The following is a 427,240-nucleotide window of genomic DNA, read 5'->3' as shown; positions in this document are numbered from 1 at the left end:
AACGAGAAGAAGAACCCGTTGTGGGTGCCTTCCGTGTTCGAGCAGACCTGCCGGTCGGCCTCGGCCTGGGCGGGGCTGGCCGAGATCGCGACGGTGCCAGTGGTGACCAACACTGCGGCGAAGGCGGCGGCAGCCAGCATCCTGACGCGGCCGCGTCGGCGACTCTTGGGGTGAGTGGGGACTTCGTTCATGGTGGTGTGCTTCTCCCTGCGAGAGGCGGCGTGACGTGATCGGCGGGGTGCGGGTGGTTGAGGGACGGTCACCAAGCGTCGATGCCACGCCATGGTTGTACGAATTGCCGGACTGTCGGTTGTGTAGATGCTCCACTGCTGCTGTGCGTCGCCACTGACCCCCAGACTGAAGACGTTAGCGAGCATCTATATTTCCGATATCGTTATCCAACGATCGACGTCAGTCAAGAAATGTCGTCCGACCGGCTCCACCGACTGACCAGGCGGCTGCCACCACCTGGTACGTGCGGGCGGCGTGGGGCAGGAGCACACCGGTCAGCCGGCCGAGCGCTCCCAGTCGATGGTGGGCAGGCCGGCGTCGGCGAGCGCCTTGTTGGCGGCACTGAACGGGCGGCTGCCGAGGAAACCGCGCGGGTTCATCGGGCTGGGGTGACCGGCCTCCAGGACCACGTGCTGCGGGTTGCCGACAAGCGCCGCCTTCTTCCGGGCGTACCCGCCCCAGAGCAGGAACACCACCCGCGACTCCAGCGCGTCGAGTGCCCGGATGGTCGCGTCGGTGAACTCCTCCCAGCCCCGGTTCGCGTGTGAGCCGGGAGTGCCCTGGCGAACGGTCAACACCGAGTTGAGCAACAGCACGCCCTGCGCAGCCCAGCCGTCGAGGTTGCCGCTGCGCGGCTTCGGCACGCCCAGATCCTCGCCCAACTCCTTGAAGACGTTGCGCAACGACGGAGGCACGGACACACCCTCACGCACGCTGAAGCTCAACCCGTGCGCCTGGCCGGCCCGGTGGTAGGGATCCTGGCCGAGAATCAGCACCCGGCAGGCCGACGGTGCGCAGAGCCGATAGGCCGAGAACAGATCCTCGACCGGCGGGAAGACCGGGCCGGCAGCGTACTCCCGGGCGACGAACTCGGCCAACGCGGACACCCGGGCCGGGTCGAGATGGGGGGTCAGCACCGCCCGCCACTCGTCGGGGAGCAGCGCCAGCAGGTCGAGAGCAGGGGTGTCGTCGGGCATCGGCAACCTCTCACCGGTCGGAACGTCTGCGGGCACTGTAGGTATCGGGTACGACAGCGCTCAGCCCAGGGCGGCGAGGCGCTCCGCCCAGTCGCCACCGACCGGCTCCAACTCCGCCGTACGGGTGTCGTCGTCGTGCCGGTGCAGGCGGATCCGCAGGTGAGCGTCGGCCAGTTGCTCGACCATTCCTTCGCCCCACTCGACCACGGTCACCGAGTCGTCGACCGAAGCGTCCAGGTCGAGGTCGTCGATCTCGGCCCGCGGGTCGACCGCGTCACCCAACCGGTACGCGTCGGCGTGCACCAGCGCCACCTCTCGCCCGCCGGCCGGGTCCGGGCGGTGCACCCGGGCGATCACGAACGTCGGCGAGGTGATGTCGCCGAGCACCCCCAGGCCGGCGCCGATCCCCCGGGTCAGCGCGGTCTTGCCGGCACCCAGCGGGCCGGTGAGCAGTACCAGATCACCGGCGCGCAGCAGCCCGGCCAGCCGGCACCCGAAGGCGTACGTGTCCGCGACCGTCGGCAGCACGACCTCGGTCACGAGTCGCCCCGCCCGCAGGTGCCGAGAAAGCCGAGCAACGCGGCGTTGACCTCGTCGGCGTGCTCCAGCATCACCACGTGACCGCTGTCGGGGATCCGGACGAACTCGGCGTGCGGCAGCCGCCGGACGATCTCCTCCGAGTGGGTCAACGGTGTGATCATGTCCTTGTCTCCCACGATCACCAGCACCGGCGTGCCCTCCAACGCGGCCAGTGCCGGGAACCGCGAGTGGGTCGCCAGGGTACGCAGGTAGCGGGTCACCGTGTCGGCGGAGGTACGGGAGTTCATCTCCTCCACGTACGACACCAGGGCGGGGCTCGGCTGCCGGGTGCCGAAGCCGTACCTGCGGGTCAGCAACCAGGCCACGTTGGTCGTCGAGCGGCGGGCCCGGTCGATGACCGCGCCGCCGTACCGGGTGACGTTGCCCGCCATGTAGAGCACCGGCGCACCCACCCGGCCCAGCAGGGCGGGCGCGACCAGCTTCGTCTCCGCCAGCAGCCCGCCCGACGTGGCCATCAGCACGGTCCCCACCACCCGGTCGCCGAACATCTCCGGATACAGCTCGGCCAGGGCCATGATGGTCATGCCGCCCATCGAGTGGCCGACGAGCACAAGTGGCCCGTCGGGGGCCGCCTCGTCGATCACCCGGCGCAGCGTACGGCCGAGCGCGGTCAGGTCGTACTCGCCGGTCTCCAGCCGCCCCGACTGGCCATGCCCTGGCTGGTCGTACGCGACGATCCGGTGCTCACCCCGCTCGGCGAGCAGTTTGCGCTGGAAGTGGAAGGTGCCCATGTCCAGGCAGAAGCCGTGCACCAGCAGCACCGTCGGGTTGCCGTCGACCGGCCTTGTCGGCTCGACCACCTCGACGTGGATGTCGGTGCCGTCGGGCATCTCCAGCCGGTACGCCTCGTCGTACCGCTGGTCGCCGAAGACCTCGCCGGCGTACGGGTCGGTGGGGTCCGCCTTCAGCCGGCGGACCAGGGCGCGTTCCGTGGCGACGCCGGCGGCCAGCCCGGCGGCGGCCACCCCCAGCGCAGCACCGACCAGGCCGGCGGCCTTTCCGGCGGTGGTCCGGGGCCGCGGGATGTGCCAACCGGTCATGCCCGATCGCCGTCGTAGACGCGCGGGACCCGGGTGCTGCCGAACCGGGTCACGATTTCGTAGTTGATGGTGCCGACGGCCTCGGCCCAGTCGTCGGCCGTGGGCTCGCCCTCAAACCCGCTGCCGAACAGGGTCGCCACGTCGCCGGCAGCCACCGGGTCGTCGCCGCAGTCGAGCACGAACTGGTCCATGCAGACCCGACCGGAGATGGTCCGGCGGACCCCGCCGAGCTGCACCGGGCCGCAGTTCGAGGCGTGCCGGGGCACCCCGTCGGCGTAGCCGAGCGGCACCACGGCGAGGTTCGCCTCGCGTTCGGTCGTGTAGGTGTGGCCGTAGGAGACGCCGGCACCGGCCGGCACCCGCTTGGTCAGCATCACCCGGGCGCGGGCGGTCATCGCCGGACGCAGCCCGTACGTCTCGCCCGCCACCGGGGAGAGGCCGTAGACGGCCAGCCCCGGACGGACCAGGTCGAAGTGGGTGTCCGGCCGGGTCAGCGTGGCCGCCGAGTTGGCCAGGTGCCGGTATCGCGGGCGCAGTCCGGCCCGCTCGACCATGGCCAGCCCCTCGTGGAAGACCGCCACCTGCCGATCCGTGGTCGGGTGACCGGGCAGGTCGGCGTAGACGAAGTGGCTCCACACCCCGACCACCTCGACCAGTCCGTCGGCCTGTGCCTTGGCGGCGGCGTCGAGCAGAGCCGGCCAGTCGGCGACCGTCGCGCCACCCCGGGCCAGCCCGGTGTCGATCTTCAAGTGCAGTCGGGCGGGCTGCCCAGCCGTCCGGCTCGCCTCCAGCATCTCGTCGAGCTGCGGCAGGCTGGCCACGCCCAGGTCGACGCCGGCGGTCACCCCGGTGTGCAGCGGTAGCCCCGGGGCGAGCAGCCAGGCAAGCACCGGGGCGTCGATGCCGGCCGCGCGCAGCGCCAGCGCCTCGTCCAGGGTGCAGACGCCGAGCCAGTCCGCCCCCGCGTCGAGCGCCGCCCGGGCGGCCGGGACCATGCCGTGGCCGTAGCCGTCGCCCTTCACCACCGCCATCAGTTCCGCGCTGGTGCCGGCGCGCAGCCGGTCCACGTTCTCCCGGATCGCGTCTAGGTCGACACGTACCTCGGCCTGCCACATGCCCCCACCCTACTTTCCGCGCTGATCACCACGGCGGGTACTCAGGGCAGACGGGCCAGCACGGGACGCAGCGCGACGGCGACGTCCGGCGCGGTCACCGGGCCGCCGCGGGCCGCTTCCCGGCCGGCCAGCCCGTGCAGGTACGCCGCCGCGGCGGCGGCCCGCTCGGCCGGCAACCCGGCCGCGAGCAACGAACCGAGAAGTCCGGCCAGCACGTCGCCGGTGCCACCGGTGGCCAGCGCGGGGGTGCCGGTCGGATTGACGTACGCCCGCCCGTCCGGCGTGCCGACCACCGTGCGATCCCCCTTGAGCAGCACCACCGCGTTCATCCAGGCGGCCAGTCGAAGCGTGGCGGCGACCCGGTCGGCGCCCGGCTCCTCCCCGCAGAGCCGGGTGAACTCCCGATCGTGCGGGGTGACCACGATCGGCGCGTCCCGCTGGCGCAGCTGGTCGGCGAGGGAGCCGTCGACCAGCAGGGTCAGCGCGTCGGCGTCCAGCACCACCGGCACCGGGGTGGCGAGCACGGTCCGCAGCTCGGTGGCCGCCTGCTCGTCGGTGCCCAGCCCCGAACCACACACCCAGGCCTGCACCCGGCCGGCGTCGGACACCCGGCCCGTGGCGATCACCGAGGGGTGCTCGCGGACCACCTCGTCCCGGGCACCGCCGGCGTAACGGACCAGGCCGGTCGGACCGGCGAGCGCACCGCCGACGGAGAGCACCGCCGCACCCGGGTACGTCGCGGAGCCGGTGGCCACCCCGACCACCCCACGGGAGTACTTCTCCGAGGTGGGGCCGAGCCCCGGGTACCAGTCGGCCACGTCCGACCACTCCACGACGTGCAGCGCGGGGCTGCCCCGCAGCCACGGCGCCAGCCCGATGTCGACCAGTTCCACCTCGCCGGCCAACGCGGCGGCCGGGCCGACCGCCAGGGCCGGCTTCAACGCGCCGAAGGCCACCGTCACGTCGGCGCGCACCGCGTTCGGACGGCCGGACGGCGTCAACGGCACCGCCCCGGTGTCCACCGCGACACCGCTGGGCACGTCCACCGCCACGACCGTCGCCCGCTCACCGTCACGTCCCCGGTGCCGCAGCAGACTCGCCGCCAACTGCTCCGCGGTCTCCCGCAGGCCACCACGACCGCCGATGCCGACGATCCCGTCGAGCACCACGTCGACCACGGCCGGCGGTCGCGCCACCACCCGTCCCCCGGCGGCACGCAGCGCGGCCAGCCCTTCGGCGTGCACCCGATCCGGGGTGAGCAGCAATGCCGACACGGCGGCACCGCGCCGGGCGAGCCGAGCGCCGGCGTACAGGGCGTCGCCGCCGTTGTCGCCCGAGCCGACGAGCAGCAACACCGGTGCGGCGTACACCCCGCCCCGCTCGGTGAGCAGCAGCGCGCAGCGGCGGGCCAGCCCGGCGGCGGCCCGTTGCATCAGGGTGCCGGGCGGCACCGTGGCCATCAGGGCGGCCTCCGCCGCGCGTACGTCCGCGACCCGCCAGACCGGTCTCATGCCACACCCCGTCTCCCGATCACCCGGCCAACCCTACCGGCGTGGGGGCCGCAAGATAGCCGTCGGCCGTGCGCCCGGCAACGCCTGTGGACGAACCGGGGGTACGCCCACCGCCGGCTGTCCACAGGGCACGGCCGCCGGCGCCACCACCGCCTAGCGTCTGCGTCGTACTGGCGCCAGGCGGGAGGAACGATGGCCGAGGGGAAGCTGGCCGTACGGCCGGAACTGCTGCACCGGGTCGGGCGGTCGCTTGGTGACACCGGCTACCGGCTGGCGCACGGGGTGGCCGGCGGCCCCGGGCTGGCCGCACCGGCCCGGGAGTGGTCGACGGCGCTGGCGCTCGCCGGCCTGGAGGCGGCCGTGCACGCCTGGTCCGGTCGGCTCGGTGCCCGGGTCGCGGAGACCGGCGACGGGGTACGCGCCGCCGCCGGGACGTACGAGTCGGTGGACGCCAGGGCCGCCGCCCGGCTCTCCGCCCTGCCCCGATGAGCGCGCCGGGGCCTGTCGGTTACGCCCAGCTCTCCATGGTCGACCCGGCGGCGTGGCGGGCCACCGGATCGGCCTGGGCGAGCCTGGCGGGGGTGGCCGAGCGGCGGGCCGGTGAGCTCGCCGACGGCAGCACCGCCCTGCGCACCGGTTGGTCCGGCAGTGCCGCCGAGTCGGCCGGTGCCCGGCTGACCGGGCTGCGCGACGAGTTGGTCGCGCTGGTTCCGGCCGTGATCGAGACCGATCAGGTGCTCGCCGAGTTCGCCACGCGGTTGGTGGCCGCCCGGGCTCGGCTGACGGCGGCCGTGGCGTTGGCCGCCGCCACCGGCGTGCTGATCGACCGTCGGGGTGGCGTACGCGCCGATCCCGCCCGGGTCCCGTCCGACCGCACCGGCGCGACGGTGGCCCAGGTGGCCACGGCCCTGCGGGAGGCCCTCGACCTGGCCACCACGGCCGACGTGGAGGCCACGACACGCCTCGCGCGGCTGACCGAGGCCGCCGGTAGCGGCTGGACGGCCCGGCCCCCGTCGTACCGGCCACCGCCGAACGCCGAGCCGGGTCTGGTACGGCGCTGGTGGGCCGGGCTGACCCCGGCCGAGCGCCGCTGGTTGGTGGTGCACGAGCCGGAGCTGACCGGTCGACTCGACGGGGTGCCGGCCGATACCCGTGACCAGGCCAACCGGTTGCTACTCGCGGCCCGGCGAGCGGCACTTGTCGCCCGGTGGGAGCAGTTGCTGGCCCGGGTGCCCCGAGGTCCGCTGGAAGTGGCCGGGCTGCGCAGCGTCGAGGCCGCGCTGTCCGGGCTGGACGCGCTCGTCGCCCGGCTGGAGTCGGCCCAGCAGCCACGGGCGTACCTGCTGGGCCTGGACGTCGGCGGCGAGGGGCGGGCGGTGGTGGCACTGGGCAACCCGGACCGGGCCACGGATGTGCTCACCTATGTGCCCGGGATGACCGCCGGGCTCGACGACGCCACCGGCGAGTTGGGTCGGGCGGCACGGGTGCTGGCCCGCGGGGCCGAGTTGGCCCCGGGTACGCAGACCTCGGCGGTGCTCTGGCTGGACTACGACGCCCCGGACTTCCTGCACGAGGCGGCCTGGGACGGGCAGGCCCGCGCGGCCGGTGAGGCGCTGCACCGGTTCCAGGAGGGTCTCCGGGCCACCCACGACGGCCCGCCGGCCCGGCAGACCGTGCTCGGGCACAGCTACGGTTCGCTGGTGGTGGGCACCGCCGCTCGCGACCACGGCCTCGCCGCCGACGCGCTGGTCTTCGTCGGCTCACCCGGCGTCGGCGTGACGCAGGCGGCCGACCTGGGGTTGCCACCCGGGCAGGTGTGGGCCAGCACCGCACCGGACGACGTGATCCGGCTGACCCGCCCGCCGGACGAGCTGGCCCGGCGGGCGGTGCTCGGTGCCTCGCCGGTCGGCACCATCGCCGGCTGGCTGGCCGGGCCGAGCGACGAACTGTGGTTCGGGCGCGACCCGGCCGAGCCGGGCTTCGGGGGCCGGACGTTTCCCAGCGGCCGGTACGGCCACACCGGCTACTGGCATCCGGACAATCCGGCGTTGGACGGCATGGCGCGGGTGATGCTGGGGCGCTGAGGTCGGTACCGGCGGCCGGGTCGGTCGACCGCCGGTTGCCGCCCGGCGGCTACTCGACGGTGACGGACTTGGCGAGGTTGCGTGGCTGGTCGACGTCGTGTCCCCGGGCGGCGGCGATCTCGGCCGCGAACACCTGCAACGGCACGGTGGTCACCAGCGGCGCGAGCAGCGTCGGCGTACGCGGCACGTGGATCAGGTGGTCGGCGTAGCGGACCACTGATTCGTCGCCCTCCTCGGCGATGACGATGGTGCGGGCACCCCGCGCGCGTACCTCCTGGATGTTGGAGACGACCTTGTCGTGCAGCATGCCCCGGCCCACCGGAGAGGGGACGATGCAGATCACCGGGGTGCCCTCGTCGATGAGCGAGATCGGGCCGTGCTTCAGCTCGCCCGCGGCGAAGCCCTCGGCGTGCATGTACGCCAGCTCCTTGAGCTTCAGCGCGCCCTCCAGCGCCACCGGGTAGCCGACGTGCCGGCCGATGAACAGCACCGTCGACTCGGCACGCAGCTCGCGGGCCAGCTCGCGGACCGGCTCGATCCGCCCGAGCAGCTCGCGCAGCTTGTCCGGCACCCGGTGGAGCTGCTCGACCACGGCCGCCACCTCGTCGGCGTACTTGACGCCGCGCACCTGCGCCAGGTGCAGCCCGATCAGGTAGCAGGCGATCACCTGGGTGAGGAACGCCTTGGTGGAGGCGACGGCGATCTCCGGGCCGCCGTGGGTGTAGAGCACCGCGTCGGACTCCCGGGGGATGGTGGAGCCGTTGGTGTTGCAGATGGCCAGCACCCGGGCCTTCTGCTCCTTGGCGTGCCGCAGCGCCATCAGGGTGTCCATGGTCTCGCCGGACTGTGAGATCACCACGATCAGGGTGGACCGGTCCAGCACCGGGTCGCGATAGCGGAACTCGCTGGCCAGCTCCACCTCGCAGGGGATCCGGGTCCAGTGCTCGATGGCGTACTTGGCCACCATTCCGGCGTGGTACGAGGTGCCGCAGGCGACGATGAAGATCTTGTCGACGTCACGCAGATCCTGGTCGCTGAGGCGGACCTCGTCGAGCATGATCTCGCCGGTCTCGGTCAACCGTCCGAGCAGCGTGTCGGCGACGGCCTGCGGCTGCTCCTCGATCTCCTTGAGCATGAACCAGTCGTAGCCGCCCTTCTCGGCGGCCGAGGAGTCCCAGTCGATGTGGAAGTCCTTGCCGCTGGCCGGCTGCCCGTCGAAGTCGGTGATCTCGATGCTCTCGGCGGTGATCAGCACGATCTGGTCCTGGCCGAGCTCGACCGCGTCCCGGGTGTGCTCGATGAACGCGGCGACGTCACTGGCGAGGTAGTTCTCCCCGTCGCCGCGGCCGACGACCAGGGGTGAGTTGCGGCGTGCGCCGACCACCGCGCCGGAGATCGCCGAGTCGACGGCGAGCAGCGTGAAGGCGCCCTCCAACCGCTGGCAGACCACGCGCATGGCCGCGGTCAGCAGTTGCGGCCCGTCCGGCTGGCCCGCCGCACGCAGGTCGGTCAGGGCAGCGGAGAGCAGGTGGGCGGCGCACTCGGTGTCGGTGTCGCTGGTGAAGGTGACGCCCTCGTCCTCCAGCTCGGCACGGAGCTTGGCGAAGTTCTCGATGATGCCGTTGTGGATCACCGCGACCCGCCCGTCGGGTGACAGGTGCGGGTGGGCGTTGCGGTCGGTGGGGCCGCCGTGGGTGGCCCATCGGGTGTGTCCGATGCCGGTGGTGCCGTCGCCGATGCCGATCGGGCTGGCGCCGCAGCCGGCCGGGTCCTCGGCCGCCCGCTCGGAGAGCACCTTCTCCAGGTTGGCCAGCTTGCCGGCCTTCTTCTCGGTCAACAGCGTCCCGTCGCAGACGACGGCGACGCCGGCCGAGTCGTAGCCGCGGTACTCCAGCCGCCGCAAGCCGTCGAGCACGATGCCGAGCGCCGGTCGGGCACCGGCGTAACCCACGATTCCACACATGGGTGGCAGCCTAACCAGTTTCGCTCACGATGTCTGCTCGAAAGCGGGGTAAACAAGCACTGAATTTGAGCGATCTGGCGATGACGGTGAAGGTTGCCACAAAGCACGCATCCGGTGGCGGGCCGGCCGGCAGATCGCACCCGTACCCTGACGGGCGTGATGAGCAGCGATGTCGATCCGCTGGTGGCCCGGATGCGCCCGTTCGGGACGACGATCTTCGCCGAGATGTCCGCCCTCGCGGTGCGTACCGGCGCAGTGAACCTCGGGCAGGGCTTCCCGGACACCGACGGCCCGCCCGAGATGCTCACCGCCGCGGCGGAGGCCCTGGCCGCCGGTCGCAACCAGTACCCACCCGGCCCCGGCGTCCCCGAACTACGGGCGGCCGTGGCGGCACACCAGCGCCGCTTCTGGGGGCTGGAGTACGACCCGGACGGCGAGGTGGTGGTCACCGCCGGAGCCACCGAGGCCATCGCCGCAGCCATCCTCGCCCTCTGCGAACCCGGCGACGAGGTGGTCTGCTTCGAGCCCTACTACGACTCGTACGCCGCCTCGATCGCCCTGGCCGGCGCGATCCGGCGACCGGTGACGCTCCGCCCCGACGCCGACGGGCGGTACGTCTTCGACCCGGCGGAGCTGCGGGCCGCGTTCGGTGCGCGTACCCGGCTGGTGCTGCTGAACTCGCCGCACAACCCGACCGGCAAGGTGTTCACCCCGGACGAGCTGGCCCTGGTCGCGCAGCTGTGCCAGGAGCACGACACGTACGCGGTCACCGACGAGGTGTACGAGCACCTGGCCTTCACCGACGCCGTCAGCGGGCACGTGCCGCTGGCCACGCTGCCCGGGATGCGCGAGCGCACCCTGCGGATCTCCTCGGCCGGCAAGACCTTCTCCTGCACCGGCTGGAAGGTGGGCTGGGCCAGCGGGCCGGCAGCGCTGGTGTCCGCGGTGCTGCGGGTCAAACAGTTCCTCACCTACGTCAACGCCGGGCCCCTGCAACCGGCGGTGGCGGTGGCACTCGCGCTGCCCGACGACTACTTCACCACCTTCCGGGCCGAGCTGCAGGTCCGCCGTGACCAACTGGTCCGCGGGCTGACCGCCGCCGGGTTCGAGGTGCTCAACCCGGAGGGCACCTACTTCGTCACCGCCGACGTCACCGCCCTCGGCGGCACCGATGGGGTCGACTTCTGCCGCACACTGCCCGAGCGGTCCGGCGTGGTGGCGGTACCCACCCAGGTCTTCTACGACGACCCCGGGGCCGGTCGGCGGTTGATCCGGTTCGCCTTCTGCAAACGCCAGGAGGTGCTGGCCGAGGCGGTGACCCGGCTGCGCCGGCTGCCCGGGCTCCGGTGACCGACCCGGCGTCAGCTCGGGGTGTGGGCAGTCCCGGTGTCGGCCGGCGTCACGTCGACCGGTGACCGCGCGGCCCGGGCCCGTCGCCGCGCCGCCGACCAGGCCAGCACCATCGCCGCGAGGAAGAGCGCGGGTGCGAGCTGAGCGAACTCGGCTGCCGGACGGATGTCGTCGGTGACCGCGAGGAAGCGGGCACGCTCGGCCGCGTCCTGCCATTCCTCAGGGTTCAGACCGAGGTAATCGTGCGCGAGGACGAGCGCGAAGGCCGCCGGCACCGTCACCAGTAGCAGCGGCAACCGGCCCCGGGTCGACCGGCGCAGCGCGGCCCACCAGGTCAGGGCGGCGAGCGCCAGCGTGCCGACCATGGTGAGCACCGATGCGGTACCGAAGGTGGGCCACCAGACGTTGCGCCGGTCCAGTTCGTTCGCGGTCGCGCCGTACACGGTCAACCAGGGCAGAGCCAGGCCGGCGAGCAGCGCCAAGGTGCCGGCCGCAGCCACGACGATCCGGCCGGAACCCGGCCACCAACTGGTAAGCACCACAGCGGCGAGAGCTGCCACGACGAGCACCGCGAACGTCAGACCAGGGCTTTCGTAGCCGAACCAGATGGACCCGTAGTCCCGATCCAGGACGGGCGCCACCTGGCGCACGACCTCAGCCCAGCGGGCGGCGCCCTCGTCCGGCGCCGACGAGAGGTGATAAGCGGCACCGGCCAGGATCGTCGACGTGGCCAGCAGGGCGGCACCCGCCGCGACGGCGGCGGCTCGTCCCGCGTACCCGGGCAGCACCACCGAGGCCAACGTCAGCAGCACCAGCGGCACCACCAGGAGCAGATAGGCCCATCCCCACCCGTCGATCTCCGTCACGCTGAGCCCGACTTTCGAATCCTGGTAGAGGAGCGAGCCGGCTCTGCTGCCCAGCACCTCGATGGTCACCTCGGACCACGGTGTCGCAATGGAGCCGACGACCAGCCCCACGACGACCACGATCATGAGCAGGCGACCCCAGCGGGCCCCGATCCAGCTCTGCGGTGCGCTGGGCGGAGCCTCGGCCAGCGGATGGCCGAGGGAACCAGGAGAACCTGGGTGGGACACAGTCACCCCCGTGAGATGTGGCGTCCGCCCGTGCGGCGGCCGGCGGTCATCGTCCCACGGCACGCTACACAGTAGGGGGAGGCCCGTCCGGCCACGGTGGAGCCGATCACCACCTGCGGTCCGGGTCAGGCCGGGCTGGCGGTGCGGACGTGGGCGGCGATGCGCTCGGCGATGTCGCGGGCCGTCGGCTCGGTGGCGGCCTCGACCATCACCCGGACCAGCGGCTCGGTGCCCGACGGGCGCAGCAGCACCCGGCCGGTCTCGCCCAGCTCGGCCTCGGCCCGCTCGACCTCGGCGCGTACCGCCGGTGCGGCGGCACCGACGGTGCGGTCACCGACCGGCACGTTGATCAGCACCTGGGGAAGCTTGGTGACCACGCTGGCGAGGTCCGCCAGGGAGCGACCGGTGGCCGCCATCCGGGCCATCAGGTGCAACCCGGTGAGGACGCCGTCACCAGTGGTCGCGTACGCCGGCATCACGATGTGCCCGCTCTGTTCGCCGCCGAGGGCGAGCCCGGAGGCGCGCAGTTCCTCAAGCACGTACCGGTCGCCGACCTTGGTCTCGACCAGCCGGATGCCCGCCGCGGACATGGCCAGGCGCAGACCGAGGTTGCTCATCACGGTGGCGACCAGGGTGTCCCCGGTCAGCGTGCCGGCATCCCGCATGGCCAGCGCCAGGATCGCCATCACCTGGTCGCCGTCCACCTCGTCGCCGTCGGCGGTCACGGCCACGCACCGGTCGGCGTCACCGTCGTGCGCGATGCCGAGCTGTGCCCCGTGCTGCACCACCGCCTGGCGCAGCGCCTCGATGTGGTTGGAGCCGCACTCGTCGTTGATGTTGAGCCCGTCCGGCTCGGCGTTGATCGCGATGACCTCGGCACCGGCCTCCCGGTAGACGGCCGGGGCCACCTCGGCGGCGGCGCCGTTGGCGCAGTCGACCACGACCTTGATCCCGTCGAGGCGGTGCGCCGCCGTTCCGGCGACGTGCTGCACGTAGTGGTTCGCGCCGTCGAGCAGGTCGTGCACCCGGCCCACTCCCGCGCCGACCGGGCGCTTCCAGGCGGTGGTGGCGTTGGCCTCGATCGCCGCCTCGATCCGCATCTCGATCTCGTCGGGCAGCTTGTGCCCACCGGCCGCGAACAGCTTGATGCCGTTGTCCGGCATCGGGTTGTGCGAGGCCGACAGCATCACTCCGAGATCCGCCTTGGCCTCCGCGGTGAGGAACGCCACCGCCGGAGTGGGCAGCACACCCACCCGGATCACCGTCGCGCCCGCGCTGGTCAGCCCGGCCACCACGGCAGCCTCAAGCATCTCGCCGCTGGCCCGGGTGTCCCGACCAACCACGGCCAGTGGGGCGCGGCCACGGTCCGACTCGGCGAGGGTGTGGGCGGCCGCGACGGCCACCGAGAGCGCCAACTCCGGGGTGAGATCGGCGTTCGCCCGCCCGCGTACGCCGTCCGTGCCGAACAACCGGCCCATACCCACCAACCTCCGATGAACTGCCGATACAGGAAAAAGCCTTGTCGTGAGGCGACGAAACGGCCGGCCCACCTCCCTGCCGAGGGGAGGCGGACCGGCCGTCCGTCAGAAGTACAAGGTGCGGCTGGAGGTCAGCGCTTCGAGTACTGGGGAGCCTTACGGGCCTTCTTGAGGCCGTACTTCTTGCTCTCCTTGACCCGGGCGTCCCGGGTCAGGAAGCCGGCCTTCTTCAGGGCCGGACGGTCGTCGGGCTCGCTGACGATCAGCGCCCGGGCGATGGCCAGCCGCAGCGCACCGGCCTGGCCGGTGGTGCCGCCGCCGCGCAGGTTGGCGATGACGTCGAACGCCTCGGGCTTCTCGGCGGTCACCAGCGGATCCTTGATCAGCTGCTGGTGCACCTTGCTCGGGAAGTACGCCTCCAGGTCACGCCCGTTGCAGGTGATCTTGCCGGTGCCCGGCACGATGCGCACCCGGACGATGGCCTCCTTGCGCCGACCCACGGTCTGGATCGGGCGGTCACCACGAGGCGCGCGCGCGACGGGCGCCGGCGCCTCGGTGGCCTCAGGGGCGACCTCGGTGGCGGTGATGTCGGTCATGCTGCTTCCTTCGCCCGCGCTCACTGCGCGATCTGCTTGATCTCGAACGGCACCGGCTGCTGCGCGCCGTGCGGGTGCTCGGCACCGGCGTAGACCTTCAGCTTCTTGATGAGCTGACGGCCGAGCTTGTTGTGCGGGAGCATCCCCTTCACCGCCAGCTCGATGGCCCGCTCGGGACGCTTGGCCAGCAACTCCTCGTAGCCGACCTGCTTCAGGCCACCCGGGTAACCGGAGTGCCGGTAAGCGATCTTCTGCTGGCGCTTGTTGCCGGTCAGCGCTACCTTGCCCGCGTTCACGACGACGACGAAGTCGCCCGTGTCGACGTGCGGCGCGAAAGTCGGCTTGTGCTTGCCCCGCAGCAGCGTGGCGGCGTGGGTGGCCAGGCGGCCCAGCACGACATCAGAGGCGTCGATGACGTGCCACTGACGCTCGATCTCACCCGGCTTCGGGCTGTACGTACGCACAGGTCTACCTTGTCTCGTCGTCGGTCTGGGGTAGCGCGCCGAGGTGACCAGGACATCCCAGCCGGACCAGCGCGCACGAACGACCAAGCGTACCTCAAGCGGCACGCCCACAGATGTCGTACAACAGCAGGCAACGATACCCGCAGCCCCGCCGGCCGGTCAAAACGGGGTCCGGCCGGCGGGGGCGGACGGGGGCCGACATGACGGTTGTCACACCCCGGCGCGGGCCATCCGACTGCCGGGACGCAGGTACGCCGCCCAGGTGACCACCAGCAGCACCAGGAAGAACCCCACGTAGAAGCGCAACGCCGGCTGGATGCCCCCGTAGGTCGACCGGGCCCAGGCGTAACAGATCGGCACCAGGAAACCACCGAAGGCACCGACCGCAGAGATGATGCCCAGCGCGCCCGCGGCCTGTCGGCGCATCGCCAGCATCACCTCCGGGGCACCGCCCTGCTCCTCACCCTTGATCTGGAAGATTCTGCTGATCATCCGGTAGGTCGAACCGTTGCCGACGCCGGTGGCCACGAAGAGCAGCAGGAAGGCCACGAAGAACAGGCCCAGGCTGCGTTGCTCGACCGACCAGAGCGCGCCCAGGGCACCGACCGCCATCAGCACGAAGCTGGCCACCGTGACCCGGGCCCCACCGACGAGGTCGGACAGGCGGCCACCGAACGGCCGGCAGAGCGAGCCCACTCCCGCGCCGAGGAACGCCCAGGCCAGCGCGACGTCCGGCCGGCCGAACACCGAGTTGAGCAGGGTGGGAAAGGCCGCCGAGTAGCCGATGAACGAGCCGAAGGTGCCGATGTACAGCAGCGACATGATCCAGGTGTCGCGGTGCCGCAGCGACGACCAGACCGGCCGCACGTCGGCCTTCGCCTCGACCAGGTTGTCCATGAACAGGTACGCGCAGACGGCGGCGATCACCGCCAGCGGGATGTACATCAGACCGGCCCGGGCCAACGCGAGCCCGCCGCCCAGCACGATCACCTGGGGCACCACGAACTGCACGACGGCCACCCCGATGTTGCCGCCGGCCGCATTGAGCCCCAACGCCCATCCCTTCTCCCGCTCCGGATAGAAGAAGGAGATGTTGGCCATGCTGGAGGCGAAGTTGCCGCCGCCGAATCCTGCCGTTGCGGCGATCAGCAGCAACGACACGAAGCCGATCTCCGGGTGCTCGACCGCCCAGGCCAGTCCGGCGCAGGGCACGATCAGCAGCAGCGCGGAGATGACGGTCCAGTTGCGGCCACCGAAGACCGGCACGGCGAAGGTGTACGGCAGTCGCAGCAGGGCGCCGACTCCGCTGGGCACGGCGGTCAACCAGAGCGCCTGGCTGGTGGTGAGCTGCCAACCGGAGTCGCCGAGCCGGACGACGACGATGCTCCAGAGCAGCCACACCGAGAAGCCGATGTGCTCGGCGAAGATCGACCAGATGAGGTTGCGCCGGGCGACGCCGCGGCCGGTCCGCTGCCAGAAGGCCGGATCCTCCGGTGCCCAGTGCCCGATCCACCGACCTGGTCGGCGATCCAGGCTTTCCTCTTCGATTACCGTCGGCTGTTCGCTCGTGGTGGTCATGCCCGCAGAAGCTAGGCAGCCGCCGTTACCGCGGCGTTCGCCGTTCGGGTCGGCCGGGCAACGGGGATCGCACCACTGGTCGACGACGGCGGTGAGGAGCGCGTCGGCTCAGAGTTGCTGAAGGATGCGCAACGCCCGGTCCACCCGCCGCATCGTCTCCGCGTCGGCGACGTCCACGCACTCGGTGAACCACTTCTTCATCGGCGAGGAGATCCGGTCGGGCATCACCACCCGGTCTCCCATCGAAACCGCAAGTGGCGAGTCGCGCAGCAGCGCCGCCTCCACCACCTCGGCCACGATCACGATGGGCACCGCCGTGGAGTTGTAGACATCTGAACTGATCACCAGGCCGAGGCGTTCCCGGGCTCCTTCGATCCGCCAGACCTCGCCCCTACGCAGCACGCGGCGGACCACCGAAGAGCAGATCGTCGACCATGCCGACCTCCTGGGCGTCGGCAAGCGAGGCGGACTCCAGATCCAGCCCGGCCCGCCCGACCGCGGCGGCGTGCGCGGCGAAGACCTCGCGCAGCGCCTTCTCCCGGGCCGCCTGGTCCATCCAGGCGGAGAGCGAGAGCCCCTCCCGCTTGGCGAACCGCCGGGCATCCGCGATCGTCTCGTCGGCGAACGACAGAGTCACCTTGGCTGTCATACCGGCAGACTACCCGCGAGTATGACTCCCAGTCATCCCCGAAGTACCCCTCGCCCGCCGGGTCACCGCAGCCGACAGCCCGAACTCTCCCCTGTCTGCGCTGTCGAGCTGATGGCGCGGACGAACCGTCGACGGTTCAGCCCGGCGCGTGGCCGCCGATAACGGCGAAGCGCCATGCCTTGAAGAAGCAGTCCACGTCATCCAGGCCCGCCTCGGTCAGCCAACGGCACTGCTCCGAGACCGACGCGGGGCGGTCGTAGGTCATCCGTTGCTCGGCGGCGGCGATCTCGGCGGCGTCGGAGCCGAGCGCCGCGACCTGGGCCAGCCAGACGTCGTGGTAACGCCGGTCCAGCTCCGGGGTCGGGCCGGCCACCTGTTCGGCATTGACGAGGACTCCACCGGGCACCAGCGACCCGGCCGCCCGCCGGTAGAGGTCACGCTTGGCGGAGTCGTCCAGGTGGTGAATGGCCAGCGCGCTGACCACGGCGTCGTACCGCCCGACGGGCAGCGGGTCAGCCAGGTCGGCCACCACCACCCGGTGCGCGACGTCTCGACCGGCCAACTGCTCGGCGGCGACGGCAAGCATCTGCGGCGCGGCGTCCACAAGGGTCAGCCGCACGCCGGGCACGGCGGCGGAGAGCAGCGCCGACAGCAGACCGGTCCCGGCGCCGAGATCGAGCACCTCGGGCGTACGCCCGGCCGCCAGGGCGGCTCGCAACGGTGGCGCCGCCACCTCGACGGCTGTGGTGTAGAACGCGTCGAAGCAGGGCACAAGCCTGCGCCGGGCGGCGTCGTAGCTACCCGCCACCGCGTCGAACGCCCCGGCCACGCTCATGACAGCCTCCCAGATAACAGGATTCTCGTTCCACATCGTAGACCTCGCGAGCCCGCTCCCAGCCGCAGTGCGGTGTGAGGGGCTCTTGACAGGACCGAAACAAACGGGACGCGGCCCGGAAACTGCCCAACGGCACGCTTTGCCGACATGACAGACGGTGCACGGCCGGCGACGCGCCCGGGGCAGGAGCCCCGGGAGGTGGCGACCCACTGCCCGTACTGCGCCCTCCAGTGCGGGATGGTCCTGCGCGAGGAGGAGGACGCGGTGAGCGTGCTGCCTCGTCAGTTTCCCACCAACCGGGGCGGCCTCTGCCAGAAGGGCTGGACCTCGACGGAACTGCTCAGCCACCCGGAACGGTTGACCAGTCCCCTGCTGCGTGACCCGACCACCGGGGAGCTGCGCCCGGCCAGTTGGGACGCCGCGCTGGATCGGATCACCGCCGGCCTTCGCGACGTGCAGGAGCAGCACGGCCGCGACGCGGTCGCGGTCTTCGGCGGGGGCGGGCTCACAAACGAGAAGGCGTACGCGCTGGGCCGGTTCGCCCGGGTGGCACTGGGCACCCGACACATCGACTACAACGGACGGTTCTGCATGTCCTCGGCCGCGGCCGCCGGCATGCGCGCCTTCGGCGTGGACCGGGGTCTGCCGTTCCCGCTGTCCGACCTGGGTCGGGCGGACACCCTGCTGCTGGTCGGCGCGAACCCGGCGGAGACCATGCCGCCACTGGTGCGCTGGCTGACCGAGCAACGGGAGCGGGGCGGCAAGCTGATCGTGGTCGACCCACGGGTGACCGCCACCACCCGGCAGGCCGATCTGCACCTGCAACCGCTGCCCGGCACCGACCTGGCGGTGGCCAGCGCACTGCTGCACATCGCCCTGACCGAGGGGTACGTCGACGGTGACTACGTCGCCACCCGTACCACCGGATTCACCGGCGTGCGACGCACCGTGGCCGGCTGGTGGCCCGCGCGCGCCGAGGCGCTCTCCGGCGTGCCCGTGGCCGATCTGGAGGAGACCGCGCGAGCCCTCGGCACCGCCGAACGGGCGATCATCCTCACCGCACGCGGCGCGGAACAGCACGCCAAGGGCGTCGACACCGTCACCGGCTTCGTCAACCTCGCCCTCGCGCTCGGTCTGCCCGGTCGCCCCGGCTCCGGATACGGCTGCCTGACCGGGCAGGGCAACGGGCAGGGTGGCCGGGAGCACGGGCAGAAGGCCGACCAACTCCCCGGGTACCGCAAGATCGACGATCTGGAGGCCCGGGCCCACGTCGCGCGGGTCTGGGGGGTGCCGGCCGACGAGTTGCCCGGTCCGGGCGTGCCGGCGTACCAACTGCTCGACTCGCTCGGCACCGACCAGGGGCCACGGGCGCTGCTGGTGTTCGGCTCGAACCCGGTGGTCTCCGCACCCCGCGCCGCCCGGGTCGAGGGCCGCCTGCGCGACCTGGACCTGCTGGTCGTCGCCGACTTCCTGCTCTCCGAAACGGCGGCGCTGGCCGATGTGGTATTGCCCACCGCCCAATGGGCCGAGGAGGACGGCACGATGACCAACCTGGAAGGGCGGGTGCTGCGCCGCCGGGCGCTACGTCCGCCCCCGGCGGGCGTCCGCACCGACCTGGAGATCCTGGCCGCCCTCTCCGCCCGGATGCGGGGCGCACCTCCGCTCCGCCCGGTGCCGGAAAACGGCACCGACCCGACAGCGGGCGCACGGCCGAGTGAGGCGGAGGCGGCAGACCCGCGCCTGGTCTTCGCCGAGTTGCGCCGGGCCTCGGCCGGCGGCATCGCCGACTACGCCGGGATCAGCTGGGACCGGATCGACGCCGCGGACGGCGTCTTCTGGCCGTGTCCCGACGACGAAGGGCCCGACTCCCCCCGACTCTTCACCGAGCGCTTCGCCACACCCGACGGGCTGGCCCGGTTCCATCCGGTGGAGCATCGACCGGCAGCCGAGGAGGTCTGCGCCGACTACCCGCTGCACTTCACCACCGGCCGGGTACTCGCCCAGTACCAGTCCGGCACCCAGACGCGCCGGGTGGCCGCGCTGCGTCGGGCCGCCCCCGAGGCGTTCGTGGAGCTGCATCCGGACCTCGCCGAGCGGCTGGGCGTCGCCGACGGCGAGCCGGTACGGGTGCTCTCGCGGCGCGGCGAGTTTCAGGCACCGGCCCGGCTGAGCCCGGGCATCCGGCCGGACACCGTCTTCGCGCCGTTCCACTGGGGTGGGCCGGCACGAGCGAACTCCGTCACCAACGACGCCGTCGACCCGGTCTCCGGGATGCCGGAGTTCAAGATCTGCGCGGTACGGGTGGAGAAGGCATGACCGGGCGCAGCGAGCGGGTCGTGGTGGTCGGCAACGGGATGGCCGGTGCCCGGGTGGCGGCGGAACTGCACGCCCGTGGCGAGGACCTTAAGGTCACCGTGCTCGGCGCGGAACCGCATCCCGCGTACAACCGGATCATGTTGTCCACCCTGCTCACCGGCAAGATCGGCGAGTCGGACGTGGAGCTGGCGGAGGTCGCCGGGCGCGGCGTCGACCTGCGTACCGGGGTGACGGTGAGCGCGATCGACCGCGCCGCCGGGCTGGTACGCACCGACGACGGCGACCGGATCCGCTACGACCACCTGGTCCTCGCCACCGGCAGCCGGGCGGTGGTGCCCGCCCTGCCCGGGCTCGACCCGGAGCACCTCCCGGAGCGGGTGATCCCGTTCCGCACGCTTGACGACTGCCGGCGCATCCTCGCCCTCGCGGGTACCGCCCGGCGCGCCCTGGTGCTCGGCGGCGGGCTGCTCGGCCTGGAGGCGGCCCGGGGGCTGGCTCTGCGCGGGCTCGACGTGGGCGTGGTGCACCGGGTGCCGTACCTCATGGACCGTCAGCTCGACCCGGCTGCCGGTGCCATGCTCGCCGGTACGCTCGCCGATCTCGGCGTGACCACCCACCTGGCGGTGGAGCCGACCGCGGTACACGCCGACGCCGCGGGGGTGCGGCTGGAGCTGTCCGACGGTCGGTCGCTCGACGCCGACCTGCTGGTGCTCGCCTGCGGCGTACGCCCCGACACCGCCCTCGCCGCGGCCGCCGGCCTGACCGTGGAGCGGGGCGTGCTGGTCGACGACCGGCTGCGCACCAGCGACCAGCGGATCTCCGCGATCGGCGACTGCGCCCAGCACGACGGCACGCTCACCGGGCTGGTGGCACCGGCCTGGGCACAGGCGCGGGTGGTGGCCCAGGTGGTGACCGGGCAGGACCCGCAGGCCCGGTACCGGCCGCGACCGATGGTCACCCGGCTCAAGGCGGCCGGCATCGATCTCGCCGCGATGGGTGACCCGACGGCCGGCCCCGGGGAGGAGTTGACCTTCGCCGACCCGACCCGGGGCACCTATGCCTGGCTGCGCATCCACGACGAACGGTTGGCCGCCGCGATCCTGCTCGGCGACAACCCCTCGGTCGGCACGGTGATCCAGCTTTTCGACCGCGGCCACCCGGTGCCCACCGACCGGCGGGCGCTGCTGCTCGGCCGGGCGGTCGGCGGGGCGGTCGCGGCACCGGCCGCGTCACCGGCGCTGATGCCGGACGCGGCCACGGTCTGCCAGTGCAACACGGTGAGCAAGGGCGCCCTCGTGCACTGCTGGCGGGACGGAGCCCGCACGGTCGACGCCGTGGTCGCGGGGACCCGGGCCGGCACCGGCTGCGGCAGCTGCCGCGACGCGGTCGCCGGCATCGTCGACTGGTTGTCCAGAACTGATCCCGTGGAGGTGGGGCGATGACCGGCGGCAACGTGGTCGTCATCGGCAACGGCATGGTAGGCCAGCGGTTCGTGGACGCGCTGCGGGCCCGCGACCCACAGGGGCGGTGGCGGGTCACGGTGCTCGCCGAGGAGAGCCGGCCGGCGTACGACCGGGTGCGGCTCTCGGCGTACTTCGACGGTGCCGACGAGGAGGACCTGAACCTGCACACCCCGCACGACGGGGTGCAGTTGCGCCTCGGCGAGTCGGCCACCGGCGTGGACCGGAGCCGCCGGGTGGTGACCACGACGTCCGGCGAGCACCCGTACGACGTCCTGGTGTTCGCGACCGGGTCGTACCCGTTCGTGCCACCGGTGCCGGGAGCGGACCTGACCGGCGTCTTCGTCTATCGGACCCTGGACGATCTCGCCGCCATCCGCCGGTACGCGAAGGACCGCCGCACCGGTGCGGTGATCGGGGGCGGGCTGCTCGGCCTGGAGGCGGCGAACGCGCTGCGCCTGCTCGGGCTGACCACAAGCGTGGTGGAGTTCGCCCCGCGACTGATGCCGGTGCAGGTGGACACCGCCGGTGGCGCGATGCTCCGGCGCTACGTCGAGGACCTGGACGTGTCCTGCCACCTGGGCGTGGCGACGACCGCGCTGCGGCCCGGCGCGGACGGGGCGGTGGCCGCGCTGGAACTCGCCGACGGCGCGGTGCTCGACGCCGACCTGGTGGTGGTGGCCGCCGGCATCCGACCCCGCGACGAACTGGCCCGGACGGCCGGACTCGACATCGGTCCACGTGGCGGCGTCCTTGTCGACGCCGCCTGCCGGACCACCGACGAGCGGATCTACGCGGTCGGCGAGTGCGCGGCGGTCGACGGCACCTGCTACGGCCTGGTCGCCCCCGGCTACGCGATGGCCGAGGTGGTGGCCGACCGACTGGTCGGCGGCGCGGCCACCTTCCCCGGTGCGGACACCGCCACCAAGCTCAAGCTGCTCGGTGTCGACGTCGCCTCGTTCGGCGACGCGCACGGTGCGACACCGGGCTGCCTGGACGTCACCTGGACCGACCCGGCCGCCCGGGTGTACGCCAAACTGGTCCTCTCCGACGACGCTTCCACGCTGCTCGGCGGGGTACTGGTCGGCGACGCCAGCGCGTACCCGACGCTGCGCGCCAGCGTCGGCGGGCCGCTGCCGGCCGCACCGCTGGCCCTGCTGGCCGGCGACGACGCGGTGGGAGCCACGGCCGGCGCCCTGCCGGCGACCGCCCAGGTCTGCTCCTGCAACGCGGTGACCCGGGCGCACATCGACACGGCGATCACGGACGGCTGCGGCGACGTGGCCTCCCTGAAGGCGTGCACCCGGGCCGGGACGAGCTGCGGCTCCTGTGTACCGATGCTGAAGCAACTGCTCGACGCGGCCGGCGTCGTCCAGTCGAAGGCGCTGTGCGAGCACTTCGACGTCAGCCGGCAGGAGCTGTTCGACATCGTCCGGGTACGCGGCATCAGGACGTTCTCCCGGCTGATCGCCGAGCACGGTCGGGGGCAGGGCTGCGACATCTGCAAACCGGTCGTCGCCTCGATCCTCGCCTCGCTCGGCAACGGTCACATCCTCGACGGCGAACAGGCTTCGTTGCAGGACACCAACGACCACTTCCTGGCCAACCTGCAACGTGACGGCAGCTACTCGGTGGTGCCCCGGATCCCGGGCGGCGAGATCACCCCGGAGAAGCTGATCGTCATCGGCGAGGTGGCCCGCGACTTCAACCTCTACACCAAGATCACCGGCGGGCAGCGGATCGACCTGTTCGGCGCCCGGGTCGACCAGCTACCGCAGATCTGGCGCCGGCTGGTGGACGCCGGGTTCGAGTCCGGGCACGCGTACGGCAAGGCGCTGCGCACGGTGAAGTCCTGTGTCGGCTCCACCTGGTGCCGCTACGGAGTGCAGGACTCAGTCGGCCTGGCCGTCGCGCTGGAGCTGCGTTACCGGGGACTCCGCGCCCCACACAAGATCAAATCCGCGGTCTCCGGCTGCGCCCGGGAATGCGCCGAGGCCCGCAGCAAGGATTTCGGTGTGATCGCCACGGAAACCGGATGGAACCTCTACGTCGGCGGCAACGGCGGCTTCCGGCCACGGCACGCCGATCTGTTCGCCACCGACCTGTCCACCGAAGCGCTGGTCACGCTTATCGACAGGTTCCTGATGTACTACATCCGTACCGCCGACCGGCTGCAACGCACCGCCGCCTGGATCGAGGCGATGGACGGGGGCCTGGACCACCTCCGGGCGGTGATCGTGGACGATTCGCTCGGCCTCTGCGAAGAACTGGACGCCGCGATGGCCCGGCACGTCATGTCGTACTCGGACGAGTGGCGCGACGTCCTGGCCGACGCGGACCGACTGCGCCGGTTCACCTCGTTCGTCAACGCGCCGGAGGTTCCCGACCCGTCGATCACCTTCGTCACCGAACGCGGACAGCCGGTGCCCGTCGGTGGGCATCCGTCCGGCCCACAGGGCCGTCAACCGGTCGCGCTCGGCCTGCCGGAGGTGCGTCGATGACCGCCGCGACGGTACTGAGCTGGGTCACCGTCTGCCCGCTGGAGCACCTGGACCGGGACCGGGGCGTCGCCGCCCTCGTCGCCGGGGTGCAGGTGGCGATCTTCCGGACCACGGACGGGCTGTACGCGATCGACAACCTCGACCCGGTCTCCGGGGCGTACGTGCTCTCCCGCGGCATCGTGGGCAGCCGAGGTGAGGTGCCGACGGTCGCGTCGCCGCTGCACAAGCAGGTGTACGACCTGCGCACGGGGGACTGTCTCGACCTGCCGGGCGTTTCGGTCGCTCGGCACCAGATCCGTTGCCACAACGGCATGGTCGAGGTGCGGCTGCGACAGGAGGGCTGATGCGCGAGGAACTGGCCGGCTTCACCATCGGGGTGACCGCCGACCGGCGGCGGGACGAACTCGCCGCGCTGCTCCAACGGCGGGGCGCCCGGGTGGTGCTCGCTCCCGCCCTGCGGATCGTGCCGCTCGCGGACGACACCGAGCTACGCGAGGCCACTCGAGCCTGCCTGGAACGGCCGCCCGACATCCTGATGGCCAACACCGGCATCGGGATGCGCGGTTGGCTGGAGGCGGCCGAGGGTTGGGGGCTCGCCGAGCCGCTGCGCGGGGTCCTCGGTGACGCGTACGTGGTGGCCCGGGGCCCCAAGGCCCGTGGGGCGATCCGCGCGGCCGGACTGTTCGACCAGTGGTCGCCCGCCTCGGAGAGCTGCGACGAGGTGGTCGATCACCTGCGTCAGCGGGGCGTGTCCGGTCAGGTGATCGCCATGCAGCTGCACGGCGAACGGCAGCCGGAGTGCACCCGTGCGCTGGAGGAGGCCGGTGCCACGGTCATCGAGATCCCGGTCTACCGCTGGGCCCCGCCGACCGACCCCGCGCCGCTGCACCGCCTGGTCGACCTGGTGGCGGGGCGGCTGGTCGACGCGGTCACCTTCACCTCGGCACCGGCGGTGGAGGCGCTACTGCGGGCCTCCGGCGACCGCACGGACGCGGTGCTGGACGCGCTGCGCAGTGACGTGCTGGCCAGTTGCGTCGGGCAGGTCACCGCCGAGCCGCTGATCCGACGCGGGGTGCCGGTCAGCGCGCCGAGCCGGGCCCGCCTCGGCGCGCTGGTTCGCACCATCGTCGACGAACTGCCCCGCCGTACGGTGACCATCAAGGTCGCCGGGCACCTGCTCACCCTGCGCGGCCACGCCGCGGTGGTCGACGGCGAGCTGCGTCCGCTGGCCCCGGCGCCGATGGCGGTGCTGCGGGCGCTGGCGCAGACGCCGGGCCGGGTGCTGTCGCGTACCGCCCTGTTGCGGACGTTGCCGCGCGGCGCCGACGAGCACGCGGTGGAGATGGCGGTGGCCCGGCTGCGGGCCGGCCTGAAGGCTCCACGCGTCGTGCAGACGGTGGTCAAACGCGGCTACCGCCTCCGCGTCGACTGAGCGGCACGCCACCCGCTCGCGTCGACTGAGCGGCACGCCACCCGCTCGCGTCGATTGAGCGGCACGCCACCCGCTCGCGTCGATTGAGCGGCACGCCACCCGCTCGCGTCGATTGAGCGGCACGCCATCCGCCGGCCCGGTTGCGGCCGGGCCGGCGGATGGCGCCGAAGACTCAGCGGGCCTATCCGACCGGAGTAGGGAAACCCCGGTCGTGCTCGGCCTGGAGTCGCGCCATGGCGTGCTCGACGACGGTCACCAGGACCCGTTTGACCGACTCGCGCTCCCGAGCGTCGGTCATCACCAACGGCACGTCCGGCGAGATGGCCAGGGCCTCGCGGACCTCGTCCAGTTCGTACTGCGGCGCACCGTCGAACCGGTTGAGCGCGACCACGTACGGCAGGTTGCGGTTCTCGAAGTAGTCAAGCGGGGCGAACGCGTCGGTGATCCGGCGGGTGTCCACCAGCACCGCGGCGCCCACCGCGCCTCGGATGATCTCGTCCCACATGAACCAGAACCGGGTCTGCCCAGGCGTACCGAAGAGGTACAGGATCAGATCCTGTGCCATGGTGATCCGGCCGAAGTCCATGGCGACCGTGGTGGTCTCCTTGCCCGGCACCTTGGACGGGTCGTCGATGCCGACTCCGGCCGAGGTCATCACCGCCTCGGTGGTCAGCGGTGTGATCTCGGAGATCGCACCGACAAGCGTGGTCTTGCCGACACCGAAGCCACCCGCGACGACGATCTTCGCGGAGATGATTCCCCGGCTCTGGCGGGCCCCGGCGGGGTCATAGCTCGCGAAGTCCACTCAGCACCCTTCCCAGCATTTCCATCCGCTCCTCGTAACCTGTGGCGGGAGCGGCCGTCTGTAGCGTCAACAGGCCCTCGGCCACCATGTCGGCGACCAGCACCCGGGCGACACCCAGCGGTAACCGGGTGTACGCGGCGATTTCCGCCAGCGACTCGGGCCGGCCCTCGCAGACCATGGCGATGCGATGCTTGTCGTGCCCGGCGAAACGTGATTCGGCGATCTGGGTGGGACTGGCCACCAGCACCGCCTCCAGGGCGATGTCCTGCAACGGCTCGGTCCGGCCCCGGGTGACCGCGTACGGCCGAACCAGCGCACCCCGTGGGTCACGCTGCCGATCCATCCGCGATCACCTCCTCTGCCCTCCGCCGGTCCGGTGCACCCGTTACGACCGCACCGCGTCCCGGGGCAGCGGTACCAGCGCCGCACCGACCCGTTCCACAAGCAGCGCCATTTCGTAGCCCACCTGACCGACGTCGCAGCTACGCGCCGCGAGCACCGCCATCGACGATCCGTCGCTGATGGACATCAGGAACAGGTAGCCACTGTCCATTTCGATCACTGTCTGCAACACCCCGCCGGCACTGAACATCCGGGCGGCGCCCTCGGTCAGGCTCACCACGCCGGAGGTGATCGCGGCGAGCTGGTCCGCCCGGTCCGTCGGCAGGTCCCGGGAGGAGGCGAGCAGCAGCCCGTCCGCGGACACCGCCACCACGTGGGCGATACCTGCCACGCTGTCGGCGAAGTTGCTGAGCAGCCAACCCATGTCCTGTATGGCCGCTGGCCTGTTCATCGGCTCGTCTCCTTGGTCGAGGTGCTGTTCTGACTGGCTCCGGCCGTCCGACCACGTTGGACGCCTCGGTGATACGCCGACAGCAGACCGCGTACTTCGTCTGGGGTCCGGCGGCCGTGCTCACGCCCGCCGCGAGGCTCGATGCCACCCGGCACGAGTTGCGCCTGGGGCACCCGCTTGGGCAGCCCCGACCGGGTCGTACCGGCGGGGGTGGGCTCGGCCGCCCGGCTGGCCCGTGACCAGCCCTCGTCGGCCGCTGTCCGCCAGGCGTCGTCCTCCGGGTGGCCGGTTTCGGGCCGGGCGGACGGCGGTGGCGCGGACGGCGGTGGCGGCGCGGGCTGGGTCGGCGGCGCGCTCGGCGCCGGACCGGCCGTGCTGACGGACGAGGAAGTGTACGACGGTGGCGGCGCGGGTGTCGCGGCGGCGGCCGCACCCGGCGTGCGGGTTGGCAACGGACTCCGTCCCCTGGTCGGCTCGACAGGAGGCGCCGGTGGGCTGGCGGCCGCCTGCGGGGGCGGCTCGTCGAACTGTGGCCGGCTGAAGATCGTGGTGACGTCGTTGCCGTGCGACCGGAACCAGACCGCCTCCATCTCCCGGAAGATCGGCGCCTCGGAGGACTGCTCGGGTGGCACGGTGATCGGACGCGTCGGGGGTGGTGCGGTGGCGGCCAGACTGGCGCCCAGACCACGGAACCCGGAGCCGTCGAAATCTCCGCCACCGGGCTGCTGGCCAGCGGCCGGGGCGAAATTGGTCGGCGCGGCGACCCCCGCACCCGCGACCGGCCCCACCGGCAGGCCGGACGCTGCGGACTGACTGTGGTCGCCGAGACCCCGGTTCGGCAGCGGATCGAGGGTGGGTTGCGCGACCGTCGGCGTGCCCGCGTTGAATCCGTTGAAGGCCGGCGGCGGCGTACGGGCCGGTGGCGGGTCGGCGGGGGCCGCCTCCGTCGCCGGCCAGGGCGGGGCGGAGGAAGTGCCGTTGTGCCACCGGTCGACCAGGGTCGCGGTGTTGCCGCGACCCGTGCCGCCGGCCGAATCACCGAGACCGACCGACGCCAGCGGGGTCTGCTCGACCGCGAGCGGCTGCCGGGGTCGGGTGATCGCCTGGTCGCGACCGCGCAGGCTGGGCAGCACCACGGTGGCGGCGGGCAGGGTGACCTGCGCGACGGTGCCGCCCTCGACGTTGCGGCGCAACTCGACCCGGATGCCGTAGCGGGCTGCCAGTCGGCTGACCACCGCCAGGCCCATCAGGCGGAACGCCGCGACGTCGACGGCGGATGGTGCGGCGAGCCGCCGGTTGAGTGCGTCCAACTGCTCGTCGGAGAGGCCGAGACCGCGGTCCTCGATCTGAATGAGCACGTAGTCCCGGATGCGTCGCCCGTCGGCCACCACCGTGGTGTTGGGCGGCGAGAAGCGGGTGGCGTTGTCGAGCAGCTCGGCCACCAGCCGCACCACGTCGTTGACCGCGTGGGCCGCCACGGACACGTCGGTGTCGACCGTGCCGAACTCGATCCGGTTGTAGAGCTCCACCTCGGACTGCGCGGCCCGCAGCACGTCCACCAGCAGGGCGTCGTCGCGACGCGGCACGGCCGAGTCCGCGCCGGCCAGCACGAGCAGGTTCTCGTCGTTGCGGCGCATTCGGGTCGCGAGGTGGTCGAGCTCGAAGAGCTGTGCGAGCCGCTTCGGATCCTCCTCGCCGCGCTCGATCGCGTCCAGTTCGCCGATCATGCGGTCGACCAGGGTCTGACTGCGTCGGGCCAGGTTCAGGAACATCGCCGAGACGCTGGTCCGCAGGGCCGCCTGTTCGGCCGCGACCCGGACCGCCTCCCGGTGTACGACGTTGAAGGCCGAGGCGACCTGCCCCACCTCGTCGCGGTTGCTGAGCTGGATCGGGTCGCGTACCTCGCGGACGATCTCGTCGACGCTGCCGTCGCTGACGTTGCCCATCCCCTGTAGCCGACGCACCGCCTCCGGCAGGTCGTGGTTCGCCACGGAGAGCGCGCCCTCCCGCAGCCGGCGCAGGGAGTGGTTCAGCGAGCGGGCCAGCACCACGGCCAGGGTCACCGCGATGATCAGGGTGAGCAGCACCAGCGTGGTCTCGACGACGGCCTGCCGGAGGACGTCGGAGCGGGCCTGTTCGGCCTGGGCGAGCAGGCGGCTCTGCAGCTCGATCTCGGCCCACCGCATCAGCTCGTTGACCGCGCCGATCGCTGCCGTGGCTTCCTGTGCGGTGAACGGCGCACGCTGGTTGACCGACCGGCTGATGTCGGTGGCGATCCGGTCGGCCAGCACCACCGCGTCACCGGAAACGGTGCTCTCGACCAAGGCACGCTGCACCGGGTCGGCGGCGAGCGAGAAGGCGACCAGCGCCTCCTGCTGTCCGGTGAGGGTGGCCACGAAGGCGGAGAACTGCTCGTTGTCCAGCCGGCCGCCACTGAGTGCCGTGAAGGTGACCGCTTCCTCCTCGGCGACGGCTGCCTTCGCCCGGGCGAAGGCAGCGACCGCCCGGCGACTGTCACCGAGTTCCTCGTCGCCGGGCAACTGGGCCAGCCCGTCGCCGTAGGCGACCAGGTCGTTGAGGACCACCCCGTAGCGCAGCGCCGCCTCGGCGACCTCCATCTGCTCCCGGGCGAGCACCTCCTGCCGGGTGCCGTCGAGGGTGTCCAGGTGCGCGTCGATGGCTGCGAGCCGGTCGCGGACCGCCGCCGGTGCGTCGCCGACCCGGTCCCGCTCCGCGCGGTACTCGTCGATCCGCTGCTGGGTCTCGCGGACCCGCAGGTTGTACGCGTCGGCCCGCTGTTGCGGTGCGGCGAGGTAGGCCGCCGCCGCCATCCGTTCGGCGTGCAGGTCGTTCGTCAGCGCGGAGACATCGATGGACAGCGCCGTGAGTGCGCGGGACTGACTCGCGTCGTAGGCACCCTCACCGACGGAGACCAGGCGGACCGTGGCAAGCGCGATGACCGCCGCCACGGGAACGACCAGAATCAGCGCCAGCTTGGACCGGATCCGCGCGTCGCGCAGCCGGGGCAGCCAACCGCTGTTTTTCTGCGCGGCGTCACCACGGGCGGGCAGGGTCGTCGGTCCGGTGCTCACGACATCGCCTCCGTCGATTTCTTCCCGCCAGGACCGCCGACCCGTACGCGGAGCGACGGCCGGCGCCACGCGCGGCACGGCCGCGATTTCATCAGACGAGATCGTGTTTGGGAAGCCGCAGGAGGGCAGGAAACGGTCGGACGGCACGCAACCCGTGATGCGGTCAACTAATACCTACATTTCCACAGCGCCCCTGAACAGGGCATGTAACTCCAGAGTGGCCATACGACTCGCCACAGTGAGCATTTGAAAACATTTGGTTACGCCAGCATGTGGGATCGGCGTCCCGAAACGTCTTCACTGACCCGCTTGACCACAGCGCCCGGCATTGGCAAGGTTTTGCAGGCTTCGCGCACACGGTACGGCAGAGCCGTCTCATTATCCACAGAGGACGGATGAGCCGCCGGTGACCGGGCCCCGCCCGTGCCGCATCAGGAGGACCGAGTTGACCCCCTTCCGCTCCGCGACCGCCACGGCGCTCGTGTCGACCCTGCTCGCCACCACCCTCGCCGGCTGTCAGTTCGGCGGGGAGGAGCGGGACACGAGCCCGATTGTGATCGCCGCCGACCTGGAACTCTCCGGCGCTGCGGCCGGAGTCGGCGAGGCGTACCGGCAGGCCCTGGAACTGAAGCGCGATCAGTTGAACGCCTCGGGCGCACTCAACGGCCGTACGGTCGAACTATTGTTGAAGGACAACCGTTCCGACGCCAGTGAGTCACTGCGGAACATCGTCGACTTCAGCAACGACAAGCGGGTCACCGCCATCGTCATGGGTGGCTGCAACGAATGCGCAGTCGGTGCGGTGCGCACGGTCAATGAGAACCGGATCCCGACCATCGCGCTCGCGGCGGCCGGCGCCGTGGTGAACCCGGTCGCGGAACGCCGCTACATGTTCAAACTGGCTCCCAACGCCGCCGACAACGCCGCGGCGCTCACCGTCGAACTGCGCCGCCGCAACATCGACACGGTCGGCCTCCTGCGCAGCGACGACGCCTACGGCCAGGAGGGCGCAACGGCCCTGCGCCGCGAGTTCGGCAAGGTCGGCATCCAGGTGCTGGCCGAGGCGTCCGCCCGCGGCACCGACACGGAGTTGGACGGGCAGGCCGGCCGACTGGCCTCGGCCGACCCCGACGCTCTGGTCATCTGGACGCCGCCGGAGCAGGCGATGCTCGCCTCCAGCGCGGTCAAGCGGGCCAACTACACAGGTGCCCTGTTCCTGGACGCCTCGGCCGCGGGCGACCTCTTCCTCGGCTCGGCCGCCAGGTCGGCGGAACGGGCCACCCTGGTCTTCACCCAGACGATGGTGATCGACGACGTCATCGCGACCACCCCCGCGAAGGCCGCGCGCCGCCAGTGGTTCCAGGACTACACCGCCCGGTACGGCGGCTACCACGGCTCCGCCTCGTTCGCCGCGGACGCGATCCAGCTGATCGCCGACGCGGAGCTGCGAGCCGGCGGACCCATCGGCGAGGTCGACCGGGACCGCCTCCGCGACGTGCTGGAGACGTCCCAGATGGACGGCCTGTCCGGTCCGATCCGGATGACGCCGGACAACCACTCCGGGCTGATGCCGCAGGCGCTGACGACCCTGATCGCCCGGAACGGCCGGTGGAGGCTGGCGAGCTGATCGGTCCGTCACCGGTTGCGGTGGGTGTGGTCAGCGGGTGGAGGTGGTTTCCCGAAGCCAGGGCAGGCTGCGCCGCTCGACGAGGACCAGCGCGGCGTAGAGCAGGATGCTGACCAGGGCGACGAGGATGATCGCGGCCCACGCGGTGGCGGTGTCGCCGATGCCGGCGTACTGCTGGATCACGTAGCCGAGACCACCCTCACCGGCCTGGAACTCACCGATCACGGCACCGATCGCGGCCAGCGGCATGGCGACCTTCAGGCCCACGAAGATCTGCGGTAGCGCGGCCGGGAAGCGGACCTTGCGGAACGCCTGCCAACGGGAGGCGTTCCAGGACCGCACCAGTTCGGCCAGTTCGGCCGGAGTGGTGGTCAGGCCGGTGGCGGTGGACAGCACGATCGGGAAGAAGCAGAGCAGGAAGACCATTGTGAGGATCGGCTTCTGACCCCAACCGAGCGCCACCACCAGCAGTGGGCCCAGGGTGATCTTCGGAACGGCGTTGACCGCCACCAGCAGCGGGGTGAACATCCGCTCGACGGTCCGGGAGGCCGCCAGCGCCAGGCCGATCAGCACCCCGGCCACCGCGGAGAGCGCGAAGCCGATCAGGATCTCGCCGGTGGTGGCGACGGTGTGCTCCAGCAGCCGGGCCGGCCGGTCGGAGAATGCCGCGAGCACGTCACCGGGCGGCGGCAGGGCGGCCGGATGGATCAGTTCCAGCCGGGCCACCAGCCACCAGAGACCGAGCGCGACCAGCAGCCCGGCCACCGGAAGCAACGCGGCCGTCGCACCCGAGCGCAGGTCACCCACTCGCCACCGTCGGCCACGCGGTGCGGCCGGGGACTGCTCGGGGGTGAGCGTCGCCTCCGGCTGCCGTGGACGGACGTCGGTCATCGGATCCTCCTGCGGTTCGGCGCATTTTCGTGAGCGGGGAGCAGAGCACGCCGCACCGGCGATGCGGTGCGGCGCACTCCGCGCGGTGCCGAGCGGCTCAGGCCTTCGGCGCCAGGTTGAAGTCGATGATCTGGTCGGGGGTGAGATCCGACTTCAGAGCGCCGGCACCACGCAGGATCGCGATGCTCTTGGCGACCCGGCCGCTGTCCAGCGTGCCCAGTGCGGTGCCGGAGTTGCTGGAGCGGACGTAGCCGGCCATCAGCTGCAACTCGGCAGCGGCAGCAGCGGGAACGACCGCCTCGGCGTTCTTGGCCAGGATCTCAGCCGCCTCCTGCGGGTTCGCCAGGGCGTACTCCAGGCCCTTGAGCAGCGCCTCGGTGAACCGCTTGACCTGCTCCGGCTTCTCACTGGCGTACTGCTTGGAGGTGATCAGCACGTTGCCGTAAAGGTCCTGCATGACGTTGCTGTACGGCAGCAGAACGGCCTTCTTCTTGGTCACCGCCTCGATGGTCGGCTGGCCGACCACGAACTGGCCGATTCCGTCGACGGAACCGGAGGCCAGCGTGCCCATCAGGGTCTGCGCCTCACCGTTGACCCACTTCACCTTGGTGTAGTCGATGCCGGCCATGCGCGCGTACGTCGGGAAGAGGTTGCGGACCACCGAGCCAGGGGTGTCGGCGAGAGTCTTGCCCTCCAGGTCCTTCGGGGTGGTGATGCCCGTGCCGTCGACAGTGGCGATGGCCGCCATGGTGCGCTGCTGGATGGCGGCCACCGCGACGAAGTCCTTCGCGTCACCGTTGCCGAGCTGGAGCAGCCCACCGGTCAGGTCGATCGGGCCGAAGTGCGCCTGACCGCCGACGACCGTCTGGATCACGGCGCCGGTGCCCTGCCCCGGCTTGATCTCGACGTCGAAGCCGGCGTCCTTGAAGTAGCCCTTCTCCTTGGCCACCCAGGCGTAGGAGTCACGCCCGAAGTTGCCGAACGAGGTGAGGTACGTCACCTGCTCCAGGGACGAGCCGACGTCGTTGCCGTCACTGTCGTCCGAGCCGCTGCTGCACGCGGAGACCAGGGCGAGCGCGGTGGCCATCGTGGCCGCGGCGACCGTACGGGTCAGCCTTCTCATCAGTGCACCTTGTCCTTTCCAACCGGGGCGTCGGGCCGCCGGAAGGGAGTTGTCGGGGCGGCACCGGCAGCCGGATGGAAGCCGACACCGCGTATCGAGGGGGACTCTCGCGGGCACAGCGTACGAGAACCCCACCTTTGCGACGCCAGGCGTACCGGGTTGCGGAACGGATACAAAGTGATGTCCACCCCGGACGGTGCGATACAGGACCGAGGCCGATAGCCTTTGCCAGTTCCTGACTTTCCACTCAGGGGAGGCCCGTCGGCGATGATCCGACTCTCCGAGGTGTCGCGCACCTTCGACGGCCGCGCTGGTCGGGTCGAGGCGTTGCGGGGCATCGACCTCGACGTCGCCGACGGTGAGTTCGTCGCGGTACTCGGCCGCTCCGGGTGTGGCAAGTCCACCCTGCTGCGGCTGATCTCCGGTCTGATCCCGGTCACCTCCGGCGAGGTCACCGTCGCCGGCAAGCCGGTCACCGGACCGCGCCGGGACATCGCCATGCTGTTCCAGCGGCCGGCCCTGCTCCCCTGGCGCACCGTGCTGGACAACGTCCTGCTGCCGGTGGAGGTCTTCGGCTGGAAGCGGGCCGCGCACCGGGACCGGGCCCGGGACCTGCTCGACGTGGCCGGGCTGTCCGGCTTCGAGAAGCGGCTGCCGCACGAGCTGTCCGGTGGCATGCAGCAGCGGGTCTCGCTGTGCCGATCGCTGATCGGCGACCCCCGGGTCATGCTGATGGACGAACCCTTCTCCGCGCTCGACGCGCTCACCCGCGAGGAACTCGCCGGCGAACTCCAGCGGGTGCACATGCGCAACGGCGCGACGGTCGTCTTCGTCACCCACTCCATCGACGAGGCGGTGCTGCTCGCCGACCGGGTGGTGGTGCTCAGCCCGCGCCCCGGCCGCGTCCGCAAGGTCGTCGAGGTGGCCATTCCCCGCCCGCGCACCCTGGGTCGCAACGCGCATCTGGCCGAGGTCGCCCAGGTCAGTGCCGACCTGCACGAACTGCTGATGGAACGCGACCAGCCGGCGGGAGCCGGTACGGAGGGACGATGAGCGAGCGCAGCGAGGTGACGCGATGAGCATGCGGGTGGCCGTTTTCACGGAGCCGCACCGGGGCGCCACCTATGACGACCAGCTCCGCTTCGCCCGGCTCGCCGAGCAGGGCGGCTTCGACGCCTTCCTCCGAGCCGATCACTACCAGTCCATGGGTGACGAACCAGCCCTACCCGGCCCGACCGACGCCTGGCTGACCCTGGCGGCGCTCGCCCGGGAAACCAGCCGGATCCGGCTGGGCACCCTGGTCACCTCGGCGACGTTCCGGCTACCCGGCCCGCTGGCGGTGATGGTGGCCCAGGTCGACCAGATGAGTGGCGGGCGGGTCGAGCTGGGCATCGGTGCCGGCTGGTACGCCCGGGAGCATGTCTCTTACGGCATTCCGTTCCCGAGCACCAGCGAGCGCTTCGACCGCCTCGCCGAACAGCTCGAAGTGATCACCGGCCTGTGGGGCACCCCGTCCGGCGGGACCTTCAGCTACGTCGGTGACCACTATCGGCTCACCGATTGTCCGGCGCTGCCCAAACCGGTGCAGACCCCCGGCCCTCCGGTGATCGTGGGAGGGCGGGGCCCCAAGCGCACCCCGGAGCTTGCCGCCCGGTACGCCGACGAGTTCAACGTCCCCTTCACCAGCGTCGAACAGGCCCGCGAGGCGTACGAGCGGGTCCAGGAGGCGGGTCAGCGGGTCGACCGCGCCGGCACCGGGCGTCGGCCGTTGACGCTCTCCGCCGGCATCGTGGTGGCGATCGGGCGTACCGACGGCGAGGCCCGACGGCGAGCGGCGCCGCTGCACGTCAAGAGCGCCCTGCCGCCGGAGGACCCGGTGGTCGGCTCACCGCAGCAACTGGTCGACCGGATCGGCGAGTTCGCGGCGATCGGCGCCACGCGGGTGCATCTACGCCTGATCGACCTCACCGACCTGGACCACCTGGAACTGATCGCCGCCGAGGTGCTCCCCCGACTGGACGGAATCCGATGACCGAGACGCCACCCGACGTTGCCACGCCCGGCTCCGAGCCCGTGCTCGGCCCGGTGGGGCAGGAGATCGTCTTCGAGAACGACCGGGTTCGGGTGTGGCACATCCGGCTGGAGCCCGGTGAAGGTCAGCCGCTGCACCGGCACGACCACCCCTATCTCGTGGTGGCCGTCCAAGGCGCGAAGAACCTCATTCAGACTGTCGACGGTGTGCGGATCGACGCCGACGAGCCGACCGGCGGAGTGGTCTACCGCGATCCGGGGGCGGTGCACATGCTCACGAACGTCGGCGACACGACATACCTGGCCCGGCTGGTCGAGCTCAAGTAGACCCGCCGCGAGCAGGTCGTACGTCCGTCCACGGCGTGCCGGTGGCGATCGGTGGCGACGGACCGTAACGTGCCGGTCATGGCCCATCGGACATCGAGCCGACTACTGCTCACCGCGTTCGGCGTCAGCCTGTTGGCCGGCGCCGGTCAGCTCGGCCTCGCCTTCGGCTTCGGCATCGTCCGGCTCACCGGAAGCTTCACCGGCGCGAGCATCAACCAGTGGCCGGCCCAGCTCGTCTGGGCCGGCTGGTTCGCCACGAACGCCGCCGTGATCGGTGCCGTGCTCACCGAGCGGCTGGCCCGTCACGGCGGGCAGCTCACCGGCACCCCGCGGCAACTGGCCGTCGCGGGCAGCGCCGCGCTGGGCGCCACGGTCGTGGCACCACTGTGCATGCAGCCAGCCCGCAACGCCGAGCTCATCTCGGTCGATCCGGTCTGGGCCGTGGCCATCTGTGCCGGTCTCGGCGCGGTGGTCGGTGCCGGTGCCGCGCTGGCCGTGCTGGTCCGGCCGCCGTTCGCCTGGAACATGGCAGCGGCGGCCGCAGCCGTCTGGCTACTCGCGTTACTGTCCGTGCTGCCGTCGCTGGGGGCGAGCGGACCACTGACCCCGGTGCGCCTCGGCGTCCTGGAGCCGGCCTGGCTCACCGCCGGCACCGCGCAGCAACTGGCGCTGCTGATCCTGCCGACGGCGACCCTGCTGGCCGGCGCGGCGACCGCGGCGGCGGCCCGGTGGCGCGGGCATCCGCCACTTGTCAGCGGGCCCAGCGGGGTCGCCGGACCGGTGCTGGTGGCGTTCGCCTACCTGGCCGCCGGCCCGGGTGACACGGGCGATCGGTACCAGTTGACCCCCTACTACGCGGCGCTGCTCGCGGTGGTGGTCGGCGCGCTCGGTTCGGCCGCGGCAGCCCTGGTGCCCTGGACTGTCACCGGCCGGCCCGCCCACCGGGCACCCACCAGCGGGACCGCACCCACCAGCGGGACGGCCATCGAGCCGACCGCTATCCTCCAACCATTGCCGGCGGCACCCGCGCTGCCCGCGGCGGCCCGGGACTCGGCCGACGCGGCGGCCACCCCGGCACACCCGGTCGTCGTTGTCGACGGCGGCACCGCGACCGACCGGTCGACCGGCGGTATCCGCTCCGACGACGGTCCCCGCGCCGCCGCCTTCGACGGCTCACCGCCACACTGGCACTGGCCCATCGCGCACACCGACCCGTCGGCCACCGCGACCACGCCGACCGCCGACGATGCGGACACCCGCGGCCAGGCCACCGCCGCACCCCCAGCCGCCACACCCCCCACCGCCACACCGCCGGCCGCCGCACCGCGAGCCGCCACACCTCCCATCGCCGCACCACCGGCCGCCACACCGCCGGCCGCCGCACCACCGGCCGCCGCACCACCGGCCGCCACACCCCCCACCGCCACACCGCCGGCCGCCGCACCGCCGGCCGCCGCACCGCTGGACGCTGCACGGGCCACTGGCACCGGCAACAGAGAGCAGCCCTGGGGCGGTGTGCGCTCCGACGACAGCGGAGGCATCGGCGACGGCGAACGGGCCGACGGTACCGGCCCTGCGGACGACGGTGCCGGGCGTGCCGACGAAGCCGGAAGCCGAACCCACGCCGTCGATCGCACCCGCAGCGGCGAACGGTCCCATGGTGGCGAACGGAGCGGTCGGCAGGCAGAGCCGGATCGCGAAGCGGGGACGCGTGAGACGGCCGGGCATTCCGAGGCTGCGACCGATCCGGCGCCGGTGGGCGACGGCAGCGACCTGCCCCGGACGGCACCGACCACGACGGAGGCCGCGGCGCCGGTTGCCCCCACCGGCAAGACTCCGACGCCCCGCCGCGCCCGCACACCCCGGACACCGACCCCGTCGGCGGACCAGTCGCCCACGACAGCGACGGCGCCGACCGCGCCGACCGCGCCGACCGCCGAGCCAGCCCCAGCCCCAGCCCCAGCCCCAGCCCCAGCCCCAGCCCCAGCCCCAGCCCCAGCCCCAGCCCCAGCCCCAGCCCCAGCCCCAGCCCCAGCGGATGATGCCAAAGGCCGATCGGCGGTGGAGGTGTCGCCCGAGGCGTCACCTCGGCCTCGGCAGCGGCTCGCGCTGCCCGACCTCGGTCGCGCACCGGCCGGGCCCGCCACCCCCGAATCGCCCGGCATCACGGCGGCTCTCCCCGAGACCCCGGACGTCTCCATCGAGACGGCCGCCACCGCCCGTGACCTCACGGCCGCCTTCACGAAGCCGCCCGCCGTCCGGGCCGAGGACGTCCAGCCGGACGGCGAAGCGGAGAAGAGCCGACGCGGGCTGTTCCGACGCGGCAGGCCCCGGTCCGCAGAGAGCGCCGCGACCGGGCAGGACGAACCGCTGCCGGCTCAGGACGAGGAGTACGTCGACTGGGTTGCCGGGCTCAGCCGGCCGCTGGACGACGACGAGCCCACGCCGCCGAAGGGACCGCGCCGCTCCCTGCGGTCGACCGGGCGGCACCACCGACGTTGAGACTCCGCCCGCCGACCAGCAGCCGTCGACCCCACCGCCCACCGCCCACCACGCCTTCACCGTGGGTAACTGTCAGGGAGCGATAAGGGTTCAGCGCCTCATGTCTGAGAGACATGATTACGTCACACAGACATGAGGCGCTGAAGGCATACTCGTCCTCCGCCCCGACCGGCCAGGCCAGGCCAGGCCAGCGGCAGGCCAGGCCAGCGGCAGGCCAGGTCAGGCCAGCGGCAGGTAGACCCGTCCGCCGGAGGCGACGAACTCGTCGGACTTGTCCTGCATGCCGCGGGCGGCGTACTCCTTCAGGTCCTGCGTGATCTTCATGGAGCAGAACTTCGGCCCGCACATCGAGCAGAAGTGTGCGGTCTTCGCCGGCTCGGCGGGCAGCGTCGCGTCGTGGTACGAGCGCGCGGTCTCCGGGTCCAGCGAGAGGTTGAACTGGTCCTCCCAGCGGAACTCGAACCGCGCCTTCGACAACGCGTCGTCCCAGGCCTGCGCCCCCGGATGTCCCTTCGCCAGGTCGGCCGCGTGCGCCGCGATCTTGTACGCGATCACACCGGCCTTCACGTCGTCCCGGTCCGGCAGCCCGAGGTGCTCCTTCGGCGTGACGTAACAGAGCATCGCGGTGCCGAACATGCCGATCATCGCCGCCCCGATGGCCGAGGTGATGTGGTCGTACGCGGGCGCGATGTCGGTGGTCAGCGGACCGAGCGTGTAGAAGGGTGCTTCGTGGCACCACTCCTGCTGAAGGTCGACATTCTCCTTGATCTTGTGCATCGGCACGTGCCCGGGACCCTCGATCATCACCTGCACGTCGTACTCCCAGGCGACCTTCGTCAGCTCGCCGAGGGTACGCAGCTCAGCGAACTGTGCCTCGTCGTTGGCGTCCGCGATAGAGCCGGGCCGCAGACCGTCACCGAGGGAGAACGTCACGTCGTACCGGGCCAGGATCTCGCACAGCTCCCGGAAGTTGGTGTAGAGGAAGTTCTCCTCATGGTGCGCCAGGCACCAGGCCGCCATGATCGAGCCACCCCGCGACACGATGCCGGTCACCCGGTCCACCGCCAGCGGGACGTACGGCAGCAGCACCCCGGCGTGCACCGTCATGTAGTCCACGCCCTGCTCAGCCTGCTCGATCACGGTGTCCCGGAACACCTCCCAGCTCAGCTTCACCGGATCACCGCCGACCTTCTCCAGCGCCTGGTAGATCGGCACCGTGCCGATCGGCACCGGGGAATTGCGCACGATCGCCTCGCGCGTCTCGTGGATCCGCTTGCCGGTGGACAGGTCCATCACCGTGTCCGCACCCCACCGGGTGGCCCAGGTCAGCTTCTCCACCTCCTCGGCCACCGAGGAGGTCACCGCCGAGGTACCGATGTTCGCGTTGACCTTGACCAGGAACGCCTTGCCGATGATCGCCGGCTCACACTCCGGGTGGTTGACGTTGAGCGGCAGCACGGCCCGCCCCGTCGCGATCTCGTCCCGGACGAACTCCGGTGCCAGCCCCTCCCGGATCGCCACGAACTCCATCTCCGGCGTGACGACACCGGCACGCGCGTACGCGAGCTGCGTCGGCCGCTTGCCGTCCGAACCGGCCAGTGGGGTTCCGGCACCGCGTACCGGTGCCACGTCAGCCCGCTCGGCGATCCACGGTCCCCGCAACGGTGCCAGCCCGACCTCCGGATCAGAGCCCGGGCCTGAGGTGTCGTAGAGCCGTACCGGTGGGTTGTCTCCGGTCAGTTCCACCTCCGCGAACGGCACCCGGATGTCCGGCCGTGATCCCTCGACGTACACCTTGCGACGTGCCTGCATGACAGCCTCCCTGATCAGGCGGACCAGCCGAAGTGGTCCATCGGTCCACGGCCCGCGCCCAGCTCCCAGTCCCGCGCGCCGGTCAGCGCGCGGGTCACGTACTCCTTGGCCGCCCTGACCGCCGCCGGCACCGGATCGCCCAGCGCCAGCCGCACCGTCACGGCCGCCGAGAACGAACAACCGGTGCCGTGGGTGTGCCGGGTCGGCACCCGCGGGGCGCGCAGCACGGTCGTCCCATCCGGGCCGTGCAGCACGTCCACCGCCTCCGCACCGCCGTCCACGTCGCCGCCGGTGACGATCACCCACTCCGGTCCGCCGGCCGCCAGGGCCCGCGCCGCCGTGGTCATCTCCGCCACGTCGGTCACGGCCGCCCCGGTGAGGGCGGCGGCCTCCGCGCTGTTCGGTGTGGCCACCCGGGCGTACGGCAGCAACCGCTCCACCGCCTCCACCACGCCGAGCTGGTGCCCGCTGGTGGCCACCAGCACCGGATCCACGACCAGTTGCGGTAGCCGGTCGGCCGCCGCCGCGTCGGCGATCGCGGCCGCCACGGCCGGAGTGCCAAGCATCCCGGTCTTGACCGCCCGCACCGCGAAGTCCGACAGCACACTGTCGAGCTGATCGGTGACCAGTTGCGGGGGCAGCGGCAGCACCGCGTCCACGCCCCGGGTGTTCTGCGCGGTGACCGCCGTCAGCACGCTCGTGCCGTACGCGCCGAGCGCGGCGAAGACCTTCAGGTCGGCCTGGATGCCGGCACCACCACCGGAATCGGAACCGGCGACGGTCAGCACGGTGGTGGGGGTCACGGCACTTCCTCTTGGTCTGGGGTTCTGCTTCGGGTGGTTGCGGTTGGGGGCTGCGGCCGACCGTGCCCACTCCGGGCGGTCAGGCTTGATCCCTGCGTGGGCACGGTCGGCCGCAGCCCCGTCGTGGTCGGCGCCGCCGGGACGTGCCGGCTTGCGGGCTTCGGGGCGGCCGGCTCGGGTTGGTTGGCCTGTTCGAAGGCTTGGGTAAGCGTGCTGGCTGCGGCGGTCGGGTCGTTGGCGCGCATGATGGTGCCGAGGACGGCCACTCCGCAGGCTCCGGCCTGGACGCAGGCGCGCACCTGTGCGGGGCTCTCGATGCCGCCGAGGGCCAGGGCCGGCACCGGGCTCTGTCGGATCAGCCCGGCCAGCCCTACGGGGAGCAGGGGTGGGCCGTAGCCCGGCTTGGTCCGGGTGGGGAAGACCGGCGAGAGGGTGACGTAGTCCTCGGTGGTGAGGCGCCGTAGTTCCGCCGCGTCATGGCAGGAGCGGCCGACCAGGTCGGCCGGGGGCGGTGGGTACGGGCCAGCCGCCGGCAGATGCAGTGCGATCGGAGGATGGCCCGTTCCGGTGGCACCGGCCGAAGTGCGGAAGCCGGACTCGTCGGCGGTGACCGAGCGGCCGGGATCGCTGGCCAGCAGCGGGTCGGGGCCGGCGACGATCAGGGTTCCGCCGGCCTCGGTCAGGATCGACCGCAGTTCGGCGGCGAGGGCGAGGCGCTCGACGCGCGGCAGATCCTTCTCCCGCAACACCACCCAGCGCACTCCCCCGGCCACGGCCGCCGCCACCACCCGAACGAGCCCACCCCGCGCCTCCCGCCGATCGGTCAACACGACGACACCGGAGATCGGCGGAATCTTGGTCGGAAATCGCCCTTGGCGGGGCAGCCTCGCACCAAGTTCCACGGAATCAGCCCGCGCGGTCACAGGTGGGGGCGGCCTTCGTCTGGGGTGGAGGCGAGGGCGTGGAAGCGGCGGGGTATGCGGCCCGCGCCGTGGGCGAGGCGGCCGGCGGCGATCGCGTACCGCATCGCGGTGGCCATCGCCACCGGGTCCGCGGCCCGGGTCACCGCACTGGCCAGCAGCACCGCGTCGCAGCCCAGCTCCATGGCCAGCGCCGCGTCGGAGGCGGTGCCGATCCCCGCGTCCAGGATCACCGGCACGCCGACGTCCTGCCGGATGAGTCGAATGTGGTGCGGATTGTTGATCCCCAGGCCGGAGCCGATCGGCGCGCCGGCCGGCATCACCGCCGCGCAACCGACGTCGGCCAGCCGCCGCGCCAGCACCGGGTCGTCGGAGGTGTACGGCAGCACGGTGAACCCGTCGTCGACCAGTTCCTCGGCGGCGCGCAGCAGTTCCACCCCGTCGGGCAGCAGCGTCCGCTCGTCGCCGATCACCTCCAGCTTGACCCAGTCGGTCTCGAACGCGTCCCGGGCCAGCCGGGCCACCTTGACCGCCTCGCCCGCCGTGTAGCAGCCGGCGGTGTTGGGCAGCAGCCGCACGCCACATCGGTCGAGCAGGTCCAGCAGCCCGCCCGAGCCGCCCGGCACCGTCTCCACCCGACGCAGCGCCAGGGTGACCAGCTCGGTGCCGGACGCTCGGATCGCCTGCTCCAGCACGTGCAGGTTGGCCGCCCCGCCGGTACCGAGGATCAGCCGGGAGTTGAACCGCACACCGCCCAGCTCGAAGCCGGTCGACTCGTTGTCCATCCGGCTCACCCGCCCTGGGCGGCGCTGAGCACCTCGACCCGGTCGCCGCCCCGCAGCACCGTCGCCGGCCAGCCGGTACGCGGCACCACCTCACCGTTGACCGCCACCGCGACACCGCGCTGCTGGCCGGTGATGTCGCGGACCAGGTCGGCCACCGTCAGCCCGTCCGGCAGGCTGCGCCCGGCACCGTTCACCGTCAGTTCCACGAGTCAACCTCCGTCGATTGCTGAAAAGTGCTGACGGCCGCTGCGCCCACGACGTCGGGCAGGTCGGCGAACCGGTCCGGCCGGAACGGCACCAGCAGTGCGTCGGAGCTGCCGTCTCCGGTGACAAGATCGGTGATCAGGTCTGCGGTGACCGGGGTCAGCACGATCCCGTGCCGGTGGTGACCGGTGGCGACCAGGACGTCCGGGTGCCCCGGCAACGGGCCCAGGATCGGGGCGTTGTCCGGCGTACCCGGACGCAGCCCCGCCAGCGTCTCCACCAGGTCGTACTCGGCGATCTCGGGCAACAGGTCGACGGCGGCCCGCAGCAGCCGCAGCACCGCTCCGGCGGAAACACCCAGGTCGGAGCGCTCCTCGACGGTCGCGCCGACGACCACCTCGCCACTGTCGCGCGGCACCAGGTAGACGTGCTCGCCGTCGGCGTACCCCCGGATCACGTGCCGGAAGCCTGGCGGCCCGCCATCGGGCGCACGCAGCCGCAGCACCTGTCCCTTCACCGGACGGACCGGCAGGCCGGTAAGCGCCGCGCTGCCGCAGCCGGCGGCGACCACCGTCGCGCCGGCCTTGACGTCGGACAGCCGGCGCACCGGCTCAGCGACAAGCACCGCTCCCGCCCGCTCCGCCGCCAGCCGCAGCGCCGGCACCAGCCGGCGCGGGTCGACCTGATGGTCGGTGGCGGCGAGCGCGCCGCCGCGCACCCGGGGCGCCAGCGCCGGCTCGCGCTCGCGCAGCTGCGACGGGCGCAGCGGCGCCACCGGCAACCCCAACCCCTGCTGGTACGCCCAGAGCCGACGCGCCTCGGCGAGGTCGTCGGCGGTCAGCCCGACCATCAGGGTGCCCTCGGTCCGGTAGCCGATGTCCGTGCCGGTCGCCTCGGTCAGTTCGGCGGCGAACCCGGGCCAGCGGCCGGCCGACTCGGTCAGCAGGGCGGTCAGCTCCCGCTCGCCGAAGTACGCCTCGGCGACCGGCGCCAGCATCCCGGCGGCCACGTGCGAGGCACCCGACCCGGGCGCCGGATCGTGTACGACCACCCGCAACCCGCGCGTCGCGCACCGCCAGGCGATCGCCCACCCGATGGGTCCGCCCCCCACGACGGCCACATCGGGCCGGCGCTGCTGCACCACACCGGTGGTGGCGGGGCGCCCGGTCAACACGTCAGCGCCCGAACCAGCTCGGCGGCGGCGCGGGCGGGATCGGTGGCACCGGAGAGCGCACCGACCACCGCCACCCCGTACGCGCCGACGGCCCGCAACTCGGGCACGTCCGCCGCCGTCACCCCACCGATGGCGATCACCGGCACCTCGACCGCCTCGACCACCGCCCGGACACCGGCCGCACCGACCGGCGGGGGCAGCCCGTCCTTGGTGGCGGTGGCGCGGCACGGCCCCACGCCCAGGTAGCTCGCCCCAGCGGTGACCGCCGAGAGCGCAGTCGCCGGTTCCCGCGCGGTGGCACCCAGCACGGCCGCCGGGCCGAGCACCTCCCGGGCCGCTGCCACCGGTAGGTCGTCGGCGCCGACGTGACCGCCGGCGGCACCGGTGGCCAGTGCCACGTGCAGCCGGTCGTTGACCAGGCAGGGCACCCCGTACGGCGTGCACAGGGCGAGCACCCGGCGGGTCAGTTCGTACGTCTGCCGGTCGGTCGCGGTGTCCTCGACCCGAACCTGCACCACCAGTTCGGTACGGGCCACCGGCAGCACGGCAGCAAGCACGGCGAGCGGATCCCGCCCGGGTCGGGTGTCGGTGATCAGATGCAGTCGTCCCAGGGACGGCACGGCAACTCTCCTCCCTGCGCCGGCATTACCCGGATCAGGTTCGACGGTCGGGGGCTCACAGCCCCCCTCTCAGCCCGGTACACCGGGCTCCCGTGGGTTCGTTGGGTGTCACCGTACGTCGTTTCGCCGGCTCCGCCAAGCCCGTCCTGCGCGGCCGGTTGGGGTGAGGGCTGCCCTGTCACGCCGACTCGCCGCAGCCTGCTGAACCGACTCGCAACAGCATGGCGGCCAGAAAAAGACACCGATATGCAGCGACTCACACCAATAGAAAATGACCCCGTTACCAAAACGTTACAAGGGTCCACCTTGCTCGAAACTAGATTCACTAACGCAAATTGAGTGATCGGATCGGCTAGTCGGCACCCAGACCTCGCTCGTCAGGTATGGGCGGTCGGACCGACGGGAGTGACCACCGCCGTCCACTCCGAACCGTCCCACGGACAGAGGAGATCTTCGTGCCCCGACCCAGTCGGCGGCGAGCCCCGCTCGCCGCAGTCACCATGGCGCTACTCGCCGTTGTACTCGTCCTGGCCGCCGCACCGGCCCCGATCACCGGCCCTGCCGCCGCCCGGGCCGCCAGCCCAGTCGCCGCGGCGGAGCCGTACTCCGTCCTGATCTTCTCCAAGACCGCCGGATTCCGGCACGACTCGATCCCGGCCGGCATCAGTGCGATCCAGCAACTCGGCACGGCGAACGGGTTCACCGTCACCACCACCGAGGACAGCGCCGCCTTCACCGACACCAACCTCGCCAGGTTCAAGGCGGTCGTCTGGTTGTCGACCACCGGTGACGTGCTCAACGCCAGCCAGCAGGCGGCCTTCGAGCGCTACATCCGGGCTGGCGGTGGATACGTCGGCGTGCACGCCGCGTCCGACACCGAGTACGACTGGGCCTGGTACGGCCAACTGGTCGGTGCCTACTTCAACAGCCACCCGGCCAACCAGACGGCTACGGTGAAGGTCGAGGACACCACCCACGAGTCGACCCGGCACCTGCCGGACCGGTGGTCCCGTTACGACGAGTGGTACAACTTCCGCACCAACCCCCGCGCCCGTCAGGTGCAGGTGCTGGCCTCGCTCGACGAGCGCAGCTACAGCCCGGGCAGCGGGGCGATGGGGCATGACCACCCGATCGCCTGGTGCCAGAACTTCGACGGTGGCCGATCCTGGTACACCGGCGGTGGGCACACCCAGGAGTCATTCTCCAACACCGAATTCCGGCAGCACCTGCTCGGTGGTATCCAGACCGCGGCCGGGGTGGTGCACGCCGATTGTGGTGCCGGGCGAGCCGCCAGCTTCGAGAAGGTGACGCTGGACAGCAACACCAGCAACCCGATGGAACTGGACATCGCGCCGGACGGCCGGGTCTTCTACATCGAACGCGACGGCCGGGTGCAGATCATCAAGCCGGACACCGGCCAGACGGTCACCGCACTGCGGCTGAGCGTCTTCGCAGGTAACGAGGACGGCCTCCTGGGCATCCGACTCGACCCCAACTTCGCCAGCAACGGGTGGGTCTGGCTCTACTACGCCCCGAGCGCGGGCGGCTCCCGCAACCACCTGTCCCGGTTCACCGTCACCGGGGACACGATCAACCCGTCGAGCGAGCGGGTCGTCCTGGAGGTGCCCACGCAGCGCAACACCTGCTGCCACATGGGCGGGACGATGGTCTTCGACTCGGCCGGCAACCTGTACCTGGCCACCGGGGACAACACGAACCCCTTCGAGTCCAGCGGCTACAGCCCGTTGGACGAGCGCTCCGGCCGATCGGACTACGACTCGCAGCGTACCGCCGGGAACACCAACGACCTGCGTGGAAAGGTGCTTCGGATCCGGCCGCAGGCCGACGGCACGTACACCATCCCGGCCGGAAACCTCTTCGCCCCGGGCACCGCGCGAACCCGGCCGGAGATCTACGCGATGGGCCTGCGCAACCCGTTCCGGGTGGGCATCGACCCGGTCACCGACGTGCTCTACGTCGCCGACTACGGCCCGGACGCCACCACAGCGAACTCGAACCGGGGCCCGGCGGGCCTGGTGGAGTGGAACATCGTCGACCGGCCCGGCAACTTCGGCTGGCCCTACTGCCACGGATCGAATCAGGCGTACAACGACTACCAGTTCCCCTCCGGCCCGAGCGGATCGAAGTTCAACTGCGCCGCGCCGGTGAACAACTCCCCCAACAACACCGGCCTGACCAACCTGCCTGCGGCCATCCCGGCCACCGTCGACTACGGCTACAACGGTGACGCCCGGTACCCGGAGATCGGCGGCGGTGGAGCACCCATGGCCGGCCCGGTCTACCGGTTCGACCCGACCATCTCGTCGCGCCGCCAGTGGCCGGCGTACTTCGACGGCAAGGCCATGTTCGGCGAGTGGAACCAGTCGCGGATGTACACCATGCAGGTCAGCCGGGACGGCAAGTCCCTTGTCGACATCAACCGCATCCTCGACCAGATGACCTTCGTCCGGCCGATGGACTTCGAGTTCGGCCCCGACGGCGCGCTGTACCTGATCGAGTGGGGCAGCGGCTTCGGCGGCAACAACGACAACTCCGGCGTCTACCGGATCGACTACACCGCCGGCGCCCGCGCCCCGATCGCGGTCGCCTCGGCGAACCCCACCTCCGGAGCGCCACCGCTCGCCGTCACCTTCTCCAGTGCCGGCTCGCGCGACCCCGACGGCGGAGCGCTCACCTACGCCTGGACGTTCGGCGACGGCGGCACCTCCACCCAGGCCAACCCGACTCACACGTACACCCAGTCCGGCAGCTACACGGCGCAACTCCGGGTGACCAACCCGGCGGGACGGAGCGCGGTGGCGAATGTGCCGGTCACCGTCGGCAACACGGCACCGAGCGTGACCATCGAGTTCCCACCGGATGGTGGCTTCTTCGCCTGGGGCGACCAGGTCGCCTACACCGTCAAGGTCACCGACCCGGAGGACGGGACGATCGACTGCGACGACGTCGAACTCCAGGTCCTCCTCGGCCACGACGAGCACGCCCACCCGCTGGAACGGCACACCGGCTGCACCGGCACGGTGCAGACCCAGCTCGCCGACGGCCACGGGGCGGAGGCGAACGTCTTCACGGTGCTGGAGGCGACCTACACCGACCAGGGCGGGTCCGACGGGGCCGAGCCGCAAACCGGTCGGGCGCTTGTGGTCCTGCAGCCGAAACGCAAGGAGGCCGAGTACTACTCGGCCACCGGGCGGGTGGCGGGCGCCACCGGGGGCGGCACCGCCGGGGTGGAGCGGGAGACCACCGGTGACACCGCCGGCGGCGGGCAGAACATCGGATTCATCGAGGACGGCGACTGGTGGTCGGTGAGTCCGGCCAGTCTGACCGGCGTCACCTCGATCCAGTTCCGGGTCGCCTCGGCCACCTCCGGCGGCCGGATCGAGGTACGCGCCGGAGCCGCGGACGGGCCACTGATCACCAACGCCACCGTGACCGGTACCGGAGGGTGGCAGACGTACACCGACATCACCGCGCAGATACCCAACGGCGCCGCCGCGGAGGGCGCGTTGTACTTCGTCGCCCGGGACCCGAACGGCGGCTCCGGCACCCTGTTCAACGTCAACTGGATGGACTTCGTCGGCCCCGGGGTGAGCGGCAACGCCCCACCGACGGTCACCGCCACGGCCACCCCGACCAGCGGGACCGGGCCACTGGCCGTGACCTTCACCGGTACGGCGTCCGACCCGGACGGGGACACCCCCCTGACGTACGCATGGGACTTCGGCGACGGTGAGAGCGCGGACACGCTCAGCGCCACCCACACGTACACCGCGCCGGGCAGCTACACCGCCACCCTGACGGTCACCGACAGCCGGGGCGCGCGGGGGCAGGCAAGCGTGCCGATCCGGGTCGACGGGGCGGGCGACCCCTGCCAGGCAGAGCCGGGGCAACAGCGGTCCGATGAGTTCACCGGCACCTCGCTTGATCGTCAGCGGTGGACCGGCGTGGTGCGCGGGACCGAGTCGTACTCCCTCGCCGACGGTTCGCTGCGGCTGCCCACCGCGGCGGGTGACCTGTACGGCACCCGCAACGACGCCACAAACCTGGTGCTCCAGCCCGCGCCCAGCGGGGCCTGGCAGGCGACCACCCGGGTCACCCTGGCGGCCCGGGCCGACTATCAGCAGGCCGGTCTGCTGATCTACGGCGACGACGACAACTACGCCAAGCTGGACCTGCTCTACGGGGGCAGCCGCCGGGTGGAGTTCATCAGGGAGAGCGCCGGGACGCCGCGCAACGAGAGCACGGACTCCACCGCGGCTCCCACCGGTGACACCATCCATCTGCGACTGACAAGCGACGGGACGAACCTGACCGCCGCCTACTCGACCGACGGGCAGAGCTTCACCGCGGTCGGCCGGTCCGCCGCGCTGGCCGGGATCAGCAACCCCCGGATCGGTCTCTTCGCCCTCAACGGCGGCACCACCGCGCCGGTGGTGAACGCTCAGTTCGACTGGTTCCGGATCACCCCGGACGCCACCACGGGCGTCGTCACGCCGTCCGACGAGTTCACCGGCACCAGCCTGGAGAAGTGCCGGTGGAACGCCGTCGTGCGGGAGGATCCGACCCGGTACCGGGTGACCGACGGCGCGCTGCGCGTCGACGTGCCGAACGGTGACATCTACGGCACCGGCAACACCGGGCCGACGAACTTCATCCTCCAGAACAGCCCGGCCGGGAACTGGACGATGCAGACCCGGGTCGACGGCAGTCTGTTCAATGAGCAGTACCAGCAGGCGGGTCTGCTGGTGTACGCCGACGACGACAACTACCTCAAGTTCGACTACGTGACGGACAACGCGGCCGGTCAGGCGGTCTCGCGGCGGATCGAGTTCCGCAGCGAGGTCGGCGGGGCGGTGCAGAGTACGCAGCCGCAGGCGACCGGCCTGACCCAGGGAATCTGGCACCTGCGGCTGTCGCGCAGCGGAAGCACCTTCACCGCCGCGTACTCGGCCGACGGCACGAGTTGGACGACCCTGGGGACGTTGACGAGTACCGCGGTCGGCACCAACCCGAGGGTGGGTCTGTTCACTCTGGGTGCCAACCAGACCGCGTCGAAAACGGCCGCGTTCGACTACTTCCGGCTCACGCCTGGGTAGTTGGCCGAGCTAGCCGATCCATCGATGCCGGCCCGTACCTCGCCCGAGGTGCGGGCCGGCGCTCGTGGTGGTTTGGGCGGGCTGTGCGGGAATGTCACCCCCATTTACCGAAACGTTATCTATCGAAGTCTTGCCATTAATCGTTTCAACGGAACTAATTTGTTCAACGACTCGACATAAATGCTGGAACGGCGCCATCGGCAAGGTGTCCGAACTGGCTCCATTTGGGACGGTCTTCGGCGAGCCGTCCCCCGCAACCCACGTCGAGTAACGACAGAGGAGACCGGAGTGCCCCGACCACCCCGTGCCCGCGTACCCATCACCGCCACACTTCTCACGCTCGGCCTCGCCGCGACCGGCCTCGTCGGCGCCCCTGCCGCACAGGCCGCGCCGAGCACCAAGACTGTCGCGCAGAGCACCTCCGTCCAGCAGGCCAAGCCCTTAGCGGCTCCGGAGGCCGCAGCCGACGACTTCTCGGTGCTGGTCTTCTCCAAGACCGCCGGCTTCCGCCACGCCTCCATTCCCACCGGCATCGCCGCCATCCAGGAACTCGGCGCGGAGCACGGTTTCACCGTCGACACCACCGAGGACGGCGCCGCCTTCACCGACGCGAACCTGGCACAGTACCGGGCCGTCATCTGGCTCTCCACCACGGGAGACGTGCTGACGGCCGACCAGCAGGCGGCGTTCGAGCGCTACATCCAGGCCGGTGGCGGCTACGCCGGCATCCACGCCGCGTCCGACACCGAGTACAGCTGGTCCTGGTACGGCGAACTGGTGGGGGCGTACTTCAACAGCCACCCGGCCAACCAGACGGCCACCGTCAAGGTCGAGGATCCGGCTCACCCCTCCACCGCCCACCTGCCGGAACGCTGGTCCCGGTTCGACGAGTGGTACAACTACCGCACCAACCCGCGGGGCGCGGTGCACGTGCTGGCCACCCTCGACGAGACCAGCTACTCCGCCGGGTCCGGGGCCATGGGACACGACCACCCGATCGCCTGGTGTCAGGACTACGACGGCGGCCGAGCCTGGTACACCGGCGGTGGCCACACCGACGAGTCGTACGCCGAACCGGAGTTCCGCACCCACCTGCTCGGCGGTATCCGTACCGCGGCCGGGATCGAGGGTGCCGACTGCGGTGCGTCGCTGACCGCCAGCTTCGAGAAGGTGACGCTGGACAGCAACACCAGCAATCCGATGGAGCTGGACATCGCGCCCGACGGCCGGGTCTTCTACATCGAACGCGACGGCCGGGTGCAGATCGTCAAGCCGGACACCGGCAACACGGTCACCGCCATCGACCTCGACGTCTTCACCGGCAACGAGGACGGCCTGATCGGCATCCGCCTCGACCCGGATTTCGCCACCAACAACTGGGTCTACCTCTACTACGCCCCGAACGACGGGGTGGCGCGCAACGTGCTCTCCCGGTTCACGGTAAGCGGTGACTCGATCGACGCGGCCACCGAGCAGGTCGTGCTCCAGGTCGACACCCAACGCAACACCTGCTGCCACGCCGGCGGCACCATGACGTTCGACTCCGCCGGCAACCTCTACCTGGCCACCGGGGACAACACCAACCCGTTCTCGTCGGACGCGTACACGCCGATCGACGAGCGGCCCGGGCGTGCCGACTACGACGCGCAGCGCACCTCCGGCAACACCAACGACCTGCGCGGCAAGGTGATCCGGATCCACCCGGAGGACGACGGGACGTACACCATCCCGGAGGGCAACCTCTTCCCGCCGGGCACGGAGCAGACCCGCCCCGAGATCTACGCGATGGGCTTCCGCAACCCGTTCCGGATCGGCATCGACCCGGCCACCGACACCCTCTACGTCGCCGACTACGGCCCGGACGCCGCGTCGGACAACCCGGACCGTGGCCCGGAGGGCCTGGTGGAGTGGAACATCGTCGCCGAACCGGGCAACTACGGCTGGCCGTACTGCACGGGGACCAACGAGGCGTACAACGACTACCAGTTCCCCTCCGGCCCGAGTGGACCGAAGTTCGACTGCGCCGCCGTGGTGAACGACTCGCCGAACAACACCGGCCTGACCAACCTCCCGCCGGCCATCCCGGCCACCGTCGACTACGGCTACGGCGGTGACCCGCGCTACCCGGAGATCGGTGGTGGCGGCGCGCCGATGGGCGGCCCGGTCTACCGGTACGACGCCGAACTCGACTCGAACCGCAAGTGGCCGGCGTACTACGACGGCAAGGCGCTGCTCGGCGAGTGGAACCAGTCGAAGATGTACACGATGCAGGTCACCGAGGACGGCAAGGATCTGGTCGACATCAACCAGTTGCTCACCGGGATGTCCTTCATCCGCCCGATGGACTTCGAGTTCGGTCCGGACGGTGCGATGTACCTGATCGAGTGGGGCAGCGGCTTCGGCGGCAACAACGACAACTCCGGCGTCTACCGGATCGATTACATCGCCGGTGACCGGGCGCCGATCGCGGTGGCCAGTGCCGAGCCCACCTCGGGACAGGCCCCACTGACCGTGGCCTTCTCCAGCGCCGGCTCGCGCGACCCCGACGGGGGCACGCTCGGCTACGCCTGGACGTTCGGCGACGGTGGCACCTCCACCGAGGCCAACCCCACCCACACGTACGCCGAGGCGGGCAACTACACCGCCCAACTGACCGTCACCAACCCCAAGGGTCGTACGGCGGTGGCTAACGTGCCGATCACGGTGGGCAACACCGCGCCGACCGTGACCATCGAGTTCCCGCCGGACGGTGGCTTCTTCGACTGGGGCGACCAGGTCAAGTACACGATCAAGGTGACCGATCCGGAGGACGAGGAGATCGACTGCGCCGACGTCCAGCTCCAGGTGCTGCTCGGTCACGACGAGCACGCCCACCCGCTGGAGCAGCACACCGGCTGCACCGGCACGGTGCAGACCCAGCTCGCCGCCGGCCACGGCGCCGAGGCGGACGTCTTCACCGTGTTCGAGGCGACCTACACCGACCAGGGCGGGACCGGTGGGGCCAACCCGCTGACCGGCCGGGCGATCGAGATTCTCCAGCCCAAGCGCAAGCAGGCCGAGTACTTCACCGCGACCGGCCGGGCCGAGGACGGCACCGGCGGCGGTGACCCCGGGGTGATGCGCGAGACCACCGGCGACACCGCCGGCGGCGGTCAGAACATCGGCGCCATCGAGGACGGCGACTGGTGGTCGGTCGTACCGGCCGACCTGACCGAGATCGACGAGATCCGGTTCCGGGTCGCCTCGGCGACCAGCGGCGGCGTGATCGAGGTCCGCGCCGGCGCGGTCGACGGGCCCGTGGTCGCCTCGGCGACCGTGCCGGGTACCGGCGACTGGCAGACCTACACCGACGTCACCGCACCGGTGACCGGTGCGGCGAGCGGTTCGCTGTACTTCGTGGCCCAGGACCCGGCGGGCGGCGCGGGGTCGCTGTTCAACGTCAACTGGGCGGACTTCGTCGGTAAGGGCGTCACCGACAACGCGCCGCCGGCGGTCACCGCGACCGCCACGCCGGCCACCGGCACCGCACCGGTCACCATCGCGTTCGGCGGCACCGCCACCGACCCCGAGGGCGACACCCCGCTGACGTACGAGTGGGAATTCGGTGACGGCGGCACGGCGGACACGCTCCAGGCCGAGCACACGTACACCGCACCCGGCAACTTCACCGCCACCCTGACGGTGACCGACAGCCGGGGCGCCAGGTCGTACGCGACCGTGCCGGTCCGGATCGACTCGCCGAACACGTCCTGCCTCGGGGCACGTTCGGACAACTTCGACGGCGACACGCTCAACCGCGACCGGTGGACCAGCGTGGTGCGGGAGAACCAGCTCCTGTCCGTCTCCGACGGCGCACTGCGACTTCCCACCGGGGTCGGTGACCTCTACGGCAGCCGCAACGACGCCACCAACCTGGTGCTCCAGCCCGCCCCGACGGGTGCCTGGCAGGCGACCACCAAGGTGACTCTCCCGGTCACGGCCAACTACCAGCAGGCCGGCCTGCTGATCTACGGCGACGACGACAACTACGCCAAGCTGGATCTTCTCTACAACGGCAGCCGGCGGGTGGAGTTCATCCGGGAGGATGCCGGCACGCCGCGCAACGAGGGTGCCGACAGCGCTGACGCACCGGCGGGTGACACCGTCTACCTGCGGGTGAGCAGTGACGGCACCAGCCTGACCGCCGCACTCTCGGCCGACGGTCAGACGTTCACCCCGGTCGGTCGCTCCGCCGCACTGGCGGGCATCGAGAACCCGCGGATCGGCCTGTTCGCCCTCAACGGCGGCACCGACGCGCCCGTGGTGGAGGCCGCGTTCGACTGGTTCCAGGTGATACCGGACGAGCCGGCCGGCCCGGTCGACCCGTCCGACGAGTTCACCGGCATCTCGCTGGACAAGTGCCGGTGGAACGCGATCCTCCGGGAGGACCTGAGCGCCTACCGGGTCAGCGGTGGCTCGTTGCACATCGACGTGCCCAACGGTGACATCTACGGCACCAACAACACCGGGCCGACGAACTTCATCCTCCAGAACACGCCGAGCGGCGACTGGACGATGGAGACCAAAATCGACGGCAGTCTGCTGGACGAGCAGTACCAGCAGGCCGGTCTGATCGTGTACGGCGACGACGACAACTACCTGAAGTTCGACTTCGTGGTGGACAACCAGGCCGGCCAGCCGGTGTCCCGGCGGATCGAGCTGCGCAGCGAGATCGACGGGACGATCCAGGATCCACAGCCGGGTGCGGAGAACCTGACCTCGGCCGAGTGGTATCTGCGGCTGGTCCGCACCGGTGACACCTTCACCGGGTCGTACTCGGCCGACGGCACCACCTGGACGGCCCTGACCGAGCTGACCAACGCGGCCGTGGGGGCGACCCCGAAGGTGGGCGTGTTCACCCTCGGTGGCAACCAGACCGCCTCGAAGTCGGCGTCGTTCGACTACTTCCGGTTCTCCACCGAGGCCGGACCGGACGACGACACCGCACCGGTCACCACGGCCGAGGTGTCCGGCACCCCGGTCGCGGGTTGGCTCACCGGCCCGGCGACGGTCACCCTGTCCGCCGCCGACAACGACGGCGGCAGCGGGGTGGCTCGCACCGAGTACCAACTCGATGACGCCACCACCTGGACCACCTACACCGAACCGGTGCCGGTGACCGGGGACGGCGAGCACGAGCTGCGGTTCCGCTCCGTCGACGAGGCCGGCAACGTGGAGGAGACGAAGGCGGTCACCGTCCGCATCGACGCCACCGCGCCGGTCAGCACCGCGACGTTCGCCCCGGCGAACGACGAGGGTTGGCACGACGGCACCATTCCGGTGGTGCTCACCTCGACCGACGCCGGTTCCGGGGTGGCGCTGCTGGAGTGGTCACTGGACGGCGGCGACTGGACGCCGTACACCGAGCCGATCGAGATCAGTGGCGACGGGGACCACGAGCTGCTCTACCGGGCCACCGACACCGCCGGCAACGCCGAGACGTTGAAGGCGGCGGTGGTACGCATCGACGGCACGAAGCCGACCCTGTTGGTCTCCGGCATCGCCGACGGCCAGCTCTACGGCGACAGCCAGGATGTCCGGGTGTCGTGGCAGGCGGTCGACCCGACCTCGGGTATCGCGACCGTGGTCGGCCAGCTCAACGACCGGCCCTACGTCAGCGGCACGCTCCAGGCGATGTACGAGCTGCCGCTGGGCCTGCACGAGCTGACCGTCACGGCGACCGACAAGGCGGGCAACGCCACCAGCACGACGGTCCGCTTCTTCGTCACCACCTCGTTCCGGGACATGCAGAACCTGCTGGACCGGTTCAAGGCGACGGGGCGGCTCACCAACAAGGCGTACAACCAGTTGTCGAAGCGGCTCTCCAACGCCCGTACGGCGGAGGCGGCGGGCAACGACAAGCGGGCGATCAACCAGCTCACCGCGTTCCGGACGCTGGCCGGTGACGCCGAGTTGGTCGGCGAGGCGGAGATCCGGGACGTGCTGATCCGGGACGCCGATGCCATGATCGTCCGGCTCGGTGGCTCGGCCAGCAAGGCTGGCGTACGAGCCAACGACGGCGAGTCCGTCAAGGGCACCGGCCGCCTAGGCGGCGACCCCACCCGCCTACCCCCCAACCGCAAGCTGTAAGCCCAAGGCCCCGCCCGGCACCGCGCCGGGCGGGGCCCCTTCCCCAACCCTGTTGATCATGAGGTTGGCGGCAGTTCCGGAGATCAAGAACGCCGCCAACCTCATGATCAACGCAAGGGGTGGGTGGGTGGGTCAGCGGTCGAGGACTGCTCGGAGGGCTTTGAGGTCGGGCTCGGTGGGGTGCCAGGTGCCGGCTTCGGCGTTGGCGCGTACCTGCTCCGGTGTGGTGGCTCCGGCGATGACCGAGGTGACGGTCGGCTGGGCGGCCAGGCCGCCGATCGCCACGTGCAGCATCGGCACACCCCGTTCCGCGGCGTACGCCTCGATTCCCTCAATGGTGTCCCAGTCGGCGGCGGCGAGGCGCTGGGCGTACCGGCCGCCGCCCGCCAGCCGGCTGCCGGCGGGCGGTGCCTCACCCCGCTTGTACTTGCCGGTGAGCAGCCCGTTGGCCAACGGGAAGAACGGCAGCATGCCCAACCCGAACCGGTCGCAGGCCGGCAGCACCTCGATCTCGGCGTCCCGGTTGAGCAGGCTGTAGTGGTTCTGCGCACTGACGAACCGGTTAAATCCCCGCGTCTTCGCCGCCCAGTCGGCGTCGGCGATCTGCCAGCCGGCGAAGTTGGAGTTGCCGAGGTACCGCACCTTGCCGGCGCGGACCAGATCGTCCAGGGCGGACAACGTCTCGTCGATCGGGGTACCCGGGTCCGGCTCGTGGAACTGATACAGATCGATATAGTCGGTGTCCAGCCGACGCAACGACGCCTCGACCGCCCGGATCACGTACCGCCGCGAGCCGCGTACCCCGAAGTCCCGTCCGTTGCTACCGGCCATCGACATGCCGAACTTGGTCGCCAGCACCACGTCGTCCCGGCGCCCCTTGAGGGCCGCGCCGAGTTGCGCCTCCGAGGCACCGTGCGGCTCGCCGTAGATGTCGGCGGTGTCGAAGAAGTTGATCCCGGCGTCGAGGGCCGCGTCGACCACCGCGCGGGTGCCGTCGAGATCGAGTTTGCGGCCGAAGTTGTTGCAGCCGATTCCCACGACGGACACCACGAGCCCGGAGTCGCCCAGCCGGCGATAGGTCATCTCACTCACGAGATCACCATATGTCGCCCCGTCGGGTGGTCGCAGGGCCGGCCGCGGGAGCAGACCGCTCAGGCCACGTCCCAGACCGGCTCGTCGGTCTCGACCACCTCGCCGTCACCACGGAACAGCAGGAACCGGTCGAAGGTGCGGGTGAACCAGCGGTCGTGGGTGACCGCCACCACCGTGCCGGAGAACGCGGTGAGCCCGACCTCCAACGCCTCGGCCGAGGCCAGGTCGAGGTTGTCGGTGGGTTCGTCGAGCAGCAGCATCGTCGCGCCGGACAGCTCCAGCAGCAGCACCAGGAAACGGGCCTGTTGCCCGCCGGAGAGGGTGCCGAAGCGCTGGTCACCCTGCCCCGCCAGTTCGTACCGGGACAACGCCGCCATGGCCGCGTGCCGGTCCATGCCGGCCCGGTGCTCGTCGCCCCGCCAGAGGATCTCCACGAGCGTCCGCGCCATCAACTCGGGTCGGTCGTGGGTCTGGGAGAAGTGACCGGGACGCACCCGGGCGCCGAGTCGGGCCATCCCGTCGTGCGCCACCGGCGCGAGCGCCGCCGCACCGTCGACCGGGCCGTTCGCCGGGTCCGGGTCCGTCCCGCCCCGGGCCAGCAGGCGCAGGAAATGCGACTTGCCGGTGCCGTTGGCACCGAGCACCGCGAGGCGGTCGCCGTACCACAGCTCCAGGTCGAAGGGGTAGGTCAGGCCGTCCAGCTCCAGCTGCTCGCAGACCAGCGCACGCTTGCCGGTCCGCCCGCCGGCCAGCCGCATCCGGATGTCCTGCTCCTTCGGTGGTACGGGCGGCGGCCCGGCCTCCTCGAACTTGCGCAACCGGGTCTGCGCCGCCTGGTAACGCGAGGCCATCCCATCGTTGTACGCGGCCTTCTGCTTGTACATCAGCATCAGCTCGCGCAGCTTCTGATGCTCCTCGTCCCACCGCTTACGCTGCTCGTCGAGTCGAGCGTGGCGGGCCACCCGCGCCTCGTGCCAGCTGGCGAAGCCGCCCGGGTGCACCCAGGCGCTGCCGCCCTCCACCGCGACCACCCGGTCGGCGGTGTGCGCCAGCAGTTCCCGGTCGTGCGAGACGTAGAGCACCGACTTGGCCGACTCCCGCAGCCGCGCCTCCAGCCAGCGCTTGCCGGGCACGTCGAGAAAGTTGTCCGGCTCGTCGAGCAGCAGCACCTCGTCGGGGCCGCGCAGCAGCAGTTCCAGGGCGAAACGCTTCTGCTGCCCACCGGAGAGGGTGCGGACCGGGCGGTGCCAGGCGGTCTCCCAGGGCAGGTCGAGCACGATGGTGGCGACGGTGTCGAAGAGCACCTCGGCGTCGTACCCGCCGGTCTCGCCCCAGGCAGCCAACGCGTCGGCGTACGCCAGCTGAGCCTTGCCTGCGGCGGTGCTGTACTTGCCGCGCAGCTCGGCGTCGCGCATGGCCGCCTCGGTCTCGGCCAGCCGGTGCCCGGCGTCGCGCAGCGGCGGCGGCGCGAGCGACAGGGCCAGGTCGGCGAGGGTCGACTCGTCACCGATCATGCCGATGAACTGGCGCATGACACCGAGCCCACCGGTACGCGCGATCGCGCCGGTACGCACCGGCAGGTCACCGGCGACCATCCGCAGCAACGTCGTCTTGCCCGCACCGTTCGGCCCGACCAGCGCCACCTTGGCACCCTCACCGACCCGGAACGACACGTCGGCGAAGAGTTGCCGCCCGTCCGGCAGGACATGCCCGACCGCCGCCACGTCCACGTATCCCACGCGGGCATCCTGCCCGAGCCGGGCCGGCGGGCCAACCGATTACCCGGTCAGTGGGTGACGCGCAACACCCGGAACCCCTTCTGGCTGGCGTGTCGGGTCACCCGCCAACCCTGCTCGGTAAGCCAATCCTGCAACGAGTCACCGCCGAGGTGGCGGGCCACCACGAGCCAGGCGACGCCGTCCGGAGCGAGCCGGGGCAGCCACCGCAGCAGCAGCTGGTGCAGTTCGTCCTTGCCGACCCGGATCGGCGGGTTGGACCAGATCTGCGCGAAGCGCAGGTCGGCGGGTACCTCCTCGGGGGCCGTCACCCGCAGCCGGCCGGACAGCCCGAGCCGGGCGGCGTTCTCGGCAGTCAAATCACGGGCCCGCTCGTTCACGTCCACCGCCCAGGTGGTGGCCATGGGGGCGACGGTGGCGAGCACGCAGGCGATCGGGCCGAACCCGCAGCCGAGGTCGAGCAGGGCCCCGGTGGTCGTGGCGTCCGGCGGCTCCGCCTTACGCAGCAACACGGCGGTGCCGGGGTCCAGGCGGCTGGCTGAGAAGACCCCGGACGCCGAGACCAGGGTGTAGTCGCGCCCGGCGACGGTGAACTGCACCTCGCGCGCCCGGGCGGGCGCGTCCGGTTCGGCGGTGAAGTAGTGGTCCCCGGTCACGCGGGCCATTCTCGCACCGAGCCGGATCGGGCCGACCGTGCGGCTGCGGCAGGGGATCCGACACGTCGATCCGCCGCATTTCCGCGAAATACCTACTAAAGGGATAAACATCCCTACTCTGGACGACATGGTGTATCGGTACGACTCCGATGAGGACGCATACGTCCCGTTCCGGGACGACGAGCCCGAGGGCAGTTCGCCCCGCCCCGGCCCGCCGCCCCCGGCCGGGCCGTCCCCGTCGCGCTTCCCCACCCCGTCGCTGGCCCGTCCGAACCAGATCATGCTGCCGTCGTCGGCGCCGCCGCGCGGGGCGTTCCCCGCCACCCAGCAGGAGCCAGCACCACGGTACGGCCCGGCACCGGCCCCGCCCGACGAACCGGCACCGGTCGGCGTGGCGGCGGCACCGCCGGAGCCGGGTACGACGACCGTCGCGCCGCCGCCCCGCCGAGGTGGCGGTCGCACCTGGCAGGTGCTGGTCGGCGGTGCCGCGGCGCTGGTACTGCTCGCCCTCTGCGGTCTCACCGCCGCCACCCTGTTGGACGGTCGGACCCTGATCGGTCAGCAGGCCGGGCCCAGCGCCGCACCGGACACCACCCGCGACACGGTGCCCGCTGAGGCCAGCGACCTCGACTCCCGGGACACCGACCAGGCACCGCTCACCGCCCGCGAGGTCTTCCCCGCCAGTACCCTCGCCGTTGGCGACGGCGAGACCGGCTACGAGGTGCTACGCACCCAGTCCAGCGCCAGTTGCGCGGTAGCCGCCACCGGGGAGGTCTCAGAACTACTGGTACGGCTCGGCTGCAACCAGGTCGTCCGGGCCACCCTGCGCGCACCGGACGGCGACCACCTGGTCACCACGGGACTGTTCAACCTCACCGACCGGTCCAGCGCCGAGCGGGCCCGGGACCGGATCCGCCAACTGCTCGACGAGCGGCAGGGTCGCTTCCGCGGCATGTCGGCGGGAGACGGCACGGAGGTCATCGCCACCGCACCGGCGCGGGTCGGCTGGCAGGTACGCGGCCACTACATCGCCTACGCAGTGGTCGCCCGCACCGACGGCGCCACCATCCGCGCCGGTGACACCACAGTCCGCGAGATCCTCTTCGACATGCTCGAACAGCATCTCAACCAGGGCGTGCTGGAGCGGCGTGCCGAAGGCGGAACGGCCAGCCAGCCGACCGAGGGCCCCACCGACGACACCGGCAACCAGGACGAGTCCACCGAGGACTGACCAACCGGCATCGGCGGAAGGGCCCGCCGTTCAACTGTCGGCGGAAACCCGTAGCCGGCGGGTCGCCTCGGCCCGGCGCGCGTACTCGGCGGGATCGTCCGGGTAGCCGACCGCCACCAGGGTCAGCCCGTGCGCCGGCGCCACGGTCACCTCGCTGGCCCGCTCCCGACGGGCCAGCAGGTCGGCTGGCCACCGCACCGGTCGGCGACCGTCCCCGGCGACCAGCATGGCGCCGACCAGGCTACGGACCATCGCCTGACAGAACGCGTCGGCCTGCACGGTGGCGACCAGGATCCCGTCGGCGTCCCGCCGCCAGTCCAGCCTGGTCACCTCCCGCAGCGTGGTGGCGTTCTCCTTGCGCCGGCAGTACGCGGCGAAGTCGTGCTCCCCCACCAGTCCGGCCGCCGCGGCGGTGAGCCGGTCGAGGTCGAGTACCCGCGGCCAGGCCAGGATCTCGTGCCGGCGCAGCGGGTCGCACCCCCACGGCGCGTCGGTCACCCGATACTCGTAGCGGCGGAAGGTCGCCGAGAAGCGGGCATCGAAGGTGGCCGACACCTCACGCATCGCCCGCACCCGCAGATCGGTCGGGAGCAGCCGGGCCAGCCGGCGCAGCAGCCGACCCTCGTGCGCCCGCCAGACGTCGACGGGCAGATCCAGGTGGCAGACCTGCCCGCTGGCATGCACCCCCGCGTCGGTGCGGCCGGCGACGGTCAGTCCGGTCGCGACGCCGGTGCCGAGCACCAGGTCCAGCGTCTCGACCAGCACGCCCGCGACCGTGCGCCGCTGCGGCTGGGCGGCCCAGCCGGAGAAGGCCGTGCCGTCGTACGCGACATCCAGCCGCAGCCGGGTGCGCTCCTCCACGTCGTACCTCCCAAGGCCCTGTGGCGAAGTCCCGGGCCGGCCTGCGGCGGGCCCAGCAGCGGCTGAGGACTTCGCGAGACCCTCAACGGGTCGGGCCCGGCACCCCGTGGGGTGCCGGGCCCGACGACGGCCTGGATCAGGCCTTGCCTTCCTCGGTGGCCAGGTCGCTGTCCTCGCGGGCAGCGGCGGTGTCACCGGAAGCCGACTGCGGCGGCTCGGCGTCCTGGTCGGTCGGCTGCGACGCGGGGGCCTCCTCGGCCGGCGCCAGCGCCTCGACCTTGTCCTGCTGGGCGGCCTTGCGGCCGGCGGTCTTCTTGTTCGCCTTCGGCTCGGCGACCTGAAGCTCCTCGACCAGTTCGATGATCGCCATCGGCGCGGCGTCACCCTTGCGCGGACCGGTCTTCACGATCCGGGTGTAGCCGCCGCTGCGGTTGGCGTACCGCGGCGCGATCTGGTCGAACAGGGCGTAGACCACGTCCTTGTCCTTGACCACGGTCAGCACCCGCCGACGCGACGCGAGGTCGCCCCGCTTGGCCTTGGTGATCAACTGCTCGGCGAGCGGACGCAGCCGCCGAGCCTTGGTCTCGGTGGTCTGGATCTTGCCGTGCTGGAACAGCGCGGTGGCCAGGTTGGCCAGCATCAGCCGCTCGTGCGCGGGGCTGCCGCCGAGGCGGGGGCCCTTGGTGGGCGTGGGCATGCTTGGTGCTCCTCAGGTGTGGCGGCAGCGCGGACTAGAGCTGCTCGGTCTCGCGGTAGTCGTCGGTGTCGTAGTCGGCCTCGCCGAAGGCGTCCACGACGTGCGCCGGGTCGAAGTTCGGAGCCGAGTCCTTCAGCCCGAGACCCATCCCGGCGAGCTTCATCTTGACCTCGTCGATCGACTTCTGACCGAAGTTGCGGATGTCGAGGAGGTCGGCCTCGGTACGCCCGATGAGCTCACCAACGGAGTTGATGCCCTCGCGCTTGAGGCAGTTGTAGGAGCGGACGGTCAGGTCCAGCTCCTCGATCGGCAGGGCCAGGTCCGCCGCCAGCTGCGCGTCCTGCGGGGACGGGCCGATGTCGATGCCCTCGGCGGTCTCGTCCAGCTCACGGGCCAGCCCGAACAGCTCCACAAGCGTCGAACCGGCCGAGGCCAGTGCGGTGCGGGGCCCCATGGACGGCTTGGTCTCGACGTCGATGATCAGCCGGTCGAAGTCCGTCCGCTGCTCGACCCGGGTCGCCTCGACGCGGTAGGTCACCTTGAGCACCGGGGAGTAGATCGAGTCGACCGGGATCCGGCCGATCTCCGCACCCGCCTGCTTGTTCTGCGCCGCCGTGACGTAACCACGACCCCGCTCGACGGTCAGCTCCATGTCGAGCCGGCCCTTACCGTTGAGGGTGGCCAGCTTCAGGTCCGGGTTGTGCACCGAGACACCGGCCGGAGGCTGGATGTCGCCGGCGGTCACGTCGCCCGGGCCCTGCTTACGCAGGTACATGCTGACCGGCTCGTCGTGCTCGGAGCTGACGCAGAGCTCCTTGATGTTCATGACGAGCTCGACCACGTCCTCCTTGACCCCGGGGATCGTGGTGAACTCGTGCAGCACACCGTCGATCTTGATCGAGGTGACGGCCGCACCCGGGATGGACGACAGCAGCGTACGCCGCAGCGAGTTGCCCAGGGTGTAGCCGAAGCCCGGCTCCAGCGGCTCGATGGTGAACCGGGACCGGGTCTCGTTGATCGACTCCTCGGAGAGGGTCGGTCGCTGGCTGATGAGCATGTTTTCTCTTCTCTTCCGGGGCGCCCGCCATATGACGCCCACGACACAAACTGTTCCGGTGGCCCGCCCTGCCGGGCGGGCCACCGCAACGAGCCCTACTTGGAGTAGAGCTCGACGATTAGCTGCTCCTGGACCTGGGTGTCGATCACCTGTCGGGCCGGGAGCGAGTGCACCAGGATCTTCATCTGGCTGGGGATCGCCTCCAGCCACGCCGGAACGGTCTTGGAGCCGGCCTCGGCCTGGGCCACGATGAACGGGGTGAGCTCCTTGCTCTTGACCCGAACCTCGATGATGTCGTGCTCCTTGACGCGGTACGACGGGATGTCGACCTTCTTGCCGTTCACCGTGAAGTGACCGTGCTTGACCAGCTGACGAGCCATGTCCCGGGACTTGGCGTAGCCGGACCGGTAGACCACGTTGTCCAGCCGCGACTCGAGGATCTGCAGCAGCACCTCGCCCGTCTTGGCCTTCTTGCTCACGGCTTCCTCGTAGTAGCCGCGGAACTGCTTCTCCAGCACGCCGTAGACGCGGCGGGCCTTCTGCTTCTCACGGAGCTGGAGCAGGTACTCCGTCTCCTTCGTGCGGCCGCGGCCGTGCTGCCCGGGCGGGAACGGCCGGGACTCGAACGGGCACTTCGGACCATCGCACTTGCTGCCCTTGAGGAACAGCTTCATCTTCTCCCGCCGGCAACGGCGGCAGTCGGCACCGGTGTAACGAGCCATCTCTCTCTACCTCTCAGACCCGACGACGCTTCGGCGGACGGCACCCGTTGTGCGGCTGCGGGGTGACGTCGGAAATCTGCCCGACCTCAAGGCCCACGGCCTGCAGCGAACGGATGGCGGTCTCCCGGCCGGAGCCGGGGCCCTTGACGAACACGTCGACCTTGCGCATGCCGTGCTCCATCGCCCGGCGCGCGGCGGCCTCGGCGGCCAGCTGCGCGGCGAACGGAGTCGACTTGCGGGAGCCCTTGAAGCCCACCTGGCCGGACGAGGCCCAGGAGATGACGGCACCAGTCGGATCGGTGATCGAGACGATGGTGTTGTTGAAGGTGCTCTTGATGTGCGCCTGCCCGTGGGCGACGTTCTTACGTTCCTTGCGCCGGACCTTTTTGACAGCGGCTCCGGCACGAGCCTTCGGTGGCATAAGTCTGTGCGCTCCTGATTAGGTTCTCGATCGGTGCTGGCTATTCGCCCCGTCGATGAGGTAGACACCGGTTCCAGTTGGAGCCCGCCCTACCTCGACGGAAAACGACCAGCATTCCGGTTTAAGAACTATTACTTCTTGCCCGGCTTCTTCTTGCCGGCGACGGTCCGCTTCGGGCCCTTGCGGGTCCGCGCGTTGGTCTTGGTCCGCTGGCCACGCACGGGCAGGCCCCGGCGGTGCCGGATGCCGGCGTAGCAGCCGATCTCGACCTTGCGGCGGATGTCAGCGGCGACCTCGCGGCGCAGGTCGCCTTCAACCTTGTAGTTGGCCTCGATGTGGTTGCGGAGCTGGACCAGCTCCTCGTCCGTGAGGTCCCGGACGCGCTTGTCCGGCGAGATGCCGGTGGCGCTGAGCGTCTCCAGGGCGCGGGTGCGGCCCACGCCGAAGATGTAGGTGAGCGCGATCTCCATCCGCTTCTCGCGGGGAAGGTCGACGCCGACTAGACGTGCCATGTGCGGGCGTACTCCTCGTGGTGTGCTGGCGAAGGTGTGGACCCGTCCCACCCCGCTACCGGCCGTCCCTGTCCTTCCGACGCCGATGGCGCCGGCGACCGGGATCGGTCGCTGCCCGAGCGGGCCCCGGCCTTCGACCGGGGGTCAACCACGATTGAGTACGCGCTGCGCACCGCTCGCGGCTGGGACGAGCATGTGTGATGTGTGGGCTGTTCAGCCCTGGCGCTGCTTGTGGCGCGGGTCGGTGCAGATGACCATGACCCGGCCGTGCCGGCGGATCACCCGGCACTTGTTGCAGATCCTCTTGACGCTCGGCTTGACCTTCACGGTTGCCTTACTTCCCATCTGGCCCGGCGTCGCGAGGCGCGACACCGGACGTCGAAGACGGACACGGGACGTTTCCCGGCCGCCGTCAGGCTTACTTGTAGCGGTAGACGATGCGCCCGCGGGTCAGGTCGTACGGCGATAGCTCGACGACGACCCGATCCTCCGGCAGGATGCGGATGTAGTGCTGCCGCATCTTGCCGCTGATGTGAGCCAGCACCTTGTGGCCGTTGGCGAGCTCCACCCGGAACATAGCGTTCGGCAGGGGCTCGATGACCCGACCTTCGATCTCGATGGCTCCGTCTTTTTTCGGCATGTCCTCCGCTGTCCTGACGTCGGTTGCTCCGGACGGCCCACAACGTCTTACACGGGTGCTTGACCAAGATCAGGCTTCCCGCGCCAGCCGCGGCTCCGCGTCCCACCGAAGCGCTGGCGGGCATGGCGGAGTGGACGCTGTGCGCCGATCAGAAAGTGTACGCCCGCCTGCACGTCGTCGCCAAACCGACCGGCCACCTGGGCTCGACCAGGTCCAGGAAACGGGACATTCAGCCCATATCGCCCCGGTCGGGCCGCCGCGTCGGCTCGCCCACCGGAGCCTCGGTAGCTTCGCCGGGCCCGGTGCCCGTCACGCTACCGGGAGCCGCTTCGATCCCGTCGTCGGCCGCCACCGGTCGGGCCTCGGTGCCTCCGTCAGCCGCCGCTCCGCCGGAGCCGGCGGGCCCGATGGCGGCCGGCTGCTCCTGACTGAGGGCCTTACGCTCGCGCTTGAGCGCCCGCTTCTCGGCGCGCCGCTGCCGGCGGCGCTCCCGCTCGGCCGCCCACCGCGCAGGCTCACCGCTGGCCAGCCCGGTGACGGTACGCACCAGCACCACCGCTCCCCACGGCCCCGCAACCCAGCCTGGCCAGAAGTAGAGCGGTTCACCGGCCGCCAGCGAAGTGACGGCCCAGATCGCCACCACGATCCCGACCACCTTCAGCCAGGGTTCCCAGACCTCGGCCAGCCAGCGCGCGGTGAGTCCGCGTCCGGCCTCGGCCGGCACCGGGACGCCCGGCTGCCGAGACGTCGGCAGCACCGCACCGCCGGACGCCGGCAGGTCACCGACGAGAGCATCGAGCTCGGCGTACGTGCGGGCGGCATAGGCCCGCTGCAACCGGTCGTCGTACTCGTGCAGGTCGAGTCGGCCCTCGTCGAGAGCGACCCGGAGGCGGTCGGCGATGGCCTGCCGGTCGGCGTCCGCTGCCCGCATGGCGTCCCGCTCGTCCATGCCGGCAAGCATGCCACCAGACTGCCAGTACCGCCGTGTCGGCCGTCCCGGTGACGCAGGCGTCGGCAGTCGCCGCCGATGCCCGCGTTACGCGGTCCGCGTGACGCTCGGCTGGCGAGCGGTGACCAGGTCGCCCAGGCGGGCCCGGCCACCGTCGTACGCGGTCAGCACCCACACACCGTCGGGCAGCAGCGCCATGCTGTGCTCGACGTGCGCGGCACGCGAGCCGTCGCGGGTGACGACGGTCCATCCGTCGGCGAGTTCCGCCGTACGCGGCGAACCCATGGTGATCATCGGCTCGATGGCAAGCGCCAGCCCCGGCACCAACCGTGGCCCCTTGCCCGGCCGCCCGTGGTTGAGCACGTGCGGGTCCTGGTGCATCTCGGTGCCGATGCCGTGGCCGCCGTAGCCGTCGACGATGCCGTAACGCCCCGCCTTGCGGATCGCGCGTTCCACCGCGTGCGAGATGTCGGTCAGTCGGCCCTTGCCGCTGGCGGCGCCGCGAGCGGCCGCAGCGATCCCGGCCCACATCGCGTCCTCGGCGACCTCGGCCATCCGCAGCAGCGCCGGATCGACCTCGCCCACACCGACCGTGATCGCCGCGTCGCCGTGCCACCCGTCGAGCACCGCACCGCAGTCGATCGAGATCAGGTCGCCGTCCGCGAGTACCTGCTTCGGCGACGGGATGGCGTGCACGATCTGCTCGTTGACCGAGGAACAGATCGACGCCGGAAACCCGTGGTAGCCCTTGAACGACGGGACGGCTCCCGCAGCGCGGATCGTCGTCTCGGCGATCTCGTCCAGATCGGCGGTGCTCACCCCGGGGGCCACCGCCTCCCGCATCCGGCGAAGCGCCTCCGCGACCACGAGGCCGGCAGCCCGCATCTTCTCGATCTGCTCAGGAGTCTTCAGCTGGATGTCCAGCTGGGGACGACGCATGGAGGTGCTACCTTTCGTTGCCCAAACAGCGGGGTACGACCCGCGTACCCCGCTGTTCGCACTCTATCCGGCCGACCGCCGGGCGACCTCAGCCCCCGTACGAGCGAAGGGCGTCGATGGCGCGGACCGTGACGTCCTCCACCGGGCCGGTGGCGTCGATGCCGACCAGCTTGCTCTGTGCGCCGTAGTAGTCCACCAACGGCGAGGTCTTCTCGGCGTACTCCCGCAGCCGGGCGGCGATGGTTTCCGGCTTGTCGTCGTCCCGCTGGAACAGCTCCGCGCCACACCGGTCGCAGATGCCCTCCCGGCTGGTCGGGTCGAACTCGACATGCCAGATCTTGCCGCAGCCCCGGCAGGTACGCCGGCCGGAGAGCCGGCGGATCACCTCGTCGTCGTCAACGACCAGTTCGAGCACGATGTCCAGCGCGGTTCCGAGATCCGCGAGGAGCTTGTCCAGTGCGGCGGCCTGCGGGGTGGTGCGCGGGAAACCGTCGAGCAGGAAACCCTCGGCCGCGTCCGGCTCAGCGAGCCGGTCCCGCACCATGTTGATGGTGACCTCGTCCGGAACGAGCTTGCCGGCGTCCATGTATCGCTTGGCCTCGACGCCGAGCGGGGTGCCCTGGGACACGTTGGCCCGGAAGATGTCGCCGGTCGAGATCTTCGGCACGGACAGATGCGCGGCGATGAACTCCGCCTGTGTGCCCTTGCCCGCACCCGGCGGGCCAACCAGAACCAGTCTCATCTACCGCAGGAACCCTTCGTAGTTCCGCTGCATCAGTTGGCTCTCGATCTGCTTGCTCGTCTCCAGAGCCACGCCGACCATGATCAGCACTGCGGTACCGCCGAACGGGAAGTTGAGGTACTGCTGCCGGTCCAGCCAGATGAAGAAGAAGTTCGGCAGGATCGAGATGATCGCGAGGTACAGCGCACCCGGCAGGGTGATGCGACTGAGGATGAAGTCCAGGTAGTCGGCGGTCGGCTTGCCGGGGCGGATGCCCGGCACGAAGCCGCCGTACTTCTTCATGTTGTCTGCGACCTCGGTCGGGTTGAACGTGATCGAGACGTAGAAGTACGTGAAGAAGATGATCAGCAGGAAGTAGACCACGATGTAGATCGGGCTGGTCGGGTCGACCAGGTTGTTCTGGATCCACGCCTGGGTCTTGCCCGGGTCATTCTGGTCGAAGAACTGCAACGCCAGCTGCGGCAGATAGAGCAGCGACGAACCGAAGATGACCGGGATCACACCCGCCTGGTTGACCTTGAGCGGGATGTAGGTCGAGGTACCGCCGTACATCCGCCGGCCGATCATGCGCTTGGCGTACTGCACCGGGATGCGGCGCTGCGCCTGCTCGATGAAGGTCACCGCGGTGATGACCACCAGCACCAGCGCGATGACGAGCATGAACTTCCACCAGCCCTGGCTCTCCTTGATCCGCCAGCCCTCGCTGGGCAGGCGGGCCGCGATGGAGGTGAAGATCAGCACCGACATGCCGTTTCCGACACCCCGGTCGGTGATCAGCTCGCCGAGCCACATGACCATGCCGGTGCCGGCGGTCATCGTCATCACCAGGATGGACAGGGTCAGCCAGTCCGGGACGCCGGTGCCGGTCGGGATGATCTCCTCGTTGCACTGGTTGTTGAACAGCTGCCCGGAGCGGGCCAGCGCCACGAACGCCGAGGCCTGCAGGACACCCAGCCCCAGCGTCAGGTAGCGGGTGTACTGGGTGATCTTCGCCTGGCCGGCCTGGCCCTCCTTACGGAGCTGCTCGAGCCGGGGGATGACCACCGTCAGCAGCTGCAGGATGATCGACGCGGTGATGTAGGGCATGATGCCCAGCGCGAAGATCGACAGCTGCAGCAGCGCGCCGCCGGAGAAGAGGTCGAGCAGGTTCAGTACGCCGGTGGACCCTTCGAGGGTCTCCAGGCACTTCTGCACGTTGCCGTACGAGACGCCCGGGCTGGGCACCGTGGCGCCGAGCCGATAGATCGCGATGATGCCGACTGTGAACAGCAGCTTCTTGCGCAGGTCAGGCGTACGGAACGCACTGAGAAAGGCGGACAGCAACTTCTTCCTCCTGCGCGAGGCGGGCCGCCGGTCGTCCCTGGCGGGTCGGGGTGGGTTCCGGGCAAGTGCCCGATATCCATGGCTGGGAAGGGACTCTAACAGCCCGATCCCGGTCCGGGCAGATGTGCCCGGCCACATAAACCGAATCCGATGTTACCGGGCGCACAAGCCCGTTGTAGACCATGGCGCCCGCCAGCTGGGATCAACTGGCGGGCGCCATGGGTAAAACTGCTCTACAGCTCGGTGACCGAGCCGCCGGCGGCCGTGATCTTCTCCTTGGCCGACGCGCTGAACGCGTGCGCCGACACCTGAAGCGTCACCCCACCAAGATCCCCGGTGCCGAGGACCTTCACCGGCTGCCCCTTGCGGACCGCGCCGGCCTCGACCAGTTCGGTCGGGCCGATCTGGCCACCGTTGGGGAACAGCTCGGCCAGGCGGTCCAGGTTGACGACCTGGAAGACCACCTTGAACTTGTTCTTGAAGCCCTTCAGCTTCGGCAGGCGCATGTGGATGGGCATCTGCCCACCCTCGAACGCCGCCGAGATGTTCTTCCGGGCCTTCGAACCCTTGGTACCGCGACCGGCGGTCTTGCCCTTGGAGCCCTCACCGCGACCCACACGGGTCTTCGCGGTCTTGGCACCAGGCGCTGGACGCAGGTGATGGACCTTGATCGTCATTACTCGACCTCCTCGACCTTCACGAGGTGGTTGACCGTGAAGATCATGCCGCGAATCTCGGGCCGGTCCTCCTTGACCACCACGTCATTGATCCGCTTGAGACCGAGCGAACGCAGCGACTCCCGCTGGTTGCGCTTGGTCCCGATCTCGGAACGGACCTGGGTGACCTTGAGCCGTGCCATCAGGAAGCCACCTCCGCCCGCGAGGCGAGCATGGCCGCCGGCGCGACGTCCTCCACCGGCAGGCCCCGCCGCGCGGCAACGGCCTCCGGGGACTCCAGCCCCTTCAGCGCGGCCACGGTGGCGTGCACGATGTTGATCGGGTTCGACGAGCCGAGGCTCTTCGAGAGCACGTCGTGGATGCCCGCGCACTCCAGCACGGCACGGACCGGACCACCGGCGATGACGCCCGTACCGGCGGAGGCCGGCTTGAGCAGCACCACCCCGGCGGCGTCCTCGCCCGTGACCGGGTGCGGGATCGAGGACCCGATCCGCGGCACCTTGAAGAAGTGCTTCTTGGCCTCCTCGACGCCCTTGGCGATCGCCGCAGGCACCTCCTTGGCCTTTCCGTAGCCCACGCCGACGGAGCCGTCGCCGTCGCCCACGATCACCAGGGCGGTGAAGCTGAAGCGACGACCACCCTTCACGACCTTGGCGACGCGGTTGATCGCGACGACCCGCTCGAGGTGCGGGGTCTTCTCGGCGGGCGCGTTTCCACGGCCGCCCTCACGGCGGTTGTCGCGGCGACCACCCTCGTTGCCACCGGACCCGCCGCCACGGCGCTGTTGACCTGGCATCAGCAGCCTTCCTTCTCTCTCGTGACGGGGATTGTCAGAACTCGAGCCCGGCTTCGCGGGCGGCGTCGGCGAGCGCGGCGACCCGCCCCGCGTACCGGTTGCCGCCGCGGTCGAAGACGACCTTGGAGATGCCAGCGGCCTTGGCCCGCTCGGCCAGCAGGGTGCCGACCTTGCCAGCCAGGGCGCTCTTGTCGCCCTCCGTACCGCGCACCGAGGCGTCCAGGGTCGAGGCCGACGCCAAGGTGTGACCCTTGGTGTCGTCCACGATCTGGGCGACGATGTGCCGCAGCGAACGGGTGACCACCAGGCGGGGACGCGCGGCGGTGCCGCTGACGTTCTTGCGCACTCGGAAGTGCCGCCGCGCCCGCCCGACGGCACGCTTGGCGGCGACGCCGCGGCGGCGCTTGAGCAGCGTGGCGCTCACTTCTTACCTGCCTTTCCGGCCTTGCGTCGGATGATTTCGCCCTGGTACTTCACGCCCTTGCCCTTGTAGGGCTCCGGCGGGCGGATCTTCCGGATGTTGGCGGCGACCTCACCGACGAGCTGCTTGTCGATGCCGGCCACGTGGAACAGCGTCGGCCGCTCCACCGTGAAGGTGATGCCCTCGGGCGCCGGCACGTGCACCGGGTGCGAGAACCCGAGCGCGAACTCCAGGTCCTTGCCCTTGGCGGTGACCCGGTAACCGGTGCCGGCGATCTCCAGGCTCTTACGGTAGCCCTCGGTGACCCCGACGATCATGTTGGCGACCAGGGTACGGCTCAGGCCGTGCAGCTCCTTGGCCTTGCGCTCGTCGTTCGGGCGGTTGACGCTCAGCTGCCCGTCCTCGGCCCGCTCGATGGTGATCGGCTCGGCCAGGGTGTGCGACAGCTCGCCCTTGGGGCCCTTGACCTTTACGGTCCGGCCGTCGATCGTCACGTCGACTCCGGATGGCACCGGGATCGACTTACGTCCAATACGCGACATTTCTACCTGTCTCCCGTTACCAGACGAAGGCGAGGACTTCCCCGCCAACGCTCCGCTTGCGGGCCTGCCGGTCGGTGAGCAGTCCCTGGGACGTCGAAATGATCGCCACGCCCAGCCCACCGAGCACCCGGGGGAGCCCGTCCGACTTGGCGTACACCCGCAGACCGGGCTTGGAGACGCGCTTGATACCGGCCAGGCTCCGCTCCCGGTTCTGGCCGTACTTCAGCTCGACGACCAGTCGCTTGCCGACGGCACCCTCTTCGGGCTCCTCGACTGCCCAGGTGGCGATGTAACCCTCGGACTTGAGGACCTCGGCGATGTTCGCCTTGATCTTCGAGTACGGCATCGTCACCCGGTCGTGGTACGCCTGGTTGGCGTTACGCAGACGCGTGAGCATGTCTGCGATCGGGTCGGTCATCGTCATGAAAACTCGTCAACCTTTCTCGCCGGGGTTCCCGCGACACGTCGCAGGCCTACGGCGAAGAGACAGTCCAGCTGACGCGCCGCAGCGCGCCGGGCTATTACCAGGAAGCCTTGGACACGCCGGGCAGTTCACCGCGGTGGGCCATCTCCCGGATGCACACCCGGCAGAGCCCGAACTTGCGGTAGACCGCCTTGGGACGCCCGCACCGCTGGCAGCGGGTGTACGCGCGAACCGAGAACTTCGGCTTCGCGGCCGCCTTGAGGATCAGCGCCTTCTTGGCCATCTCAGTTCTCCTTGAACGGGAAGCCCAGGAGCTTCAACAGCGCCCGGCCCTCGTCGTCGGTCGTGGCGGTCGTGACCACCGTGATGTCCATGCCCCGCTGGCGATCGATCTTGTCCTGGTCGATCTCGTGGAACACCGACTGCTCGGTCAGACCGAACGTGTAGTTGCCGTGCCCGTCGAGCTTGCGCCCGTCCAGGCCGCGGAAGTCACGGATACGCGGCAGCGCGATGGACAGCAGCCGGTCCAGGAACTCCCACATCCGGTCGCCGCGCAGGGTCACCTTCGCGCCGATCGGCATGCCTTCCCGCAGCTTGAACTGCGCGATGGACTTCGTCGCCCGCCGGACCTGCGGCTTCTGGCCGGTGATGGTGGCCAGGTCGCGGACCGCACCGTCGATGAGCTTGGCGTCCCGGGCGGCCTCGCCCACACCCATGTTCACGACGATCTTGACCAGCCGCGGCACCTGCATCGGGTTGCCGTACTCGTACTGCTCGCGCAGCTGGGCGATGATCTCGTTGCGGTACCGCTCCTTGAGGCGCGGCATCGTCTTGGTTTCGGTAGCCGTGGTCATCACAGGTCCTTACCGGTGCTACGCGCGATGCGAACCTTCTGGCCGTTTTCGTCGATCCGGTAACCGACGCGGGTCGGCTTGCCGTCGGAGTCCACGACCATCACGTTCGAGACGTGGATCGGGGCCTCCTGGGTGACGATGCCACCGGTCTTGGCGCCACGCTGGGTGGTGCTGATGCGAGTGTGCTTCTTGATCCGGTTCACGCCCTCGACCAGGACCTTGTCCTGCCGCGGGTAGGCCGCGATGACCTTACCCTTGGCACCCTTGTCCTTGCCGGCGATGACGACGACCGTGTCGCCCTTCTTGACCTTCACGGTCACAACACCTCCGGCGCGAGAGAGATGATCTTCATGAACCGCTTGTCCCGCAACTCACGGCCGACCGGGCCGAAGATACGGGTACCGCGCGGGTCCCCGCCGTCCTTGATGATGACGGCGGCGTTCTCGTCGAAGCGGATGTACGAACCGTCCGGCCGCCGCTTCTCCTTGGCGGTGCGGACGATGACAGCCCTGACCACGTCGCCCTTCTTCACACCGGCACCCGGGATCGCGTCCTTGACGGTGGCCACGATGACGTCGCCGATGCTCGCGTAGCGCCGACCGGAGCCACCGAGAACCCGGATGCACAGGATCTCCCGGGCACCCGTGTTGTCAGCGACGCGCAGTCGCGACTCCTGCTGAATCACGTCTATCTCCTATGTCTGCCGGTTCTCCGGCCGCCGGGGCGGCCGGAGCCTGGCGGAACCTGCGCCCGACCGTCTGGGCCGAGCTCGAGCCTTCGCTACTTGGCCTTCTCGAGGATCTCCACGAGCCGCCACCGCTTGGTGGCGGAGAGCGGCCGGGTCTCCATGATCAGGACGCGGTCGCCGATGCCGGCGGAGTTCTGCTCGTCGTGGACCTTGAGCTTGCTGGTCCGGCGCATGATCTTGCCGTACAGCGCGTGCTTGACCCGGTCCTCGACCTCGACCACGACGGTCTTTTCCATCTTGTCGCTGACCACGAGGCCCTCACGGACCTTGCGCCGGCCCCGCGTGGCGGTGGTGGTGTTCTCGCTCATCCTGCAGTCACCTCAGTCGGCGCGGCCGAGAGCCCCAGCTCACGCTCACGCATGATCGTGTAGATCCGGGCAATTTCCCGACGGATGACCTGCAGCCGCCGGTTGTTGTCCAGCTGCCCGGTTGCGGCCTGCACGCGGAGGTTGAACAGCTCCGCCTTGGCCTCGCGCAGCTTCGTGACCAGCTCCTCCTCGGAGAGCTCACGCAGCTCGGAGGCCTTAACGCCCGCTGCCATCAGGATTCACCCACTTCGCGCGTAACAATGCGGCACTTCATCGGGAGCTTGTGGATCGCGCGACGCATCGCCTCTCGCGCGATCTGCTCGTTCGGGAAGGACATCTCGAAGAGAACCCGCCCGGGCTTGACGTTCGCGACCCACCACTCGGGCGAGCCCTTACCGGAACCCATCCGGGTTTCCGCCGGCTTCTTGGTGAGGGCCTGGTCCGGGAAGATGGTGATCCAGACCTTGCCGCCACGCTTGATGTGGCGGGTCATCGCGATACGCGCCGACTCGATCTGCCGGTTGGTCACGTACGCCGGTTCCAGAGCCTGGATCCCGAACTCGCCGAACACCACCCGGTTGCCGCCCTTGGACGCGCCGCTGCGGTCCGGGTGGTGCGGCTTGCGGAAGCCCTTCGGGGGCTTGCGCGGCATCAGCATCTGTCAGCCCTCCTGCTGCGTTTCTGCCGGAGCCGAAGCGGCAGCCGCGACAGCAGCGCTGTCCACCGGCTCGCCACTCGGCGTCTCGGCCTGCTGCGCGACGGTCGTCGCGGCAGCCCGGCCGGCCTCGGTGCCACCGGAGGTCGTGCCGGACGAACCCGACCGACCGCGGCGCGGCCGCTCGGGCCGGTCACCGCGCTCCCGGCGCGGGCGCGACGGCGCCTCGGTCGGAGTCTCCCGACCCGGCACCGCGTCACCCTTGTAGATCCAGACCTTCACGCCGATGCGGCCGAAGGTGGTACGGGCCTCGAAGAAGCCGTACTCGATGTTGGCCCGCAGCGTGTGCAGCGGAACCCGACCCTCGCGGTAGAACTCCGTGCGGCTCATCTCGGCGCCGCCGAGGCGACCCGAGACCTGCACCCGGATGCCCTTGCACATCGGGTTCTTCATCGCCGACTGCATCGCCTTACGCATCGCGCGGCGGAAGCTGACCCGGCTGGAGAGCTGCTCGGCAACGCCCTGGGCGACCAGCTGCGCGTCCGACTCGGGGTTCTTCACCTCGATGATGTTCAGCTGCACCTGCTTGCCGGTGAGCTTCTCCAGCTCGCCGCGGATCCGGTCGGCCTCCGCGCCCTTACGGCCGATGACGATGCCCGGCCGTGCGGTGTGGATGTCGACGCGGACCCGGTCGCGGGTGCGCTCGATGTCGACCTTGGAGATGCCGGCGCGCTCCAGCCCCTTGGACATCATCCGGCGGATCTTGACATCCTCGCCGATGTAGTCCTTGTAGAGCTTGTCCGCGAACCAGCGGGACTTCCAGTCGGTCGAGATGCCGAGCCGGAACCCGTGCGGGTGAACCTTCTGACCCATTACTCGGCGCCCTCCGTGTTGCTCTGCGTCTCGGCCGGCGCGGTCTGCTTCGCCGGAGCCGCCTTGTTCGCCGACTTCCTCGGCGCGGCCGGCGCGACCGCCTCGACCGCCACGGTGATGTGGCAGGTGCGCTTACGGATCCGGTACGCCCGGCCCTGCGCCCGTGGCTGGAACCGCTTCATCGTCGGGCCCTCGTCCACGAACGCCTCGCTGACGAGCAGCGCGTCGGGGTCCAGCCGCTCGTTGTTCTCCGCGTTGGCGATCGCGCTCGCGAGCACCTTGTACACCTGCTCGCTCGCAGCCTGCGGCGCGAACTGCAGCACCGTGAGCGCCTCCTTCGCGGGCAGGCCGCGGACGAGGTTGACCACCCGGCGCGCCTTCATCGGCGAGATGCGCACGTACCGCGCAACCGCCCGCGCGCCCGGAAGCACCGGAGCGTCGCCCTTTCCTGGCATCGCTGTAACCCCTTGATCCTCTATCCGTATGCCCGCGGCGTCAGCGCCGGCGGCTCTTCCGGTCGTCCTTTTCGTGACCCTTGAACGTGCGGGTCAGCGCGAACTCGCCGAGCTTGTGCCCGACCATCGCCTCGGTCACGAACACCGGGACGTGCTTACGTCCGTCGTGCACGGCGATCGTGTGCCCCAGCATCTCCGGGATGATCGTCGAGCGCCGCGACCAGGTCTTGATGACGTTCTTCGAGCCCTTCTCGTTCTGCGTCTCCACCTTCTTGAGCAGGTGGTCGTCGATGAACGGGCCCTTCTTCAGGCTGCGAGGCATGTCTTATCTCCCTCAGCCGCGCTTACGCGTGGCGTAGCGGCGGCGGACGATCAGCCGGTCACTCGGCTGGCCCTTACGACGGGTGCGGCCCTCGGGCTTACCCTGCGGGTTGACCGGGTGGCGACCACCGGAGGTCTTGCCCTCACCACCACCGTGCGGGTGGTCGACCGGGTTCATGGCGACACCACGGACGGTCGGGCGCTTGCCCTTCCAACGCATCCGGCCGGCCTTACCCCAGTTGATGTTCGACTGGTCGGCGTTGCCGATCTCACCGACGCTGGCGCGGCAGCGCACGTCCACCCGCCGGATCTCACCGGACGGCATCCGCAGGGTCGCGTACGCGCCCTCGCGGCCGAGCAGCTGGATGCCGACGCCGGCCGAGCGGGCCAGCTTGGCACCGCCACCCGGACGCAGCTCCACGTTGTGGATCGTGGTACCGACCGGGATGTTGCGCAACGGCAGGTTGTTGCCCGGCTTGATGTCGGCACTCGGGCCCGACTCGACCGCGTCGCCCTGCTTCAGGTCCTTCGGCGCGATGATGTAACGCTTCTCGCCGTCGGCGTAGTGCAGCAGCGCGATCCGCGCGGTGCGGTTCGGGTCGTACTCGATGTGCGCGACCTTGGCCGGCACGCCGTCCTTGTCGACCCGCTTGAAGTCGATGATCCGGTACTGGCGCTTGTGGCCACCGCCCTGGTGCCGGGCGGTGATCCGGCCGTGCACGTTCCGGCCGCCCTTCTTGGGCAGCGGCGCCAGCAGCGACTTCTCGGGCGTCGACCGGGTGATCTCGGCGAAGTCGGCGACGCTCGAGCCACGCCGGCCCGGCGTCGTCGGCTTGTACTTACGAATAGCCATTGTCTACACCCCTCAGCTGACCGGGCCGCCGAAGGCCTCGATGCGGTCGCCCTCAGCCAGCTTCACCATCGCCCGCTTGGTGTCCTTGCGCTTGCCGAACCCGGTACGGGTCCGCTTGCGCTTGCCCTCGCGGTTGAGCGTGTTGACCGTCAGGACACGGACGTTGAAGATCTGCTCGATAGCGATCTTGATCGCCGTCTTGTTCGCGTCCGGGTGCACCAGGAAGGTGTACCAGTTGCGGTTCAGCTCGCTGTAGCTCTTCTCCGAGACGACCGGCGCGACGATGATGTCGCGCGGATCGGCGATCGTGCTCACTTGCCACCCTCCTCGGTGGTCTCGGCCGGTACGCCCAGGAACTCGTCCAGGGCCTCCTTGGTGAAGACCACATCGTCGGCCACCAGCACGTCGTAAGTGTTGAGCTGGCCGGCCTCGATCAGGTGCACCCGCTGCTCGTTGCGCAGCGACACCCAGTTCAGCTCGTCGGTGCTGCTCAGCACGACCAGCACCCGCCGGGCGGTGGTCAGCTTGGCGAGCGCGGCCAGGGCGGCCTTGGTCGACGGCTTCTCGCCCGAGACGAACGCCTCGACGACGTGCACCTGCCCGGCGCGCGCCCGGTCCGACAGGGCGCCACGCAGCGCGGCGGCCTTCATCTTCTTCGGGGTGCGCTGGCTGTAGTCACGCGGCACCGGACCGTGGACCACGCCACCGCCGGCGAACTGCGGCGCGCGGATCGAGCCCTGCCGGGCACGACCGGTGCCCTTCTGCTTGTACGGCTTCTTGCCGCCGCCAGCAACCTCGCCCCGGGTCTTGGTCTTGTGGGTGCCCTGCCGGGCGGCAGCGAGCTGCGCCACGACGACCTGGTGCATCAGCGCGATGTTGGCCTGCGCGTCGAAGATGTCGGCGGGCAGCTCGACCGAGCCGGTCTTGGTGCCCTCAGAGTTGAGGACGTCAACGGTGGTCACTTGCCCACACCGCCCTTCTTCGCCTTGGCCTTGGCCGCGGTACGGACCAGGACCAGCGCGCCCTTGGGGCCGGGAATGGCGCCACGGACGAGCAGGAGATTGTTCTCGGTGTCGACCGCCTGGACGGTCAGGTTCTGCACGGTGTAGCGCACGCCACCCATGCGGCCGGCCATCCGGGTGCCCTTGAAGACGCGACCCGGGGTGGCGCAGGCGCCGATCGAGCCCGGCGAGCGGTGCTTGCGCTCGACACCGTGGCTGGCGCGCAGACCGTGGAAGCCGTGCCGCTTCATCGGGCCGGCGTAGCCCTTGCCCTTGGTCTTGCCGGTCACGTCGATCGAGACACCGGCCGGGAACTCCTCGACCGTGACCTCCTGGCCGAGCGAGTAGTCCGCAGCGTCGCTGGTGCGCAGCTCGACGATGTGCCGGCGCGGCGCCACGTCGGCCTTGGCGTAATGCCCACGCAGCGGCTTCTTGGCCTTGCGCGGGTCGATCGTCCCGTACGCCAGCTGGACCGCGGAGTAACCGTCCTTGTCGGCGTCACGAACCTGGGTGATGACGCAGGGGCCGGCCTGAACCACGGTCACCGGGACAACGCGGTTGTTGTCCCAGACCTGGGTCATGCCGAGCTTCGCGCCCAGGATCCCCTTAACTTGCCTGTCCATGTGTCCGGTCCCTACAGCTTGATCTCGATGTCGACGCCAGCCGGCAGGTCGAGGCGCATGAGCGAGTCGACCGTCTTCGGGGTCGGGTCGATGATGTCGATCAGTCGCTTGTGCGTACGCATCTCGAAGTGCTCGCGCGAGTCCTTGTACTTGTGCGGCGAGCGGATGACGCAGAAACGGTTGATCTCCGTGGGCAGCGGCACCGGGCCCGCGACCTGCGCCCCGGTACGCGTCACCGTCTCGACGATCTTCCGAGCCGAGGAGTCGACGACCTCGTGGTCATAGGCCTTGAGCCGGATGCGGATCTTCTGTCCCGCCATGGTGGCTTCTGTTCCTTCTCTCGATGCCGCTGTGTTGCGGGTGTCTGTACCGGCTGGCACAGGCCCTCTTCGCCCACCCCCGCGGTCGGGCGTGTCGCGCCCTGGGGCCAGGCTCCGCCCCGGGCTACCGGAGCGATCCTGACCGCGGTGGGTCCAGGCGCCGATCGCACTGAGGCGACCTGAACGCCGCGCGAGGGTGGTTGACGGACGGGCCGCCAACCACCCCACGCCCGACTGCTCTGCCTACCCGGAGGTTCAGCGAAAGCCGAACACGGGCGGCGAACTGTCGTTACGCAACCTGACTAGTATGCCGCACGACCGGCGGCGGGTCTAATCGGGGTTACCCAGCTCACTTGATGATCTTGGTGACGCGACCAGCGCCAACCGTACGGCCACCCTCCCGGATCGCGAACTTGAGGTTGTCCTCCATCGCGATGGGCTGGATCAGCTTCACGGTCATCGTGGTGTTGTCGCCCGGCATGACCATCTCGGTGCCCTCGGGGAGGGTGACGACACCGGTGACGTCCGTGGTCCGGAAGTAGAACTGCGGACGGTAGTTCTGGAAGAACGGGGTGTGCCGGCCGCCCTCCTCCTTGGAGAGGATGTAGACCGTCGCCTCGAACTCGGTGTGCGGGGTGCTGGTGCCCGGCTTGACGACCACCATGCCGCGCTCGACGTCCTCGCGCTTGATGCCGCGCAGCAGCAGACCGACGTTCTCACCCGCACGGGCCTCGTCGAGCAGCTTGCGGAACATCTCGATGCCGGTGCAGACCGTCTTCTGCGACTTCTCGCGGATACCGACGATCTCCACCTCCTCGTTCGGCTTGAGCACGCCGCGCTCGGCGCGACCGGTGACGACGGTGCCACGACCGGTGATCGTGAACACGTCCTCGATCGGCATCAGGAACGGCTTCTCGGTCTCGCGCTCCGGCTGCGGAATCGCGGTGTCGACCGCGTTCATCAGCTCCATGAGTCGGCCGGTCCACTCCGGGTCGCCCTCGAGGGCCTTGAGCGCCGAGACGCGAACGACCGGCAGGTCGTCGCCCGGGTACTCCTGGGCCGAGAGCAGCTCACGGACCTCGAGCTCGACGAGCTCCAGCAGCTCCTCGTCGTCGACCATGTCGCTCTTGTTCAGCGCCACGACGATGTACGGCACGCCGACCTGGCGGGCCAGCAGCACGTGCTCGCGGGTCTGCGGCATCGGGCCGTCGGTCGCCGCGACCACCAGGATCGCGCCGTCCATCTGGGCGGCACCGGTGATCATGTTCTTGATGTAGTCGGCGTGACCGGGGCAGTCGACGTGCGCGTAGTGCCGCGCCTCGGTCTGGTACTCGACGTGCGCGATCGAGATCGTGATGCCCCGGGCCTTCTCCTCGGGCGCCTTGTCGATCTCGTCGAACGGCGTGTACGGGTTCAGGTCCGGGTACTGGTCGTGCAGGACCTTGGTGATGGCCGCCGTCAGCGTCGTCTTACCGTGGTCGATGTGACCAATGGTGCCGATGTTGACGTGCGGCTTAGTCCGCTCGAACTTCGCCTTCGCCACTGGTGTCCTCCTGTGGACTTCTTGGTTCGTTCGCCCCGGCGCGCCAGGTCGGCGCTTAGGACTCTGTCGACAGCCTTTCCGGCCTGACGGCCGGAGAGCTTTTGTGGGTTCTGCGGCGATGAAGCCTACAGGCCCGGAATTCACACAATCCGACCGAGGTGGTCGCGGTCGGGGAATGCTCCCGCGACCACCGTCGGATCATCCGATCACGTCAGGTGAGCGTCACTCACCCGTCGCCTTGGCGATGATCTCCTTAGCCACGGAGGACGGAACCTCCGCGTAGGAGTCGAACTGCATGCTGTAGCTAGCCCGGCCCTGGGTCTTCGACCGCAGGTCGCCGACGTAGCCGAACATCTCCGACAACGGCACCAGGGCGCGGACGACACGGGCGCCGCTGCGCTCCTCCATCGCCTGGATGATGCCGCGTCGGGAGTTGAGGTCGCCGATGACGTCACCCATGTTCTCCTCGGGAGTGGTGACCTCAACAGCCATCATCGGCTCGAGCAACGCCGGGTCGGCCTTGCGGGCCGCCTCCTTCATCACCATCGAGCCAGCGATCTTGAATGCCATCTCGGACGAGTCGACCTCGTGGTACTGGCCGTCCAGCAGCGTCAGCTTGACGCCCACCAGGGGGAAGCCGGCGAGGATGCCGTACTGCATGGCGTCCTGCGCACCCGCGTCCACCGACGGGATGAACTCCCGGGGGATGCGACCACCGGTGACGGCGTTGGCGAACTCGTAGGTCGGCGCGTCGTTCCCGAGCGGCAACGGCTCCAGGCTGATGATCACCCGGGCGTACTGGCCGGAACCACCGGTCTGCTTCTTGTGGGTGTACTCGACCTTCTCCACCGTGCGGCGGATGGTCTCGCGGTACGCCACCTGCGGCTTACCGATGTTCGCCTCGACGTTGAACTCGCGGCGCATCCGGTCCACCAGGATGTCCAGGTGCAGCTCGCCCATGCCGGAGATGACCGTCTGGCCGGTCTGGTCGTCCAGCTTGACGCGGAAGGTCGGGTCCTCCTCGGCCAGCCGCTGGATGGCGGTGCTGAGCTTCTCCTGGTCAGCCTTCGTCTTCGGCTCGATGGCCACCTCGATGACCGGCTCCGGGAAGGTCATCGACTCCAGGATGACCGGGTTCGCCGGGTCGCACAGGGTGTCACCGGTGGTGGTCTGCTTCAGACCCTGCACCGCGATGATGTCGCCAGCCTTGGCGGAGCTGCGCTCCTCCCGCTTGTTGGCGTGCATCTGGTAGATCTTGCCGACCCGCTCCTTGCGGTCCTTGGTGGAGTTGACCACCTGGGACCCGGACTCGACCACGCCGGAGTAGACCCGGACGTAGGTCAGCTTGCCGAGGTGCTTGTCGGTCTGGATCTTGAATGCCAGACCCGAGAAGGGCTCCGAAGTGGAGGGCTTACGCTGCATCGGCGTCTCGCCGTCGGTCGCCGTGCCCTCGATCGCCGGGATGTCCAGCGGCGACGGCAGGTAGTCGATGACGGCGTCGAGCATGGGCTGCACGCCCTTGTTCTTGAACGCCGAGCCGCAGAGCACCGGGTTGGCCTTGCTGGCGATGGTGGCCCGACGGATGGCGGCCTTGACCTCCTCGACGGAGATCTCCTCGCCCTCCAGGTACTTCTCCATCACCGAGTCGTCGACGTCGGCCAGGGTCTCCATCAGCTTCTCGCGCCACTCGGCGGCGGAGGCGGCCAGATCGGCCGGGATCTCCTCGATCGCGTAGTCCTCACCCTTCTGGGTCTCCCCGCGCCAGGTGAGGGCGCGCATCTCGACCAGGTCGACGACGCCGATGTGGTCGCCCTCGAGCCCGATCGGGATCTGGAGCACCAGCGGAGTGGCGTTCAGCCGGTCGATCATCATCTGCACGCAGCGGAAGAAGTCGGCACCGGTCCGGTCGAGCTTGTTGACGAAGCACATCCGCGGGACGTTGTACTTGTCCGCCTGGCGCCAGACGTTCTCCGTCTGCGGCTCCACGCCGGCCACACCGTCGTAGACCGCAACGGCACCGTCCAGGACCCGCAGCGACCGCTCCACCTCGACCGTGAAGTCGACGTGGCCGGGCGTGTCGATGATCTGGATCGTGTGGCCCTTCCACTCGCACTTCGTGGCGGCGGAAGTGATGGTGATACCGCGCTCCTGCTCCTGCTCCATCCAGTCCATGACGGCAGCGCCCTCGTGGACCTCACCGATCTTGTACGTGATACCGGTGTAGAACAGGATTCGCTCGGTGGTGGTGGTCTTACCGGCATCGATGTGGGCCATGATGCCGATGTTGCGTACGTTGGCGAGCGCGTCTGCGGCGGCCACTTCAATCCCTACTTATCGTCGTCTCGACACAACTGGTGGCGGTCCCGGCACCGGATGGCGCCGGGACCAGGGTGTTACCAGCGGTAGTGCGCGAAGGCCTTGTTGGACTCGGCCATCTTGTGCGTGTCCTCGCGCCGCTTGACGGCGGCACCGAGGCCGTTGCTCGCGTCCAGCAGCTCGTTCATCAGCCGCTCGATCATCGTCTTCTCACGCCGAGCGCGGGCGTAGGTCACCAGCCAACGCAGGCCCAGCGTGGTGGCCCGGGCCGGCCGGACCTCGACCGGAACCTGGTAGGTCGCGCCACCGACACGGCGGCTGCGCACCTCAAGGGTCGGCTTGACGTTGTCCATGGCGCGCTTGAGGGTGACGACCGGATCGGTACCGGACTTCTCCCGGCAGCCCTCCAGGGCGGCGTACACGACGCGCTCGGCGAGCTGACGCTTGCCGCGCAGCAGGATCTTGTTCACCAGCTGCGTGACCAGCGGCGAGTTGTACACCGGGTCAGCGACCAGCGGTCGCCGCGGAGCAGGTCCCTTACGCGGCATGTCAGCTCTTCTCCTTCTTCGCGCCGTAACGGCTGCGCGCCTGCTTGCGGTTACGGACACCCTGGGTGTCCAGCGAACCGCGAACGATCTTGTAACGCACACCGGGGAGGTCCTTCACCCGGCCACCACGCACGAGCACGATCGAGTGCTCCTGCAGGTTGTGCCCGACACCCGGGATGTAGGCGGTCACCTCGACCTGGCTGCTGAGCTTGACACGAGCGACCTTGCGCAGCGCCGAGTTCGGCTTCTTCGGGGTGGTGGTGTACACCCGGGTGCACACCCCCCGCCGCTGCGGGGATCCCTTGAGCGCCGGGGTCTTGGTCTTGGTCGTCTTCGCCTGACGGCCCTTTCGGACCAACTGCTGAATGGTGGGCACCGGGTTTCTCCGCTCCCTTCGGCCGCTTCTCGCGACCGCGCCGTCTGCCGTAGCCGATCTCGTGATCGGCTCTCCTACATTCCGGCCAGGGCCACCTCGCGGAGGTCCCGGCACCCGCGGTCGGGCGTGTCGCCAAACTCACGGTTCCCGTCCGGCGCTTGCGCGCAGACCCGGGGTTTGTCACCGGCACACGGATGGCCGCAGGCCGGATCTTCTGACTCAGACGTGGTGCCGTCCGGATATCGGAAAACCGACTCCAACGCACGCACGAGTTGCCCGGGCGGGCCCGGGCACAAGGGGAAAGAGTACCTACCACAGCCGCGCAGGTCAAAACGGAAGACCTGCCGGACGTCGCATCGCTTGCCGGCTGGTCTCTGTCGCACCGCCCGCCCGTGATGGGCACCTACGGACACGAGTGTACCGGCTCTGCCGGAAACCGGCCCGCGAGCCCCCAGGCTGGCCCCGAACCGATCAAGATCGACTAGGCCCAGTGGCACAGGCCTCAGGAGGCGCAGGCCAGCCGGTGGCCGGCAAGGTCCTAGGCCAGGGCCAGCAGCACCGCCAGCCCCACGCCCACCAGGCAGAGCAGCAGGCCGGTCCCGCCGCAGCTGATTCCCGCGATGGCCAGGCCCCGCCCGGTGAAGCGGACCGCGGGCGGCGGCGCCGGACGGCGGATCTGCCGCAGGCCGAGCAGGCCGGTGACCACGGCGCCCACCCCGGTGAGGCCACCCAGCGCGGCGAAGGCGCCCGCCGCCCAGGCTCCGTTCGCCCCTCCCCCGATGGCGCCGACGCAGATGACCAGGATCGAGACCAGGATCGAGGTGATACCGGCCACCAGCGAGCCGACCGCCAGGCCCGAGGCGACCGGGGGCACGTCGAGGTGCACCACCGCGAACGGCGTACCGGGCACCGGCTCGACCCGCTTCGGCGGTCGGGGAGGATCCTGCGGCGGTGGTGGCGGGGGCTGCCCCCAGCCTGAGCCGCCGCCGGTCCAACCCGGCGCAGCCGGCGCCCCCGGCACCGTCCCGTAGGCAGGCGGACCGGCGGCCGGTGATCCGAGAGTCGCAGGAGCGGGCGGTGCCGAGCCAGGCGGCGGACCGTAAGCCGGCGAGCCAGGCGGCGACCCGTAAGCGGGCGAGCCGGGCGGCGAGCCGTAAGCGGGCGAGCCGGGCGGCGAGCCAGGCGGACCGTAACCCGGCGAACCAGGCGGCGGACCGGCGGGCAGCGGCCCGAGAGCTGGCGGTCCGGACGGCGGGTGGACGGGCGTCGCGCCGGTTGCCGGCGGGGAGGTCGGCGGGACGGTCTGCTCCGGTTCGGGCTGTTCGGGCCCGGGCCGGGCCCATCCCGTCTGATCGGCATCGGGGCGCCCGACGGTGGGCTGAGCGGCTTCGCCGCCCTCGGGGCGCACCGGTTCCGTCACGGGATCCTCCTTGTCGGGCAGCGTCCACGCACCGCGCGACGGACACCGGTCAGGCTACCGTCGGCAGTCAGCCCCTCGATGCCGGGCGCGAGGACGTACCGGTCGCGCCGGTCAGTCGACCTCGGGCGCGAAGTCCTGCCCGTAGGGCGACTCGGCGAGCCGGATCACCCCGATCACCAGCGCCACCACCAGGCTGACCGCGACCAGCACCAGGCCCGTCCAGGCCAGCCGCTCGCCACGACGCAGCCAGGCCGCACCGGTCAGGAAACCCGCCGAGGCGTACGCCTCCCGACGCGCCTGCCGGGCCAGGTACAGGGCCACCGTGGCCGGTACCACGCCCCCGATCAGCAGTCCGGTCAGTGCGGCCATCAGGCCGAGGGCGAAGACCGCCCGGGCCTTGGTCGCCCGGACCGGATCCGGGTCGAGCGGGTGACGCGGTGCCGATGCGGCGGACACCGGTCCGGGTGCGATCGTCATGACCACATGATGCCCCCGTCGACGAATGTTCGCGCCGCACCCGCAAGCACGGCGCAGACCCGCGGCACGGAAATGTGTTCCCCGCCGCGCTTGCGGACGACCCTCGACACGAAGAGGCCCCGGCGTATGCACGCCGGGGCCTCTCACGTCACCGCACGGTCTAGCGGTACGACCCGAAGTCGAAGTCGTCCAGCGGGACCGCCTGACCACTGGCCGGCCCGAAGCCGTAGTCGGTCTCCGGGTAGCCGGTCATCGAGTAGACCTTGGCCTTCGCCTCCTCGGTCGGCTCGACCCGGACGTTGCGGTACTTGCTGATGCCGGTACCGGCCGGGATGAGCTTACCGATGATCACGTTCTCCTTGAGACCGATCAGCGAGTCGCTGCGGGCGTGGATCGCCGCGTCGGTCAGCACCCGGGTGGTCTCCTGGAAGGAGGCCGCCGAGAGCCAGGAGTCGGTGGCCAGCGAGGCCTTGGTGATACCCATCAGCACCGGGCGACCGGCGGCGGGCTCGCCACCCTCGCCGACGAGCCGGCGGTTCTCCGACTCGAACAGCGCCCGGTCGACAAGCACGCCCGGCAGGAACTCGGTCGAGCCGGAGTCGATGACCGTCACCCGCTTGAGCATCTGACGGATGATGATCTCGATGTGCTTGTCGTGGATGAGCACACCCTGCGAGCGGTAGACCTCCTGGACCTCCTGGGTCAGGTGGACCTGGACCGCCCGCGGGCCGAGGATGCGCAGCAGCTCGTGCGGGTCGATGGTGCCCTCGGTGAGCTTCTCGCCGACCTCGACGTGGTCGCCGTCGTGCGCCCGCAGCCGGACCCGCTTCGAGATCTTGTCGTAGACGATCTCGTCGCTGCCGTCGTCCGGGATCACCACGATCTTGCGCGACCGCTCGCCGTCCTCGATCCGGATCCGGCCGGGGGTGTCGGCGATGGGCGCCTTGCCCTTCGGGATCCGGGCCTCGAAGATTTCCTGGACACGCGGCAGACCCTGGGTGATGTCCTCACCCGCGACACCACCGGTGTGGAAGGTACGCATCGTCAGCTGCGTACCCGGCTCACCGATGGACTGGGCGGCGATGATGCCGACCGCCTCACCGACGTCGACGATCTTGCCGGTCGGCAGCGAGCGGCCGTAGCAGGCGCCGCAGACGCCCAGCTTCGACTCGCAGGTGAGCACGCTGCGTACCCGGATCGTCTCGACCCCTGCGGCGACGATCTTGTCGACCAGGATCGAGTTGATGTCCGCGCCCCGCTCGGCGACCACGGTGCCGTCCGGGCCCTTGATGTCGTCGGCCAGGGTACGGGCGTGCACGCTGGTCTCCGCGTGCTCGTGCACCACTAGCCGGCCGTCGAGCTGCTGACCGACCTGCATCGGGATGGCCCGGTCGGTGCCGCAGTCCTCCTCGCGGATGATGACGTCCTGCGAGACGTCCACCAGACGCCGGGTCAGGTAACCCGAGTCGGCGGTACGCAGAGCGGTGTCCGCGAGACCCTTACGGGCACCGTGCGTGGAGATGAAGTACTCCAGCACGGACAGACCCTCCCGGTAGCTGGCCTTGATCGGCCGCGGGATGATCTCGCCCTTCGGGTTGGCCACCAGACCACGGATCGCCGCGATCTGCCGGAGCTGGAGCAGGTTACCGCGAGCACCCGAGTTGATCATCTTCCACAGCGGGTTCTCCTGCGGCAGCGCGGTGTCCATCTCCTTGGCGACCTCGTTTGTCGCCTTGGTCCAGATCTCGATGAGCTCGCCGCGACGCTCCTCGGCGGTCATCAGACCACGCTGGTACTGCTTGTCGATCCGGTCGGCTTCCTTCTCGTACCGCTCCAGGATCTCCCGCTTGCGCGGCGGAGCGATGACGTCCTCCATGCCGATGGTCACACCGGACCAGGTGGCCCAGTGGAAACCGGCCTCCTTGAGCCCGTCGAGGGTGGCCGCCAGGGCAACCTTCGGGAACCGCTCGGCGAGGTCGTTGACGATCGCGGAGAGCTGGCCCTTGCGGATCTCGTAGTTCACGAACCGGTAGCCCTGCGGCAGGGTCTCGTTGAACAGCACCCGACCGAGGGTGGTCTCCACCGTCAGCGGCTCGCCCGGAACCCAGCCCTCAGGCGCGGTCCACGGCTGCCCACCGGCACCGTTGTCCACCTCGACCACGTCCCGCAGCCGGATCTTCACCGGCGCCTGCAGGTGCAGCTCGCCGTTGTCGTACGCCATCCGCGCCTCGGCGTCCGAGCTGAACGCCCGACCCTCCCCGCGCTCACCGGCGGTGAGGTGGGTCAGGTGGTAGAGCCCGATGACCATGTCCTGGGTGGGCATGGTGACCGGCTTGCCGTCGGCCGGCTTGAGGATGTTGTTCGACGACAGCATCAGGATCCGCGCCTCGGCCTGGGCCTCGGCGGACAGCGGCACGTGCACCGCCATCTGGTCACCGTCGAAGTCGGCGTTGAACGCGGTGCAGACCAGCGGGTGGATCTGGATGGCCTTGCCCTCGACCAGCTGCGGCTCGAAGGCCTGGATGCCGAGTCGGTGCAGGGTCGGTGCCCGGTTGAGCAGCACCGGGTGCTCGCCGATGACCTCTTCCAGCACGTCCCACACGACCGGCCGCTGCCGCTCGACCATCCGCTTGGCGGACTTGATGTTCTGCGCGTGGTTGAGGTCGACCAGCCGCTTCATCACGAACGGCTTGAACAGCTCCAGCGCCATCTGCTTGGGCAGGCCGCACTGGTGCAGCTTGAGCTTCGGGCCGACCACGATGACCGAACGGCCGGAGTAGTCGACGCGCTTGCCCAGCAGGTTCTGGCGGAACCGGCCCTGCTTGCCCTTGAGCATGTCGGACAGCGACTTGAGCGGACGGTTACCCGGGCCGGTGACCGGCCGGCCGCGGCGGCCGTTGTCGAACAGCGCGTCGACGGCCTCCTGCAGCATCCGCTTCTCGTTGTTGACGATGATCTCGGGTGCGCCGAGGTCGATCAGCCGCTTGAGCCGGTTGTTCCGGTTGATGACCCGCCGGTAGAGGTCGTTCAGGTCGCTGGTGGCGAAACGGCCACCGTCGAGCTGCACCATCGGGCGCAGGTCCGGCGGGATGACCGGTACGCAGTCCAGCACCATGCCGAGCGGCGAGTTGCGGGTGTTCTGGAACGCCGCCACGACCTTCAGTCGCTTGAGCGCCCGGATCTTCCGCTGTCCCTTACCCGTACGGATGGTCTCCCGCAGGTTCTCGGCCTCGGCCTCAAGGTCCATGTTCTGGACCAGGGCCTTGATCGCCTCGGCACCCATGCCACCGGTGAAGTACTCACCGAACCGGTCGCGCAGCTCACGGTAGAGCAGCTCGTCGGTGACCAGCTGCTTCGAGTCGAGCTTGCGGAAGGTGTCCAGCACCTCGTCCAGGCGGTCGATCTCGCGCTGGGCCCGGTCGCGGATCTGGCGCATCTCGCGCTCTCCGCCCTCCTTGACCTTGCGCCGGACGTCCGCCTTCGCGCCCTCGGCCTCCAGCTCGGCCAGGTCGGCCTCGAGCTTGGCCGCCCGCTTCTCGATCTCCGAGTCGCGGCTGTTCTCCGACTGCCGCTTCTCGGCCAGGATCTCGTTCTCGATGGTCGAGAGGTCACGGTGACGCGCTTCGGCGTCAACGCTCGTCACGACGTACGAGGCGAAGTAAATGATCTTCTCGAGGTCCTTCGGGGCGAGGTCCAGCAGGTAGCCCAGCCGGCTCGGCACGCCCTTGAAGTACCAGATGTGGGTCACCGGGGCAGCCAGCTCGATGTGGCCCATCCGCTCACGGCGGACCTTCGAACGGGTCACCTCGACGCCGCAGCGCTCACAGATGATGCCCTTGAACCGGACCCGCTTGTACTTACCGCAGTAGCACTCCCAGTCCCGCTGCGGACCGAAGATCTTCTCGCAGAAGAGCCCGTCCTTCTCCGGCTTGAGGGTGCGGTAGTTGATCGTCTCGGGCTTCTTGACCTCGCCGTGCGACCACTGACGAATGTCGTCCGCAGTCGCGAGGCCAATGCGCAGCTCGTCGAAGAAGTTGACGTCGAGCACGTTATATCCCTCGTGTCGTGTCTTGGTTCTAGCTAGCTCTCCCGGCAGGGGTCTGGGGCGGCGTGACCCGCGAAGGGATCAAGCCTGACCGCCCGGAGCGGGTTGCGCCGCCCCAGACCCACCACCTACCTCACACTTCCTCGACCGAGCTCGGCTCGCGCCGGGACAGGTCGATACCCAGTTCCTCCGCAGCCCGGAACACCTCGTCGTCGGTCTCGCGCATCTCCAGGGCCACGCCGTCGCTGGAGAGCACCTCAACGTTGAGGCACAGCGACTGCAGCTCCTTGAGCAGCACCTTGAACGACTCCGGGATGCCCGGCTCCGGGATGTTCTCGCCCTTGACGATGGCCTCGTAGACCTTCACCCGGCCGAGAACATCGTCGGACTTGATCGTCAGCAGCTCCTGCAGGGCGTACGCGGCACCGTAGGCCTGCATCGCCCAGCACTCCATCTCACCGAAACGCTGACCACCGAACTGCGCCTTACCACCCAGCGGCTGCTGCGTGATCATCGAGTACGGGCCGGTCGAACGAGCGTGGATCTTGTCGTCGACCAAGTGGTTGAGCTTCAGGATGTAGATGTAGCCGACCGCGATCGGGTCTGGCAGCGGCTCACCGGAACGGCCGTCGAACAGCTGTGCCTTGCCGGAGGAGCCGATCAGCTGCCGACCGTCCCGGTTGGGCAGGGTCGAGGCGAGCAGACCGGAGATCTCTTCCTCGCGGGCACCGTCGAAGACCGGGGTGGCCACGTTGGTGTCCGGTTCGGAGGAGTCGGCGCCGATGCCCTGGAGCTGTCGCTTCCACTCGGCGTCGTCGCCCTCGACCTGCCAGCCCGTCTTGGCCACCCAGCCCAGGTGAGTCTCCAGCACCTGGCCGATGTTCATCCGGCTCGGCACACCCAGCGGGTTGAGCACGATGTCGACCGGGGTGCCGTCCTCCAGGAACGGCATGTCCTCGACCGGCAGGATCTTGGAAATGACGCCCTTGTTGCCGTGGCGGCCGGCGAGCTTGTCACCGTCCTGGATCTTCCGCTTCTGAGCGACGTAGACCCGGACCAGCTCGTTGACGCCCGGCGGCAACTCGTCGCCGTCCTCCCGGGAGAAGGTACGCACGCCGATGACCGTGCCGGTCTCGCCGTGCGGCACCTTCAGGGAGGTGTCCCGAACCTCGCGCGCCTTCTCACCGAAGATCGCGCGAAGCAGCCGCTCCTCCGGGGTCAGCTCGGTCTCGCCCTTGGGCGTGACCTTGCCGACCAGGATGTCGCCAGGGACGACCTCGGCGCCGATCCGGATGATCCCGCGCTCGTCCAGGTCGGCGAGCATCTCCTCGCTGACGTTCGGGATGTCGCGGGTGATCTCCTCCGGGCCGAGCTTGGTGTCCCGGGCGTCGACCTCGTGCTCCTCGATGTGGATCGAGGTGAGCACGTCCTGCTGCACGAGGCGCTGCGACAGGATGATCGCGTCCTCGTAGTTGTGCCCCTCCCAGGTCATGAACGCCACGAGCAGGTTTCGCCCGAGCGCCATCTCACCCTCGTCGGTGCACGGACCGTCGGCGATGACCTGGCCGGCCTCGACCCGGTCCCCCTCGAAGACGACCGGCTTCTGGTTGACGCAGGAGCCGGCGTTGGAGCGGCGGAACTTGTGCAGCAGGTACGTCCGGCGGTGGCCGTCGTCCTGGTGGACGGTGATGTAGTCGGCGCAGAGGTCCTCGACCACGCCACCGACCTCGGCCACGACCACGTCACCGGCGTCGACGGCGGCACGGTACTCCATGCCGGTGCCGACCAGCGGGGACTCGGCCTTGACCAGCGGCACCGCCTGGCGCTGCATGTTCGCGCCCATCAGGGCCCGGTTCGCGTCGTCGTGCTCGAGGAACGGAATCATCGCGGTCGCGACCGAGGTCATCTGCCGCGGCGACACGTCCATGTAGTCCACGGCGGCCGGCGTGACGTCCTCGGTCTCGCCACCCTTACGGCGGACCAGGACGCGGTCTTCGGCGAACGTGCCGTCGGCCCGCAGCGGGGCGTTGGCCTGCGCCTTGACGAACCGGTCCTCCTCGTCCGCGGTCAGGTAGTCGATCTGGTCGGTGACCCGACCGTCGATGACCTTCCGGTACGGCGTCTCGATGAAGCCGAACGGGTTGACCCGGGCGAAGGTGGACAGCGCGCCGATCAGACCGATGTTCGGGCCTTCCGGCGTCTCGATCGGGCACATCCGTCCGTAGTGGGACGGGTGCACGTCGCGGACCTCGAAGCCGGCCCGTTCCCGGGACAGACCACCGGGGCCGAGCGCGCTCAGCCGTCGCCGGTGGGTCAGGCCCGCCAGCGGGTTGGTCTGGTCCATGAACTGGGACAGCTGCGAGGTGCCGAAGAACTCCCGGATCGCGGCGACGACCGGACGGATGTTGATCAGGGTCTGCGGCGTGATCGCCTCGACGTCCTGGGTGGTCATCCGCTCGCGGACGACCCGCTCCATCCGGGACAGGCCGACCCGAACCTGGTTCTGGATCAGCTCGCCCACGGTACGCAGCCGCCGGTTGCCGAAGTGGTCGATGTCGTCGGCCTCGTAGCCCTCCTCACCGGCGTGCAGCCGGCAGAGGTACTCCACGGTGGCGACGATGTCGTCCTCGGTCAGCGTGCCGGTGGTGATCGGCACGTCCAGCTCGAGCTTCTTGTTGAACTTGTACCGACCGACCTTGGCTACGTCGTACCGCTTCGGGTTGAAGAAGAGGTTGTCGAGCAGGGTCTGGGCGTTCTCGCGGGTCGGCGGCTCGCCAGGGCGCAGCTTGCGGTAGATGTCGAGTAGCGCCTCGTCCTGGCCGGCGATGTGGTCCTTCTCGAGCGTGGTCATCATCAGCTCGGACCAGCCGAACTTCTCACGGATCTGCTCGGCCGACCATCCGATGGCCTTGAGCAGCACCGTGACGGCCTGCCGACGCTTACGGTCGATGCGAACGCCGACCGTGTCGCGCTTGTCGATGTCGAACTCCAGCCAGGCACCCCGACTCGGGATGACCTTGACGCTGGAGAGGTCGCGGTCGGAGGTCTTGTCCGGCTGCTTGTCGAAGTAGACGCCCGGCGAGCGGACGAGCTGGCTGACCACCACACGCTCGGTGCCGTTGATGATGAAGGTGCCCTTGGGCGTCATCATCGGGAAGTCACCCATGAACACCGTCTGGCTCTTGATCTCGCCGGTGGTGTTGTTGGTGAACTCCGCGGTCACGAACAGTGGCGCGCAGTAGGTGAGGTCCTTCTCCTTGCACTCCTCGATCGAGGCCTTGACCTCGTCGAAGCGCGGCGCCGAGAAGGAAAGCGACATAGTGCCGGAAAAGTCCTCAATGGGACTGATCTCGTCGAGAATTTCCGCGAGACCCGAGCGTGCGTGCGGGTCGTCCGCCGACCGGCCCTGCCAAGCCTCGTTGCCGACGAGCCAGTCGAAGGACTCGTTCTGAATGGCGAGGAGGTTGGGGACCTCGAGGTGTTCGGTGATCCGACCGAAGGAAACTCGGCGGGGAGCGAATGCGCTCGACGTACGACTGGTCTTCGCAGGGCGGGAAGCTGCCAAGATGCGTCCTTCCGAGGACCGGTGCTGCAGAACGGCTGGTACGCGTGCACTCCAATGACCCCACCAGAAAATATCCACAAACGGACATTTCCGAGCAGGGGTCAAGTCGGAAGGCAGCGCAAACTAGCAGTGTAGCCGAGAGGCTAACCGCTGTCCAGCCCACCCCGCAGGTTGTTGCGGAACGTGCCTCGGGACCCCACGAACGGGTCGCACCGGGCCGCTCGGAACGCAACGTCCCTGCCGGGCCGCCCGGGTCTGCATGGCGAGTGGTGCTGCCGTCGCATTACCCGCGCGGTGGCCGTCGCAAGCGCGGAAGGTCTTGCTGATGTCAGCGTGCCTGGCAGTCCAGTGCCGCGTCAAGAGCCCTTGTCGGCATCGGGCGCTCTTTCCCACGCACGAGCGAGTCCGCCGGCCCGGGTCGGCGCGCCGTGGACCGGGTTCGACGCCCTGCTCACGCCGGTTGCGGGCTGGTCCACGAACACGGCGGGCGGCGATCCACTGTCGGATCGCCGCCCGCCGCGACGTGGCGTGCCCGGTTCGTGCGAGCCGGGACGGCCAGGTGGGGCTCAGGTCACTTGAGGGTGACCTTGGCGCCCTCGCCCTCGAGCTTGGTCTTGGCCTTGTCCGCGGTCTCCTTGTTGACCTTCTCCAGGACCGGCTTCGGGGCGGCCTCGACCAGGTCCTTGGCCTCCTTGAGGCCCAGGCCGGTCAGCTCACGCACGACCTTGATGACCTGGATCTTCTTGCCACCGTCGGCGTCGAGGATGACGTCGAACTCGTCCTTCTCCGGCTCGGCCTCGGCGGCAGCGCCACCGGCGGCCGGACCCGCCATCATCATCGCGGCCGGGGCGGCGGCGGTGACCTCGAAGGTCTCCTCGAACTGCTTCACGAACTCGGAGAGCTCGATCAGCGTCATCTCCTTGAACGCGTCGAGCAGCTCGTCGGTGCTGAGCTTCGCCATGTCTGGCGTCCTTTCCTAATGGTTCAAACTAAAGAACGTGGTGCGTCGACACGGCCTCAGGCCGCCTCGGCGCCTTCCTTCTCGCGCTTGTCCTGCAGGGCGGCCGCCAGGCGGGCGGTCTTCGACAGCGGGGCCTGGAACAGGGCCGCGGCCTTGCTCAGGTTGCCCTTCATCGCGCCGGCCAGCTTGGCCAGCAGTACCTCGCGGGACTCCAGGTCGGCGAGCTTCGTGACCTCGGCCGCGGAAATGGCCTTGCCCTCGAAGACGCCGCCCTTGATGACGAGCTTCGGGTTGGCCTTCGCGAAGTCGCGAAGGCCCTTCGCCGCCTCGACGACGTCGCCCGAAACGAAAGTCAGCGCGGTAGGACCGGTGAACAGCTCGTCGAGGCCGGAGATGCCCGCGTCCGCCGCGGCACGCTTGGCCAGCGTGTTCTTGGCAACCGTGTAGCTGGTCTCCTTGCCGAGCGAGCGCCGCAGCTGGGTGAGCTGGGAGACCGTCAGACCGCGGTACTCGGTCAGCACGGTGGCACCCGCGCTCCGGAAGCTCTCGGTCAGCTCTGCGACGGCCGTGGCCTTGTCGGCCCGGATCGGCTTGTCCGCCATGTCCCTCCTCTCTCGTTGCTCGAGGCTGGTCACCGTCGCAGGCGAACGCCTGTGACGGTGCGGAGGTGTCGCGGCAACAGAAAAGCCCCGGCGCAGGGCGCACGGGGCGAGGACGGCGGAAATCAGATGGTCGGCGGACCACACGATGCTGCCGATGTCGCTTGCCGCCCTACGCGGGTCGCCCGTCTTCGCGGGACCTTCGACCGTGCCGGGGCACGGTGACCAGCGGTCTCTGGGTGGAACTTCGCCCATCAGGCTACGCGACACCTGCGGCGACCGCCAAATCGCCCCCGGACCGCCCGGGCGGCGGCCACGGTCGGCCCGGGCCGATGGCTCGCACCAGCACATACGTCGACGTCTCCGGCCGGCCGCGGCGGTCCCCGCCCCCGCCTCGGCTCGACCGAGGACTCGACCACCCCGCTAGGCGCGCCGAGTGCGGGCGCGGGCGTAGCCGGTCAGCACCACCGCCGCCCAGACCAGCGCCCACGCCGTCAGCAGCAGCGCGGTCGACCCGGACAGCGGGCCGACCAGTGCCCTGGCGGTGGGTAGCAGCGGCGGTGCCAGCCACGGCGCGACCGACCCCGAGAAACCGAGCACCAGCGCGCCGACCGCACCGAGGGTGAGCACCGCCACACCGTAGCCGGCACTGCGGGTGATCGCCCGGCTGGCCAGCGCGCCCAGCACCACGGCCGCCGGCAGAGCGAGCAGGTGCGCCCAGAGACCGAGCGCCACACCTGCGGGAATCGACCGGTCACCGGGCAGGCTCGGACCAGTCACCCCGCCGACCAGCCACGGAAAGACCAGGGCGATCATCACCAGACCGAGACCAGCCACCACCGCGGCGACCAGGCCGGCCGCCTGCTCGCGCGCCGCACCGACCGCGACCAGGGTCAGCCGGCGCTGCACATCCGGTTCCACGTCCAGCAGGATCTTGGTCTGCCAGGCCAGCACGGGGAAGAGCACCACGGCCGATACGCCGTAGGCCTCCGCGGGCTGGGCCCGGCCACCGCCGTACAGGATGCCGAGGGCGAGCAGGCCGGCCAGGAACGGTGCCAGCGCCCGTCCGGTACGCAGGAAGCCGGCGAGCCGGAACCGCACCAGATCGGTCACCGGGCCACCTCGGACGACGGTCCCACCCCCGGCCGCGTGGCCTCGGGTGATGCGCTCTGGCCGCGTACCCGCAGGACGTGATGGCCCTCGGCGCGTAAGCGGGCGACGGTGGCCGGCAACTGCCCGACCGGAACCTCCAGCTCGACCACCGCGACCGCCGCATCGCCCGACGGGGCCCGCTCGACCACCGCCCCGTCGGCCACCAACCACTCCCGCGCGCCGGGCAGCCGGACCGTCTCCCCGCGATGGTCGCTGACCAGCACCGACCCGCCGTCGGTCAACACCTCGTCGACCACCTGCGGGACCAATTCACGCGCCGCGGCGTCCAGGCCCTCCCAGGGCTCGTCGAGGACGAGCAGACCGGGCGGACGCAGCAGGGCCTGGGCCAGGCCGACCTTCTGCGCGGTGCCCTTCGACAACTGGGACAGCCGGGCGGTGCGGAACGGGCCGAGGCCCAGCCGGTCGACCCAGCGTCGCACCGTACGGTCCGCCGCGGACGGGGACAGGCCGGTGATCCGGGCCATCGCCGCGAGGTAACCGTCGACGGTGAACGGCTGGTCGGCCGGGAAGCGCTCCGGCACCCAGCCCACGACCGACGGCCGGTCGAGCACCCGCCCCCGGGACGGTCGCAGGACCCCGGCGGCGAGCTGGAGCAGTGTCGACTTGCCGGCACCGTTGCGGCCCAGCACCACCACCGCCTCGCCCGCCGCCACGCGTACCGTCACCTGCCGCAGCACCCACGGACCGCGCCGGTGATACCGCAGCCCGATGTCCTCCAGCCACATGCCGCGAGCCTGCCACAGCCGACAGACGAACGCGGCCCCGCCACGAGTGGCGGGGCCGCGTCGGTGCGTCGTGCTCAGCTGTCGGCCGAGCCCTCCTGCAGGTTCTTCACCACGTTCGGGTCGACCGGTACGCCCGGTCCCATCGTGGTGGTGAGGGTGACCTTCTTGAGGTACTTGCCCTTCGCGGCCGACGGCTTGGCCCGCAGCACCTCGTCGAGGACGGCCGCGTAGTTGTCGACCAGCTGGGCCTCGGAGAACGAGGCCTTACCGATGATCAGGTGCAGGTTCGAGTGCTTGTCCACCCGGAAGGTGATCTTCCCGCCCTTGATGTCCGACACGGCCTTGGTGACGTCCATCGTCACCGTGCCGGTCTTCGGGTTCGGCATCAGACCGCGCGGGCCCAGGATCCGCGCGATCCGGCCGATCTTGGCCATCTGGTCGGGCGTGGCGATCGCGGCGTCGAAGTCCAGCCAACCGCCCTGGATCCGGGCGACCAGCTCGTCGGTGCCCACCTCGTCGGCACCGGCGGCGACGGCCTCCTCGGCCTTCGCGCCGGCGGCGAAGACGATCACGCGGGCGGTCTTACCGGTGCCGTGCGGCAGGTTGACCGTGCCGCGGACCATCTGGTCCGCCTTGCGGGGGTCGACGCCGAGGCGCATCGCGACCTCGACCGTGGCGTCGAACTTGGTGGCGGTGCTCTCCTTGGCCAGCTTGACGGCCTCGACGGGGGTGTAGAGCTTCGACTTGTCGATGGCCTCGGCGGCCTTGCGGTAGCTCTTGCTGCGCTGCATGTTCTGTCTACTCCTGTGGTCTCTGGCGGGCCGCGATGCTCGCGCGCCCTCCCACGATCCGTACGGGTCGGCGGTGTGGCCGACGTCAGTCGGTGACGTTCAGGCCCATCGACCGGGCGGTGCCGGCGATGATCTTCTCAGCCTGGTCGATGTCGTTGGCGTTGAGGTCGGCCATCTTCTTCTCGGCGATCTCCCGCAGCTGGGCGCGGGTCACCGAGCCGACCTTCTGCGTGTGCGGAACGCCCGAGCCCTTCTGCACACCGGCAGCCTTGATCAGCAGCCGGGCGGCGGGCGGGGTCTTCAGCACGAAGGTGAAGGACCGGTCCTCGTACACGCTGATCTCGGCGGGCACGATGTCGCCCCGCTGCGACTCGGTCTGCGCGTTGTACGACTTGCAGAACTCCATGATGTTCACGCCGTGCTGACCGAGCGCGGGACCGACCGGCGGCGCCGGAGTGGCCTGGCCCGCCGGCAGCTGAAGCGTGAACGTCTTGACGAGCTTCTTCTTCGGAGGCATGTCTCTTCCTGGGGCTTGGAACTGGGAAAGGTTCACACGACACCGCCGTCGAGGCGCGCACGGTCAGCGCGCATGCGACGGCGGCGACGTTCTAGGGTAGCGCAGACCTGGATCCCGGCAGCCACGGAGGTTGACCTCGGCGGGTGAACCGGACGAACGACGACGACCGGCGGCGGTTGCCCGCCGCCAGCGCCGACGGCTCAGATCTTGGCAACCTGGTTGAAGTTCAGCTCCACCGGCGTCTCCCGGCCGAAGATCGACACCAGCACCTTGAGCTTCTGCTGGTCGGCGTTGATCTCGCTGATCGTCGCCGGCAAGGAGGCGAAGGCGCCGTCGGTGACCGTCACCGAGTCGCCGACCTCGAAGTCGAGGACCTTGACCTCCGGCTTGGCCTTCTTCTGCTCGGTCTCGACGGCGGGTGCCAGCCACTTGAGCACCTCGTCGAGGCTCAGCGGCGCCGGACGATCGGCCCGGTCGGTTGCGCCGACGAAGCCGGTGACCCCGGGAGTGTTCCGTACGCAGGAGTAGGACTCCGCGGTCAGCTCCATCCGGACGAGGATGTAGCCGGGGAAGACCTTGGCCTGCACCTGGGAACGCTTGCCGTTCTTGACCTCGACCTCTTCCCGGGTCGGCACCTCGACCTGGTAGATGTAGTCCTCCATGTCGAGGGACGTGATCCGGGTCTCGAGGTTGGTCTTGACCTTGTTCTCGTAGCCGGCGTACGAGTGCACCACGTACCAGTCGCCCGGCGCGTAGCGCAGCTTCTGCCGCAGCTCCGCGACCGGGTCGAAGTCCTCCTCGGGAGCGGGCTCGGTCATGGCGAACTCCGGCTCGCTGGCGGCCTCGACCGACTCGTCACCAGCCGCCGTCGCCACCGTGGACTGCTCGTCCGGGGTCTCGGCGGTCTCGTCGTACTCAGGCACGCTTGCTCACTTCCGTCACTATCGCACGTGTCAGCCGGTCAGCTGGGGTTGCCGAAGACCCACAACACGCCCTTGGCGAAGCCGTAGTCCAGGACGGCCACGATCGTCAGCATCACCGTGACGAACGCGATCACCACCGCCGTGTAGGTCAGCAGCTCCTTGCGGGTCGGCCAGATGACCTTACGCAGTTCGGCCACGACCTCGCGGATGAAACGCGCGATGCGACCGAACAGGCCCACCTTGCTGGAAGCGGAATCCGCCTTGGCCCGCTCACGGGTAGCGGTGCCGCCTCGGGAAACCGGCTCGTTCGCGTCGGTGGCGTCGTCGTCGGCGCTGTCGTTGACGACCTCGTCATTCAGGCGCTCGTCGTCGGCGTCCTCGCCGCGCCGCTTGTTGTCGGCCACTTCGCCCTCCGTCGCGGGATGTCGGTGTCGCACGCGGTGCGCGTGCGCGGCGCTTGGTCACGCCAGCCGGACCAACCGTCCCGGGACGGGCCGCGGCCGGCGGATCAACCGGAAGGGCCCGATGCCTCGGAACCTCCCCGCCGATGCCACCACCACGGGCCGGACGCCACCAGAAGGCGGCGCGACCCACGGAACGGTCAGGCCTGAGGCGCAGGGGTGACAGGACTTGAACCTGCAGCCTGCGGTTTTGGAGACCGCTGCTCTGCCAATTGAGCTACACCCCTGTGCGGCAACGCTCGCCCCACCCGGTCACACTTTCACACGACCAGGCAGGGGTCACTTGCCCCACGGCGGACCAGTGTACGGGTAGCGACCCGACTTTCCCAACCGGTCTACCCGACGCGCCGTACGGTGCTGGTCAGCCGGCCGTGCGCACGGTGGCCCGCGCCTGCGAGAGCACCTTCTCACCGAGGCAGGTGGCGGTCACGTCCAGCCTGGTCAGACCTGCGTCGGTCACCTCACGGACCACCGCGGTCACCACGATCTCGGTGCCGGTGTCGTCGTCAGGGACCGCCACCGGGCGGGTGAACCGCACACCGAAGTCGACCACCGCGTCGGGCGAGCCGGCCCAGGTGGTGACCGCCCGACCGACGAGCGCCATGGTGAACATGCCGTGGGCGATCACACCGGGCAGACCCACCTTGGTGGCGAACCGGTCGCTCCAGTGGATCGGGTTGAAGTCGCCCGAGGCACCGGCGTAACGGACCAGGTCCGCCCGGGTCACCCGGAACGTCTGGGTGGGTAGTTCCACGTCACGCCTCCCCGCGTACGACGAGCTTGGACCAGACCGCGACCACCGACTCGCCGGCGGTCGTGCTGACGTCGGTCCGGGTGGTCAGGAACTCGTGACCGCCACGGCTGGTGATCTCCTCGACGGAGTTGACACAGACCAGTTCGTCGCCGGCCACCACCGGCCGGGTGTACGCGAACCGCTGGTCGCCGTGGACCACCCGGCTGTAGTCGATGCCGAGCGCCGGGTCCTCGATCAGCTGGCGGCTGGCGGCCATGGTGATCACCACCGGGAACGTCGGCGGCGCGACCACGTCCGGGTGTCCCAGCGCGCGGGCGGCCTCCGGATCGTGGTGGGCGGGATCGGTGGCACCGATCGCGGTCGCGAACTCGCGGATCTTCTCGCGGCCCACCTGATAGGGGGCGGTCGGCGGATAGGTCCGGCCGACGAAAGACTGGTCCAGGGGCATGCCGCGAACCTACACGCAAAGCACGATCGCCGATCCCAGCAGTCGGCGTCGGCTCAGCCGCGCCGTCCGCTGCGGACCGGCGATCATGACACGTGCGGAGCCGGGCCGATCGGCCCGGACAGGTTCAGCGCGTCTCGCGGTGCAGGGTGTGCCGCCCGTCCCGGGGGCAGAACTTCTTCAGCTCGATGCGGTCCGGGTCGTTACGGCGGTTCTTGCGCGTGATGTAGTTGCGCTCCTTGCACTCCACACACGCCAAAGTGATCTTCGGCCGGACATCGGTCGCCTTCGCCACGGCGGAGTGCCTTCCTCGCTAACGGATACAACTACGGCGGTGAAGCCTACGCGCCACCTGGTCGGACACGCAAAGCGGGCGCCTGTGGCGCCCGTCCCACCGACCACCGGAGATACTCCGGGGCGGACGAGAGTAGCGGTGGCCGGACTTGAACCGGCGACACAGCGATTATGAGCCGCTTGCTCTGCCATCTGAGCTACACCGCCGCGGTGGGCCCAGCCGGACCCTCTGAGCCCCCTTACGGAATCGAACCGTAGACCTTCTCCTTACCATGGAGACGCTCTGCCGACTGAGCTAAGGGGGCCTGCGCGATCACTCTGTGCCCGCGCAGAGGTAAGAGTACACGGCCCGATCGTGCTGGTGAAATCGGATCCCCAGGGACGCCGTACGCCCAGCTCAAGGCACCACGCGCAGTCTCGGAAGCTCGCTGCTGGAGATCGACTCCGGGTCGATCTGGGCACCGAACCACGCCTCCAGGCGCTCGAACGGCAACGGACGGCTGAACAGGAACCCCTGGCCGACCTCGCACCCGATGTCCTGGAGCAGCTCCAGAGTCAGTTCGCTCTCCACGCCCTCGGCCACCACGGTGAGACCGAACTGCTGGGACAGGGTGACCACGGCGTTGACGATCGCCAGGTCTCCGGGATCGGTGGCCATGCCCTGCACGAAGGAGTGGTCGACCTTCACCTCGTGCACCGGCAGGCGGCGCAGGTGGGCCAGCGAGGAACTGCCGGTGCCGAAGTCGTCCACAGAGAGCCGTACGCCCAGATCCCGCAGACGGCGCAGGGTCGGGATCGGGCGCTCGGTGCCGTCCAGCACGCCGGCTTCCGGAATCTCCAGGGTCAGCAGCTGCGCCGGAACGCCGTACTCCTCGAGCAGCTCCCGGACCTGCTCCGGGAAGCGCTGGTCGGTGAGCGTACGCGCGGAGACGTTGACCGCGACGGCGAGCGACTGGCCGCCGTGCGCCCAGTCCCGGCTGTGCCGCAACCCCTCCCGGAGCACGAACTCGGTGAGCCGGCCGAGCTGGCCGGTGTGCTCGGCCACCGCGACGAAATCCCTCGGCGCCACTGTGCCGTGGGTCGGATGCTCCCAGCGCGCCAGGCATTCCACCCCGACCAGCCGGCGGTGCCGCAAGGTCACCTTGGGTTGGTAATAGATCTCCAACTCGTCGTTGTCGAGGGCGCTGCGGAGGTCGCCAGCGAGCCCGAGCCGATGCAGCGAACGGGATTCCAGCGCGGGGTTGTACAGCTGCACACTCCCCGGGGCCGATTTCGCCACGGTCGCCGCCACGTCCACCCGTTGCAGCAGGGTGGCCGCGTCGCTGCCGTGGTCCGGGTGCACCACCACGCCGACTGCGGTGTCCACGTCCAAGGTCAGGGCGTCGAAGACCATCTCGTCGCGGATCTGCTCCCGCAACTGGCCCCCGAACTCCAGCGCCGCCTCAACGCTCTCCAGCCGCAGGGTCACCAGAAACTCGTCGCCACCGACTCGACCGACCAATGCGGCCGACGGTGCGCAGCCACGCAGCCGATCGGCCACCTCGACCAGCACTCTGTCACCAGCCGCGTGACCGAGCGCCTCGTTGACCTGCCGCAGCCGGTCGACGTCGAACAACAGCAGCGCAACCACCTCGCCGGGAGCTCGGATCCGCACCGCCTCCGCCAGCGCGCCGAGGATCCGGCGGCGGTTGGGCAGCTTGGTGAGCCCATCGTGGTACGCGTCATGCCGCAGCCGGTCCACCAGGCGGGAGTTCTCCAGCGCCACCGCGGCGTGCGCCGCCACCGTCTCGAAGACTGTGACATCGGCGGTGCGGAAGAAGTTGGTGTCGCCGAGCCGGTTGGCAACCTCCAGCGTGCCGATGACCGCCTTGCCCGACCGCAACGGCACGGCGATCACTTCCTTGACGGACGTCGGTTCCAGCGCCTCCCGCAGCTCCGGATCGCCGGCCAGACGGTTGCTCACCGCCACCGTCTCCTGACGAGCCAGGGCGGCAGCGCGCAGCGCCGCTGGGCCGGGCGTGGAGTCCAAAAGCCCCGGCTTGCCCTCCTGAGCGGTCAGCAGCACCTCCGGGTGGCGACCCTGAGCCGGCAGCCAGAGGGTGGCGGATTCCGCCTGCATGAGGCTTCGGATGCGGACCAGCAGTACGTCGATGAGGTTGCCTTCAGGCCCGCTCTCGGTGATCGCCTTGGTCAGCTCGTACATCTCCGACAGGGTGCGGTGCTGCCGGAGGAACTGCGCGTAGGAGCGGTACACCAACGCGAACGCCACGGCCAGGCCGGCAAAGATCAAGAGAGACCACGGATTGCTCCGCCAGGCAATGATGATCAACAGTCCGATGGAGAGGTTGATCGTGACCCCGAGCAACATCGGCAGGCTGGCGGCCCGAATCAGCTCACGGCTCGCCTGCCAGCTTTGCACCACGGTGAAGACCCCAGCCAGGGCTGCAAGCTGAACCATGGTGTGGGTGCCGACGGCGGCGAGCAGTGCGGCCCAGGTGGCCGGTTCGGCGGCCGCAGACGTCGGCAGCACCGTGTAGACGACTGCGGCCAGAGAGGTTGCCGCCGCAGCGCCGGCCACATTGAACCAGAGCTTCACCGGCAGCAGCCTGCGACGCACCTGAATCGCGAGCGAGGCCACCGTGTAAGCCAGGACCACCGACAACGGCGGAAGCACGAACAGCGCGACGACAAGCGGAATCTCAGTGGGGAAGACATCGAACGCCTGTCGCCGGATCACGACGCTAATGGTCGGGATGGCGGCAAGTGCCATCGCCACACTTAGTAGCACGGTGGCCGGAAGCTCCCCCAGCGCCGTGTCAACTGTCAACCCGAGCAACAGGCAGACCACCACGGCACAGAGCGCCAACGGTCCGGTGATGAGCCAGGCGTGCTCCGTCTGTCGAGGAGCGGAACGCGGACGAGACGTCATAGCTCCCCTCGTCGGTTGGGAGTAGCCGAGCGAAGGAGCTATCGCCCGTCAGGGCAGCAGCGAGCCCAGCGCCGGCATGGTCCAGTCGATGCCGGACGTCACGAACTGAGCGTCGGCGGCGGCAACCGCCGCAACGACGAGACCGGCAACCAAGGTGATGGAGCCGAACAGCCGGCCCAAGCGTCGAGCAGACATCTGTGCTCCTAGTGGGGGTCGCAACCGTGATGGAGGCCCCCCGATGGTGCCACAGGCGCTTGGTCGGTGAAAAGCTCAGGCATCCGATGTTGGCGCGGAAGATCGCGCCTGGTGGCAGATTGGCAGCCCACAGGCGGACATTCGAGCAGGTCAGGGTGGTTGAGTCGGCCGCCCGGCTCGAAGAAGACGCCAAGCGCCCATTATTCCCTTACCTGAAGTAGCGGATCTAGCGGACAACGGCCGATGCAACTGTCAACTTGGCGGCCGACAACGCGCTTCGCTGCCGCCCTTCCGACGCGCCCCGCCGTACCGTGCGTCGATGCGGCGGCGTAGGCCGCTCGCAGCCCGTCGGGCCACCCCGCCAATGCAAACACGTTAGGTGGCCCACCGGCAACAGGCCGAGTCCGGGTCGGCACGACCCGCGACGCGTCCACGGGTCGGTCGGCCACCCTGGATCTTGGCCATCGGCAGCGACCAGGGACGCCGAGCGCAGATCACGCAGCCCGATCCAGCGCAGTCGGCAGCATCCGACGAGACGCAGAACAGGACCAATCAGAAACGGCCCCCGATCAGCATCTCTGCTGGTCAGGGGCCGTTGTCACACCTGGTGGCGGGTAGAGGATTCGAACCTCTGTAGCTTTCGCGACGGATTTACAGTCCGCTCCCATTGGCCGCTCGGGCAACCCGCCAGGGCGTACCACCGCGCCGTGGCGCGGCAGCGGAAGCAAGGATAGCGGCTCCACCCGTTGCCGCCGCAACCGGGTACCGTCAGGGTTCGTACCCCTGGGCAACCAGGGCTAAAGGATCACAAACCAGCCGGACAGCAGGAGCATGAGTATGGCAGCGAACCCGTCGTTCGACATCGTGAGCAAGGTCGACCGTCAGGAGGTCGACAACGCCCTCCGGCAGACGGAGAAGGAGCTCGGGACGCGGTTCGACTTTCGGGGAACGGGCGCCGGAATCTCCTGGTCGGGCGAGGAGGCGATCAGCCTCCAGGCGGAGACCGAGGAGCGGGTCCAGGCCGCGTTGGACGTGTTCAAGGAGAAGTTGGTCAAGCGGAACATCTCGCTGAAGTCGCTGGACGCGGGCGACCCGCGCCCGTCGGGCAAGGTTTTCAAGCTCGACGCCAAGGTGATCCAGGGCATCGATCAGGACAAGGCGAAGGCGATCAGCAAGAAGATCCGCGATGAGGGCCCCAAGGGCGTCCAGGCTCAGATCCAGGGCGACCAGCTGCGGGTCACCGGCAAGAAGAGGGACGACCTTCAGGCGGTCATCGCGCTGCTCAAGGCCGAGGACTTCGGCGTGGCCCTCCAGTTCACCAACTACCGCTGAGTCGTCTCGACCGGCCGCGCCGTCAGTCGTTACCAGCGGCTGTTGCGCTCCGCGGCTTGAGGCGCGGAGGAAACCGCCAGCCGTGACCGCCGAGGTCGCGTTGCCGCGGATCTGGTGTGATCTCCAGAGCGTCCGGGGGTTCAGTCGTCGCGCCGGTGCCGCAGCCAGAGGTACGGGACGGGTTGGCCCTCGTTCCACTCGTCCGCTTGGTCCGGCGGCACCAGTTCGAAGCCGGCGGCGGTGTAGCACCGCAGCGCCGGAGTGTTGTCGGGGTGCGATCGCATCAGCACCGCCGGGTGGTGGTCCCGGGCCAGGTTGGTGAGCAGAGCGACCATCCGGCGGCCCAGGCCCCGACCGCGCAGCGCCGGGGCCACGATGAGGCGGGCCAACTCCACCTCGGCCTCGGCGTCGTCGAGCCACAGCTCGCCGTAGCCGGCCGGCTCTCCGTCGACGAGCGCGAGGTACGCGAGCACGTCGGGCTCGTCGCCCCAGCGCCTGACGTCCTCCGATGTCACCCGGTCGCGTGAGCACCAGCGACGGCTCTCCTCCGGTGAGGTCGACCAGCTCGCCACGACGGCCGGGTGGGTCGGGCCCAGCGCGGTCAGCTCCATGACTCGCCTCCTCGGCGCGGGAGGCTACCGCCCAGCGTGCGGCCGGGGAAACCCGGTTTCGTCGGCGGCCGGCCCTGGCCGGAAGCCCGGGCCACCCGCAAGCCCTCCCCTCGCACGCAGGCGGCCTACCGGCCGGCGCGGTTCAGCACTAGCGCACGACGACGAGGAACCGCGCCGGCACCGAGGCGGTCCCGGCGGAGCTGCGCCACGTCCGCCATGATCGTCAACGTCGCCTCGTGCGGATCTACGGGAGCACCGATACGCGGAGCACGCGTCGGGTCCGGATCAACGGGTGAAGATCAGCAGCAGGACGACCGTCAGGATCGCGCTGACCAGGATCGAGCCAAGACAGCCGATCCGGTTGGAGAAGAAGAGGAACATCCGGTCGTCGTACCCATGATGGCGCGGGTCAGGCCGCGGCGGGCTGCTCGGCCCGGACGGCGGTGGCCTCCGCGCGGGCGATGGGGCCGGCCGGCAACGCGGCGACCGCCGCCCCGACGGCGACTGCGGCCCCGGCGAACAGGAAGGCCCACGGCACCCCGCCGGCATGGTCGACGATCAGGCCGGAAACGGCGCCGCCGACCGCGCTCGCACCGACCGACATGGTCACCACCCAGGTGTACGCCTCGTTCAGCATGCTGCTCGGCGAGATCCGCCCGACCAGGGTGTTCTCCAGGGTCAGCGCGGGAGCGATGGCGGCCCCGCCGAACAGCAGGGCGGTGCCCAGCGCGCCCGGCGTGGGCATCACGGCGAAGACGGCGAAGCTGCCGGCGAGCACGGCGAGCAGCCAGGCGAACAGGCGGGTCATGTTGCGGGCCGGCCGGCGGACGCCGAACCAGAAGCCGCCTATCGCGCTGCCGACGCCCCAGACAGCCAGCAGCACGCCGGCGAGGCCGTTCGGGTCGTCGGGGTTGTAGCGGGTGGCGAATGCCGGGACGGTCACGCCGGCCGCCCCGAAGGCGATGCCGATGCTGGCCACGCAGAGCAGCAGCGCCGGAAAGCCGGCGACCCGAAGCGGACCGAGGCCACGGGCATGATGTTCCCGGGAGTGCGGACGCCAGCCGCGCATGGCCTGGCCGAGTGCGACCGACAGGGTGCCGACCAGGGTCACCACCGCGGCGCCGACCAGCGCCGCCCCGGCGTCGGCGACCAGTACGAACCCGGCCACCAGCAGTGGACCGAGCACGAAAACGATCTCGAAGAGGGTGGTTTCGGCGGCGAGGGCGGTATTGCGCAGGTGGTACCGACCGGAGTCGACGTTTGTCAGCCCGTTCCAGGCGCCACGGATCGCGGCGGTCATCGGCGGGTACGTCCCACCGGCCGCCGCCGAAGCGAGCAGGACCAGCGCAAAGGGTGCGGCATCGGCGCGGGCCGCCCAGAGCAGCCCCATCAGGGCCAGCGGATGGGCGATCGCGGTGCCGAGGAGCACCGGGGTGGGACCGATCCGGTCGGCGATCCGGCCGGCCACCGGGCTCAGCGCGGCACCGGAGAGGGCGTAACAGCCGCCGGCCACGGCCGCCAACGAGTAGCGTCCGGTCACCCCTTCGACGACGAGCAGCAGCGCGAGCGGCGTCATGCCGATCCCGAGTCGTCCGATGATGCCGGTGATCAGCAGGGTCGGTGCGCCCGGAATCTGCCAGACAGCCAGATACCGGCGCAGCCCAGCCACAGCGGACCTCCACGAAATGTAATGAGCGAGACTCGGTTAGACCCTAACGCCCCACGCTCGACCGACCACCCGGTCCAGGTCTGTGGTGGCGCTCACCCACCCCCGGTGGCGGATGTGCCGAGGTTGCCGACGGTCTTCCTGGCGTCGTCGCCCGGCACAGCACGCCGCAAGCCCGTCTGCGAGCAGGACGTCGAGGTCGGGTGGCATGTCCGCACGGCTGCTCCCGGTTCCCGGGATGCCGCAATCTGCTCTCTCGAACCGCGTCCGAGCGGCCGACATACCGCAACTCGCGCCGCCCTTCCACCCCCGACGAGACGGTGCCGCCCGCGCCGGGCGGACCGGGCGCGGGCGGCGACGGTGATGATCGGGCAGCGGCGGAGGCGCGCCGGCCCCGGCTGGCCGGGGCAGGTCAGCGCTGGTAGCGCACCGGGCCCAGCTGACTCGCCAACTGCTCCAGCCGGGCGACCCGCTGCTCCATCGGCGGGTGGGTGGCGAAGAGCGCAGCCACCCCGCCGCCCCGGAACGGGTTGGCGATCATGAGGTGCGCGGTGCTGGTGAGCTGCCCCTCGGCCGGCAACGGCCGACGCTGGGCACCCATGTGGATCTTGCGGAGAGCGCTGGCCAGGGCCAGCGGATCCCCGGTCAGTTCGGCACCCGAGGCGTCCGCCTGGAACTCGCGACTACGACTGATCGCCAGTTGGATGACGGTGGCCGCGATCGGCCCCAGAATGATTGTGAGCAGCAGGACCAGCGGGTTCGGGCCGTCCTCGTCGCTGTTGCCGCCCAGCGGAATGAACAGGGCGAGGTTCGCCAGCATGGTGATGATGCCGGCCAGGCCGGCGGCCACGCTGGAGATCAGGATGTCCCGGTTGTAGACGTGCGACAGCTCGTGACCGATGACGCCCCGCAGCTCGCGGTAGTCGAGCAGCTCGACGATCCCCTGGGTGACGCAGACGGCCGCGTTCTGCGGGTTGCGCCCGGTGGCGAACGCGTTGGGCTGGGCGGTCGGGCTCACGTAGAGCCGGGGCATGGGCTGCCGGGCCTCGGCGGCCAACTCCCGAACCATGTGGTACAGCTCGGGGAACTGTGCCTCGCTGACCGGTTGCGCCCGCATCGAGCGAAGTGCCAGCTTGTCGGAGTAGAAGTACGTGACGCCGTTCATCACCAGCGACACGAGAACGGCGATGACCAGTCCGCCACTGCCGCCGAACCAGTAGCCCACCGCCAGGATCAGCGAGGTGAGCAGGCCGAGCAGCGCGGCGGTCTTCAGACGGTTGTGGTGCACGATCACTCCTTCGGTGCACGGATGCCGGGATCCGCTGACCGGTACAACACACCGGTACCCGTCAACCATCCGTCTCATGACTGAGAGTTACCTGAGGGGCGGATGGCGCGCTGGCCGGCCCGGGTTCAGCTCCCGGCGAGATCGAGCACGACCTGCGGTGCGAAGCCGACGACCAGGGCCACCACGGTCGCCACCGCCAGCGCCGCGGCCACCGCGCGGGCGGGTCGGGCGACAGGGGCCGTGAGGTCCCCGGCCGGGGCGTAGAGCAACGCGGCGGCCCGCAGGTAGTACGCCAGGCCGATGACCGCGTTGACCGCCACCACCAGGGCCAGCCAGCCGGCACCGCCGCCGAGCAGCGACCGGACCACCGTCACCTTGGCGAACAGTCCGGCCAGGCCGGGTGGCAGGCCGGCGAGGCCGATCAGCGCGAACGCCAGCCCGGCACCGACCCACGGGTGCCGCCGTGCCGCACCGCGCAGGTCTTCCAGGCTGCCGCCGTCCGCGCCGGCCGGGCGCAGGGCCACCACGCCGGCGAAGGCGGCCAGTTCCAGCAGCACGAAGAAAACGGCGTACGCCAGGGCGGCGGCGTACACGGCGGTGCGGGCGTCCGCGTCGGTGGTCAGGGCCAGCGCGCCGAGCGGGGCGAGAATGTAGCCGGCCTGGGCCACCGAGGACCAGGCGAGCAGCCGGACGGTACGCCGCTGGCGCAGTGCCACCAGGTTGCCGACGGTCATGGTCAGCGCGGCGACCAGGGCCAGCACCGGCCCGGTCACCTCCGGCGGCAGCGCGTACCGCACCACCGCCAGCAGGGCGATCACCCCGCCGAGCTTCGACGCGGTCGACAGGTACGCGGCCACCGGCAGTGGTGCCCCGTCGTAGGTGGCCGGCGCCCAGGCGTGGAACGGCACCGCCGCCACCTTGAACGCCAGTCCCGCCACCACAAGCGTCACCGCGACCGTGGTCAACGGCAGGTCGAGCAAGGCCTCGTCGGCGAGGAGGGTGCCCAGCCGTTCCAGGTGCAGCCCGCCGGTCACCGCGTAGAGCAGCGCGGCGCCGAGCAGGGTCAGTGTGGTGGCGACCACGCTGACCACGAAGAAGGTCACCGCCGCCTCGGCGCTGGCCAGGCTGCCCCGGCGCAGCCCGACCAGGACGTACAGCGGCAGGGTGAGCACCTCCACCGCCACGATCAGGGTGATCAGGTCGCCGGCCGCGCCGAGCACCACGCCGCCGGTCATCGAGCAGGCGAGCAGGAAGCAGTACTCCCCCACCGGGGTGTTCCCGGCCCGCAGCAGCGGCCCGGACAACGCCAGCACGCCGAGCACGAGCAGCGCCACAAGGGCGGCGACCAGGGCGGCCCGGCCGCCGAAGACGTACGAACAGTCGGTGCCGACGCAGAACGTGCGTCGTTCGGCTCCCGAACCGACCACCCCTGCGCCGACCGCGGTGGCGACCGCCCCGGTGACCGCCGTGCCGACGGTGGCCGGCGGCCGGGCCGCCAGCAGGTCCACCAGCAGCACCAGCACCGCCGTCCCGGCGGCCAGGTACGCCGGCAGCAGCGCCACGTGGTCGACGGCCTGCACCAGACTCGACTCGCTCATCGCGCCACCTCGCTCCGCTCGGCGTCACGACGAGCCACCACCGCACTGAGCCGAATAACTCGCTCGCTACGCTCGCTCATCGCGCCACCTCGCTCCGCTCGGCGTCACGACGAGCCACCACCGCACCGAGCCGAATAACTCGCTCGCTACGCTCGCTCATCGCAGCACTCCCACCAGGGCCTCGACCGGGGCTTCGGCGACGCCCAGCACCAACGTCGGAGCCAGCCCGACGGCCAGCGCGAGCAGCACCAATGGTGCCCAGGCAGCCAGTTCGACCCCGGCCAGCCCGGGCCCGAGCGCGGCGACCGCCGGGGTGGGCTCGCCATGGGTCACCCGCCGCAACAGTCGCAGCAGGTACGCCGCCGTCAGTGCCCCGCCGATCGCGGCCAGCACCGCCAGCGTGGTCCACAGCGCCCCACCCGACTCGACGGCGGCGACCACGGCGAACGCCTCACCCCAGAAGCCGGCCAGCCCGGGCAGCCCCAGCGAGGCGACCGCCGCGAACGCGAGCAGCCCGGACAGCCGCGGGGCGGTCTCCCGCAGCCCGGACAACTCGCTCAGCTCGCCGGTGTGGGCTCGATCCTTGATCGCCCCGGCCAGGAAGAACAGCAGACCCGTGATGATGCCGTGGGCGACGTTGCCGATCAGCGCCGCCTGGATGCCGGTGGCGGTCAGCGTGGCGACTCCCAGCAGGACGAAGCCCATGTGCCCGACGCTGGAGTACGCGATCAGCCGCTTCAGCTCCGTCTGGGCCAGGCAGACCAGCGAGCCGACCAGGATGGCGGCGACGGCGAGCACACCGAGCACGGGTGCCGCCCACCGGGCACCCTCGGGGGCCACCCCGACGGCGACCCGGATCAGACCGTACGTGCCCATCTTGAGCAGCACCCCGGCGAGCAGCACGCTGCCGACCGTCGGTGCCTGGGTGTGCGCGTCGGGCAGCCACGAGTGCAGCGGCCACAGCGGACTCTTCACCGCGAAGGCCAGCGCGAGCAGGGTGAAGGCGGCGAGTTGGGTGGTACGGGACAGCTCCGTGCCGCCGGTCAGCGCCACGACGTCGGCGGTGCCGGCGGCGGCCACCACGACGTACACGCCGACCAGCAGCAGCACCGAACCGAACAGGGCGTAGAGGGCGAACTTCCGCCCCGCCCGCCGCCGCGCGTCCAGCGCCGCCGGGTCGGTGCCGTCGCCTCCCCAGCCGACGATGATCGCGTACATCGGCAGCAGGACGACCTCGAAGAAGAGGAAGAACAGCACCAGATCGAGGGCGAGGAAGGTGCCGAGGATGCCGACCTCGACGACCAGCAGCAACGCCACCAGGGCCCGGCCGTCGCCGCCGCCCGGCACCCGCCAGAGGCTGTAGCCGCAGCACAGCAGGGTGAGCAGAGCGGTGAGCACCACCAGCGGCCAGGAGATGCCGTCCACGCCCAGGTGAAAGCGTAGGTCCAGCCCGGGCACCCAGGGCAGGTCGATCGAATGCCAGGGACGCACCGCTCCGGCGGTGCCCTGCGGCGCGTACGTCGACCAGGCGGTGTCCCGGCCAGCGAGCAGCCACACCGTCGCGACGAGGGTCAGCGCGGCGGCCACGGTGCCCACGATCCGGGCCGCCCGGTCGCGGGGCGTGGCCGCCACCGCCAGCGCGCCGAGCGCCGGCACCGCGAGCACCGAGACCAGCAGGAATTCCCCGGTGTTCATGCCCGCCCTCCGCTGACCTGCGGGCCGACGCGCGGCACCGAGACGCCGAGTTGATGGTTCGCTCGCTGGCGCTCGCTGAGTTGATGATCCGCTCGCTGGCGCTCGCTCATGCCGTCGCTCCGATCAGGGCCGCGGCCAGGCCGATCAGCAGCGCGCCGGCCAGCACCGCGGCCGCGGCCCGGGGCAACGCCGCCCGGTGCAGGACGCCCAACCCGCCGCCGAGGGCACGGGCGGCGCGTCCGGTGCCGGTGACCGCACCGTCCACCACCCGCTCGTCGGCGATACGCGCTGTTCGCGCCATCGCGGTGGTGGGCCGTACGACCAGGGTGTGCTGGACGTCGTCGAGCCGGAACGCGCGGGCGAAGACCGGCCGCAGCGGACCGAGCGTCGCCACCGGGTCGGCACCGCCGCCCCGCCGCCAACCGACCCACGCCAGTCCGGCGCCGATCACGAGCAACGCCAGCGGCAGCAGCACGGTCGGGGTGAGATGGATCAGCCCGTCCGACGGCATCAGGTCCGACATGGCGTCGGAATTAGCCGGCGGGGTGGGTTGCAGTTGGCGGGAGAACCAGCCCGGAAAGCCGGCCAGGCCGAGCAGCGCCGCCGGCACGGCCAACGCCAGCACCGGCCAGCGCAGCACGGCCGGCGGGTCGTGCGGCGCGCCGGCCGCCCGGTGCCCGGGATCGGCCAGCGGGGCGCGGGGCGTACCGAGGAAGGTGCCCAGCAGCAGCCGGGTGGCGTACCAGGCGGTGACGGCGACACCGACCAGCCCGGCGAGCCACACCAGCCAGCCCACCCAGGCCGGTGCCGGGCCGTCGCCGTGCAGGGCGGCCTGCTCGGCGGCGGCGAGCACCCCTTCCTTGCTCCAGAAACCGGAGAGTGGCGGTACGCCGGCCAGCGCACCGAGCCCGATCAGGGTGCACCAGAAGGTCACCGGCATGCCGCGCCGCAGCCCGCCCATCCGGGACATCAGCGTGGTGCCGACGGCGTGGATCACCGCACCGGCGGCGAGGAACAGCAGCGCCTTGAACGCCGCGTGGGTGAGCAGATGGAACAGCGCGGCCGGCGGGGATCCGACGGCGAGTGCCCCGGTCATGTAGCCGATCTGCGAGACCGTCGACCAGGCGAGTACCCGCTTGATGTCATCCTGCGCGGTGGCGGCCAGCGCGCCGAGCAGCAGGGTCACCGAGGCCATCACGCCGAGTACGACCAGCGCGGTCGGGGTGGCCTCGAAAAGCGGCCACAGCCGGGTGACCGCGTACACGCCAGCGGCCACCATCGTGGCGGCGTGGATCAGGGCGGAGATCGGGGTCGGTCCGGCCATCGCATCGGGCAGCCAGGTGTGCAGCGGGAACTGGGCGCTCTTGCCGGCCACCCCGGCGAGCAGCAGCAGGCAGGCCGCGGTGAGCGTGGCGTTGCCGTGGTCGTGGGCGAGCACGTCGGCGATCCGGAAACTGCCCGCCGAGACGCCGAGCAACGCGATGCCGAGCAGGAAGCCGACGTCGCCGACCCGGGTGACCAGGAACGCCTTCATCGCGGCTGCCGGTGCCTCCGGCAGCCGCCGGTCGTGGGCGATGAGCAGGTACGAGCAGAGCCCCATCACCTCCCAGCCGACCAGCAGCAGGATCAGGTCCCCGGAGACCACCACCAGCAGCATCGCGGCGGTGAAGAGGCTGACCTGCGCCGCGTACGGCGGGTAGCGATGGTCGGGCTCGTCGGGCGGCCCCTGCCGGAGATAGCCCGTCGAGTAGATCTGCACCGCCAGGGCGACCGCGGTTACCGCGACGGCGACCAGGGCTGCCGCACCGTCGAGACGTACCCCGAGGGTGACGGTGAGCCCGCCCAGCTCGATCCAGGTGGTCGAGGACTCGGCCGGGCCGTCCAGGGCGACCAGCAGGGCCACCGCCAGGGCGAGGGCACCGGTCGCGGCGGCCACACCGACGGTGGCGGCCACCCGGCGGGCGGTCGCCGCACCGATGGCCGCGCCCCGCGGCGACGGAGGCAGCAGCAGGCCGGTCAGGCCGGCGAGCAGCGGTACGGCCGGCAGCAACGCACCAAACGTCGTGGCGCTCACCGCGGTCCCTCCGGTTCGCTTCCGGCGGCCGGTGACGCCCGTCCGCTCGTCGTGGCGGAGACCGGTTCTGCGGTGTGTGGTTCGGTCAGGGGAATCTCGTCGACGGCGACGCTGGCCCGCATCCGGTAGAGCTGGAGCACGATCGCCAGGCCCACCCCGATCTCGGCGGCGGCCAGCACGATCACGAAGAGCGCGAAGACCTGCCCGCCGTGCGGCAGCACCGCCTTCGCCGTGGTGTCGGCGGTGACCAGGATCAGGTTCACCGCATTGAGCATCAGCTCGACGGCCATCAGCACCAGCACCGCGTTGCGCCGCCGCAGTACGCCGTAGATGCCGAGGCCGAACAGGAGCGCGGCGGTGACGTAGGGGATGACCGGTCTCACCGCGACCGCCCCCGATCGCCCGCCGCGTCGTCCCCGGCGGGCCCGTCGGCGGCCTCCGGGCGGGCGGCGCCGGTGGTCTCCGGGCGGGCGGCGCCGGTGGTCTCCGGGCGGGGAGCGCCGATGTCGGGGCGGGACAACACGATGGCACCCACAAGCGCCGAGAGAAGCAGCACCGACAGCACCTCGAAGGGCAGCACCCAGCTGCTGAAGACCTGCTCACCGAGGCGCTCGGCGGTGCCCGCCTCGGGCAGCTCCACCGTCGTCCAGCGGTACGCGTCGACAAGCAACGCCGCCAGCCCGAGCCCGGCACCACCACCGATGAGCGCGGCCGGCCAGCCGGGGCGGTCCAGGTCGTCGGAGGCGCCGATCGGCGCGCGGGTCAGCATCACGGCGAACAGCAGCAGCACCACCACCGCGCCGACGTAGATCAGCACCTGCACCCAGGCGACCAGTTCGGCGGCGAGTACCAGGTACATGCCGGCCACCGCGCCGAGGCAGACCACCAGGTAGAGGCCCGCACGGACCAGGTGCCGGGTGGCCACCACAAGCACCCCCGAGCCGACCGCCACCGCGCCGAGGGCGAGCAGCAGCGCGTCCACCCCGGTCACGCGGACGTACCTTCGTCGTCGGCGGCGCGGGGTGGCGCGGGCCGGCGCTCAGGGCGTACCGCCGGGGTGGTCGGACGGGCGGCGGGCGCGCTCGGTACGGCGGCCTTGCGCGCGGCGGCGGTCTCCTCCTTGGCCGGCTCGCCGTTGGGGTCGTGGGCCGGGGGCGGCGGCACCGTGGCCATCCACTCGCCCAGGTGATCCTTGTCGTGCAGCAGATCCTTGATGTCGTACTCGGCGTACTCGAACTCGGGCGACCAGTAGAGCGCGTCGAAGGGACAGACCTCGATGCAGATGCCGCAGTACATGCAGAGCGAGAAGTCGATGTCGAACCGGTCGAGCACGTTGCGCTGCCGGGCCCGGGCGGCCCCCGGCACCGCCACCTCCTCCTTGTGCGAGTCGATGTAGATGCACCAGTCCGGACACTCGCGGGCGCAGAGCATGCAGACCGTGCAGTTCTCCTCCAACAGCGCGATCACCCCCCGCGAGCGGGGCGGCAGCTCAGGGGCGACGTCCGGGTACTGCGCCGTGGTGGAGCGTTTCGTCATCGTCTTCAACGTGACGGCGAGCCCCTTGACCAGGCCGCTGCCGGGCAGACCGGTCGCCTCGCTTCGCTCGCGCTCGCTCATGCCGAACATCCTGCCCTGTGGGCACGGCGCGCGCGACCACCCCCCGGAGGTAGCCGGTAGTACGGTCGCCACGGGGAGAACGACGCACCGGAAAGGACCCGTCAATGACCGCCGCGCTGCACGACGACTACCTGGCGCCGGGCGAGTGGACGACGGACGCCCTCGACCGCCTGCCTGACGACGGCCGCCGCCGTGAACTCCTGGACGGACAACTGATCGTGTCGCCCTCCCTCACGCGACTGCACCAATCCATCGCAATGCTGCTCGGCGCCGCCTTGCAGGAGACCTGCCCCGCCGAGTTCGACGTCACCCAGGGGGTGTCGGTGCGGATGTCCCGCAGCCGATCCCTCATTCCCGACCTGCTGGTCACCGAACTGGACGCGGCTGCCCGCAACCCCTCCTCCTACCTGCCGAACGAGGTTCTGCTGGTGGTGGAGATCGTCTCGGAGCGGACCCGCAGCATCGATCGGGTGCTCAAGCCGGCGCTCTACGCCGAGGCGGACATTCCCTTCTTCTGGCGGATCGAGACCGAGGCGGGGATCGTGGTGCACGCCCACCGGCTCGACCCGGTGAAGCGCGTCTACGTCGAACACGCCCGGATGAGCGACGGCATCCTGCTAGCCGATCCGTGGGAGATGGACATCCCGCTCGACCGGATCACCCCTAGGTCCCGCTGACCCGTCACGACGATCTCGGCCGGCTCTCCAGCCCGGCCGGCTCCCGATGCGCCGCCGGAACGCCGCACGCGCTCGCCCAGCCGGCGGACGGGGCATCGGCCATGATGGGACCGGACGGGAGCTGGCACGGCAGAGAGCGGGACGATGACGGAGAACAACGGCGCAGACCGGACGCAGACCGCCGGGAAGTACGTCGAGCCGGGTGAGTTCAAGCGGGACCAGAACTACATCACCACCCGGATCACCGCCGACGCACAGGACGGCTATCCGGTCGAGCCGGGTCGCTACCGCCTGGTGGTCAGCCGCGCCTGCCCGTGGGCGAACCGTCTGATCATCGTGCGGCGCCTGCTCGGCCTGGAGGACGCCATCTCGATGGGCGTCGCCGGTCCGACGCACGACGCACGGAGCTGGACGTTCGATCTCGACCCGGACGGACGGGACCCGGTGCTCGGCATCGAACGCATCCAGGAGGCCTACTTCGCGCGCTACCCGGACTATCCCCGGGGCATCACCGTGCCGGCCATCGTGGACGTGCCCACCGGGCAGGTGGTGACAAACGACTACGCCCGGATGAGCCTGGATCTGTCCACCGAGTGGACCGCGTACCACCGACCCGGTGCCCCGCAGTTGTACCCGGAACACCTGCGCGCCGAGATCGACGAGGTCAACGCCCTGGTCTTCGCCGACGTCAACAACGGCGTCTACCGGTGTGGCTTCGCCGGCAACCAGAAGGCGTACGAGCAGGCGTACCGGCGGCTGTTCGACCGGCTCGACTGGCTCAGTGAGCGACTGGCCGGGCAGCGCTACCTGGTCGGTGACACGATCACCGAGGCCGACGTACGGCTGTTCACCACGCTGGTCCGCTTCGACCCGGTTTACCACGGCCATTTCAAGTGCAACCGGCAGAAGCTGAGCGAGATGCCGGTGCTGTGGGCGTACGCCCGGGATCTGTTCACCACACCCGGCTTCGGTGACACGATCGACTTCGACCACATCAAGCGGCACTACTACGAGGTGCACCGGGACATCAACCCGACCGGCGTGGTGCCGCTCGGCCCCGACCTGTCGAACTGGCTCACCCCGCACGACCGCGAGTCCCTCGGTGGCCGCCCCTTCGGCACCGGCACCCCACCCGCACCCCCCACCCCCACCGAACGCGTAAACCCCACCCACACCCCCCTCCCCACCCCCTAGCCCCCGCCCATGCCCCCGTTGATCATGAAGTTGTTGTCACGACACGCCGAACAGGGCGGCAACAACTTCATGATCAACGCGGAGACGGGGGTGGGGGTGGGGGTGGGGGTGGGGGTGGGGGTGGGGGTGGGGAGAGGGGAGAGGGGGTGGGGTTAGAGGGTTAGGCGGATGGCGGCGGTGAGGACTAGTTGGGCGAGGGCGGCGGGGACCAGGACGAGCCAGCAGAGGCGTTGGAGTTGGTCCTCGCGGAGGCGGGGGTAGGAGACCCGGAGCCAGATGATCACGAAGCTGACCGCGGCGACCTTCAGCAGGGTCCAGAGCCAACCGAGCTGCGCGTCGGCGAACGGGCCCTGCCAGCCGCCGAGGAACAGCACGGTGGTGAGCGCGGCGATCACCACGATGCCGACGTACTCGGCCAGCAGCAGGAACGCGAAGCGCAGGCCGGTGTACTCGGTCAGATAGCCGAAGACCAGCTCCGAGTCGGCAACCGGCATGTCGAAGGGCGGCCGGCGGATCTCGGCCAGGCCGGCCACGAAGAAGATGACCATCGCCGGTGCCTGCCAGAGCAGCCACCAGGGCTGCCACGCCTCGACGATGCCGGAGAGGCTGAGCGTCCCCGCGGCCATCGCCACCGACGCGGCGGCCAGCACCAGCGGCAGCTCGTAGCCGAGTAGCTGCGCCGCACCGCGCAGCCCGCCGAGCAGGCTGTACTTGTTGGCCGATGCCCAGGCCGACATGAGCACGGCCAGCACGCCCACGCCGACCACCGCCAGTACGAAGAACAACCCGACATCGAGCGGCTGCCCGACCAGGTCGTTCGGGCCGAGCGGGATAACCAGCAGGGCCAACAGGTACGGCATCAGCGCCACCGCCGGAGCCAACCGGAACACCGGCCGGTCGGCGGCACGCGGAGTGACGTCCTCCTTCTGGACGAACTTCACCCCGTCGGCGATCAACTGCGCCCAGCCGTGGAACCCGCCCGCGTACATCGGGCCGAGCCGGCCCTGCATGTGCGCCATCACCTTGTGTTCCGCCTGCCCCACCAGCAGCGGCAGAACGAGGAAGGCGGCCAGCACGCCACCGATCCGGACAACCAGTTCCAGCCAGAGCGGCATCAGGCCCCACCTCCGTCATCCGGCGCCGGACCGTCCGTGGCCGCCGGGCCGCCGTGGGCTTCGGGCAGCGGACCGTCCTGGCCGGGCCGGGGCCCCGCCGGGTCACCGGGAGTGCCGGCAGCCCCGGGAGTACGCGGGCCACGGGTGCCCGGTGCCGGACGGGCCGGGCGCTCCCGGGCGGGGCGGGCCGGGGTGCCGCCGCGCGGGCCCTCCCCCACGCCACCGGCACCGGCGGGGGTCGGCACGACTCCCCACTCGCCGGGCGCAGGCACACCCGGCGGCCGGATCGGGCGGCGTCCGCCGCCGGCCTCCGACTCACCCGGCTCCTTCGCACCCGGCCAGGGCTTCGCCACCCGCGAGGCGAGTACGAACTCCTTGCGCAGCGGATGCCCCTCGAACTCCGGGGGCAGCAGCAGCGGACGCAGATCGGCGTGCCCGGCGAAATCGATGCCGAACATCTCGTGGGTTTCGCGCTCGTGCCAGGCGGCCCCCGGGTAGACCGCCACCACGGAGTCGACCGTCGGTGTCTGGCGGGACACCCGGGCGCGCAGCAGCACCCCGTGCCGGTGCGAGGTGGACCAGAGGTGGGCCACCACGTCGAAACCGTCGGCCAACTCGTCGACAGCCGACAGCCAGTCGAAGTAGTCGAAGTCCAGCTCGGTGTCGTCGCGGGCGGCCAGCAGCACGGCCCGCCAGGCATGCGGGGGTACGTCGACGGTGGCCCGGGAATGGACCTCACCGCCGGAGACCGTCGCGGTGGCCTCGACGGGCGCAAGCAGCGCGACGAGCCGCTGGCCGACCTCTTCCGGTGTCATGCCGCTGATCCTAGGCCCTGTGACCGGAGTCCTCGGCCGAGCCGATGCGGAGCCAGGCGGCGGCCGGCAGGGGTGGGAACTGGTCCGGCCGGCGAGGTTCTGCCCGGAGCGGCACCCAACACCGCCGGGCATGTGCCAGGCCCGCAGCGGCGGCCAGGGGGTTCGACACCGGCCATTGCCGACCAACCGGTTCGGTGCACGCGGGCGGGTGACTCTCGCGCGCTTCGCCGGTGCCGATCGTCGGTGGCCACCAGGATGGACCCGTGCGCGCTGTGACCGTCATCCCCGGAGTACCCGGCTCGCTGCGGCTACTCGACGACTACCCGGAACCGGCCCCCGAGGAGGGGCCGATCCTGGTGGAGGCCCTCTCGGTGGGCGTCTGCGGGACGGACATCGAAATCATCGAGGGGCAGTACGGCGAGGCACCACCCGACACCGACCAGTTGGTGCTCGGTCACGAGTCGCTGGGCCGGGTGCTGGAGGATCCGACCGGTACCCGGCAACCCGGCGACCTGGTGGCCGGAATCGTCCGGCACCCCGATCCGATGCCCTGCCCGAACTGCGCAGTGGGCGAGTGGGACATGTGCCGCAACGGCCTGTTCACCGAGCACGGCATCAAGGCGCTGCCGGGCTTCGCCCGCGAGCGGTGGCGGTTGCAGCCCCGCTTCGCCGTGGGACTCGACCCCTCGCTGATCGAGGTGGGCATGCTGCTCGAACCCGCGAGCGTGATGGTCAAGGCGTGGGACCACGTCGACCGGATCGGCCAGCGGGCGGAGTGGCAGCCTCGCACGGCACTGATCACCGGTGCCGGGCCGATCGGTCTGCTCGCCGCGCTGCTGGCCAGCCAGCGGGGTCTCGCCGTGCACGTGCTCGACCTGGCCACCGAGGGTCCCAAGCCGGCGCTCGCCGCCGCGCTCGGTGCGACGTACCACTCCGGGCCACTCGATCGTCTCGATCTCGAACCCGACGTCATCATCGAGTGCACCGGCGCGCCCGTGGTCGTCCTGGAGGCGATGTGCCGGGTCGGTCCCAACGGGATCGTCTGTCTGGCCGGGGTGTCCAGCGGCGGCCGGACGATCGACTTCGACGCGGGTGCGCTGAACCGGACCCTCGTCCTGGAGAACAACGTCGTCTTCGGCTCGGTGAACGCCAACCGACGCCACTGGGAGGGCGCTGCCGAGGCACTGTCCAAGGCCGACCCGGCCTGGCTCGCTTCGCTGATCACCCGTCGGGTACCGCTGGCTGAGTACGCCACCGCCTACTCGCCCGGACCGCAGGACATCAAGGTGGTCCTCGACTTCGCCGCCTGAACGGCCCGGGCGGGTCGGTCAGATGCCGGGAAGCCGGCCGTTGCGGAACAGGTCGACGAAGAGCTGGTGATCGTGGCGGGCACGTACCCCGTACGTGTGGGCGAAGTCGACCAGGTGCCCGACGAAGCCGGCGGTGTCCGCGTCGACGGCGGCGACGATGGCCTCCTCGGTCGAGTAGTCGACCAGGTCGTGGCTGGACTCGTCGTCGGCCACCGAGTGCATCCGGGCGACCGCCCGCCCGAGGTCGGCCAGCACCCCGGCCAGTTCCTCCGGTTCGTTGACGTCCGCCCAGTCGAGGTCGGCCGCGTACGGGGACACCTCGGCGACGAGTTGACCGACGCCGTCGAGTTCGGTGAAGCCCACCCACGGGTCGGCGTGTGCCTGGAGGGCCCGCTGCGACTCGGCGGTGCGGTGTCCCTGGTGCCGGAAGTAGCCGCGGACCCGCTCGTCGTCGATGTACCGCGCCACCGCCGGCACCTGGGCCTGCTTCATGTAGATGACGACGTCGTTCTCCAGCGCCTGAGTATGCCCCTCGAGCAGGAGGTTGTACGACGGCAGTCCGGCCGAGCCGATGCCCACCCCCTTGCGCAGCACCACGTCCTTGATCTGTGCGGCGAGCGGCCGGGCCTGGGCAGTGGTGGGCGGCAGCGTCTCCAGGTACGCCTCGAACGCCGCGCACACCCGCGCTCGCACGGCACCGTCGATCTCGTACACCCCGTCGCCGACGGAGAACCGCCGCTCGTAGTTGTCGATGGTGGTCTGTCCCCGCAGCAGGTCGACCCGGGTGTTCAGCCGCGCCTGCTGGAGCACCCGGCGCAGCACACCGTCGGCGTTGTCCAGGGTGATCGACCCGATGGCGTCGTCCCCGCCGGCGGCGATGGCCCGCAGTTCGACCAGGTACGCGTTCGCGAAGCAGGTCACCAGCTCGCTGATGACCCGGTCGGAGAGCGCCTTGGTGTAGCCGATCAGCGCCACGCTGGCGACGAACCGCCGCAGGTCCCAGGTGAACGGACCGACGTACGCCTCGTCGAAGTCGTTGACGTTGAAGACGAGCTGGCCGGAGCCGTTCATGTAGGTGCCGAAGTTCTCCGCGTGCAGGTCGCCGTGGATCCACACCCGGCTGGTCTGCGCGTCCAGGAAACGGTCGTCGGCGAAGTCGCCACGCTGGTCGGCGTAGAACAGGCTGGCACTGCCCCGGTAGAAGGCGAACGGCGAGGCGGCCATCTTTCGGAACTTGCGCCGGAAGGCGGCCGGGTCGAGCGCCATCAGGGTGCCGAACTCCTCGGTCAGCACCTCGATGATGAAGGCGGAACGCTGCTCCGCGACGTCGGTCATGATCCGTACGCTAGCGAAGCCGCACCACCCGGACGGCCAGCCGAGCGACCGGTCTCGCCGGACCGACCGGACCACCGCCCGCACCCGGCCGGACGGCCTCGTCAGGGATTCGGCGGGCGCACCGGTGGTGCGGTCAGGGAGGCGACGGAGCGGGCCGGCCCGCCGTCGCTGGGCGGCGCGTCGACCGGCGCGGCGAGCGGGTCGGTGCGGGGCACCCCACCGATGCCGGACTGCTCGGCGGCGATCTTCTCCTGAAGGCGGAGGATGCCGTGCAGCAGCGCCTCCGGTCGGGGCGGGCAGCCGGGCACGTAGACGTCGACCGGGATGAGCTGGTCGACGCCCTTGGTCACCGAGTACGAGTCCCAGTAGGGGCCACCGCAGTTGGAGCAGGCACCGAACGAGATCACGTACTTCGGCTCGGGCATCTGGTCGTAGAGCCGCTTGATCGCCGGGGCCATCTTGTCGGTGACGGTGCCGGAGACCACCATCAGGTCGGCCTGCCGGGGGCCGTGCGCGAAGGGGATCACGCCGAGTCGCATGAAGTCGTGGCGGGACATGCTGGTCGCGATGAACTCGATGGCGCAGCAGGCCAGGCCGAAGTTGAACACCCAGAGCGAGTAGCGGCGGCCCCAGTTCAGCACGAACCGGATCGGCTCACCGAGCACCGCAGGCAGCTGCACGACCGCTCCCCCTCCTGTCTCCGACAGTCAACCACAGCGTCCGAGGCCGGAAACCCGGGCCGGCGGGGGGATCGCGCGCTCTGCACCTCGGGGCGATACCCGGCTGGCCCGCCTGTCTCCGACCGGACAGTGGATGCCAGCCATGGCGCGACAACCCGCGCAACCCGAGCTGACAGTTGGGCGTGTGATCGATGTGACCGCGCCGGCGGCATGCTCACGGGGAGGACCAGATGACGGTGACCAGGGAGCCGCGGCTCGACGATCCGCCGCCCGAGGGGACAGCGAGGCACCCGGACGGACCGACGACGGTCGACTTCGATGGTCTGTACCACGCACATTTCCGATCGCTGACCATCCAGCTCACTGCCTACTGCGGTGATCTGGCCCAAGCACAGGACATGGTGCAGGAGGCGTTCTGCCGGGCGTTCGCGCGCTGGTCCCGGGTGTCCCGGTACGAGGACCCGGTGGCGTGGGTCCGCCGGGTGGCGTGGAACCTGACCACCAGCCGCTGGCGGCGGGCGCGGACGGCTCAGGCATGGCTGCACCGGCAGCGTGAGGAGTACGTGCCGGGGCCGGGACCGGACCGCGTCGCATTGACCGCGGCGCTGGCCGGCCTACCCGCCAACCAGCGCCGCGCGGTGGTGCTGCACTACCTGGCCGATCTCAGCGTCGCGCAGATCGCGGCCCATGAGGAAGTGCCGGAGGGCACCGTCAAGTCCTGGCTCCACCGAGGGCGGGCCGCGTTGGCGGCGCAACTCACCACCACGAATGAGGTGAACCACCATGACTGAGCCCGACGACATCCTGGTCGGCGGCGAGTTCGCCAAGTTCCGCGCGGCGTACGCCCCGGTGGTAAATCCGGCCGGGACGGGCGCGGTCCGGCGGACCGTCCGCCGACGCCGCCAGCGGACAGTGGTGGTCACTGCGGCGGCCGTGATACTTGCCGTGGCGATTCCGGTGGGCGCGAACGCCGCCCTGGACTGGCGGCCCGACCCGTCTCCGGCTCCCGCTCAGACCATCGCCCCGAGCCCGTCCGAGAGCACGCCGCCGTCAAAGACGCCGACACCGACTGCGTCAGCGTCGCCGAGCACGGTCAGCCCGACCCGGGCCGCGCCGGACGGGCGGATCAGCCGGTCCGAACTCCTGGCCGCTCAGGTCGACCTACCGGCGTGGGTGCCTGGCTCGACCTGCACGACGGGGCCGACCCGGATCGTCGCCGACTACCTGGACGAGGACGACGTGCTGCTGGACGGCCTTGTCCACGGCGACGTGGACGGCGACGGCGCGGTCGAGACGGTCGCCCTGCTCCGCTGCCAACTCTTCGAGCAGGGCCCGTCCCAAGTGGTGGCGCTCGACCGGGATGCCCACGGCCGGATCGTCGTCCTCGGCCAGGTAGCCCGATCTGCCAAGACGGTCCCCGGGTGGTTGCTGGACATGCAGGTCACCGACCGGGGCACGGTCCGGGTGGAGATGGCCGACCGCGCGCCCGCTACTGACTGGTCGCTGGACTGGTCGCAGCGTCAGTGGCGCGACTACCGGTGGTCCGGAACGCACTTCACCCAGGTGGACGGGCCGACCTCGTTCGGCCCGAACCCGCACCGGGCCGATCTGACGGTCTCCGCCGGCAACGTGACGTGGAGCGCGCCGGACGCGGACGGTGCGCGTACCGGGACGATCGCCGTAACGGTGCGGAACCTCAGCGCGGTCCCGGCCGGCCTGGTCAAACTGCACCTGCGGATGGAGGTGGGCACGGTCGCGGACGGTGGCGACTGGTCGGCCTGCCGGGACGGGGCACCGCCGAAGGGACCGATCGTCTGCCGGTTCGGCCCGCTGGGCCCCGGTGCGGAACGGACCTTCCGGTTCGGACTCCGCAACACGAACAACGGCAGCGGCACCGGTATCGCCGAGGTGACGCCGATCGGCAGCGACGCCGACCCGCTCATGGACCCGAACCACGACAACGACGAGGATCGCTACACGTACGGCTGCACCGCTGTCGGGCTTGACCCAGAAGAGACCGCAACCGGATCGACGACCATCGCGTGCAACAGGTGACACCGCGCGGACGAGCCGCCCGGTGACGGGGACCACGGGAGGACCTTTCAGATGAGAACTCGTACCGGACGTCGGCTGGCCGGCATCCTGCTCGGCACCGGCGCGGTGTTGCTGCCGCTCGCCGCACCGGCCGCCGCCGCGCCCACCACCGGGAGCCCCACCGCCGACATCTCGGTTGGCCGGCTGGTGCTCGAACCAAGCGCCCGCGGCTACCACGGCAGCCTTCCGGTCACGGTGACCAACAACGGCCCGGACGCCACCTACTTCAGCGTCTACGTCGTCGAGCCCGTCGCCGGTTCGCTGGGCAGGCTCGACCCGGCGGAGGCGTGTGGCTTCGGCGCGCCGAAGGACAACCGGCGGACGGCCACCTGCTCGGTGCCGGGCGGGGACATCGAGCCGGGTGAGAGCCGGTCGTTCTCGATCGCCTTCGACGTCCTCACCCCGACCCGGGACGTCGCGATGATCGCGAAGGGCGGGCGCATCTCGGTCAACGTCGGCGACGGCCGGGACGAGGTCGCCGACCGGGCCAGCTTCGCCGCCCGCTTCCGCTCCACCTCGGGCTCGCTGCGCCACCCGGTGCCCTACGTCCAGGACACCCAGGCCCGCGCCGCCATCACCACGGCCGGGTCGGTGACGCTGGCCCGTCAGGCGGACGGCAGCTACCAGGGCCGGCTACCGGTGACCGTGGGGTGGGCCGGTGACACCGCGCACGAGTACCTGCTCGCCGAGGCGACCGGCCTGCCGGCGGGCGTGGTGATCTGGGGCACCGACCCGCAGGACGCGCCGAGCTTCTTCACCAACTTCGTCGTGCCCGGCGACCGCTTCATGACCGGCGAACAGCGGAGCTTCGACGTGCTGCTGCGCGCCGAGCCGGAGACCGTCCCGGGCGACCTCGGAACCGTCTCGTTGCAGCTCAGCACCCAGTGGTACGGCAACTCCGTGGCCGACGCCGACCCAACCGACAACACCGCCTCGTTCACCGTCCGGGTGACCGACGCGGCCTGACCGCTCCCTCGTCCGGCCGGTGCCCACGGGCGCCGGCCGGACGTCGTCGGTCACCAGAACGGGCCCTGACGTCGTCGGATCACCAGGCCAGGCCGTGACGTCGTCGGGTCACCAGGCCGGGCGTTGAAGCAGCCCGACGAACTCCACCAGCAGCCGCTCCCGCACCGCCGCCGGGGCGGCGTCGAGCAGCGTGTTGACCGCCGCCATCCGGTCCGGAGCGCCAGCGCCGTCGCCCAGGCCGAGCCCCTCGGCCAGCCCCGCCACCAGCTCGGGTGTGAGCGCCTCCGGGGTGAGGCTGCCGGCGAGCGCCAGCAGGTCGGGCGGCAGCGCGACCGGCCCGGCGGCGCGGGCCGCGGCGACGGCGTCGACAAGCGCCGGGCCGAACTCGGCCACCCGCGGCGCCACCGCTGCAGTCACCGTGAGATGCACGCTGGCCGGCAGGTCGGCGTACCGGAGCTGGGGCTGGGTGTGCCAACCCCGCGCGGTCAGCTCGTCCACCAGCAGGAACAGGTCGAGCGTGGGGTCCTCGACGGTGAAACAGACCACTGTCGACTCCGGCTCGGCGACCAGCCGCAGCCCGTCGGTGGCCCGTACCGCGTCGGCCAACGTGCGCACCGCGGCCCAGGTGCGCCGGGTCAGCTCCAGGTAGCCGTCGTCGCCCAGGTGCCGCAGGGTGGCGTACGCGGCGGCGATCGGCCCGCCGGAGCGGGTCGAGGAGATCACCGGGTTGATCATGGTGTACCCGGGCCAGTCGGCGTACGCGAAGTACTGCGGGGCGCGCAGTTGCGGATCGCGGTGCAGCAGCACCGAGACGCCCTTCGGCGCGTACGCGTACTTGTGCAGGTCCACCGAGATCGAGGTGACCCCGGGCACGGCGAGGTCGAACGGGGGCACCGGCAGGCCGAGACGACGCAGGTACGGCAGGGTCCAGCCGCCGAAGCAGGCATCCACATGGCAGCGGACCCCGGCGGCGGCGGCCACCTCGGCGATCTGTTCGACCGGGTCCACGACACCGTGCGCGTACGAGGGGGCGGAACAGGCCACCAGCACCGTCTCCGGTCGAACGGCGGCGGCCACGTCGGCGACCGCCGGACGCAGCGTGGTCGGGTCGACCGGCACCGTGTCGAGTGCCACCCGCAGGTAGTGGGCCGCCTTGGCGAACGCGGCATGGGCGCTGGCCGGTACCACGATCCGGGGTGCCGCGATGTCCGGCCGGGCGTCCCGGGCGGTCTTCACGGCCAGGATGAGCGATTCGGTGCCGCCGCTGGTGACGCTGCCGACGACCTCGGGAGCGCTCGTGCCCGGCCCGCCGCCGAGCAGTCGCGCCGCCGCAGCGACAAGCGCGTTCTCCATGGCCAGCAGGGACGGGAAGGCCGTCGGGTCGAGTCCGTTGACGTGGGCGCTCTCGGCGTACGCGGTAGCGGCGAGCGCGTCCAGCCCGGGCACCGCCGGGTCGTAGACGTACGCGAACAGCCGCCCCCCGTGCGTCGGCCGATCCATCGCCCGCAGCTGCCGGATCTCCGCCAGCACCTGCTCCGCCGGCATCCCGTCCGGTCGATTCTCGTCGATCATGGAGTTGTGGCGCCCTTTCCGTGGGTTTCAGCGGCTTCTGTTCCTGCCACGACTGCATGATCGGCGGTGGCTGGGGGCGGGGTGGGGGCGGACAGGCGGTCGGGGGTGAGGTCGTAGGGGCGCAGCAGGAAAGTGGCCAGGCCGATGAGGAGAGCGGGGAGGATGGTGAAGCCGAGCAGGACGCCGAGGCGGGCGGTGTCGGACTGGGTGGCGGCGGTACCGGTGGTGGACGAGACGTAGCCGGTGAGGGCGAGCACCAGTCCGTAGATGCCGGGGCCCAGGGCCAGTCCGAAGGTCTCCCCGGCCGTCCACACCCCGGTGAAGACGCCGGCCTGCCGACGCCCGGTGCGCACGGTGTCGTACGCGATGCAGTCCGGGAGCATGGCCAACGCGAACACCTGCTGTCCGGCGTACCCTACGCCGAGCAACGCGACCAGCAGGTAGACCACGGCGGTGGGCAGCACCGGCGCGGCGACCAACGCCAGTCCACCGGCCGAGAGGATCAGCGACGCCGCCACCAGGGCGGCGAGCTTGCCCACCCGGGCGCCCACCCGGGACCAGAGCGGCATCACCACCAGCGCCGGGCCGACGAAACAGACGAAGAGCACGGTCGGGCCGGTCGTCGAGTCCCGGAGTACGTGGTCGGCGAAGTACTGGACCCCGGCGAGGATCGTGGCCACCCCGGCGGACTGCACCACGAAGCAGAGCAGCAGCGCCCGGAAGGGCCGGCTGCGGGCTGCGACGGTCAGTTGGGCGCGCAGGCTCGGCTCGCTCTCACCGACCGCGCCCTGCGGGGCGGACCGGGTGCCGAGGAAGGCACCGACGGCGCCGAGCGCGATCAGGGCGGCCACGAAGACACCCATCCAACGGTGCCCGGGAACACCTCCGCCGGCCGCGTCGCGCACAAGCGGCGCCACCGCACCGGCGACCAGGATGGCCAGCGCCAGCACCGCGATCCGCCAGGTCATCATCCGGGTACGTTCGGCGTAGTCGCTGGTCAGCTCGGCCGGCATCGCCACGTACGGCACCTGGAAGAAGGCGAACGCGGTCGCGGTGGCCAGGAAGGCGACGGCGACGTACGCCCCGGCGGCGGGACCGGCACCGAACGGCGCGGCGAAGATGGCCCCGAAGAGCACGGCCAGTGCCAACCCACCGAAGAGCAGGTACGGACGACGGGCACCCCACCGCGACCTGGTGCGGTCGGAGATCCGCCCGGCGACCGGGTTGACCAGCACGTCCCATGCCTTCGGCAGCAGCACCAGCAGGGCCGCCACGCCGGCGGCCACCCCGAGGGTGTCGGTGAGGTAGGGCAGCAGCAGCAGACCCGGCACGGTGCCGAAGGCCCCGGTCGCCAGCGAGCCGAGCGCGTAGCCGGCGTGCACCCCCCGGGGCAGCGCGCCCGGTGGGGCTGGGCTCTGGGCGGGCTGTCCGGGGGTGGGCGGTGGGCCGGAGCCACCCGGCGGCGGGGTCATGGGTCCGAATGTTACTCACGTTATGGCGGGGGTCACATCCCCTGCCCGGGCCACCACGCGGCTGTCCGCATGTCCACCCCGGTACCGCGCAGCGGCGTCCCCTCGGCGAGCCAACGCGCCCGCGCCTCGCGGGCCAGCCGGGGCGGCAGCCCGCCGGACGCGTTCACCACCCGGTGCCACGGAGCCCCACCACCGTGGCGTGCCATGATCGCCCCGACCAGCCGCGCCGATGCCCGCCCGGAGCGCTCGGCCAACGCGTCGGCCACCGCCCCGTACGACATCACCCGGCCAGGTGGGATCCGGTCGACCAGTTCCAGCACCGCCTCGACGTACTCGTCAGGTGTCACAAGCGGCCAGACTATGGGAACGGCGCCGGGCCGTGCCGCGACGACAGCGCAGAATGGGCGGGTGCGCGACGCAGTCACGGCGGCCCGGCGGGTCGTTGTCAAGATCGGGTCCTCCTCGTTGACCACCGCCAGTGGCGGTCTGGACGACGGGCGGGTCGACGCGTTGGTCGACGCCCTCGGCCTACGGGCCGCCGACGGCCGCGAGGTGGTGCTGGTCTCCTCCGGCGCGATCGCCGCCGGCCTCGCCCCCCTCGGTCTGCCCCGGCGACCGCGCGACCTGGCCACCCAGCAGGCCGCCGCCAGCGTCGGCCAGGGCCTGCTGATCGGGCGGTACGCGGCCGCCTTCGCCCGGCACGGCCGCACCGTGGGCCAGGTGCTGCTCACCGTCGACGACGTGACCCGGCGGGCCCACTACCGCAACGCGTACCGCACCCTGCGCAAGCTGCTCGACCTGCGGGCGGTGCCGATCGTCAACGAGAACGACACGGTCGCCACCGAGGAGATCCGGTTCGGCGACAACGACCGGCTGGCCGCGCTGGTGGCCGCGCTCGTCGACGCCGACCTGCTGGTGCTCCTCTCCGACGTCGACGCGCTCTGGACCGGCGACCCGACCCGACCCGGCTCCCGCCGCATCCCCGAGGTACGCGACGAGGCGGACCTGGTCGGTGTCGCGATCGGCGGCAGCGGCCGCGCGGGGGTCGGCACCGGTGGCATGGTGACCAAGGTCGAAGCGGCCCGGATCGCCACCGGCTTCGGCATCCCGGTGGTGCTCACCTCCGCCACCAGGGCGGTCGCCGCGCTGGCCGGTGAGCCGGTCGGCACCTTCTTCCACCCCAGCCCCCGACGACCCGCCGCCCGGCTGTTCTGGCTCGCCCACGCCACCGCGCCCCGGGGCCGGCTGCACCTCGACCCGGGCGCGGTGGCCGCGGTGGTGGGGCGGCGCAAGTCGCTGCTGCCGGCGGGGATCACCGCCGTGGACGGCGCCTTCACCGCGGGCGACCCGGTCGACCTCGTCGACACCTCCGGCGCACCGGTGGCCCGAGGGCTGGTCAATTACGACGCGATCGAGCTGCCCGGCCTGCTCGGGCGGTCGACCGCCGACCTCGCCGCGGCGCTCGGCCCGGCGTACGAACGGGAGGTCGTCCACCGCGACGACCTGGTGCTGCTGTAACAGACCGTCCAATCTGAGGAGTTGTGCAATGAGCGTGAGCGAGCAGGGCCGCCGGGCGCGAACGGCGGCGGAGACGCTGGCCGTGGCGACGCGTACCGCCAAGGACGCCGCGCTGCACGCGATGGCCGACGCGCTGGTGGCGCGTACGCCGGAGATCCTGGCGGCGAACGTCGCGGACCTGGCGGCCGGGCGCGACGCCGGGCTGAGCGCGGCCGTGCTGGACCGGCTCGCCCTCGACGAGGGGCGGGTGGCCGGCATCGCCGACGCGCTGCGCCAGATGGCCGCGCTGCCCGACCCGGTGGGCGAGGTGGTCCGGGGCTCGACCCTGCCCAACGGCCTGGAGCTGCGGCAGATCCGGGTGCCGTTCGGGGTGGTCGGCGTCATCTACGAGGGGCGGCCCAACGTGACCGTGGACGCCGCCGGGATCTGCCTGAAGGCCGGCAACGCGGCGCTGCTGCGCGGCTCCTCCTCCGCCGCGCACTCCAACGCGGCCCTGGTGACGGTGTTGCGGGACGCGATCGACGGTGCCGGTCTGCCCGCCGACGCGGTGCAGCTGGTAGACGCCAGCTCCCGCGACTCGGTCAAGGAGCTGATGCGGGCCCGGGGCCTGGTCGACGTGCTGATCCCGCGCGGCGGGGCGTCGCTGATCCGCACCGTGGTCGAGGAGTCGACCGTGCCGGTGATCGAGACCGGGGTGGGCAACTGTCACGTCTACGTGGACGCCGCCGCCGACGTGTCGATGGCGGTCGCGATCACCCTGAACGCGAAGACGCAGCGCCTGTCCACCTGCAACACGGCCGAGTCGCTGCTGGTGCACGCCGACGTCGCCGACGCCTTCCTGCCGGCGATGCTGGCCGCCTTCGCCGAGGCCGGGGTGACCGTGCACGGCGACGCGCGGGTCGCAGCCCACTCCGACGCCGTGGTTCCGGCCACCGACGAGGACTTCGGCACCGAATATCTCGCCGCGGACATCTCCGCCGCCGTCGTGGATTCGCTGGACGCGGCGGTCGCCCACATCCGGCGGTACGGCAGCGGCCACACCGAGGCGATCGTCACCGACTCTCAGTCGGCCGCCCGGGAGTTCGTGGCCCGGGTCGACTCGGCGGCCGTGATGGTCAACGCCTCGACCCGGTTCACCGACGGCGGCGAGTTCGGCTTCGGCGCCGAGATCGGCATCTCCACCCAGAAGCTGCACGCCCGCGGCCCCATGGGCCTCCCCGAGCTGACCAGCACCAAGTACGTCGTAACCGGCACCGGCCACCTCCGCCCCTGACCCACCCCACCGCCACCCACCGCCACCCACCACCGCCCTCCGCGATCTTGCACTTTCGGTCGCCGATACGAACCGATTGCCCCACTTTGAAGAGGCAAGAACTGCAAGATCGCGGGAACGCGGGGTGGGTGGGGGGTGGGGGGTGGGGATGGGGTTAGCGGAAGGCGCGGATGACGGCGAGGGTGGCGTGTACGTCGAACTGGTGGCCGTCGTCGCTGCTCCAGCCGCCGTCACTGCGCTGTGTCTCGGTGAGCCGGCGTCGGGCGGCCACCAGTGTCCACTCCTGATGGTCGACGCCCACCCGGCGCAGCGTCACCGCTAGCCAGGCGGCATCGGTCGCCGACGCCTGCGGCAGCCGCTCCGCCAGCACCGCCTTGATCTGCGCCGACTCGTAGAACATCTGCTGCCGGTGCAGGACGGCCGCGCTGAGCCAACCGGCAGCCAGGAAGGACGGCCAACTACCGTCGGGGCGCAGTTGGGTGGCGAGCGCCTGGCTGGCGGCCTGCACCACCCCGGCGTACGCCCCGCCGACCCGGTGGTCCAGCGGCCCGGCGGCCCGCGCGTCCAGGCCTGCCACGGTGAGCCAGAAGGCGGCGTTGGCGGTCAGGTACAGCCGCGCCTCCGGGTCACCCGGACGGGCCCACTCGGGCGCGGAGTCCGCGAGGGCCGGGTCCTCCTCCCAGCAGCCGTCGGGCTGCTGGCCGGCGGCGAGCCAGTCCAGCGCCCGACGGGCGCTCGGGCGGCCCAGCGCACCGAGGTCGTCCAGTTCGGCGAGGCGGAAGCAGGTGGCGTCGACCGAGGCGACCTCGTCGCCCCAGGATGCCGGCCAGCCGCCGCCGGGTGTCTGCCCGACCTCGGCGCTGTCGAGCACCTCCGGCGGTGGCTGCGTGCCGGTACGCAGCCAGGACAGGCGGGCACGCTCCACCGCATCTCCGTGAGCCACCACGAACCCGATCGCGGCGTCGATGTCGACCACGGCGGCCACGCTACCGGCGCAAACGTGATCTCGCCTCAGGAGGACGGGTAGGTGAGATCCGACCGACGGCAGGGTGGCGGCGAGGGGCCCCTCCCCCATGGACGTGGTGGAGGGGCCCCTCGGCTGTGGATCAGTACGCGGGCAGCGAGGGATCGATCTGCTTGATCCAGGAGAGCACCCCGCCCTGCACGTGCACCGCATCGCGGAAACCGGCCGCCTTCAACGCGGCCAACGCCTCGGCGGAGCGGACGCCGGACTTGCAGTGCAGCACAATCTGCCGGTCCTGCGGAAGCTTGGACAGCGCCTCACCGGAGAGGATCTCGCCCTTGGGGATCAGGGTGGCCCCGGGGATACGGACGATCTCGTACTCGGCCGGCTCCCGGACGTCGACGAGGAAGATGTCCTTGCCGGCGTCCTGCCACTCCTTCAGCTCGGAGGCGGTGATGGTCGCGTCGACCACCGCCTCCTGGGCCTCCACCGACACCGCGCCGCAGAAGTCCTCGTAGTCCTCCATGAGATCGGTGAGTGTCGGGTTCTCACCGCAGAGCACGCAGTTCGGATCCTTCCGGACCTTGATCTTGCGGTAGCTCATCTCCAGGGCGTCGTAGACCATCAACCGGCCGACAAGCGGCTCGCCGATGCCGGCGAGCAGCTTGATCGCCTCGTTGACCTGGATCGAGCCGATCGAGGCGCAGAGCACGCCCAGCACGCCACCCTCGGCGCAGGAGGGCACCATGCCCGGCGGCGGGGGCTCCGGGTAGAGGCAGCGGTAGCAGGGGCCGTGCTCGGCCCAGAACACCGACGCCTGGCCGTCGAAGCGGTAGATCGACCCCCAGACGTACGGCTTGCCGAGCAGCACCGCCGCGTCGTTGACCATGTAGCGGGTGGCGAAGTTGTCGGTGCCGTCGACGATCAGGTCGTACTGGGCGAAGATGTCGCGGACGTTGTCCCGGTCCAGCGCGGTGTTGTGGATCTCGACGTTCACCAGCGGGTTGATCTCGCGGATGCTCGCCGCGGCCGACTCGGCCTTGGACCGGCCGATGTCGGAGACGCCGTGGATGATCTGGCGCTGGAGGTTGGACTCGTCGACGGTGTCGAAGTCGATGATCCCCAGGGTGCCGACCCCCGCCGCGGCCAGGTACATCAGGGCGGGAGAACCGAGACCACCGGCACCGACACAGAGCACCCGGGCGTTCTTCAGCCGCTTCTGCCCGGTGACCCCGACGTCGGGGATGATCAGGTGGCGCGAGTAGCGGCGGATCTCGTCAACGGTCAGCTCGGCGGCGGGTTCGACGAGCGGGGGCAACGACACGGTGGACTCCCCGGGATCGATGGTGGGCAACCGGGCCATTGTCGCTCGCCGACGCGCCCATCGACCATGAGCAGGGACACGTCGCCCGCTATGCGGGAGCGGGAATACCCACCGGGCCGGTAGCGCTCGCCGCCGTGGTCAGCCGATCAGCTCGCCGGCGTACCGGTGCCCGTCGAGGAGCGGCCAGGCGTTCGGCAGGCAGCCGTCCAGGCCGTACGTCTGCTGCTGCATGACCGGCGCCGGGTCCCCCGGTGCCGGACACGCCTCGTGCCCCTCCCCGAATTCGTGCCCGACCTCATGGTTGATCACGTATGCCCGGTAGACCTCCAGCGGTGCGCCGTAATCCGGTACCGCCTCCAGCCAGCGGGCCAGATTGATGATGACCTGCCCGGGCAGCCGGCACGAGGTGTAGCCCTCGGTACTCAGTCCCCCCTCGGCGCACATCGCCTCCGAGGTGCGCGGGGTGGCGAGATAGATGGTGAAGTCGGCCGATTCCGCCTCGGCGATCCGCTGCACGCGCAGCTCCCGGGTGCCGATCCAGCTACGCGGGTCGGCCAGCACCCCGTCGACCGCGGCGGCGAAGGCGGCCGGGTCCTGGCCGGTGCCGCGTTCGACGGCCACCCGGTAGCGGACCACCGGGCCATCCTCGCCATACACCGGCGAGTGGTCACCGGCCAGCGTGAAGCTGCCGGCACCCGCCCACGGATACCTGCTCGGCCCGGACCGCTCCTCGCCTCCCGATCCGGATGCGATCCGGTTGCCGAAGCCCTGGTCCGGGGCGGCCACCCGCTGACCGGTCCGGGCCAGCAGGACCGCCGCGGTGGCGGCCAGCACCAGCACCATGCCCAGCGTCACGACCCTCCGGTACGGAACCACCGGCCTGCGGTGCCGATCCTCGGGCTCCGGCGGGTGGTCCGCGCGGCGATATTCCCGCCAAAGGGGCGAAGAGGGCATGTCATCATCGTCGCACCCTATTCCGGCACATCGCCGCATTTTGATCGACTTGCTGCCGTTCGGACGCGATACCCGCTCAGCGCGGATGGGCTCAGAGCGGGGGACCCGCGTACCGCCGGCCGTCCAGGTACGGCCACGGGTTCGCGACGCAGCCCTTGAGGAAGAGCGTCTGCTGCATCATCACCGGAGCCGGGTCGCCACGGCCCGGGCAGCGCTCGTGCCGGTTACCCAACTCGTGCCCGACCTCGTGATTGACCACGTACGTCCGGTAGAGCGACAGTGGCACGTCGGCCTCGACGAAGTGCGGTACCGACAGCCGCCAGCGGTCCAGGTTAATGATCACCTTTCCCGGTGCGCGGCAGGAGGTGTACGGCCGACCACCGACCCGGATGTCGACACCCCCGGCGGCACACATCCGGCCCGCCGTCCCGGCCGTGGCCAGGTAGACGGTGAAGTCGTGACGAGCCGTGCGCTCGACCTGCCGCAGCCGCAGCCGACCGCTGTCCACCCAACTGCCGGGGCCGGCCAGCGCCGTCCGCACCGCCAGGGCGAACTCGCCCGCGTCCACGCCGGAGCCGGACTCCACGGCCACCCGGTAGCGCCGCAGGCCACCGGCCGTACCCAGCACCGGGCCGGTCCGGTCGTCGTACCCGAAGCGACCCGGGCCGGTCGACGGGATCGAACCGGGCTCCTGCAGGACGGGTGGCGCGGGCGACGGGGACCTCTCCGCAGGCGACGGGGACACCGGCGACGGCGTCGCCACCGGCGCCAGGGCCACGGCCGGCCCGGAGACCACCGGGTCGATCTCGTCGGCCGCCCCTGAGCCCACACCGGTGCCGCCGGCCACCATCGCCACCGCGGCACCGACGGCGGTCACCAGCGCCGCCACCCGGATCAGGGCACCGGTCCCGGGCCGCCTACGACGCCCCCCGCCCGCGGCGGACCCGGTCTGGTCCGCCGCCCGATACTGGTGGCCCCGCCGGACGGCATGACGGCCAGCGGAGTGAGCCGATCGACGACGGCTACCAGGGCTGCGCATCCCGGTCATCCTGCCAGGTCGGCCCGGCGGGCGGGTTCCCTCGTCTCGGCGAGCAGCCCCAGCACGGCCCGGGCCACCAGGCGCGGCACCTCAAGTTGGGCCACGTGACCGACACCATTGATCATCAGGAGTCGGCTGTCCGGGATCACCCGGGCGGCCTGCGGCGCGACCCGCACGTCGACCAACCGGTCCTGCCGTCCCCCGATGACCAGCGAGGGCGCACGCACCGTGCCGGCCATCCGCCACAGCGAGCCCGACCCGGGCAGGTACGACCGCACGAAGCTGGACACCAGGCCACGGAAGGTCCGCACGTACGCCGCCGCGTAGTGCTCCGCCTCGTAGCGGACCCGGATCTCCTCCAGCGCCTCGCTCCGACGCTGGTCGCTGATCCGGGTGAGATCGGCCACGCACGCCTCCATCACCTGCTGGGCCATCACCTCCGGCGCGAGTTGGGCCAGCCGCCAGGCGGCCACCCGTTCGCCTCGGGGGATCGCCAGCAGCGGCAGCATCCGTCCCTGCAACGACCGGCGGAAGTCGAGGAACGGCAGGGCCGGCGACACCAGGGTCAGTGTCCGGACCAGATCCGGCCGGAGGGCGGCCACCCGCACCGAGATCGCCCCACCCAGCGAGTTGCCGAACAGGTGCACCGGCCCGCGGTCGGAGTACTCGATCCAGCGGATCACCCGGTCCGCGAAGACCGGCACGGTGTAGCGGCGGCCCGGCTCGCTGCGACCGAAGCCGGGCAGGTCGATCGCCTGACCGTCCAGCCGCTCGGCGAGCAGGCCCGCCAGGTCGGTCCAGTTCTGCGACGAGCCGCCCAGGCCGTGCACGTACAACGCCGGTTCGGCGTCCGGGCCGGTGGCCGGCGTCTCCCGGACGTAGGTGACAGCTCCGTCGAGTCGTACCTCGCGCCCCGGCCAGGGCGGCGGAACCGAGTGAGCGGGCAACAGCCGTTCGGGCCAGAGGGTGGCAGGCTTCACCGTTCCAGTCTGCCTGGAACGGCTCACGCCAGCAGCGCCTCCAGTCGACGATTGACCGCGGCCAGGGTCGCCCGCACCACCGCCTGCCGGGGATCGCCGGCCACCAGGGCGGACCCGGCCAACTGCTCGACCCACCCGTCGCAGACCAGCAGCACCACCACGGTGGCCACCTCGCAGTTGCCGAACGGCACCACCGCGGCGTGCTCCACGAAGCACCGTCCACGTTCCGCCGTGGGACCGGCGGCGTAGAGCAGCTCGTCGACCGCCGCCGCCGCCGCGACGCCGCACAACCGCAGCACGAAGCCGTCGACGGCAGGCCCGGTGGCGTACCCCGAGGCGTTCTGGTCGCCCGCGACCAGTCGGACCTCGACGTTGGCATCAAGCCCGAACGTGCTCACCTGGACGTGGTCGAGTATCACCCGGGGGCCCGGCGCCCCGCCGGTGTCCAGCGGTCGCGACGGCGCGGACTCGGTCGTGGTGAGTTGCCCGCCGGAGTAGGAGGCACCGAGGGTCACCGGACTGCCCGGCGCACCCGGCTCGTCCACGACCGCGCGGCCCCGGTTCGGCGCCGGTGACTGCCGGCGCCGACGGGTGGTCTCCGGCACGGTCTCCGGCCGGCTCGGCGGAGTCTCCGTCCGGGTGCCGCCGGGTCGGGCCGACGGACGCCGTGGCTCGACGGCCGGGCGCGTCTCACCCGCCTCGCTCCGGCTCTCCGCAGAGCGCCGACGCATCGGCACGGCAGGAACTCCGGGCAGGCCGCGCGGTGCCGCAGCCAGCCCCATCCGCTCCTGCAACAGCCGGGCGACCTGTCGACTCACCTCGGCCGGGTCGGCCCCGTCGGCGAGATCGAGACGCAGGCTGTGCGCACCCGCGGGGGTACGCCGCAGGGCGGCGTCGCGTACGCCCTCGACTCCTCGGACGGCAGCGAGGATCGCGTTGACGTCGAAGCCCTCCGGCCGGTCCCGCAGCGTGGCCGGCTCGTCGTCACGGCGGAGATGAGTGGCGATCCGGGCGAGTTCCGGGGTTTCGGCGGGTGGCTCCACAGCTGGCGGCTCCGGCACGACGGGCACGTCCGGTTCGGCAGGGACGCGCTGCGGCAACACCGCCGTGGTGCTGTCCCTCGAACGGTCGCCGGCCGGCTCAGTCGGCGGGACCGGATCGGGCGCGGACCGGCGTGCCGCATAGGGGGCTGCACTCGTCGGGACGGGCACAGAGGGGGTGCGCTCGCGGCGGCCGGGCTCACCTGGAACCTGGTCGGTCGCAGCCGCCCCGGCGGTCGGGTCCGGCGGGGCGGGAGCCGCGGCGGGCGCGGGTGTCGGCTCGTCCGGAACCGGCCGCAGCCGGAACGGTCGATACCCCGGAGGATCGGCGGCCGACCGGGCCTCGGTGACCGATGGCGTCGAGCCGGGCTCGGATGTCTCACGCCGGCTCGGCGGGCCAGGCTGCGGTGCGCTGCCGGTGGGGGCGGTCGATCGGGGTCCGGCCGGTGGGGCGCTGGTCGGATCGACGGCACCGGACGGCGTCCCGGCGGGCGGGGAACTGGCCGGATGCAGCGCCCACGGCAGGCGCTCGTCGGTCGACTGGCCGCCGGACCGGTTGCCCCAGGGCGGAGCCTCCTCGTGCCGCGTACCCCAGGGCGGGCCCTCGTTCGCCGGTGCACCGCTGACCGGCGGCAGCGCCCACGACGGACGCTCCTCCGCCGGCGGCACCTCGGACGCACGCGCCCACGACGGACGCTGGGGGGCCGGCGGTGCGCTTGTCGGGTCGCCGGCGGCCGGGGGCAGCGCCCAGGACGGACGCTCGTGGGCCGGCGGCACCTCGGACGCACGCGCCCACGAGGGAGGTTGCGGGGTCGGGGGTGCGCTGCTCGGATCGGCGGCCGGCTTGTCCACCGGATCGGGCGCGGTGGATGACTGGCCTTCGGGGACGGGCTCGGCATCCCTGCGGGGTTCGTACGTTCGGGGCCGGTCCGCGCGGACCGGCTCGTACGGACGCGTCGGCTCGGCGCGGACCGGCTCGTACGGGCGGTTGGGCTCACTGGCCCAGTTCCGGGCCGGCACCTCACGGGACCGGCGGTCGGCGGGCTCACCATCGTCGCGCGCCCACGGCGGCGCCCAGTCGCGGGCCGGGCCGGGCTGGGCCCAGCTGGGTCGGTCCGAATCGTCGGCGGGTTGTTCGACAGGCGACCAGCCGGCCGGCTGGTCAACGCCGCCCGACGCGTCCGACCAGCGGGCGGGCTGGTCGGTGCCGGCCGCCGAAGGGCGGTCAGCCGGCCCGGCGGCCTGCTCGGTGACCGGCACGGTCGGCCAGGGCTCGCCGACCGGCTCCGGCGGGAAACCGTCGTCCCAGCCCTGCTGCCGGCCGCCCGTCGGGCCCTCCCCGGACCGTTCGGCGGTGGGCGCGTGCAGGCCGGGCGGCATCTCGAAGCCGGAGGGGGCCGTGCCGACCGGCGGCACCTGCACGGCCGGGGGTGACGAGGTCGGCAGAACGGTACCGGTGGTGACCGGTTGCTCGCCGGACGGAGCCGGGCGGGGCGCCGGTACGACGAGCCGGTCCTGCCCGGGGTCCTGACCCGGCCCAAGCAGGCCGGGCGGTGCGCTGACCGGGGCATGCCGGTTGGCCGGCGTCTGGTCGGCGACGGGCGCGCCGTTCGTCCGGTGGCCGTTGACGTGGTTGCCGTTCACCCGCACGGGCCGCTCCGGCTCCGCCTGCTCACCGACGGGAGCGGGCAGGTCGGCGTGGCGTGACGAGGCGGTGGCCCAGCCGGACGGGGCCTCCGGCCGCGGCCTGGTCGTGTCGGAACCCGGCACGACCTCGGGGCCCCACGACCAGTCGACCGGCGGCGGCGCCCACCCGTTGCCGGAACGGGCCAGGTCATCGCGCTGACCCGTCCCGTCGCCGTGCTCTCCCGGGGTGGCGGCACCGGGTTGCCCTGTTTCACTCACCGCGCGCTCCTTGGTCGCCCCCGCTGAGGCTACCGTGTGGCGACAGTGGCGATAAGTTACAGCGGCGGGCCAATTCCGCGAGGGGCCGAGGGGCCCCGACCGGTTCGGGTGATATGCCGGCCCGTACGACAACCTCGGAGGTTCCCATGACCGCTGTGGGGAACGGCGCCCAGACCGCCGGACGACCCACGCGCCTGCCCCGTTCGGCGCGCCGCAAGCAGCTACTCGCCGCTGCTCAGGAGGTGTTCGTCGCGCACGGTTACCACGCTGCGGCCATGGACGACATCGCCGAGCGGGCCGGGGTCTCCAAGCCGGTGCTGTACCAACACTTCCCCGGCAAGATGGAGCTCTATCTCGCGCTGCTCGACACGCACTGTGACGCAATCGTCGCCAAGGTGCACGACGCCATGGCAAGCACCACCGACAACAAGGAGCGGGTCAGCGCGTCGGTGCGGGCGTACTTCGACTTCGTCGATCACGAGAGCGAGGCCTTCCGCCTGGTCTTCGAGTCGGACCTGCGCAACGAGCCGGCAGTGCGGCAGCGCGTGGAGCGGGTCGAGCAGGGCTGCATCGCGGCGATCACCGACACGATCATCTCCGACACCGGGGTCAGCCGGGCGCACGCCGAGTTGCTCGCCTCGGGCCTGGTCGGCGCGGCCGAGACCGCCGCGCAGTTCTGGTTGGCCGGCGGCCGTCAGGTGCCCAAGGCGGAGGCCGAGGCGTTGGTCGCGGCGCTGTCCTGGCGGGGCATCGCCAGCTTCCCGCTGCAAGGTGAGTCAGCCTGACCTTCGACCTTGTGATCGGATAGCCTTCGCAGGGCGGCCATTTCGCCCGATGGAGGAGGCACAGTGGAGGTCAAGATCGGCGTGCAGTACGCGCCGCGCGAGCTGGTCCTGGAGAGCGCACAGTCGCCGGCCGAGATCGAGCAGATCGTGACCGACGCCGTCGCCAGGGGCGAGGGCACTCTCTCCCTGACCGACGAGAAGGGGCGGCGGGTGATCGTACCGGTCGGCAAGGTCGCCTATGTCGAGATCGCCGAGGCGTCCCCTCGGGCGGTCGGTTTCACCGTCCGCTGACGTTCTGACAGACCGGCGACAGGACCGGCGGGGCGGGGATGTCTCGCCACACCGCCCTGTTGCCGGTCTCTGCTCGGCTGCCGCGCTCGACTCGGTTGTCTCGACTCGGTTGTCGAGCCCGACTCAGTTGTTGAGCCCGACGGCGGCCATCCGCGCGGTGTGCGCGGCGGTCAGCCGCCGGAACAATTCCGCCACGTCGACGTCACCACCTGCGGCGATCAGCCTGGTGAGGGCCCCCTGGTCGGCGGAGGCGACCCGCCCCGCCTGGGACAGCGCCTCGCCGACCAGACGTCGAGCCCACATCGACAGTCGGCCCGCCACGGTCGGATCGGCCCCGATGGCGAGCCGGATCTCGGCGGCGGCGAACTCCGCGTACCGCGACTCGTGCAGCACGTCGAGGACCAGTTGGCGGTCGGGCTCCCCCAGCGCGACGGCGATCTCCCGGAGGAAGTCGTCGGTGATCGCATCACCGACGTACGCCTTGGTGACCGCCTCCGCCCAGTCGCGGGGCTCGGTCGAGTCGTGGTATGCCTGCAACGGCGTGACGTACGCCGCCATCGCGTCGTCCGGCGGCACACCAAGCGCGGTGAGCCGGTCGGCCACCCGCCGGTAATTGGCGATCTCGGCAGCGGCCATCTCACTCAAGGCGGCCCGGCGGCGCAGGTCGGGCGCGAGCCGGGCGTCGGCCGCCATCCGGTCGAAGGCGAGCAGTTCGCCGAGGGCCACCAGGCCGAGCAGGTCGGCGACGGTCTGGCCGGGCGCGTTGGGGGCGGCGTGGCCGGGCGGGGTGGGGGCGGACACGTGCGCAGGCTACCGTCCGGCCGGAGCACCGGCAGGCCCGCACGAACCGCCCTCCACCCGGCTAGATGTGATACAGGTCACTTACAAACCTTTGCGCCGTCGCTCGTCGCCGCGGAATCGGGACTCTGTTTGGCCCGTTCAGGTAGCATGGAGGAGTTGCCGTAGGCGCCGATCCGGCCGGAGTCAACTCCGATCCGGTCGAAGTCCGACCCACGGCGCGCGTGCGGCCCGGTCGCGCCCGGCTCTCTGCCGCCGACCGTGTGGCCCGCGCCATACCGAACGCGCCCTGAGGACATGACGGGGCGCACCCACGAGAGGGCACCCCCAAATCCACATGAGTGAGCCGATTCAAGAAATCACCGACGGCCAGGAACTGGCCCCGACCGCCCCGGTCCGACCGGAGGCACCGACCTTTGCCGAGCTCGGCGCGCGTGCCGAGACCGTCGACGCGCTGGCCGCGGCCGGCATCACCCGCGCCTTCGCCATCCAGGAGTACGCACTGCCGATCGCGCTGCGCGGAGCCGACCTGATCGGGCAGGCACCGACCGGCACCGGCAAGACGCTGGGCTTCGGCGTCCCGCTGCTGGAGCGGGTCTTCGCACCCGACGAGGGCGGCGACGGACTGCCGCAGGCCCTGGTCGTCGTACCGACCCGCGAGCTGGGCATCCAGGTGGCCAAGGACATCGCCGCCGCCAGCCGCACCCGGGGCGTACGCGTGCTGCCGATCTACGGCGGCGTCGCGTACGAGCCGCAGATCGACGCGCTGCGCAAGGGCGTGGAGATCCTCGTCGGCACGCCGGGTCGCCTGCTGGACCTCGCCAAGCAGAAGCACCTGCGCCTGCACGGGGTACGCGCGCTGGTCCTGGACGAGGCCGACCGGATGCTCGACCTCGGATTCCTCGACGACGTCGAGCGGATCCTGGCGATGCTGCCGGAGGATCGGCAGACCATGCTCTTCTCCGCGACCATGCCGGACCCGATCGTGACGCTGTCCCGGCGCTTCCTGCGCCACCCGATCACGATCCACGCCGGGCACAGCGCCGAGACCGGCCCCTCGCCGCAGACGGAGCAGCTCGTCTACCGCACCCACTCGATGAACAAGATCGAGATCGTGGCCCGGATCCTTCAGGCCGAGAGCCGTGGCCTGACCATCATCTTCACCCGGACCAAGCGGGCCGCCGACCGGGTCGCCGAGGACCTGGACTTCCGGGGCTTCGCGGTCGCGGCGGTGCACGGCGACCTCGGTCAGGGTGCCCGCGAGCGGGCCCTGCGGGCCTTCCGGGCCGGAAAGATCGACACCCTGGTCGCCACCGACGTGGCGGCCCGGGGCATCGACGTCAGCGGCGTCACGCACGTGATCAACTACGACTGCCCGGAAGACCAGGACACTTACACCCACCGGATCGGCCGGACCGGTCGGGCCGGCGCGAGCGGCGTCGCGGTGACCTTCGTCGACTGGGACGACATGCCCCGCTGGCGGATCATCGACAAGACGCTCGGACTGGACATGCCCGAGCCGCCGGAGACGTATCACACCTCGCCGCACCTCTACACCGACCTGCACATCTCCACCGAGATCACCGGCACCCTGCCGACCGCCGAGCGCACCCGCGCCGGGTTGGCCGCCGAGGTCGAGGAGGATCTGGGCGGTGGCCGTCCCCGGCGGGGTGAGCCGCGCGGCACCCGCCGCCGCGGTCAAGGCGAGGGCGGCCGTGGTGAGGGTGGTCGGAGTGAGGGCGGCCGTGGCGACGGTGGCCGTGGACGCGGCGGCAGCGGTCGCCGGCAGGACGGTGCCGACACCACGCCAACCGACGCCACCGGGAGTGACGCCGAGGAAGGCACCCGTACCCCCCGACGTCGCCGGCGTCGCCGGGCCGGCGAGGCGGTGGCGGGCGCCGAGACGGCCTCGACGGCCGTCGACAGCACCCCCGCCGAGGCGACCACCGGCCGCGGCGAGGACGTCGCCGGTGAGGCCGCTCCGCGCCCGCGCCGCCGCCGACGCCGCCGTGGTACCGCTGCCGACAGCGGTACGCCGGCCGAGGCAACCACCGACTGACGACGTACCGCCCGAAGCAGCGGCGAGCGGCCAGTGCCACTGGACCGACCCGTCGCCGCCCGGGCGGTACTTCCTTGTCCGGCCCCTTTGCTCTGCTTCACTCCACGCACCGGCTTCGAGTCGAACCGGTGCGTCGGTTGACGCAGTGCTGAGGGATGGCAGCGCGGGCGGCGAGCGGTTAGCGCCTGCCGGCCGACGATGCCGCCCAGTCGTCCCCGGAAAGATGGAGCGATGCCCGAACCACTGGACTCCGCCCTGGCCGAGGTCCGCTCGATGCTGCTCGGACCGGCCCTCACCCGGGCCGTGGCGGCCGGACGGCGGCGCGGCCAGCGTCCCTCGATGATCCGGGCCGAGTTGCGGCCGGTCGCTCTCAAGGCCGGTCAGCGGCTACAGATTTCCACCTCCGACGGGGCCCGGCCACACACCCGGAATCTGAGCCCCGGGCCGGAGGCGAACGCCGCGGTGGAGGCGCTGCTGGCCGAGCCGTTCGGCAACTGGCATGTGGAGACCGCCGACGCCACCCTGCAACTGCGGGTCACCAAATCCGGTGAGGCCCAGGTGCACCGCAGCGCGGCGAGCCAGCCGGCCGCTCCAGCGGCAGCCTCCGGGCACGACCGGGCCAAGGAGTACCTGCTCGATCCGGGCGATCCGCTCTTCGCCGCGATCGGCGGCTCGGCGGCCAAGCGACGACAGGTGGACGCGTTCCTACGGGCGCTGACCGCCACCCTCCCCGACGGGCTGGCCGGGCAGTTGGACCGACCGCTACGAGTGGTCGACCTGGGCTGCGGCAACGCCTACCTGACCTTCGCCGCGTACCGCTATCTGTCCACGTCGGGCGTCGACGTCGAGCTGGTGGGTGTGGACGTGCGCGACGACCAGCGCCGCCGCAACACCGAGCTGGCCGAGCGGCTGGGCTGGGCCGGGCGGGTGCGATTCGTCGCCGGCACGATCGCCGACGCGGCCGTCGAACCGCCACCCGATCTGGTGCTCGCGCTGCACGCCTGCGACACCGCCACCGACGAGGCGCTGGCCCGGGCGGTGGGCTGGCACGCCCGTTGGGTGCTCGCCGCGCCGTGCTGCCACCACGACGTCGCGGCGCAGCTGCGTAACCGGCCGGCTCCGGGGCCGTACGACCTGCTCACCCGGCAGGGCATCCTGCGGGAGCGCTTCGCGGACGTCCTCACCGACGCGCTGCGCGCCGGGCTGCTGCGGCTGCACGGCTACCGGGCCGAGGTGGTCGAGTTCGTCGACTCCGCGCACACTCCACGGAACCTGCTCATCCGGGCCCGACGAACCGGCGCCGACCCGACCGCCGCCCAGCGTGCGGAGTACCGGGAACTGGTCGCCCAGTGGCAGCTCACCCCCCGGCTGGAGACGCTGCTCGCGCAGGTGTCGTCGGCGGTGTGACGGATTCGCGTCTCGCCACCGCAATCGTCTGGTCGATCAGTCAGTTGTCCGGCGTCGTTCCCGTACTACTCTCGAAGAGCGCACCGTCGGGTGCCGGTCGGGAGGGAAGACCCACCGGATGGGTTCGGCAGAGGTTTCGCCGCAGATGGCCTTCGCGCGTTTCGTGCGCCGTGCCATCGACGACGCCCGTGAGGAGCGCGGCTGGACCGTCACCGACCTGGCCGCCCACACCGGCGTCGGTCGCTCGACCGTCTTCCGCTGGCTCGCCGGTGACTGGCAGGACTATCCCGAACTGGCCAAGGTCCGCGGCTTCTGCGCCGCGCTCGACCTGCCGGTGGCGGCTGCCTTCCGCGCTCTCGGTCTGCCCGACGCCGGCCCCGGGTCGTGGCGACGCGGTGACGACGGCCCGGTGGAGGCCGATGTGCGGGTCATCCTGCAACGGCTGGCGGATCCAGCGGTGCCGGCGGAGGAGAAGCACCACATCCGCGACCTGCTGCGCTACCTCGCCCGGCGGCCGATCCGCCGGTCGGTTGACCCCACCGCCGCACCGATCCGCCGGACGGCGGGCTAAGACACCGACACCGTGAACTCTGCCGTGCGTACCTCTCCCCCGGTCGCGAAGTCCAGGTAGAGGCGGTACCGTCCGGGCCCCGGCGTGGTGAGCCAGAACCGGATCGCCCCGTCGACCAGCTCCGCCTCCGGGTGCACGTGCAGGTAGCCGAGGTCACCCTCGCGCAACGCGACGAGGTGACCGTACGCGCCGAGGTAGTGCTCCAGCGCCGGGCTCGCGCCGTCCGCCCCGGTGATCCGGAAGTCGACCGGCACGGTGAGCCCAGGCTGGGGAGCCCCCTGGTACTCGACGGTGAACTCGTCGGCCCTGGTCGTGATCTCCGGACCGGGCAGGTCGCGGGGCGTGTAGCCACCGGGCGCGGCCAGATCCACCCCGAGCGTCGTCGCCGTCTGCCGGCCGTCGTCGGCGAGGGCGGTGAAGTCGGCGTACGCGCGCCAGACGCCGGGCGACGGCAGCGTCAGCGGCACCGACCAGGTGCCGTCCACCGCCATGGTCGGGTGCAGGTGCTGGTAGCCGGACAGGTCCCGACGTACCACGATCACGTGCATCGGCTTGTCGTGCACCACCGCGAACCGGGTGACCGTCCGACGCTGCCCGTCCCGGATCTGGAACCGCAGCTCACCTGCCTGCCCGGCGGTGAACTCGGCGGTCAGCGGGGTGAGGGTGTAACCGTCGCGGCTGACCGCCAGACCGCCGGCCTCGGCCGCCGCGCCCTGGTCGACACCGTGTGAATGTGCGCCGGCACCCGGGGCGTGGGGGTGATCGGCCAGCGCACTGTCGGTGCCGCCGGCCGCCGTGGAACCGCCGCCTCCGTTGATCCGCCCGAGCCCGAACCCGAGCAGCACCGCCAGCACGAGCCCGCCGACCACCAGCGCCAACCGCAGTGTGGCCCGGTCCGGCACGGCCGAGGCCGCGCCAGGGTCCTGGCCAGCCGGAGTCGCGCCGGTGTCCTGGCCGGCGACTGGTCGCTCGGCGGTGCGTACCGACCCGAACGCGGGCGCGTCGGGTGCCTGGTCAGCCATGCGCCCACCGTACCGCCGGCTCGATCGGGCACCCGGCGGGCCGATCGGATCGTGGTTCCGGTCGCATCCTCAGGCGGCCACGGCGAGAGCGAGCGGCAGCACGCCGGAGGCACCGGCGCGGCGGAGTTCCCGGGCCGCCATCGTCATGGTCCAGCCGGAGTCGACCAGGTCGTCCACCAGCAGCACCGGGCCGTCCAGGTCGGCGACGGCCTCGGCGAGGTCGCCGGGCACGGTGAGGGTGCCGTGCAGGGCGCGTACCCGCTGCGCGCTGTTGCCACGCGGACCGTCGGCGGCCACCGGCCCGGCGGGGATCACCTGGCCCAGCAGCGGCAGCCGGCCGACGGCGGCGATCCGCTCGGCCAGCGAACCGACAAGCGTCGGGCGGGTCCGCGAGCCTACCGAGACCAACCCGGTCGGGCGGTTCGGCCAGGGGTCGTCACCGTGCGCCCACGCCTTGAGCACCTCGACCACGGCGGCGGCCACGTCCTCGGGCACCGGGCCGTCCGGCGCACCCGGGCCGACCAGCCCGCGCAGCCGACCACCCCAGCCGAGATCCGACAGCCGGCCGACGGCGCGGCCCGGCAGTGCCTGTTCCGTCGGGGCGATGCGTCCCTTCAGCGGTACGCCGACCGGCTCCAGCCCGGTCGGCCAGAGCTTCTTCGGCGCGATCTGCACCCCGGGGCGGCCGAGGAAGGTCTGCGCAGCGCTAAGCGCTGCCGCCGACACCTCGGGCGGAAACAGCGCCTCGGCGCAACGGTCGCACCGGCCGCAGTCGACCGCTTCCGCATCGTCCAGACATTCCCGCAGGTAGCGCATCCGGCAGCCGGTGGTCGCCGCGTACTCGACCATGGCTTGTTGTTCGGCGCTGCGGGCGGCGGCGACCCGGCCCAGCCGGGCCTCGTCGTAGGTCCAGGGCTCGCCGGTGGCGAGCCAGCCGCCTCGTACCCGGCGGACCGCGCCGTCCACGTCGAGCACCTTGAGCATCAGTTCCAACCGGGCCCGTCGCAGGTCCACCAGGGGCTCCAGGGCCTGCGTGGACAGCGGCCGGTCGGTGTGCAGCGCGGCCAGCACCGCACGGACCTGCTCCTCGGGCGGGAAGGCCAGTGAGGCGAAGTACCGCCAGATGGCCGCATCCTCCACGCCGGGCAGCAACAGCACCTCGGCGTGTTCGACGGCCCGCCCGGCCCGGCCGACCTGCTGGTAGTAGGCGATCGGCGACGGCGGTGCGCCGAGGTGCACGACGAAGCCGAGATCCGGCTTGTCGAAGCCCATGCCGAGCGCGCTGGTGGCCACCAGGGCCTTGATCTTGTTGTCCAGCAGGTCCTGCTCGGCGGCGCGGCGGTCGGCGTCCTCGGCCTGCCCGGTGTACGCGGCCACCGCCCAGCCGCGCGAGCGGAGGAACTCGGCGGTCTCGGTCGCCGAGGCCACCGTCAACGTGTAGACGATGCCGGAACCGGGGAGCTGATCCAGGTGGTCGGCGAGCCAACCGAGCCGGTGCGCCGGGCTCGGCAGGTCGAGCACGCCCAACCGCAGCGACTCCCGGTCCAGGCTGCCACGCAGCACCAGGACGTCCGGTCGCGGCCCGGTCGCCACGGTCGGTTCGGTGCCCAGTTGCTCGGCCACGTCCCGGGTCACCCGGGCGTTGGCGGTGGCGGTCGTCGCGAGCACCGGGGTGCGGTCGGGCAGGTTACCGAGGAAGGTACGCAGCCGGCGGTAGTCCGGCCGGAAGTCGTGCCCCCAGTCCGACACGCAGTGCGCCTCGTCGACCACCAGCAGACCGGTGGTGGCGGCCAGCTGCGGTAGTACGGCGTCCCGGAAGTCCGGGTTGTTGAGCCGTTCCGGGCTGATCAGCAGCACGTCCACCGTGCCGGCGTGGATCTCGGCGGTGATCGCGTCCCACTCGTCCAGGTTCGCCGAGTTGATCGTGCGGGCCCGGATACCGGCCCGGGCCGCGGCGTCGACCTGGTTACGCATCAGGGCCAGCAACGGCGACACGATGACCGTGGGCCCGGCGGGAGCGGCCCGGCCGTGCGTCTCGTCGCCGTCGCGCTCGCGCAACAGCGCGGTCGCCACGAAGTACACGGCCGACTTGCCCCACCCGGTGCGCTGCACACACAGCACCCGCCGGCGGTCCACCACCAGCGCCTCGATCGCCCGCCACTGGTCCTCGCGAAGCCGGGCCTGCGCGCCGGCCAGCCGCCGCAGCACCGCCTCGGCCCGCTCCCGTACCGCCGTCCGTTCCTGGCCCATCCGACGTTTCTACCAGCGCCGCGACAGCAGAGTCGGGCCGCGGCCGGGAGTGTGTTCTACCATTCCCGTTCGATCCCGGAGAGAGAGACGAGATGACTCAGCGAACCGGTACCACCGCCACGACCCGCCGTCTCGCGGCCGTGGCCGCCGCCCTACTGGCCGCGACCATGGTGGCCGGCTGCGACGACGAGACCACCCCCGCGGCGGCTCCACCGCCGCCGGACCCGAAGCAGGAGTTGCTGGCGGCCGTGCCGGGTGAACAGGACCCGGCCTTCCGCTTCACCACAAGCGACTCCTCGGGTGACGTCTCCGGCGTGGTCGACCCGGCGAACCGAGGCATGGACATCGACACCGTCACCAAGGACAAGGACTTCACGCTTGAGATGTCCTTCCGGATGGTCGAGTCACGCACCTGGATGAAGGTGAACTTCAAGGGCGCCAAGGACATCCAGAAGTTGATGAAGCTGCCCACCAAGTGGATGGAGCTGGACCCGGCGAAGATCGAGGGACCGGACTCGCTGCCCACCTACGAGGGCACCGACCCGGGCAACGCCGACGCGATCATCCGCGCCGCCACCGACGTGCAGGCCGGTGAGCCTGGCACGTACACCGGTGTGGTGGACCTGTCCGCCGCGCCGGACCTGGCGGACGCGCTGGAGGGTGTGGCCGCGCTCGACGACGCCGACGGGCAGCTCCCGCTCAGCGCGGTGGTCGGCGCGGACGGCAACCTGTCCTCGCTGACGCTGGAGATCCCGGCCGCCGGCAAGAAGAAGGCGTCCGAGTACGTGGTCGAGTACTTCGACTTCGGCGCCGCCCCGGCGGTGGTCGCGTTCACCGAAAAGCAGGCCCAGCAGGCCCCGACCGCTGCCTACGACATGCTCAACGGCTGATCGGTCAGCGGCCGAGCACCGACCCCCCGTTGACCCCGAGCACCTGGCCGGTGACGTAGCCGGCGGCGGGGCTGGCCAGGTAGCGCACCGACTCGGCGACGTCGTCCGGCACCCCGGCCCGTCCGACCAGGGTCGCGGCCACCCGCTGCGCATGGCCCTCCGGGGTCATCCGGCCGGCGAAGAACTCGGTCTCCGCCACGTAGCCCGGGCTGACCACGTTTACCGTGATCTGGTCCGGCCCGAGCTGGGCCGCGAGGCTGTACGCCCAGCCGTGCAGCGCCGCCTTCGCCGCCGAGTACGCGTCGCCGCCACCGCGCTGCGCGGCGATGGAGCTGACCAGGATCACCCGCCCGCCGGGCCGGCGCAGTGCCGGTCGCAACGCCTCGGTGAGCAGCACCGCGGTGAGCACGTTGGTGTCCAGGGTCGCCCGCCAGTTCGCGGCGATCCCGGCAAGCGTGCCGCTGTCCCCGCTGTGGTAGCCGCCAGCGTTGTTGACCACCACGTCGACCGGCCGTTCACCGACCGCCTCGACCACCTTCAGCACCTCGTCGGGGTCGGTGAGGTCCGTCGTCACGGCACGGATCGCCTCGGGACGGCCACATTCGGCTCCGATCCGCTCGGCCGTGGCCGTGAGCTTCTCCGCGCGCCGGCCCACGACCAGCACCGAGCACCCGTCCACGACGAGCGCCCGCGCCACGGCCGCCCCGATTCCCGTACCGCCGCCGCTGACCACGGCCAACCGCTCGCTCATGCTGTCCTTTCCCGCACCACTCGTCCCGTACCGGTCCGTCCGGATCCGCCACCGTTGTTCCGTAGCGCGAGGGTGGCCGCACCGGACACCGGGCCGGCCCGGACCACAGCGCCGGTCCGGGCCACCGATCATGAGGCTAGCGCGGCGGGACGACACGCCGTTGTGCCGTCCCGCCGACCTCGTGATCAGCCCTGGCGCCGGGTGCCGGGACGCAGGGAGTCACGGAGCAGGGACAGCCGAGGAGCGAGGCTGGCCAGGCCGCCGGGGAAGAAGTAGACGGCCAGGATGAAGACCGTGCCGAGCACGAACAGCGGCTGGGACAGCGGCCGGCTGAGGAACGCCGGCAACGCGTTCACCGCGTCGGAGGTGCCGAACGACACCAGTCGGTGATCGAGGTACATGTAGAGGATGCCGCCCAGCACCGGACCCCAGCGCGTACCGGGACCGCCGAGGACCACCATCACCAGCAGCGACAGGGTCAGTTCGCTGCTGGTGATGTGCGGCGAGGCACCACCGACGATCAGGCAGTAGACCACCCCGCCCGCCGCCGCGAGACCACCGGCCAGGGTGAAGGCGACCAGCTTGAACCGGTACGGATCCAACCCGAGCACGCCGATGCGGCGCTCGTCGTCACGCAGCCCGGCCAGCACCCGCCCGGTCGGCGAGCCACTGACCCGGTGCACCACGAACACCACCACCACGAGATACGCCAGCGCCAACCAGTACAGGTTGACCGTGTTGGCGACCCCTACCAGCCCGTCCGGCAGCCCGGCGACGTCCAGCGGCAACCCCTCCTCACCACCGGTGAGCCCACCGAAGTCCCGGGCCACCAGGATCGCCCCGACCTGCGCGAAGGCCAGCGTCACCATGGCGAAGGCGATGCCGACCGTACGCAGCGCCACCGCGCCGAGCAGCCCGGCGAGGATGGTTCCGCCGACGATGGCCAGCGGCGCGGCCTGCCACAGCGGCAGCCCGACCCGGGTGATCAGGATGTCGGTGCCGTAGACGCCGGCGGCGAAGTAGAGGGCGTGGCCGAAGGAGAGCATCCCGGTACGCCCGAACAGCAGGTCGTAACCGGCCGCCAGACCACCGAAGATCAGACACACGGCGAGCAGTTGCAGGGTGCCCGGCGAGTTCAGCGCGCCCTCGAAGATGCCCGGCAGGTGCAGCGTCGAGTACGGCAGGATCAGCGCCACCGCCAGCGCGACCAGCGGCAGAAACGGGCGGAGTCGGCCCCAACGGCCCGGTTGCTCGGTCAGCTCGTCGGGCACCGCCGCCGGCGGTGCCGGAACCTCGGGACTCTTGACCTCGGTCATGCCGTAACCGCCTTTCCGGCGATGCCCTGCGGGCGCAGCAGCAGCACCACGGCCAGCAACGCCACCACGCAGATGTCGCCCAACCCGGAGGTGCCGTAGTAGTTGACGAACTGTTGCAGCAGCCCGACCGCGACCGCCGCGTACGCGGAGCCGACCACCGAGCCCATGCCGCCGATGACCACCACGATGAATGCGAAGATCAGCAGTGAGCCGCCCTGCTGCGGCGAGACGGTGCCGAAGTAGACGCTGCCCAGCGCCCCGGCCAACGCCGCCGCCGCTCCGCCGATGGCGAAGACCAGGGTGAACGCCTTGCGGACGTCGATACCCAGCGCGGTCACCATCTCCCGGTTCTCCACCCCGGCCCGGATGATCAGGCCGTAGCGGGTCCAGCGGAGAAAGGCGAGGATAGCGCCGAGCACCAGCGCCGCGGCGACGATCAGCAGCAGCCCCCCGTTGGGCACCTGCGCGCCGAATATCGAAGTCACCTCGCGGGTCCATGCCGGGCGCGGGAACGGTCGCGCGTCCGCACCCCAGGTGGCCTGCAACAACGCCACGCCGGCAAGCGAGAGGCCGACGGTGACCAGCACCTGCTCGATGGTGCGTGAGTAGAGCGGCCGGATCAGGACCAACTCGACAAGCACCGCCATCAACGTGCCGGCGGCTACCCCGAAGGCGACCGCGACCACGAAGCCGAGGCCGTCGGGGCCGGCGCCGGGCAGGTTCCCCGCCGCCCACCAGGTGGCGTACGCGCCGACGCCGAGGAAGAGCCCGTGGGCGAAGTTGAGCACGTCGGCCAGGCCGAAGACCAGCGACAGCCCGGAGGCGACCAGGAAGTAGAGGGCTGCCAGGCCGAGGCCGGTCAGCGTCAACAGAATGATCGCGTCCATCAGCTACCGTCCTCCGGGGCCGACGCGGCGCCGGCCGGTCGGTCGGCGCTCCGATCGACGGCGGCCACCCCGGCGGGCTGATGGTCGACCGCCGGCCCGGTCGGGTGATGGTCGACCGCCGGCCCGGTGGACTGGTGGCTCTCCGCCGAGCCGACGCCGAGCAGGGACCGGGTCAGCGCGGTCTCCAACAGCAACTCCTGGGCGTCACCGGCCCAGGCGACCCGCCCGGCGGCGAGCACCACCGCGTCGCGGGCCAGCCGCCGGACCACCGCCAGGTTCTGCTCGACCAGCAGCACCGGCACGGACTCCGCGACCCGTTCCAGCACCTCGGCCACCTCGGTCACCACCTTCGGCGCCAACCCCTTGGTCGGCTCGTCGACCAGCAGCAGCCGGTTGTCGTTGAGCAGCACCCGGCCGATGGCGAGCATCTGCTGCTGCCCGCCGGAGAGCGATCCGGCCCGCTGCCGGGAACGCCGATCCAGCTCGGGGAAGAGTGCGAACACCCGGTCGTACGCCGGGGTGGTGCCGCGCCGCTCGGCGAGCCGCAGGTTCTCCGCGACGGTGAGTCCGGCGAAGACACAGCGGTCCTCCGGCACGTAGCCGAGCCCGCCGCGAACCAGGCGGTGGGTCCGCTGGGACAGCAGGCTCTGGGCGCCCATCCGGACCGTGCCGCGCACCTCGCCGTTACGCGGAGTCAGCCCCACGACGGCGCGCAGCGTGGTGGTCTTGCCCACCCCGTTACGGCCGAGCAGCACAGTGACCCCGGTCGGAGCGACCGTGAACGACACTCCCTGGAGGATGTGCAGCCCGGCGATCCGGACCGACAGGTCCTCGACGGTCAAGACCGGTTCGCTCATGCCGGCACTCCGCTTCGCTGCGCGCCGCCGCCGATCCTGGTGGTTCGCTGGCTGTACCCGCTCATAGCGACTCCCCGAGATAGGCCTCTTGTACGGTCGGGTTGGCCATCACCGTCTCCGGCGTGTCGCACGCCAGCAGCGCGCCGTGGTGCATCACGGCGATCCGGTCGGCCAGTTCGAGGATCACGTCCATGTGGTGCTCCACCATCAGCACCGCCCGACCGCTGTCTCCGGTCAACGAACGGATCACCTGGACCAGTTCCGGCACGTCCTCGGCGCTGACCCCGGCCATCGGCTCGTCGAGCAGCATCACCCGTGGCTCGCCGGCCAGCAGCAGGGCGATCTCCAGCTTCCGCTTCTCGCCGTGGGCGAGGGTGCCGGCCAGCGCCGTACCCCGGTGGGCCAGGCCGACCCGGTCGAGCGCCGCGTCGGCGGCGGCGGCGACCTCCCGGTCGGCCGCCGCCCGCCGCCACAGTTTCAGCGAGCCCCCGCGGTGTGCCTGCACGGCGAGCCGGACGTTCTCCCGCACGCTCAGCGAGCCGAAGACCGAGGACGCCTGGAAGGTACGGCCCAGGCCCAGCCGGGCCCGCCGGTACGGCGGCAGGTCGGAGATGTCCTGCCCGTCCAGGGTGACCCGACCTTCGGTGGCCCGGCGCAGGCCGGTGATCAGGTTGAACAGTGAGGTCTTGCCGGCACCGTTGGGGCCGATCACGCCGAGGAACTCCCCGGGCGCCAGGTCCAGGTAGACGGAGTCGACGATGGAGACCTCACCGATCCGCCAGGTCAGACCGCGGGTGGCGAGCATTTCCGGTCAGCCCTTCATCGCCTGGACCGGCGGTGCGGTCTCGTCACCGGTGAGCGCCTTCTGTGCGGTCGCGCTGAAGGCGTCGCCGCTTCCGGTCAGGCTCGCCTGGTACATCGGCTGGAGCAGCGCGTGGTCCTCCGCGCGGATGGTCATGCTGCCCTTGACGCTCTCGAAGCTCCAGCCCTCAAGTGCGGTGACCATCTTCTCGACGTCGTCGCCACCCTCGGCCACGGCGCGGACCACCATCTGTGCGGCGGCGAAGCCGTCCGGGTGGAACAGGTCGAGCGTGCCGCCGGGAACCTTCGCCTTGGCGGCCTTGGCCGCCTCGGTGTCGCTGGCGCCATCGAAGTAGTGCGACAGGAAGGAGATCTTGCTGCCGGCAGCGCCGAAGGTGGGCCAGGAGGCGCGGATGTCCAGGCCGGTGACGACCGTGGTGGAGGTGAGCACGCCCTGCTGGTCCAGGGTCTGCCACATGGCCGGGGCGGTGGTGCCGGCCCAGGCCACGAAGAGCAGGTCCGGCTTGGCGGACTTGATCTGGCTGGCGAACGGGGTGAACTCGGTGGCGCTGGCCGGTGCCCGGACGGCGCTGACGCTCGCGCCGGCTCCGCCGATGACGGCCTTGACCGCGGCCTCGTTGGCGTCGCCGAACGCACCGTCCTGGGCGAAGACCACGACCTTCTTGCCGGCCGGATCGCCGATGAACGACTTCGCGGTCACCACGTCCTGGTACGACTGCCGGCCGGAGCGGAACGTGTACTTGTTCGCGCCGGTCACCGCGTCGGTGGCGGCCGGGCCGGAGATGAAAAGCACCTTGTTCTGCGCGGCGATCGGGGCTACCTGGAGCGCCACGCCCGACGCCGTCGAACCAGCGATGATCTTGTTGCCCTTGCCGATCAGATCCTTGGCCGCCGAGACCGCCTTCGCCGGATCACCGGCGTCGTCGACCTCGGTGATCTCGATCGCCCGGTCGCCCACCTTGTTGGTGCCGTCGGTGGCGAAGTCCAGGCCGGCCCTGAACCCTTCGATATACTGCTTTCCGTAACTGGCCAGCGCTCCCGACTGGGAGTAGACCAGACCAACCTTCACCGGGGCGGCGCTGTCGCCGCCGCCGTTGGCGGTGTCCTGAGGGCTGCCACAGGCCGTGGCGGCGATCGCCGCGGCCATCATCGTGGCGGCGGAGAGGAACACCCGCCGTGTCGTCCGGACCGTCATTGCGACTCCACGTGAGGACTCGGAGGGAGGAACCTTATGTGTCGGCTCACGCTAGAAGTGACGTCACCCACGGGCCATGTGGTCGAAACACACAAGTAACAGGGGTGGGGTGGGCTCGGGTTACAGCATCGACGACCACGTGGTGACGGCCGGCCGAGGCGACGGGCGTCCCGCCCAGGAGGCCGAGACACGATGTGTCGCCCACCCCCACGCTCGGGTCGGCCAGGCGGGATCGATTGCTGAGGCTGGCGTCCCCGGTCGACGTCACCGAGTCGTCGGCCGCACAACGCCCGGCCCGGACCCGTCGTACACCGGTTGCGGCTATGTCGGGGTATCCCGCCCGCTTGACGGCACGAGTTGCGGCATCCTGCGCACGACGGACCCCGGTGGGTAGGTCTGCGGGGGTGCCCGCCGGCCGGGGGGACGGCGGGCCGATCGGTGCGGGTGGGGTGACGGTCGGGGTCAGTGGCGGGGTAGGGCGGCGCGGGCCGCGACTGCGGTGTCGGGGTGGTCGGTGAAGACGCCGTCCAGGCCGAGGCGGTAGAACAGCTCGTACTCGGACTGGATGTCGCCGCGGGCGTTCGGATCGGTGCCGATCCGGAAGTCGGTCGGGAGGAACTGGTTCTCCGCCCGGAAGGTCCAGGCGTGCACGATCAGCTTCTCCCGGTGCGCATCCCGGATCAGAGTGGTCGGTGCGAGCAGGCCACCGGCGGCGTTCCGCGGCACGATCAGGTCCTTGTGCACCCCGATGCCGTCGGCGTATCGGGAGATCCATCGCAGGCCGGCGGGGGTCGCCAGGTCACGGTACGTGCGGGTGTCCCCGGCCACGGTGAAGTCGTAGGGCTGGCCGGCGGCGTTGAGCAGTTGCGCCAGGCGTACGTCGATCATCCGGTCGAGCCGCCGCAGGTTGGCCGTCTCGAAGGACTGGATGATCACCGGTGAGTTCCGCTTCGACCACCCCACCCGCCGCAGCGCCTCGACCAGCGGCTCCTCCAGCGGCAGGCCGATCGAGGCGAAGTACGTCGGGTGCTTGGTCTCCGGGTAGACACCGATCACCCGGCCACGCGCCCTGCCCTCGACCCGGGCCAGGTCGATCACCTCCTGGAAGGTGGGCACCTGGAACTGGCCGTCGAACGCGGTGTTGGTCACCCGTACCTGGGGCAGCCGCTCCTTGGCTCGCAGCGTCCGCAGTTCGGCGAGCGTGAAGTCCTCGGTGAACCAGCCGGTCACCGACACCCCGTCGATGGTCTTCGTGGCCCGGCGGTCGGCGAACTCCGACCTGGCCGCCACGTCGGTCGTACCGCTGATCTCGTTCTCGTGCCGGGCGACCAGCACACCGTCGGCGGTCGCGACCAGATCCGGTTCGATGTAGTCGGCACCCATCCGGATCGCCAGCCGGTACGCCTCCAGCGTGTGCTCCGGCCGGTAGCCGCTGGCACCCCGGTGGCCGATGACGATGGGCTGGTCACCGACGCGGGCCGGGTCCGTGCCGGCTGTCGGCTTCGCCGTGGCGACCATGGGCGTGGCCACGGCGGCGGCGAGCAGGGTCACCGACACACCGAGGGCGGAAAGGGTACGTCGCAACGCGGTCTCCTGACTCGTCGGGGGGGGGACCGCCTCAGCAGACCCGCCCGGGCTGACCGGCAGTTTGTCCGAACCTGACCATCCGGTGAATCCTCCGTCGCTGCGTCCGGTGAAGCAGAGCAAGGGAGGGTCGACGAGACGGGGCGTCGGGATGCCGGTTCGGGCCCGGAACAGCGGGCAGAATCGGAAGATTGTCTGGTGCGTCGGTTTCTTCGTCACCCGGTGCGGCTCGTGCCGCTGGTTTTCCTGGTGGCGATCCTGATCGGCACCGGCCTGTTGATGCTGCGACCGATGACCATCGAATACCAGCACACCCCGTTCATGACCGCGCTGTTCACCGCCACGTCGGCCATCTCGGTCACCGGCCTGACCGTCACCGACACCCCGAACTACTGGTCCGGATCCGGACTGGTGCTCATCACCGTGCTCACCCAACTGGGCGGGCTCGGCATCCTGACCGGTGCCGCGCTGGTGATCCTCACCGTGTCCCGGCGGCTCGGCCTGCACAACCGGTTGCTGGTGCAGGCCGAGACCGCGGAGTACGGGCTCGGCGACGTACGCCGGCTGCTGCTGCACATCGCCACCACGGTCTTCGCCTGCGAACTGGTGATGGCGCTCCTCGTCACGGCACGTCTCTGGCTGAGTTACGACTACCCGTTCTGGCGGGCCCTCTGGACGGGTTCGTTCCACGCCGTCCAGGCGTTCAACAACTCCGGCTTCTCGCTCTACAGCGACGGTCTGCTGGCCTTCTCCCGTGACCCGTGGGTCAGCCTGCCGTTGGCCCTCGGCGCGATCGTCGGCGGTCTCGGCTTCCCGGCCCTGTTCGAAGCGGTCCGCGAATGGCGGCAGCCGGCCCGTTGGGCGGTCGCCACCAAGTTGACCATCTGGGGCAGCGCGGCGCTTGTCGCGTTCGGTGCGGTCGCTTTCCTGGCCGCCGAGTGGGCCAACCCCTGGACGGTCGGCCAGTACGACGTACCCGGCAAGGTGGTCGCCGCGTTCACGCAGATCGCGCTGGCCCGCACCGGCGGCTTCGAGGTGGTGCCGACCGAACTGCTTCGGGAGGAGAGCTACACCCTGCTGATCGGGTTGATGTTCATCGGTGGCGGCAGCGCCAGCACCGCCGGTGGGATCAAGGTCTCCACCTTCTTCCTGCTCGCCTTCGTCATCTGGGCGGAGGTCCGCGGCGAGCCGGATGTCACGGTCGGGCACCGCCGGATCGCCACCGCCAGCCAGCGGCAGGCCCTCACCGTGGCGCTGCTCAGCGTCGCGATCGTGGCCGCCGGAACCGCCGCGCTGATCGCGATGACCGACAAGCTTCCGTTCTACGGCGCGCTGTTCGAGGTCACGTCAGCGTTCAGCACCACCGGGCTCTCGGTGGGCGTCCTGTCGTCCCTGTCGGACGGTGGCCAGTTACTGCTGATCGTGCTCATGTACGTCGGCCGGGTCGGGCCGCTCACCTTCGGCTCGGCGATCGCCCTGAACACCCGACGCCGGCTGTACCGCTACCCAGAGGAGCAACCCATTGTCGGATAGGAAGTCGGACGCGGGTGGCATCGCCGTGATCGGCCTCGGCCGGTTCGGCAGCCACCTGGCCGAATCGCTCTCCGCCCTCGGCCGCGAGGTGCTGGCCATCGACCGGAACGCCCAGCAGGTGCAGAAATGGTCGCCGATGCTCGATCAGGTGGTGCAGGCCGACGCCACCGACGAGGAGGCCCTGCGCCAGCTCGGCCTGACCGACCTACGCCGGGTGGTGGTGGCCATCGGCGCCTCCGTCGAGGCCAGCGTGCTCACCGTGCTCGCGCTTGTGGAGTTGGGCATTCCGCAGATCTGGGCCCGGGCGACGTCGGGGCAGCACGCGAAGATCCTCTCCTCGGTCGGCGCACACCGCGTGATCTTTCCCGAGGCGGAGACCGGCGAGCGGCTCGCCCACCTGATCATCAGTCGGATGCTCGACTTCGTGGAGTTCGGTGAGGCCTTCGCGGTGGCGCGGATCCGCGTACCGCGGTCACTCGCCGGTCACCCCACCAGCGAGGTCCAGTTGCTGGACCGCTACGGGGTACGGGTGATCGGGCTCAAACGGCCGGGCGAGGATCGGTACCGGTACGCCTCGGACGAGCTGGAACTCGCCGATGACACCATTCTCATCGTGGAGGGGACCATCGAGCAGATCCAGCGTTTCGCCACGCTGTCCTGACCGGTCAGCTCACCGACCCGGGCCCTTGCCGGGCTTGTCGGGCTGCGGCTTCCCCCCACCCTTGCCCTTCCCGTCCTCCGGCTTGGCCTTCTCGGGTTTGGGCTTCTTCTCCTTGGGCTTGCTGTCGCCGGAACCGGCCTTGCCGGCCGTTGCCTTCACCGTCTTCGCAGCCGAGTTGGTGGGTGCCGGCTTGGTGGTGGGCGCGGTGCCGGCCACCCCGGAGACCTGGACCCCGCACACCGCCGTGCCGACCCGGAACTCCACCGGCAGCGGATTCGTCCCGGTGTACCGACCGGTCAGGTTCACCTTCTCGGTGGCACCCGGTGCCAGGGCAGGCCGCTGCGGAGCCGGTTGCACCGCCACCGCCCGGCCCTGCTGCCGCACCGGTGCCGGGGTTGCTGCGGTCACCTTCTGCTCGCCAGGAAACGCGAAGCTCATGGTCCAGTCGCGCAGTTCGCGATCCCCGGTGTTGGTCAGGCTCAACTCCGCGGTGAAATCCTTGCCGGAATCCTTGCGCAGCGCGTACGTCACCTGGCAGGGAATCCCCTGTTCGCCGCCGATGCGCGCCTGGGTGGGCTGGTCGATTCCGCCGCTGGCGGGGCTGTGCGACGTGACACCCCAGACCGCCGCCGTGACGGCCATCAGCCCGGCGGCGGCCGTCACCGCCTCGATCCGACGCCGGCGGCTCAGCCGGCGACGGGTGCGCAGGCCGGCCAGGGGCAGCGCGTCGGTCGCCGCAGACCAGGGCAGGATCGTGGTGCCGGCGTCGGCCAGCGACGACGGGCCGATGTCACCGACGCCGGCGCCCACCGGCACCGTCGGCACCTTGCCGGCCGCCTCACCGAGGACCCGGGCCAGTTCGGCGGTGGCCGGACGGTCCGCCGGTCGCTTCGCCAGGCAGCGCTGGACGAGGTCGGCGACGCCGCCGGGCAGGCCCGGCACGTCGGGCATCGGCTCCGGCTCGCGGTACATGTGCGCGCGCAGCATCTGCGTGGTGGTGTCGGCCTGCCAGGGCAGCCGGCCGGTGAGCATCCGGTACAGCAGCAGCCCGACCGCGTACACGTCGGTCGCCGGGCTGACCTGACCGTTGTCGAGCCGTTCCGGAGCGAGGTACGCCGGGGTGCCGAGCAGGGTGCCGTCGGGCCCCTTCTCACTCTCACCGACCAGCGCGGAGATACCGAAGTCCACCACCTTCACGCCGGTCGCGGTGAGCATCACGTTGCCGGGGGTGACGTCGCGGTGCACCACACCCCGGGCGTGCGCGGTGGCCAGCGCGGAGGCGACCTCGGCCGCCACCGTCACCGCCTCCCGCCAGGGCAGGCGCCCGTCACGGGCCAACCGCGCGGTCAGCGGGCCGCCGTCGATCAGCTCCATCACCACGTACGGCACCGTCAACCCGACCTGTACGGACTCACCGTAGTCGTACACGTTGGTGATGTTGGGGTGGCAGAGCCGGGCGGCGGCCTGGGCCTCGATCCGGATCCGGTGCCGGAACGCCCGGTCGCTGGCCAGCCGGGAGGCGAGCACCTTGACCGCCACCTGCCGGCCGAGCACCTCGTCGTAGCCGCGCCAGACCACCGACATGCCGCCCGCTCCGAGCTGTTCGATGAGCCGGTACCGCTCACCGAGCAGTTGCGCTCCTCTGCTCACCGCACCACCCATGGTCGGCGTTGTTGCCCGACGTGAGGCCGCCTACACCTCTCTGGTCTGATTCGGTCACGGATGTCACCCGATCAGGCGGTGGCGAGCAGTTGGTCCACCGGGGCGTAGTCGTCGGTGAGCACCAGCGCATCGCCGACGAAGTCCGTCAGGTCACCGCCGCTGAGCAGGCTGGCCGGCTCGTTGGCGACGTCGAGGCGGGCCCGTACCGCGGCCAGCGGCAGCGGCGTGTCGGAGGCGACGATCAGGAAGTTGGCGCCCTGCTCGCCGGCCAGCGCCTCCGGCGGTGCGATCAGGGCGACGTGCGTGAACTCGGCGGCGACGGTGGCCACCTCGCTGCGGATGAACCGCAGCGGCGGGTAGTCGATGACGTTCTGCACGTACACCCCACCCGGGCGGGTCACCCGGCGGATCTCGGCGGCCATCTCCCGGGTGGCCAGGTGCCAGGGCACCACCAGGTGTCCGAAGGCGTCGCCCACCACGAAGTCGCGGCTGTCGGTGGCCTCGGCGGCCACCAGCAGCCGGGCGTCGCCCACCAACGCCCGCAGGTCCGGCCCCTGGCGTACGCCGAGCCGCCGCTCCCCCAGCTCGACGAGCCCGCCGTCGATCTCGAACACCAGGTTGTCGGTGCCGGGCCGGGTGGCGGTCAGGTAACGCGGCACGGTGAACCCGCCCCCGCCGAGGTGCAGCGCGTCGAGCCGCTGCCCCTCCGGTGTGATCACATCGGCCACCGCCCCGATCCACCGGGTGTACGCGTACTCCAGGTGGGTCGGGTCGGCCAGGTCCACGTACGAGTGCTGGGCCGAGTTGAGCAGCAGCGTCCGTCCGCTGGCCCGACCCGGATCCGCCTGGACGCGGGCGCAGTGGTACGCCGTTTCGACGTCGCAGGGATTCGGGGCGACCATGGTCAGCCCCGCCCCGGCCAGGCCGAGCACCGCCAGGGCGGCCTTGACCCGGGCCGGTCCGGGCAGGGCGGCCCGGTCCTGCCGGTGCAGGTACACCCCGAGCGCGATGCCGACGACGCCGAGCGAGGCGGCCAACCCGAACAGGATCACGGTGCTGGGCAGGGCGGCCACCAGCACGAAGCCGGTGACCAGGGTGGCCGTGACGGCGCCGAGCGTGCCGATGCCGGAGAGCCGGCCGACCACCTGACCGGTGCGGCGCAGGTCGGCGAGCTGGAGCTTGATCACCAGTGGGCTGACCGAGGAGAGCAGCATCGCGGGCGCGAACACGGCGACCGCGACCAGCAGCAGTACGGCGCTGGCCGCACCGCCACGCAGCACCTCACCGGCGTACCGCACCGCCGGCAGGGTGATCGCGGTGGCGATGCCGGAGAGCACCAGCGCCGGGGCCAGGAGCGTACGCGGGTTACGCCGGTCGGCCAGCCAGCCGCCCGCCCAGGCCCCGTACGCGATCGCCGCCAGGGCGATGCCGATGACCGAGCTGGTCACCTGGAGGGTGACCCCGACGTACGGCCCGACCAGGCGCAACGCGGCGGTCTCCAGCACCAGGACGGCACCGCTGGAGTAGAAGACCAGGAACGCGGCGAGCCCGTTCGGCAGGGCCCGGGGCACCTCCGGCAAGGACGGCGCGGACGGGGCCGCCACGTCAGGCGATGGAGAGTTCATCGTGGCGATGGTACGCAGCGACCCCGGGCCGGCGGGTCAGTACATCGAGAGATGAACGTGGTTCGTGTGGTCGGCGGCCGGGCTGCCACTACCGCTGTACGCCCGCCAGCCGGTGCCCGGGTGCCAGATCTGGCGGTACCAGATCACGTAGAGCACGCCGAGCCGGTCGGCGTTGCGGACGTGCCAGGCGGCCAGGCTGTCACCGTACGACTTGTCGCCACCGGTGGCGGTACGGTCCTCGAATCCGTTCGTCGCGGCGGAGAAGTCACAGGCCCGCCCCTTCGGGTGCTCGCCCGAGCCGCCGCTGCGGTAGCAGGAGACGTGCCGCTTGTATCCGGCGGCCTGGGTCTGCTTCAGCGCGTGCAGGGTGCGTGGCGTGATGCAGCCCGAGGTGGTCGGATCGTCCACCGAGCACGACTCGCCGGGCCAGGAGCCGTCGGAGTTGCGGGGCGCCGGCTTCGCCGAGGTGGAACTGCCGCCGCTGAACCCGCCACCGCTACCCGAGCTGACCGCAGCCAGGGCCGCCTCGGCCTCCTTCTTCTTCTTCGCCATCACGGCCAACTGCTTGGTCTGCTCGCGCACCTCGGCGTTGATCGCGAGCTTCGCCTGCCGAGCCTGCTCACGCGCCTCGGTCAGCTCCCGGATCCGGCGGCCGTCCCGCTGGGCCATCATGTCGAGGTTGGCGGCCCGCTGCACGAACGCCTCCGGAGTCGCGCTGTCCAGCAGTACGGCAGCCGGACTGAGCCGGCCGACCCGGTAGGACTGCGCGGCCACCTCACCGACCATGGCGGTCAGCTCGTCCAGCCGGCCCTCCATCGCGGACAACTCCTTGGCCATCTGCTTCTGCCGCTTCTTGGAGCCGTCCAGCTTGCGCTTGGCGTCGATGTGCGCCTTGGCGGTGGCCTCCAGGGCGTCCCGCAGCTTCTTGCTGCCACCCTCGTTAGGCTCGGCGTACGCCGGCACGGCACCCACGCCGAGCAGCAACGCCACGGCGGCGAGCAGGGCGATCAGCGGCCGGTGGGCGTACCGCCGGACGGGCATGGAGCTGCGCACGAAAGCATCCTTTCGTCGGCCGCCGGCCCCCGATTGATACCTCTGCGCGGCGGCGGCCCCCGCCGGCGCCGGTCGGCGGCCTGCTGGCGGAAGGCCGCCGGTCAGGATACCGGAACCAGCCCTCCCGACCACTCCCCCAACCCGCAACCCCCCACAACCCTCGACCCCCCGCAACCACCCCCTCACCCTCCGCCCACCCCACCCAACCTCCACGGTCCCCCCGCAGCCCCCCGCAGCCCGCGTTGATCATGAGGTTGGCGGCAATCTTGATCTCTCAAGCTGCCGCCAACCTCATGATCAACGCGAGGAAGGGATGAGGGAGGGATGAGGGAGGGATCAGGTGGGGAGGAGGGCGGTGTGGACCTCGGTCCAGACCTCTTCGTTGACGGCTACCAGCAGGCCGTGTTCCGTGTCGGCGGGGTGGTAGTCCGTGCCGTCGAGTCGGCGGGCGACGCCGCCTGCGGCCCGCACCAGCAAGGTGCCTGGGCCGTGGTCCCAGGGCAGGGTCCGCCAGAAGAGCACGAACTGCTGCTCGCCGGTGAGCACGTCGAGATACTCGCGACCGGCGCAGTGCTGCCCCGGTAACAGCTCGCCGAGCCGCGCACCGCCCGCCTCCACCGTGCGTCGTGAGGGCCCCGGCAGGAACTTCGTCATCGCGGCGCCCCGCAACTCACCCATCGGCGGTGCCCCGTCGGGCAGTTGCAACGGTGCACCGTCCAGGTACGTGCCCTCGCCGGTACGGGCGGTCGCCAGCGCGTCGGCAAGTGGGTCGAACACCCACGCGGCCATCGGCTCACCCTCGGTGAGCAGGGAGACCATCAACGCGAACGGGCGGCGGCCCGCCGCGAAGTTCGCGGTGCCGTCGACCGGGTCGACCAGCCACACGTCGCCCGAGGCACGCAGGTGACGCAGCAGGTCGGGATCGTCGGCCACCGCCTCCTCGCCGACCACCACCGAACCGGGGCGCAGCCGGAGCAACCCGGCGCTGATCATCTCCTCGGCCCGCCGGTCGGCGACCGTGACCAGCTCACCGGGGGCCTTCTCGCTCACGTCGGCGGCGTCGAGATGGCGGAACAAGGGCAGCACGACGCGGTCGGCGGTCTCCCGCAGCAGCCCGGCGACGTCGTCGAGCAGGGTGTCAACCACGCGGCGGCAGCTTCACCACGCTGACGAAGAACTCGTCGATCTGCCGGACCACCGAGATGAACTGCTCGAAGTCGACCGGCTTGGTCACGTACGCGTTCGCGTGCAGCTGGTAGCTGCGCAGGATGTCCTCGTCGGCCTGGGAGGTGGTCAGCACCACCACCGGGATCCGGCAGAGCTGCTCATCCTTCTTGATCTCCTCCAGCACCTCCCGGCCGTCGCGCCGGGGCAGGTTCAGGTCGAGCAGGATCAGGTCCGGCGGCTCCGCGTCCGCGTACTGGCCCTCGCGACGCAGGTAGGCCAGCGCCTCGGCACCGTCGGAGACGACGTTGAGCCGGTTGCGCAGCTTGTGCTCCTCGAACGCCTCCTGGGTCATCAACACGTCACCCGGGTCGTCCTCGACCAGGAGCACCTCGATCGGGCTGTTGCCGTCCGCCGGCGCGGTCATCCCACCGCCTCCTTCATGCCACCTGTCCCACCGCCGGTCTGTGACAGGCCAGCGACGGCCGAGGGGCGCTCCGATTCGCCGCCGGCCTCGGCGCCGACGGTACCGCCACCCGCCGGAGCCTCGTCAGCGGCCCGGCCCGGCGCCGCGTCCGTGTCGACCTCCGCCGGATCAGGCCCGTCCGCTGCGTCCCCGTCCGCACCGGTGGCGCTCGTCGCGGCCTCGACGTCGGCGGGCAGCGCGGGCAGGGTGAAACGAATCGCCGTCCCCTCGGGCACGTCGGTGTCCACCCAGACCCGACCACCGTGGTATTCCACGATCTTCTTGACGATCGCCAGCCCGATCCCGGTACCCGGGTACGCGTCCTTGGCGTGCAGCCGCTGGAAGATGACGAAGATCTTGTCGGCGAACTCCGGCTCGATCCCGATGCCGTTGTCCTGGCAGGTGATCTCCCAATCCTCGCCGATCAGCCGGGCCGAGACGTGCACCTTCGGCGGAACATCCGCCCGACGGAACTTCACCGAGTTGCTGACCAGGTTGACCAGCAGGTTGGTCAGCAGGGGCTCCTCGCCGCGGATCACCGGCAGCTCGCCCCAGGTCAGCTCGGCGTCGGCGTACTGCCGGGCCGGCTCGGTCTGTGCCGCCACCTCCGCCATCAGGCGGTTCAGGTCGACATCGGTGAAGCCCGTGGTGAGCCGGCCGATCCGGGAGAAGGCCAGCAGGTCGTTGATCAGCCGCTGCATCCGCTGCGCACCGTCCACCGCGAAGGCGATGTACTGGTCGGCCCGCTCGTCGAGCCGCCCGGCGTAGCGCCGCTGGAGCAGCTGGCAGAAACTCGCCACCTTGCGTAGCGGTTCCTGCAGGTCGTGCGAGGCGACGTAGGCGAACTGCTCCAGGTCACGGTTGGACCGGGTCAGCTCCTCGGCCTGCTTCTGCAACTGGGCGTTGACCCACTCGATCCGCTCCCGTGCCTCACGCACCTCGGCCAGGTCCGCGGCGATCTTCTGCCGCATGGCGTCCACGTCCTCGCCGAGACGCTGGAACTCCGGTGGACCGGCGCCGGTGATGCGGTGGCCGTAGTCGCCGACGGCGACCTCCCGGACCTGCCCGGCCAGGCTGGTCAGCGGACGGATCACCATCCGTTCCAGCGAGGTGAGCAGCACGATCCCGGCGACCAGCACCACGAGCGCCGCGATGACCAGCAGCAGCACCAGCAGGTTGCTGGTGCTGCGTACGTCCGCGGCGGCCTCGTCGCGAACTTCGAGGATGCCGTTCTGAAGCACGTCGACGGCGACCCGGATCTGGTCGAACTGCTGCCGCGACTGGTCGGTGAGCAGTTGCTGACCGGCCGCGGCGCCACCGGTCTCGATGGCTGCGATGACCGGCAGGGCGACCGTCTGCCGCCACTGTTCCGCCCGCTGCTGCACCGTGCCGAACTCGTCGCGCAGCTCCGGGTAGCTGATCAACAGCCGGTCCATCGAGCCGGCCAGTTCCTGCTCGCGCTGCCTTCCGGTGTCGAACGGGGCGAGATCCTCCCGCTCGCCGGTCAGCGCGTACCCCCGGAGCGCGGTTTCCTGGTCGACCAGGACCGCGAGCAGTTCCTGGGACTGGGCCCGCAGCGGACCGGTCTGGTTGAGCACCGCGTCGATGTGCGCCCGGTTGCGGGTGGCGACCACCGCCTCCGCGACGGCCACCCCGATCAACAGCAGCCCGACGACCGCGACGAGCACGGCCAACCGACCGCGCAGGCTCCAGCCGGCACCCGTGGTCGTCACCGGCCACCACCCCGCGTGACCAGCAGCATCGCCACGTCGTCGGCGAACGGCCCGTCGTTGAGCTGCTCGGCCCGACCGACCAGCCAGGCCGGCAGGTCGGGCAGCGGAACCGCCCGACTGGCCGGCTCGGTCAGCAGGCGGGTCAGGCCGGGCACGTCGAGACGTTCGTCGCCCGCGCCCACCCGGCCCTCGATCAGGCCATCGGTGTACATCAGCAGAGACCAGTCCTCGGTGTCGAACTTCAGGTCGAAGGCGACGGGCCGGCGCGGCCGTACGCCGAGCAGCAGACCGCCCGGCGCTGGTACCGGAGTCACCCGCCCGCCGGCGAGCAGCACCGGTGGCGGATGGCCGGCCAGCCGCACCGTCGCCTGACCGGCGTTCAGGTCCAGCCGAGCCGTCGCCACGGTCGCGAAGATCTCCTGAAGCCGGCGCTCGCTCATCAGCACCTGTTCCAGCGCGGGAAGCACCTCGTCGTCCGGCACCCCGGCGAGGATCAGCGCCCGCCAGGCCACCCGCAGCTCGACGCCGAGAGCCGCCTCGTCCACGCCGTGTCCGCAGACGTCACCAATGATCAGATCCACCCGGTCCGGACGGGTCTGCACCACGTCGTAGAAGTCCCCGCCGATCAGGGCGGCATGCCGGCCGGGCCGGTAGAAGGTGTGCACGGCGATCTGGTCGGTCGACATCAGCGGCTGGGGCAGCAGGCCGCGTTCCAACCGGGCCGACTCGGCCTGGCGCAACTCCACCTCACGCAGCCGGCGGGCGTTCTCGTCGGCCCGTTTGCGCTCCACCGCGTAGCGCAGCGCCCGGGTCAGCAGCACCCCGTCGACCTGACCCTTGACCAGGTAGTCCTGTGCTCCTTCGGCAACCGCCACGATGCCCAGGTGCTCGTCGGTGCGACCGGTGAGCACACAGACGGCCGCGCTGCGTGACATCTCCAGCACCTGCCGCAGCCCGTCCAGCCCCTGCGCGTCGGGCAGCCCCAGGTCGAGCAGGACGCAGTCGACCCCGGCGATCCGCCGACGGGCCTCGCTCAGGCTGGTCGCCACCAACAGGTCGATCCCGGAGTTCGTCTCGGCCAGCAGCTCGCCGACCAGGAAGGCGTCACCCTCGTCGTCCTCCACCAGCAGCACACGCAGCCGCTCCCCGGGGGGCAGGTTCGGGTTGCCGCCCAGCCCTCCCTGCGGGTATGGCCACGACACGACGGAGGGACCGGTCATCCCGGTCCCCCGGGCCGGCCGGGTCACCGCCGCGACTGGCGGAAGATCGCTGGTGATGTCGGGCTCCTTCCGAGTGCCCTGCTGATCCTGTATTAGACAACGTTCGCACACAACACGACGGGGCACCCTCAGGTGGCATGGAGGATGATGTCCACCCCAGGACCCCCCTCGCAAGGAGCCACCCGTGGGCGCAACCCCCAGCCCCGCCGCCGACCGCGCCCTCTCCCGGCCGCGTCGACGTCCCCTCGCCGCGCTGGCGGCGCTCGTCGCGCTCGTCGCCGTCGGCGCGGGCGCCCTGCTCGACCTGCGCCCCCCGACGTCCCGGCCGGCCGACACGCCGACCGGCGAGTTCAGCGCGGGGCGCGCGTACCCGCACGTGACGCAGGTCGCCGGCCGGCCGCACGTCGCGGGCAGCCCGGCCAACGAGGAGGTCCGAGGCTACCTGGAAGGCGTGCTGCGTGACCTCGGGTTGGAGACGCAGGTGCAGGACACCGTCGCCGAGGAGGCCGGACAGCTCAGCGGCGCGGCGGGCGGCGCCACCCTGGCCCGGGTTCGCAACGTGGTGGCGCGACTGCCCGGCACCGACCCCACCGGGACGGTGTTCCTGGTCGCGCACTACGACGCGGTGCAGACCGGGCCGGGTGGCAACGACGACGCCGCGGGGGTCGCGACCATCCTGGAAGTGGCCCGTGCGCTGACCGACAGCTCGGCGCCCCGCAACGACGTCGTCTTCGTCCTCACCGACGCCGAGGAGGCATGCCTCTGCGGCGCCTCGGCGTTCGCCGCCGAGCATCCGCTCGCCGCCGGCAAGGGTGTGGTGCTCAACCTGGAGGCACGGGGCCGCACCGGGCCGGTCATCATGTTCGAGACCTCACCGGAGAACGCGCGCCTGGTCGAGGTCTTCGGTCGGGCCGCGCCGCACCCGGTGGGCACCTCGTTCGCGGTGGAGGTGTACCGCGCGCTGCCCAACGACACCGACTTCACCGCCTTCCTCGACGAGGGGTTCCTCGGGCTCAACTCGGCCTACCTGGACGGCGGTGCGACCTACCACACACCATTGGACACCCCGGCCTCGATGGACCGGGCCAGCCTCCAGCACCACGGTGACAACGCCCTGGGTCTCGTCCGGGAGTTCGGCCGGATCGACCTCGGTGACCTGCGGGCCGGTCACGACGCCACCTACTTCCCCGCGCCCGGCGGCCTCGCCCGCTACCCCGGCTGGCTGGTGCTGCCGCTGGCGCTGCTGGCACTGACTGGCGTGGTCGTGCTCGGCTGGCTGGCCCGACGCCGGAATCGGGTCACGGCCGGTCGGCTGGCCGCCGGCTTCGGCCTGGCCCTGGTGCCGATCGTGGTGGCGCCGGTGGGTGCCCAACTCCTCTGGGCGGCGATCGCCGCTCTCCGGCCGGGCAACGCCGAACTGCTCGACCCGTACCGGCCGACCTGGTACCGGCTGGCCGTACTGTCGCTCGCCGCCGCCGTCGTGTTCGCCTGGTACGCGCTGAGCCGACGCCGGGTCGGGCCAGCCGCGCTGGCCATCGGTGGGCTCGGCTGGCTGGCGCTGCTCGGTGTGCTGCTCGCGTTCCTGGCACCCGGCGGGGCCTACCTGGCGACCCTGCCCGCCCTGGCCGGGGCGCTCGGTGGACTGGTGGCGCTGGCCACCCGCCTCGACGGCCCGGTACCGGTGATCGCGGTGACCGTCGCGGCCGCGGTCGCGGTGATCCTGCTGCTCCCCACCGTGGTGCTGCTCTTCCCGGCGCTGGGCATGGCGATGGGCGGCGTCGCGGCGCTCTTCGCGGTGCTGCTCGGTCTCGCCGCGCTGCCCGTGATCGACCTGCTGCACCCGCAGGCCGGCGGTCAGCGGGGCCTGCTGGCGCTGCGGGCCCGCCGACTCGGTGCCCTGCCGGCCGGGGCCGCCGCGCTGGCCGTGGTGGTCCTCGCCGGGACCGGCATCGCCGTCGACCGGTTCGACGCCGCGCACCCCGCGCCCACCCACCTCATGTACGCGCTGGACGCCGGCACCGGCCAGGCCCGCTGGCTGAGTCACGAGACCGAGCCGCAGCCCTGGACCGACGAGTACGTGGACGGCCCGGTCCAGGTCGCCGACGAGTTCCCCGGGATCGGCGGCGACGAGTTGCTCGGCGGCCCGGCACAGCCCGCCGACCTACCCGCGCCCCGGCTGGACGTGCTGACGGACACCACCACCGCCGGTGAGCGTACGGTGACCCTACGACTCACCCCGCAACGTCAGGTGCGCCTGACCACCCTGCACGTCGACACGTCCACCGCGGAGGTGCGGCGGGCCGAAGTCGCCGGCCGCTCGGTCCCGGTCGAGGTCCGCGACGGCCGCTGGGGCTTCGGGGTGGTCTTCCACGCCCCACCGCCCGAGGGCATCGAGGTCACGCTCACCGTCGCACCGAAGGCGGACCGCATCGCGTTGCGCGCGATGGACGCCAGCGACGGCCTGGACGCCCTCCCCGGCTTCCGCCCCCGCCCCCCAAACGTCGGCGTCGCCGGCTCCCACACCTCCGAAATGCTCGCCGTAGCCCGCACCTACCCGCTCTGAGACGCCTACTTCCAGCGGAAGTGGACGAAGAGGCGGCCGAAGTTTTTGGAGTCCTTCTCGACCCGGTGGTAGAGCTGCTTGACGTCCTTCTGGTCGAGGAAGCGCAGCACGCGCTTCTTGAGCTGGCCGGAGCCCTTGCCCGGGATGATCTCGACGAGGGTGGCCTTTTTGGCCACCGCCTCGTCCATGATCCCGCGCAGTGCACGGTCGATGTCGTGGCCCTTGTTGAAGATGTCGTGCAGGTCCAGCTTCAGCTTCATGCCACGTCCACCGCCCGGTCGGCTCTCATGCGGCCATCGTAGGCACGCCGGGCGCCGGCCTGGCCATCGTGGGCACGCCGGCTGCCGGGTCCCCGCAGACGTCGAGAGGGCAGCCCGGTCGGGCTGCCCTCTCGACGCGTGGGTCCGGGATCAGCGGCCGCCGACCCGGGTCTCGACCCGGCGCAGGGCCGCGGTGTAGTCGTCGTTGGACGAGTGCATGGCCGCCGCGATGCGCAGGTGACGCAGCGCGTCGGTGTACCGGTTGAGCCGTTCCAGCGTCCGGCCCAGCACGTGGTGGGCGTAGTGGTCGCTGGGGTTGCGGTCGACCAGTTCCCGCAGCTGCTCCTCGGCCCGGCTGAGCTGTGCCGACTGGAAGTAGGCCCGGGCCAGCAACTGTCGTACGGCGGCGTTGTCCGGCTCCGCCGCGATGATCGGTTCGAGCAGCCGGGCCGCGCCGCTGGGGTCGCCCGCCTCGAAGAACAGGGTCGCCCGCCGGTACTCGGCCAGAAGATCCATGCCGCCACCCCCTCCGTGTCGCACCACTGCTCCGACGCTGGCACAACACCGGCGGTACCGCGACTGTTCCCGGTCGCTTTCCCTACCTGAGAGACGGTCTTCAGACGGTGGCGAGGTCCCAGGCGCGGACGCCACCGACAATGCCGGCGCTGTTGGGGACCACCACGACGTCGTCACCCATCCGGGTGAGCTGCTCGGGCCGGATCCGCCGCGAGTTCCCTCCGCCCAGGTACAGCCGGTCCCAGCGGAACACCGGGCGCAGCCCCTCCACCACCTGCCGGATCCGCCGGGACCAGAACGCGTCGCCTAGCCGGCGACGCTCGGGCTCACCGACGTACGTGTCGTAGGTGGTGCCCCAGCGCACCGGGGCGTGTGACAGTTCGAGGTGCGGGGCGAGCACCCCACCGTCGAAGAGGGCGCTGCCCAGCCCGGTGCCTAGGGTCAGCACCAGTTCGCAGCCGGTGCCGGCGACCACCCCGGCACCGTGCACCTCGGCGTCGTTGAGCACCAGCGCCGGCAGGCCGAACGCGGCCGAGAGCGCGCTGCGGGCGTCGAACCCGGACCACTCGGCGAGCAGCGCCGGGTCGACCCGGCTGCGTGGGCCCGAACGGGTCACGTAGTGCGGGGTGGCCACCACCACGCCGTGTCGGATCATGCCGGGCATCCCCACCGTCACCCGACCGGCCGCCGGCAACCGATCGCCGAGTTCCACGAGCGTCCGGACGAACAGCTCCGGCGGCAGGGGGTACGGCGTCGGCACCCGCATCGGCTGCGCCCGCATGGTGCCCGCGCCGTCGAGGACGGACGCCTTGATCCCGCCGCCCCCGCAGTCGATCGCCAGAGTGGTCAACACGCACGTGAGTCTGCCTCGTCCCGGGGGTTCACCGCGCGGCGACGGGTAGGCTCGGCTCCTTGTGAGCGCCACGCTGATCGCCAGGGACCTCGCCGCCGGGCACGGGGAACGAACCCTTTTCACCGGACTGGACCTCGTGGTCGCGCCGGGCGACGTGGTCGGCCTGGTCGGTGCGAACGGTGCCGGCAAGTCGACGCTGCTGCGTACGCTCGCCGGTCTGTTGCCGGTCGACGCCGGCAGCGTCTCGGTGAGCCCGCCCGGCGCGAGCGTCGGGCACCTGCCGCAGGAGCCGGAGCGCCGCCCCGGGGAGACGGTTCGGGCGTTCCTGGCCCGCCGCACCGGTGTCACCGGGGCGCAGTCCGCCCTCGACGCGGCGACCGCCGCGCTCACCGCCGGCGCGCCGGGCGCGGACGACGCGTACGCCGCCGCACTGGAGAGCTGGCTCGGGCTCGGCGGTGCCGACCTGGACGAGCGGGCCGAGGAGGTCGCCGCCGAACTCGGCCTCGCCGTCGACCTCGACCAGGAGATGACAAGCCTCTCCGGCGGCCAGGCGGCCCGCGCCGGTCTGGCGTCGCTGCTGCTCAGCCGGTACGACATCTTCCTGCTCGACGAGCCGACGAACGATCTGGACCTGGCCGGGCTGGACCGGCTGGAGAACTTCGTCACCGGGCTGCGCGCCGGCACGGTGCTGGTCAGCCACGACCGCGAGTTCCTGGCCCGCACGGTGACCTCGGTGCTTGAGCTGGACCTGCACCAGCAGCAGGTGAACCACTTCGGCGGTGGCTACGCGGCGTACCTGGAGGAGCGGGAGGTGGCCCGCCGCCAGGCGCGCGCCGACTTCGAGGAGTACGCCGACACGCGGGCTGGGCTTCAGGCACGGGCGCGTACCCAGCGGGCCTGGATGGAGAAGGGGGTCCGCAACGCCCGGCGCAAGGCCACCGACAACGACAAGATCGGCCGCAAGTTCCGGTCCGAGGCGTCCGAGAAGCAGGCGGCGAAGGCCCGGCAGACCGAGCGTCTGATCGAACGCCTGGAGGTGGTGGAGGAGCCACGCAAGGAGTGGGAGCTGCGGATGGAGATCGCCGCCGCGCCCCGCGCCGGCGCCGTCGTGGCCACGCTCCGCGATGCCGTGGTACGCCGGGGCGACTTCACCCTCGGCCCGGTGAACCTTCAGATCGACTGGGCGGACCGGGTGGCGGTGACCGGGGCGAACGGTTCCGGCAAGTCGACCCTGCTGGCCGCCCTGCTCGGCCGCTTGCCGCTGGACGCCGGCCAGGCGGCGCTCGGGCCGGGCGTGGTGGTCGGCGAGGTGGACCAGGCCCGTGGACTGTTCCTCGGTGACGCGCCGTTGCTGGACGCGTTCCGGGCGGCGGTGCCGGACATGTCCCCGGCGGACGCGCGTACGCTGCTGGCCAAGTTCGGCCTGCGCGCGCAGCACGTGCTGCGACCGGCCGCGACGCTCTCCCCGGGCGAACGGACCCGGGCCGCGTTGGCCCTGTTGCAGGGGCGCGGCGTCAACCTGCTGGTGCTGGACGAGCCGACGAACCACCTCGATCTGCCGGCCATCGAGCAACTGGAGTCCGCACTGGCCAGTTTCCCGGGCACGCTGCTGCTGGTGACCCATGACCGACGGATGCTGGAGGCGGTACGTCTCGACCGGCGGTTGCGGGTGGACGCCGGGCGGATCACCGAGTTTTGATCCGGCGGAATCCGGACGACGGGGCGACAATGACCCCATGCTCAGGTGGGAGTACGCCCTGTTGGTGCGCCGCCGCCAGGCCGCCACCAACGACCTCGGCTTCGAGGTCATCTTCTCCTGGTACGGCCCCGACGGATCCATGATCGACGTCACGCCGTACGGCGACACCGCGCTGGCCCATCTCAACCGGGCCGGCGACCAGGGCTGGGAGCTGGTCGCGATGAGCGAGGACCCGTCCCTGCCGGGTAACAACGAGTTGCACCGCTATCACCTGAAGCGGCCCCGGACGGCGGCCGCACCGCGGCAGCGGATGCGTACGGGACGCCCCCGACGGCCCATCGCGCGTTGACCCGGCACGAATTTCAGGGACAACCAGCGCATACCGGGCAGCTATCCGGGTAACGGGCCGGCCGGAGGTGGCCGGTATGGTCGCGTTGGCACACACTCCGTCCTCCGCCGAGCGACTGCGGGCGGTGGACGGGTTCCTCACCGAGGCGTGGCTGGACCAGGTCCGCCACGACGAGCGACTGCGCCCACTCGGTGTCGAGGTCCGCTTCGACCGGGGCGTCGCCCACCTGACCGGCGAGGTCGACGAGCCGGCGCAGCTGCGACTGGTACGCGAGCAGGTCGGCCGGTTGGCCGGCGTCTTCGGTGTCTGGTGCCGGGTGCGGGTCGGCGGACGCCACCCGGTGGTGGTCGACCTGGGTTGCGGCGCCACCAAGCAGTGGCCGGGCAATCTCGGGCTCGACATCTTCCCCGCCCCGGGGGTGGACGCGGTCGCCGACCTGTCCGGCTCCCTGCCGCTGGCCGACGACTCGGTCGACGTGCTGTTCGCGGTGCACATCCTGGAGCACCTGATCGACTTCCTGCCCCTGCTGGACGAGTGTCACCGGGTGCTCCGCCCCGGGGGCGTGCTGCACGTGATGAGCCCCTGGTGGGGGCATGTGAACGCGGTGGCCGACCCGACCCACGTGCGGCTGCTGGACGTGCAGACCATCAAGGGCATCTGCGTGATGCGACCCCCGGGGACCCCGCGCTGGCACCCCCTGCACGCCGGCAGCGACGGTGCGTCCATTTTCGCCGACCTCACTCCGCTGGGACCGGACGACGACGGCCCCTCCGCCACCCACCTGGCCCGCTTCTTCGACTAGGCGTCCCTGACCAGTGCCCTGACACCGCTGGTGTCCAGGGCATTCGTCTGTTTCGGCACAGGTCACCAATATTTCTCGCGGGTAACACCGGCAGGCCGCGCCATTGATCGAAACTGATCTAACCCCGGGTAACTCGCCGGTAACAGCTAGCTCCACCAGCCACCCCCGCGGAGGTATGACCGTGCCCAGACGTCTCGCCACCATCCTCGCCTCTGGCGTACTCGCGCTGCTCACCGCCCTCGCCGTGGCCTCCCCCGCCGCGGCGGCCGTCACTCCACAGCAGAAGCTGTCCGTCCTGTCCAGTTGGACCCAGACCAGCGCCAGCAGCTACAACGCCTGGTACTCCGCCCGCCAGAACCGCGCACCCTGGGCCGAGTACAACTTCGACTGGTCAACCGACTACTGCTCGTCGAGCCCGGACAATCCGCTCGGTTTCAAGTTCGACCTCTCCTGTGCCCGGCACGACTTCGGCTACCGCAACTACAAGGCGGTCGGCCAGTTCAGTGCCAACAAGCCGCGCCTCGACAGCGCCTTCTACGAGGATCTGAAGCGGTCCTGCGCCACCTACAACTCCGTCGTCCGGCCAGCCTGCCTGAGCTTGGCGTGGACCTACTACCAGGCGGTCGCCATCTTCGGGTCGGTAGCCGCCGTCCAGCAGTCCGACATCGACCGGGCCGCCCGGATGAAGGCCGACGCCGAGCGCCGCGCTCGCGCCTGAACCATCGGTGACGGACGCCCGGCAGCAACCGCGGCCGGGCGTCCCGCCGATCAGAGACCGACGGTCGCTCAGGCGTGCTCGGTGTGCCGGTCGACGGTGCTGGGTTGAGGCGGAGCGGAGCGACCCGCCCCCGAGGCGAACCGCCCCGAATCGGCCGCCAGGTCGGGATGCTCGACGCCGAGCGCCAACGCGACCGCCTCGTCCAGCCCCAGTTCGGCACCCTCGCCGTACGCCTCGTCGAAGGGGGCGTCGCCCAGCACCCGCCGCAGCGCCGCCTGCCGCTCCGTCCAGTACGTCTCGAAGATGCCCGGTGTCGAGCGCAGGCCCGCCCGGGTCGCCTGGGCGGCACCGAAAAGCCGGGCCGCGGTCAGCGGCTGGTCGCCGACCGCGCAGCGCACCGCGACCGCGTTCAACGTGTCGCAGGCCCGTCCGTGGAAGCCGTGATTCATCCGCGACCGGAGTGCCGCCAGCAGATGCTCATGCGCGGCCACCAGGTCTCCCCGAGCCAGCGCGACCATGCCGAGCAGCATGTCCACCGAGCGGCGCCCCCGATCGACCGGCCGGGACGCCTCCACCGGTCGGGCCGCGCCGAGCAGTTCCGCCGCCTCGTCCAGCGCGCCCCGCCGCCACAGCAACTCGGCCAGGCGGAACACGGCGAACAACGCCTCCGACTCGACCCCCTGATCCTGCGCCCAGTCGATGACCTCCCGGCAGACCCGCTCCGCCTCGGCGAACTGTCCCATGTCGACAAGTGGGGCGGCCCGACCGGCGAGCACCCGGGCCAGCAGACCGGCGTCCGCGGCCTGACGGGCCGCCGCCTCCGCCCGCTGCGAGAAACGCAGCTCCTCGCCGAACTCGCCGTCGCCGCCGGCGTGCAGCGAATGCATGTGGTACGCCGCCGCCAGTTCGTCCTCCGGGATCACCTCGCCGGTCTCGGCCAGCCGGCCGTACAACCGGAACAGCCAGAGCCGCCCTTCCCGGGCCAGTCCGCGCTCGCGCCACCACTGGTCCAGCCCGCCGGCCAGCCGCAGGCCGACCCGGGCGCTGCCACCCGTGGCACACCATCGCAGTGCGGCACGCAGCTCACCGGCGAGTGGATCCAGCGCGTACAGCGACAGCGTCACCGGCTGCGCGTCCGGGCCGAGGTGTGCCCGCTCCAGGGCGTGCGCCGACCAGGCCACATGTCGGTCTCGGGCCGCCTGCTCCTCGCCGGCCTCGGCGAGCCGGCGCGCCGCGTACGCCCGGATCGGGTCGAGCATCCGGTACGTGCAGCCGGCCGCGTGCGGCTCCGCCAGCACCATGGACTTGTCGACCAGCACCGACAGCGGGTCGAGCGGATCGTCGTCGAGCAGCCACTCCACCGTGGGCAGGTCGACCGGGCCGGCGAAGACCGCCAACCAGCGCAGCAGTCGCGCGGCCCGCGGCCCGAGCGTCCGGTAGGACCAGGTCACCGTCGCCTGCATGGTCAGGTGCCGTTCGACCGCTGAGCGGGCCGCCGCCCGGGTCACCGGGGCCGAAGGGTCGACACCGGTGGCCGCCGCGGCCAGGTCGACCGTGTCCCGCTGGTTGCCGGTGTTACCCCGATCGGCTGGTGGCGGCAGCGGATCCTCGCGGCCGGCGTCAAGCGTGCCGAGCACGTCGTCGAGACGCTCGGCGAGCTGACCGACCGAGAGCACCCGCAGCCGGGCCGCAGCCAGCTCGATGGCGAGCGGCAACCCGTCCAGTCGCCGCACCACCCGCCGTACGTCGGCCGACTCGGACGGGTCGGGCTGCCGCCCGCCGCGGGCCGCCGCCGTACGGTCCAACAGCAGCGCCACCGCGTCGCTCTCGGTGCCGTCCGGCGCCGGATCGACGGACAGCGGCGGAATCCGCCACACCACCTCGCCGGGCAACCCCAGCGGTTCCCGGGTCGTCGCCAGCACCCGCACCCCACCGCCGCCCGACAGCAGCCGGGACACCGCCTCGGCGCAGGACGCCGGCTGGGCGTCGCAGGTGTCGAGCACGATCAGCATCCGGCGGGGAGCCGCGTACTCCACAAGCGTGTCGACCATCGGGCGGCCCGGCTCCGGACGCAGCCCGAGTACGGCGGCGACCGCGAAGGCGACCAGCCCGGGGTCGGTGACCGCGGCGATGTCGACGAACCAGACCCCGTCCGGGTACTCGTCCACCAGGTCGGTGGCGAACTCCACGGCCAGCCGCGTCTTGCCGCTGCCGCCCGCGCCCAGCACGGTGACCAGCCGGTGCCGGGCGACGAGTCGCCTCAGCTCGGCGCGTTCGGTCTGCCGACCGACGAACGTGGTGACCTGGATCGGCAGGTTGTGCGCCACCGCGTCGGCGGTACGCGGTCGTGGAAACTGCCGCTCCAGGCCGGGTGCGACGAGCTGGAAGAGCCGTTCCCGGTCGTCGAAGCCACGCAGCCGGTGCAGCCCGAGGTCGAGCAGGGAGGCGCCGGCCGGCAGTGGACGGGCCCGCCGCGCCGTGGCACCGGAGCAGAGGATCTGCCCGCCGTGCGCGGCGGCGGCGACGCGGGCCGCCCGGTGCACCTCGGGACTGGCGTACTCGCCGTCGCGTGGCTCCGCCCAACCGGTGTGCAGTCCCATCCGGACCCGGGGAGCCGCCTCGGGCGTCGGCCAGTCGTGCTCACCGAGCGCCCGCTGCGCGGTCAGACAGGCGGTCAACGCCGCTCCGGCGTCGTCGAAGGCCAGAAAGAACGAGTCGCCCTCGGTCAGCAGCTCCGCGCCCTCGGTCGCCGCGATCGTCCGCCGCAGCAGCCGTCGATGCTCGGCCAGCACCGGCCGGTAGCCCGACCCGAGCAGTTGCGCCAACCGGGTGGAGCCCTCGATGTCGGTGAAAACGAAGGTCACCCAGCCGGTCGGGAGGTGGATCCGTGGCGGCATGCGTGGAACCTCCCCCCTGGTCTCGGCACCATACTTCCCGAGACCAGATCATCACGCATCGTGAGAACGGCCGGCCGAGACTCCGACCCAAGGTGCCATCGGACCCGGCGTCCGGGCAAGGGCGGCATCACCCGTACCACCCATTCACGAACGTTGCCGGCGCGGTCAGCAGCCGCAGCCGCCACCACAGCAACCGCCACCGGCCGGGGCGGACGAGGCACCGGACCCGCCACCACCGCGACCGGTGACCGCGACCGTGGAAAGCAGTTTCACCGTGTCGGCGTGCCCCTGCGGGCAGGGCGCCGGCTCACCGGCCCGCGCCATCGGACGGTTGACCTCGAAGGTGGCGCCGCAGGCGCGGCAACGGAACTCGTACCGGGGCATGACATCAGCCTACGACCGGACCTGACGTCGGCGGGGACATGGGTGATACTCAACGGGTGGCAGACGGCGAAGAGCGCACCACCCTTCGGCCCCTCCGACCGGCCACGCCGCGCGCCGACTCCGGCGCCGGCCCGGACGGGCCGGCGACCAGGCTGCCCCGACCCCGCCGGCCCTGGCTGAGTTCCGGCAAGCCGGCCGACGACGCGGCGGCCGGCACCGCGCCCGCCGGCACCGCGCCCGCCGGCACCCCAGCCGCCGGCACCCCAGCCGCCGGCACCGCGCCCGACACCACTGCGGCGGACGGCCCGAAGAGCGGCGCCACGACCGGGCCGGATGAGGTCTCCGACGCCGGATCGAAGCCGAGGACCACTGTCGAGGGGTCCACTCCGGAGTCCGGTGCACCGGTAGCCCGGCGTCGCCGGGTGCGCTTCGGGCACGCCGTACGCCTGCCGGGGCCTCGCGCCGCGGCCCGAGCGACCCGCGACTGGTCGCGCCGACCCAGTGGTCGGCTGACCCTGCCCGGCGTGTTTCTGCTCGCTCTGGTCGCCGCGACCGCCACGGCCGGCGCGCTGCTGGTGCCCGCCACCCTCGGTGCCCCGCGCCCGGTGGCGGCCGACGCCACCGCCGACGTGCCCGACGCGCTGCCCAGCGACCTGCCGCCGTCCGGTGCGGTACCGCCACCGGGGCAGTTCCCGCCTCCCACCGCGACCCTTCCGCCGGGCGTGGCCCCGCCGGGCACCGCCGGGCCGGCCGGTGGACGCCCGTCCGACGCCCTGGCCGGCTGGGCCCGCGACACGGGTGCCAAGGTCGGCATCGACCCGATCGCCATGCAGGCGTACGGCTACGCCGAGCTGGTGCTTGCCGAAACCGATCGCGCCTGCGGTCTGAGTTGGACCACGTTGGCCGCGATCGGTCTGGTCGAGTCCCGGCACGGCCAGGCCAACAACGCCCAGCTCGGCGCGGACGGCCGGGCGGTCCCGGAAATCATCGGTCTGCCGCTGGACGGTCAGGGCAACCGGATGCGGATCGCCGACACCGACCGGGGCGAGTTGGACCGCGACACCACCTACGACCGGGCGATCGGGCCGATGCAGTTCATTCCGACCACCTGGGGGGAGATCGGCGCGGACGCGGACAACGACGGTCGCAAGGACCCGCACAACATCCACGACGCCGCGCTCGCCGCCGGCATGTACCTGTGCAAGGGCGGCCGCAACCTCACCATTCCGGGTGACTGGTGGAACGCGATCCTGTCGTACAACGATGTCCGAAGGTACGCCCAGGACGTCTTCGACGCCGCCAACCGGTACGGACAGGCCAGTCGCACGTGAAGTGATCGTCCGCATACATTGGAGAACTGGACACTTCCCCCCGGCTGCGGTTAACGGCAAGCTAGACGGGTGATGGTGCGCGAGTGGGACCCCAGGACCGCGTCGTCCGCCGAGATCGCGTCGCTGCTGGACACGCTGAACGCGGTTCTGGCGGCCGATCTCCCGCAGGATCCGCCGTGGCGGGAGAGTTCCCTGCGGGAGTACCTCGCCGAGGTGATGCCGGGCGAACGGCGGATCTCCTGGATCGCCCAGGAGGATCCGGATGCCGACGGCACCCCGGGGGCGATCCTCGGTCAGGTGCATGTGCTGCTGCTCGGCAACATCGGCGTGCTTGAGGTCCTGGTTCACCCGACCGTACGGCGCAGTGGCCTGGGCCGTGATCTCGTCCTGCGCGCGGCCCGCCGCGTCTACCAGGAGGGCTTCGAGTCGATCGGGGTGGAGGTGGTCGGCGACACTCCTGCCGTCGCCTTCTACGAATCGCTCGGCTTCGGCCGGGAGTACGTCGAGACCCGCAGCGTCCTAGACCTCTCCGGCGTCGACTGGGCCGAGTTGGCGGAGATGTCCATCGGGCTCGGTGCGGGCTACCGCGTCGAATTCCACCCCGGCGGCCCGCCGGACGAGCTGATCGAGGCGTACGCGCGGGCCAAGGCCGAGATCCGGGACATCGAGGACGGCGAGCTACGACCCAGTTCGTATGATCCGCAGCGGCTCCGGGACAGCCTCGACTGCCTGCACCGAAGGGGCATGAAGCCGTACATCGTGCTCGCTCTGCACGAGCAGACCGGCGAGGTGGCCGGTCTGACCGAGGTGGTCGTGCCGGCTCAGCACCCGACCCGCGCCGACCAGTACGACACGATCGTGGTGCAGGATCACCGGGGCTACGGCATCGACCGGGCGATCAAGGCCCGGATGCTGTTGGAGCTGCGCTCGGCCGAGCCGCAGCTGACCGAGGTGCAAACCTGGAACGCGCAGGCAAACGAGGCCATGCTCAAGGTCAACGCCGAGTTGGGCTACCGCACCGACCGGGACTGGTGCGAATACAGCATCGACGTCGCCGAGCTGGTCCACCGCCTCGACGCGACCCGCTGACCGGTCGGCTCCTCGGCCGTCAGTTCTGGTACCAGGTACGCGGGTCAGGCGGCGGCGGCACGTTTCGGTACCTGGCCACCCGCACCTCCCACTGACTGCGACGCCGCCGCGCCTCCCGGTCGGCCCGGGAACGATGGTAGGTCTCCGGCGGTCGAGCCAGCCCATAGATGTCCGCCCACCATTCGCCCGGTTCGGGGTCGAGAATGGTGTTCAGGTGCGCCGGGTAGCGACGCTCCGCGCCGTCCCGGGTGTCGTCCCAGACCTCCATCGGCAGCACGACCCGCCCCTCCTGGTCGACGACCACGAGGTAGAGCCCGGCCGCACCCAGCAGCCGCTCCAGCACGGCCAGGCTCGGGGTCAGGCTGCCGGCCTCGACGCGCGCGACGGTCGACGGAGCGACCTTGGCGAAGCGGGCCATCCGCAGCTGACTGAGCCCGACGATCCGTCGGGCGCGTCGCACCAGACCGGCGATTGGAAACGGCCCCACCGTGGGACCAAGGTCCGGCGGCTCGAAGATGCTGGACATGCACCAGACCTTGCCGCTGCCGAGACCAGCGCGGCAACCCCTGTGGAAAAGCCTGTGGATAACCCGCCCTCGCCGCACAGCCCGCGCCACCCCCGCAGCCGTCGGCTCGGCCGGGAGCGGCTCTCCCGGCGACCCCGGGGCACGGAGGCGACGATCGGCCCGCTACCGTCAGCAACGATCACTTGGAGTGACGGCGGCGGCGTTCCCTCGACCCCAACCAATAACACCTACGCGCCCTTTGCTCTGCTTCAATCCACGCAAAGGGCTGTGACCAGCGATGACTCAGGGCGCGGCGACGCCGCCATCGCACTCTACAACTACTCTCCGCGAGCTGTGCGTGGGTTGAAGCAGAGCAAAGGATGTGCGGGGTAGGTCGGCGGAAGGAACAGAAGGTACTCAGGGTGACGGCTAGTCGGGCGCACTCCGACCGGCTGTCGCCGGGCGCGCTCGGACGAAGCCGGGCGTGCGGTGCGGGCGGCCGGTCAGTAGCGCTGGCGGAGCAGTTGGGCAGCCTCGACGGCCCAGTAGGTGAGGATGATCTGGGCACCGGCGCGGCGGATCGAGGTGAGGGTTTCCAGCATCACCCGCTCCCGGTCGATCCAGCCGTTCGCGGCAGCCGCCTCGACCATCGCGTACTCGCCGGAGACCTGGTAGGCCGCCACGGGGACGTCAACGGCGGCGCGGACCGCCGCCACCACGTCGAGGTACGGCAGCGCCGGCTTGACCATCACCAGGTCGGCACCCTCGGCGACGTCCAGCGCGACCTCGCGCAGCGACTCGCGCAGGTTCGCCGGATCCTGCTGGTAGGTCCGCCGGTCCCCCTCCAGCGCCGATTCCACCGCGTCGCGGAAGGGGCCGTAGAAGGCCGAGGCGTACTTCACGGCGTACGCGAGCACGGCCACATCGGTGTGACCGGCCGCGTCGAGCGCCCGGCGTACCACCCCGACCTGGCCGTCCATCATCCCGGACGGCCCGACCACCCCGACCCCGGCGGCGGCCTGGGCCACCGCCATCTCGGCGTAGGCGGCGAGGGTGGCGTCGTTGTCGACCTCACCGGACGGGGTGAGCAGCCCGCAGTGCCCGTGCGAGGTGAACTCGTCCAGGCAGAGATCGCTCATCACCACCGTGGCGTCGCCCACCTCGGCCACCACGTCACGGATCGCGACGTTGAGGATGCCGTCCGGGTCGATGCCGCCGGAGCCGCGTTCGTCGCGCGACGCCGGCACTCCGAACAGCATGATCCCGCCGACGCCGGCCTGCACCGCCTCCACCGCCGCCTTGCGCAGCGAGTCGCGCGAGTGCTGGAGCACACCCGGCAGCGAAGCGATGGCGCGCGGCTCGGTCAGCCCCTCCTTGACGAACATCGGCACGACCAGCTCGGCCGGGTCGACGCGGGTTTCGGAGACCAGCCGACGCATCGCCGCGGTGCGGCGCAGTCGGCGGGGCCGAATCTCTGGGTACGGCACGAACCCTCCCTGACGACCAGCCGGTGCCGAGACGGCTACCGGAACCTCAGCGCGGTCGGCCCCTGCACCTTCGAACCGCGACGCTGCTTCGCCGGCATCGCGGCGAGCTTCTCCCGCAGCTCGACGGCGTAGCCGGCGAGCGCCTCCACCAGATCGGGCACCGACGCGTGCGGAGGCTGGACGTCGACCCGCAGGCCGAACTCCGTCGCGGTCTCCGCCGTCTTGGGCCCGATGACAGCGACAACGGTACGCGTGTGCGGCTTGCCGGCGATGCCGACCAGGTTCCGGACCGTGGAGGACGAGGTGAACAGCACCGCGTCGAACCCACCCGACTTGATCGCGTCCCGGATCTCGGCGGGCGGCGGAGCGGCCCGGACCGTCCGGTAAGCGGTCACGTCGTCGACCTCCCAGCCGCGCTCGGTGAGCCCGGCGGCGAGCGTCTCGGTGGCGATGTCGGCACGCGGCAGCAGCACCCGGCCGACCGGATCGAGCACCTCGTCGTGCGGCGAGAACTCGGCCAGCAGCCCCTCGGAGGACTGCTCACCGGAGGGGATCAGCTCCGGCTGGATGCCGAAGGCACGGACGGCGTCGGCGGTGGCGTCGCCGATACAGGCGATCTTGACGCCGCCGAAGTGCCGGGCGTCCAGGCCGTGCTCGGCGAACTTCTCCCAGACCGCCCGCACCGCGTTGACCGACGTGAAGATCACCCAGGCGTACCTGCCGTCGACCAGGCCCTTGACCGCCCGCTCCATCTGCGCGGGGGTACGCGGCGGCTCGACCGCGATGGTCGGCACCTCGCAGGGAATCGCCCCGTACGCACGCAGCCGGGCGCTCATCGCGCCGGCCTGCTCCTTGGTGCGAGGCACCAGCACCTTCCAGCCGTACAGCGGGCGGTTCTCCCACCAGCTGAGCTTGTCCCGCTGGCCCACACCGTCGCCGACGGTCAGCACGACCCGACCGGTGAAGCCGAGTGCCGCCGCGACGAAGGAGTCCACGGTCGACGTGGTGGTGTACTGCGTCTCCCCGGTGCCGTCCCCGGTCACCCCGACGTCGGTGCCGCCGTCCACCCCGGCGGCGAGCAGCCCGTCACGGATCGCGGCCAGATCGCCGGCGTCGACCGCCAACGCCAGCGAGCCGCGCTGCACGGCCGCGGCCAGCGCGTCGAAGTCCAGGGCACTGACGTCCTCGACGTCGGCGGCGGTGCGTACGCCCGGCAGCGGCACACCCGCATAGGTGGCCACCCCCTCGGCCTGACCGACTCCGGGAACCACCTCGAAGTGCGCGGCGGTACGCGCCACCGCCTGCACCTCCTTGACCACCGAGTCGTGGCCGAACGGGTCGCCGGCCACCAGGTGCACCGCGTTCTGCCCGGAGCGGGCCGCCGAGATCAGGATCTTGGCCACGTCGCCCGGCGCGCCCTCGGCCGGGGTGAACTGGGCGTCGGAGCTGGCCTCGGCCCGGACGACGTCGAGCAGCGACTCGGGGACTCCCCGGTCGTACACCACCTGGTCGGCGTCGACCAGGGCGTCGTGCGCCCGGCGGGTCAGCAGGCCCGGGTCGCCGGGTCCTGCCCCGACGAACGCGATACGGCCTACGGGCTTACGGGTGCGGGTCATTCTGTGCTCCCAAATTGCTGGGTCCCCGGGCCGTCGTGTCCTTGCGGGCCGAGGATCGAGTCGGCGCCGAGGTCGAGGAGTTCGGCGGCGAGTGCCTTACCGATCTCCGCCGCATCGGCGGGCGTACCGGTGCGGGACAGCCGGACCTCATGGGTGCCGTCCGGGCTGATCACCGCCCCGCGCAGGTAGATCTCATCGCCGTTCTCGCCTTCCGCGAGTTCGGCGTGGGCGGCGACCGGAGCGGAGCATCCGGCCTCCAGGGTGGCCAGCATCGCCCGTTCCGCGGTGACCGCGGCGCGGGACGGCGCATGGTCGAGCAGGGCGAGCAGTTCGACCAGATCCGGGTCGTCGACCCGGCACTCGACCGCCAGGGCACCCTGGGCGGGTGCCGGCAGCATCAGCATCGGGTCGAGCGTCTCGGTGATGACGTCGCTCCGGTCGATGCGGGCCAGGCCCGCTCGGGCCAGGACGACGGCGTCCAGGTCGGCCTCCGGGCCCAGCACCCGGGCCAGCCGGGTGTCGATGTTGCCCCGGATCGGGGTGACCGACAGTGGCATGCCCAGCGCGTGCAGCTGGGCGATCCGGCGCAGCGCGCCGGTGCCGACGACCGCGCCGGGACGGAGTTCGGCGAGAGTCCTGCCGTCGCGGGCGATCAGCGCGTCGCGCGGATCCTGGCGTGCCGGCACCGCGGCGATGTGCAGCCCCGCCGCGGTCGCGGTGGGCAGGTCCTTGTACGAGTGGACCGCGAAGTCGATCGTCCCGGCGACCAGTGCGTCACGCAGCGCGGAGACGAACACGCCGACCCCGAGCCGGTGCACCGGCGCGCTGGACCGGTCACCGGCGGTCACCACCTCGATCAGTTCGACGGGGCGTCCGGTACGGGCCGTCAGCGCCTTGGCGACGTGCCCCGACTGGGCCATCGCCAGCTTGCTGCCCCGGGTACCGAGGCGCAGCGGGGCCTCGTTCATCGCTCGCCTCCGGTGGGTGGGGTGATGTCTGGCACGGTGTCCACCGGCGAGGTCTGCGGGACCTGGAGATCGAACAGTTCCCGCAGCAGGGCCGTGTACTGGTCACCGCCGGGTTCGGCGGCGAGCTGACGGACCCGGACGGTCGGCTGGTGCAGTAGCCGTTGGACCACTCGGTGCACGGTACGGGCCACCTCGGCGCGCTGGTCGTCGCTGAGGTCGGGACGGCGTTGCGCGAGCCGGCGCAGCTCGGCGGTGACCACGTCGTCGGCCCGGCCGCGCAGCGCGGCGACGGTCGGTGCCACGTCGGCACCACGCAGCCAGCTGAGGAAGGACTCGACCTCGCCGGCCACGATCCGCTCGACGGCGGCGGCGTCCGCGGCGACCGGACCGTCGGCGAGCAGCGCGGCCATCCGATCGATGTCGATCACCTCGACGCCGGGCAGCTCGGCGACGCCGGGGCCGACGTCTCGCGGTACCGCGAGGTCGAGCAGGACCAGCGGGCCACGTCCGGCGGCGCGGTCGGCAGCCGCAGCGGCGACCACCTCGCGGGTGAGGACCGGCTCGGGGGAGGCGGTGGCGGCCACCACGATGTCCACCGTGCCGAGCGTGTCGGCCAGCTCGGCCATCGGTCGCGCACCGGCACCGTACGACTCGGCCAACCGGACGGCGCGGTCGGTGCTCCGGTTCGTCACGGTCAGCGGGCCGGCGCCGAGCCGGGACAGCGTCGCCACGCCCAGCGAGCCCATCGCCCCGGCACCGACGATCAGCGCGGGACGGCCGGTGAGGTCGTCGTCGAGGTGACCGGCGGCGAGCCCAAGTGCGGCGGTGACCACGCTCTGGCCGGCGCGGTCGATGCCGGTCTCCGAGTGGGCCCGCTTGCCGACCCGCAGCGCCTGCTGCATCAGCTCGTGCAGCAGCCGCCCGGCGGTGTCGGCCGCACTGGCCCAGTGGTAGGCGTCACGGAGCTGCCCGAGGATCTGCGCCTCGCCGATCACCATCGAGTCCAGGCCGGCGGCGACCCGGAAGACGTGATCCACCGCGGCCGCGTCGTAGTGCACGTAGAGATGGTTCGCCAGCGCGGCCGGCTGACAGCCCGCCTGCTCGGCGAGGACGGCGCAGATGTCGCCGAGGCCGCCGTGGAAGCCGGACACCGCCGCGTAGACCTCCACCCGGTTGCAGGTGGAGACGAGGACGGCCTCACTCACGTACGGCTGCGCGACCAGGCGCCCCAGGGTGCGGTCGAGCCCGCTGGGTGACACCGCGAGTCGTTCCAGGGTGGCGACCGGTGCGGTGCGGTAGGACGCGCCCACGACGAGGAGTTTCACGTGCCGATCGCCTCCTGGCTCTCGGTGACCGCGAGACCACCGGGCAGGGCGGTGAGGGCGGACCCACCGGCGGCGGGAAGCGCGGTCAGGGATGCCTTGCGGTGCTCGTGGAACGACAGGATCTGCAACTCGATGGCCAGGTCGACCTTTCGCACGTCGACCCCTTCGGGGACCGAGAGTACGCACGGTGCGAAGTTCAGGATGCTCGTCACACCGACCGCGACCAACTGATCCGCCACCCGTTGTGCGGCGGTGGCCGGGGTGGCGATGACACCGATCGCGATGGATTCCTCGGCGGCCACCCGGGGCAGTTCGTCGATGTGCTGTACGACCAGGCCGTTGATCTCCTCGCCGACCCGCTCCTGGTCGGCGTCGAAGAGGGCGGCGATCCGGAACCCGCGGCTGGCGAAGCCGTCGTAGCCGGCCAAGGCGTGACCGAGGTTACCCACCCCGACCAGGGCGACGGCCCGGCGCTGGGTGAGCCCGAGCACGTACTCGATCTGGTCGATCAGCAGCCCGACGTCGTAGCCGACGCCCCGGGTGCCGTACGAGCCGAGCTGGGAAAGGTCCTTGCGGAGCTTGGCCGAGTTCACCCCGGCGGCGTTTGCCAATCCCTCACTGGAAACCGTCTCGTGACCGGTTTCGGCGAGGTTGTGCAGGGCACGGAGATATTCGGGGAGCCGGGCCACCGTCGCCTCCGGCAGATCCGGGAGCGCCGGTACGGCACCTGCGCGACCGGGCGCGCCAGGGTGACGGTGCTGACTCATGAGACTCCGTGCGGTGCGATCCTCGACCAGCTCCACCGGCCGGCCGTTTCGGGACTCCCGCTGGCGACCGATGTTGCCGGCTGTGCTAGCAGGGCGCGTCGGAACTACAGAGTAGGCGCTTGTGAAGACGTGCACAAATCGCGATCTTGCTGGCACGGCCCGCGCCCCCACCGGCCCCTCCATCCCACAAGATCGATCACCACCTCGCCATGAGCACCCGCACGATTATCGCTCAATCCCGACTTCCCTGACCAATCACACGCAGCCCTCGGCTCCCATTCCAATTGGCCGATCATGAAGTTATCGCCCCGACACGCCGATTTTGCGCGCAACAACTTCATGATCAGCGCGGTGGGACGGGGGGATTGGTGGCGAGGGTCACGGCCTCGGTGAGGGTGTCGGCGACGGGGTGGCCGGCGGCGAGCAGTCGGGAGCGGTCGGTGAAACCGCCGGTGTAGAGGACGGCGCGGGCACCTACGGAAAGCGCCGCGTCGGCGTCGTCAAGCGAGTCGCCGATCAGCACCACCGACCGGCCATCGACACCCAGGGCGTCGAGATGCCGCGCCAGTGACTCTGCCTTGCGGTCGCCGCCCACCTGCGCCCGCAGCCCGTCGACCCGGGCGAACCGGCCGGTCAGACCGTACGTCTCGACGGTGGGTACCAACTCGTCGTGAAACCACATCGACAACAGGGACTGGCTGCCCGGCCAGGCCGCCATCGCGTCCACGGCGTCGTGCGCCAGCTCACAGGTGGTCAGACCCACCCGGTACGCGTCGTGGAAGATCTTGTCCAGCCGACCGAAGGCGTCGTCGTCCACCGCTCGGCCGAGGACCTCCGCGTAGTAGTCGGCGATCGGCCGGCGGAACCGGACCCGGTGCTCGTCCGGGCTGACGCTCGGCCCGCCCTCGCTGGCGAACACCGCGTTGGTGCAGGCCACCACGAGGCTGAGGTCGTTGAGCAGGGTGCCGTTCCAGTCCCACACCAGATGAGGGCTCGCAGGGGTCATCGCCGCACCCTATCCGGCACCGCGATGGTGCGAGGGTCTCAGAGCTGCGGGGTGGTCAGGTCCCGCAGCAGCCGTTCCTCCTCGACTCGCCAGTAGCCGTGCTCCCGGCCGTCGAGCAGCACCACCGGCAGCCGGTCGCCGTACTCACGTTCCAGCTCCACGTCACCGCTGACGTCCCGTTCGGTCCACCGGTCGCCGGTGACCGCGACCACCCGGTCGAGCGCCGCCTTGGCGTCCTCGCAGAGGTGACAGCCGGGGCGGGTGATCAGCGTCAGGCGGGGTTCACGCATCGGTCTCCTCCGTCGTACCGAGCAGGGTCTTGCGTACCTTCCCGATCACCGAGCGCGGTAGCACGTCGACGAACTCGACCTCGGTCGGGCACTTGAATCTGGCCAGATTACGCGTGCAGTGGGCGATCAGCTCGGTACCGGCCACCGCGGCCTGCGGTACCGGCACCACGTACGCCCGGACAGTCTCCCCGGTCCTCGGGTGCGGCACGCCCACTACGGCGGACTCCGCCACCGCCGGATGCGCCGACAACACCAGCTCCACCTCGTGGGGGTACACGTTGAAACCGTTGACCAGGATCAGCTCACCGACCCGGTCGACCAGGAAGAGGTCGCCATCGGCATCGGCGTACGCGATGTCGCCGGTCGCCCACCAGCCGTCGGCGTCCGGTCCGCCCGCGCCGTCCGGCCAGTACCCGGAGAACAGATTGGCGCCGCGGACCACGAGTTGACCCGGATCGGTGCCCGCGGCCGGGTCGGTGAGGTCCATCTCGTCCGGGTCGTCGTCGGGCGCGGCGACCCCGTCGCGCCACAGCTCCGTGCCGTCCGCCCCGATCAGCCGCACCTGCACGCCGGGCAATGGGCGGCCGATCGATCCGGGCCTGGGTTCGCCGCCTACCAGGGTCGAGGTGAGCACCGGCGCGGTCTCGGTCAGGCCGTACCCAACGTGCACCGGGCGACCGGCGGCCTCGGTGAAGCGCGCCGCGTCGGCCGGCTCCAGCGGCGCCGCGCCGCTGACCACGATCCGCACCGCGGCCATCGCCGCGGCGAGGCTGTCGGCGTCCGCCCGGGACCAGGTCTGCACCATCGACGGTACGCCCACCAGCACGCTCACCCGGTGCCGGGCGATCTCGGCGAGCGCCGCCTCGGAGCCCGGATCGTCGACGAGCACTCCGGTCGCACCGTGGTGGATCACCGCGCCCAGCCCGGCGTTCAGCCCGTAGGCGTGGAACAGCGGCAGGGCCAGCAGCACCGTGTCGTCCGGCCCGACCACCGGTGGCTCGATCCGGCCGACCTGTTCGTGGTTGGCCGCCAACGCCCCGTGCGAGAGCATGGCGCCCTTCGGCCAGCCCGAGGTGCCCGAGGTGTAGAGCAGCACCGCCAGGTCGTCGGCACTCCGGACCGGGAACCTCTGGTCGCCACCGGCCGTCGGCGCGCTGGTGTGCACCGCCACCAGCGCGGGCAGGTTCAGCTCCCCGACCAGAGCCCGGATCCGCTCGGTAGCGATCAGCACCGAAGCTCCCGAGTCCGCCAGGACGTGCTGTAGCTCGCGCGCGGTCAGGCCGGGATTCACCGGTACCGCCGTCATGCCAGCCCGCAGCGCACCGAGCAGGCTGATCACGAAATCCGGCACGTTGGGCAGCGCCACGGCGACCCGCGCGCCCGGCCGGGTCGCGTCGACCCCCGGCAGCGCGTCGGCCAGTGCCCGGGCCGCACCGCTCACCGCCTCGTCCAGTTCGGACCAGGTGATCGTCCGATCCTGCCAGTGCAGTGCGGGCTTGCCGGCCTGCAACTCCGCCGCCCGGCGGAGACGGTCGGCGAGGTTGGGACCGGAAACTGAGTCAGGATCCTGCACGGTGGCTGAGTCTGGCACAGCCCGATCCGCACGGCCACGCCCGCGAGACACCGGCCGCCGCCACTCGCCGCACCGGGATGAACGCGCCAACCGTCCACCAGGGCACGTCGAGTCCCGTACACGGAACCCGACCACGTCACCGACGGTGCGGTACAGCCGGGACGGCAACGCACCTCAGGTGTCCCGGTCCGGTTCCGGCACTGCCCTGCACCGGTCCGGGGCGCCCACCATCGATTCGGCCCCCTCACCAGGACGAACATGGACTCCACTGGGGATCAGCCGGACCGCCAGTTGTCAACCACACCCGACGGACAACCGGTCCGCCAGGTCGGCGACACGTCGGGAAATACTTCGGCCCTGTGTAACGGACTTGCCACGCGCGGGTGACGTTGGCCCTATCATCACTCGGGTCGGCTCACCCCATTTGCCGTGAGTCGACACCCCTCAGCCCGAGGAGGCCCCCGTGCCGTTGAGCGCATTGGACCAGCACCTCAAGGGGATCTGCCGCCCGCCGGCACACCCCGGAGCCACCCTGCCCGACGGGGCAACGACCGGTCGGCCGGTCGTCGCCAGCCCGGCGGCCACCGGCGGAACGGAGGCGGCGCGATGACGACCTTCGGTTTCGCCGAGCGTCCGGTCGGCCTGACCAATCCGGCCGCCCGCACTCCGATGAACGAACGCGGCGGCGCGCACGGCGCACCCGACGCGTCGGCCAACCTCACCGTCCGGGGCGACGGCACCGTGCGTCGGGTGGGCAGCCGGCCCCATCAGAACGAACCGCCACATCGACCACCCGTACCCGGGGGGAACGCCAAAGCCGCCGGCGGGCGGGTCGTCTCCCCGAACCGCCCGACGATGCCGGCCCAGGCTCGGCGCAGTGGGGACGCACCGGTCACCGAGGTGTCCACCACCGAGACGGCGGTCCTGCCGGCGGTGCCGGAGACGACCGGCACCTCGACCGGATTCCCGAGCCGCCCGGATCCGTCCGACCCGGCGACCGAGGTCTGGGCCCTCGTCGAACGTGCCCAGGCGGGTGAATCCGAGGCGTTCGGGCTGATCTACGACCGTTACGTGGACACCGTGTTCCGCTTCGTCTACTTCCGGGTCGGCAATCGACAACTCGCCGAGGACCTCACCTCGGACACCTTCCTGCGCGCCCTCAAGCGGATCGGTAGCTTCACCTGGCAGGGCCGCGACCTCGGGGCCTGGCTGGTCACCATCGCGCGCAACCTGGTCGCCGACCACTTCAAGTCCGGCCGGTACCGGCTGGAGGTGACCACCGGCGATGTCCTCGACGCCGATCGGGAGGATCGAGGACCGGAGGGCAGCCCGGAGGCGGCGGTGGTGGAGCACATCACAAACGTCGCCCTGCTCAGCGCGGTGAAACGCCTCAACCCCGAGCAGCAGGAGTGCATCGTGCTCCGCTTTCTCCAGGGCTTCTCGGTGGCCGAGACCGCACGGGCGATGGGCAAGAACGAGGGCGCGATCAAGGCATTGCAGTACCGAGCGGTCCGGGCCCTGGCCCGGCTGCTCCCGGACGGCTTCCAGCCGTGATCTCCCCGTACCGCGACGATGGCCGCCCAGCCCCGCCCGCTCCGGGCTCCCATGACCTGACAGCGATCACTTTGCGTAATTTCGGCGCCGGCCGGGCCGTAACCCGCCCCCGGCACGGCGCGTTTCTCCGGGTGCGACCGGTGACAGGTCGGGAACCCACGGGGTCCTCCGGATGATCTGCGACGGAGCCGACGACGGCCCTTCGCCGTGATGTCACGAGGTCATCGGTCGCTGGCGGTGAACGCGGCCGACCGGCCGTGACCAGCGAGAGGAGGTGCCACGGTGGACAACGCCCTCTTCTCCCGTCGGCGCGCCGAGCGCTTCGCGCAGCTTCTCGACGAAGCCAACGGCGGCCGACGTCATCACGTGCGATCCAGGGACGACGACCGGCTCGCGCCGCTCGTGACGCTCGGCCGGCACCTCGGCGCCAACCCGCCGGCCGCCGAGGTCGACCCGGAATTCCGCACCGGCCTGCGGGCGATGTTGCTGGCCACCGCCACTCGCGAGGGTGTCGGGACGCCTGCCGCGGCCCGGCCGGCCGAGAAGGCGGCTTCCAGCCGTGGGTCGCTACTACCCGCGGTGACCGCCCGCCGGGCCCGCGCCCGCGGTGCGATTCTGATCGGCATCGCCGCCGGTGCGGTGGCCGTTTCCGGCATCTCGGCGGCCAGTGAGAACGCGGTGCCCGGTGACGCGCTGTACGGGATGAAGCGGGGCACCGAACGGGCGCAACTCGCACTCACCAGCTCCGACATCAGCCGGGGTCAGCTCTTCCTCGACTTCGCCCGCACCCGACTGGCCGAGGCGGCCACGTTGCGGGGCAACCCGAGCGGGTACAGCGCCGTGTTGGACGACATGGACGCGGACACCCGACAGGGCGTACGCGTGCTCACCGGGGCGGCCGCCCAACGCTCGGATCCCGCGGCGCTGGCCGCGGTCGACGCATTCCTCACCGACCAGCGGCGTTCGCTGAGCGCGCTGGAGGGTCGGGGCTCCCGGATCGACCGGGTACGCACCAGCGAATCACTGGCTCTGCTGGAGTCTGTCGCCGAGCGGGCCGACGCCATGCGCGCCGCCATCGCCTGTGGCGGGGCGCTCACCGTCACCAGCGACACCCTGGGCCCGATCCCCGCCGTCTGCTCCTGACCGCCGGGCACTGCGAGCCTGCCGGGAATCGGTCCGTCTCGTCAGGCGCGCCCGGCAGCCGGTCACCCGTGCGACCGGTCAGGGACCGAACGGGTCGGGCCGGCGCTCCAGCAACTGGTGCAGGGTCTGCTGAATGGTCTCCCGTACCTGGTCGGCGAGGTTGAACACGACCAGCGGATCGTCTGCGGAATCCATCAGGTGGGCGGTCGGGATCGGCGGGCAGAACTCGATCAGCCACTTGCTCGGCAACGGCACCATGCCCAGCGGCCCGAGCCAGGGGAAGGTCGGTGTCACGGGAAAATAGGGAAGCTTGAGCAGCCGGGCCAGTGGCTTGATGTCGGCGAGCATCGGGTAGATCTCCTCGCCGCCGACGATCGCCACCGGGATGATCGCGGTGCCGGTGCGCAGCGCCGCCGAGACGAAGCCGCCCCGCCCGAAGCGTTGCAGCTTGTAGCGTTCCGCGTACAGCTTGCCGACGCCCTTGAAGCCCTCCGGGAAGACACCCACCAGTTCGCCGTTGCGCATGAGCCGCTCGGCGTCCGGGTTGCAGGCCATCGTGCCGCCGGTCTTGCGGGCGATCTCGGAGACCACCGGCATCCGGAAGACCAGGTCCGCACCGAGCAGCCGCAGGTAGCGGTGGTCGGGATGCTCGTGGTGCAGCGCGGTGGAGAGGATCAACGCGTCCAGGGCCACGGTGCCGGAGTGGTTGCCGACGATCAGCCCCGCCCCATCCGTGGGTACGTTCTCCAGGCCGGTGACGTCGGTGCGGAACCAGTCGCGGTAGAGCCGGCGCAGCAGCGGATGGAAGACCGCCGCGGTCAGGTCCCGGTCGAAACCGAACTCGTCCACCTCGTAGTCGCCGGCCAGCCGTCGCCGTAGGAAGGCCAGGCCGGTGGCGACCCGGCGGTCCCAGACGTCACCCGCGCCCGCCTGGTCCGGTACGGCCGGGCGGTGCCCGTTCCGCCGCGCCGGGTCCGCGTCGGGGCGCACCGGCGCCGGCACCGCGTACCGGTCGTCGAGGCGCCCCTCGTCATGCCGTTTCTCGGGCTCGGTCACGACCGCTCCCGGACGGCGGCGCGAACCTGCCGGATGTGGTCCAGCACCAACTGCTCGGCGGCGGCCAACTGGGCCCGGGTCACCACGGCACGCCCGTGGTGCGCCCGGATGAAGTCATCGAAGGCGGCAGCGGTCGACCGGGGTGTGAAGGCGAACTCCCGTTCCAGCCGGGAGATGTCCACCACCCGGCCGTGCACGAAGAGGTCGACCTGGTCGAGGCCGTAGCGGCCGAAACCCATCACCCGGGCGAGCGCGACGGCACCGGACAGGCCCGGCTCCAGCACCGGCACGGCGACCCGCCCGGCTCGGCGGATCGCCTGGGACAGCGCCAGCACCCCCGGTCCTGCGACATTGAAGGTGCCGGGATGGTCTTCGACCACCGACCGGCGCAACACCTCCAGCGCGTCCTCGAAATGCAGGAACTGCAACCGGGCGTCCCGACCGAAGATGGTCGGCACCACCGGTTGCGCGAAGTAGCGGGTGAGCGTGGTGTCCGCCGTCGAGCCGATGAACGGTGCGAAGCGCAGCACGGTGGCGGTGACGTCACCGCGTCGGCGGCGGAAGCCTCGGACGTACCCCTCGATGTCGAGGATGTCGCGACCGAAGCCGCCCCGCGGTACCTCGCGCGGCTCGGTCTCTTCGGTGAAGACGGCAGGATCACGGAACGAGGCACCGTACGCCGCGGTGGAGGAGCGAATCACGATCTTGCGCAGCCGTGGTGCTCGCTGGCACGCGGCGAGCAGCTGCATGGTGCCGATGACGTTCTGCTCCTTCATCGCCATCCGGCCGCCGTGCTGCGGATCCGGAGAGCTGACCAGGGCCAGATGCACCACGGTGTCCACGTCGAGGTCGGCGAGGAGGCTACCCACCGAGCCGACGTCGACCCGGATCCGCTCCACCCGGTCGAGCAGTGCGTCGATCTCGGCCCCCGGCTCCGGTAGGTCGATGCCGATGACCCGGTCGATCCCCGGGTCGGCGGCGAGCCGGGCCGCGACGTGCGCGCCGAGATAGCGACTGACCCCGGTCACGACGACGACCCCCGGAGGGCTCTGGGAGCCACCGGGGGTCATGTCTCGCACCTACCCCGGCAGGTGGGACCGAGCCGGGGCAGCCACGGCCTGATCACCTGAGCCTCCGAGGGTCGACAGTTGGCGAGGGACGGACGCCGGGACCAGGCCCGGCGTCGGTCACTTGCCGAGACGGCGACGCTGGACGCGGGTCTTACGCAGCAGCTTGCGGTGCTTCTTCTTAGCCATGCGCTTGCGGCGCTTCTTGACCACCGAGCCCATACGACAGCCTTTCGATGCAACGTGCGGCGCGACCGGGAGGACACCACGAACCCGTGGCGTCAGCGACCGCTTGCGGACAGGGATCGGACCGGCGGGGTGGGCGGCGGGGCGCACCAGCGGTCACGATCGGAGTCCAGCGTAGCGGGACTGCGTCAGCAGGACCAACGCGCCCCCGCTCGATGCCCGTTCGACCGGGTCCGCGCGACCCGGCCGCGCCAGGGTCAGGCGGTCTCCTGGAAGGCGCCGCGCAGGTACTCGTGCACCGCGTGCTCCGGCACCCGGAATGACCTGCCCACCCGCACGGCGGTCAGCTCACCGCTGTGCACCAGGCGGTAAACCGTCATCTTCGACACCCGCATGACCGTCGCCACCTCGGCGACGGTCAGGAACTTGACCTCCGACAGCCGACCGTCGGACTGCGACCCGGCCATGGCTCACCCGACCCATCCCATGCCCGGCGCGTGCCGCCACACGGGTCCTCCCGCGCGGCCGGCGACGCGCGTGTTACCAGTACGGTAGCGGGACGGCTGTGACCGGCGCGATCCCTTCCTGCAACTGATCATGGATCGGTTCCGGCCTGGCGGCGAAAAACCCCTGGTCGGGTGCCGTACCCGGGATTTCGGCAACGATCAACCTCGGCCGCGGGTATCGGAGATGTCACTCGGTGCGCAGGGCCACCACCGGGTCGAGTCGACCGGCCCGCTGCGCGGGTACCACCCCGAAAACGATGCCGACCGCCGCCGAGACGCCGAACGCCAGTGCCAGCGACCACCAGGTCACCGCCGCCGGGATGGGTGAGAGGGCGGCCACCAGCAGCGCGCCGCCCACCCCGAGGGCCATCCCGGTGAGTCCACCGACGGAGGTCAGCAGCACCGCCTCCAGCAGGAACTGCACGCCGATGTCCCGGGGACGGGCGCCGACCGCCTTGCGCAGCCCGATCTCCCGGGTCCGCTCCCGGACCGAGACGAGCATGATGTTGGAGACGCCAACCCCACCGACCAGCAGCGAGATGCCCGCGATGGCGGCCAGTACGCCGGTCAGGATGCCGAGGATGTCGCCCAGCACACCGAGGATCTGCTCCTGCGTGACGGCACTGAACTCGGTACCCGGGTGTCGACCGTTCAGCTCGGCCACGATCCGCTCGCCCAGTTCGTCGATCCGTTCCCGGTCCGGAGCCTTCACCGCGATGGCGTCGACCCGCTGGGTGCCGTAGAGCCGTTGCGCCGCCGTCACCGGTACGTGCACCTCGTCGTCCCGGTCGACGCCGAGGCTCTGCCCGAGCGGGACGAAGACGCCGATCACCCGGAAGCGGACGCCGGCCACGTTGATCTGCTGGCCGACCGCCTCCCGGTCCGGGAAGAGGGACCGGGCCACCGAGTCGCCGAGCACCGCTACCCGCCGGCCGGTGTCCACGTCGGAACGGGTCAGGTAACGCCCCCGGGCCAGTTCCCGGGCGAAGACCGTGGGGGTCGTCTCCAACACCCCCTGGACGGTGGTGAAGTCCTCCCGGTTACCGGCCCGCACGGTCGCACCGGAGGCGACCGTCACGGCCACCCGGCTCGGATCACCGACCACCCGGCCGACGGCGTCCACGTCCTGGAGGGTGAGCGGGGAGAGCGCCGGTGCGCTGCCCACGTCCAGTCGCCCCGGCACGACCAGCAGCAGGTTGGAGCCGAGCCCTTCCACCTGCTGTTCCACCCGCTGCTTGGTGCCGGTGCCGATGGCCACCAGCAACACCACGGAGGCCACCCCGATGACCACCCCGAGCATGGTCAGGGCGCTGCGCATCCGGTTCGCCCGCAGCGCGTCCCACGCCACCCGCCACGCCTCGGCCAACCTCACGCGCCGGCCCCGCCGTCCGCCGCGCTGTCGGCGACGACCACGCCGTCCCGCATCGCGACCCGTCGCCGGGCCCGGGCCGCCACCTCCGCGTCGTGGGTGACCATCACCAGCGCCACCCCGGACTCGACGTTGAGCCGTTCCAGCAGTTCCACCACGGCGGCGCCGGTGGTGCTGTCCAGGTTGCCGGTCGGCTCGTCGGCCAGCAGCACCGTCGGGTTCGTGACCAGCGCCCGGGCGATCGCGACCCGCTGCTGCTCACCGCCGGAAAGCTGGTTGGGCCGGTGGTGCAGCCGGTGCCCCAGGCCGACCCGCCCGAGCATCGCGGCGGCGCGCTCACGCCGCTGGCGCGCGCCCACGCCCCGGTACACCAGCGGCAGTGCCACGTTGTCCACCGCGGAGGTACGCGGCAGCAGGTGGAACGCCTGGAACACGAAACCGATGGTCTCGTTGCGCAGCCGGGCCAGTTCCGGCGCGGAGAGGCTGCCCACCTCCCGACCACCGATCACCAGCCGGCCGCCGCTGGGCTGGTCCAAGCCGCCGAGCAGGTGCATGAGCGTGGACTTGCCGGACCCGGAGGGCCCGGTCAGCGCCACGTAGTCGCCGGCTGCGACGGTCAACGACACACCCCGCAGGGCGGGCACGGAGACCCCGTCCAACTCGTACGTCCGGGACACGTCGAACGCCTCGATCGCCGGCTCCCGGCTCACCCGATCTCCTGGCCCTCGCGGACCTGGTCGGTGCCCCGGATCACGATCCGGTCGCCGGCCTGCACCCCGTCGACGATCTGCACCAGGTCCTGACCCTGTACGCCGACGGTGACCACCGCCCGGTCGGCGCGGCCGTCGCGGACCAGCCAGACGGTGTCCCGACCGTCGACCGAGAAGACCGCCGACGCGGGCACGGTCACCGCGTCCGCCTCCTCCCGGACCCGCAGCCGCAGCACCGCGTTCATCCCGGGACGCGGGGTGGGTGCCGGCTCGGCCTCACCGAAGCTGCCGGGGCCGAGGGAGAGTCGTACCCGGTAGCTCACCCCACCCCGGGCCGACGTGGTGGGCAGTACGTCGATCGAGCGGACCGTGGCCGCGTAGCTGGCACCGGTGACGGCGTCCAGCTCGACGGTCCCGGTGAGCCCGGGCCGGACCAGCAGCACGTCCGTCTCGTCGACCTCGGCGAGCAGACCCAGCTCGCGGGTGTCCACCACGGTAAGCACCGGGGTACCGGCGGTGACCCGACCACCCACCGGTACCGCGGTGTCCACGCCCGGCGGCGGGCCGGCCGGCGCGCCGAGTGCCTCCGCGCCGGTCCCCGTCGGCATTCCGCCCGACTCCAGCAGGCCGGCGAGCGCCCCCGCCGAGCCACCGCCGGTGTTGACGCCGCCCGGTTGCACCACCCCGGCGATCGGCGCGCGCAGGGTCAACGCGTCGACGGTCGCCTTGGCCAGGTCGTACGCCTGCTGGGCCTGAAGTCGCTGGGCGGTGGCGAGCGCGCTGACGGCGGAGTTCAGGTTGCGGACACCGCGTTGCACCTCCCGTACCGCGCGGTCGGCGGCCCGGGCCGCCGAGTCGTACCGGCGCTGTGCCGCCTCGACCTGGGTGAGCAGCGCCTTCCGCAGCTCCGGATCGCTGATCTTCGCCGCCGCGGCACGGGCGGCGGCGTGCGTCTCGTCGGCGGCGCGGTCGGTACCGCGCAGGGAACCGGCGAGGTTGCCGCCGCCCCCGCCGCCGGCGCGCTTCGCGGCGGCCAGCGCGGTGCGCGCCTGACGGAGCCGTTCCCGGGCCGACGGTGAGCTGATCACGGCGAGCACCTGGCCCCGCTTGACCCGCTGCCCCGGCTTCACCCGGAGCCGGGACAGCGTGCCGTCGGCCGGAGCGGTCAGGGTGGCCGCCGCCCGGGCGACGACCGTCGCCGGGGCGTCGATCTCCTCAGCCACGGCGGCCCGGGCCGCAGCGGCGAGCGTGATCGACGGCTCGTCGCCACCACAGGAGGCGGCGGTGGTGAGGGTCAGTACGGTAACGGCGAGCAGGACGGTGAGCAGGCGAAGCCGCGTGGCTGGCAGCCGCGGCGAGTCGGAGCGGCGCACGCGACACATGCTACGAGCCCCTGTCGATGTCGCCCCGGTCAGGGCACCAGGTCAGCGCACGGCCGCGCGGATGTACGCGACACACTCCTTGTGCAGGTCGGACCAGGGCTCGTCGAAGATCTCCTCGGCGGTCTGCCGCGGAATCCGGCGGTCGTGCAGTACGACCTTGGCGAAGGCCAGCAGGCGTTCCTCACCGAAGCGCTCAAGGAAGTAGCGGGCGGCGAGGTACGCGATCCCGTAGCTGCCGGTCACCGCCTTGTCCGTGGTGTCCTCGTCCGGGGCGATCGTGTCGAGCTTGCCGTCCCAGTCCCCCTTGACCAGCCGCCGGGTGTCGCTCAGTCCGGCGTACCGGGCGATGGGCTGGCCGTCGACCGCCGCGAGTTCCGCCAGACCCTCGACCAGCCACCAGCTGGACTCGTCCGAGTAGTCCCGTTTCTCGGGCAACGTGGCGGCGTGGGCCAACTCGTGCCGGAGCACCTCGTCGAGGCCGGGGCCGTAGTCGAAACTGTCGGGCGCGAGCACCAGCTCGTAGTGCCCCCCACCGACATTCACCGCGTACCCGGCGCTCCACTCCGGATGGTCTCCGCCGTACCAGCGCTTCCACTCCTTCGTTCCGGCGTAGAAGATCCGGTATCGGTCCGGTTTCGTGCCGCCCACCACGTACTCGTCGGCCACCTTCGCCGCGGCTTCGGCCCGCTTCAGCAGGCCCGGCAGGCGGTTCCGGTGCGCCGGAGGAACGGCGACGATCGTGCGCTTACCCGTCTTGGTGGCCAGCGCGCTGACCTCCCAGGGCAGGCTGCCCGGCTGCCCGTTGGCCCGGTCACCGACGGTCGGTGCGGGCTTCGACCTACCGATGGCGAGCATCCGGGGCTCGGCCCCGTCGCGCCACCGGGTCTCGACGATCAGTGGGCTGGGCCGGCAGTCCGGCGTCACGAAGCAGTACTGGAACTCGACTGCCAGCCGCCACTCGCCGGCCTTGCCGGCCGTCATGGGCAGGCTGCTCGGCCGGGCCTCCCAGCGGGTCACCCGCAGCGCCCGCAGCGCGGCGAACCGTTGGCGCAGGTCGCCCCGGGCGGCGGGGGCCGCGATCCCCAGGAACCCGGACCGGTCGCCACTGAGCAGTGCGGCGGACTGCTTGTCGAGCTGCGCGGTGATCCGTTCGGCGACCTGCCGGGCGGCGACTGTGGTCGGGTTCTCCGTCGGGGAGGCGGCCGTGGCCGGCTCACCGACCTCCACGTGGGACAGCGCGCCGGTCAGCAGCACCACCGGTATGCCGCCGCTCAGCGTCAGCAGCACGGCACCTAGTGCCGCCCACAGTGGCCACCGCCGCCGAGGTCGGCTCGCGGGTGCCGGAACGTCGACGGGTGCCGGAACGTCGACGGGTGCCGGAACGTCGACGGGTGCCGGAACGTCAGCGGGTGCCGCCGCCATCGGTGGATGCGTCGTCTCGGACGCCGGCATCGAGTGGTCGTCGCCCGCAGGGCCCCCGTAATTCACCGGCGAAGGGTACGGCTTCCGGCGTCGGCAGCGAAAGGGCGATCGACCGGATGTCGCTGCCGTCCGCCAGGTCAGCCCGAGCCGGGCTCCCCCGAGGCGGGCCAGGACGAGAACGCGACGCCCAGCGCGGCGATCATCTGGTCGAAGGAACGGTCGAGTTCACGGGGCAGCCCGAAGTCGCCGGCCGCCTCCAGTGCGACGAAACCGTGCACGGCCGCGCGGAACATCCGGACCCCGTCCACCGCGGCGGCGCCGTCGATGCCGTACCCCCGCAGGATGGCGTAGACGACGCCGACCGCCCGCTCCCCGGCGGCCAGGTGTGCCGGGTCGGCCGGATCCGGTACCCGCTGGGTGGCCGGATAGCGGCCGGGGTGCCGCCGGGCGTACGAGCGGTAGGCGGCGGCGACGGCCCGCAGAGCGTCCTCGCCGCTGCGGCCGGCGGCGGCGGTGGTCATCTCGTCGGCGATCTCGGCGGTGGCCAGCGCGGACAGTTGCTGCGCGAGCGCCTCGGCGCCCTTGACGTGCTTGTAGAGGCTGGGCAGTGCCACGCCGAGCCGGTTCGCCAGCGCGGCCAGGGTGAGCCGGTGATATCCGACCTCGTCGACGAGCCGGGCCGCCTCGCGCACCACGACCTGCGCGTTGAGCCCCGCCCTAGGCACGGTTGGCCGCCGCGAGGAAGCCGATCAACTCGTTCGCCATCGCCTCCGGACGGTCGGCGTGCGGGTAGTGCCCGGCGTCGGTGAGCATCCGCGCCTCGGCGACCGGAAAGAGCCGGCGGGCGGCGCGCGCCTCGGCACCCGGGTCGGGGAAGTCGGGGTCCTTCGTGCCCATCAGTACCAGCACCGGCTGGCGCACCTGCGGGGCGCGGGCGGTCCAGTGCGGCGGCACCGGGTGGATCACGCCCCGCACGGGCACCATCCGGCCGGGGCGACGCAGCGCCGTCACCAGCTGCCTGCGGTACTCCGCGTCATCGGCCGGACGGTGCACGGGAAAGAGCGTGCGGTGGAACAGGCCGAACAGCCGTGGACTGCGCAGCACCACGGGCTGCGCCAGCCGCAGGAAGGGGTTGAGCTTCGGCTGGTTGACGAACGCGCCGACCAGCACGATGCCGTTGACCAGGGCCGGCGCGTCGGCGGCGGCGAAGACCACCGCCGCGCCGCTGGACGAGTTGCCCACCAGGACGGCCGGACCGCCACCGAGGTCGCGAACCACCGCGAGCAGGTCGCCACCCACCTCCACCGGGGCGTACGACGGCCAGTCGGCGCTGGAATCGCCGTGCCCGCGTACGTCGACCGAGGCAACCCGGTAGCCCGCCGCCACCAGCAACGGGATCAGATGCCGGTAGGAGTGGCGGTTCTCCCCCATGCCGTGCGAGAGCACCACCAGCGGCCCCTGCCCGTGCACCTCGTACGCGATCCGACCGCCGGCACGCTCGACCAAGCTAGTTGTCATAGCCATCAGGCTAATGGCATTAGCCTGTGCGGTCAAGGGCGTGCCGCGTACCGCCGACCGGCTCGATCGGCGGTACGGGTGCGGACGGGGTTACTTCTTCGAGGCGAGCGCGCGGGCGAAGAAGGCCAGGTTGGCGGGGCGCTCGGCGAGACGGCGCATCAGATAGCCGTACCAGTCGTCGCCGTACGGCACATAGGTACGCACCGTGAAGCCCTCGCCGACCAGGCGGGCCTGCTCCTCCGGCCGGATGCCGTAGAGCATCTGGAACTCGAAGCGGTCGGGGTCACGGTCGAACCAGCGTGCCCGGTCCTCACCGATGGCGATCAGGCGCGGATCGTGGGTGGCCAGCATCGGATAGCCGTCGCCGGACATCAGGATGTTGAGGCACCGGACGTACGACTTGTCGACCTCGCGGGCCGACTGGTAGGCCACCGACTCCGGCTCCCGGTACGCGCCCTTGCACAGCCGCACCCGCGATCCGGCCGACGCCAACTCGCGGCAGTCGGACTCGGTCCGCCGCAGGTAAGCCTGCAGCACCGCGCCGGTGGACGGGTGGTCCTTACGGAGCTTGGTCAGGATGTCCAGGGTCGAGTCGGTGGTGGTGTGGTCCTCCATGTCGAGGGTGACCGTGGTGCCCGCCGCCTCGGCGGCGGCGCAGATCGCCCGGGCGTTGTCATAGGCGAGTTGCTCGTCGAACGCCTGGCCGAGCGCGGAGAGCTTCACACTCACCTCGGCGGCGGGCGTCAACTTCGCCTCGGCGAGCATCCGCAGCAGCGTGAGGTACTCGTCCCGGGTGGCGCTGGCCTGTTCACCGGTGACGGTGTCCTCGCCGAGATTGTCGAGGGTGACCGCGAGACCGTCGTCGACGAGTTCGCGGGTCGCGCGCAACGCGTCGTCGGTCTTGGCGCCGGCGACGAACCGGCCAACGAGGTCCCGGGAGAACGGGGCCGTCGCGACGAGCCGCTCGACCCGGGATGACCGGGAGGCAGCGAGGATGACGGAACGGAGCATGAGCCGAGCGTAACGCCCACCCGACCGCCAGGTACGTTCCCCGTCACCCCGGGCCCGGGGCGGACGGGATGGCGTTCATCGGTTACAACCATGTCGTGGAACAACGCCCCCGCCGCCGACTTCGATCGGCCTCCGTGCAGCTCGGCGCGCTCACCGCCCTGGCGCTCGCCCTCTCCGGCTGCAACATGACCTCCGACGACGACGATGACGACTGCGCCCTCGGCCCGACCGGTGGCGGCGAAACCGTGGCCCTGGCGCTGCGGGTGCCCGCGCCCGCTGCCGAGACCGGCGTCGGCCGTGCCGCGCCCGAGCCGGTCGGCTCGGCCGTGCCCGAACGCGGCGGCTTCGGCACCCACCTCGCCTCCTGCGGCGGCTGAGCGTGCGTCGCGAGCCGACCACACCGCGCGCCGACTGGAACACCACCATCCGCGAGCAGGGTCTGGTCTACGTCGACACGGAACTGCCCGACGGTGGGGTGATGTCGTACTGGGACGAGACCGCCGCGTACGCCTTCGAGCTGGACGAGGTGCTGCGGCTGGAGGAGGCCACCGAGGAACTGCACCGGATGTCGGTGGCCGCCGCCGAACACGTGGTGGCGCGCAACCGGTACGCCGAGTTCGGCATCCCGGAGTGGGCCGCCGAGGCGGTGGCCCGCTCGCTGCGGGAGACGCCGCCGACCCTCTACGGCCGCTTCGACCTCTGGTACGACGGCAGCTGGCCGCCGAAGCTGCTGGAGTACAACGCCGACACCCCGACCGCGCTTGTCGAGGCGAGCATCATCCAGTGGTACTGGCTGGAGCACACCCGACCGGAACTGGACCAGTGGAACAGCCTGCACGAACGGCTCGTCGCCAGCTGGGCGAAGATCGGCGCCGGGCTGCACGACCGACGGGTGCACGTGGTCTGGTCGAACGAGGAGGAGACCGGAGAGGACCACATGACCGCCGGCTACCTGGCCGAGACCGCCCGCCAGGCGGGGCTGGACGTCGAGCTGCTGCCGATCCAGGATCTCGGTTGGAACGGCCGACGCTTCGTCGACACCGCCGACCGCCCGGTCACCACCTGCTTCAAGCTCTACCCGTGGGAGTGGATGCTCGCCGAGCCGTACGGCCCGCTGGCGCTGGAGCCGGGCACCCCGACCACCTGGATCGAGCCGGCGTGGAAGCTGTTGTTGTCAAACAAGGCGCTGCTGGCCGTGCTGTGGGAGTTGTACCCGGGGCACGAGCTGCTGCTGCCCGCGTACCTGGACTCGCCGCGCGGGATGCCCGAGTACGTCGCCAAGCCGCTGCTCGGTCGGGAGGGCGCCGCGGTGCGGATCGTCACCCCCACCGAGGAGATCAGCAATCCGGGTGACTACGGCGACGAGGGCTTCTGCTACCAGGAGTTCCGGGCGCTGCCCGAGTTCGCCGGGAGCCGCATGGTGCTGGGCAGTTGGATCGTCGACGGAGAGTCGGCGGGTGCCGGGCTGCGGGAGAGCGCGAGCCTGATCACCGACGGCTACGCGCGGTTCCTGCCGCACTACATCGACGCGCCACGCCCGGGATGAGTCGTCTACGGTTGGGGCGTGAACTTCGACGCGTACGCCCGGACCGGGGTTGACCTCGTCAACGCGCGCCTGGACGACCTCGACGATCTGCGCGCCATCTTCTGCGACGACCAGGAGTGGATGCGCGACGAGGTCGCGGAACGGGACCTGCCGACCTTCCGGCGCGCGCAGAAGCGACTGCGTGACGTCTTCGAGTACGGCACCTCGGGGCGGGACGCCGAGGCGGTGAGCGAACTGAACTCCCTGCTGGAGACGTTCCCGGTGCAGCCGCGCATCTCGGGGCACGACTCCAGCGACTGGCACATGCACGTGACCAGCCGGGGTGCCTCGGTCAGCTCGGAGTATCTGGCCGGCGCGGTGTGGGGCCTGTCGGTGTGGCTGTGCGAGTACGGCAGCGCCCGATTCGGCGTCTGCGCCGACGACCGCTGCGGCAACGTCTACCTGGACACCTCGTCGAACTGCTGCCGGCGGTTCTGCTCGGAGCGCTGCGCCACCCGTTCACACGTGGCCGCTCATCGGGCCCGCAAGCGTGCCGCCGTGCCCAGCCAGCCGGACCCGCTGGCACCGGTTTCCTGAACCCCGTCGGCGGGGCTGGCGACGGTCAGGCGTCGACCGGGGACGGCGTGCTGAGGTGCTGACGGGCGAACGCCAGCGCCTCGCGCAGATCCGCCTCGCGGACCTGTCGACTCTTCGCCCCCCGGGTGGTCACCTCCACCGCCACCGAACCGGTGAAGCCCCGCCCGGCCAGCGAACGCAGCAGCTCGGCGCAGGGCTGGTTGCCGCGTCCCGGCACCAGGTGCTCGTCGCGGCCCTCGCCGGTGCCGTCGCCGAGGTGCACGTGCGCCAGACCGTCACCCATCCGGTCGGCCATCGCCAACGCGTCGGTGTGCGAGGCCGCACAGTGCGACAGGTCGAGCGTGTACGAGGCGTAACCGGCCTCGGTGGGGTCCCAACCGGGCATGTACGGGACGAACTGGCGGCCGGCCATCCGCACCGGGTACATGTTCTCCACCGCGAACCGCAGGCCACCGAACTCGCCGGCCACCCGGTCGAGCCCCTCGGCGAAGCCTCGCGCGTACTCCCGCTGCCAGGTGAACGGCGGGTGCACCACGACGGTCGGCGCCTCAAGCGTCTCGGCCAGCACCGCCGCCCGGCGGAGCCGCTCCCACGGATCAGGGCTCCACACCCGCTGCGTGACCAGTAGACACGGAGCGTGTACGGAGAGCACCGGCACCCCGTAGTGATCGGAGAGTCCCCGCAGCGCGCCCGCGTCCTGGCTGACCGCGTCGGTCCACACCATCACCTCAAGGCCGTCGTAGCCGTGCGTAGCGGCCAGCTGAAACGCCGCCGCGGTCCGCTCAGGGAAGACCGAGGAACTGGACAGGAGCACCGGGACGCGGGAAGTCACACCACCGAGGGTAGCCGGGATGCGTTCGGGCATCATGACGAGAACCGGCAAAGCGGACAGCCGGGACGATCAGGATCACACCGGAGCCAGTCGATCCATCCGGCTGAGGATCACACCCTCCCGCAGTGCCCACGGACAGACGTCCAGGGAGTCCACGCCGAGTCGACGCATCACCGACTCGGCGACCACGGCTCCGGCCAGCAGTTGGTGGGCGCGCCCCGCGCTGACCCCCTCCAACTCGACCAGCTGCACGGGCGGGATGTGCCGGATGAAGCCCAGCACCTGTCGCAGCCCGGACCGGGTGAGCCGGCGCCGGGCCCAGAGCCCGGCGCCGCTGGGTGCCGCACCGGCGAGCCGGGCCAGCGTACGGAACGTCTTGGAGGTGGCCACCGGCCGTTCCCAACCCACCTCGGTCATCCGCTCGACCACCGGATCGAGGTGAGCGTCGACGTACTGCCGCAACTCCTCCACCGTCTCCGGTGCGGGCGGGACGGTGCTCTCCGGATCCACCCCGAGCCGGTCGCGGGTCAGCCGACCGGCGCCCAGGGGCAGCGACACCGCGACGTCCGGGTCCTCGTCGATACCGGCCGCGATCTCCAGCGAGCCGCCACCGATGTCCAGCACCAGCAGCCGCCCGGCGGACCAACCGAACCACCGCCGGACCGCGAGGAAGGTCATCCGCGCCTCGTCGGCGCCGGAGAGCACCTCGAGCCGTACGCCGGTGGAATCCCGCACCCGGGTCAGCACATCGGCCGCGTTGGTGGCGTCCCGCACCGCGGAGGTGGCGAAGGCGATCAGATCGTCGACCTTCAGTCCGGCGGCCGACGTACGCGCCGCCTCCACCGCCGTGACCAGGGCGTCCGCGCCGGCCTCGCGAAGCGCGCCGTCCGGGCCGATCTGCTCGGCGAGCCGCAGCACGGCCTTCTCCGAATGCGCCGGCCACGGGTGTGCGCCGCGGTGGGCGTCGACCACCAGCAGGTGCACCGTGTTGGAACCGACGTCGAGGACACCCAGTCGCATGGGAGAACCCTAGGCCCACCCGGCTCGCGCCATTCGGCGACCTGCCCGCCACACCACGCGTACGCTGGCCGGGTGACAGGGCAGATCGAACTCCGCGTGCTGGTGGACGACCCGGCCGACCCGCGCAGCCGGGAGGTGCCGCTGGACTTCCCCCGAGAGTGGATCGAGTTCGTCGACCCGGCGGACGAGCGGCATCTGATCCGGGCCGACCTGACCTGGTTGCTGTCCCGGTGGACGTGCATCTTCGGCCAGGGCTGCCACGGCATCATCGCCGGCCGGTCGGCCGACGGCTGCTGCTCCCACGGTGCGTTCTTCACCGACTCCGACGACGAGTCGCGGGTACGCGCCGCGGTGAAGCGGCTGACCCCGCAGACCTGGCAGCACTATCGGCGGGGGTTCAAGAACTGGACCGAGAACGACACCGTCGACGGCAAGACCCCGGCACGGCGGACCGCCACCCAGGAAGCGGACGGGCCCTGCGTCTTCCTCAACGACGCGGACTTCCCGGGCGGGGGCGGCTGCGCGCTGCACGCCCAGGCGCTGCGCGACGGGGCGCATCCGCTGGAGTACAAGCCGGACGTGTGCTGGCAACTGCCGATCCGCCGTGATCAGGAATGGGTTAAGCGGCCGGACAACACGAAGGTGCTGGTGTCCACGCTGGCCGAGTTCGACCGGCGCGGCTGGGGGGCCGGCGGGCACGACCTCGACTGGTGGTGCACCTCCTCCACCGACGCGCACGTCGGGGCGGACCCGATGTACCTGTCGTACGCCCCGGAGCTGACCGCGCTCATCGGCGAGTCCGCGTACGCCAGGCTGGCCGAGCTGTGCGCGGCGCGGACCCGGCTGGGCCTCGTCGCCCGGCACCCGGCGGACGGCATCTGACGCGGTCGTCGCGCGGCACGGGGTGGGTGGCTGCGGCGTCACGCATCGCCACCGCGCCGAGCCAGTGACAGATCGTCACAACGATGGCAGTCAGGAGCGGGTGCGGATCGGGTCGGCTCAGGGCTCGAACTTGTAGCCGAGGCCGCGCACCGTGACGATGTGGCGCGGGGTGGAGGGCTCCGGCTCGATCTTGGAGCGCAGCCGCTTCACGTGCACGTCAAGCGTCTTCGTGTCGCCGACGTAGTCGGCACCCCAGACGCGGTCGATCAACTGCCCCCGAGTGAGCACCCGACCCGCGTTGCGTAGCAGCAGCTCAAGCAGCTCGAACTCCTTGAGCGGCAACTGCACCGCGCCGCCGTCCACGGTCACCACGTGCCGCTCGATGTCCATCCGGACCGGCCCGGCGGCGAGGGTCGGCGCGCCCGACTCGGGCGCCTCCGGGGTCTGCCGGCGCAACACCGCGCGGATCCGGGCGACCAGTTCCCGGGGGGAGTACGGCTTGGTCACGTAGTCGTCGGCACCGATCTCCAGGCCGACCACCTTGTCGATCTCGCTGTCCCGAGCGGTGACCATGATGATCGGCACGGGCGAGCGCTGGCGCAGCTGCCGGCAGACCTCGGTACCGGACATCTCCGGCAGCATCAGGTCGAGCAGGACGATGTCGGCACCGGTCCGGTCGAACTCGGTGAGAGCCGACGTCCCCGTGGCTGCCACGGAGACCTCGAACCCCTCCTTGCGGAGCATGTACGACAGTGCGTCCGAGAACGACTCCTCGTCCTCGACCACCAGAACGCGGCTCAACGGCGTTTCCTTTCATCGGTCGGACCGGGCGGCGCCCGGTCTGATCCAGGTGCGGTTCAGACCTGCCGGAGCTCGGCCGGACCGGCCTCGATCCCAGCAGGCGGCAGTGTCGCCAGCAGGTCGTCCGGCGGGCGGGCGGGCAGCCGGAGGGTGAACGTCGACCCACCACCAAGAGTGCTCGCCACCTCCACCCGACCGCCATGGTTGCTCGCGATGTGCTTGACGATCGCCAGTCCGAGGCCGGTGCCGCCGGTTGCCCGCGAGCGCGCCTGATCGGCCCGGTAGAACCGCTCGAAGATGCGGTCGACGTCGGTGGGGGCGATGCCGATGCCCTGGTCGGTGACCGCGATCTCCACCTGCTCCCCGGCGGCCCGGGCGGCGATACGTACCGTCGTGTCCTCGCCGGAGTAGTTGAGGGCGTTCTCCACCAGATTCGCCACCGCGGTGGCGAGTTGGTTGTCGCTGCCGTACACGGTCAGGCCCCGCTCCGCTTCGACGGTCACCTCGATCCGGCGGGCGGCGGCGGCGGTCCGGGTGCGATCGATCACCTCGGAGATCACCCAGTCCACCGCGACCGGCTCGGGGGCCGGCTGCGGTTCGGCGCCCTGAAGTCGGGTCAGCTCCAGCAATTCCTGCACCAGCCGCCCCAACCGGGTCGACTCGTGCTGGATGCGCTCGGCGAACCGCCGGGCGGCGACCAGATCCTCGGAGAGATCCGGGCGTCCCTCGTCGGCCGGCTCGGTGGCGTCCAGCAGTGCCTCGGCGAGCAGTTGCAACGCACCGATCGGGGTCTTCAGTTCGTGGCTGACGTTGGCCACGAAGTCTCGGCGCACCCGGGCCAACCGGTGCGACTCGGTCACGTCAGCCGCTTCCACCGCGATGTAGCCGTTGCCCAGCCCCATCGCCCTCAGGTGCACGCCGAGCGGGTTCTCCCCGGCGTTGTCGCGACCTCGGGGCAGGTCGAGCTCGATCTCGCGCCGCACGCCGGTGCGCCGCACCTGCCCCGCCAGGGTACGGATCAGCGGGTGCGCCATGATCGAACCCGGTCGCCCACCGGTCCGCAGCAGCCCCATCGCCCGGGCCGCCGGATTGACCAGTACGGGCACATCGTCCGCGTCGAGCACCACGACCCCCGCACGCAGCGAATCGATCGCGCGGCGGCCCAGCCCGACCTGCACTTCGTCGACGATCGCGAGCCTCCCCTTACCGAACCGGAAACCGGCCCACCTGCTCCCCGTGGACCCGGTCGACCGGCGCGTCGTCGAGATCATGCGGGACAACCACAGGCCAGCGACCACCCCGACCACCAGGGCCGAAGCCATACTCACCGTCACCGCCCACGTCACTCGGCGATCGTAGGGTCATTGTTAACCCGGCTATCGCCCAGAACAGGACGAAGCACTCTCACTTCCGGGAAAGTTCACCCGCGCGTCCGGCGTAGTTCATCAGCGTTCACCTCCGGTCCGCCCGGGAGTCATAGCTTGGGCGGCGTACCTGCGCGAACCCCCGCCGGCGTGATCGCCGGCCCCGACGAACAGGACGTGAGAATGCGCGACGAGTTCCGGGCCGAACTTCAGGCCGTCAGCCAACTGCTGGTCGAGATGGCCGAGGGAGTTCGGGCGGCGCTACGGCAGGCGACCCGGGCCCTGCTCACCGCCGATCGCCGGGCGGCCGAGTCCGTGATCGAGCGGGACGCGGAGATCGACGGGCTGTACCGGCAGGTGGAGGAGCGCGTCTGCGACCTGCTGGCCCGCCAGGCACCGGTCGCCTCCGACCTACGCGCCATGATCACTGCGCTGCACGTCGCCGCCGATCTGGAGCGGATGGGCGACCTGGCCGACCACGTTGCCAAGACCGCGCTGCGCCGGCACCCGTCGCCGGCCGTACCGGCGGAGCTGCGCCCGGTCTTCACGGACATGGCGGGCATCGCCGACCGGATGGCCGAGAAGATCGCCTCGGTGCTGGCCCACCCCGACGCCGACCTCGCCGCCGAACTGGACAGCGACGACGACGCCATGGACGAGCTGCACAAGGGGTTGTTCGGGGTGCTGCTCGGTGCGGACTGGCCGTACGGGGTGGAGACCGCGATCGACGCCACCCTGCTCGGCCGCTTCTACGAGCGCTTCGCCGACCACGCGGTCAACAGCGCCGAGCACGTGGTCTACCTGATCACCGGCGAACCCGTCACCTCCCCCTGAGCACGACGAGGGGCCCCAGCCAGCGCCGGGGCCCCTTCGGTCCGCCACGAAGTCCTCGGCCGACTCAGCGCCCCTGGTTGGCTACGGCGGCGGCGGCCTCCTTGGCGGCCTCCGGGTCGAGGTAGGTGCCGCCCAGCGTGTGGGGACGCAGCAGCGGGTCCAGGTCGTAGCGCAGCGGGATTCCGGTGGGGATGTTGAGCTTCGCGATCGCCTCGTCACTGATCTGGTCCAGGTGCTTGACCAGCGCCCGCAACGAGTTGCCGTGCGCGGCCACCAGCACCGTACGGCCGGCCAGGATGTCCGGCACGATCGAGTCGTACCAGTACGGCAGCATCCGCTCGACGACGTCCTTGAGGCACTCGGTACGCGGCATCAGCTCGGTCGGCAGCAGCGCGTACCGCGGGTCGCCGACCTGCGACCACTCGTCGTCGTCCGCGATCGGCGGTGGCGGGGTGTCGTACGACCGGCGCCAGAGCATGAACTGCTCCTCGCCGTACTCCTCCAGGGTCTGCTTCTTGTTCTTGCCCTGCAACGCCCCGTAGTGGCGTTCGTTGAGCCGCCACGACCGGCGCACGGCGATCCAGTGCCGGTCGGCGGCGTTGAGCGCCAACTCGGCGGTCCGGATGGCGCGGCGCATCACGCTGGTGTGCACCACGTCCGGCAGCAGGCCGTGCTCGCGCAGCAGTTCGCCGCCGCGGCGCGCCTCGTCCTCCCCCTTCGCGGTCAGGTCGACGTCGACCCAGCCGGTGAAGAGGTTCTTGGCGTTCCAGTCGCTCTCGCCGTGCCGAAGCAGGACCAGCGTCCCGACGGTGGGCCCCTCGCTAGCTGTCATGCCGATCATCCTGCCGCAACCCGCAATGGCACGCGCGGGAAGGGTGGTGACGACCACCACGTGGAAATACAGGTGACCTTGATTCCGGCGCGCCACTAGGTTGGTAAGGATCCAACAGATCACCAGGCATTACGGAAACGGGGGCGCCGGCGTGCGCGCGATGCGGGGTTGGTTCCGGGACACCACAGGTGGGCTACCGAGGACCTTCTGGTACCTCTGGACGGGCTCCCTGATCAATCGACTCGGCTCGTTCGTCCTGGTCTTCCTCGCCATCTACCTGACCCAGGAACGAGGCTTCTCCGCCTCGCAGGCCGGTCTGGTGCTCGGCGCGTGGGGCGTCGGCGGTGCGGTCGGCACCACCGCCGGCGGCACCCTGACCGACCGGTGGGGTCGCCGGCCGACCCTGCTCACCGCCCATCTCGGCGCCGCGACCATGATGCTCGCCCTGGGCTTCGCCCGTGACCTGTGGACGGTCGCGGCGGGCGCGTTGCTGCTCGGCCTCTTCGCCGAGGCGGCCCGCCCCGCGTTCGGCGCCATGATGATCGACGTGGTGCCGGAGCGGGACCGGCTGCGCGCCTTCTCGCTCAACTACTGGGCGATCAACCTCGGCTTCGCCTGCGCCGCCGTGCTCGCCGGGTTCGCCGCGCAGGCCGGCTACCTGCTGCTCTTCGTGGTCAACGCGGCCACCACAGTGGTCACCGCACTGATCATCTTCGTGAAGGTCAAGGAGACCCGGACGGTCACCGTCGGCATGCCGCGCGGCGGCGCACCGGCCGGAGCTCTGCGGACCATCCTGAGTGACCGGGTGTACCTCGGCTTCGTCGCCCTGAACCTCCTCGGGGCGCTGGTCTTCCTCCAGCACATCTCGATGCTGCCGATCGCGATGGCCGACTCCGGCCTGAGCCCCGCCACGTACGGATCGGTGATCGCACTGAATGGCGTGCTGATCGTGGCCGGCCAACTCTTCGTGCCCCGGCTGATCAAGGGGCGCAGCCGGTCACACGTGCTCGCCCTGGCCGCGGTGGTGATGGGCGCGGGCTTCGGGCTGACCGCGTTCGCCGAGGTCGCCTGGTTCTACGGACTGACGGTGCTGATCTGGACCCTCGGCGAGATGCTCAACTCGCCGTCCAACGCCACCCTCATCGCCGAGCTCTCCCCCGCCGAGCTGCGCGGTCGCTACCAGGGCGTCTTCTCGCTCTCCTGGCAACTGGCCGGGGCAGCCGCGCCGATCCTCGGCGGACTGGTCCGGGAACAGGCCGGCAACGCGACTCTCTGGGCCGGCTGCGCCGCGATCGGTCTGGTGATGGCGGTGGGCCACCTGCTCTCCGGGCCGGCACGGGAGCGGCGTGCCGTCGCCCTGCGTACCGCCGGTGCTGCCCCGGTGGTGACGGTGCAGTCGACCGCGCCGCAGCCCGCCGCCCCGCAGGCGGCCGAGCCGGTGGCCACCTCCCGGGGGTGACCCCCACCACCCGACGTCGCTCCCGTCGGCCGACCCCGGCAAGATCTGTTAGGTGTCCGAACAGATAGGCGGGGTCGGGACGCCGACCGAACAGCAGCACGAACGGCCGCCGGTGGGGGCGCTTCGTCGCTGGCTGACCGACACCGCGGGTGGGCTACCTGCGACCTTCTGGTATCTCTGGGCCGGCCTGCTGATCAACCGGGCCGGCGCGTTCGCGATGCTCTTCCTGTCGCTCTACCTGACCGCGGCCCGGGGGGCCAGCGAGTCGCTGGCCGGCGTGGTGGTCGGCGCGTACGGCGCGGGTGGTGCGGCCGGAGTGCTGCTCGGTGGGGTACTGGCCGACCGTTGGGGTCGACGCTCGACCCTGGTGGCAGCTCACCTGGTCACCGCCGCCCTGATGGTGGCGCTGGCCCTCAGCCAGCACCTGGGCGTGATCGCGGCACTCGCCCTACTGGTCGGGGTGACGCACTCCATGCCGAGCCCGGCCTTCGTCGCGGCGATCGTCGACGTGGTGCCGGAGCATCGTCGGTCCCGCGCCTTCAACCTGCAGTTCTGGGCGTTCAATCTCGGCATGGCCGTCGCGTCGCTGCTGGCCGGCCTGCTGGCCGAGGCGAGCTACGTGGCCCTCTTCCTGGTCGACGCGGTCGCCACGTTGGCCACCGCCGCGCTCATCGCCTGGAAGGTCCCGGAGACGCTAACCCGCCGACAGTCGCGGCCGAGTCCGGCCGCCGGCACCCGCCGCCCGCGTCGCCCCGGTCTGCACACCGCCTTGACCGATCGGCACTTCCTGGTCTTCGTCGGGCTGACCTTCGTCCTGGCCGTACTGACCATGCAGGCGTCGACGATCATGCCGCTGGCCATGCGTGCCGACGGGCTGGGGCCGTCGTCGTACGGCGCGGTGGTGGCCCTCGGCGGCGTCCTGATCGTGCTCGGGCAGTTATTCGTACCCCGACTCATCGACCGCCACCGGAAAGCCCACGTGCTGGCCCTGTCGACGGCGCTGCTCGCCGTCGGCTTCGGTGCCCTCGCGGTCGCCGACGACCTCGTGTTCTACCTGGGCGCCTGCCTGGTCTGGACGGTCGGCTCGATGCTGGCCGCGCCACCCAACGCGCAGATCAACGCGGACCTGGCGCCACCGGCGCTGCGGGCCCGCTACCAGTCGGTGTTCTACCTGGCCTTCCCTGCGGCGTCATTCATCGCGCCGACGCTCGGCGGCTTCAGCCTGCAACGGTGGGGCGACGGGCACTGGCTGCTGATCGGCGCGCTGGGTCTGCTGGCTGCCGGCGCGCACCTGCTCGCCGGGCCGACGCGGGAACGACGCGTGACCAGCCTGCGTCACCAGGGGGAACAGGCCGAGCCGTCGCTGGCCGGGCAGTCCTGCGCGCACGCGTAATGCCCGGCACGAAGTCGCACCGGGCATTTCACGTCGTACGACCGGCGGCGGCGGGCGACACTCACCCCCGTAAGCGACGCCCGCTCGCGCCGCCGGTCCAAACAGGTGGGCCACCGTCCCCCAACGGTGTCGGTCCACCCGTCCCCCGCGCCTCGCCCGGCTGCACAGATCTGATCGATCCGCCGCTCCCCCGAACGGTTCCGAGCGTGGCGCGGTGCAATAAAGTTAGTGCGGCCCGACCTCGCGATTCAACCTGAGCGACTGTCTCGCCCGTCACAGCGCAGTCCCCTTCGAGACGGCGCTTAGGCCCTCGGTCAAGGCCAACAGCGGGTACCCGGGTGCTATTCCCGCAAACCTCTCACCCGTCCTCCCGATCGGGTGATTCGGTCCGGAAGAAGTTGCTCTGCCGGCCGTCCCGCATCTGCTCCTGGTAGATCAGGTTCAGCCGTCGCAGGTCGAAGGTGTGAAACCACTCGTCCCAGGTGATCTCGCGGATCCGGCTGCTTTCCCGGTAGCCCGGAATGTTGAACGTCAGCACCCCGGCCCGGCCCGCACGCTCGGTACCGCTGATCGTCGCCGGCTTGGCCCCCCGCTCCCGGGCCCACCGTCGAATCACGTCATGGTTGGTGGTGACCAGGCTGCGGCCGGGGCGCTCCGGCCGGTCCTGGAGCGAGGTGATCAGCTGCGACGACCGGACCGACCGCGAAGTCGACCGTCCGGTCCGCGCCGCGCCACCGCGGGCCGGGCGGGCCTCGGCCGGCCGGCGGGTGGGTGCCGCCTTTCGGGCGCGGGTGGCCGCCGTACCGGTCCCACCGGCCGTCGTGCCGCTCGCCGCCGACTTGCGCGGGGCCGATCTCCTCGCCCCCGCCGTGCTCTTCCGCGCCGTACCCGTCGTGGACCGGCGCGCCGCACTTGTCGCCTTGCGGGCGGTGCCGGCGGTCGACCTAGCCGCCGCGCCGGTCGCCTTGCGCGCCGGAGCGGCCCGTTTCGCCGGCGCCGTCTTGGCTCGCCCCGGTGCCGCCTTGGTCCGCCCTGGTGCTGCCTTGGCTCGCCCCGGCGCGGTCCGGCCGGACGCCGGCTGTCTCGTGCCGGATGCCTTCGTGGCGCCGGCCCGACCGGCCGGACCGCTGCTGCGGCGCCCGGCGCCGCTTGATCGCAGCGTCTTCGCCAGGGTCTTCACCAGTTCCGGCTTACGCAGGGCCGAGATGCCGGAGACCCCGTGTCGCCGCAGTTGTCCCCGGATGTCGTCCACCCGCATGCGGGAGATCTCCGCCTCGGAGATCCGTGGCGTGTTCGGGGTCTGGTTGCCCCCCTGCCGTTTGGTCCTGGTCGCGGTCCCGCCGCGACCCGAGCTGCTTCGCTGAGCCATGGACGCTCACGCTCCTCGCCACTCGCCGTCTCGGCGCGGCGGGTCCCAACGCCGCACCGCGCGCAGCGGCTTACCCGTCAGGAGCGGTCCGAACCTCCGCGTCCGTCAAGAGGCGTCCGAACCTCCGGCGGCCGGCGGAGCCGACCGGGCGGCCTCCGAGGGCTCGAACAGGTGCGCGAAGGCGGCCAGATTGGCGGTCGACTCCCCCCGCTTCACCCGCCACTCCCACTCCCGGCGGATCGAGCTGCCGAACCCGATCTCCAGCATCGTGTCGAAGGACTCGTCGGCGTAGGTCAGCACCGCGCCGAGCAGCCGATCCAACTCGTCGGCGTCGACACCGTCGGGGTTGATCCGACCGGTGAGATAGACGTCGCCGACCGCGTCGATGGAGAACGACACGGCGTACATCTTGGCGTTGCGCTGCAACAACCAGGCCCACAGTTCCTCGCGCCGCTCGTCCGGCTGGCGCATCACGAACGCCTCGATCCGCAGCGCGTGCTCGCCGACGATCAGGTTGCAGATCGTCTTGAGCTTGTGCGTACCGGGCAGGGTCACCGCGTACGACCCCGGGCCGGTGGACTCGCAGGCGAGTTCCCGCTCCGCGCAGACGGACTCGATCAGTGCACCGAGGTCGCTCATCCGGCCAACTCTACGGCGATCACCACCACACCGCCCGGCTGCCGGGCCTGCGGTCAGCAGCGGGAGGCGGTGAGTTCGGCGGCGAGGCCGGCCCGGTGGTCGGCGATCGCCTCACCGTAGACGCTTAGCAGTCCGGCTGCGGTGCGATACCAGGAGAAGGCCCGGGCGTGCCGGGCGGCACCGACGGACAACTCGGCCCGCCGGGCCCGGTCGGGCAGCAGGCGGGCCAGCGTACCCGCCCAGTCCGCCGGGTCGTGTCCGCGCACCAGCACCCCGCTGACCTGGTCACGCACCGCGGTCACCAGTCCGCCGACGGCAGCGGCCACCACGGGCGTACCGCAGGCCTGGGCCTCCAGCGCGACCAGGCCGAAGGATTCGTTGTACGACGGCACCGCGACCAGGTCGGCCGCCTGGTAGAGCAGGGGCAGTTCCGCTCCGGTGCGCGGTGGCAGGAAGTGCACCCGGTCGGTGACGCCGAGCGAGGCGGCCAGTTCGATAAGCGCGGTGGGCCGGTCCAGCCCGGTGCCACTGGGGCCGCCGCAGATCACCACCGCGACCTCACGGGCCAGTTCGGGATCCCGCGCACGCAGGGCGGCGATCGCTCGGATGAGTACGTCGGGTGCCTTCAGCGGTTGGATCCGCCCGACGAAGGCGACCAGATGACCACGGGTCGGCAGGCCCAGCCGAGCCCGGGCGGCCGTGGTCGCCGCGTCCCGGTCGCCGGCGGCGGGACGGAACCGCTCCAGGTCCACGCCGGGCTCGACCACCGTGACCCGGGTGGGGTCCGCGTCGTACCGGCCGATCAGGTCCCGCGCCTCGACCCGGGTGTTCGCCACCAGCCGGTCCGCCTCCGCGACCACCTGTTCCTCACCGATCACCCGCGCCTTCGGCTCCGGCCGGTCACCGGCGGCGAGCTGCGCATTCTTCACCTTGGCCAGGGTGTGCGCAGTGTGCACCAGCGGCACCCCCCAGCGATCCTTGGCCAGCCAGCCGACCTGCCCGGAGAGCCAGTAGTGGGAGTGGATGAGGTCGTAGTGGCCCGGCGGGCGGGCCGCTTCGGCCCGCAGCACGCCCGCGGTGAAGGCGCAGAGCTGACCGGGCAGTTCCTCCTTGGTCAGGCCCTCCAGCGGGCCGGCCATCACGTGCCGGACGTGCACCCCGGGCGCCACCTCCACCACCGGCGGCAGGTCGCCCGAGGTGGCCCGGGTGAAGATCTCGACCTCGACGTTCGCCTCGGCCAACCGCCGGGAGACCTCCAGGATGTAGACGTTCATGCCGCCCGCGTCCCCGGTGCCCGGCTGGTGCAGCGGCGAGGTGTGTACCGACAGGGTCGCGATCCGCCGGGGTCGCGGCCACGGCAGGGAACCGCGCTGACGACCGACACCGGTGTGCTCTTCCGCCACGTCCGCTCCCTTTGCCACGGTTGATGCCGTCCCCGCACGACCGGCGCTCCTGCGTCAACACTCCACGCCGGATGTCATCTTCCCGATCGGCGGCGGGAAATACGTCGGGCAGCCCCTCGGGCGTGACCGACCTCATGGCGACCGTGCCGCCCGCCGTCCGACGGCGGGGAGCGAGAATGGCCGGATGAGTCGTGTCGCGATCGTCACCGGAGCGTCCAGCGGGATCGGCGCCGCCACCGCCCGGCGGCTCGCCGGTGAGGGTTTCCACGTGCTCGCCGCGGCACGGCGTACCGACCGGCTGGCCGAACTGGTCGCGGAGATCACCGCCACCGGCGGGTCCGCCACCGCAGTGGCCTGTGACGTCACCTCCGACGATTCGGTGGCCGACCTCGCCCGGGCCGCGCAGCAGGCCGGTGGGCCGGTGACCCTCCTGGTGAACAATGCGGGCGGAGCACGTGGGCTGGATCCGGTGGAGTCCGGCGCGATCGGTGACTGGCAGTGGATGTACGACGTCAACGTGCTCGGCACGCTGCGGGTCACCCAGGCGCTGTTACCGGCGTTGGAGAGTTCCGGGTCCGGCACCATCGTCGTCGTCTCGTCGACCGCCGGCTTCACCGTGTACGAGGGTGGGGGCGGCTACACGGCGGCGAAGCACGCGCAGACCGCGATCGCCGGCACGTTACGGCTGGAGTTGTGTGGGCGTCCGGTGCGGGTGATCGAAATCGACCCGGGCATGGTGAAGACCGACGAGTTCTCGTTGACCCGCTTCGGCGGGGACGGCGAGCGGGCGGAGGCGGTCTACGCCGGTGTCGCCGAGCCACTGCTCGCCGAGGACGTCGCCGACTGCATCGCCTGGTGCGCCACCCGACCGCAGCACGTCAACGTGGACCGTCTCGTGGTCCGGCCGCTGGCTCAGGCCGCCCAGCACAAGGTGCACCGGACGGGCTGATGGTGGCGCCGGCGCCCCGGCCGCTCGGTGCGGTGACCCGGGGGACCACGCATCCCAACCGGCTCCGCCGGGTCGACAACTGGATCGTGGAGTCCTGCGCCGAGTCGCTGCGCGCCGCACCGGACCCGCTGGTGGTGGACCTCGGTTACGGTGCGGCCCCGGTGACCGCAGTGGAGTTGCGGGCCCGGCTCGCCGCCCGCGTCCGCGCCGACGTGCGGGTGGTCGGGCTGGAGATCGATCCGGTACGCGTCGCCGACGCGCAGCCCGCCGCCGATCCACCCGGGCTCACCTTCGCCCGTGGCGGCTTCGAGCTGGCCGGTCTGCGTCCCGCCCTGGTCCGCGCGTTCAACGTGCTGCGTCAGTACGACGAGAGCCAGGTGACCGGCGCGTGGGCCACGATGTGCGCCGGACTGGCACCGGGCGGGCTGCTGGTGGAGGGGACCTGTGACGAGTTGGGACGCCTCGGCGGGTGGGTGCTGCTCGATGCCGACGGGCCGCGCTCGCTGACCCTGGCCGCCCGGCTGGCCACGCTGGAAACTCCGGCCGAGCTGGCCGAGCGGCTGCCAAAGGCGCTGATCCACCGCAACGTACCGGGTGAGCGGATCCACGACCTGATCCGGGCCTTGGACGACGCCTGGCACGCCGCCGTCGGCTACACCCCCTTCGGCCCCCGCCAGCGCTGGCTGCACACCGTGTCTGCCGTGCGCGCCCGGGGCTGGCCCATCCTGGACCGCCCCCGCCACTGGCGCCACGGCCGCCTCACCGTCCCCTGGCCCACAATCTCCCCCACCTAACCCCCACCCCCACCCCCACCCCCACCCCCTGCCTGCCCACCCGGCCTGCCGCGTCGATCATGAAGTTATTGCACGGGAAAGGGCTTGCCGGATACAACAACCTCATGATCGACGAGGTGCTAAGGGTGGGACGGACGGACCCGGGTGGGGGTGTTAGAGGGTGCAGTTGATGAGGACGGGTTCGGGGTGGAGGGTTACGCCGAAGCGGGTCTGGACGCCGTCGCGGATCTCGCGGGCCAGGGTGAGCAGGGCCTGGGTGCTGGCGGTGCCGGTGGGGTTGGTCAGGGCGAGGGTGTGCTTGCTGGAGATGGCCGTGCCCTCGGGGCCGGGATACCCCTTGCCGAAACCGGCCTTGTCGATCAGCCATGCCGCGCTGACCTTGACCAGGTCACCGGCACCGGGCCACGCTGGCGGCTCACCCAGCCCGGCGGCCCGCTGCCGCAACTGTTCGTACGCCCCGGCGTCGAGGACCGGGTTGGTGAAGAACGAGCCGACGGAGCGGGTGTCGGGGTCGTCCGCGTCGAGCACCATGCCCTTGCCCGCGCGTAGTCCCAGCACCGTGGCCCGGGCCTGGGCCAGCGGCACCCGGTCACCGACCTCGACGCCGAGCGCCCGGGCAAGCTCCGCGTAGCGCACCGCGCCGGACAGCGGCGAGCGGGCCAGCCGGAAGTCCACCGAGAGCACCACCCAGCGCTCGTTGTACTTGAAGATGCTGGACCGGTAGGCGAAGCCGCAGTCGGCGGCATCGACCTGCCCGACGGTCCCGGCCGTCCGGTCGTAGACCTGCACGGCGGTGATGGTCTCGGCGACCTCCTGCCCGTACGCCCCGACGTTCTGGATCGGGGTGGCACCGGTCGAGCCGGGGATGCCGGACAGGCACTCCAGCCCCGACCAGCCGTTGCGCACCGTCGCGGCGACCAGGTCGTCCCAGGGCTCGCCAGCCTCGACCCGTACCGTCACGGTCTGCTCGTCCTCGGTGAGTACCCGCAGCCCCCGGGAGCGGACGAGGACCACCGTGCCGGGGAAGCCACCGTCACCGATCACCACGTTGCTACCGCCGGCGACCAGGAGGATCTCGGAGCCCGCCTCGCGTACCCGGCTGACGATCTCGTCGGCGTTGATGGCGGTGACGACCCGGCCGGCGGGTCCCCCCAGGCACAATGTCGTGTATTGCGCCAGATCGTCCGTGCTGGCTGGTTGCGCGGCGGCTGTCGGCTGGGCGTAGACGTCAGACACGCCTCTCACCCTAGGCTGAGGGGTAGCCGTGGCACCCACTGGTGGCCCGGTCACCCCCGGGAGGATGGCGATGAGCAGAATGCACGGCACCAAGGATTTCTGGATCGGCGCGCTCCGGGCGGAGGGCCCGGCGTTCGCCGCCGCGGTGGCCGAGGCGCCACCCGAGACACCTGTGCTGTCCTGCCCCGGTTGGACCGTGACTGATCTGACCCGCCATCTCGCCGGGATCTACCGGTGGGTGCACGACGTGGCCGGCTCGGGCGATCCGTCGGCACCGCAGCAGAGCCGATCACAGCCGGTCGAGGCGGCGGCGGGCGTCACCGCCGTCCAGCAGTGGCAGCAGGCGTACGACGAACTGATGGCGCTCTTCGACTCCCTCGACCCGGAGGCTCCGGCCTGGAACTGGGCTCCGCAGCCGAAGAAGGCGGCCTTCTGGCCGCGCCGGATGGCCCATGAGACGGCGGTGCACCGCTGGGACGCCCAACTCGCCATCGCCGCGGGTGAGCCGGTCGAGGCCAAGCTCGCGGCCGACGGGGTGAGCGAGGTGCTGGACACCTGGCTGCCGGCGGGCCGGCGCAGGTCGGGCGGCCCGTGGGCGGGTGTGGTCCGGTTGACCGCCACCGACGCCGACCAGGAGTGGTATCTGCGGCTGCGCGGCGAGGGGGTCGCCCTGCTCGACACCGGCACCATCCTCGACCACGACGACCACCACGCCCGGGTGCAGGTCACCGGCACCGCCAGCGACCTGCTGCTGGCGCTCTGGGGCCGGGTCAGCTTCGACACCCTGACCGTCACCGGCGACCGAACCCTGCTCGACGGGGTCCGCACCGGCTGACCCCCTCCCAGCCTCGTCGATCATGAGGTTGGCGGCGAAGTCGATCTACCCGGCTGCCGCCAACCTCATGATCAACCGGGGCGGAGGTGCGGGGGTGAGTGCGGGGGGTTGTGGCCATTCTGTGATGGGTGGCGAGAGAGCGCTCTCTTGACAGCGGTCCGGGGCGGACCGCAGGCTACGAGAGAGCGCTCTCAGAAACTTTCGACCACCACCCCGACCTGAGAGGGGTCATCAGACAATGGGCACATTCCCGCGTCACCGCCTCGCGGCGGTCGCTCTGGCCGCCACCGGCGTCCTGCTCGTCACCAGCGGCTGCGGCGGCGGCGACGAGGCCGCCGGGGACGGCAAGATAACGCTCACCGTCGACGTCTTCGGGCAGTTCGGCTACGAGCAGCTCTACCAGCAGTACATGGACGCCAACCCGAACATCAAGATCGTCGAGCGGGGCACCGGCGGCAACCTCGACGAATACTCGCCGAAGCTGACCCAGTGGCTCGCCGCGGGCAAGGGCGCCGGTGACGTGGTGGCCATCGAAGAGGGCCTGATGGTCGAGTACAAGGCAAACCCGGACAACTTCGTGAACCTGCTCGACCACGGTGCCGCCGACCTCAAGGGCAACTTCCTGGAGTGGAAGTGGAACCAGGGGCTCACCGCCGACGGGCAGAAGCTGATCGGGCTCGGCACCGATGTGGGCGGCATGGCCATGTGCTACCGCACCGACCTGTTCGAGAAGGCGGGCCTGCCGACCGACCGTGAGCAGGTCTCCGCACTCTGGCCGACCTGGGAGGACTACATCGCCACCGGCGAGAAGTTCAAGGCCGCCGACACCGGCGCGTCGTTCCTGGACGCGGCTACCAACACCTTCAACACCATCGTGCTCCAGACGGCCGGCAACGCGCAGGGCTACCACTACTACGACACCAGCGACAACCTGGTCGTGGACACCAACCCGGCGGTCAAGCAGGCCTGGGACATCACCATGAACATCGTCAACGCCGGCCTGTCCGGCAAGTACGGTTCCTGGTCGGAGGAGTGGGTCTCCGCCTTCAAGCAGGCCAAGTTCGCCACCATCGCCTGCCCCGCCTGGATGACCGGCGTGATCGAGGGCAACGCCGGGCCGGAGGCCAAGGGCAAGTGGGACATCGCCCGGGTGCCGGGCAACGGTGGCAACTGGGGCGGCTCGCACTTGGCCGTACCGCAGCAGAGCAAGCACCAGGACGAGGCGGTAAAGCTGGTCAAGTTCCTGACCAGCGCCGAGGGGCACATCGGCGCCTTCAAGGCCAAGGGCCCGCTGCCGTCCTCGCCGCAGGCGCTGGACGACCCCGCCATCGCCGAGGCCACAAACGCGTACTTCTCGGACGCACCGGTCGGCAAGATCTTCGGTGAGGGCGCGAAGACGCTGAAGCCGGTCTACATGGGCCCGAAGAACCAGGCCGTCCGCACCGAGGTGGAGAACGCGGTACGCACCGTCGAACTGGGCCAGCGCAACCCCGAGCAGGGCTGGCAGGACGCGATCAACAACGCCAAGAAGGCCGCCGCCAAGTAACCGGCCCGACGGCCCCATCCCCGCCGCCGGTCCAGGGTCCGCCGCGTCTCGACGCGTACGGCGACTCACCCTGGACCGGCGCGGGGCGGAGGCTTGGAAAGGAGTCAACGGGTCATGGCGTTGCAGCTCGACGCGCGACCGCCGGCCAGACCGGCATCGCGTGACACCCGCCCGTCCCGGGCCGGCCGGCTGAGCCGGATCGACGCGAAGTACTCGCCCTACCTCTACATCGCCCCGTTCTTCGTGATCTTCGCGATCTTCGGGGCCTGGCCGCTGGCGTACACCTTCTGGGTTTCCCTGCACGACTGGGACCTGTTGGGCAGCAATCCCACCTTCGTCGGCGCGGAGAACTACACCCGGCTGCTGGCGGACAGCGACTTCTGGCACTCGGTGGTCAACACCCTTGGCATCTTCGTCATCAGCACGGTCCCGCAGCTGCTCGCCGCGCTCTGGCTGGCGAACCTGCTCAACCGGCAGCTTCGGATGCGTACCGGGTGGCGGATGGCGGTGCTGGTGCCCAACGTCACCTCCACGGCTGCCGTGGCGATCGTGTTCGGGGTGCTGTTCGGCCGCGAGTTCGGCATGGTCAACTGGCTGCTCGACCTGATCGGCGTCGACGGCATCGGGTGGAAGTCCAACCGGTTCGCCTCCTGGGTCGCCATCTCGACCATGGTCGACTGGCGCTGGACCGGCTACAACGCGCTGATCTTCCTGGCCGCCATGCAGGCCATTCCCCGCGACCTCTACGAGGCGGCGGCGATCGACGGCGCGAACCGGGCCCGGCAGTTCTGGACCATCACCGTGCCACTGCTCAAGCCGACGATCATCTTCTGCGTCATCATCTCCACCATCGGCGGGCTGCAACTGTTCACCGAGCCCCGGCTGTTCCACTCCGGCACCAACGCGATCCGCGGCGGTCCGATGCGCGAGTCGCAGACGATGACCATGTACATGTTCGAGAACGCCTTCGCGCCCTACTACAACTTCGGCTACGGGTCGGCGGTCGCCTGGCTGCTCTTCGCCCTGATCGCCATCGTCGCGGCGATAAACGTGCTGATCATCCGCCGGCTCGGCGCCGGCGCCCGGCCGGACACCGTCAAGCGGAAGGGAGGCTCTCGATGAGCGAGCGAATCATGCGGCTCAGTGCGGTGGTGGCTCATCGTGACGCCGAGCGCAGCGAGGTGGCGCGATGAGCGAGCGCAGCGAGCGAATCAGCCGGCTCAGTGCGGTGGTGGCTCATCGTGACGCCGAGCGCAGCGAGGTGGCGCGATGAGCCGGCTGTGGCGGGCGAGCCCGCTGACGTACTTCGCACTTGTCGCCGCCGCTGGCATGTCGGTCTTCCCGATCTACTGGATGTTCGTGGTGGCCAGCCGGTCCAGCGACGCGATGGGGCAGCTACCACCGCCGGTGACTCCCGGCGGCAATCTGGGCGCCAACATCTCCCGGCTCTTCGGCAACACCGACGCCTACTTCCTGACCGGTCTGATCAACTCGGCGATCGTGGCCACGGTGGTCACCGCCTCGGTGGTGCTCTTCTCCACCCTGGCCGGGTTCGCCTTCGCCAAGCTGCGGTTCCGAGGCAGCAACGCGCTGCTGATGATCATCATTGCCACCATGATGGTGCCCACCCAGCTCGGCATCATCCCGCTGTACATGCTGATGACGAAGCTGAACCTGAACGACCGGCTGCCGGCCGTGATCATGCCCGCGCTGGTGACCGGGTTCGGGGTGTTCATGATGCGGCAGTACGCCGGGCAGGCGGTCAGCAGCGAGCTGATCGAGGCAGCGCGGGTGGACGGTTGCGGTACCGCCCGCATCTACTGGAACGTGGTGGTGCCGGCACTGCGGCCGGCCGCCGCCGTACTGGGCCTGCTCACCTTCATGACCACCTGGAACGACTTCCTCTGGCCGTACGCGGTGCTCAACGACCCGGAGAATCCCACCGTGCAGCTATCGTTGCGGGCCCTGTCTGACGGCTACTACCAGGACATGTCCCAGGTCTTCACCGGCACGGCCATCGCCACGCTGCCTCTGCTGCTGGTATTCGTCCTGTTCGGCCGCCAGATCATCGGCGGGATCATGGAAGGTGCGGTCAAGGCGTGACTGAGCTGAGATTTCCGGACAATTTTCTCTGGGGTGCGGCCACTGCGGCGTACCAGATCGAGGGGGCGGCCCGCGACGACGGGCGCGGCGAGTCGATCTGGGACACCTTCAGCCGTACGCCGGGCAAGGTGCACGCCGGCCACACCGGTGACGTGGCCTGCGACCACTACCACCGGTACGCCGACGACGTCGCGATGATGGCGGAGCTGGGGTTGCAGGCGTACCGCTTCTCGGTGTCCTGGCCGCGCATCCAGCCCGACGGCAGTGGCCCGGTCAACCCGCGTGGCCTGGACTTCTACGACCGGCTGACGGACGCGCTGCTGGGCCGGGGCATCGACCCGATCATCACGCTCTACCACTGGGACCTGCCGCAGACCCTTCAGGATCGGGGCGGGTGGACCAGCCGGGACACCGCGGAGCACTTCGCCACCTACGCCTCCGCGTTGTACGCCCGCCTGGGCGACCGGATCGGCACCTGGACCACGCTCAACGAGCCGTGGTGCTCGGCGTACCTCGGCTACGGCAACGGTGTGCACGCCCCCGGGGTGCAGGATCCGGGTGCCGCCTTCAGCGCTGTACACCACCTGCTGCTGGCGCACGGCCTGGCGACCCAGGCGTTGCGCGCGGGCGGTGCCGGTCGGGTCGGCGTCACGCTCAATCCCGCCGATGTGCGCCCCGCCGATCCCAACAGCGCCGCCGACGCCGCCGCCGCACGCCTGGTCGACGGTCTGCACAACCGGATCTTCCTCGATCCGCTGCTGGTCGGCGGGTACCCGGACGACGTCCGGGAACATGTCGCGCGGTTCGTCGAACCCACCTTCGTCCAGGACGACGACGAGAAGATCATCGCGGCGCCGATCGACCTGCTCGGGATCAACTACTACGCGCCGACCTACGTCGCCGGCCGGACGGACGGTGCCGGTGGCGGCGGGGCGTACCCCGGCACCGAGGGACAGGTGCAGTTCCTGGCACCGGTCGGGCCGTTGACCGACATGGGCTGGATGATCGAGCCGGCCGGACTGACCCGGCTGCTGGAACGCATCGCCACCGACTACCCGGCGGTGCCGCTGCTGATCACCGAGAACGGTGCGGCCTTCCCGGACAAGGCCACCTCGGACGTGACCAGCCCGATGCAGGACACCGACCGAATCGCCTACCTCGACGGCCACCTGCGCGCCGCGCACGAGGCCATCGCCCGGGGCGTCGACCTGCGCGGCTATCTCGTATGGTCATTGCTTGACAACTTCGAGTGGGCCGAGGGGTACCGTAAGCGATTCGGCATCGTGCACGTCGACTACCTCACTCAGCGGCGTACACCGAAGTCCAGCGCCCGGTGGTACCAGGAGGTGATCTCCCGGAACGGGCTGTGACGAGGTGGTGGTTTCTCCGATGACGGGGGCGCAGCGGCCCACTCTGGAAGCGGTGGCACGACGGGCCGGGGTGTCCCGGGCCACCGTTTCCCGGGTGGTAAACGGTTCGACCACGGTCGCCGAGCCGATCCAGGAGGCGGTCCGCCAGGCGGTCGCCGAGCTGGGGTACGTGCCGAACCTGGCCGCACGTACCCTCGTCACCCAGCGGACCGACTCGATCGCCCTGGTGATGCCGGAGGAGGCCACCCGGGTCTTCTCCGACGACCAGGTCTTCCCGGGAATCATCCGCGGCGCCGCGCAGGAGTTGGAGGCCGCCGACAAACAGCTGGTGCTGATGCTGGCCGGGTCGCCGGCCGGGCACGAACGGGTCGCCCGGTACACCACCGGTCGGCACGTCGACGGGGTGCTGTTCGCCTCGCTGCACGGGGCTGATCCGCTGCCCGGCCGGCTGGCCGCGCTGGGCATCCCGGTGGTGTGCAGCGGCCGACCGCTCGACGGGGCGGACGTGCCGTACATCGACGTCGACCAGGTCGGCGGGGTCACCCGCGCGGTGCGGCACCTGATCGACAGCGGTCGACGCCGGATCGCCACCATCGCCGGGCCGCAGGACATGGTCGCCGGCATCGAACGGCTGGCCGGCTACCGGGACACCGTCGCCGCCGCCGGGCTGCCCGAGATGGTGGCGGTGGGCGACTTCACCCGCGAGTCCGGGGCGGCGGCGATGCGCGAGTTGCTCGCCGCCCACCCCGACCTGGACGCCGTCTTCGCCGCGTCGGACCTGATGGCCCACGCCGCCCTGCGTACGCTGCGGGAGGCGGGGCGGCGGGTGCCCGAGGACGTGGCGGTGATCGGCTTCGACGACATCGAGACCGCCGCGTACACCGATCCACCGTTGACGACCGTCCGGCAACCGATAGTGGAGCTGGGCCGGCAGGGCACCCGGCTGCTGCTCCGCCTCGCCGCCGGAGAACAGGTCGAGCCGGCGCTCATCCTGCCCACCGAGCTGATCGTCCGCGAGTCCGCCTGAATCCGCACGACGGCGGTGTGCAGGGCGTACGTGGGTACGTTTCTTGTCGCTCGGGCGACAAGAAACGTACCCAGCTTCAGGTTCAATCGATAGATGCGGATACCTGGGGACGACGCCGACGCGTTGCAGTGGTTGCTGTTCGAGCAGTCGGGGATCGTCAGCTGGGCGCAGGCAACCGCCGAACTGCCCCCGGCGAAGGTCCGGCACCTGCTGGCGACAGGGCGGTGGGGCAGGGTGTGTCGGGGAATCCTGCGGGCCGCCTCGACCGATGAGCCTTACCGTCGAGAGCAGCACTGGTGGGTGGCGGTGCTGGCGGCTGGTCCGGGTGCGGTGCTCGCCGGGCTGGCGGCGGCGACAGCGGGCGGGCTACGTGGCAACTGGCGCTACGAGACCGTCGACGTGCTGGTCCCGCATCACCGACGTCGGGCAGACCTGCTGCGTCGGCTGCCGCTCGGCCTTCCTTCGGCCCGGGTACGCCGGTCCCGGCAACTGCCGGCCGAGGACCGACAGCGTGGGCGGCCCGACCGCACGTCTATGGCACGGTCCCTTGTGGATGCGGCGCAGTGGGCGCGTACTGACGAGGATGCGCAACAGATTCTCGCGGCCGGCTGCCAGCAGCGGCGGGCGACCCCGGCGGAGGTCGGCGCGGTCCTCGCCCGACTTCCCCAGGCCCGGCGGCGCGTCCTGATCCGACAGACGCAGCACGACATCGCCGGTGGCGCCGAGGCGCTCTCCGAGATCGACCTGATCCGACTCTGCCGGCGCCACCACCTCCCGGTGCCGACCGCTCAGCAGCGTCGTCGGGACGCCGATGGACGGATCCGCTATCTGGACGCCTACTGGCCGCAGTGGCGACTGCACGTGGAGATCGACGGTACGCACCACATGGACACCCGACACTGGGCGGCAGACCTGCGCCGGCAGAACCGAGTTTGGATTGAGGGCGACCGCATCCTCCGGTTCACCGCCTTCGACGTCCGGCACCGCCCCGACGACGTCGCCGCCCAACTCCGTGCCGCCCTGACAGCCGCCGGCTGGCCGGGCTGAGGGTGGGTACGTTTGTTGCTGCCTCAGCGACAAGAAACGTACCCACGGCCCTCGATGAATCGGCGAGCAGCGCGAGTCGTAGCGGCGCTGCGGCGGAAAGGGGGCGCGGCGGCCGGTCGGTTTGGCTAGCCTGCCGCGCATGCCTGAACCGTCCGCCCTGATCCGTCCGGCCCACCCCGACGACGCCCCGGCCGTGGTGGCGCTGCGTACCCTCGTGTTTCCCTTTCTGGTGCGTGGGGCTGCGTCCACCCGCCAGCTGATCTCGACGCCACCGGCGGAGCAGCACTGGGGCGGTTTCGTCGCCGAGGTCGCCGGGCAGGTCGTCGGCTGGGTGTCGGCGTCCCGCAACACCAACACCAGCGCGGCCGTCGGCGAGGTGTCCCTGTTGCACGTGCACCCCGACCAGCGGCGACGCGGGATCGGCGGGGCACTGCTGGGCCGGGCGCTGGAGCACCTCGCGCCGCTCGACCTGGCCCGGCTACGTGGGCGTGCGCTGCCGGAGGCGCTGCCGTTCGTCCGCCGGCACGGCTTCACCCCGAGTCGCCAGGAGCGCTTCTCGGCCCTGGAACTGCACGCGCTGCCGCCGCTGCCGGCAGCCCCCGACGACGTCCGGCTGGTCCCGCTGGCCGAGGTCGACCCTCATCAGGTCCACCGGGTTGACGTGCTGGCCAGCGCCGACGAACCCGGCGACGTGGCCTCCGACGCCATCGAATACGCCACCTGGTGCGCCGACACCTGGGACAACGTCGGGCTGGACCGGCAGGCCAGCATGGGCGCCGAGGTCGCCGGCGAGTTGGTGGCGATCAGCCTGGTGAAGCGCGACGGCGCGCGGATGTGGTCGGACTACACCGGTACCGTGCCGGGCTTCCGGGGCCGGGGGCTGGCCAGGTTGGTGAAGCTGGCCGCGCTGCACCGGGCGGCGGCGCGCGGCGTCACCGTCGCCTACACCGGCAACGACGCGGCGAACGCGGCGATGCTGGCGGTCAACGACCGGCTCGGCTACCGGCGGGTGGCCAGCCAGTGGTCCTGCGTACGCGAGCTGCGCCCCGCCGGGTCAGCCCTCCGTGATGGGTTGGCCGAGTGAGCGGCGGGCCAGCAGGGTGGCGCCGGCCACCGCGGCCGGCATCAGCAGTACCGCGCCGAGTGGAATCAGGAAGCAGACGAAGACCGCGACTCCGAAGCCGAGTGCGGTGGGGCGGTCGGCCTTCAGGGCCGCGCGCCGGTGCGGCAGTCGCTTGCCGCGCCGGGAGAAGGGCGCGCCGGTCAGCTCCACGGCGAGCAGCCAGCCGCCCACCAACGCGCCGATGACCGGCACCACGGTCTGGCCGACAAGCGGAATGAAACCGGCGGCGAACAACGGCAGACCGAACAACGCCGCCAGCGCGACCAGGCGGAGCGAGTCGGCGGCGCTGCGTCGCAGCGACGGCCAGAACGGGACCTCGACCGCGTCCGGCGTACCGCCGTAGCGCCGCTCCACCCGCTCGGAGATCTTCTCGTAGAAGGGATCGCCGATGACCAGGGTGACCGCCGTGAAGGTGAGGACGGTGAGCAGGCCGCCGAGGCCGAGAAAGGCCAGCGCCGCGATCACCCGGACCACGCTGCGCGGCGTCGCCGCCCAGTCGTCGGCGAACGGGGTGGCCGCGGCAGCCAGGTCGCCGACGAAGAAGATCAGGAGAGCGTACGCGGCCACGAAGATCGCCCCGGAGATCAGCGCCGGGACGACGCCGAGCAGCATCAGACCTGGGTTGCGTACGTACAGACCGACGCCCCGCAGCAGCAGCGTGGCCCCGCCGACGAAGCGGCGGCCCGCGCCCACGGCGGTGGAGGGAAGCTCGGATGCGTGCACGCCCAGGAGCGTAGTCACTCGCCGGCACATCCACCGGTTGACGGATCACCGGAATCAACCGGAGCGAGCCAAGATCACCTACAGCTGGTCGATTCGTCGCCGGCCGCCTCTGGCGACCCTTGAGCGGTACCCGGAACCGACGGCGAGAGGCGGCTGCCATGCCGGTGATCGAGGTGACCAGCCTGCACAAGCGGTACGGCGAGACGGTGGCGGTGCACGACGTGTCGTTCCACGTCGAGGCCGGCGAGATCTTCGGCGTACTCGGCCCGAACGGCGCCGGCAAGACCACCACGGTGGAGTGCGTCGCCGGGCTGCGCGTCCCAGACGGGGGCGAGGTGTCGGTCCTCGGACTCGACCCTCGCCGGGACGCCACCCGGTTGCGCCAGCAGGTCGGCGTGCAACTTCAGGAGAGCCAGCTACCTGACCGGCTCCGGGTCGCCGAGGCACTGGAGCTGTACGCGTCGTTCTACCGCGAGCCGGCCGACCCGGCGCAGCTCATCGACGAGTTGGGGCTCGACGGGAAGCGGAACACCCCGTACGAGAAGCTCTCCGGTGGTCAGAAGCAGCGGCTCTCCATCGCGTTGGCACTTGTCGGCAACCCGCGGATCGCCATCCTGGACGAGCTGACCACCGGGTTGGATCCGCAGGCACGCCGGGACACCTGGGGTCTGATCGAGAGAGTTCGGGACCGCGGGGTGACCATCCTGCTGGTCACCCACTTCATGGAGGAAGCCGAGCGGCTCTGCGACCGCCTCGCAGTGATCGACAAGGGGCGGGTGGTGGCCCTCGACACCCCGGCCGGGCTGGTTTCGGCCGTGGCGCCCGAGCAGCGCATCCGGTTCCGCCCGTCCGCACCACTGGACGACCGGCTGCTGACCGATCTGCCGCAGGTCACGGCCGTTACGCGCAGCGGCAGCCAGATCGTGGTGACCGGCACCGGTGACGTGCTGCACGCGGTCACCTCGGTGCTCGCCCGCCACCAGATCACCGCCGCCGACCTACGGCTGGAGCAGGCCACGCTTGACGACGCGTTCGTCGAGCTGACCGGGCGCCGGTTCGTCGACTGAAGGGGACACGATGCACGCCTTCGGCCAGATCCTCAAGACTGAGGCAAAGCTGCACCTACGGGACATCCCGACGTTGGTGCTCACCGTCGCTCTGCCCACCCTGATCCTGGTGGTGCTCGGGCTGATCCCCTCACTCCGCGAACCCAGTCCGGATTTCGGCAACCAGTCGTTCGTCACGTACTTCACCCCGTCACTGCTGGTGATCACGCTGGCCATGGTCGGCATCAACGCCCTGCCCACCGTGCTGGCCACCTACCGGGAGCGCGGCATCCTGCGCCGGCTGGCCACCACCCCGGCAAGTCCGCTGGCGCTGCTGACCGCTCAACTCGTACTGGCCCTGGTGGGCATCCTGGCCAGCGCGGTGCTCCTCGCGGTGATCGCCCGGCTGGCGTTCGGCACCCCGTTGCCACAGCACCCGCTCGGGTTCGCGGTGGCGCTCATTCTGGGTACGGCCGCACTGCTCGCGGTGGGGCTGCTGGTGGCGGCGGTCGCGCCCACCGCCAAGGCGGCCCAGGCGCTGGCCGTACCGCTGTTCATGGTGATCATGTTCTTCGGTGGGGTGTACCTGCCCCGGTTCCTGCTGCCCGATTTCCTCGCCGACCTCGGCGCCTACACGCCGCCCGGGATCCAGGCGCTGCTCGACGCCTGGACCGGCACCGCACCGCACCCGCTGCACCTGGGGATAATGGCGCTGATCGCCGTGGCGGCCGGCGCCGCAGCGGCGAAGCTGTTCCGCTGGGAGTGAGCGCATGGTGAGCGGGGACGGGACGACCTACGGCGGCGGCGGATCGACGGCCAGCCGCGACGAGAAGATGCCCACCGACGACGACCGGCTGGCCAACTGGCGGGCCCGGGAGGCGCGGCTACAACGGGTGCTGCCCTTCGGCGGCCTGCTCGTGGGGTCGTTGCTGGCCGCCTTCGCACCGGCACCGCGCGGGCTGCCGATGCCGCTCACCCTGGTCATCGCTGGGTTGACCGCCTGCTGGATCACCTGGTTCGTCATCCTGCATCCGCGGTGGCAGGGGCGGCAGGGGCCAAGGACGGTCTACTACGTCGGGCTGCTCGCCTTCGCCGCCGTCCTGGTGGCCGCAAGCCCCTGGTACGGCTTCTTCGCCTGGGTCGGCTTCCTGCACGCCTTCCTCGTGCTAAACGGGCGGTGGCGGTTCGTGGGTATGGCCGCGACATCGGTGCTGGTCGCCACCGCGCAGGGCGGCGGACTGCCGTCCTCCTGGTCGAACTGGCCGCTGTGGCTGGTGTTGGTGCTGGTCAACGTGGTCCTGGCCGGTGCGGTGAGCTGGTTCAACCTCGTCGGTGAACGAGAGGACGCCAGGCGCAAGCGGTTGGTGGCGGAACTCGCCACCACCAACCGCCAGCTCGCCGAGACGATCCGGGAGAACGAAGGGCTGCACGCCCAGCTCATCACCCAGGCCCGCGAGGCCGGCGTACTGGACGAGCGGCAGCGGATGGCCCAGGAGATCCACGACACCCTGGCACAGGGTCTGACCGGCATCATCACCCAACTGGAGGCGGCCGAGCAGACCCGCGACCGCTCCGCCGACTGGCGCCGGCACGTGGACAACGCCCTGGCGCTGGCCCGGGAGAGCCTCACCGAAGCCCGCCGGTCGGTCCGGGCGCTGCGCCCCGAGCCACTGGAGACGGCCCGGCTACCCGACGCGCTCTCCGAGCTGGGCGAGCGCTGGTCGGCCCGGCACGGGGTGGCGGCCAGCGTCAGCACCACCGGGACACCCCGGCCGCTGCATCCGGAGATCGAGGTGACGCTGCTGCGCGCCGCGCAGGAGGCGTTGAGCAACGTGGCCCGGCACGCCGCCGCGTCCCGGGTCGGGCTCACCCTGTCGTACATGTCGGACGTGGTCACCTTGGACGTCCGCGACGACGGATCCGGATTCGATGTGACAAACCGGTCGACCCCGGATCAGAACGGAAGCTACGGCCTGACCGCGATGCGGCAGCGGGTCAACCGGGTCGGTGGCCAGCTGGCCGTCGAGTCCGAACCGGGCGGCGGGACCGCCGTCTCGGCCTCCGTACCGGCCCTGCCCGGAGCCGCGGCATGACTGATCCGGTACGCCTGCTCATCGTCGACGATCATCCGGTGGTGCGGGACGGGCTGCGCGGCATGTTCGCCGGCGACCCCGGGTTCGAGGTGGTCGGCGAGGCGGCGGACGGTGCCGAGGCCCTGACGATGGCCGCCCGCCACCGCCCCGACGTGGTGCTGATGGACCTGCGGATGCCGGGGATGGACGGGGTGACCGCGATCGGTCGCCTCGTCGACGCGGACAACCCGGCGAAGGTGCTCGTACTGACCACGTACGACACGGACGCGGACGTGCTCCCGGCGATCGAGGCCGGCGCCACCGGCTACCTGCTCAAGGACGCACCTCGCGACGAACTGGTCCGGGCGGTACGGGCCGCCGCCCGAGGCGAGTCGGTGCTCTCGCCCAGCGTGGCCGGCCGACTGATGGGTCGCCTGCGGACACCGCGCCAGTCGACCGAGGAACCGCTCAGCCAGCGCGAGTTGGAGGTGCTCACCCTGGTGGCCCGCGGCTCGTCCAACCGCGAGGCCGCCGCGCGCCTGTTCATCAGCGAGGCCACGGTGAAGACCCACCTGCTGCACGTCTACGCCAAGCTCGGGGTCAACGACCGGGCCGCCGCGGTGGCCGCCGCGTACGACCGGGGGTTGTTGACCCCGGGCGGACGGTGAGCGTCGGTGCGGGCGTCGCGGTTGCTCTCCCTGCTGCTGCTGTTGCAGGCGCGTGAGGCGCTGACGGCGGCGGAACTGGCCCGCGAGCTGGAGGTCTCCGAGCGGACGGTCTACCGGGACGTGCTGGAGCTCTCCGCCGCCGGGGTGCCGATCTACGCGGACCGGGGACGAGCCGGCGGCTACCGGCTGCTCGGCGGCTACCGGACCCGGCTGACCGGGATGACCCGGGACGAGGCGGAGGCGCTCTTCCTGGCCGGGCTGCCCGGCCCGGCCGGTGACATGGGGTTGGCCGACGCGGTAGCGGCGGCGGAGCTGAAGCTCCTCGCGGCGCTACCGCCGAGCCTGCGCGACGCCCCCGCGCGCACCGGCCAGCGGTTCCACCTGGACGTGCCAGGCTGGTTCCGGGAAACCGGGCCGCCGCCGTGGCTGAGCGACCTGGCCGGCGCGGTCTGGCGGGACCGGGTGGTACGGCTGCGCTACCGCCGCGGCGACCGCGAGGTCGAGCGGGAGCCGCACCCGTACGGGCTGGTCCTGAAGAGCGGCGTCTGGTATCTCGTGGCCCGGGTCGACGACGCGTACCGCACGTACCGGGTGGACCGGGTCACCCACGTCGAGGTGGGGACGGAGACCTTCGACCGGGACGCCGGCTTCGACCTGGCGGGGTACTGGCGGGAGCAGGCCGAGGCGTTCCTGCGAAGCATGCTCCGGGTCGAGGTGACGATCCGGTTGAGCCCTGCTGGCCTGCGCCGGCTCCGCTTCCTCGCCGACGCCCCCTTCGTGTACGACGAGGCGTTCGCCGCCGCAGGCGAACCCGACGGGCAGGGTTGGGTGGTGACCCGCCTGCCCGTCGAGTCCGTCGAGGTCGCGTACTCGCAACTGCTGTCGCTGGGTCCTGAGGTGGAAGTGCTCGACCCGCCCGAGCTGCGCGCACGCCTGGCCGACGCCGCCCGGCGGGCCACCGCGATCTACGGTGGCCCGCCGGCTCAGCGGTAGCCGGTCACGTCCGCCGGCTTGTCCGCCTCGACGACCTCGGTGAGGTACCGGAACGCGTCCGGCCGGCTCCCGTCGACGTCGGTGAACCCGTACACCTGGGACAGCTCGCCGGCCGAGACGGAGGACTGGTTCCAGCGGGCCCGGTCCTCGTCGGCGGCCAGCGCGGCGACCGCACGCCCGACGAAGGCCGGGGTTTCCGAGATCAGGAAGTGTGGATCCTTGGCGGCACCGTCGCGCCAGTTCTCCTCGGTGACGCCGAAGTGCTCCAGCATCGCCTCGGACCGGATCCAGCCCGGCGTCAGCGCGACGGCGGTGCCGCCGTGCGGCTTCAGCTCGTGCCCCCAGCAGTACGCGAGCCGGTTGACCGACGCCTTTGCGAGGTCGTAGAAGACCGACAGCCGGTAGTGGGTGTCGTTGTATGCCTTCGTGCCGTCGCCGATCTCTACGACCAGTCCGCCGGGGCGACGAATCAACAGCGGGAGCGCGAAGTGGCTGGTGATGACGTGGGTGTCCACCGCCAGCCGCAGGGTGCGGAAGCCACCGTCGAGCGGCTGCTCCCAGACCGGCTTCTCCCAGTTGATCAGCGGGTCGGCGCCCCAGACGTCGTTGACCAGCACGTCGAGCCGGCCCTGCTCAGCGTCGATCCGGTCGACCAGCGCGCGAACCTCGTCGGCGACCAGGTGGTCGACCCGGACGCCGATGCCCGTGCCGCCGACGGCCGTCACCAGTTCGGCGGTCTCCTCGATGGTCTCCGGCCGGTCCAGCTCCGAGCGGCCGGCGGTCCGGCTGCTGCGACCGGTCGCGTAGACCGTCGCGCCCGCCGCGCCGAGCTGCACCGCGATCTGCCGGCCAGCGCCCCGGGTGGCGCCCGCGACCAAAGCGACCTTTCCTGTCAGCGGTTTCGTTGTCATGCGTCCGACCCTGACAGCTAAACCTGACACCCGATGTCCGGTTTCCTGATCCGGTGTCATGAGAACGGACGGACCGGCCGGGCAGATCGCCCGGCCGGTCCGCCGCATCACCGCGTCGTCACTCCGTGACGGTCGCCTCCAGGTGGTACGGGTTCGCCAGCAGAGGGCTGGTGCGGCGTGCCTCGACGACGAACTCCCACACGCCCGGCTTCGGCGTGGCGTAGGTGCGGCTGAACGGGTCGCAGCCGCTGCCGTCCATAAAGTTGGTGTAGCAGTAGACGGTGCCAGCGCTGGACTTCTCCGCCTGGAGACCATCCGGCCCGTACGCCCACCAACGGGTCTGGCTGCCGTCGGCGATGCCGGAAAGGTTCACGGTCATGCTGGTGGCGTCGGCCGGAACCGCGACGCTGTAGATGACCGTGTCGTTGCGGTCGACGCTGCCGTCCACGGCCCAGGTAGTGCCCGCGGCCAGCGGGGCAGCGGCCTGGACGGCCAGCATGGCGAACTGCTCGACGGCCCGCGTCGTGGCGTTGTCGATGGTCAGCACGGCGCTGTGAATGCCCTGGGTGGTCGGGGCGGCGGTCACCTTGACGACCGTCGGCACGTCCTTCACGAGGGTGACCTTGCTGGACACGGAGAAGGTGTCGCCGTCGCCCTGGATCCCGAGAACGTAGTCCGCTGCCCCATCCTTGCCACTGGTCCGGGTGAGGGTGATGTCGTAGGTGCGGGACTCACCCACACTCTGGCCGCCGCTGCCGGGTGCGCAGCTGTTGTACAGGCCGCTGCCGGTGTGCGGCGTGACCAGCTTGTCGGAGAGGACGGTGCAGACCGGCGCGGAGACGGTGACGTCGTCGATGTCGGCCACGCCCTTGGACAGGTACTTCCAGGCGTGCACCACATCGAACTGGCCACGGCCCTGGGCGATGGCCGGCTCGTCCTTGTTGAAGTCGGCCGTCGAGAAGATGGCCTGACGCAGCTCCGGCGGGGTGACGTCGATGCCGTTCTGCTTGGCAGCGGAGAGCAGCAGCGCGGCCGCACCGGCGGCCTGCGGGGAAGCCATCGAGGTGCCCTGCAGCATGGCGTAGCCGACCGGCAGGGTGTAGCCGGTGTCGGCCACCGCACCGCCGACGAGCCAGTTCGGGTAGGGGGCAATGGCCGCGCCGGGAGCGGTGATCTCCGGCTTGAAGCCGCCGTCCTCACGCGGGCCGCGGGAGGAGAACGGGAAGACGGACCGGGCCTGGGTCACGAACGAGCCGTAGTTGGCCCACCACGTGTGCTTGGAAACCGAGGCACCCACGCTTACCACGTTGCCGGCGGCGGACGGATCGCCGTGGCTGTTGGTGCCGGCGCCGGAGTTGCCGGCGGAGATGAACATCTGGACGCCGGTGGTTTCGATCAGGCGGTCGTAGAGCAACGCCATCGCGCTCTGCCCGTCGTTCAGCGCGGGCGCCGAGCCGATGGACATGTTGATGACGTCGACGCCGTAGTCGGTCGCCAGGGCCACCATGCCGTCGGTGAGGGCCGCCGAGGAGCAGCCGCTGTTGGAGCAGGCCCGCATGGAGACCAGCTTGGCACCGGGCGCCTGGCCATCCATCTGCCCGCCGAGGATCCCGTTCGCGGCGGTGATGCCGGCCACGTGGGTGCCGTGGCCATTGTCGAGGGTGTTGATATTGACACCGATGATCGACGAGCTGAGCCGCCGGGCCTCGACGGTGAAGGGCTGGCGCTCGTTGAGCTCGGTCGCCGGATCGTCGGTACCGATGTAGCCGATCTGCTGGTTCTCCCGGTACGGCCGGTACCGCTCGTCGTCGGTGAACACGTAGTCCTGGTTGAGGTCGATCCAGACCGCGTTGTCGGACTCCCGGTACGCGACACCCAGGGTTCCGGTGAGGGTGGGGTCGACGTAGCCGGCGATGGCGAGGTTCTTGCGGTTCAGGTACATGTCGTCGCTGCCGCCGTCGGGCAGCGTCCAGGTGACGTCGTACTTGTCGACCACCGGCCCGGTGACCTTGTTGCTGTTGGTGTACAGCAACCAGGTGCGGTCGAACAGCAGGTCGATGAAGTTCAGCGGATTGGTGCCGGTGACCGTGTCCACCAGCTTGCGCTCGCCGGTCGTGGTGGTGGCCAGCGCCGGGTGGGTCGGGTCGATGCCGGTGTCCATGACGCCGATGGTCACGCCGCGGCCGTCGTAGGTGGGGTGCTCCGTCTTGAACGCCACCGAGCCGGTCTCCCGGGTCGGCATGTACGGGTTGTTGTCCGGAGTCGCCGCGGACGGCGCGGATGGCCGGCTCCCTCCGTCGCCGCCAGCGCTGGCGGAGTCGACAGTCGTCTCCTCCAGCTTGAGCAGCTCGTCGGCGTCCACCCGGAGTACGGTGTCGAGGGCCACGACCTGGTCAACGAGGGCGAACGGCACGTTCGCCTTGACGTAGCCGATCTCCGGTTCGACCCCGGTGATCTCGGCCCCGAGCTCGGTGAGCTGGCGAGCGGCCTCGTCGGTGCTGCCCGACTTCACGGCGACCATCAGGGTGACGAAGTCGGGGACCGGCTGGTCGGCCTGGGCCGGCATGCTGCGGGTCCGGAACTGGGCGGCGTACTTGGCGATCAGGGCCCGGTCGTGGCTGCCCAGCTTGTCGGCCACGCCTCCCGGCGCGGTTGAGGGTTCAGCGTGGGCCGGGCCGGAGGACAGGGACAGGCCGCTCACGGCGAGCGTGGCGGCGAGTGCTGCGGCGATGTGACGCGCGCGGCCCGATAGGCGTCTGGCAGGAGAGGTCACTCGGCATCCTTAGCGGCAGGGATGAGCTGACGCGCACACATTGCCATCGCCGACGGCGGATCCCGAGCCCCTGACCTGGCAGTTCATTGCCATGGCATAAATCTGCCAACGGCGGGAGCGCGCTGAGCGAAGGTGACGTCGGCAGCTCCGCTCGCGGTCTCGGGCCAGCTCTCAGATCCAGTTGCGTCGGGCGGCCTGCCAGCCCAACTGGATCCTGCTCTCCACCCCGGCAAGGCTCAGGAGCCGCTGCACCCGGCGCTGGACCGTCCGCATGCTCACTCCCAGTTGCGACGCCATCGCCTGGTCCGTGCAGCCGGCCAGGAGCAGGGCCAGCATCTGGCGGTCCTCCGCCTGCAGCGGGCTGTCGGGGAGGGCGGACAACGCGGCCGGCATCGGCAACGCCGACTCCCAGATCCGGTCGACGATCCAGGCGAGGCAGTTCACCACCGGGCGGGATCGGATCACGAGGAGCACGGGTTCCTCGGACGCCACATCGGGCGGCACGAGCGCCGCCTGCCGCCGGTCGAAGACCATCAACTTGAACGGGACGGGTGCCACCCGCATCTCCTCGCCGAGCGCGGCCCACTCCTCCAGCAGCAGCGGGATCTGCGGACTTCCCGGGTCCAACAGGTCGCGGTCGTACACCACGCGGTAGCGCACCCCGGCACGCAGCGCCTCCCGCTGGGCGACGTTGTCGGTGGCCGGTACCGCGACTGCAGGGCGCCTGGTGAGCGCACGGATGTCCTGGGTAGTTTCGCGCTGCAACATGGCATAGCGATTTGCGATGGCCCGGGCACCCTGGATCACTTCGACGGAGTCGGCGCCGCGCCAGGCCGGGCCATAGGCTTCGAAGCGCTCGGCAAGCAGCGAGATAACGCTCTGCGCCCGGCGCAGTTCGTCCATCCGTTGCAGAGCCAGGAGTTTGAGGGCGGGGTCCGGAGGCGCTGCGCGAATCAGAACCGCCGGGTCAGCCTGCACGTCCACGAGCCCTTTGCCCTGCAGGCCCGCCAGCGCGCGGTGGACCTCGGGACAGGGCAACCCCGTCCGCTCGGCGAGTTCGTCCGCGTTGGTCGCCGGCGCCGTGGCCAGCGCCAGATAGATCTGCTCCTCACACGGTTCGACGCCAACAGCCTCCAGCATTCTGGCCCCTCCACCCGGCAGTCCTGATCACGGGCGGCCCGCCGTGCAGCAGTGTAGCCAGCGGTCGGCGCAGGTCAAGGCCATGTCCGAGGACGGGTGGACCCGGGCCTCTGGGCCGACGTGCAGGTCGATCTGGAGCCGACCGGACAGCGAACTGGTCGGCATGCTGGCGTGACGGCCCATCGCAGGCGAGGCTACCCGTTGAGGAAGTCGGAGATTCGCCCGCGCAGGTCCGCGCGTTCCGTCCAGAGCACACCGGGGCGGTCGTACCGGTGCAGGGTGGCCCGGGGCAGCGCGGCGGCGAGCTGTTCGGCCACCTCCACCGGATGCAGGTCGTCGCCCTCGGCGGCGATGACCAGTGCCGGCGCGGTCACTCGGGCGAGCACCCCGACGTCGGGCAACGGCGCCTGCTCCGGCAGGTCGACCAGCCCGGCGGCGAGGCCGTCGCGCAGCAGATGGTCCAGCCGTTGCCGCAGGTAGGCCCAGCCAGCCGGCGTGTTGCGTACGGCCGGCGGCAGCTCGGTGGAGACGGCTTCCGCCACCGCCGAGGCGTCCCCGCTCTCCACGGCCGACAGCAGCTCGGTCAGCCGCGCCCGGGCGACCGGTCCGCGCGGCCGGTCGAGCGCTGCGGGCAGGAAGAAGACGAGCCGCTCGAACCGCTGCGGGCTCTCGGCGAGCAGGCGGCACAGCGCACCGGCGCCCAGGCTGGCCCCGAAGGCGCGCGTCGCGCCGCCGAGGTCGGCGATCGCCCGCAGGTCGCGGGCCAGGTCCAGGTAGCTCCACGGCCCGTCGGGCGCGTCGGAGCGCCCGTGGCCACGAAACTGGAAGAAGATTCGACGACCGGTGACACCGCTGCCGAAGGGTCGGGTGGTGGCGATGCCGTTGGCCAGCCCGTGCGCGAAGACGGTGACCGGGTCACCGACGCCGGTGACCAGCCGCTCCAGTCGTACGCCGTGCGGGGTGGCGATCAGTTCGGTTTCCGGATCGGGCAACGGCGGCCGGCCGGTACGCGGGGCACCCGGGCCGGGACCCCAGGTGCGTGGTCCGCCGTCCGGCGGTGGTGGCCAGCGGAAGGCTCTCACCAGGACCCTCTGTTGTCGCCCAGGTCGCGTAGCCCGACCCGGACGTCGAGCAGGTAGATCAGACCTGCCGCCACACCGATCAGCCCGAAGATGCTGAGGGTGGAGCGGGTGAGCAGGGTGAGCAGGAGAGTGACCGCCAGGATCGCGATCCAGCCGCCCTTCGGCAGGGTGCCGATGGCCGGGAAGGCATCGGAGCGCTGCGTCACGGCGTGCACGAGAGCCACCCCCTGCACGATCAGTGCGAAGACGAACAGGATCAGCTCGATCACGTAGCGGACGTCGAAGACGAAGATCGGCGCGGCGTTGGCCATGACGGCAAGCTTATGCCGGCGACCCCGGATCCGTGGCGGCAGGACGGTCCTGGGGTCGCCGGCTGCTGACTCACTGGCTCCGCTTGGTGCCCCGGGGAAGCTTCGCCGACGGGCTGTCGGTCCGCTTGGCGCCGGTCTGCCGGGTGGTCGACTTCGCCCGGGTGGTCTTCTTCGCGGCGGCCGGCTTGGCCTCCACGATCTCGGCCACCTCGGCCGGGCTCGGTACCTCGGCCGGTGCGGACTTCCCGACGGTCGCGGTCGTCTCGACGGTCGCCGTCGGCGTGGTCGTCTCGGTCGCCTCGATGTCGGAGTTCACCGTGTCGGCGGCCTCCAGCACACCGGCGCCCACGACCCGCTCACCCCGCGCCACCAGCGCGCCGTACGCGGCCAGCGCCCGCTCCTGAGCGGCCTGGGCACCGGCAACGACGACCGCCGCGTTGCGGCTGGCCAGCTCGCGCAGTCGGTCCAGGTCGGCCGCTTCCCGCAGCTTGTGCAGGTCGGCCGTCTCGCGAAGCTTGTTGAGATCCGCAGCCTCGCGGAGCTTGGCCAGGTCGGCGTGCTCACGGAGCCGGTTCAGATCGGCCGTCGGGGCGGCCTTCTGCCGCAGCGACTCGGCCGTCCGGTTGGCGTTGCGCAGCGTGTCGTTGGCCTTCTGGCGCAGCTCGAAGCCGGTGACGACGGCCTTGCCGCCGAGCTCGTTGACGACCCGACCACCGTCGGCGACGACGCGGTCACGCAGCTCACCGACCACGGTGGGCAGTTTGCGCAGCTGCTGTAGGGCCAGTTCACCTGCGCCGGCCGCAGCGTAGATCGGGGCAGGGATGCGATTGGTCTTCGGCTGGGTCATGACTACTTCTCCTCCTGGACCGCGGTCGCGGTCTTGCGGACCACCTTGCGGGCGGCCTTCCTGGCTGGGGTGCTGTTCGGGGCGGGAGCGGAACCTGCTTCGGTCACGGCGACCGACTCGAGGACCGCCTCGGTCGGGGTGCCCGCCGCAGTGGTGGGTCCGGTGGCGGCCAGATTGGCCACGTCGGGGGCGGTGACGTCATCCGCGTCGGAGGTGCCGGCCTCGCCAGTCGCGCCGAATCTGCCGGTTTGGTCGCCCGCGGCCGGGCTGGCGGTCGCACCGCTCGCGCCGGGCATCGTCGCGGTCGCTTCGGCCAGTCGCGCGTTCTCTCGGCGAAATGTCTCGTAGATCTGGGTAAGGGACTGTTTCTGAGCCATCGTCAGGTCTGGATCGACGGCGATGGCGGCAAGCACACCCTGGCCCTCCTTGTCGTCGAGCAGACCGGCCCGCAGGTACATCGCCGGAGTGGAGACCCGCAGCGCGCTGGCGAGTTGCTGAAGCACCTCGGCGCTCGGCCGGCGCAGGCCGCGCTCGATCTGACTGAGGTAGGGGTTGCTGACCCCCGCCTGCTCGGCCAGTTGCCGGAGCGAAATCTTCGCGTTGCGTCGCAGGTCACGAATGAACCCGCCGACGTCGGGAAGGTCCTTGGGAGTGGCCATGACTCAACGCTAACCCGCGCCGCTAGCAGCTGCAAGCAAAGTGCTAGCCGGAGTTAGCGATGTCTCATCGCCGGCTTGCGGACCCCTCACGCCCGCTCGTACCGTCCTGCGGTGACCAAGATCCAGGTAAATGGAGCCCTACTGGCGTACGACGAGGCCGGCAGCGGATCTCCGGTCGTCCTGCTGCACGCCGGGATCGCAGACCGCCGGATGTGGCGGGACCAGATCGCCCCGCTCGCGACCCGACACCGGGTGATCACCCTCGACCTGCGCGGCTACGGGGAGTCCGAACTGCCGCCGAGCGCGTTCGCCCACCACGACGACGTGGTCGGCCTGCTCGACGCCCTCGGACTGGCCGACGCGGCGCTGGTCGGCTGCTCCTTCGGCGGGGCGGTGGCGATCGACACCGCGCTCGCCCACCCGCACCGGGTGACCGCCCTCGCCCTGCTCGGTACCGCGGTGTCCGGCCACGAATGGTCGGAGCAGACGAACGATCTGTGGGAGGCCCTGGTCGGCGATGTCGACCCGGAGGATTTCGCCGCGACGGCCGCGGGTGAGGTGCGGTTCTGGGTGGTCGGCCCGGAACGCGAGCCCACCGACGTCGACCCTGAGCTGGTCGCCTTCGCCACCGCGATGGACGAACGCGCACTCGCCGCCGAGTTGGCGCTCAGCGCGGTGGACGTGGCCGAACTCGACCCGCCGGCCATCGGGCGGCTTTCCGAACTGACCATGCCCGTCCTGGTCGCGGCCGGCGCGCTGGACCTGCCCGACATCCGCCACCTGGCCGATCGCATCGCCGCCGAGGCACCACACGCAGTACGCCTACCCGACGTACCAAACGCCGCCCACCTACTCCCCCTGGAACACCCCACCCAGATCAACCCCGCCCTCCTCACCTTCCTCCCCTAACTCCCCACCCCCACCCGCCCCCGCACCACCCACCACCCACCCCACCCCAGCCCCGCGCGATCTTGCACTTTCGGTCGCCGATACGCCCCTTTCGGTGCGCTTTGCGGGGACGAAAAGTGCAAGATCGACCGGGCGGTGGGGGTGGGTGGGGTGGGTGGGGTGGGTGGAGCAGGGGTGGGGTGGGGTGGGGTTACCAGAGGGGGCGGGTGGCGCCTACGGGGAGGCCGCCGCCGAAGATCGGCACCTCGGCGAACTCCGCCAGCACCGGCGCGTCGACACCGAGCCGGCGCAGGGCCGAGACCAGGACCGGCATCCGGGCACGGCCGGCGCCGTCGTCGATCTTCAGCGCCACGGCGCCGACCCCGGGCAAGGCCACGGCGATGACACCCTCCGCGCCGATCTTCGCCAGCAGCCCGGGTACGCCACGCATCAGCCGGGTGTCGTCCGCCTGCGTACCGCCGACCACCTCCGGGTGGGCCCGCATCGCGTCGGCCACCAGACCCGCCCCGGTGTCACCTTCGGCCGCGACCAACCGCAGGTATGCCGTGGCCAGTCCGGTCAACGACGCGGACAGCACCGGAGCGCCGCAGCCGTCGACGCCGACGGCCACCGCCTCCTCGCCGGTGAACTCCGCCACCGTGTCGCGCAGCCGCAGTTGAAGGGGATGGTCGGTCCGCCAGTAGCCTTCCATCGGCCAGCCGGCGACACGGCAGGTCAACAGCATTCCGGCGTGCTTGCCGGAGCAGTTCATCTGGATCCGGGTCGGGCCGCCGCCGGCCCGCAGTACCGCCATCCGGGCGAGCTCGCCGGCCGGCAGGTCCGGCGGGCAGTGCAGGGCGTCCTCGCCGAGCCCGGCACCCGCGAGCAGCCCGGCGACCCTGGCCAGGTGGAACTCCTCCCCCGCGTGGCTGGCCGAGACGATGGCCAGGTCGGCGGGCTCGCTCAGGGACAGCCCGGTGCGCAGCATCCCGACCGTCTGCATCGGCTTGTTCGACGAGCGCGGGAAGATCGGCGAGGTGACGTCGCCCGCGACGGCCAGCGGCGCGCCGGCGCTGTCGAGCACCACCACCGAGCCGCGGTGTACGCCCTCCACGAAGCCGGACCGGACCACCTCGGCGAGCGGTACGCCGCCCTCGTACGTCTTTCCCACAACGTGGACGGTACCCAGGTGTCCGGCCGCTCTCACGCCGGGGTGAGCAGGGACTCCACCTCCGGGCGTAAAGAATGCCGGGCGACTCGCGCCTTACAGGCCGAGCAGCTCACGGGCCTCGACGGTGTTCAACGGTGGACGCTGCGCGAGTTGGGCGAAGCCGACCGCACGCGCGACCAGCTGCATGTTCGACTCCACCGGGCGGCCCTTCGCGTACGTGACCGTGTCCTCCATACCGACCCGCAGGTGACCGCCGGCGGAGAGCGCGGCCAGCAGCACCGGAAGGCTGGTACGGCCGATGCCGGTCGCCGAGAACGTGGTGCCCTCCGGCAGATCCCGGAGCATCTGCTGGGCCGCGACGAGCGTCGCTGTGGTTCCCGGCATGCCTCCCGGCACACCCATCACGAAGTCGACGTGGACGTGGCCGCCGTGCGGCAGGCCATACTTCCCCAACAGGCGTTGGAGGGCGCTGAGGTGGCCGAGATCGAAGATCTCGTACTCCGGCACGATGCCTCGCTCCTGCATCCGGGTGTGCAGGTCGACGACGAACTCCCAGCGGTTGAGGAAGACCTCGTCACCGAAGTTAACCGTACCCATGGTGCAGGAGGCCATGTCCGGCGCCGCGTCCAGCACGGCGAGCCGGTCGGCCTCCGGGTCGGTGACCGCGCCGCCGGTGGACAGCTGCACGATCAGATCGGTGCTCTCCCGCAGCGACGCCACGGTCGCCCGGAGCCGGCCCTTGTCCAGGGTCGGCCGCGCCTCGCCGTCGCGGATGTGCACGTGGATCACGGAGGCACCCAGCGCCTCGCACTCCTTCGCCGTGAGCAGCAGCTCGTCGAGGGTCACCGGCAGCGCCGGCACCTCGGCCTTCGCCGACTCCGCGCCGGTGGGGGCAACCGTGATCAACGTCCCTGTCGTCATGCCGGCGATCCTAGAGCGCCCGCTGCCACCAGCGGTGTCGGTGGGCAGCCGCACCAGGCGACCGCCGGCTCCGGGACACCGGCGCGGGTCGTGCCGTCGGGCGGCCGGGCCGGAAGATGGTGCCCGTCCGGCCAGCGGCTGCCCGATCCGGGAACACGCTCTACGCGGGGTCGATGGCGGCGGCGCTGTCGCCGACGCGGAGCGCGGCATCGTCGGGCACCGAGCGCTTGACCACCGCGAGCGCGACCTGGCCCAACTCGTGGTGCAGCACCGCCGTGCCGACGAAGCCGACCGTGCGGCCCTCCAGGGTCACCGGGGTACCGGCGACCGGCAGCTGGTCGGTGGACACCCCGTCGAGGTGCAGCAGGACCAGTCGGCGCGGCGGACGGCCCATGTTGTGCACCCGGGCGACCGTCTCCTGCCCCCGGTAGCAGCCCTTGTCCAGGTGCACGGCCGGGGCGATCAGGTTCACCTCGGCGGGGATCGTCCGGTGGTCGGTGTCGACGCCGACCCGGGCCCGCCGGGCGGCCACCCGCACCGCCTCGTACGCCCACAGCCCGACCGGGGGCACCCCGTTGTCGCGCAGCCGCGTGACAACCTGATCCATCGCGGGCCGGGGCACCAGCAGGTCCACCCCGAGCGGGCCGCGCCGGGCCCACCCGCCCTGCGGCAGCGGCTGCACGTCGTAACGGGCGGTCGGGCGGGGCGGCAGCTCACCGGACCGGAACTTCGGGCCGGGCAGCCCCACCACGTCCGGCTCGGCGAGCGGCGGCACGTCGAGCAGGGCCACCACCTCGGCGGCCTTCGGCCCGACCAGCGACAGCAGCGCGTGCTCGGCGGTGGCGTCGCGCGGGTCGACCTGGCTGAAGAACCGCATCTTCTCCAGGTACGTCAGCAGCCCCGCGGTCGCCCCCGGCTCGGTGTCGAGCCAGATGGTGTCACCGTCCTCAGCCACCATGGCGTGCTGTTCGACGTGGCCGTGCGGCGAGAGCACGAGGAGTTCGGTGCCCTGCCCGGGGCCCAACTCGGCCAGGTGCTGGGTGGTGAGGGTGTGCAGCCAGGAGATGCGCTCCGCACCCGGCACCGCGACGACGCCCCGGTGGGACCGGTCCACCAGGCCGACCTCGGTGTCCAACTGGCGCTGCTCGCGCATCGGGTCGCCGTAGTGCGCGGCCACGCCCCGCACCCCGGCTACGGCGTGCGCCGGCTCCGGCTGGTCCCGGCTGGCCTCGTCGATGCTCTCCACGGCCACCGCGCCCGCGATGTCGATCATGCCTGCTCCCCGTCTCCGCACCGCGCGCACAAGCCGAAGAAGGAGACGTGCCCGATGTCCACCCGGAAGCCCCGTTCCCCGGCCAGTTGGTCGGAGAGCGGACGCATCAGTTCCGGATCCATCTCGTCGATCGCGCCGCACTCGCGGCAGACCAGGTGCACGTGTTGGTCCTCACCGGCGGCGTGGTAGGTCGGCGACCCGTGCGAGAGGTGGGTGTGGGTGACCAGGCCGAGCCGCTCCAGCAGCTCCAGCGTGCGGTAGATGGTGGTGATGTTGACCCCGGCGGCGACCTCGCGTACGGCGGTGTGCACCTGCTCAGGGGTGGCGTGCCCCAGGTCCAGCACCGCCTGGAGGATCAGCTGTCGTTGCGCCGTCAGCCGCAGCCCACGGGCGCGGAGCAGTTCCGCGAGGGAGGATTCGGACACCCCCCGATCATAGTTCGGCCGGGCGCGTACCTCCCGGCACGACCGGCACCACACTATGCTCGGCCCCCGTGGTGACCTCGCGGATCGGCGTGCTGGGTCGCGGGCGGCTGCCGGCCGACGAGCCGGTGCTGCGCGCCGACGATCTCGGCGTACTGCGAGGTGACGGACTCTTCGAGACCATGCACCTACGCGACGGGCGAGCCTGGCTGCGCCAGGAGCACCTGGCCCGGCTGCGGATCGGCGCGGCCGCCGTGGAACTGACCCTGCCGGCGGACGCCGCCCTGGTCGAGCTGCTTGACCAGGTCGCCGCCGATTGGCCGGCCGAGGTGGAGGGCGCCCTGCGGCTGATCTGCACCCGGGGGCCGGAGAGCGGCGGCCCGCCCACCGTGTACGCCACCCTGTCGGAGGTCGCCCCCGCGGCCCGGCGGGCCCGGCACGACGGGGTACACGTGGCCACCCTCTCCCTGGGGGTGCCCGCCGAGGCCCGTCCGGAACTGGACTGGCTGCCGGTGGGCATCAAGTCCACGTCGTACGGGGCGAGCAGCGCCGCCCGGCGCTGGGCCGCCCGGGCCGGCGTGGACGACGTGCTGTGGATCTCCTCCGACGGGTACGCCCTGGAGGGACCGACCGCCAACCTCGTCTGGCTGGCCGGGGAGACGCTGTGCACGGTGCCCGCCGGACGCACCGGAATCCTGCCCGGCACCACCGTCGCCTGGCTGCTCGCCCACGCCGCCGACATCGGCTGCGGGGCCGCCGAACGCATGGTCACCCCGGCGGCTCTGCGCGAGGCCGACGGGGTGTGGCTCACCTCGTCGGTACGCGGCCTGGTCGCAGTGCGCACCCTCGACGGTGAGCCGCTGTCTCCCAGCCCGCTTACCCGGGCGTTGCAGGAGTTGCTCGGCTTTCCGCTGCCGTAGGCCGCGTTTCCTGAGGCCCGCCGGAGCTGGTGCGGGGTCCAGCACGTCCACCGGGCCCGGCCGAGGCCCCGGCGGGGCACACGAACGGGCCCGGTTCGAGGCGGATCAGCCGGCGACCCGGGTGAGGCGGGCGGACAGGTGCGGGGACAACGGCTGGCCGACGGCGGCCATGTCCTGCGCGTAGAGGAGGGCACCCTCGACGATGCCGAAGAGGCGGTGACCGGCGGTGACCTCCTTGGCGGTGGAGGTGCGCACGACCGCGTCGGTGACGAACTCCACCTGGGTGCCCTTGCGCCGGCCGATGTGCAGCTCCATCACCCCGGTGGGAGTGGTCAGCAGGGCCTCCAGCTCGTCGGTGGCCCGGTCACCGTCAAGCACCGGGCGCCACCAGCCGACCTCCCGGCCGGCCGGCCGCACCGGACGGCTCTGCGCGTCGAGGATCCACGCCCGCGACTCGTAGTGCAGGAACGGCCGCCCGTCGTGGCTGATCCGGATCTCCTGGGCGAAGTCGAAGTCCTCGATGGTGGGGTAGCCACCCCGCCCCCGACCTCGCCACACACCGATGTACGGCAGCAGGCCGTCGAGCGTGGGGTGCAGCTTCGGACCGACCCGCAGGTCGTGGCTCTCCTCGAAGGGGTACGCCTCCACCGGCGGCGCGTTCAGCCAGGGCGGCGGCGCCAACGGATTGTCGTCACTCCTCGCACTCACCGGACCACCTTCGTTCGCGACTGCGGGGCTCGCAAAACCGGCTCACTCCTCGCACTCACCGGACCACCTTCGTTCGCGACTGCGGGGCTCGCAAAACCGGCTCACTCCTCGCACTCACCGGATCACCACTTGCCTCTCGATATGCGTACCGCCAGGTAGACCAGGCCACCGGCGAGCGCGCCCAGGCCGGCGACCAGCAGGCTGACGAACCCGATCTCGGTGACCATCCGGGCCATCCTATGCTGGCAGGCATGGCCCGCACTCTCGTCGTCAAGGCCACCGCCGGCGCCGACGCACCGGAACGGTGCGCCCAGGCGTTCACCGTGGCGGCCACCGCAGCCGCCGCCGGGGTGCCCGTCTCACTCTGGCTGACCGGGGAGTCGACCTGGTTCGCGTTGCCCGGCCGGGCGCAGAACTTCGAACTGCCGCACTCGGCCCCGCTGGCCGAGTTGCTGCACGTGATCCTCGCCACCGGCACGGTGACGGCCTGTACCCAGTGCGCCGCTCGCCGGGACATCGACTCCGGTGACGTGATCCCCGGGGTACGGATCGCCGGGGCGGCCGTCTTCGTCGAGGAGACGATGGCCGAGGGCGCGCAGGCGCTCGTCTACTGACTCGCCGGACAGTGCCCGGGCAGGCTCGCCGGGTCCTGTCCGGGAAGGCGACGGAACCCGCCCGACAAGGCGGGCGAATGCCTACGATTCGGTTGTGACCGAGGCCACCCAGCAGTTCTTCGCGACCCTGCCGGCCCGCGCCCCGGAGGTGCTGCGTTCCCCGGTCGCGGGAACGCTGCGCATCGACCTGTCCGACGGGCACCGCACCGAGCACTGGCTGGTCCGGATGCGGCCGGGAGCCGCCGAGGTCAGCCAGGGCGCGGATCCGGGTGACGCCACCTGGTACTGCGGCGTGAATCTCTTCGACCGGCTGGTCACCGGACGCGCGCAGGCGATCTCCGCGGTGTTCCGCAACGAGAGCACCTTCCGCGGAGACCCGGTGCTCTTTCTCGCCTTCCGCCGATTCTTTCCGTCCGCACCCGGCACCCGCGACCCGCGCGAGGTCGCCCGCGAGCACGCCAGGTGGACCCGGTGAAGGAACTGGTCAGCATCCTTGACGGCAACACCTTCCTGGTCAGCGACCGCCGTGGGGACGTCGAGCCGTCGCTGGACTTCCCCACCGGGTTGTTCGCCTTCGACACCCGTTTCCTGTCCACCTGGCTACTGCTGATCGACGGTGAACGGCTGCACGCCCTCTCCATCGACGACACCGAGTCCCACCGGACCCGCTACTTCCTGGTGCCGGGCGAGCCGACCCACTTCCTGGACGCGAAGGTCTCGATAATCAGGAGTCGAGCGATCAGCGGCGACCTGTCCGAGGAACTGACCGTGCTCAACCACTCCGGGCAGGAGATGAGCTTCACCGTCCGGCTGGAGATTGCCGCCGACTTCGCGGACATCTTCGAGATCAAGGACACCCAGAGTAAAAAGGGGCACAACACCGCCGCGCCCGGCGAGAACTCGCTGCGGCTGACCTACCGGCGGGACGCGTTCCACCGCGAGACGACGATCGAGAGCAGCGCCGCCGCCCAGGTCGACCGCCGGGGCATGACCTTTCCGATCCGGATCGCGCCGCACGGCGAGTGGACCACCCGATTGACGGTCACCGTCACCATCTACGGTGCCCGCGGTCAGGACGTCCGCTCCCTGCTGCCCTTCGCGGGCAACCGGACGACCGCGGCGATCGAGGCGGAACACGCCGAGTTCGTCGCCCGGGCGCCCAAGCTGGGCTGCGACTGCGAACCGATGGCCGGGGCGTACCGCCGCAGCCTGAACGACCTGGCCGCACTGCGGTACGAGTCGATCGCGCTCGGCGTTCGCCTGATGGCCGCCGGCCTGCCGTGGTTCATGACGCTGTTCGGCCGGGACAGCATCTTCACCTCACTTCAGGTGCTGCCGTTCGTGCCGGAACTGATCCCACCGACGTTGACCATGCTGGCCGGGCTCCAGGGCCACCGGGTGGACGACTTCCGCGACGAGGAGCCGGGAAAGATCCTGCACGAGTTGCGCTACGGGGAGACGGCCGGCTTCGAGGAGCAGCCCCACTCGCCCTACTACGGCGCGGCCGACTCGAGCGCCCTGTTCGTGATCCTGCTCGACGAGTACGAGCGGTGGACCGGCGACGTCGAGTTGGTCAAACGCTTGGAGGCCTCGGTACGGGGCGCGCTGACCTGGATCGACACGTACGGGGACCTGCTCGGCACCGGGTACGTCTGGTACCAGACCCGCAACCCCAAGGCCGGCCTGGAGAACCAGTGCTGGAAGGACTCCTGGGACGCGATCTGCTACTCCGACGGCCGGCTGCCGAGCTTCCCCCGGGCGACCTGCGAGTTGCAGGGCTACGCCTACGACGCCAAGCTGCGCGGCGCCCGGCTGGCCCGCCTGTGCTGGAACGACCCGGTCTACGCCGACCGGCTGGAACGCGAGGCCGCCGAGTTGAAGGAACGCTTCAACCGGGACTTCTGGCTGCCGGACAAGGAGTACTACGCGCTCGCCCTGGACTCCGACGGCAGCCCGGTCGACGCGCTCAGTTCCAACATCGGACACCTGCTCTGGAGCGGCATCGTCGACGATTCCCGGGCCCAGCGGGTCGCCGAACATCTGCTCGGTCCCCGGCTCTTCTCCGGCTGGGGCGTCCGTACCCTCGCCGACGACCAGGGTCGCTACAACCCGATCGGCTACCACGTCGGCACCGTCTGGCCGTTCGACAATTCGATCATCGCGTGGGGTCTGTGGAAGTACGGTCTGCGGGAGGAGGCGGGTCGGATCTGCGAGTCGATGTTCGCGGCGTCCCGCTACTTCTTCGGCCGGCTCCCGGAGGCCTTCGCCGGCTACGAACGTGACCTGACCGACTACCCGGTGGAGTATCCGACCGCATGCAGCCCGCAGGCCTGGTCGGCGGGCACCCCGCTGCTGCTGCTGCGGGTGATGCTCGGGCTCGAACCGCAGGGCGAGCACCTGATCATCGACCCGTACGTGCCGGCCGGGATGGGCCGGGTGGAACTGTTGGACATCCCCGGTCGGTGGGGCCGGGTGGACGCGCTGGGCCGCAGCCGCGACGAGGGGCCGAGCCGACCGTCATGAGCGACAGCCTGCTTCGGCGGCGAGGTGGCGGGGCTCAGCCGGCGCAACCCGTCGTCGCGGAGACCACCACCTGTTCCGGCTGGAAGTCGGCCAGCACCGCGACGCCGTCGCGCCGGTAGGCGTACACCTGCGGGGTTTCCACCACCGGTGTGCCGCCGGCCAGCGGCGCGAGCGCGGCCTGCGGCGCCGTGGCCAGCTGATCGACGACGGAGCGGATCGTACGGGTCACGCCGCCGTCGGGGCAGGGGGCGCTCACCACCCACTCCGGGTCGCCGGCGCTGCCGTTCAGCGCGCGCACCGCCTCGGTCAGCGCGCCGAGCTCGGGGCCGCCCTGGGCGGACCCGGCGCTGTCGTAGTCGTCGCCCACCGGACGGCACCCGGTGTCGACGATGAACCGGATCCGGCCGTCGGTCGCCGGCCGCCCGGTCACGGTGACGAACTCGCCCGCGTCGCCGCGCAGGCGGGGACCGTCGGGGGTGAGCCGGACACCGGCCCGCCACCGCGCGGGCAGCCGGTCGGCGACCTGCTGCAGCAGAGCCTGCTCCTCGCCGGCCGGCGCGGCCAGATCGACCGCGCGGGTCAGCGTCGCGCCGTCGGCGAACGGGCTGATCCGGCAGCCCCGGTCGACCTCCGGTGGGACCAGCGCCGGCACACCGCCGCCAGCCGCCGCCACGATTTCACCGATCGCGCCATCGACCACCGGCCCGGCCTGCGTGAGGGTGCGTTGTTCCCGGACGGTCGGCGGATCTCCGTCCGACGAAATCCAGGTGAGGCCGGCCAGCAGCAGCGCCCAGACCGCCGTCACCGCGATCAGCCAGCGCGGCCACCGGGGGCCGGCGGCCGGTGGTCGGGGACCGGTCGGTGGGGGATACCCGGTGTGGACGGCGTTGCTCACCCGGCCATCGTGTCACGCCTGGTGCGACCGCCCGTCGGGACGCCCGTCGCCGGCCTCCGGCGGCACGCTCAGCCGGTAACCGACACCGCGTACGGTCTGCACCTGCGGCCCGTCGGGCAACGTCCGCAGCTTGCGACGCAGCCGCTTCACCGCTGAGTGCAGGATCGCGGTGTCGCCGAGGTAGGCGCCGCCCCAGACGGAGGCGAACAGCCGCTCGTAGCTCCACACCGTGACGGGTGGACTGACCAGGCGAGCCAACAGTTCCCGCTCGGTACGGGTCAGCCCCAGCGGCGCACCGCGCCAGGTGACCAGGTGACCTGCCCGGTCGACCATCAGGTCCCCCCAGGTCGCCGGACGGTCCGCGGGACGTTCGGCGGGCTCGTCGCCGGGCTCGCCCGGCTCCGCCGACGGGGCGGGGAACACCGCCCGCAGTTGGGCGAGGTCTGCGCAGATCACCACCGGCCCGACACCCTCCAGTCGCTGCACCACGCGCTGCCGGACGGTGGCGTCGGAGCTGACGCAGACCAGGATCGGAAACTCTGAACTGGACACGATGCCTCCCCCAAGGGCACCCCTGACCTGAGACTCCCACCGATCGCCAGTGACGGTCACCGATGGCGCCCAGTTTCAGCCTAACGGTCAGGATCGCGCCTCGTCACTGACCGAGTACTGACCGACGCCGTCCATTGATCACCGACGGTCGGGGCAAGAGCATGACTTTCAGCGGGCGGAGGCACCACCACCGGCCACCCACATCGCCCCGGCCGCTGCGCGCAGCCGCGTCGCGGCGCGCGGGTGTGCGGGCCCGAACGGATCGGGACCGACGACGTGGGGAGGAACCTTGTTCACACGACCATCCACCCGGTCGCCACGATGGCGGGCGGTGGCGGTGCTGACCGCTGCCGTGCTGGGCGTCACCGGCCAGCCCGCGCTCGCCGCGCCGGCCCAACCGCCGGTGGCGCACCGGGCCGCCGTCGACCCGGCGCTGCTCGACCAGCTCGGCACCACGTCGACCGCACCGTTCCTGGTCTATCTGGCCGACACCGCGCCGTTGGCGCAGGCCAGCCGGATGCGTGACCCCGACGCCCGGGCCGGTGAGGTGCACCGCCTGCTCACCACCACGGCCACCCGCACCCAACGCGACCTGCGTACGCTGCTCGACGAGCGCAAGGTGCCGCACACCGCGTACTGGATCGCCAACGCGGTGCGGGTCGAGGGCGACAAGGCACTGCTCGACGAGATCGCCCGCCGGCCCGAGGTGGCCCGGATCGAGCCGAGCCGCAGCTACCCGCTGGTCCGGCCCACCGCGACCGAGACCGCTCGGGCGCGTACCGCCGCCGTCGAATGGGGACTGACCAACATCGGCGCACCACGGGTGTGGGACGAGTTCGGTGCCCGCGGCGAAGGCGTCGTGGTGGCCAACATTGACAGTGGCGTGCGCTACGACCACGCCGCCCTCGTCGGCTCCTACCGGGGCAACCTCGGCGGTGGCAGCTTCGACCACGCGTACAACTGGTTCGACCCGGCCGGCGTGTGCGCCGGCACCGCGCCCTGCGACAACAACGACCACGGCACCCACACCATGGGCACCATGGTCGGTGACGACGGTGCGGGCAACCAGATCGGCGTCGCCCCCGGCGCGAAGTGGATCGCCGCCAAGGGCTGCGAGTCGGACGACTGCTCCGACGCCTCGCTGCTCGCCGCCGGTCAGTGGGTGCTCGCCCCCACCGACGCCAACGGCCAGAACCCCCGGCCGGACCTGCGGCCCGACATCGTGAACAACTCCTGGGGCGGTGACGGTGGTGACCCCTGGTACCAGCAGACCGTGACCGCCTGGCGGGCCGCCGGCATCTTCCCCGTCTTCTCCTCCGGTAACGACGGTCCGGCCTGTGGCAGCGCCGGCTCACCGGGTGACTACACCGACGCGTACGCCGTCGGCGCGTACGACGTGAACAACGTGATCGCCGGTTTCTCCGGGCGCGGCTCCGGAACCGACCCGCTGAAGCCGAACATCGCCGCCCCCGGCAGCAGCGTCCGGTCCAGCGTCCCCAGCGGCGGATACGCCTCGTTCAGCGGCACTTCGATGGCCGCGCCGCACGTGGCCGGCACGGTGGCACTGCTCTGGGCGGCCGCACCCGGACTGCGCGGGGACCTGGCCGCGACCGAGGAGTTGCTGGACCGGACGGCCCGCGATGTCGACGCCACCACCTGCGGCGGCACGCCGGCCGACAACAACGTCTTCGGGGAGGGACGGCTCGACGCGTACGCGGCGGTGCGGGACGCACCCCGTGGACCGGTCGGCCGGGTCACCGGGGTGGTCACCGACTCCGGTGACGACGACCCGCTGTCCGGCGCGACGGTGACCGACGGCACCCGCAGCACCACCACCGACACCGACGGCCGGTACGCGCTCACCCTGCCGGCCGGCGAGATCACGCTCTCGGTCAGCGCCTTCGGCTACGCCGACGAGTCGGCGACCGTCACGGTGCCCGACGGTGGCACCGTCACCCGGGACTTCGCCCTGCTGGCCACCCCGGCGGTCACGGTGAGTGGAAAGGTCACCGACGGTTCCGGCCACGGCTGGCCGCTGTACGCCAAGATCGAGGTGGCGGGTCGGCCCGGCGATCCCGTCTTCACCGACCCGGTGACCGGCCGCTATTCCGTCACCCTGCCCGGCAACACCTCGTACCGGATGACCGTGACCGCCCGGTACCCGGGCTACCGCACCATCATCCGTGAGGTGGCGGTGGGCGGCGACGCCACCAAGGTCAATGTGGCGGTACCCGTCGACGCCGCCTGCACCGCCGCCGGCTACACGGCACAGTTCGGCACGCCGCTGCTCACCGAGAGCTTCGACGGCACGAGCGCGCCGCCCGGCTGGCGGGTGGAGAACCGCACGGACTCCGGCGGCTGGGTCTTTGACGATCCCCGCTCCCGGGGCAACCTCACCGGCGGCACCGGCGGCTTCGCCATCATCGACAGCGACGCCCTCGGCTCCGGCAACACGCAGGACACCGACCTGATCGCCCCACCGGTCGACCTGTCCGCGACGGCCGCACCGGTGCTGCGGTTCCGCAGCGACTGGCGGGCCGTCGGCATCAGCGACACCGCCGACATCGACGTTTCCACCGACGGCGGGGCCAACTGGACCAACGTCTGGCACCAGACCGCCAGCCGGCGTGGCCCTCGGGTCGAGGAGGTACCGCTCGACCCGGCCGCGAACGCCGCGTCCGCGTTGGTCCGCTTCCGGTTCAAGGGCACCTTCGCCTGGTGGTGGCAGGTGGACGACGTGGAGGTGGTAAACCGCGAGTGCTCGCCCGTGCCCGGCGGGCTGGTGGTCGGCACCACCACCGACCGCAACACCGGTGACCCGCTCAACGGCGTGACGGTGGCCAGCGACCATCGCCCCGAGGACCGGGCGGTCTCGGCGGCCACGCCCGAGGACCCGGCCGAGCCGGACGGCTTCTACTGGCTCTTCTCCGGGCTCACCGGCACCCACCCGTTCACCGCCGACCGCACCCCGTACACGCCGGTCACCAAGGAGGTGGCGGTCACCGCCGACCGGGTCAAGCGGGCGAACTTCGCCCTCGCGGCCGGCCGACTGACGGTCAGTCCGACGTCGATCGAGTCGCATCAGCCGTACGGCAGCAACCGCACCACCCGGGTGACGGTTCGCAACACCGGTACCGCGCCGGCCAGCATCGACCTGCTGGAACGCGCCGGCCAGTTCGAACTGCTCAGGCGTGACGGCGCGCCGCTGCGGCAGCAGAAGATGAAGGGGATCAGCAAGGCCCGCACCGGCACCGCGTACGGCGGAGCGACACCGCAGGCCGCCACCGCCGAGGACGAGGCGTGGAGCGAGATCGCCAAACTGCCGGCGTCGATCTACGACAACGCCGCCGCCTGGCTGGACGGGAAGATCTATTCGGTCGGTGGTGGCGGTGGCACCGGCACCGAGCGCAAGGCATGGGTGTACGACCCCGCGCCGGGCGCCTGGACCGCCCTGCCCGACCTGCCGACGGTGCGCTCCAAGCCCGCTGCGGCGGCGGTCGACGGCAAGCTCTACGTGATCGGCGGCTGGGGCGCTGACGACGCCACCGTCGCCACGGTCGACGTGTTCGACCCGGCCAGCGGCACGTGGAGCACCCTGCCGGGGGCGACCAACCCGGACCCGGTCGCGGCGGCCGGCTCGGCAGTGGTCGGCGGGAAGGTGTACCTGGTGGGCGGCTGCGCCGACGCCACCTGCACCGACAGCGACGGACTGGTGGTGTTCGACCCGGCGACCGGCTCGTTCAGCACCGGTGCCGCCTATCCACACCCGGTGTCGTGGTTGGCCTGCGGCGGGATCGGCGCCTCGGTCTACTGTGCCGGCGGCACGGGCAGCACCGAGTACACCGACGCCTACCGGTACGACCCCGCTGCCGACAGCTGGAGTCCGCTGCCGGAGCTGCCGCTGGAGCTGTGGGGCTCGCAGTACGCGGCAGCCGGCGGGCTGCTGGTGCTGGCCGGCGGGGTGACCGACGGATCGACGGCGGTCACCAACCGTACGGTCGGCTTCGACCCGGTCACCGGGGCCTGGCGTGACCTGCCCAACGCCCAGTTCAGCCGGTACCGGGGGGCCGCCACCTGCGGCGCGTACAAGATCGGCGGGTCGCCCAGCTCCTTCGTGGGCAGCGCGGACAGCGAGCGGCTCGGTGGCCTGGAACTTTGCGCAGCCGAGGCCGATCTGCCCTGGCTGGACAGTTCCCCGGCCAGCTTCACCCTCGCACCGGGCGAGTCGAGGACGGTGACCGTCACCCTGACGGCCACCGAGGCGGCGGGCGTCGCCCAACCCGGTCGGTACGCGGGCGAACTCGCCATCGCCTCCGACAGCCCCTACCCGGTCACGCCGGTCTCGGTGGAGATGAACGTGTCGCCGCCGGCCAGCTGGGGCAAGATCCGGGGCACCGTCACCGGCACCACCTGCGGTGGCGTCACGGTCGGTATCCCGGCGACGGTACGGGTGAACCTGATCTCGGCCGGCACCGGAACCACCCTGACGGCCGACGGCAACGGCCGTTACGCCTGGTGGCTGCCGAAGGGCCGCTACGAGGTGATCGTGGCCAAGGACGGCTGGGTGCCGCAGGTGCAGCGCCACCGCATCGAGGCGGGCATCGTCGGCACGCTCGACTTCGCCCTGGAGCCCGCCTCCACCTGCACCAGAGCCACCGGAATCTGACCCCACCCGCACAGCGGGGCGCCGACCCTCACGGGCCGGCGCCCCGCCCGGGGCTCCCCCGCCGGGGCGCCCCGCGAAGGACGCCCCGCGAAGGGACGCCCCGCAGTTTCGGGGATGTTGCTGCATCCGCCTGTGGACCTGTGGTCGAGGCAGCAACATCAGCGAAGTTGCACGGCGCGGTGGTCGGTGCACGGCGCGTGGCCCGCATTCCTCCTCGGGAGGAGTGCGGGCCACGGGACCGATCAGAGCGTGTCAGTCGGTGACGGTGACGGCCACCTCGTTGATGCCGCGACCGGCGGTCACGGTGGTGTCTCCGTTGCCCTGGCGGGAGAGCGCCCGCAACGTCCAGGCACCCGGCGCGGCGAAGAAGCGGAACTGACCGGCCGGCGAGGTCACCACCTCGGCGGTGAACTCACCGGTCGAGTCGAGCAGGCGGACGTACGCGCCCGGCACCGCCTCGCCCTCCGCGGAGCGGACCACACCGGTGATGACGGTCTCCCGCTCCAGGTCGAGGCCGGCAGGCAGCGGGGCGGCCTGATCGGGGGCCGCGCAGCCGGCGGCGGTGCTCGCTGCGGTCGGTGCGGTCATCTCAGGCCTCCCCCGGCTCGTCGCCGAGCGCCACCGGCACACCGACCAGCGAGCCGTACTCGGTCCACGATCCGTCGTAGTTCTTCACGTTGCGGTGGCCGAGCAGTTCCTGGAGCACGAACCAGGTGTGCGAGGAGCGCTCGCCGATGCGGCAGTAGGCGATGGTCTCCTTGCTGTCGTCCAGCCCGGCCTCGCCGTAGATCTTGCGCAGCGCGTCGTCGGACTTGAAGGTGCCGTCCTCGTTGGCCGCCTTCGACCACGGCACGCTGATCGCGGTCGGGATGTGGCCGCCGCGCTGCGCCTGCTCCTGCGGCAGGTGGGCGGGGGCGAGCAGGCGGCCGGCGTACTCGTCGGGGCTCCGCACGTCGACCAGGTTCTTGGTGCCGATCGCGTCGACCACCTCGTCGCGGAAGGCCCGGATGCTGGTGTCCGGCTCGCTGGCGACGTACTGCGTGGCCGGGCGGGTCACCGTGTCGTTGACCAGCGGACGGGCGTCCAGCTCCCACTTCTTGCGACCACCGTCGAGCAGCTTGACGGCGCGGTGGCCGTAGAGCTTGAAGTACCAGTACGCGTACGCGGCGAACCAGTTGTTGTTGCCGCCGTAGAGGATGACGGTGTCGTCGTTGCTGATGCCCCGCTCGGACAGCAGCGCCTCGAACTGGGTCTTGTTGACGAAGTCCCGGCGGACCGGGTCCTGGAGGTCGTTCTTCCAGTCCAACTTGATGGCACCGGCGATGTGGCCGGAGTCGTAGGCCGAGGTGTCCTCGTCGACTTCGACGAAGACGACGCCCGGGGCGTCGAGGTTCTTCTCGGCCCACTCGGCCGAGACGAGTGCGGTGTCGCGACTCATCAGATCACTCCCTGGTGAGGATGGATGGTGAGCCAGCGCGCGGAGATCGTGGAATGTGAAGGTGTCGCACCACGCGCGGGACCCATAGCTCGGAACGGATCACGGGTTCGTGCGACGGCGCCGCTGCCGGGCGTCCGGTGGGGTGCACCGGGAACGAGGTACGCGTGCCCTGAGTGCCTTGGCCGCTAGGCGGCCCGAGACAGCCCCGCCGTCAGATGACGGGGCGACACAGGCAGGTGGCCACGCGGCACAGGTCGACCGCGCGCCGTTTGGTGAGGAGCGTCCCCATGAGCAGGGAGCCTACCAGCGATCCCAGATATCTCTACCGGGCCGACCAGCATCCGGGACGCCGAGCCGGTGGTCAGCCGACCGAGTTGATCGGCACGTCCCGTGCGTCCGCGGTCACCGTCAGCCCCTGCGGCTGCGGCCGGACCTCGCGAACGGTGAGCTGGAACGGCAACTCCGGCAGCGGCACGTCGACCGAGATGCTGCGCGCGAAGTTGTTCACCAGGATGCGGGCCAACGGCACGTTCGGCAGCCCTTCGGCGTCCAGGTCGTCGAACTTCAGCGACACCTGTCCCTGCTCACCGACGACGATGTCGGCGGTGCCGGTGACGGTCAGCCGCTGGCCGAGGATGTCCACCGGCGCGGTGACGGCGAGTTGCCCGTCCCGCTCGCCGAGGGTCAGCCCCTCCCGGTCCAGCAGGGCCGACAGGCTCTGGTAGCTGATGGTGCCGGTGCCGTTTACCGTCTCGGCCACGACCTCACCCTGACCGGTGCGCAGGGTGTCCAGCGAGGCCCGCACGTTCCGGGCGTCGACGTCCAGACTGGGCAGCGCGACCGCGTCGCCCTGCACCGAGGCCTGCACGTCCCGCAAGATGATCGAGATGCGCTCGTACCGGCCGTCGAGCACCTGGGTGAGGAACGGGAAACCGCCCACCTCGACCTCGGGTGGCGCGGATTGCGCCCCCTGCTCGGCGACCTGCTGGCGCACCTCGTCGGCGATGGTGCGCTCGGCCACGCTCGCCGCCACCCGGTCGGCGATGGCGATCAGTCCGGCGAGCACGAGCAGCAGGACGACGAACCCGATCAGTACCTTGCGTCCACGTCGCCGCGGCCGCCGTTCGTACGTCTGCTCCTGCTCCACGCCGCCTCCTGTCTCGTCGTGCCTCGATGCCGCAAGCGGTGGACCGGTGGTACCCGTGGTCCGGACTTCTCAATCGCGCGGCCGGACGGCCGCGACGTTGCCGGTGGTCAGAGCACCAGCCGGCACATCAGGTACGCGGCTGGCGCCGCCATCGCGAAACCACCGAGTGGCCCCTGGACGTGCCGTACGGCCCAGACCGACGGCATTTCCCCGGCCATCAGCCGGCCCGCCTCCGCGTAGCTGACGGCGAGGTCGGCCAGCACGGCGACGACGGCCGCCACCAGGCCGATGATCGCGGCCCGGGTAGGGGTGAACGGAGTGACCAGGTAACCACCGAGAAGCGCGCTGATCAGCGTGCCGACCATGGCGCCGCCGACCACCCCCGCCGCTCCCCTGGGCACCTGGGGCGCCAGCCGCGGCCAGGCCGCGACGGCGTCGGTCACCCGGGCGACGGTGAGCGCCACGCCGGCCGCGGTCAGGCAGACGGCGATCGCCTGGGTGCCGGCCGGAATCCGGCTGAGCACGATGAGCGTGGCGAACGCGACCACTCCGAACACGGTGGTGGCGGTGGTCCGCAGCGAGTCGGTCACCCGGACCCGGTCCACCCGTCGGACCAGTTGACCGAGCACCGCGGCGAGCACCCCGCCGACCGCGATGTAGAGCAGCGGGGCCAACCGGGCCTCGGCCGACCGTACGGCCACCACGTCGGCCGCCACCGCGGTCACCGCGCCGACCCCGAGGACGACCGCCAGTGCCGGTGGCCGGGTGACCATGGTCCAGACGAGCACGAACAGCACCTGCCCGGCGAGCACCACGAGGGTGAAGGGCAGCCGGTGCCCGGGGCTGGACGTCTGCGCGGCAACGACCAGGCCGAGACCGAGCAGCGCGGCGAAGCCGCCGATGGCGAGGGAGAGCTGCCGGCGTACCTCGACCGGTGGTTCCGCCTCCTCCTCGTCGTCGGCGTCCGCCTCGTCGTCGACCCGGCGAGCCGAACCGCCGCGGCGCAGGCGGCGCGGGCCACGCGAGGGCCGCTCGTCGGTCTCCACGGCCGGACCGGTGCGCGGCGCCGAGCCTCCCGGGGCGGACGGATCCTCGGCCCACGGGTCACGGCCGGTCTCGGGCGAGTTGGAGGGAAACACCCACCGATCGTGCCAGACCAACCTCACATCGCGGATGCCAGCGTTTCCGCGACGTTAAAACCTGGGCCGCGATCAGGGGCAGATGGGGCAAAGAGGAAACCGCGCCAGGGTCGTACGCGAGCAATCGGTTACGCTCAACGGCGAAACCCGCCCGTCAGCGACGCCGGGACCCACGGAAGTTCCCAGCGCCACACCCCGCAGGAGTGCCGCTGGTCGCGCGCGGCCTGTCTTGGGCCGCCGGGACGGAGGTGATCGTGGAGATCCTGCTGTTGGTGACCGCACGGGCAGGCGAACCATCCGCAGTGCTACCGGCACTGGACCTGCTGCCGCACTCGGTCCGCACCGCACCCCGCGATGTCCGCACCCTGGTCGCCGGCCCGAGCCCGGACGCCGTGCTGGTCGACGCCCGCTCCGAGTTGAGCGAGGCCCGGGCCACCTGCCGGATGCTGCACGCCACCGGGCTCGGCGTACCGCTGGTCGCGGTGGTCACCGAGGCCGGCTTGATCGCACTGAACGCCGACTGGGGCGTCGACGACGTCATCCTCGCCTCCGCCGGCCCGGCCGAGGTGGAGGCCCGGCTGCGGCTCGCGGTCGGCAGGCTGAGCAACGCGACCGCCGGTGCCGGTGGTTCCATCCGGGCCGGCGAGCTGATGATCGATCCGGACACTTACGCGGCGAAGCTCAAGGGCCGCCCGCTCGACCTCACCTACAAGGAGTTCGAGCTGCTGAAGTTCCTCGCCCAGCACCCGGGGCGGGTGTTCACCCGCGACCAACTGCTGCGCGAGGTGTGGGGTTACGACTACTTCGGCGGCACCCGGACGGTCGACGTGCACGTGCGTCGCCTGCGAGCCAAGCTCGGCTCCGAGTACGAGTCGATGATCGGCACCGTCCGGCAGGTGGGTTACAAGTTCGTGGTGCCGTCGTCGCGGAACCTGCCGGAGGCCGCCGAGCACGCGCCGCTGCCGATGCGAGCACTCACCGTCGAAGGCTAAATTTCCTATATGCCCTTTTTGGTCGACTGGTGCGTCTTATGGTGACTGCCAGTTGACCAGCGGGGGGCATTGGTGGGCGGTTACCAGATGGGGGCGGCGCGGGCCGTCGGGATCATCACGCTCGTGGTGACGGCGGTCCTCGGATCGGCGTACCTGCTCGGACGAAGCCTGGTACCGGACGCGTCGCGGAACGACACCGCCGTCACCGCGACCGGTGCCGACCACCCCGAGTACGCGGACCAGTCGGCTGCCATCGACGCCGAGCCCGACACCACCCGTACGCCCGCTGCCGGGCCGAGCGGGTCGCAGCGCACCGACGAGCAGGAGCAGGACCCGACCGTCGGCCCGATGGGTACCCGGGTGAGCACCGGCACCGCCGCTGTCGCGCTCACCTTCGACGACGGACCGCACCCCGACTACACCCCTCAGGTCCTCGCGATCCTGCGGGAATACCACGTCACGGCCACCTTCTGCGTGGTCGGCAAGAACGCCCAGGCGTACCCCTGGCTCGTCGAGCAGATCGTCGCCGAGGGACACACCCTCTGCAACCACAGCTGGGACCATGACGTCGCCCTGGGCGCCCGGTCGTCCGAGTGGATCCGCGCCGACCTGATGCGGACCAGCGAGGCGATCCGCGCCGCCGTTCCCGACGCGCCGATCGCCTGGTACCGGCAGCCCGGCGGTGCCTGGACCTACTCGGTCATCTCCGTCTCCCGCGACCTCGGCATGGCACCGCTGCACTGGAACCTGGACCCCTCCGACTGGCGGGCGCCGGGCGCGACCCGGATCGCCGCCTCCGTGGTCAACGGGGTGCGGCCCGGCTCGATCGTCCTGCTGCACGATGCGGGCGGCGACCGCCAGGGCACCGTCGACTCGTTGTACCGGATCCTGCCCGAACTGGCCGGCCGGTTCGAAGTTCAGGCGTTGCCACCGCGCGGTCTGTGACGGGGGTACCAACCGTCCCTCCGGGCGGCGTACCCGGGGTGCGGTTACGGTGATGCGATGAGCAGCACCCAGTCGGGCATCGACCAGGTCAGCCGCGTCGACCGGCTCGACCCGGCGGAGATCACCGAAGTGCTGGCGCTCGCCCGCACGGCCGGTGACGCCGACGGGGCGGACCCGATGGACGAGCACGTGCTGCTCCGCCTGCGCGACGAGCACGCTGCGGCGAGCCACCTGGTGGCCCGCTCCGCCGACGGCACGCTCACCGGGTACGCGCACCTCGACACGACCGACCCGGACCGCGGCGTCGGCGTGGAGCTGACGGTGCACCCGGCGTACCGGCGGCGGGGCACCGGACGGGCGCTGGTCCGGGGGGTGCTGGCCAACGCCGCCGGGCCACTGCGGGCGTGGGCGCACGGCGACCACCCCTCGGCCGCTGCCCTCGCGGTCGACCTCGGATTCCACCGCGCCCGGGTGCTCTGGCAGCTGCGTCGACCGCTCGTCGCCCCGCTTACCGAACCGCGCCTGCCCGACGGGGTCACGCTGCGCGCATTCCGCCCCGGCAGCGACGACGAAGCCTGGTTGACGCTCAACGCGCGAGCCTTCGCCGACCATCCGGAGCAGGGCCGGTGGACCGCCGAGGACCTGCGGGTACGCCTGGCCGAACCGTGGTTCGACCCGGCCGGTTTCCTGCTCGCCGTCGAGTCGGCGACCGGCCGGCTGCTCGGCTTCCACTGGACCAAGGTGCACGAGCGACCCGGCTCCGCCCGCATCGGTGAGGTGTACGTGCTCGGGGTGGAGCCCGCCGCGCACGGCGGCGGGCTGGGCCGGGCCCTGACCACGGCCGGGCTGGCGTACCTGCGCGACCGACGCGGGCTGGACCGGGTGATGCTCTACGTCGACGAGTCGAACACCGGCGCGGTGGCGCTCTACGAGCGGCTCGGCTTCGCCCGCTGGTCCGCCCACGTCAACTACCAGCTCGGCTGATCCGTCGGGGTCAGGGCAGGTAGAACCGGGGCCGGTCGGGGTCGGACAGATCGAGCCGGGGCGTGATCGGGGTGACCGCGTCGCGGTCCGCCGCCGCCGCTGCCACCGCGGCGAGATCGGGGCAGGCGGCCAGCTCGCCGAGGGTGACCAGGGTTGGCGGGAGCATGGTCAGCGCACCGGCCGCGGCCCGCCTGCCCGCCTCGACGGGCCGGATCCACAGCGTGTGGTCGGCCTCACCGGAGACGTCGCGGGTCCGCTGTCCCTCGGGCAACAGCGCCACGAAGAAGTACGTGTCGAACCGCCGCGGCTCGAATTCCGGGGTCACCCAGCGGCTCCACGGCAGCAGCAGGTCCGACCGGAGGGTGAGCCCGCGCCCGGCGAGCAGGTCGGCGAACCCGGTTCGCCGCTGTTCCAGGTCGGCCCGGGCGGCCTCCCAGGCGTCGTCGCTGACGTCGCCGACGACCCGCGTCGCGTCCGGCCCGGCGAGCAGCACCCCCGCCTCCTCGAAGACCTCGCGGGCCGCCGCGCAGACCACCGCCTGCGCCGCGGCCGGGGCCAGCCCGAGGCGTACCCCCCAGTCCGTCGGTGTCGGGCCGGCCCAGTCCAGGTGCGTCGTGGAGTCCGAGGGATCCACGCCACCACCCGGAAAGGCGTACATGCCACCGAACGTCATCGCCGCGACCCGGCGGATCAGGTAGACCTCGAAGCCGTCGTCGGCCGGGCGGAGCAACAGCACGGTGGCGGCCACCCTGGGCACCGCCGGTACCGCACCGGAGGCCCGGAACCGGCGGGCGTGCTCCACCAGCGCGGGCGGCGCCGGGAAGCCACGGTCGATCGTCATGCGCCGAGACTAGTCCCGACCCGTGGATGCCCAGTACAGCCCTCTGCTGATCTTCGGTAGCGTCGCGCCATGACTCGTTGGGGCATCCTGGCCACCGGCCACATCGCCGCCCGCTTCGCCGAGGATCTCCGGCTGGTGCCGGGGGCCGAGCTTGTCGCGGTCGGTTCCCGCACCGCCGAGACCGCGGAACGCTTCGCGGAACGGCACGGCGCACCACGGGCGTACGGCTCCTGGGCGGAACTGGCCGCAGACGCCGACGTCGACGTGATCTACGTCGCCACGCCGCACGCCGCCCACCACGAGGCGGCCCTGACCTGCCTCACCGCCGGCCGGCCGGTGCTGGTGGAGAAGCCGTTCACCCTCGACCTGGCCACCAGCACCGAACTCATCGACACCGCCCGCGCCGCCGGGGTCTTCCTCATGGAGGCGATGTGGATGCGGTGCAACCCGCTCATCCAGCGGGTCTGCCAGCTGATCGCCGACGGCGCGATCGGCACGTTGACCGGGGTCCGGGCCGACTTCGGCGTCGCCGGCCCCTTCCCGCCCGAACACCGGATGCGCGCCCGGGCGCTGGGCGGCGGCGCCCTGCTGGATCTCGGTGTCTACCCGATCAGCCTGGCCCACCTGCTGCTCGGCACGCCGCAGCACGTACGGTCCTGGGCGAAGCTGGGTCCGGAGGGCACGGACGAGAACACCGGCCTGGTCTTCGGCTACGACTCCGGTGCCGTGGCCACGTTGAGCTGCGGCATGGTGGGAGCCACCGGGCTCACCGCCTCGATCACCGGCAGCACCGGGCGGATCGATCTGCCCGAGCCGTTCTTCCGGCCCGACGGGTTCACCCTGTACCGGGCCGACACGGAGCCGGAGACGATCACCGAGGAGCTGGTCGGCTCGGGCTACCAGCACGAGGCCATCGAGGTGCAGCGGTGCCTGGCCGAGGGGCTGACCGAGAGCCCGTTGGTACCGCACTCGGCCACCCTGGAGATCATGGGCCTGCTGGACGACATCCGCGCCCAGATCGGCGTCTCCTACATCTGAACGGCCGGTCGACGGGCCCCTGGGACGTCCCAGGGGCCCGTCGACACAGCTCAGCTGAAGACCGGACGGACCAGGAAGTACATCAGCGCACCGATCGAGCCGGCGGCCGGGAAGGTCAGGATCCAGGCTCCGATGATGTTGCCGGCCACGCCCCACCGCACGGCGGAGAGCCGCTTGGTGGCACCGACGCCCATGATCGCCGAGGTGATCGTGTGCGTGGTCGAGATCGGGGCACCGAGCACCAGGGCGTTGAAGTAGAGCACACCACTGGCCACGGTCTCGGCCGCGAAACCCTCCGGCGGGCGCAGGTCGATGATCTTCCGGCCCAGGGTCCGGATGATCCGCCAGCCACCGGCGTAGGTGCCGGCCGCCAGCACCGCCGCCGAGGTCCAGAACGCCCACTCCGGGATGTAGGTGGCGTCGTCCTGGAAGCCACCGACGAAGAGGGCGAGCACCACGATGCCGATGGTCTTGGCGGCGTCCTGCATGCCGTGGCCGACCGACATGGCCGCCGCCGAGACGGTCTGGGCCCAGCGGAAACCGCGGTTGAGCTTGCCCGGATGCCCGTTCCGGAAGACCCACTGCACCGCGATCATCACGATGTAGCCGAGGATGAAGCCGACCATCGGCGACAGGATCATCGGGATGATCACGCTCTCGCCGATGCCGGTCCAGAGCACGGTGCCGGAGGCGGCGACGGTCGAGCCGACCAGGCCACCGATCAGGGCGTGCGAGGACGACGAGGGCAGACCGAAGTACCAGGTGATGATGTTCCAGGTGATCGCGCCGATCACCCCGGCGAAGACGATGCCGAGGCTGGAGACGCCGGTGGGCAGCTCGACCAGGCCGCTGCCGACGGTCTTGGCGACCTCGGCGCCGAAATGGGCGCCGATGAAGTTGCCGACCGCAGCCATGGCCAGGGCGACCCGGGGTGTCAGCGCCCGGGTGGAGATGCTTGTCGCGATCGCGTTGGCGGCGTCGTGGAAGCCGTTGGTGTAGTCGAACACCAGGGCCACCCCGATCACCGCCAGTACGGCGATGAGCTCGGGACTCACAGGATCAGGACTCCTTGACCGCGATGGTCTCGACCGTGTTGGCGACGTGCTCGAAGGCGTCGCAGGCGGCCTCCAGCTCGTCGGCGACCTCCTTCATCTTCAGCACGGTCAACGCGTCGTACTCCCCGGAGAAGAGGCGCACCAGCAGCATCCGGTAGGCCTGGTCGCCGTCGTTCTCCAGCCGGTTGATCTCGATCCAGTAGTCCTCAAGATCCTTCATCGACTTCAGTCGGGGCATCGCGTCGGCGGTCAGCTTCGCCTGCTGGTCGAGCACGTGCACCAGCTCGTGCATCTCCCGTGGCAACGACGGCAGCTTGGTCAGCCCGTAGAGGTAGAGCAGGTTGCCCACCGCCTCCAGGTGGTCCATCACGTCGTCGAGCAGAGAGCCGAGCCGGTAGATGTCCTCCCGGTCGAAGGGGGTGACGAAGGTGGAGTTGATCTTCTTGTACAGATCATGGGTGATCTGGTCGCTGTCGTGCTCCACCTCGGTGAGCCGCTCGCTCACCGACTGCACCTCGACATCGGGCAGGGCCAGCTCGTTGAGCAGCTCGGTACCCCGGACCAGATTCTGCGCGGCCCTGGTGAAGAGCTCGTAGAAAGCGCCCTCGTTGGGGCGGAAGGAAAACCTCACAGCACGGACCTCGTCGTGTCGGGTGGAAGGGGTGGCGGCCGCCGCTCCGGCGCCCTGCTGAGGGGAATGCTAGGGAACCGTCAGATCGGCGATTTTTCGGCCCACCCTTGGCCAGATTGCATTCACCGCTCGTTCAACTTCCGTTCACCTTCACCGGCCCCGTGGTTCCCAGCAGCCGCTCCCGTTCCCGCTCGATGTCGAAGTCGGCTGACGGATACCCCAGATCAAGAGTGTCGAACGTCTCACGCAGCAGGTGCGCCACCGCCCAGTCCCGGTACCACTTGCGATCCGCCGGCACCACGTACCACGGCACCCGGTCCGTACCGCACCTGGCGAGCACCTCGGCGTACGCGGCCTGGTAGTCGTCCCACCGGGCCCGGGCGTCGACGTCGGACGGGTGGTACTTCCAGTGCTTGGTCGGATCGTCCAGGCGGGCCAGCAGCCGGCTCGCCTGTTCGGCGTTGGAGATGTGCAGGAAGACCTTCACCACGATCACCCCGCCGTCGGTCAACTCCCGCTCGAACTCGTCGATCTCCGCGTACCGGGGCCGCCAGACGTCCTCCGGAGCCCGTTCCTGAACCCGGGGCACCAGCACGTCCTCGTAGTGCGAGCGGTTGAAAACCCCCAGGTTGCCGGGGGGCGGCAGGGCCCGGCGGATCCGCCACAGGAAGTGGTGCCGCAGCTCCTCGGCGGTCGGCGGGCCGAACGCCCGGATGTGCACGCCGAGCGGATTCATCGCCCCGACCACCCGTTTGATCGTGCCGTCCTTGCCACCGCAGTCCATCGCCTGGAGCACCAGCAGCACCCGCCGGCCGACGCCCGGGTCGGCCTTCGCGTCGGCGAACAGCATCTCCTGTTGCCCGGCCAGCCCCGCACCCAGCCGGGCGAGCTGCCGGCGGGCCCACGCCTTGCGGTCCGGCCCGGTCACCTCGGGGCCGGGCAACCCCGGAGTCGAGCGGGGATCTATCCCCGCGAGGTCCACCGGTCCACCGGGCCGCGCCCGGAGCAGGTCGCGTACCGCGCCACCGTTCGGCGCCACCACCTCGAAAACACCGTCGTCCACCATCGGAGCATCATCACCCGCCCGCCGCCGGTCCGCGCGACGGAGTCGGGTCGTGCCCTGGGCTGGGAGCCGATGCGGGCGACGGTCCGCCCGCCGGAGCAGGCAGCGGTCAGACCACCAGGGCCAGCCACTTGCGGTACGAGGTGGCGAACGGCTCGGTGCCGTCGCCGAGCGCGCCGAACAGCCAGCGCGCCGCCGCCTCGGCCTCCACCACCAGGTCGTCGGGATACCCGTAGCGGGCCCGGTGCTCGGCGAACTCGTCCTCGTCGCGCAGCTCGACCAGGCCGGTCTCGCGACGCCGGACCACGTCCAGGTCGAGGTCGACCAGATGCACGGTGTCCTCGCCCTCCCAGCGGGCCGGGCTGGCGATGTCGCAGTAGACCTCGCTGGTGCGCGGCGGTGGGTTGAACATGCCCGTCCACCAGGCGTGGTGGGGCACCAGCAGCACGAACGGAATCTGCTCGACGGACGGCCGGCCGTGGTAGACCGAGCTGGTGCCGGCCGACACGCCGAGCCAGACGCCGAGGTCGTCCTCGGCCAACCGACGGGCCGGGTAGTCGCGGTGGGCGCTGCCGTCGAACTTGCGGTAGATCACACGGATCACGTCGCTCGGCATGAGTCGCACCCTAGCCGATTCCGCCCACGCCTCGCCGTCGGGAAGTTACCGGACGACAAGGCGATATTCGCGCTGCGCGCGAGCGCGACACGGCCTGCTCGGTACCGACCGCGTCCGCCCCGGCGGGTACCGTGCCACGGTGACTCCGCCCCGCACCGCCACCGGCACCGGCACCGCCCGCGACAAGGCACGTCGGCGGGGCGACCGGCCGGGCGGAGCCGAGCTGTTGTCCGCCGCGGTCGGGGCCGTGCCCGGCGGTACGGCCCGTCCGGGCCAGCAGCGGATGACCGCGGCGATCGAGGAATGCGTCAGCACCGGTGACCACCTGCTGGTGCAGGCCGGCACCGGCACCGGCAAGTCCCTGGCGTACCTCGCTCCGGCGTTGACGGTGGACGGACCCGTGGTGGTCTCCACCGCCACCCTGGCGTTGCAGTCCCAGCTGGTGGAGCACGATCTGCCTCGGTTGGCCGACGCCGTCGAGCCGTTGCTCCGGCGCCGCCCCACGTTCGCCGTGCTGAAGGGCCGCCACCACTACCTCTGTCTGGCCCGGCTGGAGAACTCCACGGCGGACGAACCGGAGGACACCCTCTTCGACGCCCCGGCCGAGCGCCCCGGCGGCACGCGCTGGCTCGGTGAGGCCGGCCGGCTGGGCAAGCAGATCCAGCGGCTGCGGGACTGGGCCCTGGAGACCGACACCGGTGACCGCGACGAGTTGGACCCGGGCGTCGACGACCAGACCTGGCGGTTGGTCTCCATGCCCGCCCGCGAGTGCGTCGGTGCCTCCCGCTGCCCGTACGGAGCGGAGTGCTTCGCCGAGGCGTCCCGGGCGCGGGCCCGGGAGGCGGACATCGTGGTGACCAATCACAGCCTGCTCGCGGTCGACATGCTCGCCGGCCGGCACATCGTTCCGCCCCACCGGCTGCTGGTCGTCGATGAGGCCCACGAGCTGGCGGACCGGGTCTCCTCGGCGGCCCAGGCGGAGCTGACCCCTGAGCTGATCGACCGGTCCGCTCGACGGGCCCGCCCGCTGCTGCGCCCGGAGACGGCCGAGGCGTTGACCGCATCGGGTGACGCCCTCGCGGTCGGGTTGGCCGAGGCGCCGGTCGGGCGGATCACCAGCGGGCTGCCCGGCCCGCTGCGGGAGGCCTGCACGCTGTTGGACGCCGCCACCCGTACCGCCCTGGACAGCATCGGCGACGTCAAGGCCGACGACCCCGACCCGGTGCGCAAGCAGCAGGCCAAGGCCGTCCTGGACGAGTTGTCCACCACGGCCCAGCGGCTACTGGACGAGGCCGAGCACGACGTGGCCTGGGTGGAGCGCAACGACGTGACCGGACGGCGGGCACTTGTCGTGGCGCCGCTCTCGGTCGCCGGCACCCTGGCCACCCACCTCTACGACGAGCGGACCGTGGTGGCCACCTCGGCCACGCTCGCGCTCGGAGGGCGGTTCGACACGGTCGCCCGGGCCCTGGGCCTCGACTCGCCCCCACCCGGCCCACCGTCGCCGGCCGCCGCCGCCCTCGCCGAGGCCACCCGGCGGCCGACCGGCCCCGACGAGGCGGCCGCTGGCACCGCACCGGGCCGGCCGGAGGGCGCGGACGGGTTGACGGACTCCGGGCTCGGGTGGCGTTCGCTGGACGTTGGCTCGCCGTTCGACTATCCCCGGCAGGGCATCCTCTACGTGGCCGCCCACCTGCCCCGCCCGGGGGCTTCCGGGCTGCCCGAGGCCGCCGGGGAGGAACTGCTCACGCTGGTCACCGCGCTCGGTGGGCGTACGCTCGGGCTCTTCTCCTCGCGGCGGGCCGCGCAGCAGGCGGCGGAGCTGTTGCGCGCCCGGACCGACCTGCCGGTGCTGCTTCAGGGTGAGGAGGCGCTGCCGCTGCTGGTCCGACGTTTCCGCGAGGAACGGTCGAGCTGCCTGTTCGGGGTGATGTCGTTGTGGCAGGGCGTCGACGTTCCAGGCGATTCGTGCCAACTGGTGGTGATCGACCGGCTTCCGTTCCCTCGCCCCGACGAACCGCTCGCCGCAGCCCGCGCGGCGGCGGTCGACGCGCAGGGCGGCTCCGGATTCGCCGCGGTGAGCGTCCCGATCGCGGCGGTTCGGCTCGCACAGGGCGTGGGCCGGCTGATCCGGGCCAACGGCGACCGGGGCGTGGTGGCGGTGCTCGACTCCCGGCTGGAGACGGCCCGCAGCTACGGCTCGTTCCTCCGTCGCTCACTGCCCCCGTTCTGGTACACGACCCGCCCGGAGGTGGTCCGGGGCGCGCTGACCCGCCTCGCCGAGAGCTGAGCCGGCTGGCGGTGTACGCCGGCGATCGGGGGCCGCACCCGGCGCGCGACCGGGATCAGGGCGCCCGGGAGGCGACGACGACGGCGTCGGGCGGGGTGTCGGGGACGCGCCGGGCGGCGAGGCGGCGTACCGCCGTGTTGAGCACCGCGATGATGGGCACCGCGACCAGCGCGCCGGTGATCCCGGCGAGGACCACGCCGGCCGCCAGACCGATGATCACTGCGAGCGGGTGGATGGCGACCGCCCTGCCCATGATCAACGGCTGGAGGATGTGCCCCTCCACCTGCTGTACGCCGATCACCACGCCCAGGATGATCAACGCGGTCACCGGGCCGCTGTCGACCAACGCCACAAGCACCGCCACGCCCCCGGAGAGGGTCGCACCGACGATCGGGATGAACGCGCCGAGGAAGACCAGGGCGGCCAACGGGAAGGCGAACGGGATGTCGAAGATGACCAGGAAGATGCCGATACCGACGGCGTCGATGAAGGCGACCAGCACCGTCGCCCGGACGTAGGCGACCAACGTCGCCCAGGCGGCCCGACCGGCGTCGTCCACCTTCCAGCGCGCGGCGACGGGCAGCAGCCGGACCAGAAACCGCCAGATGATGTTGCCGTCGCGCAGGAAGAAGAAGGTGGCGAAGAGGACCAGCACCGTGCCGGTCAGCACCTCGGCCAGCGTGGCAGCGGTGGAGAGCGCGCCACTGGTGAACCGCTCGGTGTTGTTGTCGACCCACCGCTGGGTCTCCTCGATGTACCGGTCGAGGTCGTTGTCCGACAGGTGCAGCGGCCCGGTCTTGAGCCAGTCCTGGATCTGCTGCAGGCCCTGGGTCGACTTAGCGGTCAGTTCCGGAACGCCCTTGATGAACTCGTTGACCACCAGGGTGAGCGTGCCGATCACCGCGGCCAGCCCGGCGACCAGCACCACCGCGGTCGCCAGGGACCGCGGCAGGCGGGCGCGTAGCAGCCAGCCGACCGCGGGTGCCAGCAGCGCCGACAGCAGCAGCGCCACCGCCAACGGGATGATCACGATGCTGATCGTGCCGACGAGCTTCAGCAGCGCCCAGAAGACGATGCCGATGACGATCAGCCGCCAGCACCACGCGGCGGCGATCCGCAGCGCGTGCGGCACGTCGGCGTCGTCGCGACTGGAGGTGGAGTTGTGCAGCGGGGTGGGCGGCTCGGCACCGACCACGGTCGCCGCCGCCGGTGCCACCGGCCCGGGGCTCGACGGCGAGGCCGGGCCGGCCGGCTCCGGCACGTCGGGCGGCGTCTGACGACCCGCTCTAACCGACTCCCGGCCCGACTCGTACGCGCGACGCAGCCGTCCGCGTATCCGCTCGAAGCGGCTCAAGCGCACCTCCCGGCAGATCGGCCTGCGCACTGCGTCAGGTCGGACAGGATACGCCCGACCACGCAACGGTAGGACGAATTCGCCACCCACAGTGCCCCGCCCGACCGGTCCGCTAACCCGGTGACCACCGACGGCCGACGGGGGACGACACGGTAGCGTCTGCGGCGTGACCGCCGATCCGAACCTCGACTCCGGCCTGCCCATCCGGCTGCTGCACGACCGCGTGCTGGTGCGGATGGAGGGCAGCGAAGGCGAGCGGCGTTCCAGCGCCGGCATCGTGATTCCCGCCACCGCTGCGGTGGGCAAACGCCTGGCGTGGGCCACCGCCGTCGGGGTCGGCCCCAACGTGCGCTCCATCGTCTCCGGCGACCGGGTGCTCTTCGACCCCGATGACCGATCCGAGGTCGAGTTGCACGGCCGTGGCTATGTGCTGCTGCGCGAACGCGACGTGCACGCGGTGGCCGCCGAACGGATCGAGGAGAACGCAACCGGTCTCTATCTCTGACCGGGCTTCAGGACCCGCTCCCGGCCCACGCGTCGTTTGCCGCGCTCCCCGACGGGAAGCCAGCCGCACCACCGGCCTGGGGAGGGACGATGCCGGTATTCGTGAAGAAGGTGCTGGCCTGGGGAAGCCTCGCGTTTCTGATCTACTTCATGGCGTTCCGGCCGGAGGGCGCCGCACAGATGTTCAAGGCCATCGGTGCGGCCCTGATGATGATGGCCCAGGGACTCGGAGACTTCCTCACCAGCCTGATGACCTGAGCACCACAGCCTGATGATCGGAGCACCACCGGCCGCCGACCCGGTCACCGGCCGGCCCGGGATCAGCGGTGACCGGGTGGGCGGGCGGTCAGCGGTGACCGGGTGGCCAGGGAGCGGCGGGACGTGGGCCGTACCAGCCGGGTTGGCCGTATCCGGCGGGGAACGCGGGCGGCGGAGGTGGCGGGGTGAGCACCACCGGGATCGGGACCACCGGCTCCTCGGGTGCCTCCACCGCCCGCTGCGAACCGTCCGGAAACCGCAGGTGGTAGCGGTGCCCGTCCCAGACGCCGACCGGCGACTGCGGGTCCCGGCCGACGAAGTACGACCGGTACGCGGCGATGGAGTTGAGCAGCTCCTGTTCCTCCCGGGCCGTCCGGTCCCGGTCGACGGGGCGGCGGTCCAGACCTCGGGTGGCGCCGTCCCGAAGCAGCGCCAACCGGGTCGCCGCGAACTGATAGCCGCGCATCGCCCGTAGACCGGCGTCACCAGCCACCCGCCGGGCCCACACCCGCGCCGCGTGTCGTCGGCCGAGGCTGCTCAACGCGGCCACCTCCGGTGGCGTGAGCCAACCGGCCCGGACGTAGTCCGGCAGCACCCGCTCGGTGAGCCGCCCCTCCCAGGCCCGCAGCCACACCGCCAGGCCGACCATGCCGAAGAAGATCGGGACCATCACGCCGACGAAACCGAAGAGCGAGATCAGCACCTGACCGGTGGCCTGGGTCAGCGTCGGCAGCAGGTTCCACGTCCCGTGCAGCATCATCGCCAGCAGCAGCCCGGCGACCGGGGCGAAGAACCGCACCCGACGGTCCGCCGACCGCGCGGCGATACCGAGCCCGATACCGGCCATCGAGGTGAACAACGGATGGGCGAACCCGAAGAGCAGGATCCGGACGATGAAGATGGCGATGACCTGTTGCGCCCCGGTCGCCGGCCCGTACTGCTCAACCCCCGAGGCGTATCCGTACCCACCCAGGTAGAGAATGTTCTCCACCATCGCGAAGCCGATCGCGGACAGCCCGCAGTAGACCAGGCCGTCGGTGATGCCAGACCATTCCCGCCGCCGAAAGATCAACAGCAGGATCGGGCCGAGAGTCTTGGTCAGTTCCTCGATGAAGGGCGCGACCAGGACGGCGGTGAGAGCGACGGGCAGGCCCTGGTCCTCGAACCAGCCGGCCGCCGTCTCGTTCACCGTCAGGGACGCCGCAGTGGAGACGAAGGCACCCCAGGCGAAGCAGAAGACCAGGTACTTCAACGGCTCTGGCTCGTAGCGGTCGAGCCAGAGGAAGCAGGCCACAAGCACCGGGACCGGCAGTACCGCCGCAGCGGTACCGACCAGCAGCGCCTCCGGGCCGAGGCTGGTGCCGAGCGTGAAGAGCATGAAGATCGCGCAGGCCGCGATCAGGATGATCACCCCGATCAGCACCAGCGCCCGGCGCCAGCTCAGGCGGCGTCGCGGCATTCCGGGTCCGCCATCACCCACGCCTGGGGCGGCGGGCACGGACGGCGACGGCGGCAGTGATCCGCCGGACGGGGTGACGGCCATGCGGTCAGCGTAGTCATGCCCGGCCCGCCGGGCCGGGCGCATGGCCGCCCCCGGTGACTCAGCCGACCGGGGGCGCGGTGGGCCGCTGCACGGCCGGTTCCGGCCCGGCCGGTGCCCCCGGTCGCTCCAGTTCACCGAAGGAGCGCCGCACCAGCCGGTTCGCCTCCTCCTGGCTGATACCGGAGGCCACCAACAGGTCACTGGCGGTAGTACGCACCTGCGCCACCACCACGCTGCCGGAGAACCCGACCCCTTCGCCGTACGCCCGACCGGCCTCACTGACGGCGCGCAGCGACCGCTCCCGGGCCTGTTCGGGCTCCTCGCCCTGGGCGAACTCCTGCTGGAGCAGGCGTACCGCCTCGGCGAGGTGACCGACCGCGTCCGGCATCGGCTCCGGGAGTGGCTCGTCGTCCTCCACCAGGGTCACCGCGCGACGGATCAGCGTGCCGCTGTTACGCATCGCCCGTTCGATCGGGTCGGCCGCCTCCGCGTAGTGGGTGAGTTCGCTGCGTCGGTGCCAGCGGGCCGGGGAGAGCATTGCGGTTTCCTTCGCACCCTCGATCGCCTCCGAAAAGGTGGCCAACTCCTCCTTGTTGTCACGCAGCCGCTCCAGCGCACTCTGGATCTTGTCGCGATCCTGTTCCCGCAGCCCCTCGGCGGCGAGGTCGAGCTGGTCGGCGAGCAGGCTGAGCGCCGGCCTGGCGGCTCGGTTGAGCACCCGTAGTGGGTTGAGCGGCAGCAGTATCGCGGTGACCAGCAGGGCGATGCTGCCGCCGACGATCGCGTCGATGAACCGGGGTATCTCCAGGTCCTCGACCGACGGGCTGAGCGTCACGATCAGCACCGCGGTCGCCGCGGCCTGGATGACGATGGCGACGCTGCCCCCGGCGAAGACGGTCAGCACGATGGCGGAGGTGACCACCAGGCCGAGTTGCCACGGCCCGGTGCCGAGGAAGTAGATCAGCAGGTCGCCGACGAACACCCCGACGCCGACCCCAAGGATCAGCTCGATGGTCCGGCGGAACCGCTGGCCCACCGAGACGGCCAGGGTGCCGACGGCGGAGATCGGGGCGAAGACCGGTTGCGGGTTGCCCAGCAGCTCGTGCGCGGCCACCCAGGACAACCCGGCCGCCAGGCCCGCCTGCGCGGCCAAGCCGAGTGACAGGCGCACCCGGTGCAGGCGGTCGCGCAGGGTCGCCTTGCCCCGGTCATGCAGCTGCGCCACGGTTCCGGCGATCCGGGCCGTGTCCACGTCGGACCGGCCGTCGCGCGCGCCGTCTCGGCGCAGCAGCCGAGAAAGTCCGCGCCGGGCCACCGTCATGGCCGGGACTACCCGCCTGAGGCCCGGACATTCCCGCCGAACCGGCACATCCCGCCGGACGGGCGGCAGCACCTCACCGCACCCCTCGCCGGATCGGGCAGACTCGGGCTGGTGACGGGGTTGATCGCACGATGGCGTACCGCCGCCCGGGCGGCCGGAGCGGGTGACCCGGCGTCGGTCGAGGCCGCCGGGGCGGAGTTGCTCGAACGGTGGCGGGAGCCGCACCGGCACTACCACACGGTCGCGCACCTGGTCGCCGTGCTCGACGTGATCGACCAGCACGCCTCGACCGCGCCTCGACCCGATCTGGTGCGACTCGCCGCATGGTGCCACGACGCGGTGTACGACCCCCGCGCGTCGGGCGACCGGAACGAGCGCGACAGCGCGGCGCTCGCCGACGCCCTGCTCACCCGGTTGGGGCTGCCCGCCGCCGCGGTGGCCGAGGTGAATCGGCTGGTCCTGCTCACCGCCGGTCATGTGGTGGAGCCGGCGGACGCCGACGGCGTGCTGCTCTGCGACGCCGACCTGGCCGTGCTCGCCGCCCCTGCACCGGAGTACGACCGCTACGCCACCGCGATCCGCCGGGAGTACGCCCACGTCCCCGAGCCGCACTACCGGGCCGGCCGCGCCCGGGTGCTTTCCGACCTGCTAGCCCTGCCCGCCCTGTACCGCATCCCCGCGCTGGCCGCCCACTGGACCCGCCCCGCCCACACCAACCTCACCCGCGAACTGACCCGACTATTCCCATAACTCCACGTCGATCTTGCACTTTCCGTCGGGGCATAACGGTGTCAAAGCCGCAAATGGGGGACCGAAAGTGCAAGATCGCGGGAGTCTGGGTGGGGGCGGGAGAGGTGTTTGGGGCGGCGGAGGTTGGCGGCGTGCAGGAGGCGGACGATGTCGCGGCTGGGCACGATCCGGGCGCCGAGCCAGACGGCCATCGGAAAGCGCTCGGCGGGAATGTCGTAGTGGTCCCGGTCGAAACCCCGCCCGGGGGCACCGAGCATCTCCGCGAAGGCGTGCAGTTCGGCGAGGGAGACGTCGCTGATCAGGTGCGACCAGAGGCGGCCGCGCCCCGGCCAGGTCGGCCGGTCCACGTAGATCACGCAGCCACCGTACCGGGCGCCGGCCCAGGTTGATGATCACCAGTGGCCGGTCGTAGCCTCGGCCGCATGGCCACCTCCCCGCTCCTCGACGACCTGCGCGCCGCCCTCGGGCCGGACGCGGTGCTCACCGATCCTGACCTGCTGCGTGGGCACGAGCGGGACGAGGCCGACCTGTGTGCGTCGGCGACACCGCTTGTGGTTACCCGCCCGCGCAGCACCGAGGAGGTCGTCGCGGTGGTCCGGACGGCCGGGCGGCACGGCGTACCGGTGGTGCCGCAGGGTGCCCGTACCGGGCTGGCGGGCGCGGCGAACTCCGTCGACGGCGCGGTGGTGATCAGCACCACCGCGATGAACGGGATCCTGGAGATCGACCCGGTGAGCCGGATCGCGGTCGTCCAGCCGGGAGTGGTAAACGCCGCGCTCACCGCCGCGGTGGGCGAGCACGGTCTGTGGTACCCGCCCGACCCGGGTTCCTGGGAGTCGTCCACCATCGGCGGCAACGTGGCCACCAACGCGGGCGGGATGTGCTGCGTCAAGTACGGCGTGACCACCGAGTACGTGCTCGGCCTGGAGGTGGTGCTCGCCTCCGGCGAGGTGCTGCGTACCGGGCGGCGTACCGCCAAGGGCGTGGCCGGCTACGACCTGACCCGGCTCTTCGTCGGCTCGGAGGGCACCCTCGGAGTGATCACCGAGGTGACCGTGGCGCTGCGGCCCGCGCCGGCGGAGTCGCTGACCCTGGTGGCCGTGTTCGGCTCGACCGCGGACGCGGGCGACGCGGTGGCCCGGATCGCCGCCCAGGGCCTCTCCCCCAGCCTGCTGGAACTGCTCGACCGCACCCACCTGGCGGCGATCGAGGCGTACCGGCCGATGGGGTTGCGCACCGACGCCGAGGCGCTGCTGCTGGCCGCCGCCGACACCGGCCCCAGGGCGGCGGCGGACCTGGCCGAGTTGGCTGCGGTCTGCGAGGCGGCCGGTGCCGAGGAGGTGTACGCGGCCAGCGACGCCGTGGAGGCCGCCGCGCTGTTGCAGGCCCGCCGGTCGGCTCACCCGGCCATGGAAAAGTACGCAGCGGAGGCGTACCCGGGCGGCAGCGGTGGCCTGATCATCGACGACCTGGCGGTGCCCCGGGGAGCGCTCGCCGCACTGCTCGACGGGGTGGCCCGGATCGCGGCCGAGTGCCAGGTGCCGATCGGGGTCGTCGGCCATGCCGGAGACGGAAACATGCACCCAAACATCGTGGTCGACCGAGCCGATCCGGCGAGCCTGGAGCGTGGCCGGCGGGCCTTCGACGAGATCATGCGGTTGGGGTTGGACCTGGGTGGCACGTGCACCGGTGAGCACGGCGTCGGCCTGCTGAAGCGGGACTGGCTGGCCCGCGAGATCGGTCCGGTGGGCGTACGGGTGCACCAGGCGATCAAGGCGGCGCTCGACCCGACCGGCCTGCTCAACCCCGGAAAGGTGCTCTGACCTCGCCCGGCGGCTCGGCCGTCAGCCGACCATCTCGGCGGGCGTGTTCTGGGTGAGCAGCAGCAGGATCTCCTCGGCCACCGGCGGTCGCTCCTCCCCCGGGCAGTCCTGCGAGGTGATCAGGCCGGCCGCGGTCAGCAGGCTGGAGGTGAGCGCGCCGACGCAGCTGACCCGGTAGCCGCGCGCCTCGTCGGTCTCCCGGGCCAGGTCCGGTTCGGCCAGGAGCTGCTGAAGCCGCTCCCGCTGCTCCTCGCTCAAAGCGCCGGTCGAGGTGACTCCGTCGCCGGCACAGTCGATGCACTCCCAACGCCCGTCCGGCTCCACGTTCAGCGTGCGCAGCGGACCGTCGGGCCCGTCGTTCTGGAGCAGGCTGACCCGGCCCTTTCCGGTGGTGGTGGCCCCAGCGCCGCCGGGTTGCCCGGCAGCCGGCGCGCTCGCCTCGACGGGCGGTTCGGAACGATCACCGAAGGGCGCACAGCCGCTGAGAACGATCGCCAGCAGGACGATGCCGGGCAGGAAGGCCAGTCGTGATCGGGAAAGCGCCATCACTCGCGGAACTTACCCCACCGTAGGTAGGGAGCGTAACCCGTCGGAAGGATATCCATGCCCGGCGATCTCCAGAGTGGATCCCTCAGCGGGCCAGGCCCGCCGCGCCGTCGTCGGCGCCCCGATCCGCAGCGTAGCCGCGCACATCCGGCGCACCGAGGCGCGCGGCGTCGGCGGTCGCGTCGTCCGGCATGAGCTGGGACTGTCGCTCGGCCTCCACCCGCGCCCGGTAGTGGGTCACCTCCCGCGCCTGCCGAGCCGCGTCCCAGCCCAGCACCGCACCCATCAGCTCGGCCGCGTGCTCGGCCGACTCCAGGCCCCGGTGGGTGGTCTCGATCGAGATCCGGGTACGCCGGGTCAGCACGTCCTCCAGGTGCAACGCCCCTTCGGCGCGGGCCGCGTACGTCACCTCGGCGGCGAGGTACTCCGGCGCACCCGCAAGCGGGGAGGCCAGCAGCGGGTCGGCGTCGATCAGGGCGAGCAGGTCGAGGGTCAGGCTGCCGTAGCGCTCCAGCAGGTGCTCCACCACGCCCACCGGCAACCCGTGGCGGCGGGCCAGGTCCGCCCGGTCCCGCCACATGGCCGCGTACCCGTCCGCGCCGAGCAGCGGCAGATCGGCGGTACGCGACACACGTTGGCCGCCGAGCCGGCGCACCGCCCGGTCGACCACGTCGGCGGCCATCACCCGGTAGGTCGTGTACTTGCCGCCGGCCACCAGCAGCAGCCCGAGCATCGGCTCGATGACGGCGTGCTCCCGGGAGAGCTTCGAGGTGCTGTCAGCCTCGCCGGCCAGCAGCGGACGCAGCCCGGCGTAGACACCTTCGATGTCGGCGGTGGTCAGCGGGCGGTCCAGCACCGTATTGACCTGCCGGAGCAGGTAGTCGATGTCACTGGCGGAGGCCGCCGGGTGGGAACGGTCCAGCCGCCAGTCGGTGTCCGTGGTGCCGATGATCCAGTGCCCGCCCCACGGGATGACGAACAGGACACTTGTGGCCGTACGCAGGATGAGTCCGGTCTCGCCGGTGATCGCCGAGCGGGGCACCACCAGGTGCACGCCCTTGGACGCCCGGACCCGGACACCGGGCCGCAGTCCGACGTCGTTGAGCATCCGGGACATGTCGTCGGTCCAGACACCGGTGGCGGCGATGACCGTGCGGGCGCGTACCTCGAACTCGGCCTCTGGTGAACCGGCGGGTGCCTCCAGGTCGCGGACCCGGACCCCGGTGACCTCCCGGGCCTGGCGGATCAGCCCGACCGCCCGGGCACTGCTCACCACGGTCACGCCCAGGCTGGCGGCGGTGCGGGCCAGGGTGACCACCAGGCGGGCGTCGTCGACCTGCCCGTCGTGGTAGCGGATCGCGCCGGCCAGGCCGTCGGAGCGCAGGCTCGGGAAGACGCGGCGGGCACCCTCCCGGCTCAGGTGGCGATGCAACGGCATACCCCGGCCGCCGCCGAAGAGGCCGGCGAAGGCGTCGTACGCGGCCACCCCGGCGCCGTAGTAGACCCGCCGCAGCAGTCGGGCGGGCAGGTCGCGGACGCCCTGGCCGGCGGGGAGCGGCACCAGGAACGGCACCGGCCGCACCAGGTGCGGCGCCAGCCGGGTGGCCAGCAGCCCGCGCTCGGTCAGCGCCTCGTGCACCAGGCCCAGCTCCAACTGCTCCAGGTAGCGCAGGCCACCGTGGATCAGTTTGCTGGACCGGCTGGAGGTGCCGGCGGCGAAGTCGCGGGCCTCGACCAGGGCCACCTTGAGGCCCCGGGACGCGGCGTCGACGGCCGCCCCGGCGCCGGTCACCCCGCCCCCGATCACCAGCACGTCGAACCGCTCGGCGCGCAACCGACGCAGGTCGGCGGCGCGGCGGGCGGGCGAGAGCTGCCCGGCAACGGACCGCAGAACGTTCGGATCACGCACCCGTCCACGTTAACCGGCCCGGCCCTCCGCCGACATGCGCCAGCCCGGGCACCTCGATCACATGTGCCGGCCCGGGCACCTCGATCAGTCGCCCGGCGGATCCGTACCGGCGGTGCGGCGGCTGCGCCGTACTGTGTGCGGATGCGGGCGGAACCCACCACACCCGGCTCGACCGGTAACCCCTGGGCGATCGTCGCGGCGGTTCTCGCCGGCTGTTGGACGGTCGCGGTCACGGTCCTGGCGCAGACCGGCGGCTGGGCCGTGGACCAGGTGGTGCTGATCGGCGGCCTGGACCGGCTGGTGCCGCTCTGGCCGGTGGTCTGCCTGCTCAGCGTGCTGCTGATCGCCGCTGCGGCGCTGCCGTTGGCCCTCGTTCCCCGCTCGGCGGCGGTCCGCGTCACCGGCCGGGTCTGGTTCGCCGGCGCGCTCGTGCTCGGCCTGCTCGGGCTACTGCGGACGATCCCCCCGGTGCACCATGAGGCGTATCTCGGCGCGCTGGCCATCGTGGCCGCGCTGCTGACGGTGGTGACGAGCCGGCTGCCGTCCCACGTTCTCGGCCCCGGCCGGCTCGCCGAGACCTGGCGGCCCGCGCACCCATCTGGCGACCCGGGTGCGGAGACCACCACGGCCGGGGACGGCTATGTCGCCGACCTCCGTACCGAGGTCGGCGGTGCGGAGACCACCACGCCCGGGGACGACCCGGGAGCAGGGACCACCGAGCGCGGGGACGACCCGGGTGTCAGTGCGGGTGACCCGGCCGGGCGTCAGGCGCGACTGGGCGCGCAGCCGTCGGTGGCGGCTCTGCTCGCGGTGGCCGCCGGGCTCGCCCTGCTGCTGCCCTGGGTCTGGTGGGGCGCGCTCGGCGGGCTGTTGGAGACCATCCTCGCCGGGTTGGCTGCGGCGGCCGTCGGCGCGCTGGCCGCGACGCTGCTCGACGCTCGGTTCTGGGGCCGCTTCGAGTCCGACGAACCGCCTCGACCAGCCCGCCTGGTACTCGTGGGCGGGCTCGTCGCCGGGGTGGTGCTGCTGCTGGTGGGCGCCGGCACCGGCCACTCCGGCGCACAGCTGCCGCTACTTGTGACGCTGCCGCCGGCCGGTTGCGCATTGGCCGCGCTGCGGGCCGTGCACCGCCGGCCGGCCGACGGGCGCGGCGTCGCCCACCCGGGCACGGGGCACGGCCTGCCGGCTCACCCGGTCGCCGGTGGCGTCGTGGCCCGCTATCCGGCCGGGGCGGGCGGGCGGGCACCGACCGCCTGGCTGGTCGGGCTCGGCGTGTTCGGCCCGCTTGCCTACACCGATCCGGAGGAGGTCAGCCTGCTGCTGGTCGGCACCCGCGACGTGCCGTTCTGGGTGGCGGCCGCGACCGGTGCCGGGCTCGCCGTCGGACTGGTGCTGGCGGTCGGGTACGGCCTGCTGCTGGCGCGACGCTCGGCCCGCACGCCAAGTCGGGTGCTGGCCGCGGCGAGCGCCCTGACGCTGCTGGTCACGGTCGGTCTGGTCGGCGCGACCGCCGGACAGCCGGGGCTGCACGGGGAGCGACTCTTCGTACTGCTTCGGGAACAGGCGGACCTCAGCGGGGTGAGTGGCGGGCCAGGTCGGGCGGGCCGGGACGCCCGCGCCGGGGAGGTCTACCGGCGGCTGGTCGACACCGCCGACCGGACCCAGGCCGACCTGCGGCGGGACCTGCGGCGCGCCCGACTGCCACACACCCCCTACTACCTGGTCAACGCGATCGAGGTGGCTGGTGGGCCGGCGGTACGGGCCTGGCTGTCCAGCCGGCCCGAGGTGGCCCGGGTACTTGTCAGCCAGCGGCTGCGTCCGTTGCCGGCGCCCGCCGACAGCGCCACCGGTAGCGCCACGCCCCCGTCCGGCCCGCCGTGGAACATCACCATGATCGGCGCGGATCGGGTCTGGTCCGAACTCGGCGTCACCGGCGCCGGGGTAACCGTGGGCAGTTCCGACTCGGGAGTGGACGGGCGGCATCCGACCCTGGCCCAGGGTTTCCGGGGCGGCGACGACTCGTGGTTCGACCCGTGGAACGGCACCGAAGCGCCGACCGACCGCAGCGGACACGGCACCCACACCGTGGGCAGCGCCGTCGGGCGGGACGGCATCGGTGTGGCCCCCGGCGCACAGTGGGTCGGCTGCGTCAACCTCGACCGCAATCTGGGGAACCCGGCCGCCTACCTCGACTGCCTCCAGTTCATGCTGGCGCCCTTCCCGCCCGACGGCGATCCGTTCCGACAGGGGCGGCCCGCCCGGGCGCCCGAGATCCTGACCAACTCGTGGGGCTGTCCGCCGATCGAAGGCTGCGACCCCTCGGCGCTGCTACCGGCCACGACGGCGTTGGAGGCCGCCGGGATTCTCGTCGTCGCGGCGGCCGGCAACACGGGCCCGTTCTGCGGCTCCGTGCAGGACCCGCCCGCACCGTACGCGGACGTGCTGACCGTCGGTGCGGTGGACGACCGGGGGCGGGTCACCGCCTTCTCCTCCCGTGGCCCGACGGCCACCGGGGCGACGAAACCGGATCTGATGGCGCCGGGGGCGGAGGTCCTCTCCGCGATGCCCGGCGGCGGGTACGCGGTGCTCGACGGCACCTCGATGGCCACACCGCAGGTGGCGGGCGTGGCCGCGCTGATGTGGTCGGCCAACCCGGAACTCGTCGGCGACCTCGACCGGACGCGGCGGATCCTGCGCGAGACGGCCGCCCCGATCGAGACCAGCGACCCGGCCCAGGGTCAGCCCGACGAATGCGGCGGGCCGGCGAACCTCGTCGGCGCCGGCCTGGTCGACGCGTACGCGGCCGTCTCGGCGGCCCGTGGGTGATCGTCACCGGACTTCGATGATGCCGCCGACACAGCGGAAGGGGCGGACCGCTGACGCGGCCCGCCCCTTCCGGCGTTGGGAGCTGGACTCAGAAGTCCATGTCCCCGCCGCCCGGGCCAGCCGGTGCGGCCGCGGTCTTCTCCGGCTTGTCCGCCACGACGGCCTCGGTGGTGAGGAACAGCGCGGCGATCGACGAGGCGTTCTGCAGCGCGGAACGGGTCACCTTGGCCGGGTCGATGATGCCCGCGGCCAGCAGGTCGACGTACTCGCCGGTCGCGGCGTTGAGGCCGTGACCCGGGTCGAGGTTGCGGACCCGCTCCACCACGACGCCGCCCTCAAGGCCGGCGTTCACGGCGATCTGCCGCAGCGGGGCGTCCAGCGCGATCTTCACGATCTGCGCGCCGGTCGCCTCGTCGCCGGCCAGGTCGAGCTTGTCGAAGGCGGTCTTGCCGGCCTGAACCAGCGCGACACCACCACCCGGGACGATGCCCTCCTCGACGGCGGCCTTGGCGTTGCGGACCGCGTCCTCGATACGGTGCTTGCGCTCCTTGAGCTCGACCTCGGTGGCCGCGCCGACCTTGATCACCGCAACGCCGCCGGCCAGCTTGGCCAGCCGCTCCTGCAGCTTCTCCCGGTCGTAGTCGGAGTCGCTCTTGTCGATCTCGGCCCGGATCTGGTTGACCCGGCCCTGGATCTGCTCGGCGTCGCCGGCACCGTCGACGATGGTGGTCTCGTCCTTGGTCACCACGACCTTGCGGGCACGGCCCAGCATGTCGAGGCTGACGGCGTCCAGCTTGAGGCCGACCTCCTCGCTGATGACCTGGCCACCGGTGAGGATGGCAATGTCGGTCAGCATGGCCTTACGGCGGTCACCGAAGCCCGGCGCCTTGACGGCGACCGACTTGAAGGTGCCACGGACCTTGTTGACCACCAGCGTGGCCAGGGCCTCGCCCTCCAGGTCCTCGGCGATGATCAGCAGCGGCTTGCCGCCCTGCATGACCTTCTCCAGGATCGGGAGCAGGTCCTTGACCGACGAGATCTTGCTGTTCGCGATCAGGATGTACGGGTCGTCGAAGACGGCCTCCATACGCTCCGGGTCGGTCATGAAGTAGGCCGAGATGTAGCCCTTGTCGAAGCGCATACCCTCGGTGAGCTCCAGCTCCAGCCCGAAGGTGTTGCTCTCCTCGACGGTGATGACGCCTTCCTTGCCGACCTTGTCCATCGCCTCGGCGATGATCTCGCCGACGCTGGTGTCACCGGCGGAGATGGAGGCGGTGGAGGCGATCTGCTCCTTGGTCTCGACGTCCTTGGCGAGCTTCAGCAGCTCCTCCGAGACGTTGGCGACCGCAGCCTCGATGCCCCGCTTCAGGGCCATCGGGTTGGCACCGGCGGCCACGTTGCGCAGGCCCTCGCGAACGAGTGCCTGGGCCAGGACGGTCGCCGTCGTCGTGCCGTCACCGGCGACGTCGTCGGTCTTCTTGGCGACCTCCTTGACCAGCTCGGCGCCGATCTTCTCGTAGGGGTCCTCGAGCTCGATCTCCTTGGCGATGCTCACACCATCGTTGGTGATGGTGGGGGCACCCCACTTCTTCTCGAGCACGACGTTGCGGCCCTTGGGGCCGAGGGTCACCTTCACGGCGTCGGCGAGCTGGTTCATGCCCCGCTCGAGGCCGCGGCGCGCCTCTTCGTCGAACGCGATCATCTTGGCCATACGGCGTTGTCCTCCTGGACACTCACGGGCCACCCGAGTGTGTGCCCCGGATGGGCCGTCTGGTGTACGCACCTTGGGACGTCGCCACCTGGCGACGGCGACGTCTCCTCGGCCGGGCCGGATAGCCCGCGACGACCGGCCACGTGCCCCACCCGTGGTTATGTCACGAGCGCGACCGCGGCCCCACCGTCCCGACCAGCTGGCACTCACGCCATGCGAGTGCCAATGACTTGTTTAGCACTCTGCCCTGCCGAGTGCAAGCACGATGGCCCGGGTCAGCCGAGTTCGGCCGCCAGTTGGGCGGCGTTCACCGGACCCTCGTGTGCCCGCTGCTCGGCGTAGGTGACAACGAGCCCGACCAGCTGCGCGAGGTACGCCGGCAGGGTCAGTACCGCGACCACCGTGACCGTCAGCACCGCACCCACCGCCGTACCCGGCGAGTCCAGCGGAGTGGCGCCGAACGGCAGGATCGCCAGCGACTCGACCACGCTCGCGGCCAGCGAGAAGCCGATCACGGCGGCGCCCACAAGTGCCACCCGACCGAGCAGCAGCCCCAGCCGGTCCCGCAGCATGCGATGCGACCTGCTGAGCGGGTCGTGCCGCTCGAAGAGGTAGACCGGGCCGGCCATGGCCAGCGCGAACGCCGCGTACACGCCGGGCAGGAAACACAGGCAGAAGCCGAAGGTGACGATCAGGGTGATGAGCAGTGTCCAGCCCCACAGACCGAACGCCCGACGCAGTCCGTAACGCAGCGCGGCACCGGTGCCGACCGACTCGCCGATCGCCTGCCGGCTGATCACCCAGGTGCCGGCGGCCCAGCCGACCGCCTGCACCACACCGAGCAGCAGGCTGCCGCCGACCAGCACGAGCAGGAGCGTCGCGAGGTCGGACCAGAAGTTCGCCGGCAGCGCGGCGGAGTCGCTGGCGAGTTGGGCGTCCCAGCGGGCCGAGGGGTCCACGGCCAGCACGAGCACCGACAGCACCGCGGCCGGCAGCGCCTGGGTGAGTACGAGGATCGGCAACAGTGGTCGCCAACCGCGACGGGCGGCGCCCACGCAGCGCGCGAACCAGCCGCCCAGACCGGCCCCGGGCGGGGTGACCAGGGTGTCGGAGGGGTCGAGGCCGTAGCCGCCCGGGGGGTACCAGCCGTAGACCGGCTGGCCGGGATACGGCGTCATGCCGACGTGGGGCGGCTGCGCGGGATGAGCCGGCGGCACACCGTACGGAGGCTGGCCGGGGAGGGGCGGCTGGCCGACCCATCCGGCGGGCGGCTGCGGCTCACCCGAAGGCGAGGAGGACGGACCTGTCGGGGGCGGCTGGTCGGACATGGGATCTCCTCAGCGACGGCTGGATCGGCCCATGATCTTCCCTTGTGGGGCACCGGCACCGCAGCCCCCTCCGGCGATGGTCACGCCACCCCGACGACGATCGGTCGGTGGGGGTGGGCGGTCGGCGCTCAGGCGATGACGCGCACCTGCTCGGCCTGTGGGCCCTTCTGGCCCTGGGCGATCTCGAACTCCACCCGCTGACCGTCGTCCAGCGCCTTGTAGCCGTCCATCTCGATCGCGGAGAAGTGAACGAAGACGTCCTGCCCGCCGTCGACGGCGATGAAGCCGTAGCCCTTCTCGGCGTTGAACCACTTCACGGTGCCTTGTGCCACGGTGTTTTCCTCACTCTGCACGGCGTTCCACTACCTCGGGTCGCCGGCGCACCGGGGACCCGGAAACCACCGGTTTCGGCAGTCGTCGACGACCGCTGAAACGGGTGACCGAAATCGCACGCTACACGAGGAGTGACGACGGCGCACGACCACAAATCGGGCGTATTACAGTCGACCGTATCGTCGTACGTCATTGTGATAAGCATGCGGGCATGACGATCGTCACCGACGGAACGGGCGTGCGCCGGGCCGTCATCCGCCGAGTCGAGCCGGCCGACGCAGCTCGGATGCGCGCGCTACGCCTGGAGATGCTGGCGGACGCGCCGCTGGCCTTCCTGGAGACGATCGCCGAGGCCGCGGCCCGGCCCCACGCCGAGTACGCCGCCCGGGTCGCCCGGGTCTCCGCCGGCCCGGACACGGCGCAGTTCGTGGCCGATCCGGGCGGCCGGCTCGTCGGGCACGTCGGTGGGATGGCGCACCCGGCCGAGCCGGGGGTGACCGTGCTGTACGCCGTCTACATCACTCCAAGCTGGCGGGGCACCGGCCTGCTCGCGGATCTGGTCGGTGGGGTGGCGGGCTGGTCCCGGGCCTGCGGACGGAAGGAGCTGATGCTCGAGGTGGTGGTCGGCAACGACCGGGCCTACCGGGCCTACCGGCGGCTGGGATTCGTCGACACCGGCGTCCGCGTCCCGCACCCCAACATCCCGACCCTGCGCGAACTCCAGATGCGCAGGGCCGCGTAGACCCCACGGACGATCACCGGACCGGGCGGCTCCGGGGCGGCCCCGGAGCCCCCAGCGCAACCCCTCAGACGTGCCGGCGGCTCTGCACGATCCGGAACCGGTTCGCCACGTACGCCCCGTCGGTCAACGCCGAGTTGGCCGCCGCGTTCGCTCCGCTGCCGTGGAAGTCGGAGAAGGCCGCCGACTGGTTCACGAAGACGCCGCCGGTGAGGTTGGCCGACAGGTGCACCCCGACCTCGATCGCCGCCGCCTCGGTGGCGTCCAGCACCGCGTCGTCGGTGGAGTAGACCGCTGCGGTGAGCGCGCCCTTCTCGCCCACGGTCGAGCGCAGGATCTCCAGGCTGTGCGCGGTGGAGTCGGTGGCGATGGCGAAGGAGATCGGCCCGAACCACTCCCGCGAGTAGGTCTCGGTGTCGCCGGCGTCCAGCTTGACGATCGTCGGCGTACGCACCACGGCCTCGGGGTACGACGGGTGCTCGACGGTACGCGACTCCAGCACCGGCGAACCGACCTTGGCGACCTCGTCCAGCCGCTCCAGCACCCCGTCGTTGACGATGGCGCCGGTCAGCTCCACTCCCCGGGCCGGGTCACCGGTGAGCTTGCCGACCGCCGTGGCGATGCCGCCGGCCACCTCGTCGAAGCTCTTGTGCCCCTGGTCGGTGTCGATGCCCTCCCGGGGGATGAGGATGTTCTGCGAGGTGGTGCACATCTGCCCGCTGTAAAGGGTCAGCGTGAAGCCCAGGTTGCGGCACATCCCGGCGAAGTCGTCGGTGGAGTCGATCACCACCGTGTTGAGGCCCGCCTTCTCGGTGTACACCGCCGCTTGGCGGGCGTTGGCCTCCAGCCAGTCGCCGTACTCGGTGGAGCCGGTGAAGTCGACGATCTTCACCGCCGGATGCAGGGCCAGCGTCGAGGCGAGCTTCTCGCCCGGTGCCTCGGGGGCCAGCAGCACCAGGTTCGGGTCGAAGCCGGCCTCGGCAAGCACCTCCCGGGCGTACCGCACGGTGATGGCCAGCGGCAGCACGGCGCCCGGGTGCGGCTTGACCACGACGGGGTTGCCGGTGACCAGCGAGGCGAACAGACCCGGGTACGAGTTCCAGGTCGGGAAGGTGTTGCAGCCGATGACCAGGGCCACTCCCCGGGGGACCACGTGGAAGGTCTTGGACATCCGCAGCGGGTCGCCCTTGCCGGCGGCCTTCTCCCAGCCGGCGGTGCCCGGGTGCCGGGTCATCTCCGCGTACGCGTAGGCCAGCGCCTCCAGCGCGCGGTCCAGGGCGTGCGCACCACCGGCCTGGAACGCCATCACGAACGCCTGACCACTTGTGAACTGCACCGCGTTGGCCAGCTCGAAGACGTTCCGGTGCAGCCGGTCGAGGATCTCCAGACAGACACCGACCCGGGTCCGCGGGCCGGCGTCCCGCCAGGCGGGCAGCGCCGCCGACGCGGCGGCGACCAGTTTGTCGGCGTCGGCGTGCGGGTAGCGCACGTTCAGCGCGACGCCGAACGGGCTGTGCTCGGTGGCGACCCGGTCGCCGCCACCATGCGGCTGGTCGAGCGGGAAGTCCCTGCCGAGGTACGCCTCGAAGGCGGCCTTGCCGTCAGCGGCGGCGGTCTCGCCGTACACCCGTGGGCTTGGTGATTCCGGGTAGGCGGACCAGTACCCCCGCTCCGTGATCGCGGTCAGCGCACGGTTGAGGGTCTCGGCGTGCCTGTCGTAGAGGGGGTGCGGGGTCTCCGTCATGCCCGCCATCATGCAACACGAAGCCCTCAGATCAGTAGGGGCCTGTCACAACTTCAGATGGTCAGCTGCCAATCGGTCCAGGCGTCGACCGGGCGGAACCCGAGCTGCTCGTTGATGCTGATCATGTGATCGTTGGCCGCCGCGTTCCAGGTGTCGATCGCGGCCAGGGCCGGCTCGTGGGCAAGTGCGTGCCGAAGGTTCTCGACCTTGACGAGCAGGCCGAGGCGGTGCCCCCGGTGTGCGGGGTCGACGATGGTGATCTCCTGCCAGGCGTGCCACGGCGTGGACGGCCCTCTGTCGATCATCGTCCAGGCCACCATCCGGCCGGTCGCCTCGTGCACCGCGCCGACGTGGTAGCGCCGTCGGCCGCGCAGCCGCTGGATCCGCTCGATCTCCCGGAGCCGCGCGGCATCAACCTGCTCCGCCTCGATCGCGAGATCGCCCATCGGCGCGTCGGTGAGCAGCCGGCTCTCAAGCCGGGCGATGTCGACCACGTACTCCTCGGCCACCGGCCCCCGCCAGGCCACCGTCCGGTAGCCGGCGGCCCGGGCGCGGGCGGCGTCGTGCAGCGCGGTCAGGGCCGCCTGATCGAGCCGCGTGGTGTCCAGGCGGCGTCGCACCTCGGCCAGCGCGGCCTGCGCTCCGGCCGCCGCCGCAAAGGCCGCCCCGGGCGCTTCCCGCCCCGGTCCGTCGGGCAGCGGCCCGGGAGTCTCACCGATCAACCGCTCCCGGCCGTGCTCGGCGGCCACCTTCCGGGCGTACGCCAGCAGGGTTCGGCCCACTCCCCGCCGCCGTTGCGCCGGATCGACGGTCAGCTCGACGGTGGCGATGCCGGTGTTCTCCAGTTGCGGCAGCCGCATCCGCAGGTGGCCGGCCACCTCGCCGTCCCGCCGGGCCAGCGCCTGGTGAATCACGTTGCCGTGCGGCGGATGGACGACCAGGAGCCCGAACTCGGCCCGGTCCCCCACCGGCAGGTCGGGCAGGTCGACCGCCTGCGCCGCCGCGACGACGCGGTACGCCTCGTCGAGCGCTGCCTCGTCGGTGGACTCGTACGGCGTGACGGCGATGTCCATGGCGGTGAGCCTGCCGGCACCGCCCGGCCACCGCCACCGGTTTTCGCCGGTCACACGTCTAGCTGCCAGTTGCTCCAGCGGTCCCGCACCCGGAAACCGAGCTGCTCGTTGATGGCGATCATGTGGTCGTTGCTGGCCGCGTTGAAGGTGTCGATCACCCGCACGCCCGGCTCGTGGGCGAGCAGGTGCCGCAGATTTTCGATCTTGGAAAGCAGGCCCAGCCGATGACCCCGGTGCTCCGGGTCGACGATGGTGATCTGCTGGAACGAGTGCCAGTCCGCGGACGCCCCGACGTCCAGCAGCGTCCACGCGACCAGCCGACCGGACGCCTCGTGGCGGACACCGACGTGGTAACGCCGCCGGCCCCGCGCCTCCAGCGCCAGCTCGGTGCCGCGTAGGCGTTCGGCGTCGACCTGCTCCGGCTCCCACGCCAGGTCGCCCATCGGCGCGTCGGCCAGCAGCCGTCCGTCGAGGTACGCCACGTCGGCGGCCAGGTCGTCGGGAGTGCCCCCGCGCCAGTGCAGCACCTCGTAGCCGACCGCCCGGCCCCGGGCGTCGGCCAGCAGCGCGTCCAGTGCCGCCTGATCGAGGTCAGCGGTGTCGAGGCGCCGCCGCACGTCGGTCAGGGCATCGACCGCGCCCATGGCCACGGCGAACGCGTTACCCGGCGACCGACGACCGGGCTCGCCGGCAAGCTCCGCCCGGCTCATCGCACTCACCCGTTTACGCCCGCGCCCGCGCAGCAGGCCGAGCCCGTGTTCGGCCAACGCGCGGCCCACGCCTCGGCGGCGTTGCGCCGGATGCACGATCAGCTCAGCGGAGGCGTTCTCTGTGTTGTCCAGCTGCGGCAGGTCCAGCCGGAGAAAACCGGCCGGCTCACCGTCGATCCGCGCCAGCAGCATGGTGGTTTCGTAGCCCGGCATCGGATGGCGGAGCAGGGCGGTGAATCGTCGCCGGCATAGGGGCGGGAAGTCCGGCTCATCGGCGGCCACCTGTGCGGCACCGATCTGATACGCCTGCTCGACGGCCACCTCGTCGGTGGCCTCGACAGGGGCGATGGTGATGGTCATGCCGGCAGCCTGCGCCAGCGACAGACGAGCGGGCCAGCGAATTTTCGCTGGCCCGCTCGGACGTTGGTCGGGAGGGACGATCGCACAACGCCTCCGGCGCTGGGTCGTAAAGACTGAAAGTCTACGGCGAAGCGCCCTCCCGCACGGAGCATCTTGCGCCGTCGGTTTGCGGTCGTCAAGTCCCTGGCGGCGTGTTTCGCTCACTCCCTGCGAAATACCGCTTACTCATCCGTTGGTCGTCGTCAGCTCAGCAGGCCCGCGTCGCGGGCGGCCCGCAACGAAGGCTTGATCCGGTGGGTGGGGCCGACCTCACCGGCGACCGCGTCGAGTGTCTTCAGCCCTTCGCCGGTGTTGAACACCACCGTCTCGGCGGACGGGTCCAGTCGGCCCGACTCGACCAGCTTGCGCAGCACCGCCACGGTGACCCCACCGGCCGTCTCCGCGAAGACCCCGGTGGTACGCGCCAGCAGGCGTACCCCCGCCCGGATCTCGTCGTCGTCGGCGTAGTCCATCCAGCCACCGGTGCGGCGCACCGCCTCCAGTGCGTACAGCCCGGCCGCCGGGTCGCCGATGTTCAGCGACTTGGCGATCCCGGTCGGCTTGACCGGGGTGATGGCGTCGGTTTCCGCGTGCAGTGCGGTGGCGATCGGGTTGCAGCCTGCCGACTGCGCCCCGAAGACCTTCCAGCCACCGGCCGGGGCCTCGACCAGGCCGATCTCGACCAGCTCGCTGAACGCCTTGTCAATCTTGGTGAGCAGCTCGCCCGAGGCCATCGGGATGACCACCTGGGCGGGGATCCGCCAACCGAGTTGCTCGGCCACCTCGTACCCGAGCGTCTTGGACCCCTCCGCGTAGTACGGCCGCACGTTGACGTTGACGAAGGCGGTGTCCTCGAACTCGTCGGTCTCGACCAGTTCGCCGCAGAGCCGGTTCACGTCGTCGTACGACCCGTCGATGGCGACCAGGTCGCCGCCGTAGACGGCGGTCGTGACGACCTTGCCCTGCTCCAGGTCGCTGGGGATGAAGACCACGGACGGCGTGCCCACCCGGGCGGCGTGGGCCGCCACCGAGTTGGCCAGGTTGCCGGTGGAGGCGCAGGCGAACCGGGAGAAGCCCAGCGCGCGGGCGGCGGTCAGCGCCACCGACACCACCCGGTCCTTGAAGGAGTGGGTGGGATTGGCGCTGTCGTCCTTGACCCAGAGCGGAGCGGTGATGCCCAACTCGGCGGCGAGCTGGTCGGCGGCCACCAGCGGGGTGAACCCCGGATCCAAGGTGACCCGGGTGGCCGGGTCCTGGCCGGCGGGCAGCAGGGCGGCGTACCGCCAGAGATTGCGCGGACCGGCCTCGATCTGCTCGCGGGTGACAGTGGCGAGCGCGGCCGGATCGTAGTCGACCTCCAGCGGGCCGAAACACTCGAAACAGGCGTGCTGGGCGGCGAGCGGGTAGCGGGCCGAGCAGGCACGGCAGACCAGGGCACGGGCGGGGCTGGCGGCGGTGTCGATGCCGGACGGGGCGAGCGTCGACGTCATGTCGAAGTCCTCTCATCTTTCCCCGCATCGCACCCTGCGGCGGGGACGGAATTGGCACCTGCCCCGCCGGACGCTCAACGGTGAGCGCGCGAGGTGGTTGCCGGGGCGTCGTCGGGCCGTATCCCTCAGCCCCTCTGGATGAGGTATGCAGTTGTATCGCCGAGTCTAGGCAATCCGGCCGCGGCCGTCGCCGGTCAATCCCAGCCTGTGAGCGAATCCTCAGCGGCGCCGTCGCGTGCCCCGGCACCGCTGAGGACCGCCGTCAGGCCGGGACGGATCGCGGTTCAGCCTGATCCAGGGCGACCGTCGCCGCCCCGCGCCGCCACAGGTTGTCAACTGCCCAGGTGCCCGGGCCGAGGACCGCGACCAGGAAGAACGACCAGCAGAAGAGCACCGACAACTCGCCGTTGTTGCGCAGCGGCAGCAACGCGTCGGGCTGGTGGACCACGAAGTACGCGTAGGCCATGGAACCCGACGCCAGCAGGGCCGCGGGCCGGGTGAACAGCCCCAGGAGCACGAGGGCGCCGCAGACCAACTGGATCATCGCGGCGTACCAGCCGGGCCACTGGCCGAGCGGCACCGCCTCGCCGGCGCCACGGTTGCCGCCGAAGACGCCGAAGACGGACGACATGCCGTGAATGAGGAACAACAACCCGATGACAATGCGGAACAGGGACAGAGCCGGCCCGCCGAACCGGTCAGTGCGCATTGGTACCTCCTACGAGTGGGGTGGTGGTACCAGAATGCGGACCTTATAGATAGTTGTCGATGCAATCTCTCTTGGTGGGAACGCTCCCAGTCATCCTAGCGGCCGAAACTTCCGGGGGCAGCACCATGACGGAAACCTTATCGGCTGCTGACGCGGGTGGCCGGGGGCATCGGCCGCCGCGGCCGGGTGCGACGATGCACCGATGCCACGCACAACGGTCCGCAGCTCGACCGCCGGCGGCCGTCGGCTCGTCGCCGTGCCGGTCTCGATCGCCGCAGCGTTCGGTCTGCTCGCCGGTTGCGCCCCGGTCGGCGACGTCGCAAGTGCGCCGCCCGGCCCGGTCCCGGCTTCCAGCGGGCCCGGCGGTACGCCGCCCGGTGACGCCGATCTCGGCGGTACGCCCTCCCGGGACGGCGAGCTCGGCGGGGCCAACGGCCCGACGTCCGGCTGCCCCGACTCCGGCGTCCGGATCAGCGCCGGCGACGTCAACGCCGCCATGGGGCTGCGGGCGATGGGCCTGGAACTGGTCAACTGCGGCGACCGCCCCTACCGGCTGCACGGGTATCCGGAGCCGCAACTGCGGGACGCGGACGGCGAGGTCATCCCGGTCCGGGTGATCCGGGGTGCCGAAGGAATCACGTCCGGCTTCGACGATCCACCCCGGCCGCTGGTGCTGGCCCCCGGTGAGGCCGCCGGCACCGCCCTGCTCTGGCGCAACCTGGTCGACAACCCGACCGTGGTGGCGACCAACGCCGAGCACCTCGACGTCGCCCCGCTGCGCGGCCGGCCTGCGCAACGGGTCGTCATAGCGGGGCGGATCGACCTGGGCAACACCGACCGGCTCGGGGTCAGCGCCTGGCAGAAGCGGGAGCCGAGCACGCCGGAGCCGACGCCCTCGACGCCGAACCCGCCGCCCACCACACCGGTGCCGCTGCTCTGAGCTGTCCCGGCACGGCAAGATCCCGTGCCGGGACAGCCCACCGCGGACGGCGCGAAACGCGCTCGTGACCTGCGCTCAGCTGGTGATGTCCTTGCGGGTGAAGCGCCAGAAGGCCAGGCCCCAGAACACGGTCGCGTAGCAGATCGCCGAGACCGTGCCCCGGACGATGTCGTCGGTCTGCACGGGCGTGGAGAGCAGTCCCAGCCACGCGGTGCTGTAGTGGGTCGGCAGGAACGACCGGATCGCGCCGAGCGCGGTGATCTGATCCAGGATGCTGGAGAGAATCCACAGCAGCACCGCACCACCTACCGCGCCCAGCGCCGCGTCGGTGGTCACCGAGAGCAGAAACGCCAGGCCCGCGACCACCAGCAGGACGATCGCCAGGTAACCGAGCACCGCGAGCAGCCGCAGCAGCCCCTCACCCGGCTCCAACTGGGCGGCGACCGTGCTGCGCAGCGGCGACCAGCCGTAGCGCAGGGTGCCGATGGCCAGCGCGGTGCCGGCGAGCAGGATCAGCGCCAGCGCCGAGTACGCGAGCGCGACAAGCAACTTCACCGTGAGCAGTCGGGCCCGGGGCACCGGGATCGCCAGCAGGTAGCGCAGACTTCCCCAACTCGCCTCGCTCGCCACCGTGTCACCACAGAACAGCGCGACCACGACGACCAACAGGAACGAGGCCGACACGAAGATGGTGAAGAGGGTGAAGTTCAGCCCACCGGAGGTGGCGAGATCGATCAGGCTGCCGAACTCGCCCCCGCCGTTGTCGTCGTCGTTGGTGTCGAACTGGAACGCGATCAGGATGATCAGCGGCAGCAGCACCATGAAGCCGAGTGCCAACTGGGTACGCCGGCGCGACGCCTGCCGGCGGAACTCCGCCCCGAACGGCAGCGTCCGGGCGGGCCGGTAGCCGGCCGCCGCACCCGAGGCGGCAAGCGTCGTCGTGTCCCGCGTCGGCTCGACAGTCGATCCCGCCATCACCGGTCCCCGCTTCCCCGAGAGTTCTCGCCCACCAGGGCGAGGAAGGCGTCCTCCAGGCGGCGCCGGGGCACCACCCGGTCCACTGCGATCCCGGCCCGGACCAGCTCGGCGACCACCTCGCTGCGGGCGGTGCCGTTCGTGTCGACCACCAACTGCCCATCGGCGTCGTCCAGGACCCGTACGCCACCGAGGCCGTCGAGCACGGTGCGGGCCGCGGTCGGGTCACCCACCTCGAACAGCACGCTCGGCGAGTCGCCGACGATCTCCTCGACCGGTCCGGAGGCCACGATCCGGCCCTTGTTCACCACCACGGCGTGGGTACAGGTCTGCTCCACCTCGGCGAGCAGGTGGCTCGAGACCAGCACCGCCCGACCGTCGGTGGCGTACCGCTGGAGCACCCGGCGCATCTCGGCGATCTGCGGTGGGTCCAGCCCGTCGGTCGGTTCGTCGAGCACAAGCAGTTCCGGTAGGCCGAGCATGGCCTGGGCGATGGCGAGGCGCTGCTTCATGCCGTGGCTGTACTTACGCACCCGCCGGTGCACCGAGGAACCCAGCCCGGCGATCTCCAGTGCCTGCTCGAAGTGGGCGTCGGCCGCCGGCCGGCCGGTCGCCCGCCAGTACGCCTTCAGATTCTCCAGACCGGACAGATGCGGCAGGAACCCCGGCCCCTCCACCAGCGCGCCGATCCGCGAGAGTACGGGTGAGCCGGGCACCAGCCGGTGCCCGAAGACGTAGATCTCCCCCGCGGTCGGCTGGGTGAGCCCCATCAGCACCCGCAACGTGGTGGTCTTGCCGGCGCCGTTGGGCCCGAGCAGGCCGACCACCTGACCGGGGTGCACCTCGAAGTCCACCTCGGAGACCGCGACGAAGCCGTCGGCGTACTCCTTGCGCAGCCGGCGTACGGCCAGCGGGGTGTCCGCGTACTGCGGATGCACGGAGCTGTCCTGACGACGGTGCCGCAGGCGCAGCACGGCCACGAGCACGACGAGGCCGACCACGATCGCGGCGAGCAGCCCGACCAGGATCCAGCGCCAGAGCGCCGCCTCGGTGGGGATCGGGTCGCTGTCGACCGTCGGCAGGCTGACCGGCGTGTCGCCGACCGCCACCGTGTAAACGGCCGGCTCGATCGGCGTCGTGTACGCCTGGTCCGAGGTGGCCACCACCAGCCGGAGCCGATGCCCGGCCTCCACCCGGTGCACGATCGCCGGCAGGGTCACGGTGACCGGTGCGGCGGCGTCGACGCTCGCCGGCAGGCCGCTGAGCCGGATCGGCGCGATCAGCCCGCTGGGCAGGGTGGCCGCCCCTTCCGGGTCGACCACGTAGAGCTTGGCGAAGAGGACGGCCTCGCCACTGCTCGACGCGGCGCGCAGCGACACGGTCGGCGCACCGACGATGTCGACCGCCTCGGTCAGCGGCTCGGACTCGAACCGGGCGTGCTGTCCGGGTATGTCGCCGGCCACCCCGCTGAGCAGCGAGCTCAGCGAGCCGGCGAACGGTACCGAGGAGATCGCGGCGGGATTTCCGCCGGGCGGGTTGGCCACCGGCTGGGCCGGGCCGGCCACAGCCAACTCGACGCGGGAGTCGCCGCCGAGACCGGGGTAGTCGTCGGTGCGGTACCCGGTGGCGACCAGGCCCCGGTCCATCGCGTCGAAGCCGGCGATCCGGGAGAAGGTGAAGGTGTCGCCCGGCGCGTCACCGTCGCCGGCCACGTAGTGGTCGAGCCACTGCGCGGTGAGGAACTTCACCCGATCGGAGTCGGTCTGCGGTCCCGCACCGCCGTCGTGGCCGCCGGTGAACCAGGCGACCCGGACCGGGGTGCCGTTCGCGGCGATGCCCCGGGCGTTGGCGTCGGCCTCGGCGAGCGGGAAGAGAGTGTCCGCCGCGCCCTGCACCAGCAGGGTGGGCGCGGTGATCCGGTTCAGCACCCCGGCCGGGCTGGACCGCCGCAGCAGGTCGACGGCGGCCTGGTCGCCCCGCCCGGTGGCGGCGATGCGCAGGTACGCGGCGCAGACATCGGCGGCGAACCGTCCGCAGGAGGGATCAGGCAGACCGCCGACGGTCGGTGCACCGGGTGCGGTGCCGGGCCCCTGTCCCGGGGCGGGGCTGGGTGGCCCGGCGCCCGGCGCGCCCTCCGGCGTCTCGGCGCCGGTGCCGGAGATCCCGGCCGGACCGGAGCCGACGTTTCCGCCGCCGCCGAAGAAGATGCCGGCCCAGCCGGACTTGAACACACCCTCGGCCGGCTCGCCGCCGGTGCTCTCCGGCAGGAAGGCGCGGGACAGATCGTTCCAGGTGATCATGGGAACGATCGCGTCGACCCGCTGGTCCTGGGCGGCGAGCAGCAGTGACAGGGCACCACCGTAGGAGCCGCCGACCACACCCACCCGGGGGTCACCGGTGGCGTCAGTGCGGACTTCCGGACGCGCGGCGAGCCAGTCCAGCAGCCGCTGCGCGTCGCGTACCTCATGGTCCGGACTGTCCAGGTGGATCTGGCCACCGCTGCGACCGAAGCCGCGCGCGGTCCAGGTCAGTACGGCGTACCCCCGGTCGGCCAGGTCCTCGGCGTCGGTGCGGACCGACTCCTTGGTGCCGCCGAAGCCGTGGGCGAGCAGGACCGCCGGCACCTCGCGGCCGGCGGCGGCGTCACGCGGGAGGTACAACGTGGTGTCCAGGTCGACCGGCTCGTCACCGTCCGGTCCGGACCGGACGGTGAGCATCGCGGACTCGGTACGGAAGCCCGGCCGGTCCGGCCAGACCGCCCACACCACGGCCGCCGCCAGCAGGACGACGGCCGCCGTGGCGGCGACGGCCCGGCGACCGGTGGGCAGGGCACGTCGGATCCGCGCGGCCGAGAACGGCGATCTCATTGGGCACACGGTACGGCCCGAAACCTGAGTATTAGCTGAGATCCGCCGTACGTCCGTTCTGGTAGCCCGATCGTCATCCGGCGAAGGTCATCCGCACAGCGTCCAGTCGGCGAACCTTTGGGATGACTTCGCATCGCGGAAATTCCTGCCTTTCATTCGAATCTATACTCAAGTGCGCCTATCTCCTACATCAGCGGCACCCACCGTGAGCGAATTGATCGCCGTGAGTCACATCGCTCGAAGTGACGCAAAGCCGACGGTTGCCGACCGACCGATAGCACCAGGCTTCGATTAGTTTTCCGGTCCGGCGCACGGGACCGGCTCGTCGACGCCGTCGGACAACCTGCGCCATGCCGGAGGAGACAACCATGACCGTTCCCGCTCCGCGGGTCCGTCGCCGGCCCCGGACACCGGGCCGGCTGTTGCCGCTGCTACTCGCCACCGCGCTGCTGCTGCCGGTGGCGTTCCTCGTCGTACAGGCACACCAGTTCGTCGACACCGACCGCGACGTCGTCGGGCGGGAACGACTCGGCGTCGAGTATCTCCGCGCCCTCGGTCCGGTGACCGACGCGCTCGTCGACGCGCAGAGCGCCGCCGTCACTGGTCGGTCACTGCGCCGGGACACCCTCGACCAGGCGGTCGAGCGGGCCGCCACGGTCGACGCGCGCATCGGTGGCGAGTTGAGCACCAGCGAGCGGTGGGCCGGGCTCCGCGCGAAGTTGGAGGCGCTGCCCGAACGCCCACTTACCGACCCGGAGGCTGCCTTCACCGTGTACGGCGAGGTCACCGACCTGCTGCTGGCCCTGCACGGCAAGGTCCGGGAGACCTCCGGCCTGATCCGGGACCCCGGTGTCGACGCGTACTTCCTCCAGGACGGCGTCGCGGAGGAGATGCCGGAGGCGATGGTGGCCGCCGGCCGCCTCACCGACCTGGCCGTACTGATGAACCGCCGGCCCGCGGCCGAACGGATCCAGTCGCTCAGCCAGCTGGCCACCCTCCGGGGCGCCGCCCTGCAACCCGCCAACGACCTGGCCAACAACCTGCGGGCGGTGGTGGAGAACACGGAGAGCGCCGACCTGGGCACAAACGTGCTCACCCCCTTCGACGCCTACCAGCGGGCCGTCGAGACGATGGCCCTGCACTCCCAGCCGGTCGACCGGGCGGGCACGGTCGACACGACCCGGCTCCTCGCCGCCCGCAACGACGCACAACAGGCCGCGAAGCAGCTCCACCCGGTCCTCCTCGACGAGATCGACCGGCTGCTGGTGGAGCGGCTCGACGGGTTGGACCGGGATCGCCTGCTGATCCTCGGCGCGGGTGGCCTCGCCGCACTGCTGCTGCTCGGGCTCGCGGTGGGCAGCTGGATGTCCCGCCCGAGTGACACCTCCGCCGCGCCGGCGGGCGGCGGCGTGCCGCCTCCGCCGCCCGGTGTCCGATGGGACGCCGTCGGGTCACGCCCCGCCGGACCGCCACCGGCGCTCCAGCCCGTCGGACAGGTCCACGAGCCGGATCGGTGGAGGCCCTTCGATGCTGCTCGGTAGGCTCCGCATCCGGGGCAAACTCACCCTGCTGGTGACCATTCCCCTGCTCTGCATGCTGGGGCTGACCCTGCCGGTGGTCTGGGAACGAGCCGGTGTGGCCCAGCGGGCCGGCGACATCGACCAGACCGTCCAACTCGCCAGCCGGGTCGGCACCCTACTCCAGCACCTGCAGCGGGAACGCATGCTCGCCGTCGGCCTCCTGCTCGGGCAGGTCGAGCGCAGCGCGCTGGTGCAGGAGATCGCGGAGGTGGACGACCGGATCGTCGATCTGCGGGTCGACTTCGACGACGACCTTCCGACCGAGGTGGGCAGGGCACTCGACGGCGTAGCGCAACTCGCCGAGGTACGCACGGCCGTACTGGCCGGACAGGCGGCGCCGCCACAGGTCATCGGCGCGTACGGGCCGGTCCACCTCGCCCTGATCGACTCGTTGCGGCTGCCGCACGACGTGGACACCCGGACCCCCGCCGGACGACAGACGCTGGCCCTGGACAGCATCCTGCGCAAGAGCGAGGGACTCAGCAGCGGCGGTGCCCTGATCGTGCTGGTCGCCGCCTCGCCCGACCCACAGTTCGCCACCGCCTTCGTGGCCAACATGGCCACCCTCCAGTCGGAGAGCAACAAGATGCTCGGCCTGCTCACCCCGGAGCAGCAGGCGCTGGTGAACATCGAGCAGACCGCCGTGGACGCCCGGACCAGCCCGGAGTTCCTCCAACAGAGCGCCCTGGACCCGGTGGCCGCGGTGGGGGACATCCCCATCCAGGCCCTCTTCCCCACCGTCTCCTCACTGATCACGCTGGGTCAGTTCGTCGAGAAGAAACTGGTCGCCGACGTGACCGCCGAGGTACGCGAACAACGGCAGACGGCGCTGGCCGGGGCGTACTGGGTGACCGGGCTGGTCGTGGTGATCCTGGTCGGCGTGGTGCTGCTCGCCCTGGCCATCGGCCGCACGGTGACCGGGCCGCTGACCCGGCTCACCCGCTCCGCGGACCGGGTCGCCCGGGTCGCCGAGTCCGAGCTGGTCCGGGTGGCCGACGACGAGGCCGACAACGCTCAACCCGTCCGCCTCGATCCCGTCGATGTCCGCGCCCGGGACGAGGTCGGCGACCTGGCCCGTGCCTTCGAACGGGTGCAGAACACGGCCGCGCGGCTGGTGGAACGGCAGGCGGCGAGCCGCCGCAACGTCGCCCAGATGTTCGGTCACGTCGGCCGGCGTACCCAGAACCTGGTCGGTCGGCAGATCGCCCTGATCGACCGGTTGGAGCAGCAGGAGACCGATCCCGGGCGGCTGGAGAACCTGTACCGGCTCGACCACATCTCCAGCCGGCTGCGGCGCAACGCGGGCAACCTCGTGGTGCTCTCCGGCGCGGTGGGCGACGTCGCGCACGTCGCGCCGGTTCCGCTGGCCAATGTGGTCCGGCTCGCCCTCGGCGAGATCGAGGACTACACCCGGGTGGACGTGCAGGTGCCGACCGAGGCCGCAGCGGCACCGGCGATCGTCGGCGACCTGGTGCTGGCGCTCGCCGAACTGATGGAGAACGCCACCGTCTTCTCACCGCCGCACGCCCGGGTACTGGTCAGCGGTGAACTCACCGAGAACGGCGTACAGCTCACCGTGGTGGACCACGGCATCGGCATGACCGAGGCGCGACTGACCGACGAGAACGCCCGCCTCACCCGGCGGGAGCGGCTGGACCTCGCCCCGACCGAGGTGCTGGGGCTGTTCGTGGTGGGTCGGTTGGCCCGCCGGCACCGCTGGGCGGTCGGTCTCTCCGCCACCCCGGGCGGCGGCGTCACCGCCACTCTCCGGATTCCCCGTACGTCGCTTGTCGTCGGGACGCCCGAGCCGGCCGGCCCTCCGGTCACGCCGGTCGGCCGGGCCGCACCGGTGGCCGCCCTCCCGGCCCGGCACCAACTCGAACCGGTGCCACCGAACCGGGACAGCCCGGCAGCGGTAGACCTGGCCGCCCCCGCGACGGAACCGGCGACGGCACCGGCCGGGTTCAACCCCACGCTGCTGACGCGAGCCACCGAGAGCATGGAGCTGTCCGAGTCCTGGGACGCGTTCGCCACCGGCCCGGAGCCCGCCGGGGGAGCCGGCGCGGAACCGGCCGGGATCGACGCGGCGACCGTGACGGTGCCGCAGGTCGCACCGGCGTCGGCGGCCCCGCCGGCCCCGATGCCCGGCATCCGGCAGCGGGTGCCGGGTGCCAGCCTGCCGAGGACGGCACCGAAGGTGGGCCCGGTCGACACCACCGGCGTGGACCCGAATGCCGCTCGCGCCGCTGTCGAGGCGTTCGAGTCGGGGGTACGCCGGGCCGAGCTGAGCCAGGCCGACGCCCTGCCACAGCCGGTCGAGCCGCCCGCTCCCCCGGGTCTGGCCCAGTTGTCCCGCCGGGTGCCCGGCGCCAACCTGATCGAGCAACTGCCGCAGCAACCGCTCACCCAGGACCCGGGCGATCCGGCCGAGGTCCGCGATCGCATCAACGCGTTCGAGACGGGCGTCGCCCGGGCTCTGCGCGATGTCCGTAACGACCGCAGCGACGACGAAGGAACGCCACGTTGACCAGCCCGCACGTGCACGACAACCTCGACCACCAGAGCCATCCGGCCGGCGACCTCAGCCCCGAGGCCCGCACCTTCAACTGGCTGCTGGATTCCTTCACCTCCGGGACCGCGGGGGTGCTGGAGGCGATCGCCGTGTCGTCGGACGGCCTGCTGATGGCCATGTCCGCGATCAAGGACAGGTCCAACGCGGAGCGTCTCGCCGCGGTCGTCTCCGGTATGACCAGCCTGGCCGGCGGGGCCGCCAGTTGGTACGCGTTGGGCGGCCTCAACCGGGTCGTCGTGGACATGGCCGAGGGGTATCTCCTGATCAGCGCGATCAGCAGCGGGTCGGTGCTCGGCGTGGTCGCCGACCGGTCGGCGAACCTGGGCACCGTCGCCTACGAGATGACCCTCTTCGCCGGCCGGGCAGGTGGTGCGCTCACCCCGCGCCTGATCGCCGAACTCAAGAACTCCGTACAGCAATGACTCCCGACGCCGCCGGTGCGGAACAGGAGCCGGTTATCCGCATCCGGCCCTACCTGCGCGAGTCCTCCCCAGCCGGCTCCGCCGGCCCGGCGGGCGCACCGGCGGCGATCGGACCGGAGCCCGAGGAGGCCGGGCCGACCGGACCTCGCCCCTTCGTGCTGACCGCCGGCCGGGTGGCCGGCGCCGACCCCACGATCGGCCTGGAGACCCAGGTGACCGCCCGACCGACCACCGAATCGTGGAAGGTCACGGCCGCCCGGTTGAGCCCGGAACTCCAGGCGATCGTGGCGCTCTGCGGTGAGCCGATCTCGGTCGCCGAGATCTCCGCCAAGACCCGGTTGCACTTCGGCGTGACCCGGGTGCTGGTGGGCGATCTGCGCGCCGCCGGCCACCTGGACGTACACGTGACCGACGCCGACGACGCCCTCGACCCCGACGTCATCCTGCGAGTGATTGATGGACTCCGTGCAATCTCCTGACTGGCCCGCCGCGCCGCCGGGCGCGCTCGCCGCCAACAGCGCCGCGGCCCGCTACGGCGGTCCGGCACCGACCCCACCGTCCATCGGGCGGGCCGCCGCGCCAGCGCCACCACCACCGGCCCACGCCGCCCCGGCACCGCCGCCGTACCGGCCGCCGGCCGCGACGCCCGCCGCCGCGGGTACCCCGAGGGCGACGCCGCCGATCCCGGTGAAGATCCTGGTGGCCGGCGGCTTCGGAGTCGGCAAGACCACCACCGTGGGCTCGATCTCGGAGATCGCCCCGCTGACCACCGAGGCGGAGATGACCACCGCCGGGATCGGGGTCGACGACCCTGGTCAGCGCTCCGGAAAGACCACCACCACGGTTGCGATGGACTTCGGTTGTGTCACCATCGACCGAAGCCTGAAGCTCTACCTGTTCGGCACACCGGGCCAGACCCGTTTCGGCTTCATGTGGGACGACCTGGCCCGGGGTGCGCTCGGCGCGCTGGTGGTGGTCGACAGCGCCCGGCTCGACGACTGCTACCCGGCGATCGACTTCTTCGAGCGGGCGGGACTGCCGTTCGTGGTCGGGGTCAACGCCTTCGACGGGCGCTTGGCGCACGACCTGGGTGCGATCCGGTGGGCTCTGGCGATCGGCGAACATGTACCCCTGGTGCAGTTCGACGCGCGGGACCGGCTTTCGGTCCGGGACGCCCTGCTGGTCGTCCTGGACCGCGCGCTGGATCGGGCCACCCGGGAGAAACGGGCCTGAGCCGACCGGCTCGCAGGCCCCTCGTGGGAAGGGGTGAGGCGATGAGAGGCGGACTGGACGAGACTCTGGCCCGGATGCGTCGGCGCGAGGAGGCGCTGCGTCGACGGGCCGCGGACCCGACCATGCCGGCCGACGACCAGCCCGGTGCGGAGCCGGGCCCGAGCCACGGGTCCGACTCCGGTTGGCGGCCCGACAGCCGCAACGCGGGACCCGGCTGGTCCAACGTTCACGAACCGGTCCACGAGGCACCGCCACGGCACCCGGTGGAGGACGTGGCCGAGGCGCTGCGCGCGGCCGTCGCGGCGCACCCGGGGGCGTCCGTCGCCGCGCGGGTCGAGCACGACGGGCAGGCGTACGACCTGCGGGTGGCCTGGGTCGACCAGCAGGTCACGGTCAGCGGACAGCCCGCCGCGCCCCCACCGTCCTGGCCGCTGTCGGTCAAGACGGTGCCCGGCTGGCCCTCCGCCCAGGACGGGCTGAGCGACGACCCGGCGGCCCGATTGGCCGAGCTGATCCGCCGGGATCCGTCGCTGCTCACCGGGGAGGAGCCGGCCGGCTGACCGGACGAGGTGTGACCAGGCGCTAGGGTCGGGCGGTGGGCGAACCCGAGCTGACCCTGATCGCGAGCCTGCGGCCGGCCGCACTGGACGCCCGGCGGGGCATCGTCCGGCTGCACCCGGAGGCGCTCACCGCCCTCGCGCTGCGCCCGGGTGACCCGGTCCGGCTCGCGGGACGGCGGGTGACCGCCGGTCTCGTCGCGGCGGCCGAGGGCACCGCCAGCGCGGCCTTGCTGCACGCCGACGACCTGATGCTGGGCAACCTCGGCGTACGTGACGGCGGACAGGTGCGACTGAGCCCGGCCCCGGTCACCCCGGCCCGCCGGGTGCTGCTCGCCGGGCCGGCCGAGATCGTCGCGGTGGTCTCGCCGGAGATGCTGCGGCTGGCCCTGCTCGGCAAGGTGGTCACCGCCGGGGACGATGTCTCCCTGCTGCCCCAGGACGTGCTGCCGGACGCGTCGACCCGCACCCTGGTCGAGGCCGCCCGGCGCAGCCTCTCCACCCGGGTCGGCTACGCCTGGACCAGCACCCTGCTGCGGGTGCTGGCTGCCGAACCGGACCCGGGCGCCCTTGTCACCATGGACACCCTGGTGGCCTGGGAGCATGGCCCAGCCACCCATGGCGGCACCGGCGCGGGTGGCTCCCGGGTGGCGGACGGCCGGCTCGCAGGCGGTGGTATCCACGACTCGCCGGCCAGCGGCCGGACTATTGGCTGGCCGGCGGGCGCCGGCACTTCCGGTAACTGGCCGAGCGCGGAGACCGCCGGCGGCGGGCGGGCGTCGGACGCCGCCGGTGGTGGCGGCAGTCGTACCCGGGCGGTGGGGCGGAGCGGGGACGCCCTGGGGGCCGGTGTGTGGCCGGACGCCGACGCGGCCCGGGCCGACGAGGCGGGCGGGCAGGACGTGCCGTCGGTGGACGAGCTGCCTGGCCTGCGCGCCCAGGCGGAGGAGCTGACCGAGCTGCTCGACCTCGGCTTTCACCACCGAGAGGTGCTCAGCCGGCTGGGCACCACCGTGGCGCTGGGGGTGCTGGTGAGCGGGCCGGCCGGCTCGGGCAAGGCGGCGCTGGTCCGGGCGGTGGCCGCCCAGGTCGGCGCCCGGGTGCATCCGCTCTGGGCGCCGGAGATCGCGGCGTTGACAAACGACTCGGCCGCGGCCCGGCTCCGGGCGGTGACTGCCGAGGCGCTGGCCGCCGGGCCGGCCGTGCTGCTGGTCACCGACGTGGAGGCGCTGGCCCCGGCGGAGGCTCCCGGACCGGTGGCGACCGTGTTCCGGCAGTGCGTGGCACAGCTCGTACGGGCCGGAGCGGCGGTGGTCGGCACCAGCAGCCGGCCGGAGGCTGTCGACCCGACCCTGCGTGCCCCGGACCTGCTCTCGTTGCGGATCGACGTGCCGCTGCCCGACGCCGCCCTGCGCCGGGAGCAGCTGACCGTGCTGACCCGTCCGGTGCCGCTCGCCGACGACGTACGGCTGGACGAGGTCGCCGCGCGTACCCCCGGTTTCGTCGCCGCCGATCTGGCCGCGCTGGTTCGCGAGGCCGGCGTGCGCGCGGCCCTGCGGCAGAAGTCGGCGCAGACGCCCACGGTGCTGATGGCGGACTTCACCGCCGCTCTGGAGGTGGTGCGGCCGACCACCATGGCCGCCGCCACCCTCGAACTGGCCCGGGTCACCCTCGACGACGTCGGTGACCTGATGGAGGTCAAGCAGACGCTCACCGAGTCGGTGCTGTGGCCGCTCACCTATCCGGACACCTTCGCCCGGCTCGGCGTGCAACCACCACGCGGGGTGCTGCTCTACGGCCCGCCGGGCTGCGGCAAGACCTACCTGGTGACCGCGCTGGCCGGGACCGGCCGGGCGAACGTGCTGTCGGTCAAGGGCGCGGAGCTGCTGTCCAAGTGGGTCGGCGAGAGCGAACGCGCGGTACGGGAACTGTTCCGCCGAGCCCGGGAGGCCGCCCCGACGCTTGTCTTCCTCGACGAGGTGGACGCCCTCGCCCCGGTACGCGGCCAGGCCACCGACGGCGGCACCACCGACCGGGTCGTCGCCGCCCTGCTCACCGAGCTGGACGGGGTGGAGGCGCTGCGCAACGTCGTGGTGATCGGCGCGACGAACCGTCCCGACCTGGTCGACCCGGCGCTGCTGCGCCCGGGTCGACTGGAACGGCTGGTGTACGTGCCGCCACCGGACGCCGAGGCCCGGACGGAGATCCTGCGGGCCGCCGCACGCAACGTGCCACTCGCCGAGGGCGTCGACCTACCCGCGCTCGGCGCGGAGTTGGACGGATTCTCGGCCGCCGACTGCGCGGCGCTGATCCGCGAGGCCGCGCTGGCCGCGATGCGCGAGTCGCTCACCGCCTCCACGGTCACCGCCGAGCACGTGGCGACGGCCCGGTCCCGGGTCCGCCCGTCCCTGGACCCGGCCCAGGTCGCCTGGCTCGCCGCGTACGCAGAACAGCGCAGCTGAGCGCGCCTCGTCAACAGGCCGCCACGTCGTCCAGCGAGATCTCGGCGTACACCCGGTCGTCGGCCTCGCGCAGCTTCGCGCCGCACCTTTCGAGGACGGAGAGCGCGCCGCGGTTCTCCGACGCGGTGTCCGCGACCACGGTCCGCATGCCGGCCGCTGCCGCCAGGTGCAGCAGTTCCCGCAGCGCTGCCGCGCCGATCCCCTGGCCACGGGCCGACCGGCCGAGCCACATGCCGACCTCGGCAACGCCGGGCTCGTCCCGCCGGCTCATCCGGATCATTCCGACCACCTCGCCGCCCGCCACGATCGCGTACATCGCACTGCGGGCGGACGCGTCGAGCCCACCGAAGCGGGCCCGGTGGAACTCCCGAAACGCCTCCCGCCGCGCGTTCGACCAGCCGGCCGGCGCCTCCACCGGCGGCATCACGTCGGCCGGCTCCGCCTCGGCCACCGCCACCGAGAGCAACGGTTCGAGGTTTCGCTCGTCCACCGGCTCCAACCGGACCGCACCAGTCACGTGCCGCAGTCTTCCGCGCCCGGCGCCGCACGTCCACCCGGTTGGCGACGACCGGCCCCTCCGGTGGAGCGGATCGACCGGTCGGTCGAATCACCTCCCGGGTCACGCTGCGCGATCGTCCGGCCGGCCGAACTCGCAGTAGACGGCGGAGGCGTCGTCGGCCGCCTTGTGCCGGCGTCGCCGGTCGGGATGGTCCCGTTCGGCGGCGCGTACCCGGTCAATAAGCCCGTCCGGGCCGTCCGTGGCCACCACGTCCAACAGGCCGGACCAGTCGAGCAGGCCGAATTCCTCGACCGCAGCGGACGCGCCGTCGGAGAGCAGCACGGCGCGACGCAACGCCGCCGGCCCGTGCCGCGGCACCGTCCCGACCACCGCGTGGTAGGCGGCGTCCGGATCGGCGGCGGCGACCCAGTAACCGTGAGTACGGTTCATCCGCTCCCGCTGCACCGTCACAGCGCGCCGGAACCGGGTGGCCCAGTCGGTCGGCTCGGGCAGCAGGTCGGCGGTCTCGCGCAGGTCGGCCGCCGAGGCGGCCAGCCGATCGTCGATCACCACATCGACGTGGCCACCGGTGTCGAGCACCAGCGGGCTGTCACAGAGCACGAGATAGTCGACCTGGTCGCCGCCGTCGCGGAGCAGACACACCGTACTCGACGGGGTGCCGGGGTGGTCGAGGTCACACTGCTCACCGTGATCGGAACGGACCGCGAGGATCGCCGCGGCCAGGTTGCTCACCAGCGTCGCGGCCGGGCGGGCGGCCTCCGCCAGGCCGAGCCGGGCAGCGAGGTGTCGGACGTACCACTGCGGCCCGTGTACGCAGCCGGTGTCGAAACCCTCCGGCACGGTGGCGCCGTCCAGCACCCCGACAAGCGGCCCGAACCGGAACACCAGGTCCTCGTTGGCGGCCCGACCGGGTGGCGGAGCGGACGCGGATCGTACCCGCATGGTGCTTGCGGTCCCGACCACCGCGCCCCGCCGACGCTCGTCCGGGGCCGCCTCGGGCACGCCGATGTCCGGATGCGCCGTTCGTCCCGGCTGTCTGAGGCCCCCGCTGCTCATCGCCACCTCCCCGCGCCCCGGCTACCCACCTCGCGCCGGACGACACTCGTTTGTCATACGGCACGAGGTCAGCACGTCGCTGATCGGCGGCCAGCGGTGTTGCCGGCCGCGTCAGCGGCGGCGGTTGCGGGTCCGGGAGGCACGCAGCCGCACCAGCCGGCCCACCAGCACCGGGTCGGCGGCCAGGGCCGCCGGATTGTCCAGCAGCGCGTTCAACAGTTGGTAGTACCGGGTGGCCGAGAGCCCGAACCGGTCGCGGATGGCCTGCTCCTTGGCACCGGCGTGCCGCCACCACTGCCGCTCGAAGGCGAGCATCTCCCGTTCCCGCTCGTCGAGCCCACCTGCCGGGGCCGCTTCCCCGCCCGCACCGGCACCCGACCTGACGGGTGATTCCCCAGCTTCCGGCGACGCGGTCGGTGACTCCCCGGCCTCCGCCGCGACAGCCGATGTCGAAGCGGCGGCCTGCGGCGACGCGGCGGAGGGGTTGCCCTGCGACGTCGACTCGACCTCGGGGGCGGATCTCGGCGGTGGCACCGTCACGGCGTCCGGACCGGTCTGCGCTGCCGGGGTGGCGTCGGCGGGCTGCATCGTGCTCCTCATCCGGGGGCGGCCGGCACGGCAACGCCAACCTGGCCCATCAGCCTAACGAGGGCCATCACCTGCCGCATCCCGCCGGACGGCGGCACCATCGCGGGGCAGGGCCGAAGAGCTGGCAGTGGCGGACCGCCCCGGCGAGGACGGTCCGCCACCGGCCGGCTCAGGTGATGTCGCGCCGCCGCATCGTCCACAGCGCCGCGCCGAGGAAGAGCACGATCCCGACGGTGAACAACACCGACGAGTGCTGCCAAGTGATGTCCAGGGTGGCGGGCTTGCACTCACCGGTGTAGGTGGCGTTGCAGGCCTGCCAGTCTTGCAGCGTGACCTTCTTGGTCATCCAGGCGATGGCGTAGGTGGGCAGCAGCCACGCCTCGGCGAAGCGCACCTGCGCCATGGAGAGCAGGATGCCGAGCCCGATCTGGCCGACCACCATGACGGCGATCGCCCCGCCGAGCGCCATCGCGGTGTGCCGGCCGAGCGAGGCCAGGGCGAAGCCCACAGTCGCCGCGACCAGCGCCAGCACGATGCCGCGCAGCCCGGTGATGAGGAACGACTGCCAGGCGCCGGAGGTCATCCCCTCGGTGGTGCCGCGCCAGTTGGCGATCAGCCACATGCTGCCGAACCAGGCCGCCGTGGCGGGCAGCGCCAGCGCGAGCAGCCCGGTGAGCAGTGCGCCCAGCTTTGTGAGCAGGACGGTCAGCCGCTTCGGCCGCCAGAGCAACAGGTTCATCATCCCGCCGGTGTTCCACTCGGCCCCCACGAAGGAGGCACCGACCACGAACCCGACCAGGCCCAGGATCGCGGCGAGCGGGATCAGCATCTCGCCGAAGCTCTTCCGGAATTCGAAGGTCGAGGGCAGGAACCACTGCTCCTCGATCGACTCCCGAGGCGGCGCAGTGATCTCGGCGCAGTCGGCCGGGTAGTAGTCGACGGTCTCACCCGCCGCCTTGGCCCGCTCGCAGTTCGCGCGTTCCTGTTCGGCCCAGCGGACCTGCTCCTGATGCTGCTGGTCGGCGGCCCGCCGCGCCTCGGCGAGCTGGTCCGGGCCGATCTTCTGGTTGGTCAGGAACATGCCCGCCGCCACCAGGACCAGCACCAGCAGGCCACCGGCGGTCATCCAGCGGGCGAAGCGCCGCTTGGCCAACCGGCGCAGTTCGGTACGGAAGAGACTCACGCGCCCCAACCTCCTCCGGCGGGCGCGGACGGTGCCGTCCCGTCGACTCGTACGGACTGGTCGACCTGTCGGTGCTGGCCGGGTACCGGCGCGGTGGCGGTCAGTTCGAGGAAGACGCTCTCCAGGTCGACCGCGATCGGCGCGAGTTCGCTGACGTAGAGGCCCTGCTCGGCCAGGAGTCGGGTGACCGTGGCCGGCTTGTCCACTCCGGCGAGCATCAGGTGGTCGTCGTTGGTGGTGACGCGTACGCCCGCCCGGGTCAGTGCGGTGGCGGCGACCGGAAGGTCGGTGACCGCCTCCAGCCGCACCCGGACCGCGCCGGACGAGTGCTGTGCCAGCACCTCGTCGACGGGGCCGAAGGCGACCCGCCGGCCCAGCGAGATGATGGTGACCGAGTCACAGATCAGCTGGATCTCACCGAGGATGTGGCTGGACAGCACCACCGTCATGCCGGCCTCGGAGAGGTTGCGCATCAGCGTCCGCATCTCCCGGATGCCGCCCGGGTCGAGGCCGTTTGCCGGCTCGTCCAGGATCAGCAGCCGCGGGTTCTTGAGCAACGCCGAGGCGACCGCGAGCCGCTGCTTCATGCCGAGCGAGTACGTCTTGACCCGCTCACCCGCCCGGTCGCGCAGACCGACAAGTTCCAGCACCTCGTCGACCCGCTGCTGGGGCAGGTCACCGGCGCCGGCCAGCAGCGACAGCGTGTCGCGCGCGGTGAAGTGCGGGAAGAACTGCGGGCTCTCCACGATCGCGCCGACCTGCGGTGCGACCTGATCCAGCGTGCCGGGCACCTCGTGCCCGAGGATCGCCATCCGGCCGCCGTCCGGCCGGATCAGGCCGAGCAGCGTACGCAGCGTGGTGGTCTTGCCCGACCCGTTGGGGCCGAGGAAGCCGTGCACCTGGCCCGCCTCGACCCGCATGTCGAAGCCGTCCAGGGCGTTGCGGGTGCCACGGCGTCGGCTTCGGTACGTCTTTCGTAGACCTTCGATTTCCAGGACAGCTGGCAAGCTGCACCTCCCCCGTTGGTTGTGGGCGACGACGACACCATACGCGGTATGCAGCCGTGGGCAATACCCGGTATGCAACGCCACGCCGAAACGGGGAATCTCGATACCCTAAGCGTCGACCACGCGACGACGCGTCAGCTCTCAGGCACAGATGACGTGGACGCCGGCCGCGCGGAAGGCGTCGACCACCTCGGGCGCGGCGCCGGAGTCGGTGACAAGCGTCTCGACCCGGTCGACCGGACAGATCCGGGCGAAGGCGTGACCGCCCAGCTTGGACGAATCCGCGATGATCACCACCCGCTTGGCCCGCGCCACCATGAGGTTGTTCATCGCCGCCTCGCCCTCGTGGTGAGCCGCCGCACCGAGCAGTGGATCGATGGCGTCCACCCCGAGCAACGCCACGTCCAGGGTGACCTCACGCAGCAGCGCCCCGCCCAGCGGGCCGACCAGTTCGAAGGACTTGGGCCGCACCACGCCGCCGGCCACCACGACCTTCATCCGGGACCGGACGAGCAACTCGTTTGCGATGTTCAGCGCGTTGGTGACCACTGTCAACTGGGCACCCTCGGCGTTGGTGTTGAGGTCCGGCCGCACGGCCAGCGCCCGGGCCACCTCGGTACTCGTGGTGCCGCCGTTGAGGCCGACCACCGTGCCCGGCGAGACGAGCGCCGCCGCCGCCGCGCCGATGCGCTGCTTCTCCGCCGAGTGCTTGGCCGTCTTGTAACGCAGCGGCAGGTCGTACGAGACCCCGTTGGCGACCGCCCCACCCCGGGTACGCGTGATCATCTGCTGTTGCGCGAGTTGGTCGAAGTCCCGACGGATGGTCGCCTGGGAGACGTCGAGCCGTTCGGCGGCCTCCTCCACGGTGACCCGGCCCGAGTCGGTAAGCATTTCGAGCAGGGCGTTCCATCTCGCATAGCGGTCCACCCCGGGCCTCCCGTGTCTGCACGATCGGTGCTTGGTTGCGTGCACAGTAGTGCTCGAAACTACGAAGATGCAAAAACCACCTCTGCTCGATCGCTGCCGTGGTTGCCATTTCCGGTAGGTTTCACGCAGAATGGCGCGCGAAAGACGGGATTAACGAGCCGTAATGCGCAAGGCTCCGCCTGCGAGGAGTTCTCATGGCGTACGTCCACGCGGAGATCGCGAGCCAGCCGGACTGCTGGCGCCAGGCGAGCGAGCTGGCTCCGGCGATGCTCGACCGCCTCCCCCACCCCGGTGAGCGGGTCGCCGTCGTCGGCTGCGGCACGTCATGGTTCATGGCCATGGCGTACGCGGCCCGCCGAGAGGCCGCCGGCCAGGGTGAGACCGACGCCTTCCAGGCCAGCGAGTTCCCCGCCGGCCGCCACTACGACCGGCTGTTGGCGATCACCCGCTCCGGTACCACCACGGAGGTGTTGGACCTGCTCGCCGCGCTGCGCGGCCGGATCCCGACCACGGTGCTGGTCGGCGATCCCGGTTCACCGGTGGTGGAGACCGCGGACGCCGCCGTCACCCTGCCGTTCGCCGACGAGCGCTCCGTGGTGCAGACCCGCTTCGCCACCACGGCGCTGGCGCTGCTCCGCGCCCACCTCGGCGAAAACACGACCGCCCTGGTCGCCGACGCGGAGGTCGCCGTCCGGGCTCCGCTGCCGATCGACCCGAGCCTGATCGAGCAGGTCACCTTCCTCGGTCGGGGCTGGACGATCGGGCTGGCCCAGGAGGCCGCGCTCAAGTGCCGCGAGGCGGCCACCTTCTGGGCCGAGGCGTACCCCGCGATGGACTACCGGCACGGCCCCATCTCGGTGGCCGCTCCCGGCCGGCTGGTCTGGGCCTTCGGCGACTTGCCCGACGGGCTACCCGAGGACGTCGCCGCCACCGGCGCGTCCTTCGCACACAGCCGCACCCACGGCTACCACACGGTGCTCGGCCGGTGGGCCGCCGGGCGTACCCCGGTCGACCCGATGGCCGACCTGATCCTGGCCCAACGCTTCGCCGTCGCGCTGGCCACCAGCCGCGGCCTCGACCCCGACGCGCCCCGGCACCTGAGCCGGTCCGTGGTTCTCACGTGATCGGAGAGGTTGCCGTCGCGCTGGACGTGGGCGGCACCGGGATGAAGTGCGCGCTTGTCGACGCGGACGGTGCCGTGCGGCACGCCGAACGACACCCCACCGACGCCGGGCGCGGTCCCGACGCCGTGGTCGAGACGATCCTGACAGTGGCCGAGGGACTCGCCGGCAGGGCGCGCGCGGACGGGCTCACGCCGACCGCGCTCGGCATCGTGGTGCCCGGCGTCGTGGACGAGGCGCGCGGCGTCGCGGTCTGGTCGGCGAACGTCGGCTTCCGGGACGTGCCCCTGCGCGACCTGGCGTCCGCGCGGCTCGGCCTACCCACGGCGCTCGGCCACGACGTGCGCGCCGGTGGTCTCGCCGAGGCGCGGTTGGGCGCCGGCCGGGACGCCGGGCACGTGCTCTTCGTGGCGATCGGTACCGGCATCGCCGCCGCGCACGTGGTAGCCGGCTCGGCCGCCACCGGGGCACACGGTGCCGCCGGGGAACTCGGTCACATTTTGATCCGCCCGGACGGGCCGGTCTGCGGTTGCGGACGGCCGGGCTGCCTGGAGGCGATGGCCTCCGCCGCATCCGTCGCCCGCCGCTACGCCGAACTGACCCGCACGGACGCCGACCCGGGTGCGGGTGCGACCACCGCACCGGACGGTGGGTCCGCCGCCGGGTCGGGCTCGGGGCGGACCATGGTGACCGCCGCCGAGGTGGCCGCTCGGGCAGCGGCCGGCGAGGAAGTGGCCACCCGGGTCTGGCGGGAGACGGTCGAGGCACTGGCCGACGGCCTCGCCACCGCCCAGGCCCTGTTCGACGTGGCGACAATCGTCCTGGGCGGCGGCCTGGCCCAGGCCGGCGCCGGGCTGTTCGACCCGCTGCGTGCCGCGCTGCGGGACCGGCTGACCTTCCACCGGGAGCCGCGACTGGTCCCGGCCGTCCTCGGCGACGAGGCGGGCTGCCTCGGTGCCGCCCTGCTCGCCCTCGACCAGTTGGAGACGCCATGACCGTACGGGTGAACGGCAAGGTGGTGACCCCCGGCGGGGTGATCTCGCAGGGTTGCGTCGAGGTCAAGGGCGACCGGATCAGTGCGGTCGCCGAGTACCCGTCGGTGCGCGACGGGCACTGGATCGTGCCCGGGTTCGTGGACATCCACAGCCATGGCGGCGGCGGGCACACCTTCACCACCGGCGACGCCGACCAGGCACGGGCCGCCGCCGCGTTCCACCTGCGGCACGGCACCACCAGCCTGCTGGCCAGCCTGGTCAGCTCCCCGTTCGAGCTGATGCGCTCGGCCACCGCCGCCTTCGCGCCGCTGGTCCGCGACGGCGTGCTGGGCGGCATCCACTTCGAGGGGCCCTACCTCTCCGCCGCCCGGTGCGGCGCGCAGAACCCGGAATTCCTGCGGGATCCCTCCACCGACAAGCTGACCGAGCTGATCAAGATCGGTGACGGAACGGTCCGGATGGTCACCCTCGCCCCCGAGCGTGCCGGCGCGCTGGAGGCCATGGAACTGCTCACCCGGCACGGGGTGGTCGCCGCCGTGGGCCACACCGACGGCACGTACGAGCAGACCTGCGCCGCCGTGGCGGCGGGCGCGACCGTCGGCACCCACCTGTTCAACGGAATGCGCCCGGTACACCACCGCGAGCCCGGACCCGTGGTGGCGCTGCTCGGCGCGCCGAACGTGATCTGCGAGCTGGTCGCCGACGGGGTGCACCTGCACGAGGGGACGCTCACCTTCGCCACCTCGACCGCCGGACCGGAACGGTGTGCGCTGGTCACCGACGCGATGGCCGCCGCCGGCATGCCGGACGGCGAGTACGAGCTGGGCGGCCAGGCGGTGACCGTGAGCGACGGGGTGGCCCGGCTCTCCCGCGACGGGGCGATCGCGGGGAGCACGCTGACCATGGACGCGGCGCTGCGCAGGGCGGTCGCCGCCGGGGTCTCGGTCCCCGACGCGGTACGCATGGCGTCCACCACGCCGGCCCTCGCCGTCGGCCTCGGTGACCAGGTGGGCACCCTCCAGGTCGGGCTCCGCGCCGACCTGGTGGTGCTCGACGACGACCTGGAGATCGTCCGGGTGATGCGGGCCGGCGCCTGGGTGGAGTGACCCGTCAGCCCGCGGAGATCTCCACGCCGAGGACGGCCTGCTCGTCGGGGCGGTGCACCAGCACGTCCGACAGGAACGACTGCACCGCGTGGCGCATCCCGACGTCCCGACCGGCCTGCTCGGAGAGCAGCCACTTGTGCTCGATGATCTGGGCGAACAGCTCCTGTGGCTCCAGCTTTCGTCGCAGGTGCGCGGGTACCGCCCGGACCACCGGCTCGAAGACCTCGGTCAGCCAGCGGTGCGCGGCCTGCTGCTCGTCGGTCAGGTCGCTCTCCGCCCGGTACGCGTCGAGGTCGTTGAGCAGCTTGCGGGCCTGGTTCTCCTCGGCATCCAGCCCGGTGAGGCGGAGCAGCCGACGATGGTGGTACCCGGCGTCGACCACCTTCGGCCGGATCAGGTAGCGACCGTTGTCGATTGTCGACATGGCCACCTCCGCCACGTCGAAGCCCAGCTCGTTGAGCCGACGGATACGCCCCTCGATGTCGTGCCGGGCCGCACGCTCGACCTGCTGCTCGTAGGTGATCTCGTGCCAGAGCCGCTCGTAGCGCTGCACCACCTCCTCGCAGACCACCTCGGGGTCGATCGAGTCGTGCAGCAGGCCGGCGGCCTGAAGGTCGAGCGCCTCTCCGAAGATGTTGACCCGGGCGATCTCCAGGTCCTCGCCACGCTGGCCGTTGGAGAGCACGCTGCGCAGCGCGCCGGTCTCGGCGTCGACCAGGTACGCGGCAAAGGCGCCCGCGTCCCGCCGGAACAGCGTGTTCGACAGCGAGCAGTCGCCCCAGAAGAAGCCGGTCAGGTGCATCCGGACCAGCAGCGCGGCGAGCGCGTCGAGCAGGCGCCCCATCGTCCCCGGCCGCAGCGTGTGGGAGAACAACGCCCGGTACGGCAGCGAGAACTGAAGGTGACGGGTGATCAGCACGGGGTCCAGCGGCTCACCGGCGTCGGACTCCCGGTCGGCGACGATCGCCACCGCCTTCACCGACGGGAAGTCGATCCGTTCCAGGGCGCGCAGCAGGTCGTACTCCCGCTCGGCCACCCGTTCGCCGGTCTCCTTGACCGCGTAGACGTGCCCGCCCAACTGCACGAACCGCACCACGTGCCGGGAGATGCCCTGGGGCAGCGCGACCAGGTGCTCGGCCGGCCACTGCTCCAGCGGTGTCGACCAGGGAAGGTCGAGCAACGCCGGGTCGACGAGGGCCGAGGTGATCCGCACGGCGTCAAGTTTGACGTTTCCGCCGCCGGAACGCCTCCCTACGTGGCTCGGCCCACAGTCGCCACCCACCGGACGCACCGCGCGGGCCGGTAGCGTGATCGGCGTGCGGGAGACGACATCGGTACGCCGCAGCATCCGCCTGGCGCCGGTACGCCCGGCCGGCTGGTGGTTCGACGCCGCCCTGCTGGCGGGGTTCGTGGCACTGACCGCCGCGCTCGCCCGCGGTCACCTGCTCGGTCTCGACCTCGCCGTCAGCGAGTGGGCCTTCACCCACGACCCGACCCCGCTGTACTGGACCGCCCGGGTGTTCAACCTGCTCGGTCAGGGCGGCGGGCTGCTGCTGCCGCTCTCCGGCGCGCTGGCGGTGGCGGTGGCCTGGCGCCGCCGCACGATCCGGCCGTTCCTACTGGTCGCGGGCGCCTTCCTGGTCACCATGGTGACAATCGGTCCGCTCAAGCTCTGGACCGACCGGGCGGCACCCACCGCCTCGGTCAAGGAGCCGTTCCTGTCCCCGGACGAGGCCGTGCAGATCTTCAATCACCTGCCGGCCGGTGCCTACTCGATGTCGTACCCGTCCGGGCACGTGGCCAACGCGATCGTCTGGTACGGCGTGATCGCCCTGCTGCTGGTCTCGCTGACCTTCGGTCGGCTACCGGCCGGCGTGTACCGGCTGGTGCGTTACGCGCCGCCGGGGATCCTGCTGGTCACCACCACCTACCTCAACTTCCACTGGCTCACCGACGGGCTGGCCGCCCTGCTGCTGGGACTGCTGCTGGACCGGCTGCTGCACCGGGTGCCCTGGGACGATCTGCCGCTACCCGGTCGCCTTCGGCAGTGGAACGGGCCGTTCGCCCGGCACCGGTAGGGTGCCGGCGTGGACCGACTCGCGCGCCGGCTGGGCGTACCGGACGCCGTCGTCATCGGCCTCGGGTCGATGCTCGGCGCGGGCATCTTCGTGGTCTTCGCGCCCGCCGCCGCAGCGGCCGGCGGCACCGGCCTGCTGGTCGCCCTGGCCCTGGCCGGGTTCATCGCCTTCTGCAACGCGATCAGTTCCGCCCGGCTGGCCGCCCGCTATCCCGAGTCCGGCGGCACGTACGTCTACGGTCGGGAGCGACTGAACCCGTTCGCCGGGTTCCTCGCCGGCTGGGGTTTCGTCATCGGCAAGACGGCCAGTTGCGCGGCGATGGCGCTGACCATCGGCGCATACCTCTGGCCGGGGCAGGCCCGGCTCGTCGCGGTGCTGGCGGTGGTCGCGGTGACCGCGGTGAACCTGCGCGGTATCGGCAAGACCGCCGCCGCCACCCGGATCCTGGTGGTCCTGGTGCTCGCCGTGCTAGCGCTCGTCGCGGTGGCCGGTACGACAAGCGTCTCGATCGACCGGATCGGCCAGCCCGGCGGGACCGTCCGGGGCGTGCTCACCGCTGCCGGACTGCTCTTCTTCGCCTTCGCCGGGTACGCCCGGATCGCCACCCTCGGTGAGGAGGTACGCGATCCACAGCGCACCATTCCCCGGGCGGTGCCGTTGGCGCTCGGTCTGGTGCTGGTGATCTACCTGATCCTGGGGGTGGTCGCCGTCGGCGTCCTCGGCGCGGACCGGCTGGCCGCCTCCGCCGCGCCTCTGGCCGACGTAGTGGGTGCGGTCGGGCTGCCCGGCCTGGAGTGGGTGGTCCGGGCCGGCGCGACCGTCGCGGTGACCGGGGTGCTGCTCTCCCTACTGGCCGGGGTGGGTCGCACCACGCTGGCGATGGCCCGCCACCGGGACCTGCCCGCCGGGCTGGCCGCCGTGCACCCCCGGCACCAGGTGCCGCACCGGGCCGAGCTGGCGGTGGCCGCCGTGGTGATCCTGGTCGTCGTGCTCGGCGACGTGCGAGGGGCGATCGGCTTCTCCGCCTGCACGGTGCTGGTCTACTACGCCATCACCAACGCCGCGGCGTTGACCCTGGGGCGGGAGCCGGAGCGCAAGCTGCCGGTGCAGGCGCTCGCCGTGGCGGGGCTGGTCGGCTGCGTACTGCTCGCCGTCAACCTGCCGCTGTCCAGCGTGCTCGCCGGTTTCGGCGTGCTCGCCCTCGGCGCCGCCTGGTACGCCCTCCGGTCAGCCCGTCGCTGACCAGGTCACTCCGTCTCCCGGGGGTGACCGGTGCCGACGTAGGTCAACCAGACCGTGCGGCGCTCATCGTCAACGAGGTACCAGATGCGGCCCCCGCCGGTCACCTCGTACTGCCAGCGCTCCAGTTCCTGGCCCTTCCAACCGGCTGACGCGAGCGTCCCCTTGAGGCGGTGCTGACGCTCCGGTGAGGTACGCGAACGTGGGGCGACCCGGAGGGTTTCGAAAGCACGCCGCAGATTTCCCGGTGCCTGCCGGGCGAGGTGTTCCCAACCGTCGGCTGCCGCCGAATCCGCGAAGCGCAGGTCGAACTCACCCGCCAGGGCAGGAGGTGCGGCGCGGTCGCCTCGCTTCGGGCTCATCTGTCCGAACCTGGGGCCGGCACCGGCCCGAGGTCACCCGACGGTTCACGGGTCACCCGCTCCAGCAGGACGGGATCCGCGTAGATCTCGGCGGTGTGCCGCCACTGCGTCAACAGGACGGCGACCGGCGACAGATTCTCCAGCGATGCCGCGCCCTGGGCAACCGTGACCAGTTCCCTCAGCAGTTCCGTGACGTCCTCCGGCGGAAGGAAGGCGACCCACGGCAACGCCTCGCCGAGGACCCGGCGTACGACCTCGGTCGACTCCGACCGGACAAGACCGGCCAGCAATCGTGCGGTGAAATCGATGACCACGGCGTCCCGTTCCATTTGATCGGCGGACGTCAGGGCCAGATCATCAGCACCGCGCCGACGCAGCCGTAGCGCCCGCACCTCACCAAGCCGCTCGGCGGCGGCGGCGGGACGGTGGAGGAACTCGCTGAACGGAAGCTCTTCGTAGACTGCGGACACGACTTCCACACTACCGTGGAAGTCGGCTGGGCGTCACTCCGTCGCTTCGCGCGGTACCGGGGTGCCGGAAGGCGGTAGCGGCTCCGGTGGTGCGACCTCGCGCAGCAACGCGTTCAGGCCGGCCCGGCGGGCCACCACGGTCAGCCGGTCACCCGCCACGATCACCATCCGCGGGTCCGGCGACCAGTCCAGGCGCTGCCCGGCCCGGGCGTGTGCGAGCAGGCGTACGCTGCCGGCCCGCCCGACGGTCGCGAGCGTACGACCGTCGAGGTCCGAACCGGCGGCCACCGGGACCTCGGTGACCAGCAACGCGTGCCGGCCCACCGGGATCGTGGCGATCACCGCCCGGTCCAGCAGGGCGGCGGCGAACGACGGCGCCGCCAGGTAGGAGACGCTGCGCGAGGTGCCGATGCCGAACGCCCGCTGCACGCGTTCGGCGAAGTCGCCGTCGAAGAGCCGCAGCACCACCCGGAGCTGGTCGTCGAGAGCCCGGGCGTTGAGCGCGGCCCGCAGGTTGGCCCCGTCGTCGGTGGAGACCACCACCAACGCCTGGCAGGTCGCCACCGAGGCGGCCCGCAGCGTCTCCTCCTGCGCCGCGTCGCCCACCACCAGCGGTACGCCGAGCCGCCGGGCCAGCCCGGCACCGCGCGCGTCCGCGCTCTTGTCGATCGCCACCACCTCGACGCCGAAGTCGTTGAGCTGGGCCATCACCCGGGTGCCGATGTTGCCGAGCCCGACCACCACGACATGCCCGGAGCGCTCGGGCAGGATCCGCCCGGTGTGCAGCGCCAGTCGGGCGTTCACCACCCCGTCGACCACCACCGCCGTGATCAGCGGGATCAGCGCCAGCCCGGCGAGGTTGAGCACCACCTGCATGACCTGCTCGGCGGCCGACTTGGCGGTGTCCGGATCCTGCCCGGTCAGGGTGGTGACAAGCGTCAGGTAGAGCGCGTCGCCCCAGCCGACGTGGGCCGCGTTGGCGTACAGCCCGCCCAGGGCGGCCACCATGGCGAGCAGCACGAGCACCGCAATCCCGATCTTCCGGGTGGCGAAGCTGCGGATCGCCCGGAGCACCATCGCCACCGGCCGACGCCGCCGCCGTGCCCGGACCAGCCGCCGCGCGGCCAGTTCGGTGCCGGCCGGCCGGCCGACCGCCTCGGCGAGTACCACGTCGGCTTCCCGGTCGTCTGCCGGCAGCACCAGATCCTGCTGGGCGTCGCGAGTGTCGGCCACCCCGCAGACGATCTCGCTCGGACGTACGTCGTCGCGGCGGGCCACGTAGAGGGTGCGCCCGCCGTGCCGGAAGTGCGTCGGCGCGACCTCGCCGAGCGCGGCGGCCACGAAGGCCGGCGCGGCCATCGAGGCGTCCGAGAGCACCGCCGAGTCGGGGAAGATCTGCCGTACGCCGTTGGCCAGGCCGGTGTTGAACATCCGCACCACCAGGCGCAGCCGAGGCTCCACCTCCTGTGCGCAGAGCGCGGCATGCATGTTGCCCACGTCGTCCTGGTGCAGCAGGGCCAGCCCCGCGGCCTCGGCCAGCCCCGCCCGGCGGAAGGTGACCTCGTCCAGCCGGTCGGCCCGGATCACCTCGATGCCCGGCAGGTCACGGCCGTCCGGCCCGGGAGAACGCCGACGGTCCGGCACGATCAGGGTGATCCGTACCCGGCCGGCCTGTGTCTCGCCGGCGAGCATCGTCCGCACCACCCAGTAGGCGAGTGGATCCTGCCCACAGATCACGTAGTGCGCCCGGGACTCCCCGTTGACCCGCAACCGGCGGCTGGCCCGCAGGGCCCGATCGAGCAGCGGCTCCGCCATGCCCCGCATGGTAGTCAGCCGGTCGCAGCCCGCGCAGCCCGTCATGATCGTGGCTGCCGCGACGCGGCATGTCCTGGCCGGCGACGGGTAGGGGCAGCGGCATGCAGACCTTCCTGCCGTACCCGGACTTTCTGGCCAGTGCCCGGGCGCTGGACCAGCGACGGCTCGGCAAGCAGCGGGTGGAGGCGATCCAGGTGCTACGCGGGCTGACCTGGCCCACGTACGGCTGGCGCAACCACCCGGCGGTGAAGATGTGGGCCGGGTACGAGGAGGCCCTGACCCGGTACGGGCTGGACATCTGCTCGGTCTGGTGCGCGGCCGGCCGCGCCGACACCTGCGCCACCACGTTGACCGTCGACCTGGCCGCCGCCTGCGGCGTCGAGCAGGTCCGCACCCAGCAGGAACTCGCCCTCGCCGGGGAGCTGCCACCGTGGCTCGGCCGGACCGAGGTGCATCTGAGTCACCGTTCGTCGCTGCTCCGCAAGGATCCGGCGCACTACCGCCCCATCTTCGGCGACGACGTCCCCGACGACCTGGACTACGTCTGGCCGAACTCCGACCGCCCTCGCCGCTGCCTGCGATGAACGGAGAGGCACACTGACCGGGGAGGTTCCCCATGACGCTGTCGCAGTTGGCCGGACGGTTCATCGGCGTACGTCGGCACCGGGTCGACCCCGGCGGAGGTGGTGCCCCCCGCGTGCCGCATCCGGTCACCGCGGTGGTCGTCGGCGGCGGCATCGCCGGCATGTCCGCAGCGGTGGTACTCGCCGAACGCGGCGTCGAGGTGACCGTGCTGGAGGCCGCACCCACCCTGGGCGGCCGGCTCGGTGCCTGGCCGGAAACCCTCGCCGACGGTACCCGTCAGGTCAACGAACACGGCTTCCACGCCTTCTTCCGGCAGTACTACAACTGGCGGAACATCCTGCGCCGGATCGACCCGGCGCTGCGTTTCCTGCAAGCCGTCCCCGGCTATCCGGTGCTCAGCGCCCAGTGGCCGACCGAGGAGTTCGGGCGGCTGCCGCCCGCGCCACCGGCGAACCTGCTCACCCTGCTCGCCCGCAGCCCCAGCCTGCGCCTGCGGGACCTGCGCGGGATGGACCGCGACGCGGCCCTGCCACTGCTGACGTACGACCCGGTCCGCACCTACGCCGAGTTCGACCACACCACCGCCGACGACCTGCTCGACTCACTGCGCCTGCCCGATCGGGCCCGGGCGATGCTGTTCGAGGTCTTCTCCCACTCGTTCTTCAATCACGAGGCGGAGATGTCGGCCGCCGAGATGATCGCGCAATTCCACTTCTACCTGCTCGGCAACCCGGAAGGGCTGGCCTTCGACTGCCCCGACGAGGACTACGCCACGTCGATCTGGGGGCCGCTGGCCGGGCACGTCGAGCGTCACGGCGGCCGGGTCCGCACCGACGAGCCGGTCACCGGGCTGCACCGTGATCCCGACGGCTGGCAGGTGCACAGCGCGCGCGGCACGTACCGGGCCGGACACGTCGTACTCGCCGTCGACCCGCCCGCACTCGCCGCCCTGGTCGCGGGCTCGCCGTCGCTGGCCGAGCAGGCCCCGACGCTGGCGGCGGCGATGCCCGCGTACGGTCGGCCCGGCCCGCCGTACGCGGTCGCCCGCTACTGGTGCGACGGCGACGTCGACGCTGGTCGGGCGATCTTCAGTGGGGTGTCTCGACAGACCACGCTGGACTCGGTGACGCTGTACCACCGGCTGGAGCGAGAGTCCCGCCACTGGGCCGAGCGGACCGGCGGCTCGGTGGTCGAATTGCACGCGTACGCCTGCGAGCCGGACGTGCCCGCCACCGAGCTGGCCGAACGGATGCGTGCCGAACTGGCCGTGCTCTGGCCGGAGACGACGCGGCTACGGGTACGCGAACTGCGTGCCCGGGTCGAGGCGAAGGCGCCGGCCTTCACGCCGGGCAGCCACGCGGGACGTCCGGGTGTCCGCACCGACGCCGCCGGTGTCTACCTGGCCGGCGACGGCATCGGCACCGACTTCCCCAGCGCCCTGATGGAACGGGCGGCGGCCACCGGCGTCCTCGCGGCGAACCACATCCTGCGTGCCGAGGGCGGTGCCGCCGAGCCGATCCACTCGATCCGGCCGCGGGGCCTGCTCGCCCGACGCTGACCTCCAGGGACGGCGTCAACCGCCGGCCATCGAAATGCGTTGCCGCCTCACCTCGGCCGCACCTACCGTGATCGCGCAAGGTCAACCGTCGTTCCGGGTTCGCCAGGTCCGGGCCGGCCGGCGGGCACAGGGGGCGGCGTTGCATTGGCGCCGCGCCCGCCGGCCCCGGCCCGAGCGCCGCCGGCCCGGACCGAGGCTGACCCGTCGACGGCTCAGCGGGCGGCGGGCTGCGTCCAACCGAAGCGTGGTGCGCGACGCTCGTGGAAAGCCGCCACGCCCTCCCGGGCCTCGCCGCTGGCCCGCACCTGCCCGTGCCACCAGGCCATCCGACCCTCGTCGGCCCGACCGTCGACGATCTCCTTGGCGGCGGCGACGCTGAGCTGCGAACGTTCGGCGATCACACCGCTGAGCCCGTCGACCCGGGCGGCCAGGTCGGCACCGGGCAGCACCTCGTCGACCAGGCCGATCCGCAGGGCCCGGTCGGCGTCCACCAACTCGCCGGTGAAGAGCAGGTGCTTCGCCGCCGCCGGGCCGATCAGTCGGGCCAGCCGGTGGGTGGTGGGTGCCGGGTAGACCAGCCCCAGCCGGGCCGGCGGTACGCCGAAACGTGCGTCGGCCGCGGCTATCCGCAGGTCGCAGGCGACCGCCAACTGGCAGCCGCCGCCGACGCAGGCACCTCGAACGGCGGCCACGGTCGGCTTGGCGAAGGTGGCCAGCCGTTCCTCCGCCGCGACGGCGATGCTGCCGTCACCGGCGGCCAGCAGCTCGTCCAGGTCGCCCAGATCGGCACCGGCGCAGAAGGTGCCGTCGGCACCGGTGAGCACCACGACGCGTACCGCCGGGTCGACCTCCAGACCGTCGAGCAGCGCCGGCAGCCGACGCCACATGGCCGGGGTCATCGCGTTACGCCGGCCCGGATTGCGGATCACCACCGTGGCCACCGCACCCGCGACCTCGACCACCAGGTCCGCGTCCGCCACCGCCCACCGTCCCTCCGCCGCACCACGCCGTACGTCACCTGCGGCGACCTTAGCGACGTCGCCCACCGCCCCGGCCGGGTGGGCCCGATCCGGTGAGTCCCACCCGACGACCGCCGCTGTACGCCTGGTCGCAGCCCGGCATTCACCTCGGGGCCGCCCGCGCCTCCTAACGTCACCATGCGCGCATGTCGTAGCCGGCACGAGTGAGCAGGTGGTCATGCCATCCACACCCAAGGTCAGCGTGGTCATCCCCACCTTCGCCCGCCCGGAGCTGGTGAGCCGCGCGGTGCGCAGCGCCCTCGCGCAGACCGTCACCGACATCGAGGTGATCGTCGTGGTCGACGGTCCGGACGAGGAGACCGGCAAGGCCCTGGCCGAGATCGGTGACCCCCGGCTGCGCACGGTCGAGTTGCCCGGCAAGGGTGGCGCGCCCAACGCCCGCAACACCGGCGTACGCGAGGCGCGTGCCCCCTGGACCGCCCTGCTCGACGACGACGACGAATGGCTCCCCACCAAGCTCGCCGTCCAGTTGGAGCTGGCCCGCAGCGCCACGGTGGGCAGCCCGATCCTCGCCAGCCGACTGATCAACAAGACGCCCCGGGCACAGTTCGTGATGCCCCGGCGGCTGCCGGAGCCGGGCGAGCCGATCTGCGAGTACCTCACCCTGCGGCGCGGGCTGTTCCACGGCGACGGGTTCATCCAGACCTCGACCATCATGGCGCCGACCGAGCTGCTGCGCCGGGTGCCGTTCACCGTCGGTCTGCGCCGGCAGCAGGAACTGGACTGGACCGTACGCGCGATCAGCCACCCGGACGTCGAGCTGCTCATCGCCGCCGAGCCGCTGGTGCTCTGGCACCAGGACGAGGACCGGCCACGGATCAGCCTCAGTTCTCCGTGGGAGGCCCAGCTGGAGTGGCTGCGCGGGATCCGGCCACTGATCACCCCACGGGCGTACGCGGCCATCACGATGAGCATCATCAGCTCGATGGCCGCGCCCACGCGCAGCTTCCGGGTCTTCCGGCTGCTGCTCGCCGACGCCCGGCGGCACGGGCGGCCGGGTCTGGTCGACTACCTGACGTTCGTGCAGATCTGGCTGCTCCCGCCGCAGCTGCGACACCGGGTGCGTGACCGGATCCTCGGCCGTGGCCGGCGCGTTGGTCCGGCCTCGCCTGGGCAGCCCCTGAGCCCGGAGCCCGGTGCTGAGACCGGCCGGCGAGCGCCAGCTGGCACGGCGACCGGCGCGACGGGGATCGCCGGCTCCTTGACGTCAACGGGAACGGCCGGCAGCGCCGGGGCGGCGGGGATCGGGGCCGATGTCCGGCGATAGGGTCGCCGTGATCTGGCGCAGTTGCCTGCTACCGGGCTCGGAGACGTTCATCCGCAACCAGGCCGACGCGCTGCCCACCTGGCGTCCGGTCTACCTGGGCGCCGTCCGGGTGGCCTCACCGCTGTCCCGGGACAGCGACGTGGTGCTGTGCCCGGACACGCCGCGTGGCCGGCGCGAGTGGCTGCGGTTGCGGCTGACCGGCGGCTCGCCCCGGCTGCGTCGGCTGCTGGCCCGCCTGCGACCCGGGTTGGTGCACGCGCACTTCGGCGGAGACGGCTGGTTGGTCAGCCGCACCGCCGAGCGGCTGGGCGTCCCGCTGGTCGTCACCCTGCACGGTCTCGACGTCACCCGGCAGGCCGCGGTACCCGGTCCACGCGGCGCTCGGCACCGGCGGAACCTGCGGATCATGTTCGGTCGGGCCGCGCTGATCCTGGCCGTCTCCGAGGCGATCCGGGACCGGGCGGTGGCGCTGGGAGCGGATCCGGCGAAGGTCCGCGTACATCACACGGGAGTGCCGGTGCCGCCGGAGCCGGCGGCCGGGCCGAAGCGGTGGGACGTGGTGTTCGTCGGTCGGTTCGTCGAGAAGAAGGGGATCGAGGATCTCGTCGAGGCGCTGGGCATGCTGTCCGAACTGCGCCCCCGCGTGCTGCTCCTCGGCACCGGCCCGCTGCACGAGCGGTTACGCGTCCGCGCCGCACAGTTGGGCGTGAACGCCACGTTTCCCGGCGCGCTGCCGCCGCCCGAGGTGATGCGGCACATCGCCGCGGCCCGGCTGCTCGCCGCGCCGTCGCGTACCGCGTCGGACGGCGACACCGAGGGCCTGCCCACCACGATCCTGGAGGCCTTCAGTCTCGGCGTGCCGGTCGTCTCGACGTACCACAGTGGCATCCCCGAGGCGGTCACCCACGAGTCGAACGGTCTGCTCTGCGCGGAAGGCGACCGGTCGGCCCTGGCGGCCAACCTCCGCCGCCTGCTCACCGACGCTCCGCTGTGCGACCACCTGGGCAAGGCCGCCCGTCACACCGCCGAGACCGACTTCGACCTGCACCAGCAGACCCGCCGCCTCGAATCCCTCTACGACTCCCTGCTCCCCCCACGCTGACCGCCGCGCGACGACCCCTGCGTCCGCGATCATGCAGTTGTGGTCGCCGATACACCCCTTTCATGGCGTTGTGTCGCTGCCACAACTGCATGATCGCGGGGAGGGACGGAGCCGTCAGTTGGTGGAGCGGAGGCGGCGGACGGCGGAACGGGCGGTGCGCCGGGCGGTGCGGGCACCGGCCAGCAGGAGCCGGCCGGCCCGTGCGGTGGGGGTGCCGTGCAGCAGTGAGACGATCCGGCGCAGCCGTTTCAGCTCGTCGTCACGCTCGGTCAACGTCCGTTCGTACCAGCCCTGGAGCGCGCGCGCCTCGGCCAGCTCGCGGGCCAGCCGGTCCCGGTCCATCAGCAGTTCCCGCCACCCGCCGGCACCGGCACCCGCCACGTGCTCGGCCGACGCCCCCGGTTTCCGGCCGGCCATCGTGGTCAGCATGGCGGCCAGCTCACCGGCCGGCCAGAGGTCGGCGAGCCCGGCGTCGATCAGCCGGGACGCCAGCCGTCGCAACGCGAGCATCGGCTCGGTGGCCTCGGTCAGCCCGTGCCAGGTGCCGGCCGGGGTGACGACGACCGCGTCCGCCGGCACCCCTGCCTCCGCACCGGACTGCCAGGCGGCGAGCAGCGCCCGCACCGCCGGCAGGTCCCGGCGCAGCGTCGCGGCCACCACCAGATCCTCGACGGTACGCCCCGACGGAACCGCCGCGCCGTCGGTGAACCGCCACCCGCCCACCGAAGCTTGGCGCACCTCGCGGAGCCGGCCGTGCTGCACAAGCAATGCCGCAGGCGGCGCTGCCCCGGTCTGGTCGGCCTCGACCGGGCGGGCGGCCGCGGCGTGCGGATCCGCCCGGGTCAGCGGATTCGGCAGGCGCTCGCCGAGCAGCACCCAGGCCGGCGCGAGCTCGACGGCGATCCCGTTCCGGACGGCGGATCCGGCCAGCCGAGCCGGGTCGGCCAACAACGGTGCGGCCGGCACCGCCGGCACCGGGCCCTCACCGTCGGGCGCCGGGCCGCGCGTCCCGTCGCCGAGGACGGCCTGGAGGAACCCGGTCAGGTCCGGGTCGGCCAGCAGTTCCGTTCCGACCAGGGCGGCGGGCGCGAGGGGGGACGGGAAGGCCGCCCAGGCACCGCCGATCCGCAGCCCCGCCGCCGTCAACCTGGCCCGTAGCCGGGCCGGGCCGGCCGGACGGGTGTCGTCGTACTCGCCGAGTGCCGCCCAGTCGGAGTCGACGCTCGACGGCTGCGACGTCAGCAACCGGTGCAGCCCGAGTGGATTCTCGGCCCCGAGCAGCAACCGGCCGCCGGGCCGCAGCACCGACACCAGCAGGTCGAACGCCTCGCCCCAGGACAGCTGCGTCCCCTCGACCGAGTCGAGGCGGTCCAGCCCGTCCAGGGCGACCACGGTGTCGTACGGGGGTGTGCCGGCGAGGTTCTCCGGGCCGCCGCAGCACACCCGTACCCCGGGGCGGTCGGCGTAGCGGACGGCCAGTGCCTCGGCGTCGGGCAGTCCCCGCACCAGCACGGTCAGGTCGGCCAAGGGCAGCGCGTCGAGCAGGTGGGGATCGTGCGGCCCCACCACAAGCGTGCGGCCGGACGCGACGGACAACAGCGCCGCCAGCCCCGGCCCGCGTACCGGTCCCGGGCCGTGCGCGCCGTCGAGGTCCGACCAGGCGAGCATCTCGCCACCGAGCAGGTGCACCTCGCTCATCGACCAGCCTCCGCGCCGTGCCGCTCGGGTGCCGGAGCAGGCCGCGTCGCCTCGCCGCCGGTCACGCTGCCGTGATGCGCGCCGCCGGTCACGCCGCCGTGATGCGCGCCGCCGGTCACGCCGCCGTGGTGCTCGTCGCCGCGGTGCTCGTCGGCGGACCGGACCGTGGGGGCCTGGTGCCGGTCGGCGGGCTCGGGCCAGCGGAACAGCCGGCGCAGCTCGGCCGGTGGCAGCAGCCGGTCGGCACCCAACTCGGCGACCGCCAGGGCTCGGGCGCTGTCCGAGTCGACCTGCGGGCCGTGCAGCCCCGCCCACTGGCGGCGAATCCGTGGCTGGCCACCCCAGATCGGCGCCTCACCGGCCAGCTGCATCGGATCGCCGTAGACGGCCGGTTCACAGCCGGCCAGGATGCCGTAGAAGACCGCACTACACAGCCGGTTCGAGGCGACCCGGCGGTGCCGGCGCAGCTCGGCCAGTTGCCGGTGGAGGAATCCCGGGTCGAGATCACGCCACCGGCCACCCCGGTAGCCGTGGCAGACGACCCGGAAGCCGGCCCGCTCGTAGTGCTGGCGTACCCGGGTCGACCGGTACTCCTGCCAGTAGAGGCAGACCGTCACCGGCCCCGGTTCGACGGCCCGGATCTCGTCGACCAGCCGGTCGTGGTCACCGACGACCGGCTGCCCCTCCCAGCCGTGGAAGGGGTACCAGATGGTGCCCTCCCGCCGTTGCGGGTCGTCCGGTTCCATCGCCAACAGGTACGCCCACGGGGAACCGACCACGTACGTCTGTCGGCGGCCAAGGGACCAGGCTCGCCGCCGGGTCCGCTCCGACCACAGGAACAGCGGTACGCCCGGCACGAACTCGTGGTCGTACGCCATGCCGTCGCCGATGTTCCAACCGTGCTGAAGGTAGCCGTGGATGCGGGGTGGATCCCGGTCGTCGAGCCCGCAGTAGCGGGCCAGCACGTGGGAGTGCCCGTAGTAGTGGTTGGCATGGTGCACGGTGGCGGGCGCCCCTGGTCGTGGTGACGGGTCACGGCGTGACGGGTGGAGGCGGAGCCTAACGGGCCCGTCTGAACACCCGGCCACGCCGAGATGTCCGCCCGGTGTGCCATGCGTGATACGGATGGAGCCCCCGGCCGGGATCGAACCGGCGACATCCCGCTTACAAGGCGGGTGCTCTGGCCAGCTGAGCTACAGGGGCATTGTGTCGTGGCCAGCATAGCGACCGGCGTCAGGTTTTCCTGCTCGGCAGGGGTCCCGAGCATGGGAAACGTCAACATCCCGACGCGTGGGCGTCGATTCGTGTCCGACCGTGCCCGAGTGACCGGAATGCGAATGCTTCGGAAGTACCGGTCGACCGTGGACCTTGGCATTGTGGCGAAAGCCGTTTACCGTGCAGTGACACGGCCGACACGGGTCCGCCCCGCGCTGGCTGTGGCGCCGGTACGGGCATCCGTGCCGGTCGCTCCTTCACTCGGATCGTCCGGCACGTTCCTGCCGGTGAAAGGAAGCGTCCCCCCTCATGGCTACGGTCACCTACGCGAAGGCGTCCCGGATCTACCCGGGCACCGAACGCCCCGCGGTCAACCAGCTCGACCTCCAGATCGGCGACGGCGAGTTCCTCGTCCTCGTCGGCCCCTCCGGTTGTGGTAAGTCCACCAGCCTGCGCATGCTCGCCGGCCTGGAGGATGTCGACGACGGCGCGATCTACATCGACGACCGGGACGTCACCCACCTGCCGCCGAAGGCCCGCGACATCGCGATGGTCTTCCAGAACTACGCCCTCTACCCGCACATGACGGTGTACGAGAACATGGCGTTCGCGCTCAAGCTGCGCAAGACCTCCAAGTCGGAGATCGACCGGCGGGTCAAGGAGGCGGCGGCGCTGCTCCAGCTGGAGGAGTACCTCAGCCGTAAGCCCAAGGCGCTCTCCGGCGGTCAGCGCCAGCGGGTCGCGATGGGCCGGGCCATCGTCCGGGAGCCGCAGGTCTTCCTGATGGACGAGCCGCTGTCGAACCTCGACGCCAAGCTGCGGGTGCAGACCCGTACCCAGATCGCGTCGCTGCAGGCCAAGCTCGGCATCACCACCGTCTACGTCACCCACGACCAGGTCGAGGCCATGACCATGGGCCACCGGGTCGCGGTCATGCTCGACGGCGTGCTCCAGCAGGTCGACACTCCGCGGACGCTCTACGACACCCCGGCCAACGTCTTCGTCGCCGGCTTCATCGGCTCGCCCGCCATGAACATCAAGACCGTGCCGTTCAGCGAGCAGGGCGCGTCGTTCGCCGAGATGTCCGTGCCGCTGACCCGCGAGCAGGTCGAGGCGGCCAACGCCGAGGGTGGCAACGGCAAGGTCACCGTGGGCTTCCGCCCGGAGGACTGCGACATCGTCAGCCCGACCGAGGGTGGCATGCCGGTCGTGGTCGAGCTGGTCGAGGACCTGGGCTCCGACGCCAACGTCTACGGCCACGCCGCGCTCGACGGTGCCTCCGAGCGGTTCGTGGTCCGCACCGACCGTCGGACCATGCCGAACATGGGCGACACGATCTTCGTGAAGCCGCGTACCGGCCAGAGCCACGTCTTCCACGCCGCCACCGGGCAGCGCATCTGAGATAGCAGCCGAAAGGGGCGGTCCGCCGATGGCGGGCCGCCCCTTTTCGCGTACGCTCTCCGGTTTCTCAGCCCTCGACGGCCCGGCGGCGCGCCACCTCGGCCAGGGTGACGGCGGCGGCGACGCTCGCGTTGAGCGACTCCACCTCGGAGATCATCGGGATGCTGACGGTGAGGTCGCAGGTCTGCCCGACCAGACGGGACAGCCCTCGCCCCTCCGAGCCGACCACCACCACCAGCGGACCGACGGCGGCCTCCAGGTCGTACAGGTCCGTTTCCCCGTCGGCGTCCAGGCCGACCACCATGAACCCGGCGTCCTGGCAAGCCTTCAGCGAGCGGGTCAGGTTGGTCACCTGGGCCACCGGCACCCGGGCCGCCGCGCCCGCGCTGGTCCGCCAGGCGGTCGCGGTGATCCCGGCCGCCCGCCGCTCCGGTACGAAGACACCCTGCGCGCCGAACGCCGCAGCGGAGCGGATCACCGCGCCGAGGTTACGCGGATCGGTGACCCCGTCCAGCGCCACCAGCAGCGGTGCCGGCTGTTCCAGCGCGGCGGCGACCAGGTCCTCGAAGGGCTCGTAGGCGAACGGCGGCACCTGGAGACCGACGCCCTGGTGCAGCACGCCCCCGGTCATCCGGTCCAGCTCGGCGCGGCTGACCTCAAGGTTCGCGATGCCCCGGTCAGCGGCGGTACGGATGATCTCCTTGACCCGGTCGTCGACGTCGATGCCCTGCGCCGTGTAGAGCGCGGTCGCCGGAACCTGGGTACGCAGCGCCTCCAGCACGGGGTTGCGACCGACCAGCAGCTCCTGGGTGTCCTTCGCCGGGTTGGACTTGCGGCCCGGCGCTACCCGGGGGCCGCTGCGCCCCGCGGGCTGCTTGCCCCGGACCGGCTTCGCGACGGCCGCGCCCCGGCCGCCGCCCTTGCCCCAGGTGGTGTCCTTGCTGCCGGGCTGGCCGATCTTCGGGGCACGCCCCTCCTCGGCGGCCGCCCGGCGCTCCTTCTCCTGCTTCCAGGCGGTGCGCTGCGGCAGCTTCTCGGTGCCCGAGTACGCCTTGTGCCAGGGCCGCTCGTCGGCCGGCAACGTCCGGCCGCGCCCGGCGAGGGAGTCCCGGTTCTTTCCGCCGGACCCCTTCGGGGCACTGGACTTCGACGCCACCCGCCGACCACGGCGCTGCGAATTGCCGGCCATCAGTCCTGCTCTCCAATAGTCCAACGCGGTCCCTGTGGGGTGTCCTCGACCACCACTCCGGCCCGCTTGAGTTGATCCCGCAGCGCGTCGGCGGCGGCCCAGTCCTTGCGGACCCGGGCCTGCGCGCGCTGTTCCAGTGCCAGGGCGATCAGGGAGTCCACCACACCACGGAGGTCGCTCGCCCGGGCTCCGCCGGTCCAGGCCGGGTCGAGAGGGTCGACTCCGAGGATATCCAGCATTGCGCGGACGCTGGCGAGCGTGGTGCGGACGGTCACATCGTCCCCGCCGGCCAGCGCGTTGTTGCCGTCCCGCAGTACCTCGTGCAGCGCCGCCAGCGCGGCCGAGGTGTTCAGGTCGTCGTCCATCGCGGCGACGAACGCGGCCGGCAGCTCGCCCAGCCCATTCGCGCCGACCCGTTCCACGGCCCGCGTCACGAAGCCCTCGATCCGCCGGTACGCGACAGCCGCCTCGCGCAACGCCTCCTCGGAGTAGTCGATCCGGGAACGGTAGTGGGCGGCCACGTAGTAGTAGCGCAGCTCGACCGGGCGCACCCCGAGGGAGGCGACGTAGTCGAGGTCGAGGGCGTTGCCCAGCGACTTGCCCATCTTCGCCCCGCCGATGCTGAGCAGCCCGTGATGCACCCAGTACCGGGCGAAGGGCAGGCCGGCGGCCTGGGACTGGGCCAACTCGTTCTCGTGGTGCGGGAAGGTCAGGTCGAGCCCCCCGCCGTGGATGTCGAACTCCGCGCCCAGATAGCGCCAGCACATCGCCGAGCACTCGATGTGCCAGCCGGGTCGGCCCCGCCCCCACGGCGACGGCCAGTAGGCGTCCGCCGGCTCATCCGGCTTGGTGCCCTTCCAGAGAGCGAAGTCGCGCGGGTCGCGCTTGCCCCGGTCCGGTGCGTCACCGGCGGACTGCATGTCGTCCGGCGACTGGTTGGACAACGCCCCGTACGACGGCCACGAGCACACGTCGAAGTACACGTCGCCCGAGCCGTCGGTGGCCGGGTAGGCATGCCCCCGCTCGATCAACTGCGCGATCAGTTCGTGCATCTCGGAAATGTGACCGGTGGCCCGTGGCTCGTAGCTCGGTGGCAGCACGTTCAGCGCCCGGTACGCCTCGGCGAGCTTCAACTCGTTCGCGTACGCGATCGACCAGAAGGGTCGCTGCTGCTCCTGCGCCTTGACCAGGATCTTGTCGTCGATGTCGGTCACGTTGCGGATGAAGGTGACCTGGAAACCGGCGGCCGTCAGCCAGCGACGCAACACGTCGTAGTTGACGCCGGAGCGAAGGTGGCCGATGTGCGGCGGTGCCTGGAGGGTGAGACCACACAGGTAGACCCCCACCTTGCCGGCTTCCCGCGGGACGAAGTCCCGCACCGATCGGGTGGCGGTGTCATACAGGCGTAGCGTCACCGTACAAGGGTAGCCGTCCGCTGTTGCCTGCCCGGTCGGAGCCTGGTAGCACCCGACCGCTCCGAGCCTGTCGATGACCACCCGCTGGCCGTACGCTGCTGGTCGTGAGCACTCCAGCGACGCCCGGCGCTGCCGTACCACCGCCGGACAGCCCGACGCCGGACAGCCCGGTGCCGAACGGCCCGGTGGGCCCGGTGGGCCCGGTGGGCTCGACACTTGCCGGCGGGCCGGCGTCAAGCGGATCGGCGTCAAGCGGGCCGGCGTCGGGTGAGTCGGCGTCGAGCGGATCGGCGTCAGGCGGGCCGGCGCGGGGTGGCGAGGCGTCGCAGACCCTGGACCGGGGGCTGCGGCTGCTGCACCTGGTGGCGGACGTCCCGGGTGGGTTGACCGTCACCGAGGCCGCGAACCGGTTGGGCATCGGTCGGGCCGCCGTCTACCGGCTGGTCGGGCCGCTGGCCGGGCACGGCATGCTGCGCCGTGACACCGACGGCCGGCTGCGCCTCGGCGCCGGGGTGCTGCACCTGGCCCGGCGGGCCCAACCGCTGCTCGCCGAGGGGGCACTGCCTGCGCTGCGGCGACTCGCCGAACAGGCCGGAGCCACCGCTCACCTCACGGTGGTGGAAGGTGGGGAGGGTGTCGCGCTGGCGGTCGTCGAGCCGAGTTGGACGTCGTTTCACGTCGCGTACCGGACCGGGGCCCGACACCCGCTGGAGCGCGGGGCCGCCGGGCGGGCCATCCTGGCGGGCCGGTCGGGCGACGCCGGCCCGGTGAGCACCGCCGGTGAGCTTCAATCAGGCGCGTACGGGGTGGCCGCGCCGGTGCTCGGGGTACCCGGCCTGGAGGCGAGCGTCGGGGTGGTGGCCCTGGCCCCGCTGGACGCCGAGACGGTCGGCGCACAGGTGCTGGCCGCCGCCACCGCCATCACCACCGCCCTGACCTGACCGCCCGCCCTGCCCCTGGCCCTACCGCCCGACACTGCCCGGCACCGCCCGGCCCGGCACCGCCCTGCCCGGCACCGCCCTGCCCGGCACCGCCCTGCCCGGCCCGGCCCGACTTGCGGCAAGTTGCGCCCAAACCACAGCTCGAAAGCCCAACTTGCCGCAAGTCGCGCGGCACGCGCTCGGGCCGTCAGGACGGGGCGGGCTAGCACGGCCAGGCCAGCACGGGCGGGCCGGAGCGGGCGGGGCCGCAGGGACGCCTATAGCACAATCGGCGATGGCTGGGGGAGTTATCCACAGGGGACGGCCGAGACCCTGCCGGCGGTTGTCCACAGGGGCTGCCGAGGCGGCCGTACGACGCGCAGGCTTCTTTCATGCCAGCTCAAGCACACCGACCGGGGGCCCTGGCGTGGCAGGTCTTCCGCGGCTCGGAGGCCGTCCGCCAGGGCCTACTCACCACGCATCAGCTTCGCAGTTCCGCCTGGGCTCGATTACGATGGGACATTTACGCCGATGCCCGGCTCGATCGCGATCACGAATTGGCCTGCCGCGCCGTGGCGTTGCAACTGCCGGTCGCGGCAGCCTTCGCCGGCCCGTCGGCGGCGTACCTGCACGGGGTCGAGCACGCCGCAAGCTTCGCCGACAAGGTGCACGTGCTCGTGCCGGCGCCAGCCGGGCTGCGCAGTCAACCTGGCCTGCAAGTGCACACGATGTCGGAGGAGCCTTGGCTCCCGGGCATCGGCACGGGCACGCTCCGCCGCACCGACCCGGCCCGGGCAGCATGGGAGAGCGCCGTCTGGCTGGAGCCGACCCGCGCGATCGCCATCATCGACACCCTGCTCGGCCGGGGACTCACCACACGAGCGGCTCTCGCCCAGTTCGCGGCCCTGCACGATGGCCGTCCCGGGATACGCCGGGCGAGCTGGCTGTTCGATCTGGCTGAGCCGGCGGCCGAGTCGCCGGCCGAGTCACAGCTGCGCATCCGCCTGGTGCTGGCCGGTCTGCCTCGACCGGTGGTTCAGCATCCGGTGCAGGTGTGCGGCGGTCTGATCCTGCATCCGGACCTCGCCTGGCCAGCCGTCCGCGTGGCGGTGGAGTACGACGGGCACTGGCATTCGGACCGCGAGCAGCTGCATCGGGACCGCCAGCGACTCAACCGTCTCGTCGGTGCCGGCTGGCTGGTACTGCACGTGACCAGTCGCCGTCTCCACCAGGACTTCCCGGGGATCGTCCGGGAAGTCCGCGCTGCGCTACTTGACCGGGGGTGGCACCGATGACAGCAGATGGCCGGGCTGAGGGTTCCAGCCCGGCCATCGTGCCTTCGATCAGCGGCGTGCTATCGGCGCGGCTTGACCGTCACCGCCGCGTACGCGTCGATGATGCCGTGCCCGTAGAAGCCGTTGAAGCTTCGCGAGCCGTCGCAGTAGGCGTCGAACTCGGCCGGCCGGCCTTCGTTGGCGTAGCTGAACAGCCGCGGCTCCGGGCAGGCCCGCTCGGCAGCGGTCCGCAGGAGCTGCTGCTCGACCCGGTCGGGTGCCATGCCGTAGCCACTGCGGCCCTGCTTCTTGCCGTAGCGGCTCACGATGAGCGCGGCCACCCCGGAGGCGTGCGGTGCCGCCATCGAGGTGCCCTGGAGGTAGGTGTAGTACCCGCACTCCCCGTTGCGCTTGCAGTCCTTGAACACGAAGGTCTCGGCGCCGGGCACGATGTTGCCGTCCTCGTCGACCGCCCCCTCCTCCTGGAGGACCTTCTTCGGGTAGGTGGAAAGGATCATGTTGGCGTCGGTACGGAACGTGTCCGTGCCGAAGCCGTCCCGGTACCAGCCACCGGGAGCGGCGACAGCGGTCTGCTCGGTGCCGTAGTTGGAGAAGTCGGACTTCTTGCCCGACGGGCCGACCGAGGAGACGCTGATGACGTGCGGCCCTTCGGTGGGCAGGTCCCAGCAGCTGTCGTTGTCGATCTCGCGCGGATAGGGCGCGACGTCACCGTAGTTAGGGCTGGAGACGTCGGTTCGGGGGTCGCCCAGATCCTCGTGGTTGTTGCCGAGCGCGCCGACCAGGGTGACGCCCCGGTTGTGGGCGAAGGTCAGCGCCCGCTTCATCGCCCGGATGGTGGCCCGCTGCGCCGCCTGCGCCTCCGGCGAGTCGGCCGGGTTCGCGGTGCAGTTGTAGAGCCACGGGTCGACGTAGAAGGACATGTTGACCACGTCGAGCCCCGACCTGCCCGCGTGCAGCAGGGCGTTGACCACGGGGTTGAGGAAGAAGTAGCCGGAGTCCTGGCCACCCTTGAGGTTGACCAGAGACACCTTCGGCGCGACACCGGAGAGACCGAAGCCGTTGGCGGCAGCGCCGATGGTGCCGGCGACGTGCGTACCGTGGCCGCCGTCGTCGGTGCCGACCGGGTCGAGGCAGCTCGCCACCTCGCACTCACCGTCGATCTCGGGGATGTCGGGGGCAAAGTTGCGCGACAGCGCCCAGTCGAAGTTGGGGGCGATGTCGGGGTGACCGGCGTCCACGCCGGTGTCAAGGACGCCGACCGTCACCCGGCGGTCGCCGGGCTCCACCTTGCGCGCCTTGTCGGCCCGGATCATCTCCAGACCCCAGAGCTTGTCGTCCAGCGGGTCCATCTTCTTGCCCCGCTGCTTACCGGTGCCCTTGGCGGCCGCGGCGGCCAGCAGGTGTTCCTGCTCGACCCGGTCAAGGCGCGGTTTGCGCCCGATGGCCTTCTCCTCGGCCGCGCCGATCAGGGCGGCGGCGGAGGTCGCCTTCGTCGCGAAGTCGGCCCGGTCGGTCGTCACCTGGTAGACACCGACCTCGTCGCTGCGGGACACCACGGTCCCGCCCGCCGACCGGATCGCGGCCAGCGCCGCGTCGGTGGAGACGCCGTCCTCGGCGACCACGGTGAAGGTCCGCAGGTCCGCCGGCTCGGCGCTGGCGGGCACTCCCAGACCTGTGACCGTGAGTGTCAGCGCCGTCGCGGTTGCGACGGCACCGACGGTGAAGCGCTTGCTCACCACATCGGATCCTCTCGTTGAGGGACGTGGCGTCATCAGACATCAACGCGTGAGGTTTCGCCAGAGCAGCGCCGGATTAACGGCGGAAGATCCGCTTCGCCGGAAAGATCGGCCAGCACGCTGGGCAGCTCGGTCAGGGTCGTGACCACGGCATCCGGCACCACATCGGCCGGCAACCGCTCGCCTCGGCGGTTCAGCCACACGGCCCGCAGGCCCGCCTGCTGTGCTCCGACCACGTCATGGGCCGGGTTGTCGCCTCATGTACCACCTGAGCCGGATCGACTCCGGCGGCAGCGCACACCGCCGCGTAGAAATCCGGGGCCGGTTTCTTCGGCACTCCGTCGCAGTGCGCGTACACCTCGAAGGCGAACTCGCCGACGAGGCCGCAGCGTTCGACGCGGCTGTTGCCGTTGGTGGCGAAGCCCAGCGTCCATCGTTGACGCAGAGCCGCCAGCGCCGGCAGCGTGTCGGCGAACGGCCGGGTCAGCGCGAAGCGGCGGGCGAAGAAGATGGCGCTGATCTCGTCCAGGTGGGCACGGAGACCCGCCCGGTCCAGGGACCGGGCCAGGGCGGCACGCCGGATCTCGGCCACTGGCGCGGCGGCCAGGTCGCCGAGGACCGCGCCCCAGTCCGATTCCAGGTCGGCGAGCGTGACGCCGGCCGCGACCGGGGTCAACCGCCGCATCTGTGCCAGCACGGCTTCCAGCCCTGCGGTGACGGCCGGACGCAGATCGATCAGGGTTTCGTCGGCATCGAACACCACCGTGCTCAGCATGCCGTTCAGCATGTCACCGCAGGGCGGGCTCCGTCGCCTTCAGCGGAGCCGGCTGGACGGGGATCCGCAGCTCGTCGAGGCGGACGAGCGCCACACCTGCGACGATCAGCAGTCCGCCGAACAGTTGCACCACCGTCGGCAGCTCTCCCAGGACCAGCCAGGCGATCAGGACCGCGAACATCACCTCGGTCAGCCCGACGAAGGAGGCCATCCGGGAGCCAAGCGCCCGCACCGCGGCGATCCCCACCAGGTAGGCGACCACTGCGGCCACCAGCGTCAGACCGGCGATCGGCACCAGCCAACTGGTCTGCGTGCCGGCGAACTGCACGGTGTCGAAGGTGGCCCGCAACGGCAACGCGCCACTCAGGCCGAGCAGCAACAGCACGCCGGCGCCGGCGGCCATCCCGCCACTGGCCATGACCGTCGACGGCAGGGCCGGGTCGACCCGGCCGGCGAGCACGAAGTATCCGGCCAGCCCGACCGCCGCACCGAGTCCCCAGAGGACGCCGACCACGTCGAGCCGGCCCGTCCCGGTCACGTCGAGCACGAAGACCAGCCCGACCATGGCCGCCACCGAACCGGCGACGGTCAGCCGCCGGGGACGCTGGCCCTGCACCAGCCAGGTCCAACCGACGACGAGAATGATGCCGAGGTATTCCAGCAGCAACGCGACGCCGACCGGCAGGTACCGTACGGCGTTGAAGAAGCACGCCTGCGCGACCGCGACCCCGAGCAGCCCGAAGACGCCGATCGAGGCGAGGTTGCGGCGCAACACCGGCCACCGCCCCCGCAGGACGAGCACGGCGGGCACCATCAGGATCAGGGCGGCGACGCCGACCCGGGCGATGACGACCGCCTCGGCCGACCAGCCGGCGTCGATCAGGGATCGGGCGAAGGTGCCCGAGGTGGCGAAGGTGATCGCGGAGAGCAGCGCCAGCGCGAGACCGGTACCTGCGGCGGGCGGTTGACGCATGGGGCTCTCCTTGGCACGACTGCCCGCCATGGGCAAAATAGGTTACGCCGATGACGCTAGGTCGAGCCGCGACAGGAGTCAAGTTGCTTTTCGCCCATGACACTGAGTGCTCCCTGATCGCCGCCGCAGCGCTTGTCAACACCGGCGGATCCAGCGGAGAGGGCCTCCCGGATGTCGCCGCCCTGGACGCCTTCTTCACCAGTCACTCCTACAGCGGCCGGCACGAGCACACCGACACCGAGCTACGAGCGGTACGCGCCCTGCGCCCCCGTCTCCGCCGGATCTGGTACGCCGAGGTGGACGAGATCGTGTCGATCGTCAACGCCCTGCTCCGCGAGCACCGCGCGCTGCCCCAGCTCATCACGCACGACACTGAGCCCTACCATCTGCACGCCGTGCCCCGGGACGCCCCGCTCGCCGCCCGAATCGCGGTCGAGGCGGCGATGGCCGTCGCAGACGTGGTACGCGGCGGCGAACTGCGCCGGCTACGCATCTGCGAGCACCCCGACTGCGACAACGTGCTGGTCGACCTCTCCAAGAACCGCTCCCGCCGATTCTGTGAGGCCGGCTGCGGCAACCGGGCCGCCGTCAGCGCCTACCGGGCGCGCCGGGCCGCCGCCCGCTCCTGACCTCCGACGCGTGAGCGCGACGCTTGTCAGCGGGCACGGCCGGCCATCAGCCAGCGGGTCACCACCACCCGGAGCAGCACGTAGCGGCCGTCCGGGCCGTCAACCGTGACGTCCCAACCGTCGTACCGGCGACGAAGCGCCTCGACCACGTCGGGCGGGAAGGGCTGGCGGACGATGCTCGCCTCGCCCTCCGCGACGACCGGCGCATCTCCGTCGGGCAGCGCCAGCGACACCCGGGGGTCGGCAGCGATGTTGTGAACCTTCCGATTGCGCTCACCGGAGCCGATCCACCACTCGCCCTCGACATAGTGGAACCAGACCGGCGTCAGATGCGGCGAGCCGTCCGGCCGCAGCGTGCAGATCCACACGACCCGCTCCCGCGCCAGCCGCTCCAACACCTCCGCGCCGGGCGAGGTGGTCACGTCCGGCGCGGCGGTGCCGCGACGAAAACCCGCCAGGCGTACGCCTCAAAGCTCAGCACCGGCCCAGCCGGATCCTTACTGTCCCGCACCCCTACCACCCGAAGACTGGTCGCCACCTCAACACACTGGTCGCTGGAACCGCTGCGGCTACTCTTACGCCACTGCGCACCGATCAGTTCCACGACTCCGCGATCCCCTTCAGCAGTTCCGTCGACTCCTGCGGCGGCAACGCCGCGCCGAGAGTAGCCTCCCAGACCCGTTGGAGCATCGACAGATCCGATGCCTGATCCAGTTCTCGGCCACCGATTTGACCACCGAGATACGCGACATCGGTCCCGTCGCGGAACCTGGCGAGGATGAACGGACCATTGAGACCCGGGTACTCATCGGCCGACAGCGGCACAACGTGCAGTCGAACCGAGGGATGGTCGGTGCCGATTGTGATCAGATGTTCCGTCTGGTCGAGCATCACCTTCCGACCACCGACTCGCCGCCGCAGCGCAGACTCGTCGAGCACGAACACCGCTCGCGGCGGATGTTCCTGACATAGGACAGCCTGGCTAGCCATACGGTCGGCCAGGCGCTCCTCGCGCTCGACACGGCTCAGCGAGTCATCAGCCTCGAAGATCGCGCGGGCGTAGGGCTCGGTCTGGAGCAGACCCGGCACCCGCACCGGTTCGAACCATCGCAGCGCCTGCGCCTCTTCGAGGATGGCGCGCCAGCCGCGTAACCAGACCTGGGCTTTGTCGAGGGCTACCAGGTCGGTGAGCATGCGACCGAAGATGCCGCCGGTGTCGAGGGCCTTGTCCACCAGGTCCAGATACTTCGGGGTGGGTGGCTGCTGGCCCAGTTCGACCGCGCTGACCATCGACGGCGAGTAGTTGACGGCCTTGGCCAACTCTTCCTGACTCCATCCCTGTCGGACCCGCGCCCGACGCAGCTCCGCAACCAGGAACGCCGCCGCCGTCAGCTGCCCACCCGCCATCTCCAACCGCCCTCCAACAACCGGTCGATCGACTCCAGCGCCACGCCACCGGCAACCCGGCCACCGGCAGTGGCTCTCGGACAGCAGGCACAAACACTTCCGAGCGTAGGGGCGTCCTCAGCAGACTGTGAAGCGCGACGCTCGCCGCTCATCCCCCGAGTGCGGCGTCGAGGTGGGACCGTCCGCTCCCCCGGCCGGGCGGTCCCACCGCCGGGGCGATGACGTAAGCGGTTCAGCTCGACAGGAAGGCAGCCCCATGTCCCGGACTACGCCCGCTACCGCCCGGACCGCACCCCGAGGCGCCCCGGAACGCTGCGCCGACCGAACTCGAACCGCGCTCCGGAGCGCTCCCTGGGCCGGACCTCGCGCCGCGTTCGGGGCTGCTCGTCCCCCGGACGCTGGTGGCCGAGGATGACGGCCCCTGGCGTGTCACGCCGGGCACACCTGCCGTTGCGGCCGCTCTGGCTCTGCCGGGTCTGCGCCGCACCGTGGCCCTGCGCCGCCGCACGGCTCGATCTTGTCACCGAGTACGCCCACGACCGGGTCGCGCTCAGCATCTACCTCTGCGCGGTGCTGCACGAGGCTGCCGCCGATCTGTACCGACTGAACCCGCAGGACGGTCCGGATCCAGCGGCGCTCTTCGCCCGCTTCCTCGCCTGGGTGCCCAGGCATCGAATGGCAGATGACTGATCGACTCCGGTTGCGGCATCTTGCGGCCATCAGCCCCCCGGATGGGCCGAGATGCCGCAACCGGAGTCGATCAAGCCAGCCCGACCGGCAGGCGAGGGCGCAGACCGACGGGCGGGCGCGGGCGGGCGGGCCTGGGCGGGCGCGAGCCGACCGGCGGGCGCGGGTCGGCGGGGCCAGGTCAGGGGTGGGTCATGCGGAGCAGGTCGAGCGCCTCCTCCAACTGGGTCTCCGAGAGTTTGCCGGAGTCGAGATGGCCCCGCGAGATCACCACCTCCTTGATGGAGATCTGCTTCGCCAGCGCCTCCTTGGCGATCGAGGCGGCCTCGTCGTAGCCGAGGTGGCGGTTGAGCGGTGTGACGATCGACGGCGAGCCCTCGGCGTACGACAGGCAGACCTCGGCGTCCGCGACCAGGCCGACCACGCACCGGTCGGCGAGCAGGCGGCTCGACGCGGCGATCAGCCGGATCGACTCCAGGATGTTGCGACCCATCACCGGCAGCATGACGTTCAGCTCGAAGTCGCCCTGCGAGCCGGCGAAGGCCACGGTCGCGTCGTTGCCTACCACCTGCGCGCAGACCTGCCGGACGGCCTCGCAGACCACCGGGTTGACCTTGCCCGGCATGATCGACGACCCCGGCTGAAGGTCCGGAATGCGCAGTTCACGCAGGCCGGCACGCGGGCCGGAGCCCATCCAGCGGATGTCGTTGGCGATCTTGTAGAGCCCGACCGCGGCGGTACGCAGCTGCCCCGACGTCTCGACCAGGGCGTCCCGGGCGCCCTGCGCCTCGAAATGGTTGCGCGCCTCGGTCAACGGCAACCCGGTCGAGGCGCGCAGCTTCTCGATCACCCGGGCGGCGAAACCGAGCGGCGTGTTGATGCCGGTGCCGACCGCCGTACCGCCCAGCGGCAGCTCGGCCAGCCGGGGCAACGCGGCCTCCAAGCGTTCGATGCCGTAGCGGACCTGGGCGGCGTACCCGCCGAACTCCTGCCCGAGCGTCACCGGGGTGGCGTCCATCAGGTGCGTACGCCCGGCCTTCACGACGGTCTCGAACTCCGACGCCTTCGCCTCCAGCGCGGCGGCCAGGTGGTTCAGCGCCGGCAGCAGATCCCGTACGACGGCCTCGGTGGCCGCCAGATGGATGGATGAGGGGAAGACGTCGTTGCTGGACTGCGAGGCGTTGACGTCGTCGTTGGGATGAACGCTGCTGCCCAGTTCCCGCCCGGCCAGGGTGGCGATCACCTCGTTGGTGTTCATGTTCGACGAGGTACCGGAGCCGGTCTGGAACACGTCCACCGGGAACTGGTCGTCGTACCCGCCGTCGGCCACATGCGCCGCGGCGGCGGCGATCGCGGCGGCCACGTTCGCGTCGATCACCCCCAGGTCGCCGTTGACCTCTGCCGCCGCCCCCTTGATCTGAGCCAGCGCCCGGATCTGGGCCGGCTCGATGCCTCGGCCGGAGATCGGGAAGTTCTGCACCGCCCGCTGCGTCTGTGCCCGCCACAGCGCCTCGGCGGGCACCTCCACCTCGCCCATCGAGTCGCGTTCGATCCGGTAGCCCGTCGCCTCTGGAGTCGTCACGCATACCATCCTGCCGCGCACCGCGACGACGTGCAGATGTTCGCCCCAGCCGCGCGATTCCGGATGAGCCACCGAGCCGGCCGGGAGCCAGCTTCCACCCGAAAGTCTGGCGCCTCCCAGGCAGTGACGCTCTTAAGATCGTCGAGATCTCGCCACTCCGCTCAGGAGGTTTGCACGTTGCATGACAACGGGGGTACCACCGGCGTGCGCACCGCACGCCAGTGGCGCGCACCGCGCCGATTCCTCGTCACCGGGGCGGCCGCCCTGCTGACCGCACCACTCGCCGTGCTCGGCACCACCACGCCGGCAACCGCCGGCGTGACCAGATTCGAACGCGCGACGAGCATCAGCTACACCGACGCCAAGCAGCCCTCCGTCGCTTTTCCGGTCGGCACCACCGACGAGGTGCCGGTCGGTACCTGGAAATCCGACGAGGGCAACCACACCTCCCGGGCGTACTTCACCTTCGACCTCACGCCGTATCAGGGCAAGGACGTCATTCGGGCCGGTGGGGTCATCGGCGAATCGTCGGCGACCGACTGCGAGAAGCCTCGCAAGATCGAGATCTGGCGTACCGACACGCCGGCACAGCCCCCGACCTGGAAGACCGCACCGCAGGTGCACGAGCGCGCCGGTGACGTCTTCGATTCCCCCGCCTGCCCGGCCAGCTACCTGGAACTCGACCTCACCGAGACGCTGCGCCAGGCGGTTGCCGACGGGCAGGACAAGCTCACCCTGATGGCCCGGGTCGCCGGGCACCACGAGAAGAACAAGCGCTTCAGCCGGTGGCTCACCCCATTGGGCATCTCGATCGAGGCGAACGCCGCACCCGACGTACCCAGCGCGCTGACCGTCGAAGGTCGGACCTGCGCGGACGGCCGTCTGATCGGCACCACCAGGCCGGTACTCAGCGCCGAGATCACCGACCCGGACAAGGTCGACGGTTTTGCCGGCGATCAGGTGACCGCGACCTTCGCCTGGTGGCCGGTCGATCGGCCCACCGAGCGCACCGAGTGGACGTCCTACCACTACTACGCACCGACCCGCTTCACCTACACGGTGCCGGAGGGTGCGTTTGTCAACGGCGGTACGTACGCCTTCTCGGTGCGCGCCGCCGACCAGCACGCCAACTCCGACTGGTCACCGGAGTGCCGGTTCACCGTCGACACGGTCCGGCCGCCGGCCCCGACGGTGACCTCCACCGACTACCCGTCCGGGTGGAATCCGCCAGGTCACGGCGGCCCGGGCATCCCCGGCACCTTCCACTTCACCGCGCCGGGCGCGGACGACATCGCCGGCTACTACTACGGCGAGAGCGGACCGATCTCCTACGTGGCCGCCGACGAGTCGGGGGCCGCCACCATCAGCCACGCGCCGACGCGCACCTACAGCAACCGGCTGTACGTGCAGGCCGCCGACCGGACCGGCAACCGCTCGGCACAGACGACGTACGAGTTCACGGTGCGCGACACCGCCCCCCGGATCACCGACGGAAATCCGGACGGCGCGATCGGCGAGCCCCGCGAGCTGACGTTCACGCCCGGCATGGAGGACGTTATCGAGTACACCTACCGGCTCAACGACGGCGAGCCGGTCACCGTACCGGCGGGAGCGGACGGCACGGCCACCGCGACGATCACTCCCCGCAAGTCCGGCTCGAACCGGATCACCGTGACCAGTCGAACCTCCGGCGGGCTGCCCAGCGGCGAGGGGCAGTTCAACTTCTACCTGGCGACCGAGCCCACCGTCTCCTCGGAGCAGTACCCGATCGGAGGCGGCGAAGGCGCCCTCGTCGGTACCCCCGGTACGTTCGTCTTCCGTCCCGGCATGCCCGGCGTGACCGAGTACGTCTGGTCGGTGGCCGGCGGACCGGAGCAGACGGTCGCCGCCGAGGCGGACGGGACGGCGAGCGTGACCTTCGCCTCCACCTTCGGCGGGTTCCACTGGATGGAGGTCTACAGTCGGACCGCCGACGGCACCGTCTCGGGAACCGCCTCCGTGTACTTCGAAGCAACGTCGTGGGCACCGACGATCGAGTCGGTGGACTACCCCGTCTACCAGGAGAGCGGCGGACCGGGAGTCGCCGGTGAGTTCACCTTCCGCCCGGCCCGCGACGGCGTGACCGGTTACGTCTACACCTTCGAGGGCGAGGAGGAGCGGACGGTCGAGGCGGGCGCCGACGGAGTTGCCACGATCAGCTGGACGCCGCAGTCCTACCCCGCCGACAGGTCCGGCTGGGTGCGGCTGACCGTACGCGCCACGATGGGCTCGATGGTCTCGGACGGGACCGAGCACTCCTTCATACTCAACCGGCTGGCCCCGACCGTGAGCAGCTCGGACTACCCGCCCACCGGCGGGGGCGGCCCAGGCGTTCCGGGCGAGTTCACGCTTACCGCGCAGATGCCCGGCAGCACCGAGTTCGTCTACCGGTACAACGGGGAGGAGCAGACGGTCGTCGCCGGAGCCGACGGCACCGCGACGATCACGTTGACCCCGCAGTACGACGGCAGCAACTACCTGTACGTGTCGAGCAGGACCGCGTCGGGCATCACGTCCGGCGAGGACTACTACTACTTCAACGTCAACTACCCGGGCTGAGGTCCGGAACGACGAGGGGCGTCGGGCTTCCGCCCGGCGCCCCTCGTCATGTCGGTGCGGTCAGCGGCGACCGATGGTGAGGACCGGCTTCGTGACCTCGGCGAAGAAGTCGTTGCCCTTGTCGTCGACCACGATGAAGGCGGGGAAGTCCTCCACCTCGATCTTCCAGACCGCCTCCATGCCCAACTCGGCGTACTCCAGGACCTCGACGTGCTTGATGCAGTCCTGGGCGAGCCGGGCCGCGGGACCGCCGATCGAGCCGAGGTAGAACCCGCCGTGCTGCTCGCAGGAGCGGGTGACCTGCGCCGACCGGTTGCCCTTGGCGAGCATCACCATCGAGCCGCCGGCAGCCTGGAACTTTGCCACGTACGCGTCCATCCGGCCGGCCGTGGTCGGGCCGAACGAGCCGGAGGCGTAGCCCTCCGGGGTCTTCGCCGGCCCGGCGTAGTAGACGGCGTGATCGCGCAGGTACTGCGGCATCGGCTTACCCGCGTCCAGCCGCTCGGCGATCTTCGCGTGAGCGATGTCCCGGGCCACCACCAGCGGACCGCTCAACGACAGCCGGGTCTTCACCGGGTACTTGGACAGTTCGGCGCGGATCTCGTCCATCGGCCGGTTGAGGTCGACGCGTACCACCTCGGTCGCGTCCAGCTGCGCCTCGGTGACCTCGGGCAGGAAGCGGGCCGGGTCGGTTTCGAGTCGTTCCAGCCACACGCCCGACGGGGTGATCTTGGCCACCGCCTGCCGGTCGGCCGAGCAGGACACCGCGATCGCCACCGGGCAGGACGCGCCATGCCGGGGCAGCCGCACCACCCGCACGTCGTGGCAGAAGTAGCGCCCGCCGAACTGCGCGCCGATGCCGAAGTTGCGGGTCAACTCCAGCACCTCGGCCTCCAGCTCCAGGTCCCGGAAGCCGTGCGCGGTCATCGAGCCGGAGGTGGGCAGGGCGTCGAGGTACTTCGCGGAGGCGTACTTGGCGGTCTTCAGGGCGTACTCGGCGCTGGTGCCGCCGATCACCACGGCGAGGTGGTACGGCGGGCAGGCCGAGGTGCCGATCAGCCGCAGCTTCTCCTCCAGGAACTGCATCATCCGCGTCGGATTCAACAGCGCCTTGGTCTCCTGGTAGAGGTACGACTTGTTGGCCGAGCCGCCGCCCTTGGCCATGAAGAGGAACTTGTACGCGTCGGGGTGGCCGTCCGGGTCCTCCGCGTACAACTCGACCTGCGCGGGCAGGTTGCTGCCGGTGTTGCGCTCCTCCCACATGGTCAGCGGGGCGAGTTGCGAGTAGCGCAGGTTCAACCGGGTGTACGCCTGCCACACGCCCCGCGAGATCGCCTCGGCGTCGGTTCCGTCGGTGAGCACGTGCCGACCCCGCTTGCCCATCACGATCGCGGTGCCGGTGTCCTGGCACATCGGCAGCACCCCACCGGCGGCGATGTTGGCGTTGCGCAGCAGGTCAAGCGCGACGAACCGGTCGTTCGGGGAGGCCTCCGGGTCATTGATGATCGACCGAAGCTGGGCGAGGTGCGCGGGGCGCAGGAAATGCGCGATGTCGTGCATCGCCTCGGCGGTCAGCGCGGTCAGGGCGGCCGGTTCGACCGTCAGGAACCGGCGACCACCGGGGCCGTTGACCACGTCGACGCCCTCGTCGGTGACCAGGCGGTAGTCCGTCTGGTCCGGACCGGTCGGCAGCAGCGGGGCGTACGCAAAGTCGGCGGCGCTCACGACGGCACTCCGCTTCGCTCCGTGCCGCCGTGAGGCACCACCGCACCGGGCTGAAGATTCGCTCGCTGCCGCTCGCTCATGACGGCACTCCGCTTCGCTCCGTGCCGCCGTGAGGCACCACCGCACCGGGCCGATGATTCGCTCGCTGCCGCTCGCTCATGACGGCAAAGCCTAGGGCAGAAGGTTCGGTCCGTCCCACCCGCCGGGGGGCGCGATCATTTACCGGGGTCAGGGGCGGCGCACTGCTCGTTCTTCGGACCGCAACTGTCCTGGGGCTGCGGCGCCGCGCCGCTGCCGGCGGGCCCGGGGCCCGCCCCGTCGGCCTCGCCCGGCGTGCCGCCGGCCGTCGCGCCGAACCGGACGTACCCGATCTCCCGGCCCTCCCCGATGACCATGCCGGCGGGCCCCACGGCGAGGGCGTTCGCCGAGGTACGTAGCACGGCCAGTTCCCGCCCGCTGCGCGGATCGAGCGCGACCAGCCGGTTGGGCTTCTCGTCGGCGACGATCGCCGCGTACGGGGTGAGAGCCGCGCCCGCCTTCTTCCCTGCCGGCCGGCTCCACCGGGTCCGCCCGGCACCGAGTTCGCGGGCGGAGACGGCGTCGCCGTCGGCGGCACGCACCAGCGCGTACCGGTCGTCGACGGCGAGCACCCGTTCGGCGTTGGCGGTGACCAGCAACAGCCGCCCGTCGTACCCGTCCAGGACCGCCTCCCGGCCGTCCGGCGAAACGCCGAGCACCACGTTCCGGGCACCGTACGGGTCCTCCCGCTGCACGCAACCGGCGCTGTCGGCGGTGCGGAGGTTGAGCCCCGACTGCTGCCACGCCTCCTGCCCGGTGGCCGAGTCCCGACCGGAGATGGTGTAGTAGCAGCTGCCGTCCTGCGACCGGGCGGTGATACGCAGCAGGCGCCCGCCGATCACGGCGAGCCGCTCCTCCCGGCCGGGTTCGACGTTCTGCAGCACCCGGCCGGTGGCGGTGTCCACCACGTGTACCCGGCCGTCGACCGGGAAGCCGAGCAGCGGCGGTACCGCCTCCGGGCCGGCCACCTCGCCGTCGATCCGGTTGCTGGTGAGCCGTCGGCTGTCGAGCAGATTCGGGTTGTCGGCGAGCAGTCCGGTACTGACCCCGGGCAGGAAGGCGGTCCACAGCGGAACGGTGCCGCGCGGGTCCCAGGCACTCAACGTGCAGTCGGTGGCCGCCACGCAACGGGCGTCCAGCAGCAGGTTGCGGTACGTCCAGACGGCCACCGCGTCATCGTCGCGGCGGCGGGTCACGCCCGTGGTGGGGTCGAGCACTTCGTACCCCTTGACCAGCAGCTTGCCCACGACGACGACGGCTTCCTGCCCGGCGCCGGTGACCGCGCTCCAGTCGGCCTTGCGCTCCCAGAGCTGCGTGCCGGCGGCCAGGCTGCGGGCCTCCACCCGGGTGCGCTGCTCGATCACGACGCTCTCCCCGGCGATGGTGACGCTGCGCGGGGTGCCGCCGATCCGTTGCTGCCAGACCACGTCCGGCTGGGAGATCGGCTGGGGCCGGTTCACCCAGTCCCACATGGTGGGGAACGGGTTCCAGACTCCGGTAGCGGCGAGCACCACCACCGTGATCAGGCCGAGCAGCAGCCAGCTACGTACGCCGAGGCCGCTCCCCTTCGCCACCGGGACACGGTAGCCATCCGTGCTCACCACCGCCCGCACCGCCCCGCGTGTCGCGTCGGAAAGATCGCGTTGGCGGCACCGCGGGCACGGTGGTTGACCTCAGCGGTCAGCGGACACCGCAGGGGCCGGCGCGGTCGGCGTGGGGTCCGCCGGAAGCGCAGGTGAGCGTCGGCCACCGGGGGCGAGGACCGGCCAGAGAAGCAGCGTCGCGATGATCGAAGCGGCTCCGGCGCCGGCCATCACCACACCTGGCGCGAGCACCTCGCTCAGCGCGCCGGCCCCGGCGGCGGCCAGCCCCTGCGCGGCCATCATGCCGGTGCTGACCAGGCCGAACGCCTGTCCTCGGCGTACCTCGGGGACCGCGTCGAGGAACCGCCGGGCCAGCCCGAGCTGGTAGGCGAACCCCGCGGTCGCCACCGCGAAGAGGGTCGCCGCGGGCAGCAGCGCCGGTCGGGCCAGGAACGCCAGCATGGGTACGCCGAGCAGCAGGGCCAGCCACGGCGTCAAGCGTTCCCGCCGGGCCGGCGCCACGAACCGTCCCACCAGCAGGTCGCCGACCAGCATGCCGCCCGCACCGGCCATCAGCAGGATGCCGGCGTTGGCACCCGGCCCGAGGTCGGCCGCGTACGGCACCGCCACCCCCTCGGCACCTACCAGCAGCGACCCGGGCAGCCACTGGGCGAGCAGCAGCCCACGAATCCTGCGGTCGGCGAGTAGCTGCCGGTTCACCCGCAGGGTCTCCCGGAAGGCGCCGGCCCTCGGGCCGCCACCCGTCCGCCCAGCGCGAGCCGGGCGGTGGGCGAGCCCGAACCGCACCAGCAATGCGGAGAGGCCACAGGTCGCCGCGGTCAGCCAGAGCGCGCCGTACGGGCCGACCAGCCCGAGCAGCAGACCACCGACGGCGAAACCGGCCACCTGCGTGCCCCCGGCGGCCACGGTGAGCAGCGAACGACCGAGCACGTACGTGTCACCGTGCAGCATCTCGGGCAGCAACGCGGTACGCGACGCGCTGCTCACCGGACCGAAGAGGGCCACGACGGCGACCAGGCCGAGCATCGCCGACGGGGATAGCGCACCCGTGGCGAGCACCGCCACCATGGCGAGCCGCACCAGGTCGTAGCCGACGATCAGGGCGCGGGCCGGCCACCGGTCGGCCAGGGCCAGCAGGAACAGCCCACCCAGTGCGTGCGGCAGGAATCCGGTGACGTACGCGAGTGCGGCCAGCAGACCGGACCCGGTGCGCTCGTAGACGAGCACGGAGAGGGCGAGCATCTTCACCGTCTCGCCGATTATGAAGATCCCGTAGCTGGCGAAGATCACCCGGAACTCGGCGACGGCGAAGACGTCCCGGAAGGTGGCCTGCCGGTCGGCCACCCTCGGCGCGTTCATGCTGGTGTTGTCCACGCCGTCAAGCGTGGTGGCGGGTACCGGACCGCTCTATCCTTTCGCTGGAGAACGAAAGGTCGGGAGATGCGGATCGAGGTCACCCCGGCGGACGTGGCGGCCAGCCGGTACGCCATCTCACCGCTGGGCGAGGCGGTCTGGGCGCTGCGCGTCCACGCCGGCCAGCACGCCGTGCCGGGGCTGGCCCCCTGGGTGGCCCGCACCCGATCGGTGTTCGAGCGCCTGCGCCGGGACTGCCCGGCGGTGGGCGCGCTGATGGCGCTGCTGCGCCGGGGTGGCTACAACGCAGACTTCATCCAGCCGCCGCCCGACGGCATCGGTCGCACCTTCGCCGACGAACTGGCCGTGGTCCGGGCCACGCCGCTCGGGCAGGCCCGCGACGAACTGTCCCGCAACCTCGCCGGGTTGCGCACCCCACCGGCGTACGCCCGCCGGATCTACGAGTCGCCGGACGTTGTCGACCGGCTGGCCGACGCGATCGAGGCGTCGTGGATGGCCCTGGTACAGCCGGACTGGCCGCGACTGCGGGCGGTGCTGGAGCGGGACCTGGTGCATCGCGCGGGCCGCCTGCTCGCGTACGGCTGGGGGGCCGCCGTGGCCGACCTGGACCCGAGGCTGCGCTGGGTCTCCGGCGGCGGCCTCGGCGCGATCGAGGTGGCCGACCGCGACCCCCGCAGCTACTCGCTGGACGGCCGGGGTCTGCTGTTCATCCCCACGGTCTTCGGCATGATGATCAACTATGTCGAGCCGCCCTGGCCGTTCGCGATCGTCTACCGGGCCTCCGGGGTGGCCGAGCTGCTCGGGCCACCCGACCCGGGTCGACCTGAGGACGCGCTGGACCGGCTGGTCGGGCGGTCCCGGGCGGCGGTGCTGCGGGCACTCGCCCTGCCCGCCACGACCAGTCAGCTCGTCGTGCAACTCGGGATGAGCCTGGGCGGCGTCGGTGACCACCTGTCCGTGCTGCGCGACGCGGGCCTGATCACCCGGGTCCGCTCCGGCCGGTCCGTCCGCTACCGCCGCACCCCGCTCGGCGACGCTCTCACCGCCGACTGACCCCGCTGCTCGGTGTGCCCTCCTTCACTGCACCGCCGAGCGCAGCAGCGGCAGGACGCGGTAGGGAATCTGCTCGGCGAGCGCGATGATCGTGGAGGCGCGGGTGATCCCCTCGTACGCCACGATCTGGTCGATCACCCGCTGAAGGTCGGTGTTCGAGCGGGCCACGATCCGGCAGAGCAGGTCGCCCGTTCCCGTTATGGTGTGCGCCTCCAACACCTCGGGGATCGCCGCCAGATGGCGGGTGACCGGGTCGTGCCCGTGCCGCTGGCTGATCTCCAGGGTGACGAAGCTGGTCACCGTGAAGCCGAGCGCGGCCGGGCCGAGATCCGGGCCGAAGCCGGCGATCACCCCCCGCCCGACCAGCTTGTCGAGCCGCGCCTGGACGGTCCCCCGGGCCACTTGGAGCCGGCGCGAGCACTCCAGCACGCCGATCCGGGGTTCGTCGGCGAGCAGCTCGATGAGTCGCACGTCCAGCTCGTCGAGCTGGGCAATCTGACCAGTGTTCATGCGAAAGCACCATACCGTTTGCGCAACCTGACCAGCCCAGGCGGAGAGGGTTGCCCAGTGCGCCCGGTCACCGCGATGCTCGGCACCAGCAGCACACGATCCGTCGGCTCACGAAGCCGGGCGGTACGCGAGGGAGGCCACCATGACCCAGGCGATCGACCGACCCCAGCCGACCGAGGAGTTGGACGTCGACGCCCTCGTCGGCGCCGTCGACCACGACACCAGCAAGGACCCGTTCCCGGTCAAGGGTCTCGACCACGTGCGGTTCCTGGTGGGCAACGCCAAGCAGGCCGCCCACTACTACTCCACCGCGTTCGGCATGACCTGCGTGGCGTACCGGGGGCCGGAGCAGGGCTACCGCGACCACGCCGAGTACGTGCTGACCAGCGGGTCGGCCCGGTTCGTGCTCACCGGCGCGGTACGCCCCGACGCCGAGGGTGCCGAGCAGGTCGCCCGGCACAGCGACGGCGTCAGCGACATCGCGCTGGAGGTGCCCGACGTCGACGCTGCGTACGCGCACGCCACCGCGCAGGGCGCGACCGGCCTGGTGGAGCCGCACGACGTGACCGACGAACACGGCACCGTACGACTGGCCGCCATCGCCACCTACGGCGACACCCGGCACACGCTTGTGGACCGGTCCCGCTACCAGGGCCCGTTCCTGCCCGGCTTCGCCAAGCGGGGCCCGATCGTGGACCGGCAGCCGATGATCGACGCCGGGGTCCAGCCGAAGCGCTTCTTCCAGGCGGTCGACCACGTGGTCGGCAACGTCGAGCTGGGCCGGATGGACGAGTGGGTCGAGTTCTACCGCCGGGTCATGGGCTTCACAAACATGGCCGAGTTCGTCGGCGACGACATCGCCACCGACTACTCGGCGCTGATGAGCAAGGTCGTCGCGAACGGCACCCGCAAGGTGAAGTTTCCGCTGAACGAGCCGGCCATCGCGAAGAAGAAGTCGCAGATCGACGAGTACCTGGAGTTCTACCAGGGCCCCGGCGCCCAGCACATCGCCGTGGCCACCAACGACATCCTGGCCAGTGTGGACGCGATGCGGGCGGCCGGCGTCGAGTTCCTCGAAACCCCCGACTCGTACTACGACGACCCGGAACTGCGCGCCCGCATCGGCGAGGTACGCGTACCGATCGAGGAACTCAAGTCCCGCAAGATCCTCGTCGACCGGGACGAGGACGGCTACCTGTTGCAGATCTTCACCAAGCCGGTGCAGGACCGCCCGACCGTCTTCTTCGAGCTGATCGAGCGGCACGGCTCGCTCGGCTTCGGCAAGGGCAACTTCAAGGCGCTCTTCGAGGCGATCGAGCGGGAGCAGGAGAAGCGCGGCAACCTGTAACACTGTCGAGCGTGACCCAGCCACCAGCGCACCCGACACCGCCGGCCAGCGAGCCCCCGGCCGGCGGTGCCGCGCCACCCGCCGGCCCACCCTCGGTTCCGGCCCAGTGGGCCCCGCCCGTCCAGCCGCCGCCGGGACACCCGGGTCCGCAGGGGTACGCGTCCCAGCCGCCCTGGCCGGTGGGACCGCCTCCGCCCGGTTGGGCTGCCGGGCCGCCCCCGCCGGTGCTCGGCCCGGGCGGGCAGCCGCTGGCCAGCTTCGGTGACCGGCTGCTGGCCTACCTGATCGACACGGCCATCGCGACCGGCATCATGATGGTGCTCTTCGTACCGGTCTTCCTGGTCTTCTGGTTGCGAACACTCTCCACGCTCAACTGGACCAACCCGGACGGCACACCCGCCGAGCCGGATCTGGCCACCCTGTTCAGCGATCTCGTGTTGCCGATGCTCGTGCTACAGGCCGGGCTGATCGTGCTGTTGCTGGGGCTGTACTGGCTCTATCACGTCGAATACCTGAAGCGGACCGGGCAGACCCTCGGCAAGAAAGTGATGAATCTGCGCGTGGTCTCCCTCGACCCGACCCGCACCCTGGACCGTCGGATGGCTGGAAAGCGGTACCTCGTGCAGTTCGTCGGCGGGTCCCTGGTGCCCGGTGGCAGTTACGTCGACGGCCTCTGGCAGTTGTGGGACAAGCCCTGGCAGCAGTGCCTCCACGACAAGTTCGCCGAGACCGTCGTCGTTAAGGTGTCGAGGTGAACGAGCGCAGCGAGGCCGCGACGTGAGCGTGGCACCCGGTTGGTACGTCGACCCCGCCGACCCGGAGACCCGTAGGTACTGGGACGGCGAGGGCTGGATCGGCGCGCCCATCCCGGTCGACGCCACCCCACCCGAGGGCCCACCCCCGCCCGAGCCCGAGCCGACACCGGAGCCCACCACGCCGGCGTCCGCCTCGGCACCGCCCGCAGCCGACCTGCCCCCCGGCGGCACCCCGCCGGCCACCTGGCCACAAGGCCCGCCGACAGGGCAGCCGGGCGGCGGAACGCCACCGGGCTGGCCTGGCGCTCAGGGGCCGCCGGGCACACCGCCGACCTGGCCGACAGGTGACAGCCCGCATGGGCCGCCGCCCGGCTGGCCGTACCCGACCTGGCCCGGGCGTCCACCGGCACCTCGTCCGCACGGGATGCCGCTCGCCTCGTTCGGTGCCCGGCTGGCTGCCCGGCTGATCGACTTCGGCGTCGTCCTCCTGCTCAACGCCCTGGTCAACGGCTGGTTCGTCTGGCGCTACCTCCAGGAACTCTCGGCACCGCTGAACGAGTTCTGGCGTCGGGTGCAGGCCCAGGACCGCACCACCGACCCGCTGCCCGCCGCCGGCGACCAGGCCGGCGCGCTGGTGGTGACGATCCTGCTCATCGCCACCTCGCTCTGGCTAGCGTACGAGGTGCCGTCAATGGCCGCCCGCGGGCAGACCTTCGGCAAGCGACTGCTGCGCGTCCGGGCGGTGCCGGTCGAGGCGGACGCACCGCTGGGCTTCGGCCGCGCGCTGCGCCGCTGGAACACCCTCGGCCTGCCCACGCTGCTCTGGTACTGCTGCGGCCTCGGCCTGCTGCTCCAACTGATCGACGCGCTCTCACCGCTGTTCGACCATCCGCTACGGCAGGCGCTGCACGACAAGCGGGCGCAGACCGTGGTGGTCCAGCTTCCGCGTACCCCCGACGACCGCGCCAATCCCCCGGGAGAGACCCCATGACCGACGGACGACACCAGGCGGTGGTGCGGCTGACCCGCGCCGACCTGGACGCGCTGCCCAACTACGTGCCCGGACGCAGCCCGGCCGACCTGGCTCGTGAGCTGGGCCTGCCCGAGGCCATCAAACTGGCAAGCAACGAGGTGCCGTACGGCCCGCTGCCCGGCGTGGTGGAGGCGGTCGCCGAGGCTGTCGCCGGCGTGCACCGCTACCCGGACATGGGCGTCGTCGCGCTCCGCCAGGCGCTCGCCGAGCGGTACGGGGTGGACGCCGACCGGGTGGCGACCGGCTGCGGCTCGGTGGCGCTGGCCGAACACCTGGTACGCGCCACCTGCCTGCCCGGCGACGAACTCGTCTACTCGTGGCGCTCGTTCGAGGCGTACCCGATCATCGCGGCGACCAGCGGCGCGACAAGCGTGCAGGTGCCCAACGATGCCGGGCACGAGCACGACCTGGCGGCGATGGCCGCGGCGGTGACCGACCGCACCCGGATGATCCTGGTCTGCAACCCCAACAATCCGACCGGCACCGCGGTACGCCGGGCCGAGTTGGACCGCTTCCTCGACGCCGTACCGGACGACGTGCTTGTGGTGATCGACGAGGCGTACCGCGAGTTCGTCACCGACCCGGAGGTGCCGGACGGGCTGAGCTACGCCGACCGGCCGAACGTGGCGGTGCTGCGCACCCTCTCCAAGGCATGGGGGTTGGCCGGTCTGCGGATCGGCTTCCTGGTCGCGCAGCCGCAGGTGGCGGCGGCGGTCCGCAAGGTCGTCACGCCGTTCTCCACAAGCATGGCCGCACAGGCGGGCGCGCTGGCCGCGCTGGCCCAGGCCGATGAGGTGCGTCGGCGGTGCGCGCTGGTGGTGGCCGAACGCGAGCGCGTCGGCGAGGCGTTGACCAAGCTCGTGCCCGGCGTCCCGGCCAGCCAGGCGAACTTCGTCTGGCTGCCGTTGGGTGACCGCTCGGTGGAGTTCGGCAAGGCGTGCGAGTCGCGGGGCGTGATCGTCCGACCGTTCCCCGGCGACGGGGTGCGGGTCACCATCGGCACGCCGGCCGAGAACGACGCCTTCCTGGTGGCGGCCGAGGCCGCACTGGGCTGAACCGGGCCGGTCCGCCATCCCCCAGCGGACCGGCCCGGAAGTCTCCTACCCCTGCGGCACCGGCTCCCGCTGCTGCGACCGCCGCCGGTACGCGAGGCCGAACAGCAGCGCCAACACCAGTCCCGAGGCGACCAGTCCGCCGGCCAGCACCGTGCTCGACCGGTCGGCGCTGGCCGCCGCCGGGACGGTCTGGCCGCCGAAGCTGACCGTGCCGCTGGCACTGCGCTTCGTCCAGCCGCTGGCCAGGTCGAGCTTCGCCGACCAGGTTCCGTCCGGCAGGCGGCGATCCAGCGCGACCCGGACGGTGGTGCTACCGCCCAGGGGCAGCGTCGCAGCCTCGACCCGTACGGGATCGCTGGACAGGCCGCCCGGCCCGCCCGTGAGCCGGAGTTCCCCGGCCAGGTCGAGCGCCCGCTTCCCGGTGTTGCGCACCTCGGTTGTCACCACCGGCGTGCCGTCGGCCTCCCGGAGGCCGGTCAGCGGCCCGATCTCGAAGCCGGACGGCGGTTCCCCGCCCGGACCCACCGAGAGGTAGATCCGGATGCCGACCCGACCGACGCTGCGCAGGTTCTGCCCGTCAGCGCCGGAGACCTCGGCCCAGACCACCGCGTACCGTTCGCCGGCCTCGGCGTTGCGGGGCACCGCGATGGTCACCAGCACCTCGGCCTGCTCCTCGGGATTCAGGTCCAGTTCCGGCCGGTTCACCGTGACCCAACTGCTCAGTTCGTTCTCGGTGCGCCCGGGCGCGAAAACGAAGCCCTGGTTGTCGACGTCGGCGGCGGCGGCGTACACCGCGACCGGGCTGCGGGACTCGCCGCGGTTCTGGACCATCACCCGACGCTCGAATTCGGTGCCGGGCCGGACGTGGTCCACGATGTACTTGTGTGCCCGGCTGTCGTCGCGTCGGTCGACCGGCGCGTCGAGCAACCGGATGCCGACCGCTGGGGCCGGGCCGACCGGGCTCACGCTCGCACTCGGTCGATGGGACGGTTTGGGTGCCCGGTCCTCCCGGCGCGGCTCTGCCGCCGCCGGCTCGGCGACAGGTGCCGCCCGCACGGTGGATCCGGCGGGCTCGACCTGGCGGACGGACGCGACAGCCGGGCCACCATGCCGCTCGACCGATGCCGCGAAGGAGGGTGCCGTCGCCCCGGCCGTGACCAGGAGAGTCACGGCCAGACCGGCGGGGCGAGCCGCGTCACGCCACCGAATGGGTCACCGTCGCACTGTAGGTGCCGGCCACGGCGGTCGGCGGCACGTTGACCCGCAGGCCCGGATCCCAGGTGGCCGAGTTGTTGCCGCTACCGGAGGTCTTCGAGAAGGCGGTCCGAGGCACGGCAAGGGTCACCCGGTCGGCAGCCGTCGGTTGACCGGGAACGAAGGTGCCGAGGCCGGTGGTGGAGGTGGCCGGCCCGGACCAGTACTCGACCTGGCTGGGGGCGATCAGTTCGGCCGCACCACCGCCACCGGTGACGAACTCGGTGATGCTCACCGTCGTCGTCCAGGTGGCGGTCAGGGCGGCCCGCTGGTCGACCACCTGTACCGGCCCGATCTGCCCCTCGATGAAGGTGTCGGCGAAGGTGGATCCGAGGTTCACCGAGGGCGGCGCGAAGACGTCCAGATTGGCGGTGCCAACGGTAAAGGTGACGATGGTGTCGTCGGTCGGCGAGGCGGCGGCCGGTGTCGCCAGGGCCACCACGGCGGCCGCAGCGACGGTCAGGGCAAGCAGTGGCTTCTTCATGTCGTCGACGCTAAATTCGCGTGTAGGCTGTAGAAGGCATTTTTTGGACATATCACCCTTTAGGCGACGGAGTGCGTGATCGTCCCGGTGTAGACGCCCGCCACAACGCTGGACGGAATGGCGACGCGGATGGTCGGCACCCAGCGGACCTCGTTGTTGCCGTTGCCCGAGATTTTCCGAAAGGCCTCCCGGGGCACGTTGAGCGTGACGGCCTGGGCCTGGGTCGGCTGTCCGGGCACCAGGGTGCCGCCACCGGTGCTCCGGGTGGCCGGGCCGGACCAGTAGGAGACCTGCCCGTTGGCGATGGTCCGCTGCGGCCCACCACCACCGGTGACAAAGACGGTGGCCGAGACGGTCGCGATCCAAGCGTTGGGATTCACCGGACCCCGTACGTCATTGACCTGCACCGGGCCGAGTTGGCCGGTAAGCGTGCCACCCGTGAAGCCGGTCCCCAGGTTGACCGACGCCGGCACGGTGATGTCCACCCCCTCCGTGAGGGCCGACACGACACCCCGACCAAACGGCGCAGCGCCGACCGGCGGAGTGGCCGAAAGAACGAGGGTCGCCCCCAGCAGGGCCGCAAGCAGTCGCACCCGTGTGACTATAGGCGACTTATGTCCGATTTAACGCTTTTTGTGGCGTACCTTCAGGTGGCGGCGATGATCAACGGCTCGGCGGTCAGGTAGTAGCGCTTGTCGTCCCCGTCCGGGTCGACCGGGCGGCGAAGCCGCTCCACCGCCACGTACCCGTCGGCTGCGTACGCGTCGCCCGGCGCCCAGCCGGTGCCGTCGGACCCGATGTTCAGCACGAACCGCGACCGCTGCGCGCCCGTGGCCGGGTCCAGCGTGACGAGTTCGTTTCCCTCGGTCAGCACGTGCACCCGGCCCGGTTGAACGGCGATCACCCGGCCCGGGCCGACCTCGACCCGCCAGCGTTGCCTGTCGTCCGTCGCAGAGCGGCCGACCAGCGCCCCGTCCACCATGCCGACCGTTGTCTCGTCGACCAGCTCGACACCCGGGTCGTCCAGAGCCGTCGACGGGATCGGCTCCCCTGAGCCGAGCAACCAGCCTCGGGCGGACGCGTCGCCCGGCCCTGACGTCCGCAGCGCGGCACACCCGGCGCCGCCCGGCGCGCAGCCGATCAGCGTCGCCGACAGCTCGTCACCGGCATCCGGCGGTCGCCACCGGACCTGCACGATCCCGGTGGTCGGATCACGGAACTCGATCACCGTCGGCCCGTCGCAGCTGTCCACGCTGAGCAGCTGGCCCCTGGCACTGGTGCCCACCGGCTGGTGGCAGCCGGCACCGATCGCGGCTCGCCACAGCTGCCCGCCATCGGTCAGGTCGACCGCCCGGACCTCACCGTCGCCGGAGCTGACGACCACGTGACGGCCGTCGTCGGTCCGGCTCACCGCAAGCCCGCTCGGCCGCCAGACGACGGCCGTACCGGTACGCCGCGCCGCACGCTCCGACGCCGGCTCCGGCCCGTCCGCCCGCCAGGCGACCCGACCGGAACGCGCGTCGAGCGCCACGAGCTGGCCGTCCGACCACCGGCTCACCACAGTCGTCCCGCTCGCCACCACCGCGTCCAGGCTCGCCGGCCAGCGCCGGAACGACCAGTGCGGGGTGCGTCTGCTGCGGCTGTCGACCGGTTGGTCGGCGTAGACCTGCCGAGGCGCGGCGTACACCCGCAGCCGACCGTCGACGATCAGCGGAGCAACCGGCAGGCGGCCGGTCACCCCGGGGGCCAGCATGCTCCGCGCCGGGTAGTCGTCCCGGGCGAAGGTGCTCACCTCTGCCGGCGCCAGGACCCGGTACGCGACGACCCCGACCGTCGCGGCGACACCCACCGCCGCCACCGCCGCCACGAACCGCCGCCGACCCGACGCCCACCCCATGCCGCACCTCCGCACGGCACCCTACCCAGCCGCTTCCGGGCCCGCCCCCGAGCCGCCCCGCCAAACCCACCCACCAAGCCCGCCGAGCCGCACTCGCCCGCCGAGCCGCACTCGCCCGCCGAGCCCGCCGAGCCCGGACTCGCCGCCGGCCCGTCCCGACATGCGGCATGCCGCGCCCTCGCGATGGGCGTGATGCCGCTGTTTGCCGCAACTCGCGAGAACACCGCTCGGGCCCTGGGGCGTAAAGCGGGAAGACGGGCGACGAGGGCTGGGTCAAATGACTTCGGCGTGGCGGGCACCGGCCGCGGCGGCCAAGGCGGCTATGTCCTGCCGCAGTACCTTTTCCGCAGCTCGCACTGCCAGCCCGCCGAGCAGCAGTGCCAGCGCCCGGCTGGTTGTCGCAGCCGGCTGAGCCCGCACCGTCACCGTCACCGAGGTGTGGCGACGCCCGCGACTGCAGACCTCCCGTAGCGCCCAGATGATCCGGTAGTCCACACCGTCACCGGGCGAGCCGAGGATCAGCCGCCGGGGCGGCTCGGCGGCCAACACGACGAACTCCTCGGCCACCGTGCCGCCGCCCGGTCGCGTTCGGATCTCCCGCCAGCTCGTACCCGGGCCGAACGTTCCCGGCGTCAGCAGTTGCACGGGCCGATCGCCGCACCTGGACCGGGACAGGTCGGTGAGCACCCGCCACAGATCGGCCGCGGATGCCGCGACCAACCCGTTTACCGCAACGGTCGACATGCCACCTCCCGTGGCACCGACGGTACGCGGCGTGAGCGTGGCGCGGGGTCCCCGAGCGGAGAATCCCCCACCGGAGACCCCCTGCGGGCATCAGCCGACGAACCGGCCATCCCGGATCGCGTCGACGAATGCGGTCCAGCCCGGTGGGCTCACCACGAGCACCGGTCCGGCCTGGTCCTTCGAGTCGCGGATGCCCACCACACCGTGGACAGCGGCCAGATTGTCGGCCACCTCCACGCAGAGGCCCTGGTCGTTGGAACGGCTGCTGGTCCGCCAGACCGCGTCCACGAGATCGTGCATCGTCGTCATCTCCCTCAGTTTCGACGTTCCGCCAGCCGGGGCCGGGCCGACCGGAAAGGGGAGCACCGGCCGGCCCGGCGCGGCATGGCGACGGAATTCCGAGGCGATCAACGAAGGCGGTGACGGTCCTCGATCGCACCCGCTGTGCGATCAAGGACAGCTGTCGGGTTCAGGTCAGTTCGACGGCAGGACGGTGCCCGTGACCTCGCCCAACGTGAGGGTGGTGTCGTCCGGGCCGGGTGCGGTCGCGGTGATCGTCACTGTGTCACCGTCGGCCAGGAAGGTGCGTTCCGTCCCGCCCACGGTGACCGGCTCGGTGCCGCCCCAGCTGAGTTCCAGAAACGAGCCGACCTGGTCGCGCCGCGGGCCGGAGACGGTTCCGGAGGCGTAGAGGTCGCCGGTGCGTAGCGAGGCACCGTTGACGGTCAGGTGCGCCAGTTGCTGAGCCGGGGTCCAGTACATGCCGGCGAAGGGCGGCTCGCTGACCGGCTCCCCGTTCCAGACCACCCGCAGCTGTAGGTCCAGTCCCAGGTGCGGCTCGTCACGCAGGTACTCGGCCACCGGCGGATCCTGCGCCGGGCCCGCGACGAACGCGTGCCGCAGCGCGTCGAGCGGAGTGACCCAGGCGGCGACCGAGGTGGCGAACGACTTGCCCAGGAACGGCCCGAGCGGCTGGTACTCCCATGCCTGGATGTCCCGCGCCGACCAGTCGTTGACCAGCACCACACCGAAGACGTGATCGGCGAAATCGGTGGCGGCCACCGGGCGGCCGAGCGGGCTCGGTACGCCGACCACGAACCCGACCTCGGCCTCGATGTCCAGGCGCGCTGACGGGCCGAACGTCGGCCCATCCGAGCTGGGGCGTTGGCCCTGCGGACGCACCACCGGGGTGCCGGAGACCACCACCGTGCCGGCCCGGCCGTGATAGCCGATCGGCAGGTGTTTCCAGTTCGGCAGCAGCGGAGGCTGCCCGGGGCGGAAGATCAGGCCGACGTTCGACGCGTGGTGTTCCGAGGAGTAGAAGTCGACGTAGTCGGCGACCTCGAAGGGCAACTCCATCCGCACCTCGTCGACGGGCACCAGCAGTGGCTCCACCGCCGCCCGGTGCGTCGGCTCGGTGAGCAGCTCGGTGATCCGATCCCGCACCGCGGTCCACTGCGGCCGCCCCAGCGCCAGGAACGCGTTCAGCGTCGGCCTGCGCAGCGCCCCGCCGGCCAGCACCAGCTCGGCGGCCTCCGCCCCGGCCAGGTCCAGCACCAGGTCGCCGACGCGGACGCCGATGCGCGGCTCGCCGTCGCCCACCCGGAACACCCCGTACGGCAGGTGGTGTACGCCGTACCCGGAACCCGCCACACCCGGAACCCAGCTCATGCCGGCCCTCCGCGTCGCTCCGCGCCGCCGCGCTGACGCTCGCTCATGCTTCGAAGCCTCCGTTCACCAGCCCGAGCCGGATCAGATCGGTAAGTGGTTCCACGATGCTGCACGACCCGAACCCCACCCACAGCGGGCGCGCCGAGTCGTGCCGGCCGTCGACCGCCTGCACCAGCGGTCGCTCGTCGCGGACGGTGAGCAGCTCGGCGACGGCACCGACGGATGCCCCGTCGGCGGCGGCTAGGGTCGCGGCGAGCACGTTGCCGAACCCGTGGTGGGTGAAGCCGGTCTCCGGGTCCACGTGCCGCACCGCATGGTGCAGCCCGGCGGTCAGCTTGAACGGCAGGTCCCGGTCCCGGCAGGCGCAGATCACCGCGGCCAGCTCGGCGGGGTTCGGGAACAGTTCGGCGGCCAGTCCGCCGGTACGGAACTTGGCGGCGACCGGTATCCCGCGGGTGCGCGCGTCGGCGAGCGCGTCCAGGGCGCTCATCAGCCCGAAGGTGAGCGGGATCTCCGCGTAGACGGGGACGTCGTCCAGCCGCTCGGCGAGCTTTACAAGCTCGGTCAGTCCAGGTTGCGGGTCCTCGCCCCGGCGGGCGACCGGTGCCTCGACCTGTCGTGCGGTCACCCCGAGCGGGGGCAGGAGCGACAGCGCGAAGGGCAGCCGGTCGAGGCCGGTGTCGCCGATCAGCCCGATGGCGAGGCCCTCGGCCGGGTCGACCAGGCCGCTCAGCCCATCCGCCGTGATCGCCGAGGCGGGTAGCAGCAGCGGGCCGACCAGGTCGGCGTACCACGCGGCACGGTGCCGCCGGTGGGCGCCGACGGCCTCGGGCAGCGGAGCGCTGCCCGGCGGAAAGACTGCGGCGTCGTCGACCAGACCGGCGACGAGAGTGGGCGGCTGCGTTGACACGAGACAAGAATGTACGGGACGCTTCAAGAAGCGGACAACAGTGTCCGATTATCGGACGCAAGGCGGACCGGGAGGGCGAGATGCCGTACTACCGCAGCGTCGGCGAGCTGCCACGCAAGCGCCACACCCAGTTCCGGCAGCCGGACGGCAGCCTCTACACCGAGGAGCTGATGGGCCAGGAGGGCTTCTCCTCCGACTCGTCCCTGCTCTACCACCGGTACGCCCCGACCGCGATCGTCGCCGCCGAGGAGTTCACCCCGCCGGCCGTGACCCGGATGCCGAACCTGCCGCTCAAGCCCCGGCACCTGCGTACCCACAAACTCGACGGAACCGGTGCGGACCCGGTCCTCGGCCGGCGGTACCTGCTCGCCAACGACGACGTGCGGATCGCCTACGTCCTGGCCGACCGCCCCTCGCCGCTGTTCCGCGACGCCACCGGCGACCACTGCCTGTACGTCGAGGCGGGCACGCTGCGGGTCGAGTCGACGTTCGGCGTACTCGACGCGGTGGCCGGCGACTACGTGATCATCCCGACCTCGACGGTGCACCGCCTGGTGCCCACCGGCGACACCCCGACCCGGCTACTCGCTGTGGAGGCGTCCGGGCACATCGGCCCGCCCAAGCGCTACCTCTCCGTACGCGGTCAGTTCCTGGAACATTCGCCGTACTGCGAGCGCGACGTCCGGGGGCCGGACGCCCCGTTGCTTGTCGAGGGCACCGACGTGGAGGTGCTGGTCCGCCATCGCCGGGGTTGGACCCGGCACGTCTACGCCAATCACCCGTTCGACGTGGTCGGGTGGGACGGGCACCTCTACCCGTGGGCGTTCTCCATCCACGACTTCGAGCCGATCACCGGCCGGATCCACCAGCCGCCGCCGGTGCACCAGACCTTCGCCGGCCCGAACTTCGTGATCTGCTCGTTCGTCCCCCGCAAGGTCGACTACCACCCGGACGCCATTCCGGTGCCCTACCACCACCACAACGTCGACTCCGACGAGATGCTCTTCTACACCGGGGGCAACTACGAGGCGCGGCGCGGCTCCGGCATCGAGCAGGGCTCCATCTCGCTGCACCCGTCCGGCTTCACGCACGGACCGCAGCCAGGCGCGGCGGAACGCGCCATCGGGGTGGACTTCTTCGACGAGCTGGCGGTCATGGTCGACACCTTCCGCCCACTCGACCTTTGCGACGCGGCGGCCGAATGCGAGGACGACGGGTACGCCTGGACCTGGGCCCGCCGCCCTTAGTGCGATGTCCAGGACACCGCACTAGCGATGTCCGGCCACCGGCCGGCCGACGATCGCCAACCGGGCGGCGGTGGCGACCGCGATGGCCAGAACCAACGGCCACGGGGTGCCGAGCAGGGCGTAGAGCAGGATCAGCGCAGGTGCCGCTGCGGCGGCGTACACGGCCAGGGCGAGCGGTCGGTCGGTGCGCCGCAGCACCGGCAGGATGGTTCGGGTCAGTCCGGGCAGCCGGGACGCGTGCTGCCGGAGCACGATGCCGCCGCCGGCAGCCGCCACCACGGCCAGCAGTCGGGAGAACCCGGAGCCGGTCGCGGTCGAACAGGCGACCACGGTGGCGGCAACCACCGACCATCCGGCGCCCCAGAGCACGAACTGCCGCAGTGCCGCCGGCACCGGCTGGCGTGCGACGACCGGCCCGATGCCGTGCTGTCCCGGCCAGGCTGCACCACGCCCGGCCGGCTCGGGGTCTCCGGCGCGTGCCGGCCGACCGGCGGGCACGTCTCCGCCCTGCGCCGGCCAGCTCGGGCGTTCCTCCGGCCCGGCGGGACGGCCGGCGTCGGCGTCACCCGCAGCCGGCCGACCCGACTCCTCCTGGGCGGTGCCCGGCCGGTCCTGATCGTCGCTGGCCTCGTCCGGCCGGGTTGATTCGTCCCGCACCTCGTCAGCGCGGCGCGGATCGGTCGGCGGCAGGTTCGCCACCGCCGCTTCGGCCAGTCGCTCCAGCGCAGCGCTCCACCGGCGCTGTTCCAGCCGCAGTACCCCGACGTCGTCGCCCGTCTCCGCCAGGCGCGGGTCCAGCCGCAGCGCCTCCCGGTACGCCCGCTCCGCCAGGTCGTACATCCGCATGTTGGCCGCGACCAGACCCAGCACCAGGTGGCCCTGCGGTTCCTCGGGGGCCAGCTCCACCCCGCGCCAGGCCGCGTTCAACGCCGGCTGGCCGTTGCGGGAGCCGGCCAGGATCGCCGCCGCGCTGCGCTGGGCGTACGCGTCCGCCGGGCCCAGGGCCAGGATCGCATCGGCGGTACGGGCGGCCTCGGCATACCGTTCGAGGTCGCCGAGGGCCAGCCCACGGACGACAAGCGGGGGCACCTGTCCCGGCGCGGCGGTCACCGCGGCCTCGGCGGCGGCAAGCGCCTCGGTCGGTCGGCCGGCGGCCAGGTGAACCCGGGCCAGCATGGTCGACACGCTGGCGGCGGCCGGGTCGAGGGCCAGTGCGAAGCCGAGTTCGGCCACCGCCTCGTCGTAGCGGCCCAGCTCGGCGAGGAGCGTGGCGCGTTCGAGGTAGCCGTCGGCGGCGGGCGGGTCGGTGGGGACGTCGGCGGACATCGCGGCGAGCCTAGGCGCTCGGCTGCTCGTACACCAGGGCGACGGCGATCCCGGCGAGCCCCTCGCCGCGCCCGGTGAAGCCCAGGCCGTCGGTGGTGGCGGCGGAGACGGTGACCGGCGCGCCGACGGCCTCGGACAGCACCTGCTGGGCCTCGTCCCGACGTGGGCCGATCTTCGGCCGGTTCCCCACCACCTGCACGGACACGTTGCCGATGGCGAAGCCGGCGGAGCGTACCCGGCGGGCTGTCTCGGTGAGCAGGGCCACCCCGCTCGCTCCGGCCCACTCGGGCTGCCCCACCCCGAAGTTGGCGCCGAGATCACCGAGACCGGCCGCGGAGAGCAGCGCGTTGCAGGCGGCGTGGGCGGCCACGTCCGCGTCCGAGTGCCCGGCCAGGCCGTCCTGCTCCGGCCAGTACAGACCGGCCACCCAGCAGGGTCGACCGGCCTCGAAGGCGTGCACGTCGGTCCCGATGGCCACCCGAGGAACGATCATGAGCCGAGGGTACGCGCTACCGCCCGGTCGCCAGCAGGTGCTCGGCCAGCGCCAGGTCGAACGGCCTGGTGATCTTCAGCGCGTGTTCCGAACCGGGCACGCAGTGCACCGAAACGCCCTGCTTCTCGACCAGCCCGGCGTCGTCGGTGAGGGCGTCGGCGGCAGCGGCGTGGGCTGCGGTCAGCACCGCCCGGCGGAATCCCTGGGGGGTCTGCACGGCGCGCAATGCGGCCCGGTCGACGGTGCCGAGCACCTTCTCGTCCGCGTCGACCTCCTTGATCGTGTCGACGACCGGCAGCACCGGGATCACCGCGTCATGGCCCGCCCGGACCGCCGCGGCCACCGATTCCACAAGCGCGGGCGGGGTGAGTGCGCGAGCCGCGTCGTGCACCAGGACGATCTCGGGACCGGCGGGTACCGCGGCGAGCGCGGCGGCCACCGACGCCTGCCGTTCCGCGCCTCCGGGAACCACGGTCACCGGGGCGATCGGTGCGAGAAGTTCACCCACGGCCGCCACCTCCGCGACCGGCGCGGCCACCACGATGCTGTGCACCGAGGGGGCTTCGGCCAACCGACGGACCGCGTGCACCAGCAACGGTTCACCGGCCAGCAGCCGCAGTGCCTTCGGCCGACCGGGCCCGAGGCGTACACCGGCTCCGGCCGCAGGCACGAGGACCGCGACGTCACCGCACGGATTGAGCTGCGCGGTCACGTCGCGGTCCTCGACGGTTTGTTCGCTACGAATCGGGTACGACGATGCTGTGCGGCCTAGGCCTCCGTCAGCACCTTGTCGAGCAGCGTCTCCGCCTCGTCCTTGGTGCTCTTCTCGGCCAGCGCGACCTCGCCGACCAGAATGTCGCGGGCCTTGGCGAGCATGCGCTTCTCGCCCGCGGACAGCCCCCGCTCCCGCTCGCGACGCCACAAGTCACGGACGACCTCGGCCACCTTCAGCGGGTTGCCGGAAGCCAGCTTCTCCAAATTCGCCTTGTAACGCCGCGACCAGTTGGTCGGCTCCTCGGTGTGCGGAGCCCGGAGAACGTCGAAGACCTTGCCGAGGCCCTCTTCGCCAACCACCTCGCGCACACCCACGATCTCGGCGTTCTCGGCTGGTACCCGGACCGTCAGGTCACCCTGCGCGACCCTCAGGACGAGGTACTGCTTGGGCTCGCCCTTGATGACCCGAGTCTCGATTGCCTCGATGAGTGCGGCCCCGTGGTGGGGGTAAACAACGGTCTCGCCGACACTGAAAACCATAGGTTCGAAACCCCTTTCGCTGTGTCTAGGGTAACACGCTCAGGCACCGATGTCTCACCGCTGTCCTGACCGTTGGCGCAGCTCAGGGGCCCTGTGAGAGGTATTTCTTCGGCTTGACAGACCATCCAGACGATGATTCGAACACGTTGAGTAACCTTGGGATGACCCCCGGACACCGCCGCCGTGGACGTGGAGATCCGGGAGAACAAGCGCCGAGGCCCTGCAACACACCCGCTGGAGATCAAGGGCTACGCACCCGTTCCATGATATCGCGCCGCAGCCCGACGCGGGCAGCGGTAGCGGTACCCGGCCCGGTGCGGGACGCTTGAGGAGTGCCGCGTCCGCACACCCGTGAGGTTCCAGGGGGTCGTAATGGGCAAGGCTGATGCCGATGGTCCCGGGCTGCCCGACCTGCCGCCGGAATGGGGCCGGGTGGTCATCCCGGACGACCTGGCGGCCCTGACAGACGAGGCCGAACAGGTCCGTCGTGAGCTGCGCCGGGCGGCGGACCAGCGCCGCCGGCGTCCGCCCACCGGACCGGTGATCGTGCTGATCGTCGCGGTCCTGACCACCCTCGCCGGCCTGGCCGCCGTCACCTGGCCCAGGGCCGGCCGGACCGGACCGGGGGCCAGCACGCCCGACCCGGCACCGGCGCAGCTGACCGGTCGCCCCCTGCCCGCGCTCGACCTGGTCGACGGCGGGCAGTCACCGGTGGCGCTACGAGGGCTGCTGCCGGTGGTGGTGCTGCTGGTGGACGGTTGCGCCTGCCCGGAGCAGGTCGCCGAGGCGGCGACGGCAGCACCGGCCGGGGTGACCGTGGTCACCGTGGCCGCGGCCCGGCCACGGGCAGCACCGCCGGGGACACAGGTGCGTTCGCTCGCCGATCCGGCCGGAGGACTACGTGCCTTCCTGCACCTGCCGGCCAGCCAGGACGGCGTGACCGCCCTGCTCGCCGACCGCACCGGCCGGATCACGCTTGTGGTACCCGAGGTCACCTCGATCGCCGACCATCACGCCGAACTGTCCCGACTCGCCGACTGAACCCCCGCGAACGGACCGGCGGAACGGTCGCCACGGCTCACCTCAAGGCGATCAACCGGGCCTCGATCTGGAGCGGCTCCGACCCGGCTGGCGAGAACGACAACCGGGCCGCAGCGCCGGTGCCGGCGAGTTCCATCATGACCTGCCCACCGTCGCAGCCCACCGTCATCGGGGCCGCTGACCGGGCGCCGCTGACGGCTACCAGCAGCTCGCCCGGACCAGTGCAGCGCAGGCGCAACAGGTGCCGCTCGCCCCGCTCCATCCGGGTCTGCCGGACAACCGCCCCGCCGGAGCTGAGCCTCGCCGACTCGGTCCAGACCAGGTCGGTCCCGCCCGCCCGCCAGCCGCTCGATCCGGCGGAACCCGTCACAGTGCGCTGCGCCGGCCCGTCGTGCGTTCCGGCCACCGCACCGGTGCGCGCGTCGACCAGGACGGAGGAGGTGGCATTGGGAAGCTCGGGCACCGTGTCGCCGGTGACCGGGTCCTCCCGCCAGTACGTGACGGACGACGACCCGTCCGGCGCGAGACCCGCGCCGGTCGGCCACTCCGGTGCCGCTATTTGCCACCACCAGCCGCCGAGGGTCAGCGCCGCCACCGCGGCGGCGGCCAGCAGTGCCCCGCGCAGCCGATGGGTGGCATCGACGTCCATACCAGAAGGGTAGCTCTACTGGATGATCAGGCGTGCCGCTCCAGCAGGGCGGCGTAGAGGGTCAACCCAGGCCCGAAGGCCAGCATCACCACCCGGCGCGGTGCCGGTGCCGACCGGAACAGGCGGTCGAGGATCAGCAGCACCGTCGGCGAGGAACAGTTGCCGTGCTCGTTCAGCGTCTCCCGGGACGCCGCCAACGCCGTCGGCGCCAGCCCCAGCTCCCGCTCCACCACGTTGAGGATGCGTGGACCACCCGGGTGCACGGCCCAGCCGTCCACCTCCGACCGGCGGGTGCCGTGCCGGGCCAGTACCTCGTCGACCAGCCCTCGGACGTGCGCCGACAGCACCTGCGGCACCTTCGGCGACAGCCCCATCCGGAAACCGGTGTCGGTCACCTCCCAGGTCATGTGGTCGGCGGTGGAGGTGTCGGTCACCGAGGCGACCTCACGCACGGCGTACCCCCGCCCGCCGGGAACGACAACCGCGGCGACCGCGGCATCGGAAAAGAGCGCGTGGGAAACGATCTGCTGGGTGTCCATCCGGGCCGACGAGGGCTGCAGGTGCAAACTGGTCAACTCGGCGCAGAGCAGCAGCGCGGGACGCCCCCGCGCGGTGACGAAGTCAGCCACCGCACCCAACCCCGGCAGAGCCGCGTAGCAGCCCATGTGACCGACGAACATCCGCTGGGTCGTCGCGGCCATGCCCAGATCCCGGGCGAGCAGGATGTCCAGCCCGGGAGTGGCGTACCCGGTGCACGAGCACACGACGAAGAGGCCGACGTCACGGGCGTCCAGCCCGGCGGCGGTCAACGCCCGGCCGACCGCCTCCTTTCCCAGCGGCAACGCCTCGACCTGGTAACGGAGCATCCGTCGCTCGGTCGGCCACTCGGAGACGTCCTCAAGCAACGGGTTGACCGCCGCCTGCCGCCGGGTCACTCCGGAATGCGCGAAGATCCGCTCGGCCAACGCGCGGGTGGAGCCGGAGAAGTGCTGGGAGAAGAACTTCTCCCACAACTCCTGCTGGTCGGCCGAGGGCGGATGGGCCGTGCCCAGGCCCGCGATCACCGGTACGGACACGGTCCCACCTTCCTCTCGCAAGCTCACATCCGGCGCTCGCCAGTCCCGCCCCGGTTCGCGACCGCGGGGCTCGCAAGCTCATTCCCTCACGCTCACCAACGAGGACTCGATCCGTCACGGTCCGGGTCACCGCCGAGTGTGGCGATGCCGAGCCAGTCGGCGCAGACGTCCGAGGTGGCCGGGTGCAGCGACCCGCAGCGGGCGTCGCGGTACAGGCGTTCCAGCGGATGACCCCGCCGGGTGGCGGAGGTGCCGGCCGCCTCCAGCATGGACGCGGCCACGTCCGCCGCGGTGGTGCCGGCCAACAGCTTGGCCCGCCACACCCACCGGTTGGTCTCCTCGTCGCCCGGCGCCTCGTCCACTCGTCGAGCCGCCTCGGCGACCACCAGCTCCGCCGCCGCCACGGCGGCGTCGGCGCGACCCAGGCGGGCTCGTACCGCCGGCAGCCCGGCGAGGTTCCGGGCGTTGAGGTGTTCCACGGCCGCGTCGATCGCCGCCCGGGCCACCCCCACGTAGACGGCCGCGTAGCTGGCCACCAGCCAGTGCGGCATGAGCTGGGCCACCACCAGGGCCAGCCCCTCGACCCCGCCGAGCAGCCGGTCGGTGCCGACGGTCACGTCGAGGTGCAGGTCGTGCGAGGCGGTGGCGCGCATGCCGAGGGCGTCCCAGGTCGGCTCGACGGTGAGACCCTCCCCCGCCGGAACCAGGAACTGCGAGACCACCGACGGGTCGGCGGCGCTGCGGGCCGCCACCAGGTAGCCGTCGGCGTGACCGGCACCGGAGCAGAAGGTCTTGCTGCCCTTGATCCGCCAGCCGCCGTCGACCGGTTCGTAGACCGTGGCGAGCTGGGACAGCCGGGCACCCGCGCCCCGCTCGCTCATCGCGACCGCATACCACGCCCCGTCGGCCGCCGCCCGCAACAGGCGGTCGCGGGCAGCCAGCGCCTCCGCCGGTACGCCGAGCGCCTCGGCCAGTTCCTCGGTGACCGCGCCGAGCGCCCCGGTGACCGAGGCGTGCATGTTGAACACCAGCGCGGTGGCACCATTGCCCCGAGCCAGTTCGGTGGCGACGGCGGCGTAGGCCGCGAAGGTGGCACCGGTGCCACCCAGTTCGGCGGGGACCATCAGCCCGAACAGCCCCGCCTCTCGCAGGTCGGTGAAGTCGTCGACGGGAAACGAGCCGTCCCGGTCGTGCGTGGCGGCCCGCGCCGCCAGCCGGGGCGCCAGCCGCCGGGCCGCCGCCGGCGCTCCACTGCGCTCGGTCATGGATGGAACCCCCTCTTCGGCCATTGCCATACCCTCACCTGAATCAGCTATCCGTCGCGTACCCCGTGACCCTGGTAGAGCACCGCTCTCGACCCGGTCGGCACGATGCGCGGTGCCTGACCGGCTGGCGTCGCGGCACCCGTCGCCTGCCGCAGCAGCCACCGCAGCAGCCCCGGTACCCCTGGCCGGACACCACGGACCCGCAGGTCGACGCCGTGTCGGGCGCACTCGGCGACCAACTCCCGATCGTCCACGAACAACCGAGGATCGTGGATGCCGCGCGGCACGGTGGGCAGACGTTCGGCGATTCGGACGGCGACCAGCCGGGCCAGCGCGGTGTCGTTGAGGGTGTCCAGCACCAGCAGGCCGCCGGGCCGCAGCAGGCGACACGCCTCGGCCACCGCCGCCCGCCAGTCCGGGACGTGCTCCAGCAACTCGCCAGCGGCGACCACGTCTGCGCAGCCGTCCACTAGCGGTACCGCCGTGGCGTCGCCGTTGACCGCCGTCACGCCGCGCACCGCCGCCTGCGCCAGCGCCGAACGGGTCAGGTCCACCCCAACGTGTCGGTAACCCTTGCCGACCAGGTGTGGGGCGAGCAGCCCGGCCCCGCAGCCCAGGTCGACCAGGAGCGCACCGGGTCGCGCCGCCGGGGGCACCAGCGCGGCCCGCGCCCGGGCCAGCCAGTGCAGCATGGCGAACACGCCGTCCGGCCGCCACCACTCGTCCGCCAGGTCGTCGTACTGGCGCGGATCGTTGCGGGGCAGCACGCGGCCGGCGTCACGCATGGCAACGAGCGTGGCACGACTCCCCGGTAACGACCAGACTTCCGTTATGTCGTCGACGGTGTTAGGGCTGGTCAGAGCGAGCCATCCGGAGCCGACCGCGGCGGTCACCACAGTGGCTGGTCTGCTCGCCGTCGGTGTCGGGCATCCACCCGGCGGCGTGATCGCGGTGGTGCTCACCGTGGCTGCCAGCCAGTTCACCGTCGGGTGGACCAACGACCTGCTCGACGCGGATCGCGATGCCGCGGTCGGGCGTACCGACAAGCCGTTGGCCGCCGGTGCGCTCGGCCGGCGTACCGTGGCGGCGGCCGCCGCCGTGGCCGCCACCGCGACCGTGGCGCTGGCCCTGACCACCAACCCGACGGCGGCGATCTGCGCCATTGTCGCCCTGGTCTCGGCGCTGCTCTACGACTGGCCGCTGAAGTCCACCCCGATCTCGGTGCTGCCGTACGCGATCTCCTTCGGCGCGCTCCCCGCCTTCGTGGTGCTGGCGCTGCCCGACGCTCCGCCGCCCCCGGCCTGGCTGGTCGTCGCGGCGGCGCTGCTCGGCGCGGGCGCCCACTTCGCCAACGTGCTGCCCGACTTCGCCGACGACGCCCGGACCGGGGTCCATGGACTGCCGCATCGACTCGGCGCGACGGGAAGCCGGGCGGCCGCCGTCGGGCTGTTGATCGCGGCGACCGTCACGTTGGTACTCGGGCCGCCCGGACCACCGTCGGGCGTGGGTCTCGCGGCGGTCGGCGCCACCGTCGTGATCTTCATCGTGGCCTGGTACGCGGGCAGGACCGGCGATCACGCCGGAGCCCGGCCGGTGGCCGCCTTCCGGGCGGTGCTGCTGGTCGCCCTGATCGACGTCGCCCTGCTGGTCACGAACGGTCGGCTCGGCTGAGTCTCACCCCGGCAGGTGGCCGCACCGGGTCGGCGTGCGGGCCACGATCAGCTCCAACTACCCTGGAGCCCGGTCTGCGCGGGCATGGCCAGCGGTTCCGGCGGGCAAGCCGGGTGTGATCGTGACGAGGAGGACCGACGTGAGGCGCTCGATCAGGGGTTCCCGGCGGGCTGCCGTGCTGCTGCCCGGGTTCGCGGCGGCCGGGCTGCTGCTGTCCGGATGCGGCGCCGGCCAGATCTCCGAGACGGCCAACAAGGTGCCGTCGGTCCAGGGCGCCAACTTCGTGGCCGGCGACGGGAAGTACGCCGTACGCGGTGCCCTGGTCGCCTACCCCGGTGTCGAGGGCTACCAGGCCGGCGACAACGCCCTGCTCAACGTCGTCCTCTACAACGACTCACCGGATCCGGTCACGGTGACGGTCACCTCGTCGGACGCCCGAGAGGTGGTGCTCACCTCGGTCGCCGCCGCGACCAGCCCATCGCCCACCGCGTCGCCGGAGCAGTCCCCCGAGGGCTCCCCCTCGCCGGACAACTCCGCCTCGCCGGGCAACTCTCCCTCGCCGGACGATTCCCCGTCGCCGGACGATTCCCCGTCGCCGAGCCCGACCGAAGCGCCTGCGGCCGGTCCGGCCCGGATCGAGATCCCCCCGCTGAGCTACGTGCAGCTCAACACCGAGGGTGAGCAGGTGCTCCAGCTCGTCGGTCTGAACGAGGCCCTGCTCGCCGGCCAGAGCGTCACGCTGACCTTCGACTTCGGTGGCGAGACGGTCACCAGCCCCGCACCGATCGCCGTACCGCTCACCCCCGCGCCTCAACCGTCGCCGATCATCGAGCGGCACACCGAGTACGAGGGCGAAGGCGGCCACTGAGCACGTCGGCCCGGCATCGCCAACCGCGACCGGGCCGCTCCAGGTACGCACCGGCGGCGTCGTCGGCGTGGTGCAGCCATGCCGACGACGCCCTCGTCGTACCCGGGGGTTAGCGTCGGTCGGGTGAGCATCTCCCGATCGACCCCGTCCCGGGCGGGCACCGGCTCGCGAAGCCGCGCCGCTGCTCGCGAGCCCCGGCCCGCGTACGAGTGCGACGCCTGCGGACACCAGCCACCGAAGTGGGTGGGACGCTGTCCCGAGTGCGCCGAGTGGGGCTCCGTGGTCGAGTGCACGATCACCGGCCCGACCGTCTCGGGCCGCGTGGTGAGTTCCCGGATGCCCGCCGAGCCGGCCCGGCCCATCGCCACCATCAGCGCGGCACCGGCCCGGGCCCGGCCCACCGGGGTCGGCGAGCTGGATCGCGTCCTCGGTGGCGGCCTGGTCCCCGGTGCCGTGGTGCTGCTCGCCGGGGAGCCGGGGGTGGGCAAGTCGACTCTGCTGCTCGACGTCGCGCAGCAGTGGGCCGCCGGAGCGGGCAGCCCGTCGCTGGTGGTCAGCGGTGAGGAGTCGGTCAGCCAGGTGCGGCTGCGGGCGGAGCGCATGGGCACCCTGCACGATCAGCTCTTCCTGGCCGCCGAGAGCGACCTCGCGGCGGTGCTCGGTCACCTCGACGCGGTCAAGCCCGGCCTGCTCGTCCTCGACTCGGTGCAGACCATCTCCACCACCGGCACCGAGGGCGTACCGGGCGGGGTGACCCAGGTCCGGGCGGTCACCGCCGCCCTGGTCGCGGTCGCCAAGGAACGCGGGGTCGCCACCGTGCTGGTCGGCCACGTCACCAAGGACGGCCAGGTCGCCGGTCCCCGGGTGCTCGAGCACCTGGTCGACGTGGTACTGCACTTCGAAGGCGACAAGCACTCGTCGCTGCGGATGGTGCGTGGGGTCAAGAACCGGTTCGGCGCCGCCGACGAGGTCGGCTGCTTCGAGATGCACGAGGGCGGCATCAGCAGCCTCGCCGACCCCTCCGGGCTGTTCCTGACCCGGTACTCCGAGCCGGTCCCGGGCACCTGCGTGACGGTGGCGATGGAGGGGCGCCGGGCACTGCTCACCGAGGTGCAGGCACTGATCGGTGCCACCGTGGCCGGCTCGCCCCGGCGTACCGTCTCCGGGCTGGACTCCGCCCGGCTGGCGATGGTGCTGGCGGTGCTCCAGCGCCGTACCGAACGGCTCACCCTGCACGACCGGGAGGTCTTCGCGGCCACCGTGGGCGGCATCCGGGTGGTGGAGCCCGCAGCCGACCTCGCGGTCGCCCTCGCCGTCGCCTCCGGAGGGCTCAACCTGGCGATCGCACCGCACCTGGTGGCGATCGGTGAGGTCGGTCTCACCGGCGAGGTGCGCCGGGTGGGCGCGGTGCCGCGCCGGTTGGCCGAGGCGGCCCGGCTCGGTTTCCGACTGGCCCTCGTGCCGCCGGGCTGCGGGCCCGCCAGCACCGGTGCCGGCCCGGAGCAGATGCGCGTGATCGAGGTCACCGACGTCCGTTCGGCGTTGCAGGCCGCCGCGCGGGCGTCGGCGGAGTGAGCCGTCCACCGGGCAGGTCGGGCAGCGCGGGCGGAATCGTGACACATCACAGTAACCGCGAGAGCACCCACCGCAGGGCAGTCCGTAGACTGTGCCCGTGCCGATCGACCGCGATACCACCAAGCCAGCCGGCGCGACGCCCCACGCCCGCACCGCTGCCGTGGGCTCGCCTGCCCGACCCATCAGCGTGAGCGTGACCGGTGGCGGCGTCGCCGGTGACCCGCTGCGCGCCAATCTGGCCCTGATGGCACCGGGCACCGCACTACGCGACGGGTTGGAGCGGATCCTGCGGGGTCGGACGGGCGCGCTGATCGTCCTGGGCTACGACAAGGTGGTCGAAGGGCTCTGCACGGGCGGTTTTCCGCTGGACGTCGAGTTCTCCGCGACCCGGGTCCGGGAGCTGTGCAAGATGGACGGCGCGGTCGTGCTCTCCAGCGACGGCACCCGGATCGTCCGAGCGGCGGTCCACCTGATGCCCGACCCGACCATCCCGACCGAGGAGTCCGGCACTCGGCACCGCACCGCGGAGCGGGTCGCCCGGCAGACCGGCTACCCGGTCATCTCGGTCAGCCAGTCCATGCGCATCATCAGCCTCTACGTAAACGGTCAGCGGCACGTGCTTGACGACTCGGCGGCGATCCTCTCCCGCGCGAATCAGGCGCTGGCCACGTTGGAGCGGTACAAACTCCGCCTCGACGAAGTTTCCGGCACCCTGTCCGCCCTGGAGATCGAGGACCTGGTCACCGTACGCGACGCGGTGGCCGTGGTGCAGCGGCTGGAGATGGTCCGCCGGATCGCCGACGAGATCGCCGGTTACGTGGTCGAGCTGGGCACCGACGGGCGGTTGCTCGCCCTTCAGCTGGACGAGCTGATGGCCGGCGTCGACGCCGACCGCACCCTGGTCATTCGGGACTACCTGCCGACCGGTCGCAAGTCCCGGACCCTCGACGAGGCGCTGGTCGAGCTGGATCTACTGAGCGCCACCGAGCTGATCGATCTGGTCTCGGTCGCCAAGGCGATCGGCTACCCGGCCGCCTCGGACGCGCTGGACGCGGCGGTCAGCCCTCGCGGTTTCCGGCTGCTGGCCAAGGTGCCCCGGCTTCCGGTGGCCGTGGTCGACCGGCTGGTGGTGCACTTCGGCAGCCTGCAACGGCTGCTGGGCGCCACAGTGGAAGACCTGCAAGCGGTCGACGGCGTCGGTGACGCTCGAGCCCGGGGCGTACGCGAAGGACTGTCACGGCTGGCCGAGGCGTCCATCCTGGAACGCTACGTCTAGGCAGCGATTTGTAAGGGCTCGCCCGACCGAGCCGAGGCCGAGCGGGCGGTCGGCACGGCGGCCCAAGCACCGACTACCTGAGGACCAGCTTCGCGGGCTGGCTGAGCTTGGTGCCCACCCGGGCGAAGACCTGGTACGACCCCGCCGGCACGGCCGGTCCGTTCGCCACACCGTCGGCACACCGGCTGCTGTCCCTGCCGTTCCAGTTGACCTGGTAGGAGCGTTCGAAGCCGGGGGTGAAGGACTGCACGTCGGACCCGGCGGCCGTGCCACAGGTGTCCGAGGACCAGACCACCTCGGCACCGGCCTTGATGTACAACTCCTGGGCGGTCGCGCCGACGTCCCGGCTGCACGTCCGGTCGGACCGGTTACGGATCTTCAGATTCAGGTCGACGTGGGCTCCCGAGGCGGCCTGCGCGGGCAGCGCCACGGCGGTCACCGAGAGTTCAGTGTCCGCGCAGTTGCCTTCGTCCGCGACCGGATCGACCGCTGGCGGGTCATTGCTGAGGCTCGGTTCGTTCTCCGGGGCAGAAGGATCGGCCTCGTTTCCTGGATCGGCGGGGTCGGCCCCGGCATCACCGGACGGCGGCGAACCGGTCTGCGGAGTCAGCACCGACCCGGTCGGATCCGGCGTGCCGGTCGCCACGCCCGAGTCGGGTTGGCCGTCGCCGGTCGCGTCGTTGCCCCCGGTGGGCCCGTTGCACGAGTAGAACAGGACAATCAGGAAGAGCAGCACCGCACCGAGCACGACGGCGCGACGCCGCCAGTACACGGTGGGAGGCAGGGGGCCGACCGTCAGACGCATGATGTCCCCACCGTAGCGGCGGCGCGTCCGGCGGACGGCAGCGACGCGCCGTGGCTCCCCCGTCCCATCGGATCGGACCCTCCATTCACGACGGTTCGCACCGACCACGGTCACTCAGCGCGACCATCCGGGTCGATTCAGAGGTAGACCTTCCGCTGGTAGATCGCGTGTGCGCCGGCCACCCGATCCAGAAACAGCAGGCCAGCGCAGTGGTCGATCTCGTGTTGCAGGGCACGCGCCTCGAAACCGTCCGTCACCAGGCGTACGGTCTCAGCACTGCCGGGCAGCGCCCCCTCCACCACCAGCCGGCCCGCGCGCTTCACGTCACCGGTCAGGTCCGGCACCGACATGCACCCTTCCCGACCCGCCTTCCACCGGGTGGCCTCGATGACGCGGGCGTTGCAGAGCACGAAGACGCCGTGCCCGGTCACCGTCTTCGGATGCCCGGTGACGTCCACCGCGAAGATCTGGGCGCTCACCCCGACCTGCGGGGCGGCCAGGCCCACGCAGCCGGGCGACACCCGCATGGTGGCGATCAGGTCCGCGGCCAGCCGCACCGTCTCACCGGCGGTCGGATCGACCTCGTCGCCCGGCCGGCTGAGCACCGGGTCCGGGGCGGAGACCACCGGGATGACCCGACCGGCGCCCAGTGCCTCGGGAGTCCAGTCACCGAGGCCCACGTACGCGTCGGCCTGCGGGTCCGGGTTCGGCCCGTCCGGTGCGCCGCTCACAGCAGGTCCGGTTCGGCAGGCCGGAGGGTCACCTCGACACCGAGACCGGCGGCTGCCTCAGCCAGCCGGCCGCCGAGCGCGTCGGCGGTACCGGGGGGCAGGTCCACCTCGGCCACCACCACGTAGAGCGTCCCCGCCAAGCGGGTGCTCAGGTCGGTGACGTTGCCGCCGGCCTCGGCCAGCACCCGGGTCATCGCGGCCACGATGCCCATCCGGTCGGCGCCGTGCACCGCCATCACGTACGGCTCGCCGGCCGGTGCCGTCTCACCGTCGGGCGTCACCGCGCGTACGGTCGCCAGCAGTTGACCGTCGGCGGCCAGCGGCGCCAGCGCGGTCTCGACCTCGGCGGCGGCCGGGCCGACGCAGATCAGGGTCATCGCGAAGTGTCCCCGCAGGCGGGTCATGGTGCTGTCGGTGAGGTTGGCGCCGAGCCGGGCGAGCACCTCGGCGACGTCGGCCACGATGCCGGGCCGGTCCCGGCCGATGACGGTGATCGCAAGCTCGTTCATCCGGGCATTCTGCCCGATCGTCATGCGCCGTCGGTGTCGGCCCGCCCGACCGTCCGAACGACGGGATCCGCGTGCGTGACATCATCGGCGACGCGATGACAGAACCCACATTCGCCGGCCGGGTGAGCCGGTGGTACGAGCAGCACGCGCGGGATCTGCCGTGGCGCAGGCCCGAGGCGAGCCCCTGGGCGATCCTGGTCAGCGAGGTCATGCTTCAGCAGACCCCGGTCGTCCGGGTGGTGCCCGCCTGGCAGGCGTGGCTGGAGCGCTGGCCGACGCCGGCCGCCCTGGCCGGGTCCAGCCCGGCGGAGGCGATCCGCATGTGGGGACGGCTCGGCTACCCCCGCCGGGCCGTCCGGCTGTACGAGTGCGCGGTGGCCATCGTGGAGCGGCACGGCGGTGCGGTGCCGGACCGGCTGGACCAGTTGCTCGCCCTGCCCGGCGTCGGCACGTACACCGCCCGGGCGGTCGCCGCCTTCGCGTACGGCCAGCGTCACCCGGTGGTCGACACGAACGTACGTCGGGTGGTCTGCCGGGCGGTGGCCGGAGAACCGGATGCCGGCCCGACCACCCGTCCCGCCGACCTGGTCGCCACCGAGGAACTGCTGCCCGCCGAACCGGCCGCAGCGGCCCTGGCCAGCGCCGCCATCATGGAGTTGGGAGCGGTCGTCTGCACCGCCCGGTCGCCTCGCTGCGAGGCGTGCCCGGTCGAGTCGACCTGCGCCTGGCGAGCCTCCGGGCGCCCGGCTCCAGCCGGTCCGACCCGCCGCCCCCAACGGTACGCAGGCACCGACCGCCAGGTACGCGGCCTGCTGCTCGGAGTGCTCCGGGAGGCCACCGGGCCAGTGCCACACCAGCGCCTGGACCAGGTGTGGGCGGACGAGGTGCAGCGGGCCCGGGCACTCGCCGGACTGGTCAGCGACGGTCTGGTCGAGTCGATCGGTGAGACATCGTTCCGGTTGATCGGCGACGGCCCTCCGGCACCGGTGGCAGGTTGAGAGCGTGCTTGAGGGCCGGCCCCGATCGGGGCCGGCCCTCAAGCATCTGACGGGCTGGATCAGGCGGAATAGCCGCGGCTGGCGATCCAGTCGGCCAGCGCGTCGGTGCTGATCCAGTACTCGGCCCGGGCAGCGTCGGCCGAGTCGGCGATCTTCATCTGGTCACCACCGTCGCGGTAGCCGGTCACCGCGATGTAGTGGCCGCCATCGAAGGTGTGGCTGCCCCCGCCGAGGTCGGTGGCGGTGCCGACGACGTTGGCCACCACGCCCCGGCCGCTGTCGACGGCGCGGACGACGTCTTCACGCAGCCGGTCGGTCTCGGCCCGGTTGGCGGCCTGATCGGGGATCTCCACCGTGCGGTAGACATCCTTGCCGGCCTTCCGGTTGAGGGCCTCGGTGATCAGGTACGCCGAGTCGGTGCCCCGCTCGGTGGTGCCCATCTCGCGGGCCAGGTCGTCCTGGGAAACGTCCTTGTTGAGGATGCTCAGGGTGTTACGCACCGCAGCCGGACCGCAGTAGTAGAAGTTCGGCTGGGCCTCGTAACGAAGCTTCAGCTGCCGCTCACCCTTGCCGTGCCCCCGCTCGGTCACGGCGGCCAGCGGGTCGGAGCTCGGCGGGGCAGCGACCGCGCCCACCGGGCCGGCAATCATCCCACCGGCGCAGACGGCACCGGCGGCGGTCAGGGCAGCCTTGCGGATCGGACTCGTCATGATCGTTGCCTTCCGTCTCGGGGGATCGACACGACACCAGGAGATGGGAGGAGGCGGATACCGCGTCGGATGGAGGCGGCGCGGGTGCGCCTGCTCCGGGTCTGCAACGACCTGGTCGGGCCCGGCATTTCCGGGTCGGGCCGACCGGTGCGGCCGTCGCGGTTACTCCCCGTACAACGACCCCCAGGACCGGTCCATGCCCAGGCAAACCGTGACCGCGGTCACGACAAACCGCCACAAAGCGGACGATCGGATACGGCGGGCGGACAGCCCCTGCGACCTCAGATACGACGGCGGCCCGATGGCATTTCGCCACCGGGCCGCCGTCGCTTCGGCTGACGACCTACTCGTCCGCGCCCGCCGCAGCCGTCCTGCCGCCGAGGTCGGCCGGCACGGCGTCCGGCACCTCCACCGGGCGGTCGGACCCCTTGAAGACGAGCTTGGACTTGTCGATGTCGTTCGGGTCGCCCTCGCAGTCAACCACCACGATCTGACCCGGGGTCAGCTCGTTGAACAGGATCCGCTCGGAGAGGTTGTCCTCGATGTCGCGCTGGATCGTGCGACGCAGCGGACGCGCCCCGAGCACCGGGTCGAAGCCCTTCTTCGCCAGGTACTTCTTGGCGTTGTCGGTCAGCTCCAGGCCCATGTCCTTGTTCCGCAGCTGGGTCTCGATCCGCTGGATCATGATGTCCACGATCGAGAGGATCTCGCTCTCGCGCAGCTGGTGGAAGACGATGGTGTCGTCGATCCGGTTCAGGAACTCGGGCCGGAAGTGCTGCTTGAGCTCGTCGTTGACCTTCTGCTTCATCCGGTCGTAGTTGGACTCGGAGTCCTCCGACGCCTGGAAGCCCAGCGAGACCGCCTTGGCGACGTCCCGGGTGCCCAGGTTGGTGGTCAGGATGATGACCGTGTTCTTGAAGTCCACGATCCGGCCCTGGCCGTCGGTGAGCCGACCATCCTCCAGGATCTGGAGGAGCGTGTTGAACACGTCCGGGTGGGCCTTCTCGATCTCGTCGAACAGCACCACGCTGAACGGCCGACGCCGCACCTTCTCGGTCAGCTGCCCGCCCTCGTCGTAGCCGACGTAGCCGGGAGGGGCACCCACCAACCGGGAGACCGTGTACCGGTCGTGGAACTCGGACATGTCCAGCTGGATCAGGGCGTCCTCGCTGCCGAACAGGAACTCCGCGAGCGCCTTGGACAGCTCGGTCTTACCCACGCCGGACGGGCCGGCGAAGATGAACGAGCCCGACGGGCGCTTGGGGTCCTTCAGGCCGGCCCGGGTACGCCGGATCGCCTTCGAGACCGCCTTGACCGCGTCCTCCTGGCCGATGACGCGCTTGTGCAGCTCGTCCTCCATGCGCAGCAGGCGCGAGGTCTCCTCCTCGGTCAGCTTGTAGACCGGGATGCCCGTCCAGTTGCCCAGCACCTCAGCGATCTGCTCGTCGTCGACCTCGCTGACGACGTCCAGGTCACCGGCCTTCCACTCCTTCTCCCGCTGCGCCTTCTGACCCAGCAGCTGCTTCTCGGTGTCCCGCAGCTGCGCGGCACGCTCGAAGTCCTGCGCGTCGATCGCGGACTCCTTGTCCCGACGCACCTGCGCGATCCGCTCGTCGAAGTCACGCAGGTCCGGCGGCGCGGTCATCCGACGGATCCGCATCCGCGCGCCGGCCTCGTCGATGAGGTCGATCGCCTTGTCCGGCAGGAACCGGTCGGAGATGTACCGATCGGCCAGAGTCGCGGCGGCCACCAGAGCGGCGTCGGTGATCGACACGCGGTGGTGCGCCTCGTACCGGTCCCGCAGACCCTTGAGGATCTCGATGGTGTGCGCCAGCGACGGCTCGCCGACCTGGATCGGCTGGAAGCGCCGCTCCAGCGCGGCGTCCTTCTCCAGGTGCTTGCGGTACTCGTCGAGGGTGGTCGCGCCGATGGTCTGCAGCTCGCCACGCGCCAGCATCGGCTTGAGGATGCTCGCGGCGTCTATCGCACCCTCGGCGGCACCCGCGCCCACGAGGGTGTGAATCTCGTCGATGAACAGGATGATGTCGCCCCGGGTGCGGATCTCCTTCAGCACCTTCTTCAGGCGCTCCTCGAAGTCACCGCGGTACCGGGAACCGGCCACCAACGCGCCCAGGTCGAGCGTGTAGAGCTGCTTGTCCTTCAGCGTCTCGGGCACCTCGCCCTTGATGATCTTCTGGGACAACCCCTCGACCACGGCGGTCTTACCGACGCCGGGCTCGCCGATCAGGACCGGGTTGTTCTTCGTCCGGCGGGAGAGCACCTGCATCACCCGCTCGATCTCCTTCTCGCGCCCGATGACCGGGTCGAGCTTGCCCTCCCGGGCCGCCTGGGTCAGGTTCCGGCCGAACTGGTCCAGCACCAGGCTGGTCGACGGCGCGGCCTCACCCGGCGCGGTACCCGCCGCGGCCGGCTCCTTGCCCTGGTAGCCGGAGAGCAGCTGGATCACCTGCTGGCGGACCCGGTTCAGGTCGGCGCCGAGCTTGACCAGCACCTGGGCGGCGACGCCCTCACCCTCGCGGATCAGCCCGAGCAGGATGTGCTCCGTGCCGATGTAGTTGTGGCCGAGCTGCAGCGCCTCGCGCAACGACAGCTCCAGCACCTTCTTGGCCCGCGGCGTGAACGGGATGTGCCCGCTCGGTGCCTGCTGGCCCTGGCCGATGATCTCCTCCACCTGCTGGCGGACGCCCTCCAGGGAGATCCCGAGGCTCTCCAGGGCCTTGGCCGCGACGCCCTCACCCTCGTGGATCAGGCCCAACAGGATGTGTTCCGTACCGATGTAGTTGTGGTTGAGCATCCGGGCCTCTTCCTGGGCCAGGACGACAACCCGTCGCGCTCGGTCGGTGAACCGCTCGAACATGCCCTCGTGCTCCTCACGTGCCGTGCGCACTCGATCTTGGTGGTCAAGACTCTCGGCGGGGCCGGATACGCGAGCGCCCGGGACGGGCGTCCGCGCCTCATTACTCTATCGCCGCGAGCCGACTCGGCTGACCTCGTGTGTCTGCGTCGTAGGCCCGGTACGCGTCGTTTTGCACAACCATCCACGCTCAACGGGTGTTCCGGGCATGGTCTGTGTACGCGCAGAGCGAAATTCGGCCCGCTGGCCGGGACCTCCGGGAACGCCGCACGGGGGCGCCCCGGCCCGGGGACGGCACCGCCACGGCACCATCCACAGGTTGTGGACAAGACATCCACCGGCTGTGGACAACGCGCGGTACGCCCCGAATAGTCCCGCGACGACGACGCCGGCCCGGAGAGCGTCTCCGGGCCGGCGTCGTGCTCGCTCCTGATGCCTGGTCTCAGTGACCGGCCTTCGAGTGGTACTCGTCGACGATCTCCTGGGGGATCCGGCCTCGGTCCGAGATGTCCTTGCCCGCCTTGCGCGCCCAGGCCCGGATGGCCTTGTTCTGCTCGCGGTCGGCGGTCGCGCCACCGCGACCACGGGCGGCCCGACCACCGACGACCACACCGCCGCGACCGACCTTCGTGCCGTGGGCGATGTACGGGGCAAATACCTCGCGCAATTTCTCTGCGTTCGAACCTGACAGGTCGATCTCGTACTGAACACCGTCGAGCGCGAACTTGACGGTCTCGTCCGCGTCCCCGCCGTCCAGGTCATCGACCAGCTTGTGAATGATCTGCTTGGCCACGTCCCACATTCCTTTCGAGCAGGGTTGCTCCTGCCAACTGCACAAGCACAATAACCCGCCGGATGCTTGTCGCGTCAATAGGATGCGGTAACGACGCGGTAAGTTCTCGTACGACTACTCGGGGCGGACCAACGGGAAGAGGATGGTTTCCCGAATTCCCAGGCCGGTCAGCGCCATCAGGAGGCGGTCGATTCCCATTCCCATGCCACCGGCCGGTGGCATTCCGTACTCCATCGCCCGGAGAAAGTCCTCGTCCAGTCGCATCGCCTCGTCGTCGCCCCGAGCGGCCAGTTGCGCCTGGGCCATCAGGCGTTCCCGCTGCACCACCGGGTCGACCAGCTCGGAGTACGCGGTGCCCAGTTCGAAACCGAGCACGTACAGGTCCCACTTCTCGGCCAGGCCCGGCTCGCTGCGATGGGAGCGGGTCAGTGGACTGGTCTCCTCCGGGTAGTCCCGCACGAAGGTGGGCGCCTCCAGCCCGGGTACGACCAGTTCCTCGAACAGTTCCTCGGCGAGCTTGCCCGGCCCCCACTTCGGGTCGACGGCCAGGCCCACCTTGTCGGCGTACTCGATCAGGCGCGCCCGCTCGGTGTGGACCGTGACCTCCTCCCCGAGCGCCTCGGAAAGCACGCCGAAGAGGGTGACCGAACGCCACTGTCCGCCGAGGTCGAACTCTCGACCGTCAGCGTGGGTGACCACCGTCGATCCGGAGACCGCGATCGCCGCCCGCTGGACGAGATTGCGGGTCAACTCGGCCATCGTGTTGTAGTCGCCGTACGCCTCGTACGCCTCCAGCATGGCGAACTCGGGCGAGTGCGAAGAGTCGATGCCCTCATTACGGAAGTTGCGGTTGATCTCGAAGACCCGCTCGACACCGCCGACGACGGCACGCTTCAGAAATAGTTCCGGCGCGATTCGAAGATACAGATCGGTGTTGAGTGCATTGCTGTGGGTCACGAAAGGCCGGGCCGCCGCACCCCCGTGCAGCAACTGCAACATCGGGGTCTCGACCTCAAGGTAACCCTCGCCGTGCAACGAATCGCGCAGGCTGCGCATCGCCGCCGCCCGGGTACGCACCATCTGCCGCGCCTGCGGTCGGACGACCAGGTCGACGTAGCGCTGCCGGACCCGGGCCTCCTCGCTGAGCGGCTTGTGCGCCACCGGTAGCGGGCGCAACGCCTTGGCGGTGACCGCCCACTCCTCGGCCAGCACCGACAACTCACCCCGGCGACTGGTGATCACCTCTCCGGTGACCCCGACGTGGTCGCCGAGATCCACCAGGCGCTTCCAGGCTTCCAGCCGATCCGCGCCGACCCGGTCCAGCGACAGCATGGCCTGCAGTTCGGTGCCGTCGCCGTCGCGCAGGGTGGCGAAACAGAGCTTGCCGGTGTTCCGTACGAAGATCACCCGGCCGGTGACCGAGACCCGGTCGCCGGTGGCCGTGTCCGTGGGCAACTCCGCGTAACGTTCGCGCAGCTCGCGCAGCGTGCTGGTACGCGGGTAGCCGACCGGATAGGGCGGCACACCGTCGGCGAGCATCCGGTCCCGCTTCTCCCGACGGACCTTCATCTGCTCGGGAAGGTCATCGGCGGGGTCGACTGGCACGGGGCTCTGTTGGGTCACGGCACGCTTCCTCAGCGGGAGAATTCGGGCGGGGTCAAGCCCCGAGCGTACTCAAACGCCCCGGCGACCGTTACTGGATAGCCTGCCGGTCATGACCGACCCCACCCAGGCCCTCTCGTTCGGCACCGCCGCCGTCGACTACGACCGGTACCGTCCCCGCTATCCACCGGCGGCGCTGCGTTGGGCGCTGGCCGGCATCGACGTTCCCGCGCAACTGGTGGACCTGGGTGCCGGGACCGGCATCCTGGCGCGTGGGCTGCTCACCCTGGGCCACCGGGTGACCGCCGTCGAGCCCGACCCCGGCATGCGGGCCCAGTTGACGTCGGTCAGCACCGGCGTGCGCGCACTGGCCGGCGGCGCCGAGGCGATGTCGCTGCCCGAGGGGTACGCCGACGCAGTCCTCACCGGGCAGGCGTACCACTGGTTCGACCGGCCACGCGCACACGCGGAAATCGCCCGGGTGCTGCGGCCCGGCGGGGTCTTCGCGCCGCTGTGGAACCTGCGGGACGACGCGTACGCCTGGGTGGCCGAGCTGAGCCGGATCGCCGAGATCGGCGACACCGTCGAGCACCTACGGCAGAGCGTGACCGACTTCGGAGACTCCTTCACCAGCCCGGAGTGGGCCGAGTTCACCCACACCACGACGCTGACCCCCGACGAACTGCTCGGCCTGGTCCGCACCCGCTCCCACTACCTCACCGCCACCCCGAAGCGACGAGCCGAGGTCGACCGCGAGGTCCGCACCCTGCTGCGCACCCACCCCGACCTGGCCACCAGGGACACCATCACCCTCCCCTACACCACCCTCGCAGCCCGCACCCGAAAATCCTGAACCCGCCCACGGACCAAGAGCCACACCAGACCCCGCCAGACGGACGAACCCCCACCACCCAGACCGCGACAGACGGACGGACCCCACCACCCCAGACCCCACCACCACCCACGGACGGATGGCGCTGGCCCACCGAAGGTTTCCGGGCAGCCCGACCGGCGCAGGGATCAAGCCTGACCGCCCGGAGCCGGTCGGGCTGCCCGGAAACCCCACCGCAACCACCAGAGAAGGTCAGGCCGCCCGGAAACCCCACCGCAAGAAGAACGAGAAAGCTCAGACGTTCCGCTCGTACACCATGCGCAACCCGATCAGCGTGATCATCGGCTCGTGGTGCGTGATCGTCCGGCATTCGTTCAGCACCAGCGAGGCCAGCCCACCCGTCGCGATCACCGCCTTCAGCTCACCCATCTCGGCGGCCATCCGCTCCACGATCCGGTCCACCTGACCGGCGAACCCGAAGTAGAGGCCCGCCTGGAGGCACTCGACGGTGTTCTTTCCGATCACCGACCGGGGCCGGGTCGCCTCGACCTTGCGCAGTTGGGCGGCGCGGGCGGCGAGCGCGTCGAACGAGATCTCGATGCCCGGGGCGAACGCACCGCCGAGGAACTCACCCCGACCGCTGATCACGTCGAAGTTGGTGGTGGTGCCGAAGTCGACGACGATCGACGGCCCGCCGTAGAGGGTGTACGCGGCCAGGGTGTTGACCACCCGGTCCGCGCCGACCTCCTTCGGGTTGTCGATGGCCAGCTGCACCCCGGTACGTACGCCGGGCTCGACGATGACGCTCGGCAGTTCACCGTAGTAGCGGGTGAGCATGGTCCGCAGCGAGCGCAGGGCCGCCGGGACCGTCGAGCAGGCGGCCACGCCGGTGATCTCGACGGCGTCGCCGGCGAGCAGCCCCCGGAACATCAGACCCAGTTCGTCGGCGGTGGAGCGGGCGTCGGTCTTGATCCGCCAGGAGTGCACCAGCTTGTCGCCGTCGAAGGTCGCCAGCACGGTGTTGGTGTTCCCGATGTCGATGCAGAGCAGCACGCACGCAGCCTAGACGGGTTCACTCCGTGCGCAGGTCCAGGGCGATGTCCAGGATCGGTGACGAATGGGTGAGCGCGCCGACGGAGAGGAAGTCGACGCCGGTGGCGCCCACCGCCGCCGCGTCGGCGAGGGTCAGTCCGCCAGTCGCCTCCAACTCGGCCCGGTCACCGACGGCGGCGACGACCTCGGCGAGCACGGCCGGGGGCATGTTGTCCAGCAGCAGGAAGCCGGCCCCGGCCTCGACCGCCTCCACCGCCTCGGCGAGGGTGTCCACCTCCACCTGCACCGGCACGTCCGGGAACGCCTCCCGGACCCGCCGGTACGCGGCGGCGACGCCGCCCGCCGCGAATTTGTGGTTGTCCTTGACCATGGCGACGTCGTGCAGGCCCATCCGCTTGTTCGTGCCCCCGCCGGCCCGGACCGCGTACTTCTCCAGGGCCCGCAGTCCCGGAGTGGTCTTGCGGGTGTCCAGGACCATCGCTTTGCTGCCGGCCAGCGCGTCGGCCCAGGCGCGGGTGTGGGTGGCCACCCCGGACATCCGGCAGAGCAGGTTGAGGGCGGTCCGCTCGGCGGTGAGCAGCACCCGGGTGGGGCCGGTCACCGTGGCCAGCACGTCCCCCCGGGCCACCTGCTCGCCGTCGTGGACCACAAGCGAGACCGCGACGGTACGCCCGATCCCGGTGGCCTCCGCGGCCAGCTCGAACACGGCGGCGGCGACCGCCAGCCCGGCCACCACGCCGTCGGCGCGGGCCACCACGTCGGCGGTGTCAGTCTGAGCGGCCGGGATGGTGGCGACGCTTGTCACGTCGAGCCCGTCCGGGCCGAGGTCCTCGACCAGCGCGTTCTCGATGATCCGGCGCACCTGGTCCGGGTCCAGCCCGGCCGCACGCAGCATCCGCTCCGTCTCGGCGGTCATCGCGTCTCCTCCCACCGGGTGGTCAACCGTCCCTGTCCGCCGACCGCACCGATCAGGTGGCCGTGCCACCGCTCGTCGGCCGCCGGGAAGTCCTCCCGCCAGTGGCAACCCCGGGTCTCCCGGCGGGCGTACGCCGCGCCGACAAGCGTGGCGGCCACCGTGAGCAGGTTCGTCGCCTCCCAGTCGGCGGTACGCGGGGTGCCCCGGGCGACGCCCAGCTCGACCAGTTCGGCCGCGGTCGCGGTGAGCGTCGCGGCCGAACGGAGCACTCCGGCACCCCGGGTCATCGCCCGCTGCAACACCGGTGTCGCCGCGGCGGGCAGCACCCAGCCGCCATCCCCGCGCCATGCTCCGGTGTCCGCCGGGCGGGCCTGCGCGGGCAGACCGGTGGCGATGTCGTCGGCGATCCGACGGGAGAAGACCAGCCCTTCCAGCAGTGAGTTGCTGGCCAACCGGTTCGCGCCGTGCACGCCGGTGCAGGCGACCTCGCCGCAGGCGTACAGACCGGGGATCGAGGTCCGGCCGTGCAGGTCGGTGCGGACCCCACCGGAGGCGTAGTGCGCGGCCGGCGCCACCGGGATCAGGTCGGTGCCCGGGTCGACGCCGATGGCCAGGCACGACGCGACGATCGTGGGGAACCGGCGGGCCAGGAAGTCACCGCCGAGATGGCGGGCGTCGAGGTGGACGTGGTCGTCGCCGGTGGCCAGCAGCACCCGGTGGATGCCCTTGGCGACCACGTCCCGTGGCGCCAGCTCGGCCAGTTCGTGCTGGCCGAGCATGAAGCGTTTGCCGTCGGCGTCCACCAGGTACGCGCCCTCGCCCCGCAACGCCTCGGAGACCAGCGGCTGCTGGGCGTGGCCGGCACCGGGCACCCGGGAGTGCTCCGGCACGATCAACGCGGTCGGGTGGAACTGCACGAACTCCACATCGGTGACCGCCGCACCGGCCCGCATGGCCAGGGCGACCCCGTCGCCGGTGGAGACCGCCGGGTTGGTGGTGGCCGCGAAGATCTGCCCCATGCCACCGGTGGCCAGCACGACCGCGCGGGCCAGCAGGGCACCGACACCGTCCTCGCTGCCCTCGCCGAGCACGTGCAGCGTGATCCCGCACGCCGCACCGAGCCCGCCCGGGCCGTCGCCGGGAGCCCGGAGCAGATCCAGGACCAGCGCGTGCTCGACGAGCCTGATCCACGGATCGCGGCGCACCGCCTCGTGCAGCGCCCGCTGCACCTCCGCACCTGTCGCGTCGCCGCCGGCGTGCACGATGCGGTCGGCCCGGTGCCCGCCCTCCCGGGTGAGCATCAACGAGCCGTCGGCGTTGCGGTCAAACTCGGCACCGAGGCGCATCAGTTCCCGCAGCCGGGTCGGCCCCTCCTCCACCAGCACCCGGACCGCCGCCGGGTCGCACAGGCCCACGCCGGCGATCTCGGTGTCGGAGGCGTGCATCGCCGGGGTGTCGGTCGGGTCGAGCACCGCGGCGATGCCGCCCTGCGCCCATCGGGTCGATCCCTCGTCGATGTCGACCTTGGTGACCACGGTGACGTGCAGGCCCGCCTCACGCAGATGCAGCGCGGCGGTCAGCCCGGCCACCCCGGAGCCGACCACGATCACGTCGGTGGTCTCCACCCAGCCGGGCGCCGGGGCGGCCAGCCGGCTCGGCAGCGCCGGCAGGCCGACGGTCGGTAGGTCCATGCCCACAGTCAACCCGAATGCCTTTCGCCTCGGGCGACGGGGGCGGGACGAGTGGTTCCGGCTACTTCGTCCGGACCGGAAGCGCGGCCGGACCGGCACCCTTGAGCGTCCCGGTCACTCGACGGTCGCTGAGCCACAGATAGCAGCGGATCCCCCGGTCGCCCACCCGCCACCGACCGGCGCTGGGCGGACGCACCACCACGTCGGTGCGGAAGACCAGGTCGTCGTCGTCCGGCAGATCGGCGAAGCGGGCGAGGGCCGAGCGGCAACCCGCGTAGAAGGGCGCCCACTGCGCGCTGCGTGTCGGGTACGGACGGTCCGGGGCCGGCCAGACCCCGGCGAACTCGGCGTCGTGGCGCTCGGTACAGGCCACCGGAACCAGGGTCTGCACCACGCCCCCTCCGCCGGTACGCGTCTGCTGACAGCCCAGTCGCAGCGGCGACGCCGTCCGGAGCACGTCGCGCAGCGAGCCGGTACGCAGCACGACCCTGGCACCCGCCTCCACCGTGCTGACCTCCATCAGGTCGCAGCGGTACCAGCGCGAGCCGGCCGCCCAGCCCGGCTCGGACGGCACGGCGACCGCCAACCGGAGCCGCCCGGCCCGCCAGTTGTCACCGACGTAGCCGTTGGCCCGGTTGTCACACTCGGCGAAGGCGGTACGCAGTTGCGCCGAGCCGGTGGACGGCGGTTGATTCCGGTCGGCAGGGAAGGCCCCCACGTGCACCGTTTCCACCCGGTGCGGTGCGGCGCAGTCCACCGGCGCGTACGCCCCGAGCGGCACCACCTCGGCGAAGTCGGCCTTGTGACAGGTCCCGGCGACCGGAGTGAAGGGCCCGGGCGGCGGCAGCGCGGCCCAGTCGTCCACCAGGTCGCCGTCCAGCCCTGCGGCCGACCCGCAGCCGGCCAGCAGCACCGCCACGGTGAAGGCTGTGACCAGGGTCCTCGTCGCACGCTGCATGGCGCCGCCTCCCCCAGTCAGCGGCCGTCCCCCGACGGCGCCTTCAGGGTAACCAGAAATGACCTTCCGGTGACAGACCGGAATCGCGGCGCGATCGTGGTGACTGAACCCCCGTTACACGGACAGCGGGTTCGGCACCGGAGCGCCGGCGGTGCCGGGCGCGGCGGTCGACGGATCGGCGCCGAGGTCGACGACCTTGTTGTCCGCGTCCACGTGCACCACCCGAGGGCGGTACGCACGGGCCTCGGCATCGTCCATCTGCCCGTACGAGATCAGGATGACCAGGTCGCCCGGTTGCACCAGGCGGGCGGCGGCACCGTTGATACCGATCACGCCGCTGCCCCGCCGGCCCGGAATGACGTACGTCTCCAGCCGGGCCCCGTTTGTGATGTCGACGATCGCCACCTGCTCACCGGGGAGCAGGTCGGCGGCGTCGAGCAGATCCTCGTCGACGGTCACCGAGCCGACGTAGTGCAGGTCCGCCTGGGTCACCGTGGCCCTGTGGATCTTGGACTTTAGCATCGTGCGGAACATCAGGACGCCTTTCGCGGATACGTGTGGTCAGGAAGCCGGGTCGAGTCGGATCGGAGCGTTGTCGATCAGTCGGGTGTCGCCCACCCAGGCCGCCACGAGCAGCCGGGCCGGACCGTGCACCGGCCCGGGCTCCAGATCCGGATCGGTGAGCACCAGGTAGTCGAGCCGTGCCCCGGAGTCGCCGGCACCGAAGGCGACGTGCGCGGCGGTCAGGACCGCCGCGGCGTCACGACCGGCCTCGGCGGCCTCGGCACCGGCCCGCAACGCCCGGGACAGGCTCAGCGCCACCGCGCGCTCGGCCGGCGAGAGATAGCGGTTCCGGCTGGACAGGGCGAGGCCGTCCGGTTCCCGGACGGTGGGCACCCCGATCACCTCGACCGGAACGTCCAGGTCCCGGCACATCCGCCGGACCAGGGTCAGCTGCTGGTAGTCCTTCTCACCGAAGAAGGTCAGGTCCGCGCGGGTGAGCTGGAGCAGCTTCAGCACCACGGTGAGCACGCCGTGGAAGAACCCCGGCCGGCTCAGCCCCTCCAGATCCTCGCCGAGCGCCCCCGGATTGACCCGGACCGCTGGCTGGCCGCCGGGGTACATCTCCCCCACCGAGGGAGCGAAGACCAGGTCCGCACCGGCCCGCCGGCACACTTCAAGATCGGCTTCGAGGGTACGCGGGTAACGGTCGAAGTCCTCGTTGGGACCGAACTGCAGCGGATTCACGAAGATCGTCACGATCAGGTGGTCGGCGCTCGCTCGGGCCTCCCGCAGCAGCGTCTCGTGCCCCTCGTGCAGCGCGCCCATGGTCATCACCACCCCCACCGTCCCGGTGCGGGCAGCTCGCGCCCTGGCCAGGTCGGCACGGGTGTGCACCAGCTCCGTCACGTGATCCACCTCGCTCGACACCTGTCCTCCGCCGACGGTCACGCCGCCACCTCGCTCCGGTAGTCGTCCAGGACGCCGAGCAGTGGTGCCGCGTCGACCGGACGCAGCCGGCCGGCCGCGACGGCCCGATCGGCGGTACGCCGCGCCAGGACGAGATAGGGCTCGACCGACTCGGGCGCGGTGGCGGCGAGCTGCGCCAGGTGTCGCCGCACCGTACCCGCGTCGCCACGGGAAACCGGGCCGGTCAAAGCGTCGTCACCCAGGCGCAACGCGTTCTCCAGCGCGGCACGCAGCAACGGGGCGAGCACCTTCTCGGGCTGACCCACCCCGGCGTCGCGCAGCCGGTCGGCCGCCTCGTTGACCAGGGTCACCAGGTGGTTGGCACCGTGTGCCAGTGCCGCGTGGTACAGCGGTCGGTCCGCCTCGGCGATCCACTCGGGCACCCCGCCGAGGTCGACCACCAGCCGGGCGGCCAGCGGGCGCAGGTCGGCCGGCGCGGTCACCCCGTACGAGATGCCGGGCAGCCGGCCGAGGTCGTCGGGCGTACCGGCGAAGGTCATCGCGGGATGCAACGCCAGCGGTCGGGCACCTGCCGCGCTTGCCGGTGCCAGCACCGCCAGGCCGTGCGCCCCCGACGTGTGCGCCACCACCTGGCCGGGACGCAGTGCGCCGTCGGCGGCCAGGTCGGCCACCACCCCGGCCAGCGCGTCGTCCGGAACGGCGATCAGCAGCAGGTCGGTGGCGGCCTGAGCGACCTCGGCGGCGGGGCGGCGGGAGACGGTGGGCAGCAGCAGTGCCAGGCGGGCCTGGGAGGCACCGGATGCCCCACTGGCGGCGATCACCCGATGGCCCGCGGCGGCCAGCGCGGCGCCCAGGGTGGCACCCACCCGCCCGGCGCCGATGACACCGACGGTGAGCACGGAAGCGTTGGCGACCTGGGCCGATGCCACGGTCGCGGGCCGCCGACGGGCGGCCGAGTAGGTGCGCGGCGGTGCGCTCATGTCACGATCCAGTCCTCGAGGCGGGGTACCGGTCGGGGCAAGTATGCGTCGCTGACGCGGATCTGAAACAAGGATGTGTGAAATCGTTCACCGGTGTGAGGAGGGCCCCATGTCGATGCGCTGGCGGGAGGCGATGCGCCGGGCGCTCTACGGACCCGAGGGCTTCTTCGTCTCCGGGGCCGGACCGGCCGCGCACTTCCGCACCAGCGTGCACGCGTCACCGATCTTCACCTCGGCGCTGCTCCGGCTGATCCACCAACTCGACGCCGCCCTGGGCTTTCCCGACCGGTTCGACGTGGTGGACGTGGGTGCGGGACGGGGTGAGCTGCTCGGCGCTCTCTCCGCTGCGGTCACCGTGGGGGTTTCCGGGGAGCCCGCCCGCTCCGGGCGGTCAGGCTTGATCCCTGCGCGGGCGGGCTCCCCGGAAACCCTGACCACCACGGCCGCCGCCGGCACCAAGCCGGGTGACACCTCATCCGGGTCCGTCGACTCGTCGCCGTCGGCGCCGGTTCCGCTGGCTCGGCGGGTACGGCTCACCGCCGTCGAACTCGCCCCGCGCCCCGCCGATCTCCCCGACCAGATCACCTGGACGAACGAGATCCCCACAGGCATCACCGGCCTGCTCCTGGCCACCGAGTGGCTCGACAACATCCCCCTCGACCTGGCCACCCACACCAATCACAACTGGCGCTACCTCCTCGTCGACCCCACCACCGCAGCCGAGACGACAGGCGAACAAATCAGCCCCGCTGACCTCGACTGGCTGACCACCTGGTGGCCCACACCGACCGAACAAACCCCCGGGGCGCGGACCCGCACGGACGACCAGGACCTCCCCCCGCAGACCGCAACGGACGGGTCGGCCTCGACCACGTCGGGTTTCCGGGCAGCCCGACCGGCGCAGGGATCAAGCCTGACCGCCCGGAGCCGGGCGGGCTGCCCGGAAACTCCCACGAACCGCACCCCTACAGACCGCACCCCCACCGACCGCACCCCGGCTGTGGACAGGGCGGAGATCGGACGGACCAGGGACGAGGCGTGGGCTGACGCCGTAGGACGGGTCGACCGAGGGCTGGCGTTGACCGTGGACTACGGCCACCTACGCGTGGAACGGCCGATCGACGGGACGCTGACCGGGTACCGCAACGGGCGACAGGTACCACCGGTGCCGGACGGCTCCTGCGATGTCACCGCGCACGTCGCGATGGACTCGGTCGCCTCCGCCGGTGAGCGGGTCGCCCGGTGTGCGTACGTCCTGGCCTCGCAGCGGGAGGCGTTGCGAGCGCTCGGGGCCGACGGCGGACGACCGCCGCTGAGCCTGGCCTCCAGTGACCCGGCCGGCTACCTGCGGGCGCTGGCCACCGCCTCGGCGGCGGCCGAGCTGACCGACCCGGCCGGCCTCGGTGGCCACTGGTGGCTGTGGCAGCCGGTCGGCCTGCCCGCCGACCGGCTGCCGCCCCTCGCGGCCCTGAGCGGTGGTGGTGCCCACGAGCTGAGCCGCTGACAGGCGACCACCGCTGGACCCGGTGGTTCATGGCACGATGGCGGGCATGACCACTGGCGATCTGCGCGAGCTGACCGTCGGCACCGGCGCCGGGCTGGTGGCGGGCACCGGCGGGGAGCAGCTCGGCGCGGACATGGTGCTGAACATCGGACCGCAGCACCCCTCTACACACGGCGTGCTGCGGCTCAAGCTCGTGCTCGACGGCGAGCGGGTGCTCGCCGCCGAACCGGTCGTCGGCTACATGCACCGAGGTGCCGAGAAGCTGTTCGAGGTACGCGACTACCGGCAGATCATCGTGTTGGCCAACCGGCACGACTGGCTCTCGGCGTTCGCCAACGAGCTGGGCGTGGTGCTCGCCGTGGAACGGCTGATGGGCATGGAGGTGCCCGAGCGGGCCACCTGGCTGCGGATGGCGCTCGCCGAGCTGAACCGGGTGCTCAACCACCTGATGTTCCTCGGTTCGTATCCGCTGGAGATCGGGGCGATCACCCCGATGTTCTACGCCTTCCGGGAACGGGAGACGCTCCAGTCGGTGATGGAGGAGGTCTCCGGCGGGCGGATCCACTACATGTTCAACCGGGTCGGCGGCCTGAAGGAGGAGGTGCCCGCCGGCTGGACCGGTCGGGCCCGGGCCGCCATCGGTGAGGTACGCCGCCGGATGCCGGACCTGGACAACCTGATCCGCCGGAACGAGATCTTCCTGGCCCGTACCGTCGGGGTGGGGGTGCTGTCGGCGGCCGACGCGGCGGCGTTCGGGGCGTCCGGTCCGGTCGCCCGGGCCTCCGGACTCGACCTGGACCTGCGCCGGGACGAGCCTTATCTGGCCTACGACCAGCTCGACGTGCCGGTGGTGACGAAGACGGCCGGCGACTGTCACGCCCGCTTCGAGGTGCTGCTCGACCAGGTGTACGCCTCGCTCGATCTGGCGGAGCGGTGTCTGGACCGGGTCGACCAGCTCACCGGACCGATCAACACCAGGCTGCCGAAGGTGCTCAAGGCACCCGAGGGGCACACCTACGCCTGGACGGAGAATCCGCTCGGCATCAACGGGTACTACCTGGTGTCGCGGGGCGAGAAGACGCCGTGGCGGCTCAAGTTGCGCACCGCCTCGTACGCGAACGTGCAGGCCCTGGCCACCCTGCTGCCCGGCTGTCTGGTGCCGGACCTGATCGCCATTCTCGGCTCGATGTTCTTCGTGGTCGGCGACATCGACAAGTGACGGCCCATATCCGGCGCCGCTGACGGGCGGCGGCGCCGTCCGGGGGGTCAGCGCCAGCGGCCAGCGCCGGTTTCGTACCCGGACGGGCCGTAGCCGGGCTCTTCCACGCGGTGCCGGCGGCCGTACGACTCCCCGCCCGGACGCTGTCCCCGCGCCGGTTCGGACGGATACCCGTACGCCGGCTCCGACGCGTAGCCGCGCACGGGTTCGGGCTGGTGGCCGCTCACCGATTCGGGCTGGTGGCCGCGCTGACGGGGCGGGCGCCACTCCTGCGGCACCGGCACCCCACCGGCGGGTAGCGCCGGGCGACTCTCCGGCTCACCCCAGCCGTCCCGCCACGCGTCCTCGCCCGCCGCCTCCCGGCGTGGCTCGTCGCGACGTACGCTCGCCCAGCGATCCTCCACCCGGTATTCGGTGCCGGCCGGATCGGCGTGCAGCTCGGCCCGGCGTTCGCCGACGCGCAGCTCGCGACCCCGGTCGTCGTCGCGTACCGCCGCCCACCGGTCCCCGGCCCGCAGTTGCGCCCAGTACTCCCCGGTGTCGTCCGCCCGATGCCCCCGGGCCGCCGGCACCGGCTCGGCGGGGGCCTCCCAGTGCTGGTCACCCGCGTCCCAGCCCCGGTCGTCACGCGAGCCCGCCCAGTCGCGATCGTCCCGGTCCACCGAGGGCCCGTCCGGGTAGCCCGAGCCGCCGTCGCGGGCGGTGGACCAGTCGTCGTGCGCGGCGGACCAGCGGCTCTGCTCCTGCGGCGGTGACCAGGAGCGTTCCTCTTCGCGAGGCGAACCGGACCAGGATCGGTCGTCCTCACGGGACGGTCCGGACCAGGGGCGCTTCTCCTCCTGGGCGGCCCCGGGCCAGGAGCGGTCGTCGTACCGCTCCGCAGCGGACCAACGACGGTTTTCGTCCCGATGGGAACGGTCGTCGCCGTCGGACCAGGAGTGGTCGTCCCGGTCACTGCCGGATCCCTGCCCGCGCTCCCCGGCCTGGGCTCCGGACCACCCCGCCGGGTACCCGCCGTACCGGCCGTCGGACTCGCCCACGATCGTGTGCCGGGTGGTCACGTGCACCGTCTCGGTGTGCCGGACCACCCCGAGCGGCCTCGGCCCCGACTCGCCCGGGCGATTGTCCTGCTCCGGACGAGCTGGCGAACCGTAGACGCTGGCCGAGCCGCCGGCCGGGCGATCGGTGCCGGGCCGGGAACGCTCCCCGCCGTACCCGCCGGCCGGGCCGTGACCGGGCTGGGCGGTGCCATAGACCCCGGCCTGCGCGGCCGGCCGTTCGGCCTGCCGCGACGGCGCCTCCGGTGTTGGCACCCGGGCCCGGCCGGGGCCGGGCGGCTCGTGGTTCGCGACCGCATTGACGCCACCCGCGTCGACCCGCCGACGCAACCCGGCCAACGCCTCCTGAACCCGCTGGACCTCGTCGAGCGCCTGGTTACCGCGCTGGGCGGCAGCCACGATCTCGCCGCGCAGCTCCCGCCGCAGCTCATCGACCTCCGCCCGGAGTTCCTCGGCGTGCTGTCCGCCGCCGTCGGTACGCAGCGCGATGGAGAGCCCGATCAGCACCACGGCCAGGATGGCCAGCACCGCGGCGAACCGCAGCGGCCCGTTGCCGTCAGCGACCAGCAGGATCAGCGCCGCGACGGGAGCCAGGGCCACACCGCCCCAGAAGAGCACGGTGAGCAGCTTGCGCGTGTCGGCGGGCACCGGGGCGGGCATGGGTCCGCAGCCTACCGAGAGTTGCGTCACGTGGGAACGGCTTGACGGCAGGTCTCCGTCGCGAGTGCCGACGACGGCTTACCGCTGCGCGATGCGGCCGGCAACGACATGGCGCCCCGGCCGGGTCGGCCGGGGCGCCATCGCGGGTGGCGCGGCTGTATCAGCTCTGCGCGTACGCCGCGTCGGTCGAGAAGACCAGGCCGACGCTGATCGTGCCGTTGCGCAGGCCCGTCTTGGTCAGCGGGCCGCCGCCGTCGAGCGAGGAGAACGAGCCGACCGTCAGCCCGTAGGTCTGCTCCAGGCCGGGCTTGCAGAACGGTCGCTCCTGGCACTCCGGCGGGCCACCCAGCACCGTCGCCGTACCCGAGCACTTCTCGGCCAGTTCGGAGAGGGTCCGCACGCCGTACTTCTCGGAGAACTCCTGGGTCACCGCGAAGGCGTTCTGGGTCTGAGCCGCTGCCGGCGCGCCGAAGGTCAGACCCACCTTCTCGCCCAGGTCGCGCAGCGCGGTGACGGTCTTGTCGACGTCCGGCGAGGACACCGGCTGGCCACCGCTGTTCACCTTGCCGTTGAGGAACTCGGCGAGGGTGGCCGCGTACTCCGGGACGACCTGGATCTCGCCCTTCTCCAGCGCCGGCTCGTACAACTCCCGGTTGCCGATCTGCTGCACGGTGACCTGGTAGCCCGCGGCGGCCAGCTGGATCTTGTAGAGCTCGGCGATGATCTCGCTCTCGGTGAAGTTGCCCGCCCCCACCGTGATCTGCCCGCCCGGTCCCTGCTCCACGCCGTCGGTCAGCGAGTTCGCGTCGGCGAACTCCTTTGCCGCGGCCTGGGCGCTCTTGCGGTCGACGTCGACCGCCTTGTTGAGCTGTACCAGCTTCGGCGTGTCGAGCACCGCGGAGACCTTGTCGAGCGCGGCGATCAGCTGCGGGGTCGCCACCTCGCTGTTGACCGCCGGAATGATGTTGTCGGCGTTCTGCAGTGACTTGTCGTCTTCGAGTGCGATCAACTGCTCACCGGCCACCGGCGCACAACCCTCGCCGGAGGCACCCTGCTGGGGTGCCTCGGTGCCGGAGGAACCGGCGTCGCCGCAACCCGCCAGGACCGTCGCTGCGGCGACCGCCCCCACGACCGCGATGGACAGTCTTCTACCTGCGCGCATGAGCCCGCCTTCCGTGTCCCGGCGCGGCCCGGGTGGGCCGGCCGCGTGTCCGACGGGCGATCCGCCCTCCGGCCGCCCGCGTTTCCACCCAACATCCTGACGCGGCCCCCCGACAACCCGAGGAGGCGTTCGTCACCGGAACGTCACCCATCGGTGTCATCGCGCCCGCCCGTCACCCCGCGGGCGACGTCGATCGCGAGACCGGCGCGATGGGCCTCGGTGTTCGGTGCCGTGGCCGCCAGCCGTGGGGGGTCTCCTGGTCAGGAGCCGGCGACGGCATCCGCCGCGCGTCGCCCGGCACCGCGCCGGGCGCGGCGCAGCGGCCGGGGGGTGACCAGCCGTTCGACAAGTGCGAAGAGCAGTTCGACGCTGACCGCGAGCCCGGCGACCAGTAGCCCGCCGGCCAGGATCTGGCCACCACCGACCGCGATGCTCAAGCCGAACCCGAACCGGATGATCTCACCCAGACCACCCCCGTTGACGAAGGTCGCCAGCGCCGCCGTGGCGACCACCTGGACGGCGGCGGTCCGGAAACCGGCCGCGAGGTAGGGCACCGCGAGCGGCAGTTCCACCCGACGCAGCACCTGCGCTCCGGTCATGCCCATGCCACGGGCCGCCTCCCGGGTCTGCGGATCGACCTGGCGCACCCCCGTGTACGCGTTCGCCAGCAGCGGCGGCACGGCGAAGACCGCCAGCGCCACCACCACCGCCGGCCGGCCGAAGCCGAGGAAGGTCAACGGGAGGATGGTGAGCAGGGCGAGCGTGGGCACCGCCAGGGTCAGGTTGGCGACGAGCACCACCAGCCCGCCGCCTCGGCCGGTGTGCCCCAGCCACAGACCCAGCGGCCAGGCCACCAGGCAGCCGACCAGCACCGCGGCGGCCGACATGCTGACGTGCTCGCCGAGCCGGTCCAGGATGCCGCCCGGGTTCGTCCAGTTCAGCGGATCGTTGAGCCAGACCACCGCCTGGGACACCGGGTTCATCGCGGCGCTCATCCGGTCCGCCCGCGCAGCCATGGGGTGAGCAGCCGACCAGCCCCCACCAGGAGCAGGTCGAGTACCAGCGCCAGCAGGACACAGAGCAGCGTCCCGGTCATGATCTGGGCCTTGTAGAGGTTGTTCTGGAAGCCGGCGAAGATGATCTGCCCGAGCCCGCCTCGCCCGATCACCACACCGACGGTGACCAGGGCGACCGTGGACACCGTGGCCAACCGCAGGCCGGTCAGGATGCCGGGTACGGCGAGCGGCAACTCGATCCGCAACAGTCGTCCCCAGCGGCCGTACCCCATGCCCTCGGCCGCCTCCCGGACCTCCGCCGGCACCTGGTTGAGCCCGGCCATCGTGTTACGGACGATCACCAGCAGCGCGTACAGCACCACCACGCTCAGCACGGTCGCGACACCGATGCCCAGATAGGGAGCGACGAATGCGAACACGGCCAGGGAGGGGACCGTGTAGAGCACCCCGGTCAGTGCGAGAATCGGCCCGGTGAGCGGCCGGAACCAGTACGCCACCACCGCCAGCGGGACGGCGATCAACGCGGCGATGAGCACCGCCCGGAGGGTCAGCGTGGTGTGCTCACGCAGGGCGTTGAGCACGGTTTCAGAGTTGTCCCGCACGTACTGCCAGGAGAACCACGGGTTACCCGGATCAGCCCGGTAGCTCAGGCGGAAGGACATACGTGGACGTTACCCCGGGTGCCGACGGCGATCGACGTGCGGCGTCGATCACCCTCGACGGCATCGGCAAGCGCTACCCGGACGGCACCGAGGCGGTCCGGGAGCTCAGCCTGCATGTCGACGAGGGCGAACTGGTCGTGCTGATCGGCCCGTCCGGTTGCGGCAAGTCCACCCTGCTGCGGATGATCAACCGGTTGATCGAACCGACCGCTGGCCGGATACTGCTCGGCGACTCCGACGTCACCCGGGTCGACCCGGTGAAACTGCGCCGCCAGATCGGCTACGTCATCCAGAACGTCGGGCTCTTCCCGCACCAGACGGTGGCCGCAAACGTCGCCACCGTGCCCCGGCTGCTCGGCTGGGCCAGCGGTCCCGTCAAGCGTCGGGTCGAGGAACTACTGGAACTGGTCGGTCTCGACCCGGCGCAGTTCGGCCGGCGCTACCCCCACGAACTCTCCGGCGGCCAGCGGCAGCGGGTCGGGGTGGCCCGGGCACTCGCCGCCGACCCGGTGGTGCTGCTGATGGACGAGCCCTTCTCCGCCGTCGACCCGATCGTGCGTACCCGGCTTCAGGAGGAGTTCCTGCGGTTGCAGGCAGAGGTACGCAAGACCATCGTCCTGGTCACCCACGACCTGGACGAGGCCGTTCGGCTCGGTGACCGGATCGCGGTGCTTTCGGAGGGCGGCCGGTTGGAGCAGTACGACACCCCGGCGACGCTGCTCGGCGCTCCCGCCACCGGGTTCGTCCGCGAGTTCGTCGGAGCCGACCGGGGCATCCGCCGGCTTGCCGTCACCCCGGTGACCCGGGAGGTGCTCGATCCGCTGCCGGTCGACGGCGGTGCGGGCCTGCCATCGGTGCCGCTGGGCGGGTCGGCGTACGACGCACTGGCCGTGCTGCTCACCTCCGCCGGTGGCCAGGCCGTGGTCACCGAGGACGGACAGCCGGTCGGGACGCTCAGCCGGGAACGCGTCCTGACGCTGGCGGAGTCGGCCGGCTGAGCGCCACGAGAGCGTCGCCCGGCTGACCGGTGGGCGGAGTGCGGCCGGACGGGCGGCACCGGAGTAGGCCGGGTCCGTCGGCACGACGGACCCGGCCGTACCGTCAGCGCCGGCCCCGGTAGCCACCCAGGGTGGCGATGCCGATGATCCAGCCGACGAAGAGGCCGTACTCCGCACCGTCCCCCGCCGCCTGAAAGGCGCCCAGCAGCGACGGATTGGTCCGGATCAGCGTGGTGAACAGGGCCGCGAAGGCCCCGGCGAAGACGAACGCCGCCCAGCCGGCGAAGAACTGGCTGATCGTGCCCCGGGCACGGGCGAGCTGGGATCCCGGCAGCAGGTAGAGGAACAGGAAGGTGAGGACGACCACGAGGATCGCCCGCAGGTCGTCGGCGAAGATCTCCTGGATCGAGTCGGAGGAGTCGAATCGCCAGGCCGGCCAGGCGAGCAGTCTGAGGAACCAGCCGCCGGCACTGTCCGGATCGGTGTTGTCCCTGGCCCAGTCGACGTACCAGGGGCTACCGAAGACCAGGACCAGGATGAGCGCGGCGAGCGTGCCAGCGCCCGGTGCGGACTTGTATCGATTGGTGAGAGCCATGGCCCCGCTAATTCCCAGCGGATCGACGCAGGCAAACGCGAGGCGTCATTTATGGTGGTACGCGTGTTTGATGATGCCTAGTGCTTCATCAGGTAGTCGATGAACGCGGCGCGCAGCAGCGGCGCCGACTCCTCGTAGCCGTGCCCAGTCATCTCGCGCCAGAGGGCCACCGCCTCGTCGACCGTCGGACCCACCGAGTTGGGCGCGCCGTCCAGCGCGGCGGCCTCGTCCGCATTCGGCAGGTGCCGCAGCACCGACCAGAAGAACCGTACGTCGCGGCGCTCCCGAGCAAGGGTGAACGCCCGTTCACGCAGCTCCTCGGTGGAGAGGACGTCCAACTCCTCGAACGACCGGTCGCCGGAGATCGATGATGTGTCGGTCATGTGCCGAGCCTAACCGTCGAGATCACGCTCGGCGCGCCGACGAGCTGCCGACCCGTCACCGGTCGTCGGCCTCCCAGGTTCGCGGGTCGGTCTCCCAGCGCCGAGCCCCCCACGGGTCGGTGCTGCCGGCGGTGGGTTGGGCCGGCAGCACGGGCGGCCAGTCACCGACCGGTTGCGGCTGCGTCACACTCCACCCTCCGCCGGTGGCCGGCTCGGCGGGCGGCGGGGGCAGTGCCCCGAGCACCGGCAGTGGACGTCCGTACGTCTCGACCAGGCGCGTGACGATGAGTCCGATGGCCAGCGCCGCACCACCGACCGCCCAGTAGCTGACCGTCCAACCGCGCGCCCGCGCGTACGCCAGGAACAGCCCGATCGCGCCGGCTGTCAGCAGCGTGCCGAAGACGCCGCCACGCAGCCCGAACGCGCTGGTGCCGGCGAGCAGCGTCGCACCCACCGCCAGCACCGTCCAGTCCAACCCCGCCGCCGGTGACACCGTCCCGTCCGTCGAGGCGATCAGCACTCCGGCGAGGGTCGCGAGCACGGTGGAGCAGACGTACCCAGCGGTGGCCACGAGGGCCGCCGCCGCTCCCCGCCGCCGGGCCGGGTCGGCGGCCGGACGGAACCGGCCGACCAGCCGACGGATCGGGCTCACCGCTCCGAAGAGGCCACCGAACACCGCGATCGCGGCGAAGCCCACGAAGAGTTGTCCGGCGGTCCCCCGCGGGTCGTAATCCCCCTGCACCAGTACGGGCGCGGAGCGTTGCTCGATGTAGACGACGACGGCGGCCGCACCACCGAGGCTCGCCGCCCAACCGGGCACGTGCAGCAGCACGACCACCAGCCCGAGCAACAGTCCACCGATCGCAGCCACCGCGGTGGCCGTGCCGACGGTGCCGAGCAACCCGCGGTCGCTCTGTTCGGCGAAGTGCAGCCCGGCCGCGACGGCCACCGGCCCGACTGCGAGGTTGACCGCGGCGGTACGCAGCGTCAACCCGACGGCCAGTGCCAGCAGACCCAGACCGACCACGTCGACGATGAGCTCCCGCAGCCCGCTGCCGCGCAGCACGGCCGGATCCTCCCGCCACACCAGGTAGACCAGTGCGCCGAAGCCGAACAGCAGGAGCGTCTCCCAGACGATGTAGACGCCGAAACGGTCCCGGCCCGGCTCGGCGTCGGGTTCGTCGACGACGGCCTCCGCCCCGGTCGCGGGACCGGCCGAGGTGGGCTCCGGCGGTCCATCACGGCCCGGTTCGTCGTACCCCATATTCCTGCCTCCCAGCGGCCGCCCGGACTCCACCGACGCACGGGCGGACCGGCGGCGGGGCGTTGCCTTTCGGTCGCAGGCACCGTACCCGCGCGCGGGAGCGGGCGTAACCCCCTGCCTGGGCGGGTGTGGGCGGCCCAGACCTCGTTGACAAGACCGGGCCCGACCGGGCGAGCCTCGTGCGGCAGGACCTAACGGTGGCCCGGGTCGCTCTCCCAGTCGTCCGGCTCGTGCTCGTCGTCGGCCCGCTCCGGAACGCGGCAGGCCCGCTCCAGCCAGAGCGCGGCGGCCACCAGGGCGGTCGAGGCCAGCAGGCCGGCGATGGCAGCCGGGCGGTCATCGGCTGCCGCCCGCGTCGGCTGTATGAACAACCAACCCGTCAGCCCCGCGTACCCTCCGGCGAAGATGGCACCGACAAGCGCGGACGCCTTGGCCAGCACGACGAACCGAGCCACCATCAACGGATTGACCGGGTCACGGCCCGGTCGACGGTCGATCCGACTCCGGGTGTTGATCGCGGCGTACGCCTCCAGCACGGCCAGTCCGGCCAGCGTCACCACCGGTAGCCAGGGCAGCGGCGGCAACCGCTCGTAGTAGATGCCGCTGATCAACAGCCAGGTCACCGCGGCGGCGGCGAGGGCGGCCACCACCAGGGTCGAGATGCGGGTGGGTCCCATCCGCGACCCGTCGGGCGGCGGGGAAACGCTCATGCCGGCGCCCCGCTGCACGTCGCACCGCCAGGAGACACCGTCGCGCTGAGCCTGATGATCCGCTCGGTGCGCTCGCTCATGCCGTCGACTCTAACGTCAGATCGGGTCGGGGGCTCAGTTCCGGCACCTCGACGGCGAGCGGGCCGGTGGTGAGCAGGTCGGTCAGCGGACCATGTCCGGGCAGTTGGCCGTAGGGCTGGATGTCGATCCACGGTCGCAGCACGAAGGCCCGCAGATGTGCCCGGGGATGCGGCAGAGTCAGCTCGGGGTCGTCGTTGAACACCGGGCGGTCGTCGTCGGTCCACACCGCGACGACGTCGACGTCGAGCGTGCGGGGACCGAAGCGCCGCCCCGGGTCCCGGACCCGACCGGCGGCGGCCTCCGCCGCCCGCGCCCGCGCCAACCAGTCGTACGGTCCGGCGCTCGCGTCCGCGGCCAGCAGCACGGCGTTCAGGTACGCCGGCTGCTCGGTGTCACCCCACGGCGGGGTCTCGTAGATCCCGGAGACCACCAGAACACTGTCACCGAGGACGGTCAGGGCGGTGCGCAGGTGGCCGAGCCGGTCACCGAGGTTGCTGCCCAGGGAGAGCACGGCGCGGGTCATCGGGTACGCGTCCGGTGCATCGTCACGGCCACGTCGGTGAAGGCGTGCGGAACCGGGGCCTCGGGCTTGTGCACCGTGACCGTCACGCCGGACACCCGCGGATCCGCCAGGCAGACCTCGATCAGCCGATCGGCGAGGGTCTCGATCAGATTGACCGGCTCGCCGGTGATCACCTCGACCAGCCGCTCGGCCAGTTCGCCGTAGTGCACGGTGTCGCGCACGTCGTCGGACCGGGCGGCCGGGCCCAGATCGAGTTCGAGCACCGCGTCGACGACGAACTCCTGACCGTTGGCGCGTTCGAAGTCGTACACTCCGTGCCGGCCGTGCGCCCGCAGGCCGGTCAGCTCGATCCGACCGGTCATCGTCGCCCCCGCCCGTCGACCGCGGACCCCTCGGCGGCGGCTGACCACACGGCCCCACCAGCGGTCGGCCCGCCGCCGGGGATGGTGTCGGCGGCCAGGTGGGGACGGCCGGTGGCCTGCCAGACGGCGAGGGCGTCGACGGTGGCGCGTACGTCGTGCACGCGTACCCCCCAGGCGCCGGCGGCGACCGCGAGCAGGCTGGTGGCGACGGTGGCCGTCTCCCGCCCGCCGGTGGGTCGAGGCACGCCGTCAGGGTCGGCCAGCAGTTGGCCCAGGTACGACTTGCGGCTCGCGCCGAACAGCAGCGGGTAGCCGAGTTCGACCAGTTCGGGCAGCCGGGCGCTGAGCTGCCAGTTGTGGGCGGCGTTCTTGGCGAAGCCGAGGCCCGGATCGACGATGATGCGATCCGGGTCGACCCCGGCGGCCAGCGCCGCGTCCACCCGCTGGCCGAGTTCGGCCCGGACGTCGGCGACCACGTCGCCGTAGCTGGCCAACTCGCTCATCCGGCGGGAGTGGCCGCGCCAGTGCATGAGCACCCAGGGGCAGCCGGCGTCGCTTATCACCCGGGCCATGTCGGGGTCGGCGAGCCCGCCCGAGACGTCGTTGACCACGACCGCGCCGGCGTGCAGCGCTGCCACGGCCACCCGGGCGCGGGTGGTGTCGATGCTGACCGGGACACCGGCCGAGGCGAGTTCCCGGATGACCGGTACCACGCGGGCGGCCTCGATCTCCGCGTCGACCCGGTCGGCACCGGGTCGGGTCGACTCCCCACCGACATCCACCAACCCCGCTCCCTCGGCTCGCAGCCGGACGCCATGTGCGACAGCGGCGTCGACGTCGGCGTAGCGTCCGCCGTCGGAGAAGGAGTCGGGCGTGACGTTCAGAACGCCCATCACCATTGGGGCCGGGGCCCGCACCAGATCGGTCACGAGTAGGACGGTACCGGTCCCATCGCCCGTCGCAGACCACCCGTCGACAGCCCTGACATGGCAATTGGAACAGGTGTACGATCGGTCGTCCGGGACGGTTCGGGCAGTATCTTCGCGGCTTGTCGCAAAGGGGGGCGGCCCGTACGCTGTGGAATTGCCCAGCATCGAGATGGCGACGGTTGGAGGGAGGGCCGAAGCGGGACAACCCGCCCAAAAATCGCCACCCTTCGTGGCGGTTGTCGTACGCAGGGTCTCGAGCGCTGCGCACAGTGAGCACCGATCCCGCCAGGCTTGCCTACTGCACCACCGCGGCGCCGCCGGCCGCGACTTGGGGAGGTTTCAGTGATCGCCATCGAGCTGATGGAAACGGCGTCCACCAACGCCGTCCACCTGCTCTCCACCCTGGCGTCGTCGATTCCGTTCGCCGCCGAGGAACCGAAGGGGATCGACACCGAAGGCGTCGTCACCTTCTTCGCCAGCAAGATCGCTCCGATCCTGCTGGCCGTGCTGGGCGTCATCTTCATCGGCCGCGCCAGCCGGGGCGAGATCTCCAAGGTGCTGACCAGCTCGGCCATCGCGATCGTCGGGTTGGCCTTCATCGCCGGAGCCGCCACCCTCTTCTTCATCGGTGACTTCCTGATCAACCTGATCTTCGAATAGGCGCGGGCACGAGATGCGGCTGCGCACCGACGACGACATCTACCGGGCCCGCCTGGTCTATCTCGGCCCGCCCGGCTACACCCTTCCGGTCCACCTGCCGTACGCCCAGTACGGGCTGTTCATGCTGCTCGTTCCCCTCTACATGTTCATCCACTGGCTGTTCACGCTGCGGGTCGAGCTCTTCCCCGCCTGGGAGATCGCCCTCGCCATCGTGACCACCTCGTTCGTCTTCCGGTACGTCGACCCGGACCGTCCGGCGCGCATGGTTATCCGTACCGCGCTGACCGACTGGCGACGCACCCGGGAGCCGGCCGCCGAGCAGCGCGATCCGCGCCTGGTCGGCAGCAGGATCAGGATCCGGGAGGAACTGGCATGACCGGCTGCACGCCGTACGGGCCGAACGAGGACACGGGCAGGGCGATCGCATGAGCCGCTCCGCCACGCCGGGATCCCCGGCCGGACGTCCGGCCGCACCACACGGTAACCGTGCGCGTTCATTCGACTACCCTGAATCAGACGAGCGTGACGAGGCCACGCTGGATCCGGCGCTCGCCACCACCCCGGGCCACGGCAGCGTCGGTGTGTTCCAGGCGCCTCGCCCGCCGCAGCGCCGGGCGGTTGCGGCCGACCCAGCCCCGGCCAGCCGGGACGGCGCGGACATCGACTCTCCGTTCCTCGATCTGTTCGGTGGCGCGTACCCCCGGCCCGGTTCCGCCCAGCGTGGCAACGGGCTCCCCGCGCGGGCCCTGCCGCAGCAGCCGCACCCGACGCCACCACCCGCCGTCGGGCCCACATCGGCAGCCCATCGGGCGGCTCCGCCACCGGCACCCCCGCGACCGCCCGACCCCACGCCGGCCGCGCCGCCCGTCCACGTGGTCGACGACGCGGTGGCAGCCACGAGCCCGCCGCCGGCCCCCTCCCGGGTGGTGCCAGCCCCCGGAGACCGGTTGCCGAGCGCCCGACCACCCGCCGACGATCGTCCCGCCGGTGACGACCGTTCGGTCCGCGAGGACCGCCGCGTCCGTGACGACCCGGCATCCGCCGACGCCGAGACCCGGACGCCACGCCGGGTGACGCCCCCGGCCAACCGCCCGGCCCCTCGGCAGCGGTCCGTCGACCACCGGGACCGGCCGGTCAAGCCGGTCCGCGTCCGGCCACCGAGAATCAAGTTCGGCGATCGGGATCCGGCGGTCGAGCTGGCCATAACCGAGATCGCCGGTCACCTGACCTTCACCCCCAACACGGTCACCGCCTGGTACTGGCTGCCCGAGGTGCGCTGGGCCTTCCGCCCCGACGCGGAACGCGAGGCGTTGCTCGCGGCCATCTCCGAGCAGTACGCCGGCCTAGCCGGCTTCCGGCTGCACCTGCGCCGGACCACCCGGCCCTTCCCGGCCGACGAATGGGCCCGCACCATCGACGCCAACACCGCCGCGCCGCTGCCCGACGTCCCCGGCACACCCGGCTGGGCCGAGCACCTGGTCGCCGCGCAACGACACCTGCTCTCGGTGAACCACGCCGAGGGTCAGACGTACCTCGGCGTCACCTTCGCCCGCCGTTCCCTCGGTGACTCGCTCACCGAGCGGCTGCTGCGCACCTTCGGCCGCGGCGTCGCCGATGGCGAGCGGCGCAAGCTCGGCCGCACCGTCGAACAGTTCGACGAGGTGCTCGGCGCCTTCGGCATGCGCGGGCGGCGAGTCACGGCGCACGAGCTGGAGTGGCTGCTCTACCGGTCGGTGGCGCTCTGCATGGCGCCCCCCGGCACGCTCTCGCCCATCACCGACGGGCGTTGGGAACGCGGCGACCTGCTCGCCCTCACTGAGCAAGTCGAGCGCTACCGCACGCCGTACGGTTCCACCGTGAAGCTGGTGCACCGGATGACCGGCGAGGAACGACACGTGGCGGTGCTCGCCGTGGGCCGGATGGAGCCGCTCGAGATCCCCGAACGACACGAACCCTGGCTGCACTTCCACGAGCGGCTGCCCTGGCCGATGGAACTCTCCACCCGGGTCGACATCCTCGGCTCCGGCGACTCCTTCCGCAACCTGGAACACCGGCTCCGGATGATCCGGTCACAGCAGTTGGACTACGCCGAACACGGCATCGACGCCCCGCCCGAGCTGGAGCGACTCGCCAAACGGGCTCTGGTCATCGGCGACGAGATGACCACCGGACTGCCGGTCGACTCGGCCCGCGCCCACGGCTGGCACCGGATCGCGGTTGGCGGCCGTACTCGGGAGGAGTGCCTGGAACGGGCCCGGCGACTCATCCAGCTCTACTCCCGCGAGCTGCGCATCTCCCTGCAGCACCCGAAGAACCAGGACTGGCTGGCCCGCGAGTTCATCCCCGGTGAGCCGATCGCCAACACCGGTTACGTACGCAGGATGCCCGTCAATCTGCTCGCGGCGGCACTGCCTCAGGCCGCCTCCACGGTGGGTGACCGACGTGGCGACCTGATCGGGCGTACCGCCGGCACCTGCCGCCGTCCGGTCTTCCTCGACCTGCACTTCCCCATGGAGGTGCGTGAGCGCTCCGGCCTGGCGGTCTTCGTGGCCGAGCCGGGCGGCGGCAAGTCCACGCTGCTCGGCGCGTTGGGCTATCTGGCCGCCCGCCGCGGCGTGCAGGTGACCCTGCTCGACCCCTCCGGCCCGCTGGCCCGGCTCTGTGCGATGCCGGAGCTTCGGCCCTACTCGCGAGTGCTGAACCTGACCGGCTCCGAACACGGCACGCTGGCACCGTACTCGCTGATCCCGACACCGTTGCGCAGCGAGTTCGGCACCGGAGCCGCCGGCGACCGGGAGTTCGAGATCGCGGTCTCCAACGCGCGGGCCGAGCGCCGGATGCTGGTACAGGACATTTGCATGATGCTGGTGCCGCCGCAGGTGGCCAGGGAGGCATCGACCGCCACCCTGTTCCGGCACGCCGTACGTCAGGTGCCCGCCGAGGAAACCTCCACGCTTGACGATGTGGTCACCTGTCTCGGCCAGTTGGACGACGACGCCGGCCGGGAACTGGCCAACCTGCTGCTGGACACCGCCGAGATGCCGCTGGCGATGCTCTTCTTCGGTCGCCCGCCGGAGGGGCTGCTCGGGCCGGACGCCGCGCTCACCGTGATCACCATGGCCGGTCTGCGACTTCCCGACCTCAAGATCGAACGTGAGTACTGGTCGGCCGAGGAGGCGCTCGCCCTGCCGATGCTGCACACCGCACATCGGCTGGCGGTCCGCCGCTGCTACGGCGGCTCGATGGCTTCGCGGAAGCTGGTCGGCCTGGACGAGGCACACTTCATGGAGGGGTGGCGTTCCGGCCGATCCTTCCTCGTCCGACTCGCCCGCGACTCCCGCAAGTGGAACCTCGCCGCGCTGGTCGCGTCGCAGAACCCACGGGACATCCTCGGGCTCGACGTACAGAACCTCGTCTCCACCGTGTTCGTCGGTCGGATCGCCGAGGACGCCGAGATCGCCTCCGAGGCGCTGCGGCTACTGCGCGTACCGGTCGACGACGGCTACGAGGCCACCCTCGCCTCGCTCTCCACCGCCGACGCGACCTCCGCCAACCGGCTCGGTTTCCGGGAGTTCGTGATGCGCGACGTCGACGGCCGGGTCCAGAAGGTCCGGGTCGACGTCTCCTACGTGGATGGACTGCTGGATCACCTCGACACCACCCCCGCCGCCATCGCCGCCGCCGCAGGGGTGCTGCCGACCGTGCTGCCTGACCTGGAGGCGTGACATGGCGAGGGCCCGGGCACGGATCACGGCGCTCCTCCTGGCACTCGGCGTCCTCGCCGCAGCCACGATCAGTTGGCCCGGGCTCACGGCCACACCGGCGTACGCGGCCCCGGCGGCGTACCAGGCCGCTGCGGCCGAACTCTGCACGACCGAGGAATGGCAGGTCGACTTCCGCGCCTGCGTCGCCAAACTGCAGCAGGTAGCGGAATCGGAGGCGACCTGTCGCAACCCCCCGACGCCGACGGCACCGGATTCTGGCATCGCTGGGTGGTTCGCCTCCCGTCCGGAGGCCTCGAAACTGAGGGGCCCTAAGGGCTACTACACGAATTACGGCTACGCCGGCTACAGCTACAGCACCTACAAGATCGAATCTGGTTGCGCGACCACCCTGTTGCACCCGGACTACAAGTTCACGAACACCATCGCCAACGGCGAGTTCATGATGGCGACGGCGATAATCGGCGCCTCGAACGCACTGCGCGAACGCGCCTGGGAGCCGGGCACCATGTGGGGCTGGGCGGATCCACTTGTGGACCAGGCCACCAAGGCGATCTACCAGAAGGTGTTCAGCGTCTTCGGCATCGTCACCCTCTGCGTGGTCGGGCTCTACCTGCTCTGGCGCTCCCGCCAGTCCGACATGAGCAGCGCGATGACCACGGCGGGGTGGGCGTTGGTGGTGATGGTGGCGGTCACCGCCCTGGCCGCCTGGCCGGTCAAGTCCGCGAACCTCGCCGACGGCGCCCTCGTCTCCACGCTCGGCGTCGTGCACGACGCGGTGGGCCCGGCCGCCAAGGACGTGCCGCCGGACCGGTGCGCGATGCCCAATCCGGACGCCTGCACGGACAAGCGTCCACCGGCGGTCCGGGCCAGCGACACGGCCGCCGAGGCGATGCTCTACCGGAACTGGCTACGTGGCGTGCTCGGCTCGGCGGACAGCGAGACCGCCAAGAAGTACGGCGAGGCGCTCTACGACGCCAAGTCGCTGTCCTGGGACGAGGCCGAGAAGATCCGGACCAGTCCGGAACTCCGCGAGGCCACCATCAGCGCCAAAAAACAACAGTGGATGACGGTCGCCGCGCAGATCGAGCGGGAGGATCCGGAGGCCTACGAGTACCTGCAAGGCGTCCGGGACATGGACCGGGTGGGTGCCGGGTTCATAGCGGTGCTCGCCGCCCTGCTCTTCGCGATGTTCGACCTCACCGCGTCGCTGCTGGTGCTGCTCGGCTTTCTGATCTTCCGGTGGGCGGTGATCGCGGCACCCATCCTGGGCACCATCGGCCTGCTCCGGCCGGCCAGCGCCGGGCTGCGGCGGCTGGGCAACGCGGTGGTGGCGGCGCTGTTCAACATCGCGATCTTCGGTACCGGTGCGGCCATCTACCTCTTCGCGGTCGACCTCATCATGAGCACGGCCACCCTCCCCGGCTGGCTTCAGGTGGTCCTGGTCTGGCTCTGCGGGGTGGTCGGCTGGCTGCTGCTGCGCCCCTATCGCCGGATCACCCAGCTCGGCGGCAAGGACAACAGCGAGGCGGTCAGTTCGGCAGGCTCCTGGCACCGCCGGTTCTTCCGAGACATGCGCACCGCGGCCCGGCTCGACGTCGCCGAGCCCGGCGGTACCGCCGAGCCCACCATGGGACGGCGTCGGGCGATCGCACCGGAGCAGCCGAAGGTGCGTCCGGAGGCTCGTCCGGACCCGGTCCCCAGCGGCGCACCCGCGACCGCGAAGCGGGCGGACGGCCGCGAAGCCGGCGGTGCCGACGACCAGAGCCGGGCGCGGCCCGCCAAGGGGGCCGTCGCGCCCCGGCCCCGTCGCCGACAGCCGGCTTCCTGGACCGAGCCGGACGTGCCGGATGAGAACCCCTCCTACGCCATCTACCGTCCCGGATCGGCCGAACGGGATCCCGAGAAGCCGACACCGCGGGTCCGCTCCGAGGCCCGGTGACCGTCGTGCGCCGGGCGATCGAATTCCTGTTCCTGCGGTTGCTGCGGTCCCGGCAGGGTGTCGCACTCGCCATCGCCGTGCTGGTGCTCGGGGTGGTCGGGGCGGCCAGGTTGGTGGCCGGCCCGACCGACCCGTCGACCGGGCTGAGCAATCGACCAGCCGACCCGATCACCACGGTGCACCCGACCACCGGGGACGACGGCGCGATCTCCACGACCACGACACCGTCCCCGGTCACCCGGCCCGGCCAGTCGACACCGGAGCTGGTCGCCGAACGCTTCGCCGCGGCCTGGATCGGCCGCCCGGGCCAAACCACGGAGGACTGGAACGACGCGCTGCGTCCGCTCTCGACCGCCGGCCTCACCGAGAAGCTCTCCGGCGCCGACCCGACCGATGTGCCCGCCGGCGCGGTCACGGGTGACGTGACCCTCCGCCCACGCGGCGATACCTTCGTGGAGGCGACGATTCCGCTCGACAACGGCCAACTCCGGCTCGAACTGCTGGCGCCCGACGGGCGATGGTTGGTGGACGCGGTGGACTGGAGCAGGGATGAGTGACCAGAATCGTCCCCGTCGGCCGGCCCGGATCGGGGCTCTCGCCACCGCACTCACCGCGGCGCTTACCCTGCTCTGCTGCACCGGTGGCGCTGGTGCCTTCTTCCTCACCGAACTGGGGGGCGACGCCGCCGAGCAGCTTGCCCCGGCCAGCATGGAGTGCACCGGCGACTTCGAGGTGGACGTCAGCGGCAAGATGCCACGCTTCGCCGAGTACGGGGAACGCCAGCTGCGGAACGCCGCCGTGATCATCAAGGTCGGCCAGGAGATGAAGGTGCCGCCGCGGGGCTGGGTCATCGCGGTGGCGACCGCCATGCAGGAGTCGCGCCTGCTCAACCTGGCCAACAGCACGGTCGGCGAGTCGCGGGACATTCCGAATGAGGGAATCGGGGCCGATCACGACTCCGTCGGTCTCTTCCAGCAACGGCCCTCGTGGGGCACGGTCGCCCAGCGGATGAACCCCGAGTACGCGTCCCGCAAGTTCTACGAGAAGCTGGTCGACGTGGCCGACTGGGAGAAGCTGCCGCTGACCGTGGCCGCCCAGCGGGTTCAGATCAGCGCCTTTCCGGACGCGTACGCCAAGCACGAGGAACTCGCCGCCCGCATCGTGGATGCGTTGGCCGGGGGTGCGGCACGCACCGCGCTGATCGCCGGACGCGAGGAGTGTGATGCCGCCGCGGGCGGCGAGATCGCCGCCTCCGGCTGGACCGCGCCGATTCCGGGCGGGGTCGGCTCCGGATTCCGGACCGCCAGTCGGCCCGGACACAACGGTGTGGACATCGCCGCGCCGAAGGGCACCCTGATCAGAGTCGCGGCGACCGGCCGGGTACTGGTCTCCCGATGTGACCCCGACCGGAGAGGGCGACTCAGCTGTGATGTGGACGGCTGGCCCGGCAAGGGAGGCTGTGGTTGGTTCGTCGACGTGCTGCACGCTCAGGGCTTCATCACCCGCTACTGTCATCTGGTGAGTCGTCCCCGGGTCGCCGCGGGCGACACGGTGCAGGCTGGTGAGGTGATCGGCGAGGTGGGCAGCAGCGGCAACTCCTCCGGGCCGCACCTGCACTACGAGGTGCACGTCGAGGGCGACCGCAGCAGTCGGGGCGCGATCGACCCGGTGCCGTTCATGCGGTCGAAGGGTGCACCGTTGAAGGGCGCCGGGTGAACCACGAGCCGTCATGACCGAACCACTTCCGGACCCGTTCGCCGACCAGCCCGACTGGGCCCTCCAGCCGCCCGGCCCGATCGAGGTCGTCCCCGCCGCCGAGAGCGTGGAACTGCGCGGACGACGGGTACTGGTCGGGTTGCCCGGCCTGGGATGGCGTGCCGACCTGCGGGCCGACGAACGGGTGGTGCAGAACAGCCGCACCTACGTCCCGGTCATCCCGGAGCACGAGTGGTACCGCGCAGAGGCGGACCAGGTCGAGGTGTTCGCCCCACTGGTGCCGGTCGAACGGGTCTGGGTCGAGACGGTCGGCCGAGCGACCATGCCGGCGACGGACGGCGGCCTGCGTCTCGTCTCGCTGGACGCACCGACCCACCGGGCACCTACGCCGGTCTTCGAGGCGGACTCGGTCACCGGACGACGGGTCGTGCACATGGTCGGTTCGGTCGAGCATCGTGACCTGCGCGCCGTCACCGAGACGTACTCGGGCGCCGAGGGCGACATCTGCGTACGGGTGACACCGGAGATGGAGTGGTACCGCTGGGCCTGGCGCGGTCAGTCACCGACCACACTGGAGGTGCCGGTCCACATGCTCTGGGTGGAGTGAGGCTAGCTGGGTGTAGCTGAGCAGACCCGCCAGTCCTCGTCCAACCGCGTGGTGAACGTCCATGGCTGCCGGTCGTACTGCCTGATTCCATCGATTCGAGCTGATAGCAGCAGCTCAACTCGTACCTCAGCCTCGTTGCCGCGTTGTTCCGCCAGAACATTTCCCCAGCTGATCAACATGCTCGTGCCGAACTGCTCCTCGCGGGCCGCAAGATCGGATCGAAACGCGTCGAGCGGCTCTAAATCGCTGCCGCCGTCGCATGTGAAGAGCTTGGCTCGTACATCGTTTCGGTCAACAAGGAAAGCTCGCAGGTAGCTGTCTACCACGATCGTCGGGGCGCTGCGGTCGGGGGTGGTGGCGCGGTCGTAGACGAAATAGCCGACCACCCCTCCGGTCAGGCAGAGTGCGGCAACCACCCCAGCGATCACGGTCAGTACCGTACGCAGGCGTCGCCGGGGCCGGCGCGGGGCCGGCGCGACCGCGGGCGGTGCCAGTTCCTCCGGCGGTGTCCTCTGCGCCGGTACGCGGGAGACCTGGGAACCGGCGGGGGGCGGCACTGATTCCACCCCCTGAGGCTATCGGCTGGCGGCCCAGGACCCAATGCCCCAGATTTGGCAGATCGTGACCGAACCCTGCCGATGGGTGAGATCCATGACAACACCGGCGCAGCGCCGTCGCGCATCCCGGAGGTGGAGCCCTTGCTGGGATACCGTCGGTTCTGCCCGGCGAGTGGGTGCCGACCTCGGGCGGAGGGGGTGGACACGGTGGGCGGTCCGAAGGCACGGACGCTCCGCGCCGCCGCGCTGCACCGTCGGGCCGCCGCGACGGTCACGGCGGCGACGAATGTTCTCGACGAGACCCGTCCGGTCCCGGCCGATCAGCGCCGCCAGTACGCGCTGGCCGAGCGGCTGCGCGAGGCGGCCACCGTCCTCGCCCCTGGTTGGGCCGGGTCCACGCTGGACGCGGTCGAGCCGGCACATCCCGCCGGGGAGGGGCCACCTCCGTTCGTCCGGGTGGGCACCGCCGCCCCGCTGGACGACGCACGCTTCCCGGCTCTGGTGCCGATTTTCGGCAGCGGTCACCTCGTGGTGGACGCCGACGCGCAGGATGCACGGGTCGCCGGGCTGCTGCGGGCCGTACTGCTGCGGATGCTGGCGGCGACACCGGCCGGGGCGCTGCTGGTACGGGCGGTGGACGCGACGGGTGGCGCGCTGGCACCGTTCGCGGCGCTCGGTGACGCCGGGGTGTTGGCCCCGCCGGCCACCGACACCGAGGGTCTGCAGGCCGTGCTGGCGGAGGCGGAGCGGTGGGTGGCGCCGGACGCCTCCGGTCCGCGCCGGCACGACCGTTCGCTGCTGCTGGTGCTGGCCGCGCTGCCCGAGCCGCACCGGCCGAGCGACCTGGCGCGGGTCGAGGCGCTCGCCGAGCAGGGCCCGGCGGCCGGGTTGCACCTGGTGGTGGCGGGGTGGCCGCCGGTCGGTCGGGCCGCACTGCCCAGGGCTACGCCGCTGGCGATGCGGACGGCCTACGCGTTGCTGGGTGATCCGCCGGGCGCGGCGTTCGCCGGTGCCGGCACCGACGGAGGGCTGAACTCTCCGGTCTTCGTCGACCCGGATCCGCCGGCCGAGTTGGTCGACAGCGTGTGCCGCCGGATCGCCGCCCAGATCGAGGCCGGCAGCCGGCTCTCCCTGTCGCACCTGCTGCCGCCTCCCAACGAGCTGTGGCAGGCGACCGCGGCGGAGGGGCTCAGCAGCACCGTCGGTGATGCGGGTGGGCGGCCGGTTTCGCTCGGCTTCACCGAACTGACCCCGCACTGGCTGGTGAGCGGCCGGTCGCGGGGCTGCCGGTCCACCTTCCTGACCACGGCGCTGCTCGGGCTCGTCGCGCGGTACGGCCCGGACGAGCTGTCGCTGTACCTGGTGGACCTCGGTGACGGTGAGTCCTTTGCGGAGTTCCTGCAGACGGAGCGGGACCGGTCCTGGGTCCCGCAGGTCCGGGCAGCCGCGATGGCCGCCGACCGGGAGTACGTACTGGATCTGGTGGACCAGTTGACGGCCGAGGTGCACCGGCGCGCGGAGGCGTCCGCCCGCGCGGGTGGGCAGCGTTTCGCCGAGTTGCGGAAACATCGCCCGCTCCCCCGGGTCGTCTGTGTGCTGGAGAACCTGCCGGTCCTCTTCGCCGAACGGGACCGGCTGTCCGCCGAGGTGGCGGCCCGGTTGGACGCGCTGGCCAGGACCGGGCGGGCGTACGGTGTCCATCTGGTGCTGGCCGGCGAGGGTGACCTGGGCCTGGCCACCCGCCCGGACGGCGGGCAGCGGGACGCCCTGCTGGGCCAGTTCCCGGTGCGGGTGGCGCTGCCTGGCGGCGGGGCGGTGCTGGCACCCACCAACGACGCCGCAGCCGGTCTGCCGGTGGGCAGCGCGGTGGTGAACACCGCGGGCGGTCTGGGCGGTCCCCGCGGAGCGATCCGAGGTCATGAGCGGATGGTCCGATTCCCCGACCCGGCAGACGAGCCGGAGACGGTGGCCGGGCTGCGCCACCGCCTCTGGGCGGCCCGCCCGCCGAGCGCGGCGCCGCCCGTCGTCTTCGCCGGGTACGCACGCCCCCTGCTGGGCAACGATCCCCGTTACCGGGCAGCCGTCGCGGGGCAGTCGACGGCCCCGGCCGCCTTGCTCGGGCGGGCGGTGGACGTCGCACGCAGCACCGTGGCGGTGCCGTTCGGACCGGTTGCGGGGCGTAACCTCGCGGTACTCGGTCCACGGCCTGCCGCGTGTCGCCTGCTGGCGACGGCCGCACACAGCACGGCGGCCCACCATCCGGCGGGTACGGCGCGCTTCGTGGTCGCCGTACCGGACGCCGAGGCTGGGCACCTGGCCGACGATCTTGTCGCGGAGTTGGCCGAGTCCCACCAGGTTGACCTGGTGGACCTCGCCGGGCTGGTCGCCGTGGCGGACGCCGGCGAGCCGGCGTACCTGGTTGTCTTCGGCCTGGACGTGGCACCGGCCGAGCAACTGCCGCCGGCCCGGCTGCGGGCCCTGCTGCGCGACGGGCCACCGGCTGGGCAGCACCTGCTCGGCTGGTGGCGTACGGTGCCGTCGTTCGCGACGCTTGTGGAACCGGACGAGACGGTGGACAAGCTGACCGCCGTGGCGGTGGCGGGCGTGCCGGGGGCTCAGCTCACTCCGGTCTTCGGCCGCCCGGTGGAGTGGCGACCTCGCCCCGACCGGGTGGTGCTCTGGGACGGGCCGGCAGAGCGCGGCGTGGTGCTGGTTCCGTACGACGTGCCCGGCAGCCTGCAGGGGGAACCCGGATGACGCTCGATCACTCGTCGGCCACCGTCGGCGGTCCGGTCAGGCAGCGGTCGGCCGGGGAGTCGGGGGATCCGGTGCGGGCCGCGTGGGCCGACTACCTCGCCGCGGCCCGGCAGCTCGACGGGGTACGGCGTGGCGCGGCGACCGCTGCGGGCGAGCAGGCCCGCGCGGTCCAGGCCGCCCGGGAGGAGCTCACCGGGGTACGCACCCGGCTGGTGCCGCAGGAGAGCCGACTACGGGAGCTGGGTGTACCACCGATCTCGTTGGTGCCGACACCGCCGGAGCTTGCCGAGGCGACCCGGTCGATGAGCGGCGGTCCGGCGACGGTGTTGACAGCATTGCGGGATGCCCGACGGTGGGCTGTCGGAGCGGACGACACGCTCACCGCCCGTGGCCTGTCCCGGGTCGCGCACTGGCCGTCCCGCGCCCGCAACCTGCTGGTGTACGGGCCGCTGGGGTTGTTCGTTCCGGTGCTTCTGGTGGTGGTGTATCTGCTCGCCGGCACCGGTGCGGTGACCGCGTTGGCGGTGCTGGTCGGGCTGCCGGCACCGGCGGTCGCGTTCGGCCTGGGGTGGTTCGCAGTGGGCCGTTGCTTCCCGCCCGGGCCGGGGGAGCGGGTGGACCGTACGCCACGGTTCGGCGCGCTGGCCTGCCTGGTCCCGGCCGTGGTGGTCAACGCGGGAATCGTACTGGCGATGCTGTAGTCCGGTGCGACCGACCGCCGGTCAGCGGGGGATGATCAGAGCCATCGCCTCGGCCCGGGACTTGGCGTCGTGTTGCAGGGTGCCACGCACCGCAGACGTGATCGTCCTGGCGCCGGATTTCTGGATGCCCCGCATCGCCATGCACATGTGTTCGCACTCGAGCACGACGACCACGCCCCGGGGTGCCAGCCGCGTCATCAGCAGGTCCGCGATCTGTGAGGTGAGCCGCTCCTGCACCTGGGGCCGCCGGGCGAACACCTCGACCAGCCGGGCCAGCTTGGACAGCCCGGTGATCCGGCCGTCGGGACCGGGGATGTAGCCGATGTGGGCACTGCCCCGGAAGGGCAGCAGGTGATGCTCGCATAGGCTCATCACGTCGATGTCCCGGACCAGCACCAGTTCCTCGTGGTTGGCTTCGAAGGTGGTGGTGAGCACCGTGGCCGGGTCGACGCGCAGGCCGGCGAAGAGTTCCGCGTAGGCCCGGGCGACCCGGGCCGGGGTCTGCTGGAGGCCGTCGCGGTCCGGATCCTCCCCGACCGCGATGAGGATCTCGCGGACGGCCTTCTCGATCCGGCCGAGGTCCATGGTGTCCTCGACGGGACGACCGGTGAGCCGACCGTTGACCAGCCGCGCGGCGATGTAGTCGAGGCGGTCGGTGTCGGGTTCGGTGGCGGAGGCGGCCAGTCCCCGCTGTGGGGGACCGGCCGCCGTGTCGTCGGTGCTCAGTGCGAACCGTCCGAGGAGTTGTTGGAGCTGCCGCCGCCCACGGTCGCCTCTGCGCCGTCGGCCTCCGCCTGCACCTTCAGCGCGTCCTTCTCCGCAGGGGTGAGCACGGGCGGTTCGGTGGAGGGCTGCCGCTTGCCGAAGCCGTTGTACGGGGCCATCGGCGGACGCTTCACCACCCGGGCGCAGATCCGGGCCATGTCGGCGGTGGAGAGGGTCTCCTTCTCCATCAGCTCGAGCACGATGTTGTCCAGGACGTCCCGGTACTCAACCAGGATCTCCCAGGCCTCGTCGTGGGCAAGCTCGATCAGGGCCCGCATCTCGCCGTCGATCTCGGCGGCGACCGCGTCGGAGTAGTCCCGCTCGTGGCCCATGTTGCGGCCGAGGAACGGCTCGTCACCGCTGGTGCCGTACTTGATCGCACCGAGCTTGGAACTCATCCCGTACTGCGTGATCATCGCGCGGGCCAGCTGGGTGGCCTTCTCGATGTCGTTGCCGGCACCGGTGGTGGGCTCGTGGAAGACGAGTTCCTCGGCGGCCCGGCCGCCCAGCGCGTACGCCAGGGTGTCGACCATCTCGGCGCGGGTCTGGGTGTACTTGTCCTCGGTCGGCAGCACCAGGGTGTGGCCCAGGGAGCGGCCCCGGGACAGGATCGTCACCTTGTGCACCGGTGCGGCGTGCGGCAGCGCCCAGGCGACAAGCGCGTGCCCACCCTCGTGGTACGCGGTGATCTTCTTTTCCTGGTCACTCATCACCCGGGTACGCCGCTGCGGGCCGGCGATCACGCGGTCGATCGACTCCTCGAGCGAGTCGTTGGAGATGGCCCGCTGGTCCTTCCGGGCGGTCAGCAGGGCCGCCTCGTTGATCACGTTGGCGAGGTCGGCACCACTGAAGCCCGGCGTCCGCTTGGCCACCGAGTCGAGGTCGACGTCGGGCGTGAACGGCTTGCCCTTGGCGTGCACCCGCAGGATCGCCTTGCGGCCCTCCATGTCGGGAGCGTCGACCGGGATCTGCCGGTCGAACCGGCCCGGACGCAGCAGCGCCGGGTCGAGGATGTCCGGCCGGTTGGTGGCGGCGATCAGGATGACGCCGCCCTTGACGTCGAAGCCGTCCATCTCGACGAGGAGCTGGTTCAGGGTCTGCTCGCGCTCGTCGTGGCCGCCACCCATGCCGGCTCCGCGGTGCCGGCCGACGGCGTCGATCTCGTCGACGAAGACGATCGCGGGCGCGTTCGCCTTGGCCTGCTCGAACAGGTCACGGACCCGGCTGGCACCGACACCGACGAACA

393 protein-coding genes, 5 tRNA genes, 8 pseudogenes and 2 riboswitches (1 of these 408 only partly in view) are annotated in these 427,240 nt (G+C 71.5%); of the genes and pseudogenes, 130 read left to right on the top strand and 276 right to left on the bottom strand.

The genetic code is table 11. From position 1 onward, the window contains the following. From AB0J93_RS05920 to AB0J93_RS05895, 6 genes and pseudogenes are all read right to left on the bottom strand, one after another. Positions 1-191: pseudogene (locus AB0J93_RS05920) on the bottom strand (1,4-beta-xylanase); the annotation flags it as partial. 315 nt (positions 192-506) lie between these two features. Beyond that, complete coding sequence (gene ung, locus AB0J93_RS05915; RefSeq protein ID WP_363918521.1) at positions 507-1,208, bottom strand: uracil-DNA glycosylase; 702 nt, start codon at positions 1,206-1,208, stop codon at positions 507-509. Positions 1,209-1,268: 60 nt separating this feature from the next. Further along, complete coding sequence (tsaE, locus tag AB0J93_RS05910) at positions 1,269-1,748, bottom strand: tRNA (adenosine(37)-N6)-threonylcarbamoyltransferase complex ATPase subunit type 1 TsaE (protein ID WP_363918518.1); 480 nt, start codon at positions 1,746-1,748, stop codon at positions 1,269-1,271. Beyond that, positions 1,745-2,848: an alpha/beta hydrolase gene (locus AB0J93_RS05905; protein ID WP_363918516.1), complete on the bottom strand. Its 1,104-nt coding sequence runs from the start codon at positions 2,846-2,848 to the stop codon at positions 1,745-1,747. Before AB0J93_RS05905 ends, tsaE begins: the two co-directional genes overlap by 4 nt. Next, positions 2,845-3,963 carry an alanine racemase gene (alr, locus tag AB0J93_RS05900; RefSeq protein ID WP_363918514.1) on the bottom strand — a complete coding sequence of 373 codons (1,119 nt, stop codon included), beginning with the start codon at positions 3,961-3,963 and terminating at the stop codon, positions 2,845-2,847. Before alr ends, AB0J93_RS05905 begins: the two co-directional genes overlap by 4 nt. 41 nt (positions 3,964-4,004) lie before the next feature. Continuing rightward, on the bottom strand, positions 4,005-5,474 hold the full coding sequence (locus AB0J93_RS05895; protein WP_363918512.1) for an NAD(P)H-hydrate dehydratase: 1,470 nt from the start codon (positions 5,472-5,474) through the stop codon (positions 4,005-4,007). Positions 5,475-5,666: 192 nt separating this feature from the next. On the opposite strand from AB0J93_RS05895, the gene AB0J93_RS05890 reads away from it, so the two are divergent. Then, positions 5,667-5,963 (top strand): hypothetical protein, encoded by a 297-nt coding sequence (locus AB0J93_RS05890; RefSeq protein WP_363918510.1) that lies wholly within the window; start codon positions 5,667-5,669, stop codon positions 5,961-5,963. Continuing rightward, a complete protein-coding gene (locus AB0J93_RS05885) occupies positions 5,960-7,558 on the top strand; it encodes an alpha/beta hydrolase (protein ID WP_363918508.1) in 1,599 nt (532 codons plus the stop codon). Before AB0J93_RS05890 ends, AB0J93_RS05885 begins: the two co-directional genes overlap by 4 nt. A 49-nt stretch (positions 7,559-7,607) precedes the next feature. Here the strand turns inward: AB0J93_RS05885 and glmS are convergent, their stop codons facing one another. Further along, a complete protein-coding gene (gene glmS / locus AB0J93_RS05880) occupies positions 7,608-9,521 on the bottom strand; it encodes a glutamine--fructose-6-phosphate transaminase (isomerizing) (RefSeq protein ID WP_363918506.1) in 1,914 nt (637 codons plus the stop codon). Positions 9,522-9,677: 156 nt separating this feature from the next. Between glmS and AB0J93_RS05875 the strand changes: the two genes are divergently transcribed. Next, complete coding sequence (locus AB0J93_RS05875) at positions 9,678-10,871, top strand: pyridoxal phosphate-dependent aminotransferase (RefSeq protein WP_363918504.1); 1,194 nt, start codon at positions 9,678-9,680, stop codon at positions 10,869-10,871. An 11-nt stretch (positions 10,872-10,882) separates the two neighbouring features. Here AB0J93_RS05875 and AB0J93_RS05870 read toward each other — a convergent pair whose 3' ends face one another. The 8 genes from AB0J93_RS05870 to AB0J93_RS05835 form a co-directional block, all read right to left on the bottom strand. Beyond that, positions 10,883-11,965: a hypothetical protein gene (locus AB0J93_RS05870; protein WP_363918502.1), complete on the bottom strand. Its 1,083-nt coding sequence runs from the start codon at positions 11,963-11,965 to the stop codon at positions 10,883-10,885. A 125-nt stretch (positions 11,966-12,090) separates the two neighbouring features. Beyond that, positions 12,091-13,443: a phosphoglucosamine mutase gene (glmM, locus tag AB0J93_RS05865; protein WP_363918500.1), complete on the bottom strand. Its 1,353-nt coding sequence runs from the start codon at positions 13,441-13,443 to the stop codon at positions 12,091-12,093. Positions 13,444-13,574: 131 nt separating this feature from the next. Further along, entirely contained in the window at positions 13,575-14,039 is a 465-nt protein-coding gene (rpsI, locus tag AB0J93_RS05860) for a 30S ribosomal protein S9 (RefSeq protein WP_018784602.1), read from the bottom strand. Between the two features lie 20 nt (positions 14,040-14,059). Beyond that, on the bottom strand, positions 14,060-14,503 hold the full coding sequence (rplM, locus tag AB0J93_RS05855; protein WP_093411456.1) for a 50S ribosomal protein L13: 444 nt from the start codon (positions 14,501-14,503) through the stop codon (positions 14,060-14,062). A 210-nt stretch (positions 14,504-14,713) separates the two neighbouring features. Further along, positions 14,714-16,081, bottom strand: coding sequence for a nitrate/nitrite transporter (locus AB0J93_RS05850; RefSeq protein ID WP_363918497.1), 1,368 nt, complete (start codon positions 16,079-16,081; stop codon positions 14,714-14,716). A 108-nt stretch (positions 16,082-16,189) separates the two neighbouring features. Beyond that, positions 16,190-16,495: a type II toxin-antitoxin system PemK/MazF family toxin gene (locus tag AB0J93_RS05845; RefSeq protein ID WP_363918495.1), complete on the bottom strand. Its 306-nt coding sequence runs from the start codon at positions 16,493-16,495 to the stop codon at positions 16,190-16,192. Next, a complete protein-coding gene (locus AB0J93_RS05840; RefSeq protein ID WP_155214581.1) occupies positions 16,473-16,730 on the bottom strand; it encodes a hypothetical protein in 258 nt (85 codons plus the stop codon). The genes AB0J93_RS05845 and AB0J93_RS05840 overlap by 23 nt, the downstream gene beginning before the upstream one ends. A 136-nt stretch (positions 16,731-16,866) precedes the next feature. Further along, positions 16,867-17,565, bottom strand: coding sequence for a class I SAM-dependent methyltransferase (locus AB0J93_RS05835; RefSeq protein WP_363918493.1), 699 nt, complete (start codon positions 17,563-17,565; stop codon positions 16,867-16,869). Between the two features lie 147 nt (positions 17,566-17,712). Here AB0J93_RS05835 and AB0J93_RS05830 point away from each other — a divergent pair, with 147 nt between their 5' ends. Genes AB0J93_RS05830 through AB0J93_RS05810 form a run of 5 tightly spaced genes read left to right on the top strand, consistent with a single transcriptional unit; the run spans position 17,713 to position 25,274 of the window. Next, positions 17,713-19,881 (top strand): molybdopterin oxidoreductase family protein, encoded by a 2,169-nt coding sequence (locus AB0J93_RS05830; RefSeq protein ID WP_363918491.1) that lies wholly within the window; start codon positions 17,713-17,715, stop codon positions 19,879-19,881. Further along, positions 19,878-21,323 (top strand): FAD-dependent oxidoreductase, encoded by a 1,446-nt coding sequence (locus AB0J93_RS05825; RefSeq protein WP_363918489.1) that lies wholly within the window; start codon positions 19,878-19,880, stop codon positions 21,321-21,323. Before AB0J93_RS05830 ends, AB0J93_RS05825 begins: the two co-directional genes overlap by 4 nt. After that, positions 21,320-23,842, top strand: a complete 2,523-nt coding sequence (gene nirB / locus AB0J93_RS05820; RefSeq protein WP_363918487.1) for a nitrite reductase large subunit NirB — start codon at positions 21,320-21,322, stop codon at positions 23,840-23,842. The genes AB0J93_RS05825 and nirB overlap by 4 nt, the downstream gene beginning before the upstream one ends. Continuing rightward, positions 23,839-24,186 (top strand): nitrite reductase small subunit NirD, encoded by a 348-nt coding sequence (gene nirD / locus AB0J93_RS05815; RefSeq protein ID WP_363918485.1) that lies wholly within the window; start codon positions 23,839-23,841, stop codon positions 24,184-24,186. The genes nirB and nirD overlap by 4 nt, the downstream gene beginning before the upstream one ends. Next, positions 24,186-25,274: a uroporphyrinogen-III synthase gene (locus tag AB0J93_RS05810; RefSeq protein ID WP_363918483.1), complete on the top strand. Its 1,089-nt coding sequence runs from the start codon at positions 24,186-24,188 to the stop codon at positions 25,272-25,274. The genes nirD and AB0J93_RS05810 overlap by 1 nt, the downstream gene beginning before the upstream one ends. 181 nt (positions 25,275-25,455) lie before the next feature. Here the strand turns inward: AB0J93_RS05810 and AB0J93_RS05805 are convergent, their stop codons facing one another. From AB0J93_RS05805 to AB0J93_RS05790, 4 genes are read right to left on the bottom strand one after another with little or no spacing between them, the layout of a single operon-like run. After that, a complete protein-coding gene (locus AB0J93_RS05805) occupies positions 25,456-26,079 on the bottom strand; it encodes an ATP/GTP-binding protein (RefSeq protein WP_363918481.1) in 624 nt (207 codons plus the stop codon). Next, positions 26,060-26,422, bottom strand: a complete 363-nt coding sequence (locus AB0J93_RS05800; protein WP_099849651.1) for a DUF742 domain-containing protein — start codon at positions 26,420-26,422, stop codon at positions 26,060-26,062. Before AB0J93_RS05800 ends, AB0J93_RS05805 begins: the two co-directional genes overlap by 20 nt. A 42-nt stretch (positions 26,423-26,464) precedes the next feature. Further along, entirely contained in the window at positions 26,465-26,872 is a 408-nt protein-coding gene (locus tag AB0J93_RS05795; protein WP_099849649.1) for a roadblock/LC7 domain-containing protein, read from the bottom strand. Continuing rightward, positions 26,869-29,964, bottom strand: coding sequence for a sensor histidine kinase (locus AB0J93_RS05790; protein ID WP_363918478.1), 3,096 nt, complete (start codon positions 29,962-29,964; stop codon positions 26,869-26,871). The genes AB0J93_RS05795 and AB0J93_RS05790 overlap by 4 nt, the downstream gene beginning before the upstream one ends. Before the next feature lie 445 nt (positions 29,965-30,409). Between AB0J93_RS05790 and AB0J93_RS05785 the strand changes: the two genes are divergently transcribed. Continuing rightward, on the top strand, positions 30,410-31,591 hold the full coding sequence (locus AB0J93_RS05785; protein WP_363918476.1) for an ABC transporter substrate-binding protein: 1,182 nt from the start codon (positions 30,410-30,412) through the stop codon (positions 31,589-31,591). A 30-nt stretch (positions 31,592-31,621) separates the two neighbouring features. Here the strand turns inward: AB0J93_RS05785 and AB0J93_RS05780 are convergent, their stop codons facing one another. Both AB0J93_RS05780 and AB0J93_RS05775 read right to left on the bottom strand, forming a co-directional pair. Further along, positions 31,622-32,482, bottom strand: coding sequence for an ABC transporter permease (locus tag AB0J93_RS05780; RefSeq protein WP_363918474.1), 861 nt, complete (start codon positions 32,480-32,482; stop codon positions 31,622-31,624). Positions 32,483-32,579: 97 nt separating this feature from the next. Continuing rightward, on the bottom strand, positions 32,580-33,605 hold the full coding sequence (locus AB0J93_RS05775) for an ABC transporter substrate-binding protein (protein WP_363918472.1): 1,026 nt from the start codon (positions 33,603-33,605) through the stop codon (positions 32,580-32,582). Between the two features lie 267 nt (positions 33,606-33,872). On the opposite strand from AB0J93_RS05775, the gene AB0J93_RS05770 reads away from it, so the two are divergent. From AB0J93_RS05770 to AB0J93_RS05755, 4 genes are all read left to right on the top strand, one after another. Then, positions 33,873-34,658, top strand: coding sequence for an ABC transporter ATP-binding protein (locus AB0J93_RS05770; RefSeq protein WP_363918470.1), 786 nt, complete (start codon positions 33,873-33,875; stop codon positions 34,656-34,658). 28 nt (positions 34,659-34,686) lie between these two features. Next, positions 34,687-35,637 (top strand): LLM class F420-dependent oxidoreductase, encoded by a 951-nt coding sequence (locus tag AB0J93_RS05765; protein ID WP_363918584.1) that lies wholly within the window; start codon positions 34,687-34,689, stop codon positions 35,635-35,637. Further along, positions 35,634-35,963: a cupin gene (locus tag AB0J93_RS05760; RefSeq protein WP_363918468.1), complete on the top strand. Its 330-nt coding sequence runs from the start codon at positions 35,634-35,636 to the stop codon at positions 35,961-35,963. The genes AB0J93_RS05765 and AB0J93_RS05760 overlap by 4 nt, the downstream gene beginning before the upstream one ends. A gap of 78 nt (positions 35,964-36,041) precedes the next feature. Next, complete coding sequence (locus AB0J93_RS05755) at positions 36,042-38,465, top strand: hypothetical protein (RefSeq protein WP_363918466.1); 2,424 nt, start codon at positions 36,042-36,044, stop codon at positions 38,463-38,465. 219 nt (positions 38,466-38,684) lie between these two features. Here AB0J93_RS05755 and thiC read toward each other — a convergent pair whose 3' ends face one another. The 7 genes from thiC to AB0J93_RS05720 all read right to left on the bottom strand — a co-directional run bounded on the left by thiC (position 38,685) and on the right by AB0J93_RS05720 (position 44,783). Continuing rightward, the gene (gene thiC, locus AB0J93_RS05750) at positions 38,685-40,277 is read right to left on the bottom strand and encodes a phosphomethylpyrimidine synthase ThiC (RefSeq protein WP_363918464.1); all 1,593 of its coding nucleotides are present in this window, start codon (positions 40,275-40,277) and stop codon (positions 38,685-38,687) included. 14 nt (positions 40,278-40,291) lie between these two features. Then, a complete protein-coding gene (gene thiD, locus AB0J93_RS05745) occupies positions 40,292-41,080 on the bottom strand; it encodes a bifunctional hydroxymethylpyrimidine kinase/phosphomethylpyrimidine kinase (RefSeq protein ID WP_363918462.1) in 789 nt (262 codons plus the stop codon). Continuing rightward, entirely contained in the window at positions 41,077-41,934 is an 858-nt protein-coding gene (locus AB0J93_RS05740; RefSeq protein WP_363918582.1) for a thiamine phosphate synthase, read from the bottom strand. The genes thiD and AB0J93_RS05740 overlap by 4 nt, the downstream gene beginning before the upstream one ends. Positions 41,935-41,999: 65 nt before the next feature. Beyond that, the gene (locus tag AB0J93_RS05735) at positions 42,000-42,785 is read right to left on the bottom strand and encodes a thiazole synthase (protein WP_363918460.1); all 786 of its coding nucleotides are present in this window, start codon (positions 42,783-42,785) and stop codon (positions 42,000-42,002) included. A gap of 5 nt (positions 42,786-42,790) precedes the next feature. Further along, the gene (gene thiS, locus AB0J93_RS05730; protein ID WP_093403646.1) at positions 42,791-42,991 is read right to left on the bottom strand and encodes a sulfur carrier protein ThiS; all 201 of its coding nucleotides are present in this window, start codon (positions 42,989-42,991) and stop codon (positions 42,791-42,793) included. Next, entirely contained in the window at positions 42,982-44,133 is a 1,152-nt protein-coding gene (gene thiO / locus AB0J93_RS05725) for a glycine oxidase ThiO (protein ID WP_363918580.1), read from the bottom strand. Before thiO ends, thiS begins: the two co-directional genes overlap by 10 nt. Positions 44,134-44,156: 23 nt before the next feature. After that, positions 44,157-44,783 (bottom strand): thiamine phosphate synthase, encoded by a 627-nt coding sequence (locus tag AB0J93_RS05720; protein WP_363918458.1) that lies wholly within the window; start codon positions 44,781-44,783, stop codon positions 44,157-44,159. Beyond that, a riboswitch (TPP riboswitch) is annotated at positions 44,778-44,887 on the bottom strand. Its footprint overlaps the gene before it by 6 nt. Before the next feature lie 351 nt (positions 44,888-45,238). Between AB0J93_RS05720 and AB0J93_RS05715 the strand changes: the two genes are divergently transcribed. Further along, on the top strand, positions 45,239-49,900 hold the full coding sequence (locus AB0J93_RS05715; protein WP_363918456.1) for a ThuA domain-containing protein: 4,662 nt from the start codon (positions 45,239-45,241) through the stop codon (positions 49,898-49,900). A gap of 288 nt (positions 49,901-50,188) precedes the next feature. Continuing rightward, positions 50,189-56,029, top strand: a complete 5,841-nt coding sequence (locus AB0J93_RS05710; RefSeq protein ID WP_363918454.1) for a ThuA domain-containing protein — start codon at positions 50,189-50,191, stop codon at positions 56,027-56,029. Positions 56,030-56,161: 132 nt separating this feature from the next. On the opposite strand, the gene AB0J93_RS05705 is transcribed toward AB0J93_RS05710, so the two are convergent. The 3 genes from AB0J93_RS05705 to AB0J93_RS05695 all read right to left on the bottom strand — a co-directional run bounded on the left by AB0J93_RS05705 (position 56,162) and on the right by AB0J93_RS05695 (position 59,513). After that, positions 56,162-57,112 (bottom strand): aldo/keto reductase, encoded by a 951-nt coding sequence (locus AB0J93_RS05705; RefSeq protein ID WP_363918578.1) that lies wholly within the window; start codon positions 57,110-57,112, stop codon positions 56,162-56,164. Between the two features lie 68 nt (positions 57,113-57,180). Then, on the bottom strand, positions 57,181-58,860 hold the full coding sequence (locus tag AB0J93_RS05700; protein ID WP_363918452.1) for an ATP-binding cassette domain-containing protein: 1,680 nt from the start codon (positions 58,858-58,860) through the stop codon (positions 57,181-57,183). Between the two features lie 47 nt (positions 58,861-58,907). Further along, positions 58,908-59,513: a methyltransferase gene (locus tag AB0J93_RS05695; protein ID WP_363918450.1), complete on the bottom strand. Its 606-nt coding sequence runs from the start codon at positions 59,511-59,513 to the stop codon at positions 58,908-58,910. Between the two features lie 127 nt (positions 59,514-59,640). Here AB0J93_RS05695 and AB0J93_RS05690 point away from each other — a divergent pair, with 127 nt between their 5' ends. Beyond that, positions 59,641-60,744: a hypothetical protein gene (locus AB0J93_RS05690; RefSeq protein ID WP_363918448.1), complete on the top strand. Its 1,104-nt coding sequence runs from the start codon at positions 59,641-59,643 to the stop codon at positions 60,742-60,744. A 30-nt stretch (positions 60,745-60,774) separates the two neighbouring features. Here the strand turns inward: AB0J93_RS05690 and truA are convergent, their stop codons facing one another. The 58 genes and pseudogenes from truA to AB0J93_RS05400 form a co-directional block, all read right to left on the bottom strand. After that, on the bottom strand, positions 60,775-61,605 hold the full coding sequence (truA, locus tag AB0J93_RS05685; RefSeq protein ID WP_363918446.1) for a tRNA pseudouridine(38-40) synthase TruA: 831 nt from the start codon (positions 61,603-61,605) through the stop codon (positions 60,775-60,777). A 136-nt stretch (positions 61,606-61,741) separates the two neighbouring features. After that, positions 61,742-62,302: a 50S ribosomal protein L17 gene (rplQ, locus tag AB0J93_RS05680; RefSeq protein ID WP_363918444.1), complete on the bottom strand. Its 561-nt coding sequence runs from the start codon at positions 62,300-62,302 to the stop codon at positions 61,742-61,744. A 34-nt stretch (positions 62,303-62,336) separates the two neighbouring features. Beyond that, positions 62,337-63,359, bottom strand: a complete 1,023-nt coding sequence (locus AB0J93_RS05675; protein ID WP_013735931.1) for a DNA-directed RNA polymerase subunit alpha — start codon at positions 63,357-63,359, stop codon at positions 62,337-62,339. 95 nt (positions 63,360-63,454) lie between these two features. Then, the gene (gene rpsD, locus AB0J93_RS05670) at positions 63,455-64,081 is read right to left on the bottom strand and encodes a 30S ribosomal protein S4 (protein WP_363918442.1); all 627 of its coding nucleotides are present in this window, start codon (positions 64,079-64,081) and stop codon (positions 63,455-63,457) included. 13 nt (positions 64,082-64,094) lie between these two features. Beyond that, on the bottom strand, positions 64,095-64,502 hold the full coding sequence (rpsK, locus tag AB0J93_RS05665) for a 30S ribosomal protein S11 (protein ID WP_013288613.1): 408 nt from the start codon (positions 64,500-64,502) through the stop codon (positions 64,095-64,097). A gap of 131 nt (positions 64,503-64,633) precedes the next feature. After that, positions 64,634-65,014, bottom strand: a complete 381-nt coding sequence (gene rpsM / locus AB0J93_RS05660) for a 30S ribosomal protein S13 (RefSeq protein WP_093403631.1) — start codon at positions 65,012-65,014, stop codon at positions 64,634-64,636. 213 nt (positions 65,015-65,227) lie between these two features. After that, positions 65,228-65,341, bottom strand: a complete 114-nt coding sequence (rpmJ, locus tag AB0J93_RS05655; RefSeq protein WP_012184307.1) for a 50S ribosomal protein L36 — start codon at positions 65,339-65,341, stop codon at positions 65,228-65,230. Between the two features lie 91 nt (positions 65,342-65,432). Then, on the bottom strand, positions 65,433-65,654 hold the full coding sequence (gene infA / locus AB0J93_RS05650; RefSeq protein ID WP_007073013.1) for a translation initiation factor IF-1: 222 nt from the start codon (positions 65,652-65,654) through the stop codon (positions 65,433-65,435). Positions 65,655-66,114: 460 nt separating this feature from the next. Continuing rightward, a pseudogene (locus AB0J93_RS05645) lies at positions 66,115-66,603 on the bottom strand (DUF1707 domain-containing protein); the annotation flags it as partial. A gap of 87 nt (positions 66,604-66,690) precedes the next feature. Then, positions 66,691-67,542, bottom strand: a complete 852-nt coding sequence (gene map, locus AB0J93_RS05640) for a type I methionyl aminopeptidase (protein WP_363918439.1) — start codon at positions 67,540-67,542, stop codon at positions 66,691-66,693. An 88-nt stretch (positions 67,543-67,630) separates the two neighbouring features. Then, positions 67,631-68,284, bottom strand: coding sequence for an adenylate kinase (locus AB0J93_RS05635; RefSeq protein WP_363918437.1), 654 nt, complete (start codon positions 68,282-68,284; stop codon positions 67,631-67,633). Further along, positions 68,285-69,607: a preprotein translocase subunit SecY gene (gene secY / locus AB0J93_RS05630; protein WP_363918435.1), complete on the bottom strand. Its 1,323-nt coding sequence runs from the start codon at positions 69,605-69,607 to the stop codon at positions 68,285-68,287. Between the two features lie 233 nt (positions 69,608-69,840). Then, positions 69,841-70,284, bottom strand: a complete 444-nt coding sequence (gene rplO, locus AB0J93_RS05625) for a 50S ribosomal protein L15 (RefSeq protein ID WP_363918433.1) — start codon at positions 70,282-70,284, stop codon at positions 69,841-69,843. Beyond that, positions 70,284-70,466, bottom strand: coding sequence for a 50S ribosomal protein L30 (gene rpmD, locus AB0J93_RS05620; RefSeq protein WP_018784560.1), 183 nt, complete (start codon positions 70,464-70,466; stop codon positions 70,284-70,286). Before rpmD ends, rplO begins: the two co-directional genes overlap by 1 nt. Then, positions 70,466-71,080 carry a 30S ribosomal protein S5 gene (gene rpsE, locus AB0J93_RS05615; protein ID WP_203997223.1) on the bottom strand — a complete coding sequence of 205 codons (615 nt, stop codon included), beginning with the start codon at positions 71,078-71,080 and terminating at the stop codon, positions 70,466-70,468. The genes rpmD and rpsE overlap by 1 nt, the downstream gene beginning before the upstream one ends. A 34-nt stretch (positions 71,081-71,114) precedes the next feature. Next, the gene (gene rplR / locus AB0J93_RS05610) at positions 71,115-71,504 is read right to left on the bottom strand and encodes a 50S ribosomal protein L18 (RefSeq protein ID WP_093403621.1); all 390 of its coding nucleotides are present in this window, start codon (positions 71,502-71,504) and stop codon (positions 71,115-71,117) included. Further along, positions 71,501-72,043, bottom strand: a complete 543-nt coding sequence (rplF, locus tag AB0J93_RS05605; protein ID WP_363918430.1) for a 50S ribosomal protein L6 — start codon at positions 72,041-72,043, stop codon at positions 71,501-71,503. Before rplF ends, rplR begins: the two co-directional genes overlap by 4 nt. A 16-nt stretch (positions 72,044-72,059) precedes the next feature. Next, positions 72,060-72,467, bottom strand: coding sequence for a 30S ribosomal protein S8 (gene rpsH, locus AB0J93_RS05600; RefSeq protein ID WP_093403619.1), 408 nt, complete (start codon positions 72,465-72,467; stop codon positions 72,060-72,062). Positions 72,468-72,564: 97 nt separating this feature from the next. Beyond that, the gene (locus AB0J93_RS05595; RefSeq protein ID WP_007073023.1) at positions 72,565-72,750 is read right to left on the bottom strand and encodes a type Z 30S ribosomal protein S14; all 186 of its coding nucleotides are present in this window, start codon (positions 72,748-72,750) and stop codon (positions 72,565-72,567) included. A gap of 1 nt (position 72,751) precedes the next feature. Continuing rightward, positions 72,752-73,321: a 50S ribosomal protein L5 gene (gene rplE, locus AB0J93_RS05590; protein WP_093403618.1), complete on the bottom strand. Its 570-nt coding sequence runs from the start codon at positions 73,319-73,321 to the stop codon at positions 72,752-72,754. After that, positions 73,321-73,641 (bottom strand): 50S ribosomal protein L24, encoded by a 321-nt coding sequence (gene rplX, locus AB0J93_RS05585; RefSeq protein ID WP_170863408.1) that lies wholly within the window; start codon positions 73,639-73,641, stop codon positions 73,321-73,323. Before rplX ends, rplE begins: the two co-directional genes overlap by 1 nt. Beyond that, positions 73,638-74,006 (bottom strand): 50S ribosomal protein L14, encoded by a 369-nt coding sequence (gene rplN / locus AB0J93_RS05580; RefSeq protein ID WP_363918427.1) that lies wholly within the window; start codon positions 74,004-74,006, stop codon positions 73,638-73,640. The genes rplX and rplN overlap by 4 nt, the downstream gene beginning before the upstream one ends. 95 nt (positions 74,007-74,101) lie before the next feature. Next, on the bottom strand, positions 74,102-74,377 hold the full coding sequence (gene rpsQ, locus AB0J93_RS05575; protein WP_363918425.1) for a 30S ribosomal protein S17: 276 nt from the start codon (positions 74,375-74,377) through the stop codon (positions 74,102-74,104). Next, complete coding sequence (gene rpmC / locus AB0J93_RS05570) at positions 74,374-74,610, bottom strand: 50S ribosomal protein L29 (protein WP_076466662.1); 237 nt, start codon at positions 74,608-74,610, stop codon at positions 74,374-74,376. Before rpmC ends, rpsQ begins: the two co-directional genes overlap by 4 nt. Then, a complete protein-coding gene (gene rplP, locus AB0J93_RS05565; protein WP_007465292.1) occupies positions 74,610-75,035 on the bottom strand; it encodes a 50S ribosomal protein L16 in 426 nt (141 codons plus the stop codon). The genes rpmC and rplP overlap by 1 nt, the downstream gene beginning before the upstream one ends. A gap of 3 nt (positions 75,036-75,038) precedes the next feature. Beyond that, positions 75,039-75,905, bottom strand: coding sequence for a 30S ribosomal protein S3 (gene rpsC, locus AB0J93_RS05560; protein ID WP_203997238.1), 867 nt, complete (start codon positions 75,903-75,905; stop codon positions 75,039-75,041). Then, complete coding sequence (gene rplV, locus AB0J93_RS05555; RefSeq protein ID WP_164447883.1) at positions 75,905-76,360, bottom strand: 50S ribosomal protein L22; 456 nt, start codon at positions 76,358-76,360, stop codon at positions 75,905-75,907. The genes rpsC and rplV overlap by 1 nt, the downstream gene beginning before the upstream one ends. A gap of 40 nt (positions 76,361-76,400) precedes the next feature. Continuing rightward, positions 76,401-76,682: a 30S ribosomal protein S19 gene (gene rpsS, locus AB0J93_RS05550; RefSeq protein WP_013735950.1), complete on the bottom strand. Its 282-nt coding sequence runs from the start codon at positions 76,680-76,682 to the stop codon at positions 76,401-76,403. A 12-nt stretch (positions 76,683-76,694) separates the two neighbouring features. Next, a complete protein-coding gene (gene rplB, locus AB0J93_RS05545) occupies positions 76,695-77,534 on the bottom strand; it encodes a 50S ribosomal protein L2 (protein WP_169595904.1) in 840 nt (279 codons plus the stop codon). A 12-nt stretch (positions 77,535-77,546) separates the two neighbouring features. Next, positions 77,547-77,849, bottom strand: coding sequence for a 50S ribosomal protein L23 (rplW, locus tag AB0J93_RS05540; RefSeq protein WP_093403611.1), 303 nt, complete (start codon positions 77,847-77,849; stop codon positions 77,547-77,549). Continuing rightward, on the bottom strand, positions 77,846-78,496 hold the full coding sequence (rplD, locus tag AB0J93_RS05535; protein ID WP_363918422.1) for a 50S ribosomal protein L4: 651 nt from the start codon (positions 78,494-78,496) through the stop codon (positions 77,846-77,848). The genes rplW and rplD overlap by 4 nt, the downstream gene beginning before the upstream one ends. Further along, positions 78,493-79,158, bottom strand: coding sequence for a 50S ribosomal protein L3 (gene rplC / locus AB0J93_RS05530; protein WP_093403607.1), 666 nt, complete (start codon positions 79,156-79,158; stop codon positions 78,493-78,495). The genes rplD and rplC overlap by 4 nt, the downstream gene beginning before the upstream one ends. A gap of 11 nt (positions 79,159-79,169) precedes the next feature. Further along, positions 79,170-79,478 (bottom strand): 30S ribosomal protein S10, encoded by a 309-nt coding sequence (gene rpsJ / locus AB0J93_RS05525; protein ID WP_007073037.1) that lies wholly within the window; start codon positions 79,476-79,478, stop codon positions 79,170-79,172. Between the two features lie 349 nt (positions 79,479-79,827). After that, positions 79,828-81,021, bottom strand: a complete 1,194-nt coding sequence (gene tuf / locus AB0J93_RS05520; RefSeq protein WP_137776520.1) for an elongation factor Tu — start codon at positions 81,019-81,021, stop codon at positions 79,828-79,830. A 222-nt stretch (positions 81,022-81,243) separates the two neighbouring features. Further along, complete coding sequence (fusA, locus tag AB0J93_RS05515; protein WP_363918419.1) at positions 81,244-83,340, bottom strand: elongation factor G; 2,097 nt, start codon at positions 83,338-83,340, stop codon at positions 81,244-81,246. Positions 83,341-83,414: 74 nt separating this feature from the next. Then, entirely contained in the window at positions 83,415-83,885 is a 471-nt protein-coding gene (gene rpsG, locus AB0J93_RS05510) for a 30S ribosomal protein S7 (RefSeq protein ID WP_093403604.1), read from the bottom strand. 1 nt (position 83,886) lies between these two features. Then, entirely contained in the window at positions 83,887-84,261 is a 375-nt protein-coding gene (gene rpsL, locus AB0J93_RS05505) for a 30S ribosomal protein S12 (protein WP_013735958.1), read from the bottom strand. Positions 84,262-84,799: 538 nt separating this feature from the next. After that, entirely contained in the window at positions 84,800-85,171 is a 372-nt protein-coding gene (locus tag AB0J93_RS05500; protein ID WP_363918417.1) for a hypothetical protein, read from the bottom strand. A gap of 621 nt (positions 85,172-85,792) precedes the next feature. Next, positions 85,793-86,158 carry a hypothetical protein gene (locus AB0J93_RS05495; protein WP_363918415.1) on the bottom strand — a complete coding sequence of 122 codons (366 nt, stop codon included), beginning with the start codon at positions 86,156-86,158 and terminating at the stop codon, positions 85,793-85,795. 160 nt (positions 86,159-86,318) lie between these two features. Next, positions 86,319-90,206, bottom strand: a complete 3,888-nt coding sequence (locus AB0J93_RS05490) for a DNA-directed RNA polymerase subunit beta' (RefSeq protein WP_363918413.1) — start codon at positions 90,204-90,206, stop codon at positions 86,319-86,321. Between the two features lie 130 nt (positions 90,207-90,336). Further along, the gene (locus tag AB0J93_RS05485) at positions 90,337-93,768 is read right to left on the bottom strand and encodes a DNA-directed RNA polymerase subunit beta (protein ID WP_363918411.1); all 3,432 of its coding nucleotides are present in this window, start codon (positions 93,766-93,768) and stop codon (positions 90,337-90,339) included. Positions 93,769-94,339: 571 nt separating this feature from the next. After that, positions 94,340-94,729 (bottom strand): 50S ribosomal protein L7/L12, encoded by a 390-nt coding sequence (gene rplL / locus AB0J93_RS05480; protein WP_363918409.1) that lies wholly within the window; start codon positions 94,727-94,729, stop codon positions 94,340-94,342. 56 nt (positions 94,730-94,785) lie between these two features. Then, positions 94,786-95,331, bottom strand: coding sequence for a 50S ribosomal protein L10 (gene rplJ, locus AB0J93_RS05475; RefSeq protein WP_013735964.1), 546 nt, complete (start codon positions 95,329-95,331; stop codon positions 94,786-94,788). 420 nt (positions 95,332-95,751) lie between these two features. After that, complete coding sequence (locus tag AB0J93_RS05470) at positions 95,752-96,441, bottom strand: hypothetical protein (RefSeq protein ID WP_363918407.1); 690 nt, start codon at positions 96,439-96,441, stop codon at positions 95,752-95,754. After that, complete coding sequence (locus AB0J93_RS05465; RefSeq protein WP_363918405.1) at positions 96,438-97,226, bottom strand: ABC transporter ATP-binding protein; 789 nt, start codon at positions 97,224-97,226, stop codon at positions 96,438-96,440. The genes AB0J93_RS05470 and AB0J93_RS05465 overlap by 4 nt, the downstream gene beginning before the upstream one ends. A gap of 74 nt (positions 97,227-97,300) precedes the next feature. Then, the gene (gene rplA, locus AB0J93_RS05460; RefSeq protein WP_093403592.1) at positions 97,301-98,017 is read right to left on the bottom strand and encodes a 50S ribosomal protein L1; all 717 of its coding nucleotides are present in this window, start codon (positions 98,015-98,017) and stop codon (positions 97,301-97,303) included. An 85-nt stretch (positions 98,018-98,102) separates the two neighbouring features. Beyond that, positions 98,103-98,534 (bottom strand): 50S ribosomal protein L11, encoded by a 432-nt coding sequence (gene rplK / locus AB0J93_RS05455; protein ID WP_363918403.1) that lies wholly within the window; start codon positions 98,532-98,534, stop codon positions 98,103-98,105. 200 nt (positions 98,535-98,734) lie between these two features. Then, positions 98,735-99,457, bottom strand: coding sequence for a transcription termination/antitermination protein NusG (nusG, locus tag AB0J93_RS05450; protein ID WP_363918401.1), 723 nt, complete (start codon positions 99,455-99,457; stop codon positions 98,735-98,737). Between the two features lie 38 nt (positions 99,458-99,495). Continuing rightward, a complete protein-coding gene (gene secE, locus AB0J93_RS05445; RefSeq protein ID WP_363918399.1) occupies positions 99,496-99,861 on the bottom strand; it encodes a preprotein translocase subunit SecE in 366 nt (121 codons plus the stop codon). A 211-nt stretch (positions 99,862-100,072) separates the two neighbouring features. Next, a tRNA-Trp gene (locus tag AB0J93_RS05440) sits at positions 100,073-100,145 on the bottom strand. A 134-nt stretch (positions 100,146-100,279) separates the two neighbouring features. Beyond that, positions 100,280-100,672 carry a MaoC family dehydratase gene (locus AB0J93_RS05435; protein ID WP_093403586.1) on the bottom strand — a complete coding sequence of 131 codons (393 nt, stop codon included), beginning with the start codon at positions 100,670-100,672 and terminating at the stop codon, positions 100,280-100,282. Position 100,673: 1 nt separating this feature from the next. Further along, the gene (locus AB0J93_RS05430) at positions 100,674-101,120 is read right to left on the bottom strand and encodes a MaoC family dehydratase N-terminal domain-containing protein (RefSeq protein WP_093403585.1); all 447 of its coding nucleotides are present in this window, start codon (positions 101,118-101,120) and stop codon (positions 100,674-100,676) included. 124 nt (positions 101,121-101,244) lie between these two features. Continuing rightward, positions 101,245-101,412: a 50S ribosomal protein L33 gene (gene rpmG, locus AB0J93_RS05425; protein WP_093403583.1), complete on the bottom strand. Its 168-nt coding sequence runs from the start codon at positions 101,410-101,412 to the stop codon at positions 101,245-101,247. Between the two features lie 133 nt (positions 101,413-101,545). After that, positions 101,546-101,618, bottom strand: a tRNA-Met gene (locus tag AB0J93_RS05420). Positions 101,619-101,643: 25 nt separating this feature from the next. Continuing rightward, positions 101,644-101,716 (bottom strand) — tRNA-Thr (locus tag AB0J93_RS05415). Between the two features lie 92 nt (positions 101,717-101,808). Then, positions 101,809-104,340 (bottom strand): bifunctional diguanylate cyclase/phosphodiesterase, encoded by a 2,532-nt coding sequence (locus AB0J93_RS05410; RefSeq protein WP_363918396.1) that lies wholly within the window; start codon positions 104,338-104,340, stop codon positions 101,809-101,811. A 48-nt stretch (positions 104,341-104,388) separates the two neighbouring features. Beyond that, a complete protein-coding gene (locus tag AB0J93_RS05405) occupies positions 104,389-104,535 on the bottom strand; it encodes a hypothetical protein (RefSeq protein WP_363918394.1) in 147 nt (48 codons plus the stop codon). Between the two features lie 605 nt (positions 104,536-105,140). Continuing rightward, a tRNA-Tyr gene (locus tag AB0J93_RS05400) sits at positions 105,141-105,224 on the bottom strand. A gap of 148 nt (positions 105,225-105,372) precedes the next feature. Between AB0J93_RS05400 and AB0J93_RS05395 the strand changes: the two genes are divergently transcribed. Then, positions 105,373-105,867, top strand: a complete 495-nt coding sequence (locus AB0J93_RS05395; protein ID WP_363918576.1) for a YajQ family cyclic di-GMP-binding protein — start codon at positions 105,373-105,375, stop codon at positions 105,865-105,867. A gap of 140 nt (positions 105,868-106,007) precedes the next feature. Here AB0J93_RS05395 and AB0J93_RS05390 read toward each other — a convergent pair whose 3' ends face one another. The 9 genes from AB0J93_RS05390 to AB0J93_RS05350 all read right to left on the bottom strand — a co-directional run bounded on the left by AB0J93_RS05390 (position 106,008) and on the right by AB0J93_RS05350 (position 116,425). Continuing rightward, positions 106,008-106,478, bottom strand: a complete 471-nt coding sequence (locus AB0J93_RS05390; RefSeq protein WP_363918392.1) for a GNAT family N-acetyltransferase — start codon at positions 106,476-106,478, stop codon at positions 106,008-106,010. Positions 106,479-106,887: 409 nt separating this feature from the next. Continuing rightward, positions 106,888-108,147 (bottom strand): MFS transporter, encoded by a 1,260-nt coding sequence (locus AB0J93_RS05385; protein WP_363918390.1) that lies wholly within the window; start codon positions 108,145-108,147, stop codon positions 106,888-106,890. Positions 108,148-108,556: 409 nt separating this feature from the next. Beyond that, positions 108,557-109,432, bottom strand: coding sequence for a zinc metalloprotease HtpX (gene htpX, locus AB0J93_RS05380; RefSeq protein ID WP_363918388.1), 876 nt, complete (start codon positions 109,430-109,432; stop codon positions 108,557-108,559). 125 nt (positions 109,433-109,557) lie between these two features. Continuing rightward, complete coding sequence (locus tag AB0J93_RS05375; protein ID WP_363918386.1) at positions 109,558-111,030, bottom strand: proton-conducting transporter membrane subunit; 1,473 nt, start codon at positions 111,028-111,030, stop codon at positions 109,558-109,560. 156 nt (positions 111,031-111,186) lie between these two features. After that, a complete protein-coding gene (locus tag AB0J93_RS05370) occupies positions 111,187-112,725 on the bottom strand; it encodes an NADH-quinone oxidoreductase subunit M (RefSeq protein ID WP_363918384.1) in 1,539 nt (512 codons plus the stop codon). Between the two features lie 106 nt (positions 112,726-112,831). Next, the gene (locus AB0J93_RS05365; RefSeq protein WP_363918382.1) at positions 112,832-114,799 is read right to left on the bottom strand and encodes an NADH-quinone oxidoreductase subunit L; all 1,968 of its coding nucleotides are present in this window, start codon (positions 114,797-114,799) and stop codon (positions 112,832-112,834) included. Beyond that, the gene (gene nuoK, locus AB0J93_RS05360; protein ID WP_363918380.1) at positions 114,796-115,182 is read right to left on the bottom strand and encodes an NADH-quinone oxidoreductase subunit NuoK; all 387 of its coding nucleotides are present in this window, start codon (positions 115,180-115,182) and stop codon (positions 114,796-114,798) included. Before nuoK ends, AB0J93_RS05365 begins: the two co-directional genes overlap by 4 nt. Continuing rightward, positions 115,179-115,790 (bottom strand): NADH-quinone oxidoreductase subunit J, encoded by a 612-nt coding sequence (locus AB0J93_RS05355; protein ID WP_363918378.1) that lies wholly within the window; start codon positions 115,788-115,790, stop codon positions 115,179-115,181. The genes nuoK and AB0J93_RS05355 overlap by 4 nt, the downstream gene beginning before the upstream one ends. Next, positions 115,787-116,425 (bottom strand): NADH-quinone oxidoreductase subunit I, encoded by a 639-nt coding sequence (locus AB0J93_RS05350; RefSeq protein ID WP_363918376.1) that lies wholly within the window; start codon positions 116,423-116,425, stop codon positions 115,787-115,789. Before AB0J93_RS05350 ends, AB0J93_RS05355 begins: the two co-directional genes overlap by 4 nt. A gap of 95 nt (positions 116,426-116,520) precedes the next feature. On the opposite strand from AB0J93_RS05350, the gene AB0J93_RS05345 reads away from it, so the two are divergent. Both AB0J93_RS05345 and AB0J93_RS05340 read left to right on the top strand, forming a co-directional pair. Continuing rightward, positions 116,521-117,093 carry a Uma2 family endonuclease gene (locus tag AB0J93_RS05345; protein WP_363918374.1) on the top strand — a complete coding sequence of 191 codons (573 nt, stop codon included), beginning with the start codon at positions 116,521-116,523 and terminating at the stop codon, positions 117,091-117,093. A gap of 144 nt (positions 117,094-117,237) precedes the next feature. After that, positions 117,238-118,287: a glutathione S-transferase C-terminal domain-containing protein gene (locus tag AB0J93_RS05340; protein ID WP_363918372.1), complete on the top strand. Its 1,050-nt coding sequence runs from the start codon at positions 117,238-117,240 to the stop codon at positions 118,285-118,287. Between the two features lie 152 nt (positions 118,288-118,439). On the opposite strand, the gene AB0J93_RS05335 is transcribed toward AB0J93_RS05340, so the two are convergent. Next, the gene (locus tag AB0J93_RS05335; protein WP_363918370.1) at positions 118,440-119,402 is read right to left on the bottom strand and encodes a complex I subunit 1 family protein; all 963 of its coding nucleotides are present in this window, start codon (positions 119,400-119,402) and stop codon (positions 118,440-118,442) included. Further along, positions 119,402-120,217 carry an NADH-quinone oxidoreductase subunit C gene (locus AB0J93_RS05330; protein ID WP_363918368.1) on the bottom strand — a complete coding sequence of 272 codons (816 nt, stop codon included), beginning with the start codon at positions 120,215-120,217 and terminating at the stop codon, positions 119,402-119,404. The genes AB0J93_RS05335 and AB0J93_RS05330 overlap by 1 nt, the downstream gene beginning before the upstream one ends. Before the next feature lie 263 nt (positions 120,218-120,480). Between AB0J93_RS05330 and AB0J93_RS05325 the strand changes: the two genes are divergently transcribed. Further along, positions 120,481-121,527 (top strand): glucose 1-dehydrogenase, encoded by a 1,047-nt coding sequence (locus tag AB0J93_RS05325; protein ID WP_363918366.1) that lies wholly within the window; start codon positions 120,481-120,483, stop codon positions 121,525-121,527. An 18-nt stretch (positions 121,528-121,545) separates the two neighbouring features. Here AB0J93_RS05325 and AB0J93_RS05320 read toward each other — a convergent pair whose 3' ends face one another. Then, positions 121,546-122,862, bottom strand: coding sequence for a DUF2252 domain-containing protein (locus tag AB0J93_RS05320; RefSeq protein WP_363918364.1), 1,317 nt, complete (start codon positions 122,860-122,862; stop codon positions 121,546-121,548). A 101-nt stretch (positions 122,863-122,963) separates the two neighbouring features. Further along, positions 122,964-123,542: an NADH-quinone oxidoreductase subunit B family protein gene (locus AB0J93_RS05315; protein WP_363918362.1), complete on the bottom strand. Its 579-nt coding sequence runs from the start codon at positions 123,540-123,542 to the stop codon at positions 122,964-122,966. Positions 123,543-123,772: 230 nt separating this feature from the next. Between AB0J93_RS05315 and AB0J93_RS05310 the strand changes: the two genes are divergently transcribed. From AB0J93_RS05310 to AB0J93_RS05300, 3 genes are read left to right on the top strand one after another with little or no spacing between them, the layout of a single operon-like run. After that, the gene (locus AB0J93_RS05310) at positions 123,773-124,333 is read left to right on the top strand and encodes a SigE family RNA polymerase sigma factor (RefSeq protein ID WP_363918360.1); all 561 of its coding nucleotides are present in this window, start codon (positions 123,773-123,775) and stop codon (positions 124,331-124,333) included. Continuing rightward, on the top strand, positions 124,326-125,597 hold the full coding sequence (locus tag AB0J93_RS05305; protein ID WP_363918358.1) for a hypothetical protein: 1,272 nt from the start codon (positions 124,326-124,328) through the stop codon (positions 125,595-125,597). Before AB0J93_RS05310 ends, AB0J93_RS05305 begins: the two co-directional genes overlap by 8 nt. A gap of 51 nt (positions 125,598-125,648) precedes the next feature. Continuing rightward, on the top strand, positions 125,649-126,602 hold the full coding sequence (locus tag AB0J93_RS05300; protein ID WP_363918356.1) for a hypothetical protein: 954 nt from the start codon (positions 125,649-125,651) through the stop codon (positions 126,600-126,602). 108 nt (positions 126,603-126,710) lie between these two features. Here AB0J93_RS05300 and AB0J93_RS05295 read toward each other — a convergent pair whose 3' ends face one another. From AB0J93_RS05295 to AB0J93_RS05285, 3 genes are read right to left on the bottom strand one after another with little or no spacing between them, the layout of a single operon-like run. Next, positions 126,711-128,174: an aminotransferase class V-fold PLP-dependent enzyme gene (locus AB0J93_RS05295; protein ID WP_363918354.1), complete on the bottom strand. Its 1,464-nt coding sequence runs from the start codon at positions 128,172-128,174 to the stop codon at positions 126,711-126,713. Then, a complete protein-coding gene (locus tag AB0J93_RS05290) occupies positions 128,171-129,646 on the bottom strand; it encodes an MFS transporter (RefSeq protein WP_363918352.1) in 1,476 nt (491 codons plus the stop codon). Before AB0J93_RS05290 ends, AB0J93_RS05295 begins: the two co-directional genes overlap by 4 nt. Before the next feature lie 32 nt (positions 129,647-129,678). Continuing rightward, the gene (locus AB0J93_RS05285) at positions 129,679-129,993 is read right to left on the bottom strand and encodes an MGMT family protein (protein WP_363918350.1); all 315 of its coding nucleotides are present in this window, start codon (positions 129,991-129,993) and stop codon (positions 129,679-129,681) included. A gap of 13 nt (positions 129,994-130,006) precedes the next feature. Here AB0J93_RS05285 and proB point away from each other — a divergent pair, with 13 nt between their 5' ends. Continuing rightward, positions 130,007-131,164: a glutamate 5-kinase gene (gene proB, locus AB0J93_RS05280; RefSeq protein ID WP_363918348.1), complete on the top strand. Its 1,158-nt coding sequence runs from the start codon at positions 130,007-130,009 to the stop codon at positions 131,162-131,164. Between the two features lie 28 nt (positions 131,165-131,192). Next, entirely contained in the window at positions 131,193-132,437 is a 1,245-nt protein-coding gene (locus tag AB0J93_RS05275; protein WP_363918346.1) for a glutamate-5-semialdehyde dehydrogenase, read from the top strand. A gap of 154 nt (positions 132,438-132,591) precedes the next feature. Here the strand turns inward: AB0J93_RS05275 and AB0J93_RS05270 are convergent, their stop codons facing one another. The 6 genes and pseudogenes from AB0J93_RS05270 to AB0J93_RS05245 form a co-directional block, all read right to left on the bottom strand. Then, entirely contained in the window at positions 132,592-133,512 is a 921-nt protein-coding gene (locus AB0J93_RS05270) for a prenyltransferase/squalene oxidase repeat-containing protein (RefSeq protein WP_363918344.1), read from the bottom strand. A 31-nt stretch (positions 133,513-133,543) separates the two neighbouring features. After that, complete coding sequence (gene moeZ / locus AB0J93_RS05265; protein ID WP_363918342.1) at positions 133,544-134,764, bottom strand: adenylyltransferase/sulfurtransferase MoeZ; 1,221 nt, start codon at positions 134,762-134,764, stop codon at positions 133,544-133,546. Between the two features lie 99 nt (positions 134,765-134,863). Continuing rightward, positions 134,864-135,580 (bottom strand): DUF3152 domain-containing protein, encoded by a 717-nt coding sequence (locus AB0J93_RS05260; protein WP_363918340.1) that lies wholly within the window; start codon positions 135,578-135,580, stop codon positions 134,864-134,866. Positions 135,581-135,770: 190 nt separating this feature from the next. Next, on the bottom strand, positions 135,771-136,568 hold the full coding sequence (locus tag AB0J93_RS05255; protein WP_363918338.1) for a DUF3152 domain-containing protein: 798 nt from the start codon (positions 136,566-136,568) through the stop codon (positions 135,771-135,773). Positions 136,569-136,723: 155 nt separating this feature from the next. Next, positions 136,724-137,698, bottom strand: coding sequence for an alpha/beta hydrolase (locus AB0J93_RS05250; RefSeq protein ID WP_363918336.1), 975 nt, complete (start codon positions 137,696-137,698; stop codon positions 136,724-136,726). 23 nt (positions 137,699-137,721) lie between these two features. Continuing rightward, positions 137,722-138,936, bottom strand: a pseudogene (locus tag AB0J93_RS05245) (hypothetical protein); the annotation flags it as partial. 1,853 nt (positions 138,937-140,789) lie between these two features. Here AB0J93_RS05245 and AB0J93_RS05240 point away from each other — a divergent pair. Next, positions 140,790-141,428, top strand: a complete 639-nt coding sequence (locus tag AB0J93_RS05240) for a TetR/AcrR family transcriptional regulator (RefSeq protein ID WP_363918334.1) — start codon at positions 140,790-140,792, stop codon at positions 141,426-141,428. A 63-nt stretch (positions 141,429-141,491) separates the two neighbouring features. Then, positions 141,492-141,719 carry a DUF3107 domain-containing protein gene (locus tag AB0J93_RS05235; protein ID WP_111245996.1) on the top strand — a complete coding sequence of 76 codons (228 nt, stop codon included), beginning with the start codon at positions 141,492-141,494 and terminating at the stop codon, positions 141,717-141,719. 123 nt (positions 141,720-141,842) lie between these two features. On the opposite strand, the gene AB0J93_RS05230 is transcribed toward AB0J93_RS05235, so the two are convergent. Continuing rightward, positions 141,843-142,520, bottom strand: coding sequence for a ferritin-like fold-containing protein (locus tag AB0J93_RS05230; RefSeq protein ID WP_363918331.1), 678 nt, complete (start codon positions 142,518-142,520; stop codon positions 141,843-141,845). Between the two features lie 334 nt (positions 142,521-142,854). Between AB0J93_RS05230 and AB0J93_RS05225 the strand changes: the two genes are divergently transcribed. The 3 genes from AB0J93_RS05225 (at position 142,855) to AB0J93_RS05215 (ending at position 146,554) form a co-directional block, all read left to right on the top strand. Then, positions 142,855-144,576: a DEAD/DEAH box helicase gene (locus AB0J93_RS05225; RefSeq protein ID WP_363918329.1), complete on the top strand. Its 1,722-nt coding sequence runs from the start codon at positions 142,855-142,857 to the stop codon at positions 144,574-144,576. Between the two features lie 231 nt (positions 144,577-144,807). Continuing rightward, on the top strand, positions 144,808-145,983 hold the full coding sequence (locus AB0J93_RS05220) for an SAM-dependent methyltransferase (protein WP_363918327.1): 1,176 nt from the start codon (positions 144,808-144,810) through the stop codon (positions 145,981-145,983). A 118-nt stretch (positions 145,984-146,101) separates the two neighbouring features. Beyond that, on the top strand, positions 146,102-146,554 hold the full coding sequence (locus tag AB0J93_RS05215; protein WP_363918325.1) for a helix-turn-helix domain-containing protein: 453 nt from the start codon (positions 146,102-146,104) through the stop codon (positions 146,552-146,554). Here AB0J93_RS05215 and AB0J93_RS05210 read toward each other — a convergent pair. Together AB0J93_RS05210 and AB0J93_RS05205 are read right to left on the bottom strand one after the other, a co-directional pair. Next, on the bottom strand, positions 146,551-147,576 hold the full coding sequence (locus AB0J93_RS05210) for a hypothetical protein (protein ID WP_363918323.1): 1,026 nt from the start codon (positions 147,574-147,576) through the stop codon (positions 146,551-146,553). The two genes, AB0J93_RS05215 and AB0J93_RS05210, sit on opposite strands and share 4 nt — an antisense overlap. Before the next feature lie 69 nt (positions 147,577-147,645). Further along, positions 147,646-149,826 carry a DEAD/DEAH box helicase gene (locus tag AB0J93_RS05205; RefSeq protein WP_363918321.1) on the bottom strand — a complete coding sequence of 727 codons (2,181 nt, stop codon included), beginning with the start codon at positions 149,824-149,826 and terminating at the stop codon, positions 147,646-147,648. Between the two features lie 92 nt (positions 149,827-149,918). Between AB0J93_RS05205 and AB0J93_RS05200 the strand changes: the two genes are divergently transcribed. Continuing rightward, positions 149,919-150,716 (top strand): hypothetical protein, encoded by a 798-nt coding sequence (locus AB0J93_RS05200; protein ID WP_363918319.1) that lies wholly within the window; start codon positions 149,919-149,921, stop codon positions 150,714-150,716. A 4-nt stretch (positions 150,717-150,720) separates the two neighbouring features. On the opposite strand, the gene AB0J93_RS05195 is transcribed toward AB0J93_RS05200, so the two are convergent. From AB0J93_RS05195 to AB0J93_RS05165, 7 genes and pseudogenes are all read right to left on the bottom strand, one after another. After that, entirely contained in the window at positions 150,721-151,467 is a 747-nt protein-coding gene (locus AB0J93_RS05195; protein WP_363918317.1) for an SDR family NAD(P)-dependent oxidoreductase, read from the bottom strand. A gap of 185 nt (positions 151,468-151,652) precedes the next feature. Then, positions 151,653-152,783 (bottom strand): branched-chain amino acid ABC transporter permease, encoded by a 1,131-nt coding sequence (locus AB0J93_RS05190; RefSeq protein WP_363918315.1) that lies wholly within the window; start codon positions 152,781-152,783, stop codon positions 151,653-151,655. Further along, a complete protein-coding gene (locus tag AB0J93_RS05185; RefSeq protein ID WP_093403525.1) occupies positions 152,780-153,670 on the bottom strand; it encodes a branched-chain amino acid ABC transporter permease in 891 nt (296 codons plus the stop codon). Before AB0J93_RS05185 ends, AB0J93_RS05190 begins: the two co-directional genes overlap by 4 nt. Before the next feature lie 140 nt (positions 153,671-153,810). Continuing rightward, a pseudogene (locus tag AB0J93_RS05180) lies at positions 153,811-154,527 on the bottom strand (ABC transporter ATP-binding protein); the annotation flags it as partial. A gap of 61 nt (positions 154,528-154,588) precedes the next feature. Then, positions 154,589-155,332, bottom strand: coding sequence for an ABC transporter ATP-binding protein (locus tag AB0J93_RS05175; RefSeq protein WP_099849466.1), 744 nt, complete (start codon positions 155,330-155,332; stop codon positions 154,589-154,591). A 6-nt stretch (positions 155,333-155,338) separates the two neighbouring features. Beyond that, on the bottom strand, positions 155,339-156,544 hold the full coding sequence (locus AB0J93_RS05170; protein ID WP_363918312.1) for a substrate-binding domain-containing protein: 1,206 nt from the start codon (positions 156,542-156,544) through the stop codon (positions 155,339-155,341). Between the two features lie 462 nt (positions 156,545-157,006). Further along, complete coding sequence (locus AB0J93_RS05165) at positions 157,007-158,128, bottom strand: glycerophosphodiester phosphodiesterase (protein ID WP_363918310.1); 1,122 nt, start codon at positions 158,126-158,128, stop codon at positions 157,007-157,009. 198 nt (positions 158,129-158,326) lie between these two features. Between AB0J93_RS05165 and AB0J93_RS05160 the strand changes: the two genes are divergently transcribed. Next, positions 158,327-159,661, top strand: coding sequence for a potassium transporter TrkG (locus AB0J93_RS05160; protein WP_363918308.1), 1,335 nt, complete (start codon positions 158,327-158,329; stop codon positions 159,659-159,661). Then, on the top strand, positions 159,651-160,322 hold the full coding sequence (locus AB0J93_RS05155; protein WP_363918306.1) for a TrkA family potassium uptake protein: 672 nt from the start codon (positions 159,651-159,653) through the stop codon (positions 160,320-160,322). The genes AB0J93_RS05160 and AB0J93_RS05155 overlap by 11 nt, the downstream gene beginning before the upstream one ends. A gap of 9 nt (positions 160,323-160,331) precedes the next feature. Here AB0J93_RS05155 and AB0J93_RS05150 read toward each other — a convergent pair whose 3' ends face one another. The 7 genes from AB0J93_RS05150 to AB0J93_RS05120 form a co-directional block, all read right to left on the bottom strand. Beyond that, entirely contained in the window at positions 160,332-161,984 is a 1,653-nt protein-coding gene (locus AB0J93_RS05150) for a serine/threonine-protein kinase (protein ID WP_363918304.1), read from the bottom strand. Between the two features lie 71 nt (positions 161,985-162,055). Continuing rightward, complete coding sequence (locus tag AB0J93_RS05145; protein ID WP_363918302.1) at positions 162,056-163,609, bottom strand: fused MFS/spermidine synthase; 1,554 nt, start codon at positions 163,607-163,609, stop codon at positions 162,056-162,058. A gap of 36 nt (positions 163,610-163,645) precedes the next feature. Beyond that, on the bottom strand, positions 163,646-164,650 hold the full coding sequence (locus AB0J93_RS05140) for a hypothetical protein (RefSeq protein WP_363918574.1): 1,005 nt from the start codon (positions 164,648-164,650) through the stop codon (positions 163,646-163,648). 348 nt (positions 164,651-164,998) lie between these two features. Beyond that, entirely contained in the window at positions 164,999-165,808 is an 810-nt protein-coding gene (locus AB0J93_RS05135) for an inositol monophosphatase family protein (RefSeq protein ID WP_363918300.1), read from the bottom strand. After that, positions 165,801-166,253 carry a response regulator gene (locus AB0J93_RS05130; RefSeq protein ID WP_363918298.1) on the bottom strand — a complete coding sequence of 151 codons (453 nt, stop codon included), beginning with the start codon at positions 166,251-166,253 and terminating at the stop codon, positions 165,801-165,803. The genes AB0J93_RS05135 and AB0J93_RS05130 overlap by 8 nt, the downstream gene beginning before the upstream one ends. Then, positions 166,250-168,025 carry an ATP-binding protein gene (locus AB0J93_RS05125; protein ID WP_363918297.1) on the bottom strand — a complete coding sequence of 592 codons (1,776 nt, stop codon included), beginning with the start codon at positions 168,023-168,025 and terminating at the stop codon, positions 166,250-166,252. The genes AB0J93_RS05130 and AB0J93_RS05125 overlap by 4 nt, the downstream gene beginning before the upstream one ends. Beyond that, the gene (locus AB0J93_RS05120; protein ID WP_363918295.1) at positions 168,022-169,272 is read right to left on the bottom strand and encodes a fused response regulator/phosphatase; all 1,251 of its coding nucleotides are present in this window, start codon (positions 169,270-169,272) and stop codon (positions 168,022-168,024) included. Before AB0J93_RS05120 ends, AB0J93_RS05125 begins: the two co-directional genes overlap by 4 nt. Before the next feature lie 157 nt (positions 169,273-169,429). On the opposite strand from AB0J93_RS05120, the gene AB0J93_RS05115 reads away from it, so the two are divergent. Next, positions 169,430-171,808: a M28 family peptidase gene (locus tag AB0J93_RS05115; RefSeq protein ID WP_363918293.1), complete on the top strand. Its 2,379-nt coding sequence runs from the start codon at positions 169,430-169,432 to the stop codon at positions 171,806-171,808. Positions 171,809-171,813: 5 nt separating this feature from the next. Here AB0J93_RS05115 and AB0J93_RS05110 read toward each other — a convergent pair whose 3' ends face one another. The 3 genes from AB0J93_RS05110 to AB0J93_RS05100 form a co-directional block, all read right to left on the bottom strand. Next, positions 171,814-172,068, bottom strand: a complete 255-nt coding sequence (locus tag AB0J93_RS05110; protein WP_013736060.1) for a Smr/MutS family protein — start codon at positions 172,066-172,068, stop codon at positions 171,814-171,816. A 150-nt stretch (positions 172,069-172,218) separates the two neighbouring features. After that, positions 172,219-172,584 carry a tetratricopeptide repeat protein gene (locus AB0J93_RS05105; RefSeq protein ID WP_363918291.1) on the bottom strand — a complete coding sequence of 122 codons (366 nt, stop codon included), beginning with the start codon at positions 172,582-172,584 and terminating at the stop codon, positions 172,219-172,221. Between the two features lie 100 nt (positions 172,585-172,684). After that, positions 172,685-173,437, bottom strand: a complete 753-nt coding sequence (locus tag AB0J93_RS05100) for an ROK family protein (protein WP_363918289.1) — start codon at positions 173,435-173,437, stop codon at positions 172,685-172,687. 61 nt (positions 173,438-173,498) lie between these two features. On the opposite strand from AB0J93_RS05100, the gene AB0J93_RS05095 reads away from it, so the two are divergent. From AB0J93_RS05095 to AB0J93_RS05080, 4 genes and pseudogenes are all read left to right on the top strand, one after another. Then, positions 173,499-175,136, top strand: a complete 1,638-nt coding sequence (locus tag AB0J93_RS05095) for an ABC-F family ATP-binding cassette domain-containing protein (RefSeq protein WP_363918287.1) — start codon at positions 173,499-173,501, stop codon at positions 175,134-175,136. 37 nt (positions 175,137-175,173) lie between these two features. Then, positions 175,174-175,425: pseudogene (locus AB0J93_RS05090) on the top strand (hypothetical protein); the annotation flags it as partial. Between the two features lie 136 nt (positions 175,426-175,561). Continuing rightward, entirely contained in the window at positions 175,562-176,287 is a 726-nt protein-coding gene (locus AB0J93_RS05085) for a methyltransferase domain-containing protein (protein ID WP_363918285.1), read from the top strand. Positions 176,288-176,468: 181 nt separating this feature from the next. Then, entirely contained in the window at positions 176,469-177,005 is a 537-nt protein-coding gene (locus AB0J93_RS05080) for a phospholipase (protein ID WP_363918283.1), read from the top strand. Positions 177,006-177,073: 68 nt separating this feature from the next. Here the strand turns inward: AB0J93_RS05080 and AB0J93_RS05075 are convergent, their stop codons facing one another. Continuing rightward, a complete protein-coding gene (locus AB0J93_RS05075) occupies positions 177,074-179,902 on the bottom strand; it encodes an adenylate/guanylate cyclase domain-containing protein (RefSeq protein WP_363918281.1) in 2,829 nt (942 codons plus the stop codon). 165 nt (positions 179,903-180,067) lie between these two features. After that, entirely contained in the window at positions 180,068-180,286 is a 219-nt protein-coding gene (locus tag AB0J93_RS05070; RefSeq protein WP_164448458.1) for a zinc ribbon domain-containing protein, read from the bottom strand. A 56-nt stretch (positions 180,287-180,342) separates the two neighbouring features. Here AB0J93_RS05070 and AB0J93_RS05065 point away from each other — a divergent pair, with 56 nt between their 5' ends. Both AB0J93_RS05065 and AB0J93_RS05060 read left to right on the top strand, forming a co-directional pair. After that, on the top strand, positions 180,343-181,617 hold the full coding sequence (locus tag AB0J93_RS05065) for a lytic murein transglycosylase (RefSeq protein ID WP_363918279.1): 1,275 nt from the start codon (positions 180,343-180,345) through the stop codon (positions 181,615-181,617). A 72-nt stretch (positions 181,618-181,689) separates the two neighbouring features. Next, a complete protein-coding gene (locus AB0J93_RS05060) occupies positions 181,690-182,706 on the top strand; it encodes a GNAT family N-acetyltransferase (RefSeq protein WP_363918572.1) in 1,017 nt (338 codons plus the stop codon). Positions 182,707-182,725: 19 nt separating this feature from the next. Here AB0J93_RS05060 and AB0J93_RS05055 read toward each other — a convergent pair whose 3' ends face one another. The 9 genes from AB0J93_RS05055 to AB0J93_RS05015 form a co-directional block, all read right to left on the bottom strand. After that, a complete protein-coding gene (locus tag AB0J93_RS05055) occupies positions 182,726-183,232 on the bottom strand; it encodes a helix-turn-helix transcriptional regulator (RefSeq protein ID WP_363918277.1) in 507 nt (168 codons plus the stop codon). A gap of 482 nt (positions 183,233-183,714) precedes the next feature. After that, positions 183,715-184,698, bottom strand: coding sequence for a porphobilinogen synthase (gene hemB, locus AB0J93_RS05050; RefSeq protein WP_363918275.1), 984 nt, complete (start codon positions 184,696-184,698; stop codon positions 183,715-183,717). Between the two features lie 35 nt (positions 184,699-184,733). Next, positions 184,734-186,314: a uroporphyrinogen-III synthase gene (locus AB0J93_RS05045; protein WP_093403485.1), complete on the bottom strand. Its 1,581-nt coding sequence runs from the start codon at positions 186,312-186,314 to the stop codon at positions 184,734-184,736. Beyond that, positions 186,311-187,282 carry a hydroxymethylbilane synthase gene (gene hemC, locus AB0J93_RS05040; protein ID WP_363918273.1) on the bottom strand — a complete coding sequence of 324 codons (972 nt, stop codon included), beginning with the start codon at positions 187,280-187,282 and terminating at the stop codon, positions 186,311-186,313. The genes AB0J93_RS05045 and hemC overlap by 4 nt, the downstream gene beginning before the upstream one ends. Continuing rightward, the gene (locus AB0J93_RS05035) at positions 187,279-188,607 is read right to left on the bottom strand and encodes a glutamyl-tRNA reductase (RefSeq protein ID WP_363918271.1); all 1,329 of its coding nucleotides are present in this window, start codon (positions 188,605-188,607) and stop codon (positions 187,279-187,281) included. Before AB0J93_RS05035 ends, hemC begins: the two co-directional genes overlap by 4 nt. Further along, positions 188,604-189,374 (bottom strand): redox-sensing transcriptional repressor Rex, encoded by a 771-nt coding sequence (locus AB0J93_RS05030; protein ID WP_093403720.1) that lies wholly within the window; start codon positions 189,372-189,374, stop codon positions 188,604-188,606. Before AB0J93_RS05030 ends, AB0J93_RS05035 begins: the two co-directional genes overlap by 4 nt. 343 nt (positions 189,375-189,717) lie before the next feature. Further along, a complete protein-coding gene (locus AB0J93_RS05025; RefSeq protein WP_363918269.1) occupies positions 189,718-190,380 on the bottom strand; it encodes an HAD hydrolase-like protein in 663 nt (220 codons plus the stop codon). Between the two features lie 38 nt (positions 190,381-190,418). Then, the gene (locus AB0J93_RS05020; RefSeq protein ID WP_093403479.1) at positions 190,419-190,670 is read right to left on the bottom strand and encodes a glutaredoxin family protein; all 252 of its coding nucleotides are present in this window, start codon (positions 190,668-190,670) and stop codon (positions 190,419-190,421) included. After that, on the bottom strand, positions 190,663-192,243 hold the full coding sequence (locus AB0J93_RS05015) for an AMP-binding protein (RefSeq protein WP_363918267.1): 1,581 nt from the start codon (positions 192,241-192,243) through the stop codon (positions 190,663-190,665). The genes AB0J93_RS05020 and AB0J93_RS05015 overlap by 8 nt, the downstream gene beginning before the upstream one ends. A gap of 463 nt (positions 192,244-192,706) precedes the next feature. Between AB0J93_RS05015 and AB0J93_RS05010 the strand changes: the two genes are divergently transcribed. The 3 genes from AB0J93_RS05010 to AB0J93_RS05000 all read left to right on the top strand — a co-directional run bounded on the left by AB0J93_RS05010 (position 192,707) and on the right by AB0J93_RS05000 (position 194,940). After that, a complete protein-coding gene (locus AB0J93_RS05010) occupies positions 192,707-192,853 on the top strand; it encodes a hypothetical protein (protein WP_363918265.1) in 147 nt (48 codons plus the stop codon). Beyond that, on the top strand, positions 192,850-193,797 hold the full coding sequence (locus AB0J93_RS05005; protein ID WP_363918263.1) for an ECF subfamily RNA polymerase sigma factor, BldN family: 948 nt from the start codon (positions 192,850-192,852) through the stop codon (positions 193,795-193,797). The genes AB0J93_RS05010 and AB0J93_RS05005 overlap by 4 nt, the downstream gene beginning before the upstream one ends. 282 nt (positions 193,798-194,079) lie before the next feature. Continuing rightward, positions 194,080-194,940 (top strand): DUF5667 domain-containing protein, encoded by an 861-nt coding sequence (locus AB0J93_RS05000; protein ID WP_363918261.1) that lies wholly within the window; start codon positions 194,080-194,082, stop codon positions 194,938-194,940. 78 nt (positions 194,941-195,018) lie between these two features. Here the strand turns inward: AB0J93_RS05000 and AB0J93_RS04995 are convergent, their stop codons facing one another. The 11 genes from AB0J93_RS04995 to AB0J93_RS04945 all read right to left on the bottom strand — a co-directional run bounded on the left by AB0J93_RS04995 (position 195,019) and on the right by AB0J93_RS04945 (position 205,167). Continuing rightward, positions 195,019-195,828, bottom strand: coding sequence for a lysophospholipid acyltransferase family protein (locus AB0J93_RS04995; RefSeq protein WP_363918570.1), 810 nt, complete (start codon positions 195,826-195,828; stop codon positions 195,019-195,021). Between the two features lie 164 nt (positions 195,829-195,992). Beyond that, the gene (locus AB0J93_RS04990) at positions 195,993-197,066 is read right to left on the bottom strand and encodes an NAD-dependent epimerase/dehydratase family protein (protein WP_363918259.1); all 1,074 of its coding nucleotides are present in this window, start codon (positions 197,064-197,066) and stop codon (positions 195,993-195,995) included. A gap of 117 nt (positions 197,067-197,183) precedes the next feature. Next, a complete protein-coding gene (locus AB0J93_RS04985) occupies positions 197,184-197,285 on the bottom strand; it encodes an AURKAIP1/COX24 domain-containing protein (protein ID WP_007465623.1) in 102 nt (33 codons plus the stop codon). A gap of 221 nt (positions 197,286-197,506) precedes the next feature. Beyond that, positions 197,507-197,716, bottom strand: a complete 210-nt coding sequence (locus AB0J93_RS04980; protein WP_007465625.1) for a helix-turn-helix domain-containing protein — start codon at positions 197,714-197,716, stop codon at positions 197,507-197,509. A 226-nt stretch (positions 197,717-197,942) separates the two neighbouring features. After that, the gene (locus AB0J93_RS04975; RefSeq protein WP_363918257.1) at positions 197,943-199,127 is read right to left on the bottom strand and encodes an ABC transporter permease; all 1,185 of its coding nucleotides are present in this window, start codon (positions 199,125-199,127) and stop codon (positions 197,943-197,945) included. Next, on the bottom strand, positions 199,124-199,834 hold the full coding sequence (locus AB0J93_RS04970) for an ABC transporter ATP-binding protein (protein WP_363918255.1): 711 nt from the start codon (positions 199,832-199,834) through the stop codon (positions 199,124-199,126). The genes AB0J93_RS04975 and AB0J93_RS04970 overlap by 4 nt, the downstream gene beginning before the upstream one ends. Further along, positions 199,831-201,216, bottom strand: coding sequence for an HlyD family efflux transporter periplasmic adaptor subunit (locus tag AB0J93_RS04965; RefSeq protein ID WP_363918253.1), 1,386 nt, complete (start codon positions 201,214-201,216; stop codon positions 199,831-199,833). Before AB0J93_RS04965 ends, AB0J93_RS04970 begins: the two co-directional genes overlap by 4 nt. A gap of 42 nt (positions 201,217-201,258) precedes the next feature. Continuing rightward, positions 201,259-202,704 carry a hypothetical protein gene (locus tag AB0J93_RS04960; RefSeq protein ID WP_363918251.1) on the bottom strand — a complete coding sequence of 482 codons (1,446 nt, stop codon included), beginning with the start codon at positions 202,702-202,704 and terminating at the stop codon, positions 201,259-201,261. A gap of 71 nt (positions 202,705-202,775) precedes the next feature. Further along, a complete protein-coding gene (locus AB0J93_RS04955) occupies positions 202,776-203,363 on the bottom strand; it encodes a WHG domain-containing protein (RefSeq protein WP_363918249.1) in 588 nt (195 codons plus the stop codon). Then, positions 203,356-204,156 carry an alpha/beta hydrolase gene (locus tag AB0J93_RS04950; protein WP_363918247.1) on the bottom strand — a complete coding sequence of 267 codons (801 nt, stop codon included), beginning with the start codon at positions 204,154-204,156 and terminating at the stop codon, positions 203,356-203,358. Before AB0J93_RS04950 ends, AB0J93_RS04955 begins: the two co-directional genes overlap by 8 nt. Positions 204,157-204,246: 90 nt before the next feature. Next, the gene (locus tag AB0J93_RS04945; RefSeq protein WP_363918245.1) at positions 204,247-205,167 is read right to left on the bottom strand and encodes a proline dehydrogenase family protein; all 921 of its coding nucleotides are present in this window, start codon (positions 205,165-205,167) and stop codon (positions 204,247-204,249) included. A 68-nt stretch (positions 205,168-205,235) separates the two neighbouring features. Here AB0J93_RS04945 and AB0J93_RS04940 point away from each other — a divergent pair, with 68 nt between their 5' ends. From AB0J93_RS04940 to AB0J93_RS04930, 3 genes are read left to right on the top strand one after another with little or no spacing between them, the layout of a single operon-like run. Then, positions 205,236-205,544 (top strand): hypothetical protein, encoded by a 309-nt coding sequence (locus tag AB0J93_RS04940; RefSeq protein WP_363918243.1) that lies wholly within the window; start codon positions 205,236-205,238, stop codon positions 205,542-205,544. 2 nt (positions 205,545-205,546) lie between these two features. Next, positions 205,547-206,713, top strand: coding sequence for a glutathionylspermidine synthase family protein (locus AB0J93_RS04935; protein ID WP_363918241.1), 1,167 nt, complete (start codon positions 205,547-205,549; stop codon positions 206,711-206,713). Between the two features lie 18 nt (positions 206,714-206,731). Next, positions 206,732-207,289 carry a CGNR zinc finger domain-containing protein gene (locus AB0J93_RS04930; protein ID WP_363918239.1) on the top strand — a complete coding sequence of 186 codons (558 nt, stop codon included), beginning with the start codon at positions 206,732-206,734 and terminating at the stop codon, positions 207,287-207,289. Between the two features lie 25 nt (positions 207,290-207,314). On the opposite strand, the gene AB0J93_RS04925 is transcribed toward AB0J93_RS04930, so the two are convergent. Both AB0J93_RS04925 and AB0J93_RS04920 read right to left on the bottom strand, forming a co-directional pair. Next, positions 207,315-208,121 carry a sugar phosphate isomerase/epimerase gene (locus AB0J93_RS04925; protein ID WP_363918237.1) on the bottom strand — a complete coding sequence of 269 codons (807 nt, stop codon included), beginning with the start codon at positions 208,119-208,121 and terminating at the stop codon, positions 207,315-207,317. Positions 208,122-208,196: 75 nt separating this feature from the next. Then, complete coding sequence (locus tag AB0J93_RS04920) at positions 208,197-209,141, bottom strand: Ppx/GppA phosphatase family protein (RefSeq protein ID WP_363918235.1); 945 nt, start codon at positions 209,139-209,141, stop codon at positions 208,197-208,199. A 72-nt stretch (positions 209,142-209,213) separates the two neighbouring features. Here AB0J93_RS04920 and AB0J93_RS04915 point away from each other — a divergent pair, with 72 nt between their 5' ends. Continuing rightward, positions 209,214-210,023, top strand: coding sequence for a hypothetical protein (locus AB0J93_RS04915; protein WP_363918233.1), 810 nt, complete (start codon positions 209,214-209,216; stop codon positions 210,021-210,023). A gap of 117 nt (positions 210,024-210,140) precedes the next feature. Here the strand turns inward: AB0J93_RS04915 and AB0J93_RS04910 are convergent, their stop codons facing one another. Then, positions 210,141-210,824, bottom strand: a complete 684-nt coding sequence (locus AB0J93_RS04910) for a response regulator transcription factor (RefSeq protein ID WP_363918231.1) — start codon at positions 210,822-210,824, stop codon at positions 210,141-210,143. A 56-nt stretch (positions 210,825-210,880) separates the two neighbouring features. Next, complete coding sequence (locus tag AB0J93_RS04905) at positions 210,881-212,146, bottom strand: ATP-binding protein (protein ID WP_363918568.1); 1,266 nt, start codon at positions 212,144-212,146, stop codon at positions 210,881-210,883. 225 nt (positions 212,147-212,371) lie between these two features. Between AB0J93_RS04905 and phoU the strand changes: the two genes are divergently transcribed. Further along, positions 212,372-213,022 carry a phosphate signaling complex protein PhoU gene (gene phoU, locus AB0J93_RS04900; RefSeq protein ID WP_332905306.1) on the top strand — a complete coding sequence of 217 codons (651 nt, stop codon included), beginning with the start codon at positions 212,372-212,374 and terminating at the stop codon, positions 213,020-213,022. Between the two features lie 64 nt (positions 213,023-213,086). Here the strand turns inward: phoU and AB0J93_RS04895 are convergent, their stop codons facing one another. Next, on the bottom strand, positions 213,087-213,854 hold the full coding sequence (locus AB0J93_RS04895) for a phosphoglyceromutase (RefSeq protein WP_363918229.1): 768 nt from the start codon (positions 213,852-213,854) through the stop codon (positions 213,087-213,089). A gap of 151 nt (positions 213,855-214,005) precedes the next feature. Here AB0J93_RS04895 and AB0J93_RS04890 point away from each other — a divergent pair, with 151 nt between their 5' ends. Both AB0J93_RS04890 and AB0J93_RS04885 read left to right on the top strand, forming a co-directional pair. Next, positions 214,006-215,313, top strand: a complete 1,308-nt coding sequence (locus tag AB0J93_RS04890) for an MFS transporter (RefSeq protein ID WP_363918227.1) — start codon at positions 214,006-214,008, stop codon at positions 215,311-215,313. A 112-nt stretch (positions 215,314-215,425) separates the two neighbouring features. Then, entirely contained in the window at positions 215,426-216,706 is a 1,281-nt protein-coding gene (locus tag AB0J93_RS04885; RefSeq protein WP_363918566.1) for an MFS transporter, read from the top strand. 358 nt (positions 216,707-217,064) lie between these two features. On the opposite strand, the gene AB0J93_RS04880 is transcribed toward AB0J93_RS04885, so the two are convergent. From AB0J93_RS04880 to mshA, 3 genes are all read right to left on the bottom strand, one after another. Then, positions 217,065-217,964 (bottom strand): hypothetical protein, encoded by a 900-nt coding sequence (locus tag AB0J93_RS04880; protein ID WP_363918564.1) that lies wholly within the window; start codon positions 217,962-217,964, stop codon positions 217,065-217,067. Between the two features lie 216 nt (positions 217,965-218,180). Further along, the gene (locus AB0J93_RS04875) at positions 218,181-218,714 is read right to left on the bottom strand and encodes a YbjN domain-containing protein (RefSeq protein WP_363918225.1); all 534 of its coding nucleotides are present in this window, start codon (positions 218,712-218,714) and stop codon (positions 218,181-218,183) included. A 53-nt stretch (positions 218,715-218,767) separates the two neighbouring features. Beyond that, the gene (gene mshA, locus AB0J93_RS04870; RefSeq protein ID WP_363918223.1) at positions 218,768-220,117 is read right to left on the bottom strand and encodes a D-inositol-3-phosphate glycosyltransferase; all 1,350 of its coding nucleotides are present in this window, start codon (positions 220,115-220,117) and stop codon (positions 218,768-218,770) included. Between the two features lie 184 nt (positions 220,118-220,301). Between mshA and AB0J93_RS04865 the strand changes: the two genes are divergently transcribed. Both AB0J93_RS04865 and AB0J93_RS04860 read left to right on the top strand, forming a co-directional pair. Beyond that, positions 220,302-221,066 (top strand): SDR family oxidoreductase, encoded by a 765-nt coding sequence (locus tag AB0J93_RS04865; protein ID WP_363918221.1) that lies wholly within the window; start codon positions 220,302-220,304, stop codon positions 221,064-221,066. Further along, the gene (locus AB0J93_RS04860; protein WP_363918562.1) at positions 221,063-221,860 is read left to right on the top strand and encodes a class I SAM-dependent methyltransferase; all 798 of its coding nucleotides are present in this window, start codon (positions 221,063-221,065) and stop codon (positions 221,858-221,860) included. Before AB0J93_RS04865 ends, AB0J93_RS04860 begins: the two co-directional genes overlap by 4 nt. Before the next feature lie 153 nt (positions 221,861-222,013). Here AB0J93_RS04860 and AB0J93_RS04855 read toward each other — a convergent pair whose 3' ends face one another. Further along, the gene (locus tag AB0J93_RS04855) at positions 222,014-223,096 is read right to left on the bottom strand and encodes a UDP-N-acetylmuramate dehydrogenase (RefSeq protein ID WP_363918219.1); all 1,083 of its coding nucleotides are present in this window, start codon (positions 223,094-223,096) and stop codon (positions 222,014-222,016) included. 70 nt (positions 223,097-223,166) lie between these two features. On the opposite strand from AB0J93_RS04855, the gene AB0J93_RS04850 reads away from it, so the two are divergent. From AB0J93_RS04850 to AB0J93_RS04815, 8 genes are all read left to right on the top strand, one after another. Beyond that, positions 223,167-223,931, top strand: a complete 765-nt coding sequence (locus AB0J93_RS04850; protein ID WP_363918217.1) for a maleylpyruvate isomerase family mycothiol-dependent enzyme — start codon at positions 223,167-223,169, stop codon at positions 223,929-223,931. A 238-nt stretch (positions 223,932-224,169) separates the two neighbouring features. After that, positions 224,170-225,477: an extracellular solute-binding protein gene (locus AB0J93_RS04845; protein WP_363918215.1), complete on the top strand. Its 1,308-nt coding sequence runs from the start codon at positions 224,170-224,172 to the stop codon at positions 225,475-225,477. A 114-nt stretch (positions 225,478-225,591) separates the two neighbouring features. Then, positions 225,592-226,599 carry a sugar ABC transporter permease gene (locus AB0J93_RS04840; RefSeq protein ID WP_363918213.1) on the top strand — a complete coding sequence of 336 codons (1,008 nt, stop codon included), beginning with the start codon at positions 225,592-225,594 and terminating at the stop codon, positions 226,597-226,599. A 147-nt stretch (positions 226,600-226,746) separates the two neighbouring features. Beyond that, the gene (locus tag AB0J93_RS04835) at positions 226,747-227,580 is read left to right on the top strand and encodes a carbohydrate ABC transporter permease (RefSeq protein ID WP_363918211.1); all 834 of its coding nucleotides are present in this window, start codon (positions 226,747-226,749) and stop codon (positions 227,578-227,580) included. Next, positions 227,577-228,950 (top strand): GH1 family beta-glucosidase, encoded by a 1,374-nt coding sequence (locus tag AB0J93_RS04830; protein ID WP_363918209.1) that lies wholly within the window; start codon positions 227,577-227,579, stop codon positions 228,948-228,950. Before AB0J93_RS04835 ends, AB0J93_RS04830 begins: the two co-directional genes overlap by 4 nt. A gap of 19 nt (positions 228,951-228,969) precedes the next feature. Beyond that, complete coding sequence (locus AB0J93_RS04825; protein WP_363918207.1) at positions 228,970-229,977, top strand: LacI family DNA-binding transcriptional regulator; 1,008 nt, start codon at positions 228,970-228,972, stop codon at positions 229,975-229,977. Between the two features lie 93 nt (positions 229,978-230,070). Further along, positions 230,071-231,024: a DUF559 domain-containing protein gene (locus AB0J93_RS04820; RefSeq protein WP_363918205.1), complete on the top strand. Its 954-nt coding sequence runs from the start codon at positions 230,071-230,073 to the stop codon at positions 231,022-231,024. A 139-nt stretch (positions 231,025-231,163) separates the two neighbouring features. Next, entirely contained in the window at positions 231,164-232,108 is a 945-nt protein-coding gene (locus AB0J93_RS04815; RefSeq protein ID WP_363918203.1) for a GNAT family N-acetyltransferase, read from the top strand. Here AB0J93_RS04815 and AB0J93_RS04810 read toward each other — a convergent pair. Next, a complete protein-coding gene (locus tag AB0J93_RS04810) occupies positions 232,079-232,870 on the bottom strand; it encodes an EI24 domain-containing protein (RefSeq protein ID WP_363918201.1) in 792 nt (263 codons plus the stop codon). The two genes, AB0J93_RS04815 and AB0J93_RS04810, sit on opposite strands and share 30 nt — an antisense overlap. 158 nt (positions 232,871-233,028) lie before the next feature. Between AB0J93_RS04810 and AB0J93_RS04805 the strand changes: the two genes are divergently transcribed. From AB0J93_RS04805 to AB0J93_RS04785, 5 genes are read left to right on the top strand one after another with little or no spacing between them, the layout of a single operon-like run. Beyond that, on the top strand, positions 233,029-233,937 hold the full coding sequence (locus AB0J93_RS04805) for an ABC transporter ATP-binding protein (RefSeq protein WP_363918199.1): 909 nt from the start codon (positions 233,029-233,031) through the stop codon (positions 233,935-233,937). A 10-nt stretch (positions 233,938-233,947) separates the two neighbouring features. Then, positions 233,948-234,682, top strand: coding sequence for an ABC transporter permease (locus tag AB0J93_RS04800; protein WP_363918197.1), 735 nt, complete (start codon positions 233,948-233,950; stop codon positions 234,680-234,682). 4 nt (positions 234,683-234,686) lie between these two features. After that, positions 234,687-236,009 carry a sensor histidine kinase gene (locus AB0J93_RS04795; protein WP_363918195.1) on the top strand — a complete coding sequence of 441 codons (1,323 nt, stop codon included), beginning with the start codon at positions 234,687-234,689 and terminating at the stop codon, positions 236,007-236,009. Further along, a complete protein-coding gene (locus tag AB0J93_RS04790; protein WP_363918193.1) occupies positions 236,006-236,656 on the top strand; it encodes a response regulator transcription factor in 651 nt (216 codons plus the stop codon). The genes AB0J93_RS04795 and AB0J93_RS04790 overlap by 4 nt, the downstream gene beginning before the upstream one ends. Before the next feature lie 6 nt (positions 236,657-236,662). Next, entirely contained in the window at positions 236,663-237,649 is a 987-nt protein-coding gene (locus tag AB0J93_RS04785; protein ID WP_363918191.1) for a WYL domain-containing protein, read from the top strand. Here the strand turns inward: AB0J93_RS04785 and AB0J93_RS04780 are convergent. The 7 genes and pseudogenes from AB0J93_RS04780 to AB0J93_RS04750 all read right to left on the bottom strand — a co-directional run. Beyond that, positions 237,640-238,560: an SDR family oxidoreductase gene (locus AB0J93_RS04780; protein WP_363918189.1), complete on the bottom strand. Its 921-nt coding sequence runs from the start codon at positions 238,558-238,560 to the stop codon at positions 237,640-237,642. The two genes, AB0J93_RS04785 and AB0J93_RS04780, sit on opposite strands and share 10 nt — an antisense overlap. Before the next feature lie 118 nt (positions 238,561-238,678). Continuing rightward, positions 238,679-241,198, bottom strand: a complete 2,520-nt coding sequence (locus AB0J93_RS04775) for a S8 family serine peptidase (protein ID WP_363918187.1) — start codon at positions 241,196-241,198, stop codon at positions 238,679-238,681. A gap of 306 nt (positions 241,199-241,504) precedes the next feature. After that, entirely contained in the window at positions 241,505-242,473 is a 969-nt protein-coding gene (locus AB0J93_RS04770; RefSeq protein ID WP_363918185.1) for a helix-turn-helix domain-containing protein, read from the bottom strand. Between the two features lie 194 nt (positions 242,474-242,667). Continuing rightward, complete coding sequence (locus AB0J93_RS04765) at positions 242,668-243,555, bottom strand: alpha/beta hydrolase (protein ID WP_363918183.1); 888 nt, start codon at positions 243,553-243,555, stop codon at positions 242,668-242,670. Beyond that, positions 243,552-243,866, bottom strand: coding sequence for a DUF2516 family protein (locus tag AB0J93_RS04760; RefSeq protein ID WP_363918181.1), 315 nt, complete (start codon positions 243,864-243,866; stop codon positions 243,552-243,554). The genes AB0J93_RS04765 and AB0J93_RS04760 overlap by 4 nt, the downstream gene beginning before the upstream one ends. Before the next feature lie 70 nt (positions 243,867-243,936). After that, positions 243,937-244,713: a hypothetical protein gene (locus AB0J93_RS04755; protein ID WP_363918179.1), complete on the bottom strand. Its 777-nt coding sequence runs from the start codon at positions 244,711-244,713 to the stop codon at positions 243,937-243,939. A 131-nt stretch (positions 244,714-244,844) separates the two neighbouring features. Beyond that, positions 244,845-245,372 (bottom strand): annotated as a pseudogene (locus AB0J93_RS04750) (helix-turn-helix transcriptional regulator); the annotation flags it as partial. Positions 245,373-245,483: 111 nt separating this feature from the next. Here AB0J93_RS04750 and AB0J93_RS04745 point away from each other — a divergent pair. Then, positions 245,484-246,281, top strand: coding sequence for an alpha/beta hydrolase (locus tag AB0J93_RS04745; RefSeq protein ID WP_363918177.1), 798 nt, complete (start codon positions 245,484-245,486; stop codon positions 246,279-246,281). A 190-nt stretch (positions 246,282-246,471) separates the two neighbouring features. On the opposite strand, the gene AB0J93_RS04740 is transcribed toward AB0J93_RS04745, so the two are convergent. From AB0J93_RS04740 to AB0J93_RS04725, 4 genes are all read right to left on the bottom strand, one after another. Then, complete coding sequence (locus AB0J93_RS04740; protein ID WP_363918175.1) at positions 246,472-247,431, bottom strand: asparaginase; 960 nt, start codon at positions 247,429-247,431, stop codon at positions 246,472-246,474. A gap of 93 nt (positions 247,432-247,524) precedes the next feature. After that, positions 247,525-248,352, bottom strand: coding sequence for a 3-keto-5-aminohexanoate cleavage protein (locus AB0J93_RS04735; protein WP_363918173.1), 828 nt, complete (start codon positions 248,350-248,352; stop codon positions 247,525-247,527). 160 nt (positions 248,353-248,512) lie between these two features. After that, the gene (locus AB0J93_RS04730; protein ID WP_363918171.1) at positions 248,513-249,625 is read right to left on the bottom strand and encodes a folate-binding protein; all 1,113 of its coding nucleotides are present in this window, start codon (positions 249,623-249,625) and stop codon (positions 248,513-248,515) included. Next, the gene (locus AB0J93_RS04725) at positions 249,622-250,050 is read right to left on the bottom strand and encodes a Fur family transcriptional regulator (protein WP_363918169.1); all 429 of its coding nucleotides are present in this window, start codon (positions 250,048-250,050) and stop codon (positions 249,622-249,624) included. Before AB0J93_RS04725 ends, AB0J93_RS04730 begins: the two co-directional genes overlap by 4 nt. Before the next feature lie 68 nt (positions 250,051-250,118). Between AB0J93_RS04725 and AB0J93_RS04720 the strand changes: the two genes are divergently transcribed. Then, positions 250,119-250,967: an aminotransferase class IV gene (locus AB0J93_RS04720; protein WP_363918167.1), complete on the top strand. Its 849-nt coding sequence runs from the start codon at positions 250,119-250,121 to the stop codon at positions 250,965-250,967. Positions 250,968-251,072: 105 nt separating this feature from the next. Here the strand turns inward: AB0J93_RS04720 and AB0J93_RS04715 are convergent, their stop codons facing one another. After that, on the bottom strand, positions 251,073-251,675 hold the full coding sequence (locus AB0J93_RS04715; protein WP_363918165.1) for an FABP family protein: 603 nt from the start codon (positions 251,673-251,675) through the stop codon (positions 251,073-251,075). 122 nt (positions 251,676-251,797) lie between these two features. After that, positions 251,798-251,902: a small membrane protein MtfM gene (mtfM, locus tag AB0J93_RS04710; RefSeq protein WP_046570768.1), complete on the bottom strand. Its 105-nt coding sequence runs from the start codon at positions 251,900-251,902 to the stop codon at positions 251,798-251,800. 12 nt (positions 251,903-251,914) lie between these two features. On the opposite strand from mtfM, the gene AB0J93_RS04705 reads away from it, so the two are divergent. The 3 genes from AB0J93_RS04705 to AB0J93_RS04695 all read left to right on the top strand — a co-directional run bounded on the left by AB0J93_RS04705 (position 251,915) and on the right by AB0J93_RS04695 (position 254,812). Further along, positions 251,915-252,289, top strand: coding sequence for a DsrE family protein (locus AB0J93_RS04705; RefSeq protein ID WP_210824810.1), 375 nt, complete (start codon positions 251,915-251,917; stop codon positions 252,287-252,289). Positions 252,290-252,383: 94 nt separating this feature from the next. Then, complete coding sequence (locus AB0J93_RS04700; RefSeq protein WP_363918162.1) at positions 252,384-252,764, top strand: SCP2 sterol-binding domain-containing protein; 381 nt, start codon at positions 252,384-252,386, stop codon at positions 252,762-252,764. Continuing rightward, complete coding sequence (locus AB0J93_RS04695) at positions 252,761-254,812, top strand: glycogen debranching N-terminal domain-containing protein (RefSeq protein ID WP_363918160.1); 2,052 nt, start codon at positions 252,761-252,763, stop codon at positions 254,810-254,812. The genes AB0J93_RS04700 and AB0J93_RS04695 overlap by 4 nt, the downstream gene beginning before the upstream one ends. Before the next feature lie 34 nt (positions 254,813-254,846). Here AB0J93_RS04695 and AB0J93_RS04690 read toward each other — a convergent pair whose 3' ends face one another. Further along, positions 254,847-255,707 (bottom strand): hypothetical protein, encoded by an 861-nt coding sequence (locus AB0J93_RS04690; protein ID WP_363918158.1) that lies wholly within the window; start codon positions 255,705-255,707, stop codon positions 254,847-254,849. 12 nt (positions 255,708-255,719) lie between these two features. After that, on the bottom strand, positions 255,720-256,259 hold the full coding sequence (locus AB0J93_RS04685; RefSeq protein WP_363918156.1) for a winged helix-turn-helix domain-containing protein: 540 nt from the start codon (positions 256,257-256,259) through the stop codon (positions 255,720-255,722). Between the two features lie 289 nt (positions 256,260-256,548). On the opposite strand from AB0J93_RS04685, the gene AB0J93_RS04680 reads away from it, so the two are divergent. Beyond that, the gene (locus AB0J93_RS04680) at positions 256,549-260,925 is read left to right on the top strand and encodes a S8 family serine peptidase (RefSeq protein ID WP_363918154.1); all 4,377 of its coding nucleotides are present in this window, start codon (positions 256,549-256,551) and stop codon (positions 260,923-260,925) included. A gap of 252 nt (positions 260,926-261,177) precedes the next feature. On the opposite strand, the gene AB0J93_RS04675 is transcribed toward AB0J93_RS04680, so the two are convergent. From AB0J93_RS04675 to AB0J93_RS04655, 5 genes are all read right to left on the bottom strand, one after another. Continuing rightward, complete coding sequence (locus AB0J93_RS04675; RefSeq protein WP_357584044.1) at positions 261,178-261,513, bottom strand: DUF1416 domain-containing protein; 336 nt, start codon at positions 261,511-261,513, stop codon at positions 261,178-261,180. Position 261,514: 1 nt separating this feature from the next. Continuing rightward, entirely contained in the window at positions 261,515-262,363 is an 849-nt protein-coding gene (locus AB0J93_RS04670) for a sulfurtransferase (RefSeq protein WP_363918152.1), read from the bottom strand. A gap of 211 nt (positions 262,364-262,574) precedes the next feature. Continuing rightward, a complete protein-coding gene (locus AB0J93_RS04665) occupies positions 262,575-262,652 on the bottom strand; it encodes an Ms5788A family Cys-rich leader peptide (RefSeq protein ID WP_311202345.1) in 78 nt (25 codons plus the stop codon). A gap of 72 nt (positions 262,653-262,724) precedes the next feature. Continuing rightward, entirely contained in the window at positions 262,725-263,510 is a 786-nt protein-coding gene (locus AB0J93_RS04660; RefSeq protein ID WP_363918150.1) for a DUF2993 domain-containing protein, read from the bottom strand. Positions 263,511-263,617: 107 nt separating this feature from the next. Next, positions 263,618-264,649 (bottom strand): hypothetical protein, encoded by a 1,032-nt coding sequence (locus tag AB0J93_RS04655; RefSeq protein ID WP_363918148.1) that lies wholly within the window; start codon positions 264,647-264,649, stop codon positions 263,618-263,620. 248 nt (positions 264,650-264,897) lie between these two features. Here AB0J93_RS04655 and AB0J93_RS04650 point away from each other — a divergent pair, with 248 nt between their 5' ends. The 3 genes from AB0J93_RS04650 (at position 264,898) to mshD (ending at position 267,570) form a co-directional block, all read left to right on the top strand. Further along, positions 264,898-265,641: a response regulator transcription factor gene (locus AB0J93_RS04650; protein WP_363918560.1), complete on the top strand. Its 744-nt coding sequence runs from the start codon at positions 264,898-264,900 to the stop codon at positions 265,639-265,641. Between the two features lie 87 nt (positions 265,642-265,728). Continuing rightward, positions 265,729-266,586, top strand: a complete 858-nt coding sequence (locus AB0J93_RS04645) for a polysaccharide deacetylase family protein (RefSeq protein WP_363918558.1) — start codon at positions 265,729-265,731, stop codon at positions 266,584-266,586. Positions 266,587-266,643: 57 nt separating this feature from the next. Continuing rightward, on the top strand, positions 266,644-267,570 hold the full coding sequence (gene mshD / locus AB0J93_RS04640; RefSeq protein WP_363918146.1) for a mycothiol synthase: 927 nt from the start codon (positions 266,644-266,646) through the stop codon (positions 267,568-267,570). 10 nt (positions 267,571-267,580) lie between these two features. Here mshD and AB0J93_RS04635 read toward each other — a convergent pair whose 3' ends face one another. Then, complete coding sequence (locus tag AB0J93_RS04635) at positions 267,581-268,411, bottom strand: NUDIX hydrolase (RefSeq protein WP_363918144.1); 831 nt, start codon at positions 268,409-268,411, stop codon at positions 267,581-267,583. Between the two features lie 69 nt (positions 268,412-268,480). On the opposite strand from AB0J93_RS04635, the gene AB0J93_RS04630 reads away from it, so the two are divergent. Further along, positions 268,481-269,449, top strand: a complete 969-nt coding sequence (locus tag AB0J93_RS04630) for a Gfo/Idh/MocA family oxidoreductase (RefSeq protein WP_363918142.1) — start codon at positions 268,481-268,483, stop codon at positions 269,447-269,449. 50 nt (positions 269,450-269,499) lie between these two features. Here the strand turns inward: AB0J93_RS04630 and AB0J93_RS04625 are convergent, their stop codons facing one another. The 4 genes from AB0J93_RS04625 to AB0J93_RS04610 all read right to left on the bottom strand — a co-directional run bounded on the left by AB0J93_RS04625 (position 269,500) and on the right by AB0J93_RS04610 (position 272,814). After that, complete coding sequence (locus tag AB0J93_RS04625) at positions 269,500-270,504, bottom strand: inorganic phosphate transporter (protein WP_363918140.1); 1,005 nt, start codon at positions 270,502-270,504, stop codon at positions 269,500-269,502. A 4-nt stretch (positions 270,505-270,508) separates the two neighbouring features. Next, complete coding sequence (locus tag AB0J93_RS04620) at positions 270,509-271,135, bottom strand: DUF47 family protein (RefSeq protein ID WP_093403380.1); 627 nt, start codon at positions 271,133-271,135, stop codon at positions 270,509-270,511. 133 nt (positions 271,136-271,268) lie between these two features. Then, positions 271,269-272,201, bottom strand: a complete 933-nt coding sequence (locus AB0J93_RS04615) for a PPK2 family polyphosphate kinase (protein WP_363918138.1) — start codon at positions 272,199-272,201, stop codon at positions 271,269-271,271. A 106-nt stretch (positions 272,202-272,307) separates the two neighbouring features. Further along, a complete protein-coding gene (locus tag AB0J93_RS04610) occupies positions 272,308-272,814 on the bottom strand; it encodes a DUF402 domain-containing protein (RefSeq protein WP_363918136.1) in 507 nt (168 codons plus the stop codon). Positions 272,815-272,953: 139 nt separating this feature from the next. Here AB0J93_RS04610 and AB0J93_RS04605 point away from each other — a divergent pair, with 139 nt between their 5' ends. Next, positions 272,954-275,104: an ATP-dependent DNA helicase gene (locus AB0J93_RS04605; protein WP_363918134.1), complete on the top strand. Its 2,151-nt coding sequence runs from the start codon at positions 272,954-272,956 to the stop codon at positions 275,102-275,104. A 55-nt stretch (positions 275,105-275,159) separates the two neighbouring features. Here the strand turns inward: AB0J93_RS04605 and AB0J93_RS04600 are convergent, their stop codons facing one another. Further along, entirely contained in the window at positions 275,160-276,524 is a 1,365-nt protein-coding gene (locus AB0J93_RS04600) for an AI-2E family transporter (RefSeq protein WP_363918556.1), read from the bottom strand. Between the two features lie 100 nt (positions 276,525-276,624). Here AB0J93_RS04600 and AB0J93_RS04595 point away from each other — a divergent pair, with 100 nt between their 5' ends. Beyond that, complete coding sequence (locus AB0J93_RS04595; RefSeq protein ID WP_093403375.1) at positions 276,625-276,963, top strand: co-chaperone GroES; 339 nt, start codon at positions 276,625-276,627, stop codon at positions 276,961-276,963. Between the two features lie 89 nt (positions 276,964-277,052). Then, positions 277,053-277,220: a hypothetical protein gene (locus AB0J93_RS04590; RefSeq protein WP_166458800.1), complete on the top strand. Its 168-nt coding sequence runs from the start codon at positions 277,053-277,055 to the stop codon at positions 277,218-277,220. An 88-nt stretch (positions 277,221-277,308) separates the two neighbouring features. Here the strand turns inward: AB0J93_RS04590 and AB0J93_RS04585 are convergent, their stop codons facing one another. Together AB0J93_RS04585 and AB0J93_RS04580 are read right to left on the bottom strand one after the other, a co-directional pair. Next, on the bottom strand, positions 277,309-278,805 hold the full coding sequence (locus AB0J93_RS04585; protein WP_363918132.1) for a PrsW family intramembrane metalloprotease: 1,497 nt from the start codon (positions 278,803-278,805) through the stop codon (positions 277,309-277,311). 16 nt (positions 278,806-278,821) lie between these two features. Further along, positions 278,822-280,078 (bottom strand): FUSC family protein, encoded by a 1,257-nt coding sequence (locus AB0J93_RS04580; protein ID WP_363918554.1) that lies wholly within the window; start codon positions 280,076-280,078, stop codon positions 278,822-278,824. 117 nt (positions 280,079-280,195) lie between these two features. On the opposite strand from AB0J93_RS04580, the gene AB0J93_RS04575 reads away from it, so the two are divergent. Then, positions 280,196-280,834, top strand: a complete 639-nt coding sequence (locus AB0J93_RS04575; protein WP_363918130.1) for a metal-dependent phosphohydrolase — start codon at positions 280,196-280,198, stop codon at positions 280,832-280,834. Positions 280,835-280,875: 41 nt separating this feature from the next. On the opposite strand, the gene AB0J93_RS04570 is transcribed toward AB0J93_RS04575, so the two are convergent. Then, positions 280,876-281,190, bottom strand: a complete 315-nt coding sequence (locus AB0J93_RS04570; protein ID WP_363918128.1) for a DUF4031 domain-containing protein — start codon at positions 281,188-281,190, stop codon at positions 280,876-280,878. A 66-nt stretch (positions 281,191-281,256) separates the two neighbouring features. Between AB0J93_RS04570 and AB0J93_RS04565 the strand changes: the two genes are divergently transcribed. Further along, positions 281,257-282,657, top strand: a complete 1,401-nt coding sequence (locus AB0J93_RS04565) for an FAD-linked oxidase C-terminal domain-containing protein (protein ID WP_363918126.1) — start codon at positions 281,257-281,259, stop codon at positions 282,655-282,657. A 21-nt stretch (positions 282,658-282,678) separates the two neighbouring features. Here AB0J93_RS04565 and AB0J93_RS04560 read toward each other — a convergent pair whose 3' ends face one another. Together AB0J93_RS04560 and AB0J93_RS04555 are read right to left on the bottom strand one after the other, a co-directional pair. Continuing rightward, on the bottom strand, positions 282,679-283,203 hold the full coding sequence (locus AB0J93_RS04560; protein WP_363918124.1) for a hypothetical protein: 525 nt from the start codon (positions 283,201-283,203) through the stop codon (positions 282,679-282,681). Positions 283,204-283,288: 85 nt separating this feature from the next. Then, positions 283,289-285,112 carry a glycerol-3-phosphate dehydrogenase/oxidase gene (locus AB0J93_RS04555; protein ID WP_363918122.1) on the bottom strand — a complete coding sequence of 608 codons (1,824 nt, stop codon included), beginning with the start codon at positions 285,110-285,112 and terminating at the stop codon, positions 283,289-283,291. A 141-nt stretch (positions 285,113-285,253) separates the two neighbouring features. On the opposite strand from AB0J93_RS04555, the gene AB0J93_RS04550 reads away from it, so the two are divergent. After that, the gene (locus AB0J93_RS04550) at positions 285,254-287,938 is read left to right on the top strand and encodes a S8 family serine peptidase (RefSeq protein ID WP_363918120.1); all 2,685 of its coding nucleotides are present in this window, start codon (positions 285,254-285,256) and stop codon (positions 287,936-287,938) included. A gap of 88 nt (positions 287,939-288,026) precedes the next feature. Here AB0J93_RS04550 and groL read toward each other — a convergent pair whose 3' ends face one another. The 3 genes from groL to AB0J93_RS04535 all read right to left on the bottom strand — a co-directional run bounded on the left by groL (position 288,027) and on the right by AB0J93_RS04535 (position 291,309). Further along, positions 288,027-289,649, bottom strand: coding sequence for a chaperonin GroEL (gene groL, locus AB0J93_RS04545; RefSeq protein WP_363918118.1), 1,623 nt, complete (start codon positions 289,647-289,649; stop codon positions 288,027-288,029). A 275-nt stretch (positions 289,650-289,924) separates the two neighbouring features. Further along, positions 289,925-290,827 carry a hypothetical protein gene (locus AB0J93_RS04540; protein ID WP_363918116.1) on the bottom strand — a complete coding sequence of 301 codons (903 nt, stop codon included), beginning with the start codon at positions 290,825-290,827 and terminating at the stop codon, positions 289,925-289,927. Between the two features lie 278 nt (positions 290,828-291,105). Next, on the bottom strand, positions 291,106-291,309 hold the full coding sequence (locus AB0J93_RS04535; RefSeq protein WP_111217633.1) for a cold-shock protein: 204 nt from the start codon (positions 291,307-291,309) through the stop codon (positions 291,106-291,108). Between the two features lie 212 nt (positions 291,310-291,521). Here AB0J93_RS04535 and AB0J93_RS04530 point away from each other — a divergent pair, with 212 nt between their 5' ends. Next, positions 291,522-292,052 (top strand): GNAT family N-acetyltransferase, encoded by a 531-nt coding sequence (locus AB0J93_RS04530; RefSeq protein WP_363918113.1) that lies wholly within the window; start codon positions 291,522-291,524, stop codon positions 292,050-292,052. Positions 292,053-292,116: 64 nt separating this feature from the next. Here the strand turns inward: AB0J93_RS04530 and paaN are convergent, their stop codons facing one another. The 5 genes from paaN to AB0J93_RS04505 all read right to left on the bottom strand — a co-directional run bounded on the left by paaN (position 292,117) and on the right by AB0J93_RS04505 (position 298,174). Further along, a complete protein-coding gene (paaN, locus tag AB0J93_RS04525) occupies positions 292,117-293,793 on the bottom strand; it encodes a phenylacetic acid degradation protein PaaN (protein WP_363918111.1) in 1,677 nt (558 codons plus the stop codon). A 53-nt stretch (positions 293,794-293,846) separates the two neighbouring features. Beyond that, a complete protein-coding gene (locus tag AB0J93_RS04520) occupies positions 293,847-294,866 on the bottom strand; it encodes a GNAT family N-acetyltransferase (protein WP_363918109.1) in 1,020 nt (339 codons plus the stop codon). Positions 294,867-294,916: 50 nt separating this feature from the next. After that, complete coding sequence (locus AB0J93_RS04515) at positions 294,917-295,936, bottom strand: GNAT family N-acetyltransferase (protein WP_363918107.1); 1,020 nt, start codon at positions 295,934-295,936, stop codon at positions 294,917-294,919. A 242-nt stretch (positions 295,937-296,178) separates the two neighbouring features. Next, complete coding sequence (gene thrC / locus AB0J93_RS04510) at positions 296,179-297,465, bottom strand: threonine synthase (protein WP_363918105.1); 1,287 nt, start codon at positions 297,463-297,465, stop codon at positions 296,179-296,181. A gap of 9 nt (positions 297,466-297,474) precedes the next feature. Then, positions 297,475-297,610: riboswitch (SAM riboswitch) on the bottom strand. Between the two features lie 117 nt (positions 297,611-297,727). Next, positions 297,728-298,174 carry a DoxX family protein gene (locus AB0J93_RS04505; protein WP_363918103.1) on the bottom strand — a complete coding sequence of 149 codons (447 nt, stop codon included), beginning with the start codon at positions 298,172-298,174 and terminating at the stop codon, positions 297,728-297,730. 202 nt (positions 298,175-298,376) lie between these two features. Between AB0J93_RS04505 and AB0J93_RS04500 the strand changes: the two genes are divergently transcribed. Beyond that, positions 298,377-299,114, top strand: coding sequence for a DUF4232 domain-containing protein (locus tag AB0J93_RS04500; protein WP_363918101.1), 738 nt, complete (start codon positions 298,377-298,379; stop codon positions 299,112-299,114). A 75-nt stretch (positions 299,115-299,189) separates the two neighbouring features. Here the strand turns inward: AB0J93_RS04500 and AB0J93_RS04495 are convergent, their stop codons facing one another. Together AB0J93_RS04495 and AB0J93_RS04490 are read right to left on the bottom strand one after the other, a co-directional pair. After that, a complete protein-coding gene (locus tag AB0J93_RS04495) occupies positions 299,190-300,089 on the bottom strand; it encodes an ABC transporter permease subunit (protein WP_363918099.1) in 900 nt (299 codons plus the stop codon). Continuing rightward, positions 300,089-302,956 (bottom strand): alpha/beta fold hydrolase, encoded by a 2,868-nt coding sequence (locus tag AB0J93_RS04490; RefSeq protein WP_363918097.1) that lies wholly within the window; start codon positions 302,954-302,956, stop codon positions 300,089-300,091. The genes AB0J93_RS04495 and AB0J93_RS04490 overlap by 1 nt, the downstream gene beginning before the upstream one ends. 368 nt (positions 302,957-303,324) lie before the next feature. On the opposite strand from AB0J93_RS04490, the gene AB0J93_RS04485 reads away from it, so the two are divergent. Genes AB0J93_RS04485 through AB0J93_RS04455 form a run of 7 tightly spaced genes read left to right on the top strand, consistent with a single transcriptional unit; the run spans position 303,325 to position 311,782 of the window. Continuing rightward, positions 303,325-304,497, top strand: a complete 1,173-nt coding sequence (locus AB0J93_RS04485; RefSeq protein ID WP_363918096.1) for a hypothetical protein — start codon at positions 303,325-303,327, stop codon at positions 304,495-304,497. Continuing rightward, positions 304,484-307,063: a nitrate- and nitrite sensing domain-containing protein gene (locus tag AB0J93_RS04480; protein ID WP_363918094.1), complete on the top strand. Its 2,580-nt coding sequence runs from the start codon at positions 304,484-304,486 to the stop codon at positions 307,061-307,063. Before AB0J93_RS04485 ends, AB0J93_RS04480 begins: the two co-directional genes overlap by 14 nt. After that, positions 307,060-307,530, top strand: coding sequence for a roadblock/LC7 domain-containing protein (locus AB0J93_RS04475; protein WP_363918092.1), 471 nt, complete (start codon positions 307,060-307,062; stop codon positions 307,528-307,530). Before AB0J93_RS04480 ends, AB0J93_RS04475 begins: the two co-directional genes overlap by 4 nt. Then, positions 307,527-308,009: a DUF742 domain-containing protein gene (locus AB0J93_RS04470; protein ID WP_363918090.1), complete on the top strand. Its 483-nt coding sequence runs from the start codon at positions 307,527-307,529 to the stop codon at positions 308,007-308,009. Before AB0J93_RS04475 ends, AB0J93_RS04470 begins: the two co-directional genes overlap by 4 nt. Then, positions 307,987-308,763 (top strand): ATP/GTP-binding protein, encoded by a 777-nt coding sequence (locus AB0J93_RS04465; RefSeq protein WP_363918088.1) that lies wholly within the window; start codon positions 307,987-307,989, stop codon positions 308,761-308,763. Before AB0J93_RS04470 ends, AB0J93_RS04465 begins: the two co-directional genes overlap by 23 nt. A 41-nt stretch (positions 308,764-308,804) precedes the next feature. Further along, positions 308,805-309,323 (top strand): hypothetical protein, encoded by a 519-nt coding sequence (locus AB0J93_RS04460; protein ID WP_363918086.1) that lies wholly within the window; start codon positions 308,805-308,807, stop codon positions 309,321-309,323. A 35-nt stretch (positions 309,324-309,358) separates the two neighbouring features. Next, positions 309,359-311,782: an AAA family ATPase gene (locus AB0J93_RS04455; protein WP_363918084.1), complete on the top strand. Its 2,424-nt coding sequence runs from the start codon at positions 309,359-309,361 to the stop codon at positions 311,780-311,782. A 10-nt stretch (positions 311,783-311,792) separates the two neighbouring features. On the opposite strand, the gene AB0J93_RS04450 is transcribed toward AB0J93_RS04455, so the two are convergent. The 6 genes from AB0J93_RS04450 to AB0J93_RS04425 form a co-directional block, all read right to left on the bottom strand. Continuing rightward, positions 311,793-312,299, bottom strand: a complete 507-nt coding sequence (locus AB0J93_RS04450; protein WP_363918082.1) for a GNAT family N-acetyltransferase — start codon at positions 312,297-312,299, stop codon at positions 311,793-311,795. A gap of 102 nt (positions 312,300-312,401) precedes the next feature. Next, positions 312,402-313,358 (bottom strand): hypothetical protein, encoded by a 957-nt coding sequence (locus tag AB0J93_RS04445; RefSeq protein ID WP_363918080.1) that lies wholly within the window; start codon positions 313,356-313,358, stop codon positions 312,402-312,404. A gap of 111 nt (positions 313,359-313,469) precedes the next feature. Next, positions 313,470-313,946 (bottom strand): DUF3263 domain-containing protein, encoded by a 477-nt coding sequence (locus AB0J93_RS04440; protein WP_363918078.1) that lies wholly within the window; start codon positions 313,944-313,946, stop codon positions 313,470-313,472. Between the two features lie 169 nt (positions 313,947-314,115). Then, the gene (locus AB0J93_RS04435; RefSeq protein ID WP_363918076.1) at positions 314,116-315,129 is read right to left on the bottom strand and encodes an ABC transporter permease subunit; all 1,014 of its coding nucleotides are present in this window, start codon (positions 315,127-315,129) and stop codon (positions 314,116-314,118) included. Beyond that, positions 315,126-316,136, bottom strand: a complete 1,011-nt coding sequence (locus AB0J93_RS04430; RefSeq protein ID WP_363918074.1) for an ATP-binding cassette domain-containing protein — start codon at positions 316,134-316,136, stop codon at positions 315,126-315,128. The genes AB0J93_RS04435 and AB0J93_RS04430 overlap by 4 nt, the downstream gene beginning before the upstream one ends. A 141-nt stretch (positions 316,137-316,277) precedes the next feature. Beyond that, positions 316,278-317,063, bottom strand: coding sequence for a DeoR/GlpR family DNA-binding transcription regulator (locus AB0J93_RS04425; protein ID WP_093403331.1), 786 nt, complete (start codon positions 317,061-317,063; stop codon positions 316,278-316,280). A gap of 194 nt (positions 317,064-317,257) precedes the next feature. Here AB0J93_RS04425 and AB0J93_RS04420 point away from each other — a divergent pair, with 194 nt between their 5' ends. Genes AB0J93_RS04420 through nagA form a run of 3 tightly spaced genes read left to right on the top strand, consistent with a single transcriptional unit; the run spans position 317,258 to position 320,285 of the window. After that, positions 317,258-318,187: a sugar isomerase gene (locus tag AB0J93_RS04420; protein ID WP_363918072.1), complete on the top strand. Its 930-nt coding sequence runs from the start codon at positions 317,258-317,260 to the stop codon at positions 318,185-318,187. After that, positions 318,184-319,179, top strand: coding sequence for an ROK family protein (locus tag AB0J93_RS04415; RefSeq protein WP_363918070.1), 996 nt, complete (start codon positions 318,184-318,186; stop codon positions 319,177-319,179). The genes AB0J93_RS04420 and AB0J93_RS04415 overlap by 4 nt, the downstream gene beginning before the upstream one ends. Then, a complete protein-coding gene (nagA, locus tag AB0J93_RS04410; protein ID WP_363918068.1) occupies positions 319,176-320,285 on the top strand; it encodes an N-acetylglucosamine-6-phosphate deacetylase in 1,110 nt (369 codons plus the stop codon). The genes AB0J93_RS04415 and nagA overlap by 4 nt, the downstream gene beginning before the upstream one ends. A 4-nt stretch (positions 320,286-320,289) precedes the next feature. On the opposite strand, the gene AB0J93_RS04405 is transcribed toward nagA, so the two are convergent. Then, entirely contained in the window at positions 320,290-321,498 is a 1,209-nt protein-coding gene (locus tag AB0J93_RS04405) for a DUF4032 domain-containing protein (protein ID WP_363918066.1), read from the bottom strand. A 103-nt stretch (positions 321,499-321,601) separates the two neighbouring features. On the opposite strand from AB0J93_RS04405, the gene AB0J93_RS04400 reads away from it, so the two are divergent. Then, on the top strand, positions 321,602-322,363 hold the full coding sequence (locus AB0J93_RS04400; protein ID WP_363918064.1) for a phosphatase PAP2 family protein: 762 nt from the start codon (positions 321,602-321,604) through the stop codon (positions 322,361-322,363). 9 nt (positions 322,364-322,372) lie between these two features. Then, positions 322,373-323,605 carry an APC family permease gene (locus AB0J93_RS04395; RefSeq protein WP_363918062.1) on the top strand — a complete coding sequence of 411 codons (1,233 nt, stop codon included), beginning with the start codon at positions 322,373-322,375 and terminating at the stop codon, positions 323,603-323,605. Positions 323,606-323,610: 5 nt separating this feature from the next. On the opposite strand, the gene AB0J93_RS04390 is transcribed toward AB0J93_RS04395, so the two are convergent. The 3 genes from AB0J93_RS04390 to AB0J93_RS04380 are packed head-to-tail and all read right to left on the bottom strand — an operon-like array spanning position 323,611 to position 326,258. After that, positions 323,611-323,964 (bottom strand): hypothetical protein, encoded by a 354-nt coding sequence (locus AB0J93_RS04390; protein ID WP_363918060.1) that lies wholly within the window; start codon positions 323,962-323,964, stop codon positions 323,611-323,613. Then, positions 323,961-324,434 (bottom strand): hypothetical protein, encoded by a 474-nt coding sequence (locus tag AB0J93_RS04385; protein ID WP_363918058.1) that lies wholly within the window; start codon positions 324,432-324,434, stop codon positions 323,961-323,963. The genes AB0J93_RS04390 and AB0J93_RS04385 overlap by 4 nt, the downstream gene beginning before the upstream one ends. 33 nt (positions 324,435-324,467) lie before the next feature. Continuing rightward, the gene (locus tag AB0J93_RS04380) at positions 324,468-326,258 is read right to left on the bottom strand and encodes an NAD-binding protein (RefSeq protein ID WP_363918056.1); all 1,791 of its coding nucleotides are present in this window, start codon (positions 326,256-326,258) and stop codon (positions 324,468-324,470) included. A gap of 92 nt (positions 326,259-326,350) precedes the next feature. Between AB0J93_RS04380 and AB0J93_RS04375 the strand changes: the two genes are divergently transcribed. Together AB0J93_RS04375 and AB0J93_RS04370 are read left to right on the top strand one after the other, a co-directional pair. Then, positions 326,351-326,833 (top strand): MSMEG_6728 family protein, encoded by a 483-nt coding sequence (locus AB0J93_RS04375; protein ID WP_363918054.1) that lies wholly within the window; start codon positions 326,351-326,353, stop codon positions 326,831-326,833. Between the two features lie 32 nt (positions 326,834-326,865). Continuing rightward, complete coding sequence (locus tag AB0J93_RS04370; protein ID WP_363918052.1) at positions 326,866-328,392, top strand: FAD-dependent oxidoreductase; 1,527 nt, start codon at positions 326,866-326,868, stop codon at positions 328,390-328,392. Positions 328,393-328,604: 212 nt separating this feature from the next. Here AB0J93_RS04370 and AB0J93_RS04365 read toward each other — a convergent pair whose 3' ends face one another. Next, on the bottom strand, positions 328,605-329,372 hold the full coding sequence (locus AB0J93_RS04365) for an enoyl-CoA hydratase/isomerase family protein (RefSeq protein WP_363918552.1): 768 nt from the start codon (positions 329,370-329,372) through the stop codon (positions 328,605-328,607). 217 nt (positions 329,373-329,589) lie between these two features. On the opposite strand from AB0J93_RS04365, the gene AB0J93_RS04360 reads away from it, so the two are divergent. Then, positions 329,590-330,699: a glycosyltransferase family 2 protein gene (locus AB0J93_RS04360; protein ID WP_363918050.1), complete on the top strand. Its 1,110-nt coding sequence runs from the start codon at positions 329,590-329,592 to the stop codon at positions 330,697-330,699. Then, positions 330,686-331,801, top strand: a complete 1,116-nt coding sequence (locus AB0J93_RS04355) for a glycosyltransferase (protein WP_363918048.1) — start codon at positions 330,686-330,688, stop codon at positions 331,799-331,801. Before AB0J93_RS04360 ends, AB0J93_RS04355 begins: the two co-directional genes overlap by 14 nt. Positions 331,802-331,915: 114 nt before the next feature. Here the strand turns inward: AB0J93_RS04355 and AB0J93_RS04350 are convergent, their stop codons facing one another. The 3 genes and pseudogenes from AB0J93_RS04350 to AB0J93_RS04340 form a co-directional block, all read right to left on the bottom strand. After that, positions 331,916-333,499 carry a hypothetical protein gene (locus AB0J93_RS04350; protein WP_363918046.1) on the bottom strand — a complete coding sequence of 528 codons (1,584 nt, stop codon included), beginning with the start codon at positions 333,497-333,499 and terminating at the stop codon, positions 331,916-331,918. Positions 333,500-333,705: 206 nt separating this feature from the next. After that, positions 333,706-334,500: pseudogene (locus AB0J93_RS04345) on the bottom strand (hypothetical protein); the annotation flags it as partial. Positions 334,501-334,625: 125 nt separating this feature from the next. Further along, positions 334,626-334,702, bottom strand: a tRNA-Thr gene (locus tag AB0J93_RS04340). Positions 334,703-335,023: 321 nt separating this feature from the next. Between AB0J93_RS04340 and ugpC the strand changes: the two genes are divergently transcribed. Further along, a complete protein-coding gene (gene ugpC, locus AB0J93_RS04335; RefSeq protein ID WP_363918044.1) occupies positions 335,024-336,115 on the top strand; it encodes a sn-glycerol-3-phosphate ABC transporter ATP-binding protein UgpC in 1,092 nt (363 codons plus the stop codon). 67 nt (positions 336,116-336,182) lie between these two features. Here ugpC and rlmB read toward each other — a convergent pair whose 3' ends face one another. Then, positions 336,183-337,304: a 23S rRNA (guanosine(2251)-2'-O)-methyltransferase RlmB gene (gene rlmB / locus AB0J93_RS04330; protein ID WP_363918042.1), complete on the bottom strand. Its 1,122-nt coding sequence runs from the start codon at positions 337,302-337,304 to the stop codon at positions 336,183-336,185. Beyond that, the gene (gene cysS, locus AB0J93_RS04325; RefSeq protein ID WP_363918040.1) at positions 337,304-338,719 is read right to left on the bottom strand and encodes a cysteine--tRNA ligase; all 1,416 of its coding nucleotides are present in this window, start codon (positions 338,717-338,719) and stop codon (positions 337,304-337,306) included. Before cysS ends, rlmB begins: the two co-directional genes overlap by 1 nt. 332 nt (positions 338,720-339,051) lie before the next feature. Here cysS and AB0J93_RS04320 point away from each other — a divergent pair, with 332 nt between their 5' ends. Continuing rightward, on the top strand, positions 339,052-339,660 hold the full coding sequence (locus AB0J93_RS04320) for a helix-turn-helix domain-containing protein (protein WP_093403684.1): 609 nt from the start codon (positions 339,052-339,054) through the stop codon (positions 339,658-339,660). 551 nt (positions 339,661-340,211) lie between these two features. Next, complete coding sequence (locus AB0J93_RS04315; protein WP_363918038.1) at positions 340,212-340,934, top strand: DUF559 domain-containing protein; 723 nt, start codon at positions 340,212-340,214, stop codon at positions 340,932-340,934. A 59-nt stretch (positions 340,935-340,993) separates the two neighbouring features. Here the strand turns inward: AB0J93_RS04315 and AB0J93_RS04310 are convergent, their stop codons facing one another. From AB0J93_RS04310 to AB0J93_RS04300, 3 genes and pseudogenes are all read right to left on the bottom strand, one after another. Continuing rightward, positions 340,994-342,670 carry a S8 family serine peptidase gene (locus AB0J93_RS04310; protein WP_363918036.1) on the bottom strand — a complete coding sequence of 559 codons (1,677 nt, stop codon included), beginning with the start codon at positions 342,668-342,670 and terminating at the stop codon, positions 340,994-340,996. 35 nt (positions 342,671-342,705) lie between these two features. Further along, positions 342,706-343,445: pseudogene (locus AB0J93_RS04305) on the bottom strand (HAD family hydrolase). A gap of 13 nt (positions 343,446-343,458) precedes the next feature. Beyond that, positions 343,459-344,418, bottom strand: a complete 960-nt coding sequence (locus AB0J93_RS04300; RefSeq protein ID WP_363918034.1) for an EamA family transporter — start codon at positions 344,416-344,418, stop codon at positions 343,459-343,461. Between the two features lie 83 nt (positions 344,419-344,501). Here AB0J93_RS04300 and AB0J93_RS04295 point away from each other — a divergent pair, with 83 nt between their 5' ends. Then, positions 344,502-345,047, top strand: coding sequence for a CGNR zinc finger domain-containing protein (locus tag AB0J93_RS04295; protein WP_363918550.1), 546 nt, complete (start codon positions 344,502-344,504; stop codon positions 345,045-345,047). A gap of 26 nt (positions 345,048-345,073) precedes the next feature. Here the strand turns inward: AB0J93_RS04295 and AB0J93_RS04290 are convergent, their stop codons facing one another. The 3 genes from AB0J93_RS04290 to AB0J93_RS04280 are packed head-to-tail and all read right to left on the bottom strand — an operon-like array spanning position 345,074 to position 346,454. Further along, positions 345,074-345,469, bottom strand: a complete 396-nt coding sequence (locus AB0J93_RS04290; RefSeq protein WP_363918032.1) for a pyridoxamine 5'-phosphate oxidase family protein — start codon at positions 345,467-345,469, stop codon at positions 345,074-345,076. Further along, positions 345,466-345,651 carry a DUF397 domain-containing protein gene (locus AB0J93_RS04285; RefSeq protein ID WP_363918030.1) on the bottom strand — a complete coding sequence of 62 codons (186 nt, stop codon included), beginning with the start codon at positions 345,649-345,651 and terminating at the stop codon, positions 345,466-345,468. Before AB0J93_RS04285 ends, AB0J93_RS04290 begins: the two co-directional genes overlap by 4 nt. Continuing rightward, a complete protein-coding gene (locus AB0J93_RS04280) occupies positions 345,642-346,454 on the bottom strand; it encodes a helix-turn-helix transcriptional regulator (RefSeq protein WP_363918548.1) in 813 nt (270 codons plus the stop codon). The genes AB0J93_RS04285 and AB0J93_RS04280 overlap by 10 nt, the downstream gene beginning before the upstream one ends. A gap of 411 nt (positions 346,455-346,865) precedes the next feature. Here AB0J93_RS04280 and AB0J93_RS04275 point away from each other — a divergent pair, with 411 nt between their 5' ends. Next, positions 346,866-347,144, top strand: a complete 279-nt coding sequence (locus AB0J93_RS04275) for a hypothetical protein (RefSeq protein ID WP_363918028.1) — start codon at positions 346,866-346,868, stop codon at positions 347,142-347,144. Between the two features lie 178 nt (positions 347,145-347,322). Here AB0J93_RS04275 and AB0J93_RS04270 read toward each other — a convergent pair whose 3' ends face one another. Next, positions 347,323-348,732: a class II fumarate hydratase gene (locus AB0J93_RS04270; RefSeq protein WP_363918026.1), complete on the bottom strand. Its 1,410-nt coding sequence runs from the start codon at positions 348,730-348,732 to the stop codon at positions 347,323-347,325. A 195-nt stretch (positions 348,733-348,927) separates the two neighbouring features. On the opposite strand from AB0J93_RS04270, the gene AB0J93_RS04265 reads away from it, so the two are divergent. Next, on the top strand, positions 348,928-351,321 hold the full coding sequence (locus AB0J93_RS04265) for a hypothetical protein (protein WP_363918024.1): 2,394 nt from the start codon (positions 348,928-348,930) through the stop codon (positions 351,319-351,321). Between the two features lie 60 nt (positions 351,322-351,381). Here the strand turns inward: AB0J93_RS04265 and AB0J93_RS04260 are convergent, their stop codons facing one another. The 3 genes from AB0J93_RS04260 to AB0J93_RS04250 form a co-directional block, all read right to left on the bottom strand. Further along, the gene (locus AB0J93_RS04260) at positions 351,382-353,046 is read right to left on the bottom strand and encodes a fumarate hydratase (protein ID WP_363918022.1); all 1,665 of its coding nucleotides are present in this window, start codon (positions 353,044-353,046) and stop codon (positions 351,382-351,384) included. 215 nt (positions 353,047-353,261) lie between these two features. Further along, on the bottom strand, positions 353,262-354,698 hold the full coding sequence (locus tag AB0J93_RS04255) for a PQQ-binding-like beta-propeller repeat protein (RefSeq protein ID WP_363918020.1): 1,437 nt from the start codon (positions 354,696-354,698) through the stop codon (positions 353,262-353,264). A gap of 99 nt (positions 354,699-354,797) precedes the next feature. Beyond that, positions 354,798-356,087, bottom strand: a complete 1,290-nt coding sequence (locus AB0J93_RS04250; RefSeq protein WP_363918546.1) for an MFS transporter — start codon at positions 356,085-356,087, stop codon at positions 354,798-354,800. A gap of 81 nt (positions 356,088-356,168) precedes the next feature. Here AB0J93_RS04250 and AB0J93_RS04245 point away from each other — a divergent pair, with 81 nt between their 5' ends. Continuing rightward, positions 356,169-357,155, top strand: a complete 987-nt coding sequence (locus tag AB0J93_RS04245) for a helix-turn-helix domain-containing protein (RefSeq protein ID WP_363918018.1) — start codon at positions 356,169-356,171, stop codon at positions 357,153-357,155. 24 nt (positions 357,156-357,179) lie between these two features. On the opposite strand, the gene AB0J93_RS04240 is transcribed toward AB0J93_RS04245, so the two are convergent. Next, the gene (locus AB0J93_RS04240) at positions 357,180-357,665 is read right to left on the bottom strand and encodes an Lrp/AsnC family transcriptional regulator (protein ID WP_363918016.1); all 486 of its coding nucleotides are present in this window, start codon (positions 357,663-357,665) and stop codon (positions 357,180-357,182) included. 142 nt (positions 357,666-357,807) lie between these two features. Between AB0J93_RS04240 and hppD the strand changes: the two genes are divergently transcribed. Genes hppD through hisC form a run of 4 tightly spaced genes read left to right on the top strand, consistent with a single transcriptional unit; the run spans position 357,808 to position 361,856 of the window. Continuing rightward, positions 357,808-359,013 (top strand): 4-hydroxyphenylpyruvate dioxygenase, encoded by a 1,206-nt coding sequence (gene hppD / locus AB0J93_RS04235; RefSeq protein ID WP_363918014.1) that lies wholly within the window; start codon positions 357,808-357,810, stop codon positions 359,011-359,013. An 11-nt stretch (positions 359,014-359,024) separates the two neighbouring features. Next, on the top strand, positions 359,025-359,768 hold the full coding sequence (locus AB0J93_RS04230; protein ID WP_363918012.1) for an RDD family protein: 744 nt from the start codon (positions 359,025-359,027) through the stop codon (positions 359,766-359,768). Positions 359,769-359,790: 22 nt separating this feature from the next. Further along, positions 359,791-360,759 carry an RDD family protein gene (locus AB0J93_RS04225; protein WP_363918010.1) on the top strand — a complete coding sequence of 323 codons (969 nt, stop codon included), beginning with the start codon at positions 359,791-359,793 and terminating at the stop codon, positions 360,757-360,759. Beyond that, on the top strand, positions 360,756-361,856 hold the full coding sequence (hisC, locus tag AB0J93_RS04220; RefSeq protein WP_363918008.1) for a histidinol-phosphate transaminase: 1,101 nt from the start codon (positions 360,756-360,758) through the stop codon (positions 361,854-361,856). The genes AB0J93_RS04225 and hisC overlap by 4 nt, the downstream gene beginning before the upstream one ends. Positions 361,857-361,901: 45 nt before the next feature. Here the strand turns inward: hisC and AB0J93_RS04215 are convergent, their stop codons facing one another. From AB0J93_RS04215 to AB0J93_RS04180, 8 genes are all read right to left on the bottom strand, one after another. Then, entirely contained in the window at positions 361,902-362,822 is a 921-nt protein-coding gene (locus AB0J93_RS04215; protein ID WP_363918006.1) for a hypothetical protein, read from the bottom strand. A gap of 229 nt (positions 362,823-363,051) precedes the next feature. Continuing rightward, positions 363,052-363,594 (bottom strand): hypothetical protein, encoded by a 543-nt coding sequence (locus AB0J93_RS04210; RefSeq protein WP_363918004.1) that lies wholly within the window; start codon positions 363,592-363,594, stop codon positions 363,052-363,054. Positions 363,595-363,653: 59 nt separating this feature from the next. After that, complete coding sequence (locus tag AB0J93_RS04205) at positions 363,654-364,187, bottom strand: hypothetical protein (protein ID WP_363918002.1); 534 nt, start codon at positions 364,185-364,187, stop codon at positions 363,654-363,656. Between the two features lie 53 nt (positions 364,188-364,240). Further along, complete coding sequence (locus tag AB0J93_RS04200; protein ID WP_363918000.1) at positions 364,241-365,491, bottom strand: PQQ-binding-like beta-propeller repeat protein; 1,251 nt, start codon at positions 365,489-365,491, stop codon at positions 364,241-364,243. A gap of 273 nt (positions 365,492-365,764) precedes the next feature. After that, positions 365,765-366,235, bottom strand: a complete 471-nt coding sequence (locus AB0J93_RS04195; RefSeq protein ID WP_363917998.1) for an SRPBCC family protein — start codon at positions 366,233-366,235, stop codon at positions 365,765-365,767. A gap of 90 nt (positions 366,236-366,325) precedes the next feature. Beyond that, the gene (locus tag AB0J93_RS04190; protein ID WP_363918544.1) at positions 366,326-366,535 is read right to left on the bottom strand and encodes a DUF397 domain-containing protein; all 210 of its coding nucleotides are present in this window, start codon (positions 366,533-366,535) and stop codon (positions 366,326-366,328) included. A 174-nt stretch (positions 366,536-366,709) separates the two neighbouring features. Beyond that, positions 366,710-367,906, bottom strand: a complete 1,197-nt coding sequence (fahA, locus tag AB0J93_RS04185) for a fumarylacetoacetase (protein ID WP_363917996.1) — start codon at positions 367,904-367,906, stop codon at positions 366,710-366,712. Positions 367,907-367,949: 43 nt separating this feature from the next. Next, the gene (locus AB0J93_RS04180; RefSeq protein ID WP_363917993.1) at positions 367,950-368,816 is read right to left on the bottom strand and encodes a hypothetical protein; all 867 of its coding nucleotides are present in this window, start codon (positions 368,814-368,816) and stop codon (positions 367,950-367,952) included. Between the two features lie 80 nt (positions 368,817-368,896). Between AB0J93_RS04180 and AB0J93_RS04175 the strand changes: the two genes are divergently transcribed. After that, positions 368,897-370,063, top strand: a complete 1,167-nt coding sequence (locus tag AB0J93_RS04175; protein ID WP_363917991.1) for a homogentisate 1,2-dioxygenase domain-containing protein — start codon at positions 368,897-368,899, stop codon at positions 370,061-370,063. 21 nt (positions 370,064-370,084) lie between these two features. Here AB0J93_RS04175 and AB0J93_RS04170 read toward each other — a convergent pair whose 3' ends face one another. From AB0J93_RS04170 to AB0J93_RS04155, 4 genes are read right to left on the bottom strand one after another with little or no spacing between them, the layout of a single operon-like run. Then, on the bottom strand, positions 370,085-371,389 hold the full coding sequence (locus AB0J93_RS04170; protein ID WP_363917989.1) for a tetratricopeptide repeat protein: 1,305 nt from the start codon (positions 371,387-371,389) through the stop codon (positions 370,085-370,087). A 10-nt stretch (positions 371,390-371,399) separates the two neighbouring features. Beyond that, on the bottom strand, positions 371,400-371,882 hold the full coding sequence (gene ispF / locus AB0J93_RS04165) for a 2-C-methyl-D-erythritol 2,4-cyclodiphosphate synthase (protein WP_363917987.1): 483 nt from the start codon (positions 371,880-371,882) through the stop codon (positions 371,400-371,402). A gap of 16 nt (positions 371,883-371,898) precedes the next feature. Further along, entirely contained in the window at positions 371,899-372,594 is a 696-nt protein-coding gene (ispD, locus tag AB0J93_RS04160) for a 2-C-methyl-D-erythritol 4-phosphate cytidylyltransferase (RefSeq protein WP_363917985.1), read from the bottom strand. A 56-nt stretch (positions 372,595-372,650) separates the two neighbouring features. Beyond that, positions 372,651-373,136, bottom strand: coding sequence for a CarD family transcriptional regulator (locus AB0J93_RS04155; protein WP_007073334.1), 486 nt, complete (start codon positions 373,134-373,136; stop codon positions 372,651-372,653). Positions 373,137-373,508: 372 nt separating this feature from the next. Between AB0J93_RS04155 and AB0J93_RS04150 the strand changes: the two genes are divergently transcribed. After that, a complete protein-coding gene (locus AB0J93_RS04150) occupies positions 373,509-374,177 on the top strand; it encodes a hypothetical protein (protein WP_363917983.1) in 669 nt (222 codons plus the stop codon). A gap of 37 nt (positions 374,178-374,214) precedes the next feature. Here the strand turns inward: AB0J93_RS04150 and AB0J93_RS04145 are convergent, their stop codons facing one another. From AB0J93_RS04145 to AB0J93_RS04130, 4 genes are all read right to left on the bottom strand, one after another. Beyond that, the gene (locus tag AB0J93_RS04145; protein WP_363917981.1) at positions 374,215-374,826 is read right to left on the bottom strand and encodes a hypothetical protein; all 612 of its coding nucleotides are present in this window, start codon (positions 374,824-374,826) and stop codon (positions 374,215-374,217) included. 26 nt (positions 374,827-374,852) lie between these two features. Beyond that, positions 374,853-375,902 (bottom strand): type III polyketide synthase, encoded by a 1,050-nt coding sequence (locus AB0J93_RS04140; protein WP_363917979.1) that lies wholly within the window; start codon positions 375,900-375,902, stop codon positions 374,853-374,855. A 92-nt stretch (positions 375,903-375,994) separates the two neighbouring features. Beyond that, complete coding sequence (locus tag AB0J93_RS04135; protein WP_363917977.1) at positions 375,995-377,167, bottom strand: acyl-CoA dehydrogenase family protein; 1,173 nt, start codon at positions 377,165-377,167, stop codon at positions 375,995-375,997. A 47-nt stretch (positions 377,168-377,214) separates the two neighbouring features. Next, positions 377,215-377,952, bottom strand: coding sequence for a methyltransferase domain-containing protein (locus AB0J93_RS04130; RefSeq protein WP_363917975.1), 738 nt, complete (start codon positions 377,950-377,952; stop codon positions 377,215-377,217). Between AB0J93_RS04130 and AB0J93_RS04125 the strand changes: the two genes are divergently transcribed. The 4 genes from AB0J93_RS04125 to disA all read left to right on the top strand — a co-directional run bounded on the left by AB0J93_RS04125 (position 377,951) and on the right by disA (position 382,557). After that, on the top strand, positions 377,951-378,838 hold the full coding sequence (locus AB0J93_RS04125) for a UbiA family prenyltransferase (protein ID WP_363917973.1): 888 nt from the start codon (positions 377,951-377,953) through the stop codon (positions 378,836-378,838). The genes AB0J93_RS04130 and AB0J93_RS04125 overlap by 2 nt on opposite strands. Positions 378,839-378,977: 139 nt before the next feature. Then, positions 378,978-379,706 carry a hypothetical protein gene (locus AB0J93_RS04120; protein WP_363917971.1) on the top strand — a complete coding sequence of 243 codons (729 nt, stop codon included), beginning with the start codon at positions 378,978-378,980 and terminating at the stop codon, positions 379,704-379,706. Between the two features lie 78 nt (positions 379,707-379,784). Next, positions 379,785-381,281 carry a DNA repair protein RadA gene (gene radA, locus AB0J93_RS04115; protein WP_363917969.1) on the top strand — a complete coding sequence of 499 codons (1,497 nt, stop codon included), beginning with the start codon at positions 379,785-379,787 and terminating at the stop codon, positions 381,279-381,281. Between the two features lie 97 nt (positions 381,282-381,378). Continuing rightward, positions 381,379-382,557: a DNA integrity scanning diadenylate cyclase DisA gene (disA, locus tag AB0J93_RS04110; protein ID WP_363917967.1), complete on the top strand. Its 1,179-nt coding sequence runs from the start codon at positions 381,379-381,381 to the stop codon at positions 382,555-382,557. 73 nt (positions 382,558-382,630) lie between these two features. Here the strand turns inward: disA and AB0J93_RS04105 are convergent, their stop codons facing one another. The 3 genes from AB0J93_RS04105 to AB0J93_RS04095 all read right to left on the bottom strand — a co-directional run bounded on the left by AB0J93_RS04105 (position 382,631) and on the right by AB0J93_RS04095 (position 384,602). Further along, a complete protein-coding gene (locus AB0J93_RS04105; RefSeq protein ID WP_363917965.1) occupies positions 382,631-383,362 on the bottom strand; it encodes a hypothetical protein in 732 nt (243 codons plus the stop codon). 137 nt (positions 383,363-383,499) lie between these two features. After that, positions 383,500-384,093, bottom strand: coding sequence for a peptide deformylase (locus AB0J93_RS04100; protein ID WP_363917963.1), 594 nt, complete (start codon positions 384,091-384,093; stop codon positions 383,500-383,502). Then, positions 384,090-384,602, bottom strand: coding sequence for an ACT domain-containing protein (locus tag AB0J93_RS04095; protein ID WP_363917961.1), 513 nt, complete (start codon positions 384,600-384,602; stop codon positions 384,090-384,092). The genes AB0J93_RS04100 and AB0J93_RS04095 overlap by 4 nt, the downstream gene beginning before the upstream one ends. Before the next feature lie 95 nt (positions 384,603-384,697). On the opposite strand from AB0J93_RS04095, the gene AB0J93_RS04090 reads away from it, so the two are divergent. Continuing rightward, positions 384,698-385,600, top strand: coding sequence for an A/G-specific adenine glycosylase (locus tag AB0J93_RS04090; RefSeq protein WP_363917959.1), 903 nt, complete (start codon positions 384,698-384,700; stop codon positions 385,598-385,600). Positions 385,601-385,659: 59 nt separating this feature from the next. On the opposite strand, the gene AB0J93_RS04085 is transcribed toward AB0J93_RS04090, so the two are convergent. The 4 genes from AB0J93_RS04085 to lysS form a co-directional block, all read right to left on the bottom strand. Then, the gene (locus AB0J93_RS04085) at positions 385,660-386,313 is read right to left on the bottom strand and encodes a C39 family peptidase (RefSeq protein ID WP_363918542.1); all 654 of its coding nucleotides are present in this window, start codon (positions 386,311-386,313) and stop codon (positions 385,660-385,662) included. Between the two features lie 340 nt (positions 386,314-386,653). Further along, positions 386,654-389,188 (bottom strand): ATP-dependent Clp protease ATP-binding subunit, encoded by a 2,535-nt coding sequence (locus AB0J93_RS04080; RefSeq protein WP_363918540.1) that lies wholly within the window; start codon positions 389,186-389,188, stop codon positions 386,654-386,656. 439 nt (positions 389,189-389,627) lie between these two features. Continuing rightward, the gene (locus tag AB0J93_RS04075; RefSeq protein WP_093409819.1) at positions 389,628-389,978 is read right to left on the bottom strand and encodes an Lsr2 family protein; all 351 of its coding nucleotides are present in this window, start codon (positions 389,976-389,978) and stop codon (positions 389,628-389,630) included. 114 nt (positions 389,979-390,092) lie between these two features. After that, on the bottom strand, positions 390,093-391,601 hold the full coding sequence (gene lysS, locus AB0J93_RS04070) for a lysine--tRNA ligase (RefSeq protein ID WP_363917957.1): 1,509 nt from the start codon (positions 391,599-391,601) through the stop codon (positions 390,093-390,095). Between the two features lie 91 nt (positions 391,602-391,692). On the opposite strand from lysS, the gene AB0J93_RS04065 reads away from it, so the two are divergent. Beyond that, entirely contained in the window at positions 391,693-392,433 is a 741-nt protein-coding gene (locus AB0J93_RS04065; RefSeq protein WP_363917955.1) for a class I SAM-dependent methyltransferase, read from the top strand. Between the two features lie 273 nt (positions 392,434-392,706). Here the strand turns inward: AB0J93_RS04065 and AB0J93_RS04060 are convergent, their stop codons facing one another. The 7 genes from AB0J93_RS04060 to AB0J93_RS04030 form a co-directional block, all read right to left on the bottom strand. Then, positions 392,707-393,465: a type III pantothenate kinase gene (locus tag AB0J93_RS04060; protein ID WP_093409827.1), complete on the bottom strand. Its 759-nt coding sequence runs from the start codon at positions 393,463-393,465 to the stop codon at positions 392,707-392,709. A 19-nt stretch (positions 393,466-393,484) separates the two neighbouring features. Next, on the bottom strand, positions 393,485-394,381 hold the full coding sequence (nadC, locus tag AB0J93_RS04055) for a carboxylating nicotinate-nucleotide diphosphorylase (protein WP_363917953.1): 897 nt from the start codon (positions 394,379-394,381) through the stop codon (positions 393,485-393,487). Then, on the bottom strand, positions 394,378-396,072 hold the full coding sequence (locus AB0J93_RS04050; protein WP_363917951.1) for an L-aspartate oxidase: 1,695 nt from the start codon (positions 396,070-396,072) through the stop codon (positions 394,378-394,380). Before AB0J93_RS04050 ends, nadC begins: the two co-directional genes overlap by 4 nt. Positions 396,073-396,133: 61 nt before the next feature. After that, complete coding sequence (locus AB0J93_RS04045) at positions 396,134-397,030, bottom strand: septum formation family protein (protein ID WP_363917949.1); 897 nt, start codon at positions 397,028-397,030, stop codon at positions 396,134-396,136. Between the two features lie 114 nt (positions 397,031-397,144). Next, positions 397,145-397,564, bottom strand: coding sequence for an aspartate 1-decarboxylase (panD, locus tag AB0J93_RS04040; RefSeq protein ID WP_164448617.1), 420 nt, complete (start codon positions 397,562-397,564; stop codon positions 397,145-397,147). A 27-nt stretch (positions 397,565-397,591) separates the two neighbouring features. Continuing rightward, positions 397,592-398,440: a pantoate--beta-alanine ligase gene (gene panC / locus AB0J93_RS04035; protein WP_363918538.1), complete on the bottom strand. Its 849-nt coding sequence runs from the start codon at positions 398,438-398,440 to the stop codon at positions 397,592-397,594. A 38-nt stretch (positions 398,441-398,478) separates the two neighbouring features. After that, a complete protein-coding gene (locus tag AB0J93_RS04030; protein ID WP_363917947.1) occupies positions 398,479-399,441 on the bottom strand; it encodes a Rossmann-like and DUF2520 domain-containing protein in 963 nt (320 codons plus the stop codon). Between the two features lie 109 nt (positions 399,442-399,550). Here AB0J93_RS04030 and AB0J93_RS04025 point away from each other — a divergent pair, with 109 nt between their 5' ends. Further along, positions 399,551-400,945 (top strand): SAM-dependent methyltransferase, encoded by a 1,395-nt coding sequence (locus AB0J93_RS04025; RefSeq protein ID WP_363917945.1) that lies wholly within the window; start codon positions 399,551-399,553, stop codon positions 400,943-400,945. Positions 400,946-400,982: 37 nt separating this feature from the next. Further along, entirely contained in the window at positions 400,983-402,164 is a 1,182-nt protein-coding gene (locus tag AB0J93_RS04020; RefSeq protein WP_363917943.1) for an NADH-quinone oxidoreductase subunit D, read from the top strand. Positions 402,165-402,211: 47 nt separating this feature from the next. Here AB0J93_RS04020 and AB0J93_RS04015 read toward each other — a convergent pair whose 3' ends face one another. The 4 genes from AB0J93_RS04015 to AB0J93_RS04000 all read right to left on the bottom strand — a co-directional run bounded on the left by AB0J93_RS04015 (position 402,212) and on the right by AB0J93_RS04000 (position 406,722). Then, a complete protein-coding gene (locus tag AB0J93_RS04015) occupies positions 402,212-403,882 on the bottom strand; it encodes a hypothetical protein (RefSeq protein ID WP_363917941.1) in 1,671 nt (556 codons plus the stop codon). Positions 403,883-404,042: 160 nt separating this feature from the next. Beyond that, entirely contained in the window at positions 404,043-405,044 is a 1,002-nt protein-coding gene (locus tag AB0J93_RS04010) for a glycine betaine ABC transporter substrate-binding protein (RefSeq protein ID WP_363917939.1), read from the bottom strand. 260 nt (positions 405,045-405,304) lie between these two features. Beyond that, positions 405,305-406,060, bottom strand: a complete 756-nt coding sequence (locus tag AB0J93_RS04005; protein ID WP_363917937.1) for an ABC transporter permease — start codon at positions 406,058-406,060, stop codon at positions 405,305-405,307. Next, complete coding sequence (locus AB0J93_RS04000; protein ID WP_363917935.1) at positions 406,036-406,722, bottom strand: ABC transporter permease; 687 nt, start codon at positions 406,720-406,722, stop codon at positions 406,036-406,038. Before AB0J93_RS04000 ends, AB0J93_RS04005 begins: the two co-directional genes overlap by 25 nt. A 2-nt stretch (positions 406,723-406,724) precedes the next feature. Between AB0J93_RS04000 and AB0J93_RS03995 the strand changes: the two genes are divergently transcribed. Further along, on the top strand, positions 406,725-407,720 hold the full coding sequence (locus AB0J93_RS03995; RefSeq protein ID WP_363917933.1) for an ABC transporter ATP-binding protein: 996 nt from the start codon (positions 406,725-406,727) through the stop codon (positions 407,718-407,720). Positions 407,721-407,823: 103 nt separating this feature from the next. Here the strand turns inward: AB0J93_RS03995 and AB0J93_RS03990 are convergent, their stop codons facing one another. The 7 genes from AB0J93_RS03990 to folP form a co-directional block, all read right to left on the bottom strand. Then, positions 407,824-408,315 carry a hypothetical protein gene (locus AB0J93_RS03990; protein ID WP_093409853.1) on the bottom strand — a complete coding sequence of 164 codons (492 nt, stop codon included), beginning with the start codon at positions 408,313-408,315 and terminating at the stop codon, positions 407,824-407,826. Between the two features lie 77 nt (positions 408,316-408,392). Beyond that, complete coding sequence (locus AB0J93_RS03985; RefSeq protein ID WP_363917931.1) at positions 408,393-408,698, bottom strand: hypothetical protein; 306 nt, start codon at positions 408,696-408,698, stop codon at positions 408,393-408,395. Positions 408,699-408,753: 55 nt separating this feature from the next. Continuing rightward, the gene (locus tag AB0J93_RS03980) at positions 408,754-409,962 is read right to left on the bottom strand and encodes an ABC transporter permease (RefSeq protein WP_363917929.1); all 1,209 of its coding nucleotides are present in this window, start codon (positions 409,960-409,962) and stop codon (positions 408,754-408,756) included. A gap of 191 nt (positions 409,963-410,153) precedes the next feature. Next, positions 410,154-410,639, bottom strand: coding sequence for a DUF3180 domain-containing protein (locus tag AB0J93_RS03975; protein ID WP_363918536.1), 486 nt, complete (start codon positions 410,637-410,639; stop codon positions 410,154-410,156). A gap of 109 nt (positions 410,640-410,748) precedes the next feature. Continuing rightward, positions 410,749-411,276, bottom strand: coding sequence for a 2-amino-4-hydroxy-6-hydroxymethyldihydropteridine diphosphokinase (folK, locus tag AB0J93_RS03970; protein ID WP_363917927.1), 528 nt, complete (start codon positions 411,274-411,276; stop codon positions 410,749-410,751). After that, a complete protein-coding gene (gene folB / locus AB0J93_RS03965; RefSeq protein WP_363917925.1) occupies positions 411,273-411,638 on the bottom strand; it encodes a dihydroneopterin aldolase in 366 nt (121 codons plus the stop codon). The genes folK and folB overlap by 4 nt, the downstream gene beginning before the upstream one ends. Next, positions 411,635-412,567, bottom strand: coding sequence for a dihydropteroate synthase (gene folP, locus AB0J93_RS03960; RefSeq protein WP_363917923.1), 933 nt, complete (start codon positions 412,565-412,567; stop codon positions 411,635-411,637). The genes folB and folP overlap by 4 nt, the downstream gene beginning before the upstream one ends. Before the next feature lie 342 nt (positions 412,568-412,909). Between folP and AB0J93_RS03955 the strand changes: the two genes are divergently transcribed. Together AB0J93_RS03955 and AB0J93_RS03950 are read left to right on the top strand one after the other, a co-directional pair. After that, complete coding sequence (locus AB0J93_RS03955) at positions 412,910-413,227, top strand: hypothetical protein (protein ID WP_363917921.1); 318 nt, start codon at positions 412,910-412,912, stop codon at positions 413,225-413,227. A gap of 13 nt (positions 413,228-413,240) precedes the next feature. Further along, positions 413,241-413,603, top strand: a complete 363-nt coding sequence (locus AB0J93_RS03950; RefSeq protein WP_164448629.1) for a hypothetical protein — start codon at positions 413,241-413,243, stop codon at positions 413,601-413,603. Positions 413,604-413,739: 136 nt separating this feature from the next. Here the strand turns inward: AB0J93_RS03950 and AB0J93_RS03945 are convergent, their stop codons facing one another. Beyond that, the gene (locus tag AB0J93_RS03945; protein WP_363917920.1) at positions 413,740-413,991 is read right to left on the bottom strand and encodes a hypothetical protein; all 252 of its coding nucleotides are present in this window, start codon (positions 413,989-413,991) and stop codon (positions 413,740-413,742) included. Between the two features lie 183 nt (positions 413,992-414,174). Between AB0J93_RS03945 and AB0J93_RS03940 the strand changes: the two genes are divergently transcribed. From AB0J93_RS03940 to AB0J93_RS03920, 5 genes are read left to right on the top strand one after another with little or no spacing between them, the layout of a single operon-like run. Beyond that, a complete protein-coding gene (locus AB0J93_RS03940; protein ID WP_363917918.1) occupies positions 414,175-416,952 on the top strand; it encodes an ATP-binding protein in 2,778 nt (925 codons plus the stop codon). Position 416,953: 1 nt separating this feature from the next. Next, the gene (locus tag AB0J93_RS03935; protein ID WP_363917916.1) at positions 416,954-418,891 is read left to right on the top strand and encodes an MFS transporter; all 1,938 of its coding nucleotides are present in this window, start codon (positions 416,954-416,956) and stop codon (positions 418,889-418,891) included. After that, positions 418,888-419,448 carry a hypothetical protein gene (locus tag AB0J93_RS03930; protein ID WP_363917912.1) on the top strand — a complete coding sequence of 187 codons (561 nt, stop codon included), beginning with the start codon at positions 418,888-418,890 and terminating at the stop codon, positions 419,446-419,448. The genes AB0J93_RS03935 and AB0J93_RS03930 overlap by 4 nt, the downstream gene beginning before the upstream one ends. Next, positions 419,441-420,607: a M23 family metallopeptidase gene (locus AB0J93_RS03925; protein ID WP_363917910.1), complete on the top strand. Its 1,167-nt coding sequence runs from the start codon at positions 419,441-419,443 to the stop codon at positions 420,605-420,607. The genes AB0J93_RS03930 and AB0J93_RS03925 overlap by 8 nt, the downstream gene beginning before the upstream one ends. Positions 420,608-420,620: 13 nt before the next feature. Next, complete coding sequence (locus AB0J93_RS03920; RefSeq protein WP_363917908.1) at positions 420,621-421,214, top strand: hypothetical protein; 594 nt, start codon at positions 420,621-420,623, stop codon at positions 421,212-421,214. Positions 421,215-421,216: 2 nt separating this feature from the next. Here the strand turns inward: AB0J93_RS03920 and AB0J93_RS03915 are convergent, their stop codons facing one another. Next, the gene (locus AB0J93_RS03915; RefSeq protein WP_363918534.1) at positions 421,217-421,771 is read right to left on the bottom strand and encodes a hypothetical protein; all 555 of its coding nucleotides are present in this window, start codon (positions 421,769-421,771) and stop codon (positions 421,217-421,219) included. 198 nt (positions 421,772-421,969) lie between these two features. Between AB0J93_RS03915 and AB0J93_RS03910 the strand changes: the two genes are divergently transcribed. Both AB0J93_RS03910 and AB0J93_RS03905 read left to right on the top strand, forming a co-directional pair. Next, the gene (locus AB0J93_RS03910; RefSeq protein ID WP_363918532.1) at positions 421,970-424,528 is read left to right on the top strand and encodes an FtsK/SpoIIIE domain-containing protein; all 2,559 of its coding nucleotides are present in this window, start codon (positions 421,970-421,972) and stop codon (positions 424,526-424,528) included. Beyond that, positions 424,525-425,229, top strand: coding sequence for a hypothetical protein (locus AB0J93_RS03905; RefSeq protein ID WP_363917906.1), 705 nt, complete (start codon positions 424,525-424,527; stop codon positions 425,227-425,229). The genes AB0J93_RS03910 and AB0J93_RS03905 overlap by 4 nt, the downstream gene beginning before the upstream one ends. A gap of 21 nt (positions 425,230-425,250) precedes the next feature. On the opposite strand, the gene folE is transcribed toward AB0J93_RS03905, so the two are convergent. Both folE and ftsH read right to left on the bottom strand, forming a co-directional pair. Beyond that, positions 425,251-425,913: a GTP cyclohydrolase I FolE gene (folE, locus tag AB0J93_RS03900; protein ID WP_363918530.1), complete on the bottom strand. Its 663-nt coding sequence runs from the start codon at positions 425,911-425,913 to the stop codon at positions 425,251-425,253. 38 nt (positions 425,914-425,951) lie between these two features. Continuing rightward, a protein-coding gene (ftsH, locus tag AB0J93_RS03895; protein ID WP_093409891.1) for an ATP-dependent zinc metalloprotease FtsH crosses the window boundary here: on the bottom strand, positions 425,952-427,240 show its 3' portion. The gene runs 730 nt beyond the window's last position; only the last 1,289 of its 2,019 coding nucleotides appear in the window; its start codon lies beyond the right edge, outside the window; the stop codon is at positions 425,952-425,954.

It is taken from the genome of Micromonospora sp. NPDC049374 (assembly GCF_040677165.1).
GTDB lineage: Bacteria > Actinomycetota > Actinomycetes > Mycobacteriales > Micromonosporaceae > Micromonospora.
Note: the sequence above shows the minus strand (reverse complement) of the source record. Positions and strands in the feature narration are given on the sequence as shown.

Coding starts and splice junctions, on each gene's coding strand:
- hppD (WP_363918014.1), top strand. CDS start 357,808: ATGACCCAGGCGATCGACCGACCCCAGCCGACCGAGGAGTTGGACGTC.
- AB0J93_RS05705 (WP_363918578.1), bottom strand. CDS start 57,112: ATGACCTATCGCCGGCTGGGCGACTCCGGGCTCGTGGTGTCCGTCGTG.
- AB0J93_RS05270 (WP_363918344.1), bottom strand. CDS start 133,512: ATGGGGGAGGGGCCCCTCGCCGCCACCCTGCCGTCGGTCGGATCTCAC.
- AB0J93_RS05190 (WP_363918315.1), bottom strand. CDS start 152,783: ATGACCGAGGTCAAGAGTCCCGAGGTTCCGGCACCGCCGGCGGCGGTG.
- AB0J93_RS04505 (WP_363918103.1), bottom strand. CDS start 298,174: ATGCGCACTGACCGGTTCGGCGGGCCGGCTCTGTCCCTGTTCCGCATT.
- AB0J93_RS04495 (WP_363918099.1), bottom strand. CDS start 300,089: ATGGCGGGATCGACTGTCGAGCCGACGCGGGACACGACGACGCTTGCC.
- AB0J93_RS05295 (WP_363918354.1), bottom strand. CDS start 128,174: ATGATCGACGAGAATCGACCGGACGGGATGCCGGCGGAGCAGGTGCTG.
- AB0J93_RS05215 (WP_363918325.1), top strand. CDS start 146,102: ATGGGTTCGGCAGAGGTTTCGCCGCAGATGGCCTTCGCGCGTTTCGTG.
- AB0J93_RS04050 (WP_363917951.1), bottom strand. CDS start 396,072: ATGGACCTACCGACCGTCGGCCTGCCGGCGCTGCCGAGCCGGCTGGCC.
- AB0J93_RS04195 (WP_363917998.1), bottom strand. CDS start 366,235: ATGTCGACCGTTGCGGTAAACGGGTTGGTCGCGGCATCCGCGGCCGAT.
- AB0J93_RS04210 (WP_363918004.1), bottom strand. CDS start 363,594: ATGAAGAAGCCACTGCTTGCCCTGACCGTCGCTGCGGCCGCCGTGGTG.
- folB (WP_363917925.1), bottom strand. CDS start 411,638: ATGACCGGTCGGATCGAGCTGACCGGCCTGCGGGCGCACGGCCGGCAC.
- AB0J93_RS05275 (WP_363918346.1), top strand. CDS start 131,193: ATGAGCGTGAGCGAGCAGGGCCGCCGGGCGCGAACGGCGGCGGAGACG.
- rplK (WP_363918403.1), bottom strand. CDS start 98,534: ATGCCTCCGAAGAAGAAGCTCGTCAAGACGTTCACGCTTCAGCTGCCG.
- AB0J93_RS05800 (WP_099849651.1), bottom strand. CDS start 26,422: ATGGATCGGCAGCGTGACCCACGGGGTGCGCTGGTTCGGCCGTACGCG.
- rplP (WP_007465292.1), bottom strand. CDS start 75,035: ATGCTGATGCCGCGCAAGCCCCCGAAGGGCTTCCGCAAGCCGCACCAC.
- AB0J93_RS05405 (WP_363918394.1), bottom strand. CDS start 104,535: ATGTCTGCTCGACGCTTGGGCCGGCTGTTCGGCTCCATCACCTTGGTT.
- AB0J93_RS05290 (WP_363918352.1), bottom strand. CDS start 129,646: ATGACCCCGCCGCCGGGTGGCTCCGGCCCACCGCCCACCCCCGGACAG.
- AB0J93_RS04945 (WP_363918245.1), bottom strand. CDS start 205,167: ATGCTCCGTTCCGTCATCCTCGCTGCCTCCCGGTCATCCCGGGTCGAG.
- AB0J93_RS05175 (WP_099849466.1), bottom strand. CDS start 155,332: ATGCTCGCCACCCGCGGTCTGACCTGGCGGATCGGTGAGGTCTCCATC.
- AB0J93_RS04850 (WP_363918217.1), top strand. CDS start 223,167: ATGAGCAGAATGCACGGCACCAAGGATTTCTGGATCGGCGCGCTCCGG.
- AB0J93_RS04005 (WP_363917937.1), bottom strand. CDS start 406,060: ATGGCTGCGCGGGCGGACCGGATGAGCGCCGCGATGAACCCGGTGTCC.
- AB0J93_RS04010 (WP_363917939.1), bottom strand. CDS start 405,044: ATGCGCGCAGGTAGAAGACTGTCCATCGCGGTCGTGGGGGCGGTCGCC.
- AB0J93_RS04615 (WP_363918138.1), bottom strand. CDS start 272,201: ATGGTGGACGACGGTGTTTTCGAGGTGGTGGCGCCGAACGGTGGCGCG.
- AB0J93_RS04125 (WP_363917973.1), top strand. CDS start 377,951: ATGGCAACGAGCGTGGCACGACTCCCCGGTAACGACCAGACTTCCGTT.
- nirB (WP_363918487.1), top strand. CDS start 21,320: ATGACCGGCGGCAACGTGGTCGTCATCGGCAACGGCATGGTAGGCCAG.
- AB0J93_RS04835 (WP_363918211.1), top strand. CDS start 226,747: ATGAGCCGGCTGTGGCGGGCGAGCCCGCTGACGTACTTCGCACTTGTC.
- mtfM (WP_046570768.1), bottom strand. CDS start 251,902: ATGGTCACCGAGATCGGGTTCGTCAGCCTGCTGGTCGCCGGCCTGGGC.
- panD (WP_164448617.1), bottom strand. CDS start 397,564: ATGTTCCGCACGATGCTAAAGTCCAAGATCCACAGGGCCACGGTGACC.
- rpsI (WP_018784602.1), bottom strand. CDS start 14,039: ATGACCGACATCACCGCCACCGAGGTCGCCCCTGAGGCCACCGAGGCG.
- AB0J93_RS04590 (WP_166458800.1), top strand. CDS start 277,053: ATGCCGGTATTCGTGAAGAAGGTGCTGGCCTGGGGAAGCCTCGCGTTT.
- AB0J93_RS05890 (WP_363918510.1), top strand. CDS start 5,667: ATGGCCGAGGGGAAGCTGGCCGTACGGCCGGAACTGCTGCACCGGGTC.
- AB0J93_RS04820 (WP_363918205.1), top strand. CDS start 230,071: ATGCGGATACCTGGGGACGACGCCGACGCGTTGCAGTGGTTGCTGTTC.
- rplV (WP_164447883.1), bottom strand. CDS start 76,360: ATGCCAGGAAAGGGCGACGCTCCGGTGCTTCCGGGCGCGCGGGCGGTT.
- AB0J93_RS04065 (WP_363917955.1), top strand. CDS start 391,693: ATGACCGACCCCACCCAGGCCCTCTCGTTCGGCACCGCCGCCGTCGAC.
- AB0J93_RS04300 (WP_363918034.1), bottom strand. CDS start 344,418: ATGCGTCAACCGCCCGCCGCAGGTACCGGTCTCGCGCTGGCGCTGCTC.
- AB0J93_RS05170 (WP_363918312.1), bottom strand. CDS start 156,544: ATGACGGTCCGGACGACACGGCGGGTGTTCCTCTCCGCCGCCACGATG.
- AB0J93_RS05070 (WP_164448458.1), bottom strand. CDS start 180,286: ATGCCCCGGTACGAGTTCCGTTGCCGCGCCTGCGGCGCCACCTTCGAG.
- AB0J93_RS04985 (WP_007465623.1), bottom strand. CDS start 197,285: ATGGGCTCGGTGGTCAAGAAGCGCCGCAAGCGCATGGCTAAGAAGAAG.
- AB0J93_RS04965 (WP_363918253.1), bottom strand. CDS start 201,216: ATGTGTCGCGTGCGCCGCTCCGACTCGCCGCGGCTGCCAGCCACGCGG.
- AB0J93_RS04635 (WP_363918144.1), bottom strand. CDS start 268,411: ATGACGATCGACCGTGGCTTCCCGGCGCCGCCCGCGCTGGTGGAGCAC.
- AB0J93_RS05085 (WP_363918285.1), top strand. CDS start 175,562: ATGGTCGCGTTGGCACACACTCCGTCCTCCGCCGAGCGACTGCGGGCG.
- AB0J93_RS04770 (WP_363918185.1), bottom strand. CDS start 242,473: ATGCTGGAGGCTGTTGGCGTCGAACCGTGTGAGGAGCAGATCTATCTG.
- AB0J93_RS04825 (WP_363918207.1), top strand. CDS start 228,970: ATGACGGGGGCGCAGCGGCCCACTCTGGAAGCGGTGGCACGACGGGCC.
- AB0J93_RS05185 (WP_093403525.1), bottom strand. CDS start 153,670: ATGGACGCGATCATTCTGTTGACGCTGACCGGCCTCGGCCTGGCAGCC.
- rpsQ (WP_363918425.1), bottom strand. CDS start 74,377: ATGAGCGAGAACACCACCACCGCCACGCGGGGCCGGCGCAAGGTCCGT.
- AB0J93_RS05760 (WP_363918468.1), top strand. CDS start 35,634: ATGACCGAGACGCCACCCGACGTTGCCACGCCCGGCTCCGAGCCCGTG.
- rpmC (WP_076466662.1), bottom strand. CDS start 74,610: ATGGCAGCGGGCGTTAAGGCCTCCGAGCTGCGTGAGCTCTCCGAGGAG.
- AB0J93_RS04080 (WP_363918540.1), bottom strand. CDS start 389,188: ATGTTCGAGCGGTTCACCGACCGAGCGCGACGGGTTGTCGTCCTGGCC.
- paaN (WP_363918111.1), bottom strand. CDS start 293,793: ATGACGGAGACCCCGCACCCCCTCTACGACAGGCACGCCGAGACCCTC.
- AB0J93_RS04795 (WP_363918195.1), top strand. CDS start 234,687: ATGGTGAGCGGGGACGGGACGACCTACGGCGGCGGCGGATCGACGGCC.
- AB0J93_RS03935 (WP_363917916.1), top strand. CDS start 416,954: ATGGCGAGGGCCCGGGCACGGATCACGGCGCTCCTCCTGGCACTCGGC.
- AB0J93_RS04815 (WP_363918203.1), top strand. CDS start 231,164: ATGCCTGAACCGTCCGCCCTGATCCGTCCGGCCCACCCCGACGACGCC.
- AB0J93_RS05775 (WP_363918472.1), bottom strand. CDS start 33,605: ATGAGAAGGCTGACCCGTACGGTCGCCGCGGCCACGATGGCCACCGCG.
- rplC (WP_093403607.1), bottom strand. CDS start 79,158: ATGGACAGGCAAGTTAAGGGGATCCTGGGCGCGAAGCTCGGCATGACC.
- AB0J93_RS04465 (WP_363918088.1), top strand. CDS start 307,987: ATGGACTCCGTGCAATCTCCTGACTGGCCCGCCGCGCCGCCGGGCGCG.
- AB0J93_RS05300 (WP_363918356.1), top strand. CDS start 125,649: ATGAGAACTCGTACCGGACGTCGGCTGGCCGGCATCCTGCTCGGCACC.
- AB0J93_RS04420 (WP_363918072.1), top strand. CDS start 317,258: ATGGCGTACGTCCACGCGGAGATCGCGAGCCAGCCGGACTGCTGGCGC.
- AB0J93_RS04530 (WP_363918113.1), top strand. CDS start 291,522: ATGACGATCGTCACCGACGGAACGGGCGTGCGCCGGGCCGTCATCCGC.
- AB0J93_RS05465 (WP_363918405.1), bottom strand. CDS start 97,226: ATGTGGCTGGAGGACATCGGGCTGCGGTATCACCGGCGCGGTCCGTGG.
- rplF (WP_363918430.1), bottom strand. CDS start 72,043: ATGTCGCGTATTGGACGTAAGTCGATCCCGGTGCCATCCGGAGTCGAC.
- rpsS (WP_013735950.1), bottom strand. CDS start 76,682: ATGCCTCGCAGCCTGAAGAAGGGCCCGTTCATCGACGACCACCTGCTC.
- AB0J93_RS04350 (WP_363918046.1), bottom strand. CDS start 333,499: ATGAGCGAGGTGCACCTGCTCGGTGGCGAGATGCTCGCCTGGTCGGAC.
- AB0J93_RS04275 (WP_363918028.1), top strand. CDS start 346,866: ATGACGGCCCCTGGCGTGTCACGCCGGGCACACCTGCCGTTGCGGCCG.
- AB0J93_RS05345 (WP_363918374.1), top strand. CDS start 116,521: ATGACCGCCGCGCTGCACGACGACTACCTGGCGCCGGGCGAGTGGACG.
- AB0J93_RS05840 (WP_155214581.1), bottom strand. CDS start 16,730: ATGACAGCCAAGGTGACTCTGTCGTTCGCCGACGAGACGATCGCGGAT.
- glmS (WP_363918506.1), bottom strand. CDS start 9,521: ATGTGTGGAATCGTGGGTTACGCCGGTGCCCGACCGGCGCTCGGCATC.
- AB0J93_RS05795 (WP_099849649.1), bottom strand. CDS start 26,872: ATGAACAGGCCAGCGGCCATACAGGACATGGGTTGGCTGCTCAGCAAC.
- AB0J93_RS05130 (WP_363918298.1), bottom strand. CDS start 166,253: ATGACCGCGCCGGCGGACGGCAACAGCCCGATCGAGGTGCTCCTGGTC.
- hisC (WP_363918008.1), top strand. CDS start 360,756: ATGACCGACGGACGACACCAGGCGGTGGTGCGGCTGACCCGCGCCGAC.
- AB0J93_RS05755 (WP_363918466.1), top strand. CDS start 36,042: ATGGCCCATCGGACATCGAGCCGACTACTGCTCACCGCGTTCGGCGTC.
- AB0J93_RS05735 (WP_363918460.1), bottom strand. CDS start 42,785: ATGGACAACGAGTCGACCGGCTTCGAGCTGGGCGGTGTGCGGTTCAAC.
- AB0J93_RS04705 (WP_210824810.1), top strand. CDS start 251,915: ATGCTGGCAGGCATGGCCCGCACTCTCGTCGTCAAGGCCACCGCCGGC.
- glmM (WP_363918500.1), bottom strand. CDS start 13,443: ATGGGCCGGTTGTTCGGCACGGACGGCGTACGCGGGCGGGCGAACGCC.
- AB0J93_RS04240 (WP_363918016.1), bottom strand. CDS start 357,665: ATGAACACTGGTCAGATTGCCCAGCTCGACGAGCTGGACGTGCGACTC.
- AB0J93_RS03985 (WP_363917931.1), bottom strand. CDS start 408,698: ATGACCGACACATCATCGATCTCCGGCGACCGGTCGTTCGAGGAGTTG.
- AB0J93_RS05105 (WP_363918291.1), bottom strand. CDS start 172,584: ATGGATCTTCTGGCCGAGTACCGGCGGGCGACCCTGTTCTTCGAGGCG.
- rlmB (WP_363918042.1), bottom strand. CDS start 337,304: ATGGCCGGCAATTCGCAGCGCCGTGGTCGGCGGGTGGCGTCGAAGTCC.
- AB0J93_RS05370 (WP_363918384.1), bottom strand. CDS start 112,725: ATGAACACCGGGGAATTCCTGCTGGTCTCGGTGCTCGCGGTGCCGGCG.
- AB0J93_RS04560 (WP_363918124.1), bottom strand. CDS start 283,203: ATGGCGCTTTCCCGATCACGACTGGCCTTCCTGCCCGGCATCGTCCTG.
- AB0J93_RS04130 (WP_363917975.1), bottom strand. CDS start 377,952: ATGCGTGACGCCGGCCGCGTGCTGCCCCGCAACGATCCGCGCCAGTAC.
- AB0J93_RS03920 (WP_363917908.1), top strand. CDS start 420,621: ATGACCGAACCACTTCCGGACCCGTTCGCCGACCAGCCCGACTGGGCC.
- AB0J93_RS05020 (WP_093403479.1), bottom strand. CDS start 190,670: ATGCGTGAACCCCGCCTGACGCTGATCACCCGCCCCGGCTGTCACCTC.
- AB0J93_RS05330 (WP_363918368.1), bottom strand. CDS start 120,217: ATGACACCGGAAGAGGTCGGCCAGCGGCTCGTCGCGCTGCTTGCGCCC.
- rpsC (WP_203997238.1), bottom strand. CDS start 75,905: ATGGGTCAGAAGGTTCACCCGCACGGGTTCCGGCTCGGCATCTCGACC.
- AB0J93_RS05770 (WP_363918470.1), top strand. CDS start 33,873: ATGATCCGACTCTCCGAGGTGTCGCGCACCTTCGACGGCCGCGCTGGT.
- AB0J93_RS05780 (WP_363918474.1), bottom strand. CDS start 32,482: ATGACCGACGTCCGTCCACGGCAGCCGGAGGCGACGCTCACCCCCGAG.
- AB0J93_RS04155 (WP_007073334.1), bottom strand. CDS start 373,136: ATGGTTTTCAGTGTCGGCGAGACCGTTGTTTACCCCCACCACGGGGCC.
- AB0J93_RS05765 (WP_363918584.1), top strand. CDS start 34,687: ATGCGGGTGGCCGTTTTCACGGAGCCGCACCGGGGCGCCACCTATGAC.
- AB0J93_RS04380 (WP_363918056.1), bottom strand. CDS start 326,258: ATGCGGGGCATGGCGGAGCCGCTGCTCGATCGGGCCCTGCGGGCCAGC.
- AB0J93_RS04670 (WP_363918152.1), bottom strand. CDS start 262,363: ATGAGTCGCGACACCGCACTCGTCTCGGCCGAGTGGGCCGAGAAGAAC.
- rpsH (WP_093403619.1), bottom strand. CDS start 72,467: ATGACGATGACCGACCCGATCGCAGACATGCTCACGCGTCTGCGTAAC.
- proB (WP_363918348.1), top strand. CDS start 130,007: ATGGGAACGGCGCCGGGCCGTGCCGCGACGACAGCGCAGAATGGGCGG.
- AB0J93_RS04375 (WP_363918054.1), top strand. CDS start 326,351: ATGCAGACCTTCCTGCCGTACCCGGACTTTCTGGCCAGTGCCCGGGCG.
- hemC (WP_363918273.1), bottom strand. CDS start 187,282: ATGAACGAGGCCCCGCTGCGCCTCGGTACCCGGGGCAGCAAGCTGGCG.
- AB0J93_RS05205 (WP_363918321.1), bottom strand. CDS start 149,826: ATGGGCCAGGAACGGACGGCGGTACGGGAGCGGGCCGAGGCGGTGCTG.
- AB0J93_RS04440 (WP_363918078.1), bottom strand. CDS start 313,946: ATGCAGCCCGCCGACGCCACCCCGGCAGCGCAGACCGGTCCGGACGCC.
- AB0J93_RS04610 (WP_363918136.1), bottom strand. CDS start 272,814: ATGCCGAGCGACGTGATCCGTGTGATCTACCGCAAGTTCGACGGCAGC.
- AB0J93_RS05210 (WP_363918323.1), bottom strand. CDS start 147,576: ATGGCTGACCAGGCACCCGACGCGCCCGCGTTCGGGTCGGTACGCACC.
- AB0J93_RS04920 (WP_363918235.1), bottom strand. CDS start 209,141: ATGCGACTGGGTGTCCTCGACGTCGGTTCCAACACGGTGCACCTGCTG.
- AB0J93_RS04980 (WP_007465625.1), bottom strand. CDS start 197,716: ATGGCCGGGTCGCAGTCCGACGGTCGGCTGTCGGAGGTCAAGTTCCTG.
- AB0J93_RS04025 (WP_363917945.1), top strand. CDS start 399,551: ATGTCGATGCGCTGGCGGGAGGCGATGCGCCGGGCGCTCTACGGACCC.
- AB0J93_RS04480 (WP_363918094.1), top strand. CDS start 304,484: ATGCTGCTCGGTAGGCTCCGCATCCGGGGCAAACTCACCCTGCTGGTG.
- AB0J93_RS05075 (WP_363918281.1), bottom strand. CDS start 179,902: ATGCCGCCACGGATCCACCTCCCGACCGGCTGGGTGACCTTCGTTTTC.
- AB0J93_RS04905 (WP_363918568.1), bottom strand. CDS start 212,146: ATGGCTTCGGCCCTGGTGGTCGGGGTGGTCGCTGGCCTGTGGTTGTCC.
- AB0J93_RS05195 (WP_363918317.1), bottom strand. CDS start 151,467: ATGAGCGAGCGGTTGGCCGTGGTCAGCGGCGGCGGTACGGGAATCGGG.
- AB0J93_RS04250 (WP_363918546.1), bottom strand. CDS start 356,087: ATGAACGCGCCGAGGGTGGCCGACCGGCAGGCCACCTTCCGGGACGTC.
- AB0J93_RS04540 (WP_363918116.1), bottom strand. CDS start 290,827: ATGACGCCGTATCCCGGCCAGCCGGTCTACGGCTGGTACCCCCCGGGC.
- AB0J93_RS04895 (WP_363918229.1), bottom strand. CDS start 213,854: ATGACAGCTAGCGAGGGGCCCACCGTCGGGACGCTGGTCCTGCTTCGG.
- nirD (WP_363918485.1), top strand. CDS start 23,839: ATGACCGCCGCGACGGTACTGAGCTGGGTCACCGTCTGCCCGCTGGAG.
- AB0J93_RS05825 (WP_363918489.1), top strand. CDS start 19,878: ATGACCGGGCGCAGCGAGCGGGTCGTGGTGGTCGGCAACGGGATGGCC.
- ispF (WP_363917987.1), bottom strand. CDS start 371,882: ATGATCGTTCCTCGGGTGGCCATCGGGACCGACGTGCACGCCTTCGAG.
- AB0J93_RS04990 (WP_363918259.1), bottom strand. CDS start 197,066: ATGACCCCCGGTGGCTCCCAGAGCCCTCCGGGGGTCGTCGTCGTGACC.
- AB0J93_RS04360 (WP_363918050.1), top strand. CDS start 329,590: ATGCCATCCACACCCAAGGTCAGCGTGGTCATCCCCACCTTCGCCCGC.
- AB0J93_RS03905 (WP_363917906.1), top strand. CDS start 424,525: ATGACGCTCGATCACTCGTCGGCCACCGTCGGCGGTCCGGTCAGGCAG.
- infA (WP_007073013.1), bottom strand. CDS start 65,654: ATGCCGAAAAAAGACGGAGCCATCGAGATCGAAGGTCGGGTCATCGAG.
- AB0J93_RS05830 (WP_363918491.1), top strand. CDS start 17,713: ATGACAGACGGTGCACGGCCGGCGACGCGCCCGGGGCAGGAGCCCCGG.
- AB0J93_RS04030 (WP_363917947.1), bottom strand. CDS start 399,441: ATGAGCGCACCGCCGCGCACCTACTCGGCCGCCCGTCGGCGGCCCGCG.
- AB0J93_RS04470 (WP_363918090.1), top strand. CDS start 307,527: ATGACTCCCGACGCCGCCGGTGCGGAACAGGAGCCGGTTATCCGCATC.
- AB0J93_RS04390 (WP_363918060.1), bottom strand. CDS start 323,964: ATGAGCCCGAAGCGAGGCGACCGCGCCGCACCTCCTGCCCTGGCGGGT.
- ugpC (WP_363918044.1), top strand. CDS start 335,024: ATGGCTACGGTCACCTACGCGAAGGCGTCCCGGATCTACCCGGGCACC.
- AB0J93_RS04135 (WP_363917977.1), bottom strand. CDS start 377,167: ATGACCGAGCGCAGTGGAGCGCCGGCGGCGGCCCGGCGGCTGGCGCCC.
- AB0J93_RS05430 (WP_093403585.1), bottom strand. CDS start 101,120: ATGCCCCTGGACCAGTCTTTCGTCGGCCGGACCTATCCGCCGACCGCC.
- AB0J93_RS04845 (WP_363918215.1), top strand. CDS start 224,170: ATGGGCACATTCCCGCGTCACCGCCTCGCGGCGGTCGCTCTGGCCGCC.
- nadC (WP_363917953.1), bottom strand. CDS start 394,381: ATGACCGCCGAGACGGAGCGGATGCTGCGTGCGGCCGGGCTGGACCCG.
- AB0J93_RS05810 (WP_363918483.1), top strand. CDS start 24,186: ATGCGCGAGGAACTGGCCGGCTTCACCATCGGGGTGACCGCCGACCGG.
- moeZ (WP_363918342.1), bottom strand. CDS start 134,764: ATGGCCCGGTTGCCCACCATCGATCCCGGGGAGTCCACCGTGTCGTTG.
- AB0J93_RS04460 (WP_363918086.1), top strand. CDS start 308,805: ATGAGAGGCGGACTGGACGAGACTCTGGCCCGGATGCGTCGGCGCGAG.
- AB0J93_RS04490 (WP_363918097.1), bottom strand. CDS start 302,956: ATGAGATCGCCGTTCTCGGCCGCGCGGATCCGACGTGCCCTGCCCACC.
- AB0J93_RS04800 (WP_363918197.1), top strand. CDS start 233,948: ATGCACGCCTTCGGCCAGATCCTCAAGACTGAGGCAAAGCTGCACCTA.
- AB0J93_RS05045 (WP_093403485.1), bottom strand. CDS start 186,314: ATGACCCGCACCCGTAAGCCCGTAGGCCGTATCGCGTTCGTCGGGGCA.
- AB0J93_RS05030 (WP_093403720.1), bottom strand. CDS start 189,374: ATGAGTCAGCACCGTCACCCTGGCGCGCCCGGTCGCGCAGGTGCCGTA.
- radA (WP_363917969.1), top strand. CDS start 379,785: ATGCCGACGACGCCCTCGTCGTACCCGGGGGTTAGCGTCGGTCGGGTG.
- thiC (WP_363918464.1), bottom strand. CDS start 40,277: ATGCAGGCACGTCGCAAGGTGTACGTCGAGGGATCACGGCCGGACATC.
- AB0J93_RS03980 (WP_363917929.1), bottom strand. CDS start 409,962: ATGGGGTACGACGAACCGGGCCGTGATGGACCGCCGGAGCCCACCTCG.
- AB0J93_RS04500 (WP_363918101.1), top strand. CDS start 298,377: ATGCCACGCACAACGGTCCGCAGCTCGACCGCCGGCGGCCGTCGGCTC.
- AB0J93_RS04630 (WP_363918142.1), top strand. CDS start 268,481: ATGACTCGTTGGGGCATCCTGGCCACCGGCCACATCGCCGCCCGCTTC.
- AB0J93_RS04585 (WP_363918132.1), bottom strand. CDS start 278,805: ATGCGCCCGGCCCGGCGGGCCGGGCATGACTACGCTGACCGCATGGCC.
- AB0J93_RS04020 (WP_363917943.1), top strand. CDS start 400,983: ATGGCGGGCATGACCACTGGCGATCTGCGCGAGCTGACCGTCGGCACC.
- AB0J93_RS03975 (WP_363918536.1), bottom strand. CDS start 410,639: ATGGGACCCACCCGCATCTCGACCCTGGTGGTGGCCGCCCTCGCCGCC.
- AB0J93_RS05200 (WP_363918319.1), top strand. CDS start 149,919: ATGACTCAGCGAACCGGTACCACCGCCACGACCCGCCGTCTCGCGGCC.
- AB0J93_RS04550 (WP_363918120.1), top strand. CDS start 285,254: ATGCGGGCGGAACCCACCACACCCGGCTCGACCGGTAACCCCTGGGCG.
- AB0J93_RS04045 (WP_363917949.1), bottom strand. CDS start 397,030: ATGCAGCGTGCGACGAGGACCCTGGTCACAGCCTTCACCGTGGCGGTG.
- AB0J93_RS03925 (WP_363917910.1), top strand. CDS start 419,441: ATGAGTGACCAGAATCGTCCCCGTCGGCCGGCCCGGATCGGGGCTCTC.
- AB0J93_RS04645 (WP_363918558.1), top strand. CDS start 265,729: ATGGGGGCGGCGCGGGCCGTCGGGATCATCACGCTCGTGGTGACGGCG.
- AB0J93_RS05310 (WP_363918360.1), top strand. CDS start 123,773: ATGACGGTGACCAGGGAGCCGCGGCTCGACGATCCGCCGCCCGAGGGG.
- AB0J93_RS05240 (WP_363918334.1), top strand. CDS start 140,790: ATGACCGCTGTGGGGAACGGCGCCCAGACCGCCGGACGACCCACGCGC.
- rplA (WP_093403592.1), bottom strand. CDS start 98,017: ATGCAGCGCAGCAAGAGCTACCGCAAGGCCGCCGAGGCCATCGACAAG.
- AB0J93_RS04730 (WP_363918171.1), bottom strand. CDS start 249,625: ATGATCGACATCGCGGGCGCGGTGGCCGTGGAGAGCATCGACGAGGCC.
- rplE (WP_093403618.1), bottom strand. CDS start 73,321: ATGACCACGGCTACCGAAACCAAGACGATGCCGCGCCTCAAGGAGCGG.
- AB0J93_RS03990 (WP_093409853.1), bottom strand. CDS start 408,315: ATGGCTCTCACCAATCGATACAAGTCCGCACCGGGCGCTGGCACGCTC.
- AB0J93_RS04840 (WP_363918213.1), top strand. CDS start 225,592: ATGGCGTTGCAGCTCGACGCGCGACCGCCGGCCAGACCGGCATCGCGT.
- rpsE (WP_203997223.1), bottom strand. CDS start 71,080: ATGCCAGGTCAACAGCGCCGTGGCGGCGGGTCCGGTGGCAACGAGGGT.
- rpsK (WP_013288613.1), bottom strand. CDS start 64,502: ATGCCACCGAAGGCTCGTGCCGGAGCCGCTGTCAAAAAGGTCCGGCGC.
- fahA (WP_363917996.1), bottom strand. CDS start 367,906: ATGAGCTGGGTTCCGGGTGTGGCGGGTTCCGGGTACGGCGTACACCAC.
- AB0J93_RS05055 (WP_363918277.1), bottom strand. CDS start 183,232: ATGTCCAGCATCTTCGAGCCGCCGGACCTTGGTCCCACGGTGGGGCCG.
- AB0J93_RS04880 (WP_363918564.1), bottom strand. CDS start 217,964: ATGCGGGTGGACGACATCCGGGGACAACTGCGGCGACACGGGGTCTCC.
- AB0J93_RS04355 (WP_363918048.1), top strand. CDS start 330,686: ATGTCCGGCGATAGGGTCGCCGTGATCTGGCGCAGTTGCCTGCTACCG.
- rpsG (WP_093403604.1), bottom strand. CDS start 83,885: ATGCCGCGTAAGGGACCTGCTCCGCGGCGACCGCTGGTCGCTGACCCG.
- AB0J93_RS04145 (WP_363917981.1), bottom strand. CDS start 374,826: ATGGACGTCGATGCCACCCATCGGCTGCGCGGGGCACTGCTGGCCGCC.
- groL (WP_363918118.1), bottom strand. CDS start 289,649: ATGGCCAAGATGATCGCGTTCGACGAAGAGGCGCGCCGCGGCCTCGAG.
- AB0J93_RS04515 (WP_363918107.1), bottom strand. CDS start 295,936: ATGACCATCACCATCGCCCCTGTCGAGGCCACCGACGAGGTGGCCGTC.
- rplB (WP_169595904.1), bottom strand. CDS start 77,534: ATGGCTATTCGTAAGTACAAGCCGACGACGCCGGGCCGGCGTGGCTCG.
- AB0J93_RS04170 (WP_363917989.1), bottom strand. CDS start 371,389: ATGTCCGCCGACGTCCCCACCGACCCGCCCGCCGCCGACGGCTACCTC.
- AB0J93_RS05025 (WP_363918269.1), bottom strand. CDS start 190,380: ATGACCCCTGCGAGCCCTCATCTGGTGTGGGACTGGAACGGCACCCTG.
- AB0J93_RS04015 (WP_363917941.1), bottom strand. CDS start 403,882: ATGCCCGCCCCGGTGCCCGCCGACACGCGCAAGCTGCTCACCGTGCTC.
- AB0J93_RS04790 (WP_363918193.1), top strand. CDS start 236,006: ATGACTGATCCGGTACGCCTGCTCATCGTCGACGATCATCCGGTGGTG.
- AB0J93_RS05850 (WP_363918497.1), bottom strand. CDS start 16,081: ATGACCACCACGAGCGAACAGCCGACGGTAATCGAAGAGGAAAGCCTG.
- AB0J93_RS05350 (WP_363918376.1), bottom strand. CDS start 116,425: ATGTTCGGCATGAGCGAGCGCGAGCGAAGCGAGGCGACCGGTCTGCCC.
- rpsM (WP_093403631.1), bottom strand. CDS start 65,014: ATGGCACGTCTAGTCGGCGTCGACCTTCCCCGCGAGAAGCGGATGGAG.
- AB0J93_RS05395 (WP_363918576.1), top strand. CDS start 105,373: ATGGCAGCGAACCCGTCGTTCGACATCGTGAGCAAGGTCGACCGTCAG.
- folK (WP_363917927.1), bottom strand. CDS start 411,276: ATGACCCGCGCCGTGCTCTCCCTGGGCAGCAACCTCGGTGACCGGCTC.
- AB0J93_RS04565 (WP_363918126.1), top strand. CDS start 281,257: ATGGCCACCTCCCCGCTCCTCGACGACCTGCGCGCCGCCCTCGGGCCG.
- AB0J93_RS05305 (WP_363918358.1), top strand. CDS start 124,326: ATGACTGAGCCCGACGACATCCTGGTCGGCGGCGAGTTCGCCAAGTTC.
- rplL (WP_363918409.1), bottom strand. CDS start 94,729: ATGGCGAAGCTCAGCACCGACGAGCTGCTCGACGCGTTCAAGGAGATG.
- AB0J93_RS04950 (WP_363918247.1), bottom strand. CDS start 204,156: ATGACAACTAGCTTGGTCGAGCGTGCCGGCGGTCGGATCGCGTACGAG.
- AB0J93_RS03950 (WP_164448629.1), top strand. CDS start 413,241: ATGCGGCTGCGCACCGACGACGACATCTACCGGGCCCGCCTGGTCTAT.
- AB0J93_RS05005 (WP_363918263.1), top strand. CDS start 192,850: ATGACGACCTTCGGTTTCGCCGAGCGTCCGGTCGGCCTGACCAATCCG.
- AB0J93_RS04245 (WP_363918018.1), top strand. CDS start 356,169: ATGCGGATCGAGGTCACCCCGGCGGACGTGGCGGCCAGCCGGTACGCC.
- AB0J93_RS04175 (WP_363917991.1), top strand. CDS start 368,897: ATGCCGTACTACCGCAGCGTCGGCGAGCTGCCACGCAAGCGCCACACC.
- AB0J93_RS04370 (WP_363918052.1), top strand. CDS start 326,866: ATGACGCTGTCGCAGTTGGCCGGACGGTTCATCGGCGTACGTCGGCAC.
- AB0J93_RS05835 (WP_363918493.1), bottom strand. CDS start 17,565: ATGAGCGTGGCCGGGGCGTTCGACGCGGTGGCGGGTAGCTACGACGCC.
- AB0J93_RS05635 (WP_363918437.1), bottom strand. CDS start 68,284: ATGAGACTGGTTCTGGTTGGCCCGCCGGGTGCGGGCAAGGGCACACAG.
- AB0J93_RS04780 (WP_363918189.1), bottom strand. CDS start 238,560: ATGACAACGAAACCGCTGACAGGAAAGGTCGCTTTGGTCGCGGGCGCC.
- AB0J93_RS04520 (WP_363918109.1), bottom strand. CDS start 294,866: ATGGACATCGCCGTCACGCCGTACGAGTCCACCGACGAGGCAGCGCTC.
- nagA (WP_363918068.1), top strand. CDS start 319,176: ATGACCGTACGGGTGAACGGCAAGGTGGTGACCCCCGGCGGGGTGATC.
- mshD (WP_363918146.1), top strand. CDS start 266,644: ATGAGCAGCACCCAGTCGGGCATCGACCAGGTCAGCCGCGTCGACCGG.
- AB0J93_RS04150 (WP_363917983.1), top strand. CDS start 373,509: ATGGGCAAGGCTGATGCCGATGGTCCCGGGCTGCCCGACCTGCCGCCG.
- AB0J93_RS04755 (WP_363918179.1), bottom strand. CDS start 244,713: ATGACCCAGCCGAAGACCAATCGCATCCCTGCCCCGATCTACGCTGCG.
- AB0J93_RS05495 (WP_363918415.1), bottom strand. CDS start 86,158: ATGACGATCGCACCCGGACCGGTGTCCGCCGCATCGGCACCGCGTCAC.
- AB0J93_RS04095 (WP_363917961.1), bottom strand. CDS start 384,602: ATGAACGAGCTTGCGATCACCGTCATCGGCCGGGACCGGCCCGGCATC.
- rpsJ (WP_007073037.1), bottom strand. CDS start 79,478: ATGGCGGGACAGAAGATCCGCATCCGGCTCAAGGCCTATGACCACGAG.
- AB0J93_RS05335 (WP_363918370.1), bottom strand. CDS start 119,402: ATGCCGCTCTGGCTGGAACTGGTTGTCCGGATCGGTGGCGTGCTGGCC.
- AB0J93_RS05895 (WP_363918512.1), bottom strand. CDS start 5,474: ATGAGACCGGTCTGGCGGGTCGCGGACGTACGCGCGGCGGAGGCCGCC.
- AB0J93_RS05140 (WP_363918574.1), bottom strand. CDS start 164,650: ATGCCCGTCCGGCGGTACGCCCACCGGCCGCTGATCGCCCTGCTCGCC.
- AB0J93_RS05225 (WP_363918329.1), top strand. CDS start 142,855: ATGAGTGAGCCGATTCAAGAAATCACCGACGGCCAGGAACTGGCCCCG.
- AB0J93_RS05390 (WP_363918392.1), bottom strand. CDS start 106,478: ATGGAGCTGACCGCGCTGGGCCCGACCCACCCGGCCGTCGTGGCGAGC.
- AB0J93_RS04280 (WP_363918548.1), bottom strand. CDS start 346,454: ATGGCGGGTGGGCAGCTGACGGCGGCGGCGTTCCTGGTTGCGGAGCTG.
- AB0J93_RS04665 (WP_311202345.1), bottom strand. CDS start 262,652: ATGGGGACGCTCCTCACCAAACGGCGCGCGGTCGACCTGTGCCGCGTG.
- AB0J93_RS05905 (WP_363918516.1), bottom strand. CDS start 2,848: ATGACCGGTTGGCACATCCCGCGGCCCCGGACCACCGCCGGAAAGGCC.
- AB0J93_RS05145 (WP_363918302.1), bottom strand. CDS start 163,609: ATGAACTCTCCATCGCCTGACGTGGCGGCCCCGTCCGCGCCGTCCTTG.
- AB0J93_RS04760 (WP_363918181.1), bottom strand. CDS start 243,866: ATGGCCAACGCCGCGCCGATCTTCGTCTTCGACGTCCGCTACGTGATC.
- AB0J93_RS04865 (WP_363918221.1), top strand. CDS start 220,302: ATGAGTCGTGTCGCGATCGTCACCGGAGCGTCCAGCGGGATCGGCGCC.
- rpsD (WP_363918442.1), bottom strand. CDS start 64,081: ATGGCTCGTTACACCGGTGCCGACTGCCGCCGTTGCCGGCGGGAGAAG.
- AB0J93_RS05150 (WP_363918304.1), bottom strand. CDS start 161,984: ATGGGTGGTGCGGTGAGCAGAGGAGCGCAACTGCTCGGTGAGCGGTAC.
- ung (WP_363918521.1), bottom strand. CDS start 1,208: ATGCCCGACGACACCCCTGCTCTCGACCTGCTGGCGCTGCTCCCCGAC.
- rplQ (WP_363918444.1), bottom strand. CDS start 62,302: ATGCCCACGCCCACCAAGGGCCCCCGCCTCGGCGGCAGCCCCGCGCAC.
- thrC (WP_363918105.1), bottom strand. CDS start 297,465: ATGACGTCGACGCTCGCCCCGTCCGGCATCGACACCGCCGCCAGCCCC.
- AB0J93_RS05220 (WP_363918327.1), top strand. CDS start 144,808: ATGCCCGAACCACTGGACTCCGCCCTGGCCGAGGTCCGCTCGATGCTG.
- AB0J93_RS05375 (WP_363918386.1), bottom strand. CDS start 111,030: ATGAGCGAGTCGAGTCTGGTGCAGGCCGTCGACCACGTGGCGCTGCTG.
- map (WP_363918439.1), bottom strand. CDS start 67,542: ATGCGTCGTCCCCAGCTGGACATCCAGCTGAAGACTCCTGAGCAGATC.
- AB0J93_RS05675 (WP_013735931.1), bottom strand. CDS start 63,359: ATGCTCATCAGCCAGCGACCGACCCTCTCCGAGGAGTCGATCAACGAG.
- AB0J93_RS04090 (WP_363917959.1), top strand. CDS start 384,698: ATGACAGAACCCACATTCGCCGGCCGGGTGAGCCGGTGGTACGAGCAG.
- AB0J93_RS04445 (WP_363918080.1), bottom strand. CDS start 313,358: ATGAGCAGCGGGGGCCTCAGACAGCCGGGACGAACGGCGCATCCGGAC.
- AB0J93_RS04200 (WP_363918000.1), bottom strand. CDS start 365,491: ATGGGGTGGGCGTCGGGTCGGCGGCGGTTCGTGGCGGCGGTGGCGGCG.
- alr (WP_363918514.1), bottom strand. CDS start 3,963: ATGTGGCAGGCCGAGGTACGTGTCGACCTAGACGCGATCCGGGAGAAC.
- AB0J93_RS05110 (WP_013736060.1), bottom strand. CDS start 172,068: ATGAAGCTGAAGCTGGACCTGCACGACATCTTCAACAAGGGCCACGAC.
- AB0J93_RS04675 (WP_357584044.1), bottom strand. CDS start 261,513: ATGACCGCACCGACCGCAGCGAGCACCGCCGCCGGCTGCGCGGCCCCC.
- AB0J93_RS05595 (WP_007073023.1), bottom strand. CDS start 72,750: ATGGCCAAGAAGGCGCTGATCCTCAAGGCGGCCGCGAAGCCGAAGTTC.
- AB0J93_RS04485 (WP_363918096.1), top strand. CDS start 303,325: ATGACCGTTCCCGCTCCGCGGGTCCGTCGCCGGCCCCGGACACCGGGC.
- rpmD (WP_018784560.1), bottom strand. CDS start 70,466: ATGGCACGGCTCAAGGTCACCCAGGTCCGTTCCGAGATCGGGACCAAG.
- AB0J93_RS05410 (WP_363918396.1), bottom strand. CDS start 104,340: ATGACGTCTCGTCCGCGTTCCGCTCCTCGACAGACGGAGCACGCCTGG.
- AB0J93_RS05690 (WP_363918448.1), top strand. CDS start 59,641: ATGGTGTATCGGTACGACTCCGATGAGGACGCATACGTCCCGTTCCGG.
- AB0J93_RS05340 (WP_363918372.1), top strand. CDS start 117,238: ATGACGGAGAACAACGGCGCAGACCGGACGCAGACCGCCGGGAAGTAC.
- AB0J93_RS05320 (WP_363918364.1), bottom strand. CDS start 122,862: ATGACCGACGTCGCGGAGCAGCGTTCCGCCTTCATCATCGAGGTGCTG.
- AB0J93_RS04875 (WP_363918225.1), bottom strand. CDS start 218,714: ATGAGCGACCTCGGTGCACTGATCGAGTCCGTCTGCGCGGAGCGGGAA.
- AB0J93_RS04805 (WP_363918199.1), top strand. CDS start 233,029: ATGCCGGTGATCGAGGTGACCAGCCTGCACAAGCGGTACGGCGAGACG.
- AB0J93_RS04940 (WP_363918243.1), top strand. CDS start 205,236: ATGGCGTTCATCGGTTACAACCATGTCGTGGAACAACGCCCCCGCCGC.
- rplO (WP_363918433.1), bottom strand. CDS start 70,284: ATGACGATCAAGGTCCATCACCTGCGTCCAGCGCCTGGTGCCAAGACC.
- AB0J93_RS04105 (WP_363917965.1), bottom strand. CDS start 383,362: ATGCGTCTGACGGTCGGCCCCCTGCCTCCCACCGTGTACTGGCGGCGT.
- AB0J93_RS04000 (WP_363917935.1), bottom strand. CDS start 406,722: ATGTCCTTCCGCCTGAGCTACCGGGCTGATCCGGGTAACCCGTGGTTC.
- AB0J93_RS05060 (WP_363918572.1), top strand. CDS start 181,690: ATGGTGCGCGAGTGGGACCCCAGGACCGCGTCGTCCGCCGAGATCGCG.
- AB0J93_RS04190 (WP_363918544.1), bottom strand. CDS start 366,535: ATGCACGATCTCGTGGACGCGGTCTGGCGGACCAGCAGCCGTTCCAAC.
- AB0J93_RS04270 (WP_363918026.1), bottom strand. CDS start 348,732: ATGGTATGCGTGACGACTCCAGAGGCGACGGGCTACCGGATCGAACGC.
- phoU (WP_332905306.1), top strand. CDS start 212,372: ATGCGCGACGAGTTCCGGGCCGAACTTCAGGCCGTCAGCCAACTGCTG.
- rplJ (WP_013735964.1), bottom strand. CDS start 95,331: ATGGCGGACAAGCCGATCCGGGCCGACAAGGCCACGGCCGTCGCAGAG.
- AB0J93_RS05885 (WP_363918508.1), top strand. CDS start 5,960: ATGAGCGCGCCGGGGCCTGTCGGTTACGCCCAGCTCTCCATGGTCGAC.
- AB0J93_RS04735 (WP_363918173.1), bottom strand. CDS start 248,352: ATGACGACAGGGACGTTGATCACGGTTGCCCCCACCGGCGCGGAGTCG.